General features: G+C 62.2%; 391 protein-coding genes, 18 tRNA genes and 6 pseudogenes (2 of these 415 running past the window's edge). 158 read left to right on the forward strand and 257 right to left on the reverse strand.

The features are described from left to right. The 4 genes in view from GST84_17620 to GST84_17635 are tightly spaced (each overlapping or abutting the next) and all read left to right on the forward strand, a layout consistent with a single transcriptional unit that may run on beyond the window. A protein-coding gene (locus GST84_17620; GenBank protein XGB14048.1) for a monovalent cation/H+ antiporter subunit D crosses the window boundary here: on the forward strand, positions 1-893 show its 3' portion. It extends 787 nt beyond the left edge of the window; only the last 893 of its 1,680 coding nucleotides appear in the window; the start codon falls outside the window, past its left edge; it ends in the stop codon at positions 891-893. Next, positions 890-1,378, forward strand: coding sequence for a Na+/H+ antiporter subunit E (locus tag GST84_17625; GenBank protein XGB14049.1), 489 nt, complete (start codon positions 890-892; stop codon positions 1,376-1,378). Before GST84_17620 ends, GST84_17625 begins: the two co-directional genes overlap by 4 nt. Beyond that, complete coding sequence (locus tag GST84_17630; GenBank protein XGB14050.1) at positions 1,375-1,653, forward strand: K+/H+ antiporter subunit F; 279 nt, start codon at positions 1,375-1,377, stop codon at positions 1,651-1,653. Before GST84_17625 ends, GST84_17630 begins: the two co-directional genes overlap by 4 nt. Then, the gene (locus tag GST84_17635) at positions 1,650-2,015 is read left to right on the forward strand and encodes a Na+/H+ antiporter subunit G (protein ID XGB14051.1); all 366 of its coding nucleotides are present in this window, start codon (positions 1,650-1,652) and stop codon (positions 2,013-2,015) included. Before GST84_17630 ends, GST84_17635 begins: the two co-directional genes overlap by 4 nt. A gap of 12 nt (positions 2,016-2,027) precedes the next feature. On the opposite strand, the gene GST84_17640 is transcribed toward GST84_17635, so the two are convergent. The 12 genes from GST84_17640 to GST84_17695 all read right to left on the reverse strand — a co-directional run bounded on the left by GST84_17640 (position 2,028) and on the right by GST84_17695 (position 12,785). Next, positions 2,028-2,240 carry a hypothetical protein gene (locus tag GST84_17640; GenBank protein XGB14052.1) on the reverse strand — a complete coding sequence of 71 codons (213 nt, stop codon included), beginning with the start codon at positions 2,238-2,240 and terminating at the stop codon, positions 2,028-2,030. Continuing rightward, the gene (locus GST84_17645) at positions 2,237-2,707 is read right to left on the reverse strand and encodes a hypothetical protein (protein ID XGB14053.1); all 471 of its coding nucleotides are present in this window, start codon (positions 2,705-2,707) and stop codon (positions 2,237-2,239) included. Before GST84_17645 ends, GST84_17640 begins: the two co-directional genes overlap by 4 nt. A gap of 345 nt (positions 2,708-3,052) precedes the next feature. Further along, positions 3,053-3,247: a hypothetical protein gene (locus GST84_17650; GenBank protein XGB14054.1), complete on the reverse strand. Its 195-nt coding sequence runs from the start codon at positions 3,245-3,247 to the stop codon at positions 3,053-3,055. A gap of 178 nt (positions 3,248-3,425) precedes the next feature. After that, entirely contained in the window at positions 3,426-3,830 is a 405-nt protein-coding gene (locus GST84_17655; protein ID XGB14055.1) for a TraR/DksA family transcriptional regulator, read from the reverse strand. A gap of 198 nt (positions 3,831-4,028) precedes the next feature. Beyond that, positions 4,029-4,274 carry a hypothetical protein gene (locus GST84_17660; protein XGB14056.1) on the reverse strand — a complete coding sequence of 82 codons (246 nt, stop codon included), beginning with the start codon at positions 4,272-4,274 and terminating at the stop codon, positions 4,029-4,031. Positions 4,275-4,914: 640 nt separating this feature from the next. Beyond that, complete coding sequence (locus GST84_17665) at positions 4,915-5,688, reverse strand: enoyl-CoA hydratase (protein XGB14057.1); 774 nt, start codon at positions 5,686-5,688, stop codon at positions 4,915-4,917. A 13-nt stretch (positions 5,689-5,701) separates the two neighbouring features. Then, the gene (locus GST84_17670; protein XGB14058.1) at positions 5,702-6,829 is read right to left on the reverse strand and encodes an acyl-CoA dehydrogenase; all 1,128 of its coding nucleotides are present in this window, start codon (positions 6,827-6,829) and stop codon (positions 5,702-5,704) included. A gap of 8 nt (positions 6,830-6,837) precedes the next feature. Beyond that, positions 6,838-8,031 carry an acetyl-CoA C-acyltransferase gene (locus GST84_17675; protein XGB14059.1) on the reverse strand — a complete coding sequence of 398 codons (1,194 nt, stop codon included), beginning with the start codon at positions 8,029-8,031 and terminating at the stop codon, positions 6,838-6,840. A gap of 11 nt (positions 8,032-8,042) precedes the next feature. Further along, positions 8,043-8,810, reverse strand: a complete 768-nt coding sequence (locus tag GST84_17680; GenBank protein XGB14060.1) for an SDR family NAD(P)-dependent oxidoreductase — start codon at positions 8,808-8,810, stop codon at positions 8,043-8,045. A 13-nt stretch (positions 8,811-8,823) separates the two neighbouring features. After that, positions 8,824-10,470, reverse strand: a complete 1,647-nt coding sequence (locus GST84_17685; protein ID XGB14061.1) for an AMP-binding protein — start codon at positions 10,468-10,470, stop codon at positions 8,824-8,826. Between the two features lie 228 nt (positions 10,471-10,698). Then, complete coding sequence (locus GST84_17690) at positions 10,699-11,721, reverse strand: helix-turn-helix domain-containing protein (protein ID XGB14062.1); 1,023 nt, start codon at positions 11,719-11,721, stop codon at positions 10,699-10,701. A gap of 200 nt (positions 11,722-11,921) precedes the next feature. Next, positions 11,922-12,785 (reverse strand): LysR family transcriptional regulator, encoded by an 864-nt coding sequence (locus GST84_17695; GenBank protein XGB14063.1) that lies wholly within the window; start codon positions 12,783-12,785, stop codon positions 11,922-11,924. Positions 12,786-12,897: 112 nt separating this feature from the next. Here GST84_17695 and GST84_17700 point away from each other — a divergent pair, with 112 nt between their 5' ends. Next, positions 12,898-14,004, forward strand: a complete 1,107-nt coding sequence (locus tag GST84_17700; GenBank protein XGB14064.1) for a 2-aminoethylphosphonate--pyruvate transaminase — start codon at positions 12,898-12,900, stop codon at positions 14,002-14,004. Positions 14,005-14,038: 34 nt separating this feature from the next. Further along, positions 14,039-14,866 (forward strand): phosphonoacetaldehyde hydrolase, encoded by an 828-nt coding sequence (locus GST84_17705; protein ID XGB14065.1) that lies wholly within the window; start codon positions 14,039-14,041, stop codon positions 14,864-14,866. Between the two features lie 77 nt (positions 14,867-14,943). On the opposite strand, the gene GST84_17710 is transcribed toward GST84_17705, so the two are convergent. Further along, positions 14,944-16,008 carry an AI-2E family transporter gene (locus tag GST84_17710; protein XGB14066.1) on the reverse strand — a complete coding sequence of 355 codons (1,065 nt, stop codon included), beginning with the start codon at positions 16,006-16,008 and terminating at the stop codon, positions 14,944-14,946. 133 nt (positions 16,009-16,141) lie between these two features. On the opposite strand from GST84_17710, the gene GST84_17715 reads away from it, so the two are divergent. From GST84_17715 to GST84_17740, 6 genes are all read left to right on the forward strand, one after another. Next, positions 16,142-17,476, forward strand: a complete 1,335-nt coding sequence (locus GST84_17715; GenBank protein ID XGB14067.1) for a tRNA 5-hydroxyuridine modification protein YegQ — start codon at positions 16,142-16,144, stop codon at positions 17,474-17,476. A 78-nt stretch (positions 17,477-17,554) separates the two neighbouring features. Further along, the gene (locus GST84_17720) at positions 17,555-19,279 is read left to right on the forward strand and encodes a copper resistance system multicopper oxidase (GenBank protein XGB14068.1); all 1,725 of its coding nucleotides are present in this window, start codon (positions 17,555-17,557) and stop codon (positions 19,277-19,279) included. Further along, positions 19,272-20,156, forward strand: a complete 885-nt coding sequence (locus GST84_17725; GenBank protein XGB14069.1) for a copper resistance protein CopB — start codon at positions 19,272-19,274, stop codon at positions 20,154-20,156. The genes GST84_17720 and GST84_17725 overlap by 8 nt, the downstream gene beginning before the upstream one ends. A 14-nt stretch (positions 20,157-20,170) precedes the next feature. Next, entirely contained in the window at positions 20,171-20,599 is a 429-nt protein-coding gene (locus tag GST84_17730) for a DUF411 domain-containing protein (protein XGB14070.1), read from the forward strand. Next, a complete protein-coding gene (locus GST84_17735) occupies positions 20,599-21,036 on the forward strand; it encodes a DedA family protein (protein ID XGB14071.1) in 438 nt (145 codons plus the stop codon). Before GST84_17730 ends, GST84_17735 begins: the two co-directional genes overlap by 1 nt. 75 nt (positions 21,037-21,111) lie before the next feature. Beyond that, positions 21,112-22,110 (forward strand): alpha/beta fold hydrolase, encoded by a 999-nt coding sequence (locus GST84_17740; GenBank protein XGB14072.1) that lies wholly within the window; start codon positions 21,112-21,114, stop codon positions 22,108-22,110. A gap of 75 nt (positions 22,111-22,185) precedes the next feature. Here GST84_17740 and GST84_17745 read toward each other — a convergent pair whose 3' ends face one another. The 6 genes from GST84_17745 to GST84_17770 all read right to left on the reverse strand — a co-directional run bounded on the left by GST84_17745 (position 22,186) and on the right by GST84_17770 (position 27,719). Then, positions 22,186-22,767, reverse strand: coding sequence for a DUF664 domain-containing protein (locus tag GST84_17745; protein ID XGB14073.1), 582 nt, complete (start codon positions 22,765-22,767; stop codon positions 22,186-22,188). Positions 22,768-22,780: 13 nt separating this feature from the next. Beyond that, positions 22,781-23,887, reverse strand: a complete 1,107-nt coding sequence (zapE, locus tag GST84_17750) for a cell division protein ZapE (protein XGB14074.1) — start codon at positions 23,885-23,887, stop codon at positions 22,781-22,783. A 42-nt stretch (positions 23,888-23,929) separates the two neighbouring features. After that, complete coding sequence (locus GST84_17755) at positions 23,930-25,075, reverse strand: PQQ-dependent sugar dehydrogenase (GenBank protein ID XGB14075.1); 1,146 nt, start codon at positions 25,073-25,075, stop codon at positions 23,930-23,932. 22 nt (positions 25,076-25,097) lie between these two features. Further along, on the reverse strand, positions 25,098-25,415 hold the full coding sequence (locus tag GST84_17760; GenBank protein XGB14076.1) for a hypothetical protein: 318 nt from the start codon (positions 25,413-25,415) through the stop codon (positions 25,098-25,100). Positions 25,416-25,648: 233 nt separating this feature from the next. Beyond that, positions 25,649-26,614: an agmatinase gene (gene speB, locus GST84_17765; protein ID XGB14077.1), complete on the reverse strand. Its 966-nt coding sequence runs from the start codon at positions 26,612-26,614 to the stop codon at positions 25,649-25,651. A gap of 25 nt (positions 26,615-26,639) precedes the next feature. Further along, complete coding sequence (locus GST84_17770) at positions 26,640-27,719, reverse strand: extracellular solute-binding protein (protein ID XGB14078.1); 1,080 nt, start codon at positions 27,717-27,719, stop codon at positions 26,640-26,642. 102 nt (positions 27,720-27,821) lie between these two features. Here GST84_17770 and GST84_17775 point away from each other — a divergent pair, with 102 nt between their 5' ends. Then, positions 27,822-28,712 carry a LysR family transcriptional regulator gene (locus tag GST84_17775; GenBank protein XGB14079.1) on the forward strand — a complete coding sequence of 297 codons (891 nt, stop codon included), beginning with the start codon at positions 27,822-27,824 and terminating at the stop codon, positions 28,710-28,712. A 126-nt stretch (positions 28,713-28,838) separates the two neighbouring features. Here the strand turns inward: GST84_17775 and GST84_17780 are convergent, their stop codons facing one another. Further along, a complete protein-coding gene (locus GST84_17780; GenBank protein XGB15798.1) occupies positions 28,839-31,265 on the reverse strand; it encodes a TonB-dependent siderophore receptor in 2,427 nt (808 codons plus the stop codon). A 228-nt stretch (positions 31,266-31,493) separates the two neighbouring features. Beyond that, the gene (locus tag GST84_17785) at positions 31,494-32,618 is read right to left on the reverse strand and encodes a sigma-70 family RNA polymerase sigma factor (GenBank protein ID XGB14080.1); all 1,125 of its coding nucleotides are present in this window, start codon (positions 32,616-32,618) and stop codon (positions 31,494-31,496) included. Positions 32,619-32,749: 131 nt separating this feature from the next. Here GST84_17785 and GST84_17790 point away from each other — a divergent pair, with 131 nt between their 5' ends. After that, on the forward strand, positions 32,750-33,229 hold the full coding sequence (locus GST84_17790; protein XGB14081.1) for a hypothetical protein: 480 nt from the start codon (positions 32,750-32,752) through the stop codon (positions 33,227-33,229). 20 nt (positions 33,230-33,249) lie between these two features. Here GST84_17790 and GST84_17795 read toward each other — a convergent pair whose 3' ends face one another. Further along, positions 33,250-33,513, reverse strand: coding sequence for a hypothetical protein (locus GST84_17795; protein XGB14082.1), 264 nt, complete (start codon positions 33,511-33,513; stop codon positions 33,250-33,252). Between the two features lie 127 nt (positions 33,514-33,640). Here GST84_17795 and GST84_17800 point away from each other — a divergent pair, with 127 nt between their 5' ends. Further along, on the forward strand, positions 33,641-33,961 hold the full coding sequence (locus GST84_17800; GenBank protein XGB15799.1) for a DUF883 family protein: 321 nt from the start codon (positions 33,641-33,643) through the stop codon (positions 33,959-33,961). Between the two features lie 22 nt (positions 33,962-33,983). Here GST84_17800 and GST84_17805 read toward each other — a convergent pair whose 3' ends face one another. Further along, positions 33,984-34,601, reverse strand: a complete 618-nt coding sequence (locus GST84_17805) for a tRNA-(ms[2]io[6]A)-hydroxylase (protein ID XGB14083.1) — start codon at positions 34,599-34,601, stop codon at positions 33,984-33,986. Positions 34,602-34,755: 154 nt separating this feature from the next. On the opposite strand from GST84_17805, the gene GST84_17810 reads away from it, so the two are divergent. Continuing rightward, on the forward strand, positions 34,756-35,619 hold the full coding sequence (locus tag GST84_17810) for a universal stress protein (GenBank protein XGB14084.1): 864 nt from the start codon (positions 34,756-34,758) through the stop codon (positions 35,617-35,619). A 114-nt stretch (positions 35,620-35,733) separates the two neighbouring features. Here the strand turns inward: GST84_17810 and GST84_17815 are convergent, their stop codons facing one another. From GST84_17815 to GST84_17860, 10 genes are all read right to left on the reverse strand, one after another. Next, entirely contained in the window at positions 35,734-35,937 is a 204-nt protein-coding gene (locus tag GST84_17815; GenBank protein ID XGB14085.1) for a formate dehydrogenase, read from the reverse strand. Next, positions 35,934-38,816: a formate dehydrogenase subunit alpha gene (locus GST84_17820; protein ID XGB14086.1), complete on the reverse strand. Its 2,883-nt coding sequence runs from the start codon at positions 38,814-38,816 to the stop codon at positions 35,934-35,936. Before GST84_17820 ends, GST84_17815 begins: the two co-directional genes overlap by 4 nt. Then, complete coding sequence (locus GST84_17825; GenBank protein XGB14087.1) at positions 38,813-40,372, reverse strand: formate dehydrogenase; 1,560 nt, start codon at positions 40,370-40,372, stop codon at positions 38,813-38,815. The genes GST84_17820 and GST84_17825 overlap by 4 nt, the downstream gene beginning before the upstream one ends. Continuing rightward, positions 40,366-40,848 (reverse strand): formate dehydrogenase subunit gamma, encoded by a 483-nt coding sequence (locus tag GST84_17830; GenBank protein ID XGB14088.1) that lies wholly within the window; start codon positions 40,846-40,848, stop codon positions 40,366-40,368. The genes GST84_17825 and GST84_17830 overlap by 7 nt, the downstream gene beginning before the upstream one ends. Positions 40,849-41,249: 401 nt before the next feature. Beyond that, positions 41,250-41,765, reverse strand: coding sequence for a ProQ activator of osmoprotectant transporter prop (locus GST84_17835; protein XGB14089.1), 516 nt, complete (start codon positions 41,763-41,765; stop codon positions 41,250-41,252). Between the two features lie 123 nt (positions 41,766-41,888). Continuing rightward, on the reverse strand, positions 41,889-42,443 hold the full coding sequence (locus GST84_17840) for a cupin domain-containing protein (protein ID XGB14090.1): 555 nt from the start codon (positions 42,441-42,443) through the stop codon (positions 41,889-41,891). A gap of 183 nt (positions 42,444-42,626) precedes the next feature. Next, positions 42,627-43,985, reverse strand: coding sequence for an aminotransferase class III-fold pyridoxal phosphate-dependent enzyme (locus tag GST84_17845; GenBank protein XGB14091.1), 1,359 nt, complete (start codon positions 43,983-43,985; stop codon positions 42,627-42,629). Between the two features lie 69 nt (positions 43,986-44,054). Then, complete coding sequence (locus GST84_17850; GenBank protein ID XGB14092.1) at positions 44,055-44,828, reverse strand: gamma-glutamyl-gamma-aminobutyrate hydrolase family protein; 774 nt, start codon at positions 44,826-44,828, stop codon at positions 44,055-44,057. A 72-nt stretch (positions 44,829-44,900) separates the two neighbouring features. Beyond that, positions 44,901-46,247, reverse strand: a complete 1,347-nt coding sequence (locus GST84_17855; GenBank protein ID XGB14093.1) for a glutamine synthetase — start codon at positions 46,245-46,247, stop codon at positions 44,901-44,903. Between the two features lie 27 nt (positions 46,248-46,274). Further along, the gene (locus tag GST84_17860) at positions 46,275-46,829 is read right to left on the reverse strand and encodes a cupin domain-containing protein (GenBank protein XGB14094.1); all 555 of its coding nucleotides are present in this window, start codon (positions 46,827-46,829) and stop codon (positions 46,275-46,277) included. A gap of 14 nt (positions 46,830-46,843) precedes the next feature. On the opposite strand from GST84_17860, the gene GST84_17865 reads away from it, so the two are divergent. The 5 genes from GST84_17865 to GST84_17885 all read left to right on the forward strand — a co-directional run bounded on the left by GST84_17865 (position 46,844) and on the right by GST84_17885 (position 50,179). Then, a complete protein-coding gene (locus tag GST84_17865; GenBank protein XGB14095.1) occupies positions 46,844-47,002 on the forward strand; it encodes a hypothetical protein in 159 nt (52 codons plus the stop codon). A 40-nt stretch (positions 47,003-47,042) separates the two neighbouring features. Continuing rightward, on the forward strand, positions 47,043-47,936 hold the full coding sequence (locus tag GST84_17870; GenBank protein ID XGB14096.1) for a LysR family transcriptional regulator: 894 nt from the start codon (positions 47,043-47,045) through the stop codon (positions 47,934-47,936). Between the two features lie 99 nt (positions 47,937-48,035). Then, positions 48,036-48,740, forward strand: coding sequence for an SDR family oxidoreductase (locus tag GST84_17875; GenBank protein ID XGB14097.1), 705 nt, complete (start codon positions 48,036-48,038; stop codon positions 48,738-48,740). 81 nt (positions 48,741-48,821) lie between these two features. Beyond that, positions 48,822-49,211, forward strand: a complete 390-nt coding sequence (locus GST84_17880) for a GFA family protein (GenBank protein XGB14098.1) — start codon at positions 48,822-48,824, stop codon at positions 49,209-49,211. A 128-nt stretch (positions 49,212-49,339) separates the two neighbouring features. Then, a complete protein-coding gene (locus tag GST84_17885) occupies positions 49,340-50,179 on the forward strand; it encodes a helix-turn-helix domain-containing protein (GenBank protein XGB14099.1) in 840 nt (279 codons plus the stop codon). A 74-nt stretch (positions 50,180-50,253) separates the two neighbouring features. Here GST84_17885 and GST84_17890 read toward each other — a convergent pair whose 3' ends face one another. From GST84_17890 to GST84_17910, 5 genes and pseudogenes are all read right to left on the reverse strand, one after another. Beyond that, the gene (locus tag GST84_17890; GenBank protein XGB14100.1) at positions 50,254-51,228 is read right to left on the reverse strand and encodes an EamA/RhaT family transporter; all 975 of its coding nucleotides are present in this window, start codon (positions 51,226-51,228) and stop codon (positions 50,254-50,256) included. Then, on the reverse strand, positions 51,225-51,788 hold the full coding sequence (locus GST84_17895; protein XGB14101.1) for a TetR family transcriptional regulator: 564 nt from the start codon (positions 51,786-51,788) through the stop codon (positions 51,225-51,227). The genes GST84_17890 and GST84_17895 overlap by 4 nt, the downstream gene beginning before the upstream one ends. Positions 51,789-51,991: 203 nt before the next feature. Further along, positions 51,992-52,096, reverse strand: a pseudogene (locus tag GST84_17900) (IS110 family transposase). 128 nt (positions 52,097-52,224) lie between these two features. Further along, a complete protein-coding gene (locus tag GST84_17905; GenBank protein ID XGB14102.1) occupies positions 52,225-52,671 on the reverse strand; it encodes a hypothetical protein in 447 nt (148 codons plus the stop codon). 184 nt (positions 52,672-52,855) lie between these two features. Next, positions 52,856-52,972 (reverse strand): annotated as a pseudogene (locus tag GST84_17910) (IS5/IS1182 family transposase). Between the two features lie 174 nt (positions 52,973-53,146). On the opposite strand from GST84_17910, the gene GST84_17915 reads away from it, so the two are divergent. After that, positions 53,147-53,764 (forward strand): LysE family transporter, encoded by a 618-nt coding sequence (locus GST84_17915; GenBank protein ID XGB15800.1) that lies wholly within the window; start codon positions 53,147-53,149, stop codon positions 53,762-53,764. A gap of 45 nt (positions 53,765-53,809) precedes the next feature. On the opposite strand, the gene GST84_17920 is transcribed toward GST84_17915, so the two are convergent. The 4 genes from GST84_17920 to GST84_17935 form a co-directional block, all read right to left on the reverse strand. Beyond that, on the reverse strand, positions 53,810-54,118 hold the full coding sequence (locus tag GST84_17920; GenBank protein ID XGB14103.1) for a chorismate mutase: 309 nt from the start codon (positions 54,116-54,118) through the stop codon (positions 53,810-53,812). 433 nt (positions 54,119-54,551) lie between these two features. After that, the gene (locus GST84_17925) at positions 54,552-55,181 is read right to left on the reverse strand and encodes a glutathione S-transferase (GenBank protein ID XGB14104.1); all 630 of its coding nucleotides are present in this window, start codon (positions 55,179-55,181) and stop codon (positions 54,552-54,554) included. Positions 55,182-55,257: 76 nt separating this feature from the next. Beyond that, positions 55,258-55,866, reverse strand: a complete 609-nt coding sequence (locus GST84_17930; GenBank protein XGB14105.1) for a glutathione S-transferase — start codon at positions 55,864-55,866, stop codon at positions 55,258-55,260. Between the two features lie 28 nt (positions 55,867-55,894). Further along, positions 55,895-56,194, reverse strand: a complete 300-nt coding sequence (locus GST84_17935) for a hypothetical protein (protein XGB14106.1) — start codon at positions 56,192-56,194, stop codon at positions 55,895-55,897. A 134-nt stretch (positions 56,195-56,328) separates the two neighbouring features. Between GST84_17935 and GST84_17940 the strand changes: the two genes are divergently transcribed. From GST84_17940 to GST84_17955, 4 genes are all read left to right on the forward strand, one after another. After that, a complete protein-coding gene (locus GST84_17940; protein ID XGB14107.1) occupies positions 56,329-57,240 on the forward strand; it encodes a LysR family transcriptional regulator in 912 nt (303 codons plus the stop codon). Positions 57,241-57,859: 619 nt separating this feature from the next. Continuing rightward, positions 57,860-58,870, forward strand: a complete 1,011-nt coding sequence (dusA, locus tag GST84_17945; protein XGB14108.1) for a tRNA dihydrouridine(20/20a) synthase DusA — start codon at positions 57,860-57,862, stop codon at positions 58,868-58,870. 156 nt (positions 58,871-59,026) lie between these two features. Then, positions 59,027-59,953: a transaldolase gene (tal, locus tag GST84_17950; protein XGB14109.1), complete on the forward strand. Its 927-nt coding sequence runs from the start codon at positions 59,027-59,029 to the stop codon at positions 59,951-59,953. Positions 59,954-60,132: 179 nt separating this feature from the next. Next, complete coding sequence (locus GST84_17955) at positions 60,133-61,983, forward strand: alkaline phosphatase family protein (protein ID XGB14110.1); 1,851 nt, start codon at positions 60,133-60,135, stop codon at positions 61,981-61,983. Positions 61,984-62,058: 75 nt separating this feature from the next. On the opposite strand, the gene GST84_17960 is transcribed toward GST84_17955, so the two are convergent. Together GST84_17960 and GST84_17965 are read right to left on the reverse strand one after the other, a co-directional pair. Continuing rightward, positions 62,059-62,541 carry an anti-anti-sigma factor gene (locus GST84_17960; protein XGB14111.1) on the reverse strand — a complete coding sequence of 161 codons (483 nt, stop codon included), beginning with the start codon at positions 62,539-62,541 and terminating at the stop codon, positions 62,059-62,061. Next, positions 62,538-63,722 (reverse strand): SpoIIE family protein phosphatase, encoded by a 1,185-nt coding sequence (locus tag GST84_17965; protein XGB14112.1) that lies wholly within the window; start codon positions 63,720-63,722, stop codon positions 62,538-62,540. The genes GST84_17960 and GST84_17965 overlap by 4 nt, the downstream gene beginning before the upstream one ends. A 271-nt stretch (positions 63,723-63,993) precedes the next feature. On the opposite strand from GST84_17965, the gene GST84_17970 reads away from it, so the two are divergent. After that, complete coding sequence (locus tag GST84_17970) at positions 63,994-64,293, forward strand: PilZ domain-containing protein (protein XGB14113.1); 300 nt, start codon at positions 63,994-63,996, stop codon at positions 64,291-64,293. Positions 64,294-64,327: 34 nt separating this feature from the next. Here GST84_17970 and GST84_17975 read toward each other — a convergent pair whose 3' ends face one another. Continuing rightward, the gene (locus GST84_17975; protein XGB14114.1) at positions 64,328-65,035 is read right to left on the reverse strand and encodes a VacJ family lipoprotein; all 708 of its coding nucleotides are present in this window, start codon (positions 65,033-65,035) and stop codon (positions 64,328-64,330) included. 201 nt (positions 65,036-65,236) lie between these two features. Between GST84_17975 and GST84_17980 the strand changes: the two genes are divergently transcribed. Continuing rightward, entirely contained in the window at positions 65,237-65,800 is a 564-nt protein-coding gene (locus GST84_17980; GenBank protein XGB14115.1) for a phosphonoacetaldehyde phosphonohydrolase-related protein, read from the forward strand. A gap of 122 nt (positions 65,801-65,922) precedes the next feature. Then, positions 65,923-66,186, forward strand: a complete 264-nt coding sequence (locus GST84_17985; GenBank protein ID XGB14116.1) for a DUF4404 family protein — start codon at positions 65,923-65,925, stop codon at positions 66,184-66,186. Positions 66,187-66,218: 32 nt separating this feature from the next. On the opposite strand, the gene queF is transcribed toward GST84_17985, so the two are convergent. Both queF and GST84_17995 read right to left on the reverse strand, forming a co-directional pair. Then, positions 66,219-67,049: an NADPH-dependent 7-cyano-7-deazaguanine reductase QueF gene (queF, locus tag GST84_17990; protein ID XGB14117.1), complete on the reverse strand. Its 831-nt coding sequence runs from the start codon at positions 67,047-67,049 to the stop codon at positions 66,219-66,221. Between the two features lie 68 nt (positions 67,050-67,117). Continuing rightward, a complete protein-coding gene (locus tag GST84_17995; protein XGB14118.1) occupies positions 67,118-67,645 on the reverse strand; it encodes a copper-binding protein in 528 nt (175 codons plus the stop codon). A 202-nt stretch (positions 67,646-67,847) separates the two neighbouring features. Between GST84_17995 and GST84_18000 the strand changes: the two genes are divergently transcribed. Together GST84_18000 and GST84_18005 are read left to right on the forward strand one after the other, a co-directional pair. Beyond that, complete coding sequence (locus GST84_18000; GenBank protein XGB14119.1) at positions 67,848-68,528, forward strand: heavy metal response regulator transcription factor; 681 nt, start codon at positions 67,848-67,850, stop codon at positions 68,526-68,528. After that, positions 68,525-69,877: a heavy metal sensor histidine kinase gene (locus tag GST84_18005; protein XGB14120.1), complete on the forward strand. Its 1,353-nt coding sequence runs from the start codon at positions 68,525-68,527 to the stop codon at positions 69,875-69,877. Before GST84_18000 ends, GST84_18005 begins: the two co-directional genes overlap by 4 nt. Before the next feature lie 39 nt (positions 69,878-69,916). Here GST84_18005 and GST84_18010 read toward each other — a convergent pair whose 3' ends face one another. The 3 genes from GST84_18010 to GST84_18020 are packed head-to-tail and all read right to left on the reverse strand — an operon-like array spanning position 69,917 to position 73,160. After that, positions 69,917-71,158 carry a lipoprotein-releasing ABC transporter permease subunit gene (locus GST84_18010; GenBank protein ID XGB14121.1) on the reverse strand — a complete coding sequence of 414 codons (1,242 nt, stop codon included), beginning with the start codon at positions 71,156-71,158 and terminating at the stop codon, positions 69,917-69,919. Positions 71,159-71,218: 60 nt separating this feature from the next. Further along, positions 71,219-71,917 (reverse strand): lipoprotein-releasing ABC transporter ATP-binding protein LolD, encoded by a 699-nt coding sequence (gene lolD, locus GST84_18015; protein XGB14122.1) that lies wholly within the window; start codon positions 71,915-71,917, stop codon positions 71,219-71,221. Further along, entirely contained in the window at positions 71,910-73,160 is a 1,251-nt protein-coding gene (locus GST84_18020; GenBank protein ID XGB14123.1) for a lipoprotein-releasing ABC transporter permease subunit, read from the reverse strand. The genes lolD and GST84_18020 overlap by 8 nt, the downstream gene beginning before the upstream one ends. A gap of 93 nt (positions 73,161-73,253) precedes the next feature. Between GST84_18020 and GST84_18025 the strand changes: the two genes are divergently transcribed. Together GST84_18025 and GST84_18030 are read left to right on the forward strand one after the other, a co-directional pair. Next, entirely contained in the window at positions 73,254-73,838 is a 585-nt protein-coding gene (locus GST84_18025; protein XGB14124.1) for a PilZ domain-containing protein, read from the forward strand. Positions 73,839-73,869: 31 nt separating this feature from the next. Further along, positions 73,870-74,586 (forward strand): glycerophosphodiester phosphodiesterase, encoded by a 717-nt coding sequence (locus GST84_18030; GenBank protein XGB14125.1) that lies wholly within the window; start codon positions 73,870-73,872, stop codon positions 74,584-74,586. A 48-nt stretch (positions 74,587-74,634) separates the two neighbouring features. On the opposite strand, the gene GST84_18035 is transcribed toward GST84_18030, so the two are convergent. From GST84_18035 to GST84_18045, 3 genes are all read right to left on the reverse strand, one after another. Beyond that, the gene (locus tag GST84_18035; protein ID XGB14126.1) at positions 74,635-76,029 is read right to left on the reverse strand and encodes a Si-specific NAD(P)(+) transhydrogenase; all 1,395 of its coding nucleotides are present in this window, start codon (positions 76,027-76,029) and stop codon (positions 74,635-74,637) included. A 204-nt stretch (positions 76,030-76,233) separates the two neighbouring features. Beyond that, positions 76,234-77,232, reverse strand: coding sequence for an FAD:protein FMN transferase (locus GST84_18040; GenBank protein XGB14127.1), 999 nt, complete (start codon positions 77,230-77,232; stop codon positions 76,234-76,236). 179 nt (positions 77,233-77,411) lie between these two features. After that, positions 77,412-78,875 (reverse strand): glyceraldehyde-3-phosphate dehydrogenase, encoded by a 1,464-nt coding sequence (locus GST84_18045; protein XGB14128.1) that lies wholly within the window; start codon positions 78,873-78,875, stop codon positions 77,412-77,414. A 167-nt stretch (positions 78,876-79,042) separates the two neighbouring features. On the opposite strand from GST84_18045, the gene GST84_18050 reads away from it, so the two are divergent. The 3 genes from GST84_18050 to GST84_18060 are packed head-to-tail and all read left to right on the forward strand — an operon-like array spanning position 79,043 to position 86,396. Then, positions 79,043-82,492, forward strand: coding sequence for a transcription-repair coupling factor (locus GST84_18050; protein ID XGB14129.1), 3,450 nt, complete (start codon positions 79,043-79,045; stop codon positions 82,490-82,492). Positions 82,493-82,501: 9 nt separating this feature from the next. After that, positions 82,502-83,074, forward strand: coding sequence for a hypothetical protein (locus GST84_18055; GenBank protein ID XGB14130.1), 573 nt, complete (start codon positions 82,502-82,504; stop codon positions 83,072-83,074). Positions 83,075-83,078: 4 nt separating this feature from the next. Then, positions 83,079-86,396 (forward strand): helicase SNF2, encoded by a 3,318-nt coding sequence (locus GST84_18060; protein XGB14131.1) that lies wholly within the window; start codon positions 83,079-83,081, stop codon positions 86,394-86,396. Between the two features lie 114 nt (positions 86,397-86,510). On the opposite strand, the gene nagZ is transcribed toward GST84_18060, so the two are convergent. Beyond that, positions 86,511-87,521, reverse strand: coding sequence for a beta-N-acetylhexosaminidase (gene nagZ, locus GST84_18065; protein XGB14132.1), 1,011 nt, complete (start codon positions 87,519-87,521; stop codon positions 86,511-86,513). A gap of 177 nt (positions 87,522-87,698) precedes the next feature. Then, entirely contained in the window at positions 87,699-88,406 is a 708-nt protein-coding gene (locus GST84_18070; protein XGB14133.1) for a TetR family transcriptional regulator, read from the reverse strand. A gap of 282 nt (positions 88,407-88,688) precedes the next feature. On the opposite strand from GST84_18070, the gene lexA reads away from it, so the two are divergent. Beyond that, complete coding sequence (lexA, locus tag GST84_18075; protein XGB14134.1) at positions 88,689-89,297, forward strand: transcriptional repressor LexA; 609 nt, start codon at positions 88,689-88,691, stop codon at positions 89,295-89,297. 13 nt (positions 89,298-89,310) lie between these two features. Further along, positions 89,311-89,787, forward strand: a complete 477-nt coding sequence (locus GST84_18080) for a CDP-glycerol--UDP-pyrophosphoryl-N-acetylglucosaminyl-N-acetylmannosamine glycerophosphotransferase (protein ID XGB14135.1) — start codon at positions 89,311-89,313, stop codon at positions 89,785-89,787. 50 nt (positions 89,788-89,837) lie between these two features. Here the strand turns inward: GST84_18080 and GST84_18085 are convergent, their stop codons facing one another. The 7 genes from GST84_18085 to GST84_18115 form a co-directional block, all read right to left on the reverse strand. After that, the gene (locus tag GST84_18085) at positions 89,838-90,071 is read right to left on the reverse strand and encodes a hypothetical protein (protein ID XGB14136.1); all 234 of its coding nucleotides are present in this window, start codon (positions 90,069-90,071) and stop codon (positions 89,838-89,840) included. Positions 90,072-90,121: 50 nt separating this feature from the next. Beyond that, entirely contained in the window at positions 90,122-90,637 is a 516-nt protein-coding gene (locus tag GST84_18090; protein XGB14137.1) for a PasA protein, read from the reverse strand. A 187-nt stretch (positions 90,638-90,824) separates the two neighbouring features. Next, positions 90,825-93,434, reverse strand: coding sequence for a type I DNA topoisomerase (gene topA / locus GST84_18095; GenBank protein XGB14138.1), 2,610 nt, complete (start codon positions 93,432-93,434; stop codon positions 90,825-90,827). Positions 93,435-93,534: 100 nt separating this feature from the next. After that, positions 93,535-93,786, reverse strand: a complete 252-nt coding sequence (locus GST84_18100; GenBank protein ID XGB14139.1) for a DUF1653 domain-containing protein — start codon at positions 93,784-93,786, stop codon at positions 93,535-93,537. Positions 93,787-93,862: 76 nt separating this feature from the next. Further along, positions 93,863-95,038 (reverse strand): acetyl-CoA C-acyltransferase FadA, encoded by a 1,176-nt coding sequence (fadA, locus tag GST84_18105; protein ID XGB14140.1) that lies wholly within the window; start codon positions 95,036-95,038, stop codon positions 93,863-93,865. A 31-nt stretch (positions 95,039-95,069) separates the two neighbouring features. Next, positions 95,070-97,217: a fatty acid oxidation complex subunit alpha FadB gene (gene fadB, locus GST84_18110; GenBank protein ID XGB14141.1), complete on the reverse strand. Its 2,148-nt coding sequence runs from the start codon at positions 97,215-97,217 to the stop codon at positions 95,070-95,072. A 517-nt stretch (positions 97,218-97,734) separates the two neighbouring features. Continuing rightward, complete coding sequence (locus GST84_18115; GenBank protein ID XGB14142.1) at positions 97,735-98,172, reverse strand: hypothetical protein; 438 nt, start codon at positions 98,170-98,172, stop codon at positions 97,735-97,737. 109 nt (positions 98,173-98,281) lie between these two features. Between GST84_18115 and GST84_18120 the strand changes: the two genes are divergently transcribed. Continuing rightward, positions 98,282-98,722 carry a universal stress protein gene (locus tag GST84_18120; protein ID XGB14143.1) on the forward strand — a complete coding sequence of 147 codons (441 nt, stop codon included), beginning with the start codon at positions 98,282-98,284 and terminating at the stop codon, positions 98,720-98,722. Positions 98,723-98,829: 107 nt separating this feature from the next. Here GST84_18120 and GST84_18125 read toward each other — a convergent pair whose 3' ends face one another. Continuing rightward, positions 98,830-100,758: an ATP-binding cassette domain-containing protein gene (locus GST84_18125; GenBank protein ID XGB14144.1), complete on the reverse strand. Its 1,929-nt coding sequence runs from the start codon at positions 100,756-100,758 to the stop codon at positions 98,830-98,832. A gap of 220 nt (positions 100,759-100,978) precedes the next feature. Here GST84_18125 and GST84_18130 point away from each other — a divergent pair, with 220 nt between their 5' ends. Next, a complete protein-coding gene (locus GST84_18130; protein XGB14145.1) occupies positions 100,979-102,904 on the forward strand; it encodes a transglycosylase SLT domain-containing protein in 1,926 nt (641 codons plus the stop codon). 111 nt (positions 102,905-103,015) lie between these two features. Here GST84_18130 and GST84_18135 read toward each other — a convergent pair whose 3' ends face one another. Together GST84_18135 and GST84_18140 are read right to left on the reverse strand one after the other, a co-directional pair. Further along, positions 103,016-103,819 carry an MOSC domain-containing protein gene (locus GST84_18135; GenBank protein XGB14146.1) on the reverse strand — a complete coding sequence of 268 codons (804 nt, stop codon included), beginning with the start codon at positions 103,817-103,819 and terminating at the stop codon, positions 103,016-103,018. A 55-nt stretch (positions 103,820-103,874) separates the two neighbouring features. Then, complete coding sequence (locus GST84_18140; protein ID XGB14147.1) at positions 103,875-104,810, reverse strand: response regulator; 936 nt, start codon at positions 104,808-104,810, stop codon at positions 103,875-103,877. A gap of 351 nt (positions 104,811-105,161) precedes the next feature. Between GST84_18140 and GST84_18145 the strand changes: the two genes are divergently transcribed. The 3 genes and pseudogenes from GST84_18145 to GST84_18155 all read left to right on the forward strand — a co-directional run bounded on the left by GST84_18145 (position 105,162) and on the right by GST84_18155 (position 107,584). Further along, positions 105,162-105,671 carry a histidine kinase gene (locus GST84_18145; protein ID XGB14148.1) on the forward strand — a complete coding sequence of 170 codons (510 nt, stop codon included), beginning with the start codon at positions 105,162-105,164 and terminating at the stop codon, positions 105,669-105,671. Between the two features lie 366 nt (positions 105,672-106,037). Then, the gene (locus GST84_18150) at positions 106,038-106,934 is read left to right on the forward strand and encodes a sensor histidine kinase (GenBank protein XGB14149.1); all 897 of its coding nucleotides are present in this window, start codon (positions 106,038-106,040) and stop codon (positions 106,932-106,934) included. Continuing rightward, positions 106,924-107,584, forward strand: a pseudogene (locus tag GST84_18155) (response regulator). The gene GST84_18150 and the pseudogene GST84_18155 overlap by 11 nt, the downstream one beginning before the upstream one ends. On the opposite strand, the gene yegS reads toward GST84_18155, so the two are convergent. Next, the gene (gene yegS / locus GST84_18160; protein XGB14150.1) at positions 107,568-108,455 is read right to left on the reverse strand and encodes a lipid kinase YegS; all 888 of its coding nucleotides are present in this window, start codon (positions 108,453-108,455) and stop codon (positions 107,568-107,570) included. The pseudogene GST84_18155 and the gene yegS overlap by 17 nt on opposite strands. Before the next feature lie 256 nt (positions 108,456-108,711). Between yegS and GST84_18165 the strand changes: the two genes are divergently transcribed. Continuing rightward, positions 108,712-109,959, forward strand: a complete 1,248-nt coding sequence (locus GST84_18165; protein XGB14151.1) for a glycosyltransferase — start codon at positions 108,712-108,714, stop codon at positions 109,957-109,959. Here GST84_18165 and GST84_18170 read toward each other — a convergent pair. Together GST84_18170 and moaB are read right to left on the reverse strand one after the other, a co-directional pair. Then, complete coding sequence (locus GST84_18170; GenBank protein ID XGB14152.1) at positions 109,948-111,174, reverse strand: molybdopterin molybdenumtransferase MoeA; 1,227 nt, start codon at positions 111,172-111,174, stop codon at positions 109,948-109,950. The two genes, GST84_18165 and GST84_18170, sit on opposite strands and share 12 nt — an antisense overlap. Then, the gene (moaB, locus tag GST84_18175) at positions 111,158-111,697 is read right to left on the reverse strand and encodes a molybdenum cofactor biosynthesis protein B (GenBank protein ID XGB14153.1); all 540 of its coding nucleotides are present in this window, start codon (positions 111,695-111,697) and stop codon (positions 111,158-111,160) included. The genes GST84_18170 and moaB overlap by 17 nt, the downstream gene beginning before the upstream one ends. 187 nt (positions 111,698-111,884) lie before the next feature. On the opposite strand from moaB, the gene GST84_18180 reads away from it, so the two are divergent. Together GST84_18180 and GST84_18185 are read left to right on the forward strand one after the other, a co-directional pair. Next, entirely contained in the window at positions 111,885-112,106 is a 222-nt protein-coding gene (locus GST84_18180; GenBank protein ID XGB14154.1) for a YgdI/YgdR family lipoprotein, read from the forward strand. Between the two features lie 80 nt (positions 112,107-112,186). Beyond that, positions 112,187-112,263, forward strand: a tRNA-Pro gene (locus tag GST84_18185). A 107-nt stretch (positions 112,264-112,370) separates the two neighbouring features. Here GST84_18185 and GST84_18190 read toward each other — a convergent pair. From GST84_18190 to rlmM, 5 genes are all read right to left on the reverse strand, one after another. Continuing rightward, the gene (locus tag GST84_18190) at positions 112,371-113,987 is read right to left on the reverse strand and encodes a HAMP domain-containing protein (protein ID XGB14155.1); all 1,617 of its coding nucleotides are present in this window, start codon (positions 113,985-113,987) and stop codon (positions 112,371-112,373) included. A 171-nt stretch (positions 113,988-114,158) separates the two neighbouring features. Beyond that, the gene (locus GST84_18195) at positions 114,159-115,922 is read right to left on the reverse strand and encodes an ATP-binding cassette domain-containing protein (protein XGB14156.1); all 1,764 of its coding nucleotides are present in this window, start codon (positions 115,920-115,922) and stop codon (positions 114,159-114,161) included. A 498-nt stretch (positions 115,923-116,420) separates the two neighbouring features. Then, on the reverse strand, positions 116,421-117,563 hold the full coding sequence (gene pdxB / locus GST84_18200) for a 4-phosphoerythronate dehydrogenase PdxB (GenBank protein XGB14157.1): 1,143 nt from the start codon (positions 117,561-117,563) through the stop codon (positions 116,421-116,423). Between the two features lie 60 nt (positions 117,564-117,623). Further along, positions 117,624-117,866, reverse strand: a complete 243-nt coding sequence (tusA, locus tag GST84_18205) for a sulfurtransferase TusA (protein XGB14158.1) — start codon at positions 117,864-117,866, stop codon at positions 117,624-117,626. 356 nt (positions 117,867-118,222) lie between these two features. Then, positions 118,223-119,287 carry a 23S rRNA (cytidine(2498)-2'-O)-methyltransferase RlmM gene (rlmM, locus tag GST84_18210; GenBank protein ID XGB14159.1) on the reverse strand — a complete coding sequence of 355 codons (1,065 nt, stop codon included), beginning with the start codon at positions 119,285-119,287 and terminating at the stop codon, positions 118,223-118,225. Positions 119,288-119,511: 224 nt separating this feature from the next. On the opposite strand from rlmM, the gene acnA reads away from it, so the two are divergent. Continuing rightward, a complete protein-coding gene (gene acnA, locus GST84_18215; protein XGB14160.1) occupies positions 119,512-122,253 on the forward strand; it encodes an aconitate hydratase AcnA in 2,742 nt (913 codons plus the stop codon). 250 nt (positions 122,254-122,503) lie between these two features. After that, positions 122,504-124,069, forward strand: coding sequence for a PAS domain-containing protein (locus GST84_18220; GenBank protein XGB14161.1), 1,566 nt, complete (start codon positions 122,504-122,506; stop codon positions 124,067-124,069). A gap of 98 nt (positions 124,070-124,167) precedes the next feature. On the opposite strand, the gene GST84_18225 is transcribed toward GST84_18220, so the two are convergent. From GST84_18225 to GST84_18245, 5 genes are all read right to left on the reverse strand, one after another. Beyond that, entirely contained in the window at positions 124,168-125,052 is an 885-nt protein-coding gene (locus tag GST84_18225; protein XGB14162.1) for a pseudouridine synthase, read from the reverse strand. Positions 125,053-125,103: 51 nt separating this feature from the next. After that, positions 125,104-125,412, reverse strand: coding sequence for a transcriptional regulator (locus GST84_18230; protein ID XGB14163.1), 309 nt, complete (start codon positions 125,410-125,412; stop codon positions 125,104-125,106). 65 nt (positions 125,413-125,477) lie between these two features. Beyond that, complete coding sequence (locus GST84_18235; GenBank protein ID XGB14164.1) at positions 125,478-125,909, reverse strand: peptidase M15; 432 nt, start codon at positions 125,907-125,909, stop codon at positions 125,478-125,480. A gap of 108 nt (positions 125,910-126,017) precedes the next feature. Then, entirely contained in the window at positions 126,018-126,257 is a 240-nt protein-coding gene (locus GST84_18240) for a glutaredoxin family protein (protein ID XGB14165.1), read from the reverse strand. Between the two features lie 234 nt (positions 126,258-126,491). Then, positions 126,492-127,700 (reverse strand): ammonium transporter, encoded by a 1,209-nt coding sequence (locus GST84_18245; GenBank protein XGB14166.1) that lies wholly within the window; start codon positions 127,698-127,700, stop codon positions 126,492-126,494. Positions 127,701-128,012: 312 nt separating this feature from the next. On the opposite strand from GST84_18245, the gene GST84_18250 reads away from it, so the two are divergent. The 8 genes from GST84_18250 (at position 128,013) to dacB (ending at position 137,027) form a co-directional block, all read left to right on the forward strand. Beyond that, the gene (locus GST84_18250) at positions 128,013-128,327 is read left to right on the forward strand and encodes a DUF883 family protein (protein XGB14167.1); all 315 of its coding nucleotides are present in this window, start codon (positions 128,013-128,015) and stop codon (positions 128,325-128,327) included. Positions 128,328-128,336: 9 nt separating this feature from the next. Then, positions 128,337-128,711, forward strand: coding sequence for a hypothetical protein (locus GST84_18255; GenBank protein ID XGB14168.1), 375 nt, complete (start codon positions 128,337-128,339; stop codon positions 128,709-128,711). Beyond that, entirely contained in the window at positions 128,708-129,037 is a 330-nt protein-coding gene (locus GST84_18260; GenBank protein XGB14169.1) for a hypothetical protein, read from the forward strand. Before GST84_18255 ends, GST84_18260 begins: the two co-directional genes overlap by 4 nt. Before the next feature lie 75 nt (positions 129,038-129,112). Beyond that, positions 129,113-130,444, forward strand: coding sequence for a deoxyguanosinetriphosphate triphosphohydrolase (locus GST84_18265; protein ID XGB14170.1), 1,332 nt, complete (start codon positions 129,113-129,115; stop codon positions 130,442-130,444). Positions 130,445-130,726: 282 nt separating this feature from the next. Continuing rightward, positions 130,727-131,344, forward strand: coding sequence for a response regulator (locus tag GST84_18270; GenBank protein XGB14171.1), 618 nt, complete (start codon positions 130,727-130,729; stop codon positions 131,342-131,344). An 8-nt stretch (positions 131,345-131,352) separates the two neighbouring features. Beyond that, complete coding sequence (locus tag GST84_18275; GenBank protein XGB14172.1) at positions 131,353-134,985, forward strand: transporter substrate-binding domain-containing protein; 3,633 nt, start codon at positions 131,353-131,355, stop codon at positions 134,983-134,985. Positions 134,986-135,026: 41 nt separating this feature from the next. Continuing rightward, positions 135,027-135,371, forward strand: a complete 345-nt coding sequence (locus tag GST84_18280; GenBank protein XGB14173.1) for a DUF469 family protein — start codon at positions 135,027-135,029, stop codon at positions 135,369-135,371. Between the two features lie 201 nt (positions 135,372-135,572). Next, complete coding sequence (dacB, locus tag GST84_18285) at positions 135,573-137,027, forward strand: D-alanyl-D-alanine carboxypeptidase/D-alanyl-D-alanine-endopeptidase (protein XGB14174.1); 1,455 nt, start codon at positions 135,573-135,575, stop codon at positions 137,025-137,027. Between the two features lie 104 nt (positions 137,028-137,131). Here dacB and GST84_18290 read toward each other — a convergent pair whose 3' ends face one another. Both GST84_18290 and rlmKL read right to left on the reverse strand, forming a co-directional pair. After that, entirely contained in the window at positions 137,132-139,522 is a 2,391-nt protein-coding gene (locus tag GST84_18290; protein XGB14175.1) for a diguanylate cyclase, read from the reverse strand. Positions 139,523-139,616: 94 nt separating this feature from the next. Next, a complete protein-coding gene (gene rlmKL / locus GST84_18295; protein XGB14176.1) occupies positions 139,617-141,809 on the reverse strand; it encodes a bifunctional 23S rRNA (guanine(2069)-N(7))-methyltransferase RlmK/23S rRNA (guanine(2445)-N(2))-methyltransferase RlmL in 2,193 nt (730 codons plus the stop codon). A gap of 561 nt (positions 141,810-142,370) precedes the next feature. On the opposite strand from rlmKL, the gene GST84_18300 reads away from it, so the two are divergent. Then, complete coding sequence (locus GST84_18300) at positions 142,371-142,586, forward strand: ribosome modulation factor (protein XGB14177.1); 216 nt, start codon at positions 142,371-142,373, stop codon at positions 142,584-142,586. Between the two features lie 141 nt (positions 142,587-142,727). On the opposite strand, the gene GST84_18305 is transcribed toward GST84_18300, so the two are convergent. Then, positions 142,728-143,750: a quinone-dependent dihydroorotate dehydrogenase gene (locus GST84_18305; protein XGB14178.1), complete on the reverse strand. Its 1,023-nt coding sequence runs from the start codon at positions 143,748-143,750 to the stop codon at positions 142,728-142,730. 137 nt (positions 143,751-143,887) lie between these two features. On the opposite strand from GST84_18305, the gene GST84_18310 reads away from it, so the two are divergent. The 5 genes from GST84_18310 to cobA all read left to right on the forward strand — a co-directional run bounded on the left by GST84_18310 (position 143,888) and on the right by cobA (position 149,975). Further along, positions 143,888-145,102, forward strand: coding sequence for an ABC transporter substrate-binding protein (locus tag GST84_18310; GenBank protein ID XGB14179.1), 1,215 nt, complete (start codon positions 143,888-143,890; stop codon positions 145,100-145,102). A 14-nt stretch (positions 145,103-145,116) separates the two neighbouring features. After that, positions 145,117-145,692 carry an ANTAR domain-containing protein gene (locus GST84_18315; GenBank protein XGB14180.1) on the forward strand — a complete coding sequence of 192 codons (576 nt, stop codon included), beginning with the start codon at positions 145,117-145,119 and terminating at the stop codon, positions 145,690-145,692. A 623-nt stretch (positions 145,693-146,315) separates the two neighbouring features. Then, positions 146,316-147,527, forward strand: a complete 1,212-nt coding sequence (locus tag GST84_18320) for a NarK family nitrate/nitrite MFS transporter (GenBank protein XGB14181.1) — start codon at positions 146,316-146,318, stop codon at positions 147,525-147,527. Positions 147,528-147,536: 9 nt separating this feature from the next. Continuing rightward, complete coding sequence (locus GST84_18325) at positions 147,537-149,207, forward strand: protein kinase (protein XGB14182.1); 1,671 nt, start codon at positions 147,537-147,539, stop codon at positions 149,205-149,207. A 27-nt stretch (positions 149,208-149,234) separates the two neighbouring features. Then, the gene (gene cobA / locus GST84_18330) at positions 149,235-149,975 is read left to right on the forward strand and encodes a uroporphyrinogen-III C-methyltransferase (GenBank protein ID XGB14183.1); all 741 of its coding nucleotides are present in this window, start codon (positions 149,235-149,237) and stop codon (positions 149,973-149,975) included. A gap of 86 nt (positions 149,976-150,061) precedes the next feature. On the opposite strand, the gene GST84_18335 is transcribed toward cobA, so the two are convergent. The 8 genes from GST84_18335 to ppsA all read right to left on the reverse strand — a co-directional run bounded on the left by GST84_18335 (position 150,062) and on the right by ppsA (position 158,265). Continuing rightward, positions 150,062-151,096 carry an OmpA family protein gene (locus tag GST84_18335; protein XGB14184.1) on the reverse strand — a complete coding sequence of 345 codons (1,035 nt, stop codon included), beginning with the start codon at positions 151,094-151,096 and terminating at the stop codon, positions 150,062-150,064. A gap of 111 nt (positions 151,097-151,207) precedes the next feature. After that, complete coding sequence (sigX, locus tag GST84_18340) at positions 151,208-151,774, reverse strand: RNA polymerase sigma factor SigX (protein ID XGB14185.1); 567 nt, start codon at positions 151,772-151,774, stop codon at positions 151,208-151,210. A 113-nt stretch (positions 151,775-151,887) separates the two neighbouring features. Beyond that, on the reverse strand, positions 151,888-152,712 hold the full coding sequence (locus GST84_18345) for a mechanosensitive ion channel (protein ID XGB14186.1): 825 nt from the start codon (positions 152,710-152,712) through the stop codon (positions 151,888-151,890). A gap of 2 nt (positions 152,713-152,714) precedes the next feature. Continuing rightward, positions 152,715-152,987, reverse strand: a complete 273-nt coding sequence (locus GST84_18350; protein ID XGB14187.1) for a CrfX protein — start codon at positions 152,985-152,987, stop codon at positions 152,715-152,717. Between the two features lie 87 nt (positions 152,988-153,074). Beyond that, on the reverse strand, positions 153,075-154,070 hold the full coding sequence (locus GST84_18355; GenBank protein ID XGB14188.1) for a zinc transporter ZntB: 996 nt from the start codon (positions 154,068-154,070) through the stop codon (positions 153,075-153,077). Between the two features lie 27 nt (positions 154,071-154,097). Continuing rightward, positions 154,098-154,589, reverse strand: coding sequence for a putative 4-hydroxy-4-methyl-2-oxoglutarate aldolase (locus tag GST84_18360; GenBank protein ID XGB14189.1), 492 nt, complete (start codon positions 154,587-154,589; stop codon positions 154,098-154,100). Positions 154,590-154,794: 205 nt separating this feature from the next. Further along, on the reverse strand, positions 154,795-155,823 hold the full coding sequence (locus tag GST84_18365) for an alpha/beta fold hydrolase (GenBank protein XGB14190.1): 1,029 nt from the start codon (positions 155,821-155,823) through the stop codon (positions 154,795-154,797). A 66-nt stretch (positions 155,824-155,889) separates the two neighbouring features. Next, positions 155,890-158,265, reverse strand: coding sequence for a phosphoenolpyruvate synthase (ppsA, locus tag GST84_18370; GenBank protein XGB14191.1), 2,376 nt, complete (start codon positions 158,263-158,265; stop codon positions 155,890-155,892). A gap of 191 nt (positions 158,266-158,456) precedes the next feature. On the opposite strand from ppsA, the gene ppsR reads away from it, so the two are divergent. Next, positions 158,457-159,275 carry a pyruvate, phosphate dikinase/phosphoenolpyruvate synthase regulator gene (gene ppsR / locus GST84_18375; protein XGB14192.1) on the forward strand — a complete coding sequence of 273 codons (819 nt, stop codon included), beginning with the start codon at positions 158,457-158,459 and terminating at the stop codon, positions 159,273-159,275. A 114-nt stretch (positions 159,276-159,389) separates the two neighbouring features. Here the strand turns inward: ppsR and GST84_18380 are convergent, their stop codons facing one another. Then, the gene (locus GST84_18380; GenBank protein XGB14193.1) at positions 159,390-164,255 is read right to left on the reverse strand and encodes an NAD-glutamate dehydrogenase; all 4,866 of its coding nucleotides are present in this window, start codon (positions 164,253-164,255) and stop codon (positions 159,390-159,392) included. Between the two features lie 275 nt (positions 164,256-164,530). Between GST84_18380 and GST84_18385 the strand changes: the two genes are divergently transcribed. Beyond that, positions 164,531-164,884 carry a hypothetical protein gene (locus GST84_18385; protein XGB14194.1) on the forward strand — a complete coding sequence of 118 codons (354 nt, stop codon included), beginning with the start codon at positions 164,531-164,533 and terminating at the stop codon, positions 164,882-164,884. A gap of 65 nt (positions 164,885-164,949) precedes the next feature. On the opposite strand, the gene GST84_18390 is transcribed toward GST84_18385, so the two are convergent. Continuing rightward, positions 164,950-165,855 (reverse strand): LysR family transcriptional regulator, encoded by a 906-nt coding sequence (locus GST84_18390; protein ID XGB14195.1) that lies wholly within the window; start codon positions 165,853-165,855, stop codon positions 164,950-164,952. A gap of 123 nt (positions 165,856-165,978) precedes the next feature. On the opposite strand from GST84_18390, the gene lysA reads away from it, so the two are divergent. Then, positions 165,979-167,217: a diaminopimelate decarboxylase gene (lysA, locus tag GST84_18395; protein XGB14196.1), complete on the forward strand. Its 1,239-nt coding sequence runs from the start codon at positions 165,979-165,981 to the stop codon at positions 167,215-167,217. Here the strand turns inward: lysA and GST84_18400 are convergent. Next, entirely contained in the window at positions 167,207-168,175 is a 969-nt protein-coding gene (locus tag GST84_18400; GenBank protein ID XGB14197.1) for a LysR family transcriptional regulator, read from the reverse strand. The two genes, lysA and GST84_18400, sit on opposite strands and share 11 nt — an antisense overlap. Before the next feature lie 1,491 nt (positions 168,176-169,666). On the opposite strand from GST84_18400, the gene GST84_18405 reads away from it, so the two are divergent. The 4 genes from GST84_18405 to GST84_18420 all read left to right on the forward strand — a co-directional run bounded on the left by GST84_18405 (position 169,667) and on the right by GST84_18420 (position 172,641). Continuing rightward, positions 169,667-170,407: a GntR family transcriptional regulator gene (locus GST84_18405; protein ID XGB14198.1), complete on the forward strand. Its 741-nt coding sequence runs from the start codon at positions 169,667-169,669 to the stop codon at positions 170,405-170,407. Positions 170,408-170,772: 365 nt separating this feature from the next. After that, positions 170,773-171,651: a hypothetical protein gene (locus GST84_18410; GenBank protein XGB14199.1), complete on the forward strand. Its 879-nt coding sequence runs from the start codon at positions 170,773-170,775 to the stop codon at positions 171,649-171,651. A 132-nt stretch (positions 171,652-171,783) separates the two neighbouring features. Further along, positions 171,784-172,263: a redox-sensitive transcriptional activator SoxR gene (gene soxR / locus GST84_18415; GenBank protein ID XGB14200.1), complete on the forward strand. Its 480-nt coding sequence runs from the start codon at positions 171,784-171,786 to the stop codon at positions 172,261-172,263. Between the two features lie 129 nt (positions 172,264-172,392). Further along, a complete protein-coding gene (locus tag GST84_18420; protein XGB14201.1) occupies positions 172,393-172,641 on the forward strand; it encodes a CsbD family protein in 249 nt (82 codons plus the stop codon). 52 nt (positions 172,642-172,693) lie between these two features. On the opposite strand, the gene GST84_18425 is transcribed toward GST84_18420, so the two are convergent. From GST84_18425 to GST84_18440, 4 genes are all read right to left on the reverse strand, one after another. Next, on the reverse strand, positions 172,694-173,947 hold the full coding sequence (locus tag GST84_18425) for an outer membrane porin, OprD family (GenBank protein ID XGB14202.1): 1,254 nt from the start codon (positions 173,945-173,947) through the stop codon (positions 172,694-172,696). Positions 173,948-174,014: 67 nt separating this feature from the next. Continuing rightward, positions 174,015-175,319: a TRAP transporter large permease subunit gene (locus tag GST84_18430; protein XGB14203.1), complete on the reverse strand. Its 1,305-nt coding sequence runs from the start codon at positions 175,317-175,319 to the stop codon at positions 174,015-174,017. Between the two features lie 114 nt (positions 175,320-175,433). Then, a complete protein-coding gene (gene dctA, locus GST84_18435; protein ID XGB14204.1) occupies positions 175,434-176,741 on the reverse strand; it encodes a C4-dicarboxylate transporter DctA in 1,308 nt (435 codons plus the stop codon). Between the two features lie 73 nt (positions 176,742-176,814). Then, positions 176,815-177,894: a 4-oxalomesaconate tautomerase gene (locus tag GST84_18440; GenBank protein ID XGB14205.1), complete on the reverse strand. Its 1,080-nt coding sequence runs from the start codon at positions 177,892-177,894 to the stop codon at positions 176,815-176,817. A gap of 146 nt (positions 177,895-178,040) precedes the next feature. Here GST84_18440 and GST84_18445 point away from each other — a divergent pair, with 146 nt between their 5' ends. Continuing rightward, positions 178,041-178,934: a LysR family transcriptional regulator gene (locus GST84_18445; protein ID XGB14206.1), complete on the forward strand. Its 894-nt coding sequence runs from the start codon at positions 178,041-178,043 to the stop codon at positions 178,932-178,934. Positions 178,935-178,991: 57 nt separating this feature from the next. On the opposite strand, the gene tcuB is transcribed toward GST84_18445, so the two are convergent. The 3 genes from tcuB to GST84_18460 form a co-directional block, all read right to left on the reverse strand. After that, a complete protein-coding gene (gene tcuB / locus GST84_18450) occupies positions 178,992-180,170 on the reverse strand; it encodes a tricarballylate utilization 4Fe-4S protein TcuB (GenBank protein ID XGB14207.1) in 1,179 nt (392 codons plus the stop codon). Next, complete coding sequence (tcuA, locus tag GST84_18455; GenBank protein ID XGB14208.1) at positions 180,151-181,605, reverse strand: FAD-dependent tricarballylate dehydrogenase TcuA; 1,455 nt, start codon at positions 181,603-181,605, stop codon at positions 180,151-180,153. Before tcuA ends, tcuB begins: the two co-directional genes overlap by 20 nt. A 143-nt stretch (positions 181,606-181,748) precedes the next feature. After that, positions 181,749-182,669, reverse strand: a complete 921-nt coding sequence (locus GST84_18460; GenBank protein ID XGB15801.1) for a LysR family transcriptional regulator — start codon at positions 182,667-182,669, stop codon at positions 181,749-181,751. Between the two features lie 469 nt (positions 182,670-183,138). Between GST84_18460 and GST84_18465 the strand changes: the two genes are divergently transcribed. Continuing rightward, positions 183,139-185,262: an HAD-IA family hydrolase gene (locus GST84_18465; protein ID XGB14209.1), complete on the forward strand. Its 2,124-nt coding sequence runs from the start codon at positions 183,139-183,141 to the stop codon at positions 185,260-185,262. A 79-nt stretch (positions 185,263-185,341) separates the two neighbouring features. On the opposite strand, the gene GST84_18470 is transcribed toward GST84_18465, so the two are convergent. Genes GST84_18470 through GST84_18490 form a run of 5 tightly spaced genes read right to left on the reverse strand, consistent with a single transcriptional unit; the run spans position 185,342 to position 191,182 of the window. Continuing rightward, complete coding sequence (locus tag GST84_18470) at positions 185,342-186,526, reverse strand: acetyl-CoA C-acyltransferase (protein ID XGB14210.1); 1,185 nt, start codon at positions 186,524-186,526, stop codon at positions 185,342-185,344. Continuing rightward, positions 186,523-186,975, reverse strand: a complete 453-nt coding sequence (locus GST84_18475) for an acyl-CoA thioesterase (GenBank protein XGB14211.1) — start codon at positions 186,973-186,975, stop codon at positions 186,523-186,525. The genes GST84_18470 and GST84_18475 overlap by 4 nt, the downstream gene beginning before the upstream one ends. After that, complete coding sequence (locus GST84_18480; GenBank protein XGB14212.1) at positions 186,975-188,138, reverse strand: iron-containing alcohol dehydrogenase; 1,164 nt, start codon at positions 188,136-188,138, stop codon at positions 186,975-186,977. The genes GST84_18475 and GST84_18480 overlap by 1 nt, the downstream gene beginning before the upstream one ends. A gap of 33 nt (positions 188,139-188,171) precedes the next feature. Next, positions 188,172-189,947, reverse strand: coding sequence for an acyl-CoA dehydrogenase (locus GST84_18485; protein XGB14213.1), 1,776 nt, complete (start codon positions 189,945-189,947; stop codon positions 188,172-188,174). Beyond that, positions 189,944-191,182: a 3-hydroxyacyl-CoA dehydrogenase gene (locus tag GST84_18490; protein XGB14214.1), complete on the reverse strand. Its 1,239-nt coding sequence runs from the start codon at positions 191,180-191,182 to the stop codon at positions 189,944-189,946. The genes GST84_18485 and GST84_18490 overlap by 4 nt, the downstream gene beginning before the upstream one ends. Before the next feature lie 84 nt (positions 191,183-191,266). On the opposite strand from GST84_18490, the gene GST84_18495 reads away from it, so the two are divergent. Continuing rightward, a complete protein-coding gene (locus GST84_18495) occupies positions 191,267-192,190 on the forward strand; it encodes a LysR family transcriptional regulator (GenBank protein ID XGB14215.1) in 924 nt (307 codons plus the stop codon). Positions 192,191-192,291: 101 nt separating this feature from the next. Beyond that, positions 192,292-194,253 (forward strand): MBL fold metallo-hydrolase, encoded by a 1,962-nt coding sequence (locus GST84_18500; protein ID XGB14216.1) that lies wholly within the window; start codon positions 192,292-192,294, stop codon positions 194,251-194,253. A gap of 28 nt (positions 194,254-194,281) precedes the next feature. Here GST84_18500 and GST84_18505 read toward each other — a convergent pair whose 3' ends face one another. From GST84_18505 to GST84_18520, 4 genes are read right to left on the reverse strand one after another with little or no spacing between them, the layout of a single operon-like run. Next, complete coding sequence (locus GST84_18505) at positions 194,282-194,575, reverse strand: DUF202 domain-containing protein (GenBank protein XGB14217.1); 294 nt, start codon at positions 194,573-194,575, stop codon at positions 194,282-194,284. Further along, positions 194,568-194,954 carry a DUF202 domain-containing protein gene (locus GST84_18510; GenBank protein XGB14218.1) on the reverse strand — a complete coding sequence of 129 codons (387 nt, stop codon included), beginning with the start codon at positions 194,952-194,954 and terminating at the stop codon, positions 194,568-194,570. The genes GST84_18505 and GST84_18510 overlap by 8 nt, the downstream gene beginning before the upstream one ends. Next, the gene (locus GST84_18515) at positions 194,954-196,264 is read right to left on the reverse strand and encodes a DUF1329 domain-containing protein (protein XGB15802.1); all 1,311 of its coding nucleotides are present in this window, start codon (positions 196,262-196,264) and stop codon (positions 194,954-194,956) included. The genes GST84_18510 and GST84_18515 overlap by 1 nt, the downstream gene beginning before the upstream one ends. A gap of 22 nt (positions 196,265-196,286) precedes the next feature. Beyond that, on the reverse strand, positions 196,287-198,140 hold the full coding sequence (locus GST84_18520) for a DUF1302 family protein (GenBank protein XGB14219.1): 1,854 nt from the start codon (positions 198,138-198,140) through the stop codon (positions 196,287-196,289). A gap of 214 nt (positions 198,141-198,354) precedes the next feature. Between GST84_18520 and GST84_18525 the strand changes: the two genes are divergently transcribed. Next, positions 198,355-199,299, forward strand: coding sequence for a LysR family transcriptional regulator (locus tag GST84_18525; GenBank protein ID XGB14220.1), 945 nt, complete (start codon positions 198,355-198,357; stop codon positions 199,297-199,299). A 12-nt stretch (positions 199,300-199,311) separates the two neighbouring features. On the opposite strand, the gene GST84_18530 is transcribed toward GST84_18525, so the two are convergent. The 3 genes from GST84_18530 to GST84_18540 form a co-directional block, all read right to left on the reverse strand. Further along, positions 199,312-200,565 carry an MFS transporter gene (locus GST84_18530; protein XGB15803.1) on the reverse strand — a complete coding sequence of 418 codons (1,254 nt, stop codon included), beginning with the start codon at positions 200,563-200,565 and terminating at the stop codon, positions 199,312-199,314. A gap of 104 nt (positions 200,566-200,669) precedes the next feature. Continuing rightward, positions 200,670-201,836: an acyl-CoA dehydrogenase gene (locus GST84_18535; protein ID XGB14221.1), complete on the reverse strand. Its 1,167-nt coding sequence runs from the start codon at positions 201,834-201,836 to the stop codon at positions 200,670-200,672. Positions 201,837-201,850: 14 nt separating this feature from the next. Beyond that, positions 201,851-203,398 carry an AMP-binding protein gene (locus GST84_18540; protein XGB14222.1) on the reverse strand — a complete coding sequence of 516 codons (1,548 nt, stop codon included), beginning with the start codon at positions 203,396-203,398 and terminating at the stop codon, positions 201,851-201,853. A gap of 245 nt (positions 203,399-203,643) precedes the next feature. Here GST84_18540 and GST84_18545 point away from each other — a divergent pair, with 245 nt between their 5' ends. From GST84_18545 to GST84_18560, 4 genes are all read left to right on the forward strand, one after another. Continuing rightward, positions 203,644-204,426, forward strand: a complete 783-nt coding sequence (locus tag GST84_18545) for an aldolase (GenBank protein ID XGB14223.1) — start codon at positions 203,644-203,646, stop codon at positions 204,424-204,426. Between the two features lie 44 nt (positions 204,427-204,470). Then, positions 204,471-205,358 (forward strand): dihydrodipicolinate synthase family protein, encoded by an 888-nt coding sequence (locus tag GST84_18550; protein ID XGB14224.1) that lies wholly within the window; start codon positions 204,471-204,473, stop codon positions 205,356-205,358. Between the two features lie 149 nt (positions 205,359-205,507). Next, complete coding sequence (gene benE / locus GST84_18555; protein XGB14225.1) at positions 205,508-206,722, forward strand: benzoate/H(+) symporter BenE family transporter; 1,215 nt, start codon at positions 205,508-205,510, stop codon at positions 206,720-206,722. Between the two features lie 60 nt (positions 206,723-206,782). Beyond that, positions 206,783-208,000 (forward strand): MFS transporter, encoded by a 1,218-nt coding sequence (locus tag GST84_18560; GenBank protein XGB14226.1) that lies wholly within the window; start codon positions 206,783-206,785, stop codon positions 207,998-208,000. A 36-nt stretch (positions 208,001-208,036) separates the two neighbouring features. Here the strand turns inward: GST84_18560 and GST84_18565 are convergent, their stop codons facing one another. Next, positions 208,037-209,344 (reverse strand): DUF2235 domain-containing protein, encoded by a 1,308-nt coding sequence (locus GST84_18565; GenBank protein XGB14227.1) that lies wholly within the window; start codon positions 209,342-209,344, stop codon positions 208,037-208,039. A 230-nt stretch (positions 209,345-209,574) separates the two neighbouring features. Here GST84_18565 and GST84_18570 point away from each other — a divergent pair, with 230 nt between their 5' ends. The 9 genes from GST84_18570 (at position 209,575) to GST84_18610 (ending at position 222,273) form a co-directional block, all read left to right on the forward strand. Then, positions 209,575-210,534, forward strand: coding sequence for an AAA domain-containing protein (locus GST84_18570; protein ID XGB14228.1), 960 nt, complete (start codon positions 209,575-209,577; stop codon positions 210,532-210,534). A 4-nt stretch (positions 210,535-210,538) separates the two neighbouring features. Next, positions 210,539-211,483, forward strand: a complete 945-nt coding sequence (locus GST84_18575; GenBank protein ID XGB14229.1) for a DUF58 domain-containing protein — start codon at positions 210,539-210,541, stop codon at positions 211,481-211,483. Continuing rightward, a complete protein-coding gene (locus tag GST84_18580) occupies positions 211,480-211,974 on the forward strand; it encodes a DUF4381 family protein (protein XGB14230.1) in 495 nt (164 codons plus the stop codon). Before GST84_18575 ends, GST84_18580 begins: the two co-directional genes overlap by 4 nt. Continuing rightward, the gene (locus tag GST84_18585; GenBank protein ID XGB14231.1) at positions 211,967-213,043 is read left to right on the forward strand and encodes a VWA domain-containing protein; all 1,077 of its coding nucleotides are present in this window, start codon (positions 211,967-211,969) and stop codon (positions 213,041-213,043) included. Before GST84_18580 ends, GST84_18585 begins: the two co-directional genes overlap by 8 nt. Next, positions 213,040-214,755 (forward strand): tetratricopeptide repeat protein, encoded by a 1,716-nt coding sequence (locus GST84_18590; protein XGB14232.1) that lies wholly within the window; start codon positions 213,040-213,042, stop codon positions 214,753-214,755. The genes GST84_18585 and GST84_18590 overlap by 4 nt, the downstream gene beginning before the upstream one ends. Next, positions 214,752-216,383, forward strand: coding sequence for a protein BatD (locus tag GST84_18595; GenBank protein XGB14233.1), 1,632 nt, complete (start codon positions 214,752-214,754; stop codon positions 216,381-216,383). The genes GST84_18590 and GST84_18595 overlap by 4 nt, the downstream gene beginning before the upstream one ends. Positions 216,384-216,803: 420 nt before the next feature. Continuing rightward, complete coding sequence (sbcD, locus tag GST84_18600; protein ID XGB14234.1) at positions 216,804-218,042, forward strand: exonuclease subunit SbcD; 1,239 nt, start codon at positions 216,804-216,806, stop codon at positions 218,040-218,042. Further along, positions 218,039-221,683: an AAA family ATPase gene (locus GST84_18605; GenBank protein XGB14235.1), complete on the forward strand. Its 3,645-nt coding sequence runs from the start codon at positions 218,039-218,041 to the stop codon at positions 221,681-221,683. The genes sbcD and GST84_18605 overlap by 4 nt, the downstream gene beginning before the upstream one ends. Continuing rightward, a complete protein-coding gene (locus GST84_18610; GenBank protein ID XGB14236.1) occupies positions 221,680-222,273 on the forward strand; it encodes a glutathione S-transferase in 594 nt (197 codons plus the stop codon). Before GST84_18605 ends, GST84_18610 begins: the two co-directional genes overlap by 4 nt. A 312-nt stretch (positions 222,274-222,585) precedes the next feature. On the opposite strand, the gene GST84_18615 is transcribed toward GST84_18610, so the two are convergent. The 10 genes from GST84_18615 to GST84_18660 form a co-directional block, all read right to left on the reverse strand. Then, entirely contained in the window at positions 222,586-223,728 is a 1,143-nt protein-coding gene (locus tag GST84_18615; GenBank protein XGB14237.1) for a beta-propeller fold lactonase family protein, read from the reverse strand. Next, positions 223,682-223,972, reverse strand: a complete 291-nt coding sequence (locus GST84_18620) for a hypothetical protein (protein XGB14238.1) — start codon at positions 223,970-223,972, stop codon at positions 223,682-223,684. Before GST84_18620 ends, GST84_18615 begins: the two co-directional genes overlap by 47 nt. Before the next feature lie 65 nt (positions 223,973-224,037). Further along, positions 224,038-226,413: an MMPL family transporter gene (locus GST84_18625; GenBank protein ID XGB15804.1), complete on the reverse strand. Its 2,376-nt coding sequence runs from the start codon at positions 226,411-226,413 to the stop codon at positions 224,038-224,040. A gap of 20 nt (positions 226,414-226,433) precedes the next feature. After that, a complete protein-coding gene (locus tag GST84_18630) occupies positions 226,434-227,474 on the reverse strand; it encodes a hypothetical protein (GenBank protein ID XGB14239.1) in 1,041 nt (346 codons plus the stop codon). 271 nt (positions 227,475-227,745) lie between these two features. Then, positions 227,746-230,403, reverse strand: coding sequence for an aminopeptidase N (pepN, locus tag GST84_18635; protein XGB14240.1), 2,658 nt, complete (start codon positions 230,401-230,403; stop codon positions 227,746-227,748). A gap of 13 nt (positions 230,404-230,416) precedes the next feature. Beyond that, on the reverse strand, positions 230,417-231,247 hold the full coding sequence (locus GST84_18640) for a DUF2797 domain-containing protein (protein ID XGB14241.1): 831 nt from the start codon (positions 231,245-231,247) through the stop codon (positions 230,417-230,419). Next, entirely contained in the window at positions 231,244-231,504 is a 261-nt protein-coding gene (locus GST84_18645; protein ID XGB14242.1) for a DUF1315 family protein, read from the reverse strand. The genes GST84_18640 and GST84_18645 overlap by 4 nt, the downstream gene beginning before the upstream one ends. A 13-nt stretch (positions 231,505-231,517) precedes the next feature. Further along, a complete protein-coding gene (locus tag GST84_18650) occupies positions 231,518-232,405 on the reverse strand; it encodes a rhomboid family intramembrane serine protease (GenBank protein ID XGB14243.1) in 888 nt (295 codons plus the stop codon). Beyond that, entirely contained in the window at positions 232,402-233,373 is a 972-nt protein-coding gene (locus tag GST84_18655; protein ID XGB14244.1) for a serine/threonine protein phosphatase, read from the reverse strand. Before GST84_18655 ends, GST84_18650 begins: the two co-directional genes overlap by 4 nt. Continuing rightward, the gene (locus tag GST84_18660) at positions 233,373-234,263 is read right to left on the reverse strand and encodes an NAD(+) kinase (GenBank protein XGB14245.1); all 891 of its coding nucleotides are present in this window, start codon (positions 234,261-234,263) and stop codon (positions 233,373-233,375) included. The genes GST84_18655 and GST84_18660 overlap by 1 nt, the downstream gene beginning before the upstream one ends. Between GST84_18660 and GST84_18665 the strand changes: the two genes are divergently transcribed. Both GST84_18665 and GST84_18670 read left to right on the forward strand, forming a co-directional pair. Further along, on the forward strand, positions 234,262-235,284 hold the full coding sequence (locus GST84_18665) for a DUF1853 family protein (GenBank protein ID XGB14246.1): 1,023 nt from the start codon (positions 234,262-234,264) through the stop codon (positions 235,282-235,284). The genes GST84_18660 and GST84_18665 overlap by 2 nt on opposite strands. A 280-nt stretch (positions 235,285-235,564) precedes the next feature. Next, on the forward strand, positions 235,565-236,110 hold the full coding sequence (locus GST84_18670; GenBank protein XGB14247.1) for a cytochrome B: 546 nt from the start codon (positions 235,565-235,567) through the stop codon (positions 236,108-236,110). Here the strand turns inward: GST84_18670 and GST84_18675 are convergent. Together GST84_18675 and GST84_18680 are read right to left on the reverse strand one after the other, a co-directional pair. Next, positions 236,101-236,994: a pyridoxal-phosphate dependent enzyme gene (locus GST84_18675; GenBank protein ID XGB14248.1), complete on the reverse strand. Its 894-nt coding sequence runs from the start codon at positions 236,992-236,994 to the stop codon at positions 236,101-236,103. The genes GST84_18670 and GST84_18675 overlap by 10 nt on opposite strands. A 154-nt stretch (positions 236,995-237,148) precedes the next feature. Then, entirely contained in the window at positions 237,149-239,185 is a 2,037-nt protein-coding gene (locus GST84_18680) for an FAD-dependent oxidoreductase (GenBank protein ID XGB14249.1), read from the reverse strand. 325 nt (positions 239,186-239,510) lie between these two features. Here GST84_18680 and GST84_18685 point away from each other — a divergent pair, with 325 nt between their 5' ends. The 4 genes from GST84_18685 (at position 239,511) to GST84_18700 (ending at position 244,765) form a co-directional block, all read left to right on the forward strand. Then, complete coding sequence (locus GST84_18685) at positions 239,511-240,743, forward strand: TULIP family P47-like protein (protein ID XGB14250.1); 1,233 nt, start codon at positions 239,511-239,513, stop codon at positions 240,741-240,743. Between the two features lie 25 nt (positions 240,744-240,768). Next, entirely contained in the window at positions 240,769-242,412 is a 1,644-nt protein-coding gene (locus GST84_18690) for a TULIP family P47-like protein (GenBank protein XGB14251.1), read from the forward strand. 189 nt (positions 242,413-242,601) lie between these two features. After that, on the forward strand, positions 242,602-243,720 hold the full coding sequence (locus GST84_18695; GenBank protein ID XGB15805.1) for a carbon-nitrogen hydrolase family protein: 1,119 nt from the start codon (positions 242,602-242,604) through the stop codon (positions 243,718-243,720). Positions 243,721-243,724: 4 nt separating this feature from the next. Beyond that, entirely contained in the window at positions 243,725-244,765 is a 1,041-nt protein-coding gene (locus GST84_18700) for a helix-turn-helix domain-containing protein (GenBank protein XGB14252.1), read from the forward strand. A 290-nt stretch (positions 244,766-245,055) separates the two neighbouring features. Here GST84_18700 and GST84_18705 read toward each other — a convergent pair whose 3' ends face one another. The 21 genes from GST84_18705 to leuC form a co-directional block, all read right to left on the reverse strand. Continuing rightward, positions 245,056-245,862: a DUF2242 domain-containing protein gene (locus tag GST84_18705; GenBank protein XGB14253.1), complete on the reverse strand. Its 807-nt coding sequence runs from the start codon at positions 245,860-245,862 to the stop codon at positions 245,056-245,058. Positions 245,863-246,059: 197 nt separating this feature from the next. Next, a tRNA-Asp gene (locus GST84_18710) sits at positions 246,060-246,136 on the reverse strand. A 142-nt stretch (positions 246,137-246,278) separates the two neighbouring features. Further along, positions 246,279-246,355 (reverse strand) — tRNA-Asp (locus GST84_18715). 99 nt (positions 246,356-246,454) lie between these two features. Next, a tRNA-Asp gene (locus GST84_18720) sits at positions 246,455-246,531 on the reverse strand. 65 nt (positions 246,532-246,596) lie between these two features. Next, positions 246,597-246,672 (reverse strand) — tRNA-Val (locus GST84_18725). Between the two features lie 219 nt (positions 246,673-246,891). Further along, positions 246,892-247,665 carry an SDR family oxidoreductase gene (locus GST84_18730; GenBank protein XGB14254.1) on the reverse strand — a complete coding sequence of 258 codons (774 nt, stop codon included), beginning with the start codon at positions 247,663-247,665 and terminating at the stop codon, positions 246,892-246,894. Continuing rightward, positions 247,662-248,873, reverse strand: coding sequence for an O-succinylhomoserine sulfhydrylase (locus GST84_18735; GenBank protein ID XGB14255.1), 1,212 nt, complete (start codon positions 248,871-248,873; stop codon positions 247,662-247,664). Before GST84_18735 ends, GST84_18730 begins: the two co-directional genes overlap by 4 nt. A 16-nt stretch (positions 248,874-248,889) precedes the next feature. Beyond that, entirely contained in the window at positions 248,890-250,395 is a 1,506-nt protein-coding gene (gene purF / locus GST84_18740; protein ID XGB14256.1) for an amidophosphoribosyltransferase, read from the reverse strand. Positions 250,396-250,437: 42 nt separating this feature from the next. Continuing rightward, positions 250,438-250,995 carry a CvpA family protein gene (locus tag GST84_18745; protein XGB14257.1) on the reverse strand — a complete coding sequence of 186 codons (558 nt, stop codon included), beginning with the start codon at positions 250,993-250,995 and terminating at the stop codon, positions 250,438-250,440. 196 nt (positions 250,996-251,191) lie between these two features. After that, complete coding sequence (locus GST84_18750; protein ID XGB14258.1) at positions 251,192-251,842, reverse strand: SPOR domain-containing protein; 651 nt, start codon at positions 251,840-251,842, stop codon at positions 251,192-251,194. After that, positions 251,826-253,133, reverse strand: a complete 1,308-nt coding sequence (folC, locus tag GST84_18755; protein XGB14259.1) for a bifunctional tetrahydrofolate synthase/dihydrofolate synthase — start codon at positions 253,131-253,133, stop codon at positions 251,826-251,828. The genes GST84_18750 and folC overlap by 17 nt, the downstream gene beginning before the upstream one ends. Next, complete coding sequence (locus GST84_18760; GenBank protein ID XGB14260.1) at positions 253,133-254,026, reverse strand: acetyl-CoA carboxylase carboxyltransferase subunit beta; 894 nt, start codon at positions 254,024-254,026, stop codon at positions 253,133-253,135. The genes folC and GST84_18760 overlap by 1 nt, the downstream gene beginning before the upstream one ends. Positions 254,027-254,249: 223 nt before the next feature. Then, complete coding sequence (locus GST84_18765; GenBank protein XGB14261.1) at positions 254,250-254,870, reverse strand: phosphoribosylanthranilate isomerase; 621 nt, start codon at positions 254,868-254,870, stop codon at positions 254,250-254,252. 61 nt (positions 254,871-254,931) lie between these two features. Next, on the reverse strand, positions 254,932-255,792 hold the full coding sequence (gene truA, locus GST84_18770) for a tRNA pseudouridine(38-40) synthase TruA (GenBank protein XGB14262.1): 861 nt from the start codon (positions 255,790-255,792) through the stop codon (positions 254,932-254,934). Between the two features lie 194 nt (positions 255,793-255,986). Then, complete coding sequence (locus tag GST84_18775; protein ID XGB14263.1) at positions 255,987-258,722, reverse strand: LysM peptidoglycan-binding domain-containing protein; 2,736 nt, start codon at positions 258,720-258,722, stop codon at positions 255,987-255,989. Between the two features lie 71 nt (positions 258,723-258,793). Then, positions 258,794-259,798: an aspartate-semialdehyde dehydrogenase gene (locus tag GST84_18780; GenBank protein XGB14264.1), complete on the reverse strand. Its 1,005-nt coding sequence runs from the start codon at positions 259,796-259,798 to the stop codon at positions 258,794-258,796. A 550-nt stretch (positions 259,799-260,348) separates the two neighbouring features. Continuing rightward, complete coding sequence (asd, locus tag GST84_18785; GenBank protein XGB14265.1) at positions 260,349-261,461, reverse strand: aspartate-semialdehyde dehydrogenase; 1,113 nt, start codon at positions 261,459-261,461, stop codon at positions 260,349-260,351. A 63-nt stretch (positions 261,462-261,524) separates the two neighbouring features. After that, positions 261,525-262,607, reverse strand: a complete 1,083-nt coding sequence (gene leuB / locus GST84_18790) for a 3-isopropylmalate dehydrogenase (GenBank protein XGB14266.1) — start codon at positions 262,605-262,607, stop codon at positions 261,525-261,527. Positions 262,608-262,661: 54 nt separating this feature from the next. After that, complete coding sequence (locus tag GST84_18795) at positions 262,662-263,426, reverse strand: methyltransferase domain-containing protein (GenBank protein ID XGB14267.1); 765 nt, start codon at positions 263,424-263,426, stop codon at positions 262,662-262,664. 147 nt (positions 263,427-263,573) lie between these two features. Continuing rightward, on the reverse strand, positions 263,574-264,218 hold the full coding sequence (leuD, locus tag GST84_18800; GenBank protein ID XGB14268.1) for a 3-isopropylmalate dehydratase small subunit: 645 nt from the start codon (positions 264,216-264,218) through the stop codon (positions 263,574-263,576). After that, positions 264,215-265,648 (reverse strand): 3-isopropylmalate dehydratase large subunit, encoded by a 1,434-nt coding sequence (gene leuC, locus GST84_18805; GenBank protein ID XGB14269.1) that lies wholly within the window; start codon positions 265,646-265,648, stop codon positions 264,215-264,217. The genes leuD and leuC overlap by 4 nt, the downstream gene beginning before the upstream one ends. Before the next feature lie 131 nt (positions 265,649-265,779). Here leuC and GST84_18810 point away from each other — a divergent pair, with 131 nt between their 5' ends. Together GST84_18810 and GST84_18815 are read left to right on the forward strand one after the other, a co-directional pair. Beyond that, positions 265,780-266,658, forward strand: coding sequence for a LysR family transcriptional regulator (locus GST84_18810; GenBank protein ID XGB14270.1), 879 nt, complete (start codon positions 265,780-265,782; stop codon positions 266,656-266,658). A gap of 61 nt (positions 266,659-266,719) precedes the next feature. Beyond that, a complete protein-coding gene (locus tag GST84_18815) occupies positions 266,720-270,016 on the forward strand; it encodes a PAS domain S-box protein (GenBank protein XGB14271.1) in 3,297 nt (1,098 codons plus the stop codon). An 88-nt stretch (positions 270,017-270,104) separates the two neighbouring features. Here GST84_18815 and GST84_18820 read toward each other — a convergent pair whose 3' ends face one another. The 5 genes from GST84_18820 to GST84_18840 all read right to left on the reverse strand — a co-directional run bounded on the left by GST84_18820 (position 270,105) and on the right by GST84_18840 (position 274,031). Next, on the reverse strand, positions 270,105-270,548 hold the full coding sequence (locus GST84_18820; GenBank protein ID XGB14272.1) for an Hsp20 family protein: 444 nt from the start codon (positions 270,546-270,548) through the stop codon (positions 270,105-270,107). Positions 270,549-271,037: 489 nt separating this feature from the next. Beyond that, positions 271,038-272,009 (reverse strand): tRNA dihydrouridine(16) synthase DusC, encoded by a 972-nt coding sequence (locus GST84_18825; protein ID XGB14273.1) that lies wholly within the window; start codon positions 272,007-272,009, stop codon positions 271,038-271,040. Positions 272,010-272,060: 51 nt separating this feature from the next. Next, on the reverse strand, positions 272,061-272,495 hold the full coding sequence (locus tag GST84_18830; protein XGB14274.1) for an acyl-CoA thioesterase: 435 nt from the start codon (positions 272,493-272,495) through the stop codon (positions 272,061-272,063). Positions 272,496-272,597: 102 nt separating this feature from the next. Beyond that, positions 272,598-273,476, reverse strand: coding sequence for an alpha/beta fold hydrolase (locus GST84_18835; GenBank protein XGB14275.1), 879 nt, complete (start codon positions 273,474-273,476; stop codon positions 272,598-272,600). A gap of 15 nt (positions 273,477-273,491) precedes the next feature. Continuing rightward, entirely contained in the window at positions 273,492-274,031 is a 540-nt protein-coding gene (locus GST84_18840) for a TetR family transcriptional regulator (GenBank protein ID XGB14276.1), read from the reverse strand. Between the two features lie 288 nt (positions 274,032-274,319). Here GST84_18840 and GST84_18845 point away from each other — a divergent pair, with 288 nt between their 5' ends. Beyond that, positions 274,320-275,660 carry a hypothetical protein gene (locus GST84_18845; GenBank protein XGB14277.1) on the forward strand — a complete coding sequence of 447 codons (1,341 nt, stop codon included), beginning with the start codon at positions 274,320-274,322 and terminating at the stop codon, positions 275,658-275,660. 11 nt (positions 275,661-275,671) lie between these two features. Beyond that, complete coding sequence (locus tag GST84_18850; GenBank protein ID XGB14278.1) at positions 275,672-276,280, forward strand: DUF1851 domain-containing protein; 609 nt, start codon at positions 275,672-275,674, stop codon at positions 276,278-276,280. Between the two features lie 23 nt (positions 276,281-276,303). On the opposite strand, the pseudogene GST84_18855 reads toward GST84_18850, so the two are convergent. From GST84_18855 to GST84_18890, 8 genes and pseudogenes are all read right to left on the reverse strand, one after another. Continuing rightward, positions 276,304-276,516 (reverse strand): annotated as a pseudogene (locus GST84_18855) (IS66 family transposase). 92 nt (positions 276,517-276,608) lie between these two features. Next, positions 276,609-276,684: transfer RNA gene (locus GST84_18860), tRNA-Glu, on the reverse strand. Between the two features lie 42 nt (positions 276,685-276,726). After that, a tRNA-Ala gene (locus GST84_18865) sits at positions 276,727-276,802 on the reverse strand. Positions 276,803-276,863: 61 nt separating this feature from the next. Continuing rightward, positions 276,864-276,939: transfer RNA gene (locus GST84_18870), tRNA-Glu, on the reverse strand. Positions 276,940-276,981: 42 nt separating this feature from the next. Continuing rightward, positions 276,982-277,057 (reverse strand) — tRNA-Ala (locus GST84_18875). 51 nt (positions 277,058-277,108) lie between these two features. Then, a tRNA-Glu gene (locus GST84_18880) sits at positions 277,109-277,184 on the reverse strand. 72 nt (positions 277,185-277,256) lie between these two features. Continuing rightward, positions 277,257-277,332 (reverse strand) — tRNA-Ala (locus tag GST84_18885). Between the two features lie 280 nt (positions 277,333-277,612). Beyond that, positions 277,613-279,094, reverse strand: coding sequence for a glutamate--tRNA ligase (locus GST84_18890; GenBank protein ID XGB14279.1), 1,482 nt, complete (start codon positions 279,092-279,094; stop codon positions 277,613-277,615). Between the two features lie 143 nt (positions 279,095-279,237). Between GST84_18890 and GST84_18895 the strand changes: the two genes are divergently transcribed. Both GST84_18895 and GST84_18900 read left to right on the forward strand, forming a co-directional pair. Continuing rightward, a complete protein-coding gene (locus GST84_18895; GenBank protein ID XGB14280.1) occupies positions 279,238-280,293 on the forward strand; it encodes an HlyD family efflux transporter periplasmic adaptor subunit in 1,056 nt (351 codons plus the stop codon). After that, a complete protein-coding gene (locus GST84_18900; GenBank protein ID XGB15806.1) occupies positions 280,283-281,833 on the forward strand; it encodes a DHA2 family efflux MFS transporter permease subunit in 1,551 nt (516 codons plus the stop codon). Before GST84_18895 ends, GST84_18900 begins: the two co-directional genes overlap by 11 nt. A gap of 127 nt (positions 281,834-281,960) precedes the next feature. On the opposite strand, the gene uvrB is transcribed toward GST84_18900, so the two are convergent. Next, positions 281,961-283,976, reverse strand: coding sequence for an excinuclease ABC subunit B (uvrB, locus tag GST84_18905; protein ID XGB14281.1), 2,016 nt, complete (start codon positions 283,974-283,976; stop codon positions 281,961-281,963). Positions 283,977-284,260: 284 nt separating this feature from the next. Here uvrB and GST84_18910 point away from each other — a divergent pair, with 284 nt between their 5' ends. Continuing rightward, positions 284,261-285,457 (forward strand): aminotransferase class I/II-fold pyridoxal phosphate-dependent enzyme, encoded by a 1,197-nt coding sequence (locus GST84_18910; protein ID XGB14282.1) that lies wholly within the window; start codon positions 284,261-284,263, stop codon positions 285,455-285,457. 62 nt (positions 285,458-285,519) lie between these two features. Beyond that, positions 285,520-285,595 (forward strand) — tRNA-Asn (locus GST84_18915). A gap of 350 nt (positions 285,596-285,945) precedes the next feature. Here the strand turns inward: GST84_18915 and GST84_18920 are convergent. The 16 genes from GST84_18920 to GST84_18995 all read right to left on the reverse strand — a co-directional run bounded on the left by GST84_18920 (position 285,946) and on the right by GST84_18995 (position 299,438). Beyond that, positions 285,946-286,506, reverse strand: a complete 561-nt coding sequence (locus GST84_18920) for a DUF1285 domain-containing protein (GenBank protein ID XGB14283.1) — start codon at positions 286,504-286,506, stop codon at positions 285,946-285,948. Between the two features lie 10 nt (positions 286,507-286,516). Further along, positions 286,517-287,122, reverse strand: coding sequence for a DUF4823 domain-containing protein (locus GST84_18925; protein ID XGB14284.1), 606 nt, complete (start codon positions 287,120-287,122; stop codon positions 286,517-286,519). A gap of 66 nt (positions 287,123-287,188) precedes the next feature. Next, entirely contained in the window at positions 287,189-288,157 is a 969-nt protein-coding gene (locus tag GST84_18930; protein ID XGB14285.1) for a radical SAM protein, read from the reverse strand. Between the two features lie 258 nt (positions 288,158-288,415). Continuing rightward, entirely contained in the window at positions 288,416-289,051 is a 636-nt protein-coding gene (locus tag GST84_18935) for a TetR family transcriptional regulator (protein XGB14286.1), read from the reverse strand. 482 nt (positions 289,052-289,533) lie between these two features. Further along, positions 289,534-290,316 carry a YchF/TatD family DNA exonuclease gene (locus tag GST84_18940; protein XGB14287.1) on the reverse strand — a complete coding sequence of 261 codons (783 nt, stop codon included), beginning with the start codon at positions 290,314-290,316 and terminating at the stop codon, positions 289,534-289,536. A gap of 30 nt (positions 290,317-290,346) precedes the next feature. Beyond that, complete coding sequence (locus GST84_18945) at positions 290,347-291,333, reverse strand: DNA polymerase III subunit delta' (protein ID XGB15807.1); 987 nt, start codon at positions 291,331-291,333, stop codon at positions 290,347-290,349. Then, the gene (locus GST84_18950) at positions 291,326-291,958 is read right to left on the reverse strand and encodes a dTMP kinase (GenBank protein ID XGB14288.1); all 633 of its coding nucleotides are present in this window, start codon (positions 291,956-291,958) and stop codon (positions 291,326-291,328) included. Before GST84_18950 ends, GST84_18945 begins: the two co-directional genes overlap by 8 nt. A gap of 9 nt (positions 291,959-291,967) precedes the next feature. Further along, positions 291,968-293,188: an endolytic transglycosylase MltG gene (gene mltG / locus GST84_18955; protein ID XGB14289.1), complete on the reverse strand. Its 1,221-nt coding sequence runs from the start codon at positions 293,186-293,188 to the stop codon at positions 291,968-291,970. Positions 293,189-293,192: 4 nt separating this feature from the next. Then, positions 293,193-294,008, reverse strand: coding sequence for an aminodeoxychorismate lyase (gene pabC, locus GST84_18960; protein XGB14290.1), 816 nt, complete (start codon positions 294,006-294,008; stop codon positions 293,193-293,195). Then, on the reverse strand, positions 294,008-295,252 hold the full coding sequence (fabF, locus tag GST84_18965) for a beta-ketoacyl-ACP synthase II (GenBank protein XGB14291.1): 1,245 nt from the start codon (positions 295,250-295,252) through the stop codon (positions 294,008-294,010). The genes pabC and fabF overlap by 1 nt, the downstream gene beginning before the upstream one ends. A 186-nt stretch (positions 295,253-295,438) precedes the next feature. After that, positions 295,439-295,675, reverse strand: coding sequence for an acyl carrier protein (gene acpP / locus GST84_18970; protein ID XGB14292.1), 237 nt, complete (start codon positions 295,673-295,675; stop codon positions 295,439-295,441). Positions 295,676-295,878: 203 nt separating this feature from the next. Further along, positions 295,879-296,619 carry a 3-oxoacyl-ACP reductase FabG gene (gene fabG, locus GST84_18975; GenBank protein XGB14293.1) on the reverse strand — a complete coding sequence of 247 codons (741 nt, stop codon included), beginning with the start codon at positions 296,617-296,619 and terminating at the stop codon, positions 295,879-295,881. 15 nt (positions 296,620-296,634) lie between these two features. Further along, positions 296,635-297,573, reverse strand: a complete 939-nt coding sequence (gene fabD, locus GST84_18980; protein ID XGB14294.1) for an ACP S-malonyltransferase — start codon at positions 297,571-297,573, stop codon at positions 296,635-296,637. A 127-nt stretch (positions 297,574-297,700) separates the two neighbouring features. Beyond that, complete coding sequence (plsX, locus tag GST84_18985) at positions 297,701-298,711, reverse strand: phosphate acyltransferase PlsX (GenBank protein ID XGB14295.1); 1,011 nt, start codon at positions 298,709-298,711, stop codon at positions 297,701-297,703. Positions 298,712-298,714: 3 nt separating this feature from the next. Then, complete coding sequence (gene rpmF, locus GST84_18990) at positions 298,715-298,897, reverse strand: 50S ribosomal protein L32 (protein XGB14296.1); 183 nt, start codon at positions 298,895-298,897, stop codon at positions 298,715-298,717. A gap of 13 nt (positions 298,898-298,910) precedes the next feature. Continuing rightward, positions 298,911-299,438, reverse strand: a complete 528-nt coding sequence (locus GST84_18995) for a metal-binding protein (GenBank protein ID XGB14297.1) — start codon at positions 299,436-299,438, stop codon at positions 298,911-298,913. 96 nt (positions 299,439-299,534) lie between these two features. Between GST84_18995 and GST84_19000 the strand changes: the two genes are divergently transcribed. Continuing rightward, positions 299,535-300,113, forward strand: coding sequence for a septum formation inhibitor Maf (locus GST84_19000; protein XGB14298.1), 579 nt, complete (start codon positions 299,535-299,537; stop codon positions 300,111-300,113). 711 nt (positions 300,114-300,824) lie between these two features. On the opposite strand, the gene GST84_19005 is transcribed toward GST84_19000, so the two are convergent. The 3 genes from GST84_19005 to rluC are packed head-to-tail and all read right to left on the reverse strand — an operon-like array spanning position 300,825 to position 303,455. Continuing rightward, a complete protein-coding gene (locus tag GST84_19005; protein XGB14299.1) occupies positions 300,825-301,814 on the reverse strand; it encodes a S49 family peptidase in 990 nt (329 codons plus the stop codon). A 6-nt stretch (positions 301,815-301,820) separates the two neighbouring features. Further along, positions 301,821-302,495 carry an HAD-IA family hydrolase gene (locus tag GST84_19010; protein ID XGB14300.1) on the reverse strand — a complete coding sequence of 225 codons (675 nt, stop codon included), beginning with the start codon at positions 302,493-302,495 and terminating at the stop codon, positions 301,821-301,823. A gap of 3 nt (positions 302,496-302,498) precedes the next feature. Next, positions 302,499-303,455, reverse strand: a complete 957-nt coding sequence (gene rluC, locus GST84_19015) for a 23S rRNA pseudouridine(955/2504/2580) synthase RluC (protein XGB14301.1) — start codon at positions 303,453-303,455, stop codon at positions 302,499-302,501. A 797-nt stretch (positions 303,456-304,252) separates the two neighbouring features. On the opposite strand from rluC, the gene GST84_19020 reads away from it, so the two are divergent. Further along, positions 304,253-307,525 (forward strand): ribonuclease E, encoded by a 3,273-nt coding sequence (locus tag GST84_19020; protein XGB14302.1) that lies wholly within the window; start codon positions 304,253-304,255, stop codon positions 307,523-307,525. Between the two features lie 117 nt (positions 307,526-307,642). On the opposite strand, the gene murB is transcribed toward GST84_19020, so the two are convergent. From murB to GST84_19060, 8 genes are all read right to left on the reverse strand, one after another. Further along, on the reverse strand, positions 307,643-308,662 hold the full coding sequence (murB, locus tag GST84_19025; GenBank protein XGB14303.1) for a UDP-N-acetylmuramate dehydrogenase: 1,020 nt from the start codon (positions 308,660-308,662) through the stop codon (positions 307,643-307,645). Further along, entirely contained in the window at positions 308,659-309,123 is a 465-nt protein-coding gene (locus GST84_19030) for a low molecular weight phosphotyrosine protein phosphatase (protein XGB14304.1), read from the reverse strand. Before GST84_19030 ends, murB begins: the two co-directional genes overlap by 4 nt. Continuing rightward, positions 309,123-309,887: a 3-deoxy-manno-octulosonate cytidylyltransferase gene (gene kdsB / locus GST84_19035; GenBank protein XGB14305.1), complete on the reverse strand. Its 765-nt coding sequence runs from the start codon at positions 309,885-309,887 to the stop codon at positions 309,123-309,125. Before kdsB ends, GST84_19030 begins: the two co-directional genes overlap by 1 nt. Further along, positions 309,884-310,069 carry a Trm112 family protein gene (locus GST84_19040; protein ID XGB14306.1) on the reverse strand — a complete coding sequence of 62 codons (186 nt, stop codon included), beginning with the start codon at positions 310,067-310,069 and terminating at the stop codon, positions 309,884-309,886. The genes kdsB and GST84_19040 overlap by 4 nt, the downstream gene beginning before the upstream one ends. Positions 310,070-310,113: 44 nt before the next feature. Next, a complete protein-coding gene (locus GST84_19045) occupies positions 310,114-311,115 on the reverse strand; it encodes a tetraacyldisaccharide 4'-kinase (GenBank protein ID XGB14307.1) in 1,002 nt (333 codons plus the stop codon). Next, on the reverse strand, positions 311,115-311,549 hold the full coding sequence (locus GST84_19050) for a biopolymer transporter ExbD (GenBank protein ID XGB14308.1): 435 nt from the start codon (positions 311,547-311,549) through the stop codon (positions 311,115-311,117). Before GST84_19050 ends, GST84_19045 begins: the two co-directional genes overlap by 1 nt. Beyond that, complete coding sequence (locus GST84_19055) at positions 311,546-312,181, reverse strand: MotA/TolQ/ExbB proton channel family protein (GenBank protein ID XGB14309.1); 636 nt, start codon at positions 312,179-312,181, stop codon at positions 311,546-311,548. The genes GST84_19050 and GST84_19055 overlap by 4 nt, the downstream gene beginning before the upstream one ends. 1,467 nt (positions 312,182-313,648) lie before the next feature. Beyond that, positions 313,649-315,862, reverse strand: coding sequence for a DNA internalization-related competence protein ComEC/Rec2 (locus GST84_19060; GenBank protein ID XGB14310.1), 2,214 nt, complete (start codon positions 315,860-315,862; stop codon positions 313,649-313,651). A gap of 142 nt (positions 315,863-316,004) precedes the next feature. On the opposite strand from GST84_19060, the gene GST84_19065 reads away from it, so the two are divergent. Continuing rightward, on the forward strand, positions 316,005-316,637 hold the full coding sequence (locus GST84_19065; protein ID XGB14311.1) for a DUF2062 domain-containing protein: 633 nt from the start codon (positions 316,005-316,007) through the stop codon (positions 316,635-316,637). Here GST84_19065 and GST84_19070 read toward each other — a convergent pair. The 3 genes from GST84_19070 to GST84_19080 all read right to left on the reverse strand — a co-directional run bounded on the left by GST84_19070 (position 316,521) and on the right by GST84_19080 (position 318,986). Further along, positions 316,521-317,300 (reverse strand): ABC transporter permease, encoded by a 780-nt coding sequence (locus GST84_19070; GenBank protein XGB14312.1) that lies wholly within the window; start codon positions 317,298-317,300, stop codon positions 316,521-316,523. The two genes, GST84_19065 and GST84_19070, sit on opposite strands and share 117 nt — an antisense overlap. Further along, complete coding sequence (locus tag GST84_19075; GenBank protein ID XGB14313.1) at positions 317,297-318,229, reverse strand: ATP-binding cassette domain-containing protein; 933 nt, start codon at positions 318,227-318,229, stop codon at positions 317,297-317,299. The genes GST84_19070 and GST84_19075 overlap by 4 nt, the downstream gene beginning before the upstream one ends. Before the next feature lie 133 nt (positions 318,230-318,362). Further along, entirely contained in the window at positions 318,363-318,986 is a 624-nt protein-coding gene (locus tag GST84_19080; protein ID XGB14314.1) for a glutathione S-transferase, read from the reverse strand. Positions 318,987-319,366: 380 nt separating this feature from the next. Between GST84_19080 and GST84_19085 the strand changes: the two genes are divergently transcribed. The 4 genes from GST84_19085 to GST84_19100 all read left to right on the forward strand — a co-directional run bounded on the left by GST84_19085 (position 319,367) and on the right by GST84_19100 (position 323,796). Then, complete coding sequence (locus GST84_19085) at positions 319,367-321,814, forward strand: acyl-CoA dehydrogenase (GenBank protein XGB14315.1); 2,448 nt, start codon at positions 319,367-319,369, stop codon at positions 321,812-321,814. A 79-nt stretch (positions 321,815-321,893) separates the two neighbouring features. Further along, positions 321,894-322,298, forward strand: coding sequence for a dehydrogenase (locus GST84_19090; GenBank protein ID XGB14316.1), 405 nt, complete (start codon positions 321,894-321,896; stop codon positions 322,296-322,298). A gap of 162 nt (positions 322,299-322,460) precedes the next feature. Then, positions 322,461-323,003, forward strand: a complete 543-nt coding sequence (locus GST84_19095; GenBank protein XGB14317.1) for a type 1 fimbrial protein — start codon at positions 322,461-322,463, stop codon at positions 323,001-323,003. A 145-nt stretch (positions 323,004-323,148) separates the two neighbouring features. Beyond that, positions 323,149-323,796: a fimbria/pilus periplasmic chaperone gene (locus GST84_19100; protein XGB15808.1), complete on the forward strand. Its 648-nt coding sequence runs from the start codon at positions 323,149-323,151 to the stop codon at positions 323,794-323,796. Between the two features lie 14 nt (positions 323,797-323,810). On the opposite strand, the gene GST84_19105 is transcribed toward GST84_19100, so the two are convergent. The 7 genes from GST84_19105 to GST84_19135 all read right to left on the reverse strand — a co-directional run bounded on the left by GST84_19105 (position 323,811) and on the right by GST84_19135 (position 341,167). Beyond that, positions 323,811-325,166 carry a hypothetical protein gene (locus GST84_19105; GenBank protein XGB15809.1) on the reverse strand — a complete coding sequence of 452 codons (1,356 nt, stop codon included), beginning with the start codon at positions 325,164-325,166 and terminating at the stop codon, positions 323,811-323,813. A gap of 173 nt (positions 325,167-325,339) precedes the next feature. Beyond that, positions 325,340-327,535, reverse strand: coding sequence for an autotransporter outer membrane beta-barrel domain-containing protein (locus tag GST84_19110; protein ID XGB14318.1), 2,196 nt, complete (start codon positions 327,533-327,535; stop codon positions 325,340-325,342). Positions 327,536-327,695: 160 nt separating this feature from the next. Beyond that, complete coding sequence (locus GST84_19115) at positions 327,696-329,705, reverse strand: hypothetical protein (GenBank protein XGB15810.1); 2,010 nt, start codon at positions 329,703-329,705, stop codon at positions 327,696-327,698. Positions 329,706-330,006: 301 nt separating this feature from the next. Continuing rightward, complete coding sequence (locus tag GST84_19120) at positions 330,007-333,852, reverse strand: sugar-binding protein (protein XGB14319.1); 3,846 nt, start codon at positions 333,850-333,852, stop codon at positions 330,007-330,009. A 54-nt stretch (positions 333,853-333,906) separates the two neighbouring features. Then, positions 333,907-336,738 (reverse strand): hypothetical protein, encoded by a 2,832-nt coding sequence (locus GST84_19125; protein ID XGB14320.1) that lies wholly within the window; start codon positions 336,736-336,738, stop codon positions 333,907-333,909. A gap of 2 nt (positions 336,739-336,740) precedes the next feature. Beyond that, complete coding sequence (locus GST84_19130; GenBank protein XGB14321.1) at positions 336,741-339,185, reverse strand: hypothetical protein; 2,445 nt, start codon at positions 339,183-339,185, stop codon at positions 336,741-336,743. Positions 339,186-339,358: 173 nt separating this feature from the next. Next, positions 339,359-341,167 carry a hypothetical protein gene (locus tag GST84_19135; GenBank protein ID XGB14322.1) on the reverse strand — a complete coding sequence of 603 codons (1,809 nt, stop codon included), beginning with the start codon at positions 341,165-341,167 and terminating at the stop codon, positions 339,359-339,361. 395 nt (positions 341,168-341,562) lie between these two features. Here GST84_19135 and GST84_19140 point away from each other — a divergent pair, with 395 nt between their 5' ends. The 4 genes and pseudogenes from GST84_19140 (at position 341,563) to GST84_19155 (ending at position 349,302) form a co-directional block, all read left to right on the forward strand. Continuing rightward, complete coding sequence (locus GST84_19140; GenBank protein ID XGB14323.1) at positions 341,563-341,931, forward strand: hypothetical protein; 369 nt, start codon at positions 341,563-341,565, stop codon at positions 341,929-341,931. Positions 341,932-341,935: 4 nt separating this feature from the next. After that, positions 341,936-345,190 (forward strand): annotated as a pseudogene (locus GST84_19145) (sugar-binding protein). Between the two features lie 450 nt (positions 345,191-345,640). Then, positions 345,641-348,214 (forward strand): fimbria/pilus outer membrane usher protein, encoded by a 2,574-nt coding sequence (locus tag GST84_19150; GenBank protein ID XGB14324.1) that lies wholly within the window; start codon positions 345,641-345,643, stop codon positions 348,212-348,214. Further along, complete coding sequence (locus GST84_19155; GenBank protein XGB14325.1) at positions 348,214-349,302, forward strand: fimbrial protein; 1,089 nt, start codon at positions 348,214-348,216, stop codon at positions 349,300-349,302. Before GST84_19150 ends, GST84_19155 begins: the two co-directional genes overlap by 1 nt. Before the next feature lie 101 nt (positions 349,303-349,403). Here the strand turns inward: GST84_19155 and GST84_19160 are convergent. The 5 genes from GST84_19160 to GST84_19180 all read right to left on the reverse strand — a co-directional run bounded on the left by GST84_19160 (position 349,404) and on the right by GST84_19180 (position 349,965). Continuing rightward, positions 349,404-349,479, reverse strand: a tRNA-Gly gene (locus GST84_19160). Between the two features lie 85 nt (positions 349,480-349,564). After that, positions 349,565-349,640: transfer RNA gene (locus GST84_19165), tRNA-Gly, on the reverse strand. Positions 349,641-349,643: 3 nt separating this feature from the next. Then, positions 349,644-349,719 (reverse strand) — tRNA-Glu (locus GST84_19170). A 92-nt stretch (positions 349,720-349,811) separates the two neighbouring features. Continuing rightward, positions 349,812-349,887 (reverse strand) — tRNA-Gly (locus GST84_19175). A 2-nt stretch (positions 349,888-349,889) separates the two neighbouring features. Further along, a tRNA-Glu gene (locus tag GST84_19180) sits at positions 349,890-349,965 on the reverse strand. A 332-nt stretch (positions 349,966-350,297) separates the two neighbouring features. Here GST84_19180 and GST84_19185 point away from each other — a divergent pair. Further along, positions 350,298-351,065, forward strand: a complete 768-nt coding sequence (locus GST84_19185) for a hypothetical protein (protein ID XGB14326.1) — start codon at positions 350,298-350,300, stop codon at positions 351,063-351,065. Between the two features lie 75 nt (positions 351,066-351,140). On the opposite strand, the gene GST84_19190 is transcribed toward GST84_19185, so the two are convergent. Both GST84_19190 and GST84_19195 read right to left on the reverse strand, forming a co-directional pair. Continuing rightward, entirely contained in the window at positions 351,141-351,623 is a 483-nt protein-coding gene (locus GST84_19190; protein ID XGB14327.1) for a GAF domain-containing protein, read from the reverse strand. Continuing rightward, positions 351,624-352,511: a DUF815 domain-containing protein gene (locus GST84_19195; protein ID XGB14328.1), complete on the reverse strand. Its 888-nt coding sequence runs from the start codon at positions 352,509-352,511 to the stop codon at positions 351,624-351,626. Between the two features lie 204 nt (positions 352,512-352,715). Here GST84_19195 and GST84_19200 point away from each other — a divergent pair, with 204 nt between their 5' ends. Further along, positions 352,716-355,073, forward strand: a complete 2,358-nt coding sequence (locus tag GST84_19200) for a response regulator (protein XGB14329.1) — start codon at positions 352,716-352,718, stop codon at positions 355,071-355,073. Here GST84_19200 and GST84_19205 read toward each other — a convergent pair. Together GST84_19205 and msrB are read right to left on the reverse strand one after the other, a co-directional pair. Beyond that, complete coding sequence (locus tag GST84_19205; GenBank protein XGB14330.1) at positions 355,063-355,551, reverse strand: glutathione peroxidase; 489 nt, start codon at positions 355,549-355,551, stop codon at positions 355,063-355,065. The two genes, GST84_19200 and GST84_19205, sit on opposite strands and share 11 nt — an antisense overlap. Before the next feature lie 13 nt (positions 355,552-355,564). Then, entirely contained in the window at positions 355,565-355,960 is a 396-nt protein-coding gene (gene msrB, locus GST84_19210; GenBank protein XGB14331.1) for a peptide-methionine (R)-S-oxide reductase MsrB, read from the reverse strand. A gap of 167 nt (positions 355,961-356,127) precedes the next feature. Between msrB and GST84_19215 the strand changes: the two genes are divergently transcribed. Together GST84_19215 and htpX are read left to right on the forward strand one after the other, a co-directional pair. Beyond that, positions 356,128-357,339 carry an aminotransferase class I/II-fold pyridoxal phosphate-dependent enzyme gene (locus GST84_19215; GenBank protein ID XGB14332.1) on the forward strand — a complete coding sequence of 404 codons (1,212 nt, stop codon included), beginning with the start codon at positions 356,128-356,130 and terminating at the stop codon, positions 357,337-357,339. Between the two features lie 528 nt (positions 357,340-357,867). Then, complete coding sequence (gene htpX / locus GST84_19220; protein ID XGB14333.1) at positions 357,868-358,755, forward strand: protease HtpX; 888 nt, start codon at positions 357,868-357,870, stop codon at positions 358,753-358,755. A 161-nt stretch (positions 358,756-358,916) separates the two neighbouring features. Here htpX and GST84_19225 read toward each other — a convergent pair whose 3' ends face one another. Further along, a complete protein-coding gene (locus GST84_19225) occupies positions 358,917-359,567 on the reverse strand; it encodes a thiopurine S-methyltransferase (protein ID XGB14334.1) in 651 nt (216 codons plus the stop codon). A 101-nt stretch (positions 359,568-359,668) separates the two neighbouring features. On the opposite strand from GST84_19225, the gene GST84_19230 reads away from it, so the two are divergent. Further along, a complete protein-coding gene (locus GST84_19230; protein XGB14335.1) occupies positions 359,669-360,436 on the forward strand; it encodes a dioxygenase in 768 nt (255 codons plus the stop codon). A gap of 141 nt (positions 360,437-360,577) precedes the next feature. On the opposite strand, the gene GST84_19235 is transcribed toward GST84_19230, so the two are convergent. Then, positions 360,578-362,257: a DEAD/DEAH box helicase gene (locus GST84_19235; protein ID XGB14336.1), complete on the reverse strand. Its 1,680-nt coding sequence runs from the start codon at positions 362,255-362,257 to the stop codon at positions 360,578-360,580. Between the two features lie 351 nt (positions 362,258-362,608). Then, positions 362,609-363,364 (reverse strand): spermidine synthase, encoded by a 756-nt coding sequence (locus tag GST84_19240; protein ID XGB14337.1) that lies wholly within the window; start codon positions 363,362-363,364, stop codon positions 362,609-362,611. Between the two features lie 116 nt (positions 363,365-363,480). On the opposite strand from GST84_19240, the gene GST84_19245 reads away from it, so the two are divergent. Next, positions 363,481-364,827, forward strand: coding sequence for a 3-deoxy-7-phosphoheptulonate synthase class II (locus tag GST84_19245; protein ID XGB14338.1), 1,347 nt, complete (start codon positions 363,481-363,483; stop codon positions 364,825-364,827). Between the two features lie 304 nt (positions 364,828-365,131). Here GST84_19245 and GST84_19250 read toward each other — a convergent pair whose 3' ends face one another. Then, entirely contained in the window at positions 365,132-365,350 is a 219-nt protein-coding gene (locus GST84_19250; GenBank protein XGB14339.1) for a DUF1127 domain-containing protein, read from the reverse strand. A gap of 96 nt (positions 365,351-365,446) precedes the next feature. Between GST84_19250 and GST84_19255 the strand changes: the two genes are divergently transcribed. After that, complete coding sequence (locus GST84_19255) at positions 365,447-366,298, forward strand: LysR family transcriptional regulator (protein ID XGB14340.1); 852 nt, start codon at positions 365,447-365,449, stop codon at positions 366,296-366,298. A gap of 28 nt (positions 366,299-366,326) precedes the next feature. Here GST84_19255 and GST84_19260 read toward each other — a convergent pair whose 3' ends face one another. Then, entirely contained in the window at positions 366,327-367,076 is a 750-nt protein-coding gene (locus GST84_19260) for a TSUP family transporter (protein XGB15811.1), read from the reverse strand. Positions 367,077-367,189: 113 nt separating this feature from the next. Here GST84_19260 and GST84_19265 point away from each other — a divergent pair, with 113 nt between their 5' ends. From GST84_19265 to GST84_19275, 3 genes are all read left to right on the forward strand, one after another. After that, entirely contained in the window at positions 367,190-368,143 is a 954-nt protein-coding gene (locus tag GST84_19265; protein XGB14341.1) for a LysR family transcriptional regulator, read from the forward strand. 58 nt (positions 368,144-368,201) lie between these two features. Then, positions 368,202-368,657 (forward strand): MarR family transcriptional regulator, encoded by a 456-nt coding sequence (locus GST84_19270; GenBank protein XGB14342.1) that lies wholly within the window; start codon positions 368,202-368,204, stop codon positions 368,655-368,657. 140 nt (positions 368,658-368,797) lie between these two features. Continuing rightward, a complete protein-coding gene (locus tag GST84_19275) occupies positions 368,798-369,226 on the forward strand; it encodes an Ohr family peroxiredoxin (GenBank protein ID XGB14343.1) in 429 nt (142 codons plus the stop codon). 224 nt (positions 369,227-369,450) lie between these two features. Here GST84_19275 and efp read toward each other — a convergent pair whose 3' ends face one another. Together efp and earP are read right to left on the reverse strand one after the other, a co-directional pair. Beyond that, the gene (gene efp, locus GST84_19280; GenBank protein ID XGB14344.1) at positions 369,451-370,020 is read right to left on the reverse strand and encodes an elongation factor P; all 570 of its coding nucleotides are present in this window, start codon (positions 370,018-370,020) and stop codon (positions 369,451-369,453) included. 48 nt (positions 370,021-370,068) lie between these two features. Further along, entirely contained in the window at positions 370,069-371,202 is a 1,134-nt protein-coding gene (earP, locus tag GST84_19285) for an elongation factor P maturation arginine rhamnosyltransferase EarP (GenBank protein ID XGB14345.1), read from the reverse strand. A gap of 129 nt (positions 371,203-371,331) precedes the next feature. Between earP and GST84_19290 the strand changes: the two genes are divergently transcribed. Together GST84_19290 and GST84_19295 are read left to right on the forward strand one after the other, a co-directional pair. After that, complete coding sequence (locus tag GST84_19290; GenBank protein ID XGB14346.1) at positions 371,332-371,709, forward strand: hypothetical protein; 378 nt, start codon at positions 371,332-371,334, stop codon at positions 371,707-371,709. A 2-nt stretch (positions 371,710-371,711) separates the two neighbouring features. Then, positions 371,712-372,182, forward strand: coding sequence for a transcription elongation factor GreAB (locus GST84_19295; protein ID XGB14347.1), 471 nt, complete (start codon positions 371,712-371,714; stop codon positions 372,180-372,182). Between the two features lie 114 nt (positions 372,183-372,296). Here GST84_19295 and GST84_19300 read toward each other — a convergent pair whose 3' ends face one another. Beyond that, positions 372,297-373,235 (reverse strand): LysR family transcriptional regulator, encoded by a 939-nt coding sequence (locus GST84_19300; GenBank protein XGB14348.1) that lies wholly within the window; start codon positions 373,233-373,235, stop codon positions 372,297-372,299. 119 nt (positions 373,236-373,354) lie between these two features. Here GST84_19300 and GST84_19305 point away from each other — a divergent pair, with 119 nt between their 5' ends. Next, on the forward strand, positions 373,355-374,104 hold the full coding sequence (locus GST84_19305; protein ID XGB14349.1) for an SDR family oxidoreductase: 750 nt from the start codon (positions 373,355-373,357) through the stop codon (positions 374,102-374,104). A gap of 39 nt (positions 374,105-374,143) precedes the next feature. Here GST84_19305 and GST84_19310 read toward each other — a convergent pair whose 3' ends face one another. Beyond that, complete coding sequence (locus GST84_19310; protein ID XGB14350.1) at positions 374,144-375,028, reverse strand: LysR family transcriptional regulator; 885 nt, start codon at positions 375,026-375,028, stop codon at positions 374,144-374,146. A 106-nt stretch (positions 375,029-375,134) separates the two neighbouring features. Here GST84_19310 and GST84_19315 point away from each other — a divergent pair, with 106 nt between their 5' ends. The 3 genes from GST84_19315 (at position 375,135) to GST84_19325 (ending at position 379,237) form a co-directional block, all read left to right on the forward strand. After that, positions 375,135-376,322 carry an MFS transporter gene (locus GST84_19315; GenBank protein XGB14351.1) on the forward strand — a complete coding sequence of 396 codons (1,188 nt, stop codon included), beginning with the start codon at positions 375,135-375,137 and terminating at the stop codon, positions 376,320-376,322. Between the two features lie 201 nt (positions 376,323-376,523). Continuing rightward, positions 376,524-376,904: a hypothetical protein gene (locus GST84_19320; GenBank protein XGB14352.1), complete on the forward strand. Its 381-nt coding sequence runs from the start codon at positions 376,524-376,526 to the stop codon at positions 376,902-376,904. A gap of 200 nt (positions 376,905-377,104) precedes the next feature. Continuing rightward, on the forward strand, positions 377,105-379,237 hold the full coding sequence (locus GST84_19325) for a TonB-dependent siderophore receptor (GenBank protein ID XGB14353.1): 2,133 nt from the start codon (positions 377,105-377,107) through the stop codon (positions 379,235-379,237). A gap of 139 nt (positions 379,238-379,376) precedes the next feature. On the opposite strand, the gene GST84_19330 is transcribed toward GST84_19325, so the two are convergent. Then, positions 379,377-379,466, reverse strand: a tRNA-Ser gene (locus tag GST84_19330). Positions 379,467-379,664: 198 nt separating this feature from the next. Between GST84_19330 and GST84_19335 the strand changes: the two genes are divergently transcribed. The 3 genes from GST84_19335 (at position 379,665) to GST84_19345 (ending at position 382,306) form a co-directional block, all read left to right on the forward strand. Then, positions 379,665-380,354, forward strand: a complete 690-nt coding sequence (locus GST84_19335; GenBank protein ID XGB14354.1) for a crotonase/enoyl-CoA hydratase family protein — start codon at positions 379,665-379,667, stop codon at positions 380,352-380,354. A 199-nt stretch (positions 380,355-380,553) separates the two neighbouring features. Further along, positions 380,554-381,267 carry a 1-acylglycerol-3-phosphate O-acyltransferase gene (locus tag GST84_19340; GenBank protein ID XGB14355.1) on the forward strand — a complete coding sequence of 238 codons (714 nt, stop codon included), beginning with the start codon at positions 380,554-380,556 and terminating at the stop codon, positions 381,265-381,267. A gap of 67 nt (positions 381,268-381,334) precedes the next feature. Next, complete coding sequence (locus tag GST84_19345) at positions 381,335-382,306, forward strand: magnesium transporter (GenBank protein ID XGB14356.1); 972 nt, start codon at positions 381,335-381,337, stop codon at positions 382,304-382,306. 40 nt (positions 382,307-382,346) lie between these two features. Here GST84_19345 and GST84_19350 read toward each other — a convergent pair whose 3' ends face one another. After that, positions 382,347-383,081 (reverse strand): amidotransferase, encoded by a 735-nt coding sequence (locus GST84_19350; protein XGB14357.1) that lies wholly within the window; start codon positions 383,079-383,081, stop codon positions 382,347-382,349. A gap of 527 nt (positions 383,082-383,608) precedes the next feature. On the opposite strand from GST84_19350, the gene GST84_19355 reads away from it, so the two are divergent. Continuing rightward, entirely contained in the window at positions 383,609-384,409 is an 801-nt protein-coding gene (locus GST84_19355; protein ID XGB14358.1) for a c-type cytochrome, read from the forward strand. A gap of 45 nt (positions 384,410-384,454) precedes the next feature. On the opposite strand, the gene GST84_19360 is transcribed toward GST84_19355, so the two are convergent. The 4 genes from GST84_19360 to GST84_19375 all read right to left on the reverse strand — a co-directional run bounded on the left by GST84_19360 (position 384,455) and on the right by GST84_19375 (position 387,796). Next, positions 384,455-384,787, reverse strand: coding sequence for a ribonuclease E inhibitor RraB (locus GST84_19360; GenBank protein ID XGB14359.1), 333 nt, complete (start codon positions 384,785-384,787; stop codon positions 384,455-384,457). Between the two features lie 177 nt (positions 384,788-384,964). Continuing rightward, on the reverse strand, positions 384,965-385,201 hold the full coding sequence (locus tag GST84_19365; GenBank protein ID XGB14360.1) for a hypothetical protein: 237 nt from the start codon (positions 385,199-385,201) through the stop codon (positions 384,965-384,967). 206 nt (positions 385,202-385,407) lie between these two features. Beyond that, a complete protein-coding gene (locus tag GST84_19370; GenBank protein ID XGB14361.1) occupies positions 385,408-387,465 on the reverse strand; it encodes a sulfatase-like hydrolase/transferase in 2,058 nt (685 codons plus the stop codon). Positions 387,466-387,604: 139 nt separating this feature from the next. Further along, the gene (locus GST84_19375; GenBank protein XGB14362.1) at positions 387,605-387,796 is read right to left on the reverse strand and encodes a hypothetical protein; all 192 of its coding nucleotides are present in this window, start codon (positions 387,794-387,796) and stop codon (positions 387,605-387,607) included. A 125-nt stretch (positions 387,797-387,921) separates the two neighbouring features. Here GST84_19375 and GST84_19380 point away from each other — a divergent pair, with 125 nt between their 5' ends. Beyond that, positions 387,922-388,860 (forward strand): ZIP family metal transporter, encoded by a 939-nt coding sequence (locus tag GST84_19380; GenBank protein ID XGB14363.1) that lies wholly within the window; start codon positions 387,922-387,924, stop codon positions 388,858-388,860. A gap of 123 nt (positions 388,861-388,983) precedes the next feature. Here GST84_19380 and GST84_19385 read toward each other — a convergent pair whose 3' ends face one another. After that, positions 388,984-389,514 carry a hypothetical protein gene (locus GST84_19385; protein ID XGB14364.1) on the reverse strand — a complete coding sequence of 177 codons (531 nt, stop codon included), beginning with the start codon at positions 389,512-389,514 and terminating at the stop codon, positions 388,984-388,986. 60 nt (positions 389,515-389,574) lie between these two features. Beyond that, the gene (locus GST84_19390; GenBank protein XGB14365.1) at positions 389,575-390,099 is read right to left on the reverse strand and encodes an ankyrin repeat domain-containing protein; all 525 of its coding nucleotides are present in this window, start codon (positions 390,097-390,099) and stop codon (positions 389,575-389,577) included. 266 nt (positions 390,100-390,365) lie between these two features. Here GST84_19390 and GST84_19395 point away from each other — a divergent pair, with 266 nt between their 5' ends. Beyond that, positions 390,366-390,638, forward strand: a complete 273-nt coding sequence (locus GST84_19395) for a DUF3509 domain-containing protein (GenBank protein XGB14366.1) — start codon at positions 390,366-390,368, stop codon at positions 390,636-390,638. Positions 390,639-390,761: 123 nt separating this feature from the next. Here the strand turns inward: GST84_19395 and GST84_19400 are convergent, their stop codons facing one another. The 3 genes from GST84_19400 to aroC form a co-directional block, all read right to left on the reverse strand. Continuing rightward, on the reverse strand, positions 390,762-391,298 hold the full coding sequence (locus GST84_19400) for an oxidase (GenBank protein ID XGB14367.1): 537 nt from the start codon (positions 391,296-391,298) through the stop codon (positions 390,762-390,764). After that, on the reverse strand, positions 391,298-392,452 hold the full coding sequence (locus GST84_19405) for an MFS transporter (GenBank protein XGB14368.1): 1,155 nt from the start codon (positions 392,450-392,452) through the stop codon (positions 391,298-391,300). The genes GST84_19400 and GST84_19405 overlap by 1 nt, the downstream gene beginning before the upstream one ends. Positions 392,453-392,521: 69 nt before the next feature. Next, positions 392,522-393,613, reverse strand: a complete 1,092-nt coding sequence (gene aroC / locus GST84_19410; GenBank protein XGB14369.1) for a chorismate synthase — start codon at positions 393,611-393,613, stop codon at positions 392,522-392,524. Between the two features lie 235 nt (positions 393,614-393,848). On the opposite strand from aroC, the gene GST84_19415 reads away from it, so the two are divergent. Together GST84_19415 and GST84_19420 are read left to right on the forward strand one after the other, a co-directional pair. Continuing rightward, complete coding sequence (locus GST84_19415) at positions 393,849-394,811, forward strand: alpha/beta fold hydrolase (protein XGB14370.1); 963 nt, start codon at positions 393,849-393,851, stop codon at positions 394,809-394,811. 65 nt (positions 394,812-394,876) lie between these two features. Further along, complete coding sequence (locus GST84_19420; protein ID XGB14371.1) at positions 394,877-395,659, forward strand: hypothetical protein; 783 nt, start codon at positions 394,877-394,879, stop codon at positions 395,657-395,659. 234 nt (positions 395,660-395,893) lie between these two features. On the opposite strand, the gene prmB is transcribed toward GST84_19420, so the two are convergent. Next, positions 395,894-396,802: a 50S ribosomal protein L3 N(5)-glutamine methyltransferase gene (gene prmB / locus GST84_19425; protein XGB14372.1), complete on the reverse strand. Its 909-nt coding sequence runs from the start codon at positions 396,800-396,802 to the stop codon at positions 395,894-395,896. Positions 396,803-396,983: 181 nt separating this feature from the next. Here prmB and GST84_19430 point away from each other — a divergent pair, with 181 nt between their 5' ends. The 5 genes from GST84_19430 to GST84_19450 all read left to right on the forward strand — a co-directional run bounded on the left by GST84_19430 (position 396,984) and on the right by GST84_19450 (position 399,762). Further along, entirely contained in the window at positions 396,984-397,574 is a 591-nt protein-coding gene (locus GST84_19430) for an isochorismatase family protein (protein XGB14373.1), read from the forward strand. 85 nt (positions 397,575-397,659) lie between these two features. Next, positions 397,660-397,980, forward strand: coding sequence for a hypothetical protein (locus GST84_19435; protein XGB14374.1), 321 nt, complete (start codon positions 397,660-397,662; stop codon positions 397,978-397,980). A 174-nt stretch (positions 397,981-398,154) separates the two neighbouring features. After that, positions 398,155-398,715, forward strand: coding sequence for a DNA mismatch repair protein MutS (locus GST84_19440; GenBank protein XGB14375.1), 561 nt, complete (start codon positions 398,155-398,157; stop codon positions 398,713-398,715). Between the two features lie 70 nt (positions 398,716-398,785). Continuing rightward, positions 398,786-399,331: a GTP cyclohydrolase I FolE gene (gene folE / locus GST84_19445; protein ID XGB14376.1), complete on the forward strand. Its 546-nt coding sequence runs from the start codon at positions 398,786-398,788 to the stop codon at positions 399,329-399,331. 59 nt (positions 399,332-399,390) lie between these two features. Beyond that, positions 399,391-399,762 carry a glutaredoxin gene (locus tag GST84_19450; GenBank protein XGB14377.1) on the forward strand — a complete coding sequence of 124 codons (372 nt, stop codon included), beginning with the start codon at positions 399,391-399,393 and terminating at the stop codon, positions 399,760-399,762. A gap of 137 nt (positions 399,763-399,899) precedes the next feature. On the opposite strand, the gene GST84_19455 is transcribed toward GST84_19450, so the two are convergent. Beyond that, the gene (locus tag GST84_19455; protein XGB14378.1) at positions 399,900-400,502 is read right to left on the reverse strand and encodes a glutathione S-transferase family protein; all 603 of its coding nucleotides are present in this window, start codon (positions 400,500-400,502) and stop codon (positions 399,900-399,902) included. 144 nt (positions 400,503-400,646) lie between these two features. Here GST84_19455 and benE (GST84_19460) point away from each other — a divergent pair, with 144 nt between their 5' ends. Beyond that, a complete protein-coding gene (gene benE, locus GST84_19460) occupies positions 400,647-401,837 on the forward strand; it encodes a benzoate/H(+) symporter BenE family transporter (GenBank protein ID XGB14379.1) in 1,191 nt (396 codons plus the stop codon). Positions 401,838-402,443: 606 nt separating this feature from the next. On the opposite strand, the gene GST84_19465 is transcribed toward benE (GST84_19460), so the two are convergent. Together GST84_19465 and GST84_19470 are read right to left on the reverse strand one after the other, a co-directional pair. Continuing rightward, on the reverse strand, positions 402,444-404,384 hold the full coding sequence (locus GST84_19465) for a HAMP domain-containing protein (GenBank protein XGB14380.1): 1,941 nt from the start codon (positions 404,382-404,384) through the stop codon (positions 402,444-402,446). A gap of 241 nt (positions 404,385-404,625) precedes the next feature. Further along, positions 404,626-405,387, reverse strand: a complete 762-nt coding sequence (locus GST84_19470; GenBank protein XGB14381.1) for an SDR family oxidoreductase — start codon at positions 405,385-405,387, stop codon at positions 404,626-404,628. Between the two features lie 176 nt (positions 405,388-405,563). Here GST84_19470 and GST84_19475 point away from each other — a divergent pair, with 176 nt between their 5' ends. Both GST84_19475 and GST84_19480 read left to right on the forward strand, forming a co-directional pair. After that, positions 405,564-406,565: a zinc-binding dehydrogenase gene (locus tag GST84_19475; GenBank protein XGB14382.1), complete on the forward strand. Its 1,002-nt coding sequence runs from the start codon at positions 405,564-405,566 to the stop codon at positions 406,563-406,565. Positions 406,566-407,568: 1,003 nt separating this feature from the next. Beyond that, positions 407,569-408,399: an undecaprenyl-diphosphate phosphatase gene (locus GST84_19480; protein ID XGB14383.1), complete on the forward strand. Its 831-nt coding sequence runs from the start codon at positions 407,569-407,571 to the stop codon at positions 408,397-408,399. 54 nt (positions 408,400-408,453) lie between these two features. On the opposite strand, the gene pyrF is transcribed toward GST84_19480, so the two are convergent. Then, positions 408,454-409,155: an orotidine-5'-phosphate decarboxylase gene (gene pyrF / locus GST84_19485; protein ID XGB14384.1), complete on the reverse strand. Its 702-nt coding sequence runs from the start codon at positions 409,153-409,155 to the stop codon at positions 408,454-408,456. 181 nt (positions 409,156-409,336) lie between these two features. On the opposite strand from pyrF, the gene GST84_19490 reads away from it, so the two are divergent. Further along, entirely contained in the window at positions 409,337-409,504 is a 168-nt protein-coding gene (locus GST84_19490) for a DUF2897 family protein (GenBank protein XGB14385.1), read from the forward strand. Positions 409,505-409,973: 469 nt separating this feature from the next. On the opposite strand, the gene GST84_19495 is transcribed toward GST84_19490, so the two are convergent. Next, complete coding sequence (locus tag GST84_19495) at positions 409,974-410,309, reverse strand: competence protein ComEA (protein ID XGB14386.1); 336 nt, start codon at positions 410,307-410,309, stop codon at positions 409,974-409,976. Positions 410,310-410,844: 535 nt separating this feature from the next. Between GST84_19495 and GST84_19500 the strand changes: the two are divergent. Then, positions 410,845-411,978 (forward strand): annotated as a pseudogene (locus tag GST84_19500) (UDP-N-acetylglucosamine 2-epimerase (non-hydrolyzing)). Positions 411,979-412,484: 506 nt separating this feature from the next. Here the strand turns inward: GST84_19500 and rfbA are convergent. From rfbA to rfbB, 3 genes are read right to left on the reverse strand one after another with little or no spacing between them, the layout of a single operon-like run. Continuing rightward, positions 412,485-413,366 carry a glucose-1-phosphate thymidylyltransferase RfbA gene (gene rfbA, locus GST84_19505; GenBank protein ID XGB14387.1) on the reverse strand — a complete coding sequence of 294 codons (882 nt, stop codon included), beginning with the start codon at positions 413,364-413,366 and terminating at the stop codon, positions 412,485-412,487. Further along, positions 413,363-414,268, reverse strand: a complete 906-nt coding sequence (gene rfbD, locus GST84_19510) for a dTDP-4-dehydrorhamnose reductase (GenBank protein ID XGB14388.1) — start codon at positions 414,266-414,268, stop codon at positions 413,363-413,365. The genes rfbA and rfbD overlap by 4 nt, the downstream gene beginning before the upstream one ends. After that, positions 414,265-415,335, reverse strand: a complete 1,071-nt coding sequence (gene rfbB, locus GST84_19515) for a dTDP-glucose 4,6-dehydratase (GenBank protein XGB14389.1) — start codon at positions 415,333-415,335, stop codon at positions 414,265-414,267. Before rfbB ends, rfbD begins: the two co-directional genes overlap by 4 nt. 497 nt (positions 415,336-415,832) lie before the next feature. Here rfbB and GST84_19520 point away from each other — a divergent pair, with 497 nt between their 5' ends. From GST84_19520 to GST84_19550, 7 genes are read left to right on the forward strand one after another with little or no spacing between them, the layout of a single operon-like run. Further along, on the forward strand, positions 415,833-417,257 hold the full coding sequence (locus GST84_19520; protein XGB14390.1) for an oligosaccharide flippase family protein: 1,425 nt from the start codon (positions 415,833-415,835) through the stop codon (positions 417,255-417,257). Then, entirely contained in the window at positions 417,254-418,561 is a 1,308-nt protein-coding gene (locus GST84_19525) for a hypothetical protein (GenBank protein XGB14391.1), read from the forward strand. The genes GST84_19520 and GST84_19525 overlap by 4 nt, the downstream gene beginning before the upstream one ends. 18 nt (positions 418,562-418,579) lie before the next feature. Beyond that, entirely contained in the window at positions 418,580-420,523 is a 1,944-nt protein-coding gene (gene asnB / locus GST84_19530; GenBank protein ID XGB14392.1) for an asparagine synthase (glutamine-hydrolyzing), read from the forward strand. Positions 420,524-420,553: 30 nt separating this feature from the next. Next, positions 420,554-421,837, forward strand: a complete 1,284-nt coding sequence (locus GST84_19535; GenBank protein ID XGB14393.1) for a nucleotide sugar dehydrogenase — start codon at positions 420,554-420,556, stop codon at positions 421,835-421,837. A gap of 11 nt (positions 421,838-421,848) precedes the next feature. After that, positions 421,849-422,889, forward strand: a complete 1,041-nt coding sequence (gene tviC / locus GST84_19540) for a Vi polysaccharide biosynthesis UDP-N-acetylglucosaminuronic acid C-4 epimerase TviC (GenBank protein XGB14394.1) — start codon at positions 421,849-421,851, stop codon at positions 422,887-422,889. Further along, positions 422,882-424,006, forward strand: a complete 1,125-nt coding sequence (locus GST84_19545) for a glycosyltransferase (protein ID XGB14395.1) — start codon at positions 422,882-422,884, stop codon at positions 424,004-424,006. The genes tviC and GST84_19545 overlap by 8 nt, the downstream gene beginning before the upstream one ends. A gap of 49 nt (positions 424,007-424,055) precedes the next feature. Then, positions 424,056-425,501 carry an O-antigen polysaccharide polymerase Wzy gene (locus GST84_19550; GenBank protein ID XGB14396.1) on the forward strand — a complete coding sequence of 482 codons (1,446 nt, stop codon included), beginning with the start codon at positions 424,056-424,058 and terminating at the stop codon, positions 425,499-425,501. Between the two features lie 65 nt (positions 425,502-425,566). Here GST84_19550 and GST84_19555 read toward each other — a convergent pair whose 3' ends face one another. From GST84_19555 to mtnA, 15 genes are all read right to left on the reverse strand, one after another. After that, entirely contained in the window at positions 425,567-426,988 is a 1,422-nt protein-coding gene (locus GST84_19555) for a hypothetical protein (protein ID XGB14397.1), read from the reverse strand. A 219-nt stretch (positions 426,989-427,207) separates the two neighbouring features. Beyond that, on the reverse strand, positions 427,208-429,202 hold the full coding sequence (locus tag GST84_19560; protein XGB14398.1) for a polysaccharide biosynthesis protein: 1,995 nt from the start codon (positions 429,200-429,202) through the stop codon (positions 427,208-427,210). A 169-nt stretch (positions 429,203-429,371) separates the two neighbouring features. Beyond that, positions 429,372-430,550 carry an aminotransferase gene (locus GST84_19565; protein XGB14399.1) on the reverse strand — a complete coding sequence of 393 codons (1,179 nt, stop codon included), beginning with the start codon at positions 430,548-430,550 and terminating at the stop codon, positions 429,372-429,374. Positions 430,551-430,640: 90 nt separating this feature from the next. Next, positions 430,641-431,267, reverse strand: a complete 627-nt coding sequence (locus GST84_19570; protein XGB14400.1) for an acetyltransferase — start codon at positions 431,265-431,267, stop codon at positions 430,641-430,643. Then, entirely contained in the window at positions 431,264-431,860 is a 597-nt protein-coding gene (locus GST84_19575; GenBank protein ID XGB14401.1) for a sugar transferase, read from the reverse strand. The genes GST84_19570 and GST84_19575 overlap by 4 nt, the downstream gene beginning before the upstream one ends. Positions 431,861-432,084: 224 nt before the next feature. Continuing rightward, positions 432,085-433,542: an MBL fold metallo-hydrolase gene (locus tag GST84_19580; GenBank protein ID XGB14402.1), complete on the reverse strand. Its 1,458-nt coding sequence runs from the start codon at positions 433,540-433,542 to the stop codon at positions 432,085-432,087. Between the two features lie 102 nt (positions 433,543-433,644). Next, positions 433,645-433,908: a DUF1049 domain-containing protein gene (locus GST84_19585; protein ID XGB14403.1), complete on the reverse strand. Its 264-nt coding sequence runs from the start codon at positions 433,906-433,908 to the stop codon at positions 433,645-433,647. A gap of 19 nt (positions 433,909-433,927) precedes the next feature. Continuing rightward, complete coding sequence (ihfB, locus tag GST84_19590) at positions 433,928-434,230, reverse strand: integration host factor subunit beta (protein XGB14404.1); 303 nt, start codon at positions 434,228-434,230, stop codon at positions 433,928-433,930. 1,041 nt (positions 434,231-435,271) lie between these two features. Then, the gene (rpsA, locus tag GST84_19595) at positions 435,272-436,948 is read right to left on the reverse strand and encodes a 30S ribosomal protein S1 (protein ID XGB14405.1); all 1,677 of its coding nucleotides are present in this window, start codon (positions 436,946-436,948) and stop codon (positions 435,272-435,274) included. Positions 436,949-437,072: 124 nt separating this feature from the next. Continuing rightward, the gene (locus GST84_19600; GenBank protein XGB14406.1) at positions 437,073-437,759 is read right to left on the reverse strand and encodes a (d)CMP kinase; all 687 of its coding nucleotides are present in this window, start codon (positions 437,757-437,759) and stop codon (positions 437,073-437,075) included. Next, positions 437,756-439,996, reverse strand: a complete 2,241-nt coding sequence (locus GST84_19605; protein XGB14407.1) for a bifunctional prephenate dehydrogenase/3-phosphoshikimate 1-carboxyvinyltransferase — start codon at positions 439,994-439,996, stop codon at positions 437,756-437,758. The genes GST84_19600 and GST84_19605 overlap by 4 nt, the downstream gene beginning before the upstream one ends. 164 nt (positions 439,997-440,160) lie before the next feature. Next, the gene (gene pheA / locus GST84_19610; GenBank protein ID XGB14408.1) at positions 440,161-441,255 is read right to left on the reverse strand and encodes a prephenate dehydratase; all 1,095 of its coding nucleotides are present in this window, start codon (positions 441,253-441,255) and stop codon (positions 440,161-440,163) included. A gap of 1 nt (position 441,256) precedes the next feature. Beyond that, positions 441,257-442,342, reverse strand: a complete 1,086-nt coding sequence (serC, locus tag GST84_19615) for a 3-phosphoserine/phosphohydroxythreonine transaminase (GenBank protein XGB14409.1) — start codon at positions 442,340-442,342, stop codon at positions 441,257-441,259. Positions 442,343-442,489: 147 nt separating this feature from the next. Beyond that, the gene (gyrA, locus tag GST84_19620; GenBank protein XGB14410.1) at positions 442,490-445,261 is read right to left on the reverse strand and encodes a DNA gyrase subunit A; all 2,772 of its coding nucleotides are present in this window, start codon (positions 445,259-445,261) and stop codon (positions 442,490-442,492) included. A 1,198-nt stretch (positions 445,262-446,459) separates the two neighbouring features. Next, complete coding sequence (gene mtnA / locus GST84_19625) at positions 446,460-447,536, reverse strand: S-methyl-5-thioribose-1-phosphate isomerase (protein ID XGB14411.1); 1,077 nt, start codon at positions 447,534-447,536, stop codon at positions 446,460-446,462. 110 nt (positions 447,537-447,646) lie between these two features. On the opposite strand from mtnA, the gene GST84_19630 reads away from it, so the two are divergent. The 3 genes from GST84_19630 to GST84_19640 all read left to right on the forward strand — a co-directional run bounded on the left by GST84_19630 (position 447,647) and on the right by GST84_19640 (position 449,893). Continuing rightward, entirely contained in the window at positions 447,647-448,345 is a 699-nt protein-coding gene (locus GST84_19630) for a bifunctional 3-demethylubiquinone 3-O-methyltransferase/2-octaprenyl-6-hydroxy phenol methylase (protein ID XGB14412.1), read from the forward strand. Between the two features lie 2 nt (positions 448,346-448,347). Next, a complete protein-coding gene (gene mupP / locus GST84_19635; GenBank protein XGB14413.1) occupies positions 448,348-449,019 on the forward strand; it encodes an N-acetylmuramic acid 6-phosphate phosphatase MupP in 672 nt (223 codons plus the stop codon). A 133-nt stretch (positions 449,020-449,152) separates the two neighbouring features. Beyond that, a complete protein-coding gene (locus GST84_19640) occupies positions 449,153-449,893 on the forward strand; it encodes a YciK family oxidoreductase (GenBank protein ID XGB14414.1) in 741 nt (246 codons plus the stop codon). A 118-nt stretch (positions 449,894-450,011) separates the two neighbouring features. Here the strand turns inward: GST84_19640 and GST84_19645 are convergent, their stop codons facing one another. The 7 genes from GST84_19645 to GST84_19675 all read right to left on the reverse strand — a co-directional run bounded on the left by GST84_19645 (position 450,012) and on the right by GST84_19675 (position 457,915). Beyond that, positions 450,012-450,797: a TenA family transcriptional regulator gene (locus tag GST84_19645; protein XGB14415.1), complete on the reverse strand. Its 786-nt coding sequence runs from the start codon at positions 450,795-450,797 to the stop codon at positions 450,012-450,014. A gap of 30 nt (positions 450,798-450,827) precedes the next feature. Continuing rightward, on the reverse strand, positions 450,828-453,284 hold the full coding sequence (locus tag GST84_19650; GenBank protein XGB14416.1) for an EAL domain-containing protein: 2,457 nt from the start codon (positions 453,282-453,284) through the stop codon (positions 450,828-450,830). A gap of 278 nt (positions 453,285-453,562) precedes the next feature. Further along, positions 453,563-455,395, reverse strand: coding sequence for an ATP-binding cassette domain-containing protein (locus tag GST84_19655; protein ID XGB14417.1), 1,833 nt, complete (start codon positions 455,393-455,395; stop codon positions 453,563-453,565). After that, a complete protein-coding gene (locus tag GST84_19660) occupies positions 455,388-456,020 on the reverse strand; it encodes a DsbA family protein (GenBank protein ID XGB14418.1) in 633 nt (210 codons plus the stop codon). The genes GST84_19655 and GST84_19660 overlap by 8 nt, the downstream gene beginning before the upstream one ends. Positions 456,021-456,023: 3 nt before the next feature. Beyond that, positions 456,024-456,956, reverse strand: a complete 933-nt coding sequence (locus GST84_19665; GenBank protein ID XGB14419.1) for a rhodanese-related sulfurtransferase — start codon at positions 456,954-456,956, stop codon at positions 456,024-456,026. A 127-nt stretch (positions 456,957-457,083) separates the two neighbouring features. Beyond that, positions 457,084-457,380 carry a BolA/IbaG family iron-sulfur metabolism protein gene (locus tag GST84_19670; protein ID XGB14420.1) on the reverse strand — a complete coding sequence of 99 codons (297 nt, stop codon included), beginning with the start codon at positions 457,378-457,380 and terminating at the stop codon, positions 457,084-457,086. A 10-nt stretch (positions 457,381-457,390) separates the two neighbouring features. Further along, positions 457,391-457,915: a DUF2059 domain-containing protein gene (locus GST84_19675; protein ID XGB14421.1), complete on the reverse strand. Its 525-nt coding sequence runs from the start codon at positions 457,913-457,915 to the stop codon at positions 457,391-457,393. 154 nt (positions 457,916-458,069) lie between these two features. Here GST84_19675 and GST84_19680 point away from each other — a divergent pair, with 154 nt between their 5' ends. Continuing rightward, positions 458,070-459,464, forward strand: coding sequence for a class II fumarate hydratase (locus GST84_19680; protein ID XGB14422.1), 1,395 nt, complete (start codon positions 458,070-458,072; stop codon positions 459,462-459,464). Positions 459,465-459,657: 193 nt separating this feature from the next. Beyond that, complete coding sequence (locus GST84_19685; protein ID XGB15812.1) at positions 459,658-460,716, forward strand: IS110 family transposase; 1,059 nt, start codon at positions 459,658-459,660, stop codon at positions 460,714-460,716. Between the two features lie 300 nt (positions 460,717-461,016). On the opposite strand, the gene GST84_19690 is transcribed toward GST84_19685, so the two are convergent. After that, positions 461,017-461,373, reverse strand: partial view of an EamA family transporter gene (locus GST84_19690; protein XGB14423.1) — the final stretch only. The gene runs 597 nt beyond the window's last position; the window shows 357 of its 954 coding nt (coding positions 598-954); the start codon falls outside the window, past its right edge; it ends in the stop codon at positions 461,017-461,019.

A 461,373-nucleotide genomic window follows, 5' to 3' on the forward strand; every position in this document is an offset into this window, starting at 1 on the left:
TGCTGCGCCTGTGGACGCTGCTGTTCTCCGGGCAGGCCGGGGCCTCTGCGCATTTCGGCGGCGAATGGCTGATTTACGGCGGACTGGTTACCCTGGCGGTGGCAGCGGTATCAATCCTGGCGGCACAGCGCCTGGAACGTATGGCGGCACTCAGTATCCTGGTCTCGGCCGGCACCCTGCTTGGCGCGGTGGGTTTTGCTCAGGCGGCACTGACCGGCGCGGCGCTGTTCTACCTGGTCAACTCGACCCTTGCGCTGTGTGCACTGTTCCTGCTCGCCGAACTGGTCGAGCGCTCGCGCTCGGCCAATGAAGCGCCGCTGGACGAAGAAGAAGACGCCATGCCCCCGCCACTGGAATCGCTGCACCCGCCCAAGGGCATCAACCTCGACGATGAACAGCAGGTGGTAATCGGCCAGATCATCCCGTGGACCATGGCCTTCCTCGGCCTCAGCTTCATCGCCTGCGCACTGCTGATCATCGGCATGCCGCCACTGTCAGGCTTTGTCGGCAAGCTCAACCTGATCAGCGCGCTGTTCAATCCACTGGGCCTGGGCGTGCCGGCCGAGCAGCCGCTGAGTGCCGCCGGCTGGGGCCTGGTAGCGTTGCTGATCCTGTCCGGCATGGCCTCGCTGATCGCCTTCGGCCGCGTCGGCATCCAGCGTTTCTGGAAGCCCGAAGAGCGCCCGTCACCGGTGCTGCGGCGCTATGAATGCCTGCCCATCGTCATCCTGCTCGGCCTGTGCCTCATCCTCAGCCTCAAAGCCGAGCCGTTGCTGCGCTACACCCAGGACACTGCCGCCAGCCTGCAGGCCCCCGATACCTATATCGAAGCCGTGATGGCCGCCCGGCCGATTCCTGGCCCCACCTCGCGCGACGTACAGGTGCAGCCATGAACCGACTGCTCCCCGCCCCACTGCTATCGGTCTCGCTGTTCGGCCTGTGGCTGCTGCTGAACCTCTCGGTCAGCCCCGGCAACCTGTTGCTGGGCGCCGCACTTGGCATACTGGCGCCACTGTTGATGGCGCCCCTGCGCCCGCAGCATGCCCACGTACGGCGCCCCCTGGTCATCGCCCGGCTGATCGGTCGGGTCGGCATCGATGTGATCATCTCCAACCTGCTGGTGGCCCGTGGTGTGCTGCGGGCCGGCAAGCAGCCGCTACGCTCGGCGTTCGTTCACATACCACTGGCATTGCGTGACCCCCACGGCCTGGCAGCGCTGTCGATGATCACTACGGTGGTGCCTGGCACAGTCTGGTCCGAACTGGCACTGGACCGCAGTGTGCTGTTGGTGCATGTGTTTGAGCTGGACGATGAAGCGGCCTTCATACAGCACTTCAAGGACACTTACGAACGCCCGCTGATGGAGATTTTCCAATGACAGGCCTGCTCGCCAATGCCGTCCTCGCCAGCCTGTTCATCTTCGCCCTGGCCATGGGCCTGACGCTGATCCGGCTGTTCCGTGGCCCCTCCGCCCAAGACCGCGTGCTGGCCCTGGACTACCTTTACATCCTGGCCATGCTCACCATGCTGGTGCTGGGTATCCGTTATGCCAGTGACACCTACTTCGAAGGTGCCCTGCTGATTGCGCTGTTTGGTTTCGTCGGCTCGTTTGCCCTGGCCAAGTTTCTGCTGCGCGGAGAGGTGATCGAATGACTGAAGCCCTGGTACTGCCGTTCTGGCTGGAACTGGTCACGGCCGCGCTGCTGCTCACCGGCAGCCTGTTCGCCCTGGTCGGCGCCATAGGCCTGGTACGCCTGAAAGACTACTTCCAGCGCATGCACCCGCCAGCGCTGGCCTCGACCCTTGGCGCCTGGTGCGTTGCACTGGCCTCGATCATCTACTTTTCGTGGCTCAAGGGCACCCCTGTGCTGCACGCGTGGCTGATTCCTATCCTGCTGTCGATCACCGTGCCGATCACCACGCTGTTGCTGGCACGGGCGGCACTGTTCCGCAAGCGCATGGCGAAAGAGCCGGTGCCTGAAGAAGTCAGCAGCGGCCGAGACCGTGGCAATTGAAGGTTTGCCGTCTCAACCTTGGCTCAGGCGCTGCAACTCGCGCCGGACCATGGCGGCATATGGCGGCGGGCTAAGGCGATAGATCTCAGCCGCCACCCAGTTCAACCAGGCGCCTTGCAGCCTCTCACGCCCGGCCAGCAAACGTTCTGCCTCAGCCACGGCATCTGCCTGGTGCTGCCGATGAAACTCGGCCCGCGATGCCGGTGCGTCGTCACTGTCGATCATTCACTGGCCTTGAAGGTGGTCAGTTCACCCTTGCGCCATTTGGCGACCTTGCCGGTCACTGCTTTAAGCAACTTGCCCAGGCCTTCCTGCACTTGTTGCTGCGCGGCGAATACCAGCATCACGCCATGGCCTTCACGAAACACGATGCCCTCGCCTTCCGGCACAGAAACGAAGGCGTAGTCGCCAACGCCATACACATTCAACTTGATTTCGCGAAAGCGCATTTCCAGCTTGCCACCTTCGCGGCTAGGCAATACGGCAGCACGAAAGTGGTCGCCGACTTTCAATTCAAGGCGCTGCTTGTCATCGACCACCAGTGCACTCTCGGTGTCGATTTCGGCCATGTACAAGCCTTCGGGACTCTGTTCGGTGACATAGATGAAGCGGCCCTGAAACAGTTGGGCCAATTTACCGCGCAAGTCGCCCAGGGCGAACAACGCATGCGTATCAAGTGTGCTGACTGCCAATGAAGTAATCCTCAACCGGTTACAACCCGCCCTCACCCAAGCTCGGGGAGGCGCGGCCATTTCTTATCGATAGGCAAAAAGAGTAATAAAGCGATATGCGAAATGTCTGTGCTCGCTGACGATGCAGCGCGCAGGAATCTTTACTCTGGTTTGCCAGACTCGCCCTCAACCGAAGGCGTTTGGCTCATTCCCGGCTTGGGAAGCGTGATGCCTGAAATCACTCGCCAGAAAACGCAACCAGTGGAGTGAGCCTGCAAGAAGACAAGCCCTGGCATCCATGTGCGCATTACTGTAGGACAAATATGCCCGAAAACACCGAAACCCGTCGAGAGGCAATAAACATTTTCAGGCAGCCAGCCCTTTCTTCAGTTGCTGCTGCCAGGCAGCCTGACACTCAAGCGCTTCCTCGCGCGTGGCGAAGGCGGTGCCGCGGCGCTCGCCATTGACCAGCACCACCCAGCAAATGCGCTTGCCCAGCGCCTGGAAGGTGGCCGGCACGCCCGACCCTATCATTACAGCCACATCGACTCGGCTATTCATCATTCCCTCCGGAACTTAATTAGCACCCTAACGATAAAGCCATGATACGCCTGACAGTGGCGCGGAAACAGCGCATCCCGGTACAGCAGTGTTTCTTACGGCGCAACAAAAACGGTATCGACGAGAAACGCAAAAAGCCCCAGGGATTGCTCCGAGGGGCTTTGCACCGCGCGCGGATTTATACCTGGCGCTGGTGGCGATCGAGCTGCTCGTGGCGCTCCTGGGCTTCGATGCAGTACTTGGTGGTCGGGCTGATCAGCAAGCGCTTCAGGCCGATGGGCTCACCACTGTCATCGCACCAGCCGAAGCTTTCGTCGGCAATACGGTCCAGGGCCATTTCCAGCTGTGGCAGCAGGCGCTGGTCGCGGTCGATGGCATTTACCAGCCAGCTACGTTCTTCTTCGACCGAAGCCACGTCGGCAGGGTCTGACGGGGTGTCCAGGCCTTCGATGGTGGTGCGGCTGAGCTCGATGCGTTCATGGGTTTCGACTTTCATCGCCTGCAGCAGCTCAGTAAAGAAAGCAAGCTGGTCGGCGTTCATGTAGTCATCGGCCGACATGGCCAGCAACTGTTCCTTGGTCATCGATTTCTCTATGAAAAAATGTGCATTTGGGCGATTCATGTGCCGCCGATGCCTATGCATCGACAGCGGAATTCTTCAAGCGCCAACCGGCACTCTTTTACAGGGGGCGGCAGTCTAAGGCGCCAAGCGGCGTGGAGCAACTGCAAATGGGTGCGAATTTGCTTCCGCTGCTGACAATCCGCCGGTCGGCACCCCTGCTCAGCTGCAGGGCCAGTAGCAAACTGTGATTCCGGTAGGGCCCATCCGCCTGCCGTTGCCGTTGCCGTTGCCGTTGCCGTTGCCGTTGATCTTGATCTTGATCTTGATCTTGATCTTGATCTTGATCTTGATCTTGATCTTGATCTTGATCTTGATCTTGATCTTGATCTTGATCTTGATCTTGATCTTGATCTTCGCGACTTCAGGAGGCCGAACGCAGGCCTTGCGGAGGCAGGTGACGGGCATGGATGCCCGTCAAGCGCTGAGGCCCCAGGATGGGGCCTTCGGCGCGGTCCTGCCGGGAGCAAGGCCGGAGTGAGGGGACCCCGGAGCGCAGCGCAGGGGCCGGATGATGGGAGCGCAGCGTTTTTTGGTTACTTTTTGTCGCGTTTGACAAAAAGTGACTCGCCGTAAGGGCGAAAAGGTGAGTCAGCGTCGCCATCGCAAACGGCCTGTTCGCTGAGTCAAAACAGACGAGTTCGCCTCTTGCTTCTTGCTTCTTGCTTCTTGGATGTGGGCATCCACATCGAGTAGGTATTCATTCACGAAGGTGGCGCATAGTCACCTTTCCGCCCTTACGGCGGGTCACTTTTTGTCAAACGCGACAAAAAGTAACCAAAAAACGCTGCGCTCCCATCATCCGGCCCCTGCGCTACGCTCCGGGGTTCCCTCGCTCCGGGCTTGCTCCCGGGAGGACCGCGCTGCAGGCCCCATCCTGGGGCCCAGCGCTTGACGGGCATCCATGCCCGTCACCTCCCTCCGCAAGCCCTGCGCTCGGCCTCCTGAAGTCGCAATCTGCGTCGCCTGAACTATCGCGCGCTTAGAAGCAAAAGCAAAAGCAACGGCAACGGCAACGGCAACGGCAACGGCAACGAACCGAGTCTGATCAACGGTCCTTGAACTGTGCCTCGCGCTTGGCGATGAATGCGGCCATGCCTTCTTTCTGGTCTTCGGTGGAGAAAGCCGCATGGAAGACCCGACGCTCAAAGCGTACCCCCTCGCTGAGGGTGACTTCAAACGCTCGGTTGACGCTCTCCTTGACCATCATGCTCACCGGAATCGACTTGCTGGCAATGGTCGCCGCCACCTTCAGCGCCTCTTCCACCAGTTCTGCCTGCGGCACGATCCGCGCCACCAAACCTGCACGCTCGGCCTCTTCCGCCCCCATCAGGCGGCCGGTCAGGCAAAGCTCCATGGCCTTGGCCTTGCCCACCGCACGCGTCAGGCGCTGGGTGCCGCCCATGCCCGGCAGCACGCCCAGGTTGATTTCCGGTTGACCAAACTTGGCGTTGTCGGCAGCGAGGATAAAGTCGCACATCATCGCCAGCTCGCAGCCGCCGCCCAAGGCAAACCCGGACACGGCAGCAATGATCGGCTTACGGCGATTGGCAATGCGATCGGCGTCGCTGAACAGGTCGTCGACGTAGATCTGCGGGTATTGCAGCTCGGCCATTTCCTTGATGTCAGCGCCAGCGGCAAAGGCTTTGGCCGAGCCTGTCAGCACCACGCAGCCGATGTTCGGGTCGCGCTCGAGCTGGTCCAGGGCCTGGTTGATCTCGCCGACAATCTGCGCGTTCAGCGCATTGAGCGCCTGCGGGCGGTTGAGGGTGATCAGGCCAACCTTGCCGTGGATGTCCAACAGGATGGTTTCGAATGCCATGCAGTCTGCTCCTTCAAAGATTGCGCGCAATGACCATGCGCTGAATGTCGCTGGTGCCTTCGTAGATCTGGCAAACCCGAACGTCGCGATAGATCCGCTCCAGCGGGAAGTCACTCAGATAGCCATAACCGCCCAGGGTCTGCAAGGCATCCGAACAGACCTTTTCGGCCATTTCCGAGGCAAACAGCTTGGCCATCGATGCTTCCACCAGCGCCGGGCGCCCCGCATCACGAAGGGCGGCGGCGTGCAATACCATCTGCCGGGCCACGGAAATCTTCGTCGCCATGTCGGCCAGGCGAAAGGCCACGGCCTGGTGCTGGATCAACGGTTTGCCAAAGCTCTGGCGCTCGTTGGCGTAGTCGCGCGCCACTTCGAACGCCGCGCGGGCCATACCCACCGCTTGCGAGGCGATGCCGATACGGCCGCCCTCAAGGTTGGCCAGGGCGATCTTGTAGCCTTCACCCTCCGCCCCCAACCGGTTGGCCACTGGCACGCGCACATCGTCGAAAACGATCTGGCAGGTGTCGGAGGCGTGCTGGCCGAGTTTGTCCTCGACCCGTGCTACCTGGTAGCCCGGCGAGTCGGTCGGCACGATGAAGGCGCTGATGCCACGCTTGCCAGCCTCCGGGTCGGTGACTGCAAACACGATCACTACCCCGGCGTTCTGCCCCGAGGTAATGAACTGCTTGCTGCCATTGAGCACATAGTGGTCGCCCTCCAGGCGTGCTCGGGTCTTCAGGCTGCTGGCATCGGAGCCAGCCTGCGGCTCGGTCAGGGCGAAAGCACCGAGCATCGCACCTGTCGCCAGCGGGGTGAGGAACTGCTCTTTCTGCTGCTCGTTGCCGAAGCGCAGGATCGGCACGCAACCCACCGAGTTGTGCACGCTCATGATGGTCGAGCAGGCGCCATCGCCCGCAGCGATTTCCTCCAGGGCCATGGCATAGGCCACATAGCCGGTGTCGCTACCGCCCCACTGCTCCGGCACCAGCATGCCGAACAGGCCCAGTTCGGCCATTTCGTCGATGGCCTCTTTCGGGAAGCGATGTTCCTTGTCCCATTGCTCGGCAAACGGTCTCAGGCGCTCCTGGGCGAAGGCGCGTACCGCGTCGGCGATCTGTTGTTGCTCGTCATTTACCAGCATGGTTCACCTCAGTACAGGCATTCAACAGCCATGGCCGTGGCCTCGCCACCGCCGATGCAGATGGCCGCCACACCCCGGTGCAGATTGTTCTGGCGCAAGGCCGACAACAGGGTGACCAGAATACGTGCGCCAGAAGCGCCGATCGGGTGCCCGAGGGCGCAGGCGCCGCCGTGAATATTGACCTTGTCGTGTGGCAGATCGAGGTGTTTCATGGCCGCCAGGGTGACCACGGCGAAGGCCTCGTTGATCTCGAACAAGTCGACCTCGGCCAGGTTCCAGCCGGTGCGTTTCATCAGTTTGTCGATCGCGCCGATCGGGGCGGTCGGGAACAACGCCGGGGTGTCGGCAAAGGCGGCGTGACCGTGGATGACGGCCAATGGCTTGAGGCCACGTTTGTCGGCCTCGGAGCGACGCATCAGTACCAGCGCCGCAGCGCCGTCGGAAATCGAACTGGCGTTGGCCGCCGTCACGGTGCCGCCTTCACGAAACGCCGGTTTGAGCTGCGCAATCTTGTCCAGGCGCGCCTTGGGCGGCTGCTCGTCATCCTTGATGACACGCTTTTCCTTGCCCTCGGTGACTTCCACCGGCACGATCTCGGCGGCAAAACGGCCGCTGCTGATGGCGTCCTGCGCTCGGGTGAGCGAGGCGATGGCGAACTGGTCCTGGGCTTCGCGGCTGAAGGCATTGGCCTGGGCACAGTCCTCGGCAAAGGTGCCCATCAGGCGGCCTTTGTCGTAGGCGTCTTCGAGGCCGTCCATGAACATGTGGTCGATGATCTTGCCGTGGCCCATGCGGTAGCCACCACGGGCTTTGTCCAGCAGGTACGGCGCGTTGGTCATGCTTTCCATGCCACCCGCCACTACCACGTCTGCGGTGCCGGCCAGCAGCAGGTCATGGGCCATGATCGCAGCTTGCATCCCCGAGCCGCACATTTTGTTCAGGGTGGTGCAGGTGGTGTGCTTGTCCAGCCCCGCGCCCAGCGCGGCCTGGCGTGCCGGCGCCTGGCCCTGGCCGGCTGGCAGCACGCAGCCGAACAGTACCTGCTCGACACAAGCGGCATCGATGCCGGCACGTTCCACGGCACCACGGATGGCAGCGCTGCCCAGTTGCGGCGCAGTCAGGCTTTTGAGGTCGCCCTGCAGCCCGCCCATGGGCGTGCGTACGGCGCTGACGATAACGATGGGGTCATTGGCGAGGGGCATGTTCGTTCTCCTTACTTGGCAGCCATGCGCAGCGCACCGTCGAGGCGGATGACCTCACCGTTGAGCATGCTGTTCTCGATGATGTGGCGGGCCAGCGCAGCGTATTCCTGCGGGCGACCCAAGCGGGGCGGGAATGGCACACCGGCAGCCAGAGAAGCACGTACCTCTTCGCTCATGCCGGCCATCATGGGGGTTTCAAAGATGCCCGGAGCGATGGTCATCACGCGGATGCCGAAGCGCGCCAGTTCGCGCGCGGCCGGCAAGGTCAGGCTGGCAATGGCACCCTTGGACGCGGCGTAGGCGGCCTGACCAATCTGGCCGTCATAGGCGGCAATGGAGGCCGTGTTGATGATGACCCCGCGCTCGCCGCTCTCATCGGCAGCCCCTTCGGCCATGGCCGCTGCAGCCAGACGCAACAGGTTGAAGCTGCCGATCAGGTTGACGTTGATGACCTTGGCGAAGCTGGCCAGGCCATGTGGGCCCTGCTTGCCCAGCACCTTCTCGGCACCGACGATGCCAGCACAATTGACCAACCCATGCAGGCTGCCAAAGGCGCTGACAGCTGCATCGACAGCCGACTGGGCCGCCTGCTCGTCACTGATATCAGCCACGGCGAAACGGGCGTTGTCGCCCAGCTCGCGAGCCTTGGCTTCGACAGCCGGGGCATTGAGGTCGACCAGCATGACCTTGGCACCAGCCTCGACCAGCATCTGTGCAGTAGCGGCACCCAGCCCGGAAGCGGCGCCGCTGACGATGAAATGTTTATTGGCGATGTGCATGAGTTCTTTCCTTTCAGACGCTGACAGGGGTGGCCTGTTGCGCTTGTTGTTTGGCGACTTCCTGGTTGCGCAGGATGAAGCGTTGCAGCTTGCCGCTCGGGGTCTTGGGCAGCTCGCTGACGAATTCGATTTCCCTGGGGTAGGCATGCGCGTAGAGACGCTGGCGCACGTGCTGGCGCAAGGTTTCTTCCAGCTCGACGCTGCCGGCGTAGCCGCTGGCCAATACCACGAACGCCTTGATCAGTTCGGTGCGCTCTGGGTCTGGCTTGCCGATCACCGCTGCCTCGATCACCGCCGGGTGCTCGATCAACGCGCTTTCCACATCGAACGGACCCACCCGGTAACCGGAGGTGGTGATCACGTCGTCGCTACGGCCAACGAAGCTGATGCTGCCATCCGGGTTCAGCTCGACAGTGTCGCCGCTGAGGTAGTACTTGCCGACGAAGGCTTTGGTCGGCAGGCCGTGGTAACCACCGAACCAGCACAGCGGCGACTGCTCACGGTCAACGGCGAGGATGCCTGGCTGGCCGGCTGGCAGCTCGTTGCCCTGCTCGTCCAGCACCACGATGCGGTGGCCGGGGATGGCATAGCCGGCAGAACCCAGGTGCACCGGATGCTGCAGGCCATGGTGGTTGCACAGCACCATGCCCAGTTCGGTCTGGCCGTAGTGATCGTGAATGGTCACGCCCAGCTCGTCGGCGAACCAGCGGATCACCTCGGGGTTAAGCGGTTCGCCGGCACTGCTGACCACCCGCAGGCGGCCCTTGATCGGTGCCGAGAAATCTTTGCCCGCCGCAATCAGCAAGCGATACGCGGTCGGCGAGCCAGCCAGGTTGGTGATACCCAGCTTGTCGATCACCCGGGCGCAGCTCTCGACACTGAACGGGCCATCGTAGAACGTGGTGGCATGCCCCAGCGACAACGGACCGGTCACGGCGTAATACAAACCGTAAGCCCAACCCGGGTCGGCCAGGTTCCAGAAGTTGTCCTCAGGCAGCAGCTCGATGGCATCACGCATGTAGCCCTGAAACGCGACAATCGCGCGCAGTGGCACTTCCAGGGGTTTTGCCGGGCCAGTGGTTCCAGAAGTGAACATCAGCAGGAACGGATCGTTGCCTGAGCGCATCACCGGCTCGCAGACATCCGCTGCGCTTTCCAGGCATTGCTGGAAGTCCAGTTCACCACTGCGGGCCTTGACGGTGATGATGGTCGGGCAGGCGTGCACCTCGTCCAGCTTGGCGCGGTTCTGGCTATCGGTGACCACCACTCGGGCGTGGGATTGCTCAAGCCGGTGCTCGATGGCCTTGGGGCCGAACGCCGTGAACAAGGGCTGATAAACCGCCCCAAGGCGCCAGGTAGCAAGGATGGTCACCAGCAGTTCGGGGGTGCGCGGCATCAAGCCGGCAACCCGGTCTCCAACGCCCACCCCCTGCGCCCTTAGCACATTGGCGAACCGTGCAGCCTGCACCTGAAGCTGATCGAAGCTATAGCGCGCGCTGTTACCATCGCGATCTTCATGTATCAGCGCCAGCTTGCCGTCACCGGCATGCCGGTCACAACATTCGACACAGGCATTAAGGGCCTCAAGGCTGCCATGCAATGCCGCCACTGCGGCCTGGGCATGGTCAAACGCACGAGCGGCCTCGGCGTAATCGCGCATCATCGGACTCCTGGTTTCTTGTTTTTGGAGTTGAAGCATCGGTCCGACGATGTTCGCGCCGCTCATGCGCGGCGGCAATGGCCAAAGCTGTCAATCTGGATGACTGGTTTGGCCGCCGCTCATCACCCCTCTGCGCGCTCGGCTGCCGCAGCCAGGACTGGGGGAGCGCCCCGACCAGGCGCTCGACATGGACGCCGTGTCATGCCTGCTGCCGCAAGCGTTCGCCCTTCAGTGCCCTGCCCCTCGCGCCTGGATCAACGCCCGATAATGCCCCGGGTTGCAGCCGAACCACTTGCGAAATGCCTTATAGAACGAGCTGCTGTCGGCAAACCCCAAACGCTCGGCAAGCTCGCCCATGGCCACGTCTTCCTGGCTGAGCCAGGCGATCGCCAGCTCCCGTCGTACGCTGTCCTTCAGGCCCTGGTAGTTCTGCCCCTCTTCTGCCAGGCGCCGCCGCAGGGTCGATGGCGACAGGCACAGCTGCCGGGCCAGGCTGTCAGCATCGGGCCATTGCTCAGGGGCCAGGCGCAACAGGTCGGTGCGGATACGCCGCCCGAGGCTGGCCGGGTCACGGTACTTGACCAGGATATTGCCCGGCGCTTCGGCCAGAAAACGCTGCAGTTCCTCCTCGCTGCGGCGCAGGGGCAAGTCGAGGCATTGCGAAGCAATGATCATGCGTGTGCGTGGACGCTCAAAATGCAGGCTCTCCGAAAACATGACCCGGTAGTCGTCGCAAAAAGGCGGTTCGGCACAACGCAGATCGATGCTCAGAATCGGGATGCGCCGCCCGGCCAGCCAGCAAGCCACGCCATGCACGATCATCCAGAACGTGAAATAGGTAAACGCACGGCGCGGTTCGTCACGCGGCTCATTGATGACAATTTCGGCCAGGCCTTCCTGGCGCACCAGGCTGGGCTGCATGTCTTGAAGCATCAGCGACAGAAATGCCAGCGAGGTTTCCAGGCCTGCGCCCAGGGTCGGTTGGCCCATGCTGGCACGGCACATGAAAGCCAGGCTGCCACTGCACAAACCGCGCGGGTCCATCGCGAAAAACTCGTCGTTGCAGCGCCGGGCCAGCAAGCGCCACAGGCGGGCATAGGATTCGGCACTGACCCTTGCCTCTGGCAGGTGCAGTTGTTCAACGGCAATACCCGCCCTGGCCAGCAAGCCACTGTCAGGCTCACCGGCAGGGCAGGTCTGCAACAGCGCTTCGCGCACCAGTTGCATGGAAATGGTGTCTTTGTCGCTCATCGACGGTCCTGTCGGCTGATTGCCGGCCATATTAGGGTCTGTATGAAAAGCCTTGAGACGAAGGTCAGGCAAGGCGAAAACAGCCGAGGAAGCGGAGTTTACGGGTTGTAAATGAGCATTCCGAGGCTGTTTTCAACGCAGCATCACCGAGTATCAAGGCTTTTCATACAGAGCCTAGGGTGCCCCGCAGCAAACAGCCATCATAGCCCCGCGGCCAGACTCAGGAATGCCTGAATCAGGCGCAGTTCGCGACGGCGCTCCAGGCAGCCGATCACGTGTTGGTTGACAAGGCCCTCACCGGCCAATGGTCGTGCCACCACACGGGGATCATTGGCCACTTCAGTGGAAGAAACAACGCCAATCCCCAGTTGCGAGGCCACTGCCTCGGTTACCGCCTCCCGGCTGTCCAGTTCCAGCAATACACGCGGTTGCACGCCCGCCTTGAGGCAGGCCTTGTCGAAGGTGCGCCGCGTGGTGGAGCTGGGTTCGCGCAGCACCATGATCTGCTGGTGCAGCGCGGCCAACGGCAAGTCCTCCCGCTCGGAGGCCCAGGTATGCCCCACAGGTAACAACGCACACAGGCGCGACTCACAGAGCGTTTGCAGATGCAGCCCCTTGCGCGGCTCGATTTCGGTCAGCACCGCCACGTCGGCATGCTCGCCAAGCAGCGCAGCCAACGTCTCCTGTGCATTGCCCAGGCGCAAGTTGACGGTGACGCCAGGGTACCGCTCACGCAGCAGCGCCAGCATCGGCATGACCCGGTGCGGGCCGTCGGCGGCTACCTCCAGGCGCCCGGTCAGCAGCTGGCGGTTGGCCTCGAGCATGGCCTGCGCCTCTTCGGCCAGGCCGAACATGGCGCGGGTGATGGCCGCCAGGCGCGTGCCCTCCTCGGTCAGTTCCACGCGCCGTGCGGTACGCCGCAGCAAGGTGATCTGGTAGTGCTCTTCCAGGGCCTTGACGTGCCCGGTCACCGCCGGCTGGCTGATGAACAGGCGCTCGGCAGCACGGGTAAAGCTGCCCTCACGGGCCACGGCGTCGAAGGCGCGTAGCTGGAACAGGTTCATATTTATCGGCCTGACTTATAGCTGGGATAACAACAAACAATTTGATTGATGACAACGCGAATTGCAACCTAGGCCCCGTAGTTTCAGCCCACCGCTTGTGAGGAATAACGGAATGAGCAACGCCCCGATTCTGCTGACCCCAGGTCCCCTGACCACATCAATCCGCACCCGCCAAGCCATGCTGGTGGACTGGGGCTCCTGGGACCGTGACTTCAACCAACTGACTGCCAGCGTCTGCGAACAACTGCTGGCCATCATCGACGGCGCCAGCAGCCACCACTGCGTTCCCCTGCAAGGCAGCGGCACCTTCGCCGTGGAAGCGGCCATCGGCACCTTGGTGCCACGCGATGGCAAGGTTCTGGTACTGATCAACGGCGCGTACGGCCAGCGCCTGGCAAAGATCTGCAAAGTGCTGGGTCGCACCTACAGCACCTTCGAAACGGCCGAAGACCAGCCGACCACCGCCGCCGACGTCGACCGGCTGCTGGCCAAAGACCCGGCCATCACCCATGTGGCGCTGATCCACTGCGAAACCAGCACCGGCATTCTCAACCCGCTCCCCGAGATCGCCCAGGTGATCAAACGCCATGGCAAGCGCCTGATCATCGATGCCATGAGCTCGTTCGGAGCATTGCCGATCGATGCCCGCGAAATCCCCTTCGAAGCGCTGATCGCAGCCTCCGGCAAGTGCCTGGAAGGCGTACCCGGCATGGGCTTCGTCTTCGCCGAAAAGAACGCCCTGGCGGCCGCCGAAGGCAATGCCCACTCGCTGGCCATGGACCTGCACGACCAGCACGTCTACATGGCCAAGACCGGGCAATGGCGCTTCACCCCGCCTACCCACGTGGTCGCGGCCCTGCATGAAGCGCTGCAGCAATACAACGAGGAAGGTGGCCTTCCGGCCCGCCACCAGCGCTACGCAGACAACTGCAAGACGCTGCTCGACGGCATGGCAGCCATCGGCCTGCGCAGTTTTCTGCCCGCCGAAATCCAGGCGCCGATCATCGTCACCTTCCACGCCCCCACCGATGCCCGCTACCAGTTCAAGGACTTCTACGAGCGGGTCAAGGCCAAGGGATTCATTCTCTACCCGGGCAAGCTGACCCAGGTCGAAACCTTCCGCGTCGGCTGTATCGGTGTGGTCGGGGCGGACGGCATGCAGGCCGCCGTGAATGCCGTGGCCGAGGTGCTGCGGGAAATGGAAGTGCTGGACATCTGACGCTTTGCCCACCCGAACCCAGGAATTCGCGCACATGAACTACAACAACCCCACCCAACTGCAAGCCGCCATCCTCGACTGGGCTGGTACCGTGGTCGATTTCGGCTCATTCGCCCCCACCCAGATCTTTGTCGAGGCCTTTGCCGAGTTCGACGTGCAGGTGTCCATCGAGGAAGCCCGAGGCCCGATGGGCATGGGCAAATGGGACCATATCCGCACCCTGTGCGACGTACCGGAAATTGCCGAGCGCTACCGCAAGGTGTTCGGCCGTACCCCGACCGATGATGACGTCACCGCCATCTACAACCGCTTCATGCCGCTGCAGATCGAGAAGATCGCTGTGCACTCGGCGCTGATCCCCGGTGCGCTGGACACCCTCACCGGTCTACGCCAGGACGGCCTGAAGATCGGTTCGTGCTCGGGCTACCCGAAAGTGGTGATGGACAAGGTGGTTGAACTGGCGGCGCAGAACGGCTATGTGGCCGACCACGTGGTGGCCACCGATGAAACCCCGAACGGCCGCCCATGGCCGGCCCAGGCCTTGGCCAACGTGATTGCGCTGGGGATTGACGATGTAGCGGCCTGCGTGAAGGTGGACGACACCGTGCCAGGCATTCTTGAAGGCCGCCGTGCCGGCATGTGGACCGTGGCACTGGTCTGTTCGGGCAATGCCCTGGGCCTGACCTGGGAAGGCTTCCGGGCGCTGAGTGCCGAAAAACTGGAAAGCGAGCGCCAGCGTATCCATGCACTGTTTGCCGGCTCCCGCCCGCACTACCTGATCGACACCATCAACGATCTGCCCGAAGTGATTGCCGACATCAACCGGCGCCTGGCCAAGGGCGAGATGCCGCAAGCCTTCTGACCCTGCGGTTTCTCTGTGGAAGCGGCCCTTTTGCGAAACAGGGCCGCTCCACACCCGACTACCCTCAGGCTTGAACGCTATTGCGGCAATTGCACCTGCGGTTTGGTCGCGGCAAAGATCGCCCAGCTGGAGACGAACAGCGCCGCGATCAATGGGCCGATCACGAAGCCGTTGAGGCCGAACACCGCCAGCCCGCCAAGGGTCGACACCAGGATCAGGTAGTCCGGCATGCGGGTATCCTTGCCCACCAGGATGGGCCGCAACACATTATCCACCAGGCCGATCACCAGCACCCCGAATGCAGTAAGCACCACCCCTGGCAGTATCGCCCCGGTCAGCAGGAAATACGCCGCCACCGGCGCCCAGATGATGCCAGCGCCCACCGCCGGCAGCAGCGACAGAAACGCCATCAGCACCGCCCACACCAATGCACTCGGGATATCCAGCACCCAGAAAATAAAGCCACCCAATGCACCTTGGGTAACGGCCACCAGCACGTTGCCCTTCACCGTCGCCCTCACCACACGATTGAATTTCAACTGCAAACGACGCTTCTGGTGCTCGGGCAGCGGCACGGCCATGCGCACCCGGCGCGCGACTTCCGGGCCATCACGCAGGAAAAAGAACAGCAGGTACAGCATGATGCCGAAACTGATCAGGAACTCGAATGTGCCCTGGCCAAAGCTGAATGCCTGGCTGGCCAATACCTGGCTACCCTGGGTTGCCCACTTGGTGATCTTGTCACGCAACCCGTCGAGGTTACCCATGCCCATGTTGTCCAGGCCACGCTGGGCGAATGCCGGGAGCATGTCCTTGCCGCGCTCGACGTAACCGGCGATGTCCAGTTGCCCGCTTTCGATGCGCTGGTACAGCGTGGCGCCTTCTTGTACCAGCAGGGCGCTGGTGATGATTACCGGCAGGATCGCCACAAGCAGGCACACCAGTGTGGATGTGACCGCGGCAAGGTTACGCCGCCGCCCGCTGCGGATCAGCAAATGACGCTGCAGCGGGGCGAACAGGATACCGAGGATCACCGCCCAGAAGATTGCGCCGTAATACGGCAGGAGAATCCAGAAGAAGGCAATGGTCACCAGCGCCAAAAGTACTGCCAGGGCTTTGTTCTGTAGCGCGGTTTCGTTCATCGCAGTTCCTCACATGGCTTATGAGTGATTAGTGCACCGCACCTGGACAAAAGTGCCGCGCTCTCTTGACGCAAATCAATACGCACCTTGTCCATCGCCCCTAGCATCGCCGCCTTTTTGCCCCGGTGCGCACATGAACCCTACTGCCAAGCCCGAACTGCTGGCCCCCGCCGGCACTCTAAAGACCATGCGCTACGCGTTTGCCTACGGCGCCGATGCGGTCTACGCCGGCCAGCCGCGTTACAGCTTGCGGGTGCGCAACAACGAGTTCGATCACGCCAACCTGGCACTGGGGATCGAGGAGGCGCACGCCTTGGGCAAGCGCTTCTACGTGGTGGTCAACATCGCCCCGCACAATGCCAAGCTCAAGACCTTCCTCAAAGACCTGGCACCCGTGATCGAGATGGCGCCGGACGCGCTGATCATGTCCGACCCCGGCCTGATCATGCTGGTGCGCCAGCACTTCCCGCAGATGCCGGTGCACCTGTCGGTGCAGGCCAACACCGTCAACTGGGCGAGCGTGCAGTTTTGGCAGCAACTTGGCCTGAGCCGGGTGATCCTGTCGCGAGAGCTGTCGCTGGACGAAATCGAGGAAATCCGCCAGCAGGTGCCGGGCATGGAACTGGAAGTGTTCGTGCACGGCGCCCTGTGCATGGCCTATTCCGGCCGTTGCCTGCTGTCGGGCTACCTCAACAAGCGTGACGCCAACCAGGGCACCTGCACCAATGCCTGCCGCTGGAAATACGACGCCACACCAGCCACCGAGAACGCCACCGGTGACATCGTGCGCCAAGTGCAGCCCACCCTGGGCCTGGGTGCCCCCACCGACCAGGTGTTCCTGCTGCAGGAAAGCAACCGCCCCGGCACTGAAATGCCGGCGTTCGAGGATGAACACGGCACCTACATCATGAACGCCAAGGACCTGCGCGCCATCCAGCACGTCGAGCGCCTGGCCTTGATGGGTGTGCATTCGCTGAAGATCGAGGGTCGCACCAAATCGCACTTCTACTGTGCCCGTGCGGTGCAGGCGTATCGCCAGGCGATCGACGACGCGGTGGCCGGACGGCCATTCGACCGCGCCCTGATGGGTAACCTCGAATCCTTGGCACAGCGCGGTTACACCGAAGGTTTCCTGCGCCGCCACGTGCACGACGAGTACCAGAACTACCAGCGGGGCAACTCGGTGTCCGAACGCCAGCAATTCGTTGGCGAGCTGACCGGCGTGCGTATCGACGGCCTCGCCGAGGTCAAGGTGAAGAACCGCTTCGCCGTGGGCGACCATCTGGAGCTGATGACCCCGCGCGGTAACTACCACTTCGACCTGCACCGCCTGCACAACCGCCAGCAGCACGCCATCGAGGTCGCACCGGGCGATGGCCATGTGGTGTACCTGCCGATTCCGGAACAGGTTGCCCTCGACTACGGCCTGCTGATGCGCGACCTCCGCATCGACGAAGCAGCAAGCTGACAACACTGTAATGTGCACCTCAGCTACCTGACAGCCGGCGGCAGCGAACATCGTGGCTCTTCTGCATGAGGCCACGCCATGTTGCGCAACCCCTCCCGCCGTACGTTTGTCAAAGGCCTGGGCGCCGCCAGCACGCTGGCGGGCTTGGGGCTGTGGCGCCCGCTGGCCCAGGCCGCCGAAGGCCGAGACCTGGCCGGCCAGCATTTCGAGCTGTTCATTGGCCAGACCCCGGTCAACATCACAGGCCGGCCGCGTACCGCACTGACCGTCAACAACAGCCTGCCCGGCCCACTGCTGCGCTGGCGCGAAGGTGACACCGTGACCTTGCGCGTGCGCAACCGACTGGCGCAGGACACCTCGATCCACTGGCACGGCATCATCCTGCCGGCCAACATGGACGGCGTGCCTGGCCTGAGCTTCGCTGGCATCGAGCCCGGCGGCGACTACCTGTACCAGTTCACCCTGCGCCAGAGCGGCACCTACTGGTACCACAGCCATTCGGGGCTGCAGGAGCAAGCCGGGGTATACGGGGCGATCGTGATCGAGCCACGCGAGCCCGAAACGCACCGCTACCAGCGCGATCATGTGCTGCTGTTCAGCGACTGGTCAGACCAGGCGCCGGAGCAGCTGATGGCGACGCTGAAGAAGCAGTCCGACGCGTACAACTTCCACAAGCGCACGGTTGGCGACTTCATCGATGACGTGGCCGAAAACGGCTGGAGCCCCACCGTCGCCGAACGCACGGCCTGGGCGCGCATGCGCATGAGCCCAACCGACCTCGCGGATATCAGCGCCGCCACCTACACCTACCTGCTCAACGGCCAACCACCACAAGGCAATTTCACCTGCCTGTTCCAGCCAGGCGAAACCGTGCGCCTGCGGCTGATCAACGCCTCAGCCATGACCTATTTCGACTTCCGCATCCCCGGGCTGAAGCTGACGGTGATCGCCGCCGACGGCTTGCCGGTGACCCCGGTGAGCGTGGATGAAGTGCGCATTGCCGTGGCAGAGACCTACGACGTGCTGGTGACCGTGGGTGACCAACCCGCCTACACCCTGTTCGCCCAAAGCATGGACCGCACCGGCTTCGCCCGCGGCACCCTGGCCCGTGCGGCCGGGCTGCAGGCACCGGTGCCTGCCCCCGACCCACGCCCAGTGCTGAGCATGGAGGACATGGGCCACGGCGGTATGGATGCCATGGCGGGCATGGACCACAGTAACCCGCCCGGCATGAACCACGGCAACATGGCCGGCATGGGCCACGCCGCCATGTCGGCCATGCAGCAACACCCGGTCAGTGAAACCGGCAACCCGCTGGTGGACATGCAGAGCATGGCACCGCGTCCCAACCTGGCCGACCCTGGCATAGGCCTGCGTGACAATGGTCGCCGCGTGCTGACCTACGCCGACCTGCGCAGCCCCTACCCCGACCCGGACGGCCGCCCGCCATCGCGTGACATCGAGCTGCACCTGACCGGCCATATGGAGCGCTTCGCCTGGTCGTTCGACGGTATCAAGTTCAGCGACGCCGAACCGCTGCGGCTGACCTACGGTGAGCGCGTGCGTATCACCCTGGTCAACGACACCATGATGACCCACCCCATCCACCTGCACGGCATGTGGAGCGACCTGGAAGACGAGCATGGCCAGTTCCTGGTGCGCAAGCACACCGTCGACATCCCGCCCGGCAGCCGACGCACCTACCGGGTGACCGCCGACGCGCTGGGCCGCTGGGCCTACCACTGCCACTTGCTCTACCACATGGAGAGCGGCATGCTCCGCGAGGTACGCGTCGATGAATGACACCCGCAACCGCAGCATCGTGGCAGGCGTGACGCTACTGACCTTGCTCGCCAGTGAACGGGCGATGGCCGCGGGTTTCGAACACGCGAACCACGGCCAGATGGGCCATCAGGCCATGCCCATGAACCATGAAAGCATGGGCCATGGCCAGCCTTTCCTCAGCCAGCCTCGCACACCCCTGCCTGTCATCACCGACGCCGACCGCCGCGCCGCCTTCCCACCATTGCCAGGGCACCCAGTGCATGACCGGGCGCTGAACTGGGCAGTGATCGTGGACAAGCTCGAATACCAGAACTTCGAGAGCAGCAGCGCCCTGAACTGGAACGCCACCGCCTGGGTCGGCGGCGATATCGACCGCTTGTGGCTGCGCACCGAAGGCGAACGCGAACAAGGCAATACCCACAAGGCCGAGCTGCAGGCGCTGTGGGGCCATGCCGTGAGCCCGTGGTGGGAACTGGTGGCCGGTGTACGCCAGGACTTCAAGCCTGCCAGTGGCCAAACCTGGGCCGCCTTCGGCATCCAGGGCACACCGTTGTACGGCCTGGAGCTGCAAGCCACCGCCTATGCAGGCGAGCGGCAACAGACCGCGCTGCGCCTGGAAGCCGCTTACGCTATGCTGCTGACCAACCGCTGGATACTGGAGCCGACCCTGGAGGCCAACCTCTACGGGCGCAACGATGCCGGGCGCGAACAAGGCGCGGGGCTGGCCGACAGCGAGGTGGGCCTGCGCCTGCGCTACGAGATCACGCGCGGCTTCGCCCCCTACGTCGGGCTCAGTTTCAACCGCCTGCACGGCTCGCGTGCCAACCAGGCCCGCGAAGACGGCGAAGACCTGGGCCAGACCCGCCTGGTCGCCGGTATCCGCCTGCGTTTTTAAAGGAGTGCTTCACCATGCTGCGCAAACACCTGCTGACCCTGAGCCTGCTGGCCGTCACCGGCCTGGCCCAGGCCGCCGAGACCATCGACGTCTACCGCGACCCCAACTGCGGCTGCTGCAAGGCCTGGATCAGCCACCTGCGTGACAACGGTTTTACCGTCAACGACCACGTCGAGCCAAACATGAGCGCCGTCAAGCAACGCCTGGGCGTGGCGCCGCGCCTGGCGTCGTGCCACACCGGGGTGATCGACGGCAAGTTCGTCGAAGGCCACGTGCCGGCCGAGCAGGTGCGCCTGCTAGCCAAGCGCAACGACCTCAAGGGCCTGGCCGTGCCAGGCATGCCCATGGGCTCGCCCGGCATGGAAATGGGCGACCACAAGGATGCCTACCAGGTCATCGGGGTGACCCAGGATGGCCAGGACACCGTGGTCGCCAACTACTGATGCTCAGCCTGGGGGCGCTGTTTCTCAGCGCCTTTGGTGCCGCCACCCTGCTTCCGCTGCAATCAGAGGCCGTGCTGGTCGGTCTGTTGCTGCGCCAGCCCGAGGCATGGGCGATCCTGCTGCTGGTAGCCACCCTGGGCAACGTGCTCGGCTCGGTGGTCAACTGGCTGCTGGGCCGGGCCATCGAGCACCTGCGCGACAAACGCTGGTTTCCTTTCAGCGCTGCCCAGCTGGCGCGTGCGCAGCAGCGCTACCAACGCTGGGGGCAATGGTCGCTGCTGCTCAGCTGGATGCCGGTGATCGGCGACCCGCTGACGCTGATCGCCGGGATCATGCGTGAGCCGTTCTGGCGCTTCCTGTTGCTGGTGACCCTGGCCAAGGCTGGCCGCTATGCAGTGCTTGCGATGATTACCCTGGGCTGGTTTCACGCCTGGTAACACCTTTCAGGTTTCGCGTGGTCCACTGCCTGCTACAGTCGCCCCTTCCTACCTGGCCCAACACGGAGTGCCCCCATGCTGCGCGCAACCGCCCTGGCCCTGGCCTGCCTTGCCGGCAGTTCGGCCATCGCTGCCGAGTCGCCTACCTACGGCCCCCAGCTCGAAGGCTTCAGCTACCCGCACCCCCTCAAGCATTTCGACTTCAAGTCCCAGGGCCAGGCCCTGCAGATGGGCTACATGGACGTGCCCGCCCAGGGCGAGGCCAACGGCCACAACGTGGTGCTGATGCACGGCAAGAACTTCTGCGCCGCCACCTGGGAAACCACCATCGACGCCTTGAGCAAGGCCGGCTACCGGGTCATCGCGCCCGACCAGGTCGGCTTCTGTACGTCAAGCAAACCGGCGCATTACCAGTACAGCTTTCAGCAACTGGCCGACAACACCCATGCCCTGCTCGAACAGCTGGGTGTAAAGCAAACCATTGTGCTCGGCCACTCCACCGGCGGCATGCTCGCCACCCGCTATGCGCTGATGTACCCACAGCAGGTGGAACGCCTGGCAATGGTCAACCCGATCGGTCTGGAGGACTGGAAAGCCCTGGGCGTGCCCTACCGCACCGTGGACCAGTGGTATGCCCGCGAGCTCAAGCTGGACGCCGGAGGCGTACGCGCCTATGAACGCAAAACCTATTACGTCGGGCGCTGGAAGCCTGAATACGAACGCTGGGTGCAGATGCTGGTGGGCCTGAACAAAGGGCCCGGGCATGAAGCGGTGGCGTGGAACTCGGCACTGATCTACGACATGATCTTTACCCAGCCGGTGTACTACGAGTTCAAGCACCTGCAGATGCCAACCCTGCTGCTGATCGGCGACAAGGACACCACGGCCATCGGCAGCGATATCGCGCCGTCGGAAGTGAAGGCCAAGCTGGGCAAATATGCCGAGCTAGGGCCGCAGGTGGCCAAGCTGATACCCAAAGGTGAGCTGATCACCTTCGAAGGCATGGGGCATGCGCCACAAATCGAGGAACCGGTGCGGTTCAATCGCACCCTGATCGAATGGCTGGGCAAGTGAGCCAATGATTGGTCCCCTGTGGGAGCGCGCAGGCTTTGGAACTTTGCGCAATCCCGCTGCTGCCACAGGGTTCCTCTACACGTTCCAGACCAGCGCTTCTGTCCAGCCCAGCTCGGCAAAGTCGCCCGCCCGCAATTCGGCCTCTTCCTCGCAGAAAAACTCATCCAGCTGAGGTGGCCTGACCGCGGTATCACTGAGCATCGCGTGCACCTGTCCACGATGATGCACCTGATGTTCGAACAGATGCGCCAGCAAACGCAGCCGCTGCTCGCGCTGCACCCGATCAGGCCGCACGACGCTCACATAGCGGCCCAGGTCGCCATCACTCAGCCCCCGGCAGTAGGCGATCAAACGGTGGTCAGCCTGGGCCTGCTCGGCATGCAGGTCGGTACAGGTGGCAAACGGCTGTTCCGGGTCGAAAAAACGTTCGCCGTCTGTATCGGGCTGCTCGCCGCGCTGCTCGCACTCCAGCATATGCAGGTAAAACCAATCCACCGTCAGCAAATGGTTGAGGGTGGCCTTGATCGACGGGAAGAAGCTGCAACGCGGGGCGACGAACTCGTCCTGGGTCAGTTGCAGGCAGGCCTTGTACAGGCGGTGGTTGGCCCAGCCATTGTTATAGGCCTGGGTCAGCAGATGATGCGATAACGGCTGCATGGTCGGCTCCTTTTCAGGCGAAGCGTTGCAGTTGCATCTCCCGTAGCCGGCTCAGGGTGCGCTGATACGGGAACGCCAGATACCCTTGAGTGTAGAGGGCATCGAGCGGCACCTGTGCCTCCAGGTACAACGCCACCCGGCGGTCATAGCATTCGTCGACCAGGGCAATGAAGCGGCGAACCGCATCGTCCTTGGGCGACAGCGCAGGCAGTTCACGGTCGCCCGCCACTACCCTCGCCGCGCCATCTTCGGTACCACGGGCAATACGCCCCGCCCGCTGTTCCCCGCCCAGCGCCGGAATGCCGGATACCAGAATCGAGGGAAAACGGTCGCACAAGGCCATGAACTCCATGGCGGCCAGGGGTTGATCGCACAGATCGGTGAAACGACACCAGATAGCCTGCTCACTACGCCGCACGACGTGAATGTGCCTTGAGCCAATAACCAAGGGCTGATCGGTGCCGGCGTCTTCGGGGCTGAGCTGGCGGAACACCTCGGCCAACTGGCTGACCTGCCCTGCCTCGGCTACCCAATAGCGCTGCCGCGCTTCACCGGGGTGCAGGCGGTGATCCTGCTCGCCCGCTACCGGCAGTACCTGCATGTGACGACCAATGGCGGCGATGGCCGGCAGGAACCGCTCGCGGTTGAAGCCATCGCGGTAGAGCTGCTCGGGCGGCTGGTTGGAAGTGGCAACAATCACCACGCCCTGATCGAACAGTACCTGAAACAGGCGGCCGAGGATGATCGCATCACCGATGTCGTTGACGAACAGTTCATCGAAGCACAGCACGCGGATTTGCCGCGCCAGCTCCGCCGCCAGGGCCAGCAGCGGGTCGGCGGTACCGTTGAGCTGAAACAGGCGCTGATGCACCCAGGCCATGAAGTGGTGGAAGTGCTGGCGCCGGCTCGGTATGCGCAGACACTGGTGGAACTGGTCCATCAGCCACGTCTTGCCGCGCCCGACCGGGCCCCAGAGGTAGAGGCCCTGGGTGGGGCGGCCCTGCTCGAGGGACTGGAAGCAGCCTTGCAAGGCCTCGACGACGCGGGCCTGGGCGGGATCAGCAACGTAGCCCCGAGTGCTCAGGGCTTGCTGGTAGAGGGATTGGGGGTCGATGGCCATGGCCGCATTCTACCCGACTGTCACCCTCGGTGCAGGCGCGCGTCAGTCGGCCAGGCCTACCTTGAGCAGCGCGCCGTCCTTGTCATCGGTCAGGACATACAGGTAACCATCCGGCCCCACCCGCACATCACGGATACGCGCGTTCAGGTCACCGAGCAACCGCTCTTCGTGCACCACCTTGTCGCCGTCCAGTTGCAAGCGGATCAATTCCTGAGTGGCCAACGCACCGATGAACAGATTGTGGTCCCAGGCCTTGAACCTCGGGCTGTCGTAGAACGCCATGCCGCTGATACCCGGTGACTTTTCCCAGACATGGTGCGGGTCGATCATGCCGTCCACATGCTTGCCCTTGGCCTCGGGAATTGGCAGCAGCGAATAGTTGATGCCGTGGGTCGCCATCGGCCAGCCATAGTTCTTGCCAGGCTTTGGGATGTTGATTTCATCACCACCGCGCGGGCCGTGCTCGTGGGTCCACAGCTGGCCGGTCCAGGGGTTGAGGGCGGCGCCTTGCTGATTACGGTGGCCGTACGACCAGATCTCCGGGCGCACGTTGCCCTTGCCGACGAAGGGGTTGTCTTTGGGCACTTCGCCGTCCGGCAGAATACGCACGACCTTGCCTTGCAACTTGTCCAGGTCCTGAGCAGTGGGGCGTTGGTTGTTCTCGCCCAGGGCGATGAACAGGTAGCCGTCGCGGTCGAACACCAGCCGCGAGCCGAAGTGGTTACCCACCGACAACTTGGGCTGCTGGCGGAAAATCACGGTGAAATTCTCCAGCCGGGCGCGGTCCTCGGACAGCTGCCCGCGGCCGACCGCAGTACCGGCCTTGCCGTCACTACCCTCCTCGGCGTAGGACAGGTAAACGGTGCGGTCCTTGCCGAACTCCGGTGACAGCGCCACATCCAGCAAGCCACCCTGGCCTTCGGCCCAGACCTTGGGTACACCACTGATCGACGGGCCAACCTTGCCTTCGGCATTGACCAGCCGCAGGTTGCCCGCCCGCTCGGTCACCAGCATGTCCTTGCCGCCGGGCAGGAAGGCCAGGGCCCAAGGGTTGCGTAGGCCATCGGCAAGCGTGCTGACGATCAAGGTACCTTCTTCGCTGGGAAATCGCTGTTCGGCCGCCGCATGCGCCCACAAGGGCAGTAGCGCGGCAGCAGCCAGGGTGGCCAGCCAGGGTGCTCGAAGCATGCCGGATTCCTTTCAAGTGGTTTTACGGCGCACGTGGGTTGTCACGGGGTGGCCGGGTGGGTTCCAGGTTCGGGGTTTGCTGCTGACGGCGCAGGTTGTCGCCGTTGCCGATGCCACGGTTGTCCAGGGTGGGTGGGCGCTGGTACGGGTCGGTGGACGGGCCACGTACCGGTGGCGCAGCCGGCATGCTGCCTTGACGGCTGTTCGGGTTGACCCGCTGGATCGGGCTGTTGTAAGGGTTATTGTTGCCGGCAGCACGTTGCACGGGCTGCTGCGCCGCCGCGTGCGCGGGCAGGCACAAGGCCAGGCCGAGGGCCAGGATGGGCAATGTCGGGGTCATGCTTCACCTCCTGTACGAAAATGCCGCGCCTGGTGGGTTTGATAGCCTAAGGCGCGAGGGGTTCGCGGCAAAAGTGTGAATGCGGGTGGAGATGATTCCTGATGTTTCAGTATGGGCCTCGGAGGGCTGCTTTGCAGCCATTCGCGGGCGCGCCCGCTCCCACGGTCACCCACAGATTTCTGGCCCTGTGAGACACGTGTGGGAGCGGGCTTGCCCGCGAATGGCCGCAAAATCTACTGGCCGTTGTCCACCTTGTGCCGCGCCGCATACAGGCACAGCATCTCCATGGCCAAGGTTGCCCCGGCCAAAGCAGTGATATCGGCATGGTCATAGGCTGGCGCCACTTCCACCAAGTCCATGCCTACCAGGTTGATGCCACGCAGCCCACCCAGAATCTCCAGCGCCTGCACCGTGCTCAGCCCGCCACACACAGGCGTTCCGGTACCGGGTGCGTAGGCCGGATCGAGGCAGTCAATGTCGAAGGTCAGGTACACCGGCCGCTCGCCCACCCGCTGGCGAATCGCCGCAATCACCGCCTCTGTGCCCTGGCGGTGCACTTGCCTGGCGTCGAGAATGGCAAAGCCCTGGCTGTCGTCATTGGTCGTGCGCAGGCCAATCTGTACCGAGTGGGCCGGGTCAACCAGGCCTTCGCGGGCGGCATGCCAGAACATGGTGCCGTGATCGATGCGCTTGCCCGCCTCGTCTGGCCAGGTGTCACTGTGCGCATCGAAATGAATGAGCGCCAGCGGGCCATGGCGGCGGGCGTGAGCCTTGAGCAGCGGGTAGCTGATGAAGTGGTCGCCACCGAGGGTGAGCATGGCGCACCCCGCCTGCAGAATATGCTCGGCATGGGCCTCGATGCTGTCCGGTACCGACTGCGGCGTGCCGCTGTCGAAGGGGCAGTCACCATAGTCGATCACCGCCAGGTGGTCGAACGGGTCGAACGCCCACGGCCAGTGGCGGGCCCAGGCCTGCTGAACCGAGGCCGCACGAATCGCCCGCGGGCCGAAACGCGCGCCGGGGCGGTTACTGGTGGCCGTGTCGAATGGCACACCGCTGACCACCACATCCACACCGCGCAAATCGCGGCTGTAGCGGCGGCGGGAAAAACTGACAACACCGGCGTAGGTGCTTTCTGCGGCGGTCCCATACAGGCTATCGCGGGTAATTGCCTGGTCGTTGCTTGCGGCTTGGTCCACGGTCGGGCTCCTTGATTGTCATGGGCTACTGCCGGCTGCGGAAGGCGGTCCACAGACGGTTGCGTTGGCGCAGGTCGGCCAGGGCCATGCTGCGGTCGGCATACAGGCGCTGACGCACCTCGGCCGACGGATAGATATCCGGGTCGTTGCGCACCGCTTCGTCCACCAGCGGTGTGGCAGCCTGGTTGGCGTTGGCGAAGAACAGCGTGTTGGTCAGCGCTGCCACCGACTCAGGCTTGAGCATGAAGGCGATGAACGCCCGGGCGGCCTCGGGGTGTGGGGCGTCCTTGGGGATGACCAGGTTGTCCTGCCATACCAGCGTGCCTTCGCGGGGGATGCGGTAGATCACCTCGAACGGCTTGCCGGCACGGCGGGCCTGGTCGGCGGCCATCGCGGCATCGCCGTTGTAGGTCAGCGCCAGGCACACGCTGCCATTGGCCAGGTCGTTGATCTGCCGGCCATTGGCGACGTAGCTGATCGACGGCTGCAACTGGCTGAGCAGGTTCTGCGCGGCAGCCAGGTCACCCTTGTTCTGGCTGTAAGGGTCCTTGCCCAGGTAGTTCAGGGCTACGCCGATCACCTCCTGGGGCGAGTCAGGTATGGCGATGCCGCAACCCTTCAGGCGGGTGGCGTACTCGGGCTTGAACAACAGGTCGAGGCTATCCAGCGGTACATCACCAAGGCGCTGGCGTACCGCCTCCACATTTACCCCCAGGCCCAGCGTGCCCCAGGTGTACGGCACAGCATGGCGGTTGCCGGGGTCAACCTCGGCCAGTTTGCCCAGCAGGTCCTTGTCGAGGTTGCCGTAGCCAGGCATGGCCTGAGCGTCCAGCGGTTGCAGGGCATTGGCCTTGAGCGCCCGGGCCAGCACGGTGGATGACGGCACCACCACGTCATAGCCGCTACCACCAGTCAGCAGCTTGGTTTCCAGTACCTCGGGGGTGTCAAAGGTGTCGTAACGCACCTTGTAGCCGGTTTCCCGTTCGAAGCGTTGCAGGGTTTGCGGGGCGACGTAATCGGCCCAGCTGTAGAGGTTGACGACCTTTTCTTCGGCCTGCAGCGGCAGGGCCAGAACCAGAGACAAAAGGCACAACGATCGACGCATGGCGGACACCTCGGTAAATGGGTGGATGCCGCGAGCATGCCAGCCGGGTTACATTGCACCAATGGCAAGTTTGCAAAGCTGACATTCATCAGGAGCAATGTAATGCTCGGACAAGTCCATGATCCCGACCTGCACTTGCTGCGGCTGTTCGTCACTGTAGTCGAGGCAGGTGGCTTCAGCGCCGCTCAAGGCGTGCTGGGCCTGAGCCAGCCCACCATCAGCCAGCGCATGGCCCAACTGGAGGCACGCTTGGGTTACCGCCTGTGCAGCCGCGGCAAAGGTGGTTTTCGCCTGACGGAAAAAGGTGAACTGCTTTTGGACGCGGCGCGTGGGCTACTGCTGAACATCGAGCAGTTTCGCCAGCAGGCCAACGGCGTTGCCGGGCGGCTGCTGGGAACTGTGCGCATCGGCATGGCGGAAAATCAGGACAAGGCGGTGAGCCTGAAACTGGCGGCGGCCATTGCGGCATTTCGCAGGCGAGAGGAATCGGTGCAACTGGAGCTAGTCAGTGCACCGCCGGCGGAACTGGAACGGCTGTTGCTGGAGCAGCGGCTGGACTATGCCATCAGCTACTTTTCCGGCAACCAGGCGGCCTTTGATTACCAGCCCTTGTTCGCCGAGCGACAGCGGCTGTATTGCGGCAAGGGGCATGTGCTGTACGGCGAAACGGATGTTGGGCTTGAGCGGTTGCTGGACATGGACCAGGTGCGCCATCCGTACCGTTTTCTCAAAGGGGGCGAACCGTTCCAGAGCAGACGCAGCACGGCAGTGGCGGAGCAGATCGAAAGCGTGCTGACGTTCATTCTGTCGGGACGGCATATTGGCTACTTGCCATGCCACTGTGCACAGGGCTGGGAGGCCGAGGGGCTGTTATGGGCGCTGGACCCTGAGCTTGATTTTGGGGTGCCGTTCACCCTGGCCCGGCACCGGGCACAGGGGGTTGGCGAGGCAGCCCATGTATTTGCGCAGGATTTGCTGGCGGCGTTTGCCTGAATCGGTCCCTTCGCGGGTAAACCCGCTCCTACACCGGATCGGTGGTGGACACCTGTCGGTGGCTGGGCACGGGCCGTCGTGTAGGAGCGGGTTTACCCGCGAACAGGCCCGTTCAGGCAACCACCATCAGTAAGCCATGCTCCAGCTCAGCGTGTAGGTACGCCCGCGCCCCTGGTAGTCATACAGATACGCCGGCCCGTAGGTCGGCGAATAGAACAACGTCGCGCGCTGTCCCCATACCGTGCTGTACTGCTTGTCCAGCAGGTTCTGGATACCGGCGCTGAAGGTGCCGAAACCGGTGTCCTGGCTGCCCAGCAGGTCGAAGGTGGTGTAGCCGTCAATCTCGTGATCGGCATCGTCCTTCAGGCTGAAGGCATGGTTGGCCTGCAACCGTGCACTGCGGCCATCGGCCTTCCAGCCGACGAACGCGGTGGCCTTGGACAACGAAGCGTATCGGGCATCGCGCTTGATCCAGCCGCCGTCGGCGGCCTCTTCCTCGGAGCGTGTCATGTGCAATGTGCCGCCAGCTTCCCAGCCGGTCTGGAAGTGCCGGGTCAGTGCCCCTTCAAAGCCGAAGTCGCGGCTTTTCTGATCTTCCACGTCAATGGTCAGCGTTTGCGAATCGACGTTGATGATCTTGTCCGACCAGATGTAGTACAGCGCTGCCTGTGCATCCCAGTCCAGGTCGGCATAGCGCCAGCCCAATTCCACCTGGCGGCTCTTGATACCGGCCAACGGGTTATCGGCCACACTCAGGCCCGGCTTGCCGTAGTACTTGGCCGGGTCAGGCAGGTCGAAGCCTTCGCCATAGTTGCTCCACACCTGGTGGCCGTTCTTGAAGTCGTAGATGGCACCAACGTTGAACAGGTTGACCTGATAGTCGTTACTGCCGCCCGGCACGCCCTTGAAGTCACTGACGTCCACGTCCATCTGCTGGCGCCGGGCGCCACCGGACAACGTCAGGTTGTCAGTGGCATGCCAGTCCAGCTGGGCATATACCGACACCCCATCCACCCGGTAGCTGGGGTAGCGTGCGGCCTTGCTGTCCTTTTCCAGCTCCAGGCCACCCGACTCGGACGAAGTCTGGGCGTTGAAGGTGGTCTGCTCGGCGTTGAAGCGCTCGCGGTCCAGGTCAACGCCGTAGGTCAGCTTCAGCGTATCCCACTGCTTGGCAAACAGGCCCTTGAGGCTGGTGACCTCGAAGTTCTGCTGCGAGGCGGCAAAGTACACCCCGCGCGAGCCGGTGGGTGTGGCACGGTTGTAGTACGGGAACGGGTAGAAGTTGTCGTCTTCCTTGCGGTACGAAGCCTGCAGGTAGAAGTCCTGGCCCAGCACGTCGGTGTGGTGGTAATTGGCATTGAGCAGCAGGCGCCGCGTGCGCGGCTCCAGGTCCGATGAATAACCGCTGCGCAGCTCGGCGTCTTCCAGGTCGGATGGCGCGTTGTAGTTCAGGTTGGGGAAGTAGATACCCGTGCTGCCGTGGTTGCCCGAGTCGTAGTACTGGGCCAACAGGTCGAGGCTCTGCTGGTCGTTCAGCTGCAGGCCCAAGGTACCGAGTACGTCGATGGTGCGGTTGTACTGCAGGTCGGTCTGGGTGTTGTCGATGAAGATCTGGTCGCCAGCACCATCGTAGAAGGCTTCGTTCTGCTCACCGGAAACCCCCAACCGGGCATTGACCCGCTCGTTGCCGCCGCTGACCGACTGGGCGAAGCGCGTAGCCAGGTCGTCGCTGTTGTTGAAACCGCTGCTGGCCCCCAACTGGGTCTCGAAGCGCGCCGGGCCGGGTTCGCCCTTCTTGGTCACGATGTTGATGATGCCGCCGGTGGCACCACCGCCGTAGATGGCGCTGGCGCCAGACAGCACTTCGACGCGCTCGACGTTGAACGGCGAAATGCTGTCGAACTGGCGCGACAGGCCGCGTGAGCTGTTCTGGCTGACCCCATCGATCATCACCAGCACGTTGCGCCCGCGCATGTTCTGGCCGTAATTGGTGCGCCCTTCCGGCGCCAGGTCAAGGCCCGGCACCAGCTTGCCGATGGCTTCCTTCAGGCTGACGCCGCTGTCGATCTGCTCACGCAATTGCTGCTGGTCCACTACCCAGACGGTTCCGGGGATTTCGCTGATTGCGGTGCTGGTGCGCGAGGCTACGCTGACTTCGATCGGCTTGAGGTTGACCGCCTGCGGCGCAGCCGCGGCCTTGCTCAGCGTGATGGTGCGAGCCTCGCTGAACTGCCAACTCATGCCACTGCCGGCCAGCAACTGCTGCAGGGCCTGCTCGACACTGTAGTTGCCCTGCAACGGCGGACTGACCTGGCCGGCGACATCGCCAGTGGTGTACAGCAGGTGCAGGCCGGCCTGGTCGGCGAAGGTGGTCAGCGCCTGGTCCAGCGGCTGGGTGGGCAGGTTGAGCTGGACCTGGCGGGCCTGCATCTGGGTCTGTTCGGCAGTTGTCGCAGCCCCAGCGTGCAGGGGGCCGAGCAACAGGGCCAAGGCACTGCAAGACATCAAGGCATGGTGAAGTGGACCGCAACGGCGGTGCAAGGGCTTGAGCATCAGAGGCACGAATGAGCTTCCTGACAAGTCGTAAATGAGAATGGGTTGCTGATCAGTCTCACTACGACGATCTGGCTTGCAGGAACTTGCAGTGCCAAATGAAAAATATTTTTATTTCTGTCCGGCCTCTTCGCGGGCAAGCCCGCTCCTACAACGAATGCGCCCGCCTGAATATCGTGCGACCTGTGCAGGAACGGGCAAGCCCGCTAAGAGGACGGCACAAGCTCATCAATGCACCACGGCCAACCATGGCAGGTAGGTCACCTTCAGGCCATATCGCTGCTCCAACGTCCGCAACAGAGCCTCAGGTTCATCCAGGTCGAACACCCCGCTCACCTCCATCGCAGCCAGCTTGCTGTCGGACAACACAATGCGCCCATGCCGGTATCGTTCAAGCTCCATCAGCACCTGCCCCAGCGGCTTGCCGTTGAAGATCAGCTTGCCCCGCTGCCAGGCCATCTGCGTGACGGCATCGGCCGCCACCGCCAGTTCATGTTCACCCACCTTGGCTTCACCGCGAGCCAACACGACGTGGCCATCGCGCTGCACGCTGAAGGTGGCAGCATTGCCCTGCACCCGCGCACCGGCCGTTTCGACCACAAACGGCCGTGAATCATCAGCGGTCTCGAACAGTGCCTCACCCGCATCGAGCACCACACGCCGCTCATGCTCGCTGAACGCCACGCTCAAGGCGCTGGCGCTGTTCAGCGTCACCCGTGTGCCATCTGCCAGGGTAATGATCTGCCGTTCGCCCACGGCGGTGTGGTAATCCGCCAGCAGCATCGGGGCTTGCTGCCAACCCGCCACGGCGGCGACCAGCAACACCACCGATGCTGCCACACCCGCCTGCTTCAGCCGGCCGCGGCAATGGCGCAGAGCCTGGCCGATGTACTTTGCCACCATGCTCTCGGAAACCCCCAGGCGTTGAGCGACCTGCTTCTGGGTCAGGCCCTCGACACGGTTGAGCAACAGCGCCTGGCGGGCATTGTCGGGCAACTGCAACAGCGCCTGGTCAAGAATCTGCAAGCGCTCGCGGGCCAGCAACGCCGCCTCGGGTGCCGGTGCCGGGCAGGCCACCTCACAGGCTCCGTCGCTGTCGTCGTGGCTGGCAGCGATGCGTTGCTCACGGCGCAAGGCGTCAATTGCCAGGTTGCCGGCCACGCGGAAGATGAAACTGCGCGCGTGCAACACCGGCACTGCCTGCTCGTCGATGTTCACCAGCTTCAGGTAGGTTTCCTGCGCCACGTCGGCCGCGCGCTGGCGGTCGCTCATGCGCCGCGTCAGAAACTGCAGCAGGTCGTCGTAGTGCTCCTGGAAACTTGCCAGCAGGCCCGACATGGGTGAAGTCAGCATGATTGGGGAACAGCCAGTAAGAGAGGTTATCGGGCGTTAATGAGAAACAGTATCTTTCATATCAACCGATACTTTCAACGTCGACGCGCATTTGCCACACTGCCAGCTCCACTCCGGCAAGGTCACAGCCCATGACTGCCCGTCTGTACCGCTATACCCGTCTGTTCCTGGTCCTGCTGCTGGCCTGTGGCCTGGCAGCCTGTGCGCTGTTCCAGCCACGTGACCCGGTGAACATCAGCGTGATCGGCATTGAACCACTGCCCGGGCAAGAGCTGGAACTGCGCATGGCGGTGAAAATGCGGGTGCAGAACCCCAATGAGGCACCGATCGATTACAACGGCATCGCCTTGAATCTGGAAGTGAACGGCCAGCCGCTGGCCGCCGGGGTCAGCGACCAGCAGGGGCACATTGGCCGTTACGACGAAGCAGTGATCGTGGTGCCGGTCAGCATCACGGCGTTTTCCTTCCTGCGCCAGGCCTATGGGCTAGGCAAACTGGATTCGCTGCAGGGGCTGCCCTACAAGCTGCGCGGCAAACTGGCCGGCGGGCCGCTGGGGACCGTGCGTTTTACCGATGAAGGCAAGCTGGACCTGCCCAAGGGCACCTACTGATAAGCGCCCGGCGGGTGTGCTCAGCGGTTGGCGCTGGCTGCGGCCATCAGCTTGTTGACTTCGCTGCGCACCATGCTGGCGTATTCAGGCGGGGTCATGCCGTCCAGTTCAGCGCGCACCCACTCGGCCCATTTGCCCTTGCGCCGTGGCTTTTCAGCAATCAGCCGGGCGGCTTCGCCCTTGGCTTTGCCCAGGTTGTTTTGCCACATCTCGAACAGCCGGGCCTTCTCTGCCTCGATCTGCGCCCGTTCCTCGAAGCTCATGTTGGCCAGATTGAAACTCATGAAGTTACCTGCAGGTTTGAAAATGGCCGCTATCTTACACCCAGGCAACCCATCATCGGAAAGCCGCCGCAACTTTACCGATGTGGTGGCATCCATTGTTCACACCCCCATTGACGAGGACGAGTTCATGGCCCGGAAAAACGCCACGCTGGCAGACAGCGATCAGATCAAGGACCAGGTATTCAGCGAACTGCAATCGCTGATAGAAGAATCGGAAAAACTGCTGAACGACAGTGCCGCCCTGGTCGGCGAAGAAGCAGAGACACTGCGCGCCCAGGTAAGCCTGAAGCTGCGCCAGGCACGCCAGGCGGCCAGCAACGTGCGCAGCAAGGCGCAACCGGTGGTGGACGCCACTCAGGACTACATCGGCGGCCACCCCTGGCAGACCGTCGCCATTTCCGCCGGCCTCGGGCTGGTGGTGGGCCTGCTACTGGGCCGGCGCAATTAAAGCCTGCGCCGCCTGGTGCACATCAGGCGGCCAAAGCCTGCGGGATGCCGCTGTGGAAGCGCAGCTCCTGGTCTGGTGACTGGATCAGCTCCATTTCCGCAGCGCGTACCAGCTCGACGCGGCGGGCGATGTCCGCCTCATCACCGTAGTTGTGCGCCAGTTTCAGATAACCCTGGTAGTGGCGCGCCTCGCTTTTCAGCAGCCCGTGGTAGAAGCGGCTCAGCTCCTCATCCAGATGCGGCACCAGCGCGGCAAAACGTTCGCAACTGCGCGCCTCGATGAACGCCCCCACCACCAGCGTATCCACCAGCTTGACCGGCTCGTGGGCGCGCACCAGCCGGCGCAACCCCGACGCATAACGCCCCGCCGACACCGGGCGCAACGGCACACCGCGACGCTTCATGAGGCGTAACACCTGTTCGTGATGCACCAGCTCCTCGCGGGCCAGGCGCGACATCATGTTGATCAGATCAAGGTGAGTGTTGTACTTGGCTATCAGGCTCAGGGCCGTGCTGGCGGCCTTGAACTCGCAGTTCTTGTGGTCGATCAGCAGGGTTTCCTGGTCGGCGAGCGCCGCTTCGATCCAGGCGTCTGGCGTCGGGCAGCCAAGAAAGGCGTCGATTTCGGGGATCAGGGACATAAGCGTGCAACCACACAGAACAGGCAGGGCCGGCGATTATACCGGCGGCGGCTGGCGATGCCAGTGACTATGCTTGATGTACATCAAGCGCTGGAGGGGGAAGCGCCGACTATAGTCAGGCATTGGTCGCCATCATCGAAGGGAGTTAACGCCCATGCAAGCCGTCCGCAGCATCCTCGTCGTCCTCGACCCCGCGCACGCCCACAGCCGCGCGCTTACGCGGGCCAAGCTGATCGCTGGCATTACTGGCGCACGCCTGCATTTGCTGATGTGCGACAAACGGCATGATCACAGCGCGCTGCTGAGCCTGCTGAGCAGCCAGTTGCATGATGACGGCTACGACAATGTCACCCATGAAGAGGGCTGGCGCGACAACCTGCACGACACCATCATCTATGTACAGCAGGCCGAAGGCTGTGAACTGGTGATCAAGGACCACCGTCCGGACAACCCACTGAAAAAAGCCCTGCTCACCCCCAGCGACTGGAAGCTGCTGCGCCAATGCCCATGTGCCGTGCTGATGGTCAAGAGCGAGCGGCCGTGGACCGGGGGCAAGATCCTGGCGGCGGTGGACGTGGGCAACCAGGACGAAGACCACCGCCGCCTGCATGCCAGCATCATCGACCATGGCTTCGAGATTGCCAAACTGGCCAAGGGAGAACTGCATGTCATCAGTGCCCACCCGTCGCCGATGCTGTCAGCGTCGGACCCGGCCTACCAGCTGAGCGATACGATCGAAAAACGCTACCGTGAAGCGTGCAAGGCGTTCCAGGCCGAATACGGCATCAGCGATGAGTGCCTGCACGTGGCCGAAGGGCCGGCGGATGTGTTGATTCCACATACCGAACAGAAGCTCGATGCAGTGGTGACAGTGATAGGTACGGTGTGCCGCACAGGGATTTCCGGGGCGTTGATCGGTAATACCTCGGAAGTGGTGCTGGATGCGCTGGAGGGCGATGTGCTGGTGCTCAAGAGCGAGGAAGCCATCGCCCACCTGGCGGAGCTGGCCCGCGGCTGAGTATGCAACAGGCAGGCCCCTTGTAGGAGCGGGTTCACCCGCGAATGCGTCATTGATTTCAACGCCACATTCGCAGGCAAACCCGCCCCCAAGGTTCCGTTGCCGCCCGGGAATCTAGACCAACGCCTCCCGCACTTTTGGGTCAAGCCCCTCCCCCGCATGGGCCTCGTTCCACTCTGCCAACTGCCGGAGCATCGCCGGCGTCCAGAAGCTCTTCATATGCTGCCGCACCCCTTGCACCGCCAGCGCCCGGTCTGGCTCGCTGTCGAAGTAATGGGCGATCTGGTTGGCCATCTTGACCAGGTTTTCGCTGCTCATCGGCGAACCTCGGCTTTCTCCGCAGTACGGCGCTCTTTCAGCAGGCGCTGCTGTTCATCACTGAAGTCCTGATAGCGCTTTTGCCATTGCGATGGCTGGAACACTTTCACCACTTCCACTGCCGTCACCTTGTACTCGGGGCAGTTGGTGGCCCAGTCGGAGTTGTCGGTGGTGATCACGTTGGCCCCCGACTCCGGGAAGTGGAAGGTGGTGTACACCACCCCCGGCGCCACGCGCGCACTGACCTTGGCACGCAGCACAGTCTGCCCGGCGCGGCTGCCGATACCGACCCAGTCACCATCTTGGATGCCACGGCTTTCAGCATCGGTCGGGTGGATTTCCAGGCGGTCGGCGTCATGCCAGGCGACGTTGCCGGTACGCCGGGTCTGGGCACCAACGTTGTACTGGCTAAGAATGCGCCCGGTGGTCAGCAGCAACGGGTAGCGGTTGTTGACCTTTTCGTCGGTGGGCACGTAGCCGGTGAGCATGAAACGGCCCTTGCCACGCACGAACTGGTCGATGTGCATGGTCGGCGTGCCGTCTGGCGCGGCGTCGTTGCACGGCCACTGCAGGCTGCCGTGGCGGTCGATTTCAGCGTAGCTGACACGACGGAAGGTCGGCGTCAGGCGGGCGATCTCGTCCATGATCTCGGAAGGATGGCGGTAGTTCATCGGGTAGCCCAAGGCGTTGGCCAGGGCCACGGTAGCTTCCCAGTCGGCCTTGCCTGCCAGCGGCTCCATGACCTTGCGCACCCGCGAAATACGCCGCTCGGCGTTGGTGAAGGTGCCGTCCTTTTCCAGGAACGAGCTGCCCGGCAGGAACACATGGGCGAACTTGGCAGTTTCGTTGAGGAAAATGTCCTGCACCACCACGCACTCCATGGCGAGCAAGGCCGCCGTGACGTGCTGGGTGTTGGGGTCGCTCTGGGCGATGTCTTCACCCTGGCAGTACAGCGCCTTGAAGCTGCCATCCAGCGCCGCTTCGAACATGTTGGGAATGCGCAGACCCGGGTCGGGCTGCAAGGTCACGCCCCAGGCCTGTTCGAACTCGGCACGCACGCCCTCGTTGGAGACATGCCGGTAGCCGGGCAGCTCGTGGGGGAACGAGCCCATGTCGCACGAGCCCTGCACGTTGTTCTGCCCTCGCAGCGGGTTCACCCCTACCCCTTCACGGCCGATGTTGCCGGTGGCCATGGCCAGGTTGGCAATGCCCATCACTGCGGTACTGCCTTGGCTGTGCTCGGTCACGCCCAGGCCGTAGTAGATGGCCGCGTTGCCGCCGGTGGCATACAGCCTGGCCGCAGCGCGGATCTGCTCAGCAGGCACGCCACAAACCGGGCCGAGCACCTCGGGGGCGTTCTCTGGCAGGCTGACGAAGTCGCGCCAACGGGCGAAGTCTTCGGTTTCGCAGCGGGCATCGATGAAGCGCTGGGCCAGCAGGCCCTCGGTGACGATCACGTGGGCCAGGGCGTTGAGCATGGCCACGTTGGTGCCCGGGCGCAGTTGCAGGTGCAGGTCGGCGCGGGCGTGCGGCGAGTCGACCAGGTCGATGCGCCGTGGATCGATCACGATCAGCCGCGCCCCCTGACGCAGGCGGCGCTTGAGTTGCGAGCCGAATACCGGGTGGGCGTCAGTGGGGTTGGCGCCGATCACCAGCACAACGTCGGCCTGCATCACCGAGTCGAAGCTTTGTGTGCCAGCCGACTCACCCAGGGTCTGCTTCAGGCCATAACCGGTGGGCGAATGACACACCCGTGCGCAGGTGTCGACGTTGTTGTTGCCAAACGCCGTGCGCACCAGTTTCTGCACCAGGTAGGCTTCTTCGTTGGTACAACGACTGGAGGTGATGCCGCCGATGGAGTCGCGCCCGTACTTGAGCTGAATGCGGCGGAACTCGCTGGCGGCGTAGGTCACGGCCTCGTCCCAGCTGACTTCCTGCCACGGGTCTTCCAGGCGCTTGCGGATCATCGGTTTGGTGATGCGGTCCGGGTGGGTGGCGTAGCCCCAGGCAAAGCGGCCCTTGACGCAGGCATGGCCGTGGTTGGCGCCACCGTTCTTGTCCGGGACCATGCGCACCAGCTGGTCACCCTTGATTTCGGCGCGGAACGAGCAGCCAACGCCGCAGTAGGCGCAGGTGGTAATGACCGAACGCTCAGGCTGGCCCAGCTGCACCAGGCTCTTTTCCGTCAGGGTCGCGGTTGGACAGGCCTGCACGCAGGCGCCGCACGACACGCATTCGGAAGCAAGGAAGTTTTCGCCCCCCGCTGCCGCCACCCGCGATTCGAAACCACGCCCGGTGATGGTCAGGGCAAACGTACCCTGGATGTCTTCGCAGGCGCGCACACAGCGGCTGCAGACGATGCACTTGCTTGGCTCGTAGTCGAAATACGGGTTGGAAACGTCTTTTTTCTCGTCCAGGTGGTTGGCGCCGTCATAGCCGTAGCGCACCTCACGCAGGCCCACCTGGCCGGCCACGGTCTGCAGCTCGCAGTTGCCGTTGGCCGAACAGGTCAGGCAGTCCAGCGGGTGGTCGGAAATGTACAGCTCCATCACGTTGCGACGCAGGCCGGCCAGGCGCGGGGTTTCGGTGCGCACCACCATGCCTTCACTGACTGGCGTGGTGCAGGATGCCGGGTAGCCGCGCATGCCTTCGATTTCCACCATGCACATGCGGCAGGAGCCGAAGGCTTCGAGGCTGTCGGTGGCGCACAGCTTGGGGATACTGGTGCCCAGCATGGCGGCGGCGCGCATGACCGAGGTGCCAGCAGGCACGCTGATGGCACGGCCATCGATGCTCAGGCTGACCTGCACTTCGCTTTCGCGGGCCGGTGTGCCGAGGTCGCTGCTTTTATCAGAAGCGGGGTCGAAGAAATTGATCACTGTGCGGCCTCCGTAGTGGTCAGCCCAAAATCGGCGGGGAAGTACTTGAGCGCGCTGGCCACCGGATAGGCAGTCATACCGCCCATGGCGCACAGCGAGCCGTACTGCAGGGTGTCGCACAGGTCACGCAGCAACAGCGCCTGGTCGTGACGCTCGGTGATGTCGCTGGTGGCGATCAGCCGGTCGACCACTTCCATGCCCCGGGTGGAGCCGATGCGGCACGGGGTGCACTTGCCGCAGGACTCTTCGGCACAGAACTGCAGGGCGAAACGCGCCATGCTGGCCATGTTCAGCGTATCGTCGGCCACCACGACACCGCCGTGGCCGAGCATCGCGCCCACGGCGGCAAACGCTTCATAGTCCAATGGGGTATCGAAATGGCTGGGGGGTACCCAGGCACCAAGCGGGCCACCGACCTGCGCGGCCTTCAGCGGCCGGCCACTGGCTGTGCCACCGCCATAGCCTTCCACCAGCTCGCGCAGGGTCAGGCCGAACGCGCGCTCTACCAGGCCACCCTGGCGGATGTTGCCGGCCAGCTGGAACGGCATGGTGCCCAGCGAGCGGCCCATGCCGAAATCGCGATAGAACGCTGCACCCTTGGCCAGAATGATGGGCACCGATGCCAGGGTAAGCACGTTGTGCACCAGCGTCGGCAGGCCGAACAGCCCTTGCAGCGCAGGCAGCGGTGGCTTGGCGCGGACGATGCCACGCTTGCCTTCGATGGATTCGAGCAGCGCGGTTTCTTCGCCGCAAATATAGGCGCCAGCGCCCACCCGCACTTCCAGGTCGAACGCCTGGCCGCTGCCGGCGACGTCAGCCCCCAGGTAGCCAGCTTCACGCGCGATGGCGAAGGCCTGGTCAAGTACCCGGATGGCGTCGGGATACTCCGAGCGCACATAGATGTAGCCCTTGTCGGCACCTACGGCGAGGCCGGCAATGATCATGCCCTCGATCAGCAGGAAGGGGTCGCCCTCCATCAGCATGCGATCAGCGAACGTGCCCGAGTCACCCTCGTCGGCGTTGCACACCACGTACTTCTGCCCGGCACCAGCGTCTCGCACGGTGCGCCACTTGATGCCGGCCGGGAACGCCGCACCACCACGGCCACGCAGCCCGGAATCGAGTACTGCGGCAACCACTTCGGCACCGTCCAGCGCCACGGCGGCCTCGAGGCCCGCGAACCCGCCGTTGGCACGATAGTCGTCCAGCGACAGTGGCCGAGTGATGCCAGCGCGAGCGAACAGCAGGCGTTGCTGGGTCTTGAGATAGGGTATTTCTTCGACCGGCCCCAATGCCAACGAGTGGCCACCGGGTTCGCCCGCCAGGGCATCAAGCAATGACGGCGCATCGTGTGGCGTAACCGGACCGAAACCCAGGCGCCCTTGCGCACTGTCGCACTCGATCAGCGGCTCAAGCCAGTAAAGCCCGCGCGAGCTGGTGCGCTGGATGTCCAGCGGCAACTGGCGGCGCTCGGCCTCGCGCAGCAGGGCCTCGGCAACCTGGTCGGCACCCACGGCGCGGGCAACCGAATCACAGGGAATATACAGCTTCAGCATGCTGAGTCCTCCTGGCAACCGTTGACCAAGTCCCGCAGGCGCTCAGGGGTGAGGCGCGCGTGCACCTGGCCGTCCAGCTCCAGCGCTGGCGAGCAGGCACAGGCACCCAGGCAATACACCGGGCGCAGGCTGATGGCCCCGTCGGCGCTGGTACCATGGTCGTCCAGTGCCAACTGTTCACGCAATTGCGCGGCCAGGGCTTCGGCGCCACGGCTCTGGCACGACTCGGCAAGGCACAGGCGCAGGGTGTGGCGAGCGGGCGGCGCGGTGCGGAAGTCGTGATAGAAACTGATAACCCCACGCACTTCAGCCAGGCTGAGGTTGAGTGCATGGGCGATCTCGGGGACCGAGGCATCAGGGATGTAACCAATCTCGTGCTGTACGGCATGCAGGATCGGCAACAGGGCACCTGGGGTGTCCTTGTCGCGGTCCAGAATACGCTGGATCACAGGCAGGTGGAGCAATTCATCAGGCATACAGCGGACCTCGGCATCACGGACCCTGCCTGAATGTTTGAAAGGGCAGGTTTCCGGCGTGTTCTGCTGCGGCGCACCCTCCACGTCACAGTTGCGTGGTACTGGCGGCCTCCTCGCCCACGGCCGCACGTCTGCGCGCACTGACCCTTGGGCATCCTGCTAGCATGGCACTTGTGGCGCCGAGGGGTTGTATACGAGCGACCAGGCGCATTCTGAAACCGACGCACGTGTTTGCGCCCCGGCATCATCTGCCGCGGCTTGCCGATCAGGTGGGTCTTGAAACCATCGTTGCATGCACCAGGCCCTCGAAACCGGACCTGGCCCACTGCCGGGCCAGCCAGACGGCAGCCCCGGCAATGGGCTGCCATCCGGCATGGCCAGGGGGCAAAGCGCGACTGAATTCAGTCGGTAGACTGCACCGCCTCGGTGTCGGCGGCGGGGGCCGGAGCCTGGGCCTGGGCCTTTGACTTCGCACGATTGCGTCGGTCCTGGCTGCGTTGCCGCGCAGCTTGCTGCTTGGCATGCAGCGCCTGAGCGGCGGTCACGGTACCTGCAGCCTGACCGTTGAGGTCAAGGCGCGGTGCATTCTCCACCATGCTCGCCCAGTATCGAGCGCCACGGCACCAGGTCGAAATGCCCAGTTTGAGCTGTTCGCGGGTCAGCCCAAGCAGCTCCAGGTGTTGCTCGGCATCCTTGAAAATGCCCTCCTTGAGCGGCACCTTGGGGGCCGGGTTGACCGGGAAAGCCAAGGGAAAATGCTTCTGCAGTGGCCAGATCGCTGCCACCGCCGGGTCCATCTCGCGCGGCTTCGCCTGCGGGGGCGACTTGCGCTTGGGCGGTTTCGCGCTATCGGCCTTTACCTGCCCTTTTTCCGCCCGCAGGCGGTCTCGTAGCTCAGCTAGTTGTTCAAAACCCATTGTTCATTCACTGCTTCGAAGTTGATTGCGTGGTGCAAGGATACCCCATGCAGCCAGCACATTGCTTGCAGGCCAACTTTCCCGGCTAGCCGAGGCACAACGCACATGCCTGTACGACGGCCTTCAGCTGAACACCCAAAGCACGCGTGTGGGCTTGTCGGTCAGGTTGGCGTAACGAAAACGGGCGTGAGGTTGCAGCTGAAAACTGTCATTGGCGTGTAGCGTGACCGGCTCAGCATCGCCCAACCACACGGTCAGTTCGCCTTCGAGCACGAAGCAGCCCTGCTCCGAGCTGTCGTCCAGGTACTCCTCGCCACTGCTGGCCCCCGGCTGCAAATGGCTATCGAGCATGGAGAACGCGCCCGTTATCGAGGGCGATGCCAGCACATCGGTGATGCCACCCGCCAGGTGCAGCGTGCGACGCTCGTGCGGGCGGGTGACCCAGTCGAGCTCGCGGGGTTTGTCCAGCTTGTAGAAGTAGGCTGTCGAAACACCGAGCTCTTCGCTGATGGCTGTGAGGTCGGCCACGGTCGGGCGTGATACGCCGCGTTCGACCTGGGACAGAAAGCCCACCGAACGGCCGATGCGCTGTGCAAGCTCGCCCAGTGTCAGGCCCTTGAACTTGCGCAGGTCGCGAATCAGTACTGCCAGGCCTTCGATTTCTTCGTGCACTTTCATGGTTGAATCGCGACTTTCAGACGGGAAATGGATGCCCGGAAAAGTACAGGATTCATTTCACAAAGCAAAATGCTTTGCGGGAGGTGCCGGAGGCGAGATGTACGATTGAGGCACCGATCGAGCACCGCACGGGCGGCGCTCGATCTCACAGGTGCTGAGAACAGCTAACCAAGCGTTCTGCCCTTACCGAACAGCCTCATAGGTCAGGTCCAGGCACTTGCGGGCTTTCTCCACCAGCTCGTCGATCTCTTCGACACTGATCACCAGCGGTGGCGCGATGATCATGGTGTCGCCCACCGCGCGCATGATCAGGCCGTTGTCGAAGCAGTGCTGGCGACAGATCATGCCGACACCTTTGCCTTCATGACGGGCCCGGGTGGCCTTGTCTTTCACCAACTCGATCGCCCCGAGCATACCCAGGCCGCGCACTTCGCCTACCAGCGGGTGGTCGGCCAGTTCGCGCAGGCGTTGCTGCAGATGAGGCGCGGTTTTATCGTGCACCTGCTGGATGATCTGCTCGTCGCGCAGGATCCGCAGGTTCTCCAGGCCCACCGCTGCCGCCACCGGGTGGCCGGAATAGGTAAAACCGTGGTTGAAGTCGCCGCCTTCGCTGATGACCTTGGCCACCTCGTCACGCACGATCACCCCACCCATGGGGATGTAGCCGGAGGTCAGGCCCTTGGCGATGGTCATCAGGTCAGGCTTGAGGTCGTAGTAATCGGTGCCGAACCACTCACCGGTACGGCCGAACCCGCAGATCACTTCGTCGGCGACGAAGAGGATGTCGTACCTGGCCAGGATTTCCTTGATCTTCGGCCAGTACGTCTGCGGCGGAATGATCACGCCACCGGCGCCCTGGATCGGCTCGGCGATGAAAGCGGCAACGTTGTCCACGCCAATTTCGAGGATCTTCTTCTCCAATTGCTCGGCCGCCCACACGCCGAAGTCGGCCTCGGTCATGTCGCCGCCTTCGCCGAACCAGTATGGCTGCGGGATGTGCACGACATCCGGGATCACCCCGCCCTGCTGGTGCATGCCACTCATGCCACCCAACGCTGCGCCCGCCACGGTAGAGCCGTGGTAGCCGTTGATACGGCCAATAATGACCTTCTTGTTCTTCTGGCCCTTCAGCGCCCAGTAATGGCGGACCATGCGCACCACGGTGTCGTTGCCTTCGGAGCCGGAGCCAGTGAAGAACACGTGGTTCATGCCTTGCGGGGCCACCTCGGCGATGGCCTTGGCCAGCTCCAGCGCAGGCGGGTGCGCGGTCTGGAAGAACAGGTTGTAGTAAGGCAGCTGCTTCATCTGCTGGCTGGCGACCTCGGCCAGCTCATCGCGGCCATACCCGACTGCCACGCACCACAGGCCGGCCATGCCATCGAGAATCTTGTTGCCCTCGCTGTCCCACAGGTACACGCCCTTGGCCGAGGTGATGATGCGCGGGCCTTTCTCGGCCAGTTGCCTGACATCACTGAACGGGGCCAGGTGATGGTCGCGGCTCATGGTTTGCCAGGCAAGGGTCTGCGAATTCTGTTCACTCATTGACTTCACTCCATCAAGTTTCGCAGCCATGCTGCGAGGGTACTTTTTACAGGTGGGAAAGGTCGCTGCTCAGGCAGACAGCAACAGCCTCTGACGCAGGACCGAGCGATGCCGGCAGGCCTTGCCAAAGGACTGGAAGATGGCCAGGTAATGTGGGTTATCCATGACCTGGAACTCGGGGTGCCATTGCACGGCCAGGGCAAAACCCTTGCTGTTTTCGACCGAAACCGCTTCCACCAGGCCATCGGGCGCCAGCGCTTCCACCCTCAGCCCGGGGGCCAATACGTCGATGCCTTGGCCGTGGATGGAATTGACGTCGAATATCGCCGGCAAGCCCATGCGGTCGAGCATGCCGCCAGGCTCTACATGAAGCGTGTGGCGCGGCCCATATTGCTTGTCGAGGGGCTCATCCTTGCCTTCGCGGTGGTCCATGAACATGCCGGTCTCGTGGACCTTCTGGTGCAGGGTGCCACCCAGCGCCACGTTCATTTCCTGGAAGCCACGGCAAATGCCGAGTATCGGTACGCCGGCGGCGATGGCCGCGCGCATCAGCGGCAACGTGGTGGCATCGCGCAGAGGGTCGTGATGGGTGCCCGCAGCACTGGCCGGGCCGTTGTAGTGGTGCGGCTCGATGTTGGACGGCGAACCGGTGAAGATCAGCCCATCCACCACATCGAGAATATCGGCGCTGTCCATCAGCTCACCGAGGCTGGGAATGACGATGGGCAGCCCACACGCTGCCTTGGCTGCCGCGCGCGCGTACTTTTCGCTGATGGTCTGGGTTGCATGCAGCCCAATCATGCTGGTGCATGCGGTAATGCCAATCACGGGCACACGTGGCATATCTTCCTCCGGCAAATCCATATTGCGCGTTGTATTGAAACGGTAGAAAGGGAGCGTGCAGCGTCGCTGCACCTACAGGAACCAGCGGTATTCGCGGGCATCGATGTGGTGCATGAAGTCCAGTTGCTCCTGGTATTTGTTTTCGCAATAGACCATCACGAACTCGCTGCCCAGGCCTTCGTTGACCACTGGGTGGTGACGCATGGCGGCCAAGGCGCTGAGGGCATCCTTGGGGAAGTCGATGCCGCTCTGGCGGTTGTCGTTCAGCGGGGCGATGGGCTCCACGCCGCGGTCCAGGCCATGCTCCATCCCGGTCAAAATGGCCGCCAGTACCAGATACGGGTTGGCGTCGGCGCCAGCTAGACGGTGCTCGATGCGCAGGTTGCGCGGGTCGGACTCGGGGATGCGGATGCACGCGTCACGGTCTTCGAACCCCCAGCTGGCCTTGCTCGCCGCGTTGACCATGGCGCCATAACGTCGGTATGCATTGTGGTTGGGGGCAAAGATCGGCATGCAGTGCGGCAGCAGTTCCAGGCAGCCTGCCACCGCATGGCGCAGCTTGCGCTGTTCACTTCCCGCCAGGAGGTTATTGCCGGCAGCGTCGTACAGGCTGACGTGCACATGCATGCCGCTGCCTGGCGCGTCCAGGTAGGGCTTGCTCATGAAGCTGGCACGGTAACCGTGCTTCATCGCGATACCGCGGGTACTGCGGCAGAACAGTGCCGACCAGTCCGCCGCACTGAGGGCATCGTCGCTGTGCGAGAAGTTGATCTCGAACTGGCCTGGGCCCAGCTCTGCGGTGATGACGTTCGCCGGCACGCCCTGCTCGTTGGCGCCGTCGACCATCTCGTGCAGGACCGACGAGAAGCGCGACAGCCGCTCGATGTGCATGTTCGGCTGATCGTCTTCATCCCCGGTTGCCGTGTCGCGTGGATACTGTGGCAGGCCGTTATCAAGCTTGCGGTCGAACAGGTAGAACTCCAGTTCGAATGCCACCACCGGGCGGATGCCACGTTTGGCCAGACGCTGAAGCACACGCGCCAGCACTTCACGGGGCTCGAACTCGATCGGCTTTGCGGTGCCGTCGGACGTGATCAGCATCTGGGCGATCACTTCCTTTTCCCAGCGCACCGGCTTCAGCGTACCCGGCACCAGGCGCCGGGCGGCATCCGGGTCGCCATCGGCGAAGCAATAGTCCCCAATCGGGTAAAGGCCGCCCTGGGTACCCAGCAGCACGCAGTTCTGCGGCAGCTTCAGTGGCGCACCGGCTGCGACTTTTTCCAGCATGTCCATGGGGTAGCGCTTGCCGTAGAAGTGCCCGGGAATGTCCAGGGCAATCAGGTCGACATAGCGAATTGCCGGGTGTTCTGCTCGGAACGAGCGCACTTCAGCCAGCAGATCCGGAAAGATGACACTCATCTTCTTATCCTTGTGAGGTGAACGAATTCAATTGAAGACCCAGAGCACACGGGTGGCTTTGTCCGTCAGGTTGGCGTAACGGAACGGCGCATGGGGTTGCAGCTGGAAGCAGTCGTTGGCCTGCAGGGTCACGGCATCGCCCTGGTCCAGCCACACCGTGAGTTCGCCCTCGAGCACGAAACAGCCCTGCTCGGAACGGTCGCTCAAGTACGCTTCCCCACTGGTGGCGCCCGGCTCGAGATGGCTGTCGAGCATGGCGAAGGCGCCTGTGATGGTCGGCGAAGCCAGCACGTCGGTGATGCCCGATTCCAGGTACAGCGTGCGCCGCTCGTTAGGGCGCGTGACCCAGCCAATGCTGCGGGGCTTGCTCAGGTTGTAGAAGTACGCGGTTGATACGCCGAGCGCTTCGCTGATAGCGGTGAGGTCTGCCACGGTCGGGCGCGAAACGCCGCGCTCGACCTGGGAGAGAAAACCCACCGAACGGTTGATGCGCCCGGCCAGTTCACCCAAGGTCAGGTTCTTGAATTTGCGCAGGTCGTGAATAAGGATCGCGAGGGCTTCAACCTCTTCGTGCATCTTCATCGTTTCGGACTGCCGTGAAATTTTTAGACTTATTTTTCATGAAAATTTACATGAAAATTTTCACGCGTCAAGCCAAACGATGGAAATGTGCAGCCGCCAGCAGAGGGCTTGCTGCGCAGCGTGCCGGATTGGCTGCGGTGGCGCGGGTTTCTTTACAGGCGCTCGGCGAGTAGCCTCGTGGCTTAATCCTCCAGCCCGACCACGTCCATCGCCATGCCAAACGGTTTCCCTGATTTGCCCTCGCTCAATGCGCTACGTGTGTTCGAAGTGGTTGCCCGCCACCTGAATTTCCGCCTGGCCGCCGAAGAGCTGGGGGTGACCCAGGCGGCAGTGGCACAACAGATACGCGGGCTGGAAGCGAGCCTGGACCTTCGTTTGTTCGAGCGCCTGCCCCGGGGCCTGGCACTGACCGATGCGGGCCTGGGCTACAGCGGCAGCATTCGCAGTGCCTTGGCGATGATCGATGAGGCAACCCGCCTGCTGCGGCCACAGGCGTCTCACCTGACGGTCAGCGTGACACCGACCTTTGCCTCCAAATGGCTCATTCCCCGGCTGGGCCGCTTTGCGCAAAGCCATCCGGACATCGATTTACGTGTACTGGCCACCGATCGGCTGTCCCACTTCAATACTGACGGCGTGGATATCGCAGTCCGCTATGGCAAGCCCGACTTCGGTGCGGGTTTGAACAGCGAACTGTTGATGGACGAGCGTATCGTCGCCGTGGCCAGCCCAACGCTGTTCGAAGCCGGCAAAGCCCCCGCCAGCTTCGAGCAGCTTCAAGCGTTCACCCTGCTTCACGATGCCCATGATTTCTGGCCTCGGTACCTCGCACAACTGTTCCCGCAGCACGGGCAAGCGACTGCCAAAAACCTGCGGTTCAATCAGACCTCATTGGCCATCGATGCGGCCATCAGTGGTCAGGGTATTGCTTTGGCAAGCGTGGCGTTCGTCAGTGATGACATCGTCGCGGGCAGGTTGACCCAGGTCTTCGCTCAGCAGCTCAGGCTCGATAAGGCGTTCTATCTTGTGTGGCCACGAAAGATGCAGCAGCCGGAGTCGCTAGGCATTGTCCGGCGCTGGTTCAAGCAACAAACAGGCAATAGTTAATCTACTGCATCAGTAAAGTTTAACTGTCTCCCTAGCCGCCACTTCTACTGCTAATTTTAGTGCTTCCAGGCAATCATCGATTCGCATTACGGAGGCAGCATGTCAGTAGAAAAAGTTGCGATCATCACAGCAGGTGGCAGTGGCATGGGCGCGGCAGCGGCACAGCGCCTGGCCGCTGACGGGTTCAAGGTTGGCATCCTTTCCTCCTCGGGCAAGGGCGAAGCACTGGCTGCCGAGCTTGGCGGTGTGGGTGTAACAGGTAGCAACCAGTCGGTTGAGGACCTAAAACGCCTGGTCGATGCCGTGGTGGAAAAGTGGGGGCGCATCGACGTGCTAGTCAATAGCGCCGGCCATGGTCCGCGCGCGCCAATCCTGGAAATCAGCGACGAAGACTGGCACAAGGGCATGGACACCTATCTGCTCAACGTCATCCGCCCGACGCGCCTGGTAACGCCCTACATGCAGCGCCAGAAAGGGGGCGTGATCATCAACATTTCCACCGCCTGGGCGTTCGAGCCGATTGAGCTGTTCCCGACGTCTGCAGTGTTCCGCTCGGGCCTGGCCGCATTCACCAAAATCTTCGCCGACCAATTCGCGGGGGACAACGTGAGGATCAACAACGTCCTCCCCGGCTGGATCGACAGCCTGCCAGCCACCGAACAGCGCCGCGACAGCGTGCCGCTCAAACGCTATGGCACCCGCGAAGAAATTGCCGCCACCATCGCGTTTCTCGCCAGCGAAGGCGCTGCCTACATCACCGGGCAGAACATCAAGGTCGATGGCGGCGTGACACATAGCGTTTGATTGTCTGTCGGCCCGCAGACCAGTCGACTGAGCAGGCCAAGGCGTTTACGCTGGCGCTTTCCCACCTGCACGGAAGCGCCAATGACAGAGACATACCAAGGAAGCTGCTTGTGCGCAGCAGTCTCTTACCTGCTACTCACCCCACCCAAGGCAGTGAGCCACTGCCACTGCAGCCGGTGCCGCAAAAGTCACGGCGCCGCATTCGCTTCGTACGGCAGCATTCCGCGCGGTATGCTGCGAATACTGCGCGGCGCTGCCAGCATCAAGGCCTTCTCTTCATCACCGACGGTTACGCGCGAGTTCTGCACGGAGTGCGGCTCGACCTTGTTCTGGTCACGCGCCCAGGGTGAGTTTGCCGACTGGATTTCGATAGCGCTGGGAACGCTTGATACGCCGTTCCTGCCCAGGAAGCAGAAACATGTTCACGTCGACGCCGCTGCCCCTTGGTACTCTCCCTGCAACCCTGACTGATCACCCAGCGCAGGACCAATAGAGCAATCACGGCTAGGCACCTCAGTGCCTGAACAACGGATGCTAGCGCTTACCGCACCTTCCAGAGATTCCGTTCGTTGACTGACTCACAGCACAACCCGAGCTACATGAAACGGTTCGAAACCGTGCTTGCCTACATCGACAGCCACCTCGAAGGTGACCTGTCGGTGAATGCCTTGAGCCGCATCGCCAACTTCTCGACGTTTCACTTCCATCGGCAGTTCACGGCCTACATGGGCGTTCCGGTTTCACGGTATGTGCAACTGATGATACTTCGACGCGCAGCACATCAACTGGTCGCCTCGCCCGCGACGCCCATACTGGAGGCCGCATTCGGCGCCGGGTTCGAAAGCCCCGAAGCCTTTGCCAGAGCGTTCAGGCGCGCCTTCGGCATGGCGCCGAGCGCGTTCGCCAAGGCGCCGAACTGGCAGGCCTGGAGTGCGGTATTCAATGTTCCTCACCGTTCCAGGAGTATCACCATGCAGATCCGTATCGTGCATTTCGCCCAAACCCGCGTGGCCGCGCTCGAACACCAGGGGCCGCCCGGTCTGGTCAGCGAAAGCGTCGCGCGTTTTCGCCAATGGCGCATGCAAAGCGGCCAGTCGCCTGTGACCAGCAGCCGTACTTTCGGTATCCCCTACGACAACCCCGACACCACCCCGGCCCACGCCTTTCGCTTTGCCGTGTGCGGCGAGATAGACGAGGCGGTGCAGCCCAACGATTTCGGCGTGCATGAACGGGTTATACCGGCAGGGCGTTGTGCCGTGATTCGACATACCGGCTCGCCTGACTACATTGGCGAAACCATCTACCCGCTTTATCGTGACTGGCTGCCATCGAGCAACGAAGAACTGCGTGATCATCCGTTGTTCTTTCATTACCTGAGCGTCTATCCGGAAACACCACTGGAGCAATGGCAAACGGACATCTACGTGCCGCTGAAGTAGACGGCTGGGCCATGGGTAGCGGGCGTAGCCAACTTGGCCGGCCCAGGCGCATGGCCGGGCAACCGGGCCGGGGATCAGATACGTACCCTGGATGCCTCGCCATGCGTCTGGAGGCGTGTTTGCTTGCGATAAAAGGCGTGGATAGCCCACACCACCCCTACGAACAACAAGGCTGTACCAAGCGCTTCCATAGGAGACGGCCAGCGTTGGTTGATGAGCAGGCCCATCGTAGTTGCATAAATGGTCCCGCTGGCGATCAATTGCCCGCTCAGCGCCAGCGGAAGACGCCGCGTTGCGATTGACCATGCCCAGGCACCTGCAAGGGTGGCCCCCAACCCCTGAATCAGCCCACAGACGATCAGCGCCTGAGTACCTGCCAAACCGCTCGGATGGCTAGCGAAATGAGACAGTTTCAAGTGCAGCCCAACCGGAATGAACGCCAGCATTTCGACGCTGCACATGAAGATCAACATGGCTGACCACAACATGGGAGACATGCTTGGGCGCCGAGCCAACGCACTTTCATTCAACAGGCCAAAACCGGTCCAGAATGCGATTGCCAGCAACGATGCAAACAGCCCAAGCAGTAACGACGCGGTCGGGAGCACTACCGCCGCACGGCTAGCATCAAACACGCTCAGATTGACCAGGCTGATGCCTAGGGCCGCCACCAGCAGTGGCCCGGCAATGGCGCGCCAAGGCACGCTGGCGCTGCGCATGTTGCCGGCAATCGCGAGCACGATCGGTACTGACCCCATCATCACCGGGGGGATCACCGGCCCGGCTGCCAAAACCGCAGTGGTGATCAGGAAGAAGTAGCCAATGTATCCCAAGAAGCCCAGCAGTGCGGCACAGGCCCAGTCATTCAGTCGCAATTGCCGCACTTCGCTGCGGTAAGCGAACAGCACCAGCAGGCTACCTAACCCGGCAAAGGCATAGCTCACCACCGCCAGGTCAAAAAGGCTGTAGTCGCCGACCAGCCCCGGAAAGATATAGAGCAGCGACCAGGAAAAAGTGGCGGCAATGGCCGCTAACAAGCCCAGGGTCATACGCTGTGCCCCTGCCGTTGGATCCAGCAATGAGCTATTTGCCGGGCAGTGTCGAAAACCCGCATGTCCTGGCCCATCGCACCGCTGACAAAACTGCCCTCCAGCAAGATAAACAACCCTTGGGCAACTGCGTCAGGGTCGTTTATACCGGCGCTCATGGCCAAGGCAGCAAGGTTTTCGCGTATCCCTTGCTTATGCCGGCTCACTGCCAAATGCACGGGGTGGCTGAACTGGGGGAATTCAGCCGCACTGTTAACGAACAGGCACCCCCGCTCGCTATCTTTCAAAAGAAAGCGTTCATACAAATCGAAAAAAGCGAGCATGCCACTGACCGGCTCAGGATGCCCAGCCAGGGTGCGCGCTACCTCTTCACGCCAGCGTCGGTCACGCTCCTCAAGGCACGCCACTATCAGCGCATCCTTGGAGGGGAAATGGCTGTAGAGCGTCATTTTGGTAACGCCCGCCATCGCGGCAATGGCCGTTACCCCCGTCACGTATAAACCTTGCGAGAGAAACAGCTTCATCGCGGCATCAATCAAGCGCTCACGGGTATTGTCCAATTCAAGGCACTCCGGCAAAGGCACGGAGTTGACTATACTGACCGGTAAGATTCAGGCGCATCCAGATACGACCTGAAGCATGGTCGCTACGACACCGAGCGCAGCAGCAAAACGCAGGCCTGGTCAATCAGAAACTTGCTACGCCAGCTAAGCGCCCCTGCACTTCGGATGCGAATCTGGGCTGTGCACCTGATCGTGCCGTCTACCTTCTTGCGAAACACCGCTTGGCCCAACGGGTCATGACCATGCCGGTGGAAACTGTGTTTACCGAGATCAATCCCACCCCGTGCTGACTCGCTGGTGGTGATGATCTCCAAAACAAAACACCCTGCGAAAGCTTAGCCCTCGCAGGGTGTGGGGGTGACCCTTTCAATTAGCCCGGCCTACGCTGAGCTTACGTGCACGCTAAAGCCGGTACTGCATGGATGCGGGCAAATCATCGATCATTTTTTGAAGAAGACCCGACAGCATTGCTGAGGCCTTTAGAATTATGATCGCCTGGCGTCGTTCGAGAGATGGCCGTGGACTTGGCCAAACCGCGAGTGTCCTTGGAGTGAGCGACACCCGAGGTGGTGGTGCCATGACCGTTGTCGCTGTTGCGCGAGCCTCCATAATGATTGCCGCTTACTCCATGATCGCGTGTCGCCTTTCCAGCGTGATCACTTCCAAGGCCCTTCCCGCTTCCACTATGCCCTCCCATGCCACCGCCATGTCCGGCGCCGTTTCCACCACCATGTCCGCCGCCACCGCCATGACCACCGCCACCGCCGCCACCGCCGCCCTTGGCATAAGCGGAACTGATAGGGGAGATATCGGCGGGCAAGAATGCCGTCATTCCGAGTGCCAATGCACAAGCAAAGACAGCAACCAAAGGTTTTCTCATTTTTGTTCGGCTCCGGAGACGCGAGTGGATAGCTAAAGTGCGGGTTGGACCTGACACAGACACCAAAGTTCTCGCATTCCGACAGGCTGCCTGGGAAACGCCGATCACGTTTTCCCGAGCGCGTAGTAAGCAAAATCTCGACCGCGCCAGTCCATTTTTCGGCCGCTAGCGCAGCGTTCAATAACTATCGGCGCCCAATCAAAAGGTTCGACAGCGCAAACAACGTGGTCAGTTGTGCAGTGTTCTTGGCCAAGCCACGAAAGCGAGTCTTCACATAACCGAACTGGCGCTTGAGCGGACGACTATGTCAGCACAGGTAGTCTGCCCCGTCCTGACGTGTTCGGAGAATCCTCAGCCAACCAAGCAGGGCCGAGCCCGCCAGTGCTAACAGCCCTTGAGGTTCCGCCTTGCTATTGGCGTACCACACCGTCAGGATGGATGCTTCATCAGGCTTAAGGAGAGAGCCGTGTTTCCCATGAGCGTGTGGTTCGCCTATACCGCCGCCTGCGTGCTGTTGGTGCTGGCACCGGGCCCTGACAACTTGTTGGCCATTGGTCGCGGTCTCAGCCAGGGTAAAGTCGCAGCGGCTGTATCCGGCATGGCGTCAGGCGCAGGCATTCTGTTTCACGTTGCAGCCGCTTCGTTAGGCTTGACCCTACTGATGCAAACCTCGGTGCTCGCATTTTGGGTGATCAAGCTCATTGGTGCCGGCTATCTGCTCTGGCTAGGGATCAAGGTTCTGCGCGCTCGTAGCCTGATAAGCTTTCAGCCGGCGTCCAGGCAATCTCTGTCCAGCATTTTTCTGACCGGTCTGCTGTCGGCTGCGCTCAACCCCAAGCCAGGTTTGTTCGTGCTGGCGTTCATTCCCCAATTCGTCGACCCCGCACGCGGGTCGGTCAGTGTGCAGATGATGGTTTACGGCCTGTGGTTCGCTGCACTCACTGCATTGGGGTTTGCCTTGATGGGCATTTTCGCCACGGGGCTGTCTCGCTACCTGTATCGGCGGCCACGGCTGGTGAATGGGCTGAACGTGGGCGCAGGCCTCACCTTCGTCGCGTCTGGCGTTTCGATTGCGGCGTTGAGCCAGAGATAGCAAGCAGGAAAAGGCGGCGGAGCTGCATATGAGCCCCGCACTTCATCACGATGCAGAAGCCTCGTCGGCCAGCTTCGCATGGGTGTTCAGTTCCTCAGAGATGAAGGCCGAAATCATCGCCCGATAGACCTGCTCCACCACCTCAGCCGAGGCACCGGTTTCGTCAGCCATCTCACGAACCTTCTTGATCACTTGCTCGACCCGGGCAGGCGCACGCACATCATCGGTGGTTTTCTTGAAGCCTGCTGCTTGCGTTACGAGCCTTCCACGTTTGGCGAGAAGCGAAACGAGGCTGCGGTCGATTTCATCAATCCGTTGACGGACTTCGTCCAGAGAGGTGCAAGGTACATCCATTTGCTTGACTTCCTTTTCATGAGCCTGCGCTGGATTGAAGCAGGCTGTCGTGGGTGATCGGGTCGTGCAGTGTAGCTGCTATGCCAGGTCTGCTTAACGCGCCTCAGAGGGTGTAACGCCGCAGGGATATTCCAATCCATTTCGAATAACCAACTCACGCCTGCGTGGCGCAGATCGCGAAAATGCAGATCCTCCACACGAACCATCTTTCGCACAGGCTCAAGCAGCCTGCTGGCGGGCGAAGGTTTGGGGCTCTTGGTAGACCAGGACATCCTTTTTCTTGAGGTGGATCTGGACGGGATAGATAAACGTCCAATCGGCCTTTTTCCTTGCTCTGATCGTTGCCATGATTCCCGGTGGTACGAGCATGATTGGCGGAGGCCATTCCGGCTATTTGTCCGGTCTGGGCTATTTCAGGGAGACTCCCGGTGCATCATCCCGGGAGCGTCGATGTTGACCTTGCCCCCTTGGCATAGGCGGTCAGCACTTCTTCACGGGCCGCCATTCGCTTCAGATAACCGGCCACATTGGGCAATGTCTGGATATCCACCTGCAATTGAGCGTGGATGCGCAGCCAGGGATAGATGGCCATGTCGGCAATCGAGTACATCCGAGCAATGAAATCGCGTCCGGCCAAAGCCTTTTCCACTGTGCTGAACAAATGGACGGTTTGTTCCTGATAGCGCGATCTTGCGTACTCGTTGCCTTCGGCCTCTTGATGAATGAAGTGATAGTTCTGCCCGGCCATCGGCCCCAGGCTGCTGATTTGCCAGGCCAGCCAGTGGAGCACCGCATAGCGCTCAGGCCCTACGCACGGTAGGAATCGCAAGTGCTTTTCCGCCAGATATTGAAGGATAGCTCCGGACTCGGGCAGGATCAGCGCCTGATCGTGATCGACCAACAACGGGATCTTTCGGTGGATTGTCAGGCGGGCGAAGTCCGGCTGGTGTTGTTCACCCTGCGCCAGGTTTATCCGACGGATCCGGTAAGGCACGCCAAGCGCCTCTAGCATGATCAGGATCTTGTGACCATTGGCCGTCGGCGCGAAATAAAGTGTGTACATGGATACGGCTCGCAAAAACCAATCAGTGGCGGGAGGGGCAATCGGCGCGGTTGAGCCCGGCCCGTTCCGCCAGGGCTCAGGCAATCGGATAACGCTTGAACAGATCGGTCTGTTCCAGGCGGGCCGCATGGGCATTGATGGCCGGGAAATCGCTGGCCTTGACTACATCGGGCAGCATCAACTGCATGAACGACCAGGCCACCGCACAAGTGACCTCAACCTGGTCTGGGCGCACCCCGTGCGACGCTTGTGCCGCCAATTGTTTGTCCAACTCCGCGCACGCCGCCAGCAACTGCCGGGTGACGCGTTCGACCCAGGGCTGATGAAGCTTTTCCGCCGGTCGAAGATTGTGTTCATAGACGATCTGGACGGTCTTCTCGCATGCCGCCAGCGCCAGCCCCAATGTACTCAAAGCTCTGGCCAGCGCCTGCGGTTGACTTGGCAATAGCTTGCTCCCGGGTGAGCTGAGGGTCTCGAAATAATCGATGATCAGCGTCGAGTCCATCAGTACGGAGCCGTCATCGAGCAGCAGAGTCGGCGCTTTGACCACCGGATTGATCCTCGAAAACTCTTCGAATGTGCTGAACACCGACAGTGGGGCATGTTCGAACTCGATGCCTAGAAGGTCCAGGGATATAGCTACCCGGCGAACGTAAGGTGAATCCAGCATCCCAATGAGTTTCATCGATAGTTTCCTTGATTGATGTTGATCTCTAATGCCGTTGTCTGGCGTTTGAACAGCAGGGGAACGGATACGCCGGGTGCTGCTTCTGTGCCCTGACTGGCTCCAGTTGCAGAAGACCTTCCCCATCAATCAGCGCTAGCCCGACAGACAATTTCACGCGCTCGCCGGGGCCAATCGCGAAGTCGACACCGTCCGCGCTGATCCAATGCTTGCCGCTCACCGCACGCGTGTAGATGTCGTGAGTAAACCGCACCGAAACCCATTGCGCGCTGGTCAGTGAAATCTGCAACCACTGGTGGTCTTCACAGTCAGGATTACCCGTTGTCATTTGCCGTGCTCCCCACGCACCGTCTATGGCTCCATTCCTCTTGCCAGTCGAAGACTTTACCGTCACTTACATTAATGAGAGCCTTGCCACTTATAAATCAGTTTTTTTTTCCACTATTTGTAAGAAATACTTACATGTCGAATATTCCTCCAATCACCTGCCTACGCTGCTTCGAATCGGTTGCAAGGCTGGGGCGCGTCACCGCAGCCGCCAAAGAACTGCATGTCACCCATTCGGCCATCAGCCAGCAGATCAAGGTGTTGGAAGAGATGATCGGCGTCACCCTGTTCGTCCGTGAGGGACGGGGTCTGCGGGTCAGTGAGGACGGACGACTGTATGCCTTGCAGATCCGCGAATGCTTGGGCGGAATCGCCGAAGCCACGCGACTGATCAAGACGCAACCCAAGTCAACGGAACTGGTGGTCGCCGTTCTCCCTTCGTTCGGATTCAGCTGGTTGTTGCCCCGCTTGCCACGTTTCCAGCAATTACAGCCGCATATCAGCGTCCGGCTACAGGCCAATCTGGCGCTATCGGACCTGACGCGGGAATCTGTCGACGTAGGGATCCGCATGGGCAAGGGCGACTGGGACGGGGTGGAGCAGCATCTGCTCTTTCATGACGAGACGTTGGTGGTTGCCGCTCCGCACTTCAACGGCGGGGTGCTACCACAGACCCCTGAAGAGATCATCAGCAGCAACATTGTTTTCAACATGGAATCATGGCAACCGTGGTGTCAAGCGGCCGGGCTGGATAGGGAAGTCCCACGCATCGGCCTGTGCAGCAACGACTCCAACCTGGTGCTTCAAGCCGTGCGCTTAGGCCAGGGGATCGCCCTGGAGCGCCGCAGCCTTGTGCACGACGCGATCCAACGAGGGGAGTTGGTGCAACTCTCCCCCGTGATCGCTCCCTATCCCTACCCGTATTGGCTGGTATTACCCAACCGCGAGCGTTCAGAAACAAAGCAGCAGGTGTTCTCAAGTTGGCTGACACATGAGGTCGCTGAATATCTGAACAAACTGGATCATGGCAGCAAGACGGTCCGATGATGGCCGATTGTTGCCCTTGCCAAGGGGCTGCTAACCGACCCGGAGCGGACGGTCATGGCATTGGGTTCGGTGGGGGCCTTAAGGTGTTCGTCATGAGGTTTTTGGTGGTTATCAGACCGAGCGCCGCCCGCGCGGCGCATCGCGAGCTGGCGCTCGCTCCTACGTTTTTTCGGGCCAATTGTTCCTGAGGATTTTGCACGCGAACGTCTTGGCGCATGGCTGGGTATCGCGTCGTACAAACCAGGCGGGTCTGCCGCTTCGTCCTACCCAGCGGCCGGGCTTTCTCGGCTTCCAACAGGTAGCGATCAATCATGGCCTTGATTGCGTGCCATCCACGGTTGGCCCGCTCGATGGCACCATGCTCTGCCAACTCTGTCTCTCGTCGCTTCGCCCAAGCCTGCGCTGCCTGCTTACGGGCGAACGTCTGGGCTTCTTGGTAGACTAGGACACCTTTTTCTTGAGGCGGATCTGGACGGTATAGCTGACCGTTCCATCGGCCTTTTTCCTTGCTCTGATTGTTACCATGATTTCCGGGGGTACAAGCGTGAATGGCGGTGCTACATCACACCACTGTCTCACCAAAAAACCCGAAAAGTGGTACATAAATGCGTAGACCAGAATGCCCCTAGAATTAGCTTCAAAGCCACAAACCACGCGCCCTGAGCCGTCACGCCGCTTCAGCGTTGCACCGATGATGGACTGGACAGACAGACATTGCCGGTTCTTCCTGCGCCTGCTCTCCCGGCAAACCCTGCTCTACACCGAAATGGTCACCACCGGTGCCCTGCTGCACAACGACGCCCACCGTTTCCTGCGCCACGATGCCTCTGAGCACCCGTTGGCCCTGCAACTGGGCGGCAGTGTGCCGGCCGACCTGGCCGCATGTGCGCGCCTGGCTGAAGAAGCGGGCTACGATGAGGTCAACCTCAACGTTGGCTGCCCAAGCGACCGGGTGCAGAACAACATGATCGGCGCGTGCCTGATGGCTCACCCGGCGCTGGTGGCCGACTGCGTGAAGGCCATGCGTGATGCCGTATCGACGCCTGTCACGGTGAAGCACCGCATTGGTATCAACGGCCGTGACAGCTACGCCGAACTGAGCGACTTCGTCGGCCAGGTGCGTGAGGCCGGCTGCCGGAGTTTTACCGTGCATGCACGCATCGCGATTCTGGAAGGGCTGTCGCCGAAAGAGAACCGCGAGATCCCGCCGCTGCGCTATGACATCGCAGCGCAGTTGAAGAGGGACTTCCCGGACCTGGAGATCGTGCTCAACGGCGGGATCAAGACCCTGGACGAATGCCAGGCACACCTTGAAACCTTCGATGGCGTGATGCTGGGGCGCGAGGCGTATCACAACCCTTATCTGCTGGCCGAGGTGGACCAGCAACTGTTTGGCAGCGATGCGCCGGTGGTCAGCCGTAGCGAGGCATTGGCGCAACTGCGGCCTTACATCGTGGCGCATATGGAAAGCGGCGGTGCGATGCACCACGTTACCCGGCATATTCTGGGGCTGGCCCAAGGATTCAAAGGGGCGCGGCGCTTCCGCCAGCTGCTGTCGGCTGACATTCACAAGGCGGCTGAACCCTTGGCGGTGTTTGACCAGGCCGTGGAGTTGTTGCAGGGGCGATGACCTCAGAGGGAGGGAACCTCGGGCTTGCTTGCGACTCGAATCTTCACCTTTCCTACAGCCCTGTGCGGACCAGCGGGTCCGCAGGGTTTCGGCGGCCCTTGAGCGGCTGCCGGGGCTCGGGTAATGTCGAGTAAATGCACAGGACAGAGCACGCCCATGACCTCCAAGCTGGAACAACTCAAGCAGTTCACCACCGTGGTCGCCGACACCGGGGACCTGGACGCCATCACCCGCCTGAAGCCGGTCGATGCCACCACCAACCCGTCGCTGCTGTTAAAGGCTGCTGCCATCCCGGGCTACGCCGACCTGCTGAAACAGGTGAAGGCCGACGCCAAGGGTGATGTCGACCTGGCCTGCGACAAGTTTGCGGTGGCCGTGGGCTCGGGCATTCTCAAGGTCATCCCGGGGCGTATCTCCACCGAGGTGGATGCACGCCTGTCGTTCGATGAGCCAGCGCTGCTGAACAAGGCTCGTCAGCTGATTGCGCTGTACGAGGCGGCCGGAGTGCCAAAAGAGCGTGTGCTGATCAAGCTGGCCTCCACCTGGGAAGGCATTCGCGCCGCCGAGAAGCTGGAGAAAGAAGGCATCCAGACCAACCTGACCCTGCTGTTCTCCTTCGCCCAGGCCCAGGCTTGCGCCGATGCCGGGGTGTTTTTGATTTCGCCGTTCGTGGGCCGTATCTACGACTGGTACAAGAAGAGCACCGGCCAGGAATACGTGGGCGCCGAGGACCCGGGCGTGCAGTCGGTCACGCGCATCTACAACTACTACAAGGCCAATGGTTACAACACCGTGGTCATGGGTGCCAGCTTCCGCAATATCGGCCAGATCGAACAACTGGCCGGCTGCGACCGCCTGACCATCAGCCCCGAGCTGCTGCAGCAGCTCAGTGATGACCAAGGTGAGTTGCCGCAGGTGCTGAAACCGGGCAACGCCGGTGAAGCCAAGCAGCACCTGAACGAAAGCCAGTTCCGCTGGGCGATGAACGAAGACGCCATGGGCACCGAGAAACTGGCCGAAGGTATCCGCCAGTTTGCGCGGGACCAGGAAAAGCTGGAGAAGTTGATGGCTGAAAAGGCCTGATACAGTTCGGGTTTGCCCGACGGGCGGGAAGAGCTCAGTATTTTCCGCCCGTTTTGTTTGCCACGCCTTAGTTGTGTATTGAATTCTCGGGCCTGTTCGCGGGCAAGCCCGCTCCTACACCGATCGAGGTGAGGGCGGGCTTGCCCGCGAACAGGCCGCCATAGCCACCCGAGCTGTCGATGACCTCCCCTAACCCGTTGCCCCTCGTTCTCGCCGGCCCGGTACTGCGCCGCCTGGAACCCCAGCGTCTGGCCGTCTGGCTGGTCACTACCCAACCGCTGCAGCCCGAGTTCGTCTGCCTGGCAAGCGAGGCCCAAGTCGATTGCCAGGTGGTGCCGATTGGCCGGCATGCCTACGTTCACCTGCTGGACATCCAATTCGCCAGCCCCCTGCCCTGCAACCAGCTGCTCGACTACGACCTGCTGATCAACGGCCAGGGTATCGCCGACTGGGCCCCACACCTGCTCTACCCCGGCAACCCACGCCCGAGCCTGGTGCTGCATGAGCGCCTCGACCACTTGCTGCACGGCTCCTGCCGCAAGCCGCACCACCCTGCGGCCGATGGCCTGCTGTGCGCCGACCGCCTGCTGCAGGCGTGCAAGAGGCCCGAAGACCGCCCCGCCGTGCTATTGATGACGGGCGACCAGGTTTACGCCGACGATGTTGCTGGCCCCATGTTGCGCGCCATTCATAGCCTGATCTCGCGCCTGGGCCTGTTCGACGAGCAACTGGAGGGTGCGGTGGTAGCCGACAGCCAGGCGCTGTACCAGCACCCGGCCAGCTACTACCACCGCGCCGACCTGCTGCCGGCGCTGGAGCGCAACGACACCCTGCGCGAGCGCTTTTTCGGCGGCAAGCGCAAGCCGATCTTCTCGTCCAGCAACGCCGACAACCATCTGGTGACCTTGGCCGAAGTCATGGCCATGTACCTGTTGGTGTGGTCGCCGGTGCCTTGGCAGCTGGTGGACCTGGGCATCCCCAGCGGGCTCAGCGACGAGCATCAAGCCCGATACCGGCATGAGCTGCCGCTGATTCAGGGGTTTGCCGACAATCTAGGTCAGGTGGCACGGGTGATGGCCCACCTGCCCTGCCTGATGATCTTCGACGACCACGACATCACCGACGACTGGAACCTCTCGGCGCAGTGGGAGGAAACGGCCTACGGCCACCCATTTTCGCGAAGGATCATTGGCAACGCCTTGCTCGGCTACCTGCTCTGCCAGGCCTGGGGCAACAACCCGGACGATTGCAATCCGCTGATCAAACAGTGCCAGGTGCTGACCCGCCAGAACCAGGATGAGCTGATTGGCGAGCTGCTGCGCTTCCAGGGTTGGCAGTTCAGCCTGCCTACAGAACCACCACTGCTGGTCCTGGACACCCGTACGCGGCGCTGGCGCAGCGAAAGCAACCTGGCCAAGCCGTCCGGCCTGCTGGACTGGGAAGCGCTGAGTGAATTGCAGCAAGCACTGCTCGATCATCCCTCGGCGGTTATCGTGTCACCTGCGCCGATTTTCGGGGTGAAGCTGATTGAAACGGTGCAGAAGGTGTTCAGCTGGCTGGGCTACCCGCTGCTGGTGGATGCCGAGAACTGGATGGCCCACCGCGGTGCAGCACAGGTCATCCTCAATATCTTCCGCCACTCGCGCACACCGGGGCACTACGTGGTGCTGTCGGGGGATGTGCATTACTCGTTCGTGTATGAGGTGCTGATTCGCCACCGCCAGCGCAGCCCGCACTTGTGGCAGGTGACCAGTAGCGGGATCAAGAACGAGTTCCCTCGGCGTTTGCTGGATGTACTCGACCGGCTCAACCGCTGGTTGTACGCGCCGCGTTCACCACTGAATTGGTTTACCAAGCGCCGGGAGATGGAAGTGGTGCCGCGCACGCCGAACCATAGCAAGGCGGGGGAACGGTTGTGGAATGGTGCGGGGCTGGGACAGGTGTTCTTTGATGAACAGGGGCGGCCGGCGCGGGTGTATCAGCTGGATGCAGGCGGGAATGAAGCGACTGAGTTCGTTGGCAGAAAATAGATAAAGCGAAAAATCGGCTGCCTTTACTGGCCCTTTCGCGGGCAAACCCGCAGATGGGCCGGCACAGGCTATAGATCAGCCCCGCTCCAGCGCATTGACCAGGTCATGGAAGGCTTCGCGGTTGGAGTCATTCAGGCCCATGAGGATCTTGTGCGCCTCCAGCACCTTGGAACGCACCACCTCTTCACTCTGGTCCTGCGACGGCAGGTCGGTCAGGCATTCGGGGCAGGGAATCGGCCGATCGACGATGTTGAACACCTGATCGAAGCCCATCGACTGCAATAACCGTGAAATGTCTGGATTGGTAGTCACCACAGTCGGCAGCAGACCCACCTTCTGCCGCGACAGGATCGACAGCTTTGCCAGAAGGCCCAGCGTGGTGCTGTCGATACTCTCGGTTTCAGTCAGGTCGATGACAATCGCCGAGAAGTTCAGCGCAGTGAAAATCTTCTCGATCGTCGCATCCAGCGCCGAACACAGGGTCAGGCGCACTTCACCAACGAATTTCAGTACGAAGGTACCGCTCTGCTCGGCGAACTGAATTCTACCGGTACTCATTGAAGGTTCCTGCTCAACACCAATAGGGCGATATCATCCGGCATCTCCCCAAGCGTAGCCAATCCAAATCGTTGACGCAGCCCATCCAGACTGCCACCTGCTGCCTTGACGATCTCCGGCAAGGCGGCTTCTTTATCTTTGAGCGTATCACCCGGCAAAAGGTCCAGAATGCCATCGGACATCAGGCTGAGGCTGAACTGCGGGGGCAGTTCCACCACCAGGTCCTGGTAGGTGGCCTCATCGAACAGCCCTACCGGCAGGCCACGGCCTTCCAGGTAGCGGGTGTGCTCGGGGGTGTACAGCACCGGCAGCGGTAGATGGCCGCCAACGGCGTAGGTCAGCAGGCCGGTGTCTTCGTCAATCACCCCGCCCACCATCGTCACATGCTTGCCCAGCTTGCAGTTGATCAACCCACGGTTGATATGGCTAAGCACCTGCGAAGGTTTGAACTCGCGCATCTTGCCGCCACGTTTGAATTCGAACAACAGCCGCGTGGTCATGAACTTCAGCAGGACGGTGACGAACGCTGATGATGCACCGTGCCCGGAAACATCGGCGAGGTAGAAGGCGATACGCCGTTCGTCCACGCGGAAGTAATCGGCAAAGTCACCCGACAGATACAGCGACGGGATGATCTGATGCTCGAAAGCAAACTCGCCGGCTACCCAGGGGCTTTCCGGCAACATGTTCATCTGCACCTGGCGACCGGCGGTCTGGTCCTCCTGCAGCAGGTGCAGGCTGGCCTCCAGTTCGCGGTTGGCGGCTTCGAGCTTGTCGCGGTAGCGCTGGTTTTCCAGCACAAGGCGCGAGCGGTCGAGGGCGCGGCGCACCGAATGCTCGAGTACGGCCAGGTCTTCCAGCGGCTTGATGAGGTAGTCGGCGGCGCCCAGGCGCAACGCTTCCACCGCATCACTCATGACGCCGGCACCGGACACCACGATCACCGGCAACTGCGGCGCACGCTCGCTGACCTGACGGATCAGTTCGAGGCCGCCCATCTGCGGCATGCGCAGATCGCAGATCACGAGGTCGGGCTGGTGTTCTTCGAAGACCTGAAGCCCCTGCTGGCCATTACCGGCCTGGAGGACGCTGAAACCACTGTCTTCAAGGTAGGCGGCGAGGCTAGCACGGACCACGTCGTCGTCATCGATGATCAGCAGCGTTGCACTGGTTTTCTGCATGTGGGCGAACGGCGCCGATTTAGGTTGGTGCAGCGGTGTCGGCAAGGCAGACGGCCAGCTACGGGAATTCTTTATGGTCACACTCTACTTGAGTTGTAGGACAAGAACACCTGCCCGGCAACTGTTCAGAGGTACCTTGTAAGGCGCAGACGGTACTCCCATCCGGCAGGGGTTTCAAGCATGCAGGGGTCGACCTCGCTGCTCTTTACAGGGCAAATCACCGGGAGTTATAAGAAAGTCGACCAGCGCAACCCGACGGGAAGGATGCAGCATGCCTCACACGCCCTCCAGCCACAGCGAGAAACGCGACTTCATTCGTATGCGCATCGACACCGAGATCAGCCTTTTGCACGAAGGCCAGGTGATTGCGGCGGTGTGCCTGGACCTGTCCAGCGGCGGCATGCAGGTACAGGCGCCGCAGCATTTTTTGGTGGGTGATCGCATAGAGGTGCGGATCGACTCCGACCATCCGGCACTGAAGGGATTGCACGCCAGCACCGAAGTGGTGTGGATTGCCGACCAGCCGGGCGGGCAGCAGAAGTTCGGGCTGCGGATTCTGGCCATGCATTGAACAAGGGGCCGCATTGCGGCCCCAGGTTCACAGATCAGAAGTCGTCTTCGACCTCGCCATCCTTCACCTTGAACTCGCGGTTCTGCAGGTAGGCGTTACGAATGAAGATGTACTTGTCACCCTGAATCAGCTTTTCGGCCGAGAGCAGGCTGGCGCGGGTGTCGATCACGTCCAGCGCGAAGATCGAGTTGCGCGTAGGCACGTGGTCGATGTAGCGATAGGGTTTGGTGTAGGTGTCCGGATACTTGGCCACGCCGTCACGCACGGTGCTTGGGCCCAGCAGCGGGATGACCACATACGGCCCGCTCGGCACACCCCAGTAGCCCAAGGTCTGGCCAAAGTCTTCGTCATTGCGCTGCAGGCCCATCTTGGTACCCACATCGAAGAAGCCACCCAGGCCGAAGGTGGTGTTGACGATCAACCGCGCCGTATCCACGCCTGCCGCATGCGGCTTGAGCTGCAGCAAGTCGTTGGCCAGGTTGGTCACGTCACCCAGGTTGCGAAAGATGTTGTGGATGCCATCTTCGAGGAACTGTGGAGTGACCGCCTGGTAGCCCTTGGCCAATGGTTTGAGGGCATAGGTGTCGAGGGTATCGTTGAAGCGGAAGATCGGGCGGTTGACCGCTTCCCAGGGATCTTCCTCGGTGGCGGCCTGAGTGGCAGCCACGGGCGCCAGCAGCATGCTGGCGCAGACACAGGCCTGGGTGACTCGTTCGATCACACTGGCACCGATCCTACGCATAGGTGTTTCTCCATCGAATTTCTCGGCCGCAAGCGCAACAGTTCGCGCTGCTATCAAGGCGGCAGTATAGAGACTTGCGGGCTGATAAACAGCCTTACACATTTTTGCTCAATATTTTGTGAACAACTGTTGCACAGAGGCCGTTGTCACAGGACGGTAACAATCAACGCATAGCCTTCGAACCATTTGGGGGAAGTTGCCATGGACACTGCGCCCGCCTTCACTGCTGTACTGTTCGGCTTGCGCGGCTGCCTGGTGCAGGCCGCCAATGGCGCTCCCTCACCCGCCCCCGGCGCCCTGGCCACCCTTGCCAGCCTGCGTCAGCGCCAAGTGCCGTGCATCTGGCTGGATGACCTCAATACCACGCAAAGCGAGCACCTGGCCCATGTACTACCCGACTGGCTGCCAGGGCATTCAGTCAATGGTGTGCACTGGCCAGCGCCAAACGCTTGCTGGCAGGCACTGATGGCGCTGGATAGCGAACGCCTGGATGGCTGCGTATTGGTCAGCGGCGACCCACGCCTGCTGCAGTCTGGCCTTAACGCCGGCCTGTGGACGGTAGGCCTGGCCGCCTGCAGCCCGCTATGCGACCGCACTTCTGCGCAATGGCAAGCCATGAGCCCGCAAGAGCAGGACCTGGCGCGCAGCAAGGCGACGCTGGCGCTGTTCAGCCTTGGCGTGCACTCGGTGATCGACCATCTGGAAGCGCTGGACACCTGCCTGCAGGACATCGCCCAGCGCCGACGCAAGGGTGAAAAACCCTGATACAGCACCCTTGACGCGGATCATGCAAATCGGCAGCAGGTAGATTACCCTGAAGGCAGGCCAGAACCTTTGCCACGTCGCCGAGGTCCATGGCTTGCCAAGCCATTGATGGAGAATAGCCAATGCCTGCCCGCGAATTGCAAGAGCGCCTGAACAGCTTGCGCGAGCAACTGGACCGCAACGTACCGCTTTCGGAAGAAGAGCTGGCCGCCCTGCACGAAGAGGCGCGCCAGATCGAGGCGCAACTGAAACTTGAGGAAGCCACGCCAGACAACAACCTGGTGGACGGCGTGAACCTTGCGATCGAACGCTTCGAGGCCGACCACCCCGACCTCACAGCCACCCTGCGCAGCATAGCCAACTCGCTGCACAGCATGGGGATCTGAAATAGCGGGGGGCCGCAAAGCGGCCCCCTGTATTACTGCCGAACCAGGCGCTTGTTATCCGGGCTGATCGCCCCGGTGCTGCGGTACGGGTTGATGTCCAGCCCACCGCGGCGCACATAGCGCGCATAGACCGTCAGGTGCTCCGGCTGCAGCAGATTCTTCAAGTCCAGGTAAATCCGTTCCACGCACTGCTCATGGAAGTCGGCATGCTGGCGGAAGCTGATCAGATAGGTCAGCAGGCTGGCATGATCCAGCGCCCTGCCCTTGTACTCGACCACCACGCTGCCCCAATCCGGCTGGCCGGTGACCGGGCAGTTGGACTTCAGCAGATGGCTGTGCAGGGTTTCTTCCACCACCCGCTCCGGGTTGCAGCGCAACAGTTCTGGCTGCGGCTGCTCGTAGTTGCTGATGGCCACGTCCAGTGCATCGATGCACTGCCCCGGTAAAGCCACCACACCCTGGGCTTCAACCTCGGCCAACGTGCGAACCCTCACCCCCACCGGCTTGCCGGCAGCGGCGGACAGGTCTTTTTGCAGGCATGCCTGCAACTCGCCCAGCGAGGCGAACACCGTCTGGTTCAGCGAGTTGAGGTACAGCTTGAATGACTTGGACTCAATGATGTTTGGCGAATCAGCCGGGATGGCGAACTCGCCGATCGCCACCACCGGCTTGCCCGAAGGCAGCAGCCAGCTCAGCTCGAAGCAGTTCCAGTAATCCACCCCCTGCCAAGGCAAGGTCTGTGCAGTAACGCCCAGCTCGGCCCACTTGGCAGTACGCGGGATCGGGAACAGCTGTTCCGGGGAGTAGGTGGCGATGTATTCGCTGGACTTGCCCAGCGGGGAATGTTCGGCAGCGGGATGCATGGAAACTGACCTAGAGGTTCGAAATTGCCTCTAGTCTACCGGTTTTGCACCCCGCCTTGCAGGGCCAGTCACTCAATGGTCAATGTCCCGACCATACCCGCCTGGTAATGCCCCGGCACGTTACAGGCAAACTCGATGGGCGCCGATTGGCGGAAGGTCCAGGTCAGCTCGGCGCGCTGGCCGGGCATGACCATCACAGTGTTGCCACCCCCGTGACCATGGCCGTCACCGTGGCCCATCATTTGGCCGTGGTTCATCATCTTGCCGTGATCCATGCCGTCGTGGTTCATGGCCTCGGTGAACATCTTGCCTTGCATGGCGACCATTTCCTTCTGGTGTTCGGCATGCATGGCCTTGTCGCCCAGATTGAATTCGTGAGGCAGCTTGCCCTCGTTGACCAGCACGAAGCGCACCGTCTCGCCGGCTTTTACCTGCAGGCTTTTTGGCTCGAAGGCGATGTCCTTGAGCACCACGTTGACCGTACGGGTGGCCTTGGCCGCCGGGGCAGGCTCGCCGAAGGCGAAGGTCTGCGCCTGGCCAGCAAAAGCCGGCAAGCTGCCCAAAGCAAGGGTGGCGGCAATGAACAGGTGTTTCATGATGACTCCGGGGTTACACAATCGGGATGAAGCCACATTAGCCGGGGGCGACTGGCAGCTACCTGACAGGCACATTACAACTTTGTCAGCTTGGGCGAGCGGGCACATCGTCACGTATCATTTCAGCCATCACATTGCCCCTGTGCTAGCAGGGTAAAACAACGCCCATTGGCTACGCTAACTTTCAGATTATGGACAGTGCATGAAACTGCTGATCGTCGAAGACCAGGCCCGCACCGGCCAGTACCTGAGCCAAGGCCTGAGCGAGGCCGGCTTTGCCACCGAGTTGGCTACCGATGGCGAAACCGGCCAGTTCCTCGCCCTGACCGGCGACCACGACCTGCTGATCCTCGACGTGATGCTGCCCGGCCGCGACGGCTGGCAGATCCTTCAGGCCGTGCGCCAGGCTGGCCTGGATACGCCGGTGCTGTTCCTGACCGCCCGCGACGCCGTCGAGGATCGCGTGCATGGTCTGGAACTGGGCGCCGACGATTATCTGGTCAAGCCATTCGCCTTTTCCGAACTGCTGGCCCGGGTACGCAGCCTGCTGCGCCGTGGCACCAGCCCGAGCCAGGACACTACCTTAAGCCTGGCCGACCTGCGCCTGGACCTGATTCGCCGCCGCGCCGAGCGCGCCGGGCTGCGCATCGACCTGACCGCCAAGGAGTTTTCACTCCTTGAACTGCTGCTGCGCCGCCAGGGCGAGGTGCTGCCAAAATCGCTGATCGCCTCGCAAGTGTGGGACATGAACTTCGACAGCGACACCAACGTGATCGAAGTGGCTATCCGTCGCCTGCGCCTGAAGATCGACGACCCGCACCCCAACAAGCTGATCCACACCGTACGCGGCATGGGTTACGTACTTGAAGAGCGCACCGAGTGATGCGCCGGATTTCCCTCGGCAGCCGCCTGGCCCTGCTGTTCGCCGCCTGCACCGCCACCGTCTCGCTGGGCGCCGGCCTGTTATTCAGCCGGGCCAGCGCGCAGCACTTCATCGAGCTCGACCAACAACTGCTGGACTCGCGCCTGTCATTGTTCCGTACGCAACTGGCTGGCGTCAGCACGGCTGATGAGCTTCTGGCTCGCCTGCCTGCCCTGCACGATGAACTGAGCCACCAGGCCGACCTGGCCCTGCGTATCAGCGCCAGCAATGGCGCCACCTGGTTCGAAAGCCGCAGCGGGCTGCCGCAAGCAGCACTGAACACCGGGCTGACCACCCTGCATACACAAGGCATCGACTACCGCAGCCTGTCCGTACCCCTGACGCCGGGCACCATGCAGTCGCCGCAACTGACCCTGTACCTCGACATCACCCACCATCAGCACTTCCTCCAAGGCATGCAACGGCTGATCTGGCTGACGGTCGGCCTGTCGGCGCTAACCACCGCACTACTGGGTGCCTGGGCCGCCCGCAGCGGCCTGCGCCCATTGCGGCAGATGGGCCAGGTGGCCGCCAGCGTGTCAGCGCGCTCCCTCACCACCCGTCTGCCGGTGGCGCAGATGCCCGAAGAACTGGCCGAGCTGGCCAGCAGCATGAACGCGATGCTGCAGCGCCTGGACGATGCCTTCCAGCGCCTGTCAGCGTTTTCGGCCGATATCGCCCACGAGTTACGTACGCCGCTGTCCAACCTGCTGACCCACACCCAGGTCACCCTCACCCGCCCACGCAGCCTCGAAGAATACCGCGAGGCGCTGCATGGCAATCTGGAAGAGCTGCAATGGATGGCGCAGATGATCAACGACATGCTGTTTCTGGCCAAGGCCGACCACGGCCTGCTGGTACCGGGGCACGCGCCTTTGGCGCTGCATGACGAGGTGGATGCGCTGCTGGAATACTACGCGCCACTGGCCGAAGACAGCGACGTGCAGATGCTGCGCGAGGGTGAAGCCGTGCTGCTGGGTGACCAGCACATGCTGCGCCGGGCGCTGTCCAACCTGCTGGACAACGCCATGCGCTTCACCCCGGCAGGAGGACAGATAAAGGTGACCCTGGGGCCGGGGCCGACGATCAACGTGGCCAATACCGGGCTGGCTATCGACCCGACGGCGCTACCACGGCTGTTCGACCGGTTTTACCGGGTGGACCCGGCTCGGCGGGAAGGCTGCAGCGAGCATGCGGGGCTGGGCCTGGCGATTACCCGGTCGATCGTGCAGGCCCATGGCGGATGCATACGGGCGGAGTGCGACGGTGGGTGGACCCGATTCGTGATCGACTTCACTCAAGCTCGGTAACCCTGGGGCGCTTGACGCCCCCAGGATCTCAGGCAAACATCAAACCGCCAGGCCAATCGCCGGCTGCACCTGCGACGCCCGGTAGGCCGGGTAAATGGTCGCCAGGAAACTCATCACCAGGCCGGCGGTGCAGATGATCGCCACATCCCCCCACTGTAATTGCGACGGCAAGCTGCTGACGAAATACACATCCGACGTGAAGATGTGCTGCCCGCTCACCCGCTCCAGCCAACCGACAATCTGGCTGACATTGAACGCCGCAATCACGCCCAATACGCCACCAATCAGCGTGCCGACAATGCCGATCAGGCTGCCCTGGACCATGAACGTGCCCATGATCTGCGCCGGCGTGGCGCCCAAGGTACGCAGGATGGCAATGTCCGGCCCCTTGTCGTTCACCACCATCACCAGGGTGGCGATGATATTGAACGCCGCCACCGCGATGATCATCATCAGCAGCAGACCGATCATGGTCTTTTCCATCTTCATGGCGCTGAACAGGCTGCCCTGGGTATGCGACCAGTCATCGGCGCGGTAGGCGTCGCCAAGCCCGGCGGCAATCGCCTTGGACACCTGCGGAGCGGCATACAGGTCGTGCAGCTTCAGGCGCACACCTTGCACCTGGCCCGGCGCCCAGCGTTGCATCTCGGCAGCATCAGCGACATGGATATAGGCCTGCGAGCCATCCAGCTCGGCGCCGACCTTGAAGATGCCGACCACGGTGAGGCGCTGCATGCGCGGGGTGATGCCACCCGGTTCCTTGCTGATTTCCGGCACGATCAAGGTCAGCTTGTCGCCGGTGTTCAGGCGGAAGCGCCGTGCGGTCAGCTCGCCGATGACCACGCCAAACTCACCTGGCTGCAAGTCCTGCAGGCGGCCCTGGACAATGTGCTGGCCAACGATGGAAACCTTGCCCTCCTCGGCCGGGTCGATACCCCCCACCTGGATCGGCTGCATGGCGCCCTTGTATGACAGCATGCCTTCCATCTCGGTAATCGGCGCCACAGCCATCACCGCCGGATTCTTCGTGGCTGCGTCGGCCACCTTGTGCCAATCGTCCAGCGGCTGCACACCCAGGATGGCGGCATGCGGCACCAGGCCGAGAATGCGCGAGCTCATTTCGCGCTGGAAGCCGTTCATCACCGACAGCACCACGATCATCGCCAGCACGCCCAGCGACAGGCCGATCATCGAAGTCATCGAGATGAACGAAATGAAGTGGTTGCGACGCTTGGCTCGGGTGTAGCGCGCACCGATAAAGATGGGCAAGGGTCTGAACATGTACGAAATCACCCAATGAAAACAGGAAAACGGGGCAGCACTTGCCACCCCGACAGTCGATCAGATTGCCACCAGGTGGCCATCGTCGAGCTTCAACACGCGGTCCATCTGCCGCGCCAGGTTGAGGTCGTGGGTGACCACCAGGAATGCCGTGCGCGAGGCACCGGACAGCTCCTGCATCAGCTCCTGGATGCCTTGGGCGGTATGGTGGTCGAGGTTGCCGGTCGGCTCGTCGAGCATCACCAGGCCGGGGCGGTTGACCAGCGCCCGGGCAATCGCCACGCGCTGGCGCTCACCGCCGGACAGCTCGGCCGGCTTGTGGTTCAAGCGGTGGCCCAGGCCTACCCGCTTGAGCAGCGCCTCGGCACGCTCCCGGGCCTCGGGGATGGGCGTTCGGCCGATCAGCAGCGGCATGCACACGTTCTCGATGGCGGTGAATTCCGGCAGCAGGTGGTGAAACTGGTAGACAAAGCCCAACTCACGGTTGCGCAGCAGGCCACGGGCACGCTCGCCCAGTGCCGACAGCTCTTCGCCCGCCAGCCATACGCTGCCCTGGGTCGGCCGGTCGAGGCCGCCCAGCAGGTTGAGCAAGGTACTCTTGCCTGAGCCGGAACTGCCGACGATGGCGACCCGCTCACCGGCTTGCAGCTCCAGGTTGAGCCCGGACAGCACCTGCACCGACTCCGGGCCCTCGTCGTAGGACTTGCCCAGGTTGCGGCAACTCAGAACGGCTTTATCACTCATGCGCGACTCACTCATAACGTAGCGCCTCTGCAGGCTGGGTGCGGGCCGCACGCCAGGCCGGATACAGGGTGGCGAAGAAACTCAGGACCAGTGCCGCACCGCAGACCATGTACACGTCCTGGGCCAGGATCTGCGACGGCAGGTAATCGATGAAGTACACGTCGGCGTTGAGGAACTTGTGCCCGATCAGTTTCTCGATGCCGGCGATCGCGGCGCTCACGTTCAGCGCCGCGAAGATCCCGACCACGGCGCCGATCAGGGTACCGATCACCCCGATCACCGTGCCCTGGACCATGAAGATGAGCATGATCTGCCCGGGCGTGGCGCCCAGGGTGCGCAGGATGGCGATGTCGCCGCGCTTGTCGTTGACCACCATCACCAGGGTGGAAATGATGTTGAACGCTGCCACCGCCACGATCAGCAGCAACAGCAGGCCGATCATGGCCTTTTCCATACGGATCGCCTGGTACAGGTTGCCGTGGGTACGGGTCCAGTCACGGCTATAGAATTCCTGGTCGCCCAGCTGCTGGGCGATGCTCCAGGCTACGCGCGGCGCCTGGAACAGGTCGTCGAACTTCAGGCGCAGGCCCTGGACCTGGTCGGGCTTCCAGCGGTGCAGGCGGGACAGGTCGCTGATGTTGGTCAGGCCCAGGTAGCCGTCGATCTCGCCCGCGCCAACGTGGAAAGTGCCAACCACGGTAAAGCGCTTCATGCGCGGGAACATGCCGGCAGGGGTCACGCTGACCTCGGGGGCGACGAAGGTGAGCTTGTCGCCGATGGCAACGCCCAGCTTGGCCGCTGCCTTGTCGCCGATCATGATGCCCCACTCGCCCGGCGCCAACTGGTCCAGGCGGCCTTGCAGGACGAAGTTGTCAATGATTGACACCTCGCGCTCGCGAGCGGGGTCGATGCCGTTGAGCAGCACCTTCTGCACCTTGCCATCATGGGTCAGCAGGCCCTGCATCTGGGTGAACGGCGCAACCGCTACCACCTGCGGATTCTGCTTTACTTGTTGGGCAAGGGCCTGCCAGTCGGCAATGGGTTGGCCGCTCTCCAGCGTGGCATGGGGAATCATGCCCAACACGCGGGTGCGCATCTCGTGATCGAAACCGTTCATCACCGACAGCACCACGATCATCACCACCACGCCCAGGGCGAGGCCGATCATCGAGGTCAGGGAAATGAACGAGACGAAGTGATTGCGACGTTTGGCACGGGTATAACGCGTGCCGATGAATGCGAAAAGAGGTCTGAACATGTCGGGGCTTGTTCGGATGAAAGGGAACGTCCTTGTGGCGAGGCGCCTACGGCGGCTTTACACTCGGACCACCGCCGCTACCTTGGGTTCGCCATGACGACATTAGACGAAGAAGATCGCCGCGAATACTACCGCATCGAAGATCGGATCGCACTTCAAATAAACCCCCTTAGCGCGGCCGAAGCCCTCGAGCCAGATGTGTTGCAAGATGATTCACCGCTGTTCAACCTGCTCAGCGAACTGCACTTGTCCGACTTCGAGTCGCAACACCTGTTGCGCCAGCTGAGCGACAAGGACCGCACGCTCGCCGCCTTCCTGCGGGCACAGAACAAGCGCCTCGACTTGCTTAGCGCGGTGGTTGCGCAAACCCTGCTTGGCGAGGTCGGCGAGCCAGTACCGGTGGTCATTTCCGAAGGCGGCATCGAATCCGTCCAAGCCACACGGATTGACCCGGGTACACGAGTGAAGGTGAAAATGGTGCTGATGCCGCGTGCCCATGGCCTGCTGCTGCGCGGCAAGGTCAGCCATTGCGACCCACGCCCGGAAGGCGGCTTCGAGGTCGGCACCGAGTTCATCGACATGACCGACGCCCAACGACAACTGCTGGCCCGTTACATCCTGCAGCGCCAGCAACAGCAACGGCGCCAGCAGCTGGAACTGAACGACCCTGCCTCCTGAGCCAATTTCCCCCTGATTTGAAGGAACGAACGTGACCCTGATCTACGGCCATCGCGGCGCCAAGGGCGAAGCACCCGAGAACACCCTGAAAAGCTTTCAGCAATGCCTGTCCCATGGCGTGACCCGCTGCGAGCTGGACCTGCACCTGTCAGCCGACAACGAACTGATGGTCATCCACGACGCCACCCTCAAGCGCACCACTGGCCGTCGCGGCAAAGTGGTCGAGCACCCGGCCGCCGACCTGGTCAAGATCGATGCCCGCAAAGGCGGCCCGGGCCATGTGCAGCCCTGCCCGATCCCGAAGCTGGAAGAGCTGTTCGAAAAATGCCCGTTCGAGCACTGGCAGCTGGAAGTGAAAAGCGCCTCGCGCACCCGCGCGGCCACCACTGTCCTGGCGATCCGTGAACTGGCCCAGCAATATGGCTTGCTGGACAAGGTGACCATCACCTCCAGTTCACGCGAGGTACTGGGCGCCGCCCTGGAACTGGTGCCGGACGTGAAACGCGGGCTGGTGGCCGAATACGCCTGGCTCGACCCGCTGAAGGTGGCACATAACTATGGCTGCGAGCTGCTGGCATTGAACTGGACACTGTGCACCCCCGAGCGCCTGCTCAAAGCACAGGGCCAGGGTTTGCATGTGTCGGTGTGGACGGTCAACGAGCCGGCACTGATGCGCCGGCTGGCTGACTTTGGTGTGGACAGCCTGATTACAGACTTTCCCGGTTTGGCCAAGACCACCCTCGGGTAGGGTTGAAATCGGTCTCTCCGACCGGCTCAGGCCACCGGTCGGAGCCGCTCAAAAAAGCCGGTTCAGGCCGTCATAGGCAGCTACCCGATAGGCTTCGGCCATGGTCGGGTAGTTGAACGTGGTGTTGACGAAGTACTTCAGGTTGTTGTGCTCACCTGGCTGGTTCATGATCGCCTGGCCAATGTGGACAATTTCCGAAGCCTGATAGCCGAAGCAATGCACACCGAGGATTTCCAGGGTTTCGCGGTGGAACAGGATCTTCAGCATGCCCTGCGGCTCGCCGGCGATCTGCGCACGCGCCATGCCTTTGAAGAAGGCCTTGCCCACTTCGTACGGCACTTTGGCCTGGGTCAGCTCCTGCTCGTTCTTGCCGATCGAGCTGATCTCCGGAATGGTGTAGATACCGGTCGGCACGTCGTTGACGAAGCGCCAGCTGCCATTGTCGACAATGCTGCCAGCGGCCGACCGGCCCTGGTCATGGGCCGCACTGGCCAGGCTTGGCCAGCCAATCACGTCACCGGCACCGTAGATGTTCGGCACGGCGGTGCGGTAGGCCTCGTCGACCTCGATCTGGCCGCGGCTATTCACCTTGATACCGATGTTTTCCAGGCCCAGCTTGTCGGTGTTGCCGGTACGGCCGTTGCACCAGAGCAAGGCGTCCGCCTTGATCTTCTTGCCCGACTTGAGGTGCAGGATCACCCCGTTGTCCAGGCCTTCGACGCGCTCGTAGTCTTCGTTGTGACGCACTGTGATGTTGTTGTTGCTGAAGTGGTAGCTCAGCGCCTGGGAAATTTCCGAGTCGAGGAAGCTCAGCAGTTGGCCGCGGTTGTCGACCAGCTCGACCAATACGCCTAGGCCACTGAAGATCGAAGCGTATTCGCAACCGATTACGCCGGCACCGTACACGATCAGCTTGCGCGGGGTATGGCTGAGGCTGAGGATGGTGTCGCTGTCGTAAACCCGCGGATGGTGGAAGTCGATGTCGGCCGGGCGGTAAGGGCGCGAGCCGGTTGCAATGATGATGTGCTTGGCGTTGAGCTTCTCGACCACGCCGTTCGGGCACACCACTTCCACGGTCTGCTCGTCGGCGAAGCTGCCGGTGCCGAAGAACACGTCGACGCGGTTGCGGGCATAGTAGCCGGTGCGCGATGCCACCTGCTTGGCGATGACCTTCTCGGCGCTTTTCAGCACGTCCGGGAACGAGAACCAGCGTGGCTCGCCGATGGCACGAAACATCGGGTTGGTGTTGAACTGCATGATCTGCCGCACCGAGTGACGCAGTGCCTTGGACGGAATGGTACCCAAGTGGGTGCAGTTGCCACCAACCTGGCGACGGTCATCGACCATCGCTACCTTGCGCCCTGCTTTGGCGGCGTTCATTGCCGCGCCTTCACCGGCCGGGCCGGAACCCAGCACCACTACGTCGTAGTTGTAGACAGCCATGCGTACTCCTTCAGAACTGGCCCGCAAGCCACGGTCGCTTGCGGGGCACGATCATGCCGCCGGGGCGCCATGAGAAAATTCGGGTGCAGTCTAATCAACCCGGAACGCCGCGCACATTAACCCTTGGTCGCGTCGTAGGCCAATTTTGCCCGCACTACATATGCTTCACCCATTCCCTGGCGGCAATCATCCCTGCTTGTGCTTTCACTGGCCTTTCACTGCCCGTTCGAACGCGGGCGTAGATCGGGAGACGAAGCCTCCCTCTGCTCGAGTCACCAAAACCGCAGCCAGGTCATGCGCCACGGCAAAATCCCAGCCTCGCTGCGGACCCAGGATGAGCAGCAGCGTCGAATAGCCGTCGGCCTGCAGTGCTGAGGCGTCCAGCACCGTAACGGCCGCCAGGTCATGCTCGACCGGGCGCCCGAGGCGGGCATCGAAGGTGTGCGAATAGCGCCGGCCATTCTGCTCGAAATAGTGCCGATAGTCACCCGAGGTTGATACTGAAAGGCTATTGACCGGGATGATCTGGCGGGCAACCTGCCGGTCTTCGCGAGGCAGTTCCAGGGCAATGCGCCAAGGGCTGCCGTCAGGCTTGCGGCCAACTGCCTTCAACTCGCCAGTGACCTCGGCGACAAAGCTGCCGACCCCCATGGCCTGCAGGCGCGCAGCGATCACGTCGACAGCATGGCCGGCGACGATGCTGTTGAGGTCGAGCTGCACCGGGGCATCCTTGCACAGGGCGCGCCCCTTGATGCGCAGGTGCTGGTAGCCCACACGCCGGCGCACCTGGGCCAGTGCCTGTGGTTCGGGCACCTGCTCGTGACGGGCCTGAGGGCCGAAGCCCCACAGGTCGAGCAACGGCTCTACCGTGAGATCGAAAGCGCCATCGCTCTGCTCGGCAAGGTGCTGGCCGAGGCTGACCAATTCGAGCATATCGGGCGGCAGGGCCAGGCACTGGCCGGCGGGTAACCGGTTGAACTGGCTGACGATGGAATCGCCGCGGTAGGTTGAATAGTGGTGGTCGATGTCATGCAGGATGGTTTCAACCGCCATCTGCACCTGGGCCGGCACCGGGCCACCAGGCTCGCGGACGTACTGGATGCTGTAGCTGCTGCCCATGGTCGGGCCACCCAGACGCTCCAGGGTGGGGCCCTGGTTGCAGGCGGTGAGTAGCAGCAGAATGAACAGTAGGGCTGTGCGCACAGTAGGGTTTCTCGGTTGCCGGTGCTGGCCTCTTCGCGGGTAAACCCGCTCCTACAGGGGCAGCGATAATCCTGTAGGAGCGGGTTTACCCGCGAAAGGGCCAGCACTGACAACACACATTCAGAATAAAAAAAACGGGAACCCGAAGGTTCCCGTTTTTTCATTGCCTTACAAGCGAATCAGCGTGGAAACGCTGGCGGGTTCACACCGGCCATGTCTTCCATCACACGAACCACCTGGCAGCTATAACCGAACTCGTTGTCGTACCAGACGTACAGAACAACGCGGTTGTCGTTGGCGATGGTCGCCTCTGCGTCAACCACACCGGCATGGCGCGAGCCCACGAAGTCGGTCGAAACCACTTCCTGCGAAGCCACGTAGTCGATCTGCTTGTGAAGTTCCGAGTGCATGGCGGTCTGGCGCAGGTACTCGTTGATCTCGTCGCGGGTGGTGGCCTTTTCCAGATTCAGGTTCAGGATGGCCATCGAAACGTTCGGCGTCGGGACACGAATGGCGTTGCCGGTCAGCTTGCCCTTCAGCACTGGCAGTGCCTTGGCAGCGGCGGTGGCGGCGCCGGTTTCGGTGATTACCATGTTCAGCGGCGCGGCACGGCCACGGCGGCTGCCCTTGTGGAAGTTGTCGATCAGGTTCTGGTCGTTGGTGAACGAGTGAACGGTTTCGACGTGGCCGTTGACGATGCCGTACTGATCGTTGATGGCCTTGAGCACCGGCACGATGGCATTGGTGGTGCAGGAGGCCGCCGAGATGATCTTGTCATCGGCAGTGATGTCACCGTGGTTGATACCGTGCACGATGTTCTTCAGCGCGCCCTTGCCAGGTGCGGTGAGGATCACGCGGGCAGCACCAGGGCAGGCCAGGTGCTGGCCCAGGCCGTCGGCGTCACGCCATACACCGGTGTTGTCAACAACAAGCGCATTGTCGATGCCGTACTGGGTGTAGTCGACTTCGCTCGGGTTCTTGGCGTAGATAACCTGGATCAGGTTGCCGTTGGCGGTGATGGTGTTGTTGGCTTCGTCGATGGTGATGGTGCCATCGAACGGACCATGCACCGAGTCACGGCGCAGCAGGCTGGCACGCTTGACCAGGTCGTTTTCGGCGCCTTTGCGCACGACGATGGCACGCAGACGCAGGCCGTCACCACCACCGGTTTTCTCGATCAGGATGCGCGCCAGCAGGCGGCCGATGCGACCGAAACCGTACAGAACAACGTCGGTGCCTTTACGCGCCGAAGCGTTCTGCTGGCCAACCACGTCAGCCAGCTCTTCACGGACGAACTGCTCGGCAGTGCGGCCATTGCCTTCCTGCTTGAACTTGTTGGCCAGCTTGCCCAGGTCGACCGATGCGGCGCCCAGTTTCAGCTCGCTCATGGCTTTGAGCAGGGGGAATGTCTCGTGGACGGACAGTTCGGTTTCGTCGGTTTGGCGGTGGCGCGCAAAGCGGTGCGCCTTGAGGATCGAGATAACCGAACGGTTGATCAGGCTGCGGCCATAAATCGAGCTCACCACGTTGTTATTGCGGTAGAGCTGACCGATAAGCGGGATCATCGCTTCAGCCAGGGCTTCACGATCAATCCACTCACCAAGACACTGGTCGGGCTTCTGAGTCACGGGAACCTTCCACATGTAGGGACAGAAAAAAGGGGCTACATTATGACGCCCCGACGCGGAACCGGCAATGAGCGCCTGTCGCAGTGACGCAAGCCAGCGCTCATGCCCTTTCGAGCCTGACAGCCGGCACCGTCACCGGTACAATCGGTCTCTTTGCCGCAACGCTTGGAGTGCAATCTCCCGTGTCAGTTCTGCGCCTACCGCAAATGTCGGCCACGGCCGGCAAACAAACCTGGGGCAACTTGCCCGGTGCCGCCCTCAGCCTTGCCATCGCCGAGGCTGCCAGCAGCGCTGGCCGCTTCACCCTGCTGCTGACGGCCGACAGCCAGGCCGCCGACCGTCTGGAGCAGGAGCTGCGCTTCTTTGCCCCGGGCCTGCCAGTGCTGCCGTTCCCCGATTGGGAAACCCTGCCCTACGACCTGTTCTCGCCGCACCAGGACATCATCTCCCAGCGCATCGCCAGCCTGTACCGCCTGCCGGAGCTGAGCCACGGCATCCTCGTGGTGCCGATCACCACCGCCCTGCACCGCCTGGCGCCCACACGCTTTCTGCTGGGCAGCAGCCTGGTGCTGGATGTGGGCCAGACCATCGACGTAGAGCAGATGCGCACGCGCCTGGAAGCCAGCGGTTATCGTTGCGTCGACACCGTCTACGAGCATGGCGAGTTCGCCGTGCGCGGCGCGCTGATCGACCTGTTCCCGATGGGCAGCAAGCTGCCCTACCGCATCGACCTGTTCGATAACGAGATCGAGACGCTGCGCACCTTCGACCCCGAGACCCAGCGCTCGATCGACAAGGTGGATTCGGTGCGCCTGCTGCCAGCACGCGAATTCCCGATGCAGAAGGAAGAAGTGACCCGCTTCAAGGCACGCTTTCGCGAGCGCTTCGACGTCGACTTCCGCCGCAGTGCAATCTTCCAGGACCTGGCCAGCGGCATCATCCCCGCCGGTATCGAGTACTACCTGCCGCTGTTCTTCGAAGACACCTCAACCCTGTTCGACTACCTGCCGACCGACACCCAGGTGTTCTCGCTCCCCGGCGTGGAACAGGCCGCCGAGCACTTCTGGAACGACGTGCGCGGGCGTTATGAAGACCGCCGCGGCGACCTCAGCCGGCCGCTGTTGCCGCCGGCCGAGCTGTTCATGCCGGTGGAAGATTGCTTCGCCCGGCTCAAGCAGTGGCCCCGGGTAGTGGTCAGCAGCGAAGAGCTCGACCCTGGGGTGGGCCGCGAGCGCTTCCCGGCGCGCGCCCTGCCCAACCTGGCCATCGAGGCCAAGGCCAACCAGCCGCTGGCCGAGCTGGCCAACTTCCTCGACCAGTTCCCCGGCCGCGTACTGTTCACTGCCGAATCAGCGGGCCGCCGTGAAGTGCTGCTGGAGCTGCTCGAACGGCTGAAGCTGCGCCCGCATACCGTCGATGGCTGGGACGATTTCATAACCGGTGCCGAGCGCCTGGCGATCACCATCGCCCCGCTGGACGACGGCCTGCTGCTGGACGACCCAGGCCTGGCCCTGATTGCCGAAAGCCCACTGTTCGGCCAGCGGGTGATGCAGCGCCGGCGCCGTGACAAGCGCGGCGAAACCGCCAACGACGCGGTCATCAAGAACCTCACCGAGCTGCGCGAAGGTGCGCCGGTGGTGCACATCGACCATGGTGTCGGCCGCTACCTGGGCCTGGCCACCCTGGAAATCGACGGCCAGGCCGCCGAATTCCTGACGCTGGAATACGCCGAGAACGCCAAGTTGTATGTGCCGGTGGCCAACCTGCACCTGATCGCCCGCTACACCGGCAGCGACGACGCCCTGGCACCGCTGCACCGGCTGGGTTCGGAGGCCTGGCAGAAAGCCAAGCGCAAGGCCGCCGAACAGGTCCGCGACGTGGCCGCCGAACTGCTCGACATCTATGCTCGCCGCGCCGCGCGCAAGGGCTATGCGTTTGCCGACCCATCCGCCGACTACGCCACCTTCAGCGCCGGCTTCCCGTTCGAGGAAACCCCGGACCAGCAGGCTGCAATCGAGGCCGTGCGAGCCGATATGCTGGCACCCAAGCCAATGGACCGCCTGGTCTGTGGCGACGTGGGCTTCGGCAAGACCGAAGTGGCCATGCGCGCGGCGTTCATCGCCGTGCACAGTGGCCGCCAGGTGGCTGTACTGGTGCCCACCACCCTGCTTGCCCAGCAGCATTACAACAGTTTCCGCGACCGCTTTGCCGACTGGCCCGTGACCGTGGAAGTGATGAGCCGCTTCAAGTCGGCCAAGGAAGTGGCCGCCGCCGCCGCGGACCTTGCCGAAGGCAAGATCGACATCCTCATCGGCACCCACAAGCTGCTGCAGGACGACGTGCGCTTCAAAGACCTGGGCCTGGCCATCATCGATGAAGAGCACCGCTTTGGCGTCCGCCAGAAAGAACAGCTGAAGGCGCTGCGCAGCGAGGTCGACATCCTCACCCTGACCGCCACGCCGATTCCGCGCACGCTGAACATGGCTGTGGCGGGCATGCGCGACCTGTCAATCATCGCCACGCCGCCAGCACGCCGCCTGTCTGTGCGCACCTTCGTCATGGAGCAGAACAAGAGCACGGTCAAGGAGGCGCTGCTGCGCGAACTGTTGCGCGGTGGCCAGGTGTACTACCTGCACAACGATGTGAAAACCATCGAAAAATGCGCCGCCGACCTTGCCGAGCTGGTGCCTGAGGCACGCATCGGCATCGGCCACGGGCAAATGCGCGAACGCGAGCTGGAACAGGTGATGAGCGATTTCTACCACAAGCGCTTCAACGTGCTGGTGGCCTCGACCATTATCGAAACCGGTATCGACGTGCCCAGCGCCAACACCATCGTCATCGAGCGCGCCGACAAGTTCGGCCTGGCCCAGCTGCACCAGTTGCGTGGCCGGGTTGGCCGTAGCCACCACCAGGCTTACGCCTACCTGCTCACACCTACCCGTCAGAAGGTCAGCGCCGACGCCGAAAAGCGCCTGGAGGCGATCGCCAACACACAAGACCTGGGCGCAGGCTTTGTGCTGGCCACCAACGACCTGGAAATCCGCGGGGCCGGCGAGCTGCTGGGCGAAGGCCAGAGCGGGCAGATCCAGGCGGTGGGCTTCACCCTGTACATGGAAATGCTCGAGCGCGCGGTCAAGGCAATCCGTAAAGGTACCCAGCCGAACCTTGAGCAACCACTGGGCGGCGGCCCGGAGATCAACCTGCGCCTGCCGGCACTGATCCCCGAAGACTACCTGCCTGACGTGCATGCGCGTCTGATCCTGTACAAACGCATTGCCTCGGCTGCCGACGAAGAAGGCCTCAAGGACTTGCAGGTCGAGATGATCGACCGCTTCGGCCTGTTGCCAGAGCCGACCAAGAACCTGATGCGCCTGACGTCGCTCAAGCTGCACGCGGAAAAGCTCGGGATCAAGAAAGTCGATGCGGGGCCCAATGGTGGCAAGCTCGAGTTCGAAGCCGAAACCCCGGTCGACCCGTTGACCCTGATCAAGCTGATCCAGGGTCAGCCCAAACGTTACAAGTTCGAAGGCGCTACCCAGTTCCGCTTCCTGGTACCGATGGAACGCCCCGACGAACGTTTCAATACCCTGGAGGCGCTGTTCGAGCGCCTGACCCCACAGCCTGCCTAAGGAAGACCCATGCGTGCCATCCGTTGCCTGACCCTGCTGCTGGCGCTGTTCGCCCCGGCTGCCTTCGCCGAAGGCCTGTATCAGGTAGAAATGATTCTGGTGCGGCAGAACAGCGTGCCCGCCTTCACCAGCCCGTTCGCCCCCGAAGACTGGAGCGCCGGCGCCCCACGCCTGACCAAGGACGCCGAGCGCCCCCCAGCACTGGAAGATGAAGCCACCCGCCTGGAAGCCACCGCCGACTACACGGTGCTGATGCACAAGGCCTGGCAGCAGCAGGTGGGCAGCGAACCCAGCCGCATCGCCGTGGGCGAAGGCACCGAACAGTTCGGGCACTTCCCTATCGAAGGCAACCTGAGCATCGCTGAAGGCCGCTTCATCACCGTCGAGGCCAACTTCTGGGTCAACCAGCTGGATGGCAACGGCAACGTGCTGCAAAGCGAGCAGTTCAGGCAAAGCAACAGCAACGTCAAGGGCGGCCAGCTGACCTTTCTCGACGGCGGGCACCTGGCGGTACTGCTGAAGGTGACACCACCGGGTACGCCGAAAATGCCGGTGATGGACCCGGAGATGATGGAGCAGTAGGCCAATGAAGCACGATGCCGCCGAGATGGTGAACGCTTATCCGAACTGGATTCAATCGTTCAGCAAAGCTGCCCTGCAGCGCGGTGAGCGGTATGCCGAGGAAGGCAGGGCCGAACTGGAAGGCGTGTATGGGCAGACCATCACCGCCAATTGCCAGGGGAGCGGCAACAACCACTACCGGCAACGCATCGAGCTGCACGTTGCGGGCGGCCGCTGCCATGTGCGCGGTGAATGCGATTGCCCGGTACGGCAAAACTGCAAGCATTGCGCCGCTGTACTCTTCTGCGTGAGCGACCGCTTTTCCAGTAGCGGGGGCATGCAAGCCAACCCGGGCACCCTGTCCGCCGAACTGCAGCACTGGTTGAGCGGCCTGGAGCAGGCCCCACCCAAAACTGACGCGACCGAAGACAAACGCGGGCGCATGGTGTGCTATCAGCTGCAGCTCACCGATGATGCTGGCTGCGCCCTGCTTGTCCGCAAAGGCACGCGAACGGAAGACGGCATCCGCTTCAGCCGCGTCCAGTCACTTTACGACTTTCTCTACGAACCACCGCGCTTCGTAACAGACGAAGACATCCGCATTCTGCGCCTGCTCTCGGCCCTGAATCAGGGCGGCGGCCAAGATCGCGGTTACAAACTGAAGGGCCACGAAGGTGGCGAGTTGTTCCAGCGCGCCCTCGAAACCGGGCGAATGTTCTTCGATACCGACTTCCCCCCGCTTCATGAAGGCCCGGTGCGCCATGCCGAGTTTCGCTGGGTACGCCTGGACAACGGAAACTACCGGGGGCGGTGGTACAGCGGCGAAGAAATGCTGCGCCGCGTCATCCCGCTGCTGCCGCTTTACTACCTGAACCTGCCGACCCGTGAAGTGGGCAAAGTCGAGCACAGCCTGGATCCGCATGTCGCCGTGCAGTTGACTATCGCACCCGATGTACCGGAACACCTGGTCGTCCCCCTGAGCCACAAGCTCAATGCCCTCAGCCACAAGGTGCCGACCCCGACGCAAGTGCAGGAGCAGTTGCTCGATAACATCCAGCCAAAGCCCCTTCTTGCTCTCGGCAGCCTCGAATACACCGCCTACATGCCGAAAACCGGTCGCATGCAACGGCAGATGCAACATCGCGCCGCATTGGCGTTCGATTATGACGGCTTGCAGGCCAGCGGCACCGATGAAAAGCCACTGACCCGCCTGGCAGGCAGCACCAGCCAGCACATTCGCCGCCAGACTCAAGCCGAGCAGGCATTGCGCCAGATGCTGCGCGATTTCGGCTTCAAACCTGCCACACGGCAGAGCAAGGCACTACCCGACAGCGCCGGCGAAATGCATCAATTGCCAGACGACGAAGCCTGGTTGCGCTTTGCCCGCGAAGGCCTGCCGCGCCTGCGCGAAGCCGGCTGGGACATCGACATTCACCGCGACTTCGCCTTCAACCTTCAGGAGGTGGACGACTGGTATGCAACCATCGACGAAGCGCCCGGCCATGAATGGTTCGACCTGGAACTAGGCATTGTGGTCGATGGCCAACGCCACAGCCTGCTGCCGATCGTATTGCACCTGCTGCGCAGCAGCCCGGAGCTGCTACGCCCTAGCGAACTGGCCCGGCGCAGTGACGATGAGCACCTGCTGATCGACCTCAACCGCGGCCGTCCCGATGCCCCCGCCTTGCGCGTCGCCCTGCCCTACGGCCGCATCAAGGCAGTCATGGGCACCCTGGGCGAGCTCTACTTGCACGAGGACACGGCAGGCCCGTCCCTGCGCATGGAGCGCGCCGACGCCGCGCGCCTGAACGAAATCGAAGGCCTGCCCCTGCACTGGGAAGGTGGCGAGCATGTACGCGATCTGGGCCGCCGCCTGCGCGATGCCCGCGACCTGCAGGTAGAACCGCCCACCGGGTTGCAGGCCAGCTTGCGCCCCTATCAGCAGCAAGGCCTGAACTGGCTGCAGGCCTTGCGCGAAATGGGTACCGGCGGCATCCTCGGCGACGACATGGGCCTGGGCAAGACCCTGCAGACCCTGGCCCATCTGCTGCTGGAGAAGCAATCCGGGCGCCTGAGTACACCGGCCCTGGCGGTCATGCCAACCAGCCTCATACCCAACTGGCTGGACGAAGCCCAGCGCTTCGCGCCCGGCCTGCGCGTACTGGCCCTGCATGGGCCGGGGCGCAGCAAGCACTTCTCCAAGCTCCATGAGTACGACCTGGTCCTGACCACTTACGCCCTGATACCACGCGACCTCGAACAGTTGCGCCCCCAGGCCTGGCACATGCTGATACTGGACGAGGCGCAAAACATCAAGAGCAGCAGCAGCAAGGCCGCCCTCGCCGTCTGCGAGCTACAGGCCGGCCAGCGCCTGTGCCTGACCGGCACGCCGATGGAAAACAACCTGGGCGAACTGTGGTCGATCTTCCACTTTCTGATGCCCGGCTGGCTGGGCGACCTGAAGCGCTTCAACCAGGATTACCGCAACCCGATCGAACGTCACGGTGACAGCGAGCGCATGGCCCACCTGGCCAGCCGCATCCGGCCGTTCCTGCTGCGCCGCACCAAAGAGCAGGTGGCCACAGAGCTGCCGGCCAAGACCGAGATGGTGCACTGGGTCGAGCTCAGTGACGCCCAGCGCGATACCTACGAGGCCGTGCGAGTAGCCATGGACCAGAAAGTCCGCGACGAAATCGCCCGCAATGGCGCCGCACGCAGCCAGATCGTGATCCTCGATGCGTTGCTCAAGCTGCGCCAGGTGTGCTGCGACCTGCGCCTGGTCAAGGGGGTGGAAAGCAAAGGCAACCAGGCCGACAAGGGCAAGCTGGGTGCGCTGCTGGAAATGCTCGAAGAACTGCTCAGCGAAGGGCGCCGGGTGTTGTTGTTCTCACAGTTCACCTCAATGCTGGCGCTGATCGAGCAGGAGCTCGAGAAGCGCAAGATCCGCTACAGCCTGCTGACCGGTGACACTCGCGACCGTCGCACGCCAGTGCAGCAGTTTCAGCAAGGTAACAGCGAAGTGTTCCTGATCAGCCTGAAGGCGGGGGGCGTAGGCTTGAACCTGACGGCGGCGGACACCGTGATCCACTTCGACCCCTGGTGGAACCCGGCCAGCGAAAACCAAGCTACTGACCGAGCCTACCGCATCGGTCAGGACAAGCCGGTGTTCGTGTTCAAGCTGATTACCCGGGGCACGGTGGAGGAGAAGATCCAGCTGCTGCAGCAGGAAAAGGCAGCATTGGCCGCCAGCCTGCTGGACGGCGGGCAGGCTGGGCAGTGGCGGCTTGGCGATGAAGAAATCGAGGCCCTGTTTGCGCCATTGCCCGGAAAACGCGGGCGATAGATCGAAAACGGATACAGCCCGCGCGGGCCTCTTCGCGGGCAAGCCCGCTCCTACAGGCACTGCACTGCCCCAGATGGCGATGCGGTAACTGTGGGAGCGAAGAGGCCAGCGCAATCAATCGACCAACTGAGCTTCCTTCAACGCCCCCAGCGCCTCCAGCCAGCGCGGCTGCTGGCGATAATCGGTTCGTGCAAAACCTTGCCCGCGCATCCGCGCAATCCGCGGCGACGGCTTGACCTTCATGCGCTGCGCCGCACTCAGCGCCAGCTCCGCCGCCGCCCGGTCATTGCACACCAGGCCCATGTCACAACCGGCGCTCAGCGCCGCCTCGATACGGCTGGCCGCGTCGCCCACCACATGCGCACCGGCCATCGACAGGTCATCACTGAAGATCACCCCGTCAAAGCCCAGCTCGCCACGCAAGATGTCCTGTAACCAACGCCGCGAGAAGCCGGCTGGCTGGTTATCGACCTGCGGGTAAATGACATGCGCCGGCATCACTGCCGCAAGCTGCCCACTCAGGCGGGTAAACGGCACCAGGTCGGCCTGGCGCAGTTGTTCCAGGCTGCGCTCATCGGTGGGGATAGCCACGTGCGAATCGGCTTCGGCCCAACCATGCCCCGGGAAATGCTTGCCACAAGCGGCCATACCCGCCGCATTCATGCCACGGATGAACGCGCCGGCCAGTCGCGTTGCACGCAGCGGGTCACCCTCGAACGCGCGGCTGCCCACCACGGCGCTACGCTGGTGGTCCAGGTCGAGCACCGGAGCAAAGCTGAGGTCCAGACCAACTGCCAGTACCTCGGTCGCCATCAGCCAGCCGCACTGCTCAGCCAGGTATTCAGCATTGTCGTTATCGGCCAGCGCACGCATGGCCGGCAGGCGCACGAAGCCCTGGCGCAGTCGTTGTACGCGACCACCCTCCTGGTCCACTGCCAGGATCAGTTCGGGGCGAATGGCGCGGATGGACGCGCACAGTTCGCGCACCTGGCGCGGGCTGTCGATATTGCGGGCAAAGATGATCAGGCCAGCCACTTCGGGCTGGCGCAGCAATTGACGGTCTTCGGCGGTCAGCCATTTACCGGCGATATCCACCATCAGGGAGCCTTGCAGGCTGACAGTCATGGGTAATCCTTCATTGAAGACAGAGAGAGGCCCAATCGGGGGCAGCAGACACCCACAGGCACGCGCCGCTGGCCACAGGCGAAGCCATGAGAGCACTGGTCAGCGAGGGAAATGTGAAGTAGATCGAGATCGGGCATGGGCGCTAGCTTAGCGGAAGCGCCCTGCCACGCCCAGCCTTCAGGCCTTGGCGGTAGCCGAGCTGGTCTTTGTTCGCGGGCGCAGCTGCGCAGTTGCCATCGCCTCGTCGGTCACACCGCTGTCAGCGCGCATGCCTGCCGCCAGGAACGGCACCATCAGGCGCATCACCTGCTCGATCGAAGTGTTGATGCCGAAGTCGGTCTCGGCAATCGCCCGCAAGGCCTTGATACCGGACATGCTGAAGGCCGCGGCACCCAGCATGAAGTGCACACGCCAGAACAGTTCCAGTGGCGGAATGCGTGGCGCAGCCTCGTTCACAAGCAGCATGTAGCGGCGGAACACCTTGCCGTACATGTCTTCCAGATAACGCCGCAGGTGACCCTGGCTCTGGCTGAACGCCAGACCCAGCAGGCGCATGAAGATCGACAGGTCGTTGTTGCTACGCGGCTGCACGGCCAACGCCTGCTCTACGAGCATTTCCAGCAGTTCTTCGAGGCTGGGCTTGTGCTCCGGCTTGGCCTGGCGCCGCTCCAGTTCACGCTCGAGACTGGCGCAGAACGGGCCAAGGAAACGCGAGAAAACAGCCTGGATCAGCGCCTTCTTGGAGCCGAAATGATAGTTGACTGCCGCCAGGTTGACCCCGGCCTTGCTGGTAATCAGCCGCAACGAGGTTTCGGCGAACCCCCTTTCCGCGAACAGCTGCTCGGCAGCATCGAGAATGCGTTCAACGGTTTCCGATTGGGCCATGACTACTCCGACTACTCCGCCAGACAAACAGGTGTTTGAAACATACGTTTCAGCCCTGCGTCTGTCAAGGCTCGGTGACTGGGCGGTCGCCATTTAAAAGGCGCAAGCTGGAAGCTGCAAGCATCAAATAACAGCAACACCGGCCGGATATCACGAAATCGCTTCTGGGGTGACTGAGATCGGATGGACTGCCGTTTCGCCCTTTCTTGCAGCTTGGAGCTTGCAGCGGGCCCGACACTGTATATAATCCCAGTCACTGTACAAAAAGACAGAGCGCTTACCATGTTGAAACTGACGCCACGCCAAGCCGAAATTCTCGCGTTCATCAAGCGCTGCCTGGAAGACAACGGCTTCCCGCCCACCCGCGCGGAGATTGCTCAGGAGCTGGGCTTCAAGTCGCCCAATGCCGCCGAGGAGCACCTCAAGGCGCTTGCCCGCAAGGGCGCGATCGAAATGACGCCGGGCGCTTCCCGCGGCATCCGCATCCCTGGCCTGGAAGCCAAGGCCGAAGAAGCCGGCCTGCCCATCATCGGCCGGGTAGCTGCCGGTGCGCCGATTCTTGCCGAACAGCACATCGAGCAATCCTGCAACATCAACCCTGCCTTCTTCCACCCCCAAGCCGACTATTTGCTGCGCGTACACGGCATGAGCATGAAGGACGTCGGCATCTTCGACGGTGACCTGCTGGCTGTGCACACCTGCCGTGAGGCCCGCAACGGCCAGATCGTGGTGGCGCGTATCGGCGACGAAGTCACCGTCAAGCGCTTCAAGCGCGAAGGCAGCAAAGTCTGGCTGCTTGCCGAAAACCCCGAATTCGCCCCCATCGAAGTCGACCTGAAAGAACAGGAACTGGTGATCGAGGGCTTGAGCGTCGGCGTCATTCGCCGCTGATCCAGGAGGCGTCATGCAGCAGTTCATTCACGCACCCGAGCAAGCCCAGTTGCCCCTGTTCGAAGCATTCCTCGCACAGCCCGTACTGCCAGGCCTGAAAGCCAGGGAGCCAGCGCGCAAGAGCAGCCAGCCCGAACTGTTCAGCGAACTGTCGCTGCGCGGCACCCCTGGCCACTGCCAAAGCCTGCTGGCACCGGTGCTGCGCGAGCTGAGCGAAGAGGACGAGGCCCGCTGGCTGACCCTGATCGCCCCGCCGCCAAGCCTGACCCAGGCCTGGCTGCGCGATGCCGGGCTCAACCGTGAACGTATTCTGCTGCTGCAACCCCGCAGCAATCAAAGCGCGCTGCAGCTGGCCTGTGAGGCCTTGCGCCTGGGCCTCAGCCACACCGTGGTGAGCTGGCTGGGCAACGTCAACGCCACTGCACGCCAGCAACTGCTACGTGCAGCCAGTGCCGGAAACGCACAAAGCCTGAACATCCGCCTCGGCTGATGTTCAGGCTTTGCCTGTCACTTCAAATAGCCTGATACGCTGCTGCACACTCAGTGCAGCACACGCGGCCCTTCATCACGCTCAAGCTCGCCATCCATCAGGCGACCAGCCATCTGCACGCCCACACTGAGCATGGCCTTGGCCACTTCCACATGCTGACCCTGCAGGAACACCTTGGCGTCTTCCGAGAAATCCAGGGTTACCAGAGAGCCCTCATCCTCGGCGCGACGAAGTTCGATGCGGCCATCAGGCAACTCGACAATTTCCAGAAAAGACGTAGACATAAATGGCAGTTCTCCGCGAAAGGCGATTATTGTACCAGCCGTTGCGGCTATCAGCACTCACTCAACGCGTCACGGAAACGTCTCACCAAACTTTTGAGGTCATTTCGCCAGCTTTCCAGCTCGGCACGCGACAGCGCTGGATGCTCAGGCTCATCAAGATTGACGGCTTGAATCAATGGCTGGGTAACGTCGGTTTTCGGCGCTTTTCTGGCGACCGGTGGTCGGAACAAATCGGCATAAGCACCGAGCATTTGCGCCAGCCAGGTTTCACGCTGGCGGGCCAGTTCCAGCAACTCGGCCACTTCCGGGATGGTTATACCATTAAGGGCATCGTCGGCCAGGGCCTGCTCCACCGTTGCGACAACCGGAAGGCGGTAGAAGCCCCCGATTTCATGGCACAGCCCCAACAGAGCACCATACAGGTGGAACAGCGCCGACTCGCGTTCAGCCTGAACCAAGCCCTGGGCATTCATGGCCTGGCTTTGTTCAGCCTTGGCCATGGACTCGAGGGCGAGGCCGGCGAAGAACAGTTTCTGGTTGGTGCGGGTGTAGAGTTCCTGGGCCATTTCAGTGCCCTCCCATAAGGCTACAAGGCGGATATCTGCATCATAAATGATTGGGGCCGCTTTGCGCCCTTCGCGGGCTTGCCCGCTCCCACCAGTACAGCGCCACATTCAAGGGCGGCGCGATACCTGTGGGAGCGGGCAGGCCCGCGAAGGGCGCAAAGCGGCCCCACATTACAGCACCGATGGATCAGCGCTTGTCTTCAACCTTCCAGGCATTGCCGTCGTAGAACGCCTTCCAACCGGTCGGCTTGCCATCGACCTCGGACTGTACGTACTGCTCCTTGGTCTTGCGGCTATAGCGGATCACCGCCGGGCGGCCATCCGGGTCTTTCTGCGGTGCATCGCACAGGAAGTGGTACTTCGGGTCGATCTCATGCTTGTGCGGCACAATCTCCAGCACCAGCGGCGCGCGGGTTTCGCGGTTCTTGGGGAACTGGCTGGCTGCCAGGAACAGCCCCGAAGCACCGTCGCGCAGCACGTAGGTATCGTCTACCTTCTCGCACTTGAGCTCCGGCATGTCTACCTTGTCCATCTTCGGCGGCGCCGCCTCGCCGCTCTTGAGCAGCTTGCGGGTGTTCTTGCACGCCGGGTTGGTGCAGCCGAAGAACTTGCCGAAACGGCCAGTCTTCAACTGCATCTCGCTACCGCACTTGTCGCACTCCAGGCTCGGCCCTTCGTAGCCCTTGATGCGGTAGTTGCCTTCCTCGATCTCGTAACCTACACAGTCCGGGTTGTTACCGCAGATGTGCAGCTTGTGCTTCTCGTCCAGCAGGTAGGCGTCCATCGCCGTGGCGCAGATCGGGCAACGGTGCTTGCCCAGCAGTACGCGCGATTCCGACTCGCCCTCGTCGTCAGCGGCAATCTCGTCGCCCGGCACCAGGTTGACGGTAGCCTTGCAGCGCTCTTTCGGCGGCAGGCTGTAGCCAGAGCAACCCAGGAACACTCCTGTAGAGGCGGTGCGAATCATCATCGGCCGGCCACATTCCTTGCACGGAATGTTGGTCATGGTCGGCTGGTTGGCGCGCATGCCGTCTTCGCTGGACTCGGCAGTCTGCAGCTTTTTGCTGAAGTCGCCGTAGAACTCGTCGAGCACGTTCTTCCAGTCACGCTCGCCCTGGGCCACGTCGTCGAGGTTCTCTTCCATGACGGCGGTAAAGCCGTAGTCCATCAGGTTGGAGAAGCTCTCCGACAGGCGCTCGGTGACGATGTCGCCCATCTTCTCGGAGTAGAAGCGGCGGTTGTGCAGCGTCACATAGCCACGGTCCTGGATGGTGGAAATGATCGCCGCGTAGGTCGATGGGCGACCAATGCCGCGCTTTTCCATTTCCTTGACCAGGCTGGCTTCGGTGAAGCGCGCCGGTGGCTTGGTGAAGTGCTGGCTCGGGTCGATCTGAATCAGTTTAAGCGCTTCGCCCTGAACCATTTCTGGCAGCACGTCGTCTTCGCCCGGCTTGCTCTGCTGGGGCAGCACACGGGTGTAGCCGTCGAACTTGAGGATGCGGCCCTTGGCACGCAGCTCGAAATCGCCAGCAGCGACGGTGACGCTGGTGGACAGGTACTGCGCTGGCGGCATCTGGCAAGCCAGGAACTGGCGCCAGATCAGCTCGTACAGGCGCTCAGCATCACGCTCCATGCCACTGAGCTTGGTCGGATGGGTATTCACGTCAGAAGGTCGAATCGCTTCGTGCGCCTCCTGGGCGCCCTCCTTGCTGCCGTAAACCAGTGGCGCCTCCGGCAGGTACTGCTTGCCGAACTCCCGCTCGATGTAGCTGCGTGCCATATCCAGGGCGTCAGCCGACAGGTTGGTCGAGTCGGTACGCATGTAGGTGATGTAACCGGCTTCGTACAAGCGCTGGGCCATCATCATGGTTTTCTTCACACCGAAGCCCAGACGGTTACTGGCCGCTTGCTGCAAGGTGGAAGTAATGAACGGTGCCGATGGCTTGCTGCTGGTCGGGCGGTCTTCGCGCTTGACCACGCTGTAGCTGGAAGCCTTGAGCTTTTCCAGCGCAGCCATGGCCTGAGCTTCATTCAGCGGCTTGAAGGCCTCGCCCTTTTCGCGCGCCACCTCGAAACGCACCTTGGCGTTCTTGGCGGTGCCGAGGTCGGCGTGGATTTCCCAGTACTCTTCCGGGATGAACGCGCGGATCTCACGCTCACGCTCCACCACCAGCTTTACCGCTACCGACTGCACACGGCCAGCGGACAGGCCGCGAGCAATCTTGGCCCACAGCAATGGCGAAACCATGTAACCGACCACGCGGTCGAGGAAACGCCGCGCCTGTTGGGCGTTGACCCGGTCGATGTCCAGCTCGCCCGGCTGCGAGAAGGCCTCCTGAATGGCCTTCTTGGTAATTTCGTTGAACACCACGCGCTTGTAGCGGGTGTCGTCACCCCCGATGGCCTCGCGCAGGTGCCAGGCAATGGCTTCCCCTTCGCGGTCCAAGTCGGTTGCGAGATAGATGGTGTCGGCATCCTTGGCCAGGCGGCGCAGCTCTTCGATCACCTTTTCCTTGCCAGGCAGGATCTCGTACTTGGCCTTCCAGCCATGGTCGGGGTCGACGCCCATGCGCGCCACCAGCTGGCGGCGGGCCTTTTCTTTCGGCGAAAGCGCCGGCGCCTCACCCGCAGCCTTGCCACGCTTGGCGGCCGGCTCTTTGCTCGCGCTGGCCGAACCGCTGGTGGGGAGGTCTCGGATATGGCCGATACTCGACTTCACCACGTACTGGTTGCCCAGGTACTTGTTGATGGTCTTGGCCTTGGCCGGGGATTCCACAATGACCAGCGATTTGCCCATGGATCGGAGTATTCCTGAATCTGAAGATAAAAAACGCGCCAAGTGCCAGACGCGGCACCGCTATATATAGTGGCAAAAGTGTGAGGTCAAGCTCGGACGATCAGTCGTGCGACTTGCCCAGCAACCCGGGCAGCCCCTCTTCGGCCTTGACCAAAGCAAAGCGTGGCACCTGCTCGCCGTCAACTTCTACGGACTCCTCGAACATCGAAAGGGGGCGTACCCAGAAGCTGTAATCACCATACAGGCATTGGTAGAACACCATCCACTCTTCAGTTTCGGAGTGCCGCGCAACACTGAAGACACGGTACTCAGGCCCTTTGTAATGCCGGTATACGCCTGGTTGTATCTGCATGTTGCACACCTCCTGAATAAAACCTGAAAAAAACAAAACCGGGGCACAAGGCCCCGGTTGCTGTCCCGCTACGCGATCAGACGCGTTCGAAGACAGTGGTGATACCTTGGCCCAGGCCGACGCACATGGTCGCAACACCCAGAGTACCGCCATTTTGCTTCATGACGTTGAGCAGGGTGCCGGAAATCCGCGCCCCGGAGCAACCGAACGGGTGGCCCAAGGCAATCGCGCCGCCGTGCAGGTTAACCTTCTCATCCATCTTGTCGAGCACTTTCAAGTCTTTCAGCACTGGCAGGGCCTGTGCAGCGAAGGCTTCATTGAGCTCGATGAAGTCGATGTCAGCCATGGTCAGACCGGCACGCTTGAGGGCTTTCTGGGTCGATGGCACCGGGCCGTAACCCATGATCGCCGGGTCGACACCCGCCACCGCCATCGAGCGGATGACCGCCAATGGCTGGATACCCAGGTCCATCGCACGCTGGCCGGACATCACGATCATGCACGATGCGCCGTCGGTAATCTGCGACGAGGTACCGGCAGTGACAGTACCGCCTTTCGGGTTGAACGCAGGCTTGAGCGATGCCAGGCCTTCGAGGGTGGTTTCCGGGCGAATGGTTTCGTCGAAATCGAACACCTTCAGGAAGCCGTTCTCGTCATAGCCCTGCATCGGGATGATCTCATCCTTGAACTTGCCTTCGACAGTGGCCTTGTGGGCCAACTGGTGCGAACGCAAGCCGAACAGGTCCTGCTGCTCACGGGTGATGCCGTGCATCTTGCCGAGCATTTCCGCAGTCAGGCCCATCATCCCGGAAGCCTTGGCGGCATGCAAGGACAGGTGCGGGTTGGGGTCGACGCCATGCATCATGCTGACGTGGCCCATGTGCTCCACGCCACCTACCACGAACACATCACCGTTACCGGTCATGATCGCCTGGGCAGCCGTGTGCAGGGCGCTCATCGACGAACCGCACAGGCGGCTGACGGTCTGCGCCGCAGAGGTGTGCGGGATCGGGGTCATCAGCGAGGCCATGCGGGCGATGTTCCAACCCTGCTCCAGGGTCTGGTTGACGCAGCCCCAGATCACGTCCTCGACTTCTTTCGGGTCGACCTTGCCGTTGCGTTCCAGCAGTTTGCTGATCAGGTGCGCCGACATGTCTTCAGCGCGGGTATTGCGGTGCATGCCACCCTTGGAGCGGCCCATTGGCGTGCGACCGAAGTCGACAATCACCACGTCTCTTGGATTCAGGCTCATATCAAATCTCTCGCTCTAGCTCGTTGACCGCTCAGTTGAAGAAGCGCTGGCCGTTCTTGGCCATTTCACGCAGCTTGGCGGTCGGGTGGTACAGCGGCCCCAGGTCGGCGTACTGATCGGCCAGGGCAACGAATTCGGCCACACCGATCGAGTCGATGTAACGCAGCGCACCACCGCGGAAGGGAGGGAAACCAATGCCATAGACCAGGCCCATATCGGCTTCGGCAGCGGTTTCGACGATGCCGTCTTCCAGGCAGCGCACAGTCTCCAGGCACAGCGGGACCATCATCCAGTTGATGATGTCTTCATCGGTCACTTCACGCTGCTCGAACACGATAGGCTTGAGCACGTCCAGCACGGTGGCATCGAAGACCTTCTTCGGCTTGCCGCGCTTGTCGGTTTCGTAGGCGTAGAAGCCCTTGCCGTTCTTCTGGCCCAGGCGGTTGGCCTCGTACAGCGCGTCAACGGCCGAGCGACGCTCGTCCTTCATGCGGTCCGGGAAACCTTCGGCCATCACATCGCGGCCATGGTGACCGGTGTCGATGCCGACCACGTCCATCAGGTAGGCCGGGCCCATCGGCCAGCCGAACTTTTCCATGACCTTGTCGATACGCACAAAATCGACACCGGCGCTGACCAGCCTGGCGAAGCCGCCGAAGTACGGGAACAGCACGCGGTTGACCAAAAAGCCCGGGCAGTCGTTGACCACGATCGGGTTCTTGCCCATTTTCTTGGCGTAGGCCACGGTGGTGGCAACCGCCACTTCACTGGACTTCTCGCCACGGATCACTTCAACCAGCGGCATCATGTGCACCGGGTTGAAGAAGTGCATGCCGACGAAGTTTTCCGGGCGCTTGAGCGCCTTGGCCAGCAGGTTGATGGAAATGGTGGAGGTGTTGGAAGCGAGGATCGCATCGTCCTTCACCTGGCCTTCCACTTCCGCCAGCACCGCTTGCTTGACCTTCGGGTTCTCGACCACAGCCTCGACGACGATGTCCACATTGGCGAAGTCGCCATAGGACAGGGTCGGGCGAATGGCGTTGAGCGCCTCGGCCATCTTGGCCGGGGTCAGGCGACCCTTTTCGACGCGGTTGCCAAGCAGCTTGGAGGCCTCGTTCAGACCCAGCTGAATGGCTTCTTCGCGGATGTCCTTCATCAGGATCGGCGTACCTTTGACCGCCGACTGGTAGGCGATACCGCCGCCCATGATGCCGGCGCCGAGCACGGCGGCCTGCTTCACGTCGTGGGCGATCTCATCATGCGCCTTGGCCTTGCGCTTGAGTTCCTGATCGTTGAGGAACAAGCCGATCAGGCTCTCGGCGACCGAGGTCTTGGCCAGCTTGGCAAAGCCTGCGGCTTCGACTTCCAGGGCCTTGTCGCGACCGAAGTTGGCGGCTTTCTGGATGCTCTTGATCGCTTCGACCGGGGCCGGGTAGTTCGGGCCGGCCTGGCCTGCGACGAAGCCCTTGGCAGTCTCGAAGGCCATCATCTGCTCGATGGCATTGAGCTTGAGCTTCTCCAGCTTCGGCTGGCGCTTGGCCTTGTAGTCCAGCTCGCCACTGATGGCACGCTTGATCAGGTCGAGGGCACCGGCCATCAGCAGCTCAGGGGCAACCACGGCATCGACGGCCCCCACTTTCAGGGCGTCTTCGGCACGGTTTTCCTTGCCGGCGGCGATCCACTCGATGGCGTTGTCCGAGCCGATCAGGCGTGGCAGGCGCACGGTACCGCCAAAGCCCGGGTAGATACCCAGCTTGACTTCCGGCAGGCCGATCTTGGCGCTGGAGGACATGATCCGGTAGTCGGCCGCCAGGCACATTTCCAGGCCGCCGCCCAGCGCGATGCCGTTGATGGCGGCAACGGTCGGCACTTCGAGGTCTTCGAAGGCGTTGAAGATGCGATTGGCTTCCAGGTTGCCAGCGACCAGTTCGGCCTCAGGCAGCTTGAAGTTGTCGACGAACTCGGTGATGTCGGCGCCGACGATGAACACGTCCTTGCCACTGCTGACGATCACGCCCTTGACCGAGGCATCGGCCTGGATGGCATCGACGGCCTGGCGCAGCTCGTTCAGGGTAAGGCGGTTGAACTTGTTGACGGACTCACCCTTGAGGTCGAACTTGAGCTCGACGATGCCACTTTCAAGAGCCTTAACCGTGATGGCTTTACCTTCGTAAATCATCAACTGATCTCCACGATATGGAAGCTGAACTGTACACGCCGATCGCTGCAGCAGAAGCAGGCCTAGCTGCCCTGCCCCAGGCACACCCGTCAGCGCGCTAGTCGGAAGTATGGCTTGGCGTCATGACATACAAACGCTCAATTCATACGCCCGTTTGATTTGGGTGTGCACACATTCTCCGAAAAGATGGGCGTTGTCAAATGCTCACGAGCACGGCGAAAACGCGACTTTCCAGTCATTTTCTATCGTTCGGGTACAAAACATGATGACAGTGATCGCCGGTCATTCATGTCAGCGATTGACCACACGTATTGGCTGGAGTGCTTTGCGCTTGCGCGGCGAGCCAGGGCGACTACACTGGCTCTTGCTTGAATGAATACCCGGCCTGCCTGGCCTTTTCTGCGCAGCAGAACGCAAAGCGGCGACTTGGCACCCCACCCCTTCAGGGTCATGCCGAGCCGCCGCTTTGTCGTTGTGGGAGCGGGGTTGGTGTCACCCCAGGATGTGTGGTGACCTGTCAGGCCAAGGTTTCGAGAGCATGGGCAACATCCTGCAATACAGCAGTATCGCCGCGCTCGGTCCAGTACAAGGCAATCATCCGCGCATCGGCCTCTACCTTGTACACACTCGCCGGCAAACGCGACAAGGCGCCCATGAAGCGTGGGTCTTCACAGGGTTCACGCCACTGATTCCACCACACCCCGGGGCTGACCTGCCAGAAACTGAAGCTGTCCTCATGCCCACGGCGCCGGGCCCGATGATACTGCGGGCAGGGGCTTGGCGGCTCCTTTTCCAGCCAGTGCGGCCACTGCTGCGGCGCCAATTGCATGGCCAGACCCATGCGCCGTGCCTCCAGGCGCAACTTCATCTGCTCGCTCTGTTTGCGCGAACTGCGCAGCCAGGAAAGCGGGCTGAGAATCAGCGCAAGGATTGACACCACCAGCAATACCGTCATATCAGTAGTTCCCATAAAGCGTTGCAAATGAGCTGGTTAGCCATTTTCACGGTAGACCCGCCCTAAAGCGACCATACTTCTTCTATCGCGATTGTCAGGAGTACCGCTCATGAAATACGAACATTTGTTGGTCGCCGTCGACCTGACCGAAGAGTGCGACCCGGTGATCAAGCGCGCCATGGCGCTGGCAGAACCTTCGAACGCCAAGGTATCCCTGGTGCACATCGTCGAGCCGATGGCCATGGCTTTCGGCGGTGACGTACCGATGGACCTGTCGCAGCTGCAACAGCAGCAGTTCGACCAGGCCAAGGAGCGCATGGACCGCCTGTTCAACAAATACCCGGAAATCAACCGCGGCGACTCGCACCTGACCTACGGCCAACCGCGCCAGGAAATCCACCAGCTGGCCAAGGACCAGAACTGCGACCTGATCGTGGTCGGCAGCCATGGCCGTCACGGACTGGCATTGCTGCTGGGCTCCACGGCCAACGATGTACTGCACGGTGCGCCGTGTGACGTGCTGGCGGTGCGCTTGCTGAAGAAGGATTGATTTGACCTGAACCGGCCTCTTCGCGGGCAAACCCGCGCCTGCAAGGGTATGGCGATCCCTGTAGGAGCGGGTTTACCCGCGAAGAGGCCGAAACAGGCTAACGCCAATCAGCCTTCCAACTCAGCCCAGCGCTCTACCAGTGCATCCAATTCGCCCTGCAGCTTCTCGATCTGTGCCAACACCGCCGAAGTTTCTGCAATCGGACGCTGATAGAAACCCGCCGCGTTCACTTCTTCCTGAGCCTCGGCCATACGCTGTTCCAGCTCGTCGATCTGCCCCGGCAGCATCTCCAGCTCACGTTGCAGCTTGTAGCTGAGCTTCTTCTTCGAAGGCTCTTCCACCACCGCCGCAACAACAGGTTCAGGCTTGGCCTCGACCTTCTCCACCACCGCGCTGTTGAGCGCGGATTTGCCGCCCTTGCTCTCGGTCACACCCAGCAGCTTCGGCGAGCCGCCCTGGCGAATCCAGTCCTCGTAGCCGCCCACATACTCACGCACCTTGCCCTCGCCTTCGAACACCAACGTGCTGGTGACGACGTTGTCGAGGAAGGCCCGGTCGTGGCTGACCATCAGCACGGTACCTTTGTAGTTGGACAGCACCTCCTCCAGCAGCTCGAGGGTTTCCACGTCCAGGTCGTTGGTCGGTTCGTCGAGCACCAGCAGGTTGGCCGGCTTGCTGAACAGCTTGGCCAGCAGCAGCCGCGCACGCTCACCACCCGACAGCGCCTTGACCGGCGTGCGCGCACGCTGGGGGCTGAACAGGAAGTCGCCCAGGTAGCTCAGCACGTGGCGGTTCTGGCCATCGATCTCGATGAAATCACGGCCCTCGGCCAGGTTGTCGATCACGGTCTTTTCCAGGTCGAGCTGGTGGCGCATCTGGTCGAAATACGCCACCTCGAGCTTGGTACCGCGCTCCACTTTGCCCGCTGTGGGCTCAAGGTCGCCCAGCATCATCTTGAGCAAAGTGGTCTTGCCGGTGCCGTTTGCGCCCAGCAGACCGATGCGGTCCTGCCGCTGCAGGACCATGGAAAAGTCCTTGACCAGCAGAGGCCCGTCCGGGTGATGGAAGCTGACATTTTCCAGCACCATTACCTGCTTGCCGGATTTGTCCGCAGCTTCGATCTGGATGTTGGCCTTGCCCTGTCGTTCGCGACGCTCGCCACGCTCCACACGCAAGGCCTTCAGTGCACGCACACGGCCTTCGTTGCGGGTACGCCGGGCCTTGATACCCTGGCGAATCCACACTTCTTCCTGGGCCAGGCGCTTGTCGAACAGCGCGTTGGCGGTTTCCTCGGCGGCCAGTGCGGCCTCCTTGTGCACCAGGAAGCTGGCGTAATCGCCGTTCCAGTCGATCAGGCCGCCGCGGTCCAGCTCGAGAATGCGGGTAGCCAGGTTCTGCAGGAACGAACGGTCGTGGGTGATGAACAATACCGCGCCGTTGAAGCCACGCAGGGCCTCTTCGAGCCAGGCGATGGCACCGATGTCCAGGTGGTTGGTCGGTTCGTCGAGCAGCAGCAGGTCGGGCTCGGACACCAGCGCCTGGGCCAGCAGCACGCGGCGGCGCCAGCCACCGGACAGCTCGGCCAGGGTCTTGTCGGCCGGCAGTTGCAGGCGACTGAGCGTGCTTTCAACCACCTGCTGCAGGCGCCAGCCGTCGCGGGCCTCCAGCTCGTGCTGGACGTGCATGAGCTTTTCCAGGTCTTCATCGCCCTGGATGTTCATGCTCAGGTGGTGGAACTGCGCCAGCAACTCGCCCACGCCGTCCAGGCCTGCGGCTACCACGTCGAACACTGTGCGCTCGTCGGCCACCGGCAGCTCCTGCGGCAGCTCACCGATCTTCAGGCCCGGGGCACGCCAGATTTCGCCGTCGTCGCCCTTCTGCTCGCCCTTGACCAGGCGCAGCATGCTCGACTTGCCGGTGCCGTTGCGGCCGATGATGCACACCCGCTCGCCACGAGCGATCTGCCAGGACACTTTGTCCAGCAGCGGCATGGCGCCGAATGCGAGGGACACATCGCTGAATTTGAGCAGGGTCATGTTCGTCTCCATAAATCGGGCGCGCATTCTACCTGACTTGGCCCCCGACGGCATCCGCCAGGCCAACCGGTGAGCGCCTGGCGACATCTGGTCGAACTTAATATCCCGATACACGCACAGCGCTTTCACCCACTGCCGGCAAACGGCTAAGCTAAGGCAATAGCTTTCAACAGTGCTGGCTCCGCCGACACTTCCCATGGTTCAACTGCCCGGACGTATCATGCGCAGCCGCCTGCTACATATCGCATCCTGCCTGCTGCTTACCGCTGCCACCTGCGCGGCACAGGCCACCGACCTGACCCTGCAACGCCAGTACTATGACGAGGCCAAGCGCGCGCTGGCAAAAGGCGACAAAGGCCCCTACCTGCGCTATGCCCAGGCCTTGAGCGACTACCCGCTGACGCCCTACCTGGCCTACGACGAACTCACAGCCCGCCTGAAAACCGCCAGCAACCAGGAAATCGAAGGTTTCCTTGCCAAGCACGGCGACCTGCCCCAGGCCAACTGGATGAAGCTGCGCTGGTTGCGCTGGCTGGCCGAACGCGGCGAGTGGGATACCTTCGTCAAGTACTACGACCCCAAGCTCAATTTCACCGAACTGGACTGCCTCAACGGCCAATACCAGCTCAGCCACGGTTTGCGCGCCGAAGGTTACGCCACCGCCGACAAGCTGTGGAACGTCGGCAAATCGCAACCTGCCGCCTGTGACACGCTGTTCGGCATGTGGGCAGCCGAAGGCCAGCTGACCGAGGCCAAGCGCTGGGCACGCACCAAGCTGGCAGCCCAGGCGCGCAACTACGGCCTGGCCAACACACTGGCCAAGACCCTGACCACCCTCCGCTCACAGGGGCGCCTGCTGGTCGACGTCGCGCAGAAGCCTGAGCTGCTCAACCAGCCGTCGCGCTTTACCCCGATCAACGAGGCCATGTCCGACGTGGTCAGCCTCGGCCTTCGTCGCCTGGCCCGGCAGAACCCGGAGCGGGCGATGGCACTGCTTGACGATTACGCCCAACGCATGCACTTCTCGCGTGACGAAAAGGTGGCCATCGCCCGCGAAATCGGCCTGACCCTCGCACGCCGCTACGACCCACGCGCCCTCGACCTGATGACCCGCTACGACCCCGAGCTGCGTGACAACACCGTCAGCGAATGGCGCCTTCGGCTGCTGCTGCGCCTGGGCCGCTGGGAGGACGCCTACGAGTTGACCAAGCGCCTTCCCCAGGACCTGGCCAGCACCAGCCGCTGGAAGTACTGGCAGGCCCGCAGCCTGGAACTGGCACAGCCAAACAACCCGCAGATCCCGCTGCTTTACAAGACCGCCGCGCGTGAGCGTGACTTCTATGGCTTCCTCGCCGCCGACCGGGCACAGACACCGTACCAGATGAACAACAAGCCGCTGCTGCTGAGCCCGCAACTGGTCAAGAAGGTGCGCAACACGCCCGGTATCCAGCGCGCACTGGAATTCCACGCCCGCGGCCAGATCGTTGATGGCCGCCGTGAGTGGTACCACGTCAGCCGCCACTTCACCCGTGACGAAATGGTCGCACAGGCACGCCTGGCCTATGAGCTGCGCTGGTACTTCCCGGCCATCCGCACCATCAGCCAGGCCCGTTACTGGGACGACCTGGACATCCGCTTCCCCATGGCCCACCGCGACACGCTGGTGCGCGAAGCCAAAGTTCGCGGCCTGCATTCGAGCTGGGTATTCGCCATCACTCGCCAGGAAAGCGCCTTCATGGAGGACGCCCGCTCACCCGTGGGCGCCAGCGGCCTGATGCAACTGATGCCGGCCACGGCCAAGGAAACCGCACGCAAGTTCAGTATCCCGCTGGCATCACCGGCGCAAGTGCTGAATCCGGACAAGAACATCCAGCTGGGTGCAGCCTACCTGAGCCAGGTACACAGCCAGTTCAACGGCAACCGGGTGCTGGCTTCGGCAGCCTACAACGCCGGGCCCGGGCGTGTGCGCCAGTGGCTCAAAGGCGCCAAGCACCTGAGCTTCGATGTGTGGGTAGAGTCGATCCCGTTCGACGAAACACGCCAGTACGTGCAGAACGTGCTGTCGTATTCGGTGATCTACGGGCAAAAGCTGAATTCACCGCAGCCATTGGTGGATTGGCATGAACGGTATTTCGATGACATGTGATTGCTGTTGAGCCTGTACCGGCCTCTTCGCGGGTGAACCCGCTCCTACAAGGGTTACGCGGTCGTTGTAGGAGCGGGTTCACCCGCGAAGAGGCCGGTACAGGCAACACACCTACTCCAGGATTTCTACTTCCATCCCCACCTCCAGCCACCCACTGCCATCCACCGCCAGGTTCTGCCCGAACAGCACATCCCCCTCTTTCTCACGAAAGGTCTTGAGCGTCGCCATCGGCTCGCGGTCGGCAGCGCGCGCCCCGGTAGCCGGATCGATGGTGGTGAAGATGCACCGCACACTGGGCTTTAGCACGCGAAACGCCAAGCTGCCGATGCGAATCCGCTTCCAGCCATCCTCGGCAAACGGCTCCGCGCCCTGCACCACCAGGTTGGGCCGAAAGCGCAGCATCGACATGGGCCGACCAATACGCCGGTTAAGCTCATCCAGCGAGCCCTGCCCGATCAGCAGCAAGGGGAAGCCATCCGGAAACGCCGCACGGTCACTGTTGAATCCGTAACCATTGGGCAGGTAACGCGCACGCTGCTCGGGGCAATGCACCAGGCGTACGGCCTTGCCCAGCAACTCGCTCAACCAGGCTGCCGCGGCATCGCCAGCGTCCGGCACGCGCAAGGTATCGCGCCAGATCGTCACGCCGCGCAGGGCGTCATCGGCAGGCGGTACAGGCACCCGCAACGGCGGCTGCCCAGGGGCTTGCAGCAGCAACTGGCCGCTGTCGTCAGCGTGTGCGCAGATCTGGCCAAGTTGTGGCCAGGCACGCTGGGTCAGGAAGCGTCCGTTTTCTTCCTCGACCACCATCCAGCGCCGGTCGCCTTGCAGCCCCAGCAAACCCACCGGTGATGCCTTCAGGCTTTGCGCCTGCCCCGACTTCACCGGGTATCGATACAACTCACTGAGAAACATCCTTGCTGCCTCGCGTCATGCCAAAAGCCAAGCTTATACCTGGCCGGCACAACGTTCACGCAGCGGTGGTATCCAGCAACAGGCGCTGCTTGACCACATCGACAAGGCGATCAGGCTGGAACTTGGAAAGGAAGTTGTCACAGCCCACCTTCTTCACCATGGATTCGTTGAAACTGCCCGACAGCGAAGTGTGCAGCACCACATAGAGCTGGCGCAGGCGGGCATCGCTGCGGATCTCGGTGGTCAGCCGATAGCCGTCCATTTCCGGCATTTCTGCATCGGTGAACACCATCAGCAGCTTCTCGCACACGTCCTCGCCGGCATCCGCCCAGCCCTTGAGCATGCGCAGCGCCTTCAGGCCATCACTGGCCACATGCAGCTTCATGCCCAGCTGGGACAGGGTGTCGCGCAATTGCGCCAAGGCCACACTGGAGTCGTCCACCAGCAGCACCTCCCGGCCGCGGGCCCGGGCCAGCACTGGGTCGGCGAGCTTGTCGCCAGAGACCCGGGCGTTGTAGGGCACGATTTCGGCCAGCACTTTCTCCACGTCGATCACTTCCACCAGCTTTTCATCGACCTTGGTGATGGCAGTCAGGTAATGCTGGCGACCGGCACTGGAAGGCGGCGGCATGATCGACTCCCAGTTCAAGTTGACGATGCGGTCGACACCGCCCACCAGGAAGGCCTGCACCGAGCGGTTGTATTCGGTGACGATGATGGTGCTGTCCGGCCCCGGCTGTAGCGGGCGCATACCGATCGCCTGGGACAGGTCGATCACCGGCAGGGTCTGCCCGCGCAGGTTGACCACACCGCAGACATAGGCGTGGCGCTGGGGCATCAGGGTCAGCTTGGGCAGTTGCAGTACTTCCTGCACCTTGAACACGTTGATCGCGAACAGCTGGCGACCGGCCAGGCGAAACATCAGAATTTCCAGGCGGTTCTCACCCACCAGTTGCGTGCGTTGGTCTACCGTGTCGAGAATGCCAGCCATTGGAAAGCCCCCAGGCTTGAGTCGTAAAAGGTGAAATCATCTACCCTGTATCGGCGGCTTCACGCACACCTTGACCCTTGCGGGAAAATGCCGCGCGGATAATTGATATCACTTTACCATCATGCTTTACTGCCGACACGCCAGGGCAAATCAGGGGCACGACAAAAGTTCCCTACCCTAGCCCTTGATCAGGGAAACCCTTAGCGGCAATCGGGTGCAACCTGATGTTCGCGATATCCTTTAGCCATTAATGTGACGCCATTCTCATTGCATGAATGGAGTCAGGCTTTTGCTAGCTATCGTTTCGGCGTGCCCGCCCTCCGCGCCTACCCCACGCGCGGGGACTTGATGATGGACACTGCCTTATCGTTCGATGACGCCCTGCAGGGCTTCCTGCTGGATGCCCAGGTACTGCTGACCCAGGCTCAGGAATGCCTGCAGCATCTGGAGCTGATAGACAATGACCCGGATGCCTGCAGTTGCCTGAGCAGCGCCCTCGACACTATCGCCCGTCAAGCTACGCGCTTGGGCCTGCGTGAAGTTGCCCACTACACCACCGCCCTGCAACAGCTGCTTGCCCCAGCCTGCCACGGTGGTTGCCTGCAGCGGGAAGCCCTACCCGCGATAGGGGCGTGCCTGACCTTGCTGGCCTGGCAGTTGGAGCTGGTCGATAGCCGTACAGGGCGGCTGAACCTGGACATCGGCGAGCAACTGGTGCTGCTGGGTGAATTGGCCAAGGTCGTACAACCCCCCTTTGCGCCAGCCTGCGCGTCCTGCGACGAAGCAGGCAGCGCGTGCATTCACCCGCACAGTGACGTGGCAACCGGCACCCGCCCCAGCCGCTCTAATCGCACGCATTAACCTGACTCAAAGTGCAACTAAGCAACTTTATTGAAACCCGACCATGGTCGAACTTGGAAAGTTCTTCAGGTTTTCGGTGCATGCCGCCGAATCATTGCCGCACAAGTTACAGCACAAGTGGGTACTGCGCGATTAAAGGGTGGCACTTTGCTACTCGAAAGGGCCCGAGCAGCAGGCGTTTCAACGGACTACCTGGCCGCGACCGATGCAATGCAAAGTGGTAATATGCGCCCCCACAAACGCTTGCTATCGGAACAAAGGTGGCAAGAATACGTATTCAAAAAAACAACGAAAGTACTGCGCCAAAGCCTCTGAGCAGCATTGTGCAAGGCCTCCATCAGCAATACTTCAGTGGCCTCCCTACCTATGTTCCCACGCTTGAAGACCTTTTTGCGTTGCTGCTCCCGCGCCGCCGTGCTGCGTTGGGCAACGGTCGGACTTTGCGTGGCCTCACTGGTTGCCAACATGGCGCTGTACCTGGCCAATCAGACAATCCCGGCCACCCTGCTGGTGCTGCAGTTGGTCGCCACGCTGGGTGCTGCTGTGCAACTGGGCCTGGGCGCCAGGTCGATCCACCTGCGCCCGGCTGAGCTGGCCGAGCGCATGCTCAAAGTGCAAGAAGACGAGCGTCAGCATCTGGGCCGGGAACTGCACGACGACATCGGTCAACTGCTCACCGCTGCCAAGCTGCAACTGCAGTGGCTGCAGCGGCGCATGCCCGACGAATTGCAGGGGCACTGCGACGCCCTGCGCAGCACACTGGATGACACCCTCGGTAATGTGCGCAATGTCTCCGCACTGCTCAACCCCCGGCAGTTGGCCAGCCTTGGTCTGGAAGACAGCCTGCGCGCGCACCTGGTACGCACCCTGGCCAGCAGCGGCGTGCACTGGAGCCTGGCGTGCAACCAGCGCCTGGGCGGCATCGACGAAGCCGTGGCCATGGCAGTGTTCCGTATTACCCAGGAGGCAGTGACCAACATGCTGCGCCACGCCCAGGCACATAACCTGGTCATCCGTCTGCAACGCACCCCTGAGGGGCTGGCGTTGTCGATCCACGACGATGGTCGTGGTTTCATCCCTGCCCGGCACCCGGCAGAGGCCGGTCAGCGCGGCCTGGCCGGCATGCAGGAGCGGGTAATCGCGCTGCGGGGCAGCCTCGACATCACCAGTCAGCCTGGCCGAGGCACGCAGATCGAAGCGATGTTCCCGTGGTCCCCGCGCACCCAGCAACGCGCCAGGAGTACTACCAACCATGACCTGTAGACTACTGCTGGTAGATGACCACTCACTGATCCGCGCCGGGGTGCGCGCGCTGGTCGGCGACATCCCCGGCTATGAGGTGGTCGGCGAAGCCGACGACGGCAATCAGCTACTCGACCAGGTGCGCACACTGACGCCCGACATCATCTTGCTGGACATCTCCATGCGTTCGACCAGCGGCCTGGACGCCCTCACCCAGCTGCGGGCCAGCGGTAGTAGCTGCAAAGTGCTGATCCTGTCAATGCACACTGACCCGGACCTGATCATGCGGGCCCTGGAGAGCGGCGCCCACGGCTACTTGCTCAAGGACACCAGCACCACCGAGCTGGAACAGGCGCTGGGGGCTGTATGCCGAGGTGAGCGCTACCTCAGCCCGGCCATCGCCCACACCGTTATCAACCAGGCGCTGAGGCACACCAAAACAAGGCAAGCAAAGCGCTGGCGAACGGCATAATCTGACTTCACGCCAGCTTGAAATCCTGCGCCTGATCGTGCGCGGCAAGTCCACGCGGGAAATCGCTGCGGGCCTGGGCCTGTCGATCAAGACCGTGGAAACTCACCGGTCACAAATCATGAAGCGCCTGCAGATTCACGACGTGGCCGGCCTGGTGCTGTTTGCGGTACGCGAAAAAATCATCAGCCTGGATGACTGAGCAACGGCGACCCGGCCGGCAGGTGCAGGAACAACGCCGCCGACCTCGCCTGAAAGCGCAGATTGGCAGCCTGCAACGGCTCGCCATCGAGGTTGATGTCCAACCCTTGCGAACTCTTGATCTCGACCCATGGCAGCCTGGCACGAACAAACAGGCCGTCGCCACCCAACAGGTCACGCAGAGCCCCTACCATCTCCTGCGGTGCCGGCAGAATGGCGACGTCAAGCAAGCCGTCGTTGATCCTGGCTTCGGGGCACAGCACCTGCCCGCCACCGGCCTGGCGGCCATTGCCGATACCCAGCGCCAGCAAATCCCCTTGCCAATGAAAGCCCGGCCCCTGTAGCTCCACCGAAGCCGCCTGAAGCTCACTGAAGCGGGACAGCCCGGTGAACAGGTAGGCGGCAGCACCCAGCACTTTCTTGAGGTCCTCGGAGGTATTGGCGGTGACCTGGCTGCCAAAGCCACCCGTGGCCATGTTGAGGAACAACTGATCGCCAGCCTGCCCCAGGTCTATGGGTTGTGGCACGACATTCAGCAAGGCCAGCGCCGACGCCGGCTCCAGGGGGATGCCAGCGGCCTTGGCAAAATCGTTGGCAGTACCCAGTGGCAACAAGGTCAGGCTGGCTTTGGTAGCGGCCAATCCCATGGCCTCGGCCACATCACGCAACGTGCCGTCCCCGCCACCGGCGACGATATGGCTGTAACCCGCCGCCAGTGCCTCGGCGACCAGCCGTTGGGCATCGCCCGCCTCCCAGGTCACCCGTACATCCAGCACCCAGCCGCTATCGCGCAGGTCGCTCACGGCGCTGCGGACGTCTTCGTTCATCGCCTGCTTGCCGTGCAGCACCAGCATTGCCTTGCGCCCTTGCATGTGCGCGTCTCCGTAAAATGGACCACCCCCTATCTCGACCACTGGCCTGCCCGGATCGTTGCATGGCCTGGAAAAAACATTGGACCGGCGCCACGCCTGCAACTGATCACGTCGCCGGTCATTTTTTCCACACTTGGCAATCCCGGCTATGCTCAGCAGATACCCCTATTGCCATGGACGCGCCCGGCAGTGGCTCCCCCACTGCTGTCAACGGGCGCGTTTTGCTATCTGCAGCCTTTCGCGAGGACTTCGGGTCATGCGCATTCTCTGGACACTGCCCTACCTGCCTTGGCCGACCACCAGCGGCCACAAAACCCGGCAATACCATCTGCTGCGCGCACTGGCGCAGCGCGGCCACCGAATCACCCTGCTGGTGCAGTCGAAAATCCCTCTCAGCGATGCAGCACGTGAGGCCCTGGAGCCACTCCTCGAACGCCTGATCGTGCTACCCCGCCGGCCGCTGCACAGTCCACTCAACCTGCTGGCTTCACCCATCATCGACTACCCCATGCGGGCAATCATCAATGGCCTGGCACCTCGCCTGCGGCACCGGTTCGAGCAATTGCTGGACGAGCCTTGGGACGTGATCCAGATCGAGCACAGTTACAGCTTCCAGCCGTTCGAAAAAGCCTTGCAGGCTCGCGGGCTGCCTTACATGCTTAGCGAGCACAATTTGGAGTCGGTAATGGGCGGTGCCTGCCACGACCGCCTGCCGCTATGGTTGCGCCCGCTCAACGCCTTCGACCGCTGGCGCTACCGGCGCTGGGAGCACCGAGTGCTACGCCAGCCCACCGAACTGGTGGCGGTCTGCGCCCACGATGCCGAACTGATCGCGCAGATCAGCGGGCGCCCGGTGAATGTGGTGGTCAACGGCGTGGATTGTGATTTCTACCAGCAAGTGCAACCTGCGGTGCACAGCCAGCGCCTGTTGTTCGTCGGCAATTTCGAATATGGCGCCAATCTGGAGGCCATCGAATGGGCACTGGACGACATCATGCCGAAGGTGTGGATGAGCAACCCGGCGGTGCGTCTGGCTATTGCCGGGCATGCCATGCCGGCCAACTGGAAACTTCACTGGAACGACCCACGCATTGAATGGTTCGGCTACCGCCCCGACCTGCGTGAACTGCAACGATGTTCAGCGTTATTCTTCGCCCCCCTGCGCTATGCAGGTGGCTCGAAGGTGAAAATCCTCGAAGCGATGGCCGCCGGCTTACCCGTGATCACCACCGACAAGGGCGTTTCAGGCCTGACCGTGAACAACGGCGAGCACTACCTGGGCAGTGACGACGGTGACCTGCTGGCACTGCTGATCACCCAACTGCTCAATCAGCCCTGGCGCATGAGCCAGTTGAGTGCTGCCGGGCGTCAGTTTGCCCGCCAGCGCCACGACTGGAGCGTGGCCGCCCAGCAACTGGAGAATGTGCACATACGCCTGACCCAGGCGGCACCGGCCGAGGCCGCGCCGCTGGACAGTGCCTGGCTGGGCCGCTCAGCCAAGTAGCTCGCTGAAGGGAATGAATGGCACGCTGTCGCCCTGCTTCGGCGTGCTGCCTTCACGCACTTCCACCAACCCCTCGGCCCAGGCTGCGCTGCGCAGCACACCCGAGCTCTGGTTCTTGTAGATGCGCACTCGGCCCTGTTCGATGCGCGCGCGCAGGTATTCGCGGCGCGTACCCGGCTTGGGCCAGTCAAACCCAGCGGGCATGTCGAACCGCAGCGGCGTCACGTCAACTACACCCTGACGACGCAGCAGGTAGGGCCTGGTCAACAGACCAAAGGTGACCAAGGTCGAGGCCGGGTTGCCCGGCAGGCCGATCACCGGCACACCCTGAAAGTGGCCGAAGGTCAGCGGCTTGCCCGGTTTGATCGCCAGCTTCCACAACGCCAGTTCGCCGGCCTCGCGCAGGGCAGCACCGAGGTAGTCGGCTTCCCCCACCGAGACGCCTCCGGTGGACAGAATCAGGTCTACGTCACCCAGTGACGCCAGGCAGGTGCGAGTGCGCGCCAGGTCATCCGGCAGGATGCCGGCATCGACCACTTCGCAACCCAGCCGCTGCAACCAGCTGACCAGCAGCCTTCGGTTGCTGTTGTAGATCTGCCCGGGCCCCAGCGGCAGGCCAGGCTCGACCAGTTCGTCGCCGGTCGACAGCACCGCCACTTTCACCTTGCGTACCACGTCCAGGCGGCCATGCCCCAAGGTCGCCGCCAGGCCCAGTTCGATCGGCCCGAGGCGGGTGCCGGCGCTCATCACCTGCTCGCCTTTGCGGGTTTCCTGGCCTTGAGGCCGTATGTTCTGCTCGGTGCGCAACGTTTCGAGAAAGCGCACCCGGCCATCTTCGAGTACTTCGGTGTTTTCCTGCATCTCGACGCAGTCGGCCCCCTCCGGCACAGGCGCACCGGTGAAGATCCGTGCGCAGGTACCCGGTTGCAGCGGTTGGGGCGCATGGCCGGCGAAAATACGCTGGCTGACCGGCAGCGGCTGGCCCTGCCAGTCAGCCAGGCGCAAGGCATAACCGTCCATGGCGCTGTTCGGCCAAGGCGGCAGGTCGAGCGAGGCCACCAGGTCGGTGGCCAGCACGCGGCCTTCGGCTTCGGCCAGCGGCAGGTTTTCGATCTCGCCAATCGGTGCAGCTTCGGCAAGCGCCAGCAGTTGCTCCAGCGCCTGTTCCACCGGCATCAGCGGCCGGGCCTGGCTGACCTCAGCCACGGCTGTCACAGGCCGCTGCCTGCTTCAGGTGCGGCACGAAGTTGCACGGACGATGACGGGCATCAAGCTGCTCGGCCAGGATGCCATCCCAACCGGTGCGCACAGCGTTGGTCGAGCCCGGCAGGCAGCACACCAGAGTGCCGTTGGCCAGCCCGGCCAGGGCACGCGACTGCACGGTGGAGGTGCCAATGTCGGCCACTGAAATCTGCCGGAACAGCTCGCCAAAACCGTCCACTTGCTTGTCCAGCAGGCAGGCCACCGCCTCGGGGGTGCTGTCGCGGCCAGTAAACCCGGTACCGCCCGTAATCAGCACCACTTGCACGCTGTCATCGGCGATCCATGTGGCTACCTGGGCTCGGATCTTGTACAGGTCATCCTTGAGCAGCACACGCTCGGCAAGGCGATGACCGGCGGCGCTCAGGCGGTCGACGAACATCTGGCCAGAGGTGTCAGTGTCGAGGGTACGGGTGTCGCTGACCGTGAGCACGGCGATGTTCAGCGCCACGAAGGGGGTATCTGCCTTGGCTTTCATGGGTGTCCGTCACAACAGGATGAGATGGACGCAGTTATATCACAGCGCACCTTTTCCGGCGTTGCCCCCATCGGCCTTGCCCTGGATCAAGGGGACGAATTAGTCGCTATGCTGCACTTGGAGTGAACTTGCACTAACGTCCTGCGTCATAAATGTCATCTAGCACCATCGCACTTGGAGAAACACGATGATCAAACGGACCCTACCCGCCTTCCTGCTCGCCTTGGGCTTGGGCGCCCTCGCCGGCTGCTCGACTCCAACCGTCATTACCCTGAACGATGGCCGGGAGATCCAGGCAACCGACAAACCGTCCTACGACGAAGACTCTGGCTTCTATGAATTCGAGCAACTCGACGGCAAGCGCACGCGCTTGAACAAGGACCAGATCCGCACCGTCAAAGAGCTCTGACCAAGGCCCCGTTCAGGCCATGGCCCTTTAAACAACAAGGGCTTGCGGGCAAAAACGGGATGCAGTAGGATTTTGGTCATCGGAGTGTAGCGCAGCCAGGTAGCGCGTCTCGTTCGGGACGAGAAGGCCGCAGGTTCGAATCCTGTCTCTCCGACCAGATCCTTATCAAAAAGCCCGCCATGTGCGGGCTTTTTGTTGTGTGCGAAAAATGCCTCCGTGCGCGGGTTCAGCCGCTGTGGGCACCTGCAACCACTGCAGACCGAGTCAAGCGCTCAGGCGGGAGGTGACTTCGCCCAACTGCCCTGACAAACCATGCAGGCGCTGCCCCGCCTGCTCCGTATGCTGCACCGCTTCCTGATTGGCTGTGGCAATGCGGGTAATTTCGATCAGGTTGCGCGAGATATCTTCGGCTACGCTGGTCTGCTCCTCTGCCGCCGTGGCGATCTGCCGGTTCATGTCGCGGATCGCCTCCACCGCCAGGGTAATGCGTTGCAGCATCTGCCCGGCCTGCTCGACCTGCTCAGCCCCTTCCTGGCTACGTTGCTGGCCGCTTTCGATGGCCTTGACCGCCTCCACAGCCCCCGACTGTACCGCTTCGATGATCTGGTGAATCTCTGCAATCGACGCTGCCGTGCGCTGGGCCAGGCTACGCACTTCATCAGCGACTACCGCAAAACCACGCCCGGCTTCGCCAGCACGGGCTGCTTCGATGGCTGCGTTAAGCGCCAGCAGGTTGGTCTGTTCAGCAATGCCACGGATCACTTCCAGCACTTTGCCTATACGTGTGCTGTCATGCTCCAGATCGCGAATTACCGACGCCGTGCCGGCAATTTCGCGGTTGACCAACCCGATGATGTCGATGGTCTGCTGCATCACCTGCTCGCCCGCCTGGGCGCTGTGGTCGGCGTCATCGGCCGCACGGGCAGCCTCGGCGGCGTGGCGAGCGACCTCTTGGGCAGTGGCGGACATTTCGTGCATGGCCGTGGCCACCTGGTCGGTACGCTGGAACTGGTCATGAGTACCGCGGGCCATGTCACCGGCAATATTGCGCAACTGGCCGCTGGCACCTTCCAGCTCCTGAGCGTTGTCCTGCAGCCGGCCGACGGTGTCGGCAAGGAAGTCACGCAGGGTGTTGGCTGCCCGCGCCAGGCGCCCCAACTCATCCTCCCGACGGCTTTCGACCCTGGCAGCAAAGCAGCCCTGGCTGAGCTGCGCGACGTACTCGATCAACTGACGGATCGGCTCGATCAGGCTACGGTTGACCAGCCACAGGCTGAGCAGCCCCACCAGCACCGCAGAAGCCAGCATCACCAGCAGGCCCAACCATACCGTGCGCTCGGCACTGGCATTGATGCTGTCTGCACGCTGACGGGCATCGGCGCGCAGCTGCTCGACCAGTTCGCTCATCTGCTCACTGGCGGCACGATCCACGCCTTTGACCGCCCGGTCTCCCGCTCCCGGATCGCCGCCTGCCGCAAGGAAGGCCTGGCGGCCTTGCGCATAGGCCTGGCCCAACTGGCGGTGGCTGTCGCGCAATTGCTGCAGCGACGCCTTGAGCGTGGCATCGCTATTGTCGATCAATTGCCCGAGCAGTTGTTGTACTTGCTGTTCGCGGGCCTGGAACTGCTGCCAGTACTTGTCCATCTCCGCTGGCTGGCGCCCGCGCAGTAGCACGTTTTTCCATTCCTGCACCTGTATCTTGAACTGCAGGTTGGCTTCGTCAATCAATTGCGAGGCCCGCAGCGGCCCGTCGACCAGCTCGGCGTAGCCACGCACGCTGGACGACAGGAACTGGAAACACACCAGGGCGATCAGCAGCATCGCCAGCACACTGCCGCCGAGCAGCGAAAGAATTTGCACTCTGAGGGATTTACGCAACATCGAGGGTCTCGGAACCAGAGGGAGTAGGCTGAGGCCGCTGTACAGCCTCATTACTGGCAGGCCAAAAAAAAGCTGCCATCACGCAATGGCAGCCAGGTCGAGCACTTACGCAACAGTTGAGGCAAATACTCTCAGGCAATTACTACAGAAATGTTACAAGGCCGCGACACGCTAACCGGTGGTGAACTGCAGCGCTGCCAGCCGTGCATACAGCGGGCTGTCCTCGATCAACTGACGGTGGGTGCCCACCGCCACCAGCCGACCCTGGTCGATGACCGCGATGCGCTCGGCGTGCTGCACTGTGGCCAGGCGATGGGCGATCACCAGCGTGGTACGGCCGGCCATCAACCTGGGCAGCGCTTGCTGGATCAAGTATTCGCTTTGTGCATCGAGGGCACTGGTGGCTTCGTCCAGCAACAGGATCGGCGCATCGACCAGCAAGGCCCGGGCGATCGCCAAGCGCTGACGCTGCCCGCCGGAAAGGCCTATGCCGCCCTCCCCCAGTTGTGTCTGGTAGCCTTGGGGCAATTGCCGTATGAATTCGTCGGCATGGGCGCCGCGGGCTGCTGCTTCGACTTCAGCCAAGGTCGCCTCGGGCCGGCCATACCGAATGTTGGCCTCCACCGTGCCACGGAACAACGAGGGGTTCTGCGCCACCAGGGCGAACTGCCGGCGCAGCTGGTCGGGATCAAGCTCGGTAACCGGCTGGCCATCAAGCAGGATGCGGCCTTGCTGAGGGTCGTAAAAGCGCAGCAACAAATCGAACAGGGTCGACTTGCCTGCCCCGGAAGGGCCTACCAGGGCGACGGTCTGCCCAGGCTCGATGGTCAGGCTCAGGCCGTCAACAGCCGCCACTGTGGGCCGTGAAGGATAAGCAAACACCACCTGCTGCAACTCGATACGCCCACTGGCCCGCTGCTGTGGCAGCACCTGCGCCACGGCAGGCGGCAGGATGGCACTTCGCGCGGCCAACAATTCGGCAATGCGCTCGGCAGCACCCGCGGCCCGCTGCAGTTCGCCGATCACCTCACTGAGGGTACCGAAGGCGCTGCCGACGATCAGGCTGTAGAACACGAATGCAGCCAGCTCGCCTGCGGATATGCGCCCGGCGATCACATCCATGCCGCCGACCCACAGCATCACCCCCACCGCCCCCAACACCAACACGATCACCAGGGTAATCAGCCAGGCACGCTGGGCAATCCGCTTGCGGGCAACCGTGAATGCTGCTTCGACCGTATCGGCGAACAGTTCGCGGTCGTGCGCCTGGTGGTTGTAGGCCTGCACGGTCTTGATCTGCCCCAGCGTCTCAGCCACGTAGCTGCCCACATCCGCGACCCTGTCCTGGCTCTGCCGCGACAGGCTACGCACCCGACGGCCGAACAACAGGATCGGTGCCAGCACCAGCGGCAACGTTACCACCACGATGCTGGTGAGCTTGGGGTTGGTAATGAACAGCAATGCCACACCACCAATGACCATCAGCGCGTTGCGCAGGAACATCGACAGCGATGAACCGATCACGGATTGCAGCAAGGTGGTGTCCGCTGTCAGCCGCGACTGGATCTCGGAGCTGCGGTTGTCTTCGAAAAAACCTGGGTGCAGGCCGATCAGGTGGTCGAAGACGGCACGACGGATATCGGCCACACAGCGCTCGCCAATCCACGACACCAGGTAAAAACGGCTGAAGGTACCCACCGCCAGCGCCAGCACCAGCAGCAGGAACAGCCCGATGGTCTGATTGAGCTGGTGCGCGGAGCGGGTCATGAAACCTTGATCCACCAGCAGGCGGATGCCTTGGCCCATCGACAGGGTGATGCCAGCTGTGACTACCAGCGCCAGCAATGCCAGCAGCACCTGCCGGCGATAAGGGCGAACGAACTGCCAAGCCAGGCGCAAGGCGCGGCGTTGGCGCGGGGAAACCGATTCGGGCATGGCGACGACCACAAAGGGTGGGGAAGCGGCAGCCTACCACTCATCCCGGTCGGGAGACTGCATGAAGGTTGCTATAACGCATCGATCTAAACAGCTTATGGAGCTTTCACAGGCTTTCTGCTGGACTGTTGCTGCCGTGACCCAGAAGCTGTCACAGGCCAGTCACGGCGCAGGGCTACCCTGAGCTTGAACCTGAAGAGGAGACAGTGCATGAGCTTGCAGCATGGCAGTGATAACCAGAAGCCCCAGACCTCTCCGCAACCGCAAGTATGCGGTTCGATCATCGACGCCAAGGGGCGCGAAGTGCCGATCACCGAGCAGATGATCCAGCAGGCCTGCAAGGCCCTGGAAGAAAGCCGTGTCGAGCGCGTACGCAAAGGTTGATCGGCGAATTCTTTGCAACCCGGCGCTTGCGCCGGGTTTTTATCTGCCCAGCCAGTGGGCTTGACCACCCCCACAGATAACCGTACATACCTGCAAGGTCACGACAAGGTTTGCTTAGACCAACACCCCACCCAGGGCACTGACCAACTGCGCCAACTGCGGCGCCTCCCCGTGCAAGCGCACGGCCAGCCCCTCGATCTCGCGCCTTGGCGGGTATTGCTTGCGCAACTGGTCGAACGCCGCTCGCTGTTGCTGCGGATCATCGCTCAGGCTACGGCGGAAATCGGCATCATCGCGGCGCGGGTCATACACGGCGCGACACAGGGTGGCCAAGGCCCAGGACAGGTCGGTGCTGGCATCCAGATCGATCTGCGCCAACGGTGGCCTTGGCAGCAGCTCGCCCAGTCGCACCTGCTCGTCCACACCCAGGAAGCGGCACAGCGCCTGGTAGATCTGCGCCGTACCACGCTGGCGACCATCGAGGCTATAGCCGGCAATGTGCGGCGTAGCCAGTGTGCACAGGTCGGCCAACTGCAGGTCGACCTGCGGCTCCCCTTCCCACACATCCAGCACTGCGTGCACGTCTTCTCGGTCCAGCAGCAGCTCGCGCAGGGCCACATTATCCACCACCGGGCCACGGCTGGCGTTTACCAGCCAGGCACCTGGGCGCAACTGTGCCAGCTGCGCCTGCCCCAGCAGGTGCCAGGTCGGGTACTCGCCGCCGCGTTGCAATGGGGTATGCAAGCTGATCACATCGCACTGCTGCAGGATGGTTTCGAGGCTGACGTAGTCGCCGCCCTCGGCGGCCTGACGCAACGGGTCGCACACCAGCACCTTCCAGCCCAGGCCGTGCAGCACCCGCACCAGACGGCCACCCACTTCACCCGCGCCCACAACGCCATACACGCGCTCAGGCAATGCCACGCCATCCAGCTCGGCCAGAGTCAGCAGGCTGCCCAGCACGTAATCGACCACGCCGCGGGCGTTACAGCCAGGCGCGCTGCTCCAGCGGATACCGGCCTCTGCAAAGTAGTCCAGGTCCAGATGATCAGTACCAATGGTGCAAGTGCCGACAAAGCGTACACGGCTGCCTTCGAGCAACTGACGGTCGACCTTGGTCACCGAGCGTACCAGCAGGATATCGGCGTCCTTGACGCTGGCAGCATCGAGGCTTCGGCCGGGGTAGCGGCGAATTTCACCGAACCCCTGGAAGAAGGCATCGAGCAGCGGGATGTTCTCGTCGGCAACTATCAGCATGGTGCTCTCCTGTCTGGGGAGAGCAGTGTAGGCGCAACGCCGGGCCTGTTCCAGAGCGATTCAGTCGGCTTTCTTGCGGATCCAGTACAGGAAAGTGCCGGCGTCCTCTTGCTGCTGCAGCAGCTCGTGGCCGAGGAAGTTGCAGAACTTGGGGATGTCGCGGCGGGTCGACGGGTCAGTGGCGATGACCTTGAGCAGGCCGCCGGCGGCCAGGTTGCGTACGTGCTGGTGCAGCATCATCACCGGTTCCGGGCAGTTCAGGCCGGTGGCATCGAGGATGGCGTCGGGGGTGAAATCGGTCATGGGGGGCTCCGAAAATGATCGCTATTGTCGCGCATAGCGCGGTGCGGTCCAAGGGGGCTTAGACGCATGCCTTCAGCATTGTGTGAATATTGAGATCGAGCGCCGCCCGCGCGGCGCATCGCGAGCTTCGCTCGCTCCTACGTTTGTTTCTGGCCAGTAACGCCTGTTACAGGCGCGCGCGACCGTTTTGTTTGTACGACGCAATATCGCGCCAAGCGCCAAAGCGTTCGCGCGCAAATGGCACAGAAATAATTGGCCCGAAACAAACGTAGGAGCGAGCGAAGCTCGCGATGCGCCGCGCGGGCGGCGCTCGATCTCAATGCAAACAGCAAATGCAAACCATCCACCTGAAACGCTCAGCGCGGTTTCAAATCGAGCCGCCTCAGGTGGCAAGTCACTTCCTCGCGGTCGTGGTACAGCTGCTTGCAGGCGATCGACACCTTGATCTTGCGTGCCTTGAATGTCGCCTCCATACGATCGAGCAAGCGCCGTACTTCGGCATAACGCTGCTTCATCGGCAACTTCAGGTTGACCACTGCCTCGCGGCACAGCCCTTCACCCAGCCAGGTTTCGATCAGCGAGGTGGTACGCGCCGGCTTCTCGACGATATCGCACACCATCCAGTCTACCGGCTGCTTCGGCTGCCAGGTAAACCCATCGGCCATCAAGTGCTGGACCAGGCCGGTGTCCATCAGGCTTTCGGCCATCGGCCCGTTGTCGATGGCTGTCACCAGCATGCCGCGGCGCACCAGCTGGTAGGTCCAGCCACCCGGCGAGGCTCCCAGGTCGACGCCGGTCATGTCATCACCCAGGCGCTGCTCCCACTGCTCACGCGGAATGAACTGGTGCCAGGCTTCTTCCAGCTTGAGTGTCGAACGGCTGGGCGCCTCGCGAGGGAACTTCAGGCGCGGGATGCCCATGGGCCACAAGGCGCTGTTGCTGGCCGATGCAACGCCGACAAATACCCGCCGGCCGCTGATGAAGGTCAGTAGCAAACGTGGGCGGCCAGGGTCATCGACCAGGCGGCCGGCCTTCTCCAGGGCCTTGCGCAACGGCACTTCGAACTTTCGGCAAAAGGTGGACAATTCCTTGCCTTCGTTGCTGTCCAGCACCTCCAGCCAAAGGCTGCCGAACACCGGGAAGTTGGCCAACTGTGCCAGCAGCACACTGATGCGGTCACTTTCCGGCAGTTCGACGTAACCGCCACGTGCCCACTGCCGCGGGAAAATCAGCTGGTTGAAACGCAGTTCCCCCATCAAGCGCTCGGCACCGCCCTCCTCGCTACAGACAAACTCGGCACTGGCACTTTGCGGCTTGCCTTTGGCATAGCCGGCAACACCCAGGCGGGCGGCATGTTCGCTGATCTCGGCGCAAACCTCGCCCTCGAAACCGGGCCGGCAATGCATGAACAGGGTATTCATCTCTCACTCCACTACGGCTGGCGCACCACAGGCGCCGGCAGGGCGGCGATGATAAAGGAAGTTCGGAACCTGCGACACGCCCCGCCGGTCCAGAAAAGGGTCAGGTAGCCTAAACCGGTCTAACCTGACCACTCAGCCAGGTCCGTACCGTGCGGACCGATACAGAGCGGTGCTGCCGGCAAACCGTGAATATTTGCCGGGCACCGGTGCAGAAGGAGTTGGCAATGCCCTCGCTCGATAGCCTGAACACCCTCAAGCCCCTCAAGGTCGGCGACCAGACCTACCACTACTTCAGCCTCACTGAGGCCGCCCGCCAGCTGGGTGACCTGCAGCGCCTACCCATGTCGCTGAAAGTGCTGCTGGAAAATCTGCTGCGCTGGGAGGACGGCACAACCGTCACTGGCGACGACTTGCGCGCCATTGCCCAATGGCTTGGCGAACGGCGCTCCGACCGCGAGATCCAGTACCGCCCGGCGCGGGTGCTGATGCAGGACTTCACCGGCGTACCTGCCGTGGTCGACCTGGCGGCCATGCGCGCCGCCATGGCCAAGGCTGGTGGCGACCCACAACGGATCAACCCGCTGTCACCGGTCGACCTGGTGATCGACCACTCGGTAATGGTCGACCGCTACGGCACGCCGCAAGCCTTTGCCGAAAACGTCGACATCGAAATGCAGCGCAATGGTGAGCGCTATGCCTTTCTGCGTTGGGGCCAGAGCGCGTTCGACAATTTCCGCGTAGTACCCCCGGGCACCGGCATTTGCCACCAGGTCAACCTGGAATACCTGGGCCGCACGGTGTGGACCCGTGAGGCTGATGGCCGCACCTATGCCTTCCCCGATACCTTGGTGGGCACAGACTCGCACACCACCATGATCAACGGCCTGGGCGTACTTGGCTGGGGTGTCGGCGGCATCGAAGCGGAAGCGGCCATGCTCGGCCAGCCGGTATCGATGCTGATCCCCGAGGTAATCGGCTTCAAGCTGACCGGCAAGCTGCGAGAGGGCATCACTGCCACTGACCTGGTGCTGACCGTGACGCAGATGCTGCGCAAGAAAGGCGTGGTGGGCAAGTTCGTTGAATTCTATGGCGACGGCCTGGCCGAGCTGCCCCTGGCCGACCGCGCGACCATTGCCAACATGGCACCGGAATACGGCGCCACCTGTGGCTTTTTCCCGGTCGACCAGGTCACCCTGGACTATCTGCGCCTTTCGGGCCGCCCCGAAGCGACCGTGCAGCTGGTGGAGCAGTACTGCAAGGCGCAGGGCATGTGGCGCCTGCCCGGCCATGAACCGTCATTCAGCGACACGCTGGCACTGGACATGGACGAGGTCGAAGCCAGCCTGGCCGGGCCCAAGCGGCCACAGGACCGCGTAGCACTGGGCCAGGTCAGCCAAGCCTTCGACCACTTCATCGAGCTGCAGCCCAAACCGCTGGCCAAAGAAGTTGGCCGCCTGGAAAGCGAGGGCGGCGGCGGTGTGGCGGTGGGCAACGCCGACCAGACCGGCGCGATCGACTACAGCCATCAGGGCCAGACCCACACCCTGCGCGATGGAGCCGTGGTGATTGCCGCGATCACCTCATGCACCAACACGTCCAACCCCAGCGTGATGATGGCTGCCGGGCTGGTGGCGAAAAAAGCACTGGAAAAAGGCCTGCAACGCAAACCCTGGGTCAAGAGCTCGCTGGCGCCGGGCTCCAAGGTGGTCACCGACTACTTCAAGGCAGCCGGGCTCACGTCTTACCTCGACCAGTTGGGTTTTGATCTGGTCGGTTATGGCTGCACCACCTGCATCGGCAACTCCGGCCCGCTGGACGAGGCGATCGAGAAAGCTATTGGCAGCGCCGACCTCACCGTGGCCTCGGTGCTGTCGGGCAACCGCAACTTCGAAGGCCGCGTGCACCCGTTGGTCAAGACCAACTGGCTGGCCTCGCCCCCGCTGGTGGTGGCCTACGCCCTGGCCGGCAGCGTGCGCCTGGACCTGACGCGCGACCCGCTAGGCTCAGGCAAGGACGGCCAACCGGTCTACCTGCGTGATATCTGGCCGAGTCAGCAGGAAATTGCCGAGGCTGTGGCCAAGGTCGATACGGCGATGTTCCACAAGGAATACGCCGAAGTGTTTGCCGGTGATGCGCAGTGGCAGGCCATCGAGGTGCCACAGGCCGCCACTTACGTGTGGAAGGCTGACTCCACCTACATTCAGCACCCACCGTTTTTCGACGGCATCGGCGGGCCGCCACCACAAATTGCCAATATTCACGGCGCACGGGTGCTGGCGCTGTTGGGCGACTCCGTGACCACTGACCACATTTCCCCCGCCGGCAACATCAAGACCGACAGCCCGGCCGGGCGCTACCTACGGGAACAGGGTGTGGAGCCACACGATTTCAACTCCTACGGTTCGCGGCGCGGCAACCATGAAGTGATGATGCGCGGCACCTTCGCCAACATCCGTATCCGCAACGAAATGCTGGCAGGAGAAGAAGGCGGTAACACCTTGCATGTGCCCACTGGCGAGAAGCTGTCGATCTACGACGCAGCCATGCGTTACCAGCAGGAAGGCACCCCGCTGGTGGTGATTGCCGGCCAGGAGTACGGCACCGGTTCGAGCCGCGACTGGGCAGCCAAGGGTACCAACCTGCTGGGGGTCAAGGCCGTGCTGGCGGAAAGCTTCGAGCGTATCCACCGCTCCAACCTGGTGGGCATGGGCGTGTTACCGCTGCAGTTCAAGGCGGGGCACAACCGCAAACAGTTGGGGCTGACCGGCAAGGAGCAGATCGATGTACTGGGGCTGGACGGTGCACATCTCCACCCCGGCATGAGCCTGCCCTTGCGCATTACCCGCGAAGATGGCCAGCAGGAACAGATTGAGGTGTTATGCCGGATTGATACCCTGAACGAGGTGGAGTACTTCAAGGCGGGGGGGATTCTGCATTATGTGTTGCGCCAGATGATCGCTGGCTGAGACGGATAGCCTGGCACAGGATTTGTGCCGTTTTCTAAACCGAGCGCCGCGCGGGCGGCGCTTGGTCACATGGGCGCCGGTGCCCCACAGCCGTATGCGTCCAAGTCCCTCGCGACAGGGCTGGCCCTTGGCCACCCATTCGGTCATCATCTGACTCACCCGTCATTGATGGCAATCAATGAACCAAATATCCATTCAATAAAACCAGCGGCTTGCCGATACCTGTCGAAAGCCCTGCGGACTATCACCCATGCGTAACAACCAGCCGATTACCCAGAGAGAACGGACTTTCCCTGCCCAGCAGCGGTTGATCTCCACTACCAACGCCAAGGGTGTGGTGACCTACTGCAACGATGCCTTTATCGAAATCAGTGGTTTCACCCGCGAGGAGCTGACTGGCGCACCGCACAACCTGGTGCGCCACCCCGACGTACCGCCTGCCGTGTTTGCCCATATGTGGCAAACCCTCAAGCAGGGCCAGCCGTGGATGGGTATCGTCAAGAACCGCTGCAAGTCCGGCGACCATTACTGGGTCAACGCCTATGTCACCCCCATCTTCGATAACAACCAGGTCGTTGGCTTCGAGTCGGTGCGAGTCAAGCCCACCGCCGAGCAGATCCGCCGCGCCGAGGCTCTGTACCAGCGCATCAACCAAGGCAAGCCGCCGGTACCGCGCCGCGACAAGTGGCTGCCGGTGCTGCAGGACTGGCTACCGTTCATCCTGATCAGCCAGGTGGGCTTCCTGATTGGCAACTGGCTGGGTCATTCCTGGGGCTTTGCCTTGGCCGCAGGGCTTTCGGTACCACTGGGCCTGCTTGGCCTGAGCTGGCAGCAACGCGGCCTCAAGCGCCTGCTGCGCCTGGCCGAGCAAACCACTTCCGACCCACTGATCGCGCAGATGTACACCGACAGCCGTGGCGTGCAGGCGCGCCTGGAAATGGCCATGCTCAGCCAGGACGCACGCATGAAAACCTGCCTGACACGCCTACAAGACAGTGCCGAGCACCTGAGCGACCAGGCACGGCAGTCCGATGCCTTGGCGCACAAGAGCTCTTCGGGGCTGGAGCGCCAGCGGGTGGAGACCGAACAAGTCGCCGCTGCGGTAAACCAGATGGCTGCCACCACCCAGGAAGTGGCCAACCATGTGCAGCGCACCGCCGATGCCACCCAGGAAGCCAACCGCCTGACCAGCCAGGGCCGGCAGATTGCCGGAGAAACCCGCGAGGCCATCGAACGTCTGTCGGCGGCAGTGGGCGAAACCGGCCAGACAGTTACGCAACTGGCCAAAGACAGCGACGAGATTGGTGGCGTGGTCGACGTGATCAAGGGCATTGCCGACCAGACCAACCTGCTGGCGCTGAACGCAGCCATTGAAGCGGCGCGCGCCGGTGAAATGGGCCGTGGTTTTGCCGTGGTAGCTGATGAAGTACGTCAGTTGGCCCAGCGCACCGCCGAATCCACCGGGCAGATCCACGGCCTGATCGCCAAGCTGCAACAAACCGCCAGCAACGCAGTGCTGACCATGGAAACCGGCCACCGCCAGGCACAGGAAGGCGTTGATCGGGTAATGCAGGCCGACGAGGCGCTGGTAGGCATCAGCGAAGCGGTAGCCAATATCACCGACATGGCTACCCAGATTGCTGCTGCAACCGAGGAGCAGACCGCAGTGGCTGACGAGATCAGCCGCAACATCAGCACCATTGCCGAACTGGCCGACCAGACCGCCGAACAGGCGCAGCACTCGGCACTGCTGAGCGAGGAATTGACCAGCACTGCGGGCAGCCAGTATTCGCTGGTGGAGCGTTTCAACCGCTGAAGCTCACGGCTTGCCGCGCCACCGCTGTGGGTGGGCACCGGCTTTGCCGGTGTTCGCGGGCAAGCCCGCTCAAGGACCGCGTAAGCCCGCTTGCTGTGTCACCAGTCCAACCGCAAGCGGCTCTCGAAGTAGCGCTCTTCCCCGCTCAGCGGGTCCTCGAAACGCAGGCTTTGCGCCAGCAGTTTCAGCGGCCGCTGGTAGTCATCCTCTTCATTGAGCAATTGCGGATAGAACGGGTCATTGCTGATCCCTGCACCCAAAGCCGCCATGTGAACACGCAATTGATGGGTCTTGCCGGTCACTGGCGACAGCCCATAGCGCCATTGCTCACCGTTCTTCTCCAGCACCTCGGCCAGCGTTTCACTGTTGGCATCACCCTCCACCTCATGCATGCGGAAAAATGGCTCGCCATGCACCAGGCGGCTTTTGTGCACCAGCGGGAACACATGCTGCGGCATGGCAGCGGCAATGGCCTGGTAACGCTTGTCGATACGCCGCTCGGGGAACAGCCGCTGGTAAGCGCTGCGGCTGTGCGGGTTGGCAGAAAACAGCACAAGCCCGGCGGTGTGCCGGTCAATACGGTGCAACGGCACCAGGTGCGGGTTGTCCAGGCGACGGATCAGGCGGCGCAACAAAGTCTGCTCGACATATTCACCGGTCGGCGTCACCGGCAGAAAATGCGGTTTATCGGCCACCACCAGGTGCTCGTCCACATGCAGCACCACCTCCTGCACCGGGATCGGCCGTTCGTTCGGCACCTCACGGAAGTAATGCAAACGCATGCCACGCTTGTAAGGCAGGTCGGCGGCAACTGCCTGCCCCTCGGCATCCAGCACCCGGCCACGGGCAAAGCGGTCAAGCCACTGGGCGCGGTCAATAGCCTTGAAGTGATCACACAAGCAATCGAGCACGGTCACCCAGTTACCAGGTGGCAAGCACACCGTACTGGCTTGCTGGCGGGCGGGGTCGAAAGGCGTGGTCATGGCTGGGCTCGGGACATTGATGGCCGCGCATTATCGCCCAAGCCCGTGCCCTCAACCAGCCCGGGCCATCGCCTCGCAGCGCTCCTTCAGCCAGCGCAGTACCTGTACCGGCTCCCAGCGGCCAGGGTCATAGAGGGCATAGAGCAACCCCTGATAGCCCACCACATCCAACCCACGGTGGTAACCGGCCCGCTGGAACAAGGCCTCGATCTCGGCGAAGCAGGTATTGAAGTGGACTTTGCCGAACGGCGTGCAGTCGCCGGTTACCAGGCCTTCGAGGCGCAGTTCCAGAACGGCGTCAGCCACCCGTTCCACGGGCATGCGGTTGACGCTGTACTTGAGTTGCTCGACATTGAGCATGGCTTCACCTCGATACTGTATTTATATACAGCATACGAACATCCCCTTGCTGCCGTCAATGCGCTTCATTGCAGCCCCGCCAGGTAGCCGCTGCCTTTGCGCAGGGTCAGCACCTGCCTGCGCGGCGTGCCGCGCGTCACCGACAGATGCACCCATTTGTCGAATTCCAGGATCAACTGATCGAAGGGCACCGCACTTTCGCTGATTCGCCGGACGGTCTCGCGCGGGCTGACCTCGATCACCGTGAAGTCCGCCGCCAGCCCTTGTACGTGCTGGCTGTCGGAGGCGCCACCGATCAACCGGTTGACCCTTTCACTGCGATACCCGCTGCTGATGATGATGGGCGCGTCGAACAATGCACGTACCTGCTCCAGCGCACAGCACAGCAATTGCAGGTTGGCCCTGGCTTCGAGGGGCGGTGCATTATCGAACCCGTCCCGGGCGGCGAGCTGGGAAACGGTCATTTCATCGAAGGTGAAATGTGGAGTGATCAGCATGGCGAGCTATTCCGATGATGGAGAAGGTTACCGGCGACGGTGCGCCTGCAACAGATCATCAGCTCGCTTCACAAATCATGGAGCAGGGTTGCAACTCCTCTGCAGCCATCATTGCCCAAGAAAGGCCACCACTTGTTCGGTATCGAAGGGCCAGTGCAGCTCGGCGCCGTTGTCACAGCGCCGCAGCACCGGAATGATCAGGCCATAACGCTCGAACAAAGGCTCGCTCTCGGCGATGTCGACCAGCTCTACCAGCAGGCCATGATCGACGAGGGGCATCAACACGGCCTCGGCCACTTCGCACAGGTGGCAGCCGAGGGTACCGAACAGTTGACATTCAGGCAGCATGGGGCAGGTCCCGGGTTGGCGTACACAACAGCCTATTCTAGTGTGGTGTTTCACAAATAACGACCATAACTCGCGGCGCTTTTTGCGCTCATGCGGCGTTGTCGTTCCTCGCCGTAGCTGGGCTACGACTCGTCGCGACGCCTTGCCTGAGCGCAACAATCGCTCGCGAGTTATTGGCCGTATTTGCAAAACACCACACTAGGCCCGCCACGCCCACCCTGCACCTGACCTGGCTCAATCCTGGCTGGTAGCACCGATCCGGTGCAGCGACAGGTCCGCGCCCTGGAACTCCTGCTCATGGCTCAAGCGCAGGCCATGCAGCGCACGGATTGCTCCATACACGGCAAAGCCACCGGCCAAAGCCACCAGCACCCCCATCAGGCTGCCCAGCAGCTGGCTGACCAGGCTGACACCGCCCATGCCGCCCAACGCCACCTGGCCGAACACGCCACAGGCGATGCCCCCCCACACGCCACACAGGCCGTGCAATGGCCACACACCCAGGACGTCGTCGATTTTCCAGCGATTTTGCGCTGCGGTGAAAGTCCAGACAAAGAGCGCCCCCGCCACCAGGCCGGTGACCAGCGCTCCAACCGGGTGCATCAGATCGGAACCTGCGCAAATCGCAACCAGCCCGGCCAGCGGACCGTTATGCAGGAAGCCGGGGTCGTTGCGCCCGGCCAGCAACGCTGACAGGGTGCCACCCACCATGGCCATCAGCGAGTTGATCGCCACCAGGCCACTGACACCCTGCAAGGTTTGGGCACTCATGACGTTGAAGCCGAACCAGCCGATGATGAGGATCCACGAGCCCAACGCCAGAAAGGGAATGCTCGACGGCGCGAACGCCACCAAGCGGCCCTCGCGGTAGCGCCCACGGCGCGCGCCCAGCAGCAGCACCGCCGCCAGCGCCAGCCAGCCCCCCATGGCGTGTACCACCACGGACCCGGCAAAGTCATGGAACGGGGCGCCGAAGCGAGCCTGCAGCCAAGCCTGCACGCCCAGGTTGCCGTTCCACACCACACCCTCGAAGAACGGATAGACGAACGCCACGATCAATGCCGTGGCGCACAACTGCGGCACGAATCGCGCCCGCTCGGCGATGCCCCCGGAAATGATCGCCGGAATCGCCGCCGCAAAGGTCAGCAGGAAGAAGCACTTGACCAGTGCATAGCCATGGTCGACAGCCAGCGTCGCTGCCGGCTGGAAGAAGTTGACCCCATAAGCGATCCAGTAGCCTATAAAGAAGTAGACCAGCGCCGAGATGGCAAAGTCGCTGAGGATCTTCGACAAGGCGTTGACCTGGTTCTTGTGGCGCACCGTGCCCACTTCAAGAAACGCAAAGCCGGCATGCATGGCCAGCACCAAGATGGCGCCCATGAGAATGAACAGGGTGTTGGAACCGTGGACCAGAGAGTCCATAGCGCTGTGCATGTTTTCCATGAAATAGGCAGACCTGCTGAAAAAGGCACCAGGACAGTTCAAGAACCTGCATCCCTGCACCGAATCGGTGCCAGCCCCTACCCTGTTCACGTGAGCGGGGTGAAGCCTGCGTGGTTTTTTCTTGGGTTTGTCGTGGATTGGGTTAAGGTTTATCGGTATTCGCTGCGCCGGCGCCCTGAAACGGCGCAAAACCGGTCACAGGCGCTCCGCAACGTGGCAAAAACTTAGCAAGGCCCATACCAGCAGCCGCACTTGAACCTTCCATGCGTGCTGTCACTCGAACTACCAACACTCATCGACAGGGAGAGACCCATGGCCAGCAAATCGGCAAAGAATGCACAAGAGATATTGATGGCTGACTTCCAGGCCTTGGTGCGCGACACCGAGAAGCTGCTGGCCGACACCGCCAACCTGGCCGGCGACCAGGCCGACGAATTGCGCGAGCAGATTCACGAGCGCCTGGCCCAGGCCCGCGAAACCCTGCAACTGACCCAGGACTCGGTACGTGAACGGGGTCAGGCGGCGCTGGGCAGCGCCGAGCAGTACGTGCAGGAAAACCCGTGGCAGGCGATCGGCATCGCGGCCGGCGTCGGCCTGTTGATCGGTCTGCTGGCCAACCGGCGCTAAGGGGAACCCATGGAGAATGACGCCAACGGCGCCGGCGCTTCGGGCAAGCGCCTGGGTGCGGCCATGCTGGGGCTGCTGCACAGTCACATCGAGCTGTTCGGTATCGAGCTGCAGGAGCAGAAAGGCCGCACTTTGAGCCTGCTGCTGTTCGCCGGCCTGGCGCTGGTGTTCGCCCTGCTGCTGCTGACCGCACTGTCCGGGCTACTGCTGGTGCTGCTGTGGGACAGCTATCGACTGGCCGGTATCATTGGCCTGTGCGTGTTCTATGGCATTGCCGCACTGTACTGTGCCATGCGCCTGAAGGCGGCGGTGTTCGACGAATCATCGCCTTTCGGCGCCACCCTCGAAGAACTTGCCAAGGACAGGGAGCGCCTGTTGCCATGAGCCTGCCAGAACTGCCAAACACGCGTAACCCGCGTGAACTGCGCAAGGCGCTGCTGCGCCTGCGCATGGAGATGCACCGCCAGGAAATCCGCCATGAGTCCGGGCAGTTGCTTGAACCGCTGCGCCGCGTGCGCGGTATGGGCAGCTCACTACATGAAGGCCTGGGTATCAAGCATGCGCCACTGTGGGGCATCGGCGCCGTGGTGGCGCTGGGCTTTCTCACCGGCAAGGGCGTACGCAGCGGCAACCTGACCCGCCTGGTGCGCTTGGGCAGCACCCTGCTGCCGCTGGTGCGCCTCTACCTGCAAGGCGGCCGCCGCCCCTGACCTGCGCGCGACCCGGCAGCACAATGCCCTTGCTGCGGGGTATGCTGCTGCCTTCAAACTAAAGGAGTACGCGCCTTGGACTGGCACACCTTGCTTACCCGCGAACGGCTGGGCAAAGCCCTGTACAGCGCCGATGAACTCGGGCGCAGCCCCTTCCACAAAGACCATGACCGCATCATTTTCTCCGGTGCCTTTCGCCGCCTCGGCCGCAAGACCCAGGTGCACCCGGTGTCGAGCAACGACCATATCCATACGCGCCTGACTCATTCGCTGGAAGTCAGCTGCGTCGGCCGCTCGCTGGGCATGCGCGTCGGCGAAACCCTGCGCGACAACCTGCCGGACTGGTGCGCCCCCAGTGACCTGGGGATGATCGTGCAGTCAGCCTGCCTGGCCCACGACATCGGCAACCCGCCATTCGGTCACTCCGGCGAGGACGCCATTCGCCATTGGTTCCAGCAGGCCGCCGGGCGTGGCTGGCTGGACGACATGAGCGATGACGAGCGGGCCGACTTTCTCAACTTCGAAGGCAATGCCCAAGGCTTTCGCGTGCTCACCCAACTGGAATACCACCAGTTCGATGGGGGGACGCGGCTGACCTATGCCACCCTCGGCACCTACCTTAAATACCCTTGGAGCGCCCGCCATGCCGACGCCCTGGGTTACAAGAAGCACAAGTTCGGCAGCTATCAGAGCGAACTGCCGCTGCTTGAACAGATCGCCCGCAAGCTCGGCCTGCCGCAGCTGGAACACCAGCGCTGGGCGCGCCACCCGCTGGTGTATCTGATGGAGGCTGCCGATGACATCTGCTACGCGCTGATCGACCTGGAAGACGGCCTGGAAATGGAGCTGCTGCAATACACAGAAGTCGAAGGGCTGTTGCTCGACCTGGTCGGCGATGACCTGCCAGAAACCTACCGCCAGCTCGGCCCAAGCGACTCCCGCCGGCGCAAGCTGGCAATCCTGCGTGGCAAGGCCATCGAACACCTGACCAACGCCGCCGCCCATGCCTTCGTCGAGCAGCAGCAGGCGTTGTTGGCCGGGCAACTGGCGGGCGACCTGGTGGAACACATGCATGGCCCAGCCAAACGCTGCGTACTGCAAGCCAAGGACATGGCACGCAACAAGATCTTCCAGGACAAGCGCAAGACCCTGCACGAAATCGGCGCCTATACCACCCTGGAGATTCTGTTGAACACGTTCTGCGGGGCGGCCCTCGAACAGCACGGTGGACGCACGCCATCGTTCAAGAGTCGCAGGGTGCTGGACCTGATCGGCAACAATGCGCCAGACCCGCATGCCTCGCTGCACAGCGCCTTCCTGCGCATGATCGACTTCATTGCCGGCATGACCGACAGCTATGCCAGCGAAATGGCCCGGGAGATGACCGGGCGCTCCAGCCCGACCTGAACCGCGTCCGTGCAGCGCGGGCTCGGCCTGGCGCTGCACCACGCTTGCAGGAAACTTCCTACATCAACAGGAGCCAGACTAAACGGCACGAATATAAACTAATGAAAAGTTACCAAAATCGCTTTGACATCGAGTTAAGCACACCTAATCCGTAGCCCATTTTGTTTTATCTTGTAAGCCGTTTCCCATATAGGCCTAACAGCCATTCCCCGCACGCCCGACGACTTCCAACTGCGATAAGGTGCCCTCTGTCACCCTCAATCGATCGCAGGGAAATCGAACATGCACTCCATATTTATCGTTGACGACCATCCGGTAATTCGCCTGGCCGTCCGTATGCTGTTGGAAAACCAGAATTACAAGATTGTCGGCGAGTCGGACAACGGCGTAGACGCCATGCAGATGATCCGCGAGAGCAACCCCGACCTGGTCATTCTCGACATCAGCATCCCCAAGCTAGACGGCCTGGAGGTGCTGGCCCGCTTCCAGACCATGGCCCTGCCCTTGAAGGTTCTGGTATTGACTGCACAGTCCCCGGCCTTGTTTGCCGTACGTTGCATGCACTCAGGCGCGGCAGGTTATGTCTGCAAGCAGGAAGACCTGAGTGAACTGCTCAGTGCAATCAAGGCCGTACTGGCCGGTTATAACTATTTCCCCAGCCAGGCAATAAAAAACAACCAGACGACCGACAGTGACCTGCAACTTTTCCGACAGGTCAATGACCGCGAACTGATGGTACTTCAACTCTTCGCCCAAGGCCGCAGCAACAAGGAAATTGCCAAGGGCATGTTCCTCAGCAGCAAGACTGTCAGTACCTACAAGAAGCGCCTGATGCACAAACTGCAAGTCAATACGCTGGTCGACCTGATCGAGATGGCCAAGCGCAACGCGCTGGTCTGAACGTGGTCATGGCCCGAGCCATCAATCGCCTGCTGCTCGCCCTGCTGCTGTTCAGCGGCGCGACACAGGCTGTCCATCGCGAAGCCGCGTCCTTTACGTTGATCGCACGCTCATCGGCCCGACCGGTCCAGCCCGTGCTCACGCCCGAACAACGACAATGGCTCGAAGGCCGTCAGGAACTGGTGCTGGGTACGTCGGCCCCCGACTATCCGCCGTTCGACATCACCGGTGGCGGCAACGACTACCAGGGCCTGACTGCCGAATATGCAAGCCTGATCGGCAAGGCCTTGCAGTTGCCAGTGAGGGTACTGCGTTTCTCCAGCCGGCAGGCGGCGGTAGAGGCGCTCAGGCACGGCGATATCGACCTGCTGGGCAGCGCCAATGGCTACGAAGCGGCCAGTGACGGCCTGGCACTGTCGCAGCCCTATGCCGTCGATCAACCCGTACTGGTAACGCGTGAAGACGAAAACCGGGCGCTGGACATGGACCTTGCCGGCATGCGCCTGAGCATGCTTTACCACTATTTGCCCAGACAGGAAGTCCTCAGCGCCTACCCCAAGGCCGAGCTGCTGGCCTTCAGTTCTTCCAGCCAGGCACTGAATGCCGTCGCGTTCGGCCAGGCCGACGTGTTCATCGGCGACACCATCTCCACGCACTACCAGCTCAACCGCGGCCATCTGCCCGGCCTGCGCATGGCCAACTTCGGCAAACACGAGGCCATCGGCTTCAGCTTTGCCTTGCGTCAGCAAGATACCTTGCTGCTGGACCTGGTGAACACCATCCTGGACAGGCAGAGCCCGGCCATACGCTCCAGTATCTTCAAACGCTGGAGCGCTGGCAGCGACCTGCTGCTGAGCGATCGCCAACTGCAGTTGAGCGAGGCCGAGCAGCAGTGGCTGCAGAAGCACCCGGTGATGCGCGTGGCGGCAGATGACGCGGCTGCACCACTGTCCTATTTCGATGATTCGGGGCATTTCCGAGGCATCACCGCCGACCTGCTGGAGCTCATTCGCCTGCGCACCGGGTTGCGTTTCGAAGTGCAGCGCGCCAGTGGCCTTGCCGACATGGTCGCCCGCCTCAAGGATGGCCGGGCTGATGTCATCGCCGCACTGGCCAGCGCCGGGAAAGCAGGGGACGACCTGCAAATCAGCCGCCCTTACCTCGAAAGCGCCTATGTGCTGGTAAACCGCAAGGGCAACAACACACTTAGCTCACTGGAGCAGTTGCAGGGGCACCGCATCGCCATTACCCGCTACAGCACCCTGAACGCCATGCTGTCCCGGGACTACCCCAAAATAAGCTGGGTCGAAACCGAAAGCGCGTTCTACTCCATGGCGTTGCTCAACAGTGGGGCCGTCGACGCGGTGATCACCACCCTGATCGACGCCAACCACGCCTTGGCCAGCAACCCTGAACTGGTCATCCGCACCTCGGTCGGCAGCGAACCCGCCAACTTCGCCATGGCCACCACTGGCCCGTCACAGGCGCTGCTGTCTATCCTCGACAAGGCTTTGCTGAGCATCTCACCGGAGGAGCTGGGGGTAATCAACAACCGCTGGCGCGGCTTTGGCAGGCATGAGGATGACAACGCCAAAGGCTACAGCCGCCTTGCCCTGCAGGTAGTGCTGGCCACCGCCGTGCTTCTGTTGCTGGCCTTGCTCTGGAATGCCCGCCTGCGCCTGCAAATTCGCCAGCGCCAGCACGCCGAACGCGCGCTGAATGACCAGCTGGCATTCATGCGCGCCCTGCTCAATGGTACACCCCACCCCATGTATGTGCGTGACCGCGAGGGTTGCCTGAAAAGCTGCAACTACAGCTACCTTGAAGCCGTGCAGGCCCGCTCCGACCAGGTGATCGGCAAAAAACTGAACGACAGCCTGTTTGCCGATTCCGAGCAAGCTCTGCAGATCCAGGCTGATTATCAGAAAGTCATGGCTGCGGGCTCGCCGCTGATCAAGGACCGTCCATTACGGATCAAGGGCCGGGACCTGACCATCTACCACTGGATCTTGCCGTACCGCGACTCCCTGGGTGAGGTGCAGGGGATCATCGGCGGCTGGATCGACATCAGCGAACGCCGCCAACTGGTCATGGAGCTGCGCCAGGCCAAGCAGCAGGCCGACGATGCCAACCGCGCCAAGAGCACGTTCCTGGCGACCATCAGCCACGAAATCCGCACCCCGATGAACGCCGTGATCGGCATGCTGGAACTGGCGGTCAAGCGCGCCGACCAGGGCCGGGTGGACCGCAGCGCGCTGGAACTGGCGCACCATTCGGCCAAAGACCTGCTAGGCCTGATCGGTGACATTCTGGACATCGTACGCATCGAGTCCGGGCACTTGTCCCTGGCCCCGGAGGTGGTCGACCTGGCGGCGCTGGTCGAATCGGTGGGGCGCATGTTCGATGGCCAGGCGCGGCAGAAAGGCCTGGCCCTGGAGGTGCAGATCGCTCCGGCCGCACGCTGCCATGTCCTGCTTGACCCGCTGCGCTTCAAGCAGGTGCTCTCCAACCTGGTGAGCAACGCCATCAAGTTCACCGAGCACGGTCAGGTACGCATCTGCGTCGCCCTGCTGGATGACGGTACCAGCACACCAGCGGTACTGGAGCTGGAGGTGCGCGACAGTGGCATCGGCATCCACCCCGACGACCTGCAGCGCCTGTTCAACCCGTTTATCCAGGCCAACCCGCACAGCCAGGGCGCCCGCGCAGGTACCGGGCTGGGCCTGGCCATCTGCCGCAACCTGTGCGAAATGATGGGCGGCAGCCTGTCCATGAAGAGCCTGGAGGATGTCGGTACCCAGGTGCGCCTGAAAATGCCGTTGCAACGGGTTGATGCCGCAGCGCAGCCGACACCTTTGCCCGAGCAGCTCGACGTGCCCGACCCACGGCTGAACGTGCTGGTCATTGATGACCACCCGGCCAACCTGCAACTGATGGCGCAACAACTTGGCTACCTGGGCCTGGAACACGCCAGCGCCCGCGATGGGCGGGAGGGCCTGGCCGCCTGGCGGGCAGGCGACTTCGATGTACTGGTACTCGACTGCAACATGCCGCACATGAACGGTTACCAGTTGGCGACTGCCGTGCGCGCCGAAGAACGCCATACCAGGCGGCCACGCTGCACCATCCTCGGCTATACCGCCAACGCACAGCCGGAGGTACGCCGCAAATGCCTGAACGCCGGCATGGACGACTGCCTGCTCAAGCCCATCAGCCTGAGCACCCTCAGCCAGCGCCTGGCTGGCATTTGCCCGCGCCGCCAGCAACGCCCCCGACGCAAGCTGTATCAACTGGACGGCCTGGCCGCCGTGGTCGGGCCTGACCCGGTCGACCGCCAGCGCTTCCTGGAGGCCTTGCAACAGAGCCTTCAGGTCGACCTGGCCAGCCTGATGGCGCTGCACCCGCAGCATGATAGCCGCGCCATTGCCGAGCAGGCCCACAAGGTGCTCAGCGCAGCGCGCATGCTGGAAGCCCCTGACTTGATGGCGGCCTGTGAAGCCCTCGAGGCCAGCGGTTTGACCACTGCCCAGGTGCGCCTGCGGCGCCAGGCACTGGCACGACATATGCGCCGAGTGGACCGTGCACTGGCCAGGGAATTGACCACAAGCACAGTTACTCAGGCAGGCAGCCAGGCGTGTTAACTGGTAGACTGCGCGGCGTTATTACCTAAGAGGATTGTTTCATGGCCACAAACCGCTCCCGTCGTCTGCGCAAGAAGCTGTGTGTCGACGAGTTTCAGGAATTGGGCTTCGAGCTGAACCTGGAATTCAAGGAAGATCTGGATGACCAGGCAATCGATGCTTTCCTCGACGCGTTCCTGGAAGAAGCCATGGACGCCAACGGCCTGGATTATGTAGGCGGTGACGATTTCGGCCTGGTGTGCTCGGTCAAACGCGGCTCGGTCAGCGAAGAACAGCGCGCTGCTGTTGAAGCCTGGCTCAAAGGCCGTGGCGAACTGACCAAGATCGAAGTCAGCCCGCTGCTGGACGCCTGGTACCCGGAAAAGCCGATCAACAAGGCTGAGTGATACTTGTCAGCTTCGGGCTGAAAAGGTTCATTGCTGAAAAGGCCACCCACTCGGGGGGCCTTTTTTATTGGCGTTGCTTTTCCGTCGAACGTGACGCATCGCGGCTGCGCTTGGGGCATAATGCGTACTGTTTACGTCGTGGGGCCATCATCTCTTACAGCCCCAAAGCCCTTTTCCCTCGCCGCAGGGTATTCGCTCACTATGATCAAAACGCTTCGACCCCTCATTCTTGCCGGCCTGCTGTTGCCGCTTGCCTTGCCCAGCCACGCCGCCGTCAATACCACCCTGCCTGCCAAAGTGCAGCAGGCGCTCAAGGCCAACAAGCTGCAGGACACAGCGCTGTCGCTGGTGATGCTGCCGCTGGACGGCCCCGGCACCCCGACCGTGTTCAATGCCGATGTGTCGGTGAACCCGGCGTCGACCATGAAACTGGTCACCACCTACGCCGCCCTCGAACTGCTTGGCCCGACCTTCCAGTGGAAAACCGAGTTCTACACTGACGGCACCCTGAGCAACGGCGTGCTTAACGGTAACCTCTACCTTAAAGGTGGCGGTGACCCCAAACTGAACATGGAAAAGCTGTGGCTGCTGATGCGTGACCTGCGCGCCAATGGCGTGCGCACCGTCACCGGTGACCTGGTGCTGGACCGCAGCCACTTCGTGCAACCCAACCTGCCGCAGTTCAACGATGACGGCGGCGATGAAAACAAGCCGTTCCTGGTCAAGCCCGACTCACTGCTGGTCAACCTCAAGGCCCTGCGCTTCGTGGCCCGTAATGATGGTGGCAAGGTCACCGTCGCAGTCGAGCCGCCGATTGCCCGCATCCGCATCGACAACCAGGTCAAGCCGGTAGCCTCGAAGAAATGCACCGGTGATGTACGCTACAACCCGGTGCCTCAGGCCGACGGCATCAGTGTAACGGTCAGCGGCCAACTGGGTGACGGCTGCAACTCGCAAACCTACCTGTCGCTGCTCGACCACCCAACCTACGCCGCCGGTGCCGTACGCGCCATCTGGAGCGAACTGGGCGGCAACATCCAGGGTGGCGACCGCATCGAGAATGTGCCCAAGAGCGCTCGCCTGCTGGCCCGCGCCTTCTCGCCCGACCTGGTGGAAGTGATCCGCGACATCAACAAGTACAGCAACAACACCATGGCCCAGCAGCTGTTCCTGAGCCTTGGCGCGCAGTTCCGCACCGATGCCGATGGTGACGACGCCCGTGCTGCCCAGCGCGTGGTACGCCAATGGCTGGCGAAAAAAGGCATTACCGCGCCGCACCTGGTGATGGAAAACGGCTCTGGCCTGTCGCGTGCCGAACGGGTCAGTACCCGGGAAATGGCCGAGATGCTCAAAGCCGCCTGGAAGAGCCCTTACGCCGCCGAGTTCATGAGCTCGATGCCGCTGGTGGGCATGGACGGCACCATGCGCAAGCGTCTCAAGCGCACCGCGATGACCGGTGAGGGGCACATCAAGACCGGCACACTGAACACTGTACGGGCGATTGCCGGCTTCAGCCGCGACAGCAACGGCCATACCTGGGCGGTGGCGGCGATCCTCAACGACCCCAAACCGTGGGGTGCCTCGCAGGTGCTGGACCAGGTGCTGCTTGACCTGTATCGCCAGCCGAAGCTGGCTGGCAGCACAGCGGCCAACTGACTCCACCTGCCATCACCCGGGCCGGCTCCCGCGCTCGACGCAGGCGCGGCCTTGGGTCGTGCAAGGGCCGCAAAGCGGCCCCTACGCCGACCGCGCGCGCGGTTTTATAGCGGCTCCCCCTCCACCCGGTCCCGCCCGGCCTGCTTGGCCGCATACACGCCGGCATCGGCGCGCAACAGCAAGGCATCGGCGCCCTCGCCCAACCGCCACTGCGCCACACCAAAGCTCGCGGTCACCTGGCCCACGCCTTCCACCGGCACATTGCGCACCCCTTGCCACAACTCCAGCGCCAGCAGCCGCGCCTGGTCGACATCGCTGCCCGGGCATAGCACCATGAACTCTTCCCCGCCCAAGCGGCAGAACACATCGGTACGCCTTAAACGCTGACCGATGCGCTGGCACAGGCTGCGCAGCACCCGGTCGCCGACGGCATGGCCGAAGCGGTCGTTGATGCGCTTGAAGTGATCAATATCGAGCATGATCACCGACAGTGCCAAACCATCGCGCTGGGCCCGTTCCAGTTCGATCTTGAGCCGCTCCTGGAAGTAGCGACGGTTATGGATACCGGTCAGCGAGTCGGTGACCGACAGCGCCCGCAACTCTTCTTCCACGCCCTTCAGGTCGGAGATGTCCGTCAGGTAGCCATGCCACAGGGTACAGCCCTGCTCGCCCACTTCTGGCGTCGCCTCGCCACGCACCCAGCGCAGCCCGGCCCGTGGCAGGCAGACCCGATACTCCTCGCGCCAGGGTGACAGGTGTTCGGCCGAATAGCGCACCGAGCGGCGCACGCGCTCCAGGTCATCGGGGTGGATACGTTCGAACACCGCCGCGGCATCCTCACGCAACTGCAGCAGGTCGACCTCATAGATGTCATACAGGCCCATGCTGGCGTATGGAAAGCAAGAATGGCCGTTGGCATCCAGGCGATATTGGTAGATGCCGCCCGGCACTTCGGCGCTGAGCTTTTCCAGCAACCGGTCACGCGCTGCCAACGCCTCATGCACCCGGCGCCGCTCGGTAACATCAATGCAGATGGCCAGGTAGCCAACCCACAACCCCTGTTCGTCGAGCATGGCAGTCACCAGCATGTTGGCGACCAACTGGCTGCCATCGGCTCGTAGCAAGGTCCACTCACCAGGCTCGGCCCCGTGCGCCTGCACCGTTTCCGCGAACATCGCCTGGCCGCCAGCAATGGCGCGGCCAAAGCGCAAGCTCAAGGCCTGAGCACGCAGGTTCAGTTCCTCCGGCAGTACCAGGTCGTCAAGGCGCAACCGGCCGATCGCTTCGCTGGCTGCGTAACCGAGCATGCGTTCGGCGCCGGCGTTGAACGTGCTGACCACCCCTTTGAGGTTGGTGGCGATGATCGCCACCTGGGTCGCGGCGTCCAGCACACTGCGCAGTTGGTTGTGGGTGCCACGCAACGACTGCTCGCTGACCTGCAGTTCGGCAGTACGCTGTGCAACCAGGGCCAGGGCGCGCTGACGCTGGCTTAACAGGCTGTAGAGCAGCACGCTGAGCAACAGGCTCAACAACCCGCCCAGCAAGCCGACCGCCAGCACTGCCGAGGTGCGGTTCGCCTGCACGAACGCCTGGCTCGGTTGAATATTCAGCTGGAAATGGTGATCGGCCAGGCGCAACACAGGGTTGCTGGCCAGCGCCAAGGGCGCGACTGGATTTTGTGAATCGAACATCACGACAGGGCCTTGTAACCCAGACGGGTCCGTGATGTGCACCACAAGGTTGTCATCGGCCGCTACCGGCCGCCCCTCGCTGACCAGCTCGCGCATGCTCAGCAAGGCCATCACATAGCCCGCGGCCGCACCACGGGGGTCGGCATCGGAAAATACCGGTGCCACCATCAGCAGGCCGGGCTCTGCCGAGTGGGTATCGAACAGGGTCAATGGCTCGGACACCGCCATGCTGCCCGGCCCCAGCGCCCGCGCCAGGGCTGCCTGGGGCCCGCTTTGACCCGCGAGGTCCAGGCCATAAGGCAACCCGGGCCGATCGCCCGACTGGGTATAGAGCACCGGGAAGTAATGGTCGCGCTGCGACGCCGGGCGCCACTGGCCTTGCGCATCCAGGTCACGAATCACATAGCCTGGGCCGGTATGGGCACTGGCCAGGCGCTCGAATTCGGCGCGTTGCCCAGCCTCGACGCGCGGCGCCCAGGCATAGGCCAGGGTGCGTTGCAGCAGTGGCCGGGCATAGCCGTCGAATTCGCGCAGGGTGATTTCGCTGGAAAAGCTGAAAAACCGTCGCAGCCCGTCCAGGCGCTGCTGCTGCTCGTCAAAGCGCTCGGCAATACGGCTGAAGCGCTCGCTGGCCAGCAGCTCGAAGCGCTGGCGCAGCTGCTGCTTGTAGAAGGTGTGCGCGGCAAATGCCAGGGCAGCGGTCAACAAGCCGCCGGCCACCAGTGCGATCAGCGCCATCGCCCAGGCAGACACCCTCTCTGTGCACAAGCCAAGTAACCGCGCACGCACGCCACCCTTTGACATACACCCATCTCGTCACGTCAGCGTCCTGCGGATTATCTTGCCCTGACCTCAGTTATAGCTATTGGCCATTAGCCGCGCAATGTACCTCGTCGCCTTACCGAAGCTGCAAACGCCAGGCGCGATGGATACGGTTATTTCGGGCGAAGTCCGGGTCCAGGGTCTGGGCGCTGATTTCTTCCACCACGTAACGCGCCATCAGGTGCTCGTCCAGCTGGAACTTGCGGAAGTTGTTGGAGAAATACAGCACGCCACCCGGCGCCAGGCGGGCCATGGCCAGGTCCAGCAGCTGCACATGATCACGCTGCACGTCGAATACGCCTTCCATGCGCTTGGAGTTGGAGAAGGTTGGCGGGTCGATGAAGATCAGGTCGTAGCTGTCACGGTTGCCTTCCAGCCAGGCCATTACATCGCTCTGTTCCAGGCGATTGCGCTCGGAATAGCCATTGAGCGCCAGGTTACGCCGGGCCCAGTCCAGGTAGGTCTTCGACAAGTCGACGCTGGTGGTGCTGCGCGCACCGCCCTTGGCCGCGTGCACAGTGGCCGTGGCGGTGTAGCAGAACAGGTTGAGGAAGCGCTTGCCGGCAGCCTCGCGCTGGATGCGCATACGCATCGGGCGGTGGTCAAGGAACAGGCCGGTATCCAGGTAGTCGGTGAGGTTGACCAGCAGCTTGACGCCACCTTCGCTCACCTCCTGGAAGCGGCCCTCAGTGGCCTGACGTTCGTACTGGCGCGTGCCGCTCTGCCGCTCGCGACGCTTGAGCACTACACGCTGCGGCGAAATACCCAGCGCCTGCGGGATGGCCGCCAGTGCATCGAGCAGGCGCGCCTGAGCCTTGTCCGGGTCGACCGAACGTGGCGCGGCGTATTCCTGCACGTGTACCCAGTCCTGGTACAGGTCGACCGCCAGGGCATATTCGGGCATGTCGGCATCGTACAGGCGGTAGCAGTCGATCTGCTCGCGACGGGCCCACTTGCCCAGTTGCTTGAGGTTCTTTTGCAGGCGGTTGGCGAACATCTGCGCGCCTTCCGACAGCCGCGCTGGCTCGCTGGCCTGCGGCGCCTGCTGACGGGTTTCGGTGCCTTCAGGCTGCGCTTCGCGACGTTCACCCGTGACGAACTGGTCAGGCTGCACCTTGAACAGCAACAGCTTGCATGGCAATGCGCCGTTCCAGAACGCGTACTGCTTGTGGCTACGAATGCCCATGCGCTTGCCCAGTTGCGGCGCGCCGGTGAATACCGCTGCTTCCCAGCCCATGCAGGCCTGGCGCAGGCGCTCGCCCAGATTCTGGTAGAGGTACAGCAGGCTGGCTTCGTCACCCAGACGCTCGCCGTAGGGCGGGTTGCTGATGACCAGACCTTTCTGGTTCTGGTCCGGACGTGGCTCGAAGGTGCTGACTTCGCCCTGGTAGATCTTTACCCAGTCGCCCAGGCCGGCACGCTCGACGTTGTTGCGGCCCGGCTGGATCAGCCGCGGGTCAGCCTCGTAGCCACGGATCCACAATGGTGGCTTGGCCAGGCCGGCCTGCGCGCGCGCCTGCGCTTCGTCATGCACCTTGCGCCACAGCGCCGGCACATGGCCGAGCCAGGCACTGAAGCCCCAGCGTTCGCGCTTGAGGTTAGGGGCGATATCGGCGGCGATCATGGCTGCCTCGACCAGGAAGGTACCCACACCGCACATCGGGTCGGCCAGCGCACCACCTTCGGCAGCAATACGCGGCCAGCCAGCACGGATCAACACCGCTGCCGCCAGGTTTTCCTTCAGTGGCGCGGCGCCTTGCTGCAGGCGGTAGCCACGCTGGTGCAGGCTGTGCCCGGACAGGTCGAGGGACAGAATGGCCTCGCCACGGTCCAGGCGCAGGTGCACACGCACGTCAGGGTCGATCTTTTCCACGGACGGGCGCAGGCCTTCGCGGTTACGCAGCTTGTCGACGATCGCATCCTTGACCTTCAGCGCACCGAAATGGGTATTGTCGATGCCTGAGCCATGGCCGCTGAACTCCACAGCCAGGGTGCCGTCGGCTGCCAGGTGGTCGGCCCAGTCGACCGCGTGCACACCGTCGTAAAGGTCGTCGGCGTTCTTCATCGAGAAGCGCTTGAGCACCAGCAATACGCGGTTGGCCAGCCGCGACCAGACACACAGGCGGTAAGCAGTTTCCATGTCGGCGGCGCCGCGAATGGCCGAGGTGTGCTCGCGCACCTCGTCAAGGCCGAGGCCTTTGGCCTCTTCGGCGAGCAGGCTTTCAAGGCCTTTGGGACAGGTGAGGTAAAGTTCGAAACGGTCCGACATGAGTATTCCAGCGCCTTGGGCTATTTGACTGACGGGGCGACGCATCGCCCCGCGATGTTTGCCCGTACACCTTTCCAGCAGGCGTGCGGGTGGCCCTCTGCGCACACAAAGTGCAGCAGAAAAGCCGGGCCGCCTGACCGATCCGTGCCTGGCCCAGTGGCAAAGACAGCTTAGATCATCAGGCAGTACGAGAAATTCTGGCGACCTGCGGGCCGATGTGACCCTTCGTCGCATTTCAAATTATTTCTGTCATCCGCAAACAACGCTGGCGAAATGACGTCAAAGAACGGCAAAACCCGATCATTACGGGGCTGAACACCAAACAAGGTTGAGTCGCATTTATTTACTTATCCCCTGACCCTTGGAAAGGTTACGTGCTTATGACAAAACGGTCATTCACACCGTGACTCGCATTCGATAGAACTGGTCTCAGGCCACTTCGCAACGAGGCGGCACTTTCAGCTCGCCACGCCGGCAGCGAGCGCAAACCGGCAGAACGACTCTGCCCGGCCTCGGAGAGGCCGACGGGACATTACAGTCAACAAGTGAGGGCAACACCCTATGAGAAGACTTAAGCGTGATCCGTTGGAAAGAGCATATTCACGTGGTTACCAATACGGGGTCACCGGCAAATCCCGCGAACTTTGCCCCTTCAATCTTCCTTCTGTTCGCCAAGCCTGGATCAACGGCTGGCGTGAAGGTCGCGGTGATAACTGGGACGGAATGACTGGCACCGCTGGCATCCATAGACTCAACGAAAATCACGCCGTTGGCTGAACGAGGACACTGAATTCGATTTACCATGCACGCCCCATCCGGGCGGCGGGCGAAGGCCCAGGGGCCCCTTGAAGGGGCCCTTTTTTATGCCTTGGCAAACCTCATCAGCCGTACCCACGCCCCTCGAATGGGCCTGTCAGATCAGCGCGGCATTGCCGCGATAGCATCCACCGCTTCGCGAATCAGCGCCGGCCCCTTGTAAATGAAGCCCGAGTAAATCTGCACCAGGCTCGCCCCGGCCGCGATCTTTTCAGCAGCATGGCGGCCTTCGGTAATGCCACCGGCGGCGATGATCGGCAACTTGCCGCCCAGCTCACCTGCCAGCACCTTGACGATATGGGTGCTCTTTTCCAGCACCGGCGCGCCCGACAGGCCGCCCGCCTCGCCACCGTATGGCAATGCTTCGACACCTTCACGGCCCAGCGTGGTGTTGGTGGCGATCACCGCATCCATGCCCGACTCCATCAGCGCGGCGGCCACCAGCGCCGTTTCTTCGTCGCTCATGTCCGGCGCAATCTTGATTGCCAGCGGCACGCGCTTGCCGTGTGTGCCGGCCAGTTGCTCGCGGCGCTCGGCCAGGGCGTCGAGCAACTGCTTGAGCGAGTCCCCAAACTGCAGGCTGCGCAGGCCCGGGGTATTCGGCGAGCTGACATTGACCGTGATGTAGCTGGCGGCAGTGTAGACCTTGTCCAGGCAGATCAGGTAGTCATCGACGGCACGCTCGACCGGTGTGTCGAAGTTCTTGCCGATGTTGATGCCCAGCACCCCCTTGTAGCGCGACGCGCGTACGCGCTCGAGCAGGTGATCAACGCCCAGGTTGTTGAAGCCCATGCGATTGATGATGGCCGTGGCTTCCGGCAGGCGGAACAACCGCGGCTTGGGGTTGCCTGGCTGCGGACGCGGGGTGACAGTGCCGATTTCGACAAACCCGAAGCCCAACTGGGCGAAGCCGTCGATGGCCGCGCCGTTCTTGTCCAGGCCAGCAGCCAGGCCCACCGGGTTGGCGAAGTTCAAGCCCATGACCGAAACCGGCAATGACGCCGGTTGCTTGCACAGCATGCCGTTGAGGCCCATACGGCCACCGGCGCCGATCAGGTCCAGGGACAGGTCGTGGGAAGTTTCCGGGGAAAGCTTGAACAGCAGCTGGCGGGCCAGGGTATACATGGGCGGGCAAGGCTCAGGGTGAGTGAGGGGGCGATTATAGCCAGCGAGGGGCTGACAGGACAGCAAATCGTGGAGCGCTTGGCACATCGGTTGCACCCGTTCAGCCCACAGCCTTATCAGTAAGGGCGAGGACTCTTGTGAACACTGTACCCCGAGCAACGCCCCTGGCCTGGGTCAACGGCAGCGATGCGCCGGAAAAAACCAGCCTGAACATCGGCTACATGGCCCTGACCGACTGCGCTTCGGTGGTGGTCGCCGCCACCCAGGGCTTCGCCCAGCAGCACGGCCTTACCCTCAACCTCAAGCGCCAGGGCTCGTGGGCCGGGCTACGCGACAAGCTGGTCAGCGGCGAGCTGGACGCCGCGCATTGCCTGTATGGCCTGGTCTACGCCGTGCACCTGGGCATTGGCGGCGTACCTGCCAGCGACATGGCCGTGCTCATGGGGCTGAACCAGAACGCCCAGGCTATCAACCTGTCCCCTGCCCTGCAGCGCAAGGGCGTGACCAACCCTGAGGCGCTGGCGCGCCTGGTGCACCAGCATGGCGCACGCCTGACGTTCGCCCAGACATTCCCCACTGGCACCCACGCCATGTGGCTGTATTACTGGCTGGCCAGCCAGGGCATCCACCCGCTGCGCGACGTCGACAGCGTCGTGGTGCCACCGGCGCAAATGGCTGCACACCTCCAGGCCGGGCGCATTGACGGCTTCTGCGTCGGTGAACCCTGGGCCGCCGACGCCGTGGCCAAAGGCCAAGGCTTCACCCTGGCCACCAGCCAGTCGATCTGGCCGGATCACCCGGAAAAGGTCCTGGCCTGCGCGCGCGCCTTTGCCGAGCAATACCCCAACAGCGCCCGCGCGCTGATCAAGGCGATCCTCACCGCCAGCCGGTTCATCGAGCAAAGCCCGGAAAACCGCCGCAGCACCGCGCAACTGCTGAGCGCAAGCACCTACCTGGACACCCCGCTGGACAGCATAGCCCCTCGCCTGCTCGGCCACTATGAGGACGGCCTGGGCAACCAATGGCAAGACCCGCATGCCCTGCGCCTGTTCGACCAAGGGCGGGCCAACTTGCCCTATCTGTCCGACGGTATGTGGTTCATGACCCAGTTCCGCCGTTGGGGCCTGCTGCGCGAAGACCCCGACTACCTCGGCGTGGCCCGGCAGGTCCAGCAACTGCAGCTGTACAGCGAGGCCGCACAGAGCCTGGGCATCGCTTGCCCGGGCCAGCCGATGCGCAGCAGCCTGCTGATCGATGGCTCCCGCTGGGACGGCAGCGACCCCTTCGGCTATGCCCGAAGTTTCAGCTTGCATGCCTTGGGCGACCTGCCCGATGCCCGTGTCGGCGTGTGAGGGGGAGGACGAACATGTTGCGCATCCTGCTGATCGACGACACCCAGAGCAAGCTAGGTCGTCTCCGGGCGGCATTGAGTGAGGCCGGCTTCGAAATCATTGAAGCCCCGGACCTGACCATCGACCTGCCCGCCTGCGTCGAAACGGTGCGCCCGGACGTAGTGCTGATCGATACCGACTCACCAGACCGTGACGTGATGGAACAGGTAGTGCTGGTCAGCCGTGACCAGCCGCGGCCCATCGTGTTGTTCACCGACGAGCACGACCCCGGGATGATGCGCCAGGCCATTCAGGCAGGGGTCAGCGCCTATATTGTCGAGGGCATCCATGCTGCGCGGCTGCAGCCGATCCTGGATGTGGCCATGGCCCGCTTCGAAAGCGACCAGGCACTCAAGGCGCAGTTGCTTGCGCGCGACCAGCAATTGGCCGAACGCAAGCGCATCGAGCAGGCCAAGGGTTTGCTGATGAAGATGAAGGATTGCAACGAAGAGCAGGCCTATACCCTCATGCGTCGCCAGGCCATGAGCCGGCAACAGAAGCTGATCCAGGTGGCCGAACAGATCATTGCCATGCATGAGATGCTCGGCTGATGCGCTGGGCGTGAGATTTTTGGCGCCTGGCAGATCGAGCGCCGCCCGCGCGGCGCATCGCGAGCTGCGCTCGCTCCTACGCTTGTTTCGGGCCAATTATTTCTGTGCCATTTGCGCGCGAACGCTTTGGCGTATGGCGCAAGATCGCACCGTACAAACAAGGCGGTCGCGCGCGCCTGTAACAGGCGTTACTGGCCAAAAACAAACGCAGATCGAGCGCCGCCCGCGCGGCGCATCGCGAGCTGCGCTCGCTCCTACGTTTGTTTCGGGCCAATTATTTCTGTGCCATTTGCGCGCGAACGCTTTGGCGTATGGCGCAAGATCGCACCGTACAAACAAGGCGGTCGCGCGCGCCTGTAACAGGCGTTACTGGCCAAAAACAAACGTAGGAGCGAGCGCAGCTCGCGATGCGCCGCGCGGGCGGCGCTCGATTTAACAGGCGCTGAAGACCTTAAGACAAACCCTACCAACAGTTGGCCCATCTCTTGCTGAACAAATCTCACCGGTAGCCAACGGCGGTTACCCCACTTGAATCCCGACAAAGACGTCGCTCTCCCCTCCACGCCCGTGGAGCGGGTAGCGGCGTCTTTTTCGTTCCGTTGCACTACCGAGTGAGGTGTTCGATGAGTACCAGCTTCTGGAAATCCGGGCATGTGCCCACGCTGTTCGCCGCGTTTCTTTACTTCGACCTCAGCTTCATGGTCTGGTACCTGCTGGGCCCGCTGGCGGTGCAGATTGCTGCCGACCTGCAACTGAGCGCACAACAACGGGGCCTGATGGTCGCCACACCGATCCTGGCCGGGGCGCTCCTGCGTTTTGCCATGGGCGTTCTGGTCGATCGCCTGTCGCCCAAGACTGCCGGCCTGATCGGCCAGGTGGTGGTTATCCTCGCCCTGGCTGCAGCCTGGTACCTTGGCGTGCACAGCTATGAACAGGCACTGCTGCTAGGTGTATTCCTGGGCTTTGCCGGTGCGTCCTTCGCCGTCTCGCTGCCGCTGGCTTCGCAGTGGTACCCGCCACAGCACCAAGGCAAGGCCATGGGCATCGCCGGCGCCGGCAACTCCGGCACGGTGTTCGCAGCCTTGCTGGCACCGGCACTGGCAGCAGGCTTTGGCTGGAACAATGTATTCGGCTTTGCCCTGATCCCGCTGTCACTGGCCCTGGTGGTGTTCGCACTGCTGGCGCGCAATGCTCCGCAACGGCCCAAGCCGAAAGCCATGGCCGACTACCTCAAGGCACTGGGCGACCGTGACAGCTGGTGGTTCATGTTCTTCTACAGCGTTACCTTCGGCGGCTTCATCGGCCTGGCCAGCGCCCTGCCCGGCTACTTCAGCGACCAATACGGCCTGAACCCGGTTACCGCCGGCTACTACACCGCCGCTTGCGTGTTCGCCGGCAGCCTGATGCGCCCGCTCGGAGGCGCCCTGGCTGACCGTTTTGGCGGCATCCGCACCCTCCTGGGCATGTACAGCGTGGCCGCCATCTGCATTGCCGCAGTCGGTTTCAACCTGCCCTCTGCCGCGGCCGCACTGGCGCTGTTCGTCAGCGCCATGCTCGGCCTGGGGGCCGGCAATGGCGCAGTCTTCCAACTGGTGCCACAACGCTTCCGCCAAGAGATCGGGGTAATGACCGGCCTGATCGGGATGGCCGGTGGCATCGGCGGCTTCCTGTTGGCGGCCGGGCTGGGCACCATCAAGCAGCACACGGGCGATTACCAGCTGGGGCTATGGCTGTTCGCCAGCCTGGGCCTGCTGGCCTGGTTCGGCCTGCACGGTGTGAAACAGCGCTGGCGTACCACCTGGGGCTCGACTGCAGTCACTGCAGCGCGGGTCTGAGGCACGCCGATGAGTCTGCAACTGAGCTTCGCCCAGGCCAGCGCCACCGGGCCTCGCGCGGAAAACCAGGACGCCCTGCGCCTGGTCACGCCGGCACCAGAGCTGGCCGCCAGCAAAGGCTACCTGTTCGCCCTGGCCGACGGCGTCAGCCAATGTGCCGACGGCGGCCTGGCGGCGCGCGCCAGCCTGCAGGCCCTGGCCTTGGATTACTACGCCACCCCGGCCACCTGGAGCGTGGCCCAGGCCCTCGACCGCCTGCTGCTGGCGCAAAACCGCTGGTTGCGCGCCCAAGGCAGCGGCCAGCCGTTGCTGACCACACTTAGCGCGCTGGTGTTGCGCGGCAGGCGCTTTACCCTGGCCCATGTCGGCGACTGTCGGGTGTACCGCTGGCACGAGGGGAACCTGCAATGCCTGAGCGAAGACCATGTATGGGACCAACCGGGCATGCAGCATGTACTGAAACGGGCACTGGGCCTGGACCAGCACCTGCTGGTGGATTACCTGGAGGGCGAGCTGCAACCGGGCGAGTGCTTTCTGCTGCTCAGCGACGGGGTCTGGGCCAGCCTGGGCGAACAGCACATCCAGGCTGTGCTGCGCGAGCAAACCGACCTGCAACTGGCCGCCGACACCCTGGTCACCAGTGCCCACCTCAATGGCAGCAAGGACAACGCCAGCGCCTTGCTGGTGCAAGTCGAGCAACTGGGCACGGCCAACCTGGGCGACACCCTGGCGCAACTGCAACAGTGGCCTGTGCCCGGCCTGCTGCGCGAGGGCCAGGTGATCGACGGCTGGCAGGTCGAAACACTGCATGCGCACAGCCGCCAGTCCTTGCTGTACAAAGTACGCGATAGCCAGAACCAGCCTTGGCTGCTCAAGACCCTGCCCATTGCACGCGAACAGGAACCCGGGGCGGCGCAAGGGCTGTTGCTGGAAGAGTGGTTTCTGCGCCGCATCGCCGGCCGGCACTTCCCCGAGCTGCACACCGCCAGTCAGCGCCAGCACCTGTACTACGTGATGCGCGAATATCCCGGCCAGAACCTGGCGGCGTTGCTGGCCGAACAAGGCCCGCTGCCCCTGCCGCAATGGCTGGAGGTCGCCCGGCAACTGCTGCAGGCAGTAGGCGTGCTGCATCGGCGCAACTTGCTGCACCGCGATATCAAGCCAGACAACCTGCACTTGGGCCGCGATGGGCAGCTGCGCCTGCTGGACTTCGGCCTGGCCTATTGCCCGGGCCTGTCCGAAGACCCGCTGCACGAGCTACCCGGCACGCCCTCGTACATCGCCCCGGAAGCATTCGATGGCCACCCGCCCAGCCCGCGTCAGGACTTGTATGCAGTGGGCGTGACCCTGTACCACCTGCTGACCGGACACTACCCGTACGGCGAGGTTGAGGCCTTTCAGCGCCCGCGCTTCGGCCAGCCGGTCAACGCCGCGCGCTACCGACCCGACCTGCCGGAATGGCTGCAGCACAACCTGCTGCAGGCCGTGGCGAGCGACCCGGCGCAGCGCTTCGAAACCGCCGAACACTGGTTGCTGCTGCTCGAGCGCGGCGACCGCCAGGAACTGCCCAGCCGGCCCCGGCCGCTGCTGGAGCGCGAGCCGCTGAAGGTGTGGCGCACCCTGGCCCTGCTGTCGTTGCTGACCAATCTGATACTGCTGTTCACCCTGCTCAAGGGCTGACCGCACCTTGCCGATGAGGAAACCCTGATGAATGCAAAAGTATGGCTGGTGGGTGCCGGCCCTGGCGACCCTGAACTGCTCACCCTCAAGGCAGTGCGTGCGTTGCAGCAAGCCGCCGTGGTCATGGTCGACGACCTCGTCAACCCGGCAGTCCTCGAGCATTGCCCACAGGCCCGGGTAATGACCGTGGGCAAGCGCGGCGGCTGCCGCTCTACACCGCAAGCGTTCATTCAGCGCCTGATGCTGCGCCACGCGCGACAGGGCCGTTGCGTGGTGCGGCTCAAGGGCGGCGACCCTTGCATCTTTGGCCGTGGCGGTGAGGAGGCACTGTGGCTGCAGGGCCATGGCATCGAAGTGGAGGTGATCAATGGCATCACCGCCGGCCTGGCCGGGGCCACGCAGTGCGGGATCCCCCTGACTTCACGGGGCGTGAGCCGAGGGGTGACGCTGGTGACGGCGCACACCCAGGACGATAGCGAGCTGAACTGGGCAGCCTTGGCTCAGGGCGGGACAACACTGGTGGTCTACATGGGGGTGGCGCGGCTGGAACAGGTGCGCCAGGGATTGCTGGCGGGGGGTATGGCGCCGGAAATGCCGGTGGCGATGATCGAAAATGCCTCGCTGCCGCAACAGCGGGAGTGCAGAAGCGATGTGCAGGGAATGGTGGAAGCTGCACGGGGGTTTGGCTTGCGTAGCCCGGCAATTTTGGTGATTGGGGAGGTGGTTGGGGAGCAGCAGGCTGTGGGGCGGATCGCAATCGCAGGCTGACTGCAGGAGCAGCCTTCGAGGCCGGTTAAACCCCAGGCAAAGAAAAACCCGGCCGAGGCCGGGTTTTTCATGAAGCTTCAAACCAATTACTTGGCCTGGGCTTCTACCTGAGCTTCAACGCGACGGTTGATAGCACGGCCTTCTTCGGTGGCGTTGTCAGCAACCGGACGGGTTTCGCCGTAGCCAACCGAGTCAACACGGCTGGATTCTACGCCGTACTGCTGGGTCAGGACTTGCTTGACGGCGTTGGCACGACGCTCGGACAGCTTCTGGTTGTAAGCGTCTGGACCCACGGAGTCAGTGTGACCTTCAACCACGGTGGTGGTTTGTGGGTACTGCTTCATGAAGTCAGCCAGGTTTTTGATGTCGCCGTAGCTGTTAGGCTTGACGACCGACTTGTCGAAGTCGAACTTGACGTCCAGCTCAACGCGAACGACTTCGGCAACAGCCGGGCAGCCGTCGGCGTCAACAGTAACGTTGGCCGGGGTGTCTGGGCACTTGTCGACGTTGTCGCACACGCCGTCGTTGTCGGAGTCGGAGCAGACTTCAGCAACTGGAGCAGGAGCAGCTTCAGCTTGCTTCGGGCTACCGCCGAAGTTCAGGCCAACACCAACGCTCGGGGCCCACTCGGTGTCGCCCTGGTCGATGTTGTACTGAGCTTCTACGCCGGCACGGGCATAGAACATGTCGGTGATGTACCACTTGGCGCCAGCGCCAACGTTGGCGAAGGTGGAGTGGTCACGACCGCCACGGCCGGTCTGGCCCAGCGACTGGTGCGAGAAACCAGCGGAAACGTACGGACGGATGGCGTCGTACGGGTTGTTGAAGTGGTAAACGGCGTCCAGGGCAGTGTTCGAGCCCTTGATGTTCTTGCCGTCTTCGCCACGAGCGTTGTGTACTTCGTCGTAGCCCAGACGCAGCTCAACGTCGTCGGTCAGGAAGTAACCGATCGAGCCGCCGAACAGGTTGCCGTCGTTCTTGAAGTCGCGCTGGCTGTCGAAGAATTCTTTCTTGTAGAAGATTTCAGTCTCGACGGCGCCTTGACCTTGTGCCATAGCGCCAATCGAAGTGGCGGCTACAAGCGAACCAATGGCCAAGCCCAAGGTGTTTTTCAATTTCATCCGTTAAATCCCCATCTGGTGATAGTTAAGCAGTCCCACCACAAACAAGAGGGACAACTCGACGGCGAGTCTAGCAGAACTCACCGGTTCGTTAGAGATATTTGCACGCCACTAAGTTTCATCAAGGCCGGCAAATTTCTCCCGAAGCTTGTCTAGCGCACGCTTGTATCGCATTTTCGTGGCGCTCAGGCCCATGTGCATGATGTCGGCAATTTCCTGAAACTCCAGCTCTGCGACAAAACGAAGCACCAGAATTTCACGGTCAATCGGGTTCACATGCACAAGCCACTTATCCAGCCCGCCTTTTTCTTCCGGTTTCGGAGCCTTGTCTTCGGACGCCTCTTCAACAGGGTCCAGACTCAAGGCATCCATCAACCGACGTTTGCGGCGCTCCTTGCGGTACTGGGTAATGCACTCGTTGTAGGTGATGCTGTAGAGCCAGGTCTTGAACTTCGACTTACCCTCGAAGTTTTTCAGCCCGTACAGCACTTTCAGCATCACTTCCTGACAGACATCGTCCGCGTCACGGTCGTTCCCCAGATAACGCGCACAGACGTTGAACAGGGTCCGCTGGTAGCGCCGCATGAGCTCCTCATAGGCGCGGGTAACGTGGTACAGCTCCTCATGCGAACGCGCCACCAACTCTTCGTCTGTGAGCTCGCGGGGGTCATAGCGCATGGGCGGCGAATGAACTTTATTCAAAACGGATCTGGCCGACAGTCAGGTCAATGTCGCCGCGCGACCCCGTGGGTCGAATTTCGCGGCGGCATACATTAACAGCTTTTGTGCGGTTAGCGGCTATTGACGCGCTGTTCAAGCAGCTCGCGATTGGACAGCGACACCAATTCGCCATCATCGGTCAGCAGCGTCGTCTTCACCGTACCGATTTCCTCGATATGCCCTTCGACCTCTCCAATCCGCACCTGCTGGCCCACTTGGTATAGCTCGCGCACGTATATGCCGGCCAGGATTTGCCCGGCGATTTCGCGACTGCCAAGGCCCATGGCCAAGGCAACAGCCAGACCAACGGTAATCAGCCCGATAACGATAACGTGGTTCAGCAGGTCGGTTTTCACTTCCAGCTGGCTGATGGCCACCGAGATGCTGATGATGATCACAAGGCCTTGGGTGATACGCCCCAGGCCCGCCGAGTATTCCAGGCCGATACCTTCGGCAGCGCCACGCACCAGGCCGTTGGCCACCTGCGCCAGCAGCACGCCGGCCAGCAGCACCAGGGCCGCGCCGAACACCTTGGGCAAGTACAGGGCGAGCATGTCGAGGGTCGCCGAAACCCGCTCCAGGCCCAGCGATTCAGCAGCCGAGACCAGGAAGATGAGCAGCACGAACCAGTAGACGATCTTGCCGATCAGGGTCGAGATCGGCACCTGGATACCGCCCCGGCCGAGCATCTTGGTGAGGCCGGTGCCGGCCATCAGGCGGTCCAGGCCAAATTTGGCCAACAGTTTGGACAGCAGCGTGTCGAGCAGCTTGGCCACCACGAAACCGAGCAGCACCACGACCAGCGCGCCGAACAGGTTGGGGATGAAGTTCGCTACCTTGGTCCAAAGGGCAGTCATCGCGGTGACCAGGCTCTGGGTCCAGAGATCGAGTTCCATATTCAATCGGCCTTATCTGCTTTGCTGCCGCTGGCAGCGTTGCGGGAAGAGTGTCGACGCACCGGCGCAACGTGCGCCGAGCCATTGTTCACGGCAATCAGCAGCGCCTGGCACCAGCGACCAAGCAGGCTGAACAGATCACCCGCGCCAACCTGGCGGTTGGCGGTTTTCAGCACGCGACCCAGGCAAGCGGCGTCGTCCCGGTCGTCCCGGTCATTGCCGGAGGGTGACGCCTTGAGCAGGTCACGCAGGGATTCTTCAAACGGATCGTGCATGGGCACCTCGCGCAGTGTCAGCAAGAGACGAGATGGCCGGGCAACGGGTCACACATCCCGTTGGGACGAATGTTTCAAATTGCACAGCTATACCCACCGCAACCGCCGGAACAGCCACCACTGCCCCACGGCCAACCCCAGCACGACAATGCAGGCGAACAGGAAGCCCAGAGGGTTTTCCGCCCCGGGGATGCCGCCGACATTGATGCCCAGCAGCCCGGTGACAAAGCTCATGGGCAGGAAGATGCAGGTAATGATGCCAAAGCGGTACATGGTGCGGTTCATCCGCTCGCTGCGCCGCCGGTCCTCGCTTTCCAGCACCAGCGCAGCGCGTTCGCGGGCCAGTTCCAGCTCTTCGAGGTAGCGGATCAGGCTGTTGTTGAGTTCATTCCAGTAATCGGCGTCGGCATTGGCGAACCAGCTCCATTTACTGCGCGACAACTGCGCGTAGATTTCCCGTTGCGGGGCGAGAAAGCGGCGCAAGCCAGCGGCACGGCGGCGGATCTGCTGCAGGCTGCCCTGCTCCGGGGTATACCGCTCGTCGGATTCGACCTTTTCTTCCTCCAGGTCGACCAGCTCGGCCAGGTCGCTGACCAGGCCCTGGACCTTTTCGGTCAGCAGTTCGCCCATCAACAGCAACAGCTCTGAGGCCGATTTCGGTCCCCTGCCCTGTTCCAGCAGCTGGAGAATTTCATCGCTGGCGCGCAAAGGCCTCAGGCGCAACGAGATAACCCGCTGCGCCTCGGCGAAAATGCGTACCGAAACCATGTCTTCGGGCTCGGCGCCCGGATTGAGGTTGACCCCCCGCAGGAACAGCAACAGCTGTTCGTCCGCCAAGGGCAGCAGGCGCGGCCGGGTGTTTTCTTCCAGCAGCAGTTCGCAGGCGAACTCGCTCAGGCCGCTGTCGTGCAACAGCCAGGTACGGGTTTGCGGATGGCTGCGGTCCCAGTGCAGCCACAGGCTTTGCTCCGGTTGCAGCTGCAGGTCATCCAGTTCGGTACGGGCAATCGAGCGCGCGCCGCCTTTGCCATCGAGCACCAGGGCATGCACTAGCCCCCACTGCGCGTTGTCTTCCTCTAACATCCAAGCTCCATCAGCGCGCGCGGCGCATTACTCCGGCATTTTCAGCGGGCTCGGCGAAACCAGCACGCCATTGTTGTCGGCATATACATACTCGCCCGGGCGGAAGGTTACCCCGGCGAAGGTCACCGCAACGTTGAGATCGCCGATACCGCGCTTGTCAGTCTTCATCGGGTGACTGGCCAGGGCCTGCACGCCGACATCGGTCTGGATCAACACATCGACATCACGCACACAGCCGTAGATCACCAAGCCTTCCCAACCGTTTTTTGCGGCTTTTTCGGCGAGCATGTCGCCAAGTAGCGCACGCCGCAGCGACCCCCCGCCATCGACCACCAGTACTTTGCCCTTGCCGTCGAGTTCAACCTGCTCCTTGACCAGCGAATTGTCCTCGAAACACTTGATGGTGACGATCTGGCCACCGAACGAATCGCGGCCACCGAAATTGCTGAACATCGGCTCCAGCACTTGTACCAGGTCCGGGTAGGCGTCACACAGGTCGGGCGTTACGTAATGCTGCATGGGAAGCTCCTGTCAGTCACAACGAAAGCGGGTATCGGCCAAGGCTACACCTTGGAGGCTGTCGCAGTCATCCGGGACCGGGCAGTCATTTGTATTCATCCTGTCTCGGCCCTTCCACGCGTGACCCGTTCCTGCACAGTAACGCGCCGTTATCCGGTGTAGGAGCGGGTTCACCCGCGAAGAGGCCATGACAGGTACAGCAAACTCAGCTGGCAGGCACAGGTTCCGCAACGACAGTGGACGCATGCACCGGCAGCAGCGGATTACGCAGCCAGCGCTCCACCAGCGGCCACACCTGCACCTGCGCGGCCTTGCTCACCAGCATGTCGACATGCCCGAAGGCCTCGAAGCCTTCCTCACGCCCCAGCCGCAGGAACTGCTTACGCTCGCCTCCCAACTGCTCAAACAGCTTGCGGCAGGCCCACACTGGGTCCTGGAAGTCCCCAGCGCCGGCCACCGCCAGCAGCGGCACATCCACCTCTGCCAGCCCCGCCCACCAATCGTGCTTCTTGTCGCCAAAGCGCCCGAACAGGCCGTGCCAGCGCATGCTCTCCAGGGCCAGGCCTATTGGCTCGTCTTCAGGCCCACGCTTGAAGCGTGGCCCGGATATCTGCCCCCAACGCTTGAGCACGAGCTTGGCACCCCAAGCCAGCGGTGGCACTTTCAACGGCCAATAGACACGGCTGATCTGGGTGCCGAACAGCGCCACGCTGGCCACCTGCTCGGCGGCCAGGAAACCACCCCCCAGCGCTGCTACCAGGGTGGTGCCACCCAGGGAATGGCCGGCCCAGTGCGGCGCCTGGCCCGACTGCTCGCGCACGAACGCGTTGATCAACGGCAGGTCATCACGGGCGTAGGCGGCAACGCTGTTGTGCTTCCAGTCCAGGTTACGCGGCGACAGGCCATGGCCACGCATTTCCGGGATCCATACATCGAAACCGGCGCGCGCAAGATAGGCGCCCAGGCCAACCCCTTTGGGCGAATACCAGAAGCGCCGATTGGAGAAACTGCCATGCAGGAGAATGACCGGCACGCCTTGGGCCTGGGCCTGATCGGCCAGCCCCAGACGGGTGATGGCGATCTCGACGCTGGGGTCCGGGCCATTACCGGCCTTGATCCGATACACGTCTTCGCTGAGATCGCCGCGGCGCTCGGCACTGAGCAGGGCCACGGGGAATAAAGTGCTGCTGCTTTGCATAAGGTTGCTTGGTGCACAAAAAAGGGCGGGATCCATTGCTGGAGCTCGCCCTGGAAAAAACCAGGCAGGAGGACGCCAGACGTCCTCCCGCGTTTCACTGCATCAGGCCGCGCCTTGGCCTTCGGCGAGGAAGAACCAGGTTTCGAGTACCGAGTCCGGGTTCAGCGACACACTTTCGATGCCCTGTTCCATCAGCCACTTGGCAAGGTCCGGATGGTCCGAAGGGCCTTGGCCGCAGATACCGATGTACTTGCCGGCCTTGTTGCACGCGGCAATGGCGTTGGCCAGCAGCTTCTTCACCGCAGGATTTCGCTCGTCGAACAGGTGGGCAATGATGCCCGAGTCACGGTCCAGGCCCAGGGTCAACTGGGTCAGGTCGTTGGAGCCGATCGAGAAGCCGTCGAAGTATTCCAGGAACTCTTCGGCGAGGATGGCGTTGGACGGCAGTTCGCACATCATGATCACGCGCAGGCCGTTGTCGCCGCGGGCCAGGCCATTTTCGGCGAGCAGGTCGACAACCTGGCTGGCTTCGCCCAAGGTGCGTACGAACGGCACCATGATCTCGACGTTGGTCAGGCCCATCTCGTTGCGCACACGCTTCAGTGCGCGGCACTCGAGCTCGAAGCAGTCACGGAACGATTCGCTGATGTAACGCGAAGCACCACGGAAGCCCAGCATCGGGTTTTCTTCTTCCGGCTCGTACAGCTTGCCGCCGATCAGGTTGGCGTACTCGTTGGACTTGAAGTCCGACAGGCGCACGATGACCTTTTTCGGGTAGAAGGCCGCCGCCAGGGTGCTGATGCCTTCTACCAGCTTCTCGACGTAGAAGCCGACCGGATCGTTGTAGCCGGCAATGCGCTTGTCGACGCTTTCTTTCAGGTCTGCAGGCAGGCCCGCATAGTTCAGCAGCGCCTTGGGGTGCACGCCGATCATGCGGTTGATGATGAACTCCAGGCGTGCCAGACCGACACCGGCGTTGGGCAGCTGGGCGAAGTCGAAGGCGCGGTCCGGGTTGCCGACGTTCATCATGATCTTGAACGGCAGTTCCGGCATGGCATCGACCGAGTTCTGCTTGATGTCAAAGCCCAGTTCGCCTTCGAAGATGAAGCCGGTATCGCCTTCGGCACAGGAAACGGTCACGCCCTGGCCGTCTTTCAGTACCTGGGTAGCGTTGCCGCAACCGACAACCGCCGGGATACCCAGCTCACGGGCGATGATCGCCGCGTGGCAGGTACGGCCACCGCGGTTGGTGACGATGGCGCTGGCGCGCTTCATCACCGGCTCCCAGTCAGGGTCGGTCATGTCGGAGACCAGCACGTCGCCCGGCTGGACCTTGTCCATTTCCGATACGTCGTTGATGACACGAACCTTGCCGGCGCCGATACGCTGGCCAATGGCACGGCCTTCGACCAGCACGGTGCCTTTCTCTTTGAGCAGGTAGCGTTCCATGACGTTGGCGCTGGAACGGCTCTTCACCGTTTCAGGGCGAGCCTGGACGATGTACAGCTTGCCGTCGTCACCGTCCTTGGCCCACTCGATGTCCATCGGGCGCTGGTAGTGCTGCTCGATGATCATGGCCTGCTTGGCCAGCTCGCTGACCTCGGCATCGGTCAGGCAGAAGCGAGCACGCTCGGCGCGGTCGACTTCGACGGTCTTGACCGAACGGCCGGCCTTGGCTTCGTCGCCATAGACCATCTTGATCGCCTTGCTGCCCAGATTGCGGCGCAGGATGGCCGGGCGCCCGGCCTGCAGGGTGTTCTTGTGCACGTAGAATTCGTCAGGGTTGACCGCACCCTGCACCACGGTTTCGCCCAGGCCATAGGCGCCAGTGATGAATACCACATCGCGGAAGCCCGACTCGGTGTCGAGGGTGAACATGACACCGGCAGTGCCGGTTTCGGAGCGGACCATGCGCTGCACACCGGCAGACAGGGCTACCAGCTTGTGATCGAAGCCCTGGTGCACGCGGTAGGCGATGGCGCGGTCGTTGAACAGCGACGCGAACACTTCCTTGGCCGCGCGGATCACATTATCGACGCCGCGGATGTTGAGGAAGGTTTCCTGCTGGCCGGCGAAGGAGGCGTCCGGCAGGTCCTCGGCAGTGGCCGAGGAACGCACGGCAACGGCCATGTTGTCGTTGCCGGCGGCCATTTCGGCGAAGGCCGTACGGATTTCCGAATCCAGGCGTGGCGGGAATTCGGCCTCCATGACCCACTGGCGAATCTGCGCGCCGGTCTTGGTCAGGGCATTGATGTCGTCCACGTCCAGCGCGTCGAGCGCAGCGTGAATCCTGTCGTTCAGACCACTCTGTTCGAGAAAATCGCGGTACGCCTGCGCCGTAGTGGCAAAGCCGCCCGGCACCGATACACCAGCACCGGCAAGGTTGCTGATCATCTCGCCCAGGGATGCGTTCTTGCCCCCCACATGCTCCACATCATGGACGCCGAGCTTATCGAGGGAAACTACGTACTCTACCAAGGTGATCTCTCCACTAACTGTGTTGGAAAAGCTCAAAAGGCGCCCGCCTGTCTTCTTTGACTTGGCCGGGCGTTTGTGGCCTGTACCTGGAAAATAGGCTCTGCAAATGTGGCAGAATGTCGACAGCCGCATTCGGCAAACCGAACTTATCATATCCAAGAATCGTCATCAGCTTAAGGCCCAGATCGCAAATGAAACGAACCGCGTTCTTCATCTCCGACGGCACGGGTATCACTGCCGAAACCCTGGGCCAGAGTCTGCTCGCGCAATTCGAGAGCATTCCCTTCAACAAATTCACCCGTCCTTACATCGATTCGCCGGACAAAGCGCGAGCCATGGTCCAGCAAATCAACGCGGCGGCCGAGCGGGACGGGGTTCGCCCGATCATCTTCGATACCATCGTCAACCAGGACATCCGCGAGATCCTGGCGACATCGAATGGCTTCATGATCGACATCTTTTCTTCGTTTTTATCCCCGCTCGAGCAGGAATTGATCGCCCATTCGTCGTATTCCGTGGGCAAATCCCACTCGATCGGCGGCAATTCCAACTACATGGAGCGCATCGAGGCGGTGAATTTCGCCCTGGATAACGACGATGGTGCACGCACCCACTACTACGACAAAGCCGATCTGATTCTGGTTGGCGTGTCGCGTTGCGGCAAGACCCCAACCTGCCTATACATGGCCATGCAGTTCGGCATCCGTGCCGCCAACTACCCGCTGACCGAAGACGACATGGAGCGCCTGCAGCTGCCGGCGGTGCTGAAAAAGCACCACAACAAGCTGTTTGGCCTGACCATCGACCCCGACCGTCTCACCGCCATCCGCCACGAGCGCAAGCCCAACAGCCGCTATTCCAGCTTTGCCCAGTGCGAGTTCGAAGTACGTGAGGTGGAAAGCCTGTTCCGCAGGGAGAACATCCCCAACATCAATTCCACGCATTTTTCGGTGGAAGAGATTTCGGCGAAGATCCTGGTCGAGAAAGGTGTGGAGAGACGGTTCAAGTAAACCTGTCCGGGCCCGCCCCCTGTAGGAGCGGGTTCACCCGCGAAAGGGCCAGCCCAGGCATACAAAAAAGCCCCGGCATCACTGCCGGGGCTTTGTTTTACCTGACTACAAGGCTCAGGACGGCACCGCCGCCGCCTGCCCGCTCATGGCCAGATCGACCAGCTCGCGGTTGGCCACCGCGTACATCGCATAGTCAATACCCGTGGCATTGCGCAGGTCGTCGAGCATGGCGCGCCAGCGCTCCACCATTCCCCGGTGCTGCTCTGCCCACAGTGCCACGCGGGCATCCATGTCTTCCGGTGCATCGGCCATCTGCAGGACCGAAATGGTGATCGCCCGCTGCTGCAAGTCGATATCGTCGCGGAATGCCTCGCGGGCCAGCGCCTGCCAGTTGTTTTCCACCGGCAGGTTGCTGATTTCCTGCAGGTACCAGGTCAGGTCCAGCGCGCTGCCCACGGCGAAGAACGCCTTGGCCACCTGCGCCGGCTCATGGCCGGTAACGTCGGCCGCTTCAATGATCGGCAGCAGGGTGTACAAGTGGCTGGTACCCGCCACCATACGCGCCAGCAACTCCGGCACACCGGCCTCGACAAAGCCCTGGTAGCGCACCATCCAGCGTTCGCGGGTGGGGCCTTCGAGCAGTTCATCAAGTTTCAGCCCCAACTGCGCGATCTTCGGCCCGAAGTGCGCGGTATCACGCCCGGCGTCCTGTTCGTTGCGGCGGCTACGCAGGAACCAGCGGGTGGCACGGCGGCCGAGACGCATCAGCTCGTCCATCAGGGTGAGCTGGATTTCTGCGGGCACCTGATAGTCCAGCGCCTCGATCTGGCGGAACCAGTGCGGCAGGTGGAAGATGTCGCGCACGATCACATAGGCCCCGGCCACGTTGGCCGGGCTCATGCCGGTCGACTCCTTCAGGCGCTGGACGAAGGTGATACCCATGTTGTTGACCAGGTCGTTGGCGATCTGGGTGCTGACAATTTCCCGTTTCAGGCGGTGGCGACGCATGGCTTCGGCAAACTTGCTGACCAGGGACGGCGGGAAAGCGGTATCCATGTCACGGGTCAGGTAGTCGTCGTCCGGCACCAGCGACTTGAGCAGTTGCTCCTTGAGGTCGATCTTGCTGTACGAGATCAGCACCGACAGCTCGGCGCGGGTCAGCCCATGGCCGGCAGCCAGGCGTTCGGCCAACTGTTCCTCGGACGGCAGGAATTCGATGGCGCGGTCAAGTTTGCCCCGCGCCTCAAGGTCGGCCATCAGGCGCTTGTACTCGGCAATCCGCTCGCGGGCGCGGCGGGCGGCCAGCGACAGCGCCTGGGTCTGCTTGTAGTTGTTGCCCAGCACCAGCCCGGCCACTTCGTCAGTCATGCTGCCCAGCAGCTGGTTGCGCTGCTTCTCGGTCATGTCGCCACCCTGCACCACTTCGTTGAGCAGGATCTTGATGTTGACCTCGTGGTCGGAGCAATCCACGCCGCCGGCGTTGTCGATGAAGTCGGTGTTGGTGGCGCCGCCGTTCAGGCCGAACTCGACGCGGCCGAGCTGGGTCATGCCCAGGTTGCCGCCCTCGCCCACTACCTTGCAGCGCAGTTCGTTACCGTTGACCCGCAGCGCATCGTTGGCCTTGTCGCCGACATCGGCGTGGCTTTCAGTGCTGGCCTTCACGTAGGTACCGATACCGCCGTTCCACAGCAAGTCCACCGGGGCCTTGAGCAGCGCGTTAAGCAGCTCGGTCGGGGTCAGTCGGTCGGCTTCGATGGCGAAGCGTTCCTTCATCTGCGCACTGATGGCGATGCTCTTGGCACTGCGCGGGAAGATCCCGCCGCCTTCGGACATGATGCTGGTGTCGTAGTCGCTCCAGGCCGAGCGCGGCAGGTCGAACAGGCGCTTGCGTTCAGCGAAGCTGGAAGCGGGCTCCGGGTTGGGGTCGATGAAGATATGCAGGTGGTTGAACGCTGCCACCAGTTGCAGCTTGTCGGACATCAGCAGGCCATTGCCGAACACGTCGCCGGCCATATCGCCCACACCAATGACGGTGATCGGGTCTTCCTGCACGTTGATGCCGCGCTCGCGGAAGTGGCGCTGCACGCCCACCCAGGCACCGCGCGCGGTAATGCCCATCTTCTTGTGGTCGTAACCGGCCGAGCCGCCGGAAGCAAAAGCATCGCCCAGCCAGAAACCGTAGTCGATCGCGATGCCGTTGGCGATGTCGGAGAAGGTCGCAGTACCTTTGTCCGCCGCTACCACAAGGTACGGGTCGTCATCATCATGGCGCACCACGTTGGCCGGCGGTACCACGCCACCGTCCTTGAGGTTGTCGGTGATGTCGAGCAGGCCGGAAATGAAGATGCGGTAGCACGCCACGCCTTCGGCAGCAATCTCGTCACGGCTGCCGCCAATCGGCAGACGGCGCGGCAGGAAGCCGCCCTTGGCGCCGACCGGCACGATGACCGAGTTTTTCACTTGCTGGGCTTTGACCAGGCCCAGCACTTCGGTGCGGAAGTCTTCTTCGCGGTCGGACCAGCGCAAGCCGCCACGGGCGACGTTGCCAAAGCGCAGGTGCACGCCCTCGACGCGTGGCGAATAGACGAATATCTCGAACTTTGGCACCGGCTTGGGCAGTTCGGGGATCAGCTTGGGGTTGAACTTGAAGCTGAAGTACGACTTGTTCTGGCCGTTTGCATCGGGCTGGTAGAAGTTGGTACGCAGGGTGGCCTTGATCAGGTCCAGATAGCGCCGCAGGATGCGGTCTTCGTTGAGCACCTGCACGTCGTCCAGCGCAGCCAGAATGGCCTGCTCCAGGCGCTGCTGCTTGTCGTCAAGGTCGTCCTGGGTGAGCTTGCGCGCCAGGTAGAAGCGGGTCTTGAACAACCGGGTCAGCTCGCGAGCGATATCGGTGTGGTTGTTCAGGGTGCTGGCGATGTAACCCAGGTCAAAGCCCAGGCGAATCTGCTTCAGGTAACGGGCGTAAGCGCGCAGCAATGCCACGTCGCGCCATGGCAGGCCGGCAGTCAGTACCAGGCGGTTGAAAGCGTCGTTCTCGGCGTCACCACGGACGATGTGGATGAAGGCGTCCTGCAGGGTGTCGTTGAGCTGCTGGATGTCCAGGCTCAGGCCTTCGCTGTAGGTGAAGGCGAAGTCGTGGATCCAGTATTCGCGGCCATTGGCATGGCGCAGGCGATACGGGAACTCGCCGAGCACGCGCAGGCCAAGGTTTTCCAGAATCGGCAGCACATCGGACAGCGCCAGCGGGGTGTCGGCGTGGTAGAGCTTGCAGTGCAGGGTGCGCTCGCCAACCTGGGTCAACGGCTGATAGAAGCTCATTGCCAGCGGCTTGCTTTCCGACAGGCTCAGCACATGCTGCAGGTCGACTACCGCCGAGTGCGCGGCGAAGCGCTCGCGGTACCCGGCCGGGAAGCCTTTGGGGAAATCGGCGAGGATGTTGGTGCCCTGGGCTTCGCCGAAGTTCTCCACCACCAGTGCCGAGTAATCGTCATGCCACGAGCGGCAGGCCTGGATGACTTCGCGCTCCAGTTGCTGCGGGTCGATGTCGATGCGGTTCTTGGGGTCGACCCGCAGAATCAGTTGCACACGGGCCAGAACCGATTCGGAGAAGAAGGTCCAGAACTCGCAGTCGCTGGCCTTCAGGCGCTCCATCAGCACCTGCTGGATCTTCTGCCGCACTTCGGTGGAGTAGATTTCCCGCGGGACGTAGGCCAGGCAGTAGCAGAAGCGGCCGTACGGGTCTTTGCGCAGGAACACGCGGATCTTGTTGCGCTCCTGGATTTGCACGATTGCCATGACCGTGCTGAACAGCTCGTCGATCGGCGTCTGGAACAGGTCGTCACGCGGCAGCACTTCCAGCACCTGGGCCAGTTCCTTGCCCAGGTGAGCCTTGGGATCGAAGCCCGAACGGCGCTCGACTTCGGCCACCTTCACGCGGATGTACGGAATGGCATGCACGCTTTCGCCATACACCGACGAGGTGTACAGCCCCATGAAGCGGTGCTCCTTGATGACCTTGCCGTCGGCGTCCAGCTGACGGATCGACACGTAGTCCGGATAGGCCGGGCGGTGCACGCGGCTGGGCAGCGCGGCCTTGGCGAACGACAGCAGCAGCGGCTCGTTGAGGTAGGCCACAGCGTAGTCTTCGATGCGCAGCTCTTCTGCGGTCAGGCCCACGCGCAGGCGGCGTGGCAAGCCGAGGAACGACTGCCCGTCGTAAACCATCTGGCCGCCATCGGCGTCGCCCTTGACGGTGAATTCTTCATAGCCCAGGAAGGTGAAGTGGTTATCCAGCAGCCACTCGAGGAAGGCCTTGACTTCGCTCTTTTCGTTTTGGGCAGGGCCAAAGGCGGTCTGTTCTACCTGCGCCACCACGTCACGCAGTTTGGCCTTCATCGGTTCGAAGTCGGCCACCACCACCCGTACCTCGGCCAGCACCTGCTCGATTTCGCGGGTCAGCACTGTCAGCTCGGCGGCATTGGCGCAGCGGTCGATCTCCAGATACATCAGTGACTCGTAGCACACGCCCTCGCCCTGGGTACCCTTGGGCAGCAGTTCCAACAGCTCGCCTTTGGCGCCACGGCGCACGCTGAGCACGGTGGTTTGCAGGGTGTGGATGCTGTAGCCACGGCGGTTGAGCTCGGTGCGCACCGAATCGACCAGGAACGGCAGGTCGTGGTGCAGCACTTCGACCACGGTATGGGTCGACTGCCAGCCATTGCGTTCGTAATCAGGGTTGTACACCCGTACTTGCGGATATTCGGGGTCGAAACGCTCGATGATGCGCCAGGCTGACAGGGTGCAGCCGGCCAGGTCGGAAAGCCTGCGTTGGGTGAGTTCGTCCAGAGAGATGATGCCGAAGAACTGCTCGGCGAACAGCGCCACTTGTGGCAGGGACTGCTCGCTGATGTGCTGCGCCAGGGCCGCTTGCAGTTGATGCTGGAAGTCGGCTTTGCTGGCTGCGGTGAAGAACGCCATCTGTGGTACTCCGCTTGGGCTTTGTAATAATTGAAGCGTCGCTGCGTGCGCCGTGTACGGATCAACGATAGCCAACCCGTGGCATGGCGGACGGTAAAAAACCAGACGTTGAACGTGCGCAGGCACGCCCAGGGCTCGCCGAAGCTTAACGACTGATCGGTCATCTACGCTTGCAGCGCTGCGACAATTTCGGTCAAGGGGGGGTAACTTTACGTTTATGCCTGTACGCAAGACTGTCAGAATCCCCTTCCGTTTCCTTTGATTCGAGCCTGCTCATGCAAATCAACACCGCCCTGCTGTTCGCCACCCCTTGCGATGACGAGGAAGACAACATGGCGACCCTGTGTTGCCACAGCGACAAAGGTCAGATGTTCCTGCTTACCCGCTACCCGGACGAGGACACCGTCGACCTGACCCTGGATGATGAGCCGTCGACGCTGGATGGTCTTAAAGTGACCCTGAGCGCCAAGCGCCTGCTGATTGAAGTGGCGGCCGGTGACCGGGACGCGCTGAAGGGGGATGAAGTGCTGGAGATCAACCTGACCAGTGAGTTGAGTGACATGGATGAAGTGAAGGAAACCCTTGAAAACATCCTGGCCGGTACTGGAACCTTGGTCTGCGAGCTGTAGGAGCGGGTTTACCCGCGAAGCAGGCACTGCGGGGATGGCATGGAATCTGAGCGCCCCGCAAAGCCCTAGCCCAATGCTGCCTGCATTTCTTGCGCCTGCACCCGCAACGCCTCGCAAAACGGCTCCACCGCTGCCGATGCCGGCCGATGGTCCGGGCGTATCAGCATCACCTGATACGGCACCGACACCCGTAACCGGCGGATCGGCAACCCGCCTTGCGCCGCCTCCAGCCCGCTCAGCGGGTTGATGATCGCCACCCCCAGGCCTTGCCTGACCATGGCGCACACCGAAGCTGCACTGGTGGTTTCGATCACCGTGCGGCGGTTGACCCCGGCCGCACGAAAGTGCTGATCCAGACGCTGGCGGTAGGTATCCAGACTGGCCAGGTTGATGAAATCGACCTCATGGAAATCACTCAGCTCCAGTTCAGCCTTCACTTGCAGCGGGTGATGCTCGGGCAACACGCACACCATGTTGGCACTGAACAGCAATTCACCATACGCGCCACGTGGTATCTGTTCGACTTCAGTCAGGCCAAGGTCATGCTGCTGGGCAACCAGTGACTCCTCCAGCAAAGGCGACTCCTGCGCCAGAATGCTCACGCTCACGCCGCTGTGCTGCTGGTGAAAGCGCTGGCAAGCCTTGGGCAACAAGGTTTGCGAGAACAGCGGCAAGCAGGTGATGGCCAGCCGGCCCTGCTCGAAGTTGCGGATGGCCTGGGCAAAGCGATCGATCCGCTCCAGCCCGACGTAGGCGCGCTCGACCTCCTCGATCAGCAGCAACGCCTGGGCTGTGGCCACCAGACGCCCTCCCTCACGTTCGAACAGGTTCAGGCCAGTCACCTGCTCCAGCCGCGCCAGTTCGCGGCTGACGGTGGGCTGCGAGGTGAACAACAGGCGCGCCGCCCCTGTGACGCTACCGGCCGCCATAATGGCGCGGAACACTTCGATGTGGCGAACGGACAGTTTCACGGCAATACCCGGAGAGTCGACAATGGGCATATCAGATATGAATAGCTGGCAGAAGAATAGCTATTTTTCTGAATTCACCCTTTGGCGCATCCTCGTGGCCTTCCTTAAACGAGTAACGCCACCATGACCGCACCCTTCACCCTCCTGGCCGAGGCGGTTCGCCAGCACGGCTCGCCGCTATGGGCATACGACACCCGCACCATCGCCGATCGTGTCGAGCAACTGAGCGTATTCGACACTGTACGTTTCGCCCAGAAAGCCAACCCGAACGTGCATGTGCTGCGCCTGATGCGCGCCCATGGTCTGGTGCTGGATGCAGTGTCGCTGGGTGAGATGGAGCGGGCCTTCGCCGCCGGCGCGAGCGTTGACGGTGACCCTGCCGGCGTGGTGCTGACCTGTGACGCACTGGACCGCCCCACCCTGGAGCGAGTGGTGGCCTCGAAGATCGAAGTCAACGCAGGCTCCATCGACATGCTGCGCCAACTGGGTGAACGCTCGCCCGGCCACCGCGTGTGGATCCGCATCAACCCGGGCTTCGGCCATGGCCACAGCCGCAAGACCAACACCGGCGGCGAAAACAGCAAGCACGGCATCTGGCATGAAGAGCTGGACGAGGCGCTGGCGTGCATCAAGGCCCATGGCCTGCACCTGGTGGGCGTGCACATGCATATTGGCTCCGGGGTGGACTACCAGCACCTGGAACAGGTGGCCCGCTCGATGATCGAACTGATCGGCCGCCTGGGCGTGGACATCGAGGCGTTCTCCATTGGCGGCGGGCTTTCCACCCCTTACCGCAGCACCGACAAACCGGTCGACCTGCAGCGCTATGCGCAGACCTGGGCGGTAGCGCGCAAGGAAGTCGAAGCGATGCTTGGCCACCCCGTGCGCATGGAAATCGAGCCAGGGCGTTTCCTGGTGGCCGAGTCGGGCTACCTCGTGGCCGAAGTGCGCGCCGTCAAGCAAGTGGGCCGCAATACCTTCGTCATGATCGACGCCGGCTTCAACGACCTGATGCGCCCGGCGATGTACGGCGCCTACCACGGCATGACCCTGCTTGATGCCAACGGCCAGCCGGTGGACCGCCCACGGCAACCGACTGTGGTGGCCGGGCCGTTGTGTGAATCGGGTGACGTGTTCACTCAGAATGACCAGGAACTGACCCCGCAGGACCTGCCTCAGGCACAGGTGGGCGACCTGCTGGTGATTCACGATGCCGGCGCCTATGGCGCGTCGATGTCGTCGAACTACAACAGCCGGCCGCTGCTGCCGGAGTTTCTGATCGAGGGCGGGGTGTTGCGGATGATCCGCCGGCGGCAGACGGTGCAGGACCTGCTGAGCCTGGAGACCGACATCATCCCGTGACCGCTTCCCGTAGTCCGCCCATGTAGTGCTCCAGGCGACTACGCAGCCAACGCTCGGCCGGGTCGCTGTCAGTGGTGCTCAACCAGACCATGGCCAGCTCCAGTGCAGCAGTCTCGAACGGCAGCGTCTCGGCCTGCAGGTTGCCCCAGCGTTCCATACCCTGTGCGGCATAGTCCGGGCAGCAGGCCAGCAGGTCGGTACCGGCCAGAATCGCCGGTAGCGAACTGAACTGCGGCACCGACAACACCACCTTGCGTTCACGGCCGATGTCTTTCAACCAGTCGTCGACCACACCCTGGGTGTTGGCGGTCGGCGAAACCTGGACATGCGGGCGTTGGCAAAACTCATCCAGAGAAAGCGGCGTGGTGGACTTGTCGGCCCGCACTACCCTGGCCTGCATGGTGCGTAGCACCTTGCGTTTGGCATTGGCGGGCAGGCCCTTGGTCTGGCTGATACCCACCGTCACGTCGCCCGCCGCCAGCAGGTCCGGAATGCGCCAGTAGTCCACATGCTGCACGACCACCACCACGTTTGGCGCCTCCACCCGCAGCGCCCGCAACAGCGGCGGCAACAGGCCCGACTCGACATCATCGGACAAGCCAATGCGGAAGGTCATCTTGCTGGTCAGCGGGTCGAAATCATGGGTCATGCTGAGTGCCACGGACATCGCATCCAAGGCTGGCGTGAGGTACTTGATCACCTCTTCGGCCCTGGCCGAGGGCTCCATGCGGTTGCCCACACGAACCAGCAACGGGTCATTGAACATCGTACGCAACCTGGCCAGCGCCGCGCTGACCGTGGGCTGGGCGACGAACAGCTTCTCCGCGGCGCGGGTGAGGTTGCGTTCCTGCATCAGCGCTTCGAACACCACCATCAGGTTGATATCGGCTTTGCGCAGTTCGTTGCGGTTCATGGGTGCTCTCGGGCCGTGCTTGTTGTGTGGGTTCAATTTCAGCATCAAGAAGCATCCTAGCCGAATCGAAACCTGCACTGCACGCTACGCAATCGCCATCGCCCCGTACTGAGCGACCGGGGTGATCTTCGGCTCTCTTCTCTTCCGCGCCCCTGCCGTGCACCGCCCAGGCGTTGACTCGCGAAGCGGTCATTCATGATGCCGACACTTTTTGGCCGCCATTCGCGCAGTGCGATGAATGGCGGGTTGGGTGGTCGGCGGGGGGATCGGGTCAGGGCCAGCAGGGGGCTTGCCAGAACCTGTTTGGCGCCTGGGAGATCGAGCGCCGCCTGTATGGCGGTAGAGGTGCGTCGCCTGTGAGATCGAGCGCCGCCCGCGCGGCGCATCGCGAGCTGCGCTCGCTCCTACGTTTGTTTCGGGCCAGTTATTCCTGGGGGATTTGCGCGCGAACGCTTTGGCGCTTGGCGCGATATTGCGTCGTACAAACAAAACGGTCGCGCGCGTCTGCCACAGGCGTTATTGGCCAGAAACAAACGTAGGAGCGAGCGCAGCTCGCGATGCGCCGCGCGGGCGGCGCTCGATTTCTGCCACCCCCTAAAACCCACGGCAAACACACCCGGCCATTGCGCAACGTCATGCCAGGCGGTGTGGCCTTGAAGGTATGGCGGTAGAGGTGCGTCGCCTGGGAGATCGAGCGCCGCCTGTATGGCGGTAGAGGTGCGTCGCCCGGGAGATCGAGCGCCGCCTGTATGGCGGTAGAGGTGCGTCGCCTGGGAGATCGAGCGCCGCCCGCGCGGCGCATCGCGAGCTGCGCTCGCTCCTACGTTTGTTTCGGGCCAGTCATTCCTGTGGGATTTGTGCGCGAACGCCTTGGCGCTTGGCACGATATTGCGTCGTACAAACAAGGCGGTCGCGCGCGCCTGTCACAGGCGTTACTGGCCAGAAACAAACGTAGGAGCGAGCATAGCTCGCGATGCGCCGCGCGGGCGGCGCTCGATTTCTGCCACCCCCTAAAACCCACGGCAAACACACCCGGCCATTGCGCAACGTCATGCCAGGCGGTGTGGCCTTGAAGGTATGGCGGTAGAGGTGCGTCGCCTGGGAGACCGAGCGCCGCCTGTATGGCGGTAGAGGTGCGTCGCCTGGGAGATCGAGCGCCGCCTGTATGGCGGTAGAGGTGCGTCGCCTGGGAGATCGAGCGCCGCCCGCGCGGCGCATCGCGAGCTGCGCTCGCTCCTACGTTTGTTTCGGGCCAATCATTCCTGTGGGATTTGCGCGCGTACGCCTTGGCGCAGGGCTCGATATCGCGTCGTACAAACACGGCGGTCGCGCGCGCCTGTCACAGGCGTCACTGGCCAGAAACAAACGTAGGAGCGAGTGCAGCTCGCGATGCGCCGCGCGGGCGGCGCTCGATCTCCCAGGCGCCAAACAGGTTCTGGCAAGCCCCTGGGTGGCCCTGCTCGACAGGCTGGAACGTTCGGCATTCGGCCGCTGTTACACTGTCAACCGATGAAATAGGCGAGCCAGAGCAAAGGTATGAACCCAACGCGCTACTCCACCGTGGCAAAGGACTTGATGCAAGCCATTGCCAGCGGCCGCTACCCGGTGGGCAGCCTGCTGCCGACCGAATTCGAGCTGTGCGACCTTTATAATGTGAGCCGGCACACGGTGCGTGCCGCTATCAACCAGTTGCTCACCCAAGGGCTGGTGTCGCGGCGCAAGCGGGTGGGCACTCGCGTGGAGGCCAGCAGCCCGCGCGGCGGCTATTCGCAATCGTCGGCCTGCGTGGCTGACCTGGCGCACCTGGCAGACACCCAGCAGCGGGAAATCCAGAGCGTGCGCCACTTTGTCGCCGACCTGAACGAGGCGGCGCGGCTGGGGCTGGTGCCGGGGGAGCATTACTTCTGCGTGTCGAGCATCCGCGTCGACCGGCAGCACCCTGCCGCGCCGCTTTGCTGGACCGACGTGTATGCGCCGCGCGACTATACCGAGGTCATTGACCTGGCCCGCGAGCACCCTGACCGGCTGATTGCCGGGTTGATCGAACAGCACTATGGCCGGTCAATCGCAGTGGTCGACCAGCAAGTGCGCGCGGTTTTGCTGACAGCGGAAATGGCCAAGGCGCTGAAGGCCGAAGCAGGCTCGCCGGGGTTGAACATCATCCGCCATTACCGCGAGGAGAATGGTGATTTGATGGCGGTTTCCGAGACCGTGCACCCGGATGACCGCTTTACCTTGGTCACCCAGATGCGCCGCGACCAGATACTGAAGGGGTAAAGTGAGAAAATTACGACATTGTTAAACTGCAATCACCTGACAGTTTTATCAGTGTCGAACCTGTGACAGGTGAGGCACACTCATACCTCGTTCAGTTCGGGCTCATCAAGACCATGCCTACAGATACTGGCTCTACGCATATATCAAAACGCATGCCAAGCAACTACTTGCCCTATGGCTATCGAAACGCCGAAAAGCAGCCGATCGGAATGTGAGGCTACAGTGGCGAGCCTCTATCTACCGGCAGCGAAACGCGTATCCCCTGAAGTGTTGCAGCCTGAATGACCTGATACTTTTATCAGCTTAAGCCTGTGCACTTCATAACACACTGATGCCAAGTGCCAGATCTGACGGATCTCAGAGATATGTCAACGCATAAAACTTCGACATCACGCAAAAAACACGATCCGGCCACTGCAGCCTGTTCGAAAAGCCAGGCCCATGACCAACATGGCGCCGCACGGACACCCACGGGCCCAACAAAAGGCCAGCCACGAAACTACACACCCTATGGGTTTCGAAACACCAAAGCGGAGCCGACCGGAGCGGTGGGGTTCAATGGTGAATTTTACGCTTCTGCGCTGGAAGGCTATGCACTCGGAAATGGGTACCGAATATTCATCCCACGCTTGATGCGATTCATCAGCCCAGACAACCAGAGCCCTTTCCTCAAAGGCGGCATCAATGCCTATGCCTACTGCCTGAACGACCCTATCAACGCACAAGACCCTAGCGGAAAAAATGCAATCAATAAATTTTTCCAGGCAGCCATTCAGATAGGCAGGAATTATAGAAAACAATTCAAACCCTCCAATACGGCACACCTGCTTTCGAACAACCAAGCCAAACACCTTCAAACCGAACTCAAGAATGCCAAAAAATTAATAAGCGAGGACATCGTAGACATCCATATCATCAACAACAAAAATAACGCCCAAAAAATCAGTCCATCACTCATTTACAAATACACACTCATAAATGAAGGAGACGAAACCACCCTGATCGTCTTCGGCGCCTCTACTGACCCCCTCTTGAATACTCACGCCAGCGGCGCTGAAATGTGGAATTTCAATGCCAGCAACAACGTCAGCGCTGCAGGTTATATCGCCTATAAGAATGGGGTATTCACTGTCGACGACTGGTCCGGCCACTATCAGCCTGAGCACTGGCGCACGGCGCTCGTAAAAGCCTACCTGGAAGGGTTGGGCTATGAGGTGAGAACTGTGCGCCGTGGCTTTGGGTAGCGTGCCCAACCACTGAAAGATGATGGGGCAAAGGCGAATGCCTTCATGCAATACCCCGATGCCCCGGAAAAACGGTTGCGGCGCCGACCGGGCCGGCTTATAAAAGCTCAACTTAACTTTAGGTCGACTCGTATGGCAGCGGACAACACACGGATGCTCACAGTGGGTGAAGTGGCCAAGCGCAGCGGCGTGGCGGTGTCTGCGCTGCACTTCTACGAAACCAAAGGGCTGATCGCCAGCGTCCGCACAGCAGGCAACCAGCGCCGCTATCCCTCGCTGGTGCTGCGTACCCTGGCGATCATCAAGGTGGCCCAGCGCACGGGTATTGCGCTTGAGGAAATCAAACAGGCACTCAGCCGTTATGCCCCCAACAGCAAGCTCACGGCAGCACAATGGAGCGAGATGTCCACGGCCTGGCGCGAAGACCTGAATGCCCGCATTCGCACACTGGAGGCACTGCGCGACAGCCTGGACAACTGCATTGGCTGCGGTTGCCTGTCGCTTGAAGACTGCCCGCTGCGCAACCCCGAAGATGTGCTGGCCAAGGAAGGAACCGGGGCGCGGATACTCGAGAAGAAGGCCCGCCAGGCTGCAGACTTGCCCAGTACGTAACGGTCAAAATGCTCGATAAGCCCGCCTGCTTGTCTTCGACCTTGCTTGCGTTGGAACCATTGCGACGCGCCACCGCCCTAAGCCTGTGTTGTTGACACTCAGTCGCTCACAGGAAGGAACACAAACATCATGAAACGTGAACAGATCGAAGGTGTTGCTGAAAACCTCGCAGGCAAGGCGCAGAGCGCTGTAGGCCGACTGGTCGAAGATCCGGCGCTGGAGGCCGAAGGCGATGGGCGTCAGGCCGCAGGTCAGTTGACCAAGTCCTATGGTGACACGCTGGACACGGTGTCTTCATTCGTCAAGGAAAAGCCTTTCGCCGCAATGGCCATCACAGCCGCTGTCACACTCGTGGTCTCTCGCCTGCTGCGCCGCTGAGCGGGGCACCGCAAGCAAGGCCTGGGCCGGGTATGTGACCCGGCCCGCGCCATCACCAGATGGCGATATCGTAGGTAAGGTACAAGCGGTTGCTGTCGCGCCCGCGAGCGAAATCCGAACGATAGACATAGTTGCGCAGTTTCACGCCCAGACCTTTCATTGGCCCGCCCTGCACCACGTAGGCAATCTCGGCGTCACGCTCCCATTCTTTGATGCCCTCGCCACCTGAGCGGCCATTGTCGCCACTCAGGTAGCGCGTCATGAAGGTCAGCCCCGGCACGCCGGCGGCCGCGAAGTTGTAGGCGTAGCTGGCCATCCAGGTTTTCTCTTCCTCCTCGATGAACTTGCCGATGCCGACGTTGCTGAACGAATAAACGGTCGCACCGCTGATATACGGCAAACCGGCATCTCCATCGAGCACCTGATAACCGGCCCCCAGGGTATGGCCGGAATGCGCATACGCCACCTGGCCACTGAACATCTGGTTGTCGATGCCGCCGCCATAGGCCGCCCCGCTGTCGCGGCTTTTGAAGTAGCGCAGGTCCGTGGTCAGAACCCCGCCAGCCAGCGGCAGGTCATGCACCAGCCCGGCAAAATCCTGGCGATAGAAGTGCTCCAGCTGGCCATGGTACACACTCAGGCGCAGTTGTTTGCTGACGGCATAGTCGGCACCGGCAAAGCTGAAGTCACCCGACTTGCCGCCCCCATAGCCATCCAGATAAATGCCAGTGCTGTTGGACGAGTCACGCTGCTTGAAACGGTCAAGGTGCCCGGCCGTCAGGGTCAGCCCGTCGATATCCGTGCTGGTCAGCTGAGTGCCCTGATAGGTCTGTGGCAGCACCCGCGCATCGTTGTAGACCAGCACCGGTGTCTTGGGCAGCAAGGTGCCGTGCTTGACCACGGTGCTGCCCAGGCGGGCTTTGGCCGTGACCCCGGCACTGGCGAACTCATCCGCCGCACGGCCATCGTCGTGCACCGGCAACAGCCCGGTACCGCTGCGCCCGCGCCCGGAATCAAGGCGTACGCCCAGCAGGCCCAGTGCATCGAGCCCCACACCCAAAGTACCTTGGGTGAAACCTGACTGGTAGTCGAGCAGAAAGCCCTGAGCCCATTCCACCCGTTCGCTTTTGGCCGTGGCGGCAGCGCGGGCACTCATACCCTGCTCGTCACGGAAATTCTCGTTGAAATACACGTTGCGCAACTGCAGCTTGAGCTTGCTGTCATCGACAAAACCGGAAGCGCCGGCAACAGGCAGCCAGCCGCAAAGCAGGCCTAAGGTGGCCCCACGGAACACAACTCGGGACATGATCGGTACTCTATTGTTGTTTTCGGAGTGAGCGGAGGTCGGGGCGCCTGGCGGCGCCCGATAATGCCTAAACGAAGAAGGACAAGGCACCCGTGAGCAACGCCAGTGCTGTGATCACCAGCGAGGTGAGCACGGCCCATTTCACCGTGGCCTTCTGGAAGTCGCCGATATCCCGGTCGACCATGCCCACCAGCAGCAAGGTGGAGGCCACCAGCGGGCTCATCAGGTGCACAGGCTGCCCCAGCACCGAGGCGCGGGCAATTTCCACCGGGTCGATACCATACGCGGCAGCGGCGTTCGCCAGGATCGGCACAACGCCGAAGTAGTAGGCGTCGTTGGACAGCACGAAAGTCAGCGGCATGCTGGTCAGCGCCACCACCAACGGGAACCAGTGGCTCCAGGCTGCCGGAATCCAGTCCACCAGGGTCTGCGCCAGTGCGTCAACCATCTTGGTGCCCGAGAAAATACCGGCAAATATGCCTGCGGCGAATACCAGCAGCACCACGGTCATGGCGTTACCCGAATGGGCGAGAATGCGTTCTTTCTGCACATTCAGCTGCGGGTAGTTGATCATCAGCGCGGCGACGAAACCGATCATGAACAGGACGGCTGCGTGCATCAGCCCCAGCACCAGCGCAGTCATGACGACAATCACCAACACTAGGTTCACATAGGCCAGGCGCGGGCGCTTGTGCGGGTTGTCGCCAAGGATTTCCTTGATGTAGCAGTTGCCTCCACCAGACTCCAGGGCAATATTGCCGATACGCCGACGCTCTGCACGGCCAAGCAGATAAGCGGTGAATACGACCCACACCGCCCCGCCGATGACGGTGGGCAACATCGGAATGAAGTACTCGGTCGCATCCAGACCAAGCGCGGCAATGGCGCGGGTGGCGGGGCCGCCCCACGGGCTCATGCCGCTCATGATGCTCAATGACAGCATCGATACGGTAGCCAGGATCATCGGGTTCATGCCGATGCGCTTGTAAAGCGGCAGCATGGCGGCACAGGTAATCATGTAAGTCGTGGTGCCATCACCGTCCAGCGCAACCAGCAGCGACAGCAGGGCGGTGCCGATAGCGATCTTTATCGGGTCGCCATTCACCCGCTTGAGAATCTTGCGGATCAACGGGTCGAACAGGCCGGCGTCGATCATCAGGCCGAAGAACAGGATGGCGAACAGCAGCAGCGCGGCAGACGGTGCGACCATTTTCAGCCCATCGAGCATCATCTTGCCCAGGTCTGGCGCGAAACCGCCAATAAGGGCGAAAACAATCGGCACGATGGTCAGCGCGACGATCGGGGACAGGCGTTTACTCATGATCAGGTAGGTGAAGGTCACCACCATGATCAGGCCCAGAAGTGCGAGCATGGTTTGTTCTCTTGTTTTTATTGTCTATGTGGCCACCTGCAGCGCAGACGGCCCCCTGACCCCCACCCGGCAACGCCTGATGGGGGCCTGTGAAAAGCTAGAGGGTGTCGGGGCTCAGCCGTGGCGGCGCGGTTCGGCGACCCAGTCGGCTGTTTCAGCGACGGGGCTGACCACCGGCTCGCCGTTCAGGCGGCTGTGCAGTGTCTGGCGGTCACAGGCATTTTCCGACAGCGAAACCACCACCGTAGCCACTGCATTGCTGGCAAGACTCGTCAGCGCACGGGCCTCCGACATGAAGCGGTCGACCCCGATCAACAGGGCCAGGCCGGCCAGGGGAATGTCGTGGATCACAGTAAGAGTCGAGGCCAAGGCCACGAAACCGCTGCCGGTAACGCCTGCCGCGCCCTTGGAGGACAGCAGCATGATCGCCAGCATGGTGACCACCTGGCCCAGGCTCAGGTCGATGTTGCAGGCCTGCGCGATGAACACGGCTGCCAACGACAGATAGATGGCAGTACCGTCCAGGTTGAACGAGTAGCCAGTGGGCAGCACCAGGCCAACCACGCCTTTTTTGCACCCAAGCTTCTCGAGTTTCTCGAGCATTCGCGGCAGCACCGGCTCGGTTGAAGAAGTCCCCAGCACCACAAGGAACTCTTCGCGGAAATAGCGCAGCAGCTTCCACAGGCTGAAGCCATGGGCCCGGCAGATGCCACCGAGCACCACCAGCACGAAGAACGCGCAGGCGATGTACAACGTCCCCACCAGCTTGGCCAGCGAGCCAAGGGACGTAATGCCGTACTGGCCAACGGTGAATGCCAGTGCGCCGAAAGCGCCGACCGGGGCAAAGCGCATCAGGTAGCCGAAGATGCGGAACACCATGGTCGAAGCCGACTCCAGCACGTCCAGTACCGGCTTGCCCTTTTCGCCCATCGACGAGAGGGCGAAACCGCTGAGTACGGCGATGAACAGGACCGGCAAGACCTCACCCTTGTTGAAGGCACCGATGAAGGTGTCCGGGATGATGTGCATGAAGAAGTCCACCACGCTCAGCTTGGCAGCCGAGGCGGTGTACTGGCTCAGGCCCGCCGTACTCAGGGTAGCGGGATCGATGTTCATGCCGACACCTGGCTTGAACAGATAGACCGCTGCCAGTCCGATCACCAGGCTGACCACCGTCAGGCCCAGGAACAGCAGCAGGGTCTTGCTCATCAAGCGTCCCAGGGAACGTTTGTCAGTCATGCCGGCGATGCCGGTGACGATGGTGCAGAACACCACCGGCGCGATCATCATCTTGATCAGTTTGATGAACGCATCACCCAGCGGCTTGAGGGCCACGGCCTGTTGCGCCCAGAAGTGTCCGACCACCACGCCCAGCAGGACGGCGCAGAGAATCTGGAAATACAGCGATTTGGCGAGTCTCATGAGGCATCACCCATTGTTGAAATTGTGCGGATGCGCTTGTTACGAATGTGCAGGTCTGGATCAGCGCCTGGAGCTACCCGGCCAACCTGCGGAATGTAGGGGCGTAGACGAACCCTGAGAAGAGCCGCCGGGCGGTTCGCACCACCGAAGCCTGGATCGTCTTGCCATCGGCACCGCTGCGCGTCAGCGCAACATCGATGCCGCCACTTGGATGCTCCAGGCGGACCTCGGCCAGTTGCTGTGCACCTTCGCCCAACAGGTCGGCAATCACGGTGCCAGGGCTGACGCAGGCAGTCGCCAGCCCCACCGCGCCAGTGATCGCCAAGGCACGATGGCAGTTGTGCGGCATGAAATAGCGAACCTGCAGCGTGCCGTCGTAGCGCGGCTTGGACACCAGCACTGGCTTGGGGATGACCATGCCACTGACATCGCCCAGGCCCATGGCCTTTCCGGCCTTCAGCCGCAACGCTTCCAGGCGTTTGAGCAGCGCGCTGTCGGCGTCCAGCTGAGCAGGGGTTTCCGAGCCACTGACCCCCAATTGGCTAGCCTCTACCACCATCATCGGCATGGCCATGTCGATGCAGGTCACCGGCACGCCATCAATCACGTCCTGGGCCTTGCCCGTGGGGAACAGCTTGCCGGTCTTGCTGCCGACCGCGTCGAGGAAGGTCAGGTGCACCGGGGCGGCAGTGCCCGGAACCCCATCGATCGCCGTGCGGCCTTCGTAGCGCACGATCCCGCCGGGCGTTTCGACCAGCGAATTGACGAAAGTGCCGGTGTTCAGGTTGCGAATGCGCACCAAGGTCTTGCCTTCCTGGCCTTTTACCAACCCCTGTTCGATGGCGAATGGCCCAACAGCACACAGCATGTTGCCGCAGTTGGGGGCCGTATCGACCCGGCGCTGTGCGACCATGACCTGCACGAACAGGTAGTCGACGTCAGCGTCGGCGTGCAGTGACGGGCTGATGATTGCCACCTTGCTGGTCTGCGGGCTGCCGCCACCGATACCGTCGATTTCCAGCTCATGGCCAGAGCCCATGAGGTTGATCAGCAACTCGTCGCGCTCGACCACATTGGCAGGCAGGTCCCAGGCGTGAAAGAACGGCCCTTTGGAGGTACCGCCGCGCATGAGTACGCAAGGAATTCGTTGCATGATTTCGCACTCTTGTTGATCAATGGACATCATTGATGCTGTGGGCAAAAGAGTGACAGGGATGGATAAATCAATCCAATGCAAATATCGTAGCGATTATTGCCTTTCACAAAATAATTCCTCTTTGAACGGGCCAAGGCTTTTATATGGAATATGAGCTTCAAGACATCCGATCTTTCGTGAAAATCGCCGAACTCGGCAGCTTCCACGAAGCCGCCGAAGCACTGCATCTCTCCCAGCCAGCGCTAAGCCGGCGCATAAAGAAGCTGGAGGAAGGCCTAGGTACCTCCTTGCTCGAGCGCACCACCCGTCGCGTCAGCCTGACCAGCGTCGGGCGCGACTTTTTGCCCAAAGCCAGACGGTTACTGGACGACTTCGAAGACTCCATTCTCAGCATCCGCGAACTGGCAGAACGACAAACCGGCCAGGTCACCCTTGCCTGCATCCCCACGGCAGCGTTCTACTTCCTGCCGTCGGTGATCCGCGACTACAACGAGCAGTACCCGAAAATCCGTATTCGCCTGCTCGATCTAAGCGCCAACGACGGGCTTGAAGCGGTGCTGCGGGGTGAGGCTGACTTCGGCATCAACATGATGAGCGGGCAACACCCGGACATCGAGTTCGTCTCGCTGGTGCAGGAACACTTCGTCCTGGCCTGCCGGCGCGACCACAAACTGGCAGGCCGTGACGCCGTCACCTGGACCGAGCTTGCCGATTACCGCCTGATCGGCGTAGGCCGACTGAGCGGCAATCGCATGCTGCTCGACCACGCGCTATCCGGGCTCAACTTGCGCCCCAAGTGGTTTTACGAGGTACAACACCTCTCGACCTCGCTCGGCATGGTGGAGGCCGGCCTGGGGGTATCGGCCATGCCCAGCCTGGCCATGCCCAACGCCGACCATCCGACCCTGGTCAGTGTTCCGTTGATCGAACCCCAGGTCACCCGAACACTCGGCCTGGTTTACCGACGCGGCGCCTCGCTTTCGCCTGCAGCTGAAAAATTCGTGTCGATCCTGCTGGAGAAATGGCCCAATCGTTGACTGGGCGTGCCCGTCAGACCGCCGACATCCACCCTGTGCTGCTGCCGCGCCCATCAATCAGTCGCTGCCCAGGCCGAGTGTGTCGGGGCGGCGCTTTTCAAGCGCGAACTTCAGCAGCGCTGCGCTGCGGAACAGGCCGTGGGCGAACTTGCCGTAAGGCAACGTGATGAACAGCGCCATGACCGTGCCCAGGTGAACGGCCAACAGCACCGCCATGGCCCCGGTATCCCTCAGGCCCAACAGGGCGAGCCCGGAGAGACTGATCAACAGCAGGAGCAGGATGAAGGCCCTGTCCATTGGCCGCTGCCTGGGGTCGCCCTGTTCCGGCGCTCGGCGCAGGTTCAGCACAAGCAGCCCGGCGGGGCCAATGACCAGGCCGATCCCCCCGACCGTACCCAGCAGCACAGGCAGGCTCAGCACGGGGTAAGGCGCCTGAAGGTCGAGTACGTAGTGATATGCCGTGGCGACCAAGGTAGCCGCGAAGCACAGCAAGAATCCGTAGAAGGTCAAGTGGTGGAAACGGCGCCGCCACAGGGTGTAGCGATCATCCTCGTTGTTACAGCCCTGGCCATGCCCTCCGTCGAGGTACTTCAAGGTCAGCACAGCTGTTGAAGCTTCAAGGATTGCCCCGTCAACAGGCGGAGCCTGAGGTTCGGCCGGCGAAATGCTGCGCCAGAACCGCCTTATCGCCACCGCCAGCGCGACACCGCTCAGGCAAAAGACACTGCCGAACAACAGCGCCAGCATGTTGTGTGGAAAAACCGCATAGAAGTCGCCGCCCAGGCGACCAGGCAACAGGGTTCCGTTGACCTGCAAGGCCAGTAGCAAGAACAGCGACAAGGCAATCGCCAGCGCAGTGACCACATAGGTGCCATTGTGCCGGTAAAGACGGCCGAACGCGGCCGGCCAGGCATAGTCAGCGTACGTCTGGCCACGGACCTTGGCCATGGCCTGAGGCACGTTGACAGCAAACTCATGAGGCGCGGCATACTGGCAGGCATGCAAGCAGGCGCCGCAGTTATGGCACAGGTTGGCCAGGTAATGGATATCCGCCTTGGCAAATGTCAGCCTTCGGGTCATGGCCGGAAACACGGCGCAGAAGCCTTCGCAGTAGCGACAGGCATTGCAGATGCGCATCTGCCGGTCGACTTCCGTTTCATCCATGTTCAATACCGGAATCAGTTCGGCCCGGCCCGCCGGGTCATACGTGTGGGGTTCAGGCAATTGCGCGGTCATGACAGGCCTCGTTTGGGGATGAAATACGTGCAGCAGCAGCCGCGGAATGGGTGCCGGCGATACGGCCGAAGGCGGTGCCTATGGACATGCCGACGCCAGCGGTGTAGCCCTTGCCCAGCACGTTGCCCGCCATCATTTCGCCCGCAACGAACAGGTTCGGGCTGCGCCGGCCAGCGAAATGAACGGCAGCGGTCTCATCCGTGCGTAGCCCCAGGTAGGTGAAAGTCACCCCTGGACGCAACGGATAGCCATAGAATGGTGGCGTATCGATCGGTCGTGCCCAGTGGCTCTTGACCGGTGTCACGCCTTGCGTGTGGCAGTTGTCCAGCCGGGTATGATCGAAGCTGCCCGCCTGACACGCCCGGTTGTAGGCGTGAACCGTGTCAAGGAAGGTCGCTACCGGAAGGCCCAGAAGCTGCGCCAGTTCTTCCAGGGTATTGGCCGTGATACCCCCGAAAACCGGCGGCATGAACCGCCCCAACGCTTTCTGGTCGATGATGGAGAACCCCACCTGCCCCGGCTGATGGGCTACCAACCTGCCCCAGATCGCATAGCGCTTGGGCCAGAAGTCCTCCCCTTCATCATAGAAGCGCAAGCCTTCACGGTTGACCACCACACCCAGCGAAACGCAATCGATACGCGTGCAGATACCGCCGTCGTACAAGGGCGCGCGGGCGTCTATGGCTACCATGTGCGCCTGGGTCGGGTCACCGATAGAATCGGCCCCCAGATCGATCATCCGTCGCAGCAGTACACCGTCGTTGAAGCGGGTGCCACGGACCAGAAAATTGTCCGCTGGCCACTCACCGCGTTCGTTCTGCCCCCACGCCTCGCGCAACCAGCTTCTGTTCGACTCGAAGCCTCCAGCCGCCAGCACACAGGCTCGCGCCTGGATGCGTTCGGCCGGCAAGCGGCGCCCTGCGACATCACGCGCCGGTACATGGGCCGCAACGAAACGGTCGCCGTCCAGCTCGATATCGCACACTGGCGTGTCATAGCGAACCTCAACACCCAACCGCTCGGCACTACGGAAATAGGCATTGACCAGTGCCTTGCCACCGCCCATGAAAAAGGCGTTGGTGCGCGCCGTGTGCAACGCGCCAGAGAGCGACGGCTGAAAATGCACGCCATGGTGCCGCATCCAGTCCCGGCAATTGGCCGAAGCCCTGATCACCAGCCGCGCCAGTTTCTCGTCGGTTTGCCCGCCCGTGACCTTGAGCAGGTCTTGCCAGAATTCCTCTTCCGGGTACGCGTCAACCAGTACATCCTGCGGCGCATCGTGCATGCATCGCAGGTTGCGAGTGTGTTGAGAGTTGCCACCACGCCATTCACGCGGCGCGGCCTCCAGCAGCAGCACACTGGCCCCCGCCTCGCGGGCCATCAGCGCCGAGCAAAGGGCAGCATTCCCGCCGCCAATGACAAGCACATCGATCATTTTGCCTCCAGGTCTCGAGGAGCCAGAACGTTCGGGGTGCTCCTCGCGGACCACGGACTCTAGTGAGACCTGGCAGGTGACGAAACGCGATTACCGAAGGTAGGTGTTCAGTTTTTCTAAAGGCTGATGGCGCCCAGGCGGCCTCAGAGCAGGCGCGCCCCGGGCCATTGGCCGCAGGCAACCCGCTCGCGCGCGACCTCATGCAACACGACCCGGGTCGCAAGCGCAGCAGGCGAAAGCTCATCCTCACTCAGGCTCACCACCAGATTGCGGCGCTGCGCCTGGGCATCGTCGATGGCGAATACGCGCATGCCTGCTTGCGTTGCCCGGGCTACTGCCGCACCGGGCTGCAGGGTGGCGGCGTGGCCCGCCGCTACGCAATCCAAGAGCAATGACAGGCCATCGACCTCCATGACGATGTTGGCTTCCAGCCCCGCCCTGGCCAGGATTGCCTGTAACGTGGCGCGCAAGCCATGCTGACTGCTCGGCATCACCAGCGGCAACGTCGCGATCTGCTGCAACGTCAGCGATTCGCCCCAGCCACTTTGCACCAATGCCAGCGGAACCAGCGCGAACAGCCGTTCCTGCAAAAGCGGACGCACATCCAGGCGCGCCCCCGCGTCGGGCTGGAACAACACAGCCAGGTCCAGGTGCCGGGCGTTAAGCTGACTGACCAGATAGCCCGACAGCATTTCCACCAGGTGCAAGTGGATGTCCGGATAGCGCTGGCGCATGCGGTCGATAAGGGCAAGGCCCAGGACCGATGCCGTAGTCGGGGCAAGGCCGACACTTACATACCCGCTCATGCGTCCACTCTGCGCGGCAAGCATGGCGTGTTCGGCCTGACGCAGCGCCAGCCGGGCATGGTACTCGAACGCCAGACCAGCCGCCGTCGGGACGACGCCGGTACTCGAGCGCGTCAACAGCCGGGTGCTGAGCTCGTTTTCCAGCTTCGACAGTTGCTGACTCAGGGCGGAGGCGCCCACGCCAAGCTCGAGCGCGGCCCTGCCAAGGCTGCCGTGCTCCAACACACTTAAAAAGTAGCGAAACTGGCGTAACTCCACATTGACCTCTCGATGCCCCTGCCTTGCCCGCATTGTACGCAGGAACGGCAAGGTCATGGGGGAGCCTTGCTGACAGCTCGAGTCATTGCTCGGCTCGGTAACGACAGCCTTGTCCTTGCATCGGGTTGCGCATACGTGCAAGGCTAAAAAGGGATCACCCATGACGAAAAGGAAGCAAAGCACCTCATGCTTGGAATCACACGTATCCATCGCTATTTGCGCCCACTGCCTGCGAAACCGACCGCAGCCAGTGGGCGTGACCTCAAGGCCAAACGCGCCACCCGCCTCGCCTCGAAGGTTGCCAACCTTCTCTGCACCCCCCGCTCCGCCCCGCCTTACCTCTGTGTCACCCCTGAGCGTCCCGCTGTCAAACGTGTGCCCCCGACCTGACTGCCTCCTCTGCAGCTCACACACCGTACTCGCCTGTTGCAGGCGGAGTGCCTGACGCAACGACAAGGGGCAACAGCCAATGCTTTTCTTTCACGGTAAACACATTTTCAGCGCCATCTTCGACATGGATGGCACCCTCTTCGACACCGAGCGCCTGCGCTTCAAGACACTCAAACAAGCGTCTCTGGAAATCTTCGGCAAAGCGCTGAGCGAGCACACCCTGATTGGCTCGCTGGGCCTGAGCGCAAAGAAGGCCGAGGCCCTTGCCAAGGCGCATAACGGCGACGACTTCCCGTACGCCGAAATCCGCCAACGCGCCGATGAACTTGAACTGGAGTACGTGCGCAATCACGGCGTACCGATCAAGGCCGGCCTGCTGGAGGTGCTGGAGCGCCTGCGCAAGTCGGGCCTGACCATGGCGGTGGCCACCTCCAGCCGCCGTGCCATCGCCGAGGAATACCTGATCAACGCCAACGTGCTGAAGTACTTCGACATCACCGTTTGTGGCGATGAAGTCAGCCAAGGCAAACCACACCCCGAGATTTTCCTGAAAGCCGCCCGCGCGCTCAATTGCGAGCCAGACCAGTGCTTCATGGTCGAGGACTCGGAAAACGGCATGCTGTCGGCGATGCGCGCCGAAGGGCAGGCGATCCTGATCGAGGACATCAAGCCGCCTGCGCCGGAAATCAAGGCGGGCGCGCTCAAAGCCTACCGCAGCATGCATGAATTTCTCGCCGACCTGAGCGAGTGCGTACCCGACCTGGGCATGCCTGCATTGAGTGAGCCGTTCCCGGCCTCGATGAACCAGTTCAGCGTGGGCATTCATGGTTTCGGCGCCATCGGCGGCGGTTACCTGACACAGGTATTTTCCCATTGGGACGGCTACACCCGACCGCGTGAAATCATTGCCGCAACCCGCTCACGCATGCTGCGCGAAAGCGTCAGCGCCTTTGGCCGCTACAGCGTACGCTACGGCGCCACGTCGTTCGACCAGACCATCGACAACGTGCGCATGATCGACATGGACGATGACGACGCGGTCATCAGCATGTACACCACTGCCGAAATCATCGGCCTGAGCCTGCCCGAGCAGGCCATCAGAAGCCAGGCCAGGGTGATCGCCCAAGGCCTGCTGCAACGCTTCGAGCGCCGAGGCCGCGAGCTGACTCTGCTGATCGTGCTGAACAAGGTTGGCGGTGCGGCGTTCGTGCGTCGTCACGTGCAAGCCGAGCTGGCGTTACTGTGCCCGCCTGCGATCAGCGAGCAGGTTATGCAAAAGACCCATTTCGCCGAAACGGTGGTCAGCCGCATCGTGTCCAAACTGGGCAATGACGCACTGGTACGGCAACTGCGCATCAAGTCGCAGATGTTCCAGAACAGCCTGGAAGACGAGCCTGCAAGCACGCGCAAACCTTCAGCGCCGCTACCAGAGTACGAACGGCTGATCGGCCACTTCAGGCCCTTTGCGCAGCCCAGCAGCGCCATGAGCCAGCTGCATCTGGTGCTGTTCAACAGCGAAGCCGACATGCCGCTTTACGCCGAGCGCGGCAGCGATTTGCTCGAACGCCTGCGCCAGGTGAAGACAGTGCCAGACATTGCCCAGATCCAGATCATCAAGAACCGCCTGTGGAACGGCCCGCACGCCATCGTGGCCTGGTACGCCAGCCTGCTGGGCCATGCCTGGGTCGGCCAGGGCATGGGCGATGCGCGGGTGAGTGAACTGGCCGAGCGCCTGATTCGCCAGGAGGTCGCGCCCGCACTGGTGGCCGAATACCCACAGATGGCCGAGGTGGTCAGCCGCTTTGCCGAGGCATTCCTCGAACGCTGCAAAACCTCGTTCAAAGACCCGTGCGCCCGGGTAGGCCGCGACCCCTTGCGCAAGCTGCAACGCAATGAACGCATCCTCAGCAGCATCGACCTTGCCCGCAAGCACGGTATTGCAACCCCGGCCCTGGCGTTTGGCGCAGGGCTCGCCATTCACCACGCCCTGAACGGCAGCGACAGCAAAGACCTGGAAAGCCAGGCAATCAGGCGGGTTTACCTCGACAACCAGGAAAGCGTCGAAGCCGTGCTTACCCATGCCAACAAACCGTTCCCCGGGTTGTGCCCCGTCAAGGACGCGGAACTGATCGCTGCCATCAGTGAAGGTTTCCGCCAATTGCCGCAGCCGGCTTCGCGTCACGCGATTGCTGTAGGCTCATAACCAGCCCTGGCCGGGACACTGTGGACGCTGGCTGCGCCTGCGTCCCGGTCAGCGCCATGGGCTGGCCTTGGGTACCGGCCTAAAGCACTTCGAACAGGCCTGCTGCGCCCATGCCGCCGCCCACGCACATTGTCACGACCACGTACTTCACCTTACGTCGCTTGCCCTCCAGCAAGGCATGGCCGACCATCCGCGCGCCGCTCATGCCATAGGGGTGGCCGATAGCAATGGCGCCGCCATTGACGTTCAGCTTCGCCGGGTCGATCTGCAACTGCTGGGCGCAATACAGCACCTGGCAGGCGAACGCCTCGTTCAGCTCCCATAGCCCGATATCGTCTACCGTCAGGCCCTGCTGGCGCAGTAGCTTGGGCACCGCCAATACCGGGCCGATGCCCATTTCCTCGGGGGCAAGGCCAGCTACAGCGATACCGCGGTAAAGCCCCAGGGCTGCAGTACCCGAGCGCGCCGCCAGCGCACCGTCCATCAGCACGCAGGCACTGGCGCCATCGGACAACTGACTGGCATTACCGGCCGTGACACAACCGCCTTCGACCACGGGCTTGAGCCCCTGAAGGTCGGCCAGGGTCGTCGCCGGTCGGTTCCCTTCGTCCTGGGTCAGGCGCACCTCTTCATGGCTGACAACACCTGTCAGCTTGTCCACCACCTTCTTGCGTGCGATCACCGGCACGATTTCAGCGGCGAACAGCCCTGCCGCCTGCGCCGCTGCCGTGCGCTGCTGAGACTGCAGGGCGTAGGCATCCTGCGCTTCGCGGCTTATGCCATAACGCCGGGCCACCCGTTCGGCCGTTTGCAACATCGGCATGTAGGCGTGCTCGCTCAGGCGCAGCACTGCGGGGTCGTAAGCCTCACTGGCCAGCTGGTTGTGCACCTGCTGCACCAGGCTGATCTGCTCCTGGCCTGCGCCAATGGTCACCTGCATGCCATCAACCATTATCTGCTTCGCCGCCGTGGCAATGGCCATCAGGCCTGAAGCGCACTGGCGGTCGACGGTCTGACCGCTGACCGATTGGGGCAGGCCGGCGGCCAGCGCCGACAGCCGCCCCGGGTTGATCGCGGCAGTGCCGCTCTGCATGGCAGTCCCCAGCACCAGGTCATCGACCTGCGCCGGTTCGATGCCAGCACGTTCTACTGCGGCGCGGATAGCGACAGCCGTCATGCTGGGGGTTTTCAGGTCGTTGAAGGCGCCACGCATGGCTTTGCCGATAGGGGTGCGAGCAGTGGCGACGATCACGGCATCTTTCATGATGGCTGTTCCTCAGGGGATAGGGGCTGCAGTTCGCTCAACACATGCCGCAGGCAGTCAGGCACCGGCACCGGACGCCGCCCTTCGCGGTCGACGAATACATGGACGAAGCGGCCGGTGGCACAGGCCAGTGGCTGGCCGGCGAGGAACACCGCCAACTGATAGTGCACTGAGGTGTTACCCAACCGGCTCACCGCAAGGCCCACTTCGATGTCATGCGGGAAGGCCACCGGCGCCTGGTAGTCGCAGGCGGAGCTGACCACCAGCGCGATCACCCTCCCCTGGTCGATATCCAACCCACCCTCCTGCACCAGCAGGCGGTTCACGGCGCTGTCGAAAAAGCTGTAATAGACCACGTTGTTCACGTGGCCATAGACATCGTTGTCGTGCCACCGAGTGGTTATGGGCGTGTAGTGCCGATAGTGTTCACGTCGCCGGAGGTGGTTCATCAGTAGGCTGCCTCATAGATGGCCAGCGCATCGGCCTGGGTGACTTCACGCGGGTTATTGACCAAAAGGCGTTGCTGTTGCATCGCGTCTTCGGCCAGCTGGCCAAGCCGATGACCCGGTACATCAGCGTCGCGCAGGCGGTCAGGTAACCCGCAGCGGCTACTTAGCGCAGCCAGCTCGGCCACGAATTGTTCTGCCTGCTGGCGCTGATCGCCCGGCTGCAAACGGGCCCCCAGCAGCGGCACGGCCAGCTCGGCGTAGTCCACTGCCGCCACCGGCAGGTTGAAGCGCAGCACATGCGGCAACACCAGCGCGTTGGCCAGGCCATGGGGAATATGAAAATGCCCACCCAGCGGATAGGCCAGGGCATGCACCGCCGCCACCGGTGCATTGGCAAAGGCCTGGCCGGCCAGGCATGCTCCCAGCAGCATGGCCTGGCGGGCCTGCAGGTTGCCGCCGTTGTGCACAGCCTGGTCAAGGTTATCCGCCAGCAGCCGCAGCGCCTCACGGGCCAGCAGGCTGGACAGCGGGTTACGTTTGAGGCGGCTGGTATAGGCTTCGATGGCATGCACCATGGCGTCGATACCGGTAGCAGCAGTGACCGCCGATGGCAGGCCGAGGGTACAGACGGCGTCGAGCACTGCCAGGTCCGGCAACAGCAGCGGCGAAACAATGCCCATTTTGGTGGTAGCACCGGTGGTGACGATGGCGATCGGTGTCACCTCCGAACCGGTACCTGCCGTGGTGGGCACCTGGATCAACGGAAGCCGGCGGCCCTTGGCCTTGTCAATGCCATACAGCTCGGCGATCGGCTGTGAACAGTCGCGGTGGGCCAGCAGTGCAACCAGCTTGGCCACATCCATCGAACTGCCGCCGCCGAACCCTACCACCAGGTCGGCACCAATATGCCGGGCGCGCTGGACGGCCGCCAGCACGCATGCTTCGCTAGGGTCGGCCGTAACCTCACTGAAGATCGCCACGCCGACCTTGGCTGCCGTGAACCCCGGCAGCAGGTCATCAAGCATGCCAAGACGGGCGATACCCGGGTCACTGACGATCAAAACACGCTTGGCACCGCGCTCACGGCACAGACCTGCAAGGCGCTGCACCGCGCCGGCTTCGCAGAGGATCTGCGCAGTGGTGGCAAAGCTGAAAGGCTGCATCACACTCTCCTTGTCAATGTGGTTTGCCGTGCGCTAGAACGCGAAATCGCTCTCTGGTAGCGCCATCAGACAATCCGCGCCGCCCAGCAGGGCCTCGCGATGAGCGGTGGCGCGGGGCAGCAGCCGCCGCCAGTAGAACGTCGCAGCGTGAAGCTTGGCCCTGTAGAAGGCTGTTTCCGTGCTGCCGGCGGCAAGCGTTGCTTGAGCATGCACAGCCGCTTGCAACCACATCGCCGCCAACAGCACGTAGGCCGAGTAGGCAAGAAAATCAACCGACACTGCCCCTGACTCCTGGGGGTCGCGTTGACAGGCCTCGACCACATGGGCAGACAAGGCGCGCCACTCCTCCAAACGTTGCCCCACGGACGTCGCCATGGTCTGCAGGCCGCCGAGCGCATTGGCAGCCCCGACGTGCAGCACCATTTCGTCGATCAGCAGATTGAGCTCGGCCCCGCCGTCCCCCAGTAGCTTGCGGCGTATCAGGTCAAGGGCCTGTATGCCGTTGGTGCCTTCATAAAGCTGGGTGATGCGGCTATCGCGCATCAACTGCTCCATGCCCCACTCGCGGATGTAGCCGTGGCCGCCATACAACTGCACCCCAAGGCTGGCGACCTCCTGACCGACGTCGGTGAAGAACGCCTTGACGATAGGGATCAGCAACGCCGCCCGCCGGGCTGCCGCCTGGCGCGCCGGTGCACTTTTCGCAGCGTGCTCCAGGTCCAGTTGCCGAGCGGTGTAGATGCCCAGCATGCGACAACCCTCGGTAAGGGTCTTCTGGGTCAACAGCATGCGCCGCACGTCTGGATGGACGATAATCGGATCGGCAGGCTTTTCCGCTGCCACCGGCCCGGCAAGCGAGCGCGACTGCAGACGCTCCCGGGCATAGGCCAGCCCCCCCTGAAAAGCAGCCTCGGCAATACCAAGCCCCTGCAGGCCGACCTGGAAGCGGGCATCGTTCATCATGGTGAACATGCAGGCCAGGCCTTGGTTGGCCTCCCCCACCAGCCAGCCTTGGGCACCGTCGAAATTCATCACGCAGGTCGAAGCACCCTTGATGCCCATCTTGTGCTCCAGCGCCCCGCAGCACAGCGCATTGCGCTCGCCACCGGGCAGCAGCTTGGGCACCAGGAACAGGCTGATGCCCCTGACACCGGCCGGCGCATCAGGCAGGCGCGCGAGTACCAGATGAACGATGTTGTCGGTCAGGTCCTGCTCGCCACCGCTGATGAATATCTTGCTGCCGGTAATGCGGTAGCTGCCGTCCGCTTCCGGCTGGGCGCGGGTACGCAGCAAAGCCAGGTCGGTGCCGGCCTGCGGCTCGGTCAGGCACATGGTACCGGCCCACTCGCCACTGACCATCCGGCTCAGGTAGGCCTGCTTGAGTGCCTCGCTGCCATGGCGATGCAACGCCAGGACCGCGCCCTCGGTCAGGCCGGAGTAGATGCGGAACGACAACGATGCCGCCATCAGCATTTCATGGAAGCTGGCCGATGCCATCTGCGGCAAACCCTGGCCACCATAGGCCTGCGGCCCGGTCATACTGGCCCAGCCATGTTCGACGTATTGCCGATAGGCCTCCCGCATGCCGTCCGGGGTGGTGACCTCGCCGCCAACCCACTTGCAGCCCTGTTCGTCACTGTTGCGATTGAGCGGTGCGATGATTTGGCCTGTGAAACGTGCGGCCTCCTCAAGGATACCGTCGAGGGTGTCGCGGTCCAGTTCGATACCTAGCTGCTGGCAATGTCCGGCCAGATCGAACAGTTCATGCAGCACGAAACGCATGTCGCGAAGGGGCGCCTGGTAGTTCATGCCCGAACCTCCCCACGCGGTTCGAAACGCTTGCCACCGGCCACCAGCGAATAGAACAACCCTGCCGGGCGCCAATGCTCGCCAAGCACGCCCTGCAGGTATTCCAGCCGGGCCAGGATAAACGGCGCCCCCTGCTCGTCAGCCCAGCGCATGGGCCCGCCAGTGGCAGCCGGAAAGCCATAGCCGTGAAGCCAGACCCGGTCGATGTCGGCGCTGCTGGCGGCGATACCTTCCTGGAGAACCTTCGCCCCTTCGTTGACCAGTGCCAGCAGGCAGCGCTCGAGGATTTCCTCGGCACTGATACCCCGGCGTCGATAGCCAAGCTTCTGGGACACCTGCAGCACCAGAGCGTCGACCTGCGGGTCATGCTCGGCCTGTCGGCTGCCGGGTGCATAGCGGTAATAGCCTTGCGCGGTTTTCTGCCCGAGGCGGCCGAGTTCGCACAGCGCGTTATCGACCTGCACCAGCGGGTCGTGCATGCCTTGCCCGGCCAGCTGCCGGGCGCGCCACTCCAGGTCGATGCCCACCACGTCGTACATGCGGAAGGGCCCCATGGCGAAGCCAAACTGCTGCAGTACCGCATCCACCTGGTGTGGCAAAGCCCCTTCAAGCAGCAACTTGCGTGCTTCGCCCACATAGCTGCGCAACATGCGATTGCCAATGAACCCTGGGCAGTTGCCTGCCACTATCGCCACCTTGCCCATGCGCTCGCCCAGCGCTTTGGCGGCCTCGAGTACCTTCTGATCAGTGTGCGCCCCACGCACGATTTCGAGCAGCTTCATGACATGCGCGGGGCTGAAGAAATGCAGCCCAAGGACCTGGGACGGTCGCTGGGTGACGGCGGCAATCGCGTCGATGTCCAGCGCCGAGGTGTTGCTGGCCAGGATCGCACGTGGCTTGAGGTGTGCATCCAGTGCACGGAAGATTTCCTGCTTGAGCGCCAGGTTTTCATACACCGCTTCAATCACCAGGTCGGCCTCCGCCAACGCCGGATAGCCGTCCACGACCTGCACACGCGCCAGGCAGGCTTCGGCCTGGGCCTGGGTGATGCGCTGCTTGTCCACCTGCTGGGCCCAGGCTTGGCTGACCATGCCCAGCCCTGCTTCGAGCGCTGCCGCGTTGCAGTCCAGCCACAGCACCGACAGCCCGGCGTTGGCCAGGCTGATGACGATGCCGCGGCCCATGGTGCCTGCACCTATCACAGCCACCTGATTGATCGGGAAGGGAGTATTCACGCGCAACGCTCCTGCTTTCTTGTAGGTATGAGGACTGTGATCACCCTAAGCAGGCCGAAGGTATTTTTGAAATTTCCATTTCGTATGCCATATATTTTCGGCATGAATATTTCGAACTTCGACCTGAACCTGCTGCGCGTCTTCGATATGTTGCTGCGTGAACAGAACGTATCCCGCGCCGCCGAGCGTCTGGCCCTGACCCAGCCGACCGTGAGCAATGCCCTGGCGCGCCTGCGTGACCAGCTGGGTGACCCGCTGCTGGTCCGCGTGGGCCGGCGCATGCGCCCGACGCCACGCGCCTTGGCACTGGAGGGGCCGATACGTGCTGCGTTACAGCAGATCGAGCAGACACTGGGCACCGGCGATGGCTTCGAGCCACAGCGCAGCCATCGCCAACTGCGCATCGCCCTCACCGATTTCGTCGAACAGCTTTGCATGCCGCCGCTCCTGGCGCGGTTGCAACTACTGGCACCCAACTTGCGCATCGACGTGGTGCACCTGGCCCCCAACCTGCCGGCCGAGGCGCTGGACCGGGGCGACCTCGACCTGGTACTGGGCCGCTTCGACGAGGTGCCAGCGCGCTTCACCCGCCACCCCTGGCGCCGTGAAACCCTGCAGATCGCGCTGCGCCAGCAGCACCCGCACCTGGCGCTGGGCCAGGCACTGGACCTCGATGCGTTCCTGGGCTTGCGGCACATCTGGGTGCACGGCGGCCAGACCCGAGGCATGGTCGACCAGTGGCTGGCCGAGCAAGGCCTGACCCGGCAAATCGCCTATACCACGCCCAACTACCTGCAGGCCGCGCATCTGGCCGCAGCCACCGAAATGTGCGTGGTGCTGCCGCGGCAACTGGCCCAGCAGTTCGCGCATCTGCTGCCTTTGGCGGTGCACGAACTGCCTTTTGCCCTGGAGCCTTTCGAACTTGAACTGGTACACCTGAGCCACCGTCAGCACGACCCCGCCCTGGCCTGGCTGGTCGAACAGATCCTCACGCTCCCCCCCGCCTGAAGCCATCAGGAAACGCGATAGCGGCCATGCCGCTCTGGTATTGGCTGGTGCGCAAGCCCCTCCCCTAGAGTGTTCTGCCTCAAGAACAACAAGGAAATCCCATGCGCTTTTCACTGTCGATGCTGGCGCTTGCCCTGCTGGCCCCCCTTCCGAGCCTGGCCGCAACAGCGGCCAAGGATGCCACCGCGGCCACCCTGGCCAGCAACCAGCAGTGGCTGAAACGGTTATCCTTCGAGGATCGCGTCGATTACGAAACAGCCAGGCGTGGGCTGGTCGAGCGGTTCGACGGGCCAGTCGCGACAGCCGATGGCAAGACCGTGTGGAACCTGGCCCAGTATGCTTTTCTGGAACCGGCGCAATCCCCTGCCACGGTAAACCCGAGCTTGTGGCGCGTCGCTCAGTTGAACAACATCGCCGGGCTGTTCAAGGTCACCGAGGGCATCTACCAGCTTCGCGGTCTGGACCTGGCCAACATGACCATCGTCGAGGGGCCGGACGGGCTGATTGTGCTCGACCCGCTGCTTGCCGTGGAGACGGCCAAGGCGGGCCTCGAACTGTACTTCAAGCACCGCCCGCGCAAGCCGGTGACCACGGTGATCTACACCCACCCGCACGTCGACCATTTCGGCGGCGTGCGCGGGGTGATCAACGAGGCGGACGTCAAGGCTGGCAAAGTACAGGTCATCGCGCCCGAGGGGTTCTTCGAGCATGCCATCGGTGAAAACGTGCTGGCCGGACCGGCCATGAAACGCCGCGCCCAGTACATGTACGGCGCGCCCCTGCCCCGTGGGCCGCGAGGCCAGGTGGATGCCGGACTGGGCAAGGGCGTGCCGGCCAATGCCACTGTCAGCCTCATCGCGCCGACGCTCGAAATCAGCCAACCGCTGCAACGCATGACCCTGAGCGGCGTGGAGGTGGAGTTCCAGCTGACCCCGGGCACCGAGGCGCCGGCGGAAATGAACATCTATTTCCCGGCGCTCAGGGCACTGTGCATGGCCGAGAACGCCACCCATGTGCAGCACAACGTACTGACGCTGCGCGGGGCACTGGTGCGCGATCCGAAAGTGTGGGCCCATTACCTGGACCAATCGCTGGTGCGCTACGGCGAGCAGGCCGAGGTGGTGTTCGCCCAGCATCACTGGCCCACTTGGGGCGGTGCGGCCATCCGCGACTACCTGGCCGACCAGCGCGATATGTATGCCTTCATCGACAGCCAGACCTTGCGCCTGATCAATCAGGGCCAGACACCCATGGAAATTGCCCAGACCCTGGCCAGTCTGCCGCCGCGTCTGGCAAGCAAATGGTACAGCCGCGACTACTACGGCTCGCTCAGCCATAACGTCAGGGCCGTCTATCAACGCTACATGGGGTTCTACGACGGCAACCCGGCCAACCTCGACCCATTGCCACCGCAAGCGGCCGGCAAGCGTTACGTGGCGGCGATGGGGGGGGCCGATCAGGTGCTGACCCAGGCCCGCCAGGCCTTCGCCAAGGGCGACTATCGATGGGTGGCGCAATTGGTCAACCACCTGGTATTCGCCGAGCCGGACAACACCGAGGCCCGCGAACTGCAGGCCGACGCGCTGGAGCAACTGGGTTACCAGAGTGAGAACGCCACCTGGCGCAATGCCTACCTCAGTGGCGCGCAGGAATTGCGCTCAGGCGTTGCCGCCGGTGCGGGTAGCGGCGGCAACACCGATGACATGGTGCGGGCCCTGACACCCAGCCTGTTTTTCGACTACCTGAGCGTTCGGGTGAATGCCTACAAGGCCGCCGATAGCGACCTGACCGTAAACTGGCGGTTTTCCGACCTGGACGAAGACTACGCTCTCACCCTGCGCAACGGCGTCCTTACCCACCGCGACCTGGCGCGCCACGCCAAGGCCGATGTAGAGGTCACCATGCGCAAACAGACGCTGGACCGCATTGCCCTCAAACAGACAGGCTTTCTCAAGGAAGCCACAGCAGGGGCAATCGACATCAAAGGCGAGCGGGTGAAGTTCCTGCAATTGCTGGGCGGGCTGGAAGAGGCTGATTCACGCTTCAATATCGTCACGCCCTGAGCGGCAGCGGGCGGCACCGGCACTGTGCTCAGCCGCCCTTCGCCAACCGGCACAAGCCCGCCAATGCCATCAGCCACACCACGCTACCCAGTGCCAGCACTGCCCACGGCGCAGGCTGGCCGCGTTCGGCCTGCAACATCGCCAGGCCTCGTTCATAACGCCGCCGCTGGCGGGATAGCAGCGCCAGCACGGCCACGCCCGCCAATGCCAGCACGTACACATCGCCTTGACGACAGGCCAACGCCGCCACCGCCACCAGCGCCAGCACAGTGCGCCGCCAGGCCAGCTCGGTGCGTTCTGCCTGCAGGCCCGGATCACCCATGCCAGCGTGGCCACAGGACGAGACCTGCCAGCAGTACCGCGACCAGACAGCCCAGCGCCAACAAGGGCACCAGTGCCGGCAACGGCAGCGGACGTCGATGACGCAATGCCCGCTCTACCCGCAGCCAGCGCAGGCAGGCGCCAGCGCTCAGCAATGCGCTCAACAGCATCAGGCCTGCGACCAGCCACAGCCGCAGGGGTGTCTCGAGGACGTGGCCGGCGAAGGTTTCAATGGCGATCGCGCCACCCAGCAGCGCCAGCGCGGTGCGGACCCAGGCCAGGAAAGTACGTTCGTTGGCCAGGGTGAAGCGCGGATCAGGCGCTTCACCCTGGCCCAACAGCCGCCGCGACCAGTCAGGCCGTGGTTCAGGCACGCCCATCAGCGCACACCAAAGCTGCGCAGGGCGCCGGGCGAGAAGTACGAAAGGCTGGTGCGCACATTGAAGGCAAAGGGCCGACGCTGCTCGTTGATCAAGCCCGATGCATGGTAGCGGCCGCTCTTGAGGTCGTAGGTGATCTCCATGGCGTTGACCGCCACCTGGCCGCCGGGGTGAAAGAAACCATGGGCCTGTGAGGTGCGCCACAGCTCGCCACGCGCGTCGTAGCTGTCTGTTTCGAGAATGGCCCAGGTGTCTTCATCCAGGTAGAACCGGCGCTTGGCATAGATATGCTGCGCCCCGGGCTTCAACGTCGCCTCCACGACCCATACCCGGTGCAGCTCGTAGCGGGTCGGTGCCGGGTCGATGTGGCCTGGCTTGATCAGGTCCGCATAGCGCAGCTCGGGCGATGCCAGGCGGTAACAGTTGTAGGGCACGTGCAGCGTCTGCTTGCCCAGCAGCTTCCAGTCATACCGGTCAGGCGCGCCATTGAACATGTCGCGACTGTCGGCGGTCCGCAGGCCGGCGGTGCCAGGGCCAGTGGTGTCATAGGCGATGTTCGGCGCCCGTCGTACCCGCCGCTGGCTGGCGCTGTACACCCAGGACAAACGCGGTTCGGCGACCTGGTCCAGTGTCTCATGCACCACCATCGCATCGCCGGCAAGCCGCGAGGGCGCCGTCATGCGGTAGGTGAAGTAATAAAGTACATTGCCCGCCCCCAGGTTGGCCAAACCTTCGGGCCGGGCCACTTCCTGACGCGCACTCATCAGTACGAAGCGGCCATTCTTCAGCGGTGTGACGCTGTCGGAGCTCAGGCTGTAGCTGATGTTGCGATGCCGGGTCAGGTGGTTCCAGATCACCTCCAGGCCGTTGGTTGGCCGTGGAAAGGCGATGACACCCGTGAAACCTCGCACGCTGTTGCCCTGGTCATCCAGCTGCGCCTGCTCGGCGTTGCGGGCTGCCGATGCCGCGACTGCGTCGGGTACCGCAACACTACGGTGGGTCGGATACACCGGCAAGCTCAGGCTGGCTGGGAAGCGTTTGAGCAAGGCCACCTGGCCGTCGGTAAGCTGACTTCGGTACTGCCGGTAGTTGGCGGCCGTGATCCGGTACAGAGGCTGCTCATCGGCAAACGGGTCCAGCGGCGTGCCGTTGTCGCCCAGGCGTTGCTGGGCCGTACTCAACCCACCTTGCCAGGCGGGGATGCGCCCGTCGGGGCTGGCAGCACGCTCGGCCCCCACCGGGGTCAGGTTGTCGGGCAGGCCGGCTGCCGCCAGCGCGCCGCTCGCCCAGAACAGGCCGATCATCACCATGCGCATTTTCATTGTCATGCCCTCAGAAAGTGACGCCCACGCTCAGCGAGATGAAGTCCCGGTCGCCGCGAGTGCCATAGTCGCCGTCGATAAAATCGGTGTACGACACGCTCAGGCTGTAGGTGCTGGCAAGCGTCGCATCCAACCCCACGCTGATGGCCCTGGAGCCTTCGCTGAAGGCCGATCCCTCCACCGGGCCGGTGCCGTGCACGTCATGTGCCCAGGACAGGTTCGGCCGCAGGTCGAAACCGGCAATCACATTGGGGTAGGCCCAGGTGGCGCGCAGCCGGTAGCCCCAGGAGAACGGGGTCATGAAGCCTTCGTCGTTGCAATGCTCAGGGGTTTTGGAAATGGCCACGCACACACTGTTGTCCGCCAGTTCGCCACTGTTGAACGTGCCCGAACGCCCATAACGGGGGCCATAGGCACCCTCCAGACCGCCGACATAGGTGGCGCCCGCCTCGCCTATCAGCAGCAACTGGTTGGCACCCATCACCTGGCTGAAAGCGTGAACAGCGGTTACCTGCAACTGGGTCACCTCCTTGCGGCGGTAGCCGTCGAACAGCGTACTGGCGCTGTCTGGCCGCAGGCCGTCGCCCAGCAATGGCGAGCGGCCATCGACGTTCAACAACGACTGGATGATGTCGGTGCCGTTGAGTTGCATGGGCATGTTCGGTCGGTAGCTCAGCTCCCCCTGCAGCGCCGTGCCGGTGCGCAGGGTAGTGGAGAACGAAAGGCCGTACAGGCGAATGTCCTCGGGGTATTGCACCCGGTACTGCGAGCTGCCCAGGCGTAGCGCGCCGACCAGCGACTGGCCTGCACTGGTGCCCAGGAAAGCAGCACAGCCTGCAGACCCGATACCGAGGTTGGCGCACAGCTGCGGGGCAAAACGGCGGTTGTCGAAATACGGGCTGCTGACCGTACCCAGGTAAGGCGTGCGGCTGTGGTAGTTCGCCGCGTAGGCGCCAAACTCGGTGTCCAGCGCCGCCACGTACCATCGCAGCGAAACGCCCCACTGCCCGCTGTTGCGGGCATCCTGGTCGCTGCCACGGGGTATGCGCACGCCTTCGCTGGTGAGGTTTACACCAAACGGCGCAAGCCCGGCCACGGCTGTGGGGTTGCCGAGTAATTTGGCGCCCACGTCCAGGCCATCACACCCATCGGGCAAAAAATCGTTGTTCGAAAAGAACGTGCCGCAGTTGTCCAGCTGGGTCTGTTCCCAATCCAGCTGATAGAAACCGTCGACCGACAGCGCTTCGGTGAGGTTCTGGGTGAAGTAGAACAGGTTCACCGGCACCAGCGCGTCCTTCACTTCCGAGCCGGGGCGGCGCAAGGCCGCCAGGTTGAAGGGGTTGATGACGTTCAGTCCGCCCTGGATGAAGGTACTCTCCCCCCAGTTGACCACCTGCTTGCCCAGCCTGACCGAACCTGGCTGGCCATCGATGTCGTACAGGTAATAACCGAAGGCGTCGAGCAGTTGGCTACCTGCGGTCTTGGCCGAACGCTTGCGGTTGTTGTCCTCGACCTGCTTGAAGCGCTGGTCGTGATCGCGCAGGGCAGTGTCGTACCAGTAGGTACCGCGCAGGAACACCCCCAGGTTGTCGTGCTTGAGCTCCAGGTCATGGGTACCTTTGAACACCGCCGAAAACACGTCGCCGGAGGCAAAGTTCAGGCGGCCGTCATCGCTGTTGGCGCTGAGGTGCAGGGCCGGGTCAGGGTTGGCAGTCGCAATGCTGGTACCAAAGGAAAGCGCCGAGTCGAACTGCCCCTCTAGTTCACCCCAGTGAAACTGAGCGGCACAGGCAGACGCAGAAAAAAGTACTGATGAGGCAAGTACCGACAACGGTCCCGAGCGACCGTAAATACGAGATGCCATCACTCTTAACCTCTTATTGTGTTTATTCGAGAGTGAGTTGCGAGTTAGTGCTGAAATACCGCGCAAAGGCCTGTAGGAAAGGGCTTGGGTAATTATTCGAACGTTTCTGTTATCCTCGTTTTGCTGCTTACCGATACTAAGTAGGCCACCGGGGCTGAACAAATAGCGTCTCCCGATGGTTGCCATATCACTTCGGCATAGCCTGAGAATCACGATGACTTTGAAACAGCTGCGTTATTTGATTGCCATTGTCGAAGCCGGCAGTTTTTCCAATGCCGCACGTCAGGCGTTCATCGCCCAACCCGCCTTGAGCCGACAGATAGGCCTGCTGGAGAGCGAACTGGAAATGCAACTGCTGGCGCGCCAGCATGACGGTATCGAATTGACCGATGCCGGGCGGCAGTTGTACGAAGTGGCCCGATCGGTCGTGCAGCAACTCGATTCGGTGAAGGACGAGCTGAAGTCCAGCCGCGGCAACCCCAAGGGGCACGTGGCCATCTCGATTCCCGCCACTGCCTCGGCACTGTTGTTGCCGGCCATCATTACCCAGGCCCAGGCACGCTTCCCTGGTATCAAGCTCACCGTATGGGATGGCCTGAGCCGCGAAGGTGGCCAGGCGATCGAGCTGGGCAAAGTGGATTTCGGCGTGGTGCCCAACGCCGAAGAGCTTGCCCATGTGGTCGCCGAACCTGTGTTTTCCGAAGACCTGTACTGGGTCGGCCTACCTGGGAACGGCCCTGACGAGTCGCCCATCACCTTGGCTGAGGCCGCAGCGAGCCGCCTGGTAATGCCACCCCGCAGCCTGCACTTGCGCAGGCGCATCGAGCAGGCTGCCATGGAGACCGGTGTGACACTGGACTCAAGCTACGAACAGCAGTCGGCCCCCGGTATCACCAGCCTGGTCCGTGCAGGCCTGGCGGCCACCATCAGCAACTGGCCACCGCTGCTGGATTTGGCCGCGCCTGCCTGTGCGCGGCTGATAGTGGAACCACGCATCACCCGCACCATCGCCTTGGCCTACTCGCAGCACAAGCCGCTGTCGTTCGCCGCCGCCTGCATGCGCGACCTGGTGCGCGCACTGCTGGTGGATGCGGTGCGCAGCGAGCGCTGGAAAGGCACCCTGATCGAGCGCGAGGCCCTGGCGGAGCAGAGCCTCTGAGCGCTGTGCACATCACGCTTGGGCTGGCGCAGCCGTGCCCACCTGCACCAGACGTTGCCGGGTTTTCTGCGGGTCCATCCAGGCCAGCCCGATCAGCCCGGCAATCACCAGCACCGCGCCGCACACCAGAAAACCCTGGCCAAACCCTGCCGTGTGCCCGGCCCCGGCGCCCTGCACCAGCAAACCGGTGACCACCGGTGCCGACAGCCCGGCCAACGAGGCGATACCGTTGCCGATCGCCAGAATGCCGCCGCGCTGCCCGCTGGGCGTGAACTCCGCCAGCATGGCAGGCCCCACGGAATACATCACCAGCGCCAGCCCGCCGCTGAAAGTGAGGCTGACGATCCGCTCGGCGTTGCTCAGACCGGGCAGAAACAAGGCCGCCGACAGTAGCCCGCTGGCGATCAGGCACACTGAAACGAACGCACCGCGCGACCAGCGTGTGGCCAACCCGGCACGCATCATTCGCTGCGACAGCCAAGCCATGAACAGGCTCAGCGGCGTGGTAACCACCACGAACAGAACGAACACCTGGCCGGTCATGATCGGGTCGATCCCCAGCCCGGTTTCCAGGTAGCTCGGTACCCAGGTCAAGGTCAACGCAAGGGACCAGTTGGCGGCGAAGTGGCACAAGTAGTTGCCCAGTACCGTGCGGTCACCGAGCAGACGACGATAGGGAACAGAGGCCTGCCCTTCTTCAAGCTGGCCCGGGCGAATGCGGTCGAGGTTGCCCTCGCTGCCCAGCCACCACCACAGCACACACCACACCGCGCCGATCACCGCCAACACGATGAAGTTCATGCGCCAACCGTAGTGCACACTGATCCATGGGATCATGGCACCCGCTACCAGCAGCCCCAGCGCACTGCCGGTATGCAACAGCGCGACGGGAAGGTTGCGACGGTCGTTGGGGAACCACTTGTACAAGGCATGTGTAGCCACCGGTGAGGCCGGCCCCTCACCAATACCCAGCAGCACCCGGCAGGCGACGATCGCCCACAGCGAGCTGACGAACAACATGGGCAACTGGATAAGCGCCCAGAACGCGCCCATGCCCAGCAACAGGGTGCGGGTTGGCCGGCGATTGGCCATGAAGCCACCTATCACCGCCGAGATGGCGAAGAACCAGTGCAGTGCGCCCCCTACCAGGCCGAACTCGGCAGGGGACAAGCCCAGTTCCCTGGACATCGGCACCGCCACCAGGCCGATGACCACCTTGTCCAGGAAGTTCACCAGCATCAACAGCGCCAGCAGTACCGCAATCATCCAGGCCGTGCCTGCACGCGCGGGGGTGTCAGTATGAGTCATGATGATCTCTCGTTATTGTTCTTGTCTGGAGAGCCCGGCCGCCACGGGCCGGGCATACCGCGTCATTGCTCAGGCATGAGCACGCCCTTGGCGATGGTGTTGCGCTGGATCTCGCTGGTTCCGGTGAGGATGCGCATCATACGTGTCGCACGGAATATCCACTCCACCGGGTTGCCACGCAGCAGCCCGGCACCGCCGTGTATCTGCACGGCACGATCGGCGATGCGGAAGGCCGTCTCCGAAACGAACAGCTTGCACATCGGGGCCTGGGTGCGGATATTGCCGCCGGCGTCATTCACCGCTGCCGTGGCGTAGACCATGCTGCGTGCAGCATGCAGCTCGGTGGCCATGTCGGCGATCATGTGATTGATCGACTGGAACATGGCGATAGGCTGGCCGAACTGCTTGCGCGTGCGGGCATAGTCGATCGAGAGGTTCAGTGCCAGGCCGGCCAGCCCCAGCAAGGTGGGGCAATGCAGCAGACGGTTGAGGGTGATGCGCCCCATCGCCAGCTTGAAACCCTGCCCTTGCTCACCAATGCGGTTGGCCGCCGGCACCCTTACGTCCTCAAGGATGATGTCACCATGCGCACCACCGCCGGACATGACCGAATAATCGCTCTCAACCCTTACCCCCGGTGCGCTCAGGTCGATGAAGAACGCCGAAATCCCTTGGGCACCGCGCCCGGGATCCGTCACCGCAAGCAGCACGGCGATGTCGGCATAGGGCGCACCTGAAATGTAACGCTTGGTGCCGTTCAGCACATAGTGTTCACCCTCCCGCCGTGCGGAGGTCTTGATCGCCGTTGCATCAGAGCCGGCCTCGCTTTCAGTCAGGGCGAAGCACACGGCCTTTTCGGCACGGCACACCGGCTGCAGGAACGCCTCGATCTGGGTCGGGCTCGCCACCTTGAACAGATGGCCGATACGGGGCGGCCCGGAAAGCTCACCGAGAATATGCGGCGCCAGCATGGAGCCGGTGAGGACCGTCGCTTCCTTGACCGCACACAGGTCTGAAACGCTCAACCCGGCGCCACCTATCGCCTCGGGCAGCATGATGTTGTAGAAGCCCTGCTCGCACGAGCGCTGCCATACCTGCTGCAGCACCGCCCGCGGGTGCGGCTCTGCCCAGCTGAGACCGGCTTGCTGTTCCAGGGGCAGGATTTCGTTGCGAACGAAGCCACTGATGGCCTCGATGATCTGCTGGGCCTTTTCGCTTGGCTGATACATGGTCGTTCCTCGTGTCAGATACGGCGTTCGCTGTTTTGCCAGTAGGCGTCACGGATCAGCCGGCGTACCACCTTGCCGTTGGGGTTTTTCGGCAGCTCGCTGACGAAGTCCACCGCACGTGGTTTCTTGAAACCGGCCAGGGCCTGGGCGCAGTGTTCAATGACGTCCTGCTCCTGCAACGCCATGCCCGGCTTGAGCACGATCACCGCCCGCACCGCTTCGCCCCATTGCTCGTCAGGCACCCCCACCACCGCCGCCTCGAACACCTGCGGCATGCTGTAGAGCACCTGCTCGACCTCGCTGGGGTAAATGTTGAAGCCACCGGAAATGATCATTTCTTTCTTGCGGTCGACGATGAACACATACCCTTGCTCATCCACCGTGGCCAGGTCGCCAGTCAGGTAGTAGCCGTCGCGCATCACCTCGGCAGTGAGGTGGGGTGCACGCCAGTAGCCCTGCATGATGTCCGGCCCCTTGACTACGATTTCGCCCACCTCTCCCGGCTGGACGTCCTGGAAGTGGTCATTAACCACGCGCAGGTCGGTTTCGAAGTAGCAACGCCCGCACGAGGCCAGGCGCCGGTAGTCACCGCCCTCGCACAGATGGTCCTGTTCGGTCAGGACCGTTACCAGCGAGCAGGTCTCGCCAGCACCGTAACCTTGGGCCAGGATCGGCCCGAATACCTCGATAGCCCGTTTCACCAGCGCTGGCGCCATCGGCGCGGCACCGTACATCACCAGGCGCAAGCTGCTCAGGTCGTAACGCTCGACATCGGGGAAGTTGACCAGGCGATTGATCATTGCAGGCACCAGGAACAACCGGGTCACGCCTTCGCTCTGGATGGTCTCGAGCAACAGCTGGTCGTCGTAGCGCTCCAGCAGCAGGTTGCAGGCACCGACCGCCAGCAGCGGCATCAGCTGCATGCCGCTGGCATGGGTGATAGGGCCAACGTGGGCCATGACATCGCCCGGGGCGGCGCGACGGGTCGGGCTGGCGAGGCTCTTGCGGATAAGCGCCTTGCGGTTGCCCACGCTGAGCATCGCAGCCTTGAGCACACCAGAGCTGCCAGAGGTGTAATGCAAAACGGCAAGGGCATCGTCAGGCAGGTCGCAGCTGATTGGCTGGCTACTGCCTTGGGCCAGCAGTGCGGCATAGGTGATGTCACCGCCCCGCTCACCCAAGGTCACGATCAAGCGTACCGAAGGTATCTCGTGCCTGCGGGCCAGCAACGCCTGGGCGAGTTGCGCATCGGCGATCAGCGCGACACTGCAGGCGTCGTTGAGCACCTGAATCACCTCATCCGGTGCCAGACGCGCATTGACCGGTACCTTGACCAGGCCGGCCTTGTAGAACGCCACTTCTGCTTCCACCAGTTCGGCGCGGTTGGGCGCCAGGATGGCCACATGCTCGCCCATGGCGATGCCCTGTGCCAGCAAGGCCGAGGCCAGCTGGTTGGCCCGCTGTTCGAGCTGAGCGAAGGTCAGCCGGGTATGGCGGTCGATCACCGCCAGACGTTCAGGCCAGTATCTTGCACTTCGACTGGATAGGGTTCCAAGGTTCACGTTGTTGTTCTCGTCGACGGTTAAGACCAGGTCGATGCTAAACAGCGGGAAGCCGGGGCAAGTAATACCAGTTACGTATGCACGCCATAACAGATTGCGCTGGCACGGGTGCTTTGACGACCTGAGTCAAGGATGACACATCGCTTGCATATGACACCTCGTGTCATTATGATCAACGCCGTGTCCTGGCGTCGCCTTCGCGCCGATCAGTCATCCATACACTCTTCCCCTTGCAGGTACCGCCCATGACGACCACCATGCACACCCCCAAGGACCAGCTTGTCAAACTCGCCCAGCAACAGATGCTGACGGCGCTGGCCGACAACACCTACACCGCGCGACAAAAGCTCGCCCTCACCTGCCGTATCCTGTTCGACGGCGGCCACGACTCTGGCCTGGCCGGGCAGATCACTGCGCGCGCGCAGGAACCTGGCACCTACTACACCCAGCAACTGGGGCTTGGCTTCGACGAAATCGCCGCCTCCAACCTGCTGGTGGTGGACGAAGACCTGACGGTGCTGCAAGGCCGTGGCATGGCCAACCCGGCCAACCGCTTCCACAGCTGGCTGTACCGCGCCCGCCCCGACGTCAACTGCATCATTCACACCCACCCGCTGCACAGCGCCGCCTTGTCGATGCTGGAAGTTCCGCTGGCCATCTCGCACATGGACCTGTGCCCACTGTTCGACGACTGTGCATTCCTCAAGGAATGGCCCGGTGTGCCGGTGGGCAACGAAGAAGGCGAAATCATCGCGAAGGCGATTGGCGACAAGCGCGCAATCCTGCTTTCCCATCACGGCCTGCTGATCGCTGGCCGTTCGATCGAGGAAGCCTGCGTGCTCGCCCTGCTGTTCGAGCGCGCAGCCAAGATGCAACTGCTGGCCATGGGCGCCGGTGACATCCGCCCCATCCCCGAAGCCCTGGGCAAAGAAGCCCACGACTGGATTTCCACCCCCAAACGTCACGGCGCCGCCTTCAGCTACTACGCGCGCCGCGCCTTGCGTGCCCATGGCGACTGCCTGGGCTGATCGAAGCTGTACTCTTTCCTCAACAACGGCAAAGGTGCCTGGTCATGTCTACATCTGTAATTCGCGGCGTTATCGGCTACACCATCACTCCCTTCACGGCAGACGGCACACTCGACCTGGATGCCCTGGGCACGTCCATCGATAGCCTGATCGCAGACGGCGTGCACGCCATCGCGCCATTGGGCAGCACCGGCGAAGGGGCTTACCTGTCCGATAGCGAATGGGAAACCGTGGTGCGCTTCAGCCAGGCACGCATTGCCGACCGCGTACCCAGCGTGGTCAGCGTCTCCGACCTGACCACCGCCCGCACCGTGCAGCGTGCCCGCCTGGCACAGGCCTGCGGCGCCACGGCGGTGATGGTGCTGCCCATCTCTTACTGGAAGCTCACCGAAGCCGAAGTGATCGCCCACTACAAGGCGGTCGGCGCCGCCATCGACATTCCGATCATGCTCTACAACAACCCCGGGACCAGCGGCACCGACCTGTCGGTGGAACTGATCCTGCGTATCCTCGGCGAAGTGCCCAATGTGACCATGGTCAAGGAAAGCACCGGTGACATCCAGCGCATGCACCGCCTGTTCACGGCTACAGATGGGCAGGTGGCGTTCTACAACGGTTGCAACCCGCTGACCCTGGAAGCCTTGGTGGCCGGTGCCACTGGCTGGTGTACCGCCGCGCCCAACCTGATCCCGGCACTCAACCTGGCGCTGTGGGACGCCGTACAACAAGGCGATCTGGCCGAAGCCCGTGCGTTGTTCTATCGCCAGTACGAACTGCTGGAATACATCACCCGCCGTGGCCTGCCGACCACCATCAAGGCCGGTCTGAAAATGCTCGGCCAGGATGTCGGCGCCCCACGCCTGCCCCTGCAGCCGCTGGATGCGCAAGGCAGCAACCACCTGAAAAGCCTGCTGGTGGCGCTGACCAACTGACGCACAAACCTGCCCGGCAGCCTGTCGCTGTCGGGCAGCCTTTTTCTTCAGGAACAGCCTTGTGCGGTGAAAGGGCCAATGACGCTGCAGTCGGATTACCCCTTCGCAGCACAAGGCTGCACCTGATCTGACCATTACCAGAGGCAACCATGGACGCGCCTGCACAAAGCACTGCAACCCCGCTCAGGCTGACAGACATCCTTCACCCGGTGATTGCCGGACTCGTTTCGGTGATCGTCAACTACGGCGGCACGTTCATCCTGGTGTTCCAGGCGGCCAAAGTGGCCGGGCTGAGCCCGGAGCTGACGTCATCGTGGGTCTGGGCGGTGTCGATCGGCGTCGGCCTCAGCGGCCTGGCATTGTCCTGGTACAGCCGCGAACCGGTCATCACAGCCTGGTCCACGCCTGCCGCCGCGTTCCTGGTCACCGCCCTGGCCAGCGTGCCCTACAGCGAGGCCATAGGTGCCTACCTGCTGTCGGCCGCCGGCTTCGTGGTGCTGGGGCTGAGCGGGTGCTTCGAGCGGCTGGTGCGCGTCGTGCCCGGCGGCATTGCCGCCGGCCTGCTGGCCGGCATCCTGCTGCAGTTCGGCATCGGTGCCTTTGCCAGCCTGTCGGTCGACCCTGCCCTCGCCGGACTGCTGATTGCAGCCTATGTGGCCTTCAAACGCTTCACCGCCCGTTACGCCGTGGTCGCCATACTGCTGCTGGGCCTGGGGTATTTGTTGCTGCAGGGGCAAGTGGGCCTGACCACGTTGCGTCTGGAATTCGCCTCACCGGTTTTCACCGCGCCCACCTTCTCCCTCAACGCGGCCCTCAGCGTGGCCCTGCCGTTGTTCCTGATCACCCTCACCGGCCAGTACATGCCCGGCATGCTGGTGCTGCGCAACGATGGTTTCAAGACCAGCGCCAACCCGATTGTCGCCGTCACGGGCATCGGCTCGTTGCTGATGGCGCCCTTCGGTTCACACGCGTTCAACATCGCCGCCATCACCGCAGCCATCTGTACTGGCAAGGAAGCCCATGAAAACCCGGACAAACGCTGGGTGGCGGGTATCGCTGCCGGTGTCTGCTACATCCTCGTCGGGGTGTTCGGGGTCACCCTGGCGAGTGTCTTCATGGCCTTGCCGGGCACCTTTATCACCACCCTGGCGGGCCTGGCCCTGCTGGGCACCATCGGCGCCAGCCTGGCCAGCGCCATGGCCGATGCCCGTTCACGCGAGTCAGCACTGATCACCTTCCTGGCGGCGGCGGCCAACATCAGCCTGTTCGGCATTGGCGGGGCTTTCTGGGGCCTGGTCATTGGTCTGCTGGCCCATGTTGTACTGAACGGCCGCCTGCCCGGTTTGAGGGGCACCTCCCACTAAGCGGGCTTTCCACCACCTTGCAGTGCGCCAATGGCGCACTCCACTCAACAGGTTATCGACATGCTCCAACCTGGCCCCAAGCTGCTGACCCAAATTGCTGCCGTGCACTTCGTCAGCCATGTGCACATCATGCTGATCCCGGCGCTGCTGCCGGTGCTGCCCGGCCTGCTGGGCGTGGGCTTCGTAGAGCTGGGCGTAGCCCTGGCAGTGTTCAACATCGTCTCCGCGCTGGTGCAGGCCCCGCTGGGTTACGCTGTGGACCACTATGGTGCACGTAAAATGCTCAAGGCCGGGCTGCTGTTGGGCAGCCTCAGCTTTGTGCTGCTGGCGGCCAGCCCCGGTTACGCGGTATTGCTGGTGGCGATGGCCATGGCTGGCCTGGCCAATGGTGTGTATCACCCGGGCGACTATGCGTTGCTGGCCAACGGCATCGAGCCCGCACGCCTGGGGCGGTCGTTCTCTATTCATACCTTTGCCGGTTTCCTCGGTTCGGCCGTTACCCCAGCCGTATTTCTCGGCATCGCCGCGGCGCTCGGCACGCGGGCAGCCCTGGCGGCGGGCGCGGTATTCGGGGTAGCCGCGCTGCTGCTGATATCGATACCAGGCAGTGGCGTTTACCGGGTCGCCAGGCCTGCCAACAAACAAGACGCAGGCCCGGCCGCAGCAACAGGCCGCGTACGCTTGCTCACCCCCATGATCGGCGTGCTGACGGTGCTGTTCATCCTGCTCAACCTGAGCACCAGCGCCATCGAGAAGTTCTCCGTAGCCGCCCTGGTCCAGGGCCAAGGCCTGACACTGGCCTGGGCCAACGCCGCGCTCACCGCTTTCCTGCTGAGCAGCGCAGCCGGCGTGCTGTGCGGAGGCGCTTTGGCCGACCGTACCCGGCGCCATGGCCTGGTGGCGGCACTGGCCTTCGCGCTGGCGGCTGCGCTGACCGCTCTGGTGGCGCTGGGGCTGCTGCAGGGCTGGGCATTGGTGGCCGTACTGGGCGCCATTGGCTTGCTCACCGGGGTCATCGCCCCATCACGGGACATGCTGGTCAAGGCGGCGGCGCCACCCGGGGCCGAGGGCAAAACCTTCGGCCTGGTGTCGACCGGGTTCAACATCGGTGGCGCCATCGGGCCGGTGGCGTTCGGCTGGATGCTCGATCAGCGCATGCCCAACGGGATTTTCATCGCATCGGTGGTGTTCATGCTGCTGACAGTGCTGCTGACCCTGGCACAGGAGACGTATTCAGCCAGGAGACGCGCGACAGAACACTTGGCGCGCGCCCAGTAGGACCCGGTGCAACATTACCAGGCCACGAACAATCATTCATTGCACCGGGTTGGCATGCGCCACTCGCCCGCCTGCTCCCGGTCGATTGACGAACAGCACATCCAGCACACTGTTGCGCAAGCCCTTCAGTGCATTCCAGTTCGCTGACGCATGCACGTATTTGTCGCGCAACAGCCGCTGTTCTTCCTCGCTCAACCCCACCTGCCCAGTTTCTCCCAAGGCAAAGGCATGCAATTTGCGGCTGATGCCCAACAACTCCTCCGGCAGCCGATGCTCAGCCTGCGCCCCCAACGGCGCAAACGGCACACCAGCGCGCACCGCCAACGCCCGCATCACGCTCAAGTACACCCGGGACAAGTGCCCCGCCACTTGCCGCTCCCGGTACACCGCCGCATAGACCTGCTTTTGCGCCTCGTCCCGCCGCCCGCCGGCAATCGGCTCCTCCCAGGTCATCACTCGCGGCCTGGGTTCGCCCATGTCGGCAAATGCCGAAGCCAGCAAGGCACTCACCTTGGCATGTACGCGGCACTGCTCGACGCACATGCCTGCAGGCACCCGCTGGGACTGCGGCTTGCACAGCAGCACCTGCTCCAGGAGGCTCTCCGGGTAACCACCACCAATATTCGAGTGCACGCCCGGCAGCAGGATATCGTGGCCACTGCGCACCAGCGGGAAGTTATGCCGCCGCTCGTCCTCGGCCACCAGTTGCACCACGTGCCGGGCAATACCCGCACCCAGGCCCAGGCGCAAGCCACCGTGGCGGCCGTCTGCCGGGTCGAAGTCACCCTGTAAGGGCGCGATGATCGCCGCCACGGTGTCGAACAGGCCGATAAAATTGATCGAGGTTTCGCACGCCACCGACAACAGCCCACCCGCGTCCTCGTGCAACAGGTTGGCCAGATGCCGCACCGCCGCAGCGCCTCGGCTGAAACCGAAAAGATCGAACTCGATCCGCTCCAGCTTTGCCTGCGGATGCGTCCGGCGCCATGCCTGCAGTTGCTCGGCCATCCCCTGCAACGCCTCGGCGACCCGCGCCTCGGCCCCCGTGCGCCCATGCCCGGTGGCCGAAGCGTAGACATGGTCGGCTTCACCCGCCAGCGTGCCCACGCCTTCCACATAGCGCTTCAAGAACGCCTGCGGCCCGTCGGCATTGGCCGCATCAGACGGATACAACGCATGCAACAGGGCCACGTTGCTCAAGGCGTTGCCATAGCTGCCGCCCTTTTCACCCTGATCGCCCACCGCCGTGGCATTGTGCTGGTTGTTACCAGTGCCATCGAAGAACACGCCAAAACGCAGGTTGACCGGCGTAAGGTTTGGCGTGCTGCCGCTGCTCATTTTCATCGTCGTGCCTTCTGCTTGTCCGAAAAGCACAAGCAGGCGCCAGCACGCCGTCACGGAACATCAGGCAATCGCCAGCCATACGTAGGACATTTCTTTGCCCGCAGGCCCGACTGCAACGATAAATTTACCCGCCGCCATTGGTCGCCGCCCCCTCGGATAGATTAAAGTATCCCCCTTGCCAAGGCAGCTGCCTCAAGCCGCCTCAGGCCCCCTACCAGGAACCGTCGCCGATGGAACACCGTGAAGCGCTGATCGCGCTGCGCACTTTTCTTTCTACCCAGATCCTAGGCCAGGAAAAACTGGTCGAACGGCTATTGATCGTGCTGCTGGCTGACGGCCACATGCTGGTCGAAGGGGCACCGGGCCTGGCCAAGACCAAAGCCATCAAAGAACTCGCAGAAGGCATCGAAGCGCAGTTCCACCGCATCCAGTTCACCCCCGACCTGCTCCCGGCCGACATCACCGGCACGGAGATTTACCGCCCGGAAACCGGCAGCTTCGTGTTCCAGCAGGGGCCGATCTTCCATAACCTGGTGCTGGCCGACGAAATCAACCGCGCACCGGCCAAGGTACAGTCGGCGCTGCTCGAAGCCATGGCCGAGCGCCAGGTCAGTGTGGGCCGCAGCACCTACGACCTGTCGCCGCTGTTTCTGGTCATGGCCACGCAGAACCCGATCGAGCAGGAAGGCACCTACCCGCTACCCGAAGCCCAGCTCGACCGCTTCCTGATGCATGTAAAAATCGGCTTCCCCGACGCCGCCGTAGAGCGGCGTATCCTGGCGCAAGCCCGGGGTGAAGCCCTGGGCGGCGAGACCAAGCCTGAGCGCCGGGTCAGCCAGCAGGCCATCTTCGCCGCGCGCAAGGAAATCCTTGGCCTGTACATGGCCGACGCAGTGGAGGAATACCTGGTGCAGTTGGTCATGGCCACCCGCACCCCGGCCAAGTTCGACACCGAGCTGGCTGACTGGATCGCCTATGGCGCCAGCCCGCGCGGCTCCATCTCGCTGGACCGCTGCGCGCGTGCCCACGCCTGGCTGGCCGGGCGCGACTTTGTCAGCCCCGAAGACATCCAGGCAGTGCTGTTCGACGTACTGCGCCACCGTATCATCCTCTCCTTCGAGGCCGAGGCGGCAGGGATCGACCAGGACCGCGTGGTCCAGCGCATCCTCGACGTCGTCGCCGTTGCCTGACCCCATGCCCACTGCGCAACTGGCCGAACATGGCATCCGCATTGGCCTTGCCGAGCTGATCGACATGCGCCACCGCGTGCGCGAAATCCAGCTGTTTTCCAAGCCTGGCCAACGCAGCCCGCTGGTGGGCCTGCACCATTCCAGGCTACGTGGGCGCGGCGTCGACTTCGACCAGGTGCGCGTCTACCAGGCCGGCGATGATGTGCGCAACATCGACTGGCGTGTCACTGCGCGTACCCAGGAGCCGCACACCAAGCTGTTCCACGAAGAACGCGAGCGGCCGATCTTCATCCTCGTCGAACAAAGCCAACGGCTTTTCTTCGGCTCGGGGCTGATGTTCAAGTCCGTATTGGCGGCCCAGGCGGCGGCGCTGTTCGGCTGGGCAGCACTGGGCCACAACGACCGCATCGGCGGCCTGGTGTTCGGCGACAACGAACACCACGAAGTCAAACCCCGGCGCAGCAAACAGAGCCTGCTGCAACTGCTCAACCGCTTGGCAAAGGTCAACCAGTCACTGCACACCGAAGCCGTACCGGGGGCCGATAGCCTCGGCCTGGCCCTGCGCCGCGCCCGCGAAGTGCTGCGCCCCGGCAGCCTGGCCATCGTGATCTGCGATGAGCGCTCGCTCAGCGCCCAGGTGGAACAGCACCTGGCCATGCTTTCACGGCATTGCGACCTGCTGTTGCTGCCAGTATCCGACCCACTCGACCACGCGTTGCCCGCCGCCGGCCTGCTGCGCTTCGCTCAGCGCAGCGCCCAGCTGGAGCTCGACACCCTCGACGCCAACCTGCGCCAGGCCTACCGCCAGCAGGCAGAAGCCCGTATCGAGCGCTGGGAGCTGATGGCGCAAAAGCTGAGGGTGGTACTGATGCCACTGAGCACGCAAAGCGAAATGGTCGAACAACTGCGCGAGTACCTGAGCGCCCAGCGGCCACGGAGCGCGTCATGAACCCGCTTGACCAGTTGCACCCACTGATCGCCCCGGCACCGGTCAGCCTGTGGCCTCCCGCACCGGGCTGGTGGCTGCTGCTGGCCGTCCTGCCGCTACTGGGCTGGGGCTTGTGGCGGCTGCGCCGCTGGCGCCCGGGCAAACGCCGCATCGTGCGCGCCGAACAACCCCTGGACCCGGTGCGCCTGGAAGCCTTGGCCGAGCTGGCCCGCCTGCCACGTCCGTATGACGGTGCCCCGGCTGGCGCCTGGCTGCAACAGATCAACGCTCTGCTCAAACGCCTGTGCCGCAACCACTACCCAGGCGCCAACAGCCACACCCTCAACGGCCGCCAGTGGCTGGCCTTTCTCGACAACCGCTGCCCGGCCGCCGGCCTGACCCGCTGGATGGTACTGGTCGAAGGCGCCTATAAACCCGAGTGCAAGCTCGATGACAAGGCCATCGCCGGGCTCAGCCAAGCCGTCGAAACCTGGATCCGCAAGCATGTTTGAACTGGCATGGCCGTGGGTCTTCGCCCTGTTGCCGCTGCCATGGCTGGCGCGTCTGCTGCTGCCCGCAGCCGACAGCGGGGAACCGGTGCTCAAGGTGGGCTTCCTCAACGAGCTGGAAGGCCTGGCCGGGCGCCGCGCGCGGCTCAACCTGCCCACCTGGCGCCAGCAGGCACCGTTCGTCGTCATCTGGCTGTTGCTGCTGTGCGCCGCCGCTCGCCCGCAATGGCTGGGCGAACCGGTGCCGATCGCCGCCAGCGGCCGCGACCTGCTGGTGGCGGTGGATGTGTCCGGGTCGATGGACTTCCCCGACATGCAGTGGAAGAACGAGGACATCAGCCGCCTGGACCTGGTCAAGGCGCTGATGGGCGACTTCCTGCAAGACCGTGAAGGCGACCGCGTGGGCCTGATCCTGTTCGGCAGCCAGGCCTATCTGCAAGCGCCGCTCACCTTTGACCGGCGCACCGTGCGCACCTTCCTCATCGAGGCGCAGATCGGCATCGCGGGCAAGAACACCGCCATCGGCGACGCCATTGGCCTGGCGGTCAAACGCCTGCGCGAACGCCCCGCACAAAGCCGGGTGCTGGTGCTGATCACCGACGGTGCCAACAACGGCGGGCAGATTCACCCGCTGACAGCCGCCCGCCTGGCGGCCCAGGAAGGCGTGCGTATCTACACCATCGGTATCGGCGCCAACCCCGAAGCCAATGGCACCCCAGGCCTGCTCGGCCTCAACCCGAGCCTGGACCTGGACGAAGCCGCGCTAAAGGAGATTGCCGACATCACCCACGGTGCCTACTTCCGCGCCCATGACGGCGCCGAACTGGACGCTATCGGCGATACCCTCGACCAACTGGAGCCCGTGGCCCAGCAACCGACCCAGGCGCGCACAGCCCAGGCCCTGTACGCCTGGCCCCTGGCGCTGGCGCTGCTGCTCAGCGTGCTGCTGGTGGTGGCCGTGCAGTGGCCCGACAACCTGTTGCAACGCGTGCTGCGCAAGCCGCGCTTCCTGCAGCCGCACCCGGAATGGCGCCAACGCTTGAAGCGCCTGCGTTTAAGGAGGCGGCGATGATCGATTTGTGGCCCCAATGGCTGCGTCCGCTCTGGCTGCTGGCGGTGCCGGTGCTCGGCTGGCTGCTGTACAAGCTGTGGCACCGGCGCAAACGCGCCGGACGCTGGCAGATGATTCTGCCGCCCGCCTTCCATGGCGTGCTGCTGGGTGGCGGCAGCGGCAGCACCAGCAAACTGCCGTGGGTGGCGCTGGGCCTTGCCTGGTTACTGGTGATCCTGGCGCTACTCGGGCCCAGCTGGCAGCGCCTGGAAGAAAGCCATCAGCGCCCGGCCGACCCACTGGTGATCCTGCTCGAACTGACCCCGCAAATGCTCGCCGAGGACAGCCCGCCCAACCGCCTGGAACAGGCTCGACGCAAGATCCTCGACCTGCTTGAACACCGCCGCGACAGCCAGACAGCCCTGGTGGTGTATGCCGGCTCCGCGCACACCGTCGTGCCGCTGTCTGACGATCTGGCCACCACCCGCAATTTGCTCGAGGCCATCAACCCGTCGATCATGCCAAAACCCGGCCAGCGTGCCGACCTGGCCGTGCAAAAAGGCCTGGCGCTTTTGGCCCAGAGCGGCCTCGGCCAAGGCCGCCTGCTGCTGGTAGGCTCGGCGCTCAGCGCCGCCGAACGGCAGGGCATCACCCAGGCCCTAGGTCGCCAGGGCCCCAGCCTGCTGATGCTGGGCATCGGCAGCCGCGAAGGCGCCCCTGTGCGCCAGGCCAATGGCGAATACCTTAAAGACGACCAGGGCGGCATCCTTTTGCCTCGCCTGGACAGCGCCAGCCTGAAGGGCTTTATCCGCAGCACGGGCGGGCGCTACCGGCATGCCCGCATCGACGACCTCGACCTGCGTGGCCTGGGCCTGTTCGACAACCCGCGGAGCGGGCGCAATGACGGCCAGACCCTGCAACTGGATAGCTGGGCCGACCAAGGTTACTGGCTGCTGATTCCATTGTTGCTGCTGGCCGCCTGCGCCGGCCGGCGCGGCTGGCTGTTCTGCCTGCCGCTGCTGCTGGCCTTGCCGCAGCCTGCCCAGGCTTTTGAGTTCAACGACCTGTGGCTGCGCCCTGATCAGCAAGGCCAGAAGCTGCTGGAGCAAAACCGTCCGGCCAGCGCTGCACGTCACTTCCAGAACCCGCAATGGCGCGGCATGGCCCTGTACCAGGCCGGCGACTATGCCGGTGCCGCCGAGGCATTTTCCCAAGGCGATACAGCAGCAGCCCACTACAATCGAGGCAATGCCCTGGCCCATGGTGGCGAGCTGGAAGCCGCCCTGGATGCCTACGAACAAGCCCTGGAGCGCCAGCCCGACCTGCAGGCCGCACTGGACAACCAGGCGCTGGTGCAGCAACTGCTGCAGCAACGTGAAGCCAAGGCCGAGGAACAGCCACCCGGCAGCGATACCCAAGACACGCCCGGCAGCGAAACCGAAGGCAACAGCAGCTCGGCCAGCAACCAGGCCCAAGGCACACCCGGCAACGACCAACAGGCCAGCCCCGAACAACCCGGCGAAAGCAGCAACAGCCAGGCAGCACCCGGCAACCAGGCCGGGGGCGACGACAGCGTCATCCAGCCGCCCCAGCGCCCGGTATCGACCAGCCTCGACGGCGAACAGCGCCAAGCCCTGGAGCAATGGCTGCGGGAGATCCCCGACAACCCGGCAGAGCTGCTGCGACGCAAATTCTGGTATGAACAGCAATTGCATCAGGAAAAATCACGATGAGTCGCTTCGGCGTCTTGCTCCTCACCCTGCTGTGGGCCGTGCTGGCCCACGCCGAACCGCTGCTGCAGGCCAGCGTCGACCGCACCCGCCTGGAGGCGGGCGAAAGCCTGGAACTGACCCTGGAAAGCCAGGACGTCACCCAGTTCGGCAAGCCCGACCTGCGCGCCCTGGAAGGTGACTTCGAAGTGCGCGGTACGCGCCAGCTGAACAGCCTGCACACCCTCGACGGCGAAACCCGCGCCAGCACCCGCTGGATCATCACCCTGCTGCCACGGCGCAGCGGTAGCCTGCGCATACCCGAGCTGCAACTGGGCCAGTCGCACAGCCAGGCCATCGAACTGCAAGTGCTGCAGGCCGATGCCAGTCGCCAGGAAAACGCTCAGGTATTCATCGAAGCGACCCTCGACAACCACGACGTCTATGTCCAGGCCCAAGCCGTGCTGACGGTGCGCATCTACCATTCGGTAGCGCTGTACGACGACAGCAGCCTCAGCCCCCTGCAACTGGAGAACGCCAAGGTCGAGCCGCTGGGCGAGTCGCGCACGTATGAAAAGGAAATCAACGGCGTGCGTCATGGCGTGATCGAAACCCGCTATGCGGTGTATGCCCAGCAAAGCGGTACCCTCGACATCCCGCCGCTGACTTTCACCGCCACGGCAGCCGCCAGCAACGACGAAGCAGCGCAGGCCAATGGTACGGCCCGCGCCGGCCATCAGGTACAGGTCAGCTCGCTGCCCTTGCGCCTCAACGTACGGCCGATTCCCGCAGCCTGGCCGGCTGGCTTGCCGTGGTTGCCAACCAGCAGCCTGACCCTGGAAGAGCACTGGAGCCCCGACCCCGGCAGCCAGCAGGTACAGATTGGCGACTCGCTGACGCGCAACATCACCTTGCGTGCCGAAGGCTTGTCCAGCACCCAACTGCCGCCGCTGCCGGCCACAGAGATCATCGGCCTGCGCCGCTACCCTGACCAACCGTTGTTGCGCAACGAAATCAGCGAACGGGGCATGACCGCCAACCGCGAAGAGCGCGAGGCCCTGGTGCCGACCCACAGCGGCACGCTGGCCTTGCCGGCGCTGGAAGTGGCCTGGTGGAACACCCGCGAAGATCACCTGGAGCACAGCAGCCTGCCGGCGCGCACGCTGAACGTACAGGACAACCCGGCACTGAGCGCCGACACCCCGGTGGGCGACAACAGCAGCGCCAGCACCCTGCTGTGGCCGTGGCAGCTGTCCACACTGGTGTTCGCCCTGACCACCGTGCTGGGCTTTGCCCTGTGGTGGCGCGCCCGCTCGCGGCCAGCGGTGCTGCGCGCCGCGCAGAACGGGCCAAGCCCACGCACCTTGCTGGACGACCTCAAGCGCGCATGCCAGGCCAACGACCCCCAGGCTACGCGCCAGGCGCTGGATGCCTGGGCCCGGCAGCAACCGGAAACCCTGGCCGAGATGGCGGCGCGCTTCGTGCCGTTGTCGGATGCGCTGGATGGTTTGAACGGGGCGTTGTACAGCGAGAGCGGGCAGTATTGGCAGGGTGAAGACTTGTGGCGGGCGATTGGTACCATTCCGCCGGCTGAGCAGGTATTGCTGCCGACGGGCGAAAACGGCAGCCTGCCGCCGCTTTATCCCAAGTAAGCCAGCAGGTGTTCGCCATAGGGTTTTCAGCGCCTGTGAGATCGAGCGCCGCCCGCGCGGCGCATCGCGAGCTGCGCTCGCTCCTACGTTTGTTTTTGGCCAGTAACGCCTGTTACAGGCGCGCGCGACCGCTTTGTTTGTACGACGCGATATCGAGCTATGCGCCAAGGCGTACGCGCGCAAATTTCACAGAAATAACTGGCCCGAAACAAACGTAGGAGCGAGCGCAGCTCGCGATGCGCCGCGCGGGCGGCGCTCGATCTCACAGGCGCTGAAATTTTCATGGCGAACACCTTGTGCCCCCAATCCCTCGCCCTCCCCCAATCCCTCCCCCAATCCCTCGCCATGCCCCCCGAACCCCGCTTGGGTTACCATACCGCCCTTTCCCCGCTTGCCCGACTCGACACCAACAGGTCATCCATGCGTCTGTTTCATACCTCCGACTGGCACCTGGGCCAAAGCCTGCACGGCCAGGAACGCGATTTCGAACACGCCTGCTTCCTCGACTGGCTGCTCGGCCAGCTACACCTGCGACAGCCGGATGCGCTGCTGATTGCGGGCGACATCTTCGACACCGTCAACCCGCCGGTCAAAGCCCAGGAACGCCTCTACGACTTCATCGTCCAGGCCCACGAGCAACAGCCCAAGCTGGACATCGTGATGATCGCCGGCAACCACGACTCCGGTTCGCGCATCGAGCTGCCCGCCGCGCTCATGCGCCGCCTGCGCACCCATGCACTGGGCCGTGTGCACTGGCTGGACGAGGGCCAGCTGGATGCCGAGCGCCTGTTGATTCCGCTGACCAACGGCCGTGGCAAGGTGGCCGCCTGGTGCCTGGCCCTGCCGTTCCTGCGCCCGGCCGAAGTGACCGGCCCGCAGCTGGGTGACGACTACCTGCAAGGCATCACACAGGTGCACCAGCAACTGATCGCCGCCGCGCAGAAGAAGCGCAAGAAAGACCAGGCGCTAATTGCCATCAGCCACGCGCACATGGCCGGTGGTGCGGTGTCGGAAGACTCCGAGCGCAGCCTGATCATCGGTAACGCCGAGGCGCTGCCGGCCAAACTGTTCGACAAAGCCATCAGCTATGTCGCCCTGGGCCACCTGCACAAGCCGCAGAAGGTCAACCGCGAAGAACGCATCCGCTACAGCGGCTCGCCAATCCCGCTGTCGTTCGCCGAAATCAACTACCCGCACCAGGTCCTGGAAGTGGAGTTGGACGGCAACGGCCTGGTCAGCGTCGAGCCACGCCCCGTACCACGCGCCGTGGCCCTGCAACGGGTGGGCCCGGCACCGCTGGGCGAACTGCTGCAGCAACTGGCCGACCTGCCGGTGGTCGACCTGCTCGAAGACCCCAACCGTCAGCCCTGGCTGGAGGTGCGGGTAATTCTGGATGAGCCGCAGCCCGACCTGCGCCAGCAGATCGAAACCGCGCTTGAAGGCAAGGCGGTACGGTTGATCCGCATCAGCGCCGAATACGCTGGCCGCAACAACGCCGAAGACGATGACCTGGCCTTTGTCGAGCTGGCCCAGATGACCCCGCAAGACCTGTTCAGCCGCGCCTGGGAGCAAGCCTACGGCAACCCGGCCGACGAGCAGGCGCTGGCCGACTTCGCCCTGCTGTTGCAGGACGTGCAACAGGAAGAGGAACAGCCATGAAGATTCTCGCCATCCGCCTGAAGAACCTGGCATCGCTGGCCGGCCCGATCGACATCGATTTCACCGCAGAACCGTTGGCCAGCGCTGGCCTGTTCGCCATCACCGGGCCAACCGGCGCCGGCAAGAGCACCCTGCTTGACGCCCTGTGCCTGGCGCTGTTCGGCACCGTGCCGCGCCTCAATGACATTGGCCGTGAGGCCAAGGTGCCAGATGCCGACGGCGAAATACCCACTTCCGACCCGCGCAACCTGCTGCGCCGCGGCACCGGCAGCGGTTTTGCCGAGGTCGACTTTGTCGGTATCGACGGCCGCCGCTACCGCGCCCGCTGGGAAGCCAACCGCGCCCGCGACAAGGCCAACGGCAAACTGCAACACAGCCGTCAGAGCTTCTACGACCTCGACAGCGAGCAGGTGCTCGGCAGTGGCAAAAACGAATACAAGCAACTGGTAGAAGCCCGCCTGGGCCTGAATTTCGAACAGTTCACCCGTGCGGTGATGCTGGCCCAGAGCGAGTTCGGCGCGTTCCTCAAGGCCGACGACAAAGACCGCAGCGAGCTGCTGGAAAAACTCACCAACACCGCAATCTACACCCGCCTGGGCCAGCGTGCCTTCAGCAAGGCGCGTGAAGCCGGCGAGGCGCACAACGCCCTGAAAGAACGCGCCAGCCACCTGCTGCCGATGGCTGCCGAGGCCCGTGCCGAGCTCGACCAGCGCCTGGAGCAGGCGCAGCAGCAGTTCAAGGCCGACCAGGCCGGCGAGCGCCAGCTGGAGCAGCAACGCAACTGGCTGAATGAACAACGCCAGCTACAGGCCCAACACGCCGAAGCCAGTACCACGCTGCAGGCCGCCGAACTGGACTGGCAACAGCTGGCCGAACAACGCCTGGACCTGGCACGCCTGGAGCGCCTGGCCCCACAGCGTCACCAGTTCCACCGCCGACAGGCCCTGAGCGCACAGTTGGCGCCAGTGGCCGCGAAAATGGCCGAACAGCAACAGCAGCAAGCCGAACTGCAGGTGCGCACCCACGAACTCGAACAGGCGCTGGACACTGCGCGCCAAGCGCTTGCCGACCGCCAGGCCGAGCACGGCGAGAACGCGCCGCGCCTGCGCCAGGCTTTTGCCGCGCAGGACAGTCTGGCGCGCCTGGACCAGGAGCTGGCCGCCCAGCGCAGCATCGGCCAGCAGGCGCAACAGCAAGTCGCTGACGGCCAGCAGCAACTGCAGCAGCTGGAAGACAACCAGCAGCGCAGCATTCAGCAGCTGGCGCAGATCGACACCGCGCTTGCCGACAGCCAGCACCTGGCGGGCCTGGCCAATGCCTGGCACGCCTACCTGCCGCAACTGAAGCAGGTGATGCTGATCGGTGGCCGCCTGACCAAGGGCCGAGAAGAGCTACCCGGCCTGCAGGCCCAGGCTAGCCAGGCCAATGCACACTTGCAGGCCGAGCGCGACGCCTACGACCTGTTGTTCCGTGAAGCCAAGGCCGAGCCCCAGGCCCTGGCCGAACAGATCGACCTGCTCGGCGGCATGCTGCAGGACAACCGCAAACAGCAGCGCGCCGTAGAGGAAATGTCACGCCTGCACGGCCGTGAACAGGAGCTGCGCCAGCAGTTGGACGCCCTGCGCGACCGCCAGCAGCAGGCCATGCTGCAACGCCAGCAACTGATTACCGAAGGCACCGCCGCCAAGGCCGAACTGGAGGCCGCCGAACAGGCGTTGACGCTCACCCGTCAACTGCTGGAACGGCAACGTCTGGCACGCAACACCAGCGTCGAAGAACTGCGTGGCCAACTGCGTGACGGCGAACCCTGCCCGGTCTGTGGCAGCGCCGAACACCCGTTCCATCAGCCAGAAGCATTGCTGCAGAGCCTGGGTCGCCATGACCAGGCCGAAGAGCACGCCGCGCAGAAGCAGGTCGAAACGCTCAACAGCAAGCTGGTAGAGCTGCGTACCCAACTGGGCGTGGTCAATGCCCAGCTCAAGGACTTCCAGCAGCAACACCAGCAACTGGGCGAACAGTTGCAACCGTTGGTGGCCCAGGTACAGGCCCACAGCCTGTGGCCAGCCCTCGCCCCACAGGACGACAAAGCCCGTCGCGCCTGGCTCGACAGCCAGCTGCGTCGCCTGGATGAAGAAATCAGCCAGGACGAGAAACGCCAGAGCGCTCTGTTAGCCCTGCAAAAAGACGCCGCCCGCCTGAACCAGCAATTGCAGGCGGCCCACGACGCCCAGCAGCAGGCCCAGCGCCATCTGGAGCAGCAGCACCAGGCCCTGGCCAACGATGAGCAACAGTTGCAGCAAGGCCTTGACGACCTGGCCGGCGTCTTGCCCAAGGAAGCCCTCAAGGCCCTGAACGAAGACCCGGCCAATGCCTTCCTCGCCCTCGACCAGCAGATTGCCCAGCGCCTGCAGCAACTGGAACAGCGCAAGGACGAACTGGAAGAACAGCAAGCACGCCAAACCCAGCTGGACAAGCTGCGTGACCAACAGCAGGCGCGCGTGCAAGGCCAGCAGCAGTTGCAGCAGACACTGGCCGCCCTCGAGGAGCAACGCCAACAAGCCCTGGCCTCACTCGGCGAACTGCTCGGCGAGCATGCCAGCGCCGAAGCCTGGCAACAGCACATGGACAGCGCGCTGGAACACGCCCGCGCCCTTGCCGCCGATACCGCCCAACGCCTGCAGGAACTGCGCACCCAAGGCGTACAACTGGCCAGCGAACTCAAGGCCAATGCCCAGCAGCAACAGGCGCTGGACAGCGAGTGCCAGCAACTGCAAGGCCAGATCGCACAATGGCGCAGCGAGCATCCAGAACTGGATGACGCCGGGCTGGATCGCCTGCTGGCCATGGATGACGCCCAGGTGAATGAACTGCGTCAGCGCGTCCAAAGTGCCGAAAAGGCCATCGAACAAGGCCGCGTGCTGCTGCAGGAACGTGAGCAGCGCCTGCAACAACACGCCGCACAAATGACCGTGGACACCTCGGCCGAAGCCTTGGAGCACGCCCTGACCGAGCTGCGCGGGCGCCTGGCCAACCATGAGCAGCAGTGCGCCGAATTGCGCGCGCAACAGGCCGACGACCAGCGCCGGCAGCAAGCCCACCAGGCGCTGGCGGCCGAAATCGAACAGGCCCACCAACAGTGGCAACGCTGGGCCCGCCTCAATGCCCTGATCGGTTCGGCCTCGGGCGATGTGTTCCGCAAGATCGCCCAGGGTTACAACCTCGACCTGCTGCTGCACCACGCCAACGCCCAGCTACGTCAGCTGGCCCGCCGCTACCGCCTGAAACGCGGCGGCAGCGCCCTTGGCCTGCTGGTGCTGGACACCGAGATGGGCGACGAACTGCGTTCGGTGCACTCGTTGTCGGGCGGGGAAACCTTCCTGGTGTCGCTGGCCCTGGCCTTGGGCCTCGCGTCGATGGCTTCCAGCACCCTGCGTATCGAATCGTTGTTCATCGACGAAGGCTTCGGCAGCCTCGACCCCGAGTCACTGCAGTTGGCAATGGACGCCCTCGACGGCTTGCAAGCCCAGGGTCGCAAAGTGGCGGTGATTTCCCACGTACAGGAAATGCACGAGCGGATCCCGGTACAGATCCAGGTACGGCGCCAGGGTAATGGCCTGAGTGACGTGGAGGTGTGCGGGTGATCCTCTACTCGTTCCGCCGCTGCCCGTGGGCCATGCGCGCGCGCCTGGCCCTGCGCTATGCCGGCTGCGAAGTGGAGATCTGCGAAGTGGCGATGAAGAACAAGCCGGCAGAACTGCTGGCCTTGTCGCCCAAGGGCACGGTACCGGTGCTGGACACCGGTGCAGGGGTGCTGGAAGAGAGCCTGGACATCATGCGCTGGGCGCTGACGCAACACGACCCGCAGGACTGGCGGCTACAGGCCAACCCTGCGGCTGCGCAGCAGGCTGAAACGCTGATTGCGCGCAATGACACCACGTTCAAGGCGCACGTGAACCTGTACAAGTATGCCGAACGTTACCCGGAGCATTCCCGCGAACATTACCGCCAGCAGGCCGAGGCCTGGCTGGCGGAGCTCGAAGGCCTGCTGGTGGGGCGGGCTTACCTGCTGGCCGACCACCCGAGCCTGGCCGATGCCGCGTTGCTGCCGCTGATGCGCCAGTTTGCCGGGGTTGAACCGCAGTGGTTCGCCGAGGCGGCTTATCCACGGGTGCGCAGTTGGCTGGAGGGGTGGCTGGCTTCGGAGCTGTTCAAGGCCGTCATGGCCAGGTGAATGTGTGGGGCGGCCAAGCGCCTGGCGGGGGTTTGATGTAGGGTTTGAGATCGAGCGCCGCCCGCGCGGCGCATCGCGAGCTGCGCTCGCTCCTACGTTTGTTTCGGGCCAATTATGCCTGTGGGATTTGCGCGCGAACGCCTTGGCGCATGACGCGATATCGCGTAGTACAGACAAGGCGGTCGCGCGCAGCAGCCCAAGGCGTTACTGGCCCGAAACAAACGTAGGAGCGAGCGCAGCTCGCGATGCGCCGCGCGGGCGGCGCTCGCTATCCCAGGCGCTAAAAATCCAACGCCGAACCCTCACAAATCATCACTCGATGAACTTCAGGTCCGAAGGCGCGTCCTGCGCCATGGTCTGCACGGTTTCCCCCAACTTGCCAGTCAAGAGATCACGGCGCATGACCACGATCTGGTTGCTCTTCTGGTTGGCCACCAGAAGGAATTTGCCGCTAGGGTCCAGGGCAAATTCGCGGGGATGGTCGCCTTCCACGGAGCGGCGCTGCACGAACGTCAACTGGCCGTCATTCTTGCCAACAGCAAACACCAGGATTTCATTCGCCGTACCACGGTTGCTCACGTACAGGAAGCGGCCGTCTGCCGACAGGTGCAGGCCTCCCGCTGCCTTGGCCGCTGCATCCTGCAGCTCGGTCAGCGGCAGACGTTGACGCTCAAGCAGAGCAGCATCCTCGACATCGAACATCACCACTTCGCCACTCATTTCCAGCGTCAGGTAGGCATGCTGGCCCTTGGCGTCGAACAGCAGGTGACGGGGCCCACTGCCTGGCGGCAAGGCCACCGAGGCCGGGATTGCCGGGCTCAATGGTTTGTCCACACTGGCGCCGTCATAGCGGTAGATGAATACCTTGTCCGCGCCCAGGTCGCAGGCATACACATGCTGGCCGTTGGGCGACAGCACCAGTGCGTGCACATGGGCACCGGCCTGGCGTTCGGGGTTGACGCCACTCGCCTTGTGCCGAGCCTGTTGCACCACGGCTTTGAGCTTGCCGTCCCTGGCCACCGGGATGACCACCAGGCTGCCGCCAGGGTCAGGCTTTACCGCGTAGTTGGCCACGAACAGATAACGCTGGTCACGACTGAGGCTGGCGTGAGTCGGTTCGTCACCGTGGGTGACCACCTGGTTGAGCGGCTTGAGCTCGCCCTTGGTGCTGACGCTGAAACTGCTGGCATGGCCACCCGGGGTTTCATTGACCACGAACAGCTGGCGCTGGTCGGCCGACAGCACAAGCCATGAAGGGTTGACGCTCTTGACCACTTGTTGCGGCGTGGGGTCGATGCGGCCAGCCTTGTCGTCGAACTGATAGCGGTAGATACCCTGGCTCGCGCCATCGGTGTAGCTGCCCACCAGCAACGTCGAGGCGTGGGCGTGGATAGTCAGGCTCATCAGGCTAGCGGTCAGCAGGTTCGTCCAGGTCCGGTTCATCTTGGTCATCATCCGGGGCGCGAAAGGCACTCATACAGACTAGTCGATGCGCGCCGTTGGCATCGTCGAGTTGCCACTCGTCTCCGGTGGCGATGGCGGCAGCGACTTGCTCGGGGGTGAACGACCAGCGACGCAATTGGCGGCCGTCCATGCATTCGACAGTGAGGCCGGTTTCATCGGCGGTGAAGTCGAAGGCGTGCAGGCCGTCGATCAGAAGCATATCGCAGGACTGCAGGGCGGTAGCGAGGGGGGACATAGGGGTACCAATCTGAAATGAGTCGGCAGTATAACCTTGGGGCCGCAACGCGGCCCCCCCTGCAATCAATGGGCAAAGATCGACCCACCCTCCTTGCCCACCATCTTCTCGGGCTTGATCAGGAACCGCGCCAATGCCGGTAGCAGCCACAGCGCACCAAACATGTTCCAAAGCAGCATGAAGGTCAGCATCAGGCCCATGTCCGCCTGGAACTTGATCGCCGAGAAAATCCAGGTGCATACCCCAATGGCCAGGCACAGCCCGGTGAACAGCACCGCCTTGCCGGTCGAGCGCAGGGTCTGGTAATACGCCTCCTGCAATGGCAACCCCGCACGCAGGAAGCTTTCCAGGCGGCTGTAGATATAGATGCCATAGTCCACGCCAATGCCCACACCCAGCGCCACCACCGGCAAGGTCGCCACTTTCACCCCGATGCCCATGTAGGCCATCAGCGCGTTGCCCAGCACCGAGGTCAGCACCAGGGGCAGCACGATGCACAGTGTGGCGGCGAACGAGCGGAAGGTGATCAGGCACATCACGGCCACGCAGATGTACACCAGGATCAGGATGGTCAGCTCGGCCGACTTGATCACCTCGTTGGTCGCGGCCTCGATGCCAGCGTTGCCCGCCGCCAGCAGGAACTGCAGGCCTTCCTTGTCATGGCTGTCGGCAAACGCCTTGGCCACGGCGGTGACGCGCTCCAGCGTTTCAGCCTTGTGGTCATTGAGGAACACCAGCACGGGTGCCAATGAGCAGTCGCCGTTGTAAAGGCCGTCAGCCCGGGCGATGGAATTGTTGAGGATGTCCGGGTTACGCGACAGGGTTTCCCATTTCAGGCTGCCCTCGTTCATGCCCTTGATCACCTGTTTGGAAACGGTGACCAGGGAAATCGCCGACTGCACGCCAGGGGTGTTTTCCATGGTCCACATCAGCTCGTCGATCGGCGCCATGGTCGAGTGGACCGAGCACATCTCCGACGGCGTCTTGACCATGATCACCAGCACATCGGAACTGGTCGAGTAGTTGCTGATGATGAAGTTGTTGTCCTGGTTGTAGCGCGAGTCGGGGCGCAGCTCCGGTGCCCCTTGGTCGAGGTCGCCGATCTTCAGGTTCTGGCTGTACCACAGGCCACCGGCGAAGGCGAGCAGCGCCAGCACCACCGACACCGGCGCCACCTTGGCACTGGCGAAGTTCGACAACAGGCGCCAGAACGGGTGCTCGCGGGTCGCGTCTTTCTTGCTGCGCTCGATGGCCTTCTTGCTGATGCCGACATAGGAGATGGCCACCGGCAACAGGATCAGGTTGGTGAACACAATCACCGCCACGCCGATGGAGGCGCCGATGGCCAGTTCGCGAATCACCCCGATGTCGATGATCAGCAGGGTAATGAAGCCCACTGCGTCGGCAAGGATGGCGATCATGCCCGGCAGGAACAACTGACGGAATGTGCGCCGGGCAGCGGTAAGGGCGTTGTCGGCGTCACTCGACTGCAGGGCGATGCCGTTGATCTTCTGCACCCCGTGGGAAATGCCGATGGCGAAGATCAGGAACGGCACCAGCATCGAGTACGGGTCCAGGCCAAAGCCCACCGCATGCATCAGCCCCAGCTGCCAGACCACCGCCACCAGTGTGGTAATGAGCACGGCGACAGTGCTGCGGATGCACCAGGTGAACCAGTACAACAACACCAAGGTGATCACCAGGGCGACGCCGAAGAACATCGCCACCATCACCAGGCCATCGATCAGGTCACCGACCTTCTTGGCAAAGCCGACGATGTGGATTTTTACATTGGGGTTCTGTGCCTGGAACTTGTCGCGGATCTTCTCTTCCAGCAGGTGAGAGAACTGCTGGTAGTCCAGCTTCACCTGTTTGCCCGGGTCCTGCGGGTCGGGGTAGCTCTCCAGCAGCGGCACGTCGATGATGCTGGACTTGAAGTTGTTGCCTACCAGGCGCCCCACCTGGCCTGACTTGAGCACGTTGTCGCGCAGGGTATCGAGGCTGTCCTGCGACCCGTTGTAGGTGTTGGGGATTACCTCACCACCGGAAAAACCCTCTTCGGTGACCTCGCTCCAGCGCACGCTGGGGCTCCACAGTGACTTCAACCCGGCCCGATCGACACCGGGGATGTAGAACACCTCATCATGGATCTGACGCAGGGTCTCCATGTAGTCCTTGTCGAAGATGTCACCGTTCACCGCCTCCACCGAAATGCGCACGGTGTTGCCAAGGTTGGCCAGGTCGTTGCGGTGCTCCATCATCTGCTCGATGAACGGGTGCTGCAGCGGGATCATCTTCTCGAAGCTGGTCGACGGGCGAATCTGCGTGGCCTGCCAGAACAGGAAAATACTGACCAGCACACACAGGGCGATGACCACTGGGCGGTTGTTGAAGATCAGGCGTTCCAGCAGCGTGGCCTTGTCCTGGTGATGCGAGTGCATGGCAATGCTCTCCCTGCTGGTCATGGACGCACCTCCCGGGCAGCCTGATCAGCCCCTTCGGCGCTGGCCAGATGCACACCACCCTGCCCCACCAGCAGCAGGCCGCCATTGGCCAAGCCACTGACGCCGGCCAGGGCCAGGCGGTCGGCGCGGTTGTACACGCTGAAGGTCTGGCCGTCGTCCGTGCTGCGCAGCACGCTGCCACCATTGCCGACCAGCACCAGGGTGCCATCATCGACAAGCGTAGCGCCTGCCAGGCCGAACTCCAGCGTACCGCGCGCGGCCTTGAGTTCGATCGGCTGCCAGCTGTCACCGAAGTCGCTGGAGCGGAACAGGTTGCCGCGAAGGCCGTAGGCCAGCAGGGTCTGCGGCCTGGCGGTGCCGATCACGCCGAACAGCGAGCCCTCGTAAGGGCCCTGGACCTTGACCCAGGTCTGGCCCCTGTCGGCGGAGCGGTACATACCACCCTGCTCACCCACGATGAACAGGCCGGCATCGCGCACTTGGGCGATACCGTTCAGGTGCAGCTGGTCCGGGTTGTCCAGCCGCTCGGCCACGTCCTGCCAGTGCTGCCCGCCATCAGTGGTTTCCAGCAAGGCGCCATAGGCCCCCACGGCAAAGCCGTGCCGGGCATCGAGGAAGGTGACATCGAGCAAGGGCGCTTCACGGGCGAGGTCTTCGAACTGCTTGCTCCAGGTAGCGCCGCCGTCGCTGCTGGTGAGGATCTGTGCGTCATGGCCGACAGCCCAGCCACGCTTGTCGTCGAGGAAAAACACGGCAGTGAGCAATTGCCGGGTGGGTACCCGGGCCTGGGTCCAGGTGCTGCCCTGGTCGTCGGAGAACAGAATGTGGCCGCGATCACCAACCACCACCAGGCGCTTGCCGGCATGGGTGGTGTCGATCAACAGGCTTTCACTGGCCTTGGCCGACTCGGTGGAGTATTCATCGGCTGCCGCGGCCTGGGCACTGTCGGCCCACATCCCCAATGCCAGTGCCAGCATCGCGCTGGCTGCCCATGGCCAGGCGCCACGCCTGGCTGGCATACGTAACTGTTCCCTCATGACTGCCCCCTTGTTGTGTTCTTTTTGGTGGGTCAATGCATTGCAGGCCTTGCGAATGCCTGATCTAGAGGCCTGCAATAGCTTGAGGGGATCGTAGCGGGGATGTTTGCGGGAGTACAACGGGCGGGGTGTTATGTTTTGTTGTCGGCCGGGGAAAGCCGGGGCCGCTGGGCGGCCCTTCGCGGGTAAACCCGCTCCTACAAAGGTTGCATCCCCCTGTAGGAGCGGGTTCACCCGCGAAGGGCTGCACAGCAGCCCCAATTCACCAGACTTACGCCAGGCTCTTGCTCACCACTTCATACACATCACTGGACAGCTCGCCAGACGCCAGAATCCGCTCCAGTTCGCCCTTCATGAGGGCCTGACGCGCATCGTCATACTTGCGCCAGCGGGTCAGCGGCGCCAGTTGCCGCGACGCAATCTGCGGATTCAGTGCATTCAGCTCGATCACCAGGTCCGCCAGGAAGCGATAGCCTGAGCCATCGGCAGCATGGAAGTTGACCAGGTTCTGCCCGGCAAAGGCACCGATCAGCGCACGCACCTTGTTCGGGTTCTTCAGGGTGAAGGCCGGGTGCTGCATCAATGCCTTGACCCGCGCCAGCCCGCCCGGCAGCGTGCTGGCCGCCTGCACGCTGAACCATTGGTCCATGACCAACGGGTTGTCCTTGAAGTGCTCGGCAAACGCCTCCAGCGCTTTCGCGCGCTCGGCCTCGAACGGCGAGTTGACCAGTACCGCCAGCGCGGTAAGGCGCTCGGTCATGTTGTCGCAGTGCTCAAACTGCTCCAGGGTCGCCTCCAGCACCTGTTGCTTGCCACTCTGCATCAGGTACGACAGGGCGATGTTCTGCAGGCTGCGGCGGGCAAAGTGCTCGGCCTCGGCCACATAGGCAGTGCTGCGCGACACTTCGCGGTTGGCCTGGTAACGCGCCCACAGGGCGTCGAACAGGTGTTCGGCGATCTGCTGGCGTGCGAACTCGCGGGCGGCGTGGATGGCGTCGACGTCGCCCACCTGGCTGATCTCGGTAAGGTACGCCTCACCTGGCAGCGAGAGCATTTCGGCCACCATGGCCGGGTCCAGCGATTCGTTGCCCAGCACAGTGCCCAGGGCGGTGATCAGGCGCTGGTCGAGCTTCAGGGCTTCGCTGCGTTGATGCTGGCCGATCAGTTCCTGCAGTACCTGCACCGACAGCTGCTGGCCCGCTTCCCAGCGGTTGAAGCCGTCGCTGTCGTGCTGCATCAGGAACATCAACTGGTCGCGGTCATACGGGAAGCTCAGCTTCACCGGGGCGCTGAAGCCACGCAGCAGCGATGGCAGCGGCTTGGCCTGGATGCCCTGGAAAGTGAAGGTTTGCTCGGCCTCGGTCACCGACAGCACGCGGCTGGTCCCTTGAGCGGCGTCCTCGCCAGCCAGCTGCAGCGGCAGGTCATTGCCGGCGGCATCCAGCAGGCCCAGCTCCACCGGGATCACGAACGGCAGTTTCGCGGCCTTGTCCGGGGTCTGCGGGCAGCTCTGGCGGAACGTCAGGCTGTAGGTCTGCGCAGCGGCGTCATACGCCTCACTGACTTCCAGACGCGGGGTGCCAGCCTGGCTGTACCAGCGCTTGAACTGGGTGAAGTCGACGCCGTTGGCGTCCTCCATGGCCTTGATGAAGTCGTCGGTGGTTACCGCCTGGCCGTCATGACGTTCAAAGTACAGGTCGCTGCCTTTACGGAAGCCTTCGGTACCCAGCAGGGTACGGACCATGCGCACCACTTCGGCGCCCTTCTCGTAGACGGTCAGGGTGTAGAAGTTGGAGATTTCGATGAAGCTGTCCGGGCGCACCGGGTGGGCCATGGGGCCGGCGTCTTCAGCGAACTGGTGGGTGCGCAGGTAGGCCACGTCTTCGATGCGCTTGACCGTGCGCGAGTTCATGTCGGCACTGAACTCGGCATCGCGGAATACCGTGAAGCCTTCCTTCAGCGACAGCTGGAACCAGTCACGGCAGGTGACGCGGTTGCCCGACCAGTTGTGGAAGTACTCGTGGGCGACCACGCCTTCGACGCGCTGGTGCGCAGCATCGGTGGCGGTTTCGGCACGGGCCAGCACACAGCTGGAGTTGAAGATGTTCAGGCCCTTGTTTTCCATGGCGCCCATGTTGAAGTCGTTGACCGCAACAATCATGAAGATGTCCAGGTCGTACTCGCGGCCATAGACTTCTTCGTCCCAGCGCATGGACTTTTTCAGGCTGACCATCGCGTGGTCGCACTTGTCGATGTTCTCGGGCTCGACGTAGATGCGCAGGGTCACATCACGGCCGGACTGACGGGTGAAGCTGTCTTCAACGCACCACAGGTCACCGGCCACCAGGGCGAACAGGTAGGCCGGCTTCATGAACGGGTCTTCCCAGGTCGCCCAGTGGCGGCCGTCTTCGGCCGGCCCGCTGCCGATCGGGTTGCCGTTCGACAGCAATACCGGGTAGCGATGCTGCTCGGCGATGACCGTGGTGGTGAAGGTGCTCATCACATCCGGGCGGTCGAGGTAGTAGGTGATCTTGCGGAAGCCCTCGGCCTCGCACTGGGTGCAGAACATCTTGCCCGACTTGTACAGCCCTTCCAGGGCGGTGTTGCTTTCCGGGTGGATTTTCACGCTGGTGTCCAGGGTGAAGCGCTCGGCCTTGGGCTGCACGGTCAGGCTGTCGGCATCGAGCTGGTAGTCGCCTGGCTGCAGCTCCTGGTCATCCAGCGAGGCGCGCAGCAGTTCCAGCTGCTGGCCATCGAGTTCCAGTGGCGGCAGGCCGGCACCGCGTGCCGGGTTGCGGCGCATGACCAGTTGCGCGTGAACCAGTGTGTGGTCCTCGAACAGCTCGAAGGTCAGGTGCGTCTCGTCGATCAGGTACTCCGGCGCCTGGTAATCCTTGAGGTAGATCACTTGCGGTTGTTCGGTACGCATGTGCAGGTCCTTTTTACTGGAGCACGGCCAACTGGTAGGCCGTGTACTTGCGAATATTGATCACACCGGTGTCGAAGATCAGGTACTGGCCCTTGATGCCCAGCAGCGTGCCCTCGGCCACCGGGTCCTTGTCGAGGTTGAAGCTGACAATCTTCTTGGGGTATGCCTCGACCGGGTAGTTCATCTGCACCACTTCGGCGTCCGGCAGCGGCTGGATAGCCTGCAGGCCGAAACGCCCCTGCAACTCGCGCAGGCCGTCGGCGCAGGCTTCGAAGACCTGCTCCCGGATGGCCGGCAGGTCGAGCACCTCGGCATCGCCCTTGAGCAGCGCACGCCAGTTGGTACGGTCCGGCACCTGGCTGCGCAGCACGTCTTCGACCAGGCCCGATTGCTGCCGGGTGGCCACGCGCATGATCGGCAACGCCTGGCTGGCACCCTGGTCGAGCCAGCGGGTGGGCAGCTGGGTGGCACGGGTAATGCCGACCTTGATCCCCGACGAATTGGCCAGGTACACGATGTGGTCGGTCATGCAGAACTGTTCCCCCCACGACGGCTCCCGGCAGGTGCCGGCGTCGTAGTGGCATTTTTCCGGGGCCATGATGCACACATCGCACTGGGCCAGCTTGGTCATGCACGGGTAGCAGTAACCCTGGCTGAAGCTGGTCTTGGTGCGCTTGCCGCAATGGCTGCAATGAATGGCGCCGAGGTATTCCAGGCGCAGGCGCTGGCCGATCATCGGGTTGACCGGCACCTGCATGTCATCCAGGCGGAAGCTGTACTGCACCACCGGTGCCTGCAGGCTGACGCCCATTTTGCTCAACGAGCCACGAGCGAGTTCGATCAATGTACCGAGTCCGACTTGAACAGAATGTTGGCGATGGGCGCGGACTTCGACGCGCATTCCTGTGGGCCCATGTAGCCGGTGCGCTGGTCCTCGGGCAGGTTCTTCATCTCCCAGGCGATGACCGCCTGCAGCGACAGTTCTTTCTGCTCGGCCGTGAGCTTGCGGCCATCCGACCATTTGCCGATTTCCACCGCCAGTTTCAGGCTCTGGTAGATTTCCGGGGTGATGTTTTCAATCATTTGCGCGAAAGTGGACATAGTGTCTCCTGATTCAAGCCGACAGTTTACGCCGGGCCAGCGCCCCACCCAAGAGCCCGGTCAGGCATCCGATGAGCAGCCCGCCGACGTGGGCGGCATTGGCGATCTGGCCAAGGCCGAGGGTGCCGACCACGCCGGTCAGGCACACCACCAGCCAGATCAGCATCATCACCAGCACGCCCTTGGGCAGGTTGAAGTAACGGTCGGGCGCCAGCCACTGGTACAGCCAGATATGCCCGAGCAGGCCGTACAGCACGCCGGACAGGCCGCCAAACAGGCTCGGCCCGCTGGTGTAGTGCTGGGCCAGGTTGGAGACCAGGCTGAACAGCAGGGTCAGGCCCAGCAACGCCCACGGGCCCTGGCGCAGTTCGATGCGTTTGCCCAGTTCCCAGTACCACAGGCTGTTCATGGCCAGGTGCAGCACGCCGAAGTGCAGCAGCATGGGCGACACCAGTCGCCACCACTGGCCTTGGTCGAGGGTTTGCGCCAGCGAGGTGAAGTACAGGTAGTCGCCCTGGACACGGAAGTCGAGGAAGGTGAACCAGCTGATGGTGGTGAAGTTGTCACCAAGCCCCGTAAGGCCGGCGACGATGAAGCACAGCAGCAAAGTGAGGGTGGTGATTTTGCAGGCCTTGGCCTGGGCCGCCAGGGAAGGCTGTGTGGGGGCATTCGCGGGTGAACCCGCCCCTACAAGGTCGGCGCTGGCCGGCAGGTCGGCGTTGCCGTCCGGGTAGCGCTGGTAGAGCTGCAGCACATCTTCGGCCAGGGTGTCGGGAGCCCAGAGGACCTGGGCATCGCCCTCCTCGCTTACCCGGTGCGGCACCTGCAGGCGCTGCAACAGGTGGACGAAGCCGCTGAGGTCGACCGACAGCGGCAGGCGCATCACTTCGATAATGTTCATTGGTTGGCCTGTGGGCGGTCGACGTCGACCCAGACGAACTTGTGTGGGTCGATACGGGTTTCATCATCCAGCCGGTAGGCGACCAGCTTGCCGTAGAGCACGGCGCTGTAGTCCAGGCAGGCCAGGTTGGCGCGGATCGGTGCCGGGCGGCCGCTGCGCCAGTAATGCCCGACGAACAGCATCGGCTGGTCTTCGTCATAACGCAACAAGGCGTTCTTCTGGCTGTGGCTGAGCGGGGTGCTGGCCACGTCTTCGGGCAAGGCATCGGGCTGGAACACGATGTCACCGTAGGTTTTCGGGTCTTCTTCCCAGAACTTGGTGCGGAAGAACGCGCGGGTCAGGCCGTCGCCGCCGGTCAGCGTCAGCCCGTCCGGCAGGCGCATGTCGGTACCGCGCAACAGGCGGTTGCACACGGTGTCGGCAAAACTGCCACTCACGGCCGAGGCCTGGATGAAGTGTTCATCGATGCGTCCGTCGGGGTATTGCTGGCGCAGCGGCTCGATCAGCCGCGGGTCCCAGCAGGCGTGCACCAGACGGAAACGGCCGGCGTCAACGAACAGCGGCAGCTGGTAGAACCAGTTGACGAAATCGTGCCAGTCGCCAGGGTGCTGGGCAAACTGGGTCAGGGTTTCGTCAATCAGCCGGGCATGCCGCGGCGTGTGTTCGCGTACATAGGCCTTGCCGCTGCCTGGCAGCGCCGGGGTGACCCAGCCCAGGGCGTTGTATTCGTGGTTGCCCATGATGCAGAACGCCTGGCCGGCTTCGACCATGTCGTGGACGATGTACAGTGCCTCACGAATGCGTGGCCCGCGGTCGACGATATCGCCAAGGAACAGCACCTGACGTCGCGGGTGGCGCCACACGCCGGCCACGCGCTTGTATCCGAGGGCGTCGAGCAGGCGTTCAAGGGTCAGCGCACAGCCGTGCACGTCGCCGATGATGTCAAAACTTCGCGCCGGATCGAGCATCAGTCGTCACTGCTCCCCAGGCGGCTGCCCCAACCCAGCTTGGTGCGGCAGACCTCGTAGTAATTGTGGTCCAGCGGGTGGATCAAACGCAGTTTCTGCGGCTTCTTGCTGACCGTGATGGTGTCGCCGGGGGCACAGGTGAAGTGGTTCTGGCCGTCACAGGACACCTGTGGGTAGATCTGCAGGTCCTTGGACACCACGATCTTCAGCTCGCTGTTGCCGTCGACCACGATCGGCCGGCCCGACAAGGTGTGCGGGTACATCGGCACGATGACGATGGCATCGAGCTTGGGGTGCATGATCGGGCCACCGGCCGACAGCGCATAGGCAGTGGAGCCGGTGGGGGTGGCGACGATCAGGCCATCGGCCTTCTGGCTGCAGACGAACTGGCCATCGATGTAGATCTCGAACTCGATCATGCGCGTGGACTTGCCCGGGTGCAGCACCACGTCGTTCAGCGCATCGCCCTGGCCGATGGCCTCGTGGTGGCGGCGCACCTCGGCCTGCAGCAGGAAGCGGTTTTCCACCAGGTAGTGGCCGTCGAGCACTTCGGCGACCTTCTGTTCCAGCTCGTCGGGGCGGATGTCGGTGAGAAAACCCAGGTTGCCACGGTTGATACCCAGCACCGGAATGTTGTGCCGGGCCAGCGCGCGGGCTGCGCCCAGCAGGCTGCCGTCGCCGCCGACCACGATGACCAGGTCGCAGACCTCGCCCAGCAGCTTGCGGGTGGATGTTTGCAAACCATGGCCGGGCAGCACTTCGGCAATGGTGTCCTCGAGGATCACGTGCAGGTGGCGATCGAGGAGGAATTTTTTAAGTCGGCGAATGGTGTCGAGCACCTGCGAGCTGCCAAGGCGACCGATGATACCGATATTGCGAAATTGCTCCATGGGGCTCCTGCGAGGCTCTGCGGCGGGTGACGATGCGCCGATTATGGGCGAAACCACCGGGCAGCGGCAAACCGGCTATGCTCGCAGGATGACGCCATTCGCCCAGCTCCACGACCTGCCCCGACAATTGCAGCACTCCACCGTGCGTGACCTGGCATGGGCCCTGTTGTCGCCGCCCCTGCTCAGCGCCCCGCCCTGCCCCCAGCGACACCCGCTGGCGGGCAGCCTGTGGGCGCAGCAGCCGCAACGCCTTGAACAGTGGTTGCGGGCCCTGGATGCCGATGACCGACCGTTGCGCGAGTGGCTGGCGCAATTGGGCAGCCGGCGCCTGGGACATTACTACGAACGCCTGTGGCAATTTGCCCTGAGCCAGGCGCCAGGCATCGAACTGCTGGCCGCCAACCTGGCGATTCGCGACGGCGGGCGCACCTTGGGCGAGCTCGACGTGGTGCTGCGCGACCGCGACGGCGTGCACCACCTGGAACTGGCGATCAAGCTGTACCTGGGCCCGGAAGACGCCGGGCACGACCCGCATGCCTGGCTGGGGCCTGGTTGCCATGATCGGCTGGGGACCAAGCTTGCACACCTGGCGGGGCACCAGTTGCCCATGTCCAAGGGGGCGCAGAGCCGCGAGATGCTGGCCAAGCTGGGGATTGAGCAGGTACAGGCACATGTGTGGCTGGGCGGCTATCTTTTCTACCCGTGGCCGGGCCATGCCAAGCCACCCACCGGCGCCAACCCGCAGCATTTGCACGGGCGCTGGGTGCGACGGCAGGACTGGGTGCTGGCTGAAGGTGAACGGTGGCAGCCGCTGCAACGGCATGCCTGGCTGGCACCTGCGCGGTTCGAGGCAGGCGAATGCTGGCTGGCGGAGCAGTTTGCAGCCTGGTTGCATATGCTGGAGCAGCAGGCACCGGCGCAGTTGCTGGTGCGACTGGAGCAGGAGCCCGATGGCGCCTGGCAGGAGGTGGAGCGGGTGTTTCTGGTGGCTGATGACTGGCCGTATCTGCCCGGTAACTGATGTCGCCTGGTCCGGCCCCTTCGCGGGCACGCCCGCTCCCACAGGCACTGCACAGTCTTTGAAGCCTGTGCAGTGCCTGGACTGCCCCCCAAGGGGTGGATTGGTGTCCAACTTCTTGGGGGCAGTCCATACCTGTGGGAGCGGGCGTGCCCGCGAAGGGGCCGGTGGCTGGCAACACAATTTTCACAGACCCAGCGCAAAGATTCGTTTCTGGTAACCATTACAATGGCACCTGAGCGCCAGCAAGAGCGCCTTCCCGACCTGATGACGAGGACCGATCATGGTTTCATCCAACCCCGCGACCCATTACGCGCGCCTGTCCATCGCCCTGCATTGGCTGATGCTGGTGCTGCTGGCTGCTGTCTATGCCCTTATCGAACTGCGTGGCCTGTTCCCCAAGGACAGCGCCGAACGCAACCTGATGAAGGACCTGCACTTCATGCTGGGGCTCAGCGTGTTCGTGCTGGTCTGGCTGCGCCTGGCCATGCGCCTGAGCCGCCCGACTCCGCCCATCGTGCCAAAACCGCCGGCCTGGCAGACCGGCCTTGGGCACCTGATGCACCTGGCGCTATACCTGATGATGATCGGTCTGCCGCTGGCCGGTTGGTTGATCCTCAGCGCCGCCGACAAACCGGTGCCATTCTTCGGCCTGGAGCTGCCACATCTGATCGGCCCGAACCCGGACCAGGCCAAGTTCATCAAAGGGTGGCATGAGCGTATTGGCAGCTGGGGCTACTGGCTGATCGGCCTGCATGCACTGGCCGGGCTTTACCACCACTATGTACAGCGCGACAACACGCTGTTGCGCATGCTGCCCTACAAGTAACCGCGTCGGCCCTGCAGGCCACCCGTGTGCACGAAGATCAGGCGGCTGCCGGGCTTGAACAGCCCGGCAGCAACCTGATCACGCAAGGCCAGCAGAGCCTTGCCGGTATAGAGGGCTTCGAGCGGCACGCCAGTGCGCCGCTCGCAGTCGGCGATGAAGGTCAGTAGCTCATCGTCGAATTTTCCGAAACCGCCACGGCAGGCGTCGTGTAGCTGGTAGCCGTGCGTGCCGGCCAGTGCTGCCACCGTCTCTGGCACCCCATGATCCCTGGGCACTGCCAGCGCACCATGTACGGCATGTGCACCCGCCTCGGCCAGTACAAGGCCGGCCAAGGTAGTCCCCGTTCCAGCAGCCAGCCACCAGGCGTCATGGTCTGACCAGCCCAATCCCGCGATCTGCGCGCGCGCCTGCTGCATGATCAGTGCGCAGCCCTGCGCACCGGCCAGCCCGCCGCCCCCTTCGGGGATGCAGTGCCAGCCTGGATAGCGTGCTTGCCAAGGTTCCCAGAAACCGGGTTCGTTGCGTGCACGGTAGCCGCCGTAGCCTAGCCAATGCAGTTCCATGCCCAGCGCCTGCAGGTCACGCACGGTTGGCGTGTCCTGGGCATGGCCGCGTAACAGGCCGACGGTGGCGAAGCCGAAACGCTTGCCGGCAGCGGCCAAGGCGTGCAGGTGGTTGGAATGGTTGCCGCCGAGGCTGATCAGGCCCGGGGCATTGCTGGCGCCGGCCTGTTGAAGGTGGTGGCGTAGTTTGAACCACTTGTTGCCGCTGATCAGCGGGTCGATCAGGTCCAGGCGCAGAATGGCGGCCTGGACCTGGGCTTGATTCAGCCAGGGTAAGTCCAGAAATTGCAGCGGGGCTTGGGGAAGGTCGAATACATGCATGGATCGCAGTCTACAGGGAAAGCCCGGAAGCGCTTGCAGGAGCGGGTTCGCTCGCGAACACCGACAAAGGCGGTGCCATCCACCGCGTCGCCTATTTCGCGGGCATGCCCGCTCCCACACGTGCAGGTGTCGGGTTCACGCAGTCCCAACGACCTCAGAGCTCAGCCGCCAACCGCGAGCCTTGGTTGATCGCTCGCTTGGCATCCAGCTCGGCCGCCACATCCGCGCCACCAATCAGGTGCACCGACTGCCCCGCCGCCTCCAGCCCTTCCTGCAGCTCGCGCAGCGGATCTTGCCCGGCACAGATCACCACATTGTCCACCGCCAGCACCTGCGCCTCGCCGCCGTCCACACGAATGTGCAGGCCGGCATCGTCGATAGCCAGATACTCGACGCTGTTGAGCATCTGCACCCCTTTGTTTTTCAACCCGGTGCGGTGAATCCAGCCGGTCGTCTTGCCGAGCCCGTCACCCACCTTGGATTTCTTGCGCTGCAGCAGGTACACCTGCCGTGCCGGGGCGTGCGGCTCGGCCTTGATCCCGGCCACACCACCTCGCGCCTGAAGCTGGGTGTCGATGCCCCACTCTTTCCAGAATGCCCCTCGGTCCTGACTGGTGGCCACGCCCTGATGCACCAGGTACTCGGACACATCGAAGCCGATACCTCCCGCGCCAATCACGGCCACCGACTTGCCCACCGGCTTGCGCTCGAGCAGCACGTCCAGGTAGCTGAGCACCTTGGCATGCTCCACGCCCGCAATCGCCGGGGTACGCGGGGCGATGCCGGTAGCCAGGATGATTTCATCAAAGCCGCCGCCCACCAGTGCCTGCACATCCACGCGGGTATTCAGGCGCAGGTCGACGCCCGTGCTTTTGACCTTGTTGCGGAAGTAACGCAGCGTTTCAAAGAATTCTTCCTTGCCCGGCACCCGCTTGGCGACGTTGAACTGGCCACCAATCTCACTGGCGGCGTCAAACAGGGTCACCGCGTGGCCCCGCTCGGCCGCCACGGTGGCCGCCGCCAGGCCAGCCGGGCCGGCGCCTACTACGGCAATGCGCTTCACCGCACGTACAGGCAGGTAGTTGAGTTCGGTCTCGTGGCAGGCACGCGGGTTGACCAGGCAACTGGTCAGTTTGCCGCCGAAGGTGTGGTCCAGGCAGGCCTGGTTGCAGCCGATGCAGGTGTTGATTTCATCCGCGCGACCGGCAGCGGCCTTGTTGACGAAGTCTGGGTCGGCGAGAAACGGTCGGGCCATCGAGACCATGTCCGCATCGCCCTCGGCCAGCACCGCCTCGGCCACTTCCGGGGTGTTGATGCGGTTGGTGGTGATCAGCGGAATGCTCACCACGCCCCGCAACTTGGCGGTGACTTTGCTGAAGGCCGCACGCGGCACTTTGGTGGCGATGGTCGGAATACGCGCCTCGTGCCAACCGATTCCGGTGTTGATCAAGGTAGCGCCGGCCTGCTCGATGGCCTTGGCCAGCAGCTCGATTTCGTCCCAGGTGCTGCCACCCTCGACCAGGTCGAGCATCGACAGGCGGAAGATGATGATGAAGTTCGGCCCTACCGCGCCACGCACCCGGCTGACGATTTCCACTGCCAGGCGCATGCGGTTTTCATAACTGCCGCCCCAGCGGTCGGTGCGGTGGTTGGTGTGGGCGGCCAGGAACTGGTTGATGAAGTAGCCTTCCGAACCCATGATCTCGACACCGTCGTAACCGGCACGCTGGGCCAGCACGGCACAATTGACGAAGTCGGCAATCTGCTTCTCGATACCCGCCTCGTCCAGCGCCTTGGGCTTGAACGGGTTGATCGGCGCCTGGATCGCGCTAGGAGCCACCTGTCGTGGGCTGTAGGCGTAGCGCCCGGCATGCAGGATCTGCAGGCAGATCTTGCCACCGGCAGCGTGCACCGCCTCGGTGACGATGCGGTGCTTGTCGGCCTCTTCCTCGGTGCTGAGCTTTGCCGCACCGGAATACACCCCGCCTTCATCATTGGGCGCAATGCCGCCAGTGACCATCAGGCCAACGCCACCGCGCGCGCGCTCGGCAAAGTATGCAGCCATGCGCTCGAAGCCGCCGGGGCGCTCTTCGAGGCCGGTGTGCATCGAGCCCATCAGGGTGCGGTTGCGCAAGGTGGTAAAGCCCAGGTCCAGCGGGGCAAGCAGGTGCGGGTAGCGGTCGGCGGCCATGGAAAGGTCCCCTGATGGCGTGATCACGAAATGCGGGCACCTCACTGGGTGGCGGGCCCCGTCGTTTGTCTGCCTGCGACATTAAACAGCCGTTTGAATTGCCTCAATGATCAAAAATGACAAGTTAATGATCATTATGAACAGCAAAGTCAGCACCTGTCGGGAAGGCTCCAGATCTTCAGCGCTATAAGGTTCGCCTGGCTTGATCGCCAAACAGTCTCCCCGCGCATTTGCCAGACAACGCGGCTCTGCCAGACTCTTCAAGCACGTTTGATCATCCACCCATGGAACGCGGCGCCTATCAGTGCGCCCGGAGGGTTCGCTCATGCTGACAAAAGGATGGGACACCATCAGCATCGTTCGCCAGGACAGCGTGAACAGTGACCTGGCAGCCAGCTGGAACAGCCTCGACCACGAATTTTCCTATACCTCGGATGAAGGCTACGCCTGCCACGGGGTGTTCGACTGCTGGTCGGTCGTCAACGGTGGCGGCGGTCGCTTGCTGCGCCTGCGCATGCCTATACGCTCAGGCTTTTTCGAGGCCAGTGGCACCAGCCGCTCGCTGGCCGGCGCGGTTGCCATCATCGAGGTCACCCTGTCGCTGTTGCCACAAGGCGACGGCCAGATGCAGTTGAAGTCGGCCTTCCTGCGCAAGGCCGGAGCCACTCAACCCCTGCAGGACAACGAAGGTGGCTGGCTACGCGGCATCACCCTGCAAGACCCCGACGGCTCGCTAGGCCCTTTCGCCACCGTGGTGCTGGACTGTATCTGCAACTACCTGGTCGAGCATCCCCTACAGTTCACCCACACCTTCGCGACCATCAACTTCAGCAAAGCCACCGCCCCGGAATGGGCCAGACCACGCAAATGCACCTATGCCTACCTCGATTCGGGCTTCCTGGCGATCATGGCCGTATGTACCGAGCGCGACATCAGTGAGCTGCCACTGGATATCGATGTGTCAGGCATCAGCCAGGGTGGGCAGTCGAGCTACGTGCTGTCTCCACGCCTGGTACTGGAGCACCTGGTACTGCCCGGGCTGCTTCAGCTTTACCAGGGCGCCACGGCGCAGGACTATCGTGTCGACAATACGCAAATGGTCAACATACCGACCTTGCGTATGAAGGCCATCAAATCAGGGGCGATCTGGTACACCCCCGTTGTCTTCGCCGGCTGCAACCCTGCACGAATGCTCGGTGACTTCATCACCGTCGACTATCAGGGCGACTGCGACCTGCACGCAGGCATCGACATGAAGTGGAACGGCTGGCTGAGGATGAAGCTGGTGCTCGATGGCAACACCATCACCTTCGTCAAGCAGTCGTCCGACTTCAGAAAGGAAGTGCATATTCCCTGGTACCTGGCCTGGCTCTCGCCCATCGTCAGCCTGATCACCCACATCGTCACTGCTGTGATCTCCGATGACCTGATCAGCGCCATCGCCGCGCGTGGCGGCTCGGTCAAGGCCGACACCATCGATTGCGTGTCCTGGAGCAACGACACGCATACCGCTTCGTCGAGCTACCTCGCCGAGGCCCTTGTCATCAACTACGTGTGACCCCACCAACACAAGGAGCCGTATCATGAGCAATGAAAGCAAGGTCATGCTGGCCGGGTTTGCCCAGCCCATCTCGCTACGCCTCGATCACCTCAATGAAACCGCGCGCCAGACCCTGCGCGAATCGCCGCTGTACCGCAACGCGGCGCTTGTACACAGTTCCGAAGACACCTTGCGCGCCGCGCAGCTACTGACCAATGCCGGAACGCTGGCCAGTACGGTCACGACCAATGGCTGGGATACCGTGAGCATCTGCCGGGTCTCTGCGCTCAACCAGCGCATCGCCCTGGAAAAAACCTACCCCGCCAACATCGACGCAGGGGTCGACAGCTTCTCGCTCAAGGCAGACTTCGACGCCTGGTCGATTACCACCGGCGGCGACGGACGCAACGTCAAGGTACGCATCCCCTTCGGCTCAGGGACATACAAAGGCCTCAACGGCAAAACCTACCAGGTCCAGGGGATGTCTGCGGATGTCTACGTCAAGCTCAGCTACTTCCCGGCGCCCAATCCAATATCGGCTTCAGACGGCACGTATGAACTGCAAGTCAACACCCAGGCAACGGACCCGGATGACCCGATCGCTGCGGTGATTGCCCTGAGGGACCCGAACAACGTCTTGAGCGGCATTGACCAGAGCGTGATGCGCGGCGTACTCGAAGACTGGCTGAACCAGCCCGAGAACCTGAAGAAGTTCGACACCCTGTTCAGTACCGTACTGATCAACAACATGGGCAAGGAAAGCGAGGAATTCAAATGGCTGCGGGCCACCTCCATGAGCTATGCCTATACCGACAAGAACAGTGAGGAAAGCAGCATCTTCGGGGTGCTGGCCATGACCAACGAGCGTGACTCCACGGGGTTGCCGAACCAGTTGCCTGCCGTGATGCTGGCTGCGGACAACAATGCCAACTTCCTCATCAGCCGGGAGATCTTCGTCAAGTACCAGTTGCTGGCGGCATTGCCGTTCATCTTCGAGGGTACCACCGAGGCCAACTTCACCCTGGATGCGGCGGGCACATCCATCACTGCCAACGACCTGAAGCTCGACAGCGTCAAGTTTGGGGCCATCACCTATCATCCCGTGGCCGAAAAGTTCGATATCAACTTCGACGAGTCCTATATCCGTACCGAATGCAAGGTACGCACCGACATCTCACCTGGTATCGTGGCCTATACCCGCATCGTCACCAAGCAGACGCTACAACTGGGCGTCAACGACAAGGGCGAACAGGTGATGGTATATGCCATGGTCGGAGACCCGGATGTCCAAAACACGACAGACATCGCCACCTGGGTGGTCGTCACCGAAGCCATCCTAGGCGCGATTGCCGCCGTGGCCACTGCGGTGGCTGGTGGTGTGGGCGGCAAGGTGATGGCGTTGATCGTCGGCATCATCGCAGCGTTGGTGGTGGCCATTGTCAGCATCGTCATCCACGTGATCATCGAGCGCGTGGTGGCGGGTGGGGTAACCAACAACATTCCGTCCATAGCGCCCATGGTCAAAGTGGCGGCGAACCAGGTCAAATGGCCCTTCAGTGAACCGGATGCCTTTGTCCTGACCGACATCACCTACTCCGGTGCGCTGATATTCGGCGGCTCGCTCAAGTTGCTCGAGAAGTTCTGCATCCAGGACAAACGCCTCGCCCTCGCGACGCTGGCCGCCTGACCTTGCCTACACAACCCCGGGCCTCAATGCCCGGGGTTCGTTGCACGCCCATCGCCATTCCTTTGGTATGATCAAAAGTCGATTGTGCATGGTTCAATGCAGTGCGCTACTCAAACCGATCAAAAGGCGCGAGATTGCGGCTTCATCGCTCCGCATGGCCACTCCACTTTTAGCGAATACCCACGCTTGATGCGAAAACTCCTGGCAAGCGCCCTGGCGCTGGTGATGATCGCCGCCGTCTGCGGCTACGGTTTCTGGACCCAACAGCGCCCGGAAGGCCACTACCTGTCCGACCTGCGCATCGAACTGGCGCTTAACCATGGCGTACCGGGCGAGCACGGCAACTTGCTCGGTGTCGAACCGCTGCTGTTCCCAGGCGACTATCAGAACTTGCAACGCTTGCACCGCAAGCTCGCCGCTTATCTGGAGCAAGCCCGTGCCCAGGGGCTTGTGGGGCCGCGCACCGTGGTGGTGCTGCCGGAGCATATCGGTACCTGGCTGTGGGCGCGCGGTGAGAAGAACGAGCTGTACCAGGTCAGCCACAGCCGCGAGGCCCTGCAATGGCTGGAACTGAGCAACCCGCTTCGCTACGGCCTCGCGGTTCTTGGCGCTGAGGGCGACGACTGGCGTGCCGATGCGCACTTGCGCATGAAGGCCGAGCAAATGGCCACAGACTACCAGCAACTGTTTGGCGGCCTGGCAAAGGAATTTGGCGTCACCCTGGTGGCCGGCTCGATCGTGCTGCCCGAACCCTATGTGAAACAGGGCGTGCTGCATGCCGGCCGTGGCCCACTGTTCAACAGCAGTGTGGTGTTTGCCGGCGATGGCTCGCTGCTGGGCGAGCCGCAGCGTCAGCAATATCCCGACAGTGAAATGCGCCGCTACGTCCACGGCGGCCGCCAGCACTCGCTGCAGGTCGTGCAGACCCCGGCCGGGCGCCTGGGGGTGCTGGTAGGCAGCGACAGCTGGTACCCGGACAACCACCGACAACTGACTGAACAAGCCGTACAACTGGTCGCCAACCCGGCGTTTCTCAGTGGCAAGGGCAGCTGGCAAGCACCCTGGCGGGGAAATCGCCACCAGGATGCCAGCGCCGGGCTGGCCTTGCAGCGCGGCGAAGTCAGTGAACAGGCGGCCTGGCAACGCCTGACCGAAGTGGCCGGAGCCGGCATCAGCAGCATGAGCGTGTTCATGCGCGGGCAGTTCTGGGAACAGGGCAGCGATGGCCAGGGCTTTGCTCACCAGTCGGGAGCGTTGCTCGCCGCCCCACCCAGCCCGGGTGCTCGCCTGCTGAATGTGTGGCTGTAAGCCCATGGCCCGCCCCCGCGTGCGCCTGGGCGAGCTGTCGGTTGGTTTTGTCCAGCCTTTGAGCGAAGCCCTGCGCGAACTGGGCCACGACCCTGAACCTTTGCTGCGCCGCTACGGCCTGGATGCTACACGCCTGAGCGAGGCCGGCGCACGCCTGTCCATCCCCCGCTACATGCACCTGGGCCACGCCGCTATCGAAATGAGCGGTGAGGCCGCTTTAGGTCTGCGCATAGGGCGCCTGAGCCGGTTGGCACATACAGGTCTGGCCGGGGTCACTGCGGCCCAGGCCCCCACTCTCGGCGAGGCCGCGCGCACCCTGCTGCGTTTCGAGCCGCTTTACGCGGCCAACTACCGTGGCCATTCCAGCTTTCAGGAAGATGACCAGGGCGCCTGGCTGCGTTTCTACTCCATCAGCCCATATAACGACTACAACCGCTTTGTGGTCGACTCACTGCTGGCCGGGTGGCTGGCCCAATTGGCCGACCTTGCCGGCACCCCGGTGCAGGCCGAACGCCTGGACATCGAGTTTGCCGCGCCCTCCTATGCCGCGCGCTATCAACCACTCTGCAGCACACCTGTGCAGTTCGCCGCGGACGGCAATCAGCTGCGCCTGAGCCGCGCCACCTTGCAACTGGCCAACCCCGGGCATTGCCCGAGTACCTGGCAGCACCTGTTGCAGCTGTGCGAAGCAGAGTTGCTGCAGCGCACGCGGGTGCGCAGCCTGGGTGAGCGCATTACTCACCTGCTGGGCCCGCTGCTCAATGGCGGCCGTGAACCGGACCTGGAGGAAGTGGCGCTGCACTTGCAGCTGCCAAGCTGGACCTTGCGCCGCAAGCTCGCCGAGGAAGGCACGCGCTTTCGCGACCTGCTCAACGAAACCCGGCGCGACCTGGCCGAGACCTACATCCGTGACACGGCGCTGGCCTTTGGCGAGATTGCCTATCTGTTGGGGTTTGCTTCGGCCGAGGCCTTCCAGCGCGCATTCAAGCGCTGGACGGGCCTCACGCCGGGGGAGTTCCGCCGCAGCCAGCGGCAGCCGGGCTAGAGTTCGGTGGCGTCGTCGGCCGGTTCCGGGGTGTCCAGTTCGTAAGCCTGGGTTTCGAGTAGTTCTTCCTGGTATTCATCCATTGCCCTGCGTCCTCTTTGCTCATTATGCCTTTGTAGGTATCGCCTTCAGCCTAAGCAGGTGGGATGAAGGGATGATGACAAGCTTATGAGAGGTAAACGTAGCAGGTGTTCAGGAGGTTATCGCGGGGCGTCTGTAACAGAGAATGTTTACAGCCTGAACCGGCCCTTTCGCGGGCTGCCGGCAAAAGGGCCGGTTCAGGCGACCAATCAAAGGGAGGGGGCTGCGACCTCCGCCGACTGGGCATCCTGCTGCACCTGAATCGGCGCAGCCTCCACCGGTGGAGCCACCGGTTGTGAACCCTGGCTGTCATCCACCACCGGAGCCACCACTGCCTCAGTGGTCGGGGCAACGGCCGCTGGCGCAGTCTCAGCCACAGGCGCAGGAGCCGGCGCCACCGGGTTCGCCGCAGCCTGCTCCGGCAGCCCCAGGTCCACCGCCGGCTTTTCCACCTTGGGCGCCTCGACCTTGGCCTTTTCGACCTTCTTCGGCTTGGGCAGGTAACTCTCCACCAAGGCAAAATAGCGGTCATAGAACTGCGCCGCGGTCACCGTCTCGCTAGCTACCTTGACCATCGAGTCGTCACTGGAGCCGATCGGCATCGACACCGAACCCAGCACTCCCACGCCCAGGCTGGCGGAGGTGTTGGACTTTTTCAGCGCATAGCGGTCCTGCAGGGCGTTGGCGAACATGGTCGAGTGCTGGTCGTCGCTCACGTCCGGTGCACAGGTGACATTGAAGCTGATCTGCAGGTGGTTCTCGCTGTTTTGCTGAAAGCTCTTGTTACCTACCACCTGGTTGGCGCCGCTGCTGGTGATGATGTATCCCTGGCTGAGCAAAGCACGCCGGGCGGCCTCGCAAGAGCCGGCATCGCTCACCGGAAAGCTGCGCGAGAAGGTGCCCGAGTCATCGAAGTTCTCGTGCTCATAGACGGCCGCTTTTTTCGAGGAACAACCGGTCACGCCCGCCAGCACCAGGGCCAGCCCGAGCGCACCAAAGACGGAAGATCTGGTCATTGCGAATTCCGGGTATGTGAGGGAAGTGCCTATTGTGCAACACAGCAGGCAGGCACAGGAACCACTGGTCGGTGAAGAATCTGTAAGCTTGGTGTAGAACCGGGTAAAGGCCGGCATTTGCCAGCACCAACGAAAAAAGCGACCCGAAGGTCGCTTTAACGCTGCTTCAAGGCGTTCATGGGGCCTTGAAGCGAAGATGGCGCAGCGGACGGGACTCGAACCCGCGACCCCCGGCGTGACAGGCCGGTATTCTAACCGACTGAACTACCGCTGCGTATCATTCAGGCTTTCGCCCGATTGAAAACTGGGTCTACCCTTTCCGGCGCAATGGCCTCAGGGCAGGCACAAAAAAAGCGATAACGTGATCGCTTCTCTTGTGTTTGCTTCAAGGCGTTCTAGGGACCTTGAAACGAAGATGGCGCAGCGGACGGGACTCGAACCCGCGACCCCCGGCGTGACAGGCCGGTATTCTAACCGACTGAACTACCGCTGCGTATCGTTCAGGCTTGCGCCCGATTGAAACTGGGATCAGCCCAAGGCGTTTGCCTTGTGGCCTCAGACCGGTGCAAGGCACCCATCTGTTACTGAAAAATGGCGCAGCGGACGGGACTCGAACCCGCGACCCCCGGCGTGACAGGCCGGTATTCTAACCGACTGAACTACCGCTGCGCAGTGCGTTCCTCTCTGGCTATCGGCTTCTTGCGAATCCGATGTTCCAGGAACATCTCAGGAAGTGGTGGGTGATGACGGGATCGAACCGCCGACCCTCTGCTTGTAAGGCAGATGCTCTCCCGGCTGAGCTAATCACCCTCGCGATGTTGCTTGTTGCGTTTGCTTCGCTGAGGCCGCGAAATTTACGCAGGTGGCGAAGCTAAGTCAATAGCCCCATTGAATTTTTTTCAAAAAGGCAACGTGATGTGATTGCCTGTGCCGACCTCTTCGCGGGTAAACCCGCCCCTACGACGGTTAATGTCCGACTGTAGGAGCGGGTTTACCCGCGAAGAGACAGACGCAGATTAAACAAGGTACTCAGCTATAGATCATCTTGCGGGTCATGCCGCCATCGACCACAAACTCCTGGCCGGTGACAAATGCCGCCTGGCGTGACAGCAACCAGGCAACCATGGCCGCTACATCTTCCACGGTCCCCACCCTGCCCGTTGGGTGCTGGGCATGGTCAGCTTCACTCAACGGCTCGGCACGGCGCTGCGACGGATCACGGGCATCGATCCAGCCCGGGCTCACCGCATTGACACGAATCTCCGGGCCCAGGCTCATGGCCAGGGCATGGGTCAAAGCCACCAGGCCGCCCTTGCTTGCCGCATAAGCCTCGGTGTCCGGTTCGGACTGCCGAGCACGGGTAGAGGTCAGGTTGACGATCGCCCCATTGTGCGCACGCAGGTACGGCGCACAATGCTTGGCCAGCAGCATGGGGCCGCTGAGGTTGACCGCCAGCACCCGATTCCACTGGGCCAGGCTCAGGCTTTCCAGCGTCTGGTTGTGCGGGTTGGCAATGGCCGCATTGCACACCAGCGCGTCCAGCCGGCCGAACTGCCCGAGCACTTCGGACACTCCGGCACTGACCTGGGCCTCGTCGGCAACGTCCATGGTGATGAACCAGGCGTTGTCGCCCAACGCCTTGGCAACCTTGGTACCACGCTGGCGGTCCAGATCACTCAGCACCACTTGCCAGCCTTCGCAGATCAGCCATGCGGCAATGCCCAGACCGATGCCGCGGGCGGCACCTGTGACCAAGGCTACCCGGCCATTGTGGCCCGGGGTGCTGCCGCTGATTTCGATCACAATGCTGCCAGCCCGCGCGCCAGGTCAGCCTGCAGGTCGGCCACGTCTTCCAGGCCCACGGCAACGCGGATCAGGCTGTCGCGGATACCCGCCGCTTCACGCTCCTGCGGCGACAGACGACCGTGTGAGGTGGTCGCCGGATGAGCGATGGTGGTTTTGCTGTCACCCAGATTGGTCGTGATGGAAATCACTCGGGTAGCGTCGATGAAACGCCACGCGCCCTCTTTGCCACCCTTGACCTCAAAGCTGACCACTGCACCAAAACCGCTCATCTGGCGCTTGGCCAGTTCGTGCTGCGGGTGGCTGGGCAGGCCGGCGTAATGCACCTTCTCCACGCCGTCCTGCTGCTCCAGCCATTCGGCCAGGGCCTGAGCGCTTTCGCAGTGTGCACGCATACGCAGGCGCAGCGTTTCCAAGCCCTTGGTGAAGATCCAGGCGTTGAACGGGCTGAGGGTTGGACCTGCGGTACGCAGGAAACCGACCACTTCCTTCATTTGCTCGGTACGGCCGGCAACCACACCGCCCATGCAGCGGCCCTGGCCGTCGATGAACTTGGTGGCCGAGTGGAACACAATGTCGGCACCCAGCTTCAGCGGCTGCTGCAACGCCGGGGTACTGAAACAGTTGTCCACCACCAGCATGGCACCATGTGCATGGGCGATTTCGCTGAGCGCAGTGATATCGACCAACTCGGCCAGCGGATTGGAGGGCGATTCGACGATCAGCAGTTTGGTGTTGGCCTTGATGGCCTTTTCCCAGCCGGTGAGGTCGACCAGTGGCACGTAGTCCACTTGTACGCCAAAGCGTTTGAAGTACTTCTCGAACAGGCTGATGGTGGAGCCGAATACGCTCTGCGACACCAGCACATGGTCACCGGCGCTGCACAGCGACATGACCACGGCCAGGAGCGCCGCCATGCCGGTGGACGTACCCACGGCCTGCTCGGCCCCTTCCATGGCCGCCAGGCGCTCCTCGAAGGCACGCACCGACGGGTTGGTGTAGCGCGAGTAGACGTTGCCCGGTGTTTCACCGGCAAAACGCGCAGCAGCATCGGCTGCCGTGCGGAACACATAGCTGGAGGTCAGGAACAGCGCTTCGCTGTGCTCGCCTTCCGGGGTACGGTTCTGACCAGCGCGCACCGCCAGGGTGTCGAAACCGACACCCTCGAGGTCACTGTCCAGTCGCCCGGCATCCCATTGATCCGTCATGCCGTCGCTCCCAAAATCAGTTGTTGTAAAGGTCGATGATCGCGCTGACGGCCTGGTTCTTGACCTTGGCCAAGTCGTTACGGGCCTGCTCGATGCGGTCGAGGTAGGCTTCGTCGATATCGCCAGTGACGTACTCACCGTTGAACACCGCGCAATCGAACTGCTCGATCTTGATCTTGCCGCCGCCGACCGAGTCGATCAGGTCTGGCAGGTCCTGATAGACCAGCCAATCGGCGCCGATCAACTCACCCACCTGTTCGGTGGTGCGGTTGTGGGCGATCAGTTCGTGAACACTCGGCATGTCGATGCCGTAGACGTTGGGGTAGCGTACTGCAGGAGCCGCGGAGCAGAAGTAGACATTCTTGGCGCCGGCTTCGCGGGCCATCTGGATGATCTGCTTGCAGGTGGTGCCGCGCACGATCGAGTCGTCCACCAGCATCACATTCTTACCGCGGAACTCCAGCTCGATAGCGTTGAGCTTCTGACGCACCGACTTCTTGCGCGCAGCCTGGCCGGGCATGATGAAGGTACGGCCGATGTAACGGTTCTTGACGAAACCTTCGCGGAACTTGACGCCCAGCCGGTTGGCCAGTTCCAGCGCGGCAGTACGGCTGGTATCCGGGATCGGGATGACCACGTCGATATCATGATCGGGGCGCTCGCGCATGATCTTGTCGGCCAGCTTTTCACCCATGCGCAGACGCGCCTTGTACACCGAGACCCCATCGATGATCGAGTCCGGGCGAGCCAGGTAGACGTGCTCGAAGATGCACGGCTGCAACTTTGGCGCTTCGGCGCACTGCTTGGTGAACAGCTGGCCTTCTTCGGTGATGTACACCGCTTCGCCCGGTGCCAGGTCGCGGATCAGGGTGAAGCCGAGCACGTCCAGGGCAACGCTTTCCGAGGCGATCATGTATTCCACGCCTTCGTCGGTGTGACGCTGGCCGAACACCACCGGGCGAATGCCATGGGGGTCGCGGAAACCGACGATGCCGTAGCCGGTGATCATGGCCACCACGGCGTAACCGCCAACGCAGCGGCTGTGCACATGGGAGACCGCAGCGAACACGTCTTCTTCGGTCGGCTGCAGCTTGCCGCGCACCGCCAGCTCATGGGCGAACACGTTCAGCAGCACTTCCGAGTCGGAGTTGGTGTTGACGTGACGCAGGTCGGACTCGTAGATCTCCTTGGCCAACTGCTCGACGTTGGTCAGGTTGCCGTTGTGAGCCAGGGTGATGCCGTAAGGCGAGTTGACGTAGAACGGCTGGGCCTCGGCCGAGGTCGAGCTGCCCGCAGTCGGGTAGCGCACGTGGCCAATGCCGATGTTGCCTACCAGGCGCTGCATGTGGCGCTGCTGGAACACGTCGCGCACCAGGCCATTATCCTTGCGCAGGAACAACCGGCCGTCATGGCTGGTCACGATACCGGCAGCGTCCTGGCCGCGGTGCTGGAGGACCGTAAGCGCGTCATACAGCGCCTGATTGACGTTCGACTTACCGACGATACCGACGATGCCACACATGCGACGCAACCCCTACTTTGATGAAACTTGAGTGAATAGTGCTCAGGGCTTGGACGGCCCGAGCAACTGTTCCTTGAACGGAAGATCAGCCGGAGTGCTGATCAGGCCACTGGGCGTCCATTGGTCGGTGAAACCCAGAATCAGGTTTTTCGACCAGTCGGCGACCAAGAGAAACTGTGGTATCAGGCGTGATTCCTGCCACCAGGTATCTTGTTGAACCGGCCCCAGGCTGATCAGGCCTATGGCCACCACTACCAGCAAGGCCCCGCGCGCTGCGCCGAAGGCCATGCCCAGGAAACGATCGGTGCCGGACAGCCCGGTCACGCGGATCAGCTCACCGACAAGGAAGTTGACCATGGCCCCCACCAGCAAGGTGGCGACGAAAAGAATGGCGCAGCCAGCGATGACGCGCATCGATGGCGTCTGGATATAGCTCTCAAGATACACCGAGAGCGAACCGCCGAACATCCAGGCAACCGCACCGGCAATGATCCAGATGAGCAAGGACAAGGCCTCCTTGACGAAGCCGCGCTTGAGACTGATCAATGTGGAGACGGCGATGATCGCGATGATCGCCCAATCAACCAAGGTAAATGCCACGGTGCTGCCTGCAGACGTTTGAGGCGGCGCATTTTACCAGAGCGGCGGGCCGGGAGTAAGCGGAATGTCAGCTGGATTGGTGTTGGGCGATTCGCAGCCAAGACCGCTCCCACAGGTTCTGTGTGCGCCTTGCAGCGACGCGGTACCTGAAAGAGCGGGCCCACTCGCAAATGGGCGGCATCGCCGCCCCGGGGAATCAGCTGCGCTCGGGCTGGAAGCGCACCACAAAGCCCTTGAGGCTGTTCTGACGGTTGACCGCGTCGCGCACGCGCTCGGCCTCGGCGCGCTCGATCAACGGCCCCACGTACACACGGTTCATGCCACCCGCTGTACGGATATAGGCGTTATAACCTTGGCTACGCAAGGTTTGCTGCAGCTTTTCGGCACCGGCGCGGTTGGACAGACTGGCCAGCTGGATCGACCAACTGACTGGCAGGCCATTGACGTCGATCTTCGATGGTGCGGCAGGCGCTGGTGTTGCAGCAGCTTTGGCCTCTACCTTGGGCGCGGGCGCGGGCGCCTGCGGCTTGGGCGGCTGAACCTGCGCCTGGGTCTGCGGCGACGGGGTAATTGGCTGGCTCGGTGTACTGGCCGGGGCAGTCGACTCGTCGATCACCACGGGCGCCTGCTGCGGCGCCTCCGGAATAACCTGCGGCTCCGGTACGGCAACCGGCTCCACCTTCACTTCCGGCAGGCTGGGCATGGCCGGTGCCTGCGGGGCTTCGACGTGCACCTGGCGCATCTCGTCCTCGCGGGTAAACAGCATCGGCAGGAAGATAACCGCCAGCGCCACCAGCACCAGCGCACCCACCATGCGCTGTTTCATCCCTTTATCCAGCACAGCCATCTATTCCACCCTCCTGGGCGTGCCGCTCCAGCCATTCCAGCGCCTGGGCGACACAGAAAAACGAACCGAACAGCAGGATCTGATCATCCGCCGTCGCCTGCGCACATTGCCCTTCAAGGGCTGCGTCGACGCTGGCATAAGACTTCACCGCGGCACCGAGGTTCGCCAAGGACGTGACCAGCTCTGCGGCCGGGCGACTGCGCGGGGTATCCAGCGGCGCCACCGCCCAGTCGTCGATGAGGCCCTGCAGCGGCGCGATAACGCCCTCCAGATCCTTGTCGGCGAGCAGGCCAAATACCGCGAGGCGACGCCCCTTCAGCGGCCGGGCCGCCAGGCGCCTGGCCAGGTACTGCGCCGCATGCGGGTTATGCCCGACATCCAGCAGCAACGCTACCGGCTTGCCCTGCCAGTTCAAATTACGGAGGTCGAGACGCCCAGTGATACGGGTATCCAGCAGCGCCTGGCGAACCTGCGCCGGATCCCACGGCAGCCCCATCAGCAGGTAAGCCTGCAGGGCCAGCGTGGCGTTTTCCATGGGCAGGTCAAGCAAAGGCAGGTCATGCAGCTCTACCTGCGCGCCATCAGCCGCAGTACCGCGCCAGCTCCAGCAGCCATCGGTGCTGGCCAGGTCGAATTCCCGACCGCGCAGGAACAGTGGCGCAGCCAGTTCGGCGGCCTTGTCCAGCAACGGCTTGGGCGGATCCAGGTCGCCGCACAAGGCCGGCTTGCCCGGGCGGAAGATGCCAGCCTTCTCGAAGGCCACCAGCTCGCGGGTATCCCCCAGGTAATCAACATGGTCGACACCGATGCTGGTCACCAGGGCGAAGTCGGCATCCACTACGTTCACGGTATCCAGGCGGCCACCAAGGCCCACCTCGAGCACCACGGCATCCAGCTGCGACTGGTAGAACAACCAGAACGCGGCCAACGTACCCATCTCGAAGTAGGTCAGGGAAATATCGCCCCGTGCCGCCTCGACGGCGGCGAAGGCTTCGCACAGGCGCTCATCGCTGGCCTCCTGGCCATCGATCATCACCCGCTCGTTGTAACGCAACAGGTGCGGCGAACTGTATACACCGACCTTGAGCCCCTGGGCACGCAGCAACGAAGCCACGAAGGCACAGGTCGAACCCTTGCCGTTGGTGCCGGTTACCGTCACCACGCGCGGCGCCAGCTTGCCCAGCGACAAGCGGGCAAGCACCTTCTGCGACCGCTCCAGGCCCATGTCGATGGCCGAGGGGTGCAATTGCTCGAGGTAGGCGAGCCATTCGCCCAGGGATCGTTGTTTCATCACGCGACGGCAGCCGCCTCACGCGCTTCTTCCGGGGTTTGCTGACCGGTCATCTGCGCCAGCAGGCGGGCCAGACGCGGGCGCAATTCGCCACGGGAGATGATCAGGTCGATGGCGCCGTGCTCCAGCAGGAACTCGCTGCGCTGGAAGCCTTCAGGCAGCTTCTCGCGTACGGTCTGCTCGATCACGCGTGGGCCGGCGAAGCCGATCAGGGCCTTTGGCTCACCGACGATGACGTCACCTAGCATCGCCAAGCTGGCGGAAACACCACCATACACCGGGTCGGTCAGGACCGAGATGAACGGGATGCCTTCTTCACGCAGGCGCGCCAGCACGGCCGAGGTCTTGGCCATCTGCATCAGCGAGATCAGCGCTTCCTGCATGCGCGCACCGCCCGAAGCGGAGAAGCAAACCATTGGGCAGCGGTTTTCCAGGGCATAGTTGGCCGCGCGTACGAAGCGCTCGCCGACGATGGCACCCATGGAGCCGCCCATGAACGAGAACTCGAAGGCGCTAACCACGATCGGCATGCCCATCAGGGTGCCGCTCATGGAGATCAGCGCGTCCTTTTCGCCGGTCTGCTTCTGCGCAGCGGTCAGGCGGTCCTTGTACTTCTTGCCATCACGGAACTTCAGGCGGTCGACCGGCTCCAGGTCAGCGCCCAGTTCAGCCCGGCCTTCAGCGTCAAGGAAAATGTCGATGCGCGCACGTGCGCCGATACGCATGTGGTGATTGCACTTGGTGCAGACATCCAGGGACTTTTCCAGCTCCGGACGATACAGCACGGCCTCGCAGGACGGGCACTTGTGCCACAGGCCCTCGGGCACCGAGCTCTTCTTCACCTCGGAACGCATGATCGAAGGGATCAGTTTGTCGACTAACCAGTTGCTCATGCTTTCTTTCTCCAGTATTGGCAGGCGGGGGGACAGCATCACCGTCCCTGCCCTGCCCTTGAGCTCAAAATCTTTTATGAAACGATGGTGGACCGGCCGCCGGGGCTTCCAGCGCGCCACTCCACCGCTAATGTATTTTCTTGCCGCCATTGGTACTGGCGGCGGCCCAGCAGGGCTGCGAAAGCTATGGACGATGGCGCGCAGCCAGCCGTCACATCTGCCATCAAGCCTGTTTCACCGCCTTCATGAAGGCCTCGATCTTCGCCGCATCCTTGATGCCCTTGGCCTGCTCGACGCCACCGCTGACATCCACCGCGTAAGGCTTTACCTGTGCAATGGCCTGGCCAACGTTATCGGCCGACAGCCCACCCGCGAGGATGATCGGCTTGCCAAGACGCGCCGGCACCAATGACCAGTCGAACGCCTCACCGGTTCCCCCGGGTACGCCCGGCACATAGGTGTCCAGCAAAATGCCGCGGGCACCCGCGTAAAGCCGGCAGGCGGCCTCAAGGTCGTCGCCGGGGCGCACACGCAGGGCCTTGATCCAGGGGCGGTGGTAACCTTCACAGTCCTGCGGGGTTTCATCGCCGTGAAACTGTAGCAGGTCCAGCGGAACCACTTCGAGGATCTCGTTCAGCTCGCAGCGCGAGGCATTGACGAACAACCCGACCGTGGTCACGAATGGCGGCAACTCGGCGATGATCGCCCGCGCCTGGCGCACGTCCACTGCCCGCGGGCTCTTGGCATAGAAGACGAAGCCGATGGCATCGGCACCCGCTTCGGCAGCGGCCAGTGCGTCTTCGATGCGGGTAATCCCGCAGATCTTGCTGCGAACATTGCTCATGGAACACGAACCCTGATTGTTGCGGCGAAAGGGCGGATGTTAGCAAATGGCTTTTCGCCCGTCAGTCTGCCAACGCCTCGTAACCACTCAAAAAGTGTGGGCCGATGTAACGCTTGGGCAACGCAAACGCTTCGGGGTACTCCACCTGCACCAGGTAAAGCCCGTATGGGTGGGCCGTTACCCCACCTTCGCGGCGGTTGCGCCCTTCCAGCACTTCGCGGGCCCAGGAAACCGGACGCTCGCCGGCGCCGATGGCCATCAGCACACCGGCAATGTTACGCACCATGTGGTGCAGGAAGGCGGTGGCACGCACGTCCAGCACGATCATCTGACCATGGCGGGTAACACGCAGGTGATAGATGTGCTTGATGGGTGATTTGGCCTGACACTGGCTGGCGCGGAAGGCGCTGAAGTCATGGGTACCGAGCAGGAACTGCGCGGCCTCGGCCATGCGATCGACGTCCAGCGGGCGGTGGTTCCAGGTCACTTCCTCGGCCAGGTGCGCCGGGCGAATCGGGTCGTTGTAGATCACGTAGCGGTAGCGCCGGGCGCAGGCCTTGAAGCGGGCATGAAAGTCGGCCGGCATTGGCCGCGACCAGACCACGCTGATGTCGTGCGGCAGGTTGAAGTTGGTGCCCATGGTCCAGGCGCGCTCGTCACGCACGGCACGGGTATCGAAGTGCACGACCTGCCCGCAGCCGTGAACGCCGGCGTCGGTACGCCCGGCGCAAATCACCGAAATCGGCTCGTTGGCGACCTTGGACAGCGCTTGCTCCAGGGCTTGCTGGACACTCGGCACGCCGCTGGCCTGGCGCTGCCAGCCGCGGTAGCGCGCACCTTTGTATTCCACGCCCAGGGCGATGCGGGAGTAGCCTTCGGCCGCGGATTCGGCGGTAGCGGTGTCGATGATGTCCAAGAGCATGAAACCTGTGGGGTGTACGGAATGGCGGGGATTATAACGACAACGGCAGCCTTGTAGGGCTGCCGGTGGATGCGCACTGCATTTGCGGGCCTCGTGGCGGGCGCGCCCGCCCCCACAGCTCACTCACAAGGTCGAAAATTCGTGGGGCCCCTGTAGGAGCGGGCAAGCCCGCGAAGAGGCCTGCCCTGCTTGCATCAAACCAGCCGGGAGAGCATGTCCTCGGCTTCCTGGCGCTGGCTGTCGTCGCCATCCTTGACCACTTCATCAAGGATGTCGCGCGCGCCCTGGCTATCGCCCATGTCAATGTAGGCACGGGCCAGGTCGAGCTTGGTGGCGACTTCGTCACTGCCGGAGAAGAAGTCGAAGTCCAGGTCGTCCAATGGCTCGGGCTCTGGCTGCGCAACCGCGTCTTCGCTGGTGAAGTGCGGCTCCAACGAAGGCGTTTCGAGGCTCTGCGACAGCTTGTCGAGCTCGGCGTTGACGTCGTCAAGCTCCGAGGCGAAGCTCTTGGCTGCCGGCGAATCGTCGTCCAGCGACAGGGACAAGTCGAAGTCCGACGGCAGGTCAAACTCGGAGACCGGGTCAAACTCAGGCTCGCTGTCGAAGGCAGCCAGTTCGGCGGCGACATCGACCGGACCTTGCTCCACCGTATCCGGAGTGGCTGGAGCCACAGGCTCACTGATGTCGAGGTCGAAATCAGACAGGTCCACGGCAGGCTGAGGCTCGGCTTGCGCCAGCATGGCTTCGAAATCAGCGTCGGCGTCGGCTTGCAGCTCGGCATCCACGGCAAACGGTGGTTCTTCTGGCTGAGCTTCTTCCTGTACGGGCTCATCCAGCACAGGTTCAGCGATTACCAGCTCGTCGGGTACGCCCCCCTGCGCCACCGGCTCATCCAGCACGGATGCGGCCAGCGGGTCTTCATCGGCCAGCTCGTCATCCAGGCTCAGGTCGAAGGCGCTGTCCAGATCCTGCCCATCCAGGCCGGATACATCGAGCGCTGGCACTTCATCGAAGGCATCCAGCTCTGCCTCAGGCTCTGCTTGCCCGACAGCCTCTGGCTCAGCCTCCACTTGCGGTTCGAACCCAGATACCTCGTCAGGCACCACATCAGCAACCACCGGCGCCTCGGGCTCATCGTGCAACAACTCTTGCACGTATTGCTCATCCATTTCGGCAGCCAGCGCCGCCGCACCCAGGCCGGCAGCAGCCAGGCCAAGCATGGCTGGATAACGCTCTTTCAGCCCGGCGACTTCGGCAACGTTCTGCTCGCTGGCCGGCAACTGGCGCTCCTGTTCGGCAAACGCGCTCTGGTCACCCTGACGGGCGTACACGTCCATCAGTTTAAGACGCAGGTCGTCACGCTCCGGTGCGGCGGCCACGGCGGGCTCCAGCAGGTCGGCGGCACGATTCAGGCGGCCTTCGGACAGGCATTGGTCGACTTGTGCCAGCAGTGCGGCGTGCGGGTCTGCTTGCGGTTCAGGCTCGAGCTCTGCCTCGGCGGCCGGTTCCGCCACTTTTTCCGCAGCGACGGCAGCAGCAGCCGAAGCGGCGACCACAGCCGGCGACAGGGTTACGCCAGGCTCCGTGGCTTCGACGCCGTCGAAGCTCTCGGTATCGCTGTCGAAACCTGTGCCCTGCTCTTCTTCCAGCGCCCGCGCCATGCGCAGGTGCTTCTCAGCTTCTTGCTGGGCTTTGCGCTTGCGCGCCAGCAGCCACAGCAGCAGTGCCAGCACCAGGATGCTGGAACCGGCAATTATCCCCAAAAGCCACGGGTTGCCCAGGACCGCGTCGAGCGCACCTTTCGGCTGGCTGGCGGGAACAGGCTGAGCGGCCGGCACAGGCTTGGGTGCGGTATCGGCAGCAGCAGGCGCCGGCTGGACCGCTGGCTGGTCCGGGGTAGCGGCAGCCGCTGTCGACGCGGCTGCGCCCTGGCCTTCCAGGCGTGCCAGCTGGCTGTTCTTCAACTCGATCAGGCGTTGCAGCTTGTCCAGCTGGCTCTGCAGGTCCGCCATGCGGCTTTTCAGTTCTTCGTTGTCGCGACGGCTGGTGTCCAGGCTTTCCTGGGCCATGGCCAGTTTGTCACTCAATGCCTTGGCCTGGCCGGCATCGGCCTGATTGCCCGGGCTGACCAGGCGCAGGTTGTCGCCCTGGGCGATACGCGACGGTGCAGCCTCGGCGGCGCCACGACGGGTGGCATCCAGCTGGCGGGCACGCGGGCCCAGGCGACGGCCTTCACGCCAGGCGGCATACTGCTCGGCCACCTCGCGGTTCGCCTCGCCCTGGGCGATACTCTGGATCTGCTGCTGATCGGGCAGGCGCAGTACCTGGCCAACCTTCAACTGGTTGATGTTGTTGCCGATGAAGGCGTCCGGGTTCAAAGCCTGGATAGCAATCATGGTTTGCTGGATCGAACCACCCTGGGTATTACGCGCGGCAATCTGCCACAAGGTGTCGCGACGCTGGGTGGTGTAGCTGCTGGCACCGGTCATGGCCGGTGTGACATTGCCCGCTGCAGGTTTCTCGCCCTGTGCCTTGGCCTGGTCGAGCAGCACGCTATAGTCACGCAGCAAGCGACCCTGCGGCCACATCACCTGCACCAGGAACTTGACCACCGGCCCTGGCAGCGGCTGACTTGACGTCACGCGCAGCACACTTTTGCCGTTTGGGTTGATCACCGGAGTGAAGGTCAGGTCTTCGAGGTAGGTCGGAAACGCCACCCCGGCCTTGCTGAACTCTTCCGGTGGCGCCAGGCTCGGCGCCACTTCGGTGGCTTTGAGGTCGCGCACGTCGAGCAATTCGATCTCGGCGTCCAGCGGCTGATTCTGTGCCGACTTCAGGGTCAGCTCCCCCAGGCCCAGCGCATTCGCCATGCCAGACGACAGCGCGGATGCTGCAGCCATGGCCAGAACCAGTTTGCGAATTCGAAGCATGACCTCTTCCCTTGTATGAATCGTCCCGAAACCTGCATGCGGAGCAGGACAAAAGTGCTCACCAGTATCTTTTACGGCATGTGTTTAATCAACAATTGCGCCACTTGCACGGCATTGAGCGCGGCGCCTTTGCGCACGTTGTCGGTGGTCAGCCAAAGGTTGAGTTGCTGGTCTTCATCAACACCGTGACGTACACGTCCAACATAGACCACGTCTTGGCCTACTGCGTCACCTACCGGGGTCGGATAATCATCGTTTTCCACCCGTTCCACGCTGTCAGCCGCGTCCAGAGCCTGGTTGACCGCTTCCAGATCGACCGGACGACGGCTCTGCACGGCCACACTGAAGCTATCGCCGAAAAACACCGGGACTTGAACACAGCTCACGGAAATCTTCAGATCAGGCAAGCCCAGCAGCACGCGCAGTTCACTGACCAGGCGGCGCTCCAGCGCGGTATGGCCCTGCTCATCGGCCGCACCGACCTGGGCCAGCAGGTTGAATGCCACCTGGCGGTCGAAGAAGCGCGGCTCCAGCGGGCGGGCATTGAGCAGTTCGGCGGTTTGCCGGGCCAGCTCGCTGACCGCTTCACGGCCTTGCGCAGATACCGCCAGCGCGGCCATCACCTGTACCCGCTCGATGTCGAGCAGGCCCTTGAGCGGCGCCAGCGCGACGGCCAGGGCTACTGCGGCCGAGCATGGGCTGACGATGCGCGCTGGCAACGACAGGCTGGCCAGGCGTTCGGCGTTGGCTTCCGGCACCAGGGCCAGGGCATCGTCCAGGCCGCCGGACAGATCGATCACCGTGCAGCCCGCCTGTAGCGCCTTACCGGCAAAGCTGCGGCTGACGGCGGCCCCGGTGGCGAAGAAGGCCAGCTTGACCTGGGCGAAGTCGAAGCTGTCGACTTCACGCACCTTCAGTTTCTTGCCAGCGAACATCACGCTGCTGCCCGCCGATTCCATGCTGGCCAGCAGATGCAAGGTAGCAACCGGGAATGCCAGCTCTTCGAGGATCTGTACCAAGGCTTCACCGACGCTGCCGGTGGCGCCGACGACGGCGATATCCAAAGGGTGTGTCATGGAAGGGATCCTTTTGCTGAAAACGGCGGGGGCGGCACTTTACTCGGATTGTAGGGTTTTGTCTGTGCTGGCCGCATCTTCGTCGGGCAAGGGTCCGCTATGAGGGGCGTGCGGGGGGGGCGTGAGGGATGCCGGGGATGATGGGGGATGACGGGGGGATGCCGGGGGGATGCCGGGGGGATGACGGGGGGATGACGGGGGATGACGTGGCATTTGCAGTGTTTGTGAGATCGAGCGCCGCCCGCGCGGCGCATCGCGAGCTGCGCTCGCTCCTACGTTTGTTTCGGGCCAGTCACGCCTGTTACAGGCGCGCGCGACCGCCTTGTTTGTACGACGTGTAATGTTTACACGACGTGATAATGCGCCATGCGCCAAGGCGTTCGCGCGCAAATGGCACAGGAATGATTGGCCAGAAACAAACGTAGGAGCGAGCGCAGCTCGCGATGCGCCGCGCGGGCGGCGCTCGATCTCGCACGCGCTGCAAACCTTACCCCCGGATACAAAAAACCCGCGCCGTTGCCAGCGCGGGTTTTTGGTCAAAACAGAACGATCAACGCTCCAGCAGAATCCGCAACATGCGGCGCAGCGGTTCGGCGGCGCCCCACAGCAGCTGGTCACCCACGGTGAACGCGCCCAGGTACTGCGAACCCATGTTCAGCTTGCGCAGGCGGCCAACCGGGATGTTCAGGGTGCCGGTGACCTTGGTCGGGCTCAGCTCCTGCATGCTGATTTCACGCTGGTTCGGCACCAGCTTCACCCAAGGGTTGTGCTGGCTGATCATGCCTTCGATGTCGGCGATCGGCACGTCCTTGTTCAGCTTGATGGTCAGCGCCTGGCTGTGGCAGCGCATGGCGCCGATGCGCACGCAGATGCCGTCGACCGGGATCGGGCTCTTGAAGCGGCCGAGGATCTTGTTGGTTTCGGCCTGGGCCTTCCACTCTTCGCGGCTCTGACCGTTCGGCAGTTCCTTGTCGATCCACGGGATCAGGCTGCCCGCCAGCGGCACGCCGAAGTTCTCGGTCGGGAACGCTTCACTGCGCATGGTCTCGGCAACCTTGCGGTCGATATCGAGGATGGCGCTGGCCGGGTTGGCCAGGTCATCGGCCACTGCCGCGTGGGTAGCGCCCATCTGCTTGATCAGCTCGCGCATGTTCTGCGCACCGGCACCCGAAGCCGCCTGGTAGGTCATGGCGCTCATCCACTCGACCAGACCGGCCTCGAACAGACCACCCAGGCCCATCAGCATCAGGCTGACGGTGCAGTTGCCACCGATGTAGTTCTTGGTGCCGGCGTCCAGTTGCTGGTCGATGACCTTGCGGTTGACCGGGTCAAGGATGATCACCGCGTCATCCTGCATGCGCAGGGACGAAGCAGCGTCGATCCAGTAACCCTGCCAGCCAGCTTCACGCAGCTTGGGGAAGACCTCGTTGGTGTAGTCGCCGCCCTGGCAGGTCAGGATCACGTCGAGGGTCTTGAGTTCTTCAATCGAATAAGCGTCCTTGAGGGGCGCTGTATCCTTGCCCACGTTCGGACCCTGGCCACCAACATTGGAGGTAGTGAAGAACACCGGCTCGATAAGGTCGAAATCCTGCTCCTCCAGCATCCGCTGCATGAGCACGGAACCGACCATACCGCGCCAACCGATCAGACCTACACGTTTCATCGCAACTACACCTTTGCTAAAAGTGGGCCGCCACCGGGAATTTTTGGGGGCGGGCCAGAGAGATTACAGATTCCGCAGCGCTGCGACTACTGCGTCGCCCATTTCCTGCGTACCAACTTTGCGGCAGCCTTCCGAGAAGATGTCGCCAGTGCGCAGACCCTGGTCCAGAACCAGGCTCACGGCCTTCTCGATCGCCTCGGCGGCAGCCGACTGATTGAAGCTGTAACGCAACATCATCGAGACCGACAGGATGGTCGCCAATGGGTTGGCGATGCCAAGGCCTGCGATGTCCGGTGCCGAGCCGTGGCACGGCTCGTACATGCCCTTGTTGTCGGCATCCAGAGACGCCGAAGGCAGCATGCCGATGGAACCGGTCAACATGGAAGCTTCATCCGACAGAATGTCACCGAACATGTTGTCGGTCACCATCACGTCGAACTGCTTGGGTGCACGCACCAGCTGCATGGCAGCGTTGTCGACGTACATGTGGCTCAGTTCCACGTCCGGGTAGTCCTTGGCCACGTCTTCGACCACTTCACGCCACAGCTGGCTGGAGGCCAGAACGTTGGCCTTGTCCACCGAGCACAGTTTCTTGCCGCGCACGCGGGCCATGTCGAAGCCGACACGGGCAATGCGGCGCACTTCGCTTTCGCTGTACGGCAGGGTGTCGTAGGCCTGGCGTTCGCCGCCCTCCAGCTCGCGCTGGCCGCGCGGGGCACCGAAGTAGATGCCGCCGGTCAGCTCACGGACGATGAGAATGTCCAGGCCCGACACGATTTCCGGCTTCAGCGACGAGGCGTCGGCCAGTTGCGGGTAAAGAATGGCCGGGCGCAGGTTGGCGAACAGGCCCAGTTGCGAACGGATCTTCAGCAGGCCGCGCTCCGGGCGAATGTCTCGCTCGATCTTGTCCCACTTCGGCCCGCCCACAGCCCCCAGCAGCACCGCATCGGCCTTGCGCGCACGCTCCAGGGTTTCGTCGGCCAGCGGCACACCGTGCTTGTCGATGGCCGCGCCACCAATCACGTCGTGCGCCAGGCTGAAGCCGAGCTGGAACTTGTCGTTGGCCAGCTCCAGTACCTTGACCGCTTCGGCCATGATTTCCGGGCCGATACCGTCACCTGGGAGAATCAGAATCTGCTTGCTCATGCTTTCCTCTATCCATTCACGCGGTGCGGCCAAGCGGGCCCCACCGAAAAGTGCTTAACGCTCGGCCCACAACACCAGCACATCCGTGCTGAATGAGCCGTCGGCCTCGATCTGGTAATACTGCCGTACTTCTTCGCCCATGGCTTGCTGCAACTGGCGGATGGCCGCGCGCATCGGCTCGGGGGTGCGCATGCGCTCAACCCAGGTGCTCCACTCCAGGCGCAGCGGTTGGCGGGTGTGGCTGCGCACGCGCAGGCCGGCCTCGCTGACCTGCCGCTGCCACTCGGCGGCGGAATAATCGCGCACATGGCTGGTGTCGCGCAGCACTTCGACCGTTTGCAGGTAAGTGTCGAGCAGCGGGCTGCCCGGCGACATCACGTCGATGAACGCCGCCACACCCCCTGGCTTGAGGACCCGGCGCACTTCGCGCAGGGCCAGGCCCAGGTCGCTCCAGTGGTGGGCCGAATAACGGCTGAAGACGAAGTCGAACGATGCATCGGCGAACGGCAGGCGTTCGGCAGCGCCGCGTTCAGTAATGATATTGCCCAGGCCGCGTTCGGCGGCGGCGCTGGCGACCACGTCGAGCATGGATTGAGAAAGGTCGTAGGCGACCACTTCGTTAACCAGCGGGGCGACGTGGAAGCTGACATGACCGGCACCGCAGCCCAGGTCCAGCACGCGGGCATGGGCCTGCCCTGCCAGCTCAGCCTGCAGCAGGGCGAATTCACTGCCTTGGGCGTGCACGGCGCTGCTGAGGTAGGCGCTGGCCTGTTCGCCGAACTGGCGTTGGACCACATCGATGTGCTGGGTGCTGGTCATGTCTCGTTCCTTTAGAGTTTTGTTGCCTGTGCCGGCCCTTTCGCGGGCACGCCCGCTCCCACAGGACCTTCATGGCCCTCAGGGCTGGTGATATCCCTGTGGGAGCGGGTTTACCCGCGAAGAGGCCGGCACTTTCACCTACGAACTTCAGGCATCGCGGAACAGCCAAGGCTGGCTGGCACGGTGCTTGGCTTCGAAGGCCTTGATCGCGTCGCTGTCCTGCAGGGTCAGGCCGATATCGTCCAGGCCGTTGAGCAGGCAGTGCTTGCGGAACGCATCGATCTCGAAGTGCAACACCTTGCCATCCGGGCGGGTCACCGCCTGCGCCTGCAGGTCGATGGTCAGCTGGTAGCCCGGGTTGGCTTCGACCTGCTTGAACAGCTCGTCGACTTCCTCATCGCTCAGAATGATCGGCAGCAAGCCGTTCTTGAAGCTGTTGTTGAAGAAAATGTCGGCAAAGCTCGGCGCAATGATGCTGCGGAAGCCGTACTCGTCCAGCGCCCAAGGGGCATGCTCACGGCTGGAGCCACAACCAAAGTTTTCCCGCGCCAGCAACACGCTGGCACCCTGGTAGCGCGCGTGGTTGAGCACGAACTCTTCGTTGACCGGGCGCTTGCTGTTGTCCTGGTAGGGCTGACCCACGTCCAGGTAACGCCACTCGTCGAACAGGTTCGGGCCAAAGCCGGTGCGCTTGATCGACTTCAAGAACTGTTTGGGGATGATCTGGTCGGTGTCGACGTTGGCACGGTCCAACGGTGCGACGAGGCCAGTGTGCTGGGTAAAGGCTTTCATGCTGCGCTCCCTTGGATCAACTCGCGGACATCAATGAAGTGGCCGGCTACCGCGGCAGCGGCGGCCATGGCCGGACTGACCAGGTGGGTACGGCCACCGGCGCCCTGACGGCCTTCGAAGTTGCGGTTGGAGGTGGACGCGCAGTGCTCGCCGCTTTCCAGGCGGTCCGGGTTCATCGCCAGGCACATCGAGCAGCCTGGTTCACGCCATTCAAAACCGGCTTCGAGGAAGATCTTGTCCAGGCCTTCACGCTCGGCCTGGGCTTTGACCAGCCCCGAGCCCGGTACCACGATGGCTTGCTTGACGCTTGCGGCCACCTTGCGGCCCTTGGCGATTTCCGCCGCTGCGCGCAGGTCCTCGATTCGCGAGTTGGTGCACGAGCCGATAAACACACGGTCGAGCTTGATATCGGTGATCGCCTGGTTGGCGGTCAGCCCCATGTACTTCAAGGCACGCTCGATCGAACCACGCTTGACCAGGTCGGCTTCGGCTGCCGGGTCTGGCACACGCTGGTCGACAGCCAGAACCATTTCGGGCGAAGTGCCCCAGCTGACCTGTGGCTTGATCTGGCTGGCATCCAGTTCCACCACGGTGTCGAATACGGCGTCGTCATCCGACACCAGGTCTTTCCACGATTCGACCGCTTGCTTCCACTGCTCGCCCTTCGGCGCGTACGGGCGGCCTTCGACGTAGGCAACGGTGGTGGCATCGGTCGCCACCAGGCCCACGCGGGCACCGGCTTCGATGGACATGTTGCAGATGGTCATGCGGCCTTCCATCGACAATTCGCGAATGGCACTGCCGGCGAATTCCATGGCGTGACCGTTGCCACCGGCGGTGCCGATCTTGCCGATCACGGCCAGCACGATATCCTTGGCGGTAACGCCAGCCGGCAACTGGCCTTCCACGCGCACAAGCATGTTTTTCATCTTCTTGGCGACCAGGCACTGGGTGGCGAGCACGTGCTCGACCTCAGAGGTGCCGATGCCGTGGGCCAGGGCACCGAAGGCGCCGTGGGTGGAAGTGTGCGAGTCGCCGCAGACCACGGTCATGCCTGGCAAGGTGGCGCCCTGCTCCGGACTGATGACGTGGACGATGCCCTGGCGCTCGTCGTTCATCTTGAATTCGACGATGCCGTATTCGTCACAGTTCTCGTCGAGGGTTTTCACTTGCAGGCGCGACACCTGGTCGACGATCGCCTCGATACCACCCTTGCGCTCTGGGGTGGTCGGCACGTTGTGGTCCGGCGTGGCGATGTTGGCGTCGATACGCCACGGTTTGCGGTTGGCCAGGCGCAGGCCTTCGAAGGCCTGGGGCGACGTCACTTCGTGGATGATGTGGCGGTCGATGTAGATCAAGGACGAGCCGTCATCACGGCGCTTGACCTCATGGGCTTCCCAGAGTTTGTCGTAGAGCGTTTTGCCAGCCATCAGACTGTTCCTCATCAGCGTCTTTCTATGCCAAAGACCCCTTGGCTTGTACGGACGATGCTATGGGGTTAGATTGAATAACTCAAATTCATAATTTTTATGCTTTGGATAACCCAAAGGAATACCACACCATGGACCTGGCCAACCTCAGCGCCTTCATCGCCATTGCCGAAACCGGTAGCTTTTCCGGCGCAGCCGAGCGCCTGTTCCTGACCCAGCCGGCCATCAGCAAACGCATCGCCGGCCTGGAGCAGCAACTGGACGTGCGCCTGTTCGACCGCCTGGGCCGCGAGGTAACCCTCACCGAAGCCGGGCGCGCCCTGCTGCCGCGGGCCTACCAGATCCTCAACGTCCTTGATGATACCCGACGGGCGCTGACCAATCTGACCGGGGCCGTGAGCGGTCGTCTGACCCTGGCCACCAGCCACCACATCGGCCTGCACCGCCTGCCCCCGCTACTACGGGTTTTCACCCGCCAGTACCCGGCAGTGGCACTGGATATTCAGTTCATGGATTCGGAACAGGCCTACGACGAGATTTTGCATGGCCGAGCCGAAATCGCCGTGATCACCCTGGCGCCCGAGCCACACCACTTGATCAAGGCCGTGCCAGTGTGGGACGACGCCCTGGACTTCGTCGCCGCCCCCGAGCACCCGCTGGCCAGCAACCAGGCGGTCAGCCTGGCTGACGTCGCCCGCCACCCGGCGGTATTCCCCGGCGGCAATACCTTTACCCACCATATTGTCCAGCGCCTGTTCGAAAGCCAGGGGCTGATGCCGAACATCGCCATGAGCACCAACTACCTGGAAACCATCAAGATGATGGTGTCGATCGGCCTGGCCTGGAGCGTGCTGCCACGTACCATGCTCGACGAACAGGTTGCACCCATCGCTTTGCCCGGCATACAGCTTTCGCGCCAGCTAGGCTACATTCTGCACACGGAGCGTACGCTATCGAATGCGGCCAGGGCATTCATGGCCCTGCTCGACAGCCACTCAGAGCCCACCTGACCGGCTGTCAGCCAGCCATTTCGATTCCAAGGACACGTCATACGCCACAGGTCTGGTACCGATGCCCAAATCAGCAAACCGCTTTTTGCGCCTGCCGCGCATACCTGCAGCTGATCCCCAAGAGTCCGAGCAGGCCTGGCAGAACGCCCCGCAACTGCTGGCAGCGCTCAACGGCGCACGCCTGGGCGCCTGGCTATGGGATATCGAAAGCGGCAGGGTCAGTTGGTCGCGGGGCACCCAGGCCCTGTTCGGTTTCGACCCACAGCAGCCACTGCCTGCCGACATCGATTACCTCGACCTGCTGCCCGAGGAAGACCGCGCCCGTACGCGCCAGGTGTTCCAGGCGGTGGTCAACGGCGAGCCGGTGGAGCAGGCCATGCGCCACCGTATCCGCTGGCCGGATGGCAGCCTGCACTGGCTGGAGATCAACGGTAGCCTGACCCACGACCTGCACGGCCGGCCGCAGATGATCGGTGTGATCCGCGAGATAACCCGCCAGCGCGAGCGGGAAACGGCGCTGATCAATTCGGAAAAGCGCTTCGCCACGCTGTTCCACCTGAGCCCCAACGCCATTTTGCTGACCCGCCGCCACGATGGCATGATCTTCGAGGTCAACCAGCACTTCGAAGACATGTTCGGCTGGCCCGGCAGCCAGGTGATCGGCAAGACCAGCCTGGAACTGGGCCTGTGGGTCAACCCCGAACAGCGCCACCAGATAATCGATTCGACCCGCGCCAACGGCGGCCCGCTGATCATGGAGGTGCAATTCCGCGCATCCAGCGGCAAGGTGCATGACGGCATCCTGTGCACCCAGGGCATCGAACTGGAAGGCGTGACCTTCCTGATCAGTACATTCGTCGACACCACCGAACGCAAGCGCGCCGAGCAGGCCCTGAAGGACAGCCAGGAGCGCCTGGACCTGGCCCTGGACTCAGCGCAACTGGGCACCTGGGACTGGCACATCCCAAGCGGCATGCTCTACGGCTCGGCCCGCGCCGCGCAGTTGCATGGCTTGCCGCCCATCCCCTTTCATGAATCGTTCGATGCATTCTTCGAGGGTGTGCCGGAGCAAGAGCGCAACTCGATGCGACAGGCCTACCGTAGCCTGCGCGAAGGGCCTGCCGGCAACTATCAGATCACCTACAGGGTGCAGCTGGAAAACGGCGCTTCACGCTACATAGAAAGCCGCGCGCGGCTGTACCGCGACGACCAGGGCATCCCCTTGCGCATGGCGGGAACCTTGCTCGACATCACCGACCAGGTGGAACGCGAACAGCGCCTGAGCGCCTCGGAAGAGAAGTTTGCCAGCCTGTTCCAGGTCAGCCCCGACCCGATCTGCGTCACCCGCCAGGACACCGGCCAGTTCATCGAGATCAATCCGGCGTTCACCCAGACCTTCGGCTGGAGCAGCGAGCAGGTGCTTGGGCGTACCGCAGAGGAGATCGGCCTGTGGGCCGAGTCCATCGAGCGCGCGCGGCGCATCGAGCAGGTGATCCGCGAACAGGCCTTGAGCAACGTCGCCGTGGTACTCAACCACCGCAATGGCGCGCCCCTGACCTGCGTGATTTCCAGCCGCCTGATCACCGTCGACGACCAGCCCTGCAGCGTTACCACCCTGCGCGACATCACCCAGCAACAACGCGCCGAAGCAGCGCTGAAGTCCAGCGAGGAGAAGTTCGCCAAGGCCTTTCACTCCAGCCCCGACGCCATCACCATCACCGAACGCCACAGCGGCCGCTACCTGGAAGTCAACGACGGCTTCTGCCGCCTGACCGGCTACAGCACTGCCGAAGTGGTCGGCCACACGGTGTACGAGATCGGCATCTGGGCCGACGACAAGCAACGTAGTGCATTACTTGCCGAACTGCGCGAGCGCGGCCGGGTACACCACCGCGAGATGCTCGGGCGCAACAAGCGTGGCGATATCCTCACGGTCGAGGTTTCGGTGGAACCGATCACCCTCAACGAAGTGGACTGCCTGCTGCTGACCGCCCGTGACGTGAGCCAGTTGAAGAACGCCCAGGCGCAGATACGCCACCTGGCCTATCACGACCCGCTGACCAACCTGCCCAACCGCGCCTTGCTGATGGACCGCCTGAGCCAGCAGATCGCCCTGCTCAAGCGCCATAACCTGCGCGGCGCCCTGCTGTTCCTCGACCTTGACCACTTCAAGCACATCAACGACTCGCTGGGCCACCCGGTGGGCGACACCGTGCTGAAGATCATCACTGCCCGTCTGGAAGCCAGCGTGCGCCTGGAGGACACCGTGGCACGTCTGGGGGGCGACGAATTCGTCGTGCTGCTCAGCGGCCTGGAAGGGAGCCGCGAACACGTGGAAGAGAAAGTACGCGAGCTGGCCGACACCCTGCGCGAACTGCTGGCCGAGCCAATGTCACTGGATGGCCAGCGCCTGCAGGTAACGCCCAGCATCGGCGTGGCGCTGATCCCCGACCACGGCACCACACCGGCCGACCTGCTCAAGCGTGCCGATATCGCCCTGTACCGGGCCAAGGACTCCGGCCGCAACACCACCCAGCTGTTCCACACCACCATGCAGAAGGCCGCCAGTGAGCGCCTGCGCATGGAAAACGACCTGCGCCTGGCCTTGGCCCGTGGCGAACTGGCGCTGCACTTCCAGCCACAGGTGGATGCCCGCGACAACCGCATCGTCGGTGCCGAAGTACTGCTGCGCTGGCACCACCCGCAACTGGGCCAGCAACCGCCCTCGCAGTTCATCCAGGTACTGGAAGAAAGCGGCTTGATCCTTGAAGTTGGCAGCTGGATTCTCGACGAAGCCTGCGACGCCTGCGCCCGCATGCTCACCGACGGGTTGATCGACGCTGATGATTTCAGCCTGTGCGTGAACATAAGCCCGCGACAGTTCCGCCAGAACGACTTTGTCGGGCGGGTGCTGCGCAGCCTGGACGATTACCGCCTGCCGCGGCAGATGCTGACGCTGGAAATCACAGAAGGCATTGTCATCCAGAACCTGGAAGACACCATCAGCAAGATGCGCGAGCTGAAGGGCTACGGGGTGAGTTTCGCCATGGATGACTTCGGCACCGGCTACTCCTCGCTGACTTACCTGAAACGCCTGCCAGTGGATGCGCTGAAAATCGACCAGAGCTTCGTACGCGATGCACCGGACGACCCCAACGACGCAGAAATTGTCCGCGCCATTGTCGCCATGGCCCGCAGTCTGGACCTGGCGGTGATTGCCGAAGGGGTAGAGCTGACCGAACAGCTGGCGTTTCTTGAGCGACTGGGATGCCATCTGTACCAGGGCTATCTGCACAGCCGGCCATTGCCGCTGTCCGAGTTCCGTCAGATATTGCTGGAGGCGCCGGCAGATTACTGATGGCCTGAATGTACGCCCTGCACGAGACCGCATGAGTACGCACGAAAAAGGGCACCCCTGGGGGGTGCCCTTCTTCATTGCAGCGCGATCAGTTCAGCGCTGGTTTCTCGCCATTGATCGGGATGCGTTTGGCCTTGGCTTCTTCAGGCACGATGCGCAGCAGGTCGATGCTGAGCAGGCCATTGGCCAGGCCGGCGGCCTTCACTTCGATGTGATCAGCCAGGCGGAACGACAGCTTGAAGGCGCGTTGTGCGATACCCTGGTGCAGGTAGGTCACTTCAGCGGCGCTATTGTCGCGCTTGCCACCGGTCACGGTCAGGACGCCTTTTTCGACCTGCAGGTCGAGGTCCTCTTCCTGGAAACCGGCTGCAGCAACCACGATGCGGTAGTGGTCATCGCCATGCTTTTCCACGTTATAGGGCGGGTAGCTGCTACCGGCCTCGTTACGTGCCGCTGATTCGAACAGGTCGTTGAAACGGTCGAAACCAACGGAATGACGGAACAGTGGAGCAAGAGAGAAAGCAGTAGTCATGGTCATAAACTCCTGAGATTCAGCAAGTAAGTCATTACGCGACCCGGCTTCGGCATCGCGTACTCAAAAGATATGGCCGAGGGAAATGCTTTCAAGGGGCAAACAGAAAAAATCTGATTTTTTTGCATGGGGCCTGACGGCCCCTTCGCGGGTGAACCCGCTCCTACGACGGCCTGTGCCCAGCCACCGACATGCGCCCACGCCCGATCAGGTGTAGGAGCGGGTTTACCCGCGAATACGGCAGCGGCGGCAACGGTGAATGGCGGGTGGAGATTGGCCAGCAGGCCCGCCCCTTTCGCGGGTGAACCCGCTCCTACGACGGCCTGTGCCCAGCCACCGACATGTGCCCACCCCCGATCAGGTGTAGGAGCGGGTTTACCCGCGAATACGGCAACGGCGGCAACGGTGAATGGCAGGTGGAGATTGGCCAGCAGGCCCGCCCCTTTCGCGGGTGAACCGTACAGGTGCAGTACCCGCGAAGAGGCCTGCTCAGGCGACGCAAGCCTCAAAGGTATGAGTCTCAACCCCCAGCAACCGGCTGATCCGCGCGCAGTCATCTTCCCGGCGCAACTCGGCAAACAACACCACCGCTTCGGGGTAACTGCGAGTCAGCATCGCCAGCCACTGTTTCATTCGCCCCGGTGCATAACGCGGCGACAATTTAGCCTGGGCCTGGCGCCAGAACTCACGCAACAGTGGCAGCAAGTCATCCCAGCTCATCGGCTGATAGTCGCGCCCGTCCCGCGCCGCTGCAATCTGCAGGCCCAGGTCCGGGCGCGATACCAGCCCGCGGCCGAGCATGATGTCTTCGGCACCACTGACCTCGCGGCAACGCCGCCAGTCATCGACCGTCCAGATTTCGCCATTGGCAAACACCGGCACCTTGACCACATCCTGTACCCGCGCCACCCACTCCCAATGCGCTGGCGGCTTGTAACCCTCAACCTTGGTCCGTGCGTGCACCACCAGGTGTGCCGAACCACCTTCGGCCAACGCCGTGGCGCACTCCAGTGCACCGTCGGGGCTGTCGAAGCCCAGGCGCATCTTCGAGGTCACCGGGATATTCGCCGGTACTGCACGCCGCACTTCACGCACAATGGCGTGCAGCAACTCCGGCTCTTTGAGCAGTACCGCACCACCGCGCGACTTGTTCACCGTCTTTGCCGGGCAACCGAAGTTCAGGTCGATCACCGGCGCCCCAAGCTCGCAAGCCAGTGCGGCGTTTTCCGCCAGGCATACCGGGTCCGAACCCAGCAATTGCACACGCATGGGCACACCGGCAGCCGTGCGCGCGCCTTGGCGCAACTCAGGCGCCAACTTGTGGAACGAGGACGCCGGCAACAGACGGTCGCACACGCGAATGAACTCGGTGACGCACCAGTCGATACCGCCCACGCGGGTCAATACGTCGCGCAGGATGTTGTCGACCAGCCCCTCCATGGGGGCCAGGGCAATTTGCATGTCGGTGTCTCAGCGGAAAAAGCCGGCAGTTTAACAAAAATTGCCGGCGGCTCAGGCACCGATCAGCGCCGGGCCGTAACCCTCGACGAATTCCGCCGGCATGCGCCTGGGCTTGCCGCTGGACAGCTCGATGCAGGCAAATGTGGTTTGCGCGCGCAGCAGCGTCACACCATCGCGCGGGCGCTTGAGCTGAAAACGCCGGGTCATGCGCAGGCGCTGGTCCCAGTCAATGATCCAGGTAGCCAGTTGCAGCTCATCGTCCTCATAGGCAGCGGCCAGGTAGTCGATTTCGTGGCGCACCACGGCCATCGCCCGGTCAAGGCGCCGGTATTCGGCCAGGTCCAGCCCCAGGCGCTGGGAATGGCGCCAGGCGCAACGCTCAAGCCAGGTCACGTAGACCGCATTGTTGGCGTGGCCAAGGCCGTCGATGTCCTCGCTGCCCACGCGCAGGTCGATGACGAAGGGTGTTGCCAGGTCCCAGCTCATTTTCGCTTCCTTGGCGCAAAAAGCGATTTAGCAGCGATCTGCAGGACAATGTCCAGCCCCTGTGAGCCTGACGCGGCTGTTATGGAGGGGCTTGCCCGCGAATCAGACAGCGCGGCGAATGGCACCGGCGATGCCGATGTTCACGGCTGAAGCGGCTCCTGCACTGACCGCATCAACCCGGGCCAGCAGTTCGAGCACGGCTTCACTCAGCCGCGGATCGGCCAGCACCCGCTGGTGCCCCCCCTCTTCCAGCAGCATCAGACGGCTGTCGAACCAGGCCTTGTGGATGACATGTGCCTCATCTGGGGGCACGAGAGCATCATCGGTGGCATGCACCACGAGCCCCGGCAGCTCCAGCTGGTAACCAGCGACATCCAACCGCGCAATCTGCATGCCCACATCGCGCTCAACCTGGCGAATGAACGCTGCCCGCGCCCGTGCTGGCAGCCCCAGACGATGGGCGAAACCACGTAATACACCCAACAATTGCGCCGGGGCCGCAATGCTGACAGCCGCCTCTGCGCGCAGGCCCATCTGTAAAGCCAGCAGCACGCTCGCCCCACCCATGGAATGGCCAATGACTGCACGCAACGGCGGCAACTCAGCAGCAGCTTCCAGCAACGCCCGGGCAAACAGCACCACGTTCGCTTGCTCGCCTGGCGAACGGCCATGCCCAGGCCCTTCCAGCGACACCACCGTATGCCCCGCCTGAACCAAGGTTTCGATCAGGGCGGCAAACTGCGTCGGGCGCCCCTCCCAACCGTGCATCAGCAGCACGGTCGGCCCTTGACCCCAGCGCAAGGCAGACAGGCCGAAGCGCAGTGCAATTCGCTCGGCGCTGGCCAACACAGGCAGCTCCCAATCCCGCGGCGGCAGGTTGCGCGGGGTCATGAAGGCTCGGCGCATCTTGCCCGCGACATGCTCGGGGGCCAGGCGGCCCAGGGTGCCATTGACACCGCGAATCCAGTTCAGGGTGGTCATCGCCATGCTCCAGGGTTAAAGCACCGCCGATTTGGCGGCGCGTAAAATACGGTCAGACAGATCACTGGCCCCCAGGGCCCGGGCCAGCGCCAGCCCTCCCACCATCAGGGCCAGGTCGGCCAGCGCTTTGTCGGCATCCTCAGGGCGGTCGACCATCGCTGCAGTCATCAACTCGATGTGCTCGGCCAGCACCTCGCGGAAAACCTCCGGCAGGCGCTGCATTTCGCCCAACGCATTAGGCAGCGGGCATGCATGCACTTCGCAGTCCCGGTGCTTGCGCGAGAGGTAGAAGGCGCCAGCCAGCGCTCGCCGACCGGCGCCATCGAGATTGGGGTCGATCTGGGCGAGCAAGGCTCGGCGCTCACCCAACAACTGGCGGAACGCTTCGAGCATCAGCTCGTCCTTGCTGTCGAAGTGCGCATAGAAGCCACCGACGGTCAGGCCTGCCGCACCCATTACCTGGCTGACGCTGGGCTCGGCCGGGCCGTGCTGGATCAGCGCACTGCGCGCAGCCTCCAGAATGCGTTCGCGGGTTCTGCTCTTCTTGTCGCTCATCTGGCACGCACCAAACAAAATATGATGATCGAAATATTATCCTCATCATATTTTTTTGCAAGCAGAATCTGCGACGCTTGTCGGTAACCGTACGTAGAACACATCTTGCGTAGATTTGCCATCCACCTCCCGATGCGGAAAAGTTTACGATCTCATCGGCCTTTTGCGTCAGCACATCCTTAAGGTACTCTTCTAGGCGATGTCGCTATACCGTTTGCCAGTATCCTATCCAGACCAAAAAGCGGGCTGCTGCCCCCTCAAGCACTCAAATTGTCAGGGAGACATCGGGTGTTTTTATCGCATATTGTGCCGTCGTGGCAGCAGATTGAAGATCGGATAAGGCGGGAAATGGGCTATCAAAATGGTGCCCGATATCGAAACCACTGGGGTGAACCTGTCCCTTCCCTGAGCCTCAATATCCGCCGCGTTGCAAGCGTCCGCTCTGCGCTTCATCAGGCTGAGTGGCAAGCGAGTGAGCTACTTCGCCAACGTTTCGCCGATCTCGACATTTCCAGCATCCTCAAAGACCTCATTGATGTTGTCACGCAGATGGCAATGATCGTCGCTGGTAGCACCTTGACCGGAGGTGCTATCGGCGCCGGTGTGGGTGCATTCTTTGGAGGTGCTGGCGCTGTTCCGATGGGGGCTGCGGGGGCTGCAATGGGTTTGCAGGCTAGCAGCTGGATACTGGCGATACTTGGCCTGCAGTCTATTGCAGAATTTTTCGTCGAAGGCTTGCCGCGCATTGGCAGTTATTATCTGACAGGAATTAAAACTGCATGGGAAGGAACACGAGGTGATGATGGTTTAACTCCCTTCAGCCAGGATGATCCCCTAGCAATTCGAAGCGCTGCCCATAACATGGCGCTAGGCCACGTTGAAGTCGTCATTCTGTTACTGGGCGCCATTGTCGAATACTTGACTCGTGGTCGAGGTAACGCTGGCAGGCTAGCATTAGAGATGCGTGCCAGTCCAAAAGGGGCAAGAATTGGCCAGTGGATGGTCGAGCATGAAGATGCGTTGAAGCGCAGACCTGACCTGCAAAAGGCGGAGCCGCTCAGAGGGCCGCTGGCGAGCCAGAAGTCACCTCCAAACCACTCAGAGAGAAGAGACAAAGAGCCCGCCAAGGGTAAGTCGAACACCATGCCGCTGCATGAGGTTGAATGCTTCAAGGCAGATAAAATGCCTGCCTCCAAAATTGGCGAGTTCGAGCGGCAGTTGCAGGGGCAAGAGAACGGGTTGAATCGGCTTACTGTTGATGAGTATTTGAAGAATATTGCTAATCCGGTGAAACGAAGCCCTGCGGCTGCCAAAAAGGCACGCAAGGATCTACAAGATCAATTGGAAGAGCGTTTTCTGAATGATTTTCCAGACTTGGATGTACTCGAAGCGGAGGAAGCTGCAATAAAAAAAGCCAAGGAAACGATGGCAAACCTTGCTGGGCTGCACAACCCCGATCTGAGTGCTGGTGGCAAGGATATCATTGGCGACTTCGGTGACCGACAGGTTAACTCCAGCATTGGGCCTCAGTGGAGACCAAAAATTCAAAACCTTAAAGCAGCTGCTGAGAAGGTACCTGAATCCTTGCGGGATTCAACTTTCCTCAACGTGAAATTACACAAGTGCTGAAGGAGGCATCCGTGGACAAGGTATTTGCTAGATTCCTAGAAAAGTTTGGCAGCCCGGTTGATCGTCAGGAAGTGCCAGCTTCGAGTATCGAGCGTTATAGGGGTAAACTACCCAATCAGCTTCTGGAATATTGGGCTGAGCACGGCTGGTGCGGATACGGTGATGGAATTTTTTGGATAGTGAACCCGCAAGAATACGAAGGAGTGGTGGCTTCGTGGCTTGAGGGAACAGAATTTGAAAAACGCGACACTTACCACCTAATTGCCCGTGGAGCGTTCGGCGATCTCTATCTATGGGGCGAGAAAACGGGATTTTCACTGAAGATAACCAGCGTCTTTTCGCGATGCGTAATTCATGACTTTGAACCCACCCCCGAGCAAATGGATCGTAAGCTTCAAGACTTTATCGTGTCCAGAAAAGTGGACTCTAACGATGTGGAAGATTTGTTCAAGGCGGCAAGAAAAAAGCTCGGCACTCTTCGCCATGATGAGATGTATGGTTTTGTTCCAGCGTTAATGCTTGGTGGGTCGGCATCCCTTGATCATGTTGAGAAACTAAAAGCAGTGGAGCATTTAATTCTGCTGTCTCAGCTCGCAGAGCTTGAGCCATATAGTTTTTAAGGCATGCTTGCCGCCTGAAGTATCTAAGCTAGTTGCCGCTTATGCGGCAGCAATTGATCGATTTCACTGGCCCGCTGCGTCGGCAGCCGCATCAGAACGTCTTTGAGATAGGCGTACGGATCGTGCCCATTCATGCGCGCTGACTGGATCAGGCTCATGATTGCAGCCGCCCGCTTGCCGCTGCGCAGCGACCCGGCAAACAGCCAGTTCGAGCGTCCGAGTGCCCACGGCCGTACGCTTGTCGGGGAAAAATTACTGGAAGGGAAAAACAAAAGGCCCATTCAATAAACGAATGAGCCTTTAAAGTCCCGCAAAACGCGGGTAAACGTGGCGTCCCCTAGGGGACTCGAACCCCTGTTACCGCCGTGAAAGGGCGGTGTCCTAGGCCACTAGACGAAGGGGACGTAACCTTCGCGAAGATCCACTTGCGTGAACCCTGGCAGAAATGGTGGAGCTAAGCGGGATCGAACCGCTGACCTCCTGCATGCCATGCAGGCGCTCTCCCAGCTGAGCTATAGCCCCGAAACAAAAGGCTCATCAATAATCGACGAGCCTTTTAAAGCCCTGCAAAACGCAGGAAAAGTGGCGTCCCCTAGGGGACTCGAACCCCTGTTACCGCCGTGAAAGGGCGGTGTCCTAGGCCACTAGACGAAGGGGACGTAACCTTCGTGCCGATCCGCTAACGCGAACCGCGGCAAAATTGGTGGAGCTAAGCGGGATCGAACCGCTGACCTCCTGCATGCCATGCAGGCGCTCTCCCAGCTGAGCTATAGCCCCGGATTTCTAGCCTCGCGGCCCAGCGACATACCAACATCGCTTGTGTAAAACTGGCGTCCCCTAGGGGACTCGAACCCCTGTTACCGCCGTGAAAGGGCGGTGTCCTAGGCCACTAGACGAAGGGGACGAACCTTCTTACCTTCAAGACCCGGTTGCTGGACCCGGTCTTGCTTATCAGCCTTGGCTGCTAAGCGGAATTTGGTGGAGCTAAGCGGGATCGAACCGCTGACCTCCTGCATGCCATGCAGGCGCTCTCCCAGCTGAGCTATAGCCCCACAATGTCGCTTTGAACTGAACCGCTGGCTGGGTGCCTGGCGTTTCGTTTCCGTTCATCGCTGTGGACGGGGCGCATATTAAGATCGGATTGCAGGGCTGTCAAACTAATTTTCAAAAATATTCAAAAATTTTTTCACAGATAACAATCACTTACCGCCCTGCCCCGGTTTTTTGGGGCTTAGTTGGCCTGTGGGAGCGGGCGTGCCCGCAAATGCGGTATTGAATTTACCATTGCATTCGCGGGCACGCCCGCTCCCACAGGTTAGGTGCAAAGCTGAATCAGGCAATGGAAGCCAACAGCTTTTCCCACTCTTTGTTTTCTTTCTTCGACACCCCACCCAGCAGGTCCAGGGCCTGGCGCAGGCGGTAGCGGGTCAGGTCGGGACCGAGGATTTCCATGGCGTCCAGCACCGAAACCGAGCTGGCCTGGCCGGTGATGGCGGCGAACATCAGCGGCATGGCGTCACGCAGCTTCAGCTCCAGCGCCTCGACCACGGCCTGGATGCAACCGGTGATGCGCTCTTTTTCCCACTGGCGCAGGCTTTCAAGCTTCCACAGGATCAGCTGGATCACCTGGCGCACCTGGTCGGCCGACAGTTTCTTGCTTTCGAACAGCTTGGCGTCCAGCTTGAGCGCGCCTTCGAAGAAGAACCCGCCCAACGGGGCAACCTGGCTGAAGGTTTCTACCCGGCCCTGCACGTGCGGGGCAATCTTCATCATGTAGTCGCTGTTGAACGCCCATTTCTGCAGGCGTGCGGCGAATTCCTCTACCGGCAGCTCGCGCAGCCACTGGCCGTTGAGCCAGGACAGCTTCTCGATGTCAAAGATCGGGCCGCCCAGCGAGATACGCGACAGGTCGAAGTGCTCGACCATTTCGGCCAGCGAGAACTTCTCGCGCTCGTCAGGCATCGACCAGCCCATGCGGCCAAGATAGTTGAGCATCGCTTCAGGCATGAAGCCCATGCGCTCATAGAAGGTGACCGAGGTCGGGTTCTTGCGCTTGGACAGTTTGGATTTGTCCGGGTTGCGCAGCAGCGGCATGTAGCACAGCTTGGGCTGCTCCCAACCGAAGTACTCGTACAGCTTGATCAGCTTGGGCGCCGATGGCAGCCACTCTTCCCCACGCAGCACGTGGGTGATGCCCATCAGGTGGTCGTCGACCACGTTGGCCAGGAAGTACGTCGGCAGGCCGTCGTTCTTCATCAGCACCTGCATGTCCATGCGGTCCCACGGGATCTCGACATCGCCGCGCAGCATGTCCGGCACCACGCAGATACCTTCGCTCGGCACCTTCATGCGGATCACGTGCGGCTCGCCAGCGTCCAGGCGGCGCTGTACTTCTTCGGCGCTCATCAGCAACGCACGGCCATCGTAACGCGGGGTTTCGCCGCGGGCCTGCTGCTCGGCACGCATCTGCTCCAGCTCTTCGGCGGTGCAGAAGCAGTAGAAGGCGTGGCCGGCGTCTACCAGTTCCTTGGCGTACTTGGCGTAGATTTCGCCACGCTCGCTCTGCCGGTAAGGGCCATGCGGGCCGCCGACATCCGGGCCTTCGTTCCATTCGATGCCAAGCCAGCGCAGGGCGTCGAAGATCTGTTGCTCCGACTCACGCGTGGAGCGCAGCTGGTCGGTGTCTTCAATGCGCAAGATGAACTCACCGCCGTGCTGCTTGGCAAAGCAGTAGTTGAACAGGGCGATGTAGGCAGTGCCGACATGGGGGTCGCCGGTAGGCGATGGCGCGATACGCGTGCGTACGGTGGTCATTGAGAGTCTCGAACGAAAGATGAAACAAAGGCGGGATGTTAGCAGGAGGCGGGCACCGGGCTCCAGCAATGGCGCGAACGTCACTTGTCGACAGGCCCTGTGCCGCTGTTAAATTTGTTTACATTTCTGGAACGATAGTCCCCATGCCTGCCCAACTCAAACGCCGCCTGACGATCTTCTTCACCCTGGTGGCCATCATTGCCCTTGCCTTCCTGGCCCACTGGTACTTCAAGGGCCGCTTCTACGAAAGCACCGACAACGCTTACGTGCAGGGCGAGATCACCCGTATCTCCAGCCAGCTCGGTGCACGCATCGAAACAGTCCCGGTCGCGGACAACCAGCACGTCAACAAGGGCGACCTGCTGGTGCGCCTGGAGCCCGCCGACTTCGAGCTGGCGGTCGAACGCGCCCGCGCCGCCCTGGCCACCCGCGAAGCCGAGTACGCGCAAGCGCAAAGCCGCCTCACCCAGCAAGGCAGCCTGATTGCCGCCGGCCAGGCCCAGCTGGCGGCTACCCAGGCCACTTTCGACCGTTCACGGCTGGACCTGAGCCGCGCCGAGAAACTGCGCAAGCCGGGTTTTGTCTCTGAAGAGCGGGTCACTACCCTGTCGGCGGACAGCCATGTCGCCGGTTCCCAGGTCGACAAGGCACGCGCCGACCTGCAAAGCCAGCGCCAGCAGGTCACGACCCTGAACGCCGAACTCAAGCGCCTCGATGCGCAAATCGCCAATGCCCGCACCGACCTGGCCCAGGCCGAGCTGAACCTGACCCGCTGCGAAATCCATGCACCGATCAGCGGCACCATCGGCCAGCGCAGTGCGCGCGATGGCCAGGTGGTGCAGGCTGGCGCCTACCTGCTGTCGATCGTGCCGGATGAAGACATCTGGGTGCAGGCCAACTTCAAGGAAACCCAGATCGGCCGCATGCACCCCGGCCAGCGCGCGGAGCTGGTGTTCGACAGTTACCCCGACACACCGATCGAAGGCCGGGTGGACAGCCTGTTCGCCGCGTCCGGTGCGCAGTTCAGCCTGCTGCCACCGGACAACGCCACCGGCAACTTCACCAAAGTTGTGCAGCGCATCCCGGTAAAACTCACGTTCCGCGCCGACAACCCGTTGCATGGGCGTATTCGCCCCGGCATGTCGGTGACCGCCACTGTCGACCTGCGCAGTGAAGACCAAGACCACAATGGCCGGTGACCAACTGCTGCGCCCCACGGCGGAGCCAACCCGGCGCGACTGGATCGCGGTGATGAGCGTGATGCTCGGTGCCTTCATGGCAGTGCTGGACATCCAGATCACCAACTCCTCGTTGAAGGACATCCAGGGCGCACTGTCGGCGACGCTGGAAGAAGGCTCATGGATTTCCACCTCGTACCTGGTAGCGGAAATCATCATGATCCCGCTAACAGCCTGGCTGGTGCAGCTGCTGTCGGCGCGGCGCCTGGCAGTGTGGGTATCCGGCGGCTTCCTGCTGTCGTCGCTGCTATGCTCGATGGCCTGGAACCTGGAGAGCATGATCCTGTTCCGTGCCTTGCAGGGCTTCACTGGCGGCGCGCTGATACCGCTGGCCTTTACCCTGACCCTGATCAAGCTGCCCGAGCACCACCGCGCCAAAGGCATGGCGATGTTCGCCATGACCGCCACTTTCGCCCCCTCCATCGGCCCCACCCTGGGCGGCTGGCTGACCGAGAACTGGGGCTGGGAGTACATCTTCTACATCAATATCCCGCCGGGCCTGCTAATGATCGCCGGCTTGTTATACGGGCTTGAGAAGAAGGAGGCGCACTGGGAGCTGCTGAAAAGTACCGATTACGCCGGGATCGTCACGCTCGGACTTGGGTTGGGCTGCCTACAGGTGTTTCTTGAGGAAGGCCATCGCAAGGACTGGCTGGAGTCGCACCTGATCGTCGGCCTGGGCAGCGTTGCCCTGGTCAGCCTGATCACCTTCGTCATCTTGCAGTTTTCCAAGCCACATCCACTGATCAACCTGCGCATTCTTGGCAACCGCAACTTTGGCCTGTCGAGCATCGCCAGCCTGGGCATGGGCGTGGGCCTGTACGGGTCGATCTATCTGCTACCGCTGTACCTGGCGCAGGTACAGGGTTACAACGCGTTGCAGATTGGCGAGGTGATCATGTGGATGGGTATTCCGCAGCTGTTCCTGATCCCGCTGGTGCCGCAACTGATGAAGGTGATATCGCCCAAGGTACTATGCGCGCTGGGGTTTTGCCTGTTCGGCGCTGCCAGTTTCGGTTCGGGGGTGCTCAACCCGGACTTTGCCGGGCCGCAGTTCAACCATATCCAGATCATCCGCGCCCTGGGCCAACCGATGATCATGGTGACCATCTCGCTGATTGCCACCGCGTATATCCAACAACAGGATGCAGGGTCCGCGTCGAGCCTGTTCAATATTCTGCGTAACCTCGGTGGCGCGATTGGTATTGCCTTGCTGGCCACCCTGCTGGATGCGCGCACCAAGGTGTACTTCGACTACCTGCGCGAATCGGTGGTGCCGAGCAACCCACAGGTGGCTGAGCGGCTGGCGCAACTGGCGGAGCGCTTGGGCAATGACAATGCGGCGCTGGGCAAACTTAGCGAGATTACCCACCAGCAGGCACTGATCATGGCTTACAACGATGCCTTCCACTTTGTCGGGATCGGGTTGGCGGTGAGCATGGTGGCGGTGTTGCTGACCCGCAAGTTGCCGGAGGGGCTGAAGGCTGGGGAGGCCCACTGAGGCTATTACAGATTAGATGCGGTCCCTGTGGGAGCGGGCATGCCCGCGAACACCGGCGCAGCCGGTGCCAGCCACCGCATTGAATTCTTCGCGGGCACGCCCGCTCCCACAGGGCCCGCGCCCGGCTTCAGCTGCTGATCAACCGCTCCCGCAGCTGCGCAATCTCGTCACGCAACTGCGCCGCAGCTTCGAACTCCAGGTCGCGGGCGAACTGCATCATTTTCTCTTCCAACTGCTTGATGCGCTTGGTGATCTCGCCCGGCGTACGTAGTTCGGCCTCGTAACGGGCGCTCTCCTCTGCCGCCTTGGCCATGCCCTTGCGCTTCTTGCTGCGCGCACCGGGCACGGTGGCGCCTTCCATGATGTCGGCGATGTCCTTGACCACCCCCTTGGGCACGATGCCGTTGGCTTCGTTGAAGGCGATCTGCTTCTCGCGGCGGCGCTCGGTTTCATCAATGGCCCGCTGCATGGAGCCGGTGACGTTATCGGCATACAGGATGGCTCGGCCATTGAGGTTACGTGCAGCGCGGCCAATGGTCTGGATCAGGGAACGCTCGGAACGCAGAAAACCTTCCTTGTCTGCATCGAGGATGGCCACCAGCGACACCTCGGGCATGTCCAGGCCCTCGCGCAGCAGGTTGATGCCCACCAGTACGTCGAAGGTGCCCAGGCGCAGGTCGCGGATAATCTCTACCCGCTCCACCGTATCAATGTCCGAGTGCAGGTAGCGTACCCGTACGTCGTGGTCGGCCAGGTAATCGCTGAGGTCCTCGGCCATGCGCTTGGTCAGCGTTGTCGCCAGCACACGCTCGCCTGCCGCAACACGCTTGCGGATCTCGGACAGCAGGTCGTCGACCTGGGTCAGCGCAGGGCGTACCTCTACCTGCGGGTCGACCAGCCCGGTCGGGCGCACCACCTGCTCCACCACGCGCCCGGCATGCTCGGCCTCGTAGGGGCCTGGGGTGGCCGAAACAAAAATGGTCTGCGGGCTGACATCCTCCCACTCGTCGAAACGCATCGGCCGATTGTCCAGCGCCGAAGGCATGCGGAAGCCGTACTCGACCAGGGTTTCCTTGCGTGAACGGTCGCCCTTGTACATGGCGCCCACCTGCGGGACGCTGACGTGGGATTCGTCGATCACCAGCAGCGCATCGGGCGGCAGGTAATCGTACAGGGTGGGCGGCGGCGCCCCGGCCGGGCGCCCGGACAGGTAACGCGAGTAGTTTTCGATGCCGTTGCAATAGCCCAGCTCGAGGATCATCTCCAGATCGAAGCGGGTGCGTTGCTCCAAACGCTGCGCTTCGACCAGCTTGTTGGCCTTGTGCAGGTATTCCAGGCGATCTTTCAGCTCTTCCTTGATGCCCTCCACTGCTTCCAGCAGGGTTTCCCGCGGGGTGACGTAGTGGCTCTTGGGGTAGAAGGTGAAACGTGGCAGCTTGCGGAAAACCTCACCGGTCAACGGATCGAAAGCGGCGATGTTCTCCACTTCATCGTCGAACAGCTCGATGCGGATGGCTTCCAGATCCGATTCGGCCGGGAAGATGTCGATTACGTCGCCGCGTACCCGGAAGGTGGCGCGGGCAAAGTCCATTTCGTTGCGGGTGTACTGCAGGTCGGCCAGGCGGCGCAGCAGCGCGCGCTGGTCGAGCTTGTCGCCACGGTCCACGTGCAGGACCATTTTCAGGTAGGTCTCGGGGCTGCCCAGGCCGTAGATGCACGACACAGTGGTCACGATGATCGCGTCACGCCGTTCCAGCAGCGCCTTGGTCGCCGACAGACGCATCTGCTCGATGTGGTCGTTGATCGAGGCGTCCTTCTCGATGAAGGTGTCTGACGACGGCACATAGGCTTCCGGCTGGTAGTAGTCGTAATAGGAAACGAAGTACTCCACCGCGTTGTTGGGGAAGAATGCCTTGAACTCCCCGTACAACTGCGCGGCCAGCGTCTTGTTGGGCGCCAGCACCAGCGTGGGCCGCTGCACCTGCTGGATGACGTTGGCAATGCTGAAGGTCTTGCCCGAACCGGTCACCCCGAGCAACGTCTGGTGCGACAGCCCCGCCTCGATGCCTTCAACCAACTGGCGGATAGCCTCGGGCTGGTCGCCGGCCGGCTGGAAACGTGTGACGAGCTGGAACTCGGACATGAAGGACCTCACGGTGCAGCAGCTGTAAATTTAGCCAGTAGTCTATACCCAAATGCGCCCGTTCGGGGGCGCTTTCAAGGCACAGGTGTGGGCCTGTGCAACGGTGGACACGGCAATTGGACCAATGGTCGAAAAATATTTGCGCAAATAGCCCTAAAAGCTGTGCCAGAGTGTCGCGGTGACCGGTCGGTATCACTATACTGACTCCCCGTTTGTGCACCGCTTCAGTGCATTCGGCTGGAGCGTGTACGCCCTATCACACTCCAATCAGAGCCAAGGTAACAATGAGCCTGTTTTCCGCTGTCGAGCTGGCACCCCGCGACCCTATTCTGGGCCTCAACGAAGCATTCAACGCCGACCCACGTACCGACAAGGTCAACCTGGGCGTAGGCGTGTATTGCAATGAGGAAGGCCGCATTCCGCTGCTGCGCGCCGTGATCGAAGCCGAAACCCAGCGTGCCGCCCAGCACGCTTCGCGCGGCTACCTGCCGATCGACGGCATCGCCACCTACGACCAGGCTGTGCAGAAGCTGCTGTTCGGCGCCGAGTCGCCACTGCTGGCCGCTGGCCGCGTGGTCACCGTGCAGGCCGTCGGTGGTACCGGCGCGCTGAAGATCGGCGCCGACTTTCTCAAGCGCATCTCGCCAGACGCCGTGGTTGCCATCAGCGACCCGAGCTGGGAAAACCACCGTGCGCTGTTCGAATCGGCCGGCTTCCCGGTGCAGAACTACCGCTACTACGATGCGCCGACCAACGACGTCAACCGCGCTGGCATGCTCGAAGACCTCAACGCCCTGCCGTCCGGCTCGATCGTGGTGCTGCACGCCTGCTGCCACAACCCGACGGGCGTCGACCTGAACCTGGACGACTGGAAGAACGTTCTGGAAGTAGTCAAGGCCAAGGGCCACGTGCCGTTCCTCGACATGGCCTACCAGGGCTTTGGTGACGGTATCGCCGAAGACGCCTTCGCCGTGCGCCTGTTCGCCGAGTCGGGCCTGGAGTTCTTTGTTTCCAGCTCGTTCTCCAAATCGTTCTCGCTGTACGGCGAGCGCGTCGGCGCACTGTCGATCGTGACCGCCTCCAAGGACGAGAGCACCCGCGTGCTGTCGCAGGTCAAGCGCGTGATCCGCACCACCTACTCCAACCCGCCAACCCACGGCGCAACCATTGTTGCCACCGTGCTGAACAGCGCAGAACTGCGCCAGATGTGGGAAACCGAACTGGCCGAAATGCGCGAGCGTATCCACGGCATGCGCAAGCAGATGGTATCGCTGCTGGCCGAATACGGTGCCAACCGCGACTTCAGCTTCGTTGGCCGCCAGGTCGGCATGTTCTCCTACTCGGGCCTGACCGTTGAACAGGTTGCCCGCCTGAAGAACGACTTCGGCATCTATGCCCTGGACACCGGCCGTATCGCGGTGGCCGCGCTGAACCAGAGCAACATCCACGTGGTGACCAAAGCTATCGTGGAAGTGCTGTAACTCATTGTTTTGCCTGGGGGTGGGTTGACTTCTCCCGGGCAATCAGTAAGATACGCGCAGATTCCGCGATAGCTCAGTCGGTAGAGCAAATGACTGTTAATCATTGGGTCCCTGGTTCGAGTCCAGGTCGCGGAGCCAAACATTGAAAAGCCCCCGTGTTGCGTAAGCAACCGGGGGCTTTTTCGTTGTTCACCGGAAGTATGTCGGCGCCTGGTAGATCGAGCGCCGCCCGCGCGGCGCATCGCGAGCTGTGCTCGCTCCTACATTTGTTTCTGGCCAATCATTCCTGTGCCATTTGCGCGCGGACGCCTTGGCGCATGGCGCAATATCACGTCGTACAAACAAGGCGGTCGCGCGCGCCTGTAACAGACGTTACTGGCCCGAAACAAACGTAGGAGCGAGCGCAGCTCGCGATGCGCCGCGCGGGCGGCGCTCGATCTGCCGGGCAGCACAAAACCCAAGACATGCACCATCCAGCCCCAGAGCCCTCAACGACTACGCCCAATCGGGTAAAACTGACCCTGGCTCCATACGCCCAACCATTCCTCCCCCTCGATCACACGCGGCACCGCCAGCTCCACCAGTTGGTAAAACACATTGCGATGTATCAGCGCCTCCAGGTTGCTGCGCATCAGCACATACGGTGATGGCTCCTGCGTCACCGGGTCGATCACCACCCGCAGAGGGTTATCCGGACCGGCCTCGACCTGGTCCTCGACATTGCTGGTAAAGCGCAGCACCTGTTGTTCGCCTTCCCCCTGCACTTCCAGCAGCACGGCCACGAACGGCGCATCGTCGACACGAATGCCGACCTTCTCTACCGGGGTGATCAGGAAATAGTCATCGCCATCGCGGCGAATGATGGTCGAGAACAGCCGCACCATCGGCTTTCGCCCGATCGGCGTGCCCAGGTAATACCAGGTGCCGTCGCGGGCGATGCGCATGTCGATGTCACCACAGAAATCCGGGTTCCACAGGTGCACCGGCGGCAGCCCCTTGGCCTTGGGGATCTGCGCCAGAAGGTCATTGGCCTTGCCGGAGTCACTCATCACGCTTGCCTCATTCACTCATGCCCAAGAGGCTACGAGCGTACTCGCGCATCGGCGCGCCAAGCAAATCCTCCGGGGTGTTGTCGTGGAACGTCAACAAACCGCCACGGCTCTTGATGCGTGCGGTGTCGATCAGGTAGCGGGTATTGGTTTCGATCAGCATCATCTGCACCACGCCAGTGTCCCAGCCCAGACGGTCGACGGCCTGCTCGTCATACCACTCGTCACCATTGCCGATGCGATCGTCGGTACGAGCGAAGCGGGTGTACAGTAGGTAGTCGGCGCCTACCGAGCGCGCCTGGGCAATGGCCTCTTCCAGGCCCAGCGGCCCCTGGGCGCGACGCACCATCGGGAAGTATTCAACGAAACTCTTGAACGCCTGCTGAGCCACTGCATTCTGCCGAGGCGCCGGCCCCTTGCCCGGCGGCACGAACGCACCTTGGCCGATGAAGATGAATGAATCAGGCTGCAGGCGGATCGACAAGGTGCGACGGGTTTCGCTGTGGTCCAGCAAACCGGCATCGCTCATGTGATAGCGGACGCCCTCGCCCATATCACTGACATTCATGCAGCCGCCCAGCGCCATCAGCGCCAGCAGCAAGACCAGGCTACGCATCTTTCCTCCAGTGGCCGGCGACGAAAAACCGGCGAATAGCCGGCGGATGCAGCTTTTGCGCCAGCTTCAGCCACCGATCACTTTCATGACCGTCACGCCGCCGGAAAAGGCCAGGTCCTGTTTGTCTGCCAATGCCTTGACCAACAACCGCTGCAAGGCCGGCAACGCCTGATGACGCGGCTTTTCCAGCAGGTCGCCGACGAAGTGCCGGTTACCAGACGACAGGCAGCCATGCAGCCAGCCCGTGGAAGACAGGCGCAGCCGCGAGCAAGTACGGCAAAACGGCACGCTTTCGTTGGCTATGACGCCGAAGTGGCCCCTGCCAGGGATGTGGTAACGCATGGCAGTGGCGTCCAGCGGCGCATCCACCTGGGCGTAGGTATGTTGGCCGCCGATCAGCGCAAGCAGTTGGTCGAGGCCGACAAACTGTTGGAGGAAGGCGTTGCGATCATGGGCAAGATGGCCCATGCGCATCAGTTCGATGAAGCGCAGCTCGAAGCCGCGCGCGAGGCAGTAATCCAGCAGCGGCAGTACCTGATCGAGGTTTTTCCCTCGCATCGGCACCATGTTGACCTTGATTCGCATGCCCAGGGCGCTCGCCCGCTCCATTCCGTCCAGTACAGTACCCAGGTCGCCGCCACGAGCAATCTGGCGGAAAGCCAGCGGGTCGAGGGTATCGAGGGAAACGTTCAGCCGACGAATCCCGGCCGCCTGCAGTTGCGGCAACTTGCGCGCCAGCAACTGGCCATTAGTGGTCAGCGAGATGTCGTCAAGGTCGAGTTTGGCCACGGCAGCCAGAAAGGCATCCAGACGCGGGCTAACCAATGGCTCACCGCCAGTTATGCGCAGGCGCTCGATGCCGGCAGCTTCGATCAGATAGGCCACGCCACGGGCCAGGGCATCCGCCGACAGCTCGTCCTGCGCCGCCACCAGCCGCTTGCCGTCAGGTACGCAGTAGGTACAGGCGTAGTTGCAGGCAGCCGTCAGGCTGACGCGCAGGTTGCGAAAGCGCCTGCCTTGACGATCGACGATCATGAGTGACTCCGACATGGATGAGGGGGCTGGCAAAACCTGACTCATAAATCAGGTTTTTGCAAGCCCCCAATGAACAATGCCGAATGTTCAAGCGATAGCCGAACGCTGCAGGCTGCGCTGGCGCGCAGAGAACCCACGATGCAGTACTTGTGGCAGCGGGCGTACCCGCGAAGAATCAAACGCGGTGGCTGGCACCGGCTGCGCCGGTGTTCGCGGGCGTGCCCGCTGCCACAGGGCCCATGCAGTTTCGTGCAATGCTCAGTTCGAGGGTTCCGGGTCGCGCTTGCGCTTATTGCCCATCCGCACACCAATATCCATCAGGAACTGGAAGAAACCTTCCTGGTCCTCCAGCACATTGCTCCAGAACGGCGAGTGGTACAGCGCCACAGCGCCGTGCACCAGCGCCCAGGCAGCGCAGTAGTGGAAATACGGCGGCACGTCTTCGAGCTTGCCTTCGCTGATTCGGCCCTTGATCAGCAGGGTTAGGCGGTCGAAGTTGGAGGCACGGATGCTGTGCAACTGCTCGACCATTTCCGGCACCTGATTGCCCTTGACCACCTTTTCCTCAAGGCGGTCGAACAGCCGGTAGCGTTGCGGGTCGCGCATGCGGAACTCGAAGTAGGCGCGCGACAGCGCTTCCTTGTCACGGTCGACGTCGGCCGAGTGCAACAGCTCGTTCAGGTCACGCTCGTAGTCGAGCATCAGGCGAAGGTAGATCTCCGCCTTGGACTTGAAGTGCTTGTAGATCGTGCCTTTGCCGATGCCCACGGCGTCGGCGATCATCTCGACAGTGACGCTGTCTTCACCTTGCTCGAGAAACAGCTTGAGCGCGGTATCGAGGATTTCCTGTTCGCGACGGCGAAACTCACGGACCTTACGAGGTTCTTTCTGCATGGGAAGGACTGGATGACAATCGAAGCGGTTTATTATGCCTAACTTGCGGGAAATTGCACGGATCATCCACACATGTCTGTGTTTCACGATACATACAGCCATGCGCTGCGGGAGGAATGAAACGTTGGCGTATTCCAAATCTGTTTAAAAAACGTCCAATATGCACTGGCACTGCGCCAAACCTGACCAATACTTGAAGTGTTGGCGCGGCGCATCCCCCCCAGTGGCGCGCCGATAAAGGTGCTCAGGGACCGCGTACCTTTGTTTTACTCCTAATGGTCTTAACCCGGATTCCTCCCCCAGAACCCGGGTTTTTTTTGTGTTTTTGTGGGGAGGATGGTGTGACGGCTGTCAGGTGCGTGCCGCAAGAGTTTCAGCGCCCGTGAGATCGAGCGCCGCGCGGGCGGCGCTCGATCTCATAGGCGCTGCAAGGGCTGTGGCAGGCACCTTGTAACCCTCACGCAATCTCTAACCCCGGTGAATCAATCCACACGCGCCAACGGGAACAGACGCTTGAAGTTGGCGGTAGTCTGCTCGGCCAACTGCTCATAACTGGCCCCACGCAGGGAAGCCACATACTCCGCCACCTCCCGCACATACTGCGGCAAGTTCGGCTTGCCCCGGTGCGGAATCGGTGCCAGATAGGGTGAATCGGTCTCCACCAGCAAGCGATCGACAGGCACCTGCCGCGCCACCTCACGCAACGCCTCGGCATTGCGGAAGGTCACGATTCCAGACAGCGAAATGTAATAACCCAGGTCCAGCGCCGCCTTGGCCATGTCCCAGTCTTCGGTAAAGCAGTGCAGCACACCAGCCTGCGGCAGGTTGGCCTCACGCAGCAGCGCCAGGGTATCGGCGCGCGCCGCCCGGGTATGCACGATCACCGGCTTGCCGGTCTGCCTCGAGGCCTCCAGGTGCAGGCGGAACGAAGCCTGCTGCAACTCGGCAGCCTCCGGCTCGTAGTGGTAATCCAGCCCGGTTTCACCAATCGCCACCACATGCGGGTGGGCCAATTCGCGCAATAACCATTCCAACGCCGGGGTTTCACCAGGGGCCAGGTCCAGCGGGTGCACGCCTACCGAGCAGTCGACGTCAGCGTACTGCTCGCTCAGCGCCTTCACTGCCCCCGCATTCTCGGCACTGACGCCAATGCACAGGAAATGCCCGACCCCACGCTCACGCGCCGCCTGCAGGGCAGCATCCAGGGAGCCCTGGTGGGCACTGAGGTCAAGACGGTCGAGGTGGCAATGGGAGTCTACGAGCATGGGATAACGGCACACATGAAAAATGGGAGATCAGCGGGCACCCGGCAGTTGCAGCCAGTGAGCCAGCAGCGATTCAAGCAGCAAGGCACGGTTGAGGTTGGCCTTGCCCAGCACCTTCTGGCGCTGCTCGAGGATCCATGCCTGCACCTCCAGCACCTTGGCCTGTCGGCTCTTCTGGGCCAGGTACTGCACGACCTTGCGCATATCGGCCAAGCCTAACCCTTCCTCGTCCTGGGTCAACTGGTAGCGCAGGATCAGGTGCGACCAATCGCAAAACCAGTCGAACAGCAGTAACAACGGCACACTGCTCCAGGCATCGGCCAGCTGACTGGGCGATTGCTGCTGCTTGAGCAACTTCTTCACCCCGTCGGTAACCAGCGCACGTTGCTCGCGCACACCCTGCGCCTGCAAGCTGACCGCCATCAATGGCGAACCCGCGGCCAGCGTCAGCAGCTCATCGCGCTCGACCTCGTCGCAGTCGGGTAACGCGCCGGCCAGCCATGCCTGGCTCTGGGCCAGGCTGGGCTGCGGACAGACGACCTGCTGGCAGCGGCTCTTGATCGTCGGCAACAGACGGCTGGGCTGGTGCGTAACCAGCAACAACACGGTATCACCGGAAGGTTCTTCAAGGCTTTTAAGCAGGGCGTTGGAGGCATTGACATTCATCGCCTCCACCGGCTCGATCAACACCACCTTGCGCCCGCCCAGCTGCGCGGTCTGCACCACAAAAGCCACCAGGTCACGCACCTGGTCGACCTTGATCGGCTTGTCAGCCTCTTCCGGTTCGAGGACGAAGTTGTCCGGGTGGCTGCCGGCCTTGAGCAACAGGCACGACTTACACGCCCCACAAGCGTCCAGACCCTGCGGCTGCTGGCACAACAGGCGCGCCATCAGGCGCTCGGCCAGGGCCCGCTTGCCAATACCCTGCGGCCCATGCAGCAGATAGGCGTGGGCGTGCCGGCTACGCCCGGCCAGTTGCTGCCACAGCGCCTGCTGCCAGGGGTAGGCCTCAGCCACGGCAACGCCCCAAAATGCCTGGCAGCAGTGCGTCGATGTCACGCTGCACAGCCTCCAGGGATTGTGCCGCATCAAGCAAGCTGTAGCGCTGTGGCGCACCCTGGGCGCGCTGCAGGTACGCCTGGCGCACCGCTTCGAAGAAGGCCTGCCCTTCCTGCTCGAATCGGTCCAGGCGGCCACGGGCAGCGGCTCGGGCAAGGCCCACTTCTACCGGCAGGTCGAAGACCAGGGTCAGGTCCGGGCGCAGGTCGCCCTGGACGAACTGCTCCAGGGTAGCGATACGCTCGACCGACAACCCACGACCGCCGCCCTGATAGGCATAGGTAGCGTCCGTGAAACGGTCACACAGCACCACAGCCCCACGGGCCAGCGCCGGGCGGATCACCTGCGCCAGGTGCTGGGCGCGAGCGGCGAACACCAGCAGCAGCTCGGTGTCGGCCGCCATGGCTTCGTCGCTCGGGGCCAATAACAGTTCACGCACCTTTTCCGCCAGCGGCGTGCCGCCTGGCTCACGGGTCAGCACCACGTCCAGGCCGTGCTCGCGCAGGCGCGCGGCCAGGTAGTCGCGGTTGGTGCTCTTGCCCGCACCTTCGGGGCCTTCCAAAGTAATAAACAAGCCGCTCACAGGCAGTCCTTAATGTTGTTCGTCAGGCGTCGGCCGCTCGGCCGCTTGCGCACCGCCGGCAGGGGTATCCTGCGCGGGCGCTTCATCGGGGGCTGGCTGCGCAGCAGGCTCGTCCGCTGCCGGGGGCTCAGGGCGCTGCGCGTCATCGGCGCCCGACGCCTGTTCAGCATCATCGGCAGCTGGCTTTGCCTCTCGCTGCGGCGCGGGGCTGGAGCGGTAGTCCGACCGGCGCTTGAGCTGGAACTCGCGCACCGCCGAGTTGTGGCCGTCGAGGTCGTCGGAAAACACATGGCTGCCATCGCCACGGGCGACGAAGTAAAGGCTGGTGCCATTGGACGGGTTGAGCGCCGCATGAATCGCTTCGCGGCCGACCATCGCGATCGGTGTCGGCGGCAGGCCGGTCATGGTGTAGGTGTTGTAGGGCGTAGGCTCGCGCAGGTCAGCGCGGGTGATCTTGCCGTTGTAGCGTTCACCCATGCCATAGATAACCGTCGGGTCGGTCTGCAGCATCATACCCAGACGCATGCGCCGCACGAACACACCGGCGATCTGCCCGCGCTCCTGCGGAATGCCGGTTTCCTTTTCTACCAGGGAGGCCATGATCAGCGCCTGGTAGGGGTCACGATACGGCAGGTCGGTGGAACGCTCAGCCCACTCCTTGGCCAGCACTTCGTCCAGGCGCATGTAGGCCTGCTGCAGCAACTCGACATCGGTCATACCCCGCACGAAGCGGTAAGTGTCGGGGAAGAAGCGGCCTTCGGGGAATACGCCGGTATGGCCGAGCTTGTCCATGACCTCGGCATCCGACAAGCCATCGAGTGTATGCTTGATCTTTTCATGCTTGGCCACGGCCGCGCGCACCTGGCGGAAGGTCCAGCCTTCGACCAGGGTGAGGTTGTACTGCACCACGTCGGCACGGCGCCAGGCGTCGAACAACTGCTCGACGGTCATGCCTGGGGTAAGACGATACTCGCCGGTGTGCAGGGGGGTGCCGGCCATGTTGAAGCGCCAGTACAAACGCAACCAGACGGCGTCGTCGAGCAACCCTTCTCGTTGCATGCTGTAGAACATGCGGTTTGGGTTAGTGCCATTGGGCACATCCAGCAGGCGTTCCTGCGTGACGTGCAAGGGCTGCTCCAGGACCGAGTTGACCTTCCAGGCCGACCAGCCAAACGCCAGGCCGGCAAGGATCAAGCCCATTTCCAGCAACAGCAGGAATTTACGTCTCACGAATTCAGGTTTCCAGTAACGTACGGGCAACGGCCTGCAGTTTACGAGTGAGCGGGCCCGGCGACCAGTTTAGCGCGGCTACGCCACGCACAGGCCAAATGCCGTAAACGCTATTGCAAACAAATACTTCATCAGCTTGCTCCATCGCGTCGAACGACAGGTCGCAGACTTGTACCGCAATACCCAGCAGTGGGGCCTGTTCCAGCAGTGCGGCACGCATCACGCCCGCCACCCCACAACGGCTAAGGTCGGCGGTAAGCAGCACACCATCACGCACCAGAAACAGATTGCTGTATACCCCTTCGATCACCCTGCCCTGCGCGTCACGCATCAGGCCTTCGGCATGGTCGTTGTCCTGCCATTCGGCACGGGCCAGCACCTGCTCCAGGCGGTTGAGGTGTTTGAGGCCGGCCAGCAGTGGTTGTTCCCCAAGCCGGGTCTGGCAAGGGAACAACCGCACGCCATGCTCGGCATGCTCGGCAGGATAGCGGGGTAATGGGCTGCCTTGCAGGATACGCCGCGGCGCAGCATCGACCGCCGGTGCATAGCCTCGCTGACTGTCGCCACGAGTAAGGATGAGTTTGGCGACACCCTCGCCCAACTGGCTGGCGTAGCGCAGCAACTCGTCGCGCACCAGCGCCAGGTCGGCGTTGATTGCCAGGCGCTGGCAGCCCAGCGCCAGGCGTGCGAGGTGGCCGTCCAGCAAGCTGGGCCGGGCGCCTCGCACAGCGATGGTTTCGAACAGGCCATCGCCGTAGGCCAGGCCGCGGTTCTGCAGGTTGAGTGCAGTCGCAGGCTGGCCGTCGATCCAGCTGTGCATCAGCCGGCAAACCGGCGGAATACCAGCGAGCCGTTGGTGCCGCCAAAGCCGAACGAGTTGGACAGCACCACGTCGATCGGCATGCTGCGCGCCTGATGGGGAACGAAGTCCAGGTCACAACCCTCGTCCGGCTCGTCCAGGTTGATGGTCGGCGGAGCCATCTGGCTATTGATTGCCAGCACGCTGAAGATCGCCTCCACCGCGCCCGCGGCGCCCAGCAAGTGACCCGTCATCGACTTGGTCGAGCTGACCGCCAGCTTGTAGGCATGCTCGCCGAACACGCGCTTGATCGCCGCCACTTCCGCCACATCGCCCGCCGGGGTAGAAGTGCCGTGGGCGTTGATGTAGCTGACTTCTTCCGGCTGGATACCGGCATCGCGCAAGGCGTTGGTCATGCAGCGGGCAGCGCCTTCGCCAGAGTCAGGCGGCGAAGTCATGTGGTAGGCGTCACCGCTCATGCCAAAGCCAACCAGCTCGGCATAGATAGTCGCACCGCGGGCCTGGGCGTGCTCCAGCTCCTCGAGCACCAGGGCACCAGCACCGTCGGACAACACAAAGCCGTCACGGCCCTTGTCCCACGGGCGGCTGGCCCGGCTTGGCTCGTCATTGCGAGTAGACAGCGCGCGCGAAGCACCAAAACCGCCCATGCCCAGACCACAAGCGGCCATCTCGGCGCCACCGGCGATCATCACGTCAGCTTCACCGTAGGCGATATTGCGTGCGGCCATGCCAATGCAATGGGTGCCGGTGGTGCAAGCAGTGGCGATAGCGTAGTTCGGCCCCTGCAGGCCCAGGTGGATCGACAGGAAACCGGAGATCATGTTGATGATCGAACCCGGCACGAAGAACGGCGAAATGCGGCGCGGCCCCGAATCGTGCAGGGTGCGGCTGGTTTCCTCGATGTTGGTCAGGCCACCGATACCCGAGCCCATGGCCACGCCAATACGCTCGCGGTTGGCGTCGGTAACCTCCAGGCCGGCACTACGCACCGCCTGGAAACCGGCCGCCAGGCCGTACTGGATGAACAGATCGAGTTTGCGGGCCTCTTTGGCCGACAGGTACTGCTCAACCTCGAAGCCTTTCACCGAGCCGCCAAAACGGGTGGAGTAGGCAGACAGGTCCGTGTGTTCGATCGGACCAATGCCACTGCGGCCAGCCAGAATGCCCTGCCAGGTGCTCGGTACATCGGTACCCAGTGGCGACAGCATACCCATACCGGTGACCACGACGCGTCTACGCGACACAGTACTCTCCTTTTCTAATAACAGAGTCTCTTGCCATTGCATTCAAGCACTGGAATGCAATGGCAACAGACTCTTGGTGCGCGGTGAACGAAGCAGCCTGAAAACGCGAGGCGCTCGCAAAGAAAAAACCGCACGCCGGCGAAGGCAGTGCGGTTTTCCCCGACAAGTAGCGTCGACTGTAGCGTCTTAGGCCTGGTGGGCCAGGACGTAGTCGATAGCAGCTTGAACGGTAGTGATCTTCTCGGCTTCTTCGTCAGGGATTTCGGTCTCGAATTCCTCTTCCAGAGCCATCACCAGTTCAACGGTGTCAAGCGAATCGGCACCCAGGTCATCGACGAAGGACTTGGAGTTAGTCACTTCTTCTTCCTTGACGCCCAGTTGCTCGGCGACGATTTTCTTGACGCGTTCTTCGATGGTGCTCATACCTAGTTTTCACTCCTAATGGATATATGTCAGGCAGCTGGCCGGTGGCTAATTTTATAGAAAGACGTTCGCTTTTCAAGCGAAACGCACCTTCAGGCTAGTCACCCCACCCGCTGCCTGGAATCTGGTTGCAGCTTTATAACGGATTTTAGGCTCGCAGTATGACTCTTTTTTTACGAAACCCGTCACATTGAGTTGCAGTATTACATGTACATCCCGCCGTTGACCGGCACGGTAGCGCCAGTCACGTAGGCTGCGCCGTCGGACGCCAGGAACGAAACCACCTTGGCAATTTCGTCAGCCTGGCCCAAGCGGCCCAGCGGAATCTGGGTCTGCAGGGCTTCGCGCTGAGCTTCCGGCAGCTCGCGAGTCATGTCGGTATCGATGAAGCCTGGGGTCACCGAGTTGACGGTGATACCACGCGAACCCACTTCACGCGCGAGGGCGCGGCTGAAACCTTCCAGACCGGCCTTAGCAGCCGCGTAGTTGGCCTGACCTGCGTTACCCATGGCACCGACGACCGAGCCGATGCTGATAATACGACCCCAACGTGCCTTGGTCATGCCACGCAGCACGCCCTTGGACAGACGGTAGAGGCTGTTCAGGTTGGTGTCGATGACATCGAACCACTCGTCGTCTTTCATGCGCAGCATGAGGTTGTCGCGGGTGATACCGGCGTTGTTGACCAGGATGGCCGGCGCGCCGAACTGCTCGCCAATGGCGGCCAGTACGGCTTCAACCGATTCGGCGCTGGTCACGTTCAGCTCCATGCCGGTGCCGGTGATGCCGTGCTCTTTCAGGGTGGCAGCGATACGCTCGGCGCCGGACGCCGAAGTGGCGGTACCGATCACGGTCGCGCCCTGGCGGCCCAGCTCTAGGGCGATGGCCTGGCCAATGCCACGGCTGGCGCCGGTAACCAGTGCAACTTTACCTTGCAGGCTCATGCAAGCTTCTCCAAATCAGGCCAGTGCCGCACGGGTGGCAGCAACGGCGTCAGGGGTGTTGAGGTTGTAGGTGGTCACGCCGTCGGCGCAACGCTTGTTAAGGCCAGCCAGTACCTTGCCCGGGCCACACTCGACCAGGTTGACCGCACCGTTGGCGGCCAGGGTCTGCACACACTCGACCCAGCGTACCGGCTGGTACAGCTGTGCCAGCAGGTCGTGCTTGAGGGCATCGAGGTCGGCGGCGACGGCGGCAGTGACGTTCTGCACCACCGGAATCTGCGGGGCCTTCCAGTCAATGGCATTGACCGAATCGGCAAAGCGCTCGGCGGCCGGCTTCATCAGGGCACAGTGCGACGGGACGCTGACCGCCAGCGGCAGGGCGCGCTTGGCACCTTTGGCCTTGCACAGTTCCATGGCGCGATCTACCGCAGCCTTGTTGCCGGCGATGACCACCTGACCAGGCGAGTTGAAGTTCACGGCACTGACCACTTCATCCTCAGCGGCTTCGGCGCAGATTTCCACGACCACAGCATCGTCCAGGCCGAGAATGGCAGCCATGGCGCCGTGACCGGCCGGTACGGCTTCCTGCATCAGCTGACCGCGGCGCTCGACCAGGCGAACGGCGTCTTTCAGGCTGATGCTGCCGGCGGCGACCAGAGCGCTGTATTCGCCCAGGCTGTGACCGGAAACGAAGGCAGGCTTGGCACCGCCCTCTTCCAGCCACAGGCGCCACAACGCGATGGACGCGGTGAGGATCGCCGGCTGGGTCTTGTCGGTCTGGTTAAGTTGCTCTTCCGGGCCGTCCTGGACCAGCTTCCACAGGTCGTAGCCGAGCGCTTCGGACGCTTCCTTGAAGGTTTCGATGATCACTGGCTTCTCGGCGCCGAGCTCGGCGAGCATGCCCAGCGATTGGGAACCTTGACCGGGAAAGACGAATGCGAGGGATGCAGACATTGAACAAGCCCTTATGATCTTGTCGTCGGATAGTGTGCGCCAGGCCCGAGGCCAGGCGCGGAATCTGAAAACTTGGATGGAAACACAGACCAAGCGGTCACATTTAAGCACTTCATCGGCGAAATGCCTAAGGCAACAGGTCTTCAAGGCGGCCATGCAGCCGCTGCGGCAGGTTTTCCTGAATTTCGATCAGCGCCCGCTGGATGGCACTCTGAAACCCCTGCACGCCCGCCGAACCATGGCTCTTGATAACGATACCCTGCAGCCCCAGGAAGCTCGCCCCATTGTGCCGCGCCGGCGCCAGGTCGGCTTGCAGACGTTTAAGCAGCGGCATGGCAACGGCTCCGGCAACGCGGGCAAAAGCACCGCCCTTGAACAGTTTTTCGATGCGCGCACCGATCATCGTCGCCAGGCCTTCGCTGGACTTGAGCAGTATGTTGCCGACAAAACCGTCGCACACCACCACGTCTGCCTCACCCCGGTACAGGCCATCCCCTTCGACGAAACCGACATAGTTGAGGCCGCGGGCATTCTGCAACAGCGTGGCAGCCAGCTTGACCTGCTGGTTACCCTTGATGTCCTCGGTACCGATATTCAACAGCGCGACCCTTGGCCGGTGCACACCCAGAGCCTGGGCAGCCACAGAGCCCATTACAGCGAACTGGTAGAGGTTTTCGGCACTGCAGTCGACATTGGCGCCCAGATCGAGCAGTTGGCAGTAACCCGTCTGGGTCGGGATCGCCGCCACCATGGCCGGCCGGTCGATACCCGGCAGAGTCTTGAGCACAAAGCGCGACAACGCCATCAGCGCCCCGGTATTGCCGGCACTGACGCAGGCCTGGGCTTTTCCGTCGCGTACCAGTTCGAGGGCGATGCGCATCGACGAATCCGGCTTGCCGCGCAACGCCTGGGATGGCCGCTCGTCCATGCCGACCACCTCACTGGCGGCGACAATCTGCAGGCGCGCGCGATCCGCAGCTGGCAGGCCACTGACGAGATCTTCAAGGAGGGAGGGTTGACCGACGAGGGTCAGGTGCAGCGAGGGGGTAGCCGAAAGGCAGGCAATGCTAGCCTGGACAATGCTGCGGGGACCGAAGTCCCCGCCCATTGCGTCGATCGCGATGACCTGAGCGGACAAGGATTACTCGTCAGCGCCCTTGTCGACCACTTTGCGACCACGGTATACGCCTTCTGGCGAAACGTGGTGACGCAGGTGAACTTCACCGGTGGTTTTCTCTACCGACAGCGCGTTTTCCGACAGGGCGTCGTGCGAACGGCGCATGTCACGGGCAGAGCGGGATTTTTTGTTCTGCTGAACAGCCATAATTGATTAACTCCTAAACGTTTGGGTCACGCTTTAACTGCGCCAAAACACTGAACGGGTTGGACCGCGATACCTCGTCCTTGCTCGATTCGGGCTCGTCTGCGCCCGCCGGCTGCTGGCATTCTTCCGGATGATGAGCAGGCACGATTGGCAAGGCGAGCAAAAGCTCCTCCTCGACCAATGCCTGCAGATCCAAAGGATCTTCGCCCAGTTCCAGCACGTCATAGCCTTTCGGCAACGACTGGGTATTCGCACCCTCCTTCACCACTGCGTAAGTACATTCGCTGTGGATCGGCAGGGTGACCAGCTCAAGACAACGCTGGCAAACCATCTTGACTTCGACGTCCAGCTCGCTGTGGATAACCACCACGTGCTGTTCATCTCGTTCAAAATCGAACTTCGCCTGCACCGTACCGACATTGTCGGAAAGCGGGTCGCAGAGTCTTTCCAAATCAGCGAGTTGCAGCGAACCGTTAAGGGTTACGCCACGATCGGCTAATTTGCGCGGGTCAACGTGAGGTGGAATCGGGTCATTCAACATAGGCGCAGCATTCTAGGGATGCCCCCCGCCCCTGTCAAAGGAAATTAGGCGGCATCGTGCGTGATAGAATTGGTTCAACCGAACCCGGAGTCTACCATGCTTCCTTTGTTACTGGCTTCCAGCTCTGCCTATCGCCGCGAACTGCTCGCACGCCTGCACCTGCCCTTCACCTGGGCAAGCCCCGATATAGACGAGCAACGCCTGGATGGCGAGCCGCCCGTGGAGCTGGTACGCCGGCTGGCCAGGCAAAAGGCCGAGGCACTGGCAGACAGCTACCCTGGGCACCTGATTATCGGCTCGGACCAGGTTGCAGTATTGGGTGAGCAGGTGCTGGGCAAGCCGCACACGTTCGAGCGCGCCTGCGAGCAACTGCTGGAGTGCAGCGGGCAACAGGTGAGCTTTCTGACCGGGCTGGCGCTGCTCAACAGCTCAACCGGGCACTGCCAGGTGGATTGCGTGCCGTTTACGGTGACGCTGCGCGAGTTGAGCAGGGAGCGGGTCGAGCGTTATGTGGCAGCGGAACAACCGCTGGATTGCGCTGGCAGCTTCAAGGCGGAGGGGCTGGGGGTTAGCTTGTTCCAGGGCACGCACGGGTGCGATGCGACCAGCCTGATCGGGCTGCCGTTGATTCGGCTGGTGGATATGCTGATGAAGGAAGGGGTGGAGATACCTTAGCCTGGCTTGAGTTTTTTGTTGTCAGCGAGGTCGAGCGCCGCCCGCGCGGCGCATCGCGAGCTACGCTCGCTCCTACGTTTGTTTCAGGCCAGTAACGCCTGTTACAGGCGCGCGCGACCGCCTTGTTTGTGCGACGCGATATTGCGTCATGCGCCAAGGCGTTCGCGTGCAAATGGCACAGGAATGGAAGGGGTGGAGATACCTTAGCCTGGCTTGAGTTTTTTGTTGTCAGCGCGATCGAGCGCCGCCCGCGCGGCGCATCGCGAGCTGCGCTCGCTCCTACGTTTGTTTCAGGCCAGTAACGCCTGTTACAGGCGCGCGCGACCGCCTTGTTTGTGCGACGCGATATTGCGTCATGCGCCAAGGCGTTCGCGCGCAAATGACACAGGAATGGAAGGGGTGGAGATACCTTAGCCTGGCTTGAGTTTTTTTGTTGTCAGCGAGGTCGAGCGCCGCCCGCGCGGCGCATCGCGAGCTACGCTCGCTCCTACGTTTGTTTCGGGCCAGTAACGCCTGTTACAGGCGCGCGCGACCGCCTTGTTTGTGCGAGGTGATATTGCGTCATGCGCCAAGGCGTTCGCGTGCAAATGGCACAGGAATGATTGGCCTGAAACAAACGCAGGAGCGAGCGCAGCTCGCGATGCGCCGCGCGGGCGGCGCTCGACCTCACAAACCCCGCGAATCGCGCGACAAACACCGCGCGACGAGCCCTCAGCGCAACTGCAGCCCCTGGAACCCCATCCACATCGCCAGGTGCTCAGCCACGCTGGCCCCCACGCGCTTGGAGAAGCGATCGAACGGCGACTCCTGAACGGTGAAGTCCACCAACTCTTTCTCACCCACGATCTCACGCGCCACATAGCTGGCACTGCCCAGGCCATCCACAAGCCCCAACGCCTTGGCCTGCTCACCCGACCAGATCAGGCCACTGAACAACTCCGGGTGCTCCTTATCCTTCAGGCGCTCACCCCGCCCCTGCTTGACCATGGCGATGAACTGCTGGTGCGTGGTATCCAGCACACCCTGCCAGAACCGGGTCTCTTCTGGTTTTTCCGGCGAAAAAGGATCAAGGAACGCCTTGTGCTCACCCGAAGTGTAGGCACGCCGCTCGACCCCCAGCTTCTCCATGGTGCCGACAAAGCCATAACCGGCCGCCGTCACGCCAATGGAACCCACCAGGCTGGCCTTGTCGGCATAGATCTCGTCCGCCGCACTGGCGATGTAATAGGCACCGGAAGCACCAAGATCAGTGATGACCGCATACAGCTTGATGGCGGGATACTCAGCACGCAGGCGACGGATTTCGTCATACACGTAACCCGCTTGCACCGGGCTGCCACCCGGGCTGTTGATGCGCATCACCACAGCCTTGGTCTTGTCGTCCCTGAACGCCTCTCGCAAGCTCTTGACGATGTTGTCGGCGCTGGCAGCCTCCTGATCGGCAATCACCCCGCGCACCTCGACCAGCGCGGTATGGCTGGCACTGCGCGAAGCAGCCTTGTCCATGTCCATCAGCGGCGAGAACAACGCCAGAATGCCGAACAAGTAGACGAAGGTCAGCAGTTTGAAGAAGATCCCCCAGCGCCGTGACCGTCGCTGCTCCTGCACGCTGGCCAGCAAGGTCTTTTCCAGCAGCTTCCAGCTGTTGCGCTCTTCGCGCTCCTCGCGCTCGGCCTCGGGGGCTTTCCATTCGTCTGCCATGCTTACCTACCTTGGAAGTGGAATTGCGGAACCACCCAGCCACTCGCGCAACTGGGAAAAGTGATCGATGCATACCTGCGGACCAAACTCGGCCAGCGCCTGCAGCGACATGGCACCATAGCCAACCGCCACCGAATGCATGCCGGCATTGCTGGCCATTTGCAGGTCGAATGCCGAATCTCCGACCATCAGCGCACGCGCCGGTTCGACACCACAATGGCCGAGGATTTCCTCAAGCATCAGCGGGTGCGGCTTGCCCCGGGTCTCGTCAGCGGCGCGGGTGATATCGAAGAACTGCTCCCAACCATTGGCCTTGAGCACCCGATCCAGCCCGCGACGGGCCTTACCGGTGGCCACCGCCAGGCGGTAACCCTCGGCACGAAAGGCATCCAGCGACTCGACCACGCCATCGAACAGCGGCGAAGGCTGCTGATCCAGCGCAACGTAGACATCGGCATAGTGCTGGCGGAAGCTGGCAACCCCTGCGGGCGACAGGTGCGGGTACAAGGTATGGATCGCCTCGTCCAAGGCCAGACCGATGATACCCTTGACCGCAGCGTCGCTGCTCTGCGCCTCGCCGGCACGCTCGGCGGCAACATTCATGGCCTGGACGATACGCCCAATGGAATCGGCCAGAGTGCCATCCCAGTCGAAGATCAGTAGCTCATAGCCCTTTTTCATGGATCAGGACGCACTCAGCCGTTCAATGGTTTTCGCCCAAACCTCATCCACAGGCGCCTCAAGCTTCAACTCGCCACCGTCTGGTAGCGGCACGGTCAACGCATAGGCATGCAGGAACAGGCGCTTGCCACCCAGCTCACGAATTTCGCGACTGAAATCTTCGTCGCCGTATTTGCTGTCGCCAGCGATCATGTGCCCGGCATGCAGGGTATGCACGCGGATCTGATGGGTACGACCGGTGATCGGGCGCGCCTCGACAATGGTGGCAAAGTCACCAAAGCGGCGCAGCACGCGAAACAGGGTGAGCGCCTCCTTGCCTTCCTCGTTCACTTCGACCATGCGCTCGCCAGAACGCAGGTTGCTCTTGAGCAACGGCGCGTTGACCTGCTTTTTCGAGGTTGGCCAGTGGCCGCGCACCAGCGCCATGTAGCGCTTGTCGACACCATCGCCGCGCAGGGCGGCATGCAGGTGGCGCAGCATGCTGCGCTTCTTGGCAATCATCAACAGGCCAGACGTGTCGCGATCCAGGCGGTGCACCAGCTCCAGCTCCTTGGCGTCGGGGCGCAACTGGCGCAGCGCCTCGATCACCCCGAAGCTCAGGCCACTGCCGCCATGCACGGCGATGCCGGCCGGCTTGTTCATCACGATAAGCGCCTTGTCTTCGTAGACAATGGCGGCTTCCAGGCGCTGCAGCAGGCCTTGGGCCACCGGTGCCGGCTCGTCTCGCTCCGGCAGGCGAACGGGCGGCACCCGTACGATGTCGCCGGCCTGGATTTTGTACTCCGGCTTGACGCGGCCCTTGTTGACCCTCACCTCACCCTTGCGCAGGATGCGGTAGACCAGTGTCTTGGGCACGCCCTTGAGGGCCGTGATGAGGAAATTATCGATGCGTTGGCCGGCAAGCTCCGGCGCGACTTCGATCAGCTGAACGCCGGAAGTCGGAGGGGTATTGGTCGTCATTGCGGGATCATAACAATTTTTTATGGAATTGAAGCACTTAATCATTGCTGCTATAGTCGCGAACGCCGCCAAAAGCGGCAGGCCAGCGGCACCAGGCTCTTTGCCGGTCCCTGACCTTCGCAATTCTCCAGGACGCGAGGCCGTCCTACGGGGTTTTCGCCAGTTTACCGAAATGCCTGGAATCGCCACCAGCGCCGTGTAGAGAAGACCGAAAAAAAACGACAAGTGCGGTGTTTCACCTGCTTACCCGATTCTTTTCGCTGCACCTCTGCCCGCGAGTCGCTTCCACGCAACGCCCGGCGAATGCTTCGGAAATACCTGCCTTGGACATGAATGGCGCCAGCGCAGAACCAGCGCTGGCGAAAAATGCAACCCGTTGCGGATTCAGCGCGCGGCAGCACCCGAATTATCAGGGATACGTGCAGGGTGGAGATGCACAGCCCTCGGACCGTGTAGCACCGCGTCCGGCCACCAGCCCACTGACGGCTGGTGAGCGGATAAGGTCCTGAACAGATGCCCACCGGGCGTCCACGGCTGACGGTTGATTCCTCCTCCTGACTGAGTGCACAAGGCCCGCTTGGTTGATTCGGATACCTATTCGAAGCCACCGGGGCCTTGTTGGCACCGCAGCAAACAGGACGCGTCGTCGCGACAACGGCAGGCTGGGCAACCGGCTGGTGCCGAACGTCGCTCGACACGGGGGTGGCCCGGCCACCCTTTGCGCACCTTGGCACCGACCATGAGACGTCGTGTGTGCCGAACGCCGTTTCCGGCAGCCCGGAAACCGACGGTACAACATGAAAAGAATGCTGATTAACGCGACTCAACCCGAAGAGTTGCGTGTAGCCCTGGTGGACGGCCAACGTCTCTACGATCTGGACATCGAGTCCGGCGCGCGCGAGCAGAAAAAGGCCAACATCTACAAAGGCAAGATCACCCGCATCGAACCCAGCCTCGAAGCCGCCTTCGTCGACTTCGGTTCCGAACGTCACGGCTTCCTGCCGCTGAAAGAAATCTCCCGCGAGTACTTCAAGAAGGCCCCAGAAGGCCGGGTCAACATCAAGGAAGTGCTCAGCGAAGGCCAGGAAGTCATTGTCCAGGTCGAGAAGGAAGAGCGCGGCAACAAAGGCGCCGCCCTCACTACCTTCATCAGCCTGGCCGGCCGCTACCTGGTGCTGATGCCCAACAACCCACGTGCCGGTGGCATCTCCCGCCGCATCGAAGGCGAAGAGCGCAACGAACTGCGCGAAGCGCTGAACGGCCTGACCGTGCCGGGCGACATGGGCCTGATCGTGCGCACTGCCGGCCTTGGCCGCAGCAGCGAAGAAATGCAGTGGGACCTGGACTACCTGCTGCAACTGTGGACCGCCATCAAGGAAGCGTCGCTAGACCGCGCCGCGCCATTCCTGATCTATCAGGAAAGCAACGTCATCATCCGCGCCATTCGCGACTACCTGCGCCAGGACATCGGCGAAGTGCTGATCGACAGCATCGAAGCCCAGGAAGAAGCGCTGACCTTCATCCGCCAGGTGATGCCGCAGTACGCCAGCAAGGTCAAGCTGTACGAAGACAGCGTGCCGCTGTTCAACCGCTTCCAGATCGAAAGCCAGATCGAGACGGCCTTCCAGCGCGTGGTTGACCTGCCGTCCGGTGGCTCGATCGTGATCGACCCGACCGAAGCCCTGGTGTCCATCGACATCAACTCGGCGCGCGCCACCAAAGGCAGCGACATCGAAGAAACCGCCCTGCAGACCAACCTGGAAGCGGCCGAGGAAATCGCCCGCCAGCTGCGCCTGCGTGACATCGGCGGCCTGATCGTCATCGACTTCATCGACATGACCCCGGCGAAGAACCAGCGCGCCGTTGAAGAGCGCGTTCGCGAATGCCTGGAAGCCGACCGCGCCCGCGTGCAGGTAGGCCGCATCTCACGCTTCGGCCTGCTGGAAATGTCCCGCCAGCGTCTGCGCCCATCGCTGGGCGAAAGCAGCGGCATCGTCTGCCCACGCTGCTCCGGCACCGGCATCATCCGTGATGTCGAGTCGCTGTCGCTGGCCATCCTGCGCCTGATCGAAGAAGAAGCCCTGAAGGACCGCACCGCCGAAGTACGTGCCCAAGTGCCGATCCCGGTGGCCGCCTTCCTGCTGAACGAAAAGCGCAATTCGATCACCAAGATCGAGCTGCGCACCCGTGCGCGCATCATCATCCTGCCGAACGACCACCTGGAGACCCCGCACTTCGAAGTCCAGCGCCTGCGCGACGACAACCCTGAAGTGCTGAACAACCAGTCCAGCTACGAAATCGCCGCCGCCGAAGCCGAAGAAGCGCCGCAGCCGACCGCCACTCGCACCCTGGTACGCCAGGAAGCCGCAGTGAAGACGGCCCCGGCCCGCGCCAACGCACCGGTACCGGCCGCCGCTGAAGAGTCCCAGCCTGCCGCCCCGGTCGCCCCTGCCCCGAGCGCTCCGGAGCCAAGCCTGTTCAAGGGCCTGGTGAAGTCGCTGGTCAGCCTGTTCGCCGGCAAGGACGAGCCTGCCGCCGCGCCAGTGGTTCCCGCCGCCGAAAAACCGGCTGCCGAACGCAGCCCGCGCAACGAAGAGCGCCGCAACGGCCGCCAGCAAAGCCGCAACCGCAACGGCCGCCGCGACGAAGAACGCAAGCCGCGTGAAGAGCGTGCCGAGCGTGCACCGCGCGAGGAACGCGCCCCACGTGAAGAGCGTGCACCGCGTGAGGAGCGCGCCCCACGCGAAGAACGTGCACCGCGTGAAGAACGTGCTCCACGCCAGCCACGCGAAGACCGCCGTAGCAACCGCGGCGAAGAGCGCGTTCGCGAACTGCGCGAGCCGCTGGACGCTACCCCGCCAGCCGAACGTGAAGAGCGCCAGCCGCGTGAAGAGCGTGCTCCACGCGAAGAGCGCGCACCTCGTGAAGAGCGTGCCCCTCGCGAAGAACGTGCTCCACGCGAAGAGCGCGCCCCTCGTGAAGAACGTGCTCCACGCGAAGAGCGCGCCCCTCGTGAAGAACGTGCTCCACGCGAAGAGCGCGCACCTCGTGAAGAACGTGCTCCACGTGAAGAACGCGCACCTCGTGAAGAACGTGCTCCACGTGAAGAGCGCGCCCCTCGCGAAGAACGTGCCCCGCGCCCACCACGCGAAGAGCGCCAACCACGCGCTGCCGAAGAAGCAACCGAACAGGCTGCCGAACTGGCCGAAGAGCAACTGCCAAGCGAAGAGCTGCTGCAAGACGAGCAGGAAGGCACCGATGGCGAGCGCCCGCGCCGCCGCTCCCGTGGCCAGCGTCGTCGCAGCAACCGTCGTGAGCGTCAGCGCAACGCCAATGGCGAGCTGATCGACGGCAGTGAAGAAGAAGGCAGCGAAGAGCAGCCACAACAGCACCAGGCCACCGAGCTGAGTGCCGAACTGGCCGCCGGCCTTGCCGTGACTGCCGCTGTTGCCAGCAGCAACATCAGCTCCGACGCAGAAGCCCAGGCCAACCAGCAGGCCGAACGTGCCACCGCCGAAGTCGCTGCTGTTGCAGAAACCGAAAGCAGCGAAGCCGCCCAGCCGGCTGAGCCCGTCGAAGCAGTCGCCAAAGCTGAAGAAGCAGCCGTGGCCCCAGCGGTAGAGCAGCCGGTCACCGAGCCAGTGACCGTAGCCGAGGCAACTGCCGAGCCTGTGGTCGAAACTGCCCCGCAGCCTGTTGCTGAAAATACTCCTGCTGTTGAGCCGGCCGTGGTTGCAGAACCCGTGGCCACTCAAACCCCAGTAGAAGCCCCTGCGGTGGAAGGCGGCGAGAGCGAACAGGCCCCGGCCATGGTCGAAGTCACCCCGGTTGCCGTGCAGCCTGCCCCGGTTGTCGAAGCCCAGCCAGAAGTGGCGGCCGAACCTGCACCTGCAGCGGCCGAACCTGCCACTGTCATGCTGGCCAACGGCCGCGCACCGAACGACCCACGTGAAGTGCGTCGCCGCAAGCGTGAGGCCGAGGCTGCTGCCAAAGCCGCACAGGAAGCTGCTGCAGCCTCCCAGGAGCCAGCCTTGGAATCCGCCGATGAGCACAAACCTCATCACGGCTGATAGCCAAAGCTGAATGAAAAAGCCCCGCCAGTTCGCACTGGCGGGGCTTTTTTTGGCTTGCTGTCCCGGCCTCTTCGCGGGTAAACCCGCTCCTACGGGAGGTTCACAGGCAGCCAATCAGTAAAGATTAGGCTCCATCTCCAGCTCAACCCCAAACCGCTCGAGGATATCCGCCTGGATCTGCCGCGCCAGCGCATGCATCTGCGCCCCGCTCGCCTGCCCATAGTTGACCAGCACCAGCGACTGCAAGCGATGCACGCCAGCATCACCCTCACGATGGCCCTTCCAGCCCGCCTGCTCGATCAACCAGCCCGCCGCCAGCTTCACCTGACCATCAGCCTGGGGATATGCCACAACCCCCGGATACTGCGCACGAATACGCTCGACCAGATCAGCCGTCACCACCGGGTTCTTGAAGAAGCTCCCGGCATTGCCAAGCTCTGCCGGGTCTGGCAGCTTCTCGCGGCGAATGCTGCAGATTGCATCACTGATCGCTTGCGCGGTCAGCTCGCTCTCACCCTGCTCAGACAGGCGTTGGCGCACCGGACCGTAGTCCAGTTGAGCGTGCAGGGTGCGGGTCAAGGCAAAGCGCACACGCAAGATCAACCAGCGGCCGGGGTTGCGCTTGAAAAGGCTGTCGCGATAGCCGAAAGCACATTCCGCCAAACTGAAGTCATGCAGCTCGCCAGTCTCACGATCCAGGGCTGTCAGCCCGTTGAATACGTCCTTGATTTCCACCCCGTAAGCGCCCACGTTCTGCATCGGCGCGGCACCCACGGTGCCAGGGATCAGGCTGAGGTTCTCCAGCCCGCAATAGCCCTGCGCCAGCGTCCACTGCACAAACGCGTGCCATGGCTCACCGGCCTCGGCCTCGACCACGATACGCTCGCCATCGTCACTGAGCACACGCCGACCGCGGCTGGCCATGTGCAGCACCAGAGCATCGATATCGCGGGTCAGCAGCAGGTTGCTGCCACCACCGATCACAAATACCGGCAGGCCCTTCTGGTGTGCCTGGCTCAGTGCCTGACGCACCTGCTGGTCGTCCTGCACCTGGCTGAAATAGCGCGCCTTCACGTCAATGCCGAAGGTATTGTAAGGCTTGAGCGATACCTGCTCCTGCCACTGCACTGTCATAGACGCCCCTTGATTTCCAGCACCAGCGACTGGCAAGCCGCTTCCACCAGATCCAGCACCTGCTCGAAGCCGTCGGCGCCACCGTAGTACGGGTCTGGCACCTCATCCAGTGCTGCTCCGTAACGGCGCAAGAACAGGTCGAGTTCGCCCACCGCCGTGGACGGACGCAGGGCGCGCAGATCGCGCAGGTTGTGCTCATCCATGGCCAACACCAGGTCGTACTCGGCGAAGTGCGATGCCTTGACCTGCTGGGCGCGTTGTTGAGACAAATCGTAACCGCGTGCCAGAGCCGCCTTGCAGGTGCGGCTGTCTGGCGCTTTGCCGACATGCCAGTCACCGGTACCCGCAGAAGCTACCTGCACCTTGTCGGCGAGCCCCGCGGCGTGCAACTGATGGCGAAGCACGCCTTCGGCAGTGGGCGAGCGGCAGATGTTGCCCAGGCAAACAAACAGGACGCGCATCAGGCCTCCAGCAAGCGCCGTACGCGCTCCAGATCCTCAGGGGTATCTACACCCACGGCAGGCGCCTCGATGGCGTCCTCGATGTGAATGCGCACGCCGTGCCACAGGGCACGCAGCTGCTCCAGCGCTTCGGCCTGCTCAAGCCAGCATGGGCCCCAGCTGACGAAGTGCTGCAGGAAGCCGACACGGTAGGCATACATGCCAATATGGCGGCGATATGGCACACCATGCGGCAGCACGTCACGGCCCTTGGCAAAGGTATCGCGGGCCCAGGGCAGCGGCGCCCGGCTGAACGTCAGAGCCAGGCCGTTCTTGTCACTCACCACCTTGACCGCGTTAGGGTTGAACACGGTTTCCGGCTCATGGATAGGCTCGGCCAGGGTGGCGATGCCGGCTTCCGGATGTGCAGCCAGGTTGGCCGCCACCTGGTCGATGATCACCGGCGGGATCAGCGGCTCATCACCCTGCACGTTGACCACGATGGCATCAGCCGGCAAGCCAAGGTGGGCAGCCACTTCGGCCAGCCGGTCGGTGCCGGACTCATGATCGGCACGGGTCATCAGCACTTCGGCGCCGAAGGCCTGGCAGGCTTCGAGGATGCTGGTGTCGTCGGTGGCGATGACCACACGGCTGGCACCGCTCTTGCGGGCTTGCTCCCACACATGCTGCACCATCGGCTTGCCAGCAATCAGCAGCAGCGGTTTGCCTGGCAGGCGCGTGGAGCGCAGCCGGGCGGGAATCACTACCGTAAAATCCAGGCTCATTTGTCAAGGCGCTCGTCGTCGGTCAGGGTGCGCGCCTCGCTTTCCAGCATGACCGGGATACCGTCGCGAATCGGGTAGGCCAGGCCAGCGCCTTTGCTGATCAGCTCGGTCTTGTCGGCGCTCAGCTTGAGCGGGCCCTTGGTGATCGGGCAGGCGAGGATATCGAGCAGTTTGGTGTCCATTGGAGGCTTCCTTTAGGCCAGGTGGCCGGAAATTGAAAACGGGCTCAGGGTTGGCGCAACAAGCGTTGCAGCTGGTTGTCGAACCAGGCGCTGAAAGCCGGCGTAGGCTGCGCTTCGACGGCCAGGTACCACCAGTCGTCCGCGGCAAAGGCCCGGCATTTCACCGCATCCTTCTCGGTCATGACCAGCGGCAGTGGCGGGCTGAAAGCCAGGCTCCGGGCACTGAACTGCGCATGGTCGGCAAAGGGATGCGGCACCGGCTGCCAGTTTAGCCCCAGCAGGGTGTTGAAGAAACGTTGCGGGTTGCCGATACCGGCTACCGCATGCAAGCGCTGGCCGGCGGGGAAATAGTCGAGCGGACGGCGCTCGCCACTGCGCAGGTTGACCAGGGCGGACGGCTGCAGGCGGAAACCGAAACCATCGGTGCGGTCTTCGCTGGCGCCGTTGAACAGCACCGCGTCAGCCTCACGCAAGCGCTCGGCCGGCTCACGCAACGGCCCCGCCGGCAGGCAGCGGCCATTGCCCAGGCCGCGGGCAGCGTCGATCAGCACCAGTTCCAGGTCACGGGCCAGGCGGTAATGCTGCATACCGTCGTCGCACAGGATCAAGTCGAGGGGTTCGCTGGCCAGCAATGCCTGCACGGCCTGGGCACGATCGGGGTCGATCATCAGTGGCACGCCGGTGCGTTGCACGATCAGCAGCGGCTCGTCGCCCGCCTGACCGGCCGGCTGATCGGCCTGCACCCGCCACGGCAGCCGTGGAGGCTTGGCACCATAGCCACGGCTGACCACGCCCACCTTCAGCCCTTGCTGGCGACAGTGCTCGATCAGCCAGAGGATCATTGGCGTCTTGCCGGTGCCACCGACGGTGATATTGCCCACCACAATGACCGGTACCGGTGCCCGGTAGCTGGCACTGTCACCCCTTAGAAAACGCGCGCGCTTGCGCGTGACCACGCGGCGATACAAGGCCTCCAGCGGTCGCAGCAGCGCCAGCGACGGATGCCCGGCGTACCAGGCGGCGAGCAAGCGGTCGGTGAAAGCCATCAAGGCGTGCCCTGGGCCGCCTCGACGGTGGTCATGCGCAACTGGCTGAAACCGAGCTTGCCGGCAGCATCCATTGCGGTGACCACCGCCTGGTGCGGGGTCTTGCCGTCGGCGCTGATGGCCAGCGGCAGCGTGTTGTCGCCGCCCGACTCGCGCTCTATGGCCTCGCTCAGGGTGGCCAGGTCGCTTTTGGGTAGCAGGTGGTTGTTCACCGAGTACACGCCTTCGGCGCTGATGGTGATTTCCACCAGCTTGCCCTGGTCAGCCGGCGCCCGCTCGGCGCTGGTGGCCTCGGGCAGCTCGACGCGCAGTTGGGTCTCGCGCGTGAAAGTGGTGGTGACCACGAAGAACAGCAGCAGGACGAACACCACGTCGATCAGCGACGCCAGGTTGATGTCGACGTTCTCCCGCTGGCGATTGCGCCGGAACTTCACCCCTTGCCTCCGGCCACTTCCACTTCACGGTCGCCCTGGATCACTTCCACCAGCTTGATCGCCTCCTGCTCCATGCCGATCACCAGTTCATCAATGCGACGCAGCAGGAAGCGGTGGAAGAACACCGCCGGGATACCGACCATCAGGCCAGCCGCAGTGGTGACCAGGGCCTTGGAGATACCACTGGCCAGTACGGCGGCGTTGGCGGTCATCTGCGAGCCCATGAAGGCGCTGAAAATGTCGATCATACCCAGCACGGTGCCCAGCAGGCCCAGCAGAGGCGCCATGGCGGCGATGGTGCCGAGGGTACTGATGTAGCGTTCCAGTTCGTGGATGACGCGCGAGGCGGCCTCCTCGATGCACTCTTTCATGATTTCCCGACCGTGACGCGAATTGGCCAGGCCCGCCGCGAGGATTTCCCCCAGTGGCGAATCGGCACGCAGGGCCTTGAGCTTGTCACTGGTCAGTTGCTTGTCCTTGATCCAAATCCACACCTGGCCCAGCAGGTGCGGCGGGGTGACGCGACTGGCGCGCAAGGTCCACAGCCGTTCGACGACGATAGCCATGGCAGCGATGGAGCTCAGAATGATCGGCAGCATCATCCAACCACCGGACTTGACCAATTCCCACACAATAAACGCCCCTTCGGAAAAAGGCCGCCACTCTACCATAGGCGCGCCGGGGGCTCATCTGCCGGAGGTCAGGGAATTGGGGGTGGGGCTGACGGGTGCTTGCCGTTACAGGTTCAGCGGCCGTGAGATCGAGCGCCGCCTGTATGGCGGTAGAGGTGCGTCGCCTGGGAGACCGAGCGCCGCCTGTATGGCGGTAGAGGTGCGTCGCCTGGGAGACCGAGCGCCGCCCGCGCGGCGCATCGCGAGCTGCGCTCGCTCCTACGTTTGTTTCGGGCCAATCATTCCTGTGGGATTTGCGCGCGAACGCCTTGGCGCATGGCTCGATATCGCGCCGTACAAACAAGGCGGTCGCGCGCGCCTGCCACAGGCGTCACTGGCCAGAAACAAACGTAGGAGCGAGCAAAGCTCGCGATGCGCCGCGCGGGCGGCGCTCGATTTCTGCCACCCCCTAAAACCGACGGCAAACACACCCGGCCATTGCGCAACGTCATGCCAGGCGGTGTGGCCTTGAGGGTATGGCGGTAGAGGTGCGTCGCCTGGGAGACCGAGCGCCGCCCGCGCGGCGCATCGCGAGCTGCGCTCGCTCCTACGTTTGTTTCGGGCCAATCATTCCTGTGGGATTTGCGCGCGAACGCCTTGGCGCTTGGCGCGATATTGCGCCGAACAAACAAAACGGTCGCGCGCGTCTGCCGCAGGCGTTACTGGCCCGAAACAAACGTAGGAGCGAGCGCAGCTCGCGATGCGCCGCGCGGGCGGCGCTCGATTTCTGCCACCCCCTAAAACCGACGGCAAACACACCCGGCCATTGCGCAACGTCATGCCAGGCGGTGTGGCCTTGAGGGTATGGCGGTAGAGGTGCGTCGCCTGGGAGACCGAGCGCCGCCCGCGCGGCGCATCGCGAGCTGCGCTCGCTCCTACGTTTGTTTCGGGCCAATCATTCCTGTGGGATTTGCGCGCGAACGCCTTGGCGCTTGGCACGATATTGCGTCGTACAAACAAGGCGGTCGCGCGCGCCTGTCACAGGCGTCACTGGCCAGAAACAAACGTAGGAGCGAGCGCAGCTCGCGATGCGCCGCGCGGGCGGCGCTCGATTTCTGCCACCCCATAAAACCCACGGCAAACACACCCGGCCATTGCGCAACGTCATGCCAGGCGGTGTGGCCTTGAGGGTATGGCGGTAGAGGTGCGTCGCCTGGGAGACCGAGCGCCGCCCGCGCGGCGCATCGCGAGCTGCGCTCGCTCCTACGTTTGTTTCGGGCCAATCATTCCTGTGGGATTTGCGCGCGAACGCCTTGGCGCTTGGCGCGATATTGCGTCGTACAAACAAAACGGTCGCGCGCGTCTGCCGCAGGCGTTACTGGCCCGAAACAAACGTAGGAGCGAGCGCAGCTCGCGATGCGCCGCGCGGGCGGCGCTCGATCTCATGGCCGCTAAACCTGTAACGACGTACACCTAACACCTAACCCCCTAATCCAGTTGAGCCCGCCAAAACCGCCGCTGCCCCCGAACGAACTCAACTTCTCCCTGCCGCCCCAACACCAACCGCAACGCGCCCTCCACCGCCGTGTCATGCACCGCCAACCCATGCCGCTGATAACGCTCCATCACCTGCACATGCGGGTGCCCGAAGCTGTTGTTGCGCCCTCGCGAAATCAATACCCCCCGCGCTGCGGTTGCCCGAATGAACGCCTCGGTGGACGAGCTGCGGCTGCCATGATGCGGCGCCTGCAGCCAGTCGATACGCGGCGCTTCAGTCTCTGCCAACCAGGCCCGTTCGGCCGCAGCTTCCATATCCCCCGCCAGCAGCAGACGCTCGCCCTGCGCCTCTATCAACAACACACAAGAACGGTCATTGCTGCTCTGCCCGTCCGCCCAGCGCCACAGCGAAAAACGCACGCCATCCCAGTCCCATTGCTCGCCACTGACGCAAGGCTGCAATTGCACGTCATCCAGCGCTTCCCCACCAATTGCCCGCCTGACCGGCAGACCACGTTGTATTGCCGCAGCACCGCCAGCATGGTCAGCATGTGCATGACTGATCACCATCAGGTCGAGGCTACCCACCCCCAGCTTGCGCAGAGTCGACAGCACCACCCGCTCCCCCAGGTCGCTCTCTCCCCGGGCCGGACCGGCATCGTAGAGCAGGGTGTGATGCCTAGTCTGCAGCAGCACCGCCAGCCCCTGACCGACATCCAATTGCCAGACCTCGACCTGGCCGAACGGCACTGGCTCCCTGGGCACCCACAGTGCCAGCAACATGACCACACCCAACCCACGCAAAGGCACGCCACGGGGAAGCAGCACCAGCAGCGCACCCAGCACCACCAGTAGCCAGGCCCACCCTGGCAGCACCGGGGGCACCCACGCCGGATGCTGCTGCGCCACCAACGCCAGCAACCGGAACAGCCATTCCAGCAGGCCACCCGCCATCCACAGCAGCGCGTCCCCTACCCCACCCAGCGGCAGCAGCACTGTACCCAGCAACGCCAACGGCAACACCGCCAGGCTGACCCATGGCACCGCGACAAGATTGGCCAGCGGCGCACTCAGGCTCACCGGCAACCCCGTGGCCAGCAACACCGGCAGCAAACCAATGGCGATCACCCATTGCGCACGCGTCCAGGCCTGCCAGGGCCGCCAACCCCCCAACCGGGCACTGAAGCAGTAGATGAGCGTGGCCACGGCGGCGAACGACAGCCAGAACCCAGGCAGCAACGCCGCCAGTGGCTCGAAGACCAGCACAGCGACCAGTGCAAGCAGCAACGGAAAAAAAGCGCCAAGGTGGCGAAAGCGCAGACGCCAGAGCAGCACCACGGCCAGCATCAGACAGGCCCGCTGCACTGGCACCCCACCACCCGCCAGCCAGCCGTAGGCCAGCGCTGCGGCCATGGCCAGGCCACAGGCCCAGGGTAACCACGGTAGCCTTGCCGGCCATAGCCCCCAACGCGCCAGCCCGGCGACCAGGCCATAGAGCAAACCGGCGACCAGGCCGATGTGCTGGCCGGAAATCACCAGCAGGTGCACCGTGCCGGTGGCCTGCAACGTCTGCCAGTCCTCCCGGGCCAGGCCCGCACCATCGCCAAGCACCAGTGCCACCAGCGCGGCCTGCCGGCCATTGGCTTCGACCATCAGCAAGCGTTGACGCAGCGCATCGCGCCAACCACCGGCGACTGGCGCCAGCAACTGCCCGGCCTTGACCGTACCCGTAGCCCCCACCCGTCGCGCCAGCAACTGCGCTTCCCGGTCAGGCCCGTGCGGGTTCAGCAGCCCGGCCGGGCGCTGCAAGGTCACCGCCAGCCGCCACTGCTCGCCCGCCCGCAGCGGCGGCCCATCGAACCAGCTCAGTTGCAAACGCTGAGGCAGTTCGGCCCGCCGCGAGCGTGGCGCTTCCAGCTCGAAACGCACGCCTTGTGCAGTGCGGGCCGGCAAACCCGCCACCCGCCCCTCCAGCCACAAGGTGCGCCCCTCCAGGCCGGCAGCCAGACGATCATCAAGGGCCTGCTGAGCAGACCCGCACGCCCAACACAGGCCCAGCAGAAACCAACCCAACGGCCAGACGCGGGTAAACAGGCTGCCGACAGCGCAGGCCGCCAGGGTTATCAACCATCCGACCGATGGCAATGCGGGCAGAAAGCCCAGGCACAACAGCCCGAGCGCGAGCGCAAACATCCCTGTGCGCATGAGGTAGAGCTCCAGAAGGCGAGTCACCTCCTGAGGCATAGCTCAATTGCCGGCATCGCTTGCTCAACAATTGTCACAAACTCTAAACGAGGCGGAGCAGGATTAAGGGCATACTGCCAGGGTCAACGCTCCGGGAGCCTACATGCCGCGCCGACTTTTCAAACGCTACATGCCGGACCCGACCAGCATTCGGGAACACAAGTCCTTACGCTTTTTCGGCAAATTGCTGCACGACCCCAACCTCTGGCACCTGAACCGCCATTCGGTGGCCAGAGCCATGGGTGTGGGCCTGTTCGCGGCGCTTATTCCCATACCGATGCAGATGCTGCTGGCGGCGGCCCTGGCGATCCCGGTGCGCGGCAACCTGCCGGTCGCCGTCAGCCTGGTGTGGCTGACCAACCCGTTGACCATGCCGCCGGTGTTCTTCGTCACCTACATGACCGGTGCCTGGCTGATGCAGGTACCGCCGCGCACCCTGCCCGACGAGCTGACCTTCCAGTGGATCACCGACCAGCTGTCGACGCTGTGGCAACCCTTCCTGCTCGGCTCGGTGGTGTGCGGCGTGGTGCTGGGCATCCTCGCCTACTTCACCACCATGTTCTACTGGCGCTGGTGGGTGGGCCGGCAGTGGCGTCGTCGCCAATGCCGGTGCAAGGCTTCAGGCCCGCATGCCACGGCCGCTGACCAGCAAGCGAACGCAAACAACGTAGAGCACCGCAGTGGCCACCAGCATGAAGGTGATCGCCGTGCCAATGCTGATATCCGACACCCCTAGAATGCCGTAGCGGAACGAGTTGACCATGTGCAGCACCGGGTTGGCCAACGACACGGTCTGCCAGAACGGCGGCAGCAGGTTGATCGAGTAGAACACTCCGCCCAGGTAGGTCAACGGCGTCAGCACGAAGGTCGGGATGATCGAAATATCGTCGAAGTTACGCGCAAACACGGCGTTGACGAAGCCAAGCAGCGAAAAGATGGTGGCCGTCAGCAGCACAACCACCACGGTCACGCCCAGGTGGTGCACCTGCAGGTCGGTGAAGAACATCGACAAAATGGTCACGATCACACCCACCGCCAAACCACGCAGCACCCCACCCAGCACATAGCCGACGAGAATGGTGTGCGGCGACACCGGCGACACCATCAGTTCTTCGATCGAGCGCTGGAACTTGCTGCCGAAAAAGCTCGACACCACGTTGCCATAGGAGTTGGTGATCACCGACATCATGATCAGCCCCGGCACGATGTACTGCATGTAGGTGAAGCCACCCATATCGCCGATCTGCCGGCCAATCAGGTTACCGAAGATGACGAAGTACAGCACCATGGTGATCGCTGGCGGCAGCAACGTTTGCGGCCAGATGCGCAGGAAGCGCCGCACTTCGCGGTAGACGATGGTGTTCAGGGCGACCCAGTTGGTGCGCAGTTCCACACTCATACGGCCACCTTCGACAGGTTTTTTTCCACCAGGGACACGAACAGTTCCTCAAGTCGGTTGGTCTTGTTGCGCAGGCTCTGCACCTCGATGTTCTGCAGCGCCAGCTGGCCGAACAGCGCGGTGATGCCGATGTCCTTGTCCACCTGCACTTCCAGGGTATGCGGGGTCAGCAGCCGGCACGGGTAGCCCTGCAGTACCGGCGCCGCGGCCAGGTCCTGCTTGAGGTCGAGCACAAAGGTTTCGACATGCAGTTTGCCCAGCAACTGGCGCATGCTGGTGTTCTCGACGATGGTGCCATGGTCGATGATGCCGATGTTACGGCACAGCTGTTCAGCCTCTTCCAGGTAGTGGGTGGTGAGGATGATGGTGATGCCCTTCTGGTTCAGCTCGGTAAGGAAGCTCCACATCGAGCGGCGCAGCTCGATATCCACCCCGGCGGTGGGTTCGTCCAGGATCAGCAGACGCGGTTCGTGGATCAATGCGCGGGCAATCATCAGGCGCCGCTTCATGCCGCCAGACAACGAACGCGACTGCACATCACGTTTGTCCCACAGGCCCAGCTGGGTCAGGTACTGCTCGGCACGCTCCTTGGCCAGCTTGGGCGGGATGCCGTAATACCCGGCCTGGGTCACGACGATGTCGAAGGTCTTCTCGAACTGGTTGAAGTTGAACTCTTGCGGCACCACGCCCAGGCAACGCTTGAGCGCGGAGGGCTCGCGGTCCAGGTCGTGACCGAACACGCTCACTGTGCCGCTGGTCTTGTTCACCAGGGTCGAGAGAATGCCAATGGTGGTGGATTTGCCGGCACCGTTGGGGCCGAGCAAGGCGAAGAAGTCGCCTTCGGCAACATCGAGGTCGATGCCTTTGAGGGCCTGAAAGCCATTGCCGTAGGTCTTGGTCAGCTGTCGGATGGACAGGGCAGAACTCATAGCGGGTCACTTACCGAAGAAAAAGGTGCAGGACACGCCAGGTAAAGTCACTGGCGCAGTGCGTGCAGCCATGGTGCAAGGCCAGGCTGCACAAGTACAGTCACATCTATTGATAATGACTATCGAAGCGGGTTCAAGTGAGCGCAGTCATCACTGCGGCCTGGTAGGCCGGGCGTTGCTTCAGGCGCTCATACCAGGTCTGAAGGTGGTACATGTCGGGGCGCTCGATGGGCATTTCGAACCAGGCATAGATGAAGCTACCCAGTGGGATGTCGCCCATGCCGATCTGGTCACCGGACAGGTACGGCTGATTGGCCAGGGTTTCGTCGGCAATGGCCAGTAATTGCGCGCACTGCTTGTGCGCGGCGTTGATCGCCACCCAGTCGCGCTGGTCTTCCGGCGTGCGCAGCAGGCCCCAGAACAGGGGCCGGAATGGGGTAGCGAAGGACGATGTGGTCCAGTCCATCCATTTGTCGGCCAGGGCGCGTTGGCGTGGGTCTGCCTGATACCAGCCCTGCTCAGTGCCGTACTCCGCGCACAGGTAGCGGACGATGGTGTTGGACTCCCACAAGGTCAGGTCGCCGTCTTCGAGCATCGGCACCAGACCGTTGGGGTTTCGGGCACGGTAGTGCGGCTCGTTGACCACGCCGAAGGCGCCACCGGCGTCGATGGACTCGAAGTCCAGGCCCAGTTCGTGGGCGATCCACAGTGCCTTGCGCACATTGCTCGAATTCTTGCGGCCCCAGATCTTCAGCATGGCAACATCCTTTTGAATGCGGAGGTGGGCACAGTCTACTCCAGACCTTCGCCGCCTGTACTGGCCTCTTCGCGGGCAAGCCCGCTCCTACAGGCTCGCCACCGTCTTCACGTCACTGGTATTCCTGCGTGGGTTTTACCCGCACATAGGCCGAGCCTGCCGGTCATTCACCGTCGCGGCCGCCCCCGCATTCGCCAACCGCTGGCATCGCCACGTTCCGCTGTAGGAGCGGGTTCACCCGCGAAAAGGCCGGTACAGGCGAACAAATGAACTGAAACTCCCACCGCCACACCCTGTCACTGTTCTGAACATGCCGTTCACAGCATTGCGTCTAAGCTGTCTGGGACGGCTCAAGCCCTAGGTTCCAAGGAGGACCGATTATGTTGCTGTTGTGGTTGGTGGTGCTGGTAATCGGCGCGGCGTACCTCACGCACCGGCGCCTGGCGCCTTTGCAGATACTCGGCGTCATGGCGGCCTATGTGCTGTTGATGGGCATTTTCAGCAGCGCCCCCGGCTGGCTGCTGGCGCTGATCTGGGTGGTGCTGGCCCTGAAGATCGCCCTGGTTGTGCTCCCGCAGTGGCGACGCAAAGTGTTTACCGCCCCGGTATTCCGCTGGTTCCAGCGTACCCTGCCGCCCATGTCGCAGACTGAGCGCGAGGCCATCGACGCCGGCACCGTGTGGTGGGATGGCGAACTGTTCAGTGGTCGCCCAGACTGGCGCACCTTGCTGGCCTACCCGGCACCGAAGCTGACTGAAGAAGAGCAAGCCTTCATTGATGGCCCGACCGAAGCACTGTGCGCCATGGTCAGCGACTGGCAGATCGGCCAGGACCTGGACTTGCCGCCCGAAGCCTGGGCACATATCAAGCAGCATGGCTTTTTCGCCCTGATCATCCCCAAGGAATACGGCGGCAAGGGCTTCTCCGCCTATGCCCACTCCCAGGTGGCGATGAAACTGGCCACCCGCAGCGGTGATCTGGCCTCCACGGTGATGGTGCCCAACTCCCTCGGCCCTGCCGAACTGCTGCTGCACTACGGCACCGACGAACAACGCAACCACTACCTGCCGCGCCTGGCCCGAGGCGAGGAAATCCCCTGCTTCGCCCTCACCGGCCCGCTGGCCGGCTCCGACGCTGGCGCCATGCCTGACACCGGCATCATCTGCAAAGGCCAGTGGCAAGGTGAAGAAGTGATCGGCCTGCGCCTGAACTGGGAAAAGCGCTACATCACCCTCGGCCCGGTCGCCACCCTGCTGGGCCTGGCATTCAAGGCCTACGACCCGGACCACCTGCTGGGCGATGAGGAAGAACTGGGCATCAGCCTGGCACTGATCCCCACCGATACCCCCGGGGTGGAAATCGGTAAACGCCACCTGCCACTGGGCGCCGCGTTCATGAATGGCCCCAACAGCGGCAAGGACGTGTTCGTACCGCTGGACTTCCTCATTGGCGGCCAAGCGATGCTTGGCAAAGGCTGGATGATGCTGATGAACTGCCTGTCGGTAGGTCGCTCCATCTCACTGCCTGCCGTGGGTACTGGGGCTGCCAAGTACACCAGCCTGGTAACCGGCCAGTACGCCAATATCCGCGAGCAATTCAACGTGCCACTGGCTGCCTTCGAAGGTATCCAGGAGTCGCTGGCACGTATTGGCGGCAACGCCTGGCTGATGGACAGTGCCCGCCTGCTGACCGCCAAGGCCGTGGACCTGGGTGAGAAACCCTCGGTGCTGTCGGCGATCCTCAAGTACCACTTGACCGAGCGTGGCCGCGAATGCATCCAGCACGCCATGGACGTGCACGGTGGCAAGGGCATCATCATGGGCCCGAACAACTACCTGGGCCGCAACTGGCAAGGGGCGCCGATCTTCATCACGGTCGAGGGCGCCAACATCCTTTCGCGCAACCTGATGATCTTCGGCCAGGGCGCCATTCGCTGCCACCCGTTCGTGCTCAAGGAAATGGCCTTGGCCGGGCGTGAAGACCACGATCAGGCGCTCCAGGAATTCGATGACCTGCTGATGAAACACATCCTCTTCGCCGCCGGCAACGCGGCCAGCACTCTGGTGTTCAACCTGGGGTTGGGGGTTTTCGAGAAAGTACCGGGGGACACGCTGAGTCAGGGGTATTTCCGAGCCCTCAACCGCCAGGCCGCCGCCTTTGCCCTGCTGGCCGACCTGTCGATGATGCTGCTGGGCGGGGCGCTCAAGCGCCGGGAGCGCCTGAGTGCGCGGCTGGGCGATGTACTCAGCTACCTGTACCTGTCCAGTGCCGCACTCAAGCGCTACCACGATCTCGGTTCGCCCGAGCACATGCAGCCCCTGCTGCGCTGGGCCATGGAAGAAAGCCTGGGCCAGGCGGAGCACGCCCTGGACCGGTTGCTCGACAACTTCCCCAACCGCTTCGTCGGCTGCGCGCTACGGGTGCTGGTGTTCCCCTTTGGCCGCCGTCACACCGGGCCGAGCGATGAACTGGACGCCGAGGTGGCAGCGCTGATAGGACGCAGCAAAGGCGACCCTGCGCTGGAAGAGCTGCTTGCCGGTTGCTTCAGGCCGCAAGCCGACGGCGACCCGGTGGCAGCCCTGCAACGAGCCTGCGACCTGCTGGAGGCGTCGACGCCGCTGCACAACGCGCTGCATCAGGCAATCAAGGAAGGCAAGGTACGACCGGCGCCCGGGCAGTCGGTGATCGATGCGGCAGTCGACAGTGGTGTACTCCAGCCTGATCAGGCGCAACGCCTGCACGCGGCCGAACAAGCGCGCCGTGCCGTGATCGACGTGGATGCCTTCGACAAGGCACAGCTGCTGCCGGAGCAAGGCAAGGTACGCTGAGACAGGGGCCGTTTTGCGGCCCCTTCCCCAACCGGCGTATACTCCGCGCCCCGTTTCAACCATTCCGAGGACCACCCCAATGGCCACCCCCCACGTGGAATACCACCTGCAACTGCTGAACCACCTGCGCACCATACTGGTGGCCCTGGGTGAAGCCGAGCAGGTACCGGAGGAAAGCCACACCCTGTTCCTCGACCGCTTCGACGAGCTACTGACCCTGTTGCCGCAAAACCCGCTGGAAAGCCAATATCTGGGCCAAGACCTGATATGCCAGGTGATTCAGCGCTATCCGCAAATCGCCCACCTGGTGCCGCGCGACCTGCTGTGGTTCTTCGGTGGCGACTGCCTGCACTTCATGCCGGACGAAGAGCTGCAGCTCTACCAGAACCTGGAAGATCTGCGCTATGAAGCGGAACGGGACGGCCTGCGGTTTGACTGGCATGCACAAAAGCAGGCTCTGCTGGAAGCCGTAAAAAAGTCCTGAACACACGTGCGCTGCCGCCCTAAAAATCCGTACCCAGCTGCCACTTAATCCTACATTCAACCATTGGCCTCCCCCCCTATGCTGTTGGCCGCTCCCCCTTCGGCTCGAAGCCGACGCAAGGGAGCGTCCCCTAGTCAACACGACAACATCAAGGAACTGCCAATGAAAAAAACTTTGCTCATGCTCGCCATGGCGATGGCCAGCAGCAGCGCATTCGCTCTCGACGATGAAACAGGCCAGATCAGCTTCTACGGTACCATCTACGGCGGCGGTACCTGCCCGATTGAAGTCGTCGCCCCAGGTGGCAGCGTTATCCCCGAGGTATCGCTGGGTAACTTCACGAAAGGCTACTTCCACACCCCTGGCACCGCCACGCCTGACAAGGCATTCGCGCTAAAGATAACACCGACTCCGGCCTGCCAAATTCCAGCCCCCCGCACCGCAACCGTGAAATATACACCCTTGCACGGCATCGTCGGCGGCGACCTTTATGGCGTCAACGGTGCCTCGGGCGTGGGCGTCGCGATCAAAGACAGGCTGAAAGCCAAAATTGCACCCAACAGTGCTTCCATCCCATACGATCTATACGTAGATCGCCCAACGGAGATGGTGTTCTACGCCTCGTACGAGTCTTACCTGGATGCAGCAGATATCACCGACGGTGTAGCACAAGCTGAAGTCGCCTTCACGGTAGACCTGCCTTGACACCTACTCCAGGTGCCCGCACCTGGAGTCCACCATTCCTGCCCGGTCAAACACCATGTCACCCCTTTCTCGACTTCTGATCACCTCATGCAGCTGCCTGGCGCTGCTCACAGCCATTCTCCCCGGCGCACAAGCGGCACTCACCATCAGCCACACGCGAGTGGTGCACGACAGCGCCAAACGCAGCTCCTCGGTCATCGTCGCCAACCCCTCCAACAGGCCGTACGCGGCGCAGGCCTGGGTCAACACCGAAGCCGACGACGCAACCACTGCCGTCCCCCTGATCGCTGCCCCTAACCTGTTCCGCCTCGACCCCGGTGGCGAACAGACGGTGCAAATCAATGCCCTGCCTAACGATCTCCCCCGTGATCGTGAGTCCGTGTTCTATTTCAACCTGCAGGAAATACCGCAGGCAGCGACCAATGACGGAGAGAACATCCTCAACATCGCCCTGCGCACGCGCATCAAGCTGTTCTATCGTCCCAGTGAGCTCAAAGGCCGCCCGCAAGACCGGTTGAAAGACCTGGCCTGGTCGGTGCAACAAATAGATGGAAAACCGCATCTGGTCGTCGATAACCCGTCGCCTTATCACTTCACCTTCAGCCGCCTGGTGGTAAGTGGCAATGGCGCGAGTGAAACCATCAACGCCAAGGCCATGGCCTTGCCCCTGGGCACGCAGGCCTATGCGCTGAACACCATGACAGTCACCGATGGGCTACAGGTGAAGTTCACCACGATCAGTGACTACAGTGGCATAACTGCAGAGGTCTCCAGCCCGGTTGCAAGGCCGTGATCCAACACTTTCCATCAATCGCGCAGTGGCAGGTTGAGCACGGGACGAAACGCTACCCAAGTCGCGCCCTCATCGAAGCTTACGGACGCCGTGATAGTAAAATTATGACCGATCCATAGGGTGGCCAGGTGGGTTTTAGGTACCGTCACATCATCGCGCATGCCAATTCCCTCGTCGGCCTCGGTAGCAGATAACGCATGCGCAAACAGCACGTCATACGCTGGCGCGTCGCTGCCACCAGGCAAGACCCCGGTCAGCTGAATGCTGACCTGCTGCCCCTCGGCAATCAAAGGCCAAGTGCCCAGCCGGATCGGCACATTGGCTGGCGCCTTGCCCAGGCTGAACCCATCGGCATTGGCCCCATCCAACTCGGGTTGGGGCAACCGCTCCGAGCGCGCTTTCACGTCCAGAGCAAGTGCGTCGGAATCGAGCGCATTGGCGTTGTCACTCACGCGGTATAGCACCGTAACGGTATGCGTGCTTTGCGCCAAAACGTACTGGGTGGGTATTTCGAAGAAACGCTCTTGCCCGTTGTACGGCGTGCTGGTCGTAAAGTACCCCGCTGTGCCCGGCGCTCCCCACACCACCGTGAGGGTTTCATCCGGGTAGATAACCGCACTCGCCGGGACCTCAACCAGTAACGGCGGGTAAAAGTCATTGAGCGTCAGCGTCTGTTGTGCCCCCCAGCCCTCTGCCTGGTCGATCAACACCGGCGGCAAACTTCGCGGTATCGGCGTGGCAGCCACCTCCAGCGTGACTGGCTGTGAACCAGCGCTCAGGTTACCGGCACGGTCACAGACCTTGTAATGGACATAGCGCTTGCCATCACCGCGCGCCAGTATCATTTCCTTGGAAAATACGATGCTTATCGGCCGGCTAGGGTCCATCAGTTCATACCGATCGACCTCTTCATTGGCAAACGGCTCACGATCCCAGTAAACGATCAGCGTGTCAGCCACTGCGGGGGTTTGATATCTCGGCACCAGCGCCTGCAGGACGTTGTTCTCGAGGTAGCGCGCGGTCACGCCGTCCCTGAGCACTTCCTCATCGAACACCAGGCTCCCTTGGTTGTCACCCAGCACTGGCGCCACCTCGTCGATGGTCAGAGACAGAGGCATGGATCCGACCTCCTCCCCATTGAAGCCGTGGGCCAAATAGGTGACGGCCGCCACCCCGTGCTCGAGGAACTGCACCGGGACATCCACATAGAGCTCATCTGGCGGTATGTCGTCGTACCAGGTCTTTTTCTCGACCTCTGAACCGTTCCAGTACAGGATGATCCATTCCGGGCGTTCGGGAGTTGGACGCGAGTATTCCCACATCGGGATGTCGATGCGCAGTGGGCGACCCAACACCGCAACCGGCAGCAAATTGTGCTGCCCGCCGGGAATGTCGGGTAGCGCATCCGGCGCCGTCGGCGGATCGAGCGGGACCGGAACCGGAACGTAAGTACCCTGTGTAGACCGTTGCATACTCTGCATCTCCATCCAGTGCAGGCGGGCACAAAAAGGGGAGGTTCGATACCTCCCCGGTTGCAATAGCCCTACCAGCTGTAGTGAAGCCCGACGTTGGCACCCCAGGGCTGCTCGATCTTTTCACCGTTGGCGTAATCGAAGTCGGCGTGCAGTTGCAGGCGATCGGTCATGCTAACGGCAACCCCCAGCCCCAGCTCGCCGCGCGAGCCCGACAGATCATTGTCAAACCGGTTGTCGTTGACGTTGACCTGGTTGTCGTCGACGAACTCATGTGCGTAGGCAGCGCGCAGGTAGGGTTGCACCTTGCGCCCGGCACCTAGGTCGAAGGTACGCCCAACGGTGGCCCCGGCCTTGCCGAGCAGCGAGCGGGTGACGTCGCCGCGCGCCTGCATTCCGTTATCCAGGTCATAGTGCTTGCCTTGGATGGTGACCATTGACCATTGCGTATAGGGCTCGATGAAGTAGTCATTGCCCAGCTCCAGATGGCGACCGAACTCCAGGGATGCACCCACACCGAAGTTGTCGTAATCACCTTTGCTGCGCTTGCCATCGCTCAATGTGATATCCGACGAGTTGTCAAAGCGGTTGAGCTTGACCACCCCATCCAGATAGTAACCGCTCTGGGCATCGAGCCAGGTGGCATACAGCCCCAGGTAATAACTCTTGACGTCGGCAGACGCGCCACGCGTCAGGTTCAAGTCCGAATTGCTGTGCCCTGCCATCACACCCAGAAGCCACTGGCCATCCCCAAGCGGCAGCGGCATATCAGCACCTAACGAGAAGCCCTGCTGTACCTGCTGGTATGCACTGCCCGCTGCATCGGAAACGTTGTACTTGTTGCCATATGCCCTGACCCAGCCACCCGCCTTGCCTTGGTCCAGGCGCAGTTCGCCCATGCGGCTCCGCAAGGTGGTGAGCTCGCCATACCATACGGTCGGCGCGGTGTTGAACAGGGCCAGCACCGAAGCGGTACCGGGGCTGATGACCTTGCTCGCACCGTCGAGGAACCAGTCGTTGCCACGCTGCACCAGTTCGTAGGAGAACGTGCCCACGTCGACTGGGCCGTTGAGCAAGGAAAACTGCGCATCGCCTGCAGCGGCATGCACCAGGTGCAGTTGGTTCTCAGACACAGGGTCGGCACCACTGCTGCCAACCAGCAAGGTATGGCTGCCGGTGGCGGTACCGGTGATTTCAAGGTAATCGCTATCGCCGGTACTGAAGTCGGCGTCCATGATGAAGTTGCCACTGCCAGCCAGCGTCCCCACGCTCAAGCGCTGATACTGGCCCGGCTCACCAAACCTGACACTGCCACCCTCAAGGGCCAAGCTGCCGACCTTGCTGTCCTCGACCATGTTCCAGCGCGCCTGGTTGCTCAGGGTCAGGCCTGCGACGTTCTCCAGTCGGCCTGTCAGGCTGGCGTGGTTGTCCAGCGTCAGCGAGGCACTGGAGCCCTCTTCGACACGCACGTCACCCACCAGTTGGCTGTTGTCCACCGTCATGCGTGCCGTGGAACTGCCCGTAACTTCCAGCAGCGCGCCGTTGCTGCCTTGCAAGGTGCTTCCTCCGGCTACGAGGATATCGGCCTCAGCCGGGCCAAGCGCGGGGTTGCCGACCACAATCGCAGAGCCGTCCTGCCCCTCTACGTGCGACCCCACCAGGCTCACCGTCGCAGTGCCAGGCTGTGCCTGCGCAGACAATATCCGCAAGCCATTCCGTGCACCCTGCAAACGGCTGCCTTCCGCGCTGAGCGTTGCGTTGTCAAACATGTCCGCAGCTGCGGCCGTACCGGTACCGACCAGTGTGCTGTTGTGCAGTACAAGGGTCGACTCGGCCGATATCAGCGCCCCCCCCCTGGCGCCTTCGACATAACTGTCACTGACGGTGGCCGTTGAGCCACCCAGGCTGTTGTCGCGCTGCAAGCGCAGGCCGTAGCGGGCGCTGACCACCCGCGAATTGGCAGTTACGTTTGCGCTCGAACCGCCCCGCAGGGCGATGCCATCGTCCAGTTGCGCATCCACCGTGCTGCCGCTCATCTCCAGGTGCGCACCGCCAAAAATATCGATGTGCTGGGTGGATGCACCGTTGGCGTCAAGCCTGGCCCCTGGGTTTAGTTGATAGTTATCGAGTGGTGTATTCGCATCGATGGTCAGGTCGCCATCCACGGTCGTCAACGCTTGGGCAATTGGGCTTAGCATCATAAGCGCAGACATGACCACCTTGGCCGGCACCAACGGCCCCCCGCGTTGTTTTTGCACAATCCCCATCAGCAATGACCTCAGTTGTGTCAGTTAATGTTTCTGCCAAACGGCTATGGCAGAAAAGTTACTAAACACAGTCCGAAAATTCTGTAGGAAAACCCTACAACCCTTTCGTCAACTTCAGAAAGGACGGCGATGGCGCGCTCTATCGCCGCCCTTTCACTGCTCATTGCCTAAGTGGGCAGGCAGCCCCAAGCTGGTGCATGGAGACAATTTGTTCCAAGGTAAGTGAGGTGTACGGCTTACCCTCCAAGGTGAAGCTATACGTTACACGACCACGCCCTTCCCTGATGGTTGTGCTGTAGTTAGGAATGGGTAAAATGTGCTTATCATATGGCTCGATCCGCCATACGAATCCATTCAACTTACCGCCAGTCAGGGCTATATCTTCTGTCTTGTCGATACCCGGGATTTTTGTGTCGCCAGAGTACCCATGCACCGCCGTCCAGTGCATTGTCACCGTATCACTCTCTGTCAAGCCATACTGAGCAAGATCAGGCACTTGAACCCGAATAGATGGGACGGTGTCAGTGGGGTCGTTTGGATCGAACAACGACTTACACCCCAGCCAGCCTACTGGCGCTTCGGTATTTCCGCCTAAGAAAGCAGGTGCTTCGGGGCGCAAAACGATGGCATTGACTAACACATCCGTAGAGGGTGAAGCCGTTTTATTAGGAATGCCAGTGCGCGTGATCTCATAATGAACCGGTACGGTTCCGTTCTTGCCTGCCTCGATATATTCCCAGGGAATTTCACACGTAATATTCGAGCCGGGGTCTCCACTTTCTACAGGATAATCCGCATCAGCAATATGCTGCGCCCCCCAATAGAAGGTAATGTTGTCACCCTCTTTGAATGCAGCATCAAGCAAAAACGTCAACGATGCAGGATGCGTTTCATCGTCCGGGGTCAGTTCGTTGGCTTTACCTGAGATTGCACCAGTTACCGTGACTGGCCCCAGCTTCGGGTTGACGGGCCCTGGCCATTCTGGGTCCGGATTTGGGTCAACCGGCCCAATGCGTTCGAGGTTGACGTTCACATCAATGGATTTGCTACCTGCCGAGACCGCCCCTCGTCGCAGCTCATAGCTGACGGGCGTCTGCACATCGCCGCTGCTTGTACTACCATACTGCTCCCACACTTGCAACGACGTCAGGTTGACGACCAAGGGGAACCGGGGAGCGTTGCCGATCGGTTGCCAGCCGAGCTTGAGCGTCCCCCATGTCACTTCAAGCTCATCCGTGGGCTTGAAGTTTGAAAATTCAGGGATCTGCACGCTAACACCGGTGAAAACATCCTCTTGGTCAATCAACCCATCACCAGAAGGCGCCAACGGCACTACAGGGTCCTGCAACCCGGTGGGCAAGGGCCCGATAGCCACCCCTACCGGGAGGTACTGCGAGAGCTTGCTGATGTTCCCTGCCTTGTCCACCAACAGGTAGAGTGCATAGACGCCACCGTCACCTGTGTCTTCGATGGCCTTCTTAGGCACTCGCAACGCTTGTGGTGGAGCTTGCACAGGCACACTCACAACAGGTGTCAATCCGGAGGGATCGTCAGGCACGCTTTTCAGCCAATACACATGTACGGTATCGCCTGCCTTATAATCGTCATACTCTGGGAAGGCCAAATCCACGATATCGATATTGGCATCCGTCACATCCGCAATTGGCGTAAAGGGTGCTGGCGTTGCCTGGCCATAGGGAGGCACGCGGTCAAATATCAGGCTGAGTTCCCCATCAGATATTATCCTATCCCCACCATTGTACGGCTGAACTTCACAACTGAATTTGTGTTCACCCTCCCCCCAGGCCTCTATCTTCGCTTTGGGAACTGTGAATGCAAAAGGAAAATCAGGCTTATCATCGGCATTGAATTCCTGGTTGAATATCTCCTCTCGCCCACCCGTAGCCGCAGTATGATAAACATATAATGTGTCAAACAGGGTAGACTCCGGCGGTGCAAAGGTATCCCAAGGTTGCAGATCGATAATCAGGTTTTCAGCTGGGTTCAGCAAGACGCTGTTCTTCACAGTATTATCTGCAGGGTCCGCCAACAGCGTTTCCTTGATAGTTGGCGGATCGAGCGGCGCGACCTCGACTGCCCGGGCCCTGGCCCCGCGAACGCTTTGACGGGCTTGTTCTGCTGCCGCCCACTTGCTTACTTGCTTGTTCATAGCCTCACCCGCTGGATAGAAGTTGAAAAACGACAAACCAACCAAACTCAGGTGAACCCATTAAAAAGCGTAACCCCCCCATCGACAACTGACAAAAATGTCAGTTGACGCTTTTACAAAGATGCTTTTTTCAAACGTAAAAATCCGATACCAGAGGGCTGGTATCGGATTTTCCATAAAGCCCAGATTGGGTTCAACTGCTTAAGCAAGCAGCATTATGCGCAGGCGCAAGACCTTTCACCCACGGGGTGGGCCCACTTGACATTACCCCTGCAAAGCCAGGTAGCCCCTCGATAAAGGGTCACAGTACATCCTGCATCGCCAACCGATCCAGCGCATCGTAACCATAGGTAGCCCCACCCGAACCGGACGCCAGCTTGACACGCTGCAAACGCCCTAACCCATCATATTCAAGTTGACGCCCCTCCTCATCCAGTATCAGGTTGCCATCGGCATCGTATTCCAACTCAATGATTCGCGGCTCATCTTCAAGCCCATTGATGGTGATGCCCGTCAGTTGCGCGGGGTCCCAAGGGTTGTCGAAATGATAACGGGCATCGATCATGCCTTCCTCGAACAGGGTGCGCACTCGGGTGATGTTATCCAGTGCGTCCATATCGAAGCGCTGCAGCTGGATCTTGTTGCCATATGGGTCTACGGGTACATAGGCGTCTTCACCCTGACACTCGTAGTCGGTCAACCGGCCTCGCTCGTCATAGACGTAGCTTTCTTCGCGCAGCACCGGCGTGCCCTCGCCCTCACTAAGCGTTTTAGTCACGATTGCATCCACTGCATCGTAGGTTTGGGTCAACGTCTGCTGCGTGTCGCCAAAATCAAAAATGCGGGATGTCTCGCGCTCGAACTCATCGTAGCCCAAGGTAGTTGTCAGGCTACGCACAGTACCGTCGGGTTCCTTCGTTTCCGTCATGTAGGACTCGATACGGCCCAGTGCGTCATAGTAGAAGCGGCTGACCAGTGTACCCAGGCTGGTTTCCTCGAGCTGGCCCAATGCGTTGTAACGGTGTGATTGAACACCTCCTAATACATCCGTGTAACTCAACAGGCGACCGCCAAGGCTGTGGACGTACTGCATGCGAAGCGGTTCCCCACCCCCCTGGCTACGCGTTTCCGAACGCAGGTGACCGGTACTGTAATAGTCTCGCGAAAGCTCATCACCATTTTCCTTGCATCCGAGCAGCCGAGCATTTTTTGTGTCGTAGTCGTATTCCGCATTCACCTCGGTGTTAACCAGGGTCCTTTGCCAAGGCTCTTCACCTACCTGTGGCACATACTTGTAAACAATATGCTCGCCACGGGGGGAAATCACTGACTCCGGCTGGCGCATGCCCGGGGCATATTCCATCAAGCGCCGACGACCACCGGTGACAGACGCCACCATACGGTTCAGGCCGTCAAAGGCCTGTTCGCCCAATACATGCTCCTCCACTACCCCACCAACGGTTTCCAACACTTTGATCAGCACCGGCAGGTCTTCGTGGCTATGCGGCGCATACTCACGCACCACCTGCGAGTTATCGGCCAAGGTATGCACGAGCAGTCGATCGAATTCATCGTAGGCAAAGGCAGTTTGCGCTTGACGGCCATCGATTTCCCGAGAGGTCCGGCCCAGGCCGTCATAAAAATACTGGTGCAAGCTTTCCCGTTTGCCATCAAGGCGCAAGCGCTCGACACGCACCGGCTTGTCGAACAGATTCTGCCATGTCACGGTCTTGCCAGTGCGCACCTTACCATCCCCCGATTCACGCCACTGCGTGATGATCGGCCCTGCTGATTCTTGCGTGCCGATCGGGTCGGTTTGTTCATGGTTGCGCACACCATCCGGCCCAACCTCACAGCAACGCTGCCCCCAGGCGTCGTACTCGTAACGGGTGGTCAGCGGCAGGTCTTCCAGCGCCAGCCACTCATGCTCAACCTCTTCAACCAGGTTGCCCAGGGCATCGTACGTTGCACTATAGGTCTGCCGCTGCGCTTCCTGAGCTGCTGGCGTAAGCGCATAGTCGGGGTCTTGGCGCATCCGCCGAACTTCACGGTTCAGGCCATCGACATAACTCCAGGTGGTAACACCCTTGACGTCTACCATGACCTGCAGAGCCTGGCTGCCATTGGACGACAGGTGGTAGCTGTACTCGCGTTTCGCCGTGTACTCGGTACCCGGCGCAACGGTTTCGCTTGTTACGCGTCGCAGCTCGTCATAGGTATAAGCGATCTGCACATCGTTGCTGTCATAGTTGTCGTCATAATGGAGCAGCGGTTCACCGATCAACACCGAATGCTGCAAAGTAGTGACTTTTTGCGCGTGACGCTTGCCCGTACCTGGCAGATAGTGCCCATGGTCGAAGCCGTTCAGAGTCGCCACGGTTTGCACAGCGGGATGCTGGTCCACCTCAACCCGGGTGTAGCCATAGGTTGTTTGGGTAACCTTGCCGTTCAGCTTCAGTGTTTCACTGACAGGCCGGCCATGTTGCAACTTATCGTCGCGCGGGGTTGCGAGCCTGGACTCGCCATGACGCAATGCCTTGATCTGGCGCCCCCGCACCAGGCCACGTTGCCAGGTTCCGCCGACGCTGTCTGCATATTCAGTCTGGGTATGGCGCAACAGCTTGGCGCCCTGAACTCGCACCAGTGCTTCAGTATGCTGAAGCAACTTGCCCCTGGCATCAGCGTCGAGGGCGGACAATTTGACGTAGGTATAGTCGCTACGCAGTGTTTCTGCTCCGGCATCGCCGTCGGCGGCGGGCTCCACCGTGCGCGATCTCAGCCACCGGACAAATCCTTCTGGATCACCGGGGTAGCCTTCCTCGGCGGCCGCTGGGTAATAGGTGCTGTGCGTTGTCACACCATTGGGTTGCTGCTCCAGTATCAGGTTGCCGTATGGGTCATAGCCAGTGGTGACTGTCTGCTCCCGGTAAGCGTTTGAGTTTCCTGCCAGCCGCCAGGCGGTTGTCACGGTCTTGGGTAACTGGAAGTTATTCGGTTGTGCCGAGAATTCTAAATTATCGACCTCATGATAGGTGGTGGTAACGGTATTGACGCAGGCTTCCTGGGTAGTGACCTGTTTGGTTATTAAATGGAAGCGGTTGAAACTGCGCTCGACCACGCGCACCGCAACCTTGTTCATATAGTGGCTTGTCGTCGAGGTATAGAGAAAATCGTTCCCGGTAAACTTGTACAAGTTGTCGAAGCCATTGTCCTCCCAACTGACGCCGGCGCCATTACCTAGATAATTATTGCTGCTGAAAGCATAGCGTGTTTCGACATCGTCCTGTTCAAAGCCTGGGCTCACGACATGGCGCGTTACGTACGGTAGCGTCCTCCCGCCAGGCAAGTCATGACCATCGTACTTGTATTCGATGGCTTCGCTGCCACCGAGCGGGGTCCGCACATGGGTCAACAAACGCAAAATGCCCCACGACTCAGTTTGCAACGGATGATAGTCGAATTCCCAGCGTGCCTTGTCCGGGGTGGGTAACACGACTTGTTTCAGTTCATCGCCGTCGCGTACCAAGGTGTAACGTGCGAAGGCTTTGGTCCCGGGGTTCAAGTCGATCAGCACATCGCTGGTGGAATAGTCGATTTTCAGCAAGGTCCTGTTGGTGTCGTCAACGATCCATTCCAGGCAGGGCGCACCGTCCACAGGCGTGTAGCCCAGGGTGATGCCGTGACCTGTCTCTGCCAGCACCCGCACGGGCAAGGACACGGTGTAATCGGGAGCCTGTGGCTCAAGCAGCTCGATCAAACCGGTCTTGTGCGCCACGCGATAGCGCTTTTGCTCGCCTTCGCTGACATTTTCAAAATGAAAGCTGTCGATTTTGCGCTCTAGCACCACGGCCTGCTCACCCGGACCGTTGTCGTCCACTTTGAAGCTTTCACCGGAATGCAGGTTGAGCATCCCACGGTTCGTGAATTGGCTCAGGTTCAAGCTCCAACCGCCTCCGAACCCCGGATCCCCTTTGCTCATCGGGTTGTAGGACAGCCGCAGCGGCAGGCTGGGGCCGTTAAGGTCGTTGGCGGGCAGTTCGGGTAACTGGATCGCCAGTGTGTATTGCCCGGTTCGCGGGTCAACGCCACCCTGCACGAAGCTGAGGAAGTTGAAAGCATTGGAATGGACGATGGATTGGGTCGTCATGGTAAATACTCACTCGATAATGGGGTGCGTCGCCCGCGAACGGGCGACTTGGCTTTACTGCCCCTCAAGGACAAACTGATTGCGGCTGTCCACACCGCCCTTGAAGGTAATTCTCAAGCGGTGGGCATTGCCGTAGTTGTCGGTGAGCGTTACGACCAGTGGTCTGTCCAATACCTTGCGATACTCGGTATGTTCGGTGTCAACCCAGTATTTCAAGTTCGGTACCCGGTCCAGGCTCAACAGCAGGGTGCCAGCACTGACGGATTCATGGCCTTTGAACTCATAATCCAGGCCCTCAAACTTCACCTTTTCCTCATGCACCAGCAACTCGAGTTCAGCCCCATACGTGATGCCGCTCAGTGGCGATACGGAATCCGTATCACGACGGGGAATGAACGCAAACCCTGTGTAGCTGCAGTAGGTTTCGTCGATCAGTTCGCTTTCCCACTTCATCATCGAAGCATGCGCCAGACGGGCCCTGACAAACTCGAGCCCGGGAGCTCTGAGTACCCAGTAATCGGTGGTGTAATGCCAATAGTTGAAGAAGTCGCCGTTTGAGTGATTACTACCATCGTGGGTATACACCCGCTTTGGCTCAAATTTGTAATCATCAATATTGGGCGGGGAAACTTGCACCCCTTGCAGCTCGAGCACCCCCGGGCCCTCCTCCACGAGGTCAGAGTAATGCCAGCCGTTGTTATGATCCTGGAATTTGGCCTTGAACTTCCTGACCTCAGCCTCCAGGGCGTTCACAAAGAAGGTCACGGTACGCCGTGCGTCGATAGGCGCTAGCAATGAGTCTTGCTCAGCCTGAACCGCGCTAACTGGAAAGTAGTCGTAGCGAACATTGCGACGCTTGGTAACTGCCCATTTCTGGTCAGCTGCCTCCTCAGGCAGCTCATCAGGGTCCAACCCATCAGCACCAGCCGGCAAGACGTAGACTGGGCTGCCGTCCTCGTATAGCAGCTCCAGCGTCGATAATTCCTGATCGCTCACCGGGTCCCATACAGTCCCGTCAGCCCCCTCGAAACTTTTGGTTTCGATAACGACGTCGATGCCAACCTGCTGCAAACCATTGGCCCAGACCTTGTTACGATTGCTGTTATTACGCAAAACTTCAAATCTGTTGAGCGCTTTCCAACGCTCCTGCTGTGTGGCCATTTGTTGCACACTGTTACGCCCGTGCTCGATCACGGCAAGCCCCCCAAGCCCGTAGGCAACGCCGACAACGACGCTGACTTCACCCGGCCCGCCTGGCTCAGCCCCCGGCGCGGTGTAGACACCGTCCTTAAGCGTACCTTTACCGAAGAGCAACCATGAGTCCGCCTTATAATCGAGAAGAGCGAAGTCCTGGGTCCCGCTGGGTGGCATTTGGGTGACATGGAACGGCTCGAGCTGGAGCATCATGGAGTATTTGATCATCACCACCGTTGCATAGCCGCTGTCGGCGCCGCGCGACACCTTTATACGCAACAGCTCCACTGGCTCCTTTTCGTCTTTGGCGCTCGGCGTATACCTGACACTGCGGGGGTCTCCCGGAATCGCTTCAAAGCCGTCAGTGGTGCCATCCTCGAGCGCCCAGGATATGCCCTCGCCATGTGACGCCGTCAGCGTGAGCGCAGGATCGCCTTTGTTCCAGAGCACTACCTTGGGTGAAATCGCCAAGGCCTCGCTGGACTCGACCACTAATGCCGTACGTACTTCACTGTCGGGCGACTCGGTCAGCTTGGCCGTCACTACGACAACTTGCGAGTCACTGGCAAATTTGTCGATGGCCGAAGCGGTATAACGCCCGGCCACCATGTCACCGCACGCACGCGGATAAGTGAGATTACGCACCGACCATTCACTGGGCGCCGTGCCCGTCAGGGTGAATTGCTTGTCCCTGGAAGCCCCTAGACTACTTAGCGCCGGCTGCAGAATACGCGCGTCCTTGCTAGGCGTAATATCGCCAAACAGGATGGTGTCATGCTTCTTGTACTCTTCGGACATCGCAATCTCATGTTTCTGCGGCAAGACCACCTGCGACAACACGTCGGTGGCGAACTTGGCCATCAGGGGGGCCCAAGCCTTGCTTACCAGCAGCGAAGCACCGTAGTTGTCCTTGCCGGCACCGCTCGCCGGCAGTAGGTAGAGCCACCCGGCAGGCGCATAGCCCCACTTCAGCGCACCCCTTAACTGCATGAGCAACACCACGGCCCCATCGTCCGCAGGCGATGAGCCGCTGCCCCCCCCTTCAGGGGCCTTTTGCGCCACGACAGTGAAATCCACCACGGACATTGCGTTATAGCCAAAGTGGAATTCGATCGTTACCACCGGCAATGCCCAGTTGCGCAACTGCGGCCCCAGCTGCCGCAGCAAATATGCGCCCATGGTGCTTTCGGCGTTTGGGGTTGGCGCCAGGTTACAGACCGGGTCGGAGACCGTACTCCAATCGATGACCAATTGGCCCTTGTCGGCATTACGTGACCGCACTACCTGCAAATCGACGGTCACTTCGAATCGAAAGCCCATGCCCGGCTGCAGCACATGGCTGCGCCTCAAGAAGCCAGGCTCGCCTGGGTACTCGGCAATCATGCTACACCTGCCGGCGATCAGTTCCATGCTCAGCTTGACCCGTGCCGACCGACCACTGGCCGCTCTGAACGACACCTGGGGCGGGCCGAACATGATGTTCGCGAAAACAACCTTCTCGGTGTTGTTATCCGCGTAATATTCGCCGCTGAACGGCACGATAAAGTCCTGGGTCGCGAATGCCTCGACAAAGCGATCCTGCAACAGTTGGTTGAAACGGTCGCGGCCGATCGAGAGCATCGCACCCCAGCCGTGCATGGCGTCACCCTTGCTCAGTTCTGCGAGCAGGTCATCCTTTGAATTGCTAGCCATGATCAAGCCCCCTTCGCACCGGTGTTTTGCTTGACTTGCTTCAGCTTCTCGATGTAATCCGGGTCGTAGGGTAATGGAAGCACGACGTAATCCCAGGTATTGGGCCTAGTCTTTTCAATCGCTGCAAGAATGACGTAATCGCTGTCCTTTTCGTTGATTGTATAAACACCCGTTTTTTCATCAATATTGCCCGCCCCCCTTACCGTGTACCAATCGACCGCATCAGGCGGGATTAGCTCAGGGTCCATCATTCCCCCTGGAGTCCAAAGCTCCAGCGCCAGCTTTCCTTCTTCCGGCTGCGTAGCCTTGAGCACGCCAGTGACAGGGAACCACGCTATGAGGATATCGAAGACGTCCGTCTCCCCCCCAGCGGATACCCGCACAGTGTCCAGTTGCAACACGCGCCCAATCGTGTTCGCAGCACCCGGTTGATGGGTCGGTGCCTCATAAATGCGCGCGTTCGCACCCGGGGGAATCTCAAGGTTATCGTCGTCGGCGTTTGGCTCACGCAAGGCGCCTTTGGCACCGCCCCCCATGCTCCACTGCAACTGTTCATCCAAGCTGCCACCTATCAGCAGGTAAGTGCGGGGTTTCGTCGGAGGCTCCGGCGAATAATGGGCGACCTGTAGAAGCGGATAGGCCGAGACTTTTCTAGCGACGACTGTCACCAATGCCCGACTGATACTGTCGCCTGATTGGGCCTCGACGATGACCTGCTTCGAGGCACCTGTGATCTTGTCCCGCGTCGGCGCGGTATAGGTGCCATCCTTGATAGAGCCTATTTCACCCTCTGAGCCTGGCACGGGCTTGACAGTCCAGGTAACTGGGCCGTTGGGTGGTGTCGTCAGGGCGAAGTCCTGACTTGTACCGGCCCCAATCGATGCCTCTAGAGGTTCAATGGCAAAGGCGGTGAACTTCGGTGCCAGGGTACCCAGCAACGACAGGTCGCCCGGGGTTCGCACAAGCTGGGGTTCAGCGACCTGATTGCTACGGAACAACAACCCATTCAAACGCAAAACGTCCAGCGAAACCGATGCGTTATTCACAGCCGTCCAGATCGTCTTGAAACTCGCAACTACGCTTTCCAACACGACTGGGGCGGTGTCCTGTATGATATATTTTTCAAATGGACCGATCCCCCAGTTATAACCATCCAGATTCTCGATATCAACGACCTTCGACGTCTCAGAACCGGCTTTGAAAATCACTCTACCATCATTTGCAAGGTCAATATCAAACTCTTTCGTGCACAAAAGCTTGTACCGCGCACGCCGCTCAGCGGTCCACCAAACCTCGGTCCAAAGGAAATAAGCCTCGAATGTAACGTCTGCAACCGGAGCCCACTGAAAAATAATTTTGTTGTTTGCGACCAAGCGAAACCTTAAACTTTTGTCATTCTCTGTCAAAGCAAATGCGTCATAACGCTGCCAGCGCACCCAGCTATCTTCGTCAAAATCCTCGCGATCACCTGGGTAACTGAAATTGACCGTGGAACTAAAGTCAATTCCTACACAGAAAGCACCCTCTTGTACGAACACCGGTTCCGGGTCCGTGATCTCGGGCACACTTCTCCACAGCTTGGAGAGCACATGCTTGACCCAGCTGTCATTACTTATGATCAAGTTTAACGTGTAAGAGTCGTGTTCACTGCCCGGCGCTGGCAATGGCAGTAAATACGGAAAACCTTCATCGCCCGCAGGCCAATCACCGACCGCCTCACCATGGAAGGCCACGCCAACCAGTACCGCGCCCTCTTCAAGTTCGGCCGGATCAGTACTCGCGAGCGCCTGGCCGGCCTTGGCCAGTGAGTGCGTTCGAACCGAGAAAGAAGTCGGCTTCAATTCACCTTCCACTGGCGCGAGCGTGTTCAGTTCCCATACTTGCTCTTCCACCTCCCTCCCTTGAAACTCTTTCCGAATAGCGCTACCCACCTTATCGTTCAAGTCCTTCCATGCAGAAACTTCGAACGTATAGGCTGTACCCTCGGCCAGGTTCAGTGTTACCCGGCCCTTGTCATTAATGTTGCCCCCGTTGCTCTCTTTGAGAGAGATGTTCATACGCACGGACGGGGCGGTCAGTGGGTCGACCCGAGCGATGCTTACCACTTCCAAGGTATCACTGCCTGACTTTTCGCGCAGATGCTTGATGGTGCCGCCAACCATACGCATGCTCAACCGCGCATCAGAGCTACTAATGCTCGAGTTGACGAAGGTCAAGCTGGGTTTGCTGAAGGTAAGCTCCGCCAGATCAATATAACTACCCGTCTCAGTTAGATCACGCAGGTTGATAGGTTTTAGCCAATGGCTACCGTCGAAACGTTCAATGTGCTCCTGGGTCAACAGCATGTTGGTCTTAAAACGATCATAAACCAGTATAGCCCCCCAATCTTTCGTCTGGGGCTTTTCTCCAAGGAATTTCAAATATTGAGCAAGTGTAGGCCTAGGCATTTATTTAACCCTCTGAACTCTAGAAACAAGAAAGGTGCATCACAGACTGCACAGCAGTGTGCCCGCACAGCGTTACAACAAAACAACCTGCTGACAGCACTTCACTTAAAATCACTCAGCGCCCGTCATCGCTGGAAACAAAACGCCAGCACTTGATGCGCGACAACCTGGAACTAGTCGACTAACGTCAAGCTATTAACACGAAAGGGCGTATAGTAAATTCCACCGTCATAGCTGAGCCGTGGATACAACGTGAATCCCTGATCCACGATGAGCCGCTTCAATATGTCCTTGGGTAACTTCGCCTTCACCCCGGCCTCGACTTCCCCTGAGGAGACTTCGATAGCATCGTGAAACACGTATTCCTGCTCGCCCTCTGCCGTCACGCCGACGATCGACAAGGTCAGTAGTTGCTTTTCAGCAATGAAGTGCCAAGTTCCCAGCTCTAGCTCGGCACCGTCTTCAGGCACTTTCGAGAGCGGCAGCTCTTTACCAACGACACCCTTGCAGATAATCTGCGGCAACTGTTCATGTGGCAGTGGCGCTACTCGCAGGTGGTAGGCCACCGAGTCGAAATAATCAGCTTCATCGGCTTCGTTGATCACCCGGTAAAACACCTTGAAACGCCTGGATTCGTCCTTGTTACCCCGCGCCATATTCGCCACAACATACTGCGCCGGGATGAGAAAACGCAGCGGGTCGGCTGTGCTCGCCGGCTCCTTGGCCACGTATTGGCCCCATTCGGAATGCCCCATCCAATGCACCTGCACGCGTTCTCCAGGCGCGACAACGCCGGTGGGCACTACAACATATACGCCGTCAATACCAGACAGCGCCTCCATCGTTCCCCAATCTGGCGTTGCATCCGGGTTGGCACCCCTGATATCAGGCGCCACCAGCGCCTCTCGCATTGGCAGTATCTCTACCTGCAACTCGCTCGAACTCAGGCTCTCGCCCGGTCGGCCATATTGGTAGCTCAACCACACCGTCGTGCCCCCATTGGACGCCAAGGTTTCGCCAGAAACCTGAAAAGGGATCGAGGCCGCCTCCATGGTGCTGGGATCGACACGCACCGACTGGATCAGGTCCCCCACCGGGCTGCGCCAATGCATGACAACGCGGTCAGACGGCGCCATCGAAGGGTACACCGGAACCCGGATCGTCACGCCCGAGCGGAGCTTCGCCGGCTCCAGCGGTTCGCCCTCCGCATGCCCATCGATGGCAGGTTTTTCGAGGGGCTGGGGCAAAGTCGCGCCCGAGTCGATTTCCCAGCGTTGGACAGGCGAATCGAGCTTGCTGCCGTTCACCAATTCAATGCTGTAAGAGCCCTCTGCATGGCCCTTTTCCAGTAAGCTGAAAAAGTTTTTGGGAACGGTGGCCGAGAGGGCTTTCTTGCCGAAATGGTCTTCATCGACTACCAGCGTCCTGGACCAATCATCATCTTTATCCCCATCTTCGTCGTAGCCGACCACCTTGAGATGGACTTTGTCTCCCGGCTGCATGGCCTGGTAGGGAGCGACAAGCACGGTCACCACACCACCGACGGGGAGCTTGCGGGGCTGAATGACCAAGCCGTGCGAGGGCAGCGCCTGTAGCACCGCTAGCGTCTCGCCTCCCTCTTGCGGGCGCACCCCCACATAGCAAAACTGCCGAAGTGACTCCAGCGGGTTGCCGCCGGATGGGAATACGGTGTAGGACAGAAATGCCCATCCGCCAGCGGCGCCTCGGATAGTTGCGTTATCGATCTTTACCTCGACCCCATCTATCGGGTCGACCGGGTACCCCGCGCCTGTATCATCGAAGGCATCACCGCCCGGGTTAGCCCCTATCCAGCGTGGGCTTACAGTATCTGCGTCATCCATACCCGTGTACTTAATACGCACGACCAATGCATCGGCACCCAATTTATCCAGATCTATCTCATCACGTTCATTCAAATCAGGGATATGCGGCTTCTCGGGTGCAGCTTTCAGCCCACTCATGTCAAGCGACCTCAGGTTAATTACCCTTTACGCTGAAACGTCGCAATCGCTGATCAACCTGCCAATTTGAACAGGACGAATACGTCGACGCCATCGCATGGGCGACTGTAGGAGTGCCAGCTGAACGCTACGCCCTGGAACACTTGGGCCTCGTCTGCCAGCAACATATTTCAGCAAAGTTATAGCCCTGCTCGGATCGGTCGAACAACTGGTAAAACTGCTAGGTGCGCGCCAGAGAAAGCCCCCCTAGCCTGTATGCGAATACGTGAGGCCTATGCGCATCACTTTCGCTCATGGATGTCGCGGGCACTCCAGCTGCGGCACACCCGATCCACACGCTGACATGAGACGACCAGCATGAACACTGAAAGTGCCCCCTCCAGTCGGGCGTTATAATGGTTACCGACCCGGACCAAGCCTTTAACGAATTAATCATCCCAGAAAAGTATGGCGAAACATTCACACTCAACATAACGCTTTCCAAGCCACGCAAAATCCAATTCGCCGATATACCTTCCGCCTCGGTCATTACATTGACTGGCAATGACTGGTCACTAAAACTCAAGACCACTCACCACCCGGCCGGCCTGGAGCCGAACGATATTTACTATTACGCGAGAACTTACGATAACAACGCCTTCATCAAGGAAGGGATGGGCGTGGTGGTCATGGGAAAAACCGGTACAGCGAGCAACGACACACTAAAAAAAATTGAGGTCACCCTTTCGAAAAAACCTGGCCTCCCATCCACTTCGCGAGAATAATGTCATGTCCGTGCATTCCAACGCCTTCAACTTTTCAAGTTTCGTTCAAGGCAGTGTCGACCCGCGCACCGGCCAATATGCGTTAAGCATCGACCTGCCAACACTTAACGCCAATAACCTGTGCGGTCCCGACCTGCCGTTGCAGCTTAATTTCAACCCGATGAACAACGAGAAGACGGGGTTCGGTACTGGCTGGAGCCTGAAACTGACACGCTTTACCGTCTCCAGCGGCATGCTCAACCTGCACAGCGGTGAAAGATTCAAGGTCGACAACAATGGTCCTGGGGAGGCTGCCGTCATCGCGGAGCGTAAGCTGGAAAGTTTTCACTTCAGCGATATCAGCGAGGGCGAACAGAAACGCTTTCGCATTGCGCACAAGTCGGGCCTGACCGAAATCCTCGAACCACGCGACGCCAACTATGATTGGGCAGTGCCGGTACGGGTACTGGCGCCGTCAGGGCATGGCATCAACCTGCACTACGCACCAGACAAGACCACGCCGCACCTGACATCGATCAGCGATGACAGCAAGCGCGTGTTACTGCGCATTGATTACACCGGCAACGCCGAGGTACTTATAGATATAAACCCGGGCACCGAGGCTCATGCCCGGTTTACCTTGGGGCTGCAAGGTGGTCACCTGACAAGTGTGTCCCTGCCGGGCCCGGACAAAGCAGCCTGGCAGTTTGACTACGTCCCCTATGATAACGATAGCCTGTACTACCTGACCCGCCTGGAAAGCCCCGTCGGTGGCATCGAAACGGTTAAGTACAAGGTGGACGGCCATGCGTTTCCAGGTGTGAAAGACAAATACCTGCCCTACGCCACCGAACACATCCTTCAGCCCGACCCACTGGACGATACCACTTACCTGAAAAACACCTACGAGTTCAGCAACAACAACTTCCTGGGCAATGGTGCCGGTGTCAGCTGGTCCGACACGGGTCTAGACATTCTCTACGACTCCTCTGATCCCACCTTCCGCTACCAGTCCACATCACACCACTACCTGGGCGACCAAGTGCTGCGAACGGTCACACGCACCTTCAACCGCTTTCATCTCCTGACCGAACAGGTCACCCAACAACAGGGTTGCATCGAAACCGTCACGACCAAGTACCACGAAGTAGACAATCTGAACTTCAAGGCTCAACCCACCATGCTGGATGCCAGTATCGAAGTGCCAGGGCAACGGCATTCCACTACGCAGGCCATCTTCGGCTACGACAAGACCACCGCGCAGATATCGAGCGCCGACAACGGCAATGGCCGACACGGGTATGAATACACCCAGGAGGGCTACCTGGCTAAAGACACCTGGATGGTCGGGGGCAAAGAGCAACACCACAGTGACTACAAACACTCCCTTCAAGGCAGGATACGCACTCGCAAGCACTCCGATGGCCACGAGTGCGAATACGGTTATGACGCCGAGGGCCGCGTAAACAGCATCAGCCAAGGGGCGCTGCACAGTGTTCTCAAGTACAACAGCCAGGGTTTGCTGTGCAGCACCGAAACCCGTGACGGCGGGAATGCCGATCGCTGCGTGCTGTGCACCCAGACATACGATGCCCTGGGCCGTGAGAAAACACGCACGCTGACCGTAAATGGCGCTGCAGAACAAGTGTTGAGCCTGGAATGGTACGACAATGACTTGCTCTATAGCCGTACGCTGGTTCGGGACGCAAAGGAGGTGCGCAAGGAAACCTTCGAGTACGATGAACTCGATCGCTTGGTCCAGTACACCTGCACTGGCGAGGACCTGCCCAGCGACACCAAAGGGCGCCAGATCAGTGTCCAGCTGTTCCGCCTCGACGATTTGGACCGGCTAACCCGTCGCGCCACCGAGTTTGCCGATGGCAACAGCGAGAGAGCCGACTTTACCTACAAAGAGGATGGCAGTTTCCAATTGGAAAAGGTTGCCTATCGCCTGCTCGAGGGCTACACCGCCCAACAGGCCTTCGACGATGAATGGCAGGCATTCGAAGAGGAGCAGACATTCGACGAAGAGCAGACGTTCACCTATGACGAGCAAGGCAACATGCTCAATGACGAACTTGGCCGCAAGCTTGAGTACGACACCCTTGGCCGTTTGCAACGGGTCATCGATGTCGACGGCAAAACCACGCTGGTGGAGTACCAGTACGACGGGCATGATCAATTGCTGGCATCGCGGCATGCCGACGGCCGCCAGGTACATCGCCGTTTCCTGGGCCATCAGCTGGACAGCACGCTGGAAAACGATGTCCTGACTCAATACCTGTACAGCGGCATCCAGCCCCTGGGCGTTCAGCAATACCCGGCCGCCCCCGAGGCCACACGGCTGCTGCACAGCGATATCGCCGGTAGCGTGGTCAGCGAAACCGATGCCCAGGGTACCCGCCACGCCAACTACAGCGTCTATGGCGAGCGCCCTGCCGACAACGGCATGCGCACCCTGCTGGCGTTCAACGGCGAAGCCCGCGAAGAAGCGCTTGGCTGGTATCTGCTCGGCAGCGGCTATCGTGCGTACAACCCAGGACTGATGCGCTTCCACAGCCCAGACTCGCTAAGCCAAGAGGAAGCAGGCATCAATCCCTACCTGTACGCCCTAGGCAACCCGGTGAACTGGCGCGACCCTACCGGGCACCGTGTCCAAGGCATCCCTCCTGACCGTGTACCACCATCGTATATCGACCCGCCCGAGAAGCCCAAAGCGCCTTGGGGCGCTTGGATAGGCGTGGCCATAGCCGGGGTGATATTCGCCGCTTCAGTATACTTAATGCCGTGGTCAGCGCCATTGAGTCTTAGTTTAGCCCCTAAATTCGCCTTGGGGGTCGCGGGTGTCACCGCCAACGGCATCGCGTTCTTTGGACAGATCTATATCGCCGTCAACAATGAAGAGGACCAGAACCTGCAATACATACTCTTTGGACTCTCCTTTGCGGGCGGTTTCGCTTCGGGGGTCGGGATCAAGGCTAGCAGAGCGGCGCTCCACGCGGCCAAAGCGGCTGCCGCCAGAACGAGTGGAATAAGCGCAGCGCTCAAAAACATTGGCGAGATGAACGCAGGTATCATCAAACATGGGGGCAAGCTCTCACCAGTGGCAAACCCATCTTCTGCCGGTGGGGGTTCGCTCTCCCGAGCCTCGACAATGGCTACCAGAGGAAGTAACAGCCCAAGGATCTTAACCAGAACAAATTCTAACAGGTCGGTGGTTAACCCTTCGGAAACTCCTCCGAATTCACCTACGCTCCCCCGTAATAACCCCACCTCGAGCCCTCCCTCGACCTACGCGTCCTCAGAAAACCTCTCTCAGGAGTCTCAAGTGCTTCAAAACGGTAATGGGGCGACATCTCCGCCCCCTATCGCATACCCAGACTTCACGATATTGGGTGTTGGCGACGAACTCGTATTGAAGAAGAGCAACGGTTTGGGGCTAGGGTATGTAGTGAAAGTAAACAGCTACTAGTGACCCCAACCAGGTTCCCGCTGCGCAACGCAGCGGGAACCTTCCCACAATGCAGTACCCCTCGCTCACGCTGATTACTCCGCCAGACACTGAAGACTCTTCCTACATTACCTCACCCCCGCCCCGCCTAACCTAGCGCCCTCGAACTCGGCGTACACCGTCTTTTGAAGCACCCCTGCGCCGCTGCTCGCTTCACAACACAGCCACCCCACCGGTACTGCCTTGGCACTGACCGGTAGCGCAGCTCAGGACCCCCCAATGCCTCGACTCGATCGGCGCAGGCACCTGCCATCACGCCTACGCCTTGCCCCGCTTTCGCCACTGCTGGGTGCCTTTGTGACCTTGGCACCCGCCACCTCCACGCTTGCCGAAACCTCACCTGTCACGTTCCAGGCAGGCTTCATGCGCCAGCCCCCCGGCCAGGCGACGGATGCCGGGGCAGTGGCGCTGCAGAGCCTGGCTGCACATACCCCGCTACCAGCAGGGCGCTATCGCGTTGCCCTGCTGGTAAACCTTGCCCCCATCGAAGAGCGGGAGCTGGAGTTCCATGCCGCTGCCAATGGTAGTGGCCTGCAACCCTGCCTGACCGACGACGTGTTGCGTGCCCTGGACCTGCGCGAGCAAGCGCTTGAGACAGCCCTGCCCGAGGATGATAGCTGTGTCGACCTGGCAACCCTGATCCCGCAGGCCAGTGTCGACTTCGACCCGGCGCAGCTGCGCCTGTCGTTGTCGATCCCACAGGTTGCCCTGCGCCAGGACCGCTCGGGCAACGTGCCGCAAGAGCGCTGGGACGCGGGCATCAATGCAGCGTTCGTCAACTATCAGGTATCGGCCCAGCACAGCAGCCTGCGCGAAGGGCGCAACACAAGCAGCCAAGACCTCTACCTGAACAGTGGGATCAACCTGGGTGCCTGGCGCCTGCGCAGCCAACAGGCACTGCGCCAGGGCGATGACGGTACACGGCAATGGAGCCGCAGCGACACCTACGCCCAGCGTGACCTGCCCGGCCTGCGCGCGAACCTCACCCTGGGCGAAACCTTTACCGGCAGCGATGTGTTTCGCAGCTTTGCTTTTTCTGGCGTGCGCCTGGCCTCCGACCAGGAGATGCTCTCCGATACCCTGCAGCAATATGCTCCGGTCATCCGCGGTGTTGCACAAACTCGGGCGAAGATCGAAGTGCTGCGCAACGGCTTCCCGATCTATTCCAGCTATGTAGCCCCGGGACCGTATGCCATCGACGACCTCAGCGTCGGTGCCGGTCACGGTGAGCTGGAGGTGGTGGTGACCGAAAGCGATGGGCAGGTCAGCCGCTTCATCCAGCCCTATTCATCGCTGGGGAGCCTGCTACGCGAAGGGGTGTGGCGCTATACGGGCACCGCTGGCCGCTACAACGGTGCCGAACACCTCGACAAGCCAGGGTTCTGGCAAACCACCCTGGCCCGCGGCGGCACCTGGAACAGCACGCTTTATGGCGGCCTGCTGGCCAGTGACTACTATCGCGCCTACGCACTGGGGGCGGCCCGCGACTTCGCTGACCTGGGTGCGTTGTCGCTGGACGTCACCCAGGCGAGCACCGACCTGGGTGGTTCGCTGGGGCAAGTGCAGGGGCACAGCGTTGCCCTGCGCTATGGCAAAAGTTTCCAGACCCGCACCAGCCTGCGCTTTGCCGGCTACCGCTACTCCACCGAGGGCTACCGCGACTTTGACGAAGCCGTCCTGCAACGCAATAGCGCTTCGCGGTTTGCCGGTAGCCGGCGCAGCCGCCTGGAAGCCTCGGCATACCAGACCATGGGCCAAAGCAGCTCGCTGAGCCTGACCCTGTCGCAAGAAGACTACTGGCGCAGCGACTACCAGCGTCGTCAGTTCCAGCTGCAGTACAACACACGCCTGGGTGACCTCGGGGTCAATCTCTTCGCTTCGCAATCACTGAGCGAACGCAATACCGACAGCAGGATGTTCGGGCTGAGCCTGAGCCTGCCACTGGACTTCGGCCGCCGGCAGACCACCCGTTTCGACCTGCAACGCGTCAACGGCCAGTATAGCGAGCGCGCCAGCCTGCAAGGCGGTTTGCTGGATGACCGCCTCAGTTACTATGCGGCGCTGGCCAACGACCAGAACAACCGCAAGAGCGGCAACCTATCGCTTGCCTACCAGGGCAGCAAGGCCAGTTATGGCGTAGGTTACAGCGAGGGCAGCAACTATCGCACCCTGTCGCTGAACGCCAGTGGCTCGATGCTGGCCCATGCCGACGGCATCACCTTCGGCAGCTACATGGGGGAGACCACGGCGCTTGTACACGTACCCGACGTCGCCGATCTCGGCATGCAGAATGCCACTTCGACACGGACAGATGCCGATGGATACCTGCTGGTCCCATACCTGCGCCCCTATCGGGTCAATTCACTGGTACTCGACACCGACCAACTGCCCCCCGAAGTGGTCATCGAAAATGGCAGCCAGCAAGTGGTTCCACGCCGAGGTGCAGTGGTCAAGGCCCGCTTCGACGCACGCCGGGTGGTGCGCATGGTGCTCACGCTGCAACACCCCGACGGCCGCCCACTGCCGTTCGGCGCCGACGTCAGCGATGAGCAAGGCAAGTCACTGGCCGTGGTCGGCCAGGCTGGGCAAACCCTGCTGGCAAGCACCCAGCAAGGTCCGCAACACCTGACGGTACGCTGGCAGGACGACGGTAATCAACACTGCCAGGTTGCGGTGAACCCGCAGAACCTGCCACTGCTCGATGGCTTCCGCATGCAAACGCTGCAATGCCTGCCCGTATCGGTTGACGACACCAAACCGGCATCTGCCGACGACTCACAGGAACACGCCTAATGACCCCGCCCCACACCCGCCGCCTGCGCCTGCTTGCCTTAACCCTCTGCAACCTCATGCCCTGGCTGGCGGCGACCAGCGCGCAGGCCAACTGCAGCTGGGGCGCCGGCAGCGCAACCTACATGACCTTCAAAAACCAGAAGGTCAGTTTTTCGATCCCGCGCGATGCACCCGTCGGGACGCTCATCGGCGAGGCCAGTCTATACGCTAAAAATGACCAAGGGGCGACCTTGACCTGCTTCTATAACGCTGCCACCCCAGTCACTGCCAGGCTGCCCAACAGCGCACCACCGTTCGTCGGCAGCCTGCCCCTCATGGGCAACAAGAACGTGGATGGCATGGTGATGCAGACCAACATCAAGGGCGTGGGCGTTGCCATCGATCTTGGCTTCCCCTTCAATGGCAGTGCCGACAACACCTTCACGCCCGACGCAGGCACTGGCATCCCCTACACAGGGACCATGACCAAGCCGACCTCGTTTAGCCTGCCACTGGACGCAATCCGCGGCAAGGCCAGCTTCATCAAGATTGGCGATATCGACCCTGGGCCGCAAGAGGTCGACGTGGAGGTGTTTCATGGTTTCATCCATGACTTAGGCAAAGTCATGGATTACAAGGTCCAGGCCACCATCACCCGCGCGCAGTGCTCCCTGGCAGGAAACCAGGTGAATCCCGGCCTTGTGAACATGGGGGAATACAGCATCGATGACTTCAAGGGGGTCGGCACGCCCCTAAATTCCGTTCCATTCCAGATCACCCTCAACAACTGCGTGGACAGCAGTGCCCCGGGTACCAAGCGTGCGGATATCCATCTGATGCTGGATACCAGCCAAGGCTCAGTCCCCATCGACCCCACCGAAGGCGTGTTCAGCATACTCCCGGGATCAGGCAGCGCCGACGGCGTCGGCATCCAGATACTGCACAGCGACAACACTACACCGATGCCCCTGCAGTCCGAGCAGTTGATCAAGGAACTGGATATTGGCCAAACCGTGCTGCATTTCAATGCCCGCTACGTGCAGACCGAGGCCCGGGTGACACCTGGCGTGGCCGCTGGCGCGCTGAACTTCACCGTTCACTACCGTTGAACAGTGCAAGCCCCTGAACAAGGGGCTTTAGCACAGGGTTGTATCGGGGTGAAATCGAGACGAAAAAAAAGGGACCTGAGGTCCCTTTTTTATCTTACGTTTGGAGCGGGAAACGAGACTCGAACTCGCGACCCCGACCTTGGCAAGGTCGTGCTCTACCAACTGAGCTATTCCCGCATTGTGAAACTTTACCGCTTTTGGCGTGAAGCGCCTTGACGACCTTCACCACCACTGCACCGCATAGACGCCACAGTATTTAAACTGGAGCGGGAAACGAGACTCGAACTCGCGACCCCGACCTTGGCAAGGTCGTGCTCTACCAACTGAGCTATTCCCGCATTTGGCGTCCCCTAGGGGACTCGAACCCCTGTTACCGCCGTGAAAGGGCGGTGTCCTAGGCCACTAGACGAAGGGGACACACAACACTTTTCAGTGCACCAGAACATGAACCTCACGATTCAGCCTGGATTTTCTTTTCCTGCCCCGCCGTTAAGCAGTGCCGGAGAAACTGGAGCGGGAAACGAGACTCGAACTCGCGACCCCGACCTTGGCAAGGTCGTGCTCTACCAACTGAGCTATTCCCGCATTGGCGTCCCCTAGGGGACTCGAACCCCTGTTACCGCCGTGAAAGGGCGGTGTCCTAGGCCACTAGACGAAGGGGACACGCTGCTGGCATTACTGCCTGCTTTCACTCCCTGCTGCGTTTCGCTGTGTGCTTTACGCTGCAAGTGGCGCGCATTCTATGGATGGTTCGGGAAGGCGTCAACCCCTTTGTAGAAATTTATTTAAATCAATGACTTCCGGGTACACCCAGCGCTGTTTTGGCAAGCCTGCCGGGGTTTGGCGTTGATTTTCTGGCGTCAAGTCAGCATTAATGTGCCAGCATCCAGTCATGGCACAGTTTGCCGATAGAAAAAGAGAATGGCTGTCAGGGCCTCTCGCGAGCAAGCTCGCTCCTACACTCAATATGCAAACCTATTCATGAGGCATTAACGGTGACACCACTTCTGATCACCCTGCTCATCGTGGCGGGCATCGCGTTGCTGATCGTGATCGGCTACCTCAACAATGTGGTCGAGAATGGCAAGCTTGAGCGCGCCCGGACGAAGATCGAGCTCGCCGACCGCCTGCGTCGCTGTGGCGAAATCACCGAGACGTTCCCCGGCCAGTTCATGACCCCGGCTCTCAAATTGCTGCTGACCCGCCTGGAGCTGAACCTCAACCAGCGCCTGCTGGCGGTGGACAAGCACAATGCCGAATTCAAGGCGCGCATCGCCGAACTGGAAGGGCTGATTGCCCTGGGCGACAAGCTCCCGGTCTGCAACCCTCCTAACCCGATCCACACCGAGATCAAGGCCAAGGACGTACGCTTCTTGCTGGAGGCGCTGCACAATCAGGTGACCCGCGCAGCCCAGGAAGGCTTCTTGCCAACGACCGAGGCCAAGCACTGGGTCAAGGAGATCCGCCATATTCTGGTGTTGTTGCATATCGAGTTCTTCAACAACCTGGGCCAGCAGGCTTTGCAGAAAGGCCAGCCCGGCCAGGCGCGCCTGGCCTTCGAGCGCGGCGTGCAGTATTTGCGCAAGCAGCCGGAGCCGAAGGTGTATGAAGAGCAGCTGACGTATCTTGAGAAACTGTTGGCCCGGGCCAATGCCCAGGTAATGGACCGCATGGCACCGGCGGAGGACGAGCACAACGAATTGACTGATGGGCTCAAGACCGATGAGGAAGAGACCTGGAAGAAGAAGGTGATCTACGACTGATTGGTTAACCTGTACCGACCTCTTCGCGGGTAAACCCGCTCCTACAAGCGAAGAGGCCGGCACAGGCAACATCGATCAGCAGTCAGTCAACGCCAGAAAGATCGCCGCCAACCGCTCCAGCCCCACCTGGTCCGCCTCGCTGAACCGCCCGACCGTCGGGCTGTCCAGGTCCAGCACGCCAATCAACCTGCCGTCCTTCACCAACGGGATCACCAGCTCGCTGTTGGAGGCACTGTCACAGGCAATGTGGCCCGGGAATGCATGTACATCCTCGACCCGCTGGGTTTGCCGCGTTGCCGCCGCGGCCCCGCACACACCTTTACTGAACGGAATGCGCACACACGCCACCTGGCCCTGGAACGGGCCCAGCACCAGCTCTTCGTTGCGGTTGAGGTAGAACCCCGCCCAGTTCAGGTCGTCCACCTGGTTATACAGAAACGCCGAAAACTGCGCGGCGTTGGCGATGAAGTCACGCTCGTCGGCGAACAGCGCCTGCACTTGCGCCGCCAGCAGGTTGTAGCCGTCGAGGCCGGCGCCACTGGCATTGAGGTCGATCATTTATTTTTGCTCCAGCAATTGCAGCCCGACCCAGTAGCGGGCGAACTGATAGGCACAACGGCCATTACGGTTGCCGCGGCCGGTGGCCCAGCGCACGGCGAGGATGTCGAGTTCTTCGGTGCGCTGCCACACAAGGCCCGCAGGTTGTGCCAACTGGCCAATCCAGTGCTCCACAACATTCAGGAAATGGTCCTGGGTGAACGGGTAGAACGACAGCCACAGGCCAAAACGGTCAGACAGGGCAATCTTGTCCTCCACTGCTTCACTGGGGTGCAGTTCGCCGTCGACACGCTTCCAGTTCTCGTTGTCGCTTTCCTTCTCGGGCACCAGGTGGCGGCGGTTGGAGGTGGCGTACAGCAGCACATTGTCCGGGGCTTGCTCCAGCGAGCCGTCGAGCACGCTCTTGAGCACCCGGTAGTCGCCCTCCCCGGCTTCGAACGACAGGTCGTCGCAGAACAGGATGAAGCGTTGCGGCAGCTTCTGCAGTTGCTCGACCACCCGTGGCAGGTCGGCCAGGTGGTCACGTTCGATTTCGATCAGGCGCAGGCCGGCGCTGGCGTGCTCAGCCAGCAAGGCACGTACCAGCGACGACTTGCCGGTACCGCGCGAGCCCCACAGCAGCGCGTGGTTGGCCGGCAGGCCGTTGATGAACTGGTGGGTGTTGCGGCCCAGCTGGTCGCGCTGTTTGTCGACGCCGATCAGGTCGGTCAGGCGAATGTCCAGGCTGACGTCCAGCGGCAGCAGGTAGCCGCTGCGGCCATCACGCTGCCAGCGCGCGGCCAGTGTGGTGCCCCAGTCGATGTGCGGGCGTTGTGCCGGCAACAGGGGTTCAAGGCGCGCCAGTACCGATTCGGCGCGGTCCAGAAAAGCGATCAAGCGAGCGTCCATGACGACTCCTAACAATCTCAGTTTTGTGGGGGCCGCTGCGCGCCCCTTCGCGGGCTTGCCCGCTCCCACAGGGCTTGCCTTCAGCCTGGGGCTAAGCTGTACCTGTGGGAGCGGACAAGCCCGCGAAGGGGCGCCAAGCGGCCCCCGCCTGGCGATCAACTGAAATGAACAGACAGACCCACCAGCAGCCGGGGCTATTCGGCTATGCTTGCGCAGCGCAAGGAACGGGAAACCGGCTCGGGACTCATGGATATCAAGTTCACCAATCGCCTGTCATACAAGCAAGCCCGGTTGACAGTCCTGGTCGGCTTCATCCTGGGAACATTGCTCAGTCTCATCCAGATCGGCATCGATTATGCCAGCGAAGACGCGTCCATCAACCGTGAAGTGAACGCGCTGCTGCAAATCAGCCACAACCCGGCCTCGCGCATCGCTTACAACATCGACTCGGAACTGGCGCTGGAGCTGACACGCGGCCTGCTGCAGTCGCCGGCCGTCATCCGCGCACGGCTGATCGACAACAACGAAACGGTACTGGCCGATGTCGAGCGGCCCAAGCTGCAAGACCGCTACCGGCCACTCAGCGACTTCCTGTTCGGCGAGCAGCGGCAGTTCAAGGAGCGCCTGTACCTGACCCACATGCCAGAGCAATACCTGGGCACCCTGTATCTGGACATCGACACCTTCGCCTTCGGCAGCCGCTTTCTCGACCGTGCCGGCATTACCCTGCTCAATGGTTTCGCCCGCAGCCTGGTGCTCACCGGCATCTTGCTGGCGCTGTTCTACATGATGCTGACCAAGCCGCTGGTGACGGTGATCGGCGCACTCAGCGGCCGCGACCCGCGCAACCCCCGGCAAACGCGCCTGGAATGCCCCCACGGACACGAGCATGACGAAATCGGCGTGCTGGTGAAGGTCGCCAACCAGCAGTTCGTCAGCATGGCCACCGAGATTGAACAGCGGCGCACCGCGGAAAACCGCCTGACCCAGTACCTGAACGAGCTGGAAGACATTGTGTCGGCACGCACCAACGAGCTCAAGGCCAGCAACAGCAGCCTGAGCCTGTCCAACCAGGAGCTGGAACAAGCCCGCAGCCGAGCGCTGGACATGGCCCAGGCACGCGCCGCCTTCCTGGCCAACATGAGCCACGAAATCCGCACCCCGCTCAACGGCATGCTCGGCATGATCGCCCTGGCACTGGACAACCCGCTGCCCAGCGAGCAACGCCAGCAACTGGCTATCGCCCATGACTCGGGCAAGGTGCTGGTAGAGCTGCTGAACGATATTCTCGACTTGTCCAAGTTCGATGCCGGCCAACTGGAACTGGAACGCATTGCGTTCGACATGGGCTCAATGGTGGAAGACACCGCCAACCTGCTGTCGCAGAACACCGCGCAAAGCGTGGAGCTGACCTGCCTGATCGCCAGCGACTTCCCCAGCAGCGTGCTTGGCGACCCCACGCGTGTGCGGCAGATCGTCAGCAACCTGCTGTCCAACGCGCTGAAGTTCACCCGCTTCGGCCGCGTCGATGTGCGCTTGGCGGCCATTGTCGGCGGTGTGCGTCTGGAGGTACGGGATACCGGCATCGGCATCCCCGAAGACGCCCAGGCGCGCATCTTCCAGCCTTTCACCCAGGCCGGTGCCGGCATCACCCGCCAGTACGGTGGCACCGGCCTGGGCCTGGCGCTGACGCGCAACCTGTGCAAGGCCATGCAGGGCCACCTGCACATTCGCTCCGAGCCGGGCTTTGGCAGTTGTTTTACCGCCGAGTTGCCGTTGACCGTGCACACCGAAGCCATCCCGCCAGCGCCCTTGCATGGCCGCGTGGCAGCATTGAGTGCAGCCGGCAGCGGGCTCAGTGAACTGTTGCAGCACTTGCTTCCCGCCTGGGGCCTGACCTACCAGCGCCATGACAGATGCGCCACGCTGGATGCCGAAGCGATCGACCTGTTGATCACCGACGACGTCGAGCACCTGTTCGAGCTGCGCCCGGCATTGAAAACCCCGATTCTGCTGGTAACTGCCTACGGCAACTTCCTGCCCAACGAGCAGTCCTTGGCTTTGGCCCCGCTGCACCAGCTAGCCCGGCCATTGGCACGCAACGCCTTGTACCAGACCCTGCGCCGCACCTTGCAAGGCCATGAGCCCGAACACCCGCTGGCCATCCCGGCCATTACCCAGGAGCAAGGCCGTGCGAGGATTCTGCTGGTAGAGGACAACCCGGTGAACCAGCTGGTGGCCAAGGGCATGCTGGCCAAGCTCGGCTGCCAGGTGCAACTGGCCACCCAGGGCGCGGAGGCCCTTGAGCTGCTGGCGCGTGAGGAATTCGACCTGGTGCTGATGGACTGCAACATGCCGGTGATGGACGGCTACGAGGCCAGCCGGCGCATCCGCCAAAGCGGCCGCTGGCCCGAGTTGCCGATCGTTGCCCTCACCGCCAACGCCATGCCCGAAGAGCGCGAACGCTGCCGGGCGGCGGGCATGAACGACTACCTGGCCAAGCCATTCCGCCGCGAAGAGCTACTGGCCTTGGTCGACCATTGGGTGCCCTTCAGCGGCTGAGCAAACGCTCGATGTCCGCCTCAAGGGCCTGTGGCTTGGTGGTGGGGGCATAGCGCTTGACCTGGCCACTGGCCGGGTCGACCAGAAACTTGGTGAAGTTCCACTTGATCTTCTGGCTACCCAGAATGCCCGGGCCGCGCCGCTTGAGCTCAACGAACAGAGGGTGAGCGCCCGGGCCGTTGACCTCGACCTTGCGAAACAGCGGGAAAGTCACGCCGAAATTACGCTCGCAGAACTGCGCAATTTCCCGCGCATCGCCAGGTTCCTGCTTGCCGAACTGGTTGCACGGAAAGCCCAGTACCACCAGGCCACGGTCACGGTAGGCCTGCCACAGTTGTTCCAGGCCCTTGTACTGCGGGGTAAAACCGCACTGGCTGGCGGTATTGACCACCAACAGTACCTTGCCCGGGAAGTCGCCGAGCTTCTTGTGCTCGCCGCCCAGGGTCACGCAGGGGATGTCCAGTATCGATGCAGCCATTGTCGGGCTCCGGTCAGTCGCGCGGGCGCAGGTCGATGCACACCGAGTTGATGCAGTAGCGCAGGCCGGTCGGTGGCGGGCCGTCAGGGAACACATGCCCCAGGTGCGCGTCGCAACGGGCGCAGGTGACCTCGGTGCGGATCATGCCGTGGGACGTGTCGCGGATCTCGATCATCGCGCTGTCCTCGATCGGGGCGTAGAAGCTTGGCCAACCGCAGCCAGAGTCGAACTTGGTCTGCGCATCGAACAGCGCCAGGCCGCAGCAGATGCAGTGATAGATACCGTCGCGGCGCTCGCTGTTGTACTTGCCGCTAAATGGCCGTTCGGTGCCCTTGAGGCGGCATACCTGGTACTGCTCGGGGTCGAGCATCGACCGCCATTCGTCCAGGGTTTTTTCGATCTTTTTCATGTAGAAACCTCGGCAGGCTGAATTTCACCCCACACCGTCTTTTCCGGGGCGCGGGTGGCACGTATATTAGTTGGCTTCGTGTGCCAGGCGTTCAGTCTGGCACCCGCTTCCTGCCCTTTCAAACCTTTCGGCGGGGCGTAGCGCGTTTTCTCAATCGGGATCCCATCATGCAGTTCAGCAAATCGAACAAGCTCGCCAATGTCTGCTACGACATTCGCGGCCCAGTGCTCAAGCACGCCAAACGCCTGGAGGAGGAAGGCCACCGCATCCTCAAGCTGAACATCGGCAACCCGGCGCCGTTTGGCTTCGAGGCGCCTGATGAAATCCTTCAGGATGTGATCCGCAACCTGCCCACCGCACAGGGCTACAGCGACTCCAAAGGCCTGTTCAGCGCGCGCAAGGCGGTGATGCAGTACTGCCAGCAGAAAGAAATCGAAGGCGTCACCATCGAGGACATCTACCTGGGTAATGGTGTGTCCGAGCTGATCGTCATGTCGATGCAGGCACTGCTCAACAACGGCGACGAAGTTCTGATCCCGGCCCCCGACTACCCGCTGTGGACAGCCGCCGTGAGCCTGGCCGGCGGCAAGCCGGTGCACTACCTGTGCGACGAGCAGGCCGACTGGTTCCCCGACCTTGAGGACATCAAGGCGAAGATCACCCCGAACACCAAGGCGCTGGTGATCATCAACCCGAACAACCCGACCGGCGCCGTCTATTCCAAAGAGCTGCTGCTGGGCATGCTGGAGCTGGCCCGCCAGCACAACCTGGTGGTGTTCTCAGACGAGATCTACGACAAGATCCTGTACGATGAAGCTGTGCACATCAGCACCGCCTCGCTGGCCCCGGACCTGCTGTGCCTGACCTTCAACGGCTTGTCCAAGTCGTACCGGGTGGCGGGCTTCCGCTCTGGCTGGCTGATCATCTCCGGGCCCAAGCACCACGCACACAGCTACATCGAAGGCATCGACATGCTGGCCAACATGCGCCTGTGCGCCAACGTGCCGGCCCAGCATGCCATCCAGACCGCGCTGGGCGGATACCAGAGCATCAACGACCTGGTGCTGCCACCGGGGCGCCTGCTGGAGCAGCGCAACCGCACCTACGAACTGCTCAACGATATCCCCGGGGTCAGCTGCGTGAAGCCGATGGGGGCGCTGTATGCGTTCCCGCGGATCGACCCGAAGGTTTGCCCGATTCTCAACGACGAGAAGTTCGCCCTTGACCTGCTGCTGTCGGAGAAACTGCTGATCGTACAGGGGACGGCGTTCAACTGGCCGTGGCCGGACCACTTCCGCGTGGTGACCTTGCCGCGGGTGGATGACCTGGAAGCGGCAATTGGCCGGATCGGCAATTTCCTGAAGGGGTATTCGCAGTAGGGTTCGATGGGGGCGCCGGGAGGGGGGGGGCGCCGGGAGGGGGCGACGAGGGGTTCGACGAAAGATTGATGGTGGGGCGTAGATCGAGCGCCGCCCGCGCGGCGCATCGCGAGCAAGCTCGCTCCTACATTTGTTTCGGGCCAGTTACGCCTGTGACAGGCGCGCGCGACCGCCTGGCCCGTACCACACGATATCGCGTCATGCACCAAGGCGTTCGCGCGCAAATCCCACAGGCATAATTGGCCCGAAACAAATGTAGGAGCGAGCTTGCTCGCGATGCGCCGCGCGGGCGGCGCTCGATCTCACAGGCGCCACCCCACTTGCGGCAAACACCCAGCGCCCTTGACGCAGCCCCCAAGCCGAAGGTTTCTTACATCCTGCAACGCTCTATCCCACAGCCCCCGAGCCATCCTCTGCCATACTCCGCCGTACACAGTTTGAAATAGTCCCCCGATTGAATCGGCGCGGCAGGCCCCTTATATACCCCGCAGTAAGCGACAACTCATCCGTCAGGAGAACGTAACAACCATGATGCGCATTCTGTTGTTTGTAGCCACCAACCTCGCGGTGGTGCTGGTTGCAAGCATTACCCTGAGCCTGTTCGGTTTCAACGGGTTCATGGCCGCCAACGGGGTCGACCTGAACCTCAGCAGCCTGCTGGTGTTCTGCGCCGTGTTCGGCTTTGCCGGCTCCCTCGTCTCGCTGTTCATCTCCAAGTGGATGGCGAAGATGACCACCGGCACCCAGATCATCAGCCAGCCGCGCACCCGCCACGAGCAGTGGCTGCTGCAAACGGTCGAAGAGCTGTCCCGCGAAGCGGGCATCAAAATGCCTGAAGTGGGTATCTTCCCGGCTTACGAGGCCAACGCCTTCGCCACCGGCTGGAACCGCAACGACGCGCTGGTCGCGGTGTCCCAGGGCCTGCTGGAGCGCTTCTCGCCCGATGAAGTGCGTGCGGTACTGGCCCACGAAATCGGCCACGTTGCCAACGGCGACATGGTCACCCTGGCGCTGGTACAGGGCGTGGTGAACACCTTCGTGATGTTCTTTGCACGCATCATCGGCAACTTTGTCGACAAGGTCATCTTCAAGAACGAAGAGGGCCAAGGCATTGCCTACTATGTGGCGACCATCGTTGCCGAGCTGATCCTTGGCATCCTGGCCAGCATGATCGTGATGTGGTTCTCGCGCCGCCGCGAATTCCGCGCCGACGAAGCCGGTGCGCAACTGGCCGGTACCGCGGCAATGATCGGCGCCCTGCAACGCCTGCGTGTGGAACAAGGCCTGCCGGTGCACATGCCCGACACCATGAAGGCCTTCGGCATCAATGGCGGCCTGAAGCACGGGCTGGCCGGGTTGCTGATGAGCCACCCACCGCTGGAAGACCGCATCGAGGCCCTGCGTCAGCGCGGCTGATTCACCTGATAAAAACAAAGGGCGACTTCGGTCGCCCTTTTTTATTTCCGGCCTTACGCAGCCATCTGTGGGAGCGGGCGCGCCCGCGAACACCGGCAAAGCCGGTGCCATCTAACGCGCCGCCCGCTCCCACATGGGCCGGGGCAGCCTGCCCTACCTGCTTACCGGCTGAGCCGGTACACCCGCTCCAACAAACTCGACGCCCCGGCCTGCACAAACTTCGGGCTCTCCTCAATCACCTCCACAGCCTCCAGTTGCTCCACCTGCCACCCCGCAAACCCCTGCCTCAGCTCTTCATCCCTGACCGAAAACGGCGGCCCGGCCAACAATGACTGGTCATACTCCAGCGTCACCACCAACCCCCGGCAGCTTGTCGGCAGCAACCCCGACAACAGCTGCATATACCGCGCACGCATCTGCACCGGCAGCGCAATCACCGCCGCCCGGTCATACAGCCCCACGCAGTCAGCCACATCCTCTGCCCGCAAGGCAAAGAAGTCGCCACACCACAGCTGCACATCTCCACTGCACCAAACCTCGAATGCACCCTGCTGCCGCACCTCGGCCTCAAGCCCGTGCTCACGGAAGAAATCCTCCACCGCCCGCCGCGACAGCTCCACCCCCAATACGCAATGGCCCTGCCCGGCCAGCCAGGCCAGGTCCAGACTCTTGCCGCACAGGGGCACCAGCACGCGGCTGCCCGGTGCCAACTGCAACTGGGGCCAGTACGTCTGCAGATAGGGGTTCACCTGCGCCTGGTGAAAGCCGATCTGATTGTCAGCCCACCGCTGCTGCCAGAACGCTGGTTCCATGATCACTCCCGATTTTTAGATGATTTGTCGGTAAAACTTGGTTTGGATTTCGATCTGTAGTTAATCGAAGATGGTTGCATCTTAACCTTCAGGACCCCGCCATGCTGCCCAGCCTGTTCATTTCCCATGGTTCCCCCATGCTTGCCCTGCAACCCGGCGCCAGCGGGCCGGCACTGTCCGGGTTGGCCAACGCCCTGCCCCGGCCGAAAGCGATCGTGGTGGTGTCGGCGCACTGGGAAAGCCGCGAGCTGCTGGTCACCGCCAGCGCACAGCCCGAAACCTGGCATGACTTCTACGGCTTCCCACCGGCCCTGTATGCGGTGCAGTACCCGGCGCCGGGCGAGCCCGGGCTTGCTGGCCAGGTCAGTGAGCGGTTGAAGGCTGCGGGGCTACCCGCGCGGCTGGACATGCAGCGCCCATTCGACCATGGCGCCTGGGTGCCACTGTCGCTGATGTACCCGGATGCGAGCATTCCCGTGGTGCAGGTTTCACTGCCCAGCCACATGGGGCCGGCGCTGCAGCTAAAAGTGGGCCAGGCACTGGCGGTGTTGCGTACCGAGGATGTACTGCTGATAGGGTCGGGCAGCATTACCCACAACCTGGGTGAGCTGGACTGGCATGCAGGGCCGGATGTGATTGAGCCATGGGCCCTGGCGTTCAGGGATTGGGTGGTAGACCGGCTGCAGGAGGATGACCAGGCGGCGTTGCTAGATTACCGGCAGCAGGCACCGTTTGCGCTGCGCAACCATCCCAGTGACGAGCATTTGCTGCCGCTGTTCTTTGCCCTCGGGGCCGGGAGCAAGTTCGGCGTGGTGCATCAGGGGTTTACCCTGGGCGCGCTGGGGATGGACATCTATCGGTTCGACTGAAGGGCCTCTTCGCGGGCAAGCCCGCTCCTACAGGTACTGAAATCTGTGGGGTACCTGTAGGAGCGGGCTTGCCCGCGAAAGGGCCGGTAAAGGCAAAAAAAATCCCCGACCTAAGCCGGGGATTTTTTCGTTACGCCAGGATCAATCCTCGCGGTAGCGACGCAGCTTCAACTGCTTGCCAGCCACGCGGGTGTCCTTGAGCTTGGACAGCAGCTTCTCGAGGCCGTCTTCCGGCAGCTCGACCAGGCTGAAGCTGTCGCGCACCTGGATGCGGCCGATAGCGTCACGCGCCAGGCCACCTTCGTTGAGGATCGCCCCCAGCAGGTTCTTGGCAGCGATGCCATCACGGGCACCCAGGGCGGTACGGCAACGCACGCGGCCTTCGGCCAACGGCAGCGGCGCACGGCGCTCACGATCACCACGGTCAGGGCGCTCGCCACGCTCACCGCGCTCGGTACGCTCACCACGCGGGGCGAAGCTCGGCACCAGCGGCTGCTCGCGCTCTACCGCCGCCAGGTCCAGCGCCTGGCCATTGGTGGCCTTGCGCAGCAGGGCCGAAGCCAAGGCACGCGCGCTGCAACCCAGGTCGGTGGTCAGGCGGTCGAACAGTTCGCCGTGGGTGGCTTCTGCTTCGGCTACCAGCGGCGCCAGGCTCGAGGTCAGCTTCTTGATGCGGGCATCCAGCACGGCCTGGGCATTCGGCAGGCGCGCTTCGGCAACCTTCTGCCCGGTAACACGCTCGATCACCTGCAGCATGCGGCGCTCACGCGGGGTAACCAGCAACAGTGCACGGCCATCGCGACCGGCACGGCCAGTACGGCCGATTCGGTGTACGTAGGACTCCGGGTCGTACGGCATGTCAACGTTGAATACGTGAGTGATGCGCGGTACGTCCAGGCCACGGGCAGCGACGTCGGTGGCGACGACGATGTCCAGGCGGCCATCCTTGAGCGAGTCGATCACGCGCTCACGCTGGTTCTGGGCGATGTCGCCGTTCAGCGCAGCAGCCTTGTAGCCCTTGGCTTCCAGCGCGGCGGCCAGGTCCAGGGTGGCTTGCTTGGTACGCACGAAGGCGATCAGCGCGTCGAACTCTTCCACTTCCAGCAGACGCAGCACAGCCGGGATCTTCTGGTCCGCGTGGACCATCAGGTGGGCCTGCTCGATCGCGGTAACGGTCTGGGTCTTGGTCTGGATCTTGACGTGCTTGGGTTCGCGCAGGTGGCGCTCGGCGATCGAACGGATCGACGACGGCAGGGTTGCGGAGAACAGTACGGTCTGACGGGTAGCCGGGATTGCGTCGAAGATCACTTCGAGGTCGTCCATGAAGCCCAGCTTCAGCATCTCGTCGGCTTCGTCCAGTACCAGGTACTGTACGGTCGACAAGACTTTTTCGTCACGACGCAGGTGGTCGCACAGACGGCCCGGGGTGGCCACGACGATTTGCGCGCCGTTGCGGATCGCACGCAGCTGTGGGCCCATCGGGGCACCACCGTAGACGGCGACAACGTTCACGCCCGGCATCTGCTTGGCGTAGGTTTCGAAAGCGGTAGCAACTTGCAGCGCCAACTCACGGGTTGGCGCCAGGATCAGGGCTTGCGGTTCGCGCTTGCTCACATCGATCTTGTTCAGGATCGGCAGGGCGAAGGCAGCGGTTTTGCCGGTGCCAGTCTGCGCCTGGCCGATCATGTCGTGACCGGCGAGGATGATCGGGATCGATTGTTGCTGAATGGCGGACGGCTCTTCGTAGCCGGTAGCCACAACGGCAGCAACAATGTTCGGATTAAGATCGAGAGCGGCGAAGCCGCCGGTTTCCTGGGTCATGGGTCTGCCTCTAGGTGCATCCGCAAAGACCCATGCTCCAAAGCTGCACATGCCTTGAAAGACCGTAAGGTCACCCAGGCAGCTTTGGCGGCGGGGATTTGCGAAAACGATTGAAAAAGAAAACTTGGGAAGGTCCGCCTAGCGGACGCGCAGCCGAAGCTGGACTCGGAGGATTTGCACCACCTGATTTTGAGGTCCGCTAAAAGACCGGCGCGTACTATACCTGAAATAGTCGCGTACGTGAGGAAAATTTTCATGGGGGCAGGGCCAGTATCGGGCCATCGCGCACGACAGGCTGAATCGATAATCCCCTGAAGCCTTACTTGCTCGGTGTCGGCGCGCGTCAGCCATTCAGGTAGCCGGCCGAATCTCGCGGATCAGCCCATCGAGGCTGTACCCCAAACGCGGCGCCAGCGCCTCGGCCCGGGCTCTCAAACCGTCCAGGTCCAGCGACTGCTCAAGGTCTGCCGGCACCAGCAGAATCACATTGCCCTCCTTCACAGGCAGCTCCCAGTAATGCCGATGGTACAACCCGCGCAACAACGCCGCGCCCAGCGGCCTGCCATCATCGGTGGCCCACTGGTTGATCACCAACCAGCCGCCTGGGTTCAGGTGTTGCTGGCAGTTCTCCAGAAAGTTCCACGCCAGGTGCCCGACCCCAGGGCCATGATCGGTGTACAAGTCAACGAACAGCAGGTCGGCCTTCTCTGCCGTGGGCAATAGCTCCAGGGCATCGCCGATGCGCACATACAGCCGCGGGTCGTCGTCCAGGCCCAGGTAATCCATGGCCAGGCGCGGCACATCCGGGCGCAGCTCGATGGCCTCGATGTCTTCCAGCGGCAGGAACTTCATGCAGGCCTGGGTCAGCGTGCCGGCGCCCAGGCCCAGAAACAGTGCACTCTCAGGCAGTTCGTGGCACAGCGCCCCCACCAGCATGGCGCGGGTGTAGTCGTACTCCAGCCAGCTGGGGTCGGCGGTGAACACGCAGCTTTGCTCGATCGCATCGCCGAATTCCAGAAAGCGGTAGTCGTCTACTTCGTACACGCTGATGACGCCAAACGCATCTTCCACCCGTGCCAGCAGCCGCTCTTGCCGTTCCGCCGTCATGTCCACCACCCGCCTGCGCAAAAACGCGCATTGTCCGCCAACACCCTTGATGCAACAAGCGCAGCGCCAACTGTTACCATGGCCCATAGCCTACAACCGACAAGACCGAGCCCAAGATGAACCAACCGTGGAGCCCCGACAGCTGGCGCGCCCTGCCGATCCAGCAGCAACCGACCTACCCCGATGCCGCGCACCTGCTGAAGGTTGAACAGACCCTGGCCAGCTACCCGCCGCTGGTGTTCGCGGGTGAGGCGCGCGAGCTGCGCCGGCAGTTTGCCGAAGTCACTGAAGGCCGTGCCTTCCTGCTTCAGGGCGGCGATTGCGCCGAGAGCTTCGCCGAGTTCTCGGCTGCAAAAATCCGCGACACCTTCAAGGTGTTGCTGCAAATGGCGATTGTCATGACCTTTGCCGCCGGCTGCCCGGTGGTGAAAGTGGGGCGTATGGCCGGGCAGTTCGCCAAACCGCGCTCATCTGGCGATGAAACCATCGGCGACGTCACCCTCCCCGCCTACCGCGGCGACATCGTCAACGGCATCAGTTTCGACGCCAAAAGCCGTATTCCGGACCCGGAGCGCCTGCTGCAGGCCTACCACCAGGCCACCGCCAGCCTCAACCTGCTGCGCGCGTTCGCCCAGGGCGGGTTTGCCGACCTGCACCAGGTGCACAAGTGGAACCTGGACTTCATCGCCAACTCGGCGCTGGCCGACAAGTACCACCAGTTGGCCAATCGCATCGATGAAACCCTGGCGTTCATGCGTGCCTGTGGCCTGGACAGTGCGCCGCAACTGCGCGAAACCAGCTTCTTCACGGCCCACGAGGCGCTGCTGTTGAACTATGAAGAAGCCTTCGTGCGCCAGGACAGCCTGACCGGCGACTACTACGACTGCTCGGCGCACATGCTGTGGATCGGCGACCGCACCCGCCAGCTCGATGGCGCCCATGTCGAGTTCCTGCGTGGCGTGCACAACCCCATCGGGGTCAAGGTTGGCCCGAGCATGAACCCCGAAGAGCTGATCCGCCTGATCGACACGCTCAATCCGTCCAACGACCCGGGGCGTCTGAACCTGATCGTGCGCATGGGCGCGAGCAAGGTTGGCGACCACTTGCCGGGGCTGATCCGCACTGTCGAGCGCGAGGGGCGCAAGGTGTTGTGGAGCTCCGACCCGATGCACGGCAACACCATCAAGGCCAGCAGCGGTTACAAGACCCGCGATTTTGCGCAGATTCTGGATGAGGTTAAGCAGTTCTTCCAGGTACATCAGGCCGAGGGCAGCCATGCTGGCGGTATCCATATCGAGATGACCGGGCAGAACGTCACCGAATGCATTGGCGGTGCCCGGCCGATCACCGAGGATGCGTTGTCGGACCGGTATCACACCCATTGTGATCCGCGGATGAATGCCGATCAGTCGCTGGAGTTGGCGTTCCTGATTGCCGAAACCCTCAAGCAGGTGCGGCGGTGAGGCTGGGGCGCATGCCTTGAGTTTTGTAGCGCCTGGGAGATCGAGCGCCGCCCGCGCGGCGCATCGCGAGCAAAGCTCGCTCCTACATTTGTTTCGGGCCAGTTACGCCTGTGACAGGCGCGCGCGACCGCCTTGTTAGTTCGACGTGATGTCGCGCCATGCGCCCAAGGCGTTCGCGCACAAATGCCACAGGAAAAATTGGCCCGAAACAGATGTAGGAGCGAGCTTTGCTCGCGATGCGCCGCGCGGGCGGCGCTCGATCTCCCGGACGCTGAAAAGCTGAAGCCAGGCGCTTGGACCCAACTCACTTCCTCAGTGGATCATCCCAGAAATGCCGCTCGGCCTCTTGATGGATATCCGCCCGACTCAACCCCAGATCGTGCAAGGTTGCATCACTGAGACTGGCCAACTCCTGACGCTGACGGTACAGCTCCAGCCAACGCGCCGGGCGCTGCAGAGCCGCGTGCCACAGGTAGCTCAGGGAAAAGGCTGGTTGCTGGATGCTGCTGACATGACCTTTCATCGTGAAGCCCTCCGTGTTGATGGCCTCAGTCTCACGCCAGGCATAAGATCAATCCAACGAATGTTTCTGATGCGATGCATCTCGGAGATTGATGCAATGTCCCAGTACCAAAGCCTCGACGCGGACGTCCTGCGCACCTTCGTAGCCATTGCCGAGCAAGGCGGCTTTACCCGAGCAGGCGAAGTGGTCAACCGCACCCAGTCAGCAGTCAGTATGCAGATGAAACGCCTGGAAGAAGACGTTCTGCAGCGCCAGCTCTTCGAACGTGATGGCCGTCAGGTGCGGCTGACCGCCGAAGGTCAGGTCCTGCTGGGGTATGCCCGACGCATTCTCAAGTTGCATGGCGAAGTGTTCAACACCCTGCGCATGCCGCACATGGTTGGCCTGGTGCGCATCGGCACACCGGACGACTACGCCATGCGCTTCCTGCCGACCATCCTGTCGAGCTTTGCCCAGGCCTACCCGCTGGTGCAGGTGGAAGTGCATTGCGATTCGTCCAAGCACTTGATGCTGCGCCAGGATCTGGACCTGACCATCGTCACCCGCGAGCCCGGCAACGAGATTGGCCAGTTGCTGCGCCAGGAACGCCTGGTGTGGGCCGCGGCAGAAGGCTTTTGCCCGCACGAACAGCGGCCGATGCCGGTGGCGCTGTTCAACACCGACTGCTTCTGTCGCGCCTGGACCTGCAATGCGCTGGAGGCACAGGGCATCGATTACCGTATTGCCTACACCAGCCCGAGCCTGGCAGCGATCTTTGCCATCGTCACCGCCGGGCTGGCAGTGACCGCGCAGCTGCAGAGCCTGATCGGGGGCAACATCCGCATACTGGGTGAAAGCGAAGGGCTACCGCAGTTGCCGATGGCCAATGTGATGCTGGTGCGCAGTACGCAATCCCCCTCGCCAATCACCGACTGCATGGCCGACTACATCGTTGAGGGTTTCAAGTGATCGGGGGCCGAAAAACGGCCCCACAATCTCAAAGCTCAAACCCCAGCATCACCGCACAGACCACCAGGAACACACAGAACATCGCCCGCAGTACCTTCTCCGGCAACGCGTGGGCCAGCTTCACGCCCCAGCTGATGCTCAGCAAGCCACCCACCGCCAAGGGAATCCCAACCCCCCAGTCAACGCTATGGTGCACGCCATAGGTCACCAGCGTGACCAAGGTACTCGGCGCCGCCAGCGCCAGTGACAACCCCTGCGCCACCACCTGAGTAGCGCCAAACACACTGGTCAGGATCGGCGTGGCCACCACGGCCCCACCCACGCCGAACAAGCCGCCCATGGTGCCGGCAAAGCTGCCCAGCACACCCAGCCACGGCCAGGCATGACGCAGCTCGGCACTCGGCGACGACACCTTCATGAACATCCGCACCACGTTCCACACTGCCAAGGCTACCAAAAAGCCGACAAAACCCAGGCGCATGGAGTGCGCATCAAGCCCCACCGCCCAGATCGACCCCAGCCAGGCGAACAAGAAGCTGCATACCGACAGCGGCAACGCATGGCGCAACGCAATACGGTTGCGCTGGTGATAACGCCACAACGCCAGCAGCACGTTCGGCACCACCATCACCAACGCGGTCCCCTGCGCCAACTGCTGGTCCAGGCCAAACAGCACACCCAACGCCGGAATCGCGATCAGCCCGCCACCAATGCCAAACAAGCCCCCCATGGTGCCCAGGGCAGCGCCCAGCACGATATACAACAACCACTCGATCATCAGGGCCTCGTCCGCCTGTACCAATAATGCGAGCATGCTAACGATTGTGCGCTGGCGGGGAAACGCACAGCAGCGCACAATGGCTGTGCGTTTTTCGCAAAAGCAAGGCAGCCATGAGCCCCGATACCCTGACCGACCAATTGAGCCTGTTCCTTGATGTGCTGGAAACCGGCAGCTTTTCTGCCGCCGCCCGTCGCCACCCGCTGACCCCGTCTGCGGTAGCACGGCGCATCGACAACCTGGAAAGCGCCGTCGGCAGCCGCCTGTTCACCCGCAGCACCCACGCGGTGCGGGCCACGCCTGCAGGCAACGCCTTTGCCGAGCGGGCCAGGCGCATCATCGAGGAGTTGCGCCTGGCCCGGGCTGAAGCGGTGTCACTGAGCAATGCCCCGGAAGGCCTGATCCGCATCGACGCACCTGCCGCGTTTGGCCGCCGCCACCTGGCCCCGGCCATTGCCGACTTCCTGGTGGCCTACCCGGGCCTGGACGTGCAACTGCGGTTGATCGACAGCTTCGTCGACCTGCAGGGCAGCCACCTGGGCGAGGTCGACCTGGTGCTGCGCGCCGGCCCTTTGGCCGACACCCGTCTGGTCGCCACGCCGCTCGCCTACATGGTGCGCATCGCCTGCGCCAGCCCCGCCTACCTGGCCAGCCGCGGCATCCCCACCTGCCCCAGCGAACTGCCCGGGCATGACGGGCTGGACTGGGATGGCCTGGCGCCGCCGTTCGCCTGGCGCTTCAGTGTGGCCGGGCAAACCCGCCTGTACCGCCCCGCGCGCATGCGCATGGCCGCCAACAATGCCGAAACCCTGCTGTTCGGCGCCCTCGCCGGCCTGGGGATAGCCCACCTGCCCACCTGGCTGAGCAGTGAATACCTGCTACGCGGCGAGCTTATCCCGTTGTTCTGCGACGGCGGTTTGCCTGAAGCCGAGACCAGTGGCATTTACGCGTTACGCCTGGCACATGAAACGAACTCTCGCAGCCGTTTGCTGCTCGAATTCCTCAAGAGCCGATTCAGCCCGATACCACCCTGGGACCTGGCCTTGCGCAGTGAACTGCGCGATTAACTCGCGCACTGATGATCAGCGTGCCAGAATTTTCCATTGATCACTTTCAAGGACCTGCATGAACGCCGACACCCAAGCCTCCTGTGACGAGCTGCTGCTGGACAACCAGGTCTGTTTTGCCCTGCACTCCACCTCGTTGCTGATGACCAAGGTCTACAAGCCGCTGCTGCAGGCGCTGGGCCTGACCTACCCGCAATACCTTGCCATGCTGGTGCTCTGGGAGCGTGACGGACTGACCGTGGGCGAAATCAGCCAGCACCTGCTGACCGACCCAGGCTCGCTGACCCCGCTGCTCAAACGCCTGGAAAGCGAAGGCCTGTTGCAGCGCAACCGCAGCCGCGAAGATGAACGGGTAGTGATGGTGCAACTGACCGACAAGGGCCGCGCCCTGCAACAGCAGGCCAAAGAGGTGCCGCCGTGCATTCTCAAGGCCAGCGGGCGCAGCCTGGAGCAGCTGCAGCAACTGCAAGCCGACCTGCTGAACCTGCGCGAAAACCTGCAGAAAAACCTCTGAGCGCTATGCTGTGAAATGGCCGTTCCGATGAACGGCGATGATTTATCTTGCGCGCTAACTAATTGCGCGCTAATTTAAATCCCACACCAACCCCCGCCCTCCTGCAAACGGGAGTGCACAGCACATTAGCGAGGCTCAAGATGCAAAAGGTCACTCCGCTGTACATCGCAGAAGCTACCTCCACCGGTGGGCGCGACGGCAAATCCCGCTCCAGCGACGGCAAGCTCGTCGTCAGCCTGAGCACCCCCAAGGAACTGGGCGGCGCGGGCGGTGACGGCACCAACCCCGAGCAGATGTTCGCCGCCGGTTACTCGGCCTGCTTCATCGGCGCCTTGAAATTCGTGGCCGGGCAAGAGAAGAAAGCCCTGCCGGCAGATACCTCGATCACCGCCAAGGTGGGCATCGGCCAGATCCCGGGCGGTTTCGGCCTGGACATCGACCTGCACATCAACCTGCCGGGCCTGGCCCAGGCCGATGCCGAAGGGCTGGTGGAAAAGGCGCATCAGGTGTGCCCGTACTCCAATGCCACCCGCGGTAATGTGGATGTGCGCCTGCACGTAACCGTCTAAGGCGCAAAGGCTTGCGCAATGCCCTGTAGGAGCGGGTTTACCCGTGAAGAAAACACCGCGGTGGATGGCACAGGCTTCGCCCGTGTTCGCGGGCAAGCCCGCTCCCACACGGATCTGCGCCAGCTTTTAGAAATTGAGCACGACAGTTGCCCCCACAAAAGCACGAGCACACAGGCATAAAAAAACCCGGCTTGCGCCGGGTTTTTTGCGTCTCGCAAGAAGCATTACTTCTTGGAACGGCCTTTGAAGCTGTTGTCGCGAGTGTCGATGTCGATCCACTCGTCGATCTGGATGAAGTCGGCAACCGAGATCTCGGTACCGTTCGCCAGCTTGGCAGGCTTCATGACTTTGCCGGAGGTGTCACCGCGAGCAGCGTTCTCGGTGTAGACAACTTTACGGCTGATGGTGGTCGGCAGTTCAACCGACACCAGACGGCCTTCGAAGAACACGGCTTCGCAGACGTCTTCCATGCCTTCTTCGATGTACGGCAGAACGGCTTCGATGTCTTCGGCGTTCAGCTCGTACATGGTGTAGTCGGTGGTGTCCATGAAGGTGTACTCGTCACCATTGATGAACGACAGGGTCGCTTCTTTGCGATCCAGGATCACGTCGTCCAGCTTGTCGTCCGCACCGTATACGGTTTCGGTCTTGTAGCCGGTCAGCAGGTTCTTCAGCTTGGTCTTCATGATCGCGCTGTTACGGCCCGACTTGGTGAACTCAGCTTTTTGAACCAGCCACGGGTCGTTGTCGATCCGCAGTACGGTACCGGGTTTCAGTTCTTTACCAGTTTTCATTACGAAGTATCCGAATCTGGATGGATTTATAAAAATCGAGGCCGCGTATCATAGCGAATTTCGGTAAAAGTGTACTAGCGCTTCGGCAAGGTCCGGCTGAGCGGCCTGTCGCGCCCCCCAACGGCGGGCATGCTGCTGCAGTTCCGGCCAATGCTGGCGGGCCGCCCGCCAGGCCTGGCCCATGTCGAAATCCATGTTCCAGGCACGCCACAGGCCCAGCAGGGCTGCATCGGCTTCGTCTGACAGGCCGCAGCGATAATGCGCGAGGAACGCTTCGAGTTTTTCCCAATGGGCATTCTCGTCCTGCACATAGATGTGCCACAGCATCGGCTGCCCCGCCCACTGCGCACGCACGAACGAGTCTTCGCCACGCACGGCATTGAAATCGCAGCTCCATAACAGCCGGTCGAAGTCGTCCTGGCTGACGAATGGCAGCACCTGAACGGTCAGCGCCCCACGCGTGCGCACATCACCCACGTGCAGCGGCCCCTCGCCCAGCCACTGGCTGAGCCCCGCGACGATGCGCCCCTGCGGGACCAACAGGTGGCAGGCCTGGTCAGCCGTGGCCAAGGCATCAAGCCAGTTGCCCAGCTGTGGGTTTTCATAGGCGAACAGCGAGATCAGCAGCGCACCCGGCACAGGGTCTACACCAAGCCCCAGCAAGAAGGCACGGCGCGCATCCGCCGACTGCTGGAACGCATCACGCCGGGCCAGCAGCGAACCCTCGCGCAGCAAACCGCCCGTTTTGTCGGTAAAGCCCGGGAAGAAAAAAACCTTGCGCAAACCGTTGGGCTGCGGCGAAGGCAACCCATGGCAACCCTCTACCCAGTCCTCGGCACTCAGGTACTCGAGGTTGAGCCAGAGCGGCGGCTGCGGACGGGCACGCATGGCCTCGACATACGCCGCCGGCAACTGGCAGGCGAACGCGCCGATCACCACATCGGCGGGGGCCACCGGCAACCACGCTGCCGGCCAGTGACGCACATCCACACCGTGCTGCCACTGTTGCGCCGCCGTGGCATCGGCGCCAGGGCACATAGGCGTGAAAGCGTTGAGGTCATCCACCCACAGGCGCACCGCCAGGCCGTGCTCGGCCACCAACTGCCGGGCCAGGCGCCAGGTCACGCCGATATCGCCGTAGTTGTCGACGACGCTGCAGAAGATGTCCCAGGTGGCTTTCATGCGCCCCTCCCGTGCTGGTGCAAAAACCGCGAATTCTGCGCATAAATTGGCGCTGACAAAAGCACCTGCGCAGAAAAATGCCCAAGCGCATGCGACAATGCCCCCCTACCACGCTGCCAGGAGGCTGACATGCCGCGCCACCGTGAACTGAAGATCACCCTCAAGCCGTTGCCGTTGATCATGTGCGTAGCCTTGGGCCTATGGCTGGGCGCCATGGCCATTGCCGTGAGCCTGTGGCTGGCCCAGCAGTTGTGGCCACAGCAGGTGCAACCTCTGGCCCAGGTTGTGGCCCCCCACGCCTACCGACCCGCTGCCCAGGATGGCCAGGCCGAGATGTTCGAACGCTACAAGGACATCCTGCACAAACAGGAGCTGCAACAGGCCGCCGATGCCGCACAGGGCAATCCGCGCAACCTCAACAGCCCCAAGTGCCAGTTCTGGCTACAGCAAAACCGTACCGCGCCCACCGAAAAAAGCCAGGCCAACGTGCTGGAGTTCTGTTACTGACCATGGACAAGCCCCACCTGCTGGCGCTGATTGTCGCCACCCTCGAGCATGACCTGGACGTGCTGACCCGCGCGGCGCAAACCGCCTACGAGGCCGCCACCGCCGAAGAGAACATTGCCGAGAACAAGTATGACACGCTGGGCCTGGAGGCCTCGTACCTGGCCACCGGCCAGGCCCGCCGCAGTGCCGAGATCCGCCAGGCGCTGGTGATCTACCAGCAGTTGCTGCTGCGTGACTACGACACGGCGCGCGGTGTGCAGGTAAGCAACCTGGTGACCCTGGAAGATGAAGAGGGCGGGCACCGTCGGCTGTTTCTGGGGCCTGAGGCAGCGGGGCTGAAGATTGGCGAGGGGGACGGGCTGGTGACGGTGATTACTCCGCGTTCGCCGCTGGGGCAGCTGTTGCTGGGCAAGCGGGTGGATGACGAGGTGAGCCTGGGGGCGCAGGTATCGTTCATTGTCGATGTTGTCTGAACCGGCCTCTTCGCGGGCCCGCCCGCTCCCACAAGGGGCCCACTGTCTTCAGGGCTGTGATATCCCTGTGGGAGCGGGCGGGCCTGCGAAAGGGCCGGCACAGGCAATAATTCTCTAAAGGGCCTGCAAGGCATCGAACCGCCCCGCCAGCCCCTGCTCGGCAAACTGCTCCACCACAAAATCGACGAACGCCCGGGTCTTGCCCGGCAACAGCTTGTGCTCGGCGAAATACAGGCTGATATGCCCATCGTCCACATACCAGTCCGGCAACACCCGCAGCAGCCGCCCGGCCAGCAGGTAGGGCACGGCAAACGGCAGGCTCACCAGGGCAATGCCCAGCCCCTGCTCGGCCACCGCGCATGCCGCGTCCGAATCGCTCATGGTCATCGCCTGGCGCAATTGCAGTGGCTGCTGCACCTGCCAACGGCTGGTCAGCGGCCACGAGCGCACCCGACCGGTCTGCGGTGACCGGACCAGGATACCTTCATGGCGTTGCAGCACCTGCGGGTCTTCTATCGGCGCGTGCTGCTGCAGATAGGCCGGCGCCGCCACCAACACCCGGTGCGCCGGGGTCAGCTTGCGCGCCACCACCCCCGGCGGCAGTTCGAAGCCACCGCCAATCGCAGCATCGAAGCCCTGGCCGATCAGGTCGACCTGGCGGTTGTCGAAATGCCAATCCGGGGTAATCGCCGGGTAGCGGCGCAAGAACTCCCCCAGCAACGGCAGCACATACAAACGCCCGAACACCGTGCCCATGCTCACCCGTAACGACCCGGCTGGCTGGCCTTCGGCACTGGCCAGGTTGGCCACGGCGTACTGAATGGTGCGAAAGCTGTCACTGACCTCGCCGAGAAAACGCTGCCCCGCTTCGGTCAAGGTCAGCTTGCGGGTACTACGCTGGAACAACCGCACACCCAGGCGCGCTTCCAGCTGCGCAACGTGCTTGCCCACAGCAGCCGGGGTAAGGCTCAGGCGCCTGGCGGCTTCGGCAAAACTGCCAACCTCGGCACTGCGGATAAAGCATTCCAACGCGCTGAACGATTCCATGGCCATGATTAACAACCAAAGGTTTACTCTGCTGATAGTGATTGCCATCTTATCAGTAGGTAATCGAGCGCCGATACTGTGCCCCATCCAAGGCATTTCGGCCTGGCTTCCAGCAGGAGAACAGCATGTCCAAGCAACTTACACTCGAAGGCAAGGTAGCCCTGGTTCAGGGCGGCTCCCGAGGCATTGGCGCAGCCATCGTGCGGCGCCTGGCCCGCGAAGGCGCGCAAGTGGCCTTCACCTATGTCAGCTCTGCCGGCCCGGCTGAAGAACTGGCTCGGGAAATTACCGAGAACGGCGGCAAAGCCTTGGCCCTGCGGGCTGACAGCGCTGATGCGGCAGCTGTGCAACTGGCGGTGGATGACACCGTGAAGGCCTTCGGCCAGCTGGATATCCTGGTCAACAACGCCGGTGTGTTGGCAGTGGCCCCGGTGACCGAGTTCGACCTGGCCGACTTCGATCACATGCTGGCCGTAAACGTACGCAGCGTATTCGTCGCCAGCCAGGCCGCGGCACGCTACATGGGCCAGGGGGGTCGTATCATCAACATTGGCAGCACCAACGCCGAGCGCATGCCGTTTGCCGGCGGTGCACCGTACGCCATGAGCAAGTCGGCACTGGTTGGCCTGACCCGCGGCATGGCACGCGACCTTGGGCCGCAGGGCATTACCGTGAACAACGTGCAGCCCGGGCCGGTGGATACCGACATGAACCCGGCCAGTGGCGAGTTCGCCGAGAGCCTGATTCCGCTAATGGCCATTGGGCGGTATGGCGAACCGGAGGAGATTGCCAGCTTCGTGGCTTACCTGGCAGGGCCTGAAGCCGGGTATATCACCGGGGCCAGCCTGACGGTGGACGGTGGGTTTGCAGCCTGATTGAAAGGTTGCCTGTGCCGCGACAGCGCCGGCACAGGCTTAGCCTTTCTTTGCCCCCAGGCACTGTTCCATCACGTCCAGAAAAGCCCGGGCAGCCGGTGTGGGGCTGGACGACCACACCGCATACAAGTGCCGCACCGGCGCATCCACCAACCGCGCCACTGCCACCCCTTCAATGCCCTGAGCTACCCGCTCAGGCACCAGGCCAACGGCCATGCCCCGCTGCACGAATTTCTCCACCAGACGAACATGCCCTATCTCGAACTGCACCCGACGCTGCAACCCCACCGCCTGAAACGCCTCGTCGGTCTGTCGTCGCGCCCCAGTGCCTTCGGGGAAATCCACCAACACTTCGCCTGCCAGGTCAGCCAGCGCCAGCTGTGCCATGCCCGCCAGGCGGTGCGCCAATGGCAACACAGCCACCAGTTCTTCCCTGGCCAGCAACCGATGCTGCACCCCCTGCACCACCTCGCCCTGCCACAGCCCGATAAAGCCCACGTCCAGGCGCCGCTCGAGTACGTCAGCGATCAGCAATTCGCTCTTGGCCGTGAGCCAGCGCACATCCACATCCGGATAACGACCATGGAATACCGCCAACAGGTCGACCAGGTCCAGCGCGGTGAGCGAACTGATTTCACCAATCGCCAGCCGCCCGCGCACCTGGCCGCAGGCCGCCGCCACGTCATCGGCAATGCGCCGGGCCGCCTCCACCGCTGGCCGTGCACTGAGCACAAAAGCCTCCCCCGCAGGTGTCAGGCGCACCCGTCGCGAACTACGCTCGAACAGGCTCACCCCCAGCTGCGCCTCCAGCCGCGCCACCTGATGGCTAAGGGCCGACTGCACCACATGGCAGCGCTCCGCCGCACGGGTAAAACTGCCGGTGTCGGCCACGGCAAGGGCATATTCGAGCTGCTTGAGGTTCATCGATCTATCTGCTTTCAAGATGAATAGGTTGAAAACTATACATTGGTGTCATGCCTGACACTTGCTGATAATCATCACCACACACGACTGCCCCCACGAGAATTGCATGCACACCCCCACTCTCAGCCGCGCCCTGATCCTGCTGATGGCTACCGCCACAGGCCTGGCCGTGGCCAGCAACTACTACGCCCAACCGCTGTTGCACAGCATCGCCCAGCAATTTGGCTTGAGCACCGCCAGTGCCGGCAGCATCGTGATTGCCGCGCAGCTCAGCTATGGCGCCGGCCTGTTGCTGCTGGCACCGCTGGGCGACCTGTTCGAGCAGCGCCGGCTGATTACCGTGATGACCGTTGTCTCCACCCTGGGCCTGGTCATCAGCGCCTGTGCACCCAGCCTGCCCTGGCTGCTGCTCGGCACGGCGCTGACCGGGCTGTTCTCGGTGGTGGCACAGATCCTCGTGCCGATGGCAGCGACCCTGAGCGAGCCGCATCAGCGCGGGCGCGCGATCGGCACGCTGATGAGCGGCCTGCTGCTGGGCATCCTGCTGGCGCGTACTGCTGCCGGCTTCATGGCCGAGCTGGGTGGCTGGCGCAGTATCTACGTGCTGGCCGCCGTGCTGATGGCACTTACCGCGCTGGCGCTATACCGCAGCCTGCCGCAGCACCACAGCCACGCCGGGCTGAAATACCCTGCACTGATCGGCTCCGTGTTCCGCCTGTTCATCGAAGAACCCGTGCTGCGCCTGCGCTCGCTGCTCGGTCTGTTGGCATTCAGCCTGTTCGCCCTGTTCTGGACACCCCTGGCGTTTCTGCTGGCGAAAGGCCCCTATCACTATTCGGATGCGGTGATCGGCCTGTTCGGCCTGGCCGGTGCGGCGGGTGCGTTGTCGGCCAACTGGGCCGGACGCCTGGCGGACCGTGGCAAGGGGTCGCTGGGTACCACCGTGGGCCTGGTGGTGTTGCTGCTGTCGTGGGTGCCGCTGGGGTTTGCCGAGCAGTCGCTGCTCGCCTTGCTGCTGGGCGTGCTGATGCTCGACCTGGCGGTACAGCTGGTGCATGTGAGCAACCAGAACGCGGTGATCGCCCTGCGGCCGGAGGCACGTACGCGGCTGAATGCTGGTTATATCACCTGCTATTTCATTGGCGGGGCGCTTGGGTCGTTGCTGGGCACACAGTTGTTCCAGCGCCAGGGCTGGATGGGGATTGTGGTAGCTGGGCTGGTGATTGGCGGGCTGGGATTGCTGGTGTGGGGCCTGGCCGAGCGTAAGCGCAAGAACACCTTGCAGGTGGCCTGATAAATGACCACTGGTTCTTCGCGGGCGCGCCCGCTCCCACAGGCGTATCACGGCCCTGAGGTTTGTGAAGCGCCCGCGAAGAGGCCATTGGCCACGGCGACAAAGTACCGCACTACCCTCCGTCGCAATGCCGTTGACTTGCCTGCCGGGGCAGCGCTCAGTAAGCGCTGGAAAATGCCCTTTCCCTGACAGGATGAATTTATGACAAGACTCACGGTGCAATCCGGCGATTTCTTGCAAGGTGAAGGCGAGTATCGCAATGGATCGCTCACACTCAAGACCGCGCGCAGCCCCTCACCCGGTGAACGGATTTCCCTGGCACGCATCAGCGACTTGCGGCTGGCCAGCCTGGAAACCAACCGCAGCCTGGGCAGCGCCTTGGGCTGGGGCGTGGCCGGCGCCCTGGTGGCAGGGCCAGTGGGGCTGCTGGCCGGGCTGTGGCTGGGCGGCAAGGAAGAAGAAGCCACCTTCCTGGCCACCTTCAAGGATGGACGCAAGCTGATGGCCATTACCGATGGCAAGACCTGGTCGAAGATCGACGATAACTGGCGGCAGCACAAGCGGCCGATCAGGACAGGCTGACTGAATACGCCGGGTCTGGATCGTTTTATGCAGAAGGCGGCTGGTAAGATGCCGCCTTTTTCATGGCCTCTACCGGCCTCTTCGCGGGTAAACCCGCTCCTACAGGGGTATCACCAACCGGTGTATCACCACCTGGTGTAGGAGCGGGTTTACCCGCGAAAGGGCCAGTACAGGTATCGCGCATCCAGGAGCCCCACCGCATGCCCCCGCATCACCCCCGCCTGCCCCTGAGCCTGCTCAGCCTGGGCCTGGCCCTGCAGTGCCCGCCTGTGCTTGCCGAAGACAGCGTGGTGCTTGCCCCCTTGCAGGTCTCCGACACCTTCGCCAGTGATGGCTACCAGGCACGCCAGGCGGCTGTGGGCGGTTTCCAGCCCGCGCCGCTGCTCGACACCCCCGCCTCTGTCAGCGTGTTCAGCCAGCAGCTACTGGAAGACCGCCAGGTCCGCACGCTTAGCGAAGTGTTGCAAAGCGATGCCTCGGTCGGCGAAAGCTATGCGCCCATCGGCTACTACGAAAACTTCAATGTGCGCGGCTTCGAGCTGAACGCCGCCAGTAGCTATCGCATCAATGGCCAGACCATTGCCGGAGAGCAGAACGTAGCCCTGGAGAACAAGCAGCAGGTGGAATTGCTCAAGGGCCTGTCCGGGCTGCAGAGCGGTATGTCGGAGCCGGGCGGCTTGATCAACTATGTGACCAAGCGCGCCGAAGACATACGCAGCGTCACGGTATCGACCAACGAACAGGGCGAACGCTATCTGGCCACCGACCTTGGCGGCTGGTTCGGCAGCGAAAAGCAGTTCGGCCTGCGCGCCAACCTGGCCCATGAAGACATCCGCGCCTACGTCGACCACGCTGACGGCAAGCGCGACTTCGCCTCGCTGGCGTTCGACTGGCAGATCAACCCGGATGCCACCCTGCAGCTGGATGCCGAATACCAGCACCGCGAACAGGCGTCGGTGCCGGGTTACCAACTGCTCGGAGGCACTGAAGTGCCCCACGGCATCGACCCGAAAGACCGCCTGGCCTACCAGCATTGGGCAAAGCCCGTGCAGAACGACTCGCTGAACCTGGGCGGGCGCTTCGAATACCGCTTCAACGATACCTGGACCGGCACCTTGAGCGCCTCCCGCAGCAAAGTGGTGATCGACGACTACAGCGCGTTTGCCTGGGGTTCGAGCGAGGGGGCGTTTTTCGGCAGCAATGGTGACTACGACATCTATGACTTTCGCAGCCCCGACGATACCCGTCGTACCGACGAGGCACAGGCCATGCTCAACGGGCACTTCGATGCCCTGGGCGTGGGGCATGAGCTGACCGTGGGTACCAGTGCGCAACGGCGTACGCTGGATCAGCGCCCGTACTACAACGAGTGGCTTGGTACCGGCAACATCAACACCGGCGCCCCTGCATTCGCCCCGTCCGACAAACCCCTAGGCGCCAGCGAACGTCGACTGGACAGCCGCCAGTACGGCTTGTTCATCAGCGACCGCATCAGCTTCAACGAGCAATGGCAGGCCGTGCTGGGCGCCCGTGAAGTACGCCTGGATGAAAAGACCTGGGACGAGAACGGCGTAGCCGGGCGCCATACCCGCCAATACGAGCTGCTGCCCAACGCTGCGCTTATCTACAAGCCGCAGCCGAACACCACGGTATACGCCAGCTACGCCAAGGGCCTGTCCGCCGGAGGTACGGCCCCCTGGTTCGCCAGCAATGCGGCTGAAATCCTTGCGCCCACCACCTCCCGCCAGCTGGAACTGGGCCTCAAGCAGGACTGGCAAGGCCTGAGCCTGAGTGCCGCATTGTTCCAGATCCGCCAGGCTTACCAGTACGCACGCCCGGACGGCACCGGTAACTTCACCTACGTGCAGCAAGGCCAGCAGAAAAATACCGGCCTGGAACTGGGCGCCAGCGGTTGGGTGACCCCGAAGCTGCAGGTACAGGCCAGTGCGGCAGCCATCCGGGCGCGGGTGCAGAACAGCGGTACCGATGACTACGAAGGCCACCAGGCAATCAACGTTCCCCGGTTCCGCGCGGCGTTGCATGCCGAATACAGCCTGCCAGTAACGGGCCTGGCGCTACTGGGTGGGGCGCGCTACAGCGCCAGCAAGTATGCGAGCCAGGCGGGCAATGTGGAGGTTGGCGGGTATACCGTGTTCGATCTGGGTAGCCGTTACCGTACGCGAGTCGGCGGGTATGACACGGTGCTGCGGCTGACGGTGGATAATGTGTTCGACAAGCGTTACTGGCGCGATGTGGGCGATTACCTGGGGGACAACTACCTGTTCCAGGGGGCACCGCGTACCGCTCGGCTTTCGGCTTCGATCAGCTTCTAGATTGCCGGGGCCGCCCCCACAGGAAATCGGGTACGCCTGTGGGAGCGGCCTTGTGTCGCGATGGGCTGCGCAGCAGCCCCAATGGCCTTGAAAACAAAAAGCCCCCGTGCTTTTCAGCGCGGAGGCTTTTCGTAGAATGTGGCGGTGAAGAAGGGATTTGAACCCTTGATACGATTTCTCGTATACACACTTTCCAGGCGTGCTCCTTCGACCACTCGGACACTTCACCGTTTCTCTTCAAGCCTTGCGGCCCGTCGAGGTGCGCTAATTTAGTGAAAGACTTTCCCTTTGGCAAGCATTTTTTTCAATTTTTTCATGTATTTGCACTTGGGCTGCCGTGAACGCTGACCGACCAGTCAGCCTTGCTGCTTTACCTCGCCCCTGACGCTGGGTAACGTCGTCGCCACGCCAACAAAAGGACTCTGCCATGAGCGAGCTGATTACCTACCACGCCGAAGACGGCATCGCCACCCTTACCCTGAACAACGGCAAGGTCAATGCCATCTCGCCGGACGTCATCACTGCCTTCAATGCAGCGCTGGACCGCGCTACCGAGGAGCGTGCAGTAGTGATCATCACCGGGCAGCCGGGCATTCTGTCGGGCGGTTACGACCTCAAGGTGATGACCAGCGGCCCCAAAGAGGCCATCAGCCTAGTCACCGCCGGTTCCACCCTCGCCCGCCGGCTGCTGTCGCACCCGTTCCCGGTGGTGGTCGCCTGCCCCGGCAATGCCGTGGCCAAGGGCGCTTTCCTGCTGCTGTCGGCCGACTACCGCATTGGTGTCGAAGGGCCGTACAAGGTATGCCTGAACGAAGTGCAAATCGGCATGACCATGCACCACGCCGGTATTGAACTGGCCCGCGACCGCCTGCGACGCTCGGCCTTCCACCGCTCGGTGATCAACGCCGAAGTGTTTGACCCGCAGGGTGCAGTGGATGCCGGCTTCCTCGACAAGGTCGTGCCGGCCGAGCAGTTGCAGGAAGCGGCAATGACCGCGGCGCGGGAGCTGAAGAAGCTGAACATGCTGGCGCACAAGAACACCAAGCTGAAAGTGCGTAAAGGGCTGCTGGAGGCGCTGGACAAGGCGATCGAGTTGGACCAGCAGCATATGGGCTAGCGGCACGGCCCCTTTCGCGGGCAAGCCCGCGCCTGCACATCCGCCCTCTCCGCGGGGAAATCCGCAATTCAACGGGCATACGCAACCTGTGCAGGAGCGGGCTTGCCCGCGAAAGGGCCGGAACAGGCCTGCACCAAGGTTTGCCCCAACCAGTGCACACCCGTACACTGCCCGGCGACTGTCTGGTGTGAGTCGTACCATGCTTTATTCATTGCGTATGTTCCTGCTGGGGCTGCATTTTCTTGCCGTTGGCGTCGTGGGCCTGATCATTGGTCTGTGCCGCCCCTTCAACCCTGACAACAGCCGCGTTTTCGCCCGGCTCTACAGCTTGCCGGCCACCTGGCTGATGCGCATCAAGGTCAAGGCCGAAGTCGGCCCATTGTGGGACCACCCGCCCGGCTGTGTGATCGTGGCCAACCACCAGTCCAACTTCGACCTGTTCGTGCTGGGCCAAGTGGTGCCACAACGCACCGTCGCCATCGGCAAGAAGAGCCTGGGCTGGATCCCGCTGTTCGGCCAATTGTTCTGGCTGGGGGGCAACGTGCTGGTCGACCGCAAGAATGCCTACCAGGCGCGCAAGGCCATACAGAAGACCACCCGGGTTCTGCAGGACGACACCTCGATCTGGATTTTCCCCGAAGGCACCCGCAATGCCGGCGAGCATTTGCTGGCGTTCAAGAAAGGCGCATTTCATATGGCGATCGAAGCCGGTGTGCCGATCGTGCCGGTCTGCGTCAGCCGCTATGCCAGGCGCCTCAGCCTGAACAGCTGGCGCCAGCGCACGGTGATAGTGCGCTCGCTGCCGCCCATTGCCACGACGGGCATGACGCCGCAGGATCTGCCAGCGCTGATCGAGCAGTGCCGGGGGCAAATGCAGCAGTGCATTGACCGCATGGAAAAAGAACTGGCCTGATCCGGGTTGCTCTGGCGCCGGGTACAGCCCAAGCTGTATCCGTGTTCAACCGAATAAGCGGACAACCATGGGTCGAGTCGTGGCATCGGCGGTGTACAGCGCCGGCAGAAAGGTCACCAACATCAGCATCGACGAAGGCAGCGAGTGGGCGCGCAAGCCGGGGCATTTCGTGTGGATCGGCCTGGAAGAGCCCAATGCCGAAGAGCTGGCCAACCTGCAGTCCCAGTTCAACCTGCACGAACTGGCCATCGAAGATGCCCTGGAAAAACACAGCCGGCCCAAGCTGGAAACCTTCGGCGACGCGTTGTTCATCGTCACTTACTCGCCCGTGCGCCACGAAGGCAAGCTGGAATTCATCGAAACCCATATCTTCGCGGGCAACGGCTACATCATCACCTGCCGCAACGGCCACTCCAAATCCTACGCCATGGTACGCCAGCGCTGCGAGGCCCGGCCCCTGCTGCTGGAACATGGCGAAGACTTCGTGCTGTACGCCCTGCTCGACTTTGTCACCGAGAACTACCAGCCGGTCAGCGAGGCCATACATGGCGAGATCGAAGAGCTGGAGGAAAGCGTACTGGGCGGCTCGCTGCAGGAAGACGACATCCGCCGCCTGCACAGCCTGCGCCGCGACATTCTGCGCCTGCGCCGCTACGTGGCGCCTATGGTTGAAGTGAGCGAAGAACTGCAGCGCCTGAGCTTCCCGTTCATCGACAAGAACATGCGCCCGTACTTTCGTGATGTGCAGATTCACGTGACACGGCAGATGGAAGACCTGGCCGGCATCCGCGACATTGCCAGCCAGACCATCGAGATCGGCATGCTGCTGGAGTCGTCACGGCAAAGCATCGTGCAGCGCAAATTCGCGGCCTGGGCGGCGATTCTGGCGTTCCCTACGGCGATTGCCGGGGTGTACGGCATGAACTTCCAGAACATGCCAGAGCTGAGCTGGCACTACGGCTACTTCGCGGTACTGGGGGTGATTGCGACGGGGTGTGCCGGGTTGTATGCCAGCTTCAAGAAATCGGGTTGGCTTTGATGGCCTCTTCGCGGGCGCGCCCGCGAAGGGTTGCAACCGATTATGCGGCGCTGTCGCCGGCCTTTGACGGCTGCTGGATAAAGCGCAACATCCACTCCCCTACCAGATCGCCCTGGTGCTCGGTGGCCAGGCTGGCTATGGCCTTGTGGTACACCTCGTCACCCAGGTATTCCTGGCGCGCATCGAGCAGTGCGCGGGAGTAGTCGTGCACGAACTCCGGGTGGCCCTGGAAGCACAGCACCTGGTCGCGAATGTGGTACGCCGCATTCGGGCAGAAATCGCTGGAGGCGATCACCGTAGCGCCTTCCGGCAGCTCGGTCACCTGGTCCTGGTGACTGATCAGCAAGGTCAGCTCCGACACCTCCGGGTCCATCCACGGCGCATGCGCCGCCAACGAGTAGCGATGGATACCCACGCCCCAGCCTTGCTCGGCCCGCTCGGCCTTGCCACCCAGGGTCAAGGCCAGCAACTGGTGGCCAAAACACACGCCCAGCAGCTTCTCACCACGCTCGTACAGTTTGAGCAGGTAGGCCTTGAGGGTCTGGATCCACGGATCGGTACCGAACGAATCGGCCTTGCTGCCCGTCACAAGGTAGGCATCGAACTTTTCACTGTCGGCGGGATAGTCGCCGTGCATCACGTTGTACACACAAAATTCGGCGGCAATCGGCTGACGCGAGAAGAGCTGCTCGAACATCCTGCCGTAGCCCTGATATTGCGCCGTCAACTCCGGTCGCAGGACATCGGTTTCAAGGATGCAGATGCGTAACGACATAGGGGTAGTCCTGAACGACATGGGTGGGAATCTGCTGTAGAGACTGCCGCGAAAGGCACGTACAAGCAAGTAGGCTGCGCTGACGAACGGTCACATTTCGTCGGTGCGTGCCTGGCACTTGCGCCAGTGTCTAGATAGAGCATGCCAGCTGGCTGGCACTTGGCCTCATAGCCAAAATAAATGTTTTTACCAAGCATTTAGAACAAAGGGTTCTCAAGCATGGATAACGCACACCCTACTGTTGGATGTATATCCACTTTCAAGAGGCAAGCAGTCAGGCGCCACGCAACGCCACTGTGATCGACCCGAAACGCGACAAGGAAGCCAACGGGTATTCAGGAATAACAACAAGAAGGCGGTCCGCCATGTTCAGACAATCGAAAATTCGCCAAGCTGGGCTCATTCTATTCGCCACTACATTGCTATTGATCTTGCCGAACCTTACACGTTTGTTTGGCTGACGGCGGCAGTGGCGCCAAGGGGCAACGCACAGGTAACCTGCTGGCCTTGATGGTCGGAGATTGCCTATGCGCCACTGCCTTGCCTTCCTAGCGTTGCTCCTGAGCCTGCCATTGTCGGCGGCGCAACTGCACCTTGAACTGGGGGCTACACCGCGCCAGTGGAGCAGCGCCGAACTGCTTGGCCATCCTGAGGCCCAGGATATCAGCATCGAACAGGACGTTTCCTACAAACGCCCCATGCGCTATCGGGCGGTGCCGCTGGCCACGCTGCTGGAAGGTGTGAGCGCGAGCGATCACCTGCAGGCCGTGGCGCTGGATGGCTTTGCCGCCGAAATGCCCGCCGCGGCATTGCTGCAGCCAGGGCCGGCAAGGGCCTGGTTGGCCGTGGAAGACCCAGGCAAACCGTGGCCGCCACTGGCTAAAGGCAAGCCAAGTGCCGGGCCGTTCTACCTGGTGTGGACTGCACCGCAGGCCAGCGGCATCCGCCCTGAACAGTGGCCCTTCCAGATCGCCACCCTTCGCAAGCTGGCCCCGGTGCACCAGCGGTTTCCCGCACTGCTGCCCGACCCGAAGCTGCCGGCCGACAGCCCGGTGCGCCAGGGCTTTGCCCTGTTCCAGCAGAACTGCCTGGTGTGCCACCGGTTGAACGGTGCGGGAGATGGGCAGGTGGGGCCGGACTTGAATGTGCCGCATAACCCGACCGAGTATTTTCAGCCGGTTTATTTGCGCAAGTTGATACGGGACCCGCAGAGCCTGCGGCAGTGGCCGCAGGCGAAGATGCCGGGGTTTGCCGAAAGTGTGTTGAATGAGCAGGAACTGGATGCGCTGCTGGCCTATTTGGGGCACATGGCAACGCGTAAGCCTTGACGGCCTCTTCGCGGGTAAACCCGCGAAGAGGCCTACACAAAACTGTCAGGCCGTGAGCCGTTCGTGCTTGACGCCCCACCCTTCCACCTCACCCCCATACGGTGTCACCAACTGCTCGAAGGCCTCTTCAAAGTCGCCAATCCCCCCATGGGTGGCGTACATGACCTTGCTCAGTTCCAGGTGCCAGGCACCGTCGCCCAGCTCCTTCACCTGGGCATTGAGCGATTCCCCGCGAAACTGCCCGGCGGCACGACGGGCCCCTGCTTCGTCCGGGAATACGGCATAGAACTCGATGGGGTGGATCTGGGTGAAGTCGAAACCGCCTGCTTTCATCTGGCGCAGGACGTTGCTGCTGATATCGTCGTTCTGGCTGCTCATGAATCGTCCTCCTGAATAAAGCAATGGATAGACTTTCCGTGCACTACGCACCTGCCGGCATTGGCCGGGCAGTTCGAGCTGATGCAAGACGCGAATTATTGAGGCGGCGCCAACCCGCAGAACAGGCAGGCCCTCCACCAGCGTAGCGCCTGCCAAGGCAGCACGCAAACGTGTGGTTCAGGGTGCTTCGTGAATGCTGGTGATGGTCACACCACTGTGCTCTTTGAGCCAGCGAGCAGTCGGGGAGATGATACGGTCCTGGAAGTCGTTGAGGTCCAGCTCGTCCATCACCGGAAACAAGTGTGAGCGAATGGCCCGCGCAGCGTCTTCCTCGCTGGGGCAATGCTCGGCATGCAACAGCAATGCGGACGGTTCGCCCTTCTGGTCGGCAAAGATGACTTCCCACTCTTTCATTGAACGGACCCTCTCAGTCAACGAACACCAGGTGTGTGATGCCTGAATAACTGACCTTGGGGCGGGGAGAATGTTCAGTCCGGGAAAGTTGTGCGGGGCCCCTTCACGGGCTTGCCCACTCCCACAGGGCCAGCACAAGGTTCGAACCCTGAGCAATGCCTGTGAGAGCGGGCAAGCCTGCGAATGGGCCGCAACGCGGCCCCGGTTTACTTCTGCGTGCTGTGCACTGCGCCAGCGGTGTTATCCAGCAGGCTCTTGGTCGCAGTCTGGATATACGCTTCCAGCCTCTTGAGCATTTCCGGCTGGTCCGGGCTTTCGATCAGCTCGGCCTTGAACTCGCTGCCCAGCTGGTAGCGGTACATCCGCGGGCTCATGTCCTTGGACTCGATCAGGATACGGTCACCCTGCACCAGCCCGACGATCTGCTCGCTGCCCGACGGCTTGATCATGCCCACGCCCTGGTCACCCTCAGGCAGGTTGAGCAGGTCGCGCCCCCAGCACTGATGGCGCGTCTTGCCGCCCAGGCGCCCCATGATGGTCGGCACGATGTCAACCTGGGTACCCACGGTGTGGTTCACCGCCCCGAACTTCTCCTGAATGCCCGGCGCAATCAGCAGCAACGGCACGTTGAAACGGCCCAGGTCCAGCTCGGTAACCTGCTGGTGGTTGCCAAAGCCATGGTCACCGACGATGACGAACAGGGTGTCCTTGAAGTAAGGCTCTTTACGCGCCTTTTCGAAGAACTGGCCCAGCGCCCAGTCCGAGTAACGCATGGCGGTCAGGTGCTCGTCCAGACGGCCCTGGCCGGTAACCTTCTCTACCGGCAAGTCCTTCGGCAGCGCATATGGCGTGTGGTTGGACAGCGTCTGCAGCAGCGCGTAGATCGGCTTCTTGCCATCATGCTTGGCCAGCTCTTCGTTGCCGCGGTCGAACATGTCCTGGTCGGACACACCCCAGGTCGGGTCGGAGAACACCGGGTTGACGAAGTCATTACGGCCGATGAAGGTGGTCATCCCCTGGTTGCCAAAGAACCCGGACTGGTTATCCCAGGCAAAGTCGCCGTTGTAGACATACACGTCGTCGTAGTCACGGGCGCCGAGCAGGGCTGGCAGGCCCGACAGCTTATGGCCGCCTTCCGGGGTCTGCATCAGGTATTCGAAACCTGGCAGGTTGGGGAAGCAGGCCATGGTGGCGAACATGCCCTGGTGGGTATGGGTGCCGTTGGAGAAGAAGCGGTCGAACAGCAGGCCTTCTTTGGCCAGCTTGTCGAAGTACGGGGTGATGTTGTTGGGGCTGCCCAGCGCACCTACCGAGTGGCCGGCGAAGCTTTCCATCAGGATCACCACCACGTTCTTGATCGGCAGGGTCCGGTCAGCCGGCGGCACAAAGTCGCGACGGATAGCGGCTTCGTCGGCGTCGACCAGTGTGTCGTTGGCCGTCAGCAGTTGCTCACGCACACTTTGCGTGGCCACGTCCTGCTCCAGCACCGGCTTCCAGATGTTGGCACGGTCCTCGCTGAAGCGGCTCTTGGCGGCGTCGATCAGGGTCAGGGTACCGTTCAGGCCCAGCTGGTTGACGAAGTTGGAGTCAGTGGTAAAGGCATCACCCCAGCGCATCGGCGGGCCCTGGCGCAGGGTGCCACGGGCAGCGACCACGGCCACCAGCAAGATCACCATGAATACCGCCAGGCGCTTGTACCACGGGGCAACGCGGTACAGGCCTTCGGCTCGGGTAGCGCGATCGATACCTTTGAACAGCAGGCTCAGCAGCCAGGTACCGAGGGCCCAGGCCAGCAGGTAGCGCACCACCGGGAAACCGTACCAGAGCATGCTCATGACGGTTTTAGGGTCTTCCTGGATGTACTGGAACACCAGGCCATTGAGGCGCTGGTGGAACTCGCGGTAAAAGTCCATTTCCATCAGGCCGAGGAACATCACCACGCTCGAAGCGAGGGTCAGCCAGAAACGGAACACACCACGCCGGGCCATGGCCCAAGGGCTGAGCATGGCCAGCAGCAGTGGGATGCTGATGTACACCACCACCCGCAGGTCGAAGCGCAAGCCGTTGAGGAAGCCTTCGGCGACAGTCGCATAAGGGGTATCGCCGACCATGTCGTTGTTGTAGGCCAGCAGCGCCAGGCGCACGAGGCTGAGCATCAGCATGATCACCAGGCCGCTGAGCAGCGTATAGGCCAGGTGGGATTTCAGGGTCGGCGAAAACGACGTTCGCGCGCCCTGTTGCTTCAAGGCGTCCGTGTTAGCCATGAATGGGAAGGTCCTAGGATTGCGGTTTGCGAAGAGGCGATGGCGCTAGACCAACGCAGCATTATGCGGGTGCGGATTCTGTTTAAACCCATGTGAAAATTTTGTCACGGCCCTATTTCTGGCTATGTCAGTAACGCGCCTAGAGCCGCACATTCCCCCGCGGCCCGGCAATCGCCCAGATCACCAGCCCCACCACCGGCAGCAGTGCGATCAACAAGATCCACAACACCTTGATGCCCACCTCGCTGCCACTCTTGATCACGTTGAGAATGGCCCAGATATCCAGTGCCAGAATGATCAGCCCGACCAGGCTGTTGAAGGTAGATCCCATGTCTGAATTCCTGTCAGAGGCTTTGCTGCACAGCATAGTCAGCTATCGCGCCAATAGAAGGGAATCCTTGGCGGAAGTCGCGGGTCCCTCGTTAGACTGACTGCATTCATTGATTCGAGGTTCGCATGCCCCCTGCCCACAGCCAAAGCGCCGCCCCATCCTCACTGCTGCAGGCCTGGCGCCAGCAGGTCACCGATACCCCCTGGCTCAGCGCCGGCCTGGGGCTGAGCCTGCTGGCGGTGTGCGTGCTGCTGGCCGCCAGTTTCTGGAACGCGGTGAACGGCGACCATGCCGACAACCTGCACCTTGCCATGCTGGGCGGGTTGTCCGGCTTTGGCGCCACTGCGCTGGGCGCGGTGCTGGCAGTGGTGCTGCGCGATGTCAACGCGCGCACCCAGGACGTGATGCTGGGCTTTGCGGCCGGCATGATGCTGGCCGCCAGCTCGTTTTCGCTGATTCTGCCGGGCCTGGAGGCTGCCCGCGAGATCACGGGCAACGGCCCGGCCGCCGCGTTTACCGTGGTGCTGGGCATGGGCCTGGGTGTGCTGCTGATGCTGGGCCTGGACCGCTTCACCCCGCATGAACACGAAAGCACCGGCCCGTGCGGGCCCGAAGCCGAGCGCATCAGCCGGGTGTGGTTGTTCGTGCTGGCGATAACCCTGCACAACCTGCCTGAAGGCATGGCGATTGGCGTGAGCTTTGCCAATGGCGACATGAACATCGGCCTGCCGCTGACCAGTGCCATCGCCATTCAGGACATCCCCGAAGGGCTGGCCGTGGCGCTGGCCTTGCGCGCCACGGGGCTTTCGAACCTGAAGGCGGCGTTGGTGGCGATTGGGTCGGGCCTGATGGAGCCGCTAGGGGCGGTGATCGGGCTGGGGATTTCTACCGGCTTTGCCCTCGCCTACCCGATCAGCATGGGGCTGGCGGCAGGGGCGATGATCTTTGTGGTCAGCCACGAGGTGATCCCCGAAACCCACCGCAATGGGCACCAGACAGCGGCGACCCTGGGGTTGATGGGCGGGTTTGCGGTGATGATGTTTCTCGACACTGCGCTGGGCTGAAGATTGATGTTTCGTGAGCCGGCCTCTTCGCGGGCTCGCCCGCTCCCACAGGGTTATCACAGGGCCTGATGCGGTGGAGTACCTGTGGGAGCGGGCATGCCCGCGAACAAGCAATTACTGGTATCAGATGTGGACGGCGACTTTCAAAGCCTCCAGCGCCGGCTCAACCTTGATGCCCAGCTCTGCGCCCAGCTCCATCACCCGCGCCAGGTCCTGCTGCCCCACCATGACCATCTGCAGTTCGTCATCCAGCAACTGGCTGAAGTTGAGCAGCACATAACCACCCGCCTCCTTGTTCAGCGCGCCCATCTGCACCTGAATGCGGTTGAGCGCAGTCAGTGGTTCGGTACGGACCAACTGCTTGGGCTTGAGGGTAAACGGCACGCTGTTGTCGAACGAGTCGCTGATCTGCTGGAACAGGTCTTGGTAGCTGTCGGCCTGGAACACCACGGTATCCGGCAGGCTGCCGAGCACCACCCATTCGCCCAAGGGAATCGGGAAAGTGTCGTCGTAGTTGATGTCGGGGTTGGCGGCCAGGAAGGCGACAGGGTCGGCGTAGGCCTGGGCGGCCTCGTCGGCAATACGCTCGATGTCTGCCTCACGCATGCAGCCGGCGCCAATGAGGCTGATGAATTCGAGCAACTGAGTTTTCATGAATGGGGGCCTGCGACGGGTGAAAAGTCGCCAAGGATAGCCGCAAATGCCCCCTGGCGGTTAGCCGGCCAGCGTTTGCAGGCGCGCGGCGGTGTCTGCTGCACCCATGGTTTGCGCCGCCATCAGGGCGGTGATGCCGCGGGCATCCTGGTGCGCCGGGTTGGCCCCTTGTGCCAGCAGGTAGTCGAGGATTTCGCTGCGATTGAACATGGCCGCCAACATCAGCGCGGTGCGACCGTCCTGCGCGGCGGCATCCACCGGCACGCCATGCTCCACCAACAGGCGAATCATCGCCAGGTCCCCTTTGAATGCGGCACCGGCAATCGGCAACTGGCCATTGTCGTTGGCAATCAGCGGGTCGGCACCTTGCGCCAGCAGCACGCGCACCGCCTCGTGGTGGCCGTGGTAGCTGGCCAGCATCAGCAAGGTATCGCCCTTGTGGTTACGCAGGTTGGCCGGCAGGCCGCTGGCAAGCAGGCGCCCGAGCATGTCGGCATCGCCCTGGCGGGCACGCTCGAACACCTGCTCGGCGAACGCGGCGGTTTCGTCATCGGTCATGGTAGCGGGTGCGGTCTGGCTGGGCATAGGGAACCTCCTGGCATAATTGATGGACCAAGTGTTCGTCAGGCATGCCAGGGCGGTCAAAGGTTCAGATTCTATCGGGCCGATAGGCACTGGCTGACCCGTGCAAAATGCACTGTGCAAAATGCACGACCATGCAGCTTGCACGATACCGCTTCTGCAAATTCTCCGTAACAGCCTGTATTTACTGGATTTTTCGCCAAACAGGATTCTGGCACGGTCACTGCAACCATCAACTCATGTCTGCCACACACCAGCCAGGAGTTGATATGGACCTCATCCAGCAAAAGTTCGCCTCGGTATTTTCGGCCTATCAGGTAAATACCCAAGCCCGGCCCGATGGCGGTGTACTGCTTACCCTGCGCGCAGCGGATGGCAAGGTTACCCGCCGGGTGCTGACCTATGGGCAATTGCACAGTGCCGAACAGCTGTCTTGGGCGATCAGTGCCATCCGTCGTGACCTGGCTGAAGAGGCCAGTGAGTTGCCGGTCATCTCGATGCTGCAGAGCCAGCAGCGGTTTGCCTTGCCGACCTATCGTTGAGATTTGTGTCGCCTGACCTGGCCTCTTCGCGGGTAAACCCGCTCCTACATTGACTGCGCGATGCCTAAGGGCGGCGCCACCGCTGTAGGAGCGGGTTCACCCGCGAAGAGGCCGGCAATGCCATTACAACTCGTCGATCCCCAGAAACGCCCGCGCCGTTACATCCCCGGTAAACCGCGCCTGCATGCCCTGCTCGCTGCCGTACAAGCGAAACGCCAGGCAAAACGGTGCATCCCCCAGCTCAACCCAGCGCCGCGTCCCGGCCGGCACCAGCAGCTGGTCACCTTTCTCGCACAGCACCGAATACACCCAGTCGCCCAACCGCAGGCCAACCTGCGCCCGCCCGCTGACCACGGCGAACAGCTCGTCGGCCTCATGCACATGTTCATCACGCACATCGACCTGTGCCGGGTCTTCACCGTCGCGGTTGAGCAACGCGAAGGCCTTGCTGCCATGCGCCGTCATCAACTCATCCAGATACACGCGGCAAGCATCCAGCACCTCGTCCTGGGCCGTGCCCGGGCGCACCCGCAGGCCAGGTTCGGCGTGGACAAAGCGCACGCCCTGTTCAGCCAAGGTGGCAGCGATATCGTCGTGGTGAGTCAGCACCTTGTTCGGCAGTTCCGGGCTGGCGGGGTGAAAAACGCTGAGAATGCTCATCAGGGGCGGGTCCTGGTCGGTTGCGAACAAAGGGCAATGATAACGGCTGCGGCCAGGGCTGCGGCACTGGCCATACCAAAGGTGAAGGTGGGGCCCAGCAGCTTCCAGCTGTAGCCTGAGTACAGCGCCCCCAGCGCACCGCCGGTACCCGACAGCGCTGCGTAAAGCGCCTGGCCCTGGCCCTGCTGGCGGGCGCCGAAGCTGGCCTGGACGAATGCGATGCTGGCGGCATGGAAGCAGCCGAAGGTGGCCGCATGCAGCAGCTGGGCGAAGATCAGTACTGTCGGCTCCTGGGCCAGGTTGCCCAGCAGCAGCCAGCGCAATGTTGCCAGCAGGAAGCTGGCCAACAGTACACGCTGCACGCTGAAACGGGCGAACAGGCGGCTCATGACCATGAACATCAGCACCTCGGCCACCACCCCAAGCGCCCAGAGCAGGCCGATGGCACCGCGCGTGTAGCCCAAGTGCTCCAGGTGCAAGGTAAGGAAGGTGTAGTACGGCCCGTGGCTGAGCTGCATCAGTGCCACGCACACATAGAACGCGATCACCCCCGGGGCGCGCAACTGCTGCAGGAAGCCCCCCGCGCCGCTGCGCCCGCCCTGTTCCACCGGCTGCGCATTGGGCACCCACAGGCTGGCGGCGACGATGCCGGCCATGATCGTGACCAGTGCCACCGGGTAGATGTCCAGGCTCAACCACTCGAACAAGCGGCCCAGGCCGACCACGGTGAGGATGAAACCGATCGAACCCCACAGACGTACCTGGCTGTAGCGCGACGTCTGCCCGTGCAGGTGGGCCAGGGTAATGACCTCGAACTGCGGCAGCACCGCATGCCAGAAGAACGCGTGCAGGGCCATCACCAGCGCCAGCCAGGCGTAGCTTTTGCCGAAGAAGATCAGGGCGAAGGTGGCCAGGGTGCACAGCGCGCCAAGGCGTACGATCAACAGGCGCTGGCCCGTGCGGTCACCCAGCCAGCCCCACAGGTTGGGGGCCACGCAGCGCATCAGCATGGGAATGGCCACCAGCTCGCCGATGCGCGCCGGGGAGAAGCCCAGGTGGTCGAAGTACAGCGCCAGGAAAGGTGCGGTGGAGCCCAGCAGGGCGAAGTAGAACAGGTAGAAGCTGGACAGGCGCCAGTAGGGAATGGGTTGCATGGGATGGCCTTGTGGGACCTGTGCCGGCCGCTTCGCGGGTTTAGCCGCGAAGTGGCCGGCGCAAGCAAATCAGAGCTGGCCCAGCACCGGGGTAGCGACCTTCACCTCGGCATTCTGCGCGCGGTGGCGCAGCAGGTGGTCCATCAACGCGATGGCCATCATCGCCTCGGCAATCGGTGTGGCGCGGATGCCCACGCACGGGTCGTGGCGGCCTTTGGTGATGACGTCCACCGGGTTGCCATCGACATCAATCGAGCGGCCCGGGGTGGTGATGCTGGAAGTGGGCTTCAGTGCCAGGTGGGCAACGATCGGCTGGCCCGAGGAAATACCACCCAGAATGCCGCCTGCATTGTTGCTGAGGAAGCCGTCCGGGGTCAGTTCGTCCCGGTGCTCGGTGCCGCGCTGGGCCACACTGGCGAAGCCGGCGCCGATCTCCACGCCCTTGACCGCGTTGATGCTCATCAGCGCATGAGCCAGCTCTGCATCCAGGCGGTCGAAGATCGGCTCGCCCAGGCCGGGCATCACGCCTTCCGCAACCACGGTGATCTTGGCGCCCACCGAGTCCTGGTCGCGGCGCAGCTGGTCCATGTAGGCCTCCAGCTCAGGTACTTTGTCCGGGTCGGGGCTGAAGAAGGCGTTCTGCTCCACCGACTCCCAAGACTTGAACGGGATTTCGATCGGGCCCAACTGGCTCATGTAGCCACGCACGGTGATGCCCTGGGTGGCCAGGAACTTCTTGGCGATAGCACCGGCGGCCACGCGCATGGCGGTTTCACGGGCCGAGCTGCGACCGCCGCCGCGGTAGTCGCGGATACCGTACTTGTGGTGGTAGGTGTAGTCGGCGTGGGCCGGGCGGAACAGGTCCTTGATGGCCGAGTAGTCCTTGGACTTCTGGTCGGTGTTGCGGATCAGCAGGCCGATCGAGCAGCCGGTGGTGCGGCCTTCGAACACGCCGGAAAGGATTTCTACCTCGTCGGCTTCCTGGCGCTGGGTGGTGTGCCGGCTGGTGCCGGGCTTGCGCCGGTCAAGGTCGTGCTGCAGGTCGGCGAGGGAGATTTCCAGGCCCGGTGGGCATCCATCGACAATGGCGACCAACGCCGGGCCATGGCTCTCGCCAGCGGTGGTGACAGTGAACAGCTTGCCGTAGGTATTGCCGGACATGGACGCTCCGCGAGTTCTGCCTGAAATGGACGAAAGCAGCAGTATACAGATGGTTTGATCGCCTGTGCGGGCCTCTTCGCGGGCACGCCGGCTCCCACAGGATCACCACAGATCCAAATGCTGTGAAATACCTGTGGGAGCGGGCGTGCCCGCGAAAGGGCCGAACCAGCAATTCGCCCCCCAGAACCTTCCTGCAAACATTGGGTCAAACCCATATCTCCCCAAGTAGTACCGCATGATGTCGCGCCTCGTCGCCTTGCTCTTCCTGCTGTGCACCGGCCTGGCCCAGGCCGCCGCCCCCACTGTGCTGCAACGCCCGATCGACCTGGACACCGGCCAGGGCGTGCTGCATGGCAGCCTGCTGCTGCCGCAACAGGCCACCCCGCCGCCAGTGGTGCTGATCATCGCCGGCTCCGGCCCCACCGACCGCGACGGCAACAACCCGGCCTCCGGCAAGGTCGACAACCTCAAACGCCTGGCCCTGTTGCTGGCCAACGAGCACATTGCCAGCGTGCGTTACGACAAACGCGGCGTGGCCGCCAGCCAGCCGGCCACGCCTGACGAGCGTGACCTCAGCGTGGAGCGCTATGTGGCCGATGTGGTCGCCTGGAGCCGCAAGCTCAAAGCCGACCCGCGCTTCGGCCCGCTGATCCTGATTGGCCACAGCGAAGGCGCGCTGATTGCCAGCCTGGCCGCCGAGCAGGCAGGGGCCAGCGCAGTCATCACCCTGGCCGGCAGCGGCCGGCCGCTGGCCGAGGTACTGCGCGAACAACTGGCCAAGCGCCTGCCGCCGGCGCAACTGGCCGGTGGCAGTGCCCTGCTCGACCGCCTGCAGGCCGGGCAGACCAGCCTGGATGTGCCAGCGCCGCTGCGCCAGGTGTTTCGCCCCAGCGTGCAGCCATACCTGATTTCGCTGTTCCAGCAAAACCCGGCAGCCGCCTTTGCCCGCCTGCCCATGCCGGCACTGATCGTGCAGGGGCGCAATGACGTGCAGGTGGACGTGGCCGACGCCCAGCGGCTGAAAGCGGCCAAGCCAGATGCGCAACTGGTCCTGATCGATGGCATGAACCACATGCTGCGCATCAGCCCCAAGGGCATGAGCCAGCAGCGCGACAGCTACCTCAACCCCGAGCTACCGCTGGCGCGCGAACTGGGTGAGCGAATTGTGACATTCATCCAGCATTTGCCTGCGGCGTAAGTCAAACAGGCTCAGGTCTCGGGCATGCCTGCCGATACAGCAGGCATAGCTGAGGACAAGCCCTGATGACCACCGCCCCCACCGCCGTCGAGCCGGCCGAAGAACCCCAGGAAATCCCCGCCCTGCCTTGGGCCGAGCTGACCGCCGAACATTTCCAGCTGCTACGCCTGGCAGCACTGCCGACCGACCGCAGCACCGGCGCGCGGCCGCTGCGTTTTGTGCAGTTCGGCTATGCCGAGCGCCATGACAAGGCACACAGCCTGCTGCGCATGGAAATCCAGTTGCCCGGCCAGAAGGTGCACAAAGAGCAGAACCGCCTGGACATCCGCGTCGACCATGCCGAGCGTCTGGTGCGTATTGGCAATGAACATGGCTTGCAAGTGGAGCCCGTGAACCGCGGTATCGGCCGTTTCATGCTGGCCCAGGCCGCCCAGTGGTTGCAGCGCAAGTGGTCGCACTACCGGGTGGAAGGTATGGCGCTGCCTAGCAAGGACGCCCTGAACGAGGACTCACGCCTGCGCCGTGACCACTGCTTGCGCGGGGTCGGTATCGAGGTGGAGTACGAGGAAAACCAGCATCTGAAAGGCCGTACCGCGGACATGACGGTGGCCCAGCTCAAGGCTGTCTGGAACAGCGAGCGCCTGCAGCGGGTAGAGATTCTGGATGCCGCCAACCTGCTGCAGCAGGCGGACCAGCAACTGCAGGAAAAGGAAGGGCAACTGCGCGAGCGCGATGAGCGCGTGGCCAAATACCAGCGCGAAGACGGCGGATTGCGTTTCACCATTACCTGCCTGGTGGCGTTTGCCGTGTTCCAGGCAGGGCTGTTGATCTGGATTGCAACCCGCTAAGACCGCATCAGCCGGTGGAGTTTGGGGCCGCTTGGCGGCCCATCGCGACACAAGGCCGCTCCCACGAGGTATTGCTCAATTTCCAAAGCTGGCGCGATCCCTGTGGAAGCGGGCTTGCCCGCGAGCACGGGCAAAGCCCGTGCCATCCACCGCGGTGTCTTCTTAGCGGGTAAACCCGCTCCCACACGGGATCACGCTTGTGTCGCGATGGGCTGCACAGCAGCCGCAAATAGCCTAAACGCGGGCCTTGAACAATTCCTGATGCTGGCGGCACTGCTCGGCCGTGAGCATGAACACCCCGTGCCCGCCACGCTCGAATTCCAGCCAGGCAAAGTCCACCTCGGGGTACAACGCCTCGACATGCACCTGGCTGTTGCCCACTTCGACAATCAGCAACCCCTTCTCGGTCAGGTGGTCAGCCGCTTCGGCCAGCATCCGCCGTACCAGGTCCAGGCCGTCGCTGCCGCAGGCCAGGCCCAGTTCGGGCTCATGGTGGTACTCGGCCGGCATGTCGTCGAAGTCTTCGGCATCGACATACGGCGGGTTGGACAGGATCAGGTCGAAACGTTGCCCCGGCAAACCGCCAAAGCCGTCGCCCTGCACGGTGTACACACGACCGTCCAGGCCATGGCGCTCGATGTTCTGGTTGGCCACTTCAAGGGCCTGGAACGACAGGTCGGCCAACACCACCTCGGCCTCGGGGAACACGTCGGCGGCGACGATGCCGATGCAGCCCGACCCCGTGCACAGGTCCAGAATGCGCGCCGGGTCGCTGGCCAGCCACGGCTCGAAACGTTTTTCGATCAGCTCGCCAATGGGCGAACGCGGCACCAACACCCGTTCGTCGACGATGAACGACATGCCGCAGAACCAGGCCTCGCCCAGCAGGTAGGCGGCCGGCACACGCTCTTCGATACGGCGTTTGAGCAGGTGCTGCAGGCGTACCCGCTCGTCGTCCTCGAGCATGCAGTCCAGGTAGCTGTCGGCCACCTCCCATGGCAAGTGCACGGCACCGAGCACCAGCATGCGGGCCTCGTCCCAGGCGTTGTCGGCACCGTGACCGAAGAACAGGTCATGCTCGTGGAAGCGGCTGACCGCCCAGCGGATGTAGTCGCGCAGCGTGCGCAGACGGGATGTGATCACGGGGTACTCCTATTTTCAGACCGGACAAAAGTCTAACAGCCCCACCCGCACATTTGTTCCTTTGCCTTGCCCAAAGGCTAGCCACAGGCCAGTAACCATGCCGCTTGCGTTGTCAACCATTCCCATTGGCGCCAAGGCAGGGGAGAATAGGTATACAAAAGCCCTATCCAAGGAGCCCTTGATGTCCGTTCCAACCACGATGTTTCGCCTCACTGGCCGCGACTATCCGCCGGCCAAGCTGAGCCACGCCAGCCTGATCATCATCGATGCACAAAAGGAGTACCTCAGTGGTCCCCTGAAGCTGTCGGGCATGGACGAGGCCGTGGCCAACATCGCCAGGTTGCTCGACGCCGCACGTAAAAGCGGCCGTCCGATCATCCATGTTCGCCACCTGGGCACTGTCGGGGGCCGCTTCGACCCCCAGGGGCCGGCTGGCGAGTTCATTCCGGGGCTGGAGCCGCTGGAAGGTGAAATCGTCATCGAAAAGCGCATGCCCAACGCGTTCAAGAACACCAAGCTGCATGAAACATTGCAGGAGCTGGGCCACCTTGACCTGATCGTCTGTGGTTTCATGAGCCACTCCAGCGTCAGCACCACCGTTCGCCGCGCCAAGGACTATGGTTATCGGTGCACCCTGGTAGAAGACGCGTCGGCAACCCGCGACCTGGCATTCAAGGACGGCGTCATTCCGGCCGCACAGATTCACCAGTGCGAAATGGCCGTGATGGCTGACAACTTCGCTTGCGTGGCACCCACCGCCAGCCTCATCTGAGCGGCTTGCAGGACCGCCCGGCAGCCGGGCGGAACCCGATGGGCAGCAGCAGGTCGAATTCCGGATATCCACCGAGGAGAGCGGAATGAAGCTTAAAGGCAGTTTCGACGCCAAGCGCCTGCGCCCGCGCGAACCGCGTAACTGGGGCGCCCGCCTGGCGGCCGGCCTGTCGGCCCTGCTGGCGACGCTGGGCGTGTTGCTGGCCATGGCCGGCGCCGCCGGCCTGCTGGGCAACTACCCTGCCCTGCAGGAACTCAACACCAACAAGCCGTTGTCCAGCATCCTCACCGTGGCTGGCTTGCTGCTGCTGTGGCTGGGCGTGCGTTTCTGGCGGCGCAGCCGTATCCGCTTGCGCCGCGGGCGGGAGCTGAACCTGTCGCCGCACCTGATGAAGAAGCACGATTGATGGTTTTGCGTAACCTGTGCGGGCCTCATCGCGGGTAAACCCGCTCCTACAGGTGCCCGGCCGCCTTCAGGCTCTGTGATATCCATGCAGGAGCGGGTTCACCCGCGAAGAGGCCCGCACAGGCTGCACACGGCCCCACAGTCGCGTAAACTACGTCGCCTACGTGGAGGCATCATGCAAGACGACGATTTTTCCCTGTTCAAGGCCGAAGTGCGCGGCGTAAGGCCGATCAGCCACGACCGTGCCGACGTCGGCAAGCCCAAGGCCGACCGCCAGAAGCTGGCCGGCCTGCGCCAGGCAGCGACCGTGCGCAGTGACAAGGCTTTGGTCATCGATGGCATGTCCGACCAGTTTGTCATCGACGTCGGCGCCGAAGACGAGCTGATGTGGCGCCGCGATGGCGTGCAGGAAGGCCAACTGCGCAAGCTGAAGCTGGGGCAGATTCCATTCGAGGGCAGCCTCGACCTGCACGGCATGACAGTGGAAAAGGCCCGCGAAACCTTGTGGGACTTCATCGCCGAAGCCACCAAACTGGAGGTGCGCTGCGTGCGGGTGACCCACGGCAAGGCCGCGCGCCTGGACGGCAAGCGCCCGATGATCAAGAGCCACGTCAACACCTGGCTGCGCCAGCACCCGCAAGTGCTCGGTTTTGCCTCGTGCAGTGCCCGCCACGGCGGCACTGGCGCTGTGTATGTGATGCTTAAGCGAACCATGCTCGAAGGGCGCGACGAGTAACGCCGCGCTTGCAGCGTCGCCCTCACCGCCGTACCCTTCGTTTTTGCGATTTTTTCCCACAGGTAGATCCATGTCCCTGGAACAGAACTACACCGAGATCCTCAGCCAGATTGGCGAGGACGTCTCCCGTGAGGGCCTGCTCGACACGCCCAAGCGGGCTGCAAAGGCGATGAAGTACCTTTGCCGCGGTTATGAGCAAACACTGGAAGAAGTCACCAACAACGCTTTGTTCAGCTCTGACAACAGCGAAATGGTGCTGGTCCGGGACATCGAACTGTATTCGATGTGCGAACACCACATGCTGCCGTTCATTGGCAAGGCACACGTTGCCTACCTGCCAAAGGGCAAGGTACTGGGCCTGTCGAAGGTGGCACGTATCGTCGACATGTACGCCCGCCGCCTGCAGATCCAGGAAAACCTCAGCCGCCAGATCGCCGAAGCCGTGCAGCAGGTAACCGGTGCCGCAGGCGTGGCCGTGGTGGTCGAAGCCAAGCACATGTGCATGATGATGCGCGGTGTCGAGAAGCAGAATTCCACCATGATCACCTCGGTGATGCTGGGTGAGTTCCGCGATAACGCCGCCACCCGTAGCGAGTTCCTCAGCCTGATCAAGTGATTGGTTGCTGGCCCCAAGCCGACCCCTCAGGGTCGGCTTTTGCATTTCAGGAGTTGTCCATGATCGTCAAAGCCCTGCGGGTTGGCCTCGGCCAGCTCATCGTGTTCGGTGACTGGATCAGCCGCCCGGCCAAGCGCAAGCGCGACGCCGCCGCCCAGGCCCGCATCGAGCAAGCAGCCAAGGGGCTGGCGCTGTACCAGTTCCACGCCTGCCCATTCTGCGTCAAAACCCGCCGCACCCTGCACCGGTTGAACGTGCCGGTGGCGCTGCGCGATGCCAAGAACGACCCGCTGCACCGCCAGGCCCTGCAAGAAGGTGGCGGCCGGGTGAAAGTGCCATGCCTGCGCATTGAAGAAGCCGGTAAGGTGACCTGGATGTATGAGTCCAAGGCAATCATTGCTTACCTGGATGAGCGGTTTGCCGCCATCTGACTGACGCAGCAGATCCCTGTGGGAGCGGGCGAGCCCGCGAAGCAGACACCGCGGTGGTTGGCACGGGCTGCGCCCGTGTTCGCGGGCACGCCCGCTCCCACAAGGGTTGCGCAAGCGCCTGGAAAACAGGTCGGCTTTCAACCCACCATCGGCACATGCCGAGGGTGGCTGCTGACCCGCTCCAGCCAGGCCCTTACCGCCGGGTACTCTGCCAGGTCGAACCCGCCCTGCTGCGCCACATGGGTGTAGGCATACAACGCCACATCGGCAATCGAGTACTGCTCACCCACCAGGTAAGGCGTCATCTGCAACTGTCGCTCCATCACCCTCAGCGCCTTGTAGCCGCCCTTGTGCAACTTGCGGTACTCGTCCAGGCGCTCGTCCGGCAGCCCCAGGTAGAACTGGATGAACCGCGCCACGGCAATGTACGGCTCATGGCTGTACTGTTCGAAAAACTGCCACTGCAGCACCTGGGTACGCAGACGCGGCTCGCTGGGCAGGAACTCGCTGCCATCGGCCAGGTAGTTGAGAATGGCGTTGGACTCCCACAGGTAGCTACCGTCTTCCAGTTCCAGCACCGGTACCTTGCCGTTGGGGTTCATCGCCAGAAACTCGGGCGTTTCGGTCTCGCCCTTGAGAATGTCCACCGGGTGCCATTCATATGGCCGGCCCAGCAGGCTCAACATCAGCTTGACCTTGTAACAGTTACCCGACTGGTAGTCGCCATAGACCTTGTACATCGACCCTCCCTGCAAAGCAGTTTCGCAATTGCGCCCAATATTTGGCGACTGTACGGCTAAAAGCAATGGCCGCTGTATGGCAAGGATCAACCTTGCTCGCTGTAGTCTGAAAAAACTGCTTACACCTTTACAAGGATTTTGTTCATGACCGATGCCACTTCCGCACGCCTGCGGCCCCTGGCAGACACCTCCCCGTCGGCGGTGGTCGCCGGCTTCATTGCCATGCTTACCGGTTATACCAGTTCGCTGGTGCTGATGTTTCAGGCCGGTCAGGCGGCCGGGCTGACCACCGCGCAGATTTCGTCATGGATCTGGGCGCTGTCGATTGGCATGGCGGTGTGCAGCATCGGCCTGTCGCTACGCTACCGCACACCGATCACCATCGCCTGGTCCACCCCTGGCGCGGCGCTGCTGATCACCAGCCTGGGTGGGGTCAGCTATGGCGAGGCCATTGGTGCCTACATTACCTGCGCCTTGCTGGTGCTGGTGTGCGGCCTGACCGGCAGTTTCGAGCGCCTGGTCAAACGCATCCCGGCCTCGCTGGCCTCGGCCTTGCTGGCGGGCATCCTGTTCAAGATCGGCAGCGAAATCTTCGTGGCTGCGCAGCATCGCACGCTGCTGGTGCTGGGCATGTTCTTCAGCTACCTGCTGGTCAAGCGCCTGTCGCCGCGTTATTGCGTGCTGGCGGCACTGCTGGTGGGCACTGCGTTGTCTGGTGCACTGGGCCTGCTGGACTTCAGCGGCTTCCACCTGGAAGTGGCCAAGCCGGTGTGGACCACGCCAAGCTTCTCGCTGGCAGCAACCATCAGCATCGGCATTCCGCTGTTCGTGGTGGCCATGACCTCACAGAACATGCCCGGCGTGGCCGTCCTGCGTGCCGACGGCTACCAGGTGCCGGCCTCGCCGCTGATCTCGGCCACCGGCTTTGCCTCGCTGGTGCTGGCGCCGTTCGGCTCGCATGGGGTCAACCTGGCTGCGATCAGCGCGGCGATCTGCACCGGACCGCATGCCCATGAAGACCCGAACAAACGTTACACCGCAGCAGTGTGGTGCGGGATTTTCTACGGCATTGCCGGGGTGTTCGGAGCCACCTTGGCGGCACTGTTCGCGGCATTGCCGAAAGAGCTGGTGCTGTCGATTGCGGCACTGGCGCTGTTTGGTTCGATCATGAACGGTTTGACCGTGGCCATGAGCGAAGCGCGCGAGCGGGAGGCAGCGGTGATCACCTTCATGGTGACTGCTTCGGGGCTGACCTTGTTCTCGATTGGTTCGGCGTTCTGGGGGATTGTGGCGGGGGTGTTGGCCTTGATGATTCTTGGGCCGCGTAGGGTATGACGGTAGAGGTAGGGTATGGCGGTAGAGTGGTGTTGATGGTAGAGGTAGGGTATGGCGGTAGAGTGGTGTTGATGGTAGAGGTAGGGTATGGCGGTAGAGCGGTGTTGATGGTGAGATCGAGCGCCGCCCGCGCGGCGCATCGCGAGCTGCGCTCGCTCCTACGTTTGTTTTTGGCCAGTAACACCTGTTGCAGGCGCGCGCGACCGCCTTGCTCGTACGACGCGATATCGAGCCATGCGCCAAGGCGTACGCGCGCAAATCCCACAGGAATGACTGGCCCGAAACAAACGTAGGAGCGAGCGCAGCTCGCGATGCGCCGCGCGGGCGGCGCTCGATCTCAAACCCAACAACCATCCCCCGCCAGGCCTCGAATCCAACAACCATCCCCCGCCAGGCCTCAAACCCAACAACCATCCCCCGCCAGGCCTCAATCCCAACAACCATCCCCGCCAGGCCTCAATCCCAACAACCATCCCCCGCCAGGCCTCAAACCCAACAACCATCCCCGCCAGGCCTCAAACCCAACAACCATCCCCCGCCAGGCCTCAAACCCAACAACCATCCCCGCCAGGCCTCAAACCCAACAACCATCCCCCGCCAGGCCACCTAAATCCTGAAATGCCCCACCATCCCCTTCAGGTCAGTACCCAACTGCGCCAACTCGACACTGGACCGGGCATTGTCCTGCATCGCCAACGCCGCTTGGTCCGCACTGCCGCGAATCTGCGTGACACTGCGGCTGATCTCTTCCGCCACCGAACTCTGCTGCTCGGCGGCTGCGGCAATCTGCTGGTTCATCTGCTGAATCAATGAAACCGCTGCGGCAATGCTGCCCAGCGCACTTTCGGTCTGCAGTGCATCGGCCACGGCCAGCCGCACCAGCTCGGTACTCCCACGGATCTGCGCCACTGACTGCTGGGCATTGCCGCGCAGGCTGGCCACCAAGGTCTCGATCTGCTCGGTGGATTGCCGGGTACGCCGCGCCAGCGCACGCACTTCATCGGCCACCACGGCAAAGCCACGCCCCTGCTCGCCAGCGCGGGCAGCCTCAATGGCGGCATTGAGCGCCAGCAGGTTGGTTTGCTCGGCCACGCTCTTGATCACTTCCAGCACGTCGCCAATGGTGTGGATTTCGGCACTGAGGCTGTCGATGCCGGCGCTGGCGGCTTCTGCCGCCGACGCCAGTTGCTCGATGCGCTGCATGCTCTGGCGCACCACCTGCTGACCCGAGTCGACCTTCTCGTCCGCTGCCTGGGCCGCCTGCGCCGCCTCTTCGGCATTGCGCGCCACATCGTGCACGGTGGCCGTCATCTGCTGCATGGCGGTAGCCACCTGTTCGGTTTCCTCTTTCTGGCTGCCCACCTCGCGGTTGGTCTGCTCGGTCACCGTCGACAACGCCTGGGCACTGCCGGCCAATTGTTCGATGCCTTGCTGCAAGCCGCTGACAATGCCCGAGAGCCCCGCCGCCATCTGCTGCATGGCCTGCATCAGTTGCCCCACCTCATCCCGGCGCGGCGCCTGGGCGTCGAAGCCCAGCTCACCCGCCGCGATGCGCTGGGCGCGGGCAATCACATGCTTCAACGGGCCGACCACAGCCCGGGTAATCAGCCAGGCCGCCAACACGCCTACAAGCAGCGCCAGCGCCGTGGCCAGGCCGATGGCGAGGGTATTACGCTGCAGCTCCCCTTGCAGGGCCTGCTCCTGCCCAAGATAGGCTTGGTCGACACGCCCGGTAACCCGCTCGGCGCTGGCCTGCAACTGCGCCTTGAGCCCCTGCTCGCGGACCAGCTGGTCGGTGTATTCGTTGAGTTTTTCCGAGAAACTGCCAATGTGCCCAGCCACTTCGCCCAGCACGCTCTGGTAACCGGCATCGCCAACCGCGCCTTGCAACTGGCTGACCAGGCCGGCGGCCTCCACTGTCTGGGCAATACGCTCCTGGCTCACATCCTCCTCGCCCTTGCGGCTTTTATCCAGACGCACCCGCGCTTCGTCCATGGCCTGCAGCATCAGCCGCGACACCTGGGCCACCTGCGCGGCTTGCTCAAGAAACTCGCCACCCTGCTGGCCCTGGGACTGCTTGAGAGTGTACGCGCCGTCATCGGCCAGGCCGGCCTGCAGCACATCAAGGTTATTGGACACGTTGGACACCGACCAACTGGCCATGTCCAGCGCCAGCTCCTTGGCCTGCACGGCCTCGACAAAGGCTTCGAATGCCTGGCCATAGGCGGCGAGATCGGTTTGCGCCGCCGCCAGCGCCGGCAGGCCTTGGGCGCGTTCGACCAAACCCTGCAGGCCGACACGCAAAGCGTCGGCCTCCTTCATGTCGGACCGCAGGGCAAACGCCTGCTCATGCTCGCGCAAGCGCAGCAAGTCGGTATTGAACTGGGCCAGCTGACGCAAGCTGTCGAAGCGCTGACCAACGCTTTGCAGCGCCACGATGCCGATGGCCGCCACCGCCAGCGTCAGCAGCAGCACCAGGGCAAAGCCCAGGCCAAGTTTGCGGGCCATGCCCAGGTTGGCCAGCACACCGTGCTTGCTCGCGCCCATCGCCGATCCCCTTTCAGCCAGTGAGGTTATCCCGAAGGCTAAGGGTGGCAACGTTGCCTGCCAATGAACAAGAGGGTGGCGCCAGAATAGTGTCAAATAGCTATGAACGTGTCGCTATCAGGCTGGCCGAGGTCGCCCTGCGTATCGGAGGAAGGCCTGAGCGGGGGAATCCTGCCCATAGGCGACAGTGCCGCCTGCGTCCGGGGTGGGTATACCCGCGAAGCCGGCGGCGTGTTTCGCCTCAGATTGCCGTCGCCCCACCATCCACCGTCAGGCAATGCCCGGTGGTAAACGCCGCACCGTCGCTGCACAGGTACAGCACGGCACTGGCAATTTCCTCGACCTTGCCAATGCGGCCCACCGGGTGCATGGCTGCAGCGAACTCGGCCTTGCGTGGGTCGGCCTCGTAGGCGCGGCGGAACATGTCGGTGTCGATCACGGCCGGGCACACGGCGTTCACGCGGATGCCCTTCTTGGCGTACTCGATGGCCGCCGACTTGGTCAGGCCGATTACCGCATGCTTGCTGGCGCTGTAGATGCTCATCTTCGGCGCCGCCCCAAGCCCCGCCACCGACGCGGTATTGACGATGGCCCCACCGCCTTGGGCCAGCAACAAGGGCAACTGATACTTCATGCACAACCACACGCCCTTCACGTTCACACCCATGATGGCATCGAACTCAGCTTCGCTGCCTTCGGCCAGGCGGTGGTGCTCGATCTCGATCCCGGCGTTGTTGAAGGCGTAGTCCAGCCGGCCGTACGCGGCAATCAGGCGCTCATGCAACTGGCGCACCTCGGCGTCGCGGGTAACGTCGCAGGCAATGAACAGCGCTTCGCCGCCCGCCGCCTGGATCAGCGCCACGGTGGCCTCGCCGCCAACCGGGTCGAGGTCGGCCACCACCACTCTCATGCCCTCGTGGGCGAACGCCAGGGCGGTTGCCCGGCCGATACCGGCACCCGCGCCGGTAACCAGGGCTACCTGGCCAGAAAAGGTCATGCTCATCGCGTGCTCCTGTGAGGGATTGGTGGGGTTCAGAGCATAGTCAGCCACCGCTCGGCCGGGCAGCATCATCACACCAACGGTTGGGCTACCATGCTTGTCAGTGATTTTAAGGAACCGCCTTCATCAACAAGGTAGATTGAACGCCTTACTTCCTCCACAGCCCACAAGGACCCGCCATGACCCAGACCAACCGCCGCTTCCTGCTTGCCAAACGCCCGGTCGGCGCCGTGCGCCGTGACGACTTCAGCTTCGAGACCGTACCGGCCGAACAACCCGGCGAAGGCCAGGTACTGGTGCGCAACCTGTACCTGTCGCTGGACCCGGCCATGCGCGGCTGGATGAACGAAGGCAAGTCCTACATCCCGCCCGTGGCCCTGGGCCAGGTAATGCGTGCGCTGGGCGTCGGTGAGGTGGTTGCCTCCAATCACCCCGGCTACCAGCCGGGCGATTACGTAAGCGGCGCCCTCGGCGTGCAGGACTACTTCACCGGCGAGCCCCAGGGCCTGCACAAGATCGACCCCAAGCTGGCCCCCCTGCCCCGTTACCTGTCAGCCTTGGGCATGACCGGCATGACCGCCTACTTCGCCCTGCTGGAGGTCGGCCAACCCAAAGCTGGCGACACCGTGGTCATTTCCGGCGCGGCCGGTGCGGTGGGCAGCATTGTCGGGCAGATTGCCAAGATCAAAGGTTGCCGCGTGGTCGGTATTGCCGGCGGTGCCGAGAAGTGCCAGTACCTGAAGGACGAGCTGGGCTTTGACGGCGTGATCGACTACAAGGCCGAAGACGTGCTGGCCGGCCTGAAGCGAGAATGCCCCAAGGGCGTGGACGTGTACTTCGACAACGTGGGCGGTGACATCCTCGATGCCGTGCTGACGCGCATCAACTTCAAGGCACGCATTGTGATTTGCGGCGCGATCAGTCAGTACAACAATAAGGAAGCGGTGAAAGGCCCGGCCAACTACCTGTCGCTGCTGGTGAACCGCGCGCGCATGGAAGGTTTTGTGGTGATGGATTACACCAAGGACTATGGCAAGGCTGCGCTGGAGATTGCCGGCTGGCTGGCCAGTGGTCAGGTGAAGAGCAAGGAAGATGTGGTGGAGGGGCTGGAGACGTTCCCTGAGACCTTGCTGAAGCTGTTTAGCGGGGAGAATTTTGGGAAGTTGGTGTTGAAGGTTTGATTGGGGGGTGGGTTTAGGGTGCATGCCTTGTGAGGTTTAGCGCCTGGGAGATCGAGCGCCGCCTGTATGGCGGTAGAGGTGCGTCGCCTGGGAGATCGAGCGCCGTCTGTATGGCGGTAGAGGTGCGTCGCCTGGGAGATCGAGCGCCGCCCGCGCGGCGCATCGCGAGCTACGCTCGCTCCTACGTTTGTTTCTGGCCAGTAACGCCTGTGACAGGCGCGCGCGACCGTTTTGTTTGTACGACGCAATATCGCGCCAAGCGCCAAAGCGTTCGCGCGCAAATCCCACAGGAATGATTGGCCCGAAACAAACGTAGGAGCGAGCGCAGCTCGCGATGCGCCGCGCGGGCGGCGCTCGATCTCATAGGCGACGCACCTCTACCGCCATACAGGCGGCGCTCGATCTCATAGGCGACGCACCTCTACCGCCATACAGGCGGCGCTCGATCTCACAGGCGACGCACCTCTACCGCCATACCCTCAAGGTCACACCGCCTGGCATGACGTTGCGCAATGGCCGGGTGTGTTTGCCTTGGGTTTTATGGTGTTGCAGAAATCGAGCGCCGCCCGCGCGGCGCATCGCGAGCTACGCTCGCTCCTACGTTTGTTTCTGGCCAATAACGCCTGTGGCAGACGCGCGCGACCGTTTTGTTTGTACGACGCAATATCGCGCCAAGCGCCAAAGCGTTCGCGCGCAAATCCCCCAGGAATAACTGGCCCGAAACAAACGTAGGAGCGAGCGCAGCTCGCGATGCGCCGCGCGGGCGGCGCTCGATCTCACAGGCGACGCACCTCTACCGCCATACAGGCGGCGCTCAATTTACGCACCACCTCAAAACCCAAGGCGGCACCTGGTAGCCTTGATCCGATGTCCCGGCGCACACATCGAACCGTTGCTCTGGTAGCATCCGGCCCGCACCAAAATCTTCGCTGTCTGAACCGACAATCATAGAAAAATCAAGAGCATGGGCCTTGCAAGCCGCACGGCCCCTAACGGGGGATTAATGGACTTATGGACTGCCTTCCAGGCAATCATCCTGGGAGTGGTTGAAGGGCTCACGGAGTTTCTGCCAGTTTCCAGTACCGGGCACCAGATCATCGTTGCCGATTTGATCGATTTTGGCGGTGAACGCGCGATAGCGTTCAACATCATCATCCAGCTGGCGGCGATCCTGGCGGTAGTGTGGGAATTTCGCGGCAAGATCCTGGAAGTGGTGTTCGGCCTGACCAGCCAGCCCACGGCACGGCGTTTCACCGGCAATCTGCTGCTGGCGTTCCTGCCGGCAGTAGTGCTGGGCGTGCTGTTCGCCGACCTGATCCACCATTACCTGTTCAACCCGATTACCGTGGCAGCGGCGTTGGTTGTGGGCGGGGTGATCATGCTCTGGGCCGAGCGTCGCGAGCACCGCGTAGAGGTGGACCACGTGGACGAAATGCGCTGGAGCCACGCCCTCAAGATCGGCTTCATCCAGTGCCTGGCGATGATCCCAGGCACATCGCGTTCCGGGTCCACCATCATCGGCGGCCTGCTGTTCGGCCTGTCGCGCAAAGCGGCCACCGAGTTCTCGTTCTTCCTGGCGATGCCGACCATGGTCGGCGCAGCCGTGTATTCGGGTTACAAGTACCGTGACCTGTTCCAACCCGGCGACCTGCCGGTGTTCGCTATCGGCTTCGTGACCTCGTTCATCTTCGCCATGATCGCCGTGCGTGCGCTGCTCAAGTTCATCGCCAACCACAGCTACGCGACGTTCGCCTGGTATCGCATCGCCTTCGGTTTATTGATTCTGGCTACCTGGCAGTTCGGCTGGATCGACTGGTCGACAGCTCAGGGCTAACGGAACACAAAAATGAAAAAGGGCTGCATACGCAGCCCTTTTCATTGGTCAGGTTCAGCCGCGAATTTCAGCGACTACCGCAGCTAGCGCTTGCGCCGGGTTGGCAGCCTGGCTGATCGGGCGGCCGATTACCAGGTAGTCCGAACCGGCATCCAGTGCCTGGCGCGGGGTGAGGATACGGCGCTGGTCATCCTGCGCGCTGCCCGCAGGGCGAATGCCCGGGGTCACCAGTTGCAACGACGGGTGCGCCGCCTTCAGTGCCGGGGCCTCCAGCGCCGAACACACCAAACCGTCCATGCCAGCCTTCTCGGCCAGCGCGGCCAGGCGCAGCACCTGCTCTTGCGGGTCGACATCCAGGCCGATACCAGCCAGGTCTTCACGCTCCATGCTGGTCAGCACAGTCACGCCAATCAGCAATGGCTGCGGGCCGCTGCGCTTGGCCAACTCTTCACGGCAGGCCGCCATCATGCGCAGGCCGCCGGAGCAATGCACGTTGACCATCCACACACCCATCTCGGCTGCAGCCTTCACTGCCATGGCGGTGGTGTTGGGGATGTCGTGGAACTTGAGGTCCAGGAACACTTCGAAACCCTTGTCGCACAGGGTTTCGACAATACCCGAAGCGCTGCTGGTGAACAGCTCCTTGCCAACCTTTACCCGGCACAGCGCAGGGTCAAGCTGGTCAGCCAGCTTCAGAGCGGCCTCACGGGTAGGGAAATCCAGGGCGACGATCAGGGGCGTCTGGCAGGCGGACATGGCAGGGTCTCTTTGCAAGTCGAAAACGGCGCGCATTGTAAACGAAGTGACGCAGGCTTTGGGGCCCGCAGGTCACGGAATTGGCCCAGCATGGGCTGGCTCCTATAATTGAACTATTGGAAAGTGCAATTGCTCAAAAATCGTACAAGCGCTGCACATCACTCTGTAAAGGAGAACGACAATGCCCTGGTATGCCTGGCTGATCCTCATCATAGCCCTCGGCTCCATCGTCGGAGGTTTGATGATGCTGCGCGACACGGCAAAAAAACTGCCACTGACCGAAGAGCAACTGCGCAAGGTGCATGAGCGCAATGCCGAAGCGGATGCCAAGGATGCACAGGACCGTTAGGGGTTAAGAAGGGGTTGAAAGCCTCATTTTGCTTGGCGTGGGTTATGTGGTGCCGGTGAGATCGAGCGCCGCCCGCGCGGCGCATCGCGAGCTGCGCTCGCTCCTACGTTTGTTTCAGGCCAGTAACGCCTGTGACAGGCGCGCGCGACCGCCTTGTTTGTACAACGTGATATTGCGCCATGCGCCAAGGCGTTCGCGCGCAAATGGCACAGGAATGATTGGCCCGAAACAAACGTAGGAGCGAGCGCAGCTCGCGATGCGCCGCGCGGGCGGCGCTCGATATACGCATCACCTCAAACCTCAAGACGGACACCTGATAGCCTTAACTCCATCTCCCGGCGACCCCATCGCCGGTCACCCATGCCCCCTTTCGTGTTGAGCCGCCTCATTTCAGACAAAAAACAGGGCTGCTTTGCAGCCCCGGTTCCGAAGGGCAACCCCAAACCACAGGCTCGCCCTACTCCCGCACTTACTCCACCATCACCTTGTCCCGGTTACGCTCCAGCAACGCATTGCCAATGCCCTTGATCTCCAGCAGTTCATCCACCGAAGCAAACGGCCCATTGGCCTCCCTATAGGCCACGATGGCTTCAGCCTTGGCCTTGCCTATCCCGTTCAGCTCCTTCTGCAAGGTGACCGCATCAGCCTTGTTCAGGTCCAGCCGCTGCGGCTGCTGGGCCTGCTGCTGGCTCACCACCGGCACTGGCTCGGGCATCGCCGGGGCGCTGGCCGGAGCAGCGCTGAGGGAAAAGGACAGGCTGGCGAACAGCGGCAGCAGCAAGTACGACAGAACGTTGTTACGCATGGTGAACACTCCTAGTGTTGGTCATTTTCCAGCAGCCGTTTTCCTTCGGCTGCGTAATCAACCCTAGCGGCAAACCCCACACCGAAACAGCCGCCATCATCGGCGAATGGTTACCAAATCGATCAGCCACCCAGCCAACTTCGCCCACCCAAAAACAATGGCCTTCCCCCTCCGCCACCCGGCCGGAGCGCATTTGGCGCCCTGCATCATGGCCTGTAGCCGAATACCCGTTTGTCCGATGCCGCATTCACCGCAAGACCCGCACACTTTCCTACAACCCCCGGCGAACGAAGCCAGACTACGAACAACCGCACTCTCCAGCCAGGCGAAGATCACCTGCCAACTGGCATCACATGAACCAACTGCTAGATTTTTGAGCAATGGACAGCCGTTTGCTTGAAGGACCCAAGCTGCACGCCCTCATCCACCCGCCGCTTGCCCGCGCACCCAGCCCGTCCATCAGGCCAGCCTTCGCACGGCCATCCGGCCCCTTAGGCCCACCCGTACCGCCCCGCCCAGCAAGAGGATCACCGCCGTGCCCCTCAAGACCCTCACTGTATTCGGCACCCGTCCAGAAGCCATCAAGATGGCCCCGCTTGCCCTGAAACTCGCACAGGACACCCGCTTCGAGCCCCGTGTTTGCGTCACCGGCCAGCACCGGCAAATGCTCGACCAGGTACTGGAGCTGTTCGGTATCACCCCCGATTACGACTTGAACATCATGAAGCCCGGCCAAGACCTGACCGGCGTGACCACAGGAATTTTGCAAGGCATCCAGCCGATACTGGCCGAATTCAAGCCTGATGTGGTGCTGGTGCATGGCGACACTGCGACCACCTTTGCCACCAGCCTGGCGGCCTATTACCAGCAAATTCCCATCGCCCACGTAGAAGCCGGCCTGCGCACCAACAACCTGTATTCACCCTGGCCAGAGGAAGGCAACCGGCGCCTGACCGGCACCCTGGCCGCCCTGCACTTCGCCCCCACAGCCACCTCGCGTGACAACCTGCTAAGGGAAGGCATTGACCCAGCGAGCATTTTCACCACCGGCAACACCGTGATCGACGCTCTGCTGGACGTGGTGCACAAACTGGAGAGCCCGGTGCTGAGAGCCCAGTTCGAACGCCAGTTCGATTACCTGGCTGCCCATCGGCGCATGGTGCTAGTAACAGGCCACCGGCGCGAGAACTTTGGCGGTGGCTTCGAACGCATCTGCCAGGCTTTGGTGCAGACGGCGCGCTAGTTCCCCGAGGTGGATGTGGTGTACCCGGTGCATCTCAACCCTAACGTGCGAGAGCCGGTCAACCGGCTGCTGGCGGATGTGGGGAATATCTACCTGATCGAACCGCTGGATTACCTGCCGTTCGTTTACCTGATGACCCGTGCGTATGTCATTTTGACCGACTCGGGGGGCATTCAGGAGGAAGCGCCGGCGCTGGGCAAACCGGTGCTGGTGATGCGTGATACCACGGAGCGGCCGGAGGCGGTGGCGGCGGGGACGGTGAAACTGGTGGGCACGGAAGTTGGGTCCATTACCGGGGAACTGGCCAGGTTGCTGACGGATGAGGGGGCTTATCGGGAGATGAGTGTGGCGCATAATCCGTATGGGGACGGGAAGGCGTGTGGGCGTATTGTGGAGGCGCTTGGGTCGAGATTGGGGTTGGGCTGACAGGCGCATGCCTTGAGATGTTTGTCGTTTGTGAGATCGAGCGCCGCCCGCGCGGCGCATCGCGAGCTGCGCTCGCTCCTACGTTTGTTTCTGGCCAGTAACGCCTGTGGCAGGCGCGCGCGACCGTTTTGTTTGTACGACGCAATATCGCGCCAAGCGCCAAGGCGTTCGCGCGCAAATGGCACAGGAATGATTGGCCCGAAACAAACGTAGGAGCGAGCGCAGCTCGCGATGCGCCGCGCGGGCGGCGCTCGATCTCACAGGCCCCAAACCTCTCAAGCCCCCCAGGCACCTTCAACCCAACACGGCCCCCTGCCGAGCTGGCCCTTGGCAGACAGCGCGGGTTCAAAGGCTATCGGCCATTCGATGGCAATCTGTGGACCCTCCCTGGCAATGCAACCTTCACGCTGGGCCCAGTAAACCCTCGTAGAAAAAACCACGCTCATCACCGAAAGCCTTTGGGGTAACCAGTAAGACATCTGGAAAGGCTCATGGAATAGCGCACATCAAAATGCCTTTACTTCAAGCAAGTTCTTCAAGTACTGGCCGTAACCGTTCTTCAGCAGCGGCTGGGCAAGGCGCTCAAGTTGCTCAGCATCGATCCAGCCCGCGCGGTAGCAAATCTCTTCAGGGCAAGCCACCTTGAGGCCCTGGCGCCGCTCCATGGTGGCAATGTACTGGCTGGCATCCAGCAAGCTGTCGTGGGTACCGGTATCCAGCCACGCATAACCACGCCCCATGATCTCGACCTGCAGTTGCTGCTGCTGCAGGTACAAGTTATTGAGGTCGGTGATTTCCAGTTCGCCGCGTGCCGACGGTTTCAGCTGCCTGGCCAAGTCGACAACCTGGTTGTCGTAGAAATAAAGACCAGTGATTGCATAGTTGGACTTCGGCGTTTTCGGCTTTTCTTCAATCGACAACACACGCCCGCTGCCGTCGAACTCCGCGACCCCGTAACGTTCCGGGTCCTGGACGTGATAGGCAAAGACGGACGCGCCCGTCTGCCGCTGATCAGCACTCTGTAGCAGCGCCTGGAAGTCGTGACCATAGAAAATGTTGTCACCCAGCACCAAGGCAGACGCGGCGTTGCCAATGAAGTCTGCCCCGATCGTGAACGCCTGGGCCAAGCCGTCCGGGCTAGGCTGCACGGCATACGAGAGGTTGATGCCCCAACGACTGCCATCACCCAGCAGTTGCTCGAAACGCGGAGTGTCCTGGGGCGTGGATATGATCAGGATGTCACGAATGCCGGCCAGCAGCAGCGTACTGAGCGGGTAGTAGATCATCGGTTTGTCGTACACCGGCAGCAGTTGCTTGGAAATTGCCAGGGTCGCCGGGTGCAGGCGGGTACCCGACCCACCTGCCAGAATGATGCCTTTACGCTTCATAGTGGTCCTTTCTCGTGGATTTCCGTCAGTATGCGAGCCACACCCAGGCGCCAGTCTGGCAGGGTCAGGGCAAAGGCCTTCTGCAGTTTATGGGTATCTAGACGCGAGTTGGCCGGCCGCGTGGCCGGCGTCGGGTAGGCCTCTGTGGTCAATGGGGTGACGTTTTCGGCATGAGCTTTCAGCGGCATACCGTGGACCGCCGCTTGCTCAAGTACATAACGGGCATAGCCGCACCAGGTGGTTTCACCCTCAGCGGCCAGATGGTACAGGCCAGCCAGGGATGGGTTGCGGCGGGTGGCGACAATGGCGTGGGCGGTGATGTCGGCAATCAGTTCGGCGCCTGTCGGGGCACCATGCTGGTCATCGATCACGCCCAGGCTTTCACGCTCCGCAGCCAGGCGCAGCATGGTTTTGGCGAAGTTGTTGCCGCGTGCGGCATACACCCAACAGGTGCGAAAAATCAGGTGCTGGCAACCGGCAGCCTGGATGGCTTGCTCGCCAGCCAGCTTGCTGGCGCCATAAGTATTCAGTGGGTCAACGGCGTCGTCTTCGCGCCAGGGCTGGGTGCCCTGCCCCGGAAACACATAGTCGGTGGAGTAATGCACCAGCAGTGCGCCACTGTCAGCGGCAGCGCGGGCCAGCACGCCGACGGCGTCGGCGTTTACCTTGAAGGCTTGCTCACGGTCACTCTCGGCCTTGTCCACGGCAGTGTAAGCTGCCGCATTGACGATGACATCGGGCGCGTAGACACGGACAGTTTCGGCCAGGCCTGGCAGGTTGGCCAGGTCGCCACAGTACGCCTGGCTGCGAGCGTTCAGCGCCAGCAACTGCCCCAGAGGGGCCAGGCTGCGTTGCAGTTCCCAGCCTACCTGACCGTCCTTGCCCAGCAGCAGCACCTTCATGCAGAACGCCCTGCGTAGTTTTTTTCTACCCAGTCGCGGTAGCTGCCAGACTGCACGTTCTGCACCCAGTCCTGGTTGTCGAGGTACCAGGCCACCGTTTTGCGGATGCCGGTTTCGAACGTTTCCGCAGGCTTCCAGCCAAGCTCCTGCTCCAGCTTGCGGGCATCGATGGCATAACGGCGGTCGTGGCCGGGACGGTCGCTTACGTAGGTGATCTGTTCGGCGTAGGGCTTGCCGTCGGTGCGAGGGCGCAGTTCGTCCAGCAGCGCGCATACGCGGTTGACGATTTCCAGGTTGGGCTTTTCATTCCAGCCGCCGACGTTGTAAACCTCACCGGCTTTGCCGGCCTCCAGTACACGGCGGATGGCACTGCAGTGGTCCTTTACGTACAACCAGTCGCGAATCTGCTGACCGTCGCCATACACCGGCAGCGGCTTGCCGGCCAGGGCGTTGACGATCATCAGCGGGATGAGCTTTTCCGGGAAGTGATACGGGCCGTAATTGTTGGAGCAATTGGTGGTCAGCACCGGCAGGCCGTAGGTGTGGAAGTACGAACGGACCAAGTGGTCGCTGGCAGCCTTGCTGGCCGAGTACGGGCTGTTGGGCTGGTACTGGTGGCTTTCAGTGAAAGCCGGTTCGTCGGCAGCCAGCGAGCCATACACTTCGTCGGTAGATACATGCAGGAAGCGGAATGCCTGCCGCGCCGACTCATTCAGGCCACCCCAGTATGCACGCACGGCTTCCAGCAGGTGGAACGTGCCGACGACGTTGGTTTCGATGAAGGCTTGCGGGCCATGGATCGAGCGGTCGACATGAGACTCGGCGGCAAAGTTGATGATGGCGCGGGGCTGATGGGCATTCAGTAATTCCGCGACCAGCCGGCTATCGGCAATGTCGCCGTGCACGAAGATATGGCGCTTGTCGCCCTGCAGACTGCTCAGGGTCTGCAGGTTGCCTGCATAGGTGAGTTTGTCCAGGTTGACCACGGGTTCGTCATCGCCGGCCAGCCAGTCCAAAACGAAGTTCGCCCCGATAAAACCTGCACCGCCGGTTACCAGAATGGTCATGTTTGTCTGCTTCCGTTGTCAGGGTCTGCTCTTCCACTTTCAGGATTCTAGACTGTTGGCGGATGATTCGAGAGCGAAGACGATGGCAACGTGACATTCGACTGCTACCGGGTGGATTGCTGCTATCGACCGGAGCCGTCCCAGCCTGTCGGTGCGCTGACCAACGACTCCTTGCCACGCCGCGCTTGACTCCAGCAAGGGACTTCAGATTACGCACATACAATACCGAAAAATCCTACAAGAACTCCGCTCAACTACTCAATAAAATACCTCCCCCGCATTGCCACGCTAACCTCGCCCTCCTCTGTTCATGCCCCTTGTCACAGTCGTCTCATTCAGTATCATTAGCGGCCTCCCACACTATCGTGTCTTGCAGCTGGAGGGGTCGCGCTGGGACTACTTACGCCGCGCCATAACAAAAACAGGCTTTACGAGCCCGACCACACGCGTAGGCGAACGGATATGCCGATGACAATTGAATTCGGCACAGGGAGATCATGTTGAATAGTTGGTTGAAGAAATCCCTGGCACTTTATTCAGCCAATGGCCTGAATTTTCTACTCAATATTCTGATCATCCCGATTGTTGTATTCTTTATCGGCTTTGATGGTTACGGTTTCTATTCTGTCTACATCATTCTCTCCAGCACCCTGCTGTTTCTGGACTCGGCCCTGTCCAAGTCAGTCGTCAGCAGTGCATTCTCGGCAAATAATCAACAACGCGCCCAACTCATAAGCTCGTCGCGAGCTACCTACCTGGCTACGGGCCTGCTGCTGCTGCTGGTCACCCCCCTGGTCGCCCAGGGCGTCTCGCTGTTGTTCCCTCTACGCACTGAACAACTGGACCTAGCCTACTGGATTGGTGCAGCAGCGCTGATCGAGTATGTAATGGCGCTGCCTGGCCAGTATTTCCAAATGCTCAACGTGCTGCGGGGCAGGCACTTCGCCTATGCCCAATACCAACTGTGCATACAGTTGAGTCGCTTCTTCACCGTGGCCATCGTCGCCGCCAGCACCCAGCAAATCGAGTGGGTGCTAGCAGCTATTGTGCTGCGCAAGATACCCGACTACCTGATTCTCTGGCTGTTCTGGCGCAACCAGCCGACCGAGCCCAGCGACCATGTTGCCTGGCCGTTCGTAGGCGCACTGTTGCGCCAGTCCGCCCCTATAGTGGGCGTTGCGCTCCTGCAGGTACTGGCCACCGAGTTCATCTCGATCTACATCAGCCACGCCTACGGCGCAGAAACGCTGGGTAAGTACAGATCCGTCTACGATGTACTCAACAAGATATGGTTCGTCGCCACCCTTTATCCGGTGCTGGTGTACCCCAAGATCTGCCAATGGCTGGCCGATGAGCAAAAGCGCACATGGCTGCAGGGTATGCTTCCAAGGATAAACCTTGGCAGTGCCTTGGTTTATGCCACCCTGACAATAACGGGGCTGGCGGTGTATCCAATACTGGCTAGCTGGTTCCCGCCGTTGCAGGCAGCTGCACCGTTCGCAGCAGGGCTGCTGGCCGGTATTTGCATGTCCGGCCATGTTCGCCTGGGTTATGAGTTTCTTCAGGCCCAAAAAGATGCCAATACTGCCCTGTTGATCAACCTGCTGTCGCTGGCAACCGGCGCAATCATCCTGTACGCGTTTCAGGGTAGTGGCACTCGCGAGATCGGCTGGGCCTGGCTAGCGGCTCAGCTGCTTGCAGTGGCAGTCGTCGACCTGCGAAACGGGGCCCTGCTGGCCTCGCCGTGGAGCAAATCCCTGATGGGCTTGTTACCGTGGCTAGGCGTCGGCATCGGCGTATTCGCGGCATCGTCAATTCACGGCACGCCAGGGGCAGTGTTCCTACTGCTTTTGCTAGCCGTATCAACAAGCTGCCTCGCCATCCATGCGAAGCGATTGCGGGCTTCAGGTAAGGTGAAATGAGTAAGCTGAACTACGTCTCGGTCGGCGCCGCGCTGATCATCTTTGCATCGGTGGCTACGGCGCTGCGCTTTGGCAACCTGCCGATCGGCATCGGCGAAATAGCCATTATGCTGGTGTTTTTCTGGGCCCTGCGTTACAGGCAGGCTCTGAGCTACCTGAAGCACCCCGTTATGCTGTTCTGGATGGGATTCATCACAATCGCCGGGCTGGCCATGCTGTTCGGCACGGTCAAGGGTGCCAGCGCCACCCATACCGCCGCAGCTTACCTCTATTCGGCCAGTTTCTCCCTCATGGCACTGGCATGCATCGAACAGGCCACCAAGCAGCAGTTCGACGCTTTCATCAAGGCATTGACGATCATCCCGGGCATCATGCTCATTATCCCGTTCCTGTGTTTCCTGACAGACGCTACCCGGATGGCTGAAGCATTCGGGATAAATACCGATTTCCCGTCGCGGCTTTCTGCTTGGTCGACCAACCCCAACCAGCTGGCCCTATTGTTGCTGCCAATACCGTTCTGGCTACTGGCGGTGTACCGAGACGCAAGCTGGCATGGTGGCCGCTGGCTGCGAAACTTCATGCTGCTTTGGGCATTCTTCTTCCTCGGCATTTGCGTGCGCAGTGATGCGCTGCTGCTGGCTTGGTGCGTAGGTTTGCCACTACTGACGGGCGTGGCAGCAGCCTGGACAAGGCCGTTTAACTGGAAGCTGTTCGCCACTGCCCTCGCCGCATTTGTCCTGGCATTTGGTACATTCAAGGTCGTGATCGATGGCCCAGGCCGCGAGCAGTTGGTCAAGGCGGAGGCGGCCATTGTCGGTGTTGTGGCTTCGATGCTGGGTGAGCCACCGCCGGAACTCGGGAAAAGAACATATGTACCTGGTAAGTCCGACTCGGTGATTGGTGTCGGTTTTGACCAGAACAAGAGCGGTGTACGCAAGACCCTGTGGATCCATGCCTATGAAGCCTGGTTGCAGTCCCCCCTAATCGGGCATGGTCCTGGTGCATTTTCCTACCTTGATGACCCGACAGAAAAACAAGAGGCTCATAACCTTGGCTTTGACATGCTGACGCAGGTAGGCATCGCAGGCGTGCTAATGTTCGCTGCCTTGTACCTCTGGCTGCTGTTCACGGCGTATCAGGCCCGGGATCCCTATTCGCTGGCGGTCCTGGTGGTACTGATGCTCTTCTCCGGTGCCCACTTCATGCTCCGGCAGCCGGTATTCAGCCTGTATATGATCATCTGTGCCCTTGCGGTCAAACATGGCATCTTCACCACCATGCGTGACAAGCCTCAATCCATCTGATTACCAAGAGATCGTGCTATGTGTGGTATTGCAGGTTTTTGGCACCCCAACAGCCAAGGCAGGTATGACGGACCAACCGCCCTGACCCGCATGACTGACGCTATTGTCCACCGCGGCCCGGACGATGCCGGTGCCTGGAACAATGGCGCCGGGGTATTTCTCGGCCACCGCCGGCTGGCGATCGTCGACCTCAGCTCCGCAGGCCACCAGCCCATGGCATCGGCCACTGGCCGGTATGTCATTGCGTTCAATGGCGAGATCTACAACTTCCAGGCCCTGCGCAAGACGCTTGAAGCAGCCGCGCCGGCCGCGCTGGCATGGCGCGGCCATTCGGACACCGAGGTCATGCTCGCGGCCTTCGAGCACTGGGGTATCCAGGAAACCCTGTACAAACTGGTCGGCATGTTTGCCTTGGCAGTGTGGGACCGCAGCCGCGAGACACTGACCCTTGCACGCGATCGCATTGGCGAGAAGCCGCTGTACTTCGGCTACCAGGGCAGCGCACTGCTGTTCGCATCGGAACTGCAGGCGCTCGAGGCTTACCCCGGCTTCAACGCCGAGGTTTCACGCGACAGCCTGGCACTGCTGCTCAAGTACGCCTATGTACCGGCGCCACACTCGATCTACCAAGGCATTCACAAGCTGCCACCGGGCACTTGGCTGGAGCTTGATCGCACGGCACTGGACAGCCGTGTGATTGGCACTCCGCAAGCCTACTGGCAGGTGCCTGCAGCACTCACCGGGCCGGGGGCGTCGTACACCGATGACGAGGCCATCGATCAGTTGCACTCGCGGCTGAGCAACACCATCAGTGACCAGATGGTGGCGGACGTCCCCTTGGGCGCCTTCCTCTCCGGTGGCATCGACTCGACGCTGATCGTAAGCTTGATGCAATCGCTGTCGACGCAGAAGGTCAAGACCTTCACCATCGGCTTCGACAACCCCGGCTACAACGAAGCCGAGCACGCCAAGGCAGTTGCTCGCCACCTGGGTACCGAACATACCGAACTGTATGTGTCAGGCGCTGATGCACTGGATGTCGTACCACGACTGCCTGAAATCTACGGCGAGCCGTTTGCCGATTCGTCGCAGATCCCCACCTACCTGGTGTCACGAATGGCCCGCAGCCATGTAACAGTAAGCCTGTCCGGCGATGCCGGGGACGAGCTGTTTGGTGGCTACAACCGCTACCAGTACCTGCCCAAGGTGTGGCGCAAGCTGGGCGGTATGCCAGGCCCGGCGCGCAAGCTGGCCGCCCGAATGATCGAGGCCGCCCCACCGAATCGCTGGGATGCCATCGCCAAGGGATTGAGCCCGATCACGCCAGCGGCCCTGCGTGTGCGCCTGCCTGGCGAGAAACTGCACAAGCTGGCCGGAGTCATGCGCCACGGTTCGCCCAGCCAGATGTACGACCATGTAGTGTCGCAATGGCAAAACGCAGAGGACGTGGTGATTGGTGCCCGCCTGCCTGGCATTGCGAGTGTCGACAGTAGCGATTTCGCCAGCTGGATGATGCGCCAGGACACTCTGACCTACCTGCCAGACGATATCCTGGCCAAGGTCGACCGCGCCGCCATGTCCGTAAGCCTGGAGACCCGCGTACCTTTCCTGGACCACCGCATTGTGGAGTTTGCTGCAACCTTGCCGATGTCGCTGAAAATCCGCAACGGCAGCACCAAGTGGATATTGCGCGAGCTACTCTATCGCTATGTGCCCAGGGAGCTCATCGAGCGCCCCAAAATGGGCTTCGGCATTCCGCTCCACGAGTGGTTGCGCGGCCCTCTACGCGACTGGGCCGAGTCATTGCTGGCCCCACAGAGGCTGGCAAGCGAAGGGTACTTTGCACCAGGCCCGATCCGCGCTGTTTGGGAAAAGCATCTTCGCGGGCAGGGCAACTATCAGCAGCAACTATGGCCCGTCCTGATGTTCCAGGCATGGCTCGATCGCAAAAAAAACCGCTGAAAAACAGCTTTCATCATTTGAGGTATTTCGATGTATCCAAGAAAGGTATCAGTGGTCGGGCTTGGCTATGTAGGCTTGCCCGTGGCCGTAGCGTTTGGCAAGCATGGGGCTGTCATCGGCTTCGATATCAACGAAGGCCGCTTGCAGGAACTTCGCGCCGGCCATGACCGCACCAATGAAGTCAGCAACGAAGAACTCGCCCAGACGCAGATCGAATTCACCAGCAAGACCGATGTCTTGGCCAAGGCAGATTTTCATATCGTTGCAGTCCCCACGCCCATTGACGACGCGCACCAGCCCGACCTCACACCGGTGGTAAAGGCCTCGGAAACCGTTGCGAAGGCGCTGAAGAAGGGCGATATCGTCGTTTACGAATCCACCGTTTACCCCGGGGTGACCGAGGAAATCTGCGTCCCCATTCTCGAACGCATTTCCGGCCTTGCCTGCGGCACAGACTTTACCGTGGGTTACAGCCCCGAACGCATCAACCCCGGCGACAAGGAGCACACGTTCACCAAGATCAAGAAGGTGGTATCGGGGCAAGACGCCGCCACCCTCGAGATCGTAGCCGACGTGTATGCCTCGGTTGTCACTGCCGGAGTGCACAAGGCCGCATCCATCAAGGTTGCCGAAGCCGCCAAGGTCATCGAGAACACCCAGCGCGACCTGAACATCGCTCTGATGAACGAGCTAGCACTGATCTTCGATCGCATGGGCATCGATACCCTCGATGTTCTGGAAGCCGCCGGTACCAAGTGGAACTTCCTGAAGTTCAAACCCGGCCTGGTAGGTGGACACTGCATTGGTGTCGACCCTTACTACCTCACGCATAAGGCTGAAAAGCTCGGCTACATCCCGCAGGTCATTCTGGCTGGACGGCGCATCAACGACAGCATGGGCGCCTTCATTGCACAGCAGACGATCAAGCAGATGATCCATGCCGGTCACCCGATTGCAGGCTCCGTGGTCACCCTGCTGGGCCTGACTTTCAAGGAGAACTGTCCGGACCTGCGTAACTCGCGCGTCATCGATATCATCCGCGAGCTCGAGGACTTCGGCGTCAAGGTCCAGGTGTTCGACCCCGAGGCCGCCGCCGAAGAAGCCGAACACGAGTATGGCGTTACCCTGCTGGGTCTGAACCAACTCAAGCCCGCCGCCGCAGTGGTCGTCGCGGTTGCCCACGAAGCGTACGCCCGCTGGACGCCCGAGCAATACCTGAAACTGATGCACAACGCCCCCGTCGTCATCGACGTCAAAGGGGTTTGCGACGGCCCGGCCCTGGAACAGGCTGGCGCACGGTTCTGGCGCCTGTGATGGAGAATGACATGAACACCTACCAAACACTGCTCGGCGAACTGGCTGCGGCACCGCGTACCTGGCTGGTGACTGGCGTTGCCGGTTTCATCGGATCGAACCTGCTCGAAACGCTGCTGCGCCTGGATCAGAACGTTGTTGGCCTGGACAACTTCGAAACCGGCCACCAAAAGAACCTGGACCTGGTCCAGCAAGCTGTACCAGCCTCTGCCTGGGCACGGTTCAAATTTGTGCGGGGCGACATTCGCAAGCTCGAAGACTGCCAGCTCGCCCTGGCAGGCGGAGTCGACCATGTACTGCACCAAGCGGCACTGGGTAGCGTGCCACGCTCACTCGAAGACCCGATCCGCACCAACAGCACCAACATCGACGGGTTCCTGAACATGCTCGTGGCCAGCCGCGATGCAGGCGTCAAGCGTTTCGTCTATGCGGCGTCCAGCTCGACCTACGGCGACCACCCGGGTCTGCCCAAGATCGAAGACCGTATTGGCAAACCGCTGTCGCCCTATGCAGTTACCAAGTATGTAAACGAGCTATACGCCGATGTGTTTGCTCGCTGCTACGGCCTGCAGACCATCGGCCTGCGCTACTTCAACGTGTTCGGCCCACGGCAGGACCCCGACGGCGCCTATGCGGCAGTCATTCCCAAGTGGTTCGGCGCATTGCTGCGCGACGAACCCATCCATATCAACGGCGACGGGGAAACCAGCCGGGACTTCTGCTTTGTGGCCAATGCCGTGCAGGCTAACTTGCTGGCAGCGACCACCGAGAACGCCGAAGCATACAACCAGGTCTATAACGTGGCCGTGGGTGACCGTACGACACTGAACGAGCTGTTCGAGCATGTCCGCGGGCTGGCCGCTACCTGCAAGCCGGAACTCAAGGACGTGGCCCCTGTCTATCGAGACTTCAGGGCCGCCGACGTGCGCCACTCGCAAGCAGACATCAGCAAGGCGCAATCCTTGCTGGGGTACGCACCGACACATCGGATTGCCGAAGGCCTGCAGGATTGCGCCGCCTATTACATTACCCATGTAGGGAAATATGTCTAAAATCGCCGTCATTGCCGGGCATGCCGAATCGCTGATTCGGTTTCGCGGGGACCTACTGGACGCACTGCGCGCCAATGGCCACGAAGTGGTGGCCATTGGCCCCGAAGATGATGATTCTGTTCGCCAACGCCTTGCCGAAAAAGGCGTCGGGTACCATGTGGTCCCCATGTCCCGCGCAGGCTTGAACCCGCTCGCCGACCTGAAGTACATGTTGCAAGTCAGCCAGTGCCTACGCGCTGTCAAGGCTGAAGTGGTACTTGCCTACACGATCAAGCCGGTAGTATATGGCTTGCCTGCTGCGGCTCTGGCCGGTGTCAAGCATCGCTATGCGCTGATTACCGGGTTGGGCTACGCCTTCACCGATGTAGACTCGAGCTTCAAGCGCAAGCTGATCAACCGTATCGCCTCCGGGTTGTATCGGTTTGGCTTGCGCTTCGCTCATGGCCTTTTCTTCCAGAACCCGGACGATCAACAGTTATTCAAGGAACAACGGCTGGTTAGGCCTGCGCTTCCCACCTGGGTCGTCAACGGCTCGGGCGTCGACACGCAACGCTACCCGCTGGCCCCACTGCCGCCCCAGCCGCGCTTTCTTTTCGTGGGCCGGTTGCTCAAGGACAAGGGCGTGCTCGAATACGTCGAGGCGGCCCGCACGCTCAAGGCCCAACACCCTGACGCCGAAATACACCTGGTCGGCCCGCTGGACTCGAACCCGTCAGGTATCAACGCAGACGTTGTAGAAGGCTGGGTGAGAGAAGGCATCGTTCAGTATCACGGCGCTGTCAGCGATGTGAAGCCCTACCTAGCCGCCTGCAGCGTGTTCGTATTGCCATCGTACCGCGAAGGCACGCCACGTTCAGTACTTGAAGCCATGTCATGCGGGCGGGCAGTCATCACCACCGACGCGCCTGGGTGCCGCGAAACCGTGCAGAACGGCGTCAACGGTTTCCTGGTTGCCCCACGAAACTCGACTGAACTGGCCCAGGCCATGCTACGCCTGGCCGAGTCAGCCGAGCTACGTGAACACATGGGGCGCACGAGCCGGGCACTGGCCGAGGGAAAATACGATGTTCATCGTGTGAATATGGCCATGATAGAGGCAATGAAGCTGAGTAACTGACAAAAAGGGGGCCGACTGGCCAACAAGGAAACGCCACTAACGTGGGATCGTGATCCGTATGTTCAGCAAACGCCATGTATTCGATGCAGTTTCCAATCCGCGCAATGTCGCCCTTGTCGCTGTGGTACTGGTGTCGATCTTCTTCTGCATTTGGCTGATCCCTCCTGAGTCTGTAACGCTGCAACAGGCGCAGGCCTGGGCAACTATAGGCATGGCCGGGGTGCTGACCTTCATGATCCTCTCCAGCGCCTTGGTTCACCACACGATCCTGCACAGCTACATCCTCTTCCTTGGCTGCGCGTCCCTATTCATTGGTGGCCGCTACATCGCTTATGCCATGGGTTTTGACGTGGCAATGCTGAAGATGGAGAACAATTTCTTCGCCGTGCACCGGCCGGATTTCGTCTCCATCGAACTCACGGCATATGAGGGCCTTCGGCTGACGCTCTACCTTGTGTCATGCCTGCTCGCCATGCATGCAGGGTATATGGTCAGCCTATGGAAAAAGCCGTCAAGGAACGCCGATAGCCAGGACATGCAGTGGACCACGTACTTGCGCATCCCGGCCCTCGCATTGGCTGCGGTTTCCGCACTGGCGTTCATGATCAGCTTTCCGGACGCTTACCGTGCCGTTCATGGCAGTGGCTACATCTCGTTGTATGACTCTGCTTCAACCGATTTCACCACCCGCGGTAGCACGGCTGCGCAGTATGGCCTGCTATTGGCGCTGGGCCTGGCCTTCGCTTCGCAAAGCAAGCGCCTGGGCTGGTGCATTCTAGGATTGCTGGCTATCTACTACACCGCCAACCTGCAATTGGGTGTTCGTGGCGGAATCATGGGCTTCGCCCTGCTATGCGTCTGGCTGTTCCACATCAAAGTACGGCGTATCGATCGCCTTGCCTTGCTGGCGATCCCACTGTTGCTGGGCGGCATCGTTGTCCTGGCTGCGATGGGGAATCGTGGTATCGACTTTGGCGAACGCACAGTGATGCTCCTACCCTGGTTCATTGACAACCAAGGGCTGACCGCTCTGTACGTCCACTCGGCCCTGCAGATCGACCACTACCCCGCCCTCGCTTATTTGCATGGTGTGTTCCCGATAACTCCGGCGCTGGCCGCGCTCTGTGGCACCAGCATTCCGCTCGATCAACTGTACTTCGGGCAATACCTTTCAAAAATGGCGCTTGCTGGCGATGCCTACCAGAAAGGGTTTGGCATGGGCTGGTCGCTGTTCGCAGACTTTTATGCCTATACCCTGTGGGTGCCAGGTGCCTACCTGGTTGCCGCGGCCGGTTTCGGTGCCCTGCTGGCCAGGCTGGTCAACGCCACCCACCCACTGTTTTTTGGCGCCCACGTGATGGTTTTTGTAAAGCTCATGCTACTGCCTCGCACAGGGCTTTACAGCATCATCCCCTTCCTGCTGGTGTATGCGGCAATCGTGCTTACCTGCCATATCTGCGTTCACCTGTTAGCGCGCAGGCCAGGTCAGGCCTGACTGAGGCAACGGCAGGTGTATCGCGCTTGCCGATAAGTTGCGATTCTGCTTCTACTCTCGTGCGCTCAGTGCAAAGGACGCATTTCATCCACTTTGCCCAGACCACTCCGCTCGAGCCCGAACAGTCGATTACGGATGATTACCGCACACATGACCATGTAAAGCGTAAACACCGGCTGGCGGAGCATGAAGTGGGCGCCAGAGAACACCATCAGAATCACCAGCAATGTAATCGAGTAGGGGTCGCGCGCCTTGATGGCGCCGGCCATCAACCAGAGATACAAGGCAGCAAACAACAGGACCCCCACAACCCCCACCTGTGTCAGCATGTCCAGCAACAGGTTGTGCGCCTCCTGCCTTTGCTCAGGCGAATCCAAGTAGGAGAATGCGCCGGGCCCATGGCCCACGATCGGCGATAGCTTCCACACTTCCAGAGCATGAATCCACAGGGTTTTACGCACGCCGGCCTTGTTAGGGTCCATGCCTATGCCCAGCGCAGAATCGGAACGCCCGAATGTGGGCTGGCCAGGATTGAGTGGGTGCTCGGTATCTCCAGCCGTTTGCGGCGCAAGCGCCTTGGCACGCTCCAAAATGGCATATAGGGCGGAACGCTTGCCGTCCTTTCCGTCGTCAGTCTTCTCTGGCTCGTGCGATGCCAGACGCTCGACCATATCCGCCCTCATCCCCTGGAAAAGTTGTTGGCCTGGGCCATCGAAGAAAAACTTGAAAGAGCCAAATGCAAGCACAAACGCTGCAAGCATGGTGGCAAAAAACTTCCAGTTCATACGCCCCAGCCACCACCAGGCCATGCCCGTGAGCAACGGTAAGCCGATGCACCACGCCAACAGCAATGCGTCGCTCCTTACGCAGAAGCCCAAAAAGAAGAAGAACCACAAGAAGAAGAACTTCTTGAACAGCCGCAAACCCTGCCACTGGGTATTCTGATAGATAGCCGCCAGCCAGATCGGCACCGGTAACAGGAACAACGCCAGTTGGTTAGGATTGGTTGACCACGCCGCCACCCGCGATGGATAGAACGTCGTATTGATCTCCAACATGTCAGAAAGCCAGACACTGCCAATCAGGAAGATGAACAGCGGAATGGCCAGCAGCAGCACGGGAATCGTCCCCATGGCCCGAATGAACCGCTGGAACCCAAGCTTGTCCAGATCACCGACGTAAGCCAGCACTATCAGGGTAAAGCCCGCTGCATAGATATAGGCTATCGAAGTGTGGATCGTACCTTCACCCTGCACCTTCCTCACCAGATAGCCGACGATGGCCGTGGCAATGAACGCGAACCAGAACAGCATCAAGGGATGCTTGAGGTTCTGCAGGAAGTTCCCGCGCCTGATGAAGACACAGGCCGCCAGCACCACGATGACTTCCCCTATGCCCACCGGCAACCCGGGGAAACGCAGCATGGTTGAAACCGACAGAAATGCGACCAGTGCCGCAATTACAGGTACAACACTACTTTTGTGCATTGGAGAACAGATCCTTTCATCAACGACAAGCGGGACGACCAACTATCGGGGGGCGCTTTCGCCATGAACATCGCGCCCGAGTATGTCATAGGCCTCAAGGCGTAAATTCAGTTCCGTTTCGAATATCGATATCAGCAAAGGAGCTGGCCAGCCGGCTTATTCCTGTCGAGGCCTTTGGAATAGCGTAACGCTTCCAATGGCCTCAACGGGCAGGCGCGCTCACGGATCCAGCCGATGCTGCTGGTAGAACCAGTCCACAATCTCGCCATCGGGCTTATATCCACTGACAGAATCACGCAGCAGCTGGCGCACACGTGCATAGTCATCCTGCTCAACCGCAACGACCAGTTCGCTAAGTCTTGCTTTGAGCACCTCCCAAGGCAGGAAGTCCTCATGGGCGCTCATGATCATGGGATGGGAGGTGGCAATCACGCCATCACCAATCAACAACTCTTCGTACAGTTTTTCACCTGGGCGCAACCCTGTGTATTTGATGGCAACATCGCCATGCGGGTTGCGCTCGGAACGCACGCTTAGCCCGGAAAGGTGGATCATTTTTTCCGCCAGCTCGGCAATTTTCACTGGTTCGCCCATATCAAGCACGAAAACGTCGCCGCCGCGTCCCATCGAGCCGGCCTGAATCACCAGTTGCGCGGCCTCAGGAATGGTCATGAAGTAGCGCGTGATGTTCGGATGGGTAACCGTCAACGGGCCACCCGACTTGATCTGTTTATGGAACAGCGGAATCACCGATCCTGACGAGCCCAGCACATTACCAAAGCGCACCATGGTAAAGCGTGTCTTGTTTACCTGGGACACGTTATCAACATCCCCCCAAAGCACCGGCGCTGCCTCACGGCTTAGCGCCTGCAACGTCATTTCGGCCAAGCGCTTGGTGCTGCCCATGACGTTGGTCGGACGTACCGCTTTGTCCGTCGAGATCAGGACGAAATTGGACACCCCTGCCTGCAGGGCCGCCTGGGCCGTATTGAGTGTACCCATGACATTGTTGAGTACGCCCTCTGCAATATTGTGCTCGACCATGGGCACATGCTTGTAGGCGGCCGCATGATAGACGGTGTCGACCTTCCAGGCTTTCATCACCTCCAGTGACTTCGCCTCATTGCGTATCGACCCCAGTATCGGTAACACATTCACCGACAGCGATTCGCAGTTGACACGCTGTTCAAGTTCCGAGTGGATGCTGTAGAGGTTGAACTCACTGTGCTCGAACAGAATCAAGGTTTTGGGCTTTGCTCCCAGTATCTGCCGACACAACTCCGAGCCGATGGACCCCCCCGCCCCCGTCACCATGACGCACTGCCCTTCAATACAGCGAGAGAACAGGTCTTTTTGCGCAGGGACCGGATCACGTCCCAGCAAGTCGGCAATATCCACTTCCTGAATATCGTCAACCTTCACTCGCCCGCTGGCCAAGTCCATGAAGCCCGGCACAGTGCGCACGTGCAAAGGGAACGATTCGAGGTAATTCAGGATTTCACGACGCCTGCCCCGGGTGGCAGAAGGAACGGCCAACAGAATTTCCTGCGCGCCGGTCGAATCGATGAGTTGCTGGATGTGCTTTGGAGTATAGACCTGCAAACCCGCGATGACCCTGCCGGCAAGGCTGCGATCATCATCAATGAAGGCCACCGGGCGCATCTGCCGCCCCATACGCAACGCAACCACCAGCTGATTACCAGCCGAACCAGCGCCATAGATGGCAACCTTGGGCAGACCACTACTGCGATTGCCAAATGGCACATGCTGAACAGCGGCGTACCAATCACCCAGGAAGTACTGGCGCATAGCCAAGCGCACCCCCCCGATCATGATCAGACTCAGCCACCAGTAATTGAAAATGACCGAACGCGGGACGACGGCCTGATGATTGCCAAAGGCATAGACAATAACCGCCAGCACCAACGCCGAAAGGCTGACAGCCTTGATGATGGCAATCAGTGCGTCATTTCCAAAATAACGCATCACCGCTCGGTACAAACCGCAACGGACAAACAGGGGAACTGACACGATGGGAGCACAGATGAAAAGCCAGCGGTGTTCCTCCAGAGGGTTGATAGCCTCTTCGATACCCAGGCGCACCACGAACGCCACCCACAACGCCAGCCAAATAAGCAGAACGTCGGAAACAACCTGGATCAGTCGCTTTTTCCTACGCGATAGCCCTAGCAATAATGCTCGTGCTCTATCCATAACTCCCTCTAAACCCTGGACCTTTGCGAACCGTATGAATGCAGTTCGGCCTCTATTATAAGACGTTCTTCATTAGTCTTTTTTGGCGGTCTGGCGTTTCCAGCCGTGCGTCCGCACAGCGCAACCTGGTCGCGCCAGGTAGGCAGAACCGGACGCGAGCCCCGGAATTTCACACGCCTTGAGCTTCCTGCATGACCTCACGCAAGACCTGACAGGTCTTGTCGATCTCGATACTGGTCAATGTCGGATGCACCATGAACATCAAGCTGGTTTCTCCCAGTTGCATGGCTGCCGGAAGACGCGATGCAGGGCGCCATGAGGTGGCGTCAAAGGCCTTTTCCAGATACACCTCAGAGCACGAGCCCGAGAAACATGGGACGCCGCGGGCCACGATCTCATTGAGCACCCGGTCGCGTGTCCAACCGGGCTTCAATGCCTCAGGCTCGACAAATACGTAACACTTGTAGGCGGCATGCACGCAATCCTGGGCAATGGCGGGCACACGCAAGGCGGCTTGCTGGCTAGCCACATCCCAGATTCTACGGGCGTTGGCCAACCGCGTTTCTTGCCATTGCTCCATTCTGCGCAGTTGAATGCGCCCCAGCACGCCCTGCACCTCCATCATTCGCCAGTTGGTGCCGAAGCTCTCATGCACCCAGCGAAAACCCGGAGCGTGCTGGCGTTCGTATACTGCCTCCCAGCTCTTACCATGATCCTTGTACGACCACATGGCCGACCACAAGCCGCGATCATTGGTGGTGACCATTCCGCCTTCGCCACCGGTGGTCATGATCTTGTCCTGACAGAACGACCATGCTCCAACATGCCCGATGGACCCAACCGGACGCCCTTTGTACCGGGCACCATGGGCTTGGGCGCAGTCTTCGATGACCTTCAGGTCGTGCTGTTCAGCTAGCGCCATGATCGGATCCATGTCGCAGGGCCAGCCTGCCAGGTGAACACAGACGATTGCGCGAGTACGGGGGGTGAGCACAGCCTGGATGGTCTGTGCCGTGATGTTCTGGGAATCAAGATCGACATCGGCAAAAACAGGCGTGGCCCCGGTATTGACGATGCTAGAAACCGAAGCCAAGAAGGTTCGCGAAGTGACAATCACCTCATCGCCTGCACCGATGCCCAATGCCTTGAACGCGAGATCGAGGGCAACTGTGCCGTTGGACAACGCAATTGCATGAGCACAACCACTCCAGGCGGCAAACTCCTTCTCGAATTCGCGGCATTCCTGCCCTGTCCAGTAGTTGACCTTATTGGACAGAATGACGTCACGTACCGCGTTGGCTTCTTCTTCGGTAAAAGACGGCCAGGGAGAAAAAGGAGAGTTCAGCACAGTTCACACCCACCAATTGCAAAATGAAAATTCTTAAAATCAAACGCTTACAGTCCATTGAGCCATGCGCTCAGGATAGTCGATTTCAGCTCACCTGGTAGGAAGGGTTTTTGCAGGCACGCCCACCACGCACAGCCCATCCGGCACATCACTTACCACTGCTGCGCCGGCACCAACCACCACGTCACTGCCCAGGCTGATCAGTTGCCGGACACAGGCCCCGATACCGACCCAACTGCGATCGCCCACCCTGACTGCACCGGCCAGCCTGGCACCGGGACTGACATGAACAGCGCTACCAAGCACACAGTCATGGTCAACGCTACAACCTGTATTGAGGATTGCACCAGAACCAACCCTCGCATCGGCGTTTACCACAACGCCGGCGAAAACCACAGAACCGACACCGATGATCGCATATCGGCTGACACAGGCCATGGGGTGAACCAATGACACCAGCGTTGCTCCGAGGCTCCCCAACGCCTCGAGCTTGGCGTGTCGAACTGCATTGTTGCCAATGGCAACGATCACACCCTCGTACTGCCCAACCCGGGCGTGCAACGCCGCCGAGTCACCGACCACGCGCCAACCGCCATTGTAGGCTCGGCCTGGCCAGGCATCGTCAAAGAAATCGACCTGATCCCAGCCACAACACTGCGCGGTATCGGCTACGACCTTGCCATGCCCGCTGGCACCCAACACGGCCAACCTCTTCACCGTTTGTTGCCTGTGAACTTGGACATAGTGACATTGCCTTCGGCGCTGATGCCTTCTTTTACAACCACCTTTTTTATCGTCATGAACAGGATCTTGAGATCGAGCAGAAAACTCTGGTTGTCGACATACCATACATCGAGCTTGAACTTCTCATCCCAGCTCAACGCATTACGGCCGTTAACCTGGGCCCACCCCGTCACCCCCGGGCGGACTTCGTGCCGGCGGCTCTGCTCCTGGCTATACAGCGGAAGGTACTCCATCAATAAGGGGCGCGGCCCCACCAAACTCATGTCGCCCTTCAATACGTTCCACAGCTCTGGCAGCTCATCCAAGCTGCTTGCGCGTAAAAAACTGCCAAAGGGCGTCATTCGCTCGGCATCGGCAAGCGGATGGCCATCGCCGCCTACGGCGTCGCGCATGGTTCGAAACTTGATCATTTCAAAGGGCTTGCCATCACGACCGGGGCGAACCTGGCGGAACAGCACTGGCGATCCGAGCTTCTTTCGAATGTTCCATGCGACTATAGCCATAACAGGAGAGAGCAGTATGAGAGCGCACAATGAAGCGCATATATCGATAAACCGCTTTAACATTTAGTTGACTCGGATATTGATGGAGGTGCGTGCACGCATTCAATGCTGTACGGAGGCGCTGGCTACCGTTTTTTTGGTTCGGTGAGCCAACCGGATATGTCTACCCGAGATTGTTACGCCAATCAAGGTGCCTTGATCAGCCTTTTGGCGTGCGCTGGGAATGAAGCAGAACAGGTGACGCCCCACTGACCCTCACGGTACTTAACAGTACCTTGTAGAGCCAGCTATTTCTGATCCGCCATAATTTCAGCTCCGCCGATACGTACATCAACGGTACCTCCTGCTTGCCTGTAGCGGGCGAGCAGTACCGCCTGAAGCGTTCTTTTTGCCCCTTGGTCACCATGCACCAGCACCACTTGCCGGGGTAACGGATCGATTTCGCAGGCATAGCGCACTAGGCCATGCTGGTCCATATGACCGGAGTAGCCGGACGATGTCAGCACTTTGGCCCTGATCTCATACATCCGCCCATCCAAGTCAACCTGCACAAACCCTTCAGCCCCCTCACTCGCCTGTATCACCGCCCCCGGCGTCCCCTTAGCCTGGTACCCCACAAACATCACCTCATGCCGCGGATCCCCCAGCATGGCCTTGAGGTAATTGACGATGCGCCCACCCGAACACATGCCATTGCCGGCAATCACGATCGCCGGTCGCCCGGTGCTCTTGAGGTAATTGACCACCTGCTGGTGGCGGGCATGGGTGTCCACACTGATCAGTTGGCTGAAGCCGAGTGGATCGCGCCCTGCTGCAACACGCGCCCTGGCTTCTGCATTCCAGTATTCGTGTAGCTCCCGGTACACGCTGGTGATGCGCTGAGCCAAGGGCGAATCGAGGATGATGGGCAACTGTGACCAGTCGATCGGCTCCCCGTCCGGAGCCGGACCGGTAGTGTTCAGCAGGGCTTTGCGGTGAAGAATATCTTCCAGTTCATACAGCAGCTCCTGGGAACGACCAAGACTGAATGCGGGAATCAGGATGGTGCCCTTGTCGGTGAGGGCTCGGTCGATGGCGTCTTCCAGTCGCTGGCGGCGGTCGCCTGCCTGTGGGTGCAGGCGGTCGCCGTAGGTGCTTTCCAGCACTAGCACGTCGGCGCGCTCCGGAGGCTGCACCGGGCGCAGCAGAGGGTTGCCGCAAGCGCCCAGGTCGCCAGAAAACACATACCGGCTGTTGGTTTGCTCATGCTGTATATCGCACTCGACATAAGCGGAACCCAGCAGATGCCCTGCACGCTGCAGACGAATACGGCAGGCAAGACCTGGTCGCTCGACCACCGTGTGCCACTGCTCGAAGGGCAGCGGCACGATGAGGTCACGGATGAATTCGAGATAGCGCGCCACCTGCGCAGGCTCGCTGCTGATGCTCAGCTTGTAGGCGTCTTCCAGCACCAGCGGTAGCAGCCGGGCCGAGGGCTCGCTGCACAGGATCGGACCACGGTAACCCGCTGCCAGCAGCGCAGGGATGCGCCCAACATGGTCCAGATGGACATGGGTGATGACCAGTGCCTGAATACCCTGGATACCGAAGCCGAGCGCCGCGGTCTCCGCATCCGGCGGCGCCTCATTCCCTTGCTCAAGGCCGCAATCGATCAGCAGGCTAACGGTGGGATCAAGGTGCAACTGATGGCAGGAGCCAGTGACGCCGCGGGTACCACCGTGATGGGAAAGGCTGGGATATTCCATGCTGCGCACACTCGCCTGGACCGAAAATGAAGTGGACTATTACTCCATGACGACCGACGCATGCATAGGTGAACCTTTCTTTATTAGGCGTAGGAAATTTCCTTAGTTGCCGCTCAGTGCCGCCTCACGGGCAGACGCCCTGATCTTGCGCTTACTGCGCTGCACGCCGTAGGCCCCCAGCAACGGCCCGACTGCCAAGCCAATGACCAAAGCGGCCAATACCAGGACAGCAACCGGCATGGCGGGTGCAGCCCAACCAAACAGGACCAATGACACGGTTTGCTGGTTCTCCAGCACGAAGAACAGCACCACAGCCGCCAATAGCAGCACGAAGACCGCCGCCAGGGCGCGCTTGAAGTTACGCATCAGATTGCTCCTTTGGAAATCAGGTGTGGGCCTCTTCATGCTCGTCTTCATTGACCCGGTCGCGCAACTCTTTGCCGGGTTTGAAATGCGGCACGAACTTGCCTTCGAGGCTGACCGACTGGCCGGTCTTGGGATTACGGCCTACGCGTGGGGCGCGATAGTGCAGCGAGAAGCTGCCAAAACCGCGGATCTCGATGCGATCGCCGGTAGCCAGGCATTGTGACATCTGCTCAAGCATGGTCTTGATGGCCAGCTCCACGTCCTTGGACGAGAGCAGCCCCTGATGGGTGACAATACGTTCGATCAGCTCCGACTTCGTCATATTTTTCCCTTCGTTATCAAGCAGCTAGATCATTGCTTAACCAGTTTGTAGCACGCCGGGAAGGATTTGAACAGGGTGGATCTTGACTTAATAAAAAAATTCAAGATTGAAGTAATTCAAGAATGGTCTACCGCTTAGACAGGCCAACGCTGCCTGATTCGCGGGTGAACCCGCTCCTACAATGGGGGGTGCCAGCCTGAAGTTAGCGTGGTCCGGCGCCATCGGCGCAGGCGCGGGTTTACCCGCGAACACCGGCGATGCCGGTGCCATCCACCGTGGCGCCTGATTCGCAGGTGAACCCGCTCCTACAATGGGGGGGGTGTCAGCCTGAAGTTAGCGTGGTCCGGCGCCATCGGCGCAGGCGCGGGTTTACCCGCGAACACCGGCGATGCCGGTGCCATCCACCGTGGCGCCTGATTCGCGGGTGAACCCGCTCCAATGGGGGGCAGCCTGAAGTTAGCGTGGTCCGGCACCCTCGGTGAAGGAGCGGGCTTACCCGCGAACACCGGCGATGCCGGTGCCATCCACCGTGGCGCCTGATTCGCGGGTGAACCCGCTCCTACAATGGGGGGGGGTGCCAGCCTGAAGTTAGCGTGGTCCGGCACCCTCGGTGTAGGAGCGGGTTTACCCGCGAACACCGGCGATGCCGGTGCCATCCACCGTGGCGCCTGATTCGCGGGTGAACCCGCTCCTACAATGAGGGGTGTCAGCCTGAAGTTAGCGTGGTCCGGCACCCTCGGTGTAGGAGCGGGTTTACCCGCGAACACCGGCGATGCCGGTGCCATCCACCGTGGCGCCTGCTTCGCGGGTGAACCCGCTCCTACAATGGGGGGTGTCAGCCTGAAGTTAGCGTGGTCCGGCGCCATCGGCGTAGGCGCGGGTTTACCCGCGAATACCGGCGATGCCGGTGTCATCCACCGCACACCGGGTTGTGCCAGCCTGAAGCTGGCGTGGTCCAGCGGCGCCAACCGCCGCGCCGCTTGATTGCAGGCATAAAAAAGGGCGACCCGAGGGTCGCCCTTTTTACCGATCAAACAGAACTCAGTTCTGCTTGGCCATTGCTTCGCGCAGCAGCGCAGCCATGGTGGTGTCGGCAGCAGCTTCCGGAGCGTTTTTCAGGCTCTGGATAGCTTCGCGCTCTTCAGCGTCGTCTTTCGATTTGATCGACAGGCTGATAACGCGGGACTTGCGGTCAACGCTGATGATCTTGGCTTCGATCTCTTCGCCTTCCTTCAGAACGTTACGCGCGTCTTCAACGCGGTCACGGCTGATTTCGGAAGCTTTCAGAGTGGCTTCGATGTCGTCGGCCAGGGTGACGATGGCGCCTTTGGCGTCAACTTCTTTCACGATGCCCTTGACGATAGCGCCCTTGTCATTGACAGCAACGAAGTTGGAGAACGGATCGTCTTCCAGCTGCTTGATGCCCAGGGAGATGCGCTCGCGCTCTGGGTCGACCGACAGGATGACGGTTTCCAGCTCGTCGCCCTTCTTGAAACGACGTACGGCTTCTTCGCCGGTTTCGTTCCAGGAGATGTCGGACAGGTGAACCAGGCCGTCGATGCCGCCGTCCAGACCAATGAAGATACCGAAGTCGGTGATCGACTTGATGGTACCGGTGATCTTGTCACCCTTGTTGAACTGGCCAGAGAAGTCTTCCCATGGGTTGGACTTGCACTGCTTGATGCCCAGGGAGATACGACGACGCTCTTCGTCGATGTCCAGAACCATGACTTCCACTTCGTCGCCAACCTGAACGACTTTCGACGGGTGGATGTTCTTGTTGGTCCAGTCCATTTCGGAAACGTGTACCAGACCTTCAACGCCTTCTTCCAGCTCAGCGAAGCAGCCGTAGTCGGTCAGGTTGGTAACGCGAGCCTGTACGCGAGTACCTTCTGGGTAACGGGCAGTGATAGCTACCCACGGATCTTCGCCCATCTGCTTCAGACCCAGCGAAACGCGGTTGCGCTCACGGTCGAACTTCAGAACGCGTACGTCGACTTCGTCGCCAACGTTAACGATTTCCGATGGGTGCTTGATGCGCTTCCAAGCCATGTCGGTGATGTGCAGCAGGCCGTCGATACCGCCCAGGTCCACGAATGCGCCGTAGTCGGTGAGGTTCTTGACGATACCTTTGACTTGCTGGCCTTCCTGCAGGGTTTCCAGCAGGGCTTCGCGCTCGGCGCTGTTCTCGGCTTCCAGCACGCTGCGACGGGAAACGACAACGTTGTTGCGCTTCTGGTCCAGCTTGATGACCTTGAATTCCAGCTCTTTGCCTTCCAGGTGGGTGGTGTCGCGCACTGGGCGGACATCAACCAGGGAGCCCGGCAGGAACGCACGGATGCCGTTAACGTCGACAGTGAAGCCGCCCTTAACCTTACCGTTGATAACGCCCTTGACCACTTCTTCGGCGGCGAAAGCTGCTTCCAGAACAATCCAGCACTCGGCGCGCTTGGCTTTTTCACGGGACAGTTTGGTTTCGCCAAAGCCGTCTTCGACCGCGTCCAGCGCAACGTGAACTTCGTCACCGACCTTGATGGTCAGCTCGCCAGCTTCGTTGTAGAACTGCTCGAGCGGGATGACGCCCTCGGACTTCAGGCCAGCGTGTACGGTAACCCAGTCGCCGTCGATGTCGACAACGATACCGGTGATGATCGCACCCGGCTGAAGATTGAGGGTTTTCAGGCTTTCTTCAAAGAGTTCTGCAAAGCTTTCGCTCATTTTAATTCCTGTAGATTCGGGCGAAACAAACGCCCATAACCACATTCCAGACAATGTGGGTTCGTTTTAAGTAAAGGAAAGCCGGCAGGACGTTGACTGGTGCCCCTGCCTGCTTTCCTGGCTATCAGATAAGGTCGCGCTGGGCGATCTCGCTTCTGATACGTTGCAACACCTGCTCGATGGACAACTCGGTAGAGTCCAACTGAATGGCATCGGCCGCTGGTTTCAGCGGGGCCACTGCACGTTGGGTGTCACGCTCATCACGTGCACGAATCTCATCCAGCAGACTCGACAGACTAACATCTTCACCCTTGCCCTTCAACTGCAGGTAGCGGCGACGTGCGCGTTCCTCCGCACTGGCGGTGAGGAAGACCTTCAATGGCGCGTCCGGGAACACCACGGTACCCATGTCGCGCCCGTCAGCAATCAGCCCCGGCACTTCGCGGAACTCACGCTGACGTACCAGCAGCGCATCACGCACCGCCGGCAGCGAGGCCACCATCGATGCACCGGCACCGACGGTTTCGGTACGGATGACGTTGCTGACGTCCTCACCCTCAAGGATGATCTGCTGCAGCTTACCGGGCTCGGCAGCAATGAACTGCACATCCAGATGGGCGGCAAGCTTGGTCAGCAGTTCTTCGTTGGTCAGATCGACGCCGTGGTTGCTCGCATTGAATGCCAGCAAGCGATACAGCGCGCCGGAGTCCAGCAGCTTCCAGCCCAGCTCGCGGGCCATCAGCCCGGCGACCGTGCCCTTGCCCGAGCCGCTTGGCCCGTCGATAGTGATAACCGGTGCCATTGAATTCACGACTTGCCCTCTTCTGCCACGCGAATCCCCACTTCGGCGCACAGCGCCAGGAAGTTGGGGAACGAGGTGGCGACGTTGGCGCAGTCGTGAATGCGGATCGGCGCACTGGCGCGCAGCGAGGCCACACTGAAGGCCATGGCAATGCGGTGGTCACCATGCCCATGCACTTCGCCGCCGCCCAACTGGCCGCCGTCGATGATGATGCCGTCCGGGGTCGGCTCACACTTGATGCCCAAGGTGATGAGGCCATCGGCCATCACCTGGATGCGATCGGACTCCTTCACGCGCAGCTCTTCGGCGCCACGCAGCACGGTACGCCCTTCGGCGCAGGCAGCAGCCACGAACAAGACCGGGAATTCGTCGATGGCCAGCGGCACCAACGCTTCAGGAATGTCGATACCCTTCAGCTTGGCACCGCGCACACGCAGGTCGGCCACTGGCTCACCGCCCACTTCACGCTGGTTTTCCAGGGTGATGTCGCCGCCCATCAGGCGCAGGATGTCGATCACGCCGGTACGGGTCGGGTTGATGCCGACATGCTCCAGCACCAGCTCGGAGCCTTCAGCGATAGACGCTGCCACCAGGAAGAACGCTGCCGAGGAAATGTCAGCCGGCACTTCGATGCGGGTAGCGGTCAGCTTGCCACCGGACTGTAGCGAGGCAACCGGGCCATTGCTGTCGACCGAGTAGCCAAAACCGCGCAGCATCCGCTCGGTGTGGTCACGGGTAGGCGCAGGCTCGGTGACAGTGGTCTTGCCTTCGGCGTACAGGCCGGCCAGCAGCAGGCAGGATTTGACCTGGGCGCTAGCCATCGGCAGCGTGTAGGTCAGCCCTTTGAGCTTGTGGCCACCACGGATGGTCAGCGGCGGGCGGCCGTCCGGGCCGGTCTCGACCACAGCACCCATTTCGCGCAGCGGGTTGGCCACACGGTTCATCGGGCGCTTGGACAGCGAGGCGTCGCCGGTCATGGTCACATCGAACGACTGACCGGCCAACAGGCCCGACAACAGGCGCATCGAGGTACCGGAGTTACCCACGTACAGCGGCCCTGGTGGCGGCTTGAGGCCATGCAGCCCCACGCCGTGAATGGTCACACGACCGTGGTTGGGGCCTTCGATGACCACACCCATGTCACGGAATGCCTGCAGGGTCGCCAGCGCGTCTTCGCCTTCGAGGAAGCCTTCGACCTCGGTAGTACCTTCGGCCAGCGAGCCGAGCATGATCGAGCGATGGGAAATCGACTTGTCGCCCGGTACACGGATCCGCCCGTTCAGGCGGCCACCCGGTTGGGCCTGGAAAATCAGATCGTTGGCGTTCATAGCGTCCACATAGGCCCGGCGGGCCAGGATTTTACTGAAATGCTCGCGGGCAGCCCGTGCGCGGGTGAATACACCCAGCAGCTGGTGCCCATCCCCTTCAGCGATCGCGTCGCGCAAGGCGTCGAGATCGCTGCGATATGTATCAAGTGTGCGCAGGACAGCGTCGCGGTTGGCGAGGAAGATGTCATGCCACATGGTCGGGTCGCTGCCGGCGATTCTTGTGAAATCGCGGAATCCACCCGCAGCGTACCGGAAGATCTCGAGGTTTTCATTGCGTTTGGCCAGCGAGTCGACCAGGCCAAAGGCCAGCAGGTGTGGCAGATGGCTGGTGGCGGCCAGTACTTCGTCATGGCGCTCGACCGACATGTGCTCCACATCGGCATCCAGCGCACGCCACAGGCGGTCAACCATGGCCAGCGCGGCGGGGTCGGTTTCGGCCAGCGGCGTGAGGATGACCTTGTGCCGGCGGAACAAGGTGGCGTTGGAGGCCTCTACCCCGCTCTGTTCGGAACCGGCGATGGGGTGACCCGGGACGAAGCGCGGCAGGCGCGCACCGAAGACGGCGCGTGCCTCACGCACGACGTTGCCCTTGGCACTGCCGACGTCGGTGATGATTGCATCACCCAGGTCGAGCACGGCCAGGCGCGCCAGGACTTTTTCCATGGCCAGGATCGGTACGGCCAGCTGGATGACATCGGCCCCCACGCAAGCGGCGGCGAGGTCTTCTTCGCAGCGGTCGACCACCCCCAAGGCCACAGCCTGCTTGCGCGAGGGGGCATCCAGGTCGACACCGACCACTTCACGGCACAGGCCGCTCTCACGCAGGCCCTTGGCGAACGAGCCACCGATCAGGCCCAGGCCGACCACGACCAGACGGTCGATGATGGGTGCGGGTTTGGTTTTTGCTGCATTTACCACTGGTGCGAACCCTGTTCAGAAATCTAGGTAGCCTGTGAGGGCCATTGGGGCCGCGGCGCGGCCCTTCGCGGGCTCGCCCGCTCCCACAGAGATCGGCATCACATGCTCACTGTGGGAGCGGGCATGCCCGCGAAGGGCTGCAAGGCAGCCCCAAGGCCCCTGAATCAAAGCACCGCCTTCGGATAAGAGCCCAGCACCTTCAGCGCCACAGCCTCCTGGCTGATCTGCTCGAGCACCGCCTTGATCAGCGGGTCGCGGTGGTGGCCGACGAAGTCGATGAAGAACACGTAGGTCCACTTGCCGCTGCGCGACGGGCGGGTCTCGATACGGGTCAGGTCGATGCCGTTCTGATAGAACGGCACCAGCAACTCATGCAAGGCACCTGGCTTGTTGCTCATCGAAACGATGATCGAGGTCTTGTCGTCGCCGGTCGGCGGTACTTCCTGGTTGCCGATCATCAGGAAGCGCGTGGAGTTGTCCGGGCGATCTTCGATCTTCTCGGCCAGACGGGTCAGGCCGTACAGGTTGGCCGCCATGTCACCGGCGATCGCCGCCGAATTCCACTCGCCCTTGACCCGCTTGGCCGCTTCGGCATTGCTCGATACGGCTACGCGCTCCACGTTCGGATAGTGCGCGTCCAGCCACTTGCGGCACTGGGCCAGCGACTGGGCGTGGGAGTAGATGCGGGTGATGCTGTCGGTCTTGGTGTTCTCGCCCACCAGCAGGTGGTGGTGAATACGCAGCTCAACCTCACCGCAAATCACCATGTCATGCTCGAGGAAGCTGTCCAGGGTGTGGCTGACCGCACCTTCAGTGGAGTTTTCCACCGGCACCACACCGAAGTTGACGGCACCGGCCGCCACCTCACGGAACACTTCGTCGATGGCCGCCATCGGCCGACTGATCACCGCGTGACCGAAGTGTTTCATGGCCGCAGCCTGGGTGAATGTGCCTTCAGGGCCGAGGTAGGCGATTTTCAACGGCTCTTCCAAGGCCAGGCACGACGACATGATTTCGCGGAACAACCGCGCCATCTCTTCGTTGCCCAGCGGGCCTTTGTTGCGCTCCATCACGCGCTTGAGCACCGCAGCTTCACGCTCGGGACGGTAGAACACCGGTTTCTCGCCTTCTTTCAGCGAGGCAGTCTTGACCCGGGCAACTTCTTCGGCGCAGCGCGCGCGGTCGCTGATCAGCTCGAGGATTTTCTCGTCGAGGCTGTCGATGCGCACGCGCAGCGCCTTGAGCTCCTGTTCGGACATATCAGCCATGCTCCTTCTCGAATTCAGCCATGTAGCCTACCAGCGCTTCTACCGCTTCCAGGCCCAGGGCGTTGTAGATGGAGGCGCGCATGCCGCCAACCGAACGGTGGCCCTTGAGGTTGAGCAGGCCACGCGCGTCGGCGCCCGCGAGGAAGGCCTTGTCCAGGCGCTCGTCAGCCAGGCGGAACGGTACGTTCATCCACGAACGGGCGTTGACGCTGATCGGGTTGGTGTAGAACTCGCTGCGGTCGATGAAGCCGTAAAGGCGATCTTTCTTGGCACGGTTGCGCTGCTCCATGGCATCAACACCACCCTGCTCTTTCAGCCACTCGAAGACCAGACCCGAGAGGTACCAGGAGTAGGTGGCCGGGGTGTTGTACATCGACCCGTTGTCAGCCGAAACCTTGTAATCGAGCATGGTCGGGCAACTGCTGCGGGCATGGCCCAACAGGTCTTCGCGCACGATCACCACCACCAGGCCGCTTGGGCCGATATTCTTCTGCGCGCCGGCGTAGATCAGGCCGTACTGCGACACATCGATCGGGCGCGAGAGGATGTCGGACGACATATCGACCACCAACGGCACGTCACCGGTCTGCGGCACCCAGTCAAACTGCAGGCCACCGATGGTCTCGTTGGACGCATAGTGCACGTAGGCAGCGTTTTCGGTCAGGTTCCACTCGTTCTGGCCGGGGATGGCCAGGTAGTCGTAAGGCTTGGCAGTGGCGGCGACGTTGACGTTGCCGAAACGGCGCGCTTCCTCGATGGCCTTTTTCGACCAGATGCCGGTTTCGATGTAGTCGGCAGTGCCGTTTTCCGGCAGCAGGTTCAGCGGGATTTCAGCAAACTGCTGGCTGGCGCCCCCTTGCAGGAACAGCACCTTGTAGTTGGAGGGGACGGACAGCAGGTCACGCAAGTCCTGCTCGGCCTTTTCGGCGATGGCCACATAATCGTCGCTGCGATGGCTCATTTCCATCACCGACAAGCCCTTGCCACGCCAGTCCAGCATCTCGGCCTGTGCGCGCTGCAGGACAGCGTCAGGAAGCGCGGCAGGGCCTGCGCAGAAGTTAAAGGCTCGTTTGCTCACATCCACTCTCGCTCTGCCAAATAGAACAAAATCGTAATTCGGTGGCCACATTCCATGCAGGATCGGTGGCGCCTGCATCGCGGGCAAGCCCGCTCCTACACAGTCAAACGGGGCGACCTTGGTCGCCCCGCTCGGGTTTACGCTTGCTTACTCTTGCGGGGCCTCGTCGGCACCCGCAGCTTCTTCATTTTCATTGTCTGGCGCTGCAGCCTCGACACCCTCCTCGTCCGTCTCGATCACTTCATCGAGTTCGTCCTCGGACGGCTCCTGGATACGCTCCAGGCCCACCAGCGTCTCATCGGCCGCCAGCTTGATCAGCGTAACACCCTGGGTGTTGCGGCTCAGGCTGGACACCTCGCCAACCCGGGTGCGAACCAGCGTGCCCTGGTCGGAAATCAGCATGATTTCCTCACCTTCCTGCACCTGGATAGCACCGATCAGCAGGCCGTTGCGCCCCTTGGTACCCATGGCGATCACACCCTGGCCACCGCGGCCGCGACGCGGGAACTTGGACAGCGGAGTGCGCTTGCCAAAGCCACGCTCGGAGGCGGTGAGGATCTGCGAGCCGGACTCGGGGATCAGCATCGAAATGATCCGCTGGCCTTTGCCCAGCTTCATGCCGCGCACACCACGGGCGTTGCGACCCATTTCACGCACGACGCTCTCGGCAAAGCGGATGACCTTGCCAGCGTCGGAGAACATCATGACTTCCTTGGCGCCATCGGTGATGGCCGCGGCAATCAGGGTGTCACCTTCCTTCAGCTTCAGGGCGATCAGGCCGTTGGAACGAGGACGGGCGAACTGCACCAGCGGGGTCTTCTTGACGGTGCCGGAAGCGGTCGCCATGAAGATGTACGCGCCGGTCGGCTCTGCAACCCACTCCGGGGTGTCACCGTCTTCTTCGTCGACTTCCTCGGCCTCTACCAGCTCACCCTCGAGCACGGCGTCTTCAGCCTCGTCCAGTTCTTCGTCGAGGTCGGCGTTCTGCTGCAGCGCTTCGAGGTCGATCTGCAGCATGGCGGTGATGCGCTCACCCTCCTCCAGCGGCAGCAGGTTGACCAGCGGGCGACCACGGGCAGCGCGGGACGCTTCGGGGATTTCGTAGGTTTTCTTCCAGTACACCTTGCCCTTGCTGGAGAACAGCAGCAGGGTGGCGTGGCTGTTGGCGACCAGCAGGTGCTCGATGTAGTCCTCGTCCTTCACGCCGGTCGCCGACTTGCCCTTACCGCCACGGCGCTGGGCCTGGTAGGCGGACAATGGCTGGGTCTTGGCATAACCACCATGGGAGATGGTGACCACGCGCTCTTCTTCCGGGATCATGTCGCCGTAGTTGAGGTCGTGGCTGGCATTGAGGATTTCGGTGCGGCGGGCATCGCCGTACTCGGCACGGATGGCCTCCAGCTCCTCGCGAATCACTTCCATCAGGCGCTCGGCGCTGCTGAGGATGCGGATCAACTCGCCGATCTGCTCGAGGATTTCCTGGTACTCGGCCAGCAGCTTCTCGTGCTCCAGGCCGGTCAGGCGGTGCAGGCGCAGGTCAAGAATGGCCTGGGCCTGTTCCGGCGACAGGAAGTACTTGCCGTCATGCAGGCCGTACTGCTCCGGCAGGTCCTCAGGGCGGCAGGAATCGGCGCCAGCGCGCTCGACCATGACCTGCACGGCACTGGATTCCCACGGCGTGGAAACCAGGGCTTCCTTGGCTTCGGACGGCGTCGGCGAGGCCTTGATCAGGGCAATGACCGGGTCGATGTTGGACAGCGCGACCGCCTGGCCTTCAAGGATATGGCCACGCTCACGGGCCTTGCGCAGCTCGAATACCGTACGGCGGGTCACCACTTCACGGCGGTGGCGGACGAACGCTTCGAGCAGGTCCTTGAGGTTGAGCAGGCGCGGACGGCCGTCGACCAGGGCCACCACGTTGATACCGAACACGCTCTGCAGCTGGGTTTGCTGGTAGAGGTTGTTGAGCACCACCTCCGGCACCTCGCCGCGACGCAGCTCGATGACGATGCGCATGCCGTCCTTGTCGGACTCGTCGCGCAGCTCGGTGATGCCTTCGATCTTCTTCTCTTTGACCAGCTCGGCAATCTTTTCGATCAGGCGAGCCTTGTTCAGCTGGTACGGCAGCTCGGTGATCACGATCTGCTGGCGGCCGCCAACCTTGTCGATGTCTTCGATTTCGGAGCGGGCGCGCATGTAGATGCGGCCACGGCCGGTGCGATAGGCCTCGATGATGCCCTGGCGACCGTTGATGATGCCGGCAGTCGGGAAGTCCGGGCCAGGGATGTGCTGCATCAGCTCATCGATGGTGACTTCCGGGTTGTCGATGAGTGCCAGGCAGCCATCGATGACCTCGCCGAGGTTGTGTGGCGGAATGTTGGTCGCCATGCCCACGGCAATACCGCTGGAACCGTTGACCAGCAGGTTGGGAATACGCGTCGGCATGACCGCCGGGATCTGCTCGGTGCCGTCGTAGTTGGGCACCCAGTCGACGGTTTCCTTGTGCAGGTCGGCCAGCAGCTCGTGGGCCAGTTTGGTCATGCGCACTTCGGTGTATCGCATGGCGGCAGCGTTGTCGCCGTCCACCGAACCGAAGTTGCCCTGACCGTCGACCAGCAGGTAGCGCAACGAGAACGGCTGGGCCATACGCACGATGGTGTCGTAGACCGCAGTGTCGCCGTGCGGGTGGTACTTACCGATCACGTCACCGACCACACGGGCGGATTTCTTGTACGGCTTGTTCCAGTCGTTGCCCAGTTCGCTCATCGCATAGAGAACGCGGCGATGCACGGGCTTCAAGCCGTCACGCGCATCGGGCAGCGCTCGCCCGACAATCACGCTCATCGCGTAGTCGAGGTAAGACTGTCTCAGTTCGTCTTCGATATTGACCGGGAGGATTTCTTTGGCCAGTTCGCCCATGAGAAGCCTGATTCCTTTTTCTGGTGAAACTTCGCAGCTCCATCAAGGGCCGAACGAAGCTCGCCGCCGCAGCGCATAAGGGTGCGACGACTTACGACAAATCAATGAGTTGTGCCATGGATCTGCGCAATGAAGGCCGCCGTGATGGGCGGTCTTGGAAACTGCCGGATGTTATCACAAAGGCGGGGGCGGTGGGGAGATGTGGCACGGGGGCTTGACGTGAATATTGTGTTGGCTGCAAGACCGAGCGCCGCCCGCGCGGCGCATCGCGAGCTGCGCTCGCTCCTACGTTTGTTTCGGGCCAGTAACGCCTGTGGCAGACGCGCGCGACCGCCTGGCCCGTACCACACGATATCGCGGCATGCGCCAAGGCGTACGCGCGCAAATCCCACAGGAATGACTGGCCCGAAACAAACGTAGGAGCGAGCGCAGCTCGCGATGCGCCGCGCGGGCGGCGCTCGGTCTTCCAGGCGACGCACCTCTACCGCCATACCCTCAAGGCCACACCGCCTGGCATGACGTTGCGCAATAGCCGGGGGAGTTTGCCGTGGGTTTTATGGTGTTGCAGATATCGAGCGCCGCCCGCGCGGCGCATCGCGAGCTGCGCTCGCTCCTACGTTTATTTCGGGCCAGTAACGCCTGTGACAGGCGCGCGCGACCGCCTTGTTTGTACGACGCGATATCGAGACATGCGCCAAGGCGTACGCGCACAAATCCCACAGGAATGATTGGCCCGAAACAAACGTAGGAGCGAGCGCAGCTCGCGATGCGCCGCGCGGGCGGCGCTCGGTCTCCCAGGCGACGCCCCTCTACCGCCATACCCTCAAGACCACGCCGCCTGGCATGACGTTGCGCAATGGCCGGGTGTGTTTGCCGTGGGTTTCAGGGGGTGGCAGAAATCGAGCGCCGCCCGCGCGGCGCATCGCGAGCTTTGCTCGCTCCTACGTTTGTTTCTGGCCAGTAACGCCAGTGGCAGACGCGCGCGACCGCCTTGTTTGTACGACGCGATATCGAGACATGCGCCAAGGCGTTCGCGCGCAAATCCCACAGGAATGACTGGCCCGAAACAAACGTAGGAGCGAGCAAAGCTCGCGATGCGCCGCGCGGGCGGCGCTCGCCCTCACAGGCAACACACCTCGACCGCCCTACCCCTCAATGCCACCTCGCCCTACCCCACAATGCCACCTCGACCACCCCCTCAATGCAACCGCTTGCGGCAAACCAGCTGAGCCAGCTTGGCAACATCCGGACGCTCGACAATGCCGCGCTCGGTCACGATCACATCGATCAGGTCGGCCGGCGTCACATCGAACACCGGATTGAACACCTCGACACCCGGCGGCACCCGGGTACCGCCAAAGTCGAGCCACTCGTCGGCGTCACGCTCCTCCAGCGGGATATCCTCGCCCGTGGCCAGGTTCAGGTCGATGCTGGTGCTCGGTGCCACGACCATGAAGCGCACGCCATGGTGCATGGCACTGACAGCCAGCTGATAGGTGCCGATCTTGCCGGCCATGTCGCCATTGGCAGCGATGCAGTCCGCCCCCACCACCACCCAGGTGATACCCTTGGTCTTCATGAGGTGGGCCAGCGCAGAGTCGGCACAAAGCGTCACCGGGATACCCTCATTGGCCAGCTCCCAGCCGGTCAGGCGCGAACCCTGCAGCCAAGGGCGAGTCTCACCGGCATATACCCGCTCGACCATGCCTTCCAGGTAGCCGGCACGGATCACCCCCAGCGCGGTGCCAAAGCCGCCACTGGCAAGGGCGCCGGCGTTGCCGAAGGTGAGCAGGGCCTGGGCATTGCCCTGATGGCGACGGATCAGTTCGATACCCTGCTGGGCCATGGTCAGGTTGGCCTCACGGTCGCTTTCGTGAATGGCCACCGCTTCGGCCTCCAGCGCTGCCAGAACGTCCTCTTCCGGACGCAGGCGCTGCAGGCGCTCGCGCATGCGGTTCAGCGCCCAGAACAAGTTGGCGGCGGTAGGACGCGCTTCGGCCAGGGTGAGAAAGTCGTCTTCCAGGTCCATTTCCCAATCGCCGCCTTCGGCCAGCCGCTCTTCAAGCGCCAGTACCAGGCCGTAAGCTGCGGCAATACCGATTGCCGAGGCACCGCGCACCGCCATGTCGCGGATGGCTGCGGCCACCTGCGCAACATTGTCGCAGGCCAGCCAACGCTCCTCCGACGGCAGCAGGCGCTGGTCGAGCAGGTGCAAGGCGCCGCCCTGCCAGCGGATCGCGGTCACCTTCTCCGCCGCCAAAAGTCGCTCGCGCATTGCCTCTCCCCGTCATTCGGATATCAAAAGCCGGCGATTATAGCGACCCTCGGGGCCGAGCGCTCGGGTATACTCCGACGCAATTTTGCGAAGTTTCAGAGGACTGTTCAATGAGCAACGTCGACCGCGCCGAAATCGCCAAGTTCGAAGCGCTGGCCCACCGCTGGTGGGACCGCGAAAGCGAGTTCAAGCCGCTGCACGAAATCAACCCGCTGCGCGTCAACTGGATCGACGAGCGCGCCAGCCTGGCCGGCAAGAAAGTGCTGGATGTGGGTTGCGGTGGCGGCATCCTCAGCGAAGCCATGGCCCTGCGCGGTGCCACGGTCACCGGTATCGACATGGGCGAGGCGCCATTGGCGGTGGCCCAGCTACACCAGCTGGAATCGGGCGTGCAGGTGGAATACCGGCAGATCACCGCCGAAGCCCTGGCCGAGGAAATGCCTGAACAGTTCGATGTGGTCACCTGCCTGGAAATGCTCGAGCACGTGCCCGACCCGTCTTCGGTGATTCGCGCCTGCTACCGCATGGTCAAGCCTGGTGGCCAGGTGTTCTTCTCCACCATCAACCGCAACCCCAAGGCCTACCTGCTGGCCATCGTCGGCGCCGAGTACATCCTGAAGATGCTGCCGCGCGGCACCCATGACTTCAAGAAGTTCATCCGCCCCTCCGAGCTGGGCGCCTGGAGCCGCGATGCCGGCCTGCAGGTGAAGGACATCATCGGCCTCACCTACAACCCGCTGACCAAGCACTACAAGCTCAACAGCGACGTCGACGTCAACTACATGATCCAGACCCTGCGCGAGGAATAAGCATGCGTTTGCGAGCAGTACTCTTCGACATGGACGGCACCTTGCTGGACACGGCGCCGGACTTCATCGCCATTTGCCAGGCCATGCTCGCCGACCGCGGGCTGCCGGCCGTTGACGACAACCTGATCCGTGGCGTGATCTCGGGTGGCGCCCGCGCCATGGTTGCCACTGCGTTCGCCATGGACCCGGATGCTGACGGCTTCGAGGCCTTGCGCCTGGAGTTCCTCGAGCGTTACCAGCGCGACTGCGCGGTGCACAGCAAGCTGTTCGAGGGCATGGCCGAGCTGCTGGCCGACATCGAAAGAGGCAACCTGCTGTGGGGCGTAGTCACCAACAAGCCGGTGCGCTTCGCCGAGCCGATCATGCAGCAACTGGGCCTGGCCGAGCGTTCGGCGCTGTTGATCTGCCCGGACCACGTGAAAAATAGCAAACCCGACCCCGAGCCGCTGATCCTGGCCTGCAAGACGCTGAACCTGGACCCGGCCAGTGTGCTGTTCGTCGGCGACGACCTGCGCGACATCGAGTCTGGCCGTGACGCTGGCACCCGCACGGCGGCAGTGCGCTACGGCTATATTCATCCAGAGGACAACCCCAACAACTGGGGTGCCGACGTGGTGGTCGACCACCCGCTGGAACTGCGCAAAGTGATCGACAGCGCGCTGTGCGGCTGCTGAACCGTAACTGACAACGACGAGGAACCCTGTGGGAGCGGGCTTGCCCGCGAACGAGGCGAAGCCCTTGCCTTGCACCGCGGCGCCAGCTTCGCGGGCAAGCCCGCTCCCACAGGGGCCGAGATAGGGATACGAAATGTTCGACTACACCGCCCGCCCCGACCTGCTGCAAGGCCGGGTCATCCTGGTTACCGGTGCCGGCCGTGGCATTGGTGCCGCGGCTGCCAAGGCCTATGCCGCACTGGGCGCCACCGTGCTGCTGCTGGGCAAGACCGAGGCCAACCTGAACGAGGTCTACGACCAGATCGAAGCCGCCGGTCACCCGCAGCCGGTGGTCATCCCGTTCAACCTGGAAACCGCCCTGCCACACCAATACGACGAGTTGGCGGCCATGATCGAAGACCAGTTCGGTCGCCTCGATGGCCTGCTCAACAATGCGTCGATCATCGGCCCGCGCACGCCGCTGGAACAGCTGTCAGGCGACAACTTCATGCGCGTCATGCATATCAACGTCAATGCCACCTTCATGCTCACCAGCACCCTGCTGCCGCTGCTGAAGCTGTCGGAAGACGCCTCGGTGGTGTTCACCAGCAGCAGCGTCGGGCGCAAGGGCCGGGCTTACTGGGGCGCTTATGGCGTGTCGAAGTTCGCCACCGAAGGCCTGATGCAGACCTTGGCCGATGAACTGGAAGGCGTGGCGCCGGTGCGCTCCAACAGCATCAACCCCGGCGCCACGCGCACGGCGATGCGGGCCCAGGCCTACCCCGGCGAGAACCCGCAGAACAACCCGCTGCCCGAAGAAATCATGCCGGTATACCTGTACCTGATGGGGCCGGACAGCACAGGAGTGAACGGGCAGGCGTTCAACGCTCAATAAACCTGCACTGGCCTCTTCGCGGGCTTGCCCCCTCCCACAGGTATGGCTCAGTCCTTGAGGGCTGCGCAGTGCCTGTCGGAGCGGGCAAGCCCGCGAAGAGGCCGCTACAGGCGAACGATCAGCCGGCAGCCAACGCCGGCCGCATACGGCCTTGCTGGCGCCCTTCCAGCTGCATGCAGCGCTCCAGGAACAGGTACATGCAGTCGTAGCTCTTGCAAATGGCCCTGCGCAGCTCGTTGCGCAACCCCAGGGTCGGGTTTTCACCGGCCAGGGTACAGATGATTTCCAGCGCCTCCCACGGGTGCGCATCGTCATATTGGGCATGCATCTTCAGCCACTTCATCGCCCGCTTGCGCCCTTCTTCCGGAAAACCCTGCGCATAGGTGTCGGTCGAGCACACCACCGCCGACCATTCACCGGTCGCACCTTCGATGGCGTAGTTGGTAGCCGCCATGGAAATGGCCAGGTTCTCGGTGGCGCACACCCGCCAGCACCAGTCGTTCAGGCCGTTCAGCTCGGGCGGCACTTCTTGCGCCTGCAACTCGTGCAGGTGCACACCGTGCGCCTGGCACCAGTTCACCCAGTAGTCGGCATGGTTGAGCTCGACGCGGATGTTGCGCATCAGCCAGCGCCGCGCCATGTCTTCGCCCTGGTGCCGGCCATAGCGGGTTTTGGTCAGGTTATGCGCCATGTACAACGAAAACTGCTCCACCACCGGCCAGCCCCCGATCAAGTACTGACGGATGGTCGATTGCTTAAGCTGGCCATCGCGTAGACGGGCATAAAACTCATGCTCAACCACCCGTCGCTTGCTCTCGCGGCAGTCTTCAATCAGTTGCTGGGCCCATTGGGGGTAGCTGGCGGGGTCCATCAAAGGCCCGATACGAACGAATGCGTCAATCACTTTCAGCTCCTTGATCCTTGTGATTTCCAACTAGCGAAACGTGCCAGGTGCTCGCTGCAACAGAGGCCGGGCGGCGATCCGTTGGCGCTGCAGACTGTCACAGGTGAACACCTGGGGGCGTTCGATCAGGTAGCCCTGGGCATAATCCACGCCTATTTCCTGCAAGGCCTGCTCGATCAAGGGTGTTTCGACGAACTCGGCAATAGTGCGCTTACCCATCACATGGCCGATATGGTTGATGACCTCGACCATGGCCCGGTTGACCGGGTCGTCGAGCATGTCCTTGACGAAACTCCCGTCAATCTTCAGGTAATCCACGGGCAAATGCTTGAGATAGGCGAACGACGACATGCCGGCGCAAAAATCATCAAGCGAGAAACGGCAACCCAGCCCTTTCAACTCGTTGATGAAGCGAATGGCGCTGCCCAGGTTGGCAATGGCGCTGGTTTCGGTAATTTCGAAACAGATCATCCGCGGCGGAATGGCGTATTCGACGAACAACCGCTGGAGGTATTCAAGGAACTTGTCGTCGCCAATGCTGGAGCCCGACAGGTTGATGGCACAGGTCGACAACGGCCCTTCACGCCCTTCTTCCAGGCACTGGCGTATGACCATGAACACATTGCGCACCACCCAGCGGTCCAGCGCAGTCATCAGGCCGTAGCGCTCGGCGGCCGGGATGAAGCTGCTGGGCAGGATGGTGCGGCCGCTTTCGTCGTGCAGGCGCAACAGAATTTCGATATGGCCCGGGCCCTCGAAGGTTTTAAGCGGGGCGATTTCCTGGGCGTAGAGGCAAAAGCGGTTTTCTTCCAGGGCCACATGCAGGCGCTGGATCCAGGCCATTTCGCCAAAACGCATGGACAGTTCGCTGTCGTCGGCGTGGTACACCTGCACACGGTTTCGGCCCTTTTCCTTGGCCATGTAGCAGGCCATGTCGGCGGCGCGCAGAGAGGCCTCCAGGGTGCCGGGGGCCTGGGCCATATGCACCAGGCCAATGCTGACCGTGGTCACGAACGGCCGCCCTTTCCATACGAAGTGCAGGCTCTGCACCAGTTGACGTAATTGTTCGGCAATGCGCTCGGCCTGGTCGGGCGGGCAGTTTTCCAGCAGCACGCCAAATTCATCGCCACCCAGCCGCGCCAGCGTATCGCCCTCACGCAGGCCGGATTGCAGCACCGCGCAGATGTGCCGCAGCAACTCATCGCCGGCCGCGTGGCCACAGGTGTCGTTGACCAGCTTGAACTGGTCGAGGTCAAGGAACATCAGCGAGTGCCGCCCGGCCTGACGCGCCAGGTCGTTGAGCGCCTGCTCCAGGCGGTATTCGAACTCGCGGCGGTTGGCCAGCCCGGTCAGGGCGTCATGGGTTGCCTGCCAGGACAGATTGGCGATGTACTGGCGCTCCTGGGTCATATCGTGCAGCACCAGCACAATGCCACTGACCTGGCCATCACTGACAATCGGCGAGCCCACCAGGTTGATCGACACAGTACTGCCGTCCAGGCGCTGGATCAGCCGGGCATGCTCGGAGCCGCCCTTGAGGCTACCGCCGAGCACCTGTTCGACCAGGCTGCGACCATCATCCTCGGCGTGCTCATCAACCAGGCTGAACAGCGCTGACAGTGGCAGGCCCTGAGCCTGGCCGGATTGCCAGTGGGTCAATTGTTCGGCGGCCGGGTTCATATAGCCGATATTGCCCTCGACATCGGTGGTGATCACCGCATCACCGATGGCCTGCAGGGTAATCTGCGCACGCTCTTTTTCTTCCTGCAGGGCACTGGCAAAGGCCTGGCGCTGGGCCAGCAGCTTGCTGGAGCGCCCCCAGGCAATCGCTATCAGGAACATCGCGGTCAGCAGGTTGGTGATCAGCAGCACCCGGAGCAGTGCGCGCGAGCCCTCGCCCAAGGCATCGCTGAAGGCCTTGGCCGCTGGGGTCACGCCTTCGTTGATGGCGACAATGCGGGCCTTCCAATCGCTGACGGTGTCGGCATCCACCGGGCCACTGGCAAAACGCTGGCGCATTTCACCGGCCAGCACATCCAGTTTGGCCAGATAGTCGTCGCCGATGTCCCAGTAATCAATGGCTGTCTGCATATAGCTGACATGGCGGAAATTGCTGTAGAACCAGATGATCCGCGCGACATCGTCAGGGTGGTTGCCACCTTGCAGTACCGCCTGTCGCGCGGCGTCCAGATCAGGGTTGGGGTGGTCGAGTACCTCGCGCAGGCGATGATCCCCCTGAGGCACGGTAATGGCCTGGCGATAGCGTTGGTAGGTGCTGTCGTCGCGCGTCTCGCTGTACAGATTGAGGTAGTAGATGGCATCTTTCTGCGCCTTGGACCACAGGCTTTCGCCCGCGACATAGGCGCGCACGGCCGAAAGCGTATAAAGGCTGAGGCTGCCCAACGCGACCTGAAGGACCACGACGGCGATGAAAGGCCATGTGATGCCGAGCAACTTTGGCGCTTCGAGTGTGCGATTTCCCTTCATGGAGTCCCTGTCACAGAGCAGATAAGGCGTAAATCGACCCAGACAAGCACAGCGTAGGCCATTTGCCATCGCTGTGGGGGGGATTTTTATGACAAGGAATCGGGGAATTTGTACAGCGTATGCGCTGGCCATTGTTGGAGCGGGTTTACCCGCGAAGAAGACATGGCACGGGCTTCGCCCGTGTTCGCGGGCAAGCCCGCTCCCACAGGGATCGCACCAGCTTTTAGAAATTGAGCAAGACAGTTGCTCCCACAAGCCCGGTGAAGGCAGCCAGATAATCAGCTCTGCTGCAGGTGCCCGTAAAGCTTGGCATATAACCCACCCTCGGCTATCAGCTGCTGATGGTCGCCGTCTTCGGCCACGTGCCCGCCATCGAACACCAGCACCCGGTCGGCCTGTTTCACCGCCGACAACCGATGGGCGATGATCAGCGTGGTGCGGCCGCTGAGGAAGCGCGCCAAGGCCTGATGCAGGTTGTACTCGGTGGCAGCATCCAGGGCTGAGGTGGCCTCGTCGAGGATCACCACCTTGGGCTCAGCCAGCACCATGCGGGCAATGGCCAGGCGCTGGCGCTGGCCACCGGACAAGCGCACGCCTGAACGCCCCACCACACTGTCCAGGCCCTGCGGCAAGGCGGCGATGGTGGCATCCAGCTGGGCGATACGCAGCGCCTGCCAGCACGCATCATCGCTGCAGTCGCGGCCCATGGTCAGGTTGGCACGCACGCTGTCGTTGAACAGCGACGGGTGCTGCAACACCACCGCGACGTTCTCGCGCAGGGTTTCCAGGCCGATTTCCTGCAGGCTGGCACCGCCAAAGCGAATGGTCCCGGCCTGGGCGCTATAAAGGCCCAGCAACAGCTGCACCAACGTGCTCTTGCCGCCGCCGCTGGCACCGACAATCGCCACCTTCTCACCCGCAGCGATAGACAGGTCGAGGTGGTCGAGCACCGGCTCGTCGGCATAGGCAAAGCGCAGATCGCGCACTTCAATGCCCACCGTTTCGCGCCCGGCGAACGGGTTGCTGGCGGCCGGGTATTGCGGCTCGTCGGCACGCGCCAGCAGTTCGTTGAGGCGGCTCAGCGCACCGCCTGCGGCGTAGTACGCATATTGCAGATTAAGCAGTTGCTCCACCGGGCCGATCATGAACCACAGGTAGCTGAACACCGCCAGCATCTGGCCGATCGACAGATCGGAAAACAGCACGGTCAGCATGGCCGCCGCGCGGAAAATGTCGATGCCGAACTGGAACAGCAGGCCACTGGCACGGCCACTGGCATCGCTTTTCCATTGCGAGTCCACGGCGTAATCGCGCACCTCGCGGGCACGCAGGCCCAGGCGGCCAAGGAAGTAACCCTGGCGGTTACCGGCGCGGATTTCCTGGATGGCATCGAGGGTTTCCGCCAGCGCCTGGGTAAAGCGCGCGGTGCTGTCGTTCTCAAGCTTTTTCAGGTGTTTGACGCGCTTGCCCAACTGCACCGTGAAGTAGATCACCAGCGGGTTGAACAGCAAGATCAGCAAAGCCAGCTGCCAGTGCATCCAGATCAGGATGGCCGCCGTGCCGGTCAAGGTCAGCATGGCCACCAGGAAGCGGCTGAGAGTTTCGCCAACGAACTTGTCGAGGGTGTCCAGGTCGGTGACCAGGTGGGTGGTCACCGTGCCGCTGCCCAGGCTTTCGTATTCCTTCAGCGAAATACGCTTGAGCCGCTCGATCAGGCGGATGCGCAGGCGGTAGACAATGTCCTTGGCCAGCCCGGCGAACAGCTTGGACTGGATGACGTTGAACGCCAGCGCGGCCAGGCGCAGGCACAAGGTGAGCGCCAGCATCAGGCCGATGTAGCCGGCTGCCACCTGCCAGCCGGACGGCAGCAGGTGGTTCATCCACTTCAGCGCGGCGTCACCATGGCCGAGCAGCACTTCGTCCACCAACAGCGGCAGCAGCAGCGGAATGGGCACGCTGCAACATGCCGCCAGTAACGCTATAAGGTTGGCGGACCAGAGGTTTTTCTTGTGATGCAGGGCCAGGCGGCGGATTTCCGCCCAGCTCAGTCGATCGCCCGCAGTGTAAGGCTTGCCCGGTACCGGGTCGGGTGACCCAGGCACATCAAGCACAGGCGGCCTGCTGCAGCCAGCGGCCGAGCAAGGGTTGCAGGCGCTCCAGCGGCTGATAGCCGTTGGTCAGCAAAGCCAGTTGGCCATTGCGCTCGGCCAGCAGGGTCGGGAAACCGGCAATACCCAGGTCCTGAGCCCAGGCGAAGTCGGCCGCGGTGGCGGCACGGGTATCGGCACGGGCGAAGGTTTCGGCGAACGTGGCACGGTCGAAGCCACACTGCGAGGCTAGCTCGACCAGCTGCGGCGCGATGGTCACATCGACGCCCTGCTCGTAGAACGAACGCTGGATCAACGCCAGCAGCGGCCAGACGCGTTCGGCATCCAGCTCGCGGGCCGTGACCAGGGCGCGGCAGGCCGGCTCGGTGTCGTAGACGAAGCCGTCAGGCATGGCCCCCTCGAAGCGGAACGGCTGGCCGGTAGCATCAGCCACCGCCTGCCAGTGTTCCAGGATGTACTTGCGAGTGGAGCTGTCCAGGGCGCTGCCGCCAGTGCGCAGCCCGCCCGGTACCAAGTGGGCAGGCACGCCTGCCTCACGCGCCTGGGCGATCAGGGCCGCAGCCACTGGCGCAAAACCCCAGCACCAGGAGCACATCGGGTCCATCACATAGATCAGGCGTGCAGACATGCTTCAAGCCTCGGCTTTGTAGTTGTAACCGATCGGGTGCGGCAGGTTGCGGGCCTTGGCCAGCTCGATCTGCTTCTGCCGGTCGATGGCACTGCGCCGGGTCTTCTCGCTTAGGCTGTCCCAGCAATGCGGGCAGCTGACACCTGGCGAATAGTGCTCGGACGCGCGCTCCTCTGCATTGATCGGGTGGCGGCAGGCGTGGCACTGGTCGTACTCGCCTTCGCTCAGGTCATGGCGCACCGTAACCCGGTTGTCGAAGACAAAGCAGTCGCCGTCCCACAGGCTTTCTTCCTGAGGCACTTCCTCGAAGTATTTCAGGATGCCGCCCTTAAGATGATAGACCGACTCGAAGCCTTCACCGAGCATGTAGCTGGAGGCCTTTTCGCAACGGATGCCGCCGGTGCAGAACATGGCGACCTTCTTGTGCTTGCTCGGGTCGAAATTGGCCTTGATGTACTCCGGGAACTCGCGGAAGGTTTCGGTCTTCGGGTCGATGGCGCCCTTGAATGTACCGATGGCCACTTCGTAGTCGTTGCGGGTGTCGATCAGCAGCACTTCCGGGTCGCTGATCAGGGCGTTCCAGTCCTTGGGCTCGACATAGGTACCAACGGCCTGGTTGGGGTCTACGCCCGGCACGCCGAGGGTGACGATCTCTTTCTTGAGCTTGACCTTGGTGCGGTAGAACGGCTGTTCGTCGCAGTACGACTCTTTATGGTCGATATCGACCAGACGCGGGTCGTTGCGCAACCAGGTCAGCAGGCCATCAATGCCCTCCCGGGTGCCTGACACGGTGCCGTTGATGCCCTCCTGGGCCAGCAGCAGGGTGCCTTTGACGTTGTTGTCGAGCATGGTCTTGAGCAGCGGCTCGCGCAGCTCGACGTAGTCTTCCAGGGTGACGAACTTGTACAGCGCCGCGACGACGATGGCTTGAGACATGTAACGGAATCTCCAGGTGGTTGCCCTCGTAAGGGGCGGACCGGGTTTGACAGTTGCACAAAAAGCAGGGGGCCGCTAAGCGGCCCCCTTGGGGTGATGCAGATTCTACCAGAACAACAAAACGGTTTCAGTGCCCGCCGCCCGCACACACGGGCGAGGCCGGTGCAACGCCGACCTTGGCCCACTCTTCGGCGGTGTAGGTGTGGATGGCCAGGGCGTGGATCTCGCCCATCAGCTCACCCATGGTGGCGTACACCTTCTGGTGGCGCTTGACGCTGTTCAGCCCGGCGAACTGCTCGCTGACGATCACGGCCTTGTAGTGGGTCTCCTGACCACGACTGTGCATGTGACTTTCATTGAGCACTTCCAGGTGTTGCGGCGCCAGCGCGGCCAGTTGCTGTTCGATACGTTGTTGCATAGTCATTGCGGCGTACTCACTTCTTCGCTGGGGCAGCGGCCTTGCCTGCGTTCGGGTCCAGCTCTTTGGTCATGTCTTCCAGCAGCTTGTTCACCACCGGAACGGCTGGCTCCAGGCTCTGCTGGGTCAGCTGTGCCGACTGCTGGGTGACCTTGGGCATTTCACGCAGCACTTTCTTGCCCAGCGGCGATTCGTAGAACTTGACCAGGTCCTTCAGTTCCTGCTCGGTGAAGGTGCGGGTGTACAGGTCGACCATCTTCGGCTTCAGCTTGTTCCAGCCGATGGCGTTGTCCAGCGCGGCATTGGCCTTGGCCTGGTAGCTTTCCAGTACGGGCTGCTTGGCGGCCGGGGCCTTGGTCTGGGCGAAACGCTGGGCAAACATCTGCTGCACTTGCATGTACACCGGGGTGCCCAGCTTGTCGGCGTTGGCCAAGGTCAGGAATTTCTCGGCAGCAGCGTTGTGACTGGCGGTGGCAGCGAGTACCTGGCCGCTGGCGCAAACCAGGGCAACGGCGGCACAAAGGACACGGAGACGGGTCATTGCATTTCCTTCAAAGAGAGGGAGGCGGGCACCTCAGAGTAGAGCATTCTGCGCCGTGGTGGCGATGTGCTCAAGTGGCACGACGAGCGACGGAACCGCTCGGTCGAATCAGGGCCTAAACTGCGATTTCGAACTACACAGGAGTGAGTACAGAATGAGCCGTATCGAGACAGACAGCCTGGGCCCGGTCGAAGTTCCGGAGGACGCCTACTGGGGTGCGCAGACCCAGCGTTCGCTGATCAACTTCGCCATTGGCAAGGAGCGCATGCCCCGCGCGGTATTGCACGCCCTGGCACTGATCAAGAAGGCCGCGGCGCGCGTCAACGACCGCAATGGCGACCTGCCGGCCGACATCGCCCGGCTGATCGAGCAGGCCGCCGATGAGGTGCTGGATGGCCAGCACGACGATCAGTTCCCGCTCGTCGTCTGGCAGACGGGCAGCGGTACCCAGAGCAACATGAATGTCAACGAGGTGATCGCCGGGCGCGCCAACGAACTGGCCGGAAAAGGCCGTGGCGGCAAGGCGCCAGTACACCCCAATGACCACGTAAACCGCTCGCAGAGCTCCAACGACTGCTTCCCCACCGCCATGCACATTGCGGCAGCCCAGGCGGTGCATGAAAAGCTGCTGCCGGCCGTCACCGAACTGTCTTCGGGGCTGGCCGAGCTGTCGATGCGTCACCACAAGCTGGTGAAAACCGGCCGCACACACATGATGGACGCCACGCCGATTACCTTCGGCCAGGAAGTGTCGGCCTTCGTCGCCCAGCTCGATTACGCCCAGCGCGCCATCCGCGCCACCCTGCCGGCGGTGTGCGAACTGGCCCAGGGCGGTACTGCCGTGGGTACCGGGCTCAACGCTCCACAGGGTTTTGCTGAGGCCATCGCTGCCGAACTGGCGGCGCTGTCCGGGCTGCCGTTCATCACGGCACCCAACAAGTTCGCCGCTCTCGCCGGCCACGAACCGCTGACCAGCCTGGCGGGGGCCCTGAAGACCCTGGCCGTGGCCCTGATGAAAATCGCCAACGACCTGCGCCTGCTGGGGTCCGGCCCGCGCGCCGGGCTTGCCGAGGTGCGCCTGCCAGCCAACGAGCCGGGCAGCTCGATCATGCCGGGCAAGGTCAACCCCACTCAGTGCGAGGCGCTGTCGATGCTGGCCTGCCAGGTACTGGGCAACGACGCGGCCATCGGCTTTGCCGCCAGCCAGGGGCATTTGCAGTTGAATGTGTTCAAGCCGGTAATCATCCATAACCTGCTGCAGTCCATCGAGTTGCTGGCCGATGGTTGCCGCAACTTCCAGGCACATTGCGTGGCGGGTATCGAGCCGGATGCCGAGCAGATGGCCGCGCACCTGGAGCGCGGGTTGATGCTGGTGACGGCGCTGAACCCGCATATCGGCTATGACAAGGCGGCAGAAATTGCCAAGAAGGCTTACAGCGAGGGCACGACCTTGCGCGAGGCGGCATTGGCGTTGAAGTACCTGACCAATGAGCAGTTCGACCAGTGGGTGCGGCCGGAGGACATGCTGGCGCCGGGCGGCAAGGGCTGACTGCTCTGTAGCCTGTACCGGCCCTTTCGCGGGTAAACCCGCTCCTACGCCGAGAGGCGATCCATTGTAATCGATGGACTCGCCCCCGCCGAGGCATCACAGTGCCACGGTGGTGTTCGAAGAAGCCAACGGCAGCGAGGGCGAGACCATGAAAAAGCATAGTTCGAAACACGATTCCCTGTCTTCCACTGATGTGGAGCTTTGCACAACCATCTGCGTAGACCTGGCCAAACAGGTCTTCCAATTAGCAGGCGAGGACGCTACTGGTCGGGTGATCTACGAAGATCGCATCAAATCCCGCCAAGCGTTCCATGATTTCCTGCTCAAGCTGCCAACGACCGTGGCCGTTTTGATGGAATGCGGTCCAGGTGCACAAGCTTGGGCCAGACTGCTGCAGGCCAAAGGTAATCCGGTTCGCATCCTGCCGGCGCAACGTGTCGCCGAACATCGCAGCGGTGCAAAGAACGATCGTAACGACTGCTATGCCATTTTGCGTGCCGGTCGCGATACGAGCATCGCTTCGATACCGATCAAGAGCACCACAGCACTGGCTATTCAAGCGCTGCACCGTATCCGGCGCGGTAACATCAAGCGACATACCGCGCTGGGTAATCAGATCCGTGGTTTGCTACTTGAGCATGGCGTATCCATGCCCCAGGGTGATGCCGCGATCAATAAGCATGTGCCTCAGGCGCTTGAGGATGCTTCCTTGCCTCTGCCCGACTTGTTGCGCGAGTTGCTCGATGAGTTGCTGATGGACTGGTTGTCTTTAGGTGAACGCATAACGGTGCTGAGCCGGCGGCTCGAAGCGACTGCCCAGGAGGATAAAGTCGCTCAGCGACTGATCACCATTCGCGGCGTCGGCCCTATCATTGCCACGGCGATCGTGGCGAAACAGACCGACCCCAGCCGCTTCGCCAGTGGCCGAATGTATTCCGCCTTCTTCGGTATCGTGCCCGATCAGCACAGCAGCGGAAACAAAATCAGATTGGGCAAGATGAGCAAGCGCGGTGACGGCTACATACGCAGCCTGCTGATCCAGGGCGCCCATTCTGTTTTGAGTCAGTTAAGGCCTGATTCCGATCAGCCAGATGATCGCCGCCTCTTGCGCTGGCTATCCCGCCTTGGGCGCAAGGAGGCGGCGATCAGGCTGGCTAATCGAAATCTGCGGATTATCTGGACGCTGTTACAGAGCGATCAGGTTTACCAACGCAAACCGAACGAAAAACCGGAGGCGGCTATGAGCCTCTGACCAACCGGGTAATGCCATCGGGGCGCTAGGCGCTCCAACCCCTGCTAGTGAACATTGACCCTAGGTAAGACCGTCGCAGACCGATGCCTCCGCTCCTACAGGCCTGATAGTGGCCTCAATGTAAACGGCACACTGCGAGCTCACCACGATGTTGGCCAGAAGCAAAAAGCTTCCTCGAATAGGCCTGATACATAGATGCAACCGGGTTCCTATGTTCAAAAAGCAGCTAGACAGTGTGGGCGAGTCCATACATAGGAGCGGGTTTACCCGCGAAAGGGCCGGTACAGGCAATCGACAGACCTAGGCCAACCGCGCCCTGCGGGCCCGCCAACCCGCCACCAGCGAGGGCCCCAGCGCCACCAGCGCCGAACCGAACACCACCGTGACCGCCCCCACATAGCCCAGGGCGTTGATGTCCTCGGCATGCACATAGTCAGGCCACACCAATGCCGCCAGCGCCACCGCAACGAAGGTCACCAGCGGGGTCAGCGCCAGCGTGGCACTTACCCGTGAGGCCTCCCAGTGCGCCAGCGCTTCGGCAAAGGCGCCGTATGCCACCAGGGTGTTCAGGCAACAGGCCAGCAGCAGCCAGCCTTGTACCGGGGTCAGTTGCAAGGCCTCCAGCGGGTGCACCCAAGGTGTCAGCAACGCAGCACA

Source organism: Pseudomonas putida (assembly GCA_041879295.1).
Taxonomy (GTDB): Bacteria; Pseudomonadota; Gammaproteobacteria; order Pseudomonadales; family Pseudomonadaceae; genus Aquipseudomonas; species Aquipseudomonas putida_Y.

Bases quoted from the DNA above. Each gene is read 5' to 3' on its own strand.
- GST84_17625 (XGB14049.1), top strand. From the start codon at position 890: ATGAACCGACTGCTCCCCGCCCCACTGCTATCGGTCTCGCTGTTCGGC.
- GST84_17630 (XGB14050.1), top strand. From the start codon at position 1,375: ATGACAGGCCTGCTCGCCAATGCCGTCCTCGCCAGCCTGTTCATCTTC.
- GST84_17635 (XGB14051.1), top strand. From the start codon at position 1,650: ATGACTGAAGCCCTGGTACTGCCGTTCTGGCTGGAACTGGTCACGGCC.
- GST84_17640 (XGB14052.1), bottom strand. From the start codon at position 2,240: ATGATCGACAGTGACGACGCACCGGCATCGCGGGCCGAGTTTCATCGG.
- GST84_17650 (XGB14054.1), bottom strand. From the start codon at position 3,247: ATGAATAGCCGAGTCGATGTGGCTGTAATGATAGGGTCGGGCGTGCCG.
- GST84_17655 (XGB14055.1), bottom strand. From the start codon at position 3,830: ATGACCAAGGAACAGTTGCTGGCCATGTCGGCCGATGACTACATGAAC.
- GST84_17660 (XGB14056.1), bottom strand. From the start codon at position 4,274: ATGCCCGTCACCTGCCTCCGCAAGGCCTGCGTTCGGCCTCCTGAAGTC.
- GST84_17665 (XGB14057.1), bottom strand. From the start codon at position 5,688: ATGGCATTCGAAACCATCCTGTTGGACATCCACGGCAAGGTTGGCCTG.
- GST84_17670 (XGB14058.1), bottom strand. From the start codon at position 6,829: ATGCTGGTAAATGACGAGCAACAACAGATCGCCGACGCGGTACGCGCC.
- GST84_17675 (XGB14059.1), bottom strand. From the start codon at position 8,031: ATGCCCCTCGCCAATGACCCCATCGTTATCGTCAGCGCCGTACGCACG.
- GST84_17680 (XGB14060.1), bottom strand. From the start codon at position 8,810: ATGCACATCGCCAATAAACATTTCATCGTCAGCGGCGCCGCTTCCGGG.
- GST84_17685 (XGB14061.1), bottom strand. From the start codon at position 10,470: ATGCGCGATTACGCCGAGGCCGCTCGTGCGTTTGACCATGCCCAGGCC.
- GST84_17690 (XGB14062.1), bottom strand. From the start codon at position 11,721: ATGAGCGACAAAGACACCATTTCCATGCAACTGGTGCGCGAAGCGCTG.
- GST84_17695 (XGB14063.1), bottom strand. From the start codon at position 12,785: ATGAACCTGTTCCAGCTACGCGCCTTCGACGCCGTGGCCCGTGAGGGC.
- GST84_17700 (XGB14064.1), top strand. From the start codon at position 12,898: ATGAGCAACGCCCCGATTCTGCTGACCCCAGGTCCCCTGACCACATCA.
- GST84_17705 (XGB14065.1), top strand. From the start codon at position 14,039: ATGAACTACAACAACCCCACCCAACTGCAAGCCGCCATCCTCGACTGG.
- GST84_17710 (XGB14066.1), bottom strand. From the start codon at position 16,008: ATGAACGAAACCGCGCTACAGAACAAAGCCCTGGCAGTACTTTTGGCG.
- GST84_17715 (XGB14067.1), top strand. From the start codon at position 16,142: ATGAACCCTACTGCCAAGCCCGAACTGCTGGCCCCCGCCGGCACTCTA.
- GST84_17720 (XGB14068.1), top strand. From the start codon at position 17,555: ATGTTGCGCAACCCCTCCCGCCGTACGTTTGTCAAAGGCCTGGGCGCC.
- GST84_17725 (XGB14069.1), top strand. From the start codon at position 19,272: ATGAATGACACCCGCAACCGCAGCATCGTGGCAGGCGTGACGCTACTG.
- GST84_17730 (XGB14070.1), top strand. From the start codon at position 20,171: ATGCTGCGCAAACACCTGCTGACCCTGAGCCTGCTGGCCGTCACCGGC.
- GST84_17735 (XGB14071.1), top strand. From the start codon at position 20,599: ATGCTCAGCCTGGGGGCGCTGTTTCTCAGCGCCTTTGGTGCCGCCACC.
- GST84_17740 (XGB14072.1), top strand. From the start codon at position 21,112: ATGCTGCGCGCAACCGCCCTGGCCCTGGCCTGCCTTGCCGGCAGTTCG.
- GST84_17745 (XGB14073.1), bottom strand. From the start codon at position 22,767: ATGCAGCCGTTATCGCATCATCTGCTGACCCAGGCCTATAACAATGGC.
- zapE (XGB14074.1), bottom strand. From the start codon at position 23,887: ATGGCCATCGACCCCCAATCCCTCTACCAGCAAGCCCTGAGCACTCGG.
- GST84_17755 (XGB14075.1), bottom strand. From the start codon at position 25,075: ATGCTTCGAGCACCCTGGCTGGCCACCCTGGCTGCTGCCGCGCTACTG.
- GST84_17760 (XGB14076.1), bottom strand. From the start codon at position 25,415: ATGACCCCGACATTGCCCATCCTGGCCCTCGGCCTGGCCTTGTGCCTG.
- GST84_17770 (XGB14078.1), bottom strand. From the start codon at position 27,719: ATGCGTCGATCGTTGTGCCTTTTGTCTCTGGTTCTGGCCCTGCCGCTG.
- GST84_17775 (XGB14079.1), top strand. From the start codon at position 27,822: ATGCTCGGACAAGTCCATGATCCCGACCTGCACTTGCTGCGGCTGTTC.
- GST84_17780 (XGB15798.1), bottom strand. From the start codon at position 31,265: ATGCTCAAGCCCTTGCACCGCCGTTGCGGTCCACTTCACCATGCCTTG.
- GST84_17785 (XGB14080.1), bottom strand. From the start codon at position 32,618: ATGCTGACTTCACCCATGTCGGGCCTGCTGGCAAGTTTCCAGGAGCAC.
- GST84_17790 (XGB14081.1), top strand. From the start codon at position 32,750: ATGACTGCCCGTCTGTACCGCTATACCCGTCTGTTCCTGGTCCTGCTG.
- GST84_17795 (XGB14082.1), bottom strand. From the start codon at position 33,513: ATGAGTTTCAATCTGGCCAACATGAGCTTCGAGGAACGGGCGCAGATC.
- GST84_17800 (XGB15799.1), top strand. From the start codon at position 33,641: ATGGCCCGGAAAAACGCCACGCTGGCAGACAGCGATCAGATCAAGGAC.
- GST84_17805 (XGB14083.1), bottom strand. From the start codon at position 34,601: ATGTCCCTGATCCCCGAAATCGACGCCTTTCTTGGCTGCCCGACGCCA.
- GST84_17810 (XGB14084.1), top strand. From the start codon at position 34,756: ATGCAAGCCGTCCGCAGCATCCTCGTCGTCCTCGACCCCGCGCACGCC.
- GST84_17815 (XGB14085.1), bottom strand. From the start codon at position 35,937: ATGAGCAGCGAAAACCTGGTCAAGATGGCCAACCAGATCGCCCATTAC.
- GST84_17825 (XGB14087.1), bottom strand. From the start codon at position 40,372: ATGCTGAAGCTGTATATTCCCTGTGATTCGGTTGCCCGCGCCGTGGGT.
- GST84_17830 (XGB14088.1), bottom strand. From the start codon at position 40,848: ATGCCTGATGAATTGCTCCACCTGCCTGTGATCCAGCGTATTCTGGAC.
- GST84_17835 (XGB14089.1), bottom strand. From the start codon at position 41,765: ATGGGTTTTGAACAACTAGCTGAGCTACGAGACCGCCTGCGGGCGGAA.
- GST84_17840 (XGB14090.1), bottom strand. From the start codon at position 42,443: ATGAAAGTGCACGAAGAAATCGAAGGCCTGGCAGTACTGATTCGCGAC.
- GST84_17845 (XGB14091.1), bottom strand. From the start codon at position 43,985: ATGAGTGAACAGAATTCGCAGACCCTTGCCTGGCAAACCATGAGCCGC.
- GST84_17850 (XGB14092.1), bottom strand. From the start codon at position 44,828: ATGCCACGTGTGCCCGTGATTGGCATTACCGCATGCACCAGCATGATT.
- GST84_17855 (XGB14093.1), bottom strand. From the start codon at position 46,247: ATGAGTGTCATCTTTCCGGATCTGCTGGCTGAAGTGCGCTCGTTCCGA.
- GST84_17860 (XGB14094.1), bottom strand. From the start codon at position 46,829: ATGAAGATGCACGAAGAGGTTGAAGCCCTCGCGATCCTTATTCACGAC.
- GST84_17870 (XGB14096.1), top strand. From the start codon at position 47,043: ATGCCAAACGGTTTCCCTGATTTGCCCTCGCTCAATGCGCTACGTGTG.
- GST84_17875 (XGB14097.1), top strand. From the start codon at position 48,036: ATGTCAGTAGAAAAAGTTGCGATCATCACAGCAGGTGGCAGTGGCATG.
- GST84_17880 (XGB14098.1), top strand. From the start codon at position 48,822: ATGACAGAGACATACCAAGGAAGCTGCTTGTGCGCAGCAGTCTCTTAC.
- GST84_17885 (XGB14099.1), top strand. From the start codon at position 49,340: ATGAAACGGTTCGAAACCGTGCTTGCCTACATCGACAGCCACCTCGAA.
- GST84_17890 (XGB14100.1), bottom strand. From the start codon at position 51,228: ATGACCCTGGGCTTGTTAGCGGCCATTGCCGCCACTTTTTCCTGGTCG.
- GST84_17905 (XGB14102.1), bottom strand. From the start codon at position 52,671: ATGAGAAAACCTTTGGTTGCTGTCTTTGCTTGTGCATTGGCACTCGGA.
- GST84_17915 (XGB15800.1), top strand. From the start codon at position 53,147: ATGAGCGTGTGGTTCGCCTATACCGCCGCCTGCGTGCTGTTGGTGCTG.
- GST84_17920 (XGB14103.1), bottom strand. From the start codon at position 54,118: ATGGATGTACCTTGCACCTCTCTGGACGAAGTCCGTCAACGGATTGAT.
- GST84_17925 (XGB14104.1), bottom strand. From the start codon at position 55,181: ATGTACACACTTTATTTCGCGCCGACGGCCAATGGTCACAAGATCCTG.
- GST84_17930 (XGB14105.1), bottom strand. From the start codon at position 55,866: ATGAAACTCATTGGGATGCTGGATTCACCTTACGTTCGCCGGGTAGCT.
- GST84_17935 (XGB14106.1), bottom strand. From the start codon at position 56,194: ATGACAACGGGTAATCCTGACTGTGAAGACCACCAGTGGTTGCAGATT.
- GST84_17940 (XGB14107.1), top strand. From the start codon at position 56,329: ATGTCGAATATTCCTCCAATCACCTGCCTACGCTGCTTCGAATCGGTT.
- dusA (XGB14108.1), top strand. From the start codon at position 57,860: ATGCCCCTAGAATTAGCTTCAAAGCCACAAACCACGCGCCCTGAGCCG.
- tal (XGB14109.1), top strand. From the start codon at position 59,027: ATGACCTCCAAGCTGGAACAACTCAAGCAGTTCACCACCGTGGTCGCC.
- GST84_17955 (XGB14110.1), top strand. From the start codon at position 60,133: ATGACCTCCCCTAACCCGTTGCCCCTCGTTCTCGCCGGCCCGGTACTG.
- GST84_17960 (XGB14111.1), bottom strand. From the start codon at position 62,541: ATGAGTACCGGTAGAATTCAGTTCGCCGAGCAGAGCGGTACCTTCGTA.
- GST84_17965 (XGB14112.1), bottom strand. From the start codon at position 63,722: ATGCAGAAAACCAGTGCAACGCTGCTGATCATCGATGACGACGACGTG.
- GST84_17970 (XGB14113.1), top strand. From the start codon at position 63,994: ATGCCTCACACGCCCTCCAGCCACAGCGAGAAACGCGACTTCATTCGT.
- GST84_17975 (XGB14114.1), bottom strand. From the start codon at position 65,035: ATGCGTAGGATCGGTGCCAGTGTGATCGAACGAGTCACCCAGGCCTGT.
- GST84_17980 (XGB14115.1), top strand. From the start codon at position 65,237: ATGGACACTGCGCCCGCCTTCACTGCTGTACTGTTCGGCTTGCGCGGC.
- GST84_17985 (XGB14116.1), top strand. From the start codon at position 65,923: ATGCCTGCCCGCGAATTGCAAGAGCGCCTGAACAGCTTGCGCGAGCAA.
- queF (XGB14117.1), bottom strand. From the start codon at position 67,049: ATGCATCCCGCTGCCGAACATTCCCCGCTGGGCAAGTCCAGCGAATAC.
- GST84_17995 (XGB14118.1), bottom strand. From the start codon at position 67,645: ATGAAACACCTGTTCATTGCCGCCACCCTTGCTTTGGGCAGCTTGCCG.
- GST84_18000 (XGB14119.1), top strand. From the start codon at position 67,848: ATGAAACTGCTGATCGTCGAAGACCAGGCCCGCACCGGCCAGTACCTG.
- GST84_18010 (XGB14121.1), bottom strand. From the start codon at position 71,158: ATGTTCAGACCCTTGCCCATCTTTATCGGTGCGCGCTACACCCGAGCC.
- lolD (XGB14122.1), bottom strand. From the start codon at position 71,917: ATGAGTGAGTCGCGCATGAGTGATAAAGCCGTTCTGAGTTGCCGCAAC.
- GST84_18020 (XGB14123.1), bottom strand. From the start codon at position 73,160: ATGTTCAGACCTCTTTTCGCATTCATCGGCACGCGTTATACCCGTGCC.
- GST84_18025 (XGB14124.1), top strand. From the start codon at position 73,254: ATGACGACATTAGACGAAGAAGATCGCCGCGAATACTACCGCATCGAA.
- GST84_18035 (XGB14126.1), bottom strand. From the start codon at position 76,029: ATGGCTGTCTACAACTACGACGTAGTGGTGCTGGGTTCCGGCCCGGCC.
- GST84_18045 (XGB14128.1), bottom strand. From the start codon at position 78,875: ATGTGGAAGGTTCCCGTGACTCAGAAGCCCGACCAGTGTCTTGGTGAG.
- GST84_18055 (XGB14130.1), top strand. From the start codon at position 82,502: ATGCGTGCCATCCGTTGCCTGACCCTGCTGCTGGCGCTGTTCGCCCCG.
- GST84_18060 (XGB14131.1), top strand. From the start codon at position 83,079: ATGAAGCACGATGCCGCCGAGATGGTGAACGCTTATCCGAACTGGATT.
- nagZ (XGB14132.1), bottom strand. From the start codon at position 87,521: ATGACTGTCAGCCTGCAAGGCTCCCTGATGGTGGATATCGCCGGTAAA.
- GST84_18070 (XGB14133.1), bottom strand. From the start codon at position 88,406: ATGGCCCAATCGGAAACCGTTGAACGCATTCTCGATGCTGCCGAGCAG.
- lexA (XGB14134.1), top strand. From the start codon at position 88,689: ATGTTGAAACTGACGCCACGCCAAGCCGAAATTCTCGCGTTCATCAAG.
- GST84_18080 (XGB14135.1), top strand. From the start codon at position 89,311: ATGCAGCAGTTCATTCACGCACCCGAGCAAGCCCAGTTGCCCCTGTTC.
- GST84_18085 (XGB14136.1), bottom strand. From the start codon at position 90,071: ATGTCTACGTCTTTTCTGGAAATTGTCGAGTTGCCTGATGGCCGCATC.
- GST84_18090 (XGB14137.1), bottom strand. From the start codon at position 90,637: ATGGCCCAGGAACTCTACACCCGCACCAACCAGAAACTGTTCTTCGCC.
- topA (XGB14138.1), bottom strand. From the start codon at position 93,434: ATGGGCAAATCGCTGGTCATTGTGGAATCCCCGGCCAAGGCCAAGACC.
- GST84_18100 (XGB14139.1), bottom strand. From the start codon at position 93,786: ATGCAGATACAACCAGGCGTATACCGGCATTACAAAGGGCCTGAGTAC.
- fadA (XGB14140.1), bottom strand. From the start codon at position 95,038: ATGAGCCTGAATCCAAGAGACGTGGTGATTGTCGACTTCGGTCGCACG.
- fadB (XGB14141.1), bottom strand. From the start codon at position 97,217: ATGATTTACGAAGGTAAAGCCATCACGGTTAAGGCTCTTGAAAGTGGC.
- GST84_18115 (XGB14142.1), bottom strand. From the start codon at position 98,172: ATGACGGTATTGCTGGTGGTGTCAATCCTTGCGCTGATTCTCAGCCCG.
- GST84_18120 (XGB14143.1), top strand. From the start codon at position 98,282: ATGAAATACGAACATTTGTTGGTCGCCGTCGACCTGACCGAAGAGTGC.
- GST84_18125 (XGB14144.1), bottom strand. From the start codon at position 100,758: ATGACCCTGCTCAAATTCAGCGATGTGTCCCTCGCATTCGGCGCCATG.
- GST84_18130 (XGB14145.1), top strand. From the start codon at position 100,979: ATGCGCAGCCGCCTGCTACATATCGCATCCTGCCTGCTGCTTACCGCT.
- GST84_18135 (XGB14146.1), bottom strand. From the start codon at position 103,819: ATGTTTCTCAGTGAGTTGTATCGATACCCGGTGAAGTCGGGGCAGGCG.
- GST84_18140 (XGB14147.1), bottom strand. From the start codon at position 104,810: ATGGCTGGCATTCTCGACACGGTAGACCAACGCACGCAACTGGTGGGT.
- GST84_18145 (XGB14148.1), top strand. From the start codon at position 105,162: ATGGACACTGCCTTATCGTTCGATGACGCCCTGCAGGGCTTCCTGCTG.
- GST84_18150 (XGB14149.1), top strand. From the start codon at position 106,038: ATGTTCCCACGCTTGAAGACCTTTTTGCGTTGCTGCTCCCGCGCCGCC.
- yegS (XGB14150.1), bottom strand. From the start codon at position 108,455: ATGCAAGGGCGCAAGGCAATGCTGGTGCTGCACGGCAAGCAGGCGATG.
- GST84_18165 (XGB14151.1), top strand. From the start codon at position 108,712: ATGCGCATTCTCTGGACACTGCCCTACCTGCCTTGGCCGACCACCAGC.
- moaB (XGB14153.1), bottom strand. From the start codon at position 111,697: ATGAAAGCCAAGGCAGATACCCCCTTCGTGGCGCTGAACATCGCCGTG.
- GST84_18180 (XGB14154.1), top strand. From the start codon at position 111,885: ATGATCAAACGGACCCTACCCGCCTTCCTGCTCGCCTTGGGCTTGGGC.
- GST84_18190 (XGB14155.1), bottom strand. From the start codon at position 113,987: ATGTTGCGTAAATCCCTCAGAGTGCAAATTCTTTCGCTGCTCGGCGGC.
- GST84_18195 (XGB14156.1), bottom strand. From the start codon at position 115,922: ATGCCCGAATCGGTTTCCCCGCGCCAACGCCGCGCCTTGCGCCTGGCT.
- pdxB (XGB14157.1), bottom strand. From the start codon at position 117,563: ATGCTGATAGTTGCCGACGAGAACATCCCGCTGCTCGATGCCTTCTTC.
- tusA (XGB14158.1), bottom strand. From the start codon at position 117,866: ATGACCGATTTCACCCCCGACGCCATCCTCGATGCCACCGGCCTGAAC.
- rlmM (XGB14159.1), bottom strand. From the start codon at position 119,287: ATGAATACCCTGTTCATGCATTGCCGGCCCGGTTTCGAGGGCGAGGTT.
- acnA (XGB14160.1), top strand. From the start codon at position 119,512: ATGCCCTCGCTCGATAGCCTGAACACCCTCAAGCCCCTCAAGGTCGGC.
- GST84_18220 (XGB14161.1), top strand. From the start codon at position 122,504: ATGCGTAACAACCAGCCGATTACCCAGAGAGAACGGACTTTCCCTGCC.
- GST84_18225 (XGB14162.1), bottom strand. From the start codon at position 125,052: ATGACCACGCCTTTCGACCCCGCCCGCCAGCAAGCCAGTACGGTGTGC.
- GST84_18230 (XGB14163.1), bottom strand. From the start codon at position 125,412: ATGCTCAATGTCGAGCAACTCAAGTACAGCGTCAACCGCATGCCCGTG.
- GST84_18235 (XGB14164.1), bottom strand. From the start codon at position 125,909: ATGCTGATCACTCCACATTTCACCTTCGATGAAATGACCGTTTCCCAG.
- GST84_18240 (XGB14165.1), bottom strand. From the start codon at position 126,257: ATGCTGCCTGAATGTCAACTGTTCGGTACCCTCGGCTGCCACCTGTGC.
- GST84_18245 (XGB14166.1), bottom strand. From the start codon at position 127,700: ATGGAAAACATGCACAGCGCTATGGACTCTCTGGTCCACGGTTCCAAC.
- GST84_18250 (XGB14167.1), top strand. From the start codon at position 128,013: ATGGCCAGCAAATCGGCAAAGAATGCACAAGAGATATTGATGGCTGAC.
- GST84_18255 (XGB14168.1), top strand. From the start codon at position 128,337: ATGGAGAATGACGCCAACGGCGCCGGCGCTTCGGGCAAGCGCCTGGGT.
- GST84_18260 (XGB14169.1), top strand. From the start codon at position 128,708: ATGAGCCTGCCAGAACTGCCAAACACGCGTAACCCGCGTGAACTGCGC.
- GST84_18270 (XGB14171.1), top strand. From the start codon at position 130,727: ATGCACTCCATATTTATCGTTGACGACCATCCGGTAATTCGCCTGGCC.
- GST84_18275 (XGB14172.1), top strand. From the start codon at position 131,353: ATGGCCCGAGCCATCAATCGCCTGCTGCTCGCCCTGCTGCTGTTCAGC.
- GST84_18280 (XGB14173.1), top strand. From the start codon at position 135,027: ATGGCCACAAACCGCTCCCGTCGTCTGCGCAAGAAGCTGTGTGTCGAC.
- dacB (XGB14174.1), top strand. From the start codon at position 135,573: ATGATCAAAACGCTTCGACCCCTCATTCTTGCCGGCCTGCTGTTGCCG.
- GST84_18290 (XGB14175.1), bottom strand. From the start codon at position 139,522: ATGTCAAAGGGTGGCGTGCGTGCGCGGTTACTTGGCTTGTGCACAGAG.
- rlmKL (XGB14176.1), bottom strand. From the start codon at position 141,809: ATGTCGGACCGTTTCGAACTTTACCTCACCTGTCCCAAAGGCCTTGAA.
- GST84_18300 (XGB14177.1), top strand. From the start codon at position 142,371: ATGAGAAGACTTAAGCGTGATCCGTTGGAAAGAGCATATTCACGTGGT.
- GST84_18305 (XGB14178.1), bottom strand. From the start codon at position 143,750: ATGTATACCCTGGCCCGCCAGCTGCTGTTCAAGCTTTCCCCGGAAACT.
- GST84_18315 (XGB14180.1), top strand. From the start codon at position 145,117: ATGTTGCGCATCCTGCTGATCGACGACACCCAGAGCAAGCTAGGTCGT.
- GST84_18320 (XGB14181.1), top strand. From the start codon at position 146,316: ATGAGTACCAGCTTCTGGAAATCCGGGCATGTGCCCACGCTGTTCGCC.
- GST84_18325 (XGB14182.1), top strand. From the start codon at position 147,537: ATGAGTCTGCAACTGAGCTTCGCCCAGGCCAGCGCCACCGGGCCTCGC.
- cobA (XGB14183.1), top strand. From the start codon at position 149,235: ATGAATGCAAAAGTATGGCTGGTGGGTGCCGGCCCTGGCGACCCTGAA.
- GST84_18335 (XGB14184.1), bottom strand. From the start codon at position 151,096: ATGAAATTGAAAAACACCTTGGGCTTGGCCATTGGTTCGCTTGTAGCC.
- sigX (XGB14185.1), bottom strand. From the start codon at position 151,774: ATGCGCTATGACCCCCGCGAGCTCACAGACGAAGAGTTGGTGGCGCGT.
- GST84_18345 (XGB14186.1), bottom strand. From the start codon at position 152,712: ATGGAACTCGATCTCTGGACCCAGAGCCTGGTCACCGCGATGACTGCC.
- GST84_18350 (XGB14187.1), bottom strand. From the start codon at position 152,987: ATGCACGATCCGTTTGAAGAATCCCTGCGTGACCTGCTCAAGGCGTCA.
- GST84_18355 (XGB14188.1), bottom strand. From the start codon at position 154,070: ATGTTAGAGGAAGACAACGCGCAGTGGGGGCTAGTGCATGCCCTGGTG.
- GST84_18360 (XGB14189.1), bottom strand. From the start codon at position 154,589: ATGCAGCATTACGTAACGCCCGACCTGTGTGACGCCTACCCGGACCTG.
- GST84_18365 (XGB14190.1), bottom strand. From the start codon at position 155,823: ATGGATCCCGCCCTTTTTTGTGCACCAAGCAACCTTATGCAAAGCAGC.
- ppsR (XGB14192.1), top strand. From the start codon at position 158,457: ATGAAACGAACCGCGTTCTTCATCTCCGACGGCACGGGTATCACTGCC.
- GST84_18380 (XGB14193.1), bottom strand. From the start codon at position 164,255: ATGGCGTTCTTCACCGCAGCCAGCAAAGCCGACTTCCAGCATCAACTG.
- GST84_18385 (XGB14194.1), top strand. From the start codon at position 164,531: ATGCAAATCAACACCGCCCTGCTGTTCGCCACCCCTTGCGATGACGAG.
- lysA (XGB14196.1), top strand. From the start codon at position 165,979: ATGACCGCACCCTTCACCCTCCTGGCCGAGGCGGTTCGCCAGCACGGC.
- GST84_18400 (XGB14197.1), bottom strand. From the start codon at position 168,175: ATGCTGAAATTGAACCCACACAACAAGCACGGCCCGAGAGCACCCATG.
- GST84_18405 (XGB14198.1), top strand. From the start codon at position 169,667: ATGAACCCAACGCGCTACTCCACCGTGGCAAAGGACTTGATGCAAGCC.
- GST84_18410 (XGB14199.1), top strand. From the start codon at position 170,773: ATGTCAACGCATAAAACTTCGACATCACGCAAAAAACACGATCCGGCC.
- soxR (XGB14200.1), top strand. From the start codon at position 171,784: ATGGCAGCGGACAACACACGGATGCTCACAGTGGGTGAAGTGGCCAAG.
- GST84_18420 (XGB14201.1), top strand. From the start codon at position 172,393: ATGAAACGTGAACAGATCGAAGGTGTTGCTGAAAACCTCGCAGGCAAG.
- GST84_18425 (XGB14202.1), bottom strand. From the start codon at position 173,947: ATGTCCCGAGTTGTGTTCCGTGGGGCCACCTTAGGCCTGCTTTGCGGC.
- GST84_18430 (XGB14203.1), bottom strand. From the start codon at position 175,319: ATGCTCGCACTTCTGGGCCTGATCATGGTGGTGACCTTCACCTACCTG.
- dctA (XGB14204.1), bottom strand. From the start codon at position 176,741: ATGAGACTCGCCAAATCGCTGTATTTCCAGATTCTCTGCGCCGTCCTG.
- GST84_18440 (XGB14205.1), bottom strand. From the start codon at position 177,894: ATGCAACGAATTCCTTGCGTACTCATGCGCGGCGGTACCTCCAAAGGG.
- GST84_18445 (XGB14206.1), top strand. From the start codon at position 178,041: ATGGAATATGAGCTTCAAGACATCCGATCTTTCGTGAAAATCGCCGAA.
- tcuB (XGB14207.1), bottom strand. From the start codon at position 180,170: ATGACCGCGCAATTGCCTGAACCCCACACGTATGACCCGGCGGGCCGG.
- tcuA (XGB14208.1), bottom strand. From the start codon at position 181,605: ATGATCGATGTGCTTGTCATTGGCGGCGGGAATGCTGCCCTTTGCTCG.
- GST84_18465 (XGB14209.1), top strand. From the start codon at position 183,139: ATGCTTTTCTTTCACGGTAAACACATTTTCAGCGCCATCTTCGACATG.
- GST84_18470 (XGB14210.1), bottom strand. From the start codon at position 186,526: ATGAAAGATGCCGTGATCGTCGCCACTGCTCGCACCCCTATCGGCAAA.
- GST84_18475 (XGB14211.1), bottom strand. From the start codon at position 186,975: ATGAACCACCTCCGGCGACGTGAACACTATCGGCACTACACGCCCATA.
- GST84_18480 (XGB14212.1), bottom strand. From the start codon at position 188,138: ATGCAGCCTTTCAGCTTTGCCACCACTGCGCAGATCCTCTGCGAAGCC.
- GST84_18485 (XGB14213.1), bottom strand. From the start codon at position 189,947: ATGAACTACCAGGCGCCCCTTCGCGACATGCGTTTCGTGCTGCATGAA.
- GST84_18495 (XGB14215.1), top strand. From the start codon at position 191,267: ATGCCATATATTTTCGGCATGAATATTTCGAACTTCGACCTGAACCTG.
- GST84_18500 (XGB14216.1), top strand. From the start codon at position 192,292: ATGCGCTTTTCACTGTCGATGCTGGCGCTTGCCCTGCTGGCCCCCCTT.
- GST84_18505 (XGB14217.1), bottom strand. From the start codon at position 194,575: ATGGGTGATCCGGGCCTGCAGGCAGAACGCACCGAGCTGGCCTGGCGG.
- GST84_18510 (XGB14218.1), bottom strand. From the start codon at position 194,954: ATGGGCGTGCCTGAACCACGGCCTGACTGGTCGCGGCGGCTGTTGGGC.
- GST84_18515 (XGB15802.1), bottom strand. From the start codon at position 196,264: ATGGTGATGATCGGCCTGTTCTGGGCGAGCGGCGCGCTGGCGGCAGCC.
- GST84_18520 (XGB14219.1), bottom strand. From the start codon at position 198,140: ATGGCATCTCGTATTTACGGTCGCTCGGGACCGTTGTCGGTACTTGCC.
- GST84_18525 (XGB14220.1), top strand. From the start codon at position 198,355: ATGACTTTGAAACAGCTGCGTTATTTGATTGCCATTGTCGAAGCCGGC.
- GST84_18530 (XGB15803.1), bottom strand. From the start codon at position 200,565: ATGATTGCGGTACTGCTGGCGCTGTTGATGCTGGTGAACTTCCTGGAC.
- GST84_18535 (XGB14221.1), bottom strand. From the start codon at position 201,836: ATGTATCAGCCAAGCGAAAAGGCCCAGCAGATCATCGAGGCCATCAGT.
- GST84_18545 (XGB14223.1), top strand. From the start codon at position 203,644: ATGACGACCACCATGCACACCCCCAAGGACCAGCTTGTCAAACTCGCC.
- GST84_18550 (XGB14224.1), top strand. From the start codon at position 204,471: ATGTCTACATCTGTAATTCGCGGCGTTATCGGCTACACCATCACTCCC.
- benE (XGB14225.1), top strand. From the start codon at position 205,508: ATGGACGCGCCTGCACAAAGCACTGCAACCCCGCTCAGGCTGACAGAC.
- GST84_18560 (XGB14226.1), top strand. From the start codon at position 206,783: ATGCTCCAACCTGGCCCCAAGCTGCTGACCCAAATTGCTGCCGTGCAC.
- GST84_18565 (XGB14227.1), bottom strand. From the start codon at position 209,344: ATGAAAATGAGCAGCGGCAGCACGCCAAACCTTACGCCGGTCAACCTG.
- GST84_18570 (XGB14228.1), top strand. From the start codon at position 209,575: ATGGAACACCGTGAAGCGCTGATCGCGCTGCGCACTTTTCTTTCTACC.
- GST84_18575 (XGB14229.1), top strand. From the start codon at position 210,539: ATGCCCACTGCGCAACTGGCCGAACATGGCATCCGCATTGGCCTTGCC.
- GST84_18580 (XGB14230.1), top strand. From the start codon at position 211,480: ATGAACCCGCTTGACCAGTTGCACCCACTGATCGCCCCGGCACCGGTC.
- GST84_18585 (XGB14231.1), top strand. From the start codon at position 211,967: ATGTTTGAACTGGCATGGCCGTGGGTCTTCGCCCTGTTGCCGCTGCCA.
- GST84_18590 (XGB14232.1), top strand. From the start codon at position 213,040: ATGATCGATTTGTGGCCCCAATGGCTGCGTCCGCTCTGGCTGCTGGCG.
- GST84_18595 (XGB14233.1), top strand. From the start codon at position 214,752: ATGAGTCGCTTCGGCGTCTTGCTCCTCACCCTGCTGTGGGCCGTGCTG.
- sbcD (XGB14234.1), top strand. From the start codon at position 216,804: ATGCGTCTGTTTCATACCTCCGACTGGCACCTGGGCCAAAGCCTGCAC.
- GST84_18605 (XGB14235.1), top strand. From the start codon at position 218,039: ATGAAGATTCTCGCCATCCGCCTGAAGAACCTGGCATCGCTGGCCGGC.
- GST84_18615 (XGB14237.1), bottom strand. From the start codon at position 223,728: ATGATGACCAAGATGAACCGGACCTGGACGAACCTGCTGACCGCTAGC.
- GST84_18620 (XGB14238.1), bottom strand. From the start codon at position 223,972: ATGTCCCCCCTCGCTACCGCCCTGCAGTCCTGCGATATGCTTCTGATC.
- GST84_18625 (XGB15804.1), bottom strand. From the start codon at position 226,413: ATGCACTCGCATCACCAGGACAAGGCCACGCTGCTGGAACGCCTGATC.
- GST84_18630 (XGB14239.1), bottom strand. From the start codon at position 227,474: ATGAGGGAACAGTTACGTATGCCAGCCAGGCGTGGCGCCTGGCCATGG.
- pepN (XGB14240.1), bottom strand. From the start codon at position 230,403: ATGCGTACCGAACAACCGCAAGTGATCTACCTCAAGGATTACCAGGCG.
- GST84_18645 (XGB14242.1), bottom strand. From the start codon at position 231,504: ATGTCCACTTTCGCGCAAATGATTGAAAACATCACCCCGGAAATCTAC.
- GST84_18650 (XGB14243.1), bottom strand. From the start codon at position 232,405: ATGAACATTATCGAAGTGATGCGCCTGCCGCTGTCGGTCGACCTCAGC.
- GST84_18655 (XGB14244.1), bottom strand. From the start codon at position 233,373: ATGCTCGATCCGGCGCGAAGTTTTGACATCATCGGCGACGTGCACGGC.
- GST84_18665 (XGB14246.1), top strand. From the start codon at position 234,262: ATGGGGCTCCTGCGAGGCTCTGCGGCGGGTGACGATGCGCCGATTATG.
- GST84_18660 (XGB14245.1), bottom strand. From the start codon at position 234,263: ATGGAGCAATTTCGCAATATCGGTATCATCGGTCGCCTTGGCAGCTCG.
- GST84_18670 (XGB14247.1), top strand. From the start codon at position 235,565: ATGGTTTCATCCAACCCCGCGACCCATTACGCGCGCCTGTCCATCGCC.
- GST84_18675 (XGB14248.1), bottom strand. From the start codon at position 236,994: ATGCATGTATTCGACCTTCCCCAAGCCCCGCTGCAATTTCTGGACTTA.
- GST84_18680 (XGB14249.1), bottom strand. From the start codon at position 239,185: ATGGCCGCCGACCGCTACCCGCACCTGCTTGCCCCGCTGGACCTGGGC.
- GST84_18685 (XGB14250.1), top strand. From the start codon at position 239,511: ATGCTGACAAAAGGATGGGACACCATCAGCATCGTTCGCCAGGACAGC.
- GST84_18690 (XGB14251.1), top strand. From the start codon at position 240,769: ATGAGCAATGAAAGCAAGGTCATGCTGGCCGGGTTTGCCCAGCCCATC.
- GST84_18695 (XGB15805.1), top strand. From the start codon at position 242,602: ATGCGAAAACTCCTGGCAAGCGCCCTGGCGCTGGTGATGATCGCCGCC.
- GST84_18700 (XGB14252.1), top strand. From the start codon at position 243,725: ATGGCCCGCCCCCGCGTGCGCCTGGGCGAGCTGTCGGTTGGTTTTGTC.
- GST84_18705 (XGB14253.1), bottom strand. From the start codon at position 245,862: ATGACCAGATCTTCCGTCTTTGGTGCGCTCGGGCTGGCCCTGGTGCTG.
- GST84_18735 (XGB14255.1), bottom strand. From the start codon at position 248,873: ATGACGGATCAATGGGATGCCGGGCGACTGGACAGTGACCTCGAGGGT.
- purF (XGB14256.1), bottom strand. From the start codon at position 250,395: ATGTGTGGCATCGTCGGTATCGTCGGTAAGTCGAACGTCAATCAGGCG.
- GST84_18750 (XGB14258.1), bottom strand. From the start codon at position 251,842: ATGGCTGTGCTGGATAAAGGGATGAAACAGCGCATGGTGGGTGCGCTG.
- folC (XGB14259.1), bottom strand. From the start codon at position 253,133: ATGAAACAACGATCCCTGGGCGAATGGCTCGCCTACCTCGAGCAATTG.
- GST84_18760 (XGB14260.1), bottom strand. From the start codon at position 254,026: ATGAGCAACTGGTTAGTCGACAAACTGATCCCTTCGATCATGCGTTCC.
- GST84_18765 (XGB14261.1), bottom strand. From the start codon at position 254,870: ATGAGCAATGTTCGCAGCAAGATCTGCGGGATTACCCGCATCGAAGAC.
- truA (XGB14262.1), bottom strand. From the start codon at position 255,792: ATGCTCTTGGACATCATCGACACCGCTACCGCCGAATCCGCGGCCGAA.
- GST84_18775 (XGB14263.1), bottom strand. From the start codon at position 258,722: ATGCTTCGAATTCGCAAACTGGTTCTGGCCATGGCTGCAGCATCCGCG.
- GST84_18780 (XGB14264.1), bottom strand. From the start codon at position 259,798: ATGACACACCCTTTGGATATCGCCGTCGTCGGCGCCACCGGCAGCGTC.
- asd (XGB14265.1), bottom strand. From the start codon at position 261,461: ATGAAACGTGTAGGTCTGATCGGTTGGCGCGGTATGGTCGGTTCCGTG.
- leuB (XGB14266.1), bottom strand. From the start codon at position 262,607: ATGAGCAAGCAGATTCTGATTCTCCCAGGTGACGGTATCGGCCCGGAA.
- GST84_18795 (XGB14267.1), bottom strand. From the start codon at position 263,426: ATGACCAGCACCCAGCACATCGATGTGGTCCAACGCCAGTTCGGCGAA.
- leuD (XGB14268.1), bottom strand. From the start codon at position 264,218: ATGAAAGCCTTTACCCAGCACACTGGCCTCGTCGCACCGTTGGACCGT.
- leuC (XGB14269.1), bottom strand. From the start codon at position 265,648: ATGGCTGGCAAAACGCTCTACGACAAACTCTGGGAAGCCCATGAGGTC.
- GST84_18810 (XGB14270.1), top strand. From the start codon at position 265,780: ATGGACCTGGCCAACCTCAGCGCCTTCATCGCCATTGCCGAAACCGGT.
- GST84_18815 (XGB14271.1), top strand. From the start codon at position 266,720: ATGCCCAAATCAGCAAACCGCTTTTTGCGCCTGCCGCGCATACCTGCA.
- GST84_18820 (XGB14272.1), bottom strand. From the start codon at position 270,548: ATGACTACTGCTTTCTCTCTTGCTCCACTGTTCCGTCATTCCGTTGGT.
- GST84_18825 (XGB14273.1), bottom strand. From the start codon at position 272,009: ATGCAAATTGCCCTGGCCCCCATGGAGGGGCTGGTCGACAACATCCTG.
- GST84_18830 (XGB14274.1), bottom strand. From the start codon at position 272,495: ATGAGCTGGGACCTGGCAACACCCTTCGTCATCGACCTGCGCGTGGGC.
- GST84_18835 (XGB14275.1), bottom strand. From the start codon at position 273,476: ATGACCACCCTGAACTGGATTCGCGGTGTCAATGGCACCCTGGGCCGC.
- GST84_18840 (XGB14276.1), bottom strand. From the start codon at position 274,031: ATGAGCGACAAGAAGAGCAGAACCCGCGAACGCATTCTGGAGGCTGCG.
- GST84_18890 (XGB14279.1), bottom strand. From the start codon at position 279,094: ATGACCACCGTACGCACGCGTATCGCGCCATCGCCTACCGGCGACCCC.
- GST84_18895 (XGB14280.1), top strand. From the start codon at position 279,238: ATGCCTGCCCAACTCAAACGCCGCCTGACGATCTTCTTCACCCTGGTG.
- GST84_18900 (XGB15806.1), top strand. From the start codon at position 280,283: ATGGCCGGTGACCAACTGCTGCGCCCCACGGCGGAGCCAACCCGGCGC.
- uvrB (XGB14281.1), bottom strand. From the start codon at position 283,976: ATGTCCGAGTTCCAGCTCGTCACACGTTTCCAGCCGGCCGGCGACCAG.
- GST84_18910 (XGB14282.1), top strand. From the start codon at position 284,261: ATGAGCCTGTTTTCCGCTGTCGAGCTGGCACCCCGCGACCCTATTCTG.
- GST84_18920 (XGB14283.1), bottom strand. From the start codon at position 286,506: ATGAGTGACTCCGGCAAGGCCAATGACCTTCTGGCGCAGATCCCCAAG.
- GST84_18925 (XGB14284.1), bottom strand. From the start codon at position 287,122: ATGCGTAGCCTGGTCTTGCTGCTGGCGCTGATGGCGCTGGGCGGCTGC.
- GST84_18930 (XGB14285.1), bottom strand. From the start codon at position 288,157: ATGATCGTCGATCGTCAAGGCAGGCGCTTTCGCAACCTGCGCGTCAGC.
- GST84_18935 (XGB14286.1), bottom strand. From the start codon at position 289,051: ATGCAGAAAGAACCTCGTAAGGTCCGTGAGTTTCGCCGTCGCGAACAG.
- GST84_18940 (XGB14287.1), bottom strand. From the start codon at position 290,316: ATGCTCGTAGACTCCCATTGCCACCTCGACCGTCTTGACCTCAGTGCC.
- pabC (XGB14290.1), bottom strand. From the start codon at position 294,008: ATGCACAGCTGGATCGACGGCCAGCCTGCGACTGCACTCAACCTGCAG.
- acpP (XGB14292.1), bottom strand. From the start codon at position 295,675: ATGAGCACCATCGAAGAACGCGTCAAGAAAATCGTCGCCGAGCAACTG.
- fabG (XGB14293.1), bottom strand. From the start codon at position 296,619: ATGAGCCTGCAAGGTAAAGTTGCACTGGTTACCGGCGCCAGCCGTGGC.
- fabD (XGB14294.1), bottom strand. From the start codon at position 297,573: ATGTCTGCATCCCTCGCATTCGTCTTTCCCGGTCAAGGTTCCCAATCG.
- rpmF (XGB14296.1), bottom strand. From the start codon at position 298,897: ATGGCTGTTCAGCAGAACAAAAAATCCCGCTCTGCCCGTGACATGCGC.
- GST84_18995 (XGB14297.1), bottom strand. From the start codon at position 299,438: ATGTTGAATGACCCGATTCCACCTCACGTTGACCCGCGCAAATTAGCC.
- GST84_19000 (XGB14298.1), top strand. From the start codon at position 299,535: ATGCTTCCTTTGTTACTGGCTTCCAGCTCTGCCTATCGCCGCGAACTG.
- GST84_19005 (XGB14299.1), bottom strand. From the start codon at position 301,814: ATGGCAGACGAATGGAAAGCCCCCGAGGCCGAGCGCGAGGAGCGCGAA.
- GST84_19010 (XGB14300.1), bottom strand. From the start codon at position 302,495: ATGAAAAAGGGCTATGAGCTACTGATCTTCGACTGGGATGGCACTCTG.
- rluC (XGB14301.1), bottom strand. From the start codon at position 303,455: ATGACGACCAATACCCCTCCGACTTCCGGCGTTCAGCTGATCGAAGTC.
- GST84_19020 (XGB14302.1), top strand. From the start codon at position 304,253: ATGAAAAGAATGCTGATTAACGCGACTCAACCCGAAGAGTTGCGTGTA.
- murB (XGB14303.1), bottom strand. From the start codon at position 308,662: ATGACAGTGCAGTGGCAGGAGCAGGTATCGCTCAAGCCTTACAATACC.
- GST84_19030 (XGB14304.1), bottom strand. From the start codon at position 309,123: ATGCGCGTCCTGTTTGTTTGCCTGGGCAACATCTGCCGCTCGCCCACT.
- kdsB (XGB14305.1), bottom strand. From the start codon at position 309,887: ATGAGCCTGGATTTTACGGTAGTGATTCCCGCCCGGCTGCGCTCCACG.
- GST84_19040 (XGB14306.1), bottom strand. From the start codon at position 310,069: ATGGACACCAAACTGCTCGATATCCTCGCCTGCCCGATCACCAAGGGC.
- GST84_19045 (XGB14307.1), bottom strand. From the start codon at position 311,115: ATGGCTTTCACCGACCGCTTGCTCGCCGCCTGGTACGCCGGGCATCCG.
- GST84_19060 (XGB14310.1), bottom strand. From the start codon at position 315,862: ATGCGCACAGGGATGTTTGCGCTCGCGCTCGGGCTGTTGTGCCTGGGC.
- GST84_19065 (XGB14311.1), top strand. From the start codon at position 316,005: ATGCCGCGCCGACTTTTCAAACGCTACATGCCGGACCCGACCAGCATT.
- GST84_19070 (XGB14312.1), bottom strand. From the start codon at position 317,300: ATGAGTGTGGAACTGCGCACCAACTGGGTCGCCCTGAACACCATCGTC.
- GST84_19075 (XGB14313.1), bottom strand. From the start codon at position 318,229: ATGAGTTCTGCCCTGTCCATCCGACAGCTGACCAAGACCTACGGCAAT.
- GST84_19080 (XGB14314.1), bottom strand. From the start codon at position 318,986: ATGCTGAAGATCTGGGGCCGCAAGAATTCGAGCAATGTGCGCAAGGCA.
- GST84_19085 (XGB14315.1), top strand. From the start codon at position 319,367: ATGTTGCTGTTGTGGTTGGTGGTGCTGGTAATCGGCGCGGCGTACCTC.
- GST84_19090 (XGB14316.1), top strand. From the start codon at position 321,894: ATGGCCACCCCCCACGTGGAATACCACCTGCAACTGCTGAACCACCTG.
- GST84_19095 (XGB14317.1), top strand. From the start codon at position 322,461: ATGAAAAAAACTTTGCTCATGCTCGCCATGGCGATGGCCAGCAGCAGC.
- GST84_19110 (XGB14318.1), bottom strand. From the start codon at position 327,535: ATGGGGATTGTGCAAAAACAACGCGGGGGGCCGTTGGTGCCGGCCAAG.
- GST84_19115 (XGB15810.1), bottom strand. From the start codon at position 329,705: ATGAACAAGCAAGTAAGCAAGTGGGCGGCAGCAGAACAAGCCCGTCAA.
- GST84_19120 (XGB14319.1), bottom strand. From the start codon at position 333,852: ATGACGACCCAATCCATCGTCCATTCCAATGCTTTCAACTTCCTCAGC.
- GST84_19125 (XGB14320.1), bottom strand. From the start codon at position 336,738: ATGGCTAGCAATTCAAAGGATGACCTGCTCGCAGAACTGAGCAAGGGT.
- GST84_19130 (XGB14321.1), bottom strand. From the start codon at position 339,185: ATGCCTAGGCCTACACTTGCTCAATATTTGAAATTCCTTGGAGAAAAG.
- GST84_19135 (XGB14322.1), bottom strand. From the start codon at position 341,167: ATGAGTGGGCTGAAAGCTGCACCCGAGAAGCCGCATATCCCTGATTTG.
- GST84_19140 (XGB14323.1), top strand. From the start codon at position 341,563: ATGGTTACCGACCCGGACCAAGCCTTTAACGAATTAATCATCCCAGAA.
- GST84_19150 (XGB14324.1), top strand. From the start codon at position 345,641: ATGCCTCGACTCGATCGGCGCAGGCACCTGCCATCACGCCTACGCCTT.
- GST84_19155 (XGB14325.1), top strand. From the start codon at position 348,214: ATGACCCCGCCCCACACCCGCCGCCTGCGCCTGCTTGCCTTAACCCTC.
- GST84_19190 (XGB14327.1), bottom strand. From the start codon at position 351,623: ATGATCGACCTCAATGCCAGTGGCGCCGGCCTCGACGGCTACAACCTG.
- GST84_19195 (XGB14328.1), bottom strand. From the start codon at position 352,511: ATGGACGCTCGCTTGATCGCTTTTCTGGACCGCGCCGAATCGGTACTG.
- GST84_19200 (XGB14329.1), top strand. From the start codon at position 352,716: ATGCTTGCGCAGCGCAAGGAACGGGAAACCGGCTCGGGACTCATGGAT.
- GST84_19205 (XGB14330.1), bottom strand. From the start codon at position 355,551: ATGGCTGCATCGATACTGGACATCCCCTGCGTGACCCTGGGCGGCGAG.
- msrB (XGB14331.1), bottom strand. From the start codon at position 355,960: ATGAAAAAGATCGAAAAAACCCTGGACGAATGGCGGTCGATGCTCGAC.
- GST84_19215 (XGB14332.1), top strand. From the start codon at position 356,128: ATGCAGTTCAGCAAATCGAACAAGCTCGCCAATGTCTGCTACGACATT.
- htpX (XGB14333.1), top strand. From the start codon at position 357,868: ATGATGCGCATTCTGTTGTTTGTAGCCACCAACCTCGCGGTGGTGCTG.
- GST84_19225 (XGB14334.1), bottom strand. From the start codon at position 359,567: ATGGAACCAGCGTTCTGGCAGCAGCGGTGGGCTGACAATCAGATCGGC.
- GST84_19230 (XGB14335.1), top strand. From the start codon at position 359,669: ATGCTGCCCAGCCTGTTCATTTCCCATGGTTCCCCCATGCTTGCCCTG.
- GST84_19235 (XGB14336.1), bottom strand. From the start codon at position 362,257: ATGACCCAGGAAACCGGCGGCTTCGCCGCTCTCGATCTTAATCCGAAC.
- GST84_19240 (XGB14337.1), bottom strand. From the start codon at position 363,364: ATGACGGCGGAACGGCAAGAGCGGCTGCTGGCACGGGTGGAAGATGCG.
- GST84_19245 (XGB14338.1), top strand. From the start codon at position 363,481: ATGAACCAACCGTGGAGCCCCGACAGCTGGCGCGCCCTGCCGATCCAG.
- GST84_19250 (XGB14339.1), bottom strand. From the start codon at position 365,350: ATGAAAGGTCATGTCAGCAGCATCCAGCAACCAGCCTTTTCCCTGAGC.
- GST84_19255 (XGB14340.1), top strand. From the start codon at position 365,447: ATGTCCCAGTACCAAAGCCTCGACGCGGACGTCCTGCGCACCTTCGTA.
- GST84_19260 (XGB15811.1), bottom strand. From the start codon at position 367,076: ATGATCGAGTGGTTGTTGTATATCGTGCTGGGCGCTGCCCTGGGCACC.
- GST84_19265 (XGB14341.1), top strand. From the start codon at position 367,190: ATGAGCCCCGATACCCTGACCGACCAATTGAGCCTGTTCCTTGATGTG.
- GST84_19270 (XGB14342.1), top strand. From the start codon at position 368,202: ATGAACGCCGACACCCAAGCCTCCTGTGACGAGCTGCTGCTGGACAAC.
- GST84_19275 (XGB14343.1), top strand. From the start codon at position 368,798: ATGCAAAAGGTCACTCCGCTGTACATCGCAGAAGCTACCTCCACCGGT.
- efp (XGB14344.1), bottom strand. From the start codon at position 370,020: ATGAAAACTGGTAAAGAACTGAAACCCGGTACCGTACTGCGGATCGAC.
- earP (XGB14345.1), bottom strand. From the start codon at position 371,202: ATGAAAGCCACCTGGGACATCTTCTGCAGCGTCGTCGACAACTACGGC.
- GST84_19290 (XGB14346.1), top strand. From the start codon at position 371,332: ATGCCGCGCCACCGTGAACTGAAGATCACCCTCAAGCCGTTGCCGTTG.
- GST84_19295 (XGB14347.1), top strand. From the start codon at position 371,712: ATGGACAAGCCCCACCTGCTGGCGCTGATTGTCGCCACCCTCGAGCAT.
- GST84_19300 (XGB14348.1), bottom strand. From the start codon at position 373,235: ATGGCCATGGAATCGTTCAGCGCGTTGGAATGCTTTATCCGCAGTGCC.
- GST84_19305 (XGB14349.1), top strand. From the start codon at position 373,355: ATGTCCAAGCAACTTACACTCGAAGGCAAGGTAGCCCTGGTTCAGGGC.
- GST84_19310 (XGB14350.1), bottom strand. From the start codon at position 375,028: ATGAACCTCAAGCAGCTCGAATATGCCCTTGCCGTGGCCGACACCGGC.
- GST84_19315 (XGB14351.1), top strand. From the start codon at position 375,135: ATGCACACCCCCACTCTCAGCCGCGCCCTGATCCTGCTGATGGCTACC.
- GST84_19320 (XGB14352.1), top strand. From the start codon at position 376,524: ATGACAAGACTCACGGTGCAATCCGGCGATTTCTTGCAAGGTGAAGGC.
- GST84_19325 (XGB14353.1), top strand. From the start codon at position 377,105: ATGCCCCCGCATCACCCCCGCCTGCCCCTGAGCCTGCTCAGCCTGGGC.
- GST84_19335 (XGB14354.1), top strand. From the start codon at position 379,665: ATGAGCGAGCTGATTACCTACCACGCCGAAGACGGCATCGCCACCCTT.
- GST84_19340 (XGB14355.1), top strand. From the start codon at position 380,554: ATGCTTTATTCATTGCGTATGTTCCTGCTGGGGCTGCATTTTCTTGCC.
- GST84_19345 (XGB14356.1), top strand. From the start codon at position 381,335: ATGGGTCGAGTCGTGGCATCGGCGGTGTACAGCGCCGGCAGAAAGGTC.
- GST84_19350 (XGB14357.1), bottom strand. From the start codon at position 383,081: ATGTCGTTACGCATCTGCATCCTTGAAACCGATGTCCTGCGACCGGAG.
- GST84_19355 (XGB14358.1), top strand. From the start codon at position 383,609: ATGCGCCACTGCCTTGCCTTCCTAGCGTTGCTCCTGAGCCTGCCATTG.
- GST84_19360 (XGB14359.1), bottom strand. From the start codon at position 384,787: ATGAGCAGCCAGAACGACGATATCAGCAGCAACGTCCTGCGCCAGATG.
- GST84_19365 (XGB14360.1), bottom strand. From the start codon at position 385,201: ATGAAAGAGTGGGAAGTCATCTTTGCCGACCAGAAGGGCGAACCGTCC.
- GST84_19370 (XGB14361.1), bottom strand. From the start codon at position 387,465: ATGGCTAACACGGACGCCTTGAAGCAACAGGGCGCGCGAACGTCGTTT.
- GST84_19375 (XGB14362.1), bottom strand. From the start codon at position 387,796: ATGGGATCTACCTTCAACAGCCTGGTCGGGCTGATCATTCTGGCACTG.
- GST84_19380 (XGB14363.1), top strand. From the start codon at position 387,922: ATGCCCCCTGCCCACAGCCAAAGCGCCGCCCCATCCTCACTGCTGCAG.
- GST84_19385 (XGB14364.1), bottom strand. From the start codon at position 389,514: ATGAAAACTCAGTTGCTCGAATTCATCAGCCTCATTGGCGCCGGCTGC.
- GST84_19390 (XGB14365.1), bottom strand. From the start codon at position 390,099: ATGCCCAGCCAGACCGCACCCGCTACCATGACCGATGACGAAACCGCC.
- GST84_19395 (XGB14366.1), top strand. From the start codon at position 390,366: ATGGACCTCATCCAGCAAAAGTTCGCCTCGGTATTTTCGGCCTATCAG.
- GST84_19400 (XGB14367.1), bottom strand. From the start codon at position 391,298: ATGAGCATTCTCAGCGTTTTTCACCCCGCCAGCCCGGAACTGCCGAAC.
- GST84_19405 (XGB14368.1), bottom strand. From the start codon at position 392,452: ATGCAACCCATTCCCTACTGGCGCCTGTCCAGCTTCTACCTGTTCTAC.
- aroC (XGB14369.1), bottom strand. From the start codon at position 393,613: ATGTCCGGCAATACCTACGGCAAGCTGTTCACTGTCACCACCGCTGGC.
- GST84_19415 (XGB14370.1), top strand. From the start codon at position 393,849: ATGATGTCGCGCCTCGTCGCCTTGCTCTTCCTGCTGTGCACCGGCCTG.
- GST84_19420 (XGB14371.1), top strand. From the start codon at position 394,877: ATGACCACCGCCCCCACCGCCGTCGAGCCGGCCGAAGAACCCCAGGAA.
- GST84_19430 (XGB14373.1), top strand. From the start codon at position 396,984: ATGTCCGTTCCAACCACGATGTTTCGCCTCACTGGCCGCGACTATCCG.
- GST84_19435 (XGB14374.1), top strand. From the start codon at position 397,660: ATGAAGCTTAAAGGCAGTTTCGACGCCAAGCGCCTGCGCCCGCGCGAA.
- GST84_19440 (XGB14375.1), top strand. From the start codon at position 398,155: ATGCAAGACGACGATTTTTCCCTGTTCAAGGCCGAAGTGCGCGGCGTA.
- folE (XGB14376.1), top strand. From the start codon at position 398,786: ATGTCCCTGGAACAGAACTACACCGAGATCCTCAGCCAGATTGGCGAG.
- GST84_19450 (XGB14377.1), top strand. From the start codon at position 399,391: ATGATCGTCAAAGCCCTGCGGGTTGGCCTCGGCCAGCTCATCGTGTTC.
- GST84_19455 (XGB14378.1), bottom strand. From the start codon at position 400,502: ATGTACAAGGTCTATGGCGACTACCAGTCGGGTAACTGTTACAAGGTC.
- benE (XGB14379.1), top strand. From the start codon at position 400,647: ATGACCGATGCCACTTCCGCACGCCTGCGGCCCCTGGCAGACACCTCC.
- GST84_19465 (XGB14380.1), bottom strand. From the start codon at position 404,384: ATGGGCGCGAGCAAGCACGGTGTGCTGGCCAACCTGGGCATGGCCCGC.
- GST84_19470 (XGB14381.1), bottom strand. From the start codon at position 405,387: ATGAGCATGACCTTTTCTGGCCAGGTAGCCCTGGTTACCGGCGCGGGT.
- GST84_19475 (XGB14382.1), top strand. From the start codon at position 405,564: ATGACCCAGACCAACCGCCGCTTCCTGCTTGCCAAACGCCCGGTCGGC.
- GST84_19480 (XGB14383.1), top strand. From the start codon at position 407,569: ATGGACTTATGGACTGCCTTCCAGGCAATCATCCTGGGAGTGGTTGAA.
- pyrF (XGB14384.1), bottom strand. From the start codon at position 409,155: ATGTCCGCCTGCCAGACGCCCCTGATCGTCGCCCTGGATTTCCCTACC.
- GST84_19490 (XGB14385.1), top strand. From the start codon at position 409,337: ATGCCCTGGTATGCCTGGCTGATCCTCATCATAGCCCTCGGCTCCATC.
- GST84_19495 (XGB14386.1), bottom strand. From the start codon at position 410,309: ATGCGTAACAACGTTCTGTCGTACTTGCTGCTGCCGCTGTTCGCCAGC.
- rfbA (XGB14387.1), bottom strand. From the start codon at position 413,366: ATGAAGCGTAAAGGCATCATTCTGGCAGGTGGGTCGGGTACCCGCCTG.
- rfbD (XGB14388.1), bottom strand. From the start codon at position 414,268: ATGAAGGTGCTGCTGCTGGGCAAGGACGGTCAGGTAGGCTGGGAACTG.
- rfbB (XGB14389.1), bottom strand. From the start codon at position 415,335: ATGACCATTCTGGTAACCGGCGGTGCAGGTTTTATCGGGGCGAACTTC.
- GST84_19520 (XGB14390.1), top strand. From the start codon at position 415,833: ATGTTGAATAGTTGGTTGAAGAAATCCCTGGCACTTTATTCAGCCAAT.
- GST84_19525 (XGB14391.1), top strand. From the start codon at position 417,254: ATGAGTAAGCTGAACTACGTCTCGGTCGGCGCCGCGCTGATCATCTTT.
- asnB (XGB14392.1), top strand. From the start codon at position 418,580: ATGTGTGGTATTGCAGGTTTTTGGCACCCCAACAGCCAAGGCAGGTAT.
- GST84_19535 (XGB14393.1), top strand. From the start codon at position 420,554: ATGTATCCAAGAAAGGTATCAGTGGTCGGGCTTGGCTATGTAGGCTTG.
- tviC (XGB14394.1), top strand. From the start codon at position 421,849: ATGAACACCTACCAAACACTGCTCGGCGAACTGGCTGCGGCACCGCGT.
- GST84_19545 (XGB14395.1), top strand. From the start codon at position 422,882: ATGTCTAAAATCGCCGTCATTGCCGGGCATGCCGAATCGCTGATTCGG.
- GST84_19555 (XGB14397.1), bottom strand. From the start codon at position 426,988: ATGCACAAAAGTAGTGTTGTACCTGTAATTGCGGCACTGGTCGCATTT.
- GST84_19560 (XGB14398.1), bottom strand. From the start codon at position 429,202: ATGGATAGAGCACGAGCATTATTGCTAGGGCTATCGCGTAGGAAAAAG.
- GST84_19575 (XGB14401.1), bottom strand. From the start codon at position 431,860: ATGTTAAAGCGGTTTATCGATATATGCGCTTCATTGTGCGCTCTCATA.
- GST84_19580 (XGB14402.1), bottom strand. From the start codon at position 433,542: ATGGAATATCCCAGCCTTTCCCATCACGGTGGTACCCGCGGCGTCACT.
- GST84_19585 (XGB14403.1), bottom strand. From the start codon at position 433,908: ATGCGTAACTTCAAGCGCGCCCTGGCGGCGGTCTTCGTGCTGCTATTG.
- ihfB (XGB14404.1), bottom strand. From the start codon at position 434,230: ATGACGAAGTCGGAGCTGATCGAACGTATTGTCACCCATCAGGGGCTG.
- rpsA (XGB14405.1), bottom strand. From the start codon at position 436,948: ATGAGCGAAAGCTTTGCAGAACTCTTTGAAGAAAGCCTGAAAACCCTC.
- pheA (XGB14408.1), bottom strand. From the start codon at position 441,255: ATGTCCGAACAGGAGCTCAAGGCGCTGCGCGTGCGCATCGACAGCCTC.
- gyrA (XGB14410.1), bottom strand. From the start codon at position 445,261: ATGGGCGAACTGGCCAAAGAAATCCTCCCGGTCAATATCGAAGACGAA.
- mtnA (XGB14411.1), bottom strand. From the start codon at position 447,536: ATGCGCGAGCGACTTTTGGCGGCGGAGAAGGTGACCGCGATCCGCTGG.
- GST84_19630 (XGB14412.1), top strand. From the start codon at position 447,647: ATGAGCAACGTCGACCGCGCCGAAATCGCCAAGTTCGAAGCGCTGGCC.
- mupP (XGB14413.1), top strand. From the start codon at position 448,348: ATGCGTTTGCGAGCAGTACTCTTCGACATGGACGGCACCTTGCTGGAC.
- GST84_19640 (XGB14414.1), top strand. From the start codon at position 449,153: ATGTTCGACTACACCGCCCGCCCCGACCTGCTGCAAGGCCGGGTCATC.
- GST84_19650 (XGB14416.1), bottom strand. From the start codon at position 453,284: ATGAAGGGAAATCGCACACTCGAAGCGCCAAAGTTGCTCGGCATCACA.
- GST84_19660 (XGB14418.1), bottom strand. From the start codon at position 456,020: ATGTCTGCACGCCTGATCTATGTGATGGACCCGATGTGCTCCTGGTGC.
- GST84_19665 (XGB14419.1), bottom strand. From the start codon at position 456,956: ATGTCTCAAGCCATCGTCGTCGCGGCGCTGTACAAGTTCGTCACCCTG.
- GST84_19670 (XGB14420.1), bottom strand. From the start codon at position 457,380: ATGACTATGCAACAACGTATCGAACAGCAACTGGCCGCGCTGGCGCCG.
- GST84_19675 (XGB14421.1), bottom strand. From the start codon at position 457,915: ATGACCCGTCTCCGTGTCCTTTGTGCCGCCGTTGCCCTGGTTTGCGCC.
- GST84_19680 (XGB14422.1), top strand. From the start codon at position 458,070: ATGAGCCGTATCGAGACAGACAGCCTGGGCCCGGTCGAAGTTCCGGAG.